The 461,373-nt window shown below is 44.9% G+C and carries 419 protein-coding genes, 4 tRNA genes, 5 pseudogenes and 1 riboswitch (2 of these 429 running past the window's edge); of the genes and pseudogenes, 220 read left to right on the top strand and 208 right to left on the bottom strand.

The window, feature by feature from the left end; translation table 11 throughout:
* A protein-coding gene (gene galM, locus J4N45_RS24240; RefSeq protein ID WP_252015007.1) for a galactose-1-epimerase crosses the window boundary here: on the top strand, positions 1–759 show its 3' portion. The gene continues 294 nt to the left of window position 1, outside the view; the window shows 759 of its 1,053 coding nt (coding positions 295–1,053); its start codon lies off the left edge, out of view; it ends in the stop codon at positions 757–759.
* A gap of 116 nt (positions 760–875) precedes the next feature.
* On the opposite strand, the gene J4N45_RS24235 is transcribed toward galM, so the two are convergent.
* Positions 876–1,877 carry a substrate-binding domain-containing protein gene (locus J4N45_RS24235; protein WP_252015005.1) on the bottom strand — a complete coding sequence of 334 codons (1,002 nt, stop codon included), beginning with the start codon at positions 1,875–1,877 and terminating at the stop codon, positions 876–878.
* A 316-nt stretch (positions 1,878–2,193) separates the two neighbouring features.
* On the opposite strand from J4N45_RS24235, the gene J4N45_RS24230 reads away from it, so the two are divergent.
* Complete coding sequence (locus J4N45_RS24230) at positions 2,194–3,399, top strand: MFS transporter (protein ID WP_252015003.1); 1,206 nt, start codon at positions 2,194–2,196, stop codon at positions 3,397–3,399.
* A gap of 619 nt (positions 3,400–4,018) precedes the next feature.
* Here the strand turns inward: J4N45_RS24230 and J4N45_RS24225 are convergent.
* From J4N45_RS24225 to tcuA, 15 genes are all read right to left on the bottom strand, one after another.
* Positions 4,019–4,447, bottom strand: coding sequence for a hypothetical protein (locus tag J4N45_RS24225; protein ID WP_252015001.1), 429 nt, complete (start codon positions 4,445–4,447; stop codon positions 4,019–4,021).
* The gene (locus tag J4N45_RS24220; RefSeq protein ID WP_252015000.1) at positions 4,440–5,765 is read right to left on the bottom strand and encodes a hypothetical protein; all 1,326 of its coding nucleotides are present in this window, start codon (positions 5,763–5,765) and stop codon (positions 4,440–4,442) included. Before J4N45_RS24220 ends, J4N45_RS24225 begins: the two co-directional genes overlap by 8 nt.
* Entirely contained in the window at positions 5,762–6,130 is a 369-nt protein-coding gene (locus J4N45_RS24215; protein ID WP_252014998.1) for a hypothetical protein, read from the bottom strand. The genes J4N45_RS24220 and J4N45_RS24215 overlap by 4 nt, the downstream gene beginning before the upstream one ends.
* Positions 6,090–6,662: a hypothetical protein gene (locus J4N45_RS24210; protein WP_252014996.1), complete on the bottom strand. Its 573-nt coding sequence runs from the start codon at positions 6,660–6,662 to the stop codon at positions 6,090–6,092. Before J4N45_RS24210 ends, J4N45_RS24215 begins: the two co-directional genes overlap by 41 nt.
* On the bottom strand, positions 6,655–7,131 hold the full coding sequence (locus tag J4N45_RS24205; protein ID WP_252014994.1) for a hypothetical protein: 477 nt from the start codon (positions 7,129–7,131) through the stop codon (positions 6,655–6,657). Before J4N45_RS24205 ends, J4N45_RS24210 begins: the two co-directional genes overlap by 8 nt.
* Before the next feature lie 365 nt (positions 7,132–7,496).
* Complete coding sequence (locus tag J4N45_RS24200; protein WP_252014992.1) at positions 7,497–8,603, bottom strand: alpha/beta hydrolase; 1,107 nt, start codon at positions 8,601–8,603, stop codon at positions 7,497–7,499.
* A 19-nt stretch (positions 8,604–8,622) separates the two neighbouring features.
* A complete protein-coding gene (locus J4N45_RS24195) occupies positions 8,623–9,474 on the bottom strand; it encodes a universal stress protein (protein ID WP_252014990.1) in 852 nt (283 codons plus the stop codon).
* A gap of 13 nt (positions 9,475–9,487) precedes the next feature.
* Positions 9,488–11,473: a tripartite tricarboxylate transporter permease gene (locus J4N45_RS24190; protein WP_252014989.1), complete on the bottom strand. Its 1,986-nt coding sequence runs from the start codon at positions 11,471–11,473 to the stop codon at positions 9,488–9,490.
* A gap of 131 nt (positions 11,474–11,604) precedes the next feature.
* Positions 11,605–12,732, bottom strand: coding sequence for a Bug family tripartite tricarboxylate transporter substrate binding protein (locus tag J4N45_RS24185; protein WP_252014987.1), 1,128 nt, complete (start codon positions 12,730–12,732; stop codon positions 11,605–11,607).
* A gap of 185 nt (positions 12,733–12,917) precedes the next feature.
* Entirely contained in the window at positions 12,918–13,988 is a 1,071-nt protein-coding gene (locus J4N45_RS24180) for a 4-oxalomesaconate tautomerase (protein WP_252014985.1), read from the bottom strand.
* Between the two features lie 93 nt (positions 13,989–14,081).
* Entirely contained in the window at positions 14,082–15,140 is a 1,059-nt protein-coding gene (locus J4N45_RS24175; protein WP_252014983.1) for an ABC transporter substrate-binding protein, read from the bottom strand.
* Positions 15,133–16,560 carry a sensor histidine kinase gene (locus J4N45_RS24170; RefSeq protein WP_252014981.1) on the bottom strand — a complete coding sequence of 476 codons (1,428 nt, stop codon included), beginning with the start codon at positions 16,558–16,560 and terminating at the stop codon, positions 15,133–15,135. The genes J4N45_RS24175 and J4N45_RS24170 overlap by 8 nt, the downstream gene beginning before the upstream one ends.
* A gap of 8 nt (positions 16,561–16,568) precedes the next feature.
* On the bottom strand, positions 16,569–17,240 hold the full coding sequence (locus tag J4N45_RS24165; RefSeq protein ID WP_252014979.1) for a response regulator transcription factor: 672 nt from the start codon (positions 17,238–17,240) through the stop codon (positions 16,569–16,571).
* A 190-nt stretch (positions 17,241–17,430) separates the two neighbouring features.
* Positions 17,431–18,564 (bottom strand): tricarballylate utilization 4Fe-4S protein TcuB, encoded by a 1,134-nt coding sequence (gene tcuB, locus J4N45_RS24160; RefSeq protein ID WP_252014977.1) that lies wholly within the window; start codon positions 18,562–18,564, stop codon positions 17,431–17,433.
* On the bottom strand, positions 18,548–19,936 hold the full coding sequence (gene tcuA / locus J4N45_RS24155; RefSeq protein ID WP_252014975.1) for an FAD-dependent tricarballylate dehydrogenase TcuA: 1,389 nt from the start codon (positions 19,934–19,936) through the stop codon (positions 18,548–18,550). The genes tcuB and tcuA overlap by 17 nt, the downstream gene beginning before the upstream one ends.
* 151 nt (positions 19,937–20,087) lie before the next feature.
* Here tcuA and J4N45_RS24150 point away from each other — a divergent pair, with 151 nt between their 5' ends.
* Positions 20,088–20,759, top strand: a complete 672-nt coding sequence (locus J4N45_RS24150) for a GntR family transcriptional regulator (protein ID WP_252014974.1) — start codon at positions 20,088–20,090, stop codon at positions 20,757–20,759.
* Positions 20,760–20,971: 212 nt separating this feature from the next.
* Here the strand turns inward: J4N45_RS24150 and J4N45_RS24145 are convergent, their stop codons facing one another.
* Positions 20,972–21,451 (bottom strand): hypothetical protein, encoded by a 480-nt coding sequence (locus J4N45_RS24145; protein ID WP_252014972.1) that lies wholly within the window; start codon positions 21,449–21,451, stop codon positions 20,972–20,974.
* 380 nt (positions 21,452–21,831) lie between these two features.
* Here J4N45_RS24145 and J4N45_RS24140 point away from each other — a divergent pair, with 380 nt between their 5' ends.
* From J4N45_RS24140 to J4N45_RS24120, 5 genes are all read left to right on the top strand, one after another.
* Positions 21,832–22,854, top strand: a complete 1,023-nt coding sequence (locus tag J4N45_RS24140; RefSeq protein WP_252014970.1) for an ABC transporter permease subunit — start codon at positions 21,832–21,834, stop codon at positions 22,852–22,854.
* A gap of 3 nt (positions 22,855–22,857) precedes the next feature.
* Entirely contained in the window at positions 22,858–23,898 is a 1,041-nt protein-coding gene (locus tag J4N45_RS24135; protein ID WP_252014969.1) for an ABC transporter permease, read from the top strand.
* Positions 23,899–23,971: 73 nt separating this feature from the next.
* Complete coding sequence (locus J4N45_RS24130) at positions 23,972–25,810, top strand: extracellular solute-binding protein (RefSeq protein WP_252014967.1); 1,839 nt, start codon at positions 23,972–23,974, stop codon at positions 25,808–25,810.
* Between the two features lie 23 nt (positions 25,811–25,833).
* Positions 25,834–26,688 (top strand): ABC transporter ATP-binding protein, encoded by an 855-nt coding sequence (locus J4N45_RS24125; protein WP_252014965.1) that lies wholly within the window; start codon positions 25,834–25,836, stop codon positions 26,686–26,688.
* A gap of 25 nt (positions 26,689–26,713) precedes the next feature.
* Positions 26,714–27,526 (top strand): ABC transporter ATP-binding protein, encoded by an 813-nt coding sequence (locus tag J4N45_RS24120; protein ID WP_252014963.1) that lies wholly within the window; start codon positions 26,714–26,716, stop codon positions 27,524–27,526.
* Here the strand turns inward: J4N45_RS24120 and J4N45_RS24115 are convergent.
* The 9 genes from J4N45_RS24115 to J4N45_RS24075 form a co-directional block, all read right to left on the bottom strand.
* Positions 27,519–28,571 carry an aldose epimerase family protein gene (locus J4N45_RS24115; RefSeq protein ID WP_252014961.1) on the bottom strand — a complete coding sequence of 351 codons (1,053 nt, stop codon included), beginning with the start codon at positions 28,569–28,571 and terminating at the stop codon, positions 27,519–27,521. The genes J4N45_RS24120 and J4N45_RS24115 overlap by 8 nt on opposite strands.
* Before the next feature lie 9 nt (positions 28,572–28,580).
* Complete coding sequence (locus tag J4N45_RS24110; protein ID WP_252014959.1) at positions 28,581–29,552, bottom strand: D-2-hydroxyacid dehydrogenase; 972 nt, start codon at positions 29,550–29,552, stop codon at positions 28,581–28,583.
* Positions 29,553–29,561: 9 nt separating this feature from the next.
* Positions 29,562–31,091: a tripartite tricarboxylate transporter permease gene (locus J4N45_RS24105; protein ID WP_252014957.1), complete on the bottom strand. Its 1,530-nt coding sequence runs from the start codon at positions 31,089–31,091 to the stop codon at positions 29,562–29,564.
* Positions 31,092–31,103: 12 nt separating this feature from the next.
* Complete coding sequence (locus J4N45_RS24100; protein ID WP_252014955.1) at positions 31,104–31,955, bottom strand: hypothetical protein; 852 nt, start codon at positions 31,953–31,955, stop codon at positions 31,104–31,106.
* A 75-nt stretch (positions 31,956–32,030) separates the two neighbouring features.
* The gene (locus J4N45_RS24095) at positions 32,031–33,044 is read right to left on the bottom strand and encodes a Bug family tripartite tricarboxylate transporter substrate binding protein (protein ID WP_252014953.1); all 1,014 of its coding nucleotides are present in this window, start codon (positions 33,042–33,044) and stop codon (positions 32,031–32,033) included.
* Between the two features lie 70 nt (positions 33,045–33,114).
* A complete protein-coding gene (locus J4N45_RS24090; RefSeq protein WP_252014951.1) occupies positions 33,115–34,083 on the bottom strand; it encodes a sugar phosphate isomerase/epimerase family protein in 969 nt (322 codons plus the stop codon).
* Between the two features lie 84 nt (positions 34,084–34,167).
* Complete coding sequence (locus J4N45_RS24085) at positions 34,168–35,133, bottom strand: transketolase family protein (protein WP_252014949.1); 966 nt, start codon at positions 35,131–35,133, stop codon at positions 34,168–34,170.
* Between the two features lie 19 nt (positions 35,134–35,152).
* A complete protein-coding gene (locus tag J4N45_RS24080; RefSeq protein ID WP_252014947.1) occupies positions 35,153–35,977 on the bottom strand; it encodes a transketolase in 825 nt (274 codons plus the stop codon).
* A 68-nt stretch (positions 35,978–36,045) separates the two neighbouring features.
* Positions 36,046–36,699, bottom strand: coding sequence for a GntR family transcriptional regulator (locus J4N45_RS24075; RefSeq protein ID WP_252014945.1), 654 nt, complete (start codon positions 36,697–36,699; stop codon positions 36,046–36,048).
* Positions 36,700–37,116: 417 nt separating this feature from the next.
* Here J4N45_RS24075 and J4N45_RS24070 point away from each other — a divergent pair, with 417 nt between their 5' ends.
* Genes J4N45_RS24070 through J4N45_RS24050 form a run of 5 tightly spaced genes read left to right on the top strand, consistent with a single transcriptional unit; the run spans position 37,117 to position 40,849 of the window.
* Positions 37,117–37,575 carry an RpiB/LacA/LacB family sugar-phosphate isomerase gene (locus tag J4N45_RS24070; protein WP_252014943.1) on the top strand — a complete coding sequence of 153 codons (459 nt, stop codon included), beginning with the start codon at positions 37,117–37,119 and terminating at the stop codon, positions 37,573–37,575.
* 14 nt (positions 37,576–37,589) lie between these two features.
* Entirely contained in the window at positions 37,590–38,597 is a 1,008-nt protein-coding gene (locus tag J4N45_RS24065; RefSeq protein ID WP_252014942.1) for a dihydroxyacetone kinase subunit DhaK, read from the top strand.
* Complete coding sequence (gene dhaL / locus J4N45_RS24060; protein ID WP_252014940.1) at positions 38,594–39,229, top strand: dihydroxyacetone kinase subunit DhaL; 636 nt, start codon at positions 38,594–38,596, stop codon at positions 39,227–39,229. The genes J4N45_RS24065 and dhaL overlap by 4 nt, the downstream gene beginning before the upstream one ends.
* Positions 39,226–40,014, top strand: coding sequence for a triose-phosphate isomerase (locus tag J4N45_RS24055; RefSeq protein WP_252014938.1), 789 nt, complete (start codon positions 39,226–39,228; stop codon positions 40,012–40,014). Before dhaL ends, J4N45_RS24055 begins: the two co-directional genes overlap by 4 nt.
* Positions 40,007–40,849, top strand: coding sequence for a sugar phosphate isomerase/epimerase family protein (locus J4N45_RS24050; protein ID WP_252014936.1), 843 nt, complete (start codon positions 40,007–40,009; stop codon positions 40,847–40,849). Before J4N45_RS24055 ends, J4N45_RS24050 begins: the two co-directional genes overlap by 8 nt.
* A gap of 90 nt (positions 40,850–40,939) precedes the next feature.
* Here the strand turns inward: J4N45_RS24050 and J4N45_RS24045 are convergent, their stop codons facing one another.
* The 6 genes from J4N45_RS24045 to amrB all read right to left on the bottom strand — a co-directional run bounded on the left by J4N45_RS24045 (position 40,940) and on the right by amrB (position 46,683).
* Positions 40,940–42,082: an iron-containing alcohol dehydrogenase gene (locus J4N45_RS24045; protein ID WP_252014934.1), complete on the bottom strand. Its 1,143-nt coding sequence runs from the start codon at positions 42,080–42,082 to the stop codon at positions 40,940–40,942.
* A gap of 124 nt (positions 42,083–42,206) precedes the next feature.
* The gene (locus J4N45_RS24040) at positions 42,207–42,821 is read right to left on the bottom strand and encodes a YMGG-like glycine zipper-containing protein (RefSeq protein ID WP_252014932.1); all 615 of its coding nucleotides are present in this window, start codon (positions 42,819–42,821) and stop codon (positions 42,207–42,209) included.
* A 196-nt stretch (positions 42,822–43,017) separates the two neighbouring features.
* Positions 43,018–44,235 (bottom strand): glucose-1-phosphate adenylyltransferase, encoded by a 1,218-nt coding sequence (gene glgC / locus J4N45_RS24035; protein WP_252014930.1) that lies wholly within the window; start codon positions 44,233–44,235, stop codon positions 43,018–43,020.
* Between the two features lie 386 nt (positions 44,236–44,621).
* Positions 44,622–45,161 (bottom strand): isopentenyl-diphosphate Delta-isomerase, encoded by a 540-nt coding sequence (gene idi / locus J4N45_RS24030; RefSeq protein ID WP_252014928.1) that lies wholly within the window; start codon positions 45,159–45,161, stop codon positions 44,622–44,624.
* A 153-nt stretch (positions 45,162–45,314) separates the two neighbouring features.
* Positions 45,315–45,914 carry an AmmeMemoRadiSam system protein A gene (amrA, locus tag J4N45_RS24025; protein ID WP_042470214.1) on the bottom strand — a complete coding sequence of 200 codons (600 nt, stop codon included), beginning with the start codon at positions 45,912–45,914 and terminating at the stop codon, positions 45,315–45,317.
* Positions 45,889–46,683 carry an AmmeMemoRadiSam system protein B gene (gene amrB / locus J4N45_RS24020; RefSeq protein ID WP_252014926.1) on the bottom strand — a complete coding sequence of 265 codons (795 nt, stop codon included), beginning with the start codon at positions 46,681–46,683 and terminating at the stop codon, positions 45,889–45,891. Before amrB ends, amrA begins: the two co-directional genes overlap by 26 nt.
* Positions 46,684–46,752: 69 nt before the next feature.
* Between amrB and amrS the strand changes: the two genes are divergently transcribed.
* Entirely contained in the window at positions 46,753–47,835 is a 1,083-nt protein-coding gene (gene amrS / locus J4N45_RS24015) for an AmmeMemoRadiSam system radical SAM enzyme (protein ID WP_252014924.1), read from the top strand.
* A 137-nt stretch (positions 47,836–47,972) separates the two neighbouring features.
* A complete protein-coding gene (locus tag J4N45_RS24010; RefSeq protein WP_234496577.1) occupies positions 47,973–48,122 on the top strand; it encodes a hypothetical protein in 150 nt (49 codons plus the stop codon).
* A gap of 74 nt (positions 48,123–48,196) precedes the next feature.
* Here the strand turns inward: J4N45_RS24010 and J4N45_RS24005 are convergent, their stop codons facing one another.
* On the bottom strand, positions 48,197–48,703 hold the full coding sequence (locus J4N45_RS24005) for a hypothetical protein (protein ID WP_252014922.1): 507 nt from the start codon (positions 48,701–48,703) through the stop codon (positions 48,197–48,199).
* 463 nt (positions 48,704–49,166) lie between these two features.
* Positions 49,167–49,784, bottom strand: coding sequence for a TfoX/Sxy family DNA transformation protein (locus J4N45_RS24000; RefSeq protein ID WP_252014920.1), 618 nt, complete (start codon positions 49,782–49,784; stop codon positions 49,167–49,169).
* Between the two features lie 299 nt (positions 49,785–50,083).
* On the opposite strand from J4N45_RS24000, the gene J4N45_RS23995 reads away from it, so the two are divergent.
* The 10 genes from J4N45_RS23995 (at position 50,084) to J4N45_RS23950 (ending at position 54,946) form a co-directional block, all read left to right on the top strand.
* Entirely contained in the window at positions 50,084–50,401 is a 318-nt protein-coding gene (locus tag J4N45_RS23995; protein WP_252014918.1) for a cupin domain-containing protein, read from the top strand.
* 9 nt (positions 50,402–50,410) lie between these two features.
* Positions 50,411–51,076 carry a DUF3313 domain-containing protein gene (locus J4N45_RS23990; protein ID WP_252014916.1) on the top strand — a complete coding sequence of 222 codons (666 nt, stop codon included), beginning with the start codon at positions 50,411–50,413 and terminating at the stop codon, positions 51,074–51,076.
* A gap of 10 nt (positions 51,077–51,086) precedes the next feature.
* The gene (locus tag J4N45_RS23985) at positions 51,087–51,302 is read left to right on the top strand and encodes a DUF3820 family protein (RefSeq protein WP_234496582.1); all 216 of its coding nucleotides are present in this window, start codon (positions 51,087–51,089) and stop codon (positions 51,300–51,302) included.
* 9 nt (positions 51,303–51,311) lie between these two features.
* Entirely contained in the window at positions 51,312–51,848 is a 537-nt protein-coding gene (locus J4N45_RS23980; protein WP_252014915.1) for a GNAT family N-acetyltransferase, read from the top strand.
* A gap of 15 nt (positions 51,849–51,863) precedes the next feature.
* Positions 51,864–52,271, top strand: coding sequence for a bleomycin resistance protein (locus tag J4N45_RS23975; RefSeq protein WP_252017240.1), 408 nt, complete (start codon positions 51,864–51,866; stop codon positions 52,269–52,271).
* A gap of 99 nt (positions 52,272–52,370) precedes the next feature.
* Positions 52,371–52,649: a hypothetical protein gene (locus J4N45_RS23970; protein WP_042470228.1), complete on the top strand. Its 279-nt coding sequence runs from the start codon at positions 52,371–52,373 to the stop codon at positions 52,647–52,649.
* Between the two features lie 14 nt (positions 52,650–52,663).
* Positions 52,664–53,140, top strand: coding sequence for a GNAT family N-acetyltransferase (locus J4N45_RS23965; RefSeq protein ID WP_252014913.1), 477 nt, complete (start codon positions 52,664–52,666; stop codon positions 53,138–53,140).
* Positions 53,141–53,255: 115 nt separating this feature from the next.
* Positions 53,256–53,756 carry a P-loop nucleotide/nucleoside kinase family protein gene (locus tag J4N45_RS23960; protein WP_252014911.1) on the top strand — a complete coding sequence of 167 codons (501 nt, stop codon included), beginning with the start codon at positions 53,256–53,258 and terminating at the stop codon, positions 53,754–53,756.
* A 32-nt stretch (positions 53,757–53,788) separates the two neighbouring features.
* Positions 53,789–54,196 (top strand): GFA family protein, encoded by a 408-nt coding sequence (locus tag J4N45_RS23955; RefSeq protein ID WP_252014909.1) that lies wholly within the window; start codon positions 53,789–53,791, stop codon positions 54,194–54,196.
* Between the two features lie 75 nt (positions 54,197–54,271).
* Positions 54,272–54,946: a M15 family metallopeptidase gene (locus J4N45_RS23950; RefSeq protein ID WP_252014907.1), complete on the top strand. Its 675-nt coding sequence runs from the start codon at positions 54,272–54,274 to the stop codon at positions 54,944–54,946.
* A 99-nt stretch (positions 54,947–55,045) separates the two neighbouring features.
* Here the strand turns inward: J4N45_RS23950 and J4N45_RS23945 are convergent, their stop codons facing one another.
* Together J4N45_RS23945 and J4N45_RS23940 are read right to left on the bottom strand one after the other, a co-directional pair.
* The gene (locus J4N45_RS23945; protein ID WP_252014905.1) at positions 55,046–56,533 is read right to left on the bottom strand and encodes an aldehyde dehydrogenase; all 1,488 of its coding nucleotides are present in this window, start codon (positions 56,531–56,533) and stop codon (positions 55,046–55,048) included.
* Between the two features lie 14 nt (positions 56,534–56,547).
* Positions 56,548–57,096, bottom strand: coding sequence for a cupin domain-containing protein (locus tag J4N45_RS23940; protein WP_252014903.1), 549 nt, complete (start codon positions 57,094–57,096; stop codon positions 56,548–56,550).
* Positions 57,097–57,361: 265 nt separating this feature from the next.
* On the opposite strand from J4N45_RS23940, the gene aptA reads away from it, so the two are divergent.
* Genes aptA through J4N45_RS23925 form a run of 3 tightly spaced genes read left to right on the top strand, consistent with a single transcriptional unit; the run spans position 57,362 to position 60,973 of the window.
* Positions 57,362–58,723, top strand: a complete 1,362-nt coding sequence (aptA, locus tag J4N45_RS23935) for an omega-aminotransferase AptA (protein WP_252014901.1) — start codon at positions 57,362–57,364, stop codon at positions 58,721–58,723.
* 5 nt (positions 58,724–58,728) lie between these two features.
* The gene (locus J4N45_RS23930; RefSeq protein WP_252014899.1) at positions 58,729–60,225 is read left to right on the top strand and encodes a CoA-acylating methylmalonate-semialdehyde dehydrogenase; all 1,497 of its coding nucleotides are present in this window, start codon (positions 58,729–58,731) and stop codon (positions 60,223–60,225) included.
* Positions 60,226–60,232: 7 nt separating this feature from the next.
* Entirely contained in the window at positions 60,233–60,973 is a 741-nt protein-coding gene (locus tag J4N45_RS23925; protein WP_252014897.1) for a glutamine amidotransferase-related protein, read from the top strand.
* Between the two features lie 59 nt (positions 60,974–61,032).
* Here the strand turns inward: J4N45_RS23925 and J4N45_RS23920 are convergent, their stop codons facing one another.
* From J4N45_RS23920 to J4N45_RS23895, 6 genes are all read right to left on the bottom strand, one after another.
* Positions 61,033–61,443, bottom strand: coding sequence for a type 2 periplasmic-binding domain-containing protein (locus tag J4N45_RS23920; RefSeq protein ID WP_252014896.1), 411 nt, complete (start codon positions 61,441–61,443; stop codon positions 61,033–61,035).
* A 9-nt stretch (positions 61,444–61,452) separates the two neighbouring features.
* On the bottom strand, positions 61,453–62,616 hold the full coding sequence (locus tag J4N45_RS23915; RefSeq protein ID WP_252014894.1) for a porin: 1,164 nt from the start codon (positions 62,614–62,616) through the stop codon (positions 61,453–61,455).
* Between the two features lie 108 nt (positions 62,617–62,724).
* Complete coding sequence (locus tag J4N45_RS23910) at positions 62,725–64,191, bottom strand: methyl-accepting chemotaxis protein (RefSeq protein WP_252017239.1); 1,467 nt, start codon at positions 64,189–64,191, stop codon at positions 62,725–62,727.
* Positions 64,192–64,637: 446 nt separating this feature from the next.
* Complete coding sequence (locus J4N45_RS23905; protein ID WP_252014892.1) at positions 64,638–65,585, bottom strand: LysR family transcriptional regulator; 948 nt, start codon at positions 65,583–65,585, stop codon at positions 64,638–64,640.
* Positions 65,586–65,720: 135 nt separating this feature from the next.
* Complete coding sequence (locus tag J4N45_RS23900; RefSeq protein WP_252017238.1) at positions 65,721–67,367, bottom strand: alkaline phosphatase family protein; 1,647 nt, start codon at positions 67,365–67,367, stop codon at positions 65,721–65,723.
* 122 nt (positions 67,368–67,489) lie between these two features.
* Positions 67,490–68,299 (bottom strand): formylglycine-generating enzyme family protein, encoded by an 810-nt coding sequence (locus J4N45_RS23895; RefSeq protein WP_252014890.1) that lies wholly within the window; start codon positions 68,297–68,299, stop codon positions 67,490–67,492.
* A gap of 215 nt (positions 68,300–68,514) precedes the next feature.
* Between J4N45_RS23895 and J4N45_RS23890 the strand changes: the two genes are divergently transcribed.
* The 3 genes from J4N45_RS23890 to gltS all read left to right on the top strand — a co-directional run bounded on the left by J4N45_RS23890 (position 68,515) and on the right by gltS (position 72,213).
* A complete protein-coding gene (locus tag J4N45_RS23890) occupies positions 68,515–69,840 on the top strand; it encodes an anaerobic sulfatase maturase (RefSeq protein WP_252017237.1) in 1,326 nt (441 codons plus the stop codon).
* 9 nt (positions 69,841–69,849) lie between these two features.
* On the top strand, positions 69,850–70,869 hold the full coding sequence (locus J4N45_RS23885; RefSeq protein WP_252014889.1) for a tetratricopeptide repeat protein: 1,020 nt from the start codon (positions 69,850–69,852) through the stop codon (positions 70,867–70,869).
* A gap of 117 nt (positions 70,870–70,986) precedes the next feature.
* Positions 70,987–72,213, top strand: coding sequence for a sodium/glutamate symporter (gltS, locus tag J4N45_RS23880; RefSeq protein WP_234496596.1), 1,227 nt, complete (start codon positions 70,987–70,989; stop codon positions 72,211–72,213).
* Positions 72,214–72,262: 49 nt separating this feature from the next.
* On the opposite strand, the gene J4N45_RS23875 is transcribed toward gltS, so the two are convergent.
* Positions 72,263–72,841: a TetR/AcrR family transcriptional regulator gene (locus tag J4N45_RS23875; protein WP_252014887.1), complete on the bottom strand. Its 579-nt coding sequence runs from the start codon at positions 72,839–72,841 to the stop codon at positions 72,263–72,265.
* A gap of 154 nt (positions 72,842–72,995) precedes the next feature.
* Here J4N45_RS23875 and J4N45_RS23870 point away from each other — a divergent pair, with 154 nt between their 5' ends.
* The 10 genes from J4N45_RS23870 (at position 72,996) to J4N45_RS23825 (ending at position 83,793) form a co-directional block, all read left to right on the top strand.
* A complete protein-coding gene (locus J4N45_RS23870; protein WP_252014885.1) occupies positions 72,996–73,613 on the top strand; it encodes a glutathione binding-like protein in 618 nt (205 codons plus the stop codon).
* Positions 73,614–73,718: 105 nt separating this feature from the next.
* Positions 73,719–74,411 carry a type 1 glutamine amidotransferase domain-containing protein gene (locus J4N45_RS23865; protein ID WP_503056938.1) on the top strand — a complete coding sequence of 231 codons (693 nt, stop codon included), beginning with the start codon at positions 73,719–73,721 and terminating at the stop codon, positions 74,409–74,411.
* Between the two features lie 129 nt (positions 74,412–74,540).
* The gene (locus J4N45_RS23860) at positions 74,541–75,110 is read left to right on the top strand and encodes a sugar O-acetyltransferase (protein ID WP_042470253.1); all 570 of its coding nucleotides are present in this window, start codon (positions 74,541–74,543) and stop codon (positions 75,108–75,110) included.
* A 243-nt stretch (positions 75,111–75,353) separates the two neighbouring features.
* Entirely contained in the window at positions 75,354–76,976 is a 1,623-nt protein-coding gene (locus J4N45_RS23855; protein WP_252014883.1) for a putative bifunctional diguanylate cyclase/phosphodiesterase, read from the top strand.
* Positions 76,977–77,269: 293 nt separating this feature from the next.
* Positions 77,270–77,689 (top strand): D-ribose pyranase, encoded by a 420-nt coding sequence (rbsD, locus tag J4N45_RS23850; RefSeq protein WP_252014881.1) that lies wholly within the window; start codon positions 77,270–77,272, stop codon positions 77,687–77,689.
* A 49-nt stretch (positions 77,690–77,738) separates the two neighbouring features.
* Positions 77,739–79,244 (top strand): ribose ABC transporter ATP-binding protein RbsA, encoded by a 1,506-nt coding sequence (rbsA, locus tag J4N45_RS23845; RefSeq protein ID WP_252014880.1) that lies wholly within the window; start codon positions 77,739–77,741, stop codon positions 79,242–79,244.
* Positions 79,241–80,233 (top strand): ribose ABC transporter permease, encoded by a 993-nt coding sequence (gene rbsC, locus J4N45_RS23840; RefSeq protein WP_252014878.1) that lies wholly within the window; start codon positions 79,241–79,243, stop codon positions 80,231–80,233. The genes rbsA and rbsC overlap by 4 nt, the downstream gene beginning before the upstream one ends.
* 78 nt (positions 80,234–80,311) lie before the next feature.
* Positions 80,312–81,190 carry a ribose ABC transporter substrate-binding protein RbsB gene (rbsB, locus tag J4N45_RS23835; RefSeq protein WP_252014876.1) on the top strand — a complete coding sequence of 293 codons (879 nt, stop codon included), beginning with the start codon at positions 80,312–80,314 and terminating at the stop codon, positions 81,188–81,190.
* Between the two features lie 627 nt (positions 81,191–81,817).
* Positions 81,818–82,738 carry a ribokinase gene (gene rbsK / locus J4N45_RS23830; protein WP_252014874.1) on the top strand — a complete coding sequence of 307 codons (921 nt, stop codon included), beginning with the start codon at positions 81,818–81,820 and terminating at the stop codon, positions 82,736–82,738.
* A 53-nt stretch (positions 82,739–82,791) separates the two neighbouring features.
* Positions 82,792–83,793, top strand: coding sequence for a substrate-binding domain-containing protein (locus tag J4N45_RS23825; protein ID WP_252014872.1), 1,002 nt, complete (start codon positions 82,792–82,794; stop codon positions 83,791–83,793).
* A gap of 19 nt (positions 83,794–83,812) precedes the next feature.
* On the opposite strand, the gene J4N45_RS23820 is transcribed toward J4N45_RS23825, so the two are convergent.
* Complete coding sequence (locus J4N45_RS23820) at positions 83,813–84,991, bottom strand: multidrug effflux MFS transporter (RefSeq protein ID WP_252014870.1); 1,179 nt, start codon at positions 84,989–84,991, stop codon at positions 83,813–83,815.
* A gap of 166 nt (positions 84,992–85,157) precedes the next feature.
* On the opposite strand from J4N45_RS23820, the gene J4N45_RS23815 reads away from it, so the two are divergent.
* The 3 genes from J4N45_RS23815 to J4N45_RS23805 all read left to right on the top strand — a co-directional run bounded on the left by J4N45_RS23815 (position 85,158) and on the right by J4N45_RS23805 (position 89,463).
* The gene (locus J4N45_RS23815) at positions 85,158–86,861 is read left to right on the top strand and encodes a protein adenylyltransferase SelO (RefSeq protein ID WP_252014868.1); all 1,704 of its coding nucleotides are present in this window, start codon (positions 85,158–85,160) and stop codon (positions 86,859–86,861) included.
* Positions 86,862–87,223: 362 nt separating this feature from the next.
* Positions 87,224–87,427, top strand: coding sequence for a pyrophosphatase (locus J4N45_RS23810; protein ID WP_252014866.1), 204 nt, complete (start codon positions 87,224–87,226; stop codon positions 87,425–87,427).
* An 851-nt stretch (positions 87,428–88,278) separates the two neighbouring features.
* The gene (locus tag J4N45_RS23805; protein WP_252014864.1) at positions 88,279–89,463 is read left to right on the top strand and encodes a hypothetical protein; all 1,185 of its coding nucleotides are present in this window, start codon (positions 88,279–88,281) and stop codon (positions 89,461–89,463) included.
* 222 nt (positions 89,464–89,685) lie between these two features.
* Here the strand turns inward: J4N45_RS23805 and J4N45_RS23800 are convergent, their stop codons facing one another.
* The 3 genes from J4N45_RS23800 to J4N45_RS23790 all read right to left on the bottom strand — a co-directional run bounded on the left by J4N45_RS23800 (position 89,686) and on the right by J4N45_RS23790 (position 93,108).
* Positions 89,686–91,029, bottom strand: coding sequence for a TldD/PmbA family protein (locus J4N45_RS23800; RefSeq protein ID WP_252014862.1), 1,344 nt, complete (start codon positions 91,027–91,029; stop codon positions 89,686–89,688).
* Positions 91,029–92,414 carry a TldD/PmbA family protein gene (locus J4N45_RS23795; protein WP_252014860.1) on the bottom strand — a complete coding sequence of 462 codons (1,386 nt, stop codon included), beginning with the start codon at positions 92,412–92,414 and terminating at the stop codon, positions 91,029–91,031. Before J4N45_RS23795 ends, J4N45_RS23800 begins: the two co-directional genes overlap by 1 nt.
* 64 nt (positions 92,415–92,478) lie before the next feature.
* Complete coding sequence (locus J4N45_RS23790; protein WP_252014859.1) at positions 92,479–93,108, bottom strand: DUF1349 domain-containing protein; 630 nt, start codon at positions 93,106–93,108, stop codon at positions 92,479–92,481.
* A 237-nt stretch (positions 93,109–93,345) separates the two neighbouring features.
* On the opposite strand from J4N45_RS23790, the gene J4N45_RS23785 reads away from it, so the two are divergent.
* Positions 93,346–93,525 carry a DUF6435 family protein gene (locus J4N45_RS23785; protein ID WP_252014857.1) on the top strand — a complete coding sequence of 60 codons (180 nt, stop codon included), beginning with the start codon at positions 93,346–93,348 and terminating at the stop codon, positions 93,523–93,525.
* Between the two features lie 36 nt (positions 93,526–93,561).
* On the opposite strand, the gene J4N45_RS23780 is transcribed toward J4N45_RS23785, so the two are convergent.
* Together J4N45_RS23780 and J4N45_RS23775 are read right to left on the bottom strand one after the other, a co-directional pair.
* Entirely contained in the window at positions 93,562–95,550 is a 1,989-nt protein-coding gene (locus tag J4N45_RS23780) for a U32 family peptidase (protein WP_252014855.1), read from the bottom strand.
* Between the two features lie 163 nt (positions 95,551–95,713).
* The gene (locus J4N45_RS23775) at positions 95,714–96,088 is read right to left on the bottom strand and encodes a hypothetical protein (protein WP_234497839.1); all 375 of its coding nucleotides are present in this window, start codon (positions 96,086–96,088) and stop codon (positions 95,714–95,716) included.
* 272 nt (positions 96,089–96,360) lie between these two features.
* On the opposite strand from J4N45_RS23775, the gene J4N45_RS23770 reads away from it, so the two are divergent.
* On the top strand, positions 96,361–96,933 hold the full coding sequence (locus J4N45_RS23770; RefSeq protein WP_252014853.1) for a dioxygenase family protein: 573 nt from the start codon (positions 96,361–96,363) through the stop codon (positions 96,931–96,933).
* Positions 96,934–96,954: 21 nt separating this feature from the next.
* Here the strand turns inward: J4N45_RS23770 and J4N45_RS23765 are convergent, their stop codons facing one another.
* The 3 genes from J4N45_RS23765 to J4N45_RS23755 all read right to left on the bottom strand — a co-directional run bounded on the left by J4N45_RS23765 (position 96,955) and on the right by J4N45_RS23755 (position 100,109).
* Positions 96,955–97,563, bottom strand: a complete 609-nt coding sequence (locus J4N45_RS23765) for a DUF6198 family protein (protein WP_252014852.1) — start codon at positions 97,561–97,563, stop codon at positions 96,955–96,957.
* A 162-nt stretch (positions 97,564–97,725) separates the two neighbouring features.
* Positions 97,726–98,469 (bottom strand): VP0952 family biofilm-associated protein, encoded by a 744-nt coding sequence (locus J4N45_RS23760; protein ID WP_252017235.1) that lies wholly within the window; start codon positions 98,467–98,469, stop codon positions 97,726–97,728.
* 110 nt (positions 98,470–98,579) lie between these two features.
* Entirely contained in the window at positions 98,580–100,109 is a 1,530-nt protein-coding gene (locus tag J4N45_RS23755) for a hypothetical protein (RefSeq protein ID WP_252014850.1), read from the bottom strand.
* 360 nt (positions 100,110–100,469) lie between these two features.
* Here J4N45_RS23755 and J4N45_RS23750 point away from each other — a divergent pair, with 360 nt between their 5' ends.
* The 12 genes from J4N45_RS23750 to J4N45_RS23695 all read left to right on the top strand — a co-directional run bounded on the left by J4N45_RS23750 (position 100,470) and on the right by J4N45_RS23695 (position 111,435).
* Entirely contained in the window at positions 100,470–101,051 is a 582-nt protein-coding gene (locus J4N45_RS23750; RefSeq protein WP_252014848.1) for an acyl carrier protein phosphodiesterase, read from the top strand.
* 81 nt (positions 101,052–101,132) lie between these two features.
* The gene (locus J4N45_RS23745; RefSeq protein WP_252014846.1) at positions 101,133–102,425 is read left to right on the top strand and encodes a DEAD/DEAH box helicase; all 1,293 of its coding nucleotides are present in this window, start codon (positions 101,133–101,135) and stop codon (positions 102,423–102,425) included.
* A 190-nt stretch (positions 102,426–102,615) separates the two neighbouring features.
* Positions 102,616–103,554, top strand: coding sequence for a universal stress protein (locus tag J4N45_RS23740; RefSeq protein ID WP_252014844.1), 939 nt, complete (start codon positions 102,616–102,618; stop codon positions 103,552–103,554).
* Between the two features lie 103 nt (positions 103,555–103,657).
* Positions 103,658–103,852 carry a hypothetical protein gene (locus J4N45_RS23735; RefSeq protein ID WP_252014842.1) on the top strand — a complete coding sequence of 65 codons (195 nt, stop codon included), beginning with the start codon at positions 103,658–103,660 and terminating at the stop codon, positions 103,850–103,852.
* Between the two features lie 221 nt (positions 103,853–104,073).
* Entirely contained in the window at positions 104,074–106,656 is a 2,583-nt protein-coding gene (gene mbhE / locus J4N45_RS23730; protein WP_252017234.1) for a hydrogen gas-evolving membrane-bound hydrogenase subunit E, read from the top strand.
* On the top strand, positions 106,656–107,009 hold the full coding sequence (locus J4N45_RS23725; protein ID WP_252014840.1) for a Na+/H+ antiporter subunit C: 354 nt from the start codon (positions 106,656–106,658) through the stop codon (positions 107,007–107,009). Before mbhE ends, J4N45_RS23725 begins: the two co-directional genes overlap by 1 nt.
* Positions 107,006–108,502 carry a proton-conducting transporter transmembrane domain-containing protein gene (locus J4N45_RS23720; protein ID WP_252014838.1) on the top strand — a complete coding sequence of 499 codons (1,497 nt, stop codon included), beginning with the start codon at positions 107,006–107,008 and terminating at the stop codon, positions 108,500–108,502. Before J4N45_RS23725 ends, J4N45_RS23720 begins: the two co-directional genes overlap by 4 nt.
* Positions 108,499–108,975, top strand: a complete 477-nt coding sequence (locus tag J4N45_RS23715; RefSeq protein ID WP_252014836.1) for a Na+/H+ antiporter subunit E — start codon at positions 108,499–108,501, stop codon at positions 108,973–108,975. The genes J4N45_RS23720 and J4N45_RS23715 overlap by 4 nt, the downstream gene beginning before the upstream one ends.
* Positions 108,976–108,985: 10 nt before the next feature.
* Positions 108,986–109,252, top strand: coding sequence for a monovalent cation/H+ antiporter complex subunit F (locus tag J4N45_RS23710; RefSeq protein ID WP_503058238.1), 267 nt, complete (start codon positions 108,986–108,988; stop codon positions 109,250–109,252).
* Positions 109,252–109,578: a monovalent cation/H(+) antiporter subunit G gene (mnhG, locus tag J4N45_RS23705; protein WP_252014832.1), complete on the top strand. Its 327-nt coding sequence runs from the start codon at positions 109,252–109,254 to the stop codon at positions 109,576–109,578. Before J4N45_RS23710 ends, mnhG begins: the two co-directional genes overlap by 1 nt.
* 274 nt (positions 109,579–109,852) lie before the next feature.
* Positions 109,853–110,515, top strand: a complete 663-nt coding sequence (locus tag J4N45_RS23700; RefSeq protein WP_252014831.1) for a polysaccharide lyase family 20 protein — start codon at positions 109,853–109,855, stop codon at positions 110,513–110,515.
* A gap of 134 nt (positions 110,516–110,649) precedes the next feature.
* Positions 110,650–111,435 carry a nitroreductase family protein gene (locus J4N45_RS23695; protein ID WP_252014830.1) on the top strand — a complete coding sequence of 262 codons (786 nt, stop codon included), beginning with the start codon at positions 110,650–110,652 and terminating at the stop codon, positions 111,433–111,435.
* 53 nt (positions 111,436–111,488) lie between these two features.
* On the opposite strand, the gene yjeH is transcribed toward J4N45_RS23695, so the two are convergent.
* The 4 genes from yjeH to J4N45_RS23675 form a co-directional block, all read right to left on the bottom strand.
* A complete protein-coding gene (yjeH, locus tag J4N45_RS23690) occupies positions 111,489–112,727 on the bottom strand; it encodes an L-methionine/branched-chain amino acid transporter (protein WP_252014829.1) in 1,239 nt (412 codons plus the stop codon).
* A gap of 109 nt (positions 112,728–112,836) precedes the next feature.
* Entirely contained in the window at positions 112,837–113,151 is a 315-nt protein-coding gene (locus J4N45_RS23685) for a c-type cytochrome (RefSeq protein ID WP_252014828.1), read from the bottom strand.
* Between the two features lie 91 nt (positions 113,152–113,242).
* Positions 113,243–114,247: a low-specificity L-threonine aldolase gene (gene ltaE, locus J4N45_RS23680; protein WP_252014827.1), complete on the bottom strand. Its 1,005-nt coding sequence runs from the start codon at positions 114,245–114,247 to the stop codon at positions 113,243–113,245.
* A gap of 10 nt (positions 114,248–114,257) precedes the next feature.
* Positions 114,258–114,776, bottom strand: coding sequence for an NUDIX hydrolase (locus J4N45_RS23675; RefSeq protein ID WP_252014826.1), 519 nt, complete (start codon positions 114,774–114,776; stop codon positions 114,258–114,260).
* 193 nt (positions 114,777–114,969) lie between these two features.
* Between J4N45_RS23675 and viaA (J4N45_RS23670) the strand changes: the two genes are divergently transcribed.
* The 3 genes from viaA (J4N45_RS23670) to viaA (J4N45_RS23660) all read left to right on the top strand — a co-directional run bounded on the left by viaA (J4N45_RS23670) (position 114,970) and on the right by viaA (J4N45_RS23660) (position 119,833).
* Positions 114,970–116,463, top strand: a complete 1,494-nt coding sequence (gene viaA / locus J4N45_RS23670; RefSeq protein WP_286036910.1) for an ATPase RavA stimulator ViaA — start codon at positions 114,970–114,972, stop codon at positions 116,461–116,463.
* A gap of 172 nt (positions 116,464–116,635) precedes the next feature.
* Entirely contained in the window at positions 116,636–118,297 is a 1,662-nt protein-coding gene (locus tag J4N45_RS23665) for an ATPase RavA domain-containing protein (protein WP_252014824.1), read from the top strand.
* A 90-nt stretch (positions 118,298–118,387) separates the two neighbouring features.
* Positions 118,388–119,833 carry an ATPase RavA stimulator ViaA gene (gene viaA / locus J4N45_RS23660; protein ID WP_252014823.1) on the top strand — a complete coding sequence of 482 codons (1,446 nt, stop codon included), beginning with the start codon at positions 118,388–118,390 and terminating at the stop codon, positions 119,831–119,833.
* 64 nt (positions 119,834–119,897) lie between these two features.
* Here viaA (J4N45_RS23660) and J4N45_RS23655 read toward each other — a convergent pair whose 3' ends face one another.
* Both J4N45_RS23655 and J4N45_RS23650 read right to left on the bottom strand, forming a co-directional pair.
* Entirely contained in the window at positions 119,898–121,109 is a 1,212-nt protein-coding gene (locus J4N45_RS23655) for a NupC/NupG family nucleoside CNT transporter (RefSeq protein ID WP_252014822.1), read from the bottom strand.
* Between the two features lie 230 nt (positions 121,110–121,339).
* Complete coding sequence (locus J4N45_RS23650) at positions 121,340–122,278, bottom strand: LysR family transcriptional regulator (RefSeq protein ID WP_252014821.1); 939 nt, start codon at positions 122,276–122,278, stop codon at positions 121,340–121,342.
* Between the two features lie 256 nt (positions 122,279–122,534).
* On the opposite strand from J4N45_RS23650, the gene J4N45_RS23645 reads away from it, so the two are divergent.
* Positions 122,535–122,608: transfer RNA gene (locus J4N45_RS23645), tRNA-Cys, on the top strand.
* A gap of 59 nt (positions 122,609–122,667) precedes the next feature.
* Here J4N45_RS23645 and J4N45_RS23640 read toward each other — a convergent pair.
* The gene (locus J4N45_RS23640) at positions 122,668–124,122 is read right to left on the bottom strand and encodes a cryptochrome/deoxyribodipyrimidine photo-lyase family protein (RefSeq protein ID WP_252014820.1); all 1,455 of its coding nucleotides are present in this window, start codon (positions 124,120–124,122) and stop codon (positions 122,668–122,670) included.
* A 164-nt stretch (positions 124,123–124,286) separates the two neighbouring features.
* Here J4N45_RS23640 and J4N45_RS23635 point away from each other — a divergent pair, with 164 nt between their 5' ends.
* The 5 genes from J4N45_RS23635 to pulA all read left to right on the top strand — a co-directional run bounded on the left by J4N45_RS23635 (position 124,287) and on the right by pulA (position 131,950).
* Positions 124,287–124,532 carry a nitrite reductase gene (locus J4N45_RS23635; protein WP_252014819.1) on the top strand — a complete coding sequence of 82 codons (246 nt, stop codon included), beginning with the start codon at positions 124,287–124,289 and terminating at the stop codon, positions 124,530–124,532.
* Positions 124,533–124,737: 205 nt separating this feature from the next.
* Positions 124,738–124,824 (top strand) — tRNA-Leu (locus J4N45_RS23630).
* A 40-nt stretch (positions 124,825–124,864) separates the two neighbouring features.
* Positions 124,865–124,938 (top strand) — tRNA-Cys (locus J4N45_RS23625).
* A 285-nt stretch (positions 124,939–125,223) separates the two neighbouring features.
* The gene (locus J4N45_RS23620; RefSeq protein WP_252014818.1) at positions 125,224–127,533 is read left to right on the top strand and encodes a CLIPPER-2 domain-containing protein; all 2,310 of its coding nucleotides are present in this window, start codon (positions 125,224–125,226) and stop codon (positions 127,531–127,533) included.
* A gap of 412 nt (positions 127,534–127,945) precedes the next feature.
* Positions 127,946–131,950 carry a pullulanase-type alpha-1,6-glucosidase gene (pulA, locus tag J4N45_RS23615; protein ID WP_252014817.1) on the top strand — a complete coding sequence of 1,335 codons (4,005 nt, stop codon included), beginning with the start codon at positions 127,946–127,948 and terminating at the stop codon, positions 131,948–131,950.
* An 87-nt stretch (positions 131,951–132,037) separates the two neighbouring features.
* On the opposite strand, the gene J4N45_RS23610 is transcribed toward pulA, so the two are convergent.
* Positions 132,038–132,358: a heavy metal-binding domain-containing protein gene (locus J4N45_RS23610; protein ID WP_252014816.1), complete on the bottom strand. Its 321-nt coding sequence runs from the start codon at positions 132,356–132,358 to the stop codon at positions 132,038–132,040.
* A gap of 198 nt (positions 132,359–132,556) precedes the next feature.
* Positions 132,557–133,372, bottom strand: a complete 816-nt coding sequence (locus J4N45_RS23605; RefSeq protein ID WP_252014815.1) for a phosphate ABC transporter substrate-binding protein — start codon at positions 133,370–133,372, stop codon at positions 132,557–132,559.
* Between the two features lie 179 nt (positions 133,373–133,551).
* Between J4N45_RS23605 and J4N45_RS23600 the strand changes: the two genes are divergently transcribed.
* Positions 133,552–133,899, top strand: a complete 348-nt coding sequence (locus J4N45_RS23600; RefSeq protein WP_042470331.1) for a DUF3024 domain-containing protein — start codon at positions 133,552–133,554, stop codon at positions 133,897–133,899.
* Between the two features lie 71 nt (positions 133,900–133,970).
* On the opposite strand, the gene rnb is transcribed toward J4N45_RS23600, so the two are convergent.
* On the bottom strand, positions 133,971–135,986 hold the full coding sequence (gene rnb / locus J4N45_RS23595) for an exoribonuclease II (protein ID WP_252014814.1): 2,016 nt from the start codon (positions 135,984–135,986) through the stop codon (positions 133,971–133,973).
* Positions 135,987–136,418: 432 nt separating this feature from the next.
* On the opposite strand from rnb, the gene J4N45_RS23590 reads away from it, so the two are divergent.
* The 5 genes from J4N45_RS23590 to J4N45_RS23570 all read left to right on the top strand — a co-directional run bounded on the left by J4N45_RS23590 (position 136,419) and on the right by J4N45_RS23570 (position 141,619).
* Entirely contained in the window at positions 136,419–138,326 is a 1,908-nt protein-coding gene (locus J4N45_RS23590; RefSeq protein WP_042470333.1) for a DEAD/DEAH box helicase, read from the top strand.
* 279 nt (positions 138,327–138,605) lie between these two features.
* Positions 138,606–139,799 (top strand): acetate/propionate family kinase, encoded by a 1,194-nt coding sequence (locus tag J4N45_RS23585; RefSeq protein WP_252014813.1) that lies wholly within the window; start codon positions 138,606–138,608, stop codon positions 139,797–139,799.
* Positions 139,800–140,001: 202 nt separating this feature from the next.
* Complete coding sequence (locus tag J4N45_RS23580) at positions 140,002–140,868, top strand: diguanylate cyclase domain-containing protein (RefSeq protein ID WP_252014812.1); 867 nt, start codon at positions 140,002–140,004, stop codon at positions 140,866–140,868.
* 78 nt (positions 140,869–140,946) lie between these two features.
* Positions 140,947–141,225, top strand: a complete 279-nt coding sequence (locus tag J4N45_RS23575; protein ID WP_252014811.1) for a putative quinol monooxygenase — start codon at positions 140,947–140,949, stop codon at positions 141,223–141,225.
* Between the two features lie 43 nt (positions 141,226–141,268).
* On the top strand, positions 141,269–141,619 hold the full coding sequence (locus tag J4N45_RS23570; RefSeq protein ID WP_252014810.1) for a DUF3147 family protein: 351 nt from the start codon (positions 141,269–141,271) through the stop codon (positions 141,617–141,619).
* Positions 141,620–141,627: 8 nt separating this feature from the next.
* On the opposite strand, the gene J4N45_RS23565 is transcribed toward J4N45_RS23570, so the two are convergent.
* The 5 genes from J4N45_RS23565 to J4N45_RS23545 all read right to left on the bottom strand — a co-directional run bounded on the left by J4N45_RS23565 (position 141,628) and on the right by J4N45_RS23545 (position 146,580).
* The gene (locus tag J4N45_RS23565) at positions 141,628–142,560 is read right to left on the bottom strand and encodes a hydroxymethylglutaryl-CoA lyase (RefSeq protein WP_252014809.1); all 933 of its coding nucleotides are present in this window, start codon (positions 142,558–142,560) and stop codon (positions 141,628–141,630) included.
* A gap of 2 nt (positions 142,561–142,562) precedes the next feature.
* Positions 142,563–143,351, bottom strand: a complete 789-nt coding sequence (locus tag J4N45_RS23560) for an enoyl-CoA hydratase-related protein (protein WP_252014808.1) — start codon at positions 143,349–143,351, stop codon at positions 142,563–142,565.
* A 9-nt stretch (positions 143,352–143,360) separates the two neighbouring features.
* Positions 143,361–144,965: a carboxyl transferase domain-containing protein gene (locus J4N45_RS23555; RefSeq protein WP_252014807.1), complete on the bottom strand. Its 1,605-nt coding sequence runs from the start codon at positions 144,963–144,965 to the stop codon at positions 143,361–143,363.
* Positions 144,966–144,974: 9 nt separating this feature from the next.
* Complete coding sequence (locus J4N45_RS23550; RefSeq protein WP_252014806.1) at positions 144,975–146,144, bottom strand: isovaleryl-CoA dehydrogenase; 1,170 nt, start codon at positions 146,142–146,144, stop codon at positions 144,975–144,977.
* A gap of 67 nt (positions 146,145–146,211) precedes the next feature.
* The gene (locus J4N45_RS23545) at positions 146,212–146,580 is read right to left on the bottom strand and encodes a MerR family transcriptional regulator (RefSeq protein WP_252014805.1); all 369 of its coding nucleotides are present in this window, start codon (positions 146,578–146,580) and stop codon (positions 146,212–146,214) included.
* A 178-nt stretch (positions 146,581–146,758) separates the two neighbouring features.
* Between J4N45_RS23545 and J4N45_RS23540 the strand changes: the two genes are divergently transcribed.
* From J4N45_RS23540 to J4N45_RS23505, 8 genes are all read left to right on the top strand, one after another.
* Positions 146,759–147,964, top strand: a complete 1,206-nt coding sequence (locus J4N45_RS23540; RefSeq protein ID WP_252014804.1) for an acetyl-CoA C-acyltransferase — start codon at positions 146,759–146,761, stop codon at positions 147,962–147,964.
* A gap of 22 nt (positions 147,965–147,986) precedes the next feature.
* Complete coding sequence (locus tag J4N45_RS23535; RefSeq protein WP_252014803.1) at positions 147,987–149,480, top strand: CoA-acylating methylmalonate-semialdehyde dehydrogenase; 1,494 nt, start codon at positions 147,987–147,989, stop codon at positions 149,478–149,480.
* A 34-nt stretch (positions 149,481–149,514) separates the two neighbouring features.
* Complete coding sequence (locus J4N45_RS23530; protein ID WP_252017233.1) at positions 149,515–150,669, top strand: acyl-CoA dehydrogenase family protein; 1,155 nt, start codon at positions 149,515–149,517, stop codon at positions 150,667–150,669.
* Between the two features lie 37 nt (positions 150,670–150,706).
* Positions 150,707–151,489 carry an enoyl-CoA hydratase gene (locus tag J4N45_RS23525; protein ID WP_252014802.1) on the top strand — a complete coding sequence of 261 codons (783 nt, stop codon included), beginning with the start codon at positions 150,707–150,709 and terminating at the stop codon, positions 151,487–151,489.
* Between the two features lie 8 nt (positions 151,490–151,497).
* On the top strand, positions 151,498–152,622 hold the full coding sequence (locus J4N45_RS23520; RefSeq protein ID WP_252014801.1) for an enoyl-CoA hydratase/isomerase family protein: 1,125 nt from the start codon (positions 151,498–151,500) through the stop codon (positions 152,620–152,622).
* A gap of 33 nt (positions 152,623–152,655) precedes the next feature.
* Positions 152,656–153,570 carry a 3-hydroxyisobutyrate dehydrogenase gene (mmsB, locus tag J4N45_RS23515; protein ID WP_252014800.1) on the top strand — a complete coding sequence of 305 codons (915 nt, stop codon included), beginning with the start codon at positions 152,656–152,658 and terminating at the stop codon, positions 153,568–153,570.
* A 13-nt stretch (positions 153,571–153,583) separates the two neighbouring features.
* The gene (locus J4N45_RS23510; protein ID WP_252014799.1) at positions 153,584–154,342 is read left to right on the top strand and encodes an SDR family oxidoreductase; all 759 of its coding nucleotides are present in this window, start codon (positions 153,584–153,586) and stop codon (positions 154,340–154,342) included.
* Positions 154,343–154,553: 211 nt separating this feature from the next.
* Entirely contained in the window at positions 154,554–155,189 is a 636-nt protein-coding gene (locus J4N45_RS23505; protein ID WP_252014798.1) for a hypothetical protein, read from the top strand.
* Positions 155,190–155,218: 29 nt separating this feature from the next.
* On the opposite strand, the gene J4N45_RS23500 is transcribed toward J4N45_RS23505, so the two are convergent.
* The 3 genes from J4N45_RS23500 to J4N45_RS23490 form a co-directional block, all read right to left on the bottom strand.
* A complete protein-coding gene (locus J4N45_RS23500; RefSeq protein ID WP_252014797.1) occupies positions 155,219–155,668 on the bottom strand; it encodes a hypothetical protein in 450 nt (149 codons plus the stop codon).
* Between the two features lie 28 nt (positions 155,669–155,696).
* Positions 155,697–156,059: a hypothetical protein gene (locus tag J4N45_RS23495; protein WP_252014796.1), complete on the bottom strand. Its 363-nt coding sequence runs from the start codon at positions 156,057–156,059 to the stop codon at positions 155,697–155,699.
* A gap of 133 nt (positions 156,060–156,192) precedes the next feature.
* The gene (locus tag J4N45_RS23490) at positions 156,193–156,606 is read right to left on the bottom strand and encodes a helix-turn-helix domain-containing protein (protein ID WP_252014795.1); all 414 of its coding nucleotides are present in this window, start codon (positions 156,604–156,606) and stop codon (positions 156,193–156,195) included.
* A 136-nt stretch (positions 156,607–156,742) separates the two neighbouring features.
* Between J4N45_RS23490 and J4N45_RS23485 the strand changes: the two genes are divergently transcribed.
* Positions 156,743–157,936, top strand: a complete 1,194-nt coding sequence (locus J4N45_RS23485) for a C45 family autoproteolytic acyltransferase/hydrolase (protein WP_252014794.1) — start codon at positions 156,743–156,745, stop codon at positions 157,934–157,936.
* Positions 157,937–158,286: 350 nt separating this feature from the next.
* Here the strand turns inward: J4N45_RS23485 and J4N45_RS23480 are convergent, their stop codons facing one another.
* The gene (locus tag J4N45_RS23480; protein WP_252014793.1) at positions 158,287–159,954 is read right to left on the bottom strand and encodes an electron transfer flavoprotein-ubiquinone oxidoreductase; all 1,668 of its coding nucleotides are present in this window, start codon (positions 159,952–159,954) and stop codon (positions 158,287–158,289) included.
* Positions 159,955–160,091: 137 nt separating this feature from the next.
* On the opposite strand from J4N45_RS23480, the gene J4N45_RS23475 reads away from it, so the two are divergent.
* Positions 160,092–160,841 carry an electron transfer flavoprotein subunit beta/FixA family protein gene (locus J4N45_RS23475; RefSeq protein ID WP_252014792.1) on the top strand — a complete coding sequence of 250 codons (750 nt, stop codon included), beginning with the start codon at positions 160,092–160,094 and terminating at the stop codon, positions 160,839–160,841.
* Positions 160,842–160,851: 10 nt separating this feature from the next.
* Positions 160,852–161,793 carry an electron transfer flavoprotein subunit alpha/FixB family protein gene (locus J4N45_RS23470; RefSeq protein WP_252014791.1) on the top strand — a complete coding sequence of 314 codons (942 nt, stop codon included), beginning with the start codon at positions 160,852–160,854 and terminating at the stop codon, positions 161,791–161,793.
* Between the two features lie 45 nt (positions 161,794–161,838).
* Here the strand turns inward: J4N45_RS23470 and J4N45_RS23465 are convergent, their stop codons facing one another.
* Positions 161,839–162,048: a hypothetical protein gene (locus J4N45_RS23465; protein WP_128650124.1), complete on the bottom strand. Its 210-nt coding sequence runs from the start codon at positions 162,046–162,048 to the stop codon at positions 161,839–161,841.
* Between the two features lie 195 nt (positions 162,049–162,243).
* On the opposite strand from J4N45_RS23465, the gene J4N45_RS23460 reads away from it, so the two are divergent.
* From J4N45_RS23460 to J4N45_RS23445, 4 genes are all read left to right on the top strand, one after another.
* Complete coding sequence (locus tag J4N45_RS23460; RefSeq protein ID WP_252014790.1) at positions 162,244–162,639, top strand: ACT domain-containing protein; 396 nt, start codon at positions 162,244–162,246, stop codon at positions 162,637–162,639.
* A 23-nt stretch (positions 162,640–162,662) separates the two neighbouring features.
* Positions 162,663–163,028: an MmcQ/YjbR family DNA-binding protein gene (locus J4N45_RS23455; protein ID WP_252014789.1), complete on the top strand. Its 366-nt coding sequence runs from the start codon at positions 162,663–162,665 to the stop codon at positions 163,026–163,028.
* 414 nt (positions 163,029–163,442) lie between these two features.
* A complete protein-coding gene (locus J4N45_RS23450; protein ID WP_252014788.1) occupies positions 163,443–165,755 on the top strand; it encodes a starch-binding protein in 2,313 nt (770 codons plus the stop codon).
* Between the two features lie 11 nt (positions 165,756–165,766).
* Positions 165,767–168,964 carry an alpha-amylase family glycosyl hydrolase gene (locus J4N45_RS23445; RefSeq protein ID WP_252014787.1) on the top strand — a complete coding sequence of 1,066 codons (3,198 nt, stop codon included), beginning with the start codon at positions 165,767–165,769 and terminating at the stop codon, positions 168,962–168,964.
* Between the two features lie 62 nt (positions 168,965–169,026).
* On the opposite strand, the gene J4N45_RS23440 is transcribed toward J4N45_RS23445, so the two are convergent.
* The 5 genes from J4N45_RS23440 to J4N45_RS23420 form a co-directional block, all read right to left on the bottom strand.
* Positions 169,027–170,175 (bottom strand): dihydrolipoamide acetyltransferase family protein, encoded by a 1,149-nt coding sequence (locus J4N45_RS23440; RefSeq protein ID WP_252014786.1) that lies wholly within the window; start codon positions 170,173–170,175, stop codon positions 169,027–169,029.
* Positions 170,172–171,200: an alpha-ketoacid dehydrogenase subunit beta gene (locus tag J4N45_RS23435; protein WP_252014785.1), complete on the bottom strand. Its 1,029-nt coding sequence runs from the start codon at positions 171,198–171,200 to the stop codon at positions 170,172–170,174. Before J4N45_RS23435 ends, J4N45_RS23440 begins: the two co-directional genes overlap by 4 nt.
* Positions 171,193–172,287: a pyruvate dehydrogenase (acetyl-transferring) E1 component subunit alpha gene (pdhA, locus tag J4N45_RS23430; protein WP_252014784.1), complete on the bottom strand. Its 1,095-nt coding sequence runs from the start codon at positions 172,285–172,287 to the stop codon at positions 171,193–171,195. The genes J4N45_RS23435 and pdhA overlap by 8 nt, the downstream gene beginning before the upstream one ends.
* A 339-nt stretch (positions 172,288–172,626) precedes the next feature.
* Positions 172,627–173,019, bottom strand: a complete 393-nt coding sequence (gene gloA2, locus J4N45_RS23425; RefSeq protein WP_252014783.1) for an SMU1112c/YaeR family gloxylase I-like metalloprotein — start codon at positions 173,017–173,019, stop codon at positions 172,627–172,629.
* Positions 173,020–173,033: 14 nt separating this feature from the next.
* Positions 173,034–173,957 (bottom strand): LysR family transcriptional regulator, encoded by a 924-nt coding sequence (locus J4N45_RS23420; protein WP_252014782.1) that lies wholly within the window; start codon positions 173,955–173,957, stop codon positions 173,034–173,036.
* A gap of 166 nt (positions 173,958–174,123) precedes the next feature.
* On the opposite strand from J4N45_RS23420, the gene J4N45_RS23415 reads away from it, so the two are divergent.
* From J4N45_RS23415 to J4N45_RS23405, 3 genes are all read left to right on the top strand, one after another.
* On the top strand, positions 174,124–175,320 hold the full coding sequence (locus J4N45_RS23415) for a glycine C-acetyltransferase (RefSeq protein ID WP_252014781.1): 1,197 nt from the start codon (positions 174,124–174,126) through the stop codon (positions 175,318–175,320).
* Positions 175,321–175,381: 61 nt separating this feature from the next.
* Complete coding sequence (gene tdh / locus J4N45_RS23410) at positions 175,382–176,413, top strand: L-threonine 3-dehydrogenase (RefSeq protein ID WP_042470405.1); 1,032 nt, start codon at positions 175,382–175,384, stop codon at positions 176,411–176,413.
* 350 nt (positions 176,414–176,763) lie between these two features.
* Positions 176,764–177,903: a ParB/Srx family N-terminal domain-containing protein gene (locus J4N45_RS23405; protein ID WP_252014780.1), complete on the top strand. Its 1,140-nt coding sequence runs from the start codon at positions 176,764–176,766 to the stop codon at positions 177,901–177,903.
* Positions 177,904–178,015: 112 nt separating this feature from the next.
* Here J4N45_RS23405 and J4N45_RS23400 read toward each other — a convergent pair whose 3' ends face one another.
* Complete coding sequence (locus tag J4N45_RS23400) at positions 178,016–179,203, bottom strand: MFS transporter (protein ID WP_252017232.1); 1,188 nt, start codon at positions 179,201–179,203, stop codon at positions 178,016–178,018.
* A gap of 121 nt (positions 179,204–179,324) precedes the next feature.
* On the opposite strand from J4N45_RS23400, the gene J4N45_RS23395 reads away from it, so the two are divergent.
* Positions 179,325–180,239 (top strand): LysR family transcriptional regulator, encoded by a 915-nt coding sequence (locus tag J4N45_RS23395; protein ID WP_252014779.1) that lies wholly within the window; start codon positions 179,325–179,327, stop codon positions 180,237–180,239.
* 124 nt (positions 180,240–180,363) lie between these two features.
* On the opposite strand, the gene J4N45_RS23390 is transcribed toward J4N45_RS23395, so the two are convergent.
* Positions 180,364–181,200 (bottom strand): ion transporter, encoded by an 837-nt coding sequence (locus tag J4N45_RS23390; RefSeq protein WP_252014778.1) that lies wholly within the window; start codon positions 181,198–181,200, stop codon positions 180,364–180,366.
* 553 nt (positions 181,201–181,753) lie between these two features.
* Here J4N45_RS23390 and J4N45_RS23385 point away from each other — a divergent pair.
* The 4 genes from J4N45_RS23385 to J4N45_RS23370 all read left to right on the top strand — a co-directional run bounded on the left by J4N45_RS23385 (position 181,754) and on the right by J4N45_RS23370 (position 183,452).
* On the top strand, positions 181,754–182,185 hold the full coding sequence (locus J4N45_RS23385) for a hypothetical protein (protein ID WP_156110908.1): 432 nt from the start codon (positions 181,754–181,756) through the stop codon (positions 182,183–182,185).
* Positions 182,182–182,415 (top strand): hypothetical protein, encoded by a 234-nt coding sequence (locus J4N45_RS23380; protein WP_252014777.1) that lies wholly within the window; start codon positions 182,182–182,184, stop codon positions 182,413–182,415. The genes J4N45_RS23385 and J4N45_RS23380 overlap by 4 nt, the downstream gene beginning before the upstream one ends.
* 254 nt (positions 182,416–182,669) lie before the next feature.
* Positions 182,670–183,080, top strand: a complete 411-nt coding sequence (locus J4N45_RS23375; RefSeq protein ID WP_252014776.1) for a hypothetical protein — start codon at positions 182,670–182,672, stop codon at positions 183,078–183,080.
* A 21-nt stretch (positions 183,081–183,101) separates the two neighbouring features.
* Positions 183,102–183,452 carry a hypothetical protein gene (locus J4N45_RS23370; RefSeq protein ID WP_252014775.1) on the top strand — a complete coding sequence of 117 codons (351 nt, stop codon included), beginning with the start codon at positions 183,102–183,104 and terminating at the stop codon, positions 183,450–183,452.
* A 247-nt stretch (positions 183,453–183,699) separates the two neighbouring features.
* On the opposite strand, the gene J4N45_RS27300 is transcribed toward J4N45_RS23370, so the two are convergent.
* From J4N45_RS27300 to J4N45_RS23330, 9 genes are all read right to left on the bottom strand, one after another.
* A complete protein-coding gene (locus J4N45_RS27300; RefSeq protein WP_353505886.1) occupies positions 183,700–183,987 on the bottom strand; it encodes a DUF723 domain-containing protein in 288 nt (95 codons plus the stop codon).
* A 525-nt stretch (positions 183,988–184,512) separates the two neighbouring features.
* Complete coding sequence (locus tag J4N45_RS23365; protein WP_252014774.1) at positions 184,513–184,668, bottom strand: hypothetical protein; 156 nt, start codon at positions 184,666–184,668, stop codon at positions 184,513–184,515.
* 48 nt (positions 184,669–184,716) lie between these two features.
* The gene (locus J4N45_RS23360; RefSeq protein WP_252014773.1) at positions 184,717–185,508 is read right to left on the bottom strand and encodes an outer membrane beta-barrel protein; all 792 of its coding nucleotides are present in this window, start codon (positions 185,506–185,508) and stop codon (positions 184,717–184,719) included.
* Between the two features lie 679 nt (positions 185,509–186,187).
* A complete protein-coding gene (locus J4N45_RS23355) occupies positions 186,188–186,493 on the bottom strand; it encodes a hypothetical protein (protein ID WP_252014772.1) in 306 nt (101 codons plus the stop codon).
* A gap of 100 nt (positions 186,494–186,593) precedes the next feature.
* Positions 186,594–187,199, bottom strand: coding sequence for an outer membrane beta-barrel protein (locus tag J4N45_RS23350; RefSeq protein WP_252014771.1), 606 nt, complete (start codon positions 187,197–187,199; stop codon positions 186,594–186,596).
* 295 nt (positions 187,200–187,494) lie between these two features.
* Entirely contained in the window at positions 187,495–188,676 is a 1,182-nt protein-coding gene (locus J4N45_RS23345; protein ID WP_252014770.1) for a hypothetical protein, read from the bottom strand.
* 787 nt (positions 188,677–189,463) lie between these two features.
* On the bottom strand, positions 189,464–189,766 hold the full coding sequence (locus J4N45_RS23340) for a hypothetical protein (protein WP_252014769.1): 303 nt from the start codon (positions 189,764–189,766) through the stop codon (positions 189,464–189,466).
* Positions 189,767–190,363: 597 nt separating this feature from the next.
* Positions 190,364–190,573, bottom strand: a complete 210-nt coding sequence (locus tag J4N45_RS23335) for a YMGG-like glycine zipper-containing protein (RefSeq protein WP_252014768.1) — start codon at positions 190,571–190,573, stop codon at positions 190,364–190,366.
* Positions 190,574–190,586: 13 nt separating this feature from the next.
* Positions 190,587–191,675: a BamA/TamA family outer membrane protein gene (locus tag J4N45_RS23330; RefSeq protein ID WP_252014767.1), complete on the bottom strand. Its 1,089-nt coding sequence runs from the start codon at positions 191,673–191,675 to the stop codon at positions 190,587–190,589.
* 517 nt (positions 191,676–192,192) lie between these two features.
* Here J4N45_RS23330 and J4N45_RS23325 point away from each other — a divergent pair.
* The 7 genes from J4N45_RS23325 (at position 192,193) to J4N45_RS27235 (ending at position 198,328) form a co-directional block, all read left to right on the top strand.
* On the top strand, positions 192,193–192,615 hold the full coding sequence (locus tag J4N45_RS23325) for a hypothetical protein (RefSeq protein ID WP_252014766.1): 423 nt from the start codon (positions 192,193–192,195) through the stop codon (positions 192,613–192,615).
* 222 nt (positions 192,616–192,837) lie between these two features.
* Positions 192,838–193,554, top strand: coding sequence for a hypothetical protein (locus J4N45_RS23320; protein ID WP_252014765.1), 717 nt, complete (start codon positions 192,838–192,840; stop codon positions 193,552–193,554).
* A gap of 221 nt (positions 193,555–193,775) precedes the next feature.
* The gene (locus J4N45_RS23315) at positions 193,776–194,552 is read left to right on the top strand and encodes a hypothetical protein (RefSeq protein WP_252014764.1); all 777 of its coding nucleotides are present in this window, start codon (positions 193,776–193,778) and stop codon (positions 194,550–194,552) included.
* 127 nt (positions 194,553–194,679) lie between these two features.
* A complete protein-coding gene (locus J4N45_RS23310; RefSeq protein WP_252012245.1) occupies positions 194,680–196,017 on the top strand; it encodes an IS4 family transposase in 1,338 nt (445 codons plus the stop codon).
* Between the two features lie 272 nt (positions 196,018–196,289).
* On the top strand, positions 196,290–196,844 hold the full coding sequence (locus tag J4N45_RS23305; protein ID WP_252014763.1) for a porin family protein: 555 nt from the start codon (positions 196,290–196,292) through the stop codon (positions 196,842–196,844).
* A gap of 259 nt (positions 196,845–197,103) precedes the next feature.
* A complete protein-coding gene (locus J4N45_RS23300; protein ID WP_252014762.1) occupies positions 197,104–197,934 on the top strand; it encodes a hypothetical protein in 831 nt (276 codons plus the stop codon).
* Positions 197,906–198,328, top strand: a complete 423-nt coding sequence (locus J4N45_RS27235) for an OsmC family protein (protein ID WP_286036909.1) — start codon at positions 197,906–197,908, stop codon at positions 198,326–198,328. Before J4N45_RS23300 ends, J4N45_RS27235 begins: the two co-directional genes overlap by 29 nt.
* Here J4N45_RS27235 and J4N45_RS23290 read toward each other — a convergent pair.
* Positions 198,308–199,660, bottom strand: a complete 1,353-nt coding sequence (locus J4N45_RS23290) for a sensor histidine kinase (protein WP_252014760.1) — start codon at positions 199,658–199,660, stop codon at positions 198,308–198,310. The genes J4N45_RS27235 and J4N45_RS23290 overlap by 21 nt on opposite strands.
* Before the next feature lie 21 nt (positions 199,661–199,681).
* A complete protein-coding gene (locus J4N45_RS23285; protein WP_252014759.1) occupies positions 199,682–201,247 on the bottom strand; it encodes an HD domain-containing phosphohydrolase in 1,566 nt (521 codons plus the stop codon).
* Positions 201,248–201,641: 394 nt separating this feature from the next.
* Here J4N45_RS23285 and J4N45_RS23280 point away from each other — a divergent pair, with 394 nt between their 5' ends.
* From J4N45_RS23280 to J4N45_RS23155, 26 genes are all read left to right on the top strand, one after another.
* The gene (locus J4N45_RS23280) at positions 201,642–202,457 is read left to right on the top strand and encodes a hypothetical protein (protein ID WP_252014758.1); all 816 of its coding nucleotides are present in this window, start codon (positions 201,642–201,644) and stop codon (positions 202,455–202,457) included.
* On the top strand, positions 202,454–204,577 hold the full coding sequence (locus tag J4N45_RS23275; RefSeq protein WP_252014757.1) for an MFS transporter: 2,124 nt from the start codon (positions 202,454–202,456) through the stop codon (positions 204,575–204,577). The genes J4N45_RS23280 and J4N45_RS23275 overlap by 4 nt, the downstream gene beginning before the upstream one ends.
* Positions 204,574–205,596 (top strand): ABC transporter substrate-binding protein, encoded by a 1,023-nt coding sequence (locus J4N45_RS23270; RefSeq protein WP_252014756.1) that lies wholly within the window; start codon positions 204,574–204,576, stop codon positions 205,594–205,596. Before J4N45_RS23275 ends, J4N45_RS23270 begins: the two co-directional genes overlap by 4 nt.
* Positions 205,597–205,636: 40 nt before the next feature.
* Complete coding sequence (locus J4N45_RS23265; RefSeq protein ID WP_252014755.1) at positions 205,637–207,691, top strand: type VI secretion system Vgr family protein; 2,055 nt, start codon at positions 205,637–205,639, stop codon at positions 207,689–207,691.
* Entirely contained in the window at positions 207,691–208,269 is a 579-nt protein-coding gene (locus J4N45_RS23260; protein WP_252014754.1) for a DUF6931 family protein, read from the top strand. The genes J4N45_RS23265 and J4N45_RS23260 overlap by 1 nt, the downstream gene beginning before the upstream one ends.
* A complete protein-coding gene (locus tag J4N45_RS23255) occupies positions 208,269–208,568 on the top strand; it encodes a PAAR domain-containing protein (protein WP_042471724.1) in 300 nt (99 codons plus the stop codon). The genes J4N45_RS23260 and J4N45_RS23255 overlap by 1 nt, the downstream gene beginning before the upstream one ends.
* Before the next feature lie 49 nt (positions 208,569–208,617).
* A complete protein-coding gene (locus tag J4N45_RS23250; protein ID WP_252014753.1) occupies positions 208,618–209,670 on the top strand; it encodes a hypothetical protein in 1,053 nt (350 codons plus the stop codon).
* A 13-nt stretch (positions 209,671–209,683) separates the two neighbouring features.
* A complete protein-coding gene (locus J4N45_RS23245) occupies positions 209,684–210,994 on the top strand; it encodes a type VI secretion system protein TssA (RefSeq protein ID WP_252014752.1) in 1,311 nt (436 codons plus the stop codon).
* Between the two features lie 48 nt (positions 210,995–211,042).
* The gene (locus tag J4N45_RS23240) at positions 211,043–211,567 is read left to right on the top strand and encodes an Hcp family type VI secretion system effector (RefSeq protein ID WP_042471713.1); all 525 of its coding nucleotides are present in this window, start codon (positions 211,043–211,045) and stop codon (positions 211,565–211,567) included.
* A 23-nt stretch (positions 211,568–211,590) separates the two neighbouring features.
* Entirely contained in the window at positions 211,591–212,094 is a 504-nt protein-coding gene (tssB, locus tag J4N45_RS23235; RefSeq protein WP_042497780.1) for a type VI secretion system contractile sheath small subunit, read from the top strand.
* Positions 212,094–213,572, top strand: a complete 1,479-nt coding sequence (gene tssC, locus J4N45_RS23230; protein ID WP_128649652.1) for a type VI secretion system contractile sheath large subunit — start codon at positions 212,094–212,096, stop codon at positions 213,570–213,572. The genes tssB and tssC overlap by 1 nt, the downstream gene beginning before the upstream one ends.
* Positions 213,573–213,605: 33 nt before the next feature.
* A complete protein-coding gene (locus J4N45_RS23225; RefSeq protein ID WP_252014751.1) occupies positions 213,606–215,030 on the top strand; it encodes a type VI secretion system contractile sheath domain-containing protein in 1,425 nt (474 codons plus the stop codon).
* On the top strand, positions 215,027–215,485 hold the full coding sequence (tssE, locus tag J4N45_RS23220) for a type VI secretion system baseplate subunit TssE (protein WP_252014750.1): 459 nt from the start codon (positions 215,027–215,029) through the stop codon (positions 215,483–215,485). Before J4N45_RS23225 ends, tssE begins: the two co-directional genes overlap by 4 nt.
* Positions 215,478–217,250, top strand: coding sequence for a type VI secretion system baseplate subunit TssF (gene tssF, locus J4N45_RS23215; RefSeq protein WP_252014749.1), 1,773 nt, complete (start codon positions 215,478–215,480; stop codon positions 217,248–217,250). Before tssE ends, tssF begins: the two co-directional genes overlap by 8 nt.
* Positions 217,241–218,230, top strand: coding sequence for a type VI secretion system baseplate subunit TssG (locus J4N45_RS23210; RefSeq protein ID WP_252014748.1), 990 nt, complete (start codon positions 217,241–217,243; stop codon positions 218,228–218,230). Before tssF ends, J4N45_RS23210 begins: the two co-directional genes overlap by 10 nt.
* Positions 218,230–220,842, top strand: coding sequence for a type VI secretion system ATPase TssH (tssH, locus tag J4N45_RS23205; protein ID WP_252014747.1), 2,613 nt, complete (start codon positions 218,230–218,232; stop codon positions 220,840–220,842). Before J4N45_RS23210 ends, tssH begins: the two co-directional genes overlap by 1 nt.
* A 26-nt stretch (positions 220,843–220,868) precedes the next feature.
* The gene (locus J4N45_RS23200) at positions 220,869–221,621 is read left to right on the top strand and encodes a transporter substrate-binding domain-containing protein (RefSeq protein WP_252014746.1); all 753 of its coding nucleotides are present in this window, start codon (positions 220,869–220,871) and stop codon (positions 221,619–221,621) included.
* A 20-nt stretch (positions 221,622–221,641) separates the two neighbouring features.
* A complete protein-coding gene (locus J4N45_RS23195; RefSeq protein ID WP_252014745.1) occupies positions 221,642–222,619 on the top strand; it encodes a type VI secretion system-associated FHA domain protein in 978 nt (325 codons plus the stop codon).
* Positions 222,620–222,627: 8 nt separating this feature from the next.
* On the top strand, positions 222,628–223,119 hold the full coding sequence (tssJ, locus tag J4N45_RS23190) for a type VI secretion system lipoprotein TssJ (protein ID WP_252017231.1): 492 nt from the start codon (positions 222,628–222,630) through the stop codon (positions 223,117–223,119).
* A 10-nt stretch (positions 223,120–223,129) separates the two neighbouring features.
* Positions 223,130–224,458, top strand: coding sequence for a type VI secretion system baseplate subunit TssK (gene tssK, locus J4N45_RS23185; RefSeq protein WP_128649654.1), 1,329 nt, complete (start codon positions 223,130–223,132; stop codon positions 224,456–224,458).
* A 4-nt stretch (positions 224,459–224,462) separates the two neighbouring features.
* A complete protein-coding gene (icmH, locus tag J4N45_RS23180) occupies positions 224,463–225,677 on the top strand; it encodes a type IVB secretion system protein IcmH/DotU (RefSeq protein ID WP_252014744.1) in 1,215 nt (404 codons plus the stop codon).
* Positions 225,678–225,686: 9 nt separating this feature from the next.
* Positions 225,687–229,094: a type VI secretion system membrane subunit TssM gene (gene tssM / locus J4N45_RS23175; RefSeq protein ID WP_252014743.1), complete on the top strand. Its 3,408-nt coding sequence runs from the start codon at positions 225,687–225,689 to the stop codon at positions 229,092–229,094.
* Positions 229,095–229,102: 8 nt separating this feature from the next.
* The gene (locus tag J4N45_RS23170) at positions 229,103–229,849 is read left to right on the top strand and encodes a protein kinase domain-containing protein (protein WP_252014742.1); all 747 of its coding nucleotides are present in this window, start codon (positions 229,103–229,105) and stop codon (positions 229,847–229,849) included.
* Positions 229,850–230,100: 251 nt separating this feature from the next.
* Entirely contained in the window at positions 230,101–231,111 is a 1,011-nt protein-coding gene (locus J4N45_RS23165) for a C4-dicarboxylate TRAP transporter substrate-binding protein (RefSeq protein WP_252014741.1), read from the top strand.
* Positions 231,112–231,192: 81 nt separating this feature from the next.
* Complete coding sequence (locus J4N45_RS23160; RefSeq protein WP_234496720.1) at positions 231,193–231,813, top strand: TRAP transporter small permease subunit; 621 nt, start codon at positions 231,193–231,195, stop codon at positions 231,811–231,813.
* Positions 231,810–233,219: a TRAP transporter large permease gene (locus J4N45_RS23155; protein ID WP_252014740.1), complete on the top strand. Its 1,410-nt coding sequence runs from the start codon at positions 231,810–231,812 to the stop codon at positions 233,217–233,219. The genes J4N45_RS23160 and J4N45_RS23155 overlap by 4 nt, the downstream gene beginning before the upstream one ends.
* An 84-nt stretch (positions 233,220–233,303) precedes the next feature.
* On the opposite strand, the gene J4N45_RS23150 is transcribed toward J4N45_RS23155, so the two are convergent.
* Together J4N45_RS23150 and J4N45_RS23145 are read right to left on the bottom strand one after the other, a co-directional pair.
* Positions 233,304–233,693, bottom strand: coding sequence for a 3D domain-containing protein (locus J4N45_RS23150; RefSeq protein ID WP_252014739.1), 390 nt, complete (start codon positions 233,691–233,693; stop codon positions 233,304–233,306).
* A gap of 135 nt (positions 233,694–233,828) precedes the next feature.
* Entirely contained in the window at positions 233,829–234,902 is a 1,074-nt protein-coding gene (locus J4N45_RS23145) for a linear amide C-N hydrolase (protein WP_252014738.1), read from the bottom strand.
* A gap of 133 nt (positions 234,903–235,035) precedes the next feature.
* On the opposite strand from J4N45_RS23145, the gene J4N45_RS23140 reads away from it, so the two are divergent.
* Entirely contained in the window at positions 235,036–235,914 is an 879-nt protein-coding gene (locus tag J4N45_RS23140) for a LysR family transcriptional regulator (protein WP_252014737.1), read from the top strand.
* A gap of 405 nt (positions 235,915–236,319) precedes the next feature.
* Here the strand turns inward: J4N45_RS23140 and J4N45_RS23135 are convergent, their stop codons facing one another.
* Complete coding sequence (locus J4N45_RS23135) at positions 236,320–237,336, bottom strand: linear amide C-N hydrolase (protein ID WP_252014736.1); 1,017 nt, start codon at positions 237,334–237,336, stop codon at positions 236,320–236,322.
* A gap of 123 nt (positions 237,337–237,459) precedes the next feature.
* Here J4N45_RS23135 and J4N45_RS23130 point away from each other — a divergent pair, with 123 nt between their 5' ends.
* Positions 237,460–238,338 carry a LysR family transcriptional regulator gene (locus tag J4N45_RS23130; RefSeq protein ID WP_252014735.1) on the top strand — a complete coding sequence of 293 codons (879 nt, stop codon included), beginning with the start codon at positions 237,460–237,462 and terminating at the stop codon, positions 238,336–238,338.
* 55 nt (positions 238,339–238,393) lie between these two features.
* On the opposite strand, the gene J4N45_RS23125 is transcribed toward J4N45_RS23130, so the two are convergent.
* Positions 238,394–239,467: a linear amide C-N hydrolase gene (locus tag J4N45_RS23125; protein ID WP_252014734.1), complete on the bottom strand. Its 1,074-nt coding sequence runs from the start codon at positions 239,465–239,467 to the stop codon at positions 238,394–238,396.
* 171 nt (positions 239,468–239,638) lie between these two features.
* Here J4N45_RS23125 and J4N45_RS23120 point away from each other — a divergent pair, with 171 nt between their 5' ends.
* From J4N45_RS23120 to tnpA, 3 genes and pseudogenes are all read left to right on the top strand, one after another.
* Complete coding sequence (locus tag J4N45_RS23120) at positions 239,639–240,526, top strand: LysR family transcriptional regulator (protein ID WP_252014733.1); 888 nt, start codon at positions 239,639–239,641, stop codon at positions 240,524–240,526.
* Positions 240,527–241,152: 626 nt separating this feature from the next.
* The gene (locus J4N45_RS23115; protein ID WP_252014732.1) at positions 241,153–241,878 is read left to right on the top strand and encodes a GDSL-type esterase/lipase family protein; all 726 of its coding nucleotides are present in this window, start codon (positions 241,153–241,155) and stop codon (positions 241,876–241,878) included.
* Between the two features lie 220 nt (positions 241,879–242,098).
* Positions 242,099–242,510 (top strand): annotated as a pseudogene (gene tnpA, locus J4N45_RS23110) (IS200/IS605 family transposase).
* Positions 242,511–243,541: 1,031 nt separating this feature from the next.
* Here the strand turns inward: tnpA and J4N45_RS23105 are convergent.
* Positions 243,542–243,632 (bottom strand) — tRNA-Ser (locus J4N45_RS23105).
* 332 nt (positions 243,633–243,964) lie between these two features.
* On the opposite strand from J4N45_RS23105, the gene J4N45_RS23100 reads away from it, so the two are divergent.
* Entirely contained in the window at positions 243,965–244,645 is a 681-nt protein-coding gene (locus tag J4N45_RS23100; RefSeq protein ID WP_042471672.1) for a MaoC family dehydratase, read from the top strand.
* Between the two features lie 82 nt (positions 244,646–244,727).
* Here J4N45_RS23100 and J4N45_RS23095 read toward each other — a convergent pair whose 3' ends face one another.
* Complete coding sequence (locus J4N45_RS23095; protein ID WP_252014731.1) at positions 244,728–246,344, bottom strand: VRR-NUC domain-containing protein; 1,617 nt, start codon at positions 246,342–246,344, stop codon at positions 244,728–244,730.
* A 136-nt stretch (positions 246,345–246,480) separates the two neighbouring features.
* Here J4N45_RS23095 and J4N45_RS23090 point away from each other — a divergent pair, with 136 nt between their 5' ends.
* From J4N45_RS23090 to J4N45_RS23075, 4 genes are all read left to right on the top strand, one after another.
* On the top strand, positions 246,481–249,225 hold the full coding sequence (locus J4N45_RS23090) for a M16 family metallopeptidase (RefSeq protein WP_252014730.1): 2,745 nt from the start codon (positions 246,481–246,483) through the stop codon (positions 249,223–249,225).
* Positions 249,226–249,429: 204 nt separating this feature from the next.
* On the top strand, positions 249,430–250,482 hold the full coding sequence (gene aroG, locus J4N45_RS23085) for a 3-deoxy-7-phosphoheptulonate synthase AroG (protein ID WP_042471666.1): 1,053 nt from the start codon (positions 249,430–249,432) through the stop codon (positions 250,480–250,482).
* Positions 250,483–250,591: 109 nt separating this feature from the next.
* Positions 250,592–250,993 (top strand): hypothetical protein, encoded by a 402-nt coding sequence (locus J4N45_RS23080; RefSeq protein ID WP_042471662.1) that lies wholly within the window; start codon positions 250,592–250,594, stop codon positions 250,991–250,993.
* A 133-nt stretch (positions 250,994–251,126) separates the two neighbouring features.
* On the top strand, positions 251,127–251,741 hold the full coding sequence (locus J4N45_RS23075) for a DNA-J related domain-containing protein (RefSeq protein ID WP_252014729.1): 615 nt from the start codon (positions 251,127–251,129) through the stop codon (positions 251,739–251,741).
* A gap of 30 nt (positions 251,742–251,771) precedes the next feature.
* Here the strand turns inward: J4N45_RS23075 and J4N45_RS23070 are convergent, their stop codons facing one another.
* The 4 genes from J4N45_RS23070 to J4N45_RS23055 form a co-directional block, all read right to left on the bottom strand.
* A complete protein-coding gene (locus J4N45_RS23070) occupies positions 251,772–253,427 on the bottom strand; it encodes an ABC-ATPase domain-containing protein (RefSeq protein ID WP_252014728.1) in 1,656 nt (551 codons plus the stop codon).
* A 128-nt stretch (positions 253,428–253,555) separates the two neighbouring features.
* Positions 253,556–255,427 (bottom strand): putative bifunctional diguanylate cyclase/phosphodiesterase, encoded by a 1,872-nt coding sequence (locus J4N45_RS23065; RefSeq protein WP_252014727.1) that lies wholly within the window; start codon positions 255,425–255,427, stop codon positions 253,556–253,558.
* Between the two features lie 220 nt (positions 255,428–255,647).
* Positions 255,648–256,844: an enoyl-ACP reductase FabV gene (gene fabV / locus J4N45_RS23060; RefSeq protein ID WP_252014726.1), complete on the bottom strand. Its 1,197-nt coding sequence runs from the start codon at positions 256,842–256,844 to the stop codon at positions 255,648–255,650.
* A 140-nt stretch (positions 256,845–256,984) separates the two neighbouring features.
* On the bottom strand, positions 256,985–257,593 hold the full coding sequence (locus J4N45_RS23055; RefSeq protein WP_252014725.1) for an arylesterase: 609 nt from the start codon (positions 257,591–257,593) through the stop codon (positions 256,985–256,987).
* Here J4N45_RS23055 and J4N45_RS23050 point away from each other — a divergent pair.
* The 7 genes from J4N45_RS23050 (at position 257,592) to J4N45_RS23020 (ending at position 266,337) form a co-directional block, all read left to right on the top strand.
* Complete coding sequence (locus tag J4N45_RS23050; protein ID WP_234496740.1) at positions 257,592–258,266, top strand: ABC transporter ATP-binding protein; 675 nt, start codon at positions 257,592–257,594, stop codon at positions 258,264–258,266. The genes J4N45_RS23055 and J4N45_RS23050 overlap by 2 nt on opposite strands.
* A gap of 3 nt (positions 258,267–258,269) precedes the next feature.
* The gene (locus J4N45_RS23045; RefSeq protein WP_252014724.1) at positions 258,270–260,702 is read left to right on the top strand and encodes an ABC transporter permease; all 2,433 of its coding nucleotides are present in this window, start codon (positions 258,270–258,272) and stop codon (positions 260,700–260,702) included.
* A gap of 254 nt (positions 260,703–260,956) precedes the next feature.
* On the top strand, positions 260,957–262,366 hold the full coding sequence (locus J4N45_RS23040) for an FAD-dependent oxidoreductase (protein WP_252014723.1): 1,410 nt from the start codon (positions 260,957–260,959) through the stop codon (positions 262,364–262,366).
* Positions 262,367–262,464: 98 nt separating this feature from the next.
* On the top strand, positions 262,465–263,478 hold the full coding sequence (gene galE, locus J4N45_RS23035; protein ID WP_252014722.1) for a UDP-glucose 4-epimerase GalE: 1,014 nt from the start codon (positions 262,465–262,467) through the stop codon (positions 263,476–263,478).
* A 489-nt stretch (positions 263,479–263,967) separates the two neighbouring features.
* Positions 263,968–264,873: a 30S ribosomal protein S6--L-glutamate ligase gene (rimK, locus tag J4N45_RS23030; protein WP_128648742.1), complete on the top strand. Its 906-nt coding sequence runs from the start codon at positions 263,968–263,970 to the stop codon at positions 264,871–264,873.
* Positions 264,874–264,875: 2 nt separating this feature from the next.
* The gene (locus J4N45_RS23025) at positions 264,876–265,895 is read left to right on the top strand and encodes a succinylglutamate desuccinylase/aspartoacylase family protein (RefSeq protein WP_128648741.1); all 1,020 of its coding nucleotides are present in this window, start codon (positions 264,876–264,878) and stop codon (positions 265,893–265,895) included.
* Between the two features lie 4 nt (positions 265,896–265,899).
* Positions 265,900–266,337: an ATP-dependent zinc protease family protein gene (locus tag J4N45_RS23020; protein ID WP_042471642.1), complete on the top strand. Its 438-nt coding sequence runs from the start codon at positions 265,900–265,902 to the stop codon at positions 266,335–266,337.
* Positions 266,338–266,484: 147 nt separating this feature from the next.
* Here J4N45_RS23020 and J4N45_RS23015 read toward each other — a convergent pair whose 3' ends face one another.
* Entirely contained in the window at positions 266,485–266,853 is a 369-nt protein-coding gene (locus J4N45_RS23015; RefSeq protein ID WP_234496745.1) for a MaoP family protein, read from the bottom strand.
* Between the two features lie 257 nt (positions 266,854–267,110).
* Between J4N45_RS23015 and J4N45_RS23010 the strand changes: the two genes are divergently transcribed.
* On the top strand, positions 267,111–267,998 hold the full coding sequence (locus J4N45_RS23010) for a LysR family transcriptional regulator (RefSeq protein WP_252014721.1): 888 nt from the start codon (positions 267,111–267,113) through the stop codon (positions 267,996–267,998).
* 83 nt (positions 267,999–268,081) lie between these two features.
* Here J4N45_RS23010 and J4N45_RS23005 read toward each other — a convergent pair whose 3' ends face one another.
* Positions 268,082–268,537: a methylglyoxal synthase gene (locus J4N45_RS23005; RefSeq protein WP_128648739.1), complete on the bottom strand. Its 456-nt coding sequence runs from the start codon at positions 268,535–268,537 to the stop codon at positions 268,082–268,084.
* Between the two features lie 158 nt (positions 268,538–268,695).
* Positions 268,696–269,724, bottom strand: coding sequence for a TMAO reductase system periplasmic protein TorT (torT, locus tag J4N45_RS23000; RefSeq protein WP_252017213.1), 1,029 nt, complete (start codon positions 269,722–269,724; stop codon positions 268,696–268,698).
* A 160-nt stretch (positions 269,725–269,884) separates the two neighbouring features.
* Here torT and torS point away from each other — a divergent pair, with 160 nt between their 5' ends.
* Together torS and J4N45_RS22990 are read left to right on the top strand one after the other, a co-directional pair.
* Positions 269,885–272,806: a TMAO reductase system sensor histidine kinase/response regulator TorS gene (gene torS, locus J4N45_RS22995; protein WP_252017212.1), complete on the top strand. Its 2,922-nt coding sequence runs from the start codon at positions 269,885–269,887 to the stop codon at positions 272,804–272,806.
* 120 nt (positions 272,807–272,926) lie between these two features.
* On the top strand, positions 272,927–274,024 hold the full coding sequence (locus tag J4N45_RS22990) for a Fic family protein (RefSeq protein ID WP_252017211.1): 1,098 nt from the start codon (positions 272,927–272,929) through the stop codon (positions 274,022–274,024).
* Positions 274,025–274,144: 120 nt separating this feature from the next.
* On the opposite strand, the gene J4N45_RS22985 is transcribed toward J4N45_RS22990, so the two are convergent.
* From J4N45_RS22985 to J4N45_RS22975, 3 genes are all read right to left on the bottom strand, one after another.
* Positions 274,145–274,330: a hypothetical protein gene (locus J4N45_RS22985; protein WP_042471637.1), complete on the bottom strand. Its 186-nt coding sequence runs from the start codon at positions 274,328–274,330 to the stop codon at positions 274,145–274,147.
* Positions 274,331–274,360: 30 nt separating this feature from the next.
* Positions 274,361–276,715, bottom strand: a complete 2,355-nt coding sequence (locus tag J4N45_RS22980; RefSeq protein ID WP_252017210.1) for a fatty acid cis/trans isomerase — start codon at positions 276,713–276,715, stop codon at positions 274,361–274,363.
* A 189-nt stretch (positions 276,716–276,904) separates the two neighbouring features.
* Positions 276,905–278,137 carry an L-lactate MFS transporter gene (locus tag J4N45_RS22975; protein WP_252017209.1) on the bottom strand — a complete coding sequence of 411 codons (1,233 nt, stop codon included), beginning with the start codon at positions 278,135–278,137 and terminating at the stop codon, positions 276,905–276,907.
* 505 nt (positions 278,138–278,642) lie between these two features.
* Here J4N45_RS22975 and J4N45_RS22970 point away from each other — a divergent pair.
* The 3 genes and pseudogenes from J4N45_RS22970 to J4N45_RS22960 form a co-directional block, all read left to right on the top strand.
* A complete protein-coding gene (locus J4N45_RS22970) occupies positions 278,643–279,008 on the top strand; it encodes an NADH:ubiquinone oxidoreductase (RefSeq protein WP_128648771.1) in 366 nt (121 codons plus the stop codon).
* Between the two features lie 125 nt (positions 279,009–279,133).
* On the top strand, positions 279,134–279,637 hold the full coding sequence (locus tag J4N45_RS22965) for a helix-turn-helix domain-containing protein (RefSeq protein ID WP_252011981.1): 504 nt from the start codon (positions 279,134–279,136) through the stop codon (positions 279,635–279,637).
* Positions 279,637–280,476: pseudogene (locus tag J4N45_RS22960) on the top strand (IS3 family transposase); the annotation flags it as partial. The gene J4N45_RS22965 and the pseudogene J4N45_RS22960, both read left to right, overlap by 1 nt.
* A 72-nt stretch (positions 280,477–280,548) precedes the next feature.
* Here the strand turns inward: J4N45_RS22960 and J4N45_RS22955 are convergent.
* A complete protein-coding gene (locus tag J4N45_RS22955; protein ID WP_252017208.1) occupies positions 280,549–282,750 on the bottom strand; it encodes a TonB-dependent hemoglobin/transferrin/lactoferrin family receptor in 2,202 nt (733 codons plus the stop codon).
* Positions 282,751–282,947: 197 nt separating this feature from the next.
* On the opposite strand from J4N45_RS22955, the gene J4N45_RS22950 reads away from it, so the two are divergent.
* Positions 282,948–283,835 (top strand): LysR family transcriptional regulator, encoded by an 888-nt coding sequence (locus J4N45_RS22950; RefSeq protein WP_252017207.1) that lies wholly within the window; start codon positions 282,948–282,950, stop codon positions 283,833–283,835.
* Positions 283,836–283,886: 51 nt separating this feature from the next.
* Here the strand turns inward: J4N45_RS22950 and J4N45_RS22945 are convergent, their stop codons facing one another.
* Positions 283,887–286,565: a bifunctional acetate--CoA ligase family protein/GNAT family N-acetyltransferase gene (locus tag J4N45_RS22945; RefSeq protein ID WP_252017206.1), complete on the bottom strand. Its 2,679-nt coding sequence runs from the start codon at positions 286,563–286,565 to the stop codon at positions 283,887–283,889.
* Positions 286,566–286,830: 265 nt separating this feature from the next.
* On the opposite strand from J4N45_RS22945, the gene J4N45_RS22940 reads away from it, so the two are divergent.
* Both J4N45_RS22940 and J4N45_RS22935 read left to right on the top strand, forming a co-directional pair.
* Positions 286,831–287,451 carry an SPOR domain-containing protein gene (locus J4N45_RS22940; protein ID WP_234497845.1) on the top strand — a complete coding sequence of 207 codons (621 nt, stop codon included), beginning with the start codon at positions 286,831–286,833 and terminating at the stop codon, positions 287,449–287,451.
* A gap of 157 nt (positions 287,452–287,608) precedes the next feature.
* The gene (locus J4N45_RS22935) at positions 287,609–288,604 is read left to right on the top strand and encodes a D-alanine--D-alanine ligase (protein ID WP_252017205.1); all 996 of its coding nucleotides are present in this window, start codon (positions 287,609–287,611) and stop codon (positions 288,602–288,604) included.
* Here the strand turns inward: J4N45_RS22935 and J4N45_RS22930 are convergent.
* Positions 288,601–289,557 carry a tyrosine-type recombinase/integrase gene (locus J4N45_RS22930; RefSeq protein WP_252017204.1) on the bottom strand — a complete coding sequence of 319 codons (957 nt, stop codon included), beginning with the start codon at positions 289,555–289,557 and terminating at the stop codon, positions 288,601–288,603. The genes J4N45_RS22935 and J4N45_RS22930 overlap by 4 nt on opposite strands.
* A 93-nt stretch (positions 289,558–289,650) precedes the next feature.
* On the opposite strand from J4N45_RS22930, the gene J4N45_RS22925 reads away from it, so the two are divergent.
* Together J4N45_RS22925 and yciH are read left to right on the top strand one after the other, a co-directional pair.
* Positions 289,651–290,016, top strand: a complete 366-nt coding sequence (locus J4N45_RS22925) for a DUF3319 domain-containing protein (RefSeq protein ID WP_042471621.1) — start codon at positions 289,651–289,653, stop codon at positions 290,014–290,016.
* 4 nt (positions 290,017–290,020) lie between these two features.
* Entirely contained in the window at positions 290,021–290,332 is a 312-nt protein-coding gene (gene yciH, locus J4N45_RS22920; protein ID WP_252017203.1) for a stress response translation initiation inhibitor YciH, read from the top strand.
* A gap of 1,171 nt (positions 290,333–291,503) precedes the next feature.
* On the opposite strand, the gene J4N45_RS22915 is transcribed toward yciH, so the two are convergent.
* From J4N45_RS22915 to J4N45_RS22875, 9 genes are all read right to left on the bottom strand, one after another.
* Positions 291,504–291,653, bottom strand: coding sequence for a YoaH family protein (locus J4N45_RS22915; protein ID WP_081935824.1), 150 nt, complete (start codon positions 291,651–291,653; stop codon positions 291,504–291,506).
* Between the two features lie 73 nt (positions 291,654–291,726).
* On the bottom strand, positions 291,727–292,872 hold the full coding sequence (locus J4N45_RS22910; RefSeq protein WP_252017202.1) for a conjugal transfer protein TraF: 1,146 nt from the start codon (positions 292,870–292,872) through the stop codon (positions 291,727–291,729).
* Between the two features lie 91 nt (positions 292,873–292,963).
* A complete protein-coding gene (locus J4N45_RS22905; protein WP_252017201.1) occupies positions 292,964–293,842 on the bottom strand; it encodes a DUF2861 family protein in 879 nt (292 codons plus the stop codon).
* Positions 293,842–294,501: a response regulator transcription factor VxrB gene (gene vxrB, locus J4N45_RS22900; RefSeq protein WP_128648732.1), complete on the bottom strand. Its 660-nt coding sequence runs from the start codon at positions 294,499–294,501 to the stop codon at positions 293,842–293,844. The genes J4N45_RS22905 and vxrB overlap by 1 nt, the downstream gene beginning before the upstream one ends.
* Complete coding sequence (gene vxrA, locus J4N45_RS22895) at positions 294,476–295,903, bottom strand: sensor histidine kinase VxrA (protein WP_252017230.1); 1,428 nt, start codon at positions 295,901–295,903, stop codon at positions 294,476–294,478. Before vxrA ends, vxrB begins: the two co-directional genes overlap by 26 nt.
* Positions 295,904–296,088: 185 nt before the next feature.
* The gene (gene pntB / locus J4N45_RS22890; protein WP_252017200.1) at positions 296,089–297,492 is read right to left on the bottom strand and encodes a Re/Si-specific NAD(P)(+) transhydrogenase subunit beta; all 1,404 of its coding nucleotides are present in this window, start codon (positions 297,490–297,492) and stop codon (positions 296,089–296,091) included.
* Positions 297,493–297,501: 9 nt separating this feature from the next.
* The gene (locus J4N45_RS22885) at positions 297,502–299,040 is read right to left on the bottom strand and encodes a Re/Si-specific NAD(P)(+) transhydrogenase subunit alpha (protein ID WP_252017199.1); all 1,539 of its coding nucleotides are present in this window, start codon (positions 299,038–299,040) and stop codon (positions 297,502–297,504) included.
* A gap of 327 nt (positions 299,041–299,367) precedes the next feature.
* Positions 299,368–299,808, bottom strand: coding sequence for a hypothetical protein (locus J4N45_RS22880; RefSeq protein WP_252017198.1), 441 nt, complete (start codon positions 299,806–299,808; stop codon positions 299,368–299,370).
* 447 nt (positions 299,809–300,255) lie between these two features.
* Positions 300,256–300,531 (bottom strand): HlyU family transcriptional regulator, encoded by a 276-nt coding sequence (locus J4N45_RS22875; protein WP_234496768.1) that lies wholly within the window; start codon positions 300,529–300,531, stop codon positions 300,256–300,258.
* A 297-nt stretch (positions 300,532–300,828) separates the two neighbouring features.
* Between J4N45_RS22875 and J4N45_RS22870 the strand changes: the two genes are divergently transcribed.
* Positions 300,829–302,067, top strand: a complete 1,239-nt coding sequence (locus tag J4N45_RS22870; RefSeq protein ID WP_252017197.1) for a GGDEF domain-containing protein — start codon at positions 300,829–300,831, stop codon at positions 302,065–302,067.
* 19 nt (positions 302,068–302,086) lie between these two features.
* On the opposite strand, the gene J4N45_RS22865 is transcribed toward J4N45_RS22870, so the two are convergent.
* Both J4N45_RS22865 and J4N45_RS22860 read right to left on the bottom strand, forming a co-directional pair.
* Positions 302,087–303,040 (bottom strand): Solitary outer membrane autotransporter beta-barrel domain, encoded by a 954-nt coding sequence (locus J4N45_RS22865; protein ID WP_252017196.1) that lies wholly within the window; start codon positions 303,038–303,040, stop codon positions 302,087–302,089.
* Positions 303,041–303,196: 156 nt separating this feature from the next.
* Positions 303,197–304,159 (bottom strand): GGDEF domain-containing protein, encoded by a 963-nt coding sequence (locus J4N45_RS22860; RefSeq protein WP_128648724.1) that lies wholly within the window; start codon positions 304,157–304,159, stop codon positions 303,197–303,199.
* A 235-nt stretch (positions 304,160–304,394) separates the two neighbouring features.
* Between J4N45_RS22860 and J4N45_RS22855 the strand changes: the two genes are divergently transcribed.
* Positions 304,395–304,832: a DUF3069 domain-containing protein gene (locus tag J4N45_RS22855; RefSeq protein ID WP_042471605.1), complete on the top strand. Its 438-nt coding sequence runs from the start codon at positions 304,395–304,397 to the stop codon at positions 304,830–304,832.
* A 45-nt stretch (positions 304,833–304,877) separates the two neighbouring features.
* On the opposite strand, the gene modC is transcribed toward J4N45_RS22855, so the two are convergent.
* Genes modC through J4N45_RS22835 form a run of 4 tightly spaced genes read right to left on the bottom strand, consistent with a single transcriptional unit; the run spans position 304,878 to position 308,940 of the window.
* Positions 304,878–305,990 carry a molybdenum ABC transporter ATP-binding protein ModC gene (gene modC, locus J4N45_RS22850; protein ID WP_252017195.1) on the bottom strand — a complete coding sequence of 371 codons (1,113 nt, stop codon included), beginning with the start codon at positions 305,988–305,990 and terminating at the stop codon, positions 304,878–304,880.
* Complete coding sequence (gene modB / locus J4N45_RS22845) at positions 305,987–306,679, bottom strand: molybdate ABC transporter permease subunit (protein WP_252017194.1); 693 nt, start codon at positions 306,677–306,679, stop codon at positions 305,987–305,989. Before modB ends, modC begins: the two co-directional genes overlap by 4 nt.
* A 1-nt stretch (position 306,680) precedes the next feature.
* Positions 306,681–307,454 (bottom strand): molybdate ABC transporter substrate-binding protein, encoded by a 774-nt coding sequence (gene modA / locus J4N45_RS22840; RefSeq protein WP_252017193.1) that lies wholly within the window; start codon positions 307,452–307,454, stop codon positions 306,681–306,683.
* A gap of 7 nt (positions 307,455–307,461) precedes the next feature.
* Positions 307,462–308,940 (bottom strand): cobyric acid synthase, encoded by a 1,479-nt coding sequence (locus tag J4N45_RS22835; RefSeq protein ID WP_252017192.1) that lies wholly within the window; start codon positions 308,938–308,940, stop codon positions 307,462–307,464.
* A 240-nt stretch (positions 308,941–309,180) separates the two neighbouring features.
* Between J4N45_RS22835 and J4N45_RS22830 the strand changes: the two genes are divergently transcribed.
* On the top strand, positions 309,181–309,717 hold the full coding sequence (locus tag J4N45_RS22830) for a hypothetical protein (protein ID WP_234496775.1): 537 nt from the start codon (positions 309,181–309,183) through the stop codon (positions 309,715–309,717).
* A gap of 109 nt (positions 309,718–309,826) precedes the next feature.
* Here the strand turns inward: J4N45_RS22830 and J4N45_RS22825 are convergent, their stop codons facing one another.
* The 4 genes from J4N45_RS22825 to nrdD form a co-directional block, all read right to left on the bottom strand.
* Positions 309,827–310,528 carry an ATP-dependent zinc protease family protein gene (locus tag J4N45_RS22825; protein WP_252017191.1) on the bottom strand — a complete coding sequence of 234 codons (702 nt, stop codon included), beginning with the start codon at positions 310,526–310,528 and terminating at the stop codon, positions 309,827–309,829.
* Between the two features lie 41 nt (positions 310,529–310,569).
* Entirely contained in the window at positions 310,570–311,757 is a 1,188-nt protein-coding gene (locus J4N45_RS22820; protein WP_252017190.1) for an amino acid aminotransferase, read from the bottom strand.
* 209 nt (positions 311,758–311,966) lie between these two features.
* Positions 311,967–312,437 (bottom strand): anaerobic ribonucleoside-triphosphate reductase-activating protein, encoded by a 471-nt coding sequence (nrdG, locus tag J4N45_RS22815; protein ID WP_128648722.1) that lies wholly within the window; start codon positions 312,435–312,437, stop codon positions 311,967–311,969.
* A gap of 39 nt (positions 312,438–312,476) precedes the next feature.
* The gene (gene nrdD / locus J4N45_RS22810) at positions 312,477–314,597 is read right to left on the bottom strand and encodes an anaerobic ribonucleoside-triphosphate reductase (RefSeq protein ID WP_252017189.1); all 2,121 of its coding nucleotides are present in this window, start codon (positions 314,595–314,597) and stop codon (positions 312,477–312,479) included.
* A 308-nt stretch (positions 314,598–314,905) separates the two neighbouring features.
* Here nrdD and J4N45_RS22805 point away from each other — a divergent pair, with 308 nt between their 5' ends.
* Both J4N45_RS22805 and J4N45_RS22800 read left to right on the top strand, forming a co-directional pair.
* Positions 314,906–315,790, top strand: a complete 885-nt coding sequence (locus tag J4N45_RS22805; protein WP_503058237.1) for an endonuclease/exonuclease/phosphatase family protein — start codon at positions 314,906–314,908, stop codon at positions 315,788–315,790.
* 75 nt (positions 315,791–315,865) lie between these two features.
* Positions 315,866–317,176, top strand: a complete 1,311-nt coding sequence (locus tag J4N45_RS22800) for a patatin-like phospholipase family protein (protein WP_252017187.1) — start codon at positions 315,866–315,868, stop codon at positions 317,174–317,176.
* A 2-nt stretch (positions 317,177–317,178) separates the two neighbouring features.
* Here the strand turns inward: J4N45_RS22800 and J4N45_RS22795 are convergent, their stop codons facing one another.
* The 6 genes from J4N45_RS22795 to J4N45_RS22770 form a co-directional block, all read right to left on the bottom strand.
* Positions 317,179–317,367 (bottom strand): YgaP family membrane protein, encoded by a 189-nt coding sequence (locus J4N45_RS22795; protein WP_252017186.1) that lies wholly within the window; start codon positions 317,365–317,367, stop codon positions 317,179–317,181.
* A gap of 88 nt (positions 317,368–317,455) precedes the next feature.
* Positions 317,456–320,644 (bottom strand): efflux RND transporter permease subunit, encoded by a 3,189-nt coding sequence (locus J4N45_RS22790; RefSeq protein WP_252017185.1) that lies wholly within the window; start codon positions 320,642–320,644, stop codon positions 317,456–317,458.
* 8 nt (positions 320,645–320,652) lie between these two features.
* Complete coding sequence (locus J4N45_RS22785; RefSeq protein WP_252017184.1) at positions 320,653–321,657, bottom strand: efflux RND transporter periplasmic adaptor subunit; 1,005 nt, start codon at positions 321,655–321,657, stop codon at positions 320,653–320,655.
* Positions 321,658–321,837: 180 nt separating this feature from the next.
* On the bottom strand, positions 321,838–322,281 hold the full coding sequence (locus J4N45_RS22780) for a YeeE/YedE family protein (RefSeq protein WP_252017183.1): 444 nt from the start codon (positions 322,279–322,281) through the stop codon (positions 321,838–321,840).
* A 9-nt stretch (positions 322,282–322,290) separates the two neighbouring features.
* Positions 322,291–322,707 (bottom strand): YeeE/YedE family protein, encoded by a 417-nt coding sequence (locus J4N45_RS22775; RefSeq protein WP_234496785.1) that lies wholly within the window; start codon positions 322,705–322,707, stop codon positions 322,291–322,293.
* A gap of 91 nt (positions 322,708–322,798) precedes the next feature.
* Positions 322,799–323,077 carry an ArsR/SmtB family transcription factor gene (locus J4N45_RS22770; RefSeq protein WP_252017229.1) on the bottom strand — a complete coding sequence of 93 codons (279 nt, stop codon included), beginning with the start codon at positions 323,075–323,077 and terminating at the stop codon, positions 322,799–322,801.
* Positions 323,078–323,290: 213 nt separating this feature from the next.
* Between J4N45_RS22770 and J4N45_RS22765 the strand changes: the two genes are divergently transcribed.
* On the top strand, positions 323,291–324,994 hold the full coding sequence (locus J4N45_RS22765) for an FAD-dependent oxidoreductase (RefSeq protein ID WP_252017182.1): 1,704 nt from the start codon (positions 323,291–323,293) through the stop codon (positions 324,992–324,994).
* 56 nt (positions 324,995–325,050) lie between these two features.
* Here J4N45_RS22765 and J4N45_RS22760 read toward each other — a convergent pair whose 3' ends face one another.
* The 4 genes and pseudogenes from J4N45_RS22760 to J4N45_RS22750 form a co-directional block, all read right to left on the bottom strand.
* The gene (locus J4N45_RS22760; RefSeq protein WP_234496787.1) at positions 325,051–325,449 is read right to left on the bottom strand and encodes a cytochrome b562; all 399 of its coding nucleotides are present in this window, start codon (positions 325,447–325,449) and stop codon (positions 325,051–325,053) included.
* Between the two features lie 112 nt (positions 325,450–325,561).
* A pseudogene (locus J4N45_RS27360) lies at positions 325,562–325,642 on the bottom strand (phosphatase); the annotation flags it as partial.
* A pseudogene (locus tag J4N45_RS22755) lies at positions 325,628–326,305 on the bottom strand (phosphatase); the annotation flags it as partial. The pseudogenes J4N45_RS27360 and J4N45_RS22755, both read right to left, overlap by 15 nt.
* Before the next feature lie 74 nt (positions 326,306–326,379).
* The gene (locus J4N45_RS22750) at positions 326,380–326,904 is read right to left on the bottom strand and encodes an RNA-binding S4 domain-containing protein (RefSeq protein WP_252017228.1); all 525 of its coding nucleotides are present in this window, start codon (positions 326,902–326,904) and stop codon (positions 326,380–326,382) included.
* A gap of 160 nt (positions 326,905–327,064) precedes the next feature.
* Here J4N45_RS22750 and J4N45_RS22745 point away from each other — a divergent pair, with 160 nt between their 5' ends.
* Positions 327,065–328,402 carry an IS4 family transposase gene (locus tag J4N45_RS22745; protein WP_252012245.1) on the top strand — a complete coding sequence of 446 codons (1,338 nt, stop codon included), beginning with the start codon at positions 327,065–327,067 and terminating at the stop codon, positions 328,400–328,402.
* 61 nt (positions 328,403–328,463) lie between these two features.
* On the opposite strand, the gene J4N45_RS22740 is transcribed toward J4N45_RS22745, so the two are convergent.
* The 3 genes from J4N45_RS22740 to J4N45_RS22730 form a co-directional block, all read right to left on the bottom strand.
* Positions 328,464–328,961: a hypothetical protein gene (locus tag J4N45_RS22740; protein ID WP_252017180.1), complete on the bottom strand. Its 498-nt coding sequence runs from the start codon at positions 328,959–328,961 to the stop codon at positions 328,464–328,466.
* Positions 328,962–328,971: 10 nt separating this feature from the next.
* Positions 328,972–331,116 carry an LruC domain-containing protein gene (locus J4N45_RS22735; protein WP_252017179.1) on the bottom strand — a complete coding sequence of 715 codons (2,145 nt, stop codon included), beginning with the start codon at positions 331,114–331,116 and terminating at the stop codon, positions 328,972–328,974.
* A gap of 115 nt (positions 331,117–331,231) precedes the next feature.
* Positions 331,232–332,173, bottom strand: coding sequence for a DMT family transporter (locus J4N45_RS22730; RefSeq protein ID WP_252017178.1), 942 nt, complete (start codon positions 332,171–332,173; stop codon positions 331,232–331,234).
* A gap of 110 nt (positions 332,174–332,283) precedes the next feature.
* On the opposite strand from J4N45_RS22730, the gene J4N45_RS22725 reads away from it, so the two are divergent.
* Together J4N45_RS22725 and ylqF are read left to right on the top strand one after the other, a co-directional pair.
* On the top strand, positions 332,284–333,177 hold the full coding sequence (locus J4N45_RS22725; protein ID WP_252017177.1) for a LysR substrate-binding domain-containing protein: 894 nt from the start codon (positions 332,284–332,286) through the stop codon (positions 333,175–333,177).
* 177 nt (positions 333,178–333,354) lie between these two features.
* Positions 333,355–334,293 carry a ribosome biogenesis GTPase YlqF gene (gene ylqF, locus J4N45_RS22720; protein ID WP_252017176.1) on the top strand — a complete coding sequence of 313 codons (939 nt, stop codon included), beginning with the start codon at positions 333,355–333,357 and terminating at the stop codon, positions 334,291–334,293.
* A gap of 55 nt (positions 334,294–334,348) precedes the next feature.
* On the opposite strand, the gene J4N45_RS22715 is transcribed toward ylqF, so the two are convergent.
* Together J4N45_RS22715 and J4N45_RS22710 are read right to left on the bottom strand one after the other, a co-directional pair.
* On the bottom strand, positions 334,349–334,834 hold the full coding sequence (locus tag J4N45_RS22715) for a TspO/MBR family protein (RefSeq protein WP_252017175.1): 486 nt from the start codon (positions 334,832–334,834) through the stop codon (positions 334,349–334,351).
* A gap of 215 nt (positions 334,835–335,049) precedes the next feature.
* Complete coding sequence (locus J4N45_RS22710) at positions 335,050–336,042, bottom strand: linear amide C-N hydrolase (protein ID WP_252017174.1); 993 nt, start codon at positions 336,040–336,042, stop codon at positions 335,050–335,052.
* A 153-nt stretch (positions 336,043–336,195) separates the two neighbouring features.
* Between J4N45_RS22710 and J4N45_RS22705 the strand changes: the two genes are divergently transcribed.
* On the top strand, positions 336,196–337,092 hold the full coding sequence (locus J4N45_RS22705) for a LysR family transcriptional regulator (RefSeq protein ID WP_252017173.1): 897 nt from the start codon (positions 336,196–336,198) through the stop codon (positions 337,090–337,092).
* 171 nt (positions 337,093–337,263) lie between these two features.
* Positions 337,264–337,653: a hypothetical protein gene (locus J4N45_RS22700; protein WP_252017172.1), complete on the top strand. Its 390-nt coding sequence runs from the start codon at positions 337,264–337,266 to the stop codon at positions 337,651–337,653.
* Between the two features lie 74 nt (positions 337,654–337,727).
* Here the strand turns inward: J4N45_RS22700 and J4N45_RS22695 are convergent, their stop codons facing one another.
* Entirely contained in the window at positions 337,728–337,931 is a 204-nt protein-coding gene (locus tag J4N45_RS22695) for a hypothetical protein (RefSeq protein ID WP_252017171.1), read from the bottom strand.
* A 283-nt stretch (positions 337,932–338,214) separates the two neighbouring features.
* Between J4N45_RS22695 and yccS the strand changes: the two genes are divergently transcribed.
* The 3 genes from yccS (at position 338,215) to J4N45_RS22680 (ending at position 342,173) form a co-directional block, all read left to right on the top strand.
* Positions 338,215–340,392, top strand: coding sequence for a YccS family putative transporter (gene yccS, locus J4N45_RS22690; protein ID WP_252017170.1), 2,178 nt, complete (start codon positions 338,215–338,217; stop codon positions 340,390–340,392).
* A 199-nt stretch (positions 340,393–340,591) separates the two neighbouring features.
* Positions 340,592–340,753 carry a hypothetical protein gene (locus tag J4N45_RS22685; protein WP_234496816.1) on the top strand — a complete coding sequence of 54 codons (162 nt, stop codon included), beginning with the start codon at positions 340,592–340,594 and terminating at the stop codon, positions 340,751–340,753.
* A 160-nt stretch (positions 340,754–340,913) separates the two neighbouring features.
* The gene (locus tag J4N45_RS22680; protein ID WP_252017169.1) at positions 340,914–342,173 is read left to right on the top strand and encodes a hydroxymethylglutaryl-CoA reductase; all 1,260 of its coding nucleotides are present in this window, start codon (positions 340,914–340,916) and stop codon (positions 342,171–342,173) included.
* Between the two features lie 76 nt (positions 342,174–342,249).
* Here the strand turns inward: J4N45_RS22680 and luxQ are convergent, their stop codons facing one another.
* The 5 genes from luxQ to J4N45_RS22655 form a co-directional block, all read right to left on the bottom strand.
* Positions 342,250–344,823 (bottom strand): quorum-sensing autoinducer 2 sensor kinase/phosphatase LuxQ, encoded by a 2,574-nt coding sequence (gene luxQ, locus J4N45_RS22675; protein ID WP_353505894.1) that lies wholly within the window; start codon positions 344,821–344,823, stop codon positions 342,250–342,252.
* A 19-nt stretch (positions 344,824–344,842) separates the two neighbouring features.
* Entirely contained in the window at positions 344,843–345,946 is a 1,104-nt protein-coding gene (locus J4N45_RS22670) for an autoinducer 2-binding periplasmic protein LuxP (protein ID WP_503058220.1), read from the bottom strand.
* Positions 345,947–346,015: 69 nt separating this feature from the next.
* Positions 346,016–346,309 carry a GIY-YIG nuclease family protein gene (locus J4N45_RS22665; protein WP_252017168.1) on the bottom strand — a complete coding sequence of 98 codons (294 nt, stop codon included), beginning with the start codon at positions 346,307–346,309 and terminating at the stop codon, positions 346,016–346,018.
* Positions 346,310–346,365: 56 nt separating this feature from the next.
* Positions 346,366–347,031 carry a YceH family protein gene (locus tag J4N45_RS22660; RefSeq protein WP_252017167.1) on the bottom strand — a complete coding sequence of 222 codons (666 nt, stop codon included), beginning with the start codon at positions 347,029–347,031 and terminating at the stop codon, positions 346,366–346,368.
* 45 nt (positions 347,032–347,076) lie between these two features.
* Positions 347,077–347,289 carry a hypothetical protein gene (locus J4N45_RS22655; protein ID WP_252017166.1) on the bottom strand — a complete coding sequence of 71 codons (213 nt, stop codon included), beginning with the start codon at positions 347,287–347,289 and terminating at the stop codon, positions 347,077–347,079.
* A 190-nt stretch (positions 347,290–347,479) separates the two neighbouring features.
* Between J4N45_RS22655 and J4N45_RS22650 the strand changes: the two genes are divergently transcribed.
* The 3 genes from J4N45_RS22650 (at position 347,480) to J4N45_RS22640 (ending at position 349,016) form a co-directional block, all read left to right on the top strand.
* On the top strand, positions 347,480–347,797 hold the full coding sequence (locus tag J4N45_RS22650) for a DUF496 family protein (RefSeq protein ID WP_006072802.1): 318 nt from the start codon (positions 347,480–347,482) through the stop codon (positions 347,795–347,797).
* Between the two features lie 290 nt (positions 347,798–348,087).
* On the top strand, positions 348,088–348,336 hold the full coding sequence (locus J4N45_RS22645; protein ID WP_042471521.1) for a YgjV family protein: 249 nt from the start codon (positions 348,088–348,090) through the stop codon (positions 348,334–348,336).
* Positions 348,337–348,662: 326 nt separating this feature from the next.
* Positions 348,663–349,016, top strand: a complete 354-nt coding sequence (locus J4N45_RS22640; protein ID WP_128650100.1) for a DUF1428 domain-containing protein — start codon at positions 348,663–348,665, stop codon at positions 349,014–349,016.
* Positions 349,017–349,037: 21 nt separating this feature from the next.
* Here J4N45_RS22640 and J4N45_RS22635 read toward each other — a convergent pair whose 3' ends face one another.
* A complete protein-coding gene (locus tag J4N45_RS22635; protein WP_252017165.1) occupies positions 349,038–349,616 on the bottom strand; it encodes an SOS response-associated peptidase in 579 nt (192 codons plus the stop codon).
* Positions 349,617–349,997: 381 nt separating this feature from the next.
* Positions 349,998–351,707, bottom strand: a complete 1,710-nt coding sequence (locus J4N45_RS22630) for a bifunctional metallophosphatase/5'-nucleotidase (protein ID WP_252017164.1) — start codon at positions 351,705–351,707, stop codon at positions 349,998–350,000.
* Positions 351,708–351,966: 259 nt separating this feature from the next.
* Here J4N45_RS22630 and J4N45_RS22625 point away from each other — a divergent pair, with 259 nt between their 5' ends.
* Entirely contained in the window at positions 351,967–353,598 is a 1,632-nt protein-coding gene (locus tag J4N45_RS22625; RefSeq protein WP_252017163.1) for an ATP-dependent endonuclease, read from the top strand.
* 44 nt (positions 353,599–353,642) lie between these two features.
* Here J4N45_RS22625 and J4N45_RS22620 read toward each other — a convergent pair whose 3' ends face one another.
* A complete protein-coding gene (locus tag J4N45_RS22620; protein ID WP_252017225.1) occupies positions 353,643–354,122 on the bottom strand; it encodes a DUF1097 domain-containing protein in 480 nt (159 codons plus the stop codon).
* Positions 354,123–354,248: 126 nt separating this feature from the next.
* Positions 354,249–355,154 carry a LysR substrate-binding domain-containing protein gene (locus J4N45_RS22615; protein ID WP_042471503.1) on the bottom strand — a complete coding sequence of 302 codons (906 nt, stop codon included), beginning with the start codon at positions 355,152–355,154 and terminating at the stop codon, positions 354,249–354,251.
* Between the two features lie 378 nt (positions 355,155–355,532).
* Between J4N45_RS22615 and focA the strand changes: the two genes are divergently transcribed.
* Entirely contained in the window at positions 355,533–356,981 is a 1,449-nt protein-coding gene (focA, locus tag J4N45_RS22610; RefSeq protein WP_252017162.1) for a formate transporter FocA, read from the top strand.
* Between the two features lie 158 nt (positions 356,982–357,139).
* Here focA and J4N45_RS22605 read toward each other — a convergent pair whose 3' ends face one another.
* From J4N45_RS22605 to J4N45_RS22590, 4 genes are all read right to left on the bottom strand, one after another.
* Complete coding sequence (locus tag J4N45_RS22605) at positions 357,140–359,299, bottom strand: YadA-like family protein (protein WP_252017161.1); 2,160 nt, start codon at positions 359,297–359,299, stop codon at positions 357,140–357,142.
* Between the two features lie 352 nt (positions 359,300–359,651).
* Entirely contained in the window at positions 359,652–360,221 is a 570-nt protein-coding gene (locus tag J4N45_RS22600) for a YceI family protein (RefSeq protein WP_252017160.1), read from the bottom strand.
* A complete protein-coding gene (locus J4N45_RS22595; protein WP_252017159.1) occupies positions 360,218–360,760 on the bottom strand; it encodes a cytochrome b in 543 nt (180 codons plus the stop codon). Before J4N45_RS22595 ends, J4N45_RS22600 begins: the two co-directional genes overlap by 4 nt.
* Positions 360,761–360,919: 159 nt before the next feature.
* A complete protein-coding gene (locus J4N45_RS22590; RefSeq protein WP_252017158.1) occupies positions 360,920–361,156 on the bottom strand; it encodes a DUF2164 domain-containing protein in 237 nt (78 codons plus the stop codon).
* A 198-nt stretch (positions 361,157–361,354) separates the two neighbouring features.
* Between J4N45_RS22590 and J4N45_RS22585 the strand changes: the two genes are divergently transcribed.
* From J4N45_RS22585 to J4N45_RS22570, 4 genes are all read left to right on the top strand, one after another.
* The gene (locus tag J4N45_RS22585) at positions 361,355–361,999 is read left to right on the top strand and encodes a helix-turn-helix domain-containing protein (protein WP_128650094.1); all 645 of its coding nucleotides are present in this window, start codon (positions 361,355–361,357) and stop codon (positions 361,997–361,999) included.
* Between the two features lie 57 nt (positions 362,000–362,056).
* On the top strand, positions 362,057–362,689 hold the full coding sequence (locus tag J4N45_RS22580) for a hypothetical protein (RefSeq protein WP_252017157.1): 633 nt from the start codon (positions 362,057–362,059) through the stop codon (positions 362,687–362,689).
* Between the two features lie 82 nt (positions 362,690–362,771).
* Positions 362,772–363,560, top strand: a complete 789-nt coding sequence (locus J4N45_RS22575) for a lipase family protein (RefSeq protein WP_252017156.1) — start codon at positions 362,772–362,774, stop codon at positions 363,558–363,560.
* Positions 363,561–363,807: 247 nt separating this feature from the next.
* Complete coding sequence (locus tag J4N45_RS22570) at positions 363,808–364,653, top strand: EAL domain-containing protein (protein WP_252017155.1); 846 nt, start codon at positions 363,808–363,810, stop codon at positions 364,651–364,653.
* Here the strand turns inward: J4N45_RS22570 and J4N45_RS22565 are convergent.
* On the bottom strand, positions 364,650–365,471 hold the full coding sequence (locus J4N45_RS22565; protein WP_252017154.1) for a hypothetical protein: 822 nt from the start codon (positions 365,469–365,471) through the stop codon (positions 364,650–364,652). The genes J4N45_RS22570 and J4N45_RS22565 overlap by 4 nt on opposite strands.
* 137 nt (positions 365,472–365,608) lie before the next feature.
* On the opposite strand from J4N45_RS22565, the gene J4N45_RS22560 reads away from it, so the two are divergent.
* From J4N45_RS22560 to J4N45_RS22550, 3 genes are read left to right on the top strand one after another with little or no spacing between them, the layout of a single operon-like run.
* Positions 365,609–366,301 (top strand): AzlC family ABC transporter permease, encoded by a 693-nt coding sequence (locus tag J4N45_RS22560; RefSeq protein ID WP_252017153.1) that lies wholly within the window; start codon positions 365,609–365,611, stop codon positions 366,299–366,301.
* Positions 366,298–366,618 (top strand): AzlD domain-containing protein, encoded by a 321-nt coding sequence (locus J4N45_RS22555; protein ID WP_252017152.1) that lies wholly within the window; start codon positions 366,298–366,300, stop codon positions 366,616–366,618. Before J4N45_RS22560 ends, J4N45_RS22555 begins: the two co-directional genes overlap by 4 nt.
* Positions 366,619–366,631: 13 nt before the next feature.
* On the top strand, positions 366,632–367,099 hold the full coding sequence (locus J4N45_RS22550) for a DUF3429 domain-containing protein (RefSeq protein WP_052412720.1): 468 nt from the start codon (positions 366,632–366,634) through the stop codon (positions 367,097–367,099).
* A 7-nt stretch (positions 367,100–367,106) separates the two neighbouring features.
* On the opposite strand, the gene J4N45_RS22545 is transcribed toward J4N45_RS22550, so the two are convergent.
* The gene (locus J4N45_RS22545; protein ID WP_252017151.1) at positions 367,107–367,529 is read right to left on the bottom strand and encodes a nitrous oxide-stimulated promoter family protein; all 423 of its coding nucleotides are present in this window, start codon (positions 367,527–367,529) and stop codon (positions 367,107–367,109) included.
* 14 nt (positions 367,530–367,543) lie between these two features.
* Complete coding sequence (locus J4N45_RS22540; protein ID WP_252017224.1) at positions 367,544–368,023, bottom strand: NYN domain-containing protein; 480 nt, start codon at positions 368,021–368,023, stop codon at positions 367,544–367,546.
* Positions 368,024–368,151: 128 nt separating this feature from the next.
* Between J4N45_RS22540 and J4N45_RS22535 the strand changes: the two genes are divergently transcribed.
* Complete coding sequence (locus J4N45_RS22535; RefSeq protein WP_128650089.1) at positions 368,152–368,646, top strand: DUF4174 domain-containing protein; 495 nt, start codon at positions 368,152–368,154, stop codon at positions 368,644–368,646.
* A gap of 25 nt (positions 368,647–368,671) precedes the next feature.
* On the opposite strand, the gene J4N45_RS22530 is transcribed toward J4N45_RS22535, so the two are convergent.
* Together J4N45_RS22530 and J4N45_RS22525 are read right to left on the bottom strand one after the other, a co-directional pair.
* Positions 368,672–369,328, bottom strand: coding sequence for a potassium channel family protein (locus tag J4N45_RS22530; protein ID WP_252017150.1), 657 nt, complete (start codon positions 369,326–369,328; stop codon positions 368,672–368,674).
* Between the two features lie 20 nt (positions 369,329–369,348).
* Positions 369,349–369,867 carry an NUDIX hydrolase gene (locus J4N45_RS22525; protein ID WP_252017149.1) on the bottom strand — a complete coding sequence of 173 codons (519 nt, stop codon included), beginning with the start codon at positions 369,865–369,867 and terminating at the stop codon, positions 369,349–369,351.
* 182 nt (positions 369,868–370,049) lie between these two features.
* Here J4N45_RS22525 and J4N45_RS22520 point away from each other — a divergent pair, with 182 nt between their 5' ends.
* Together J4N45_RS22520 and J4N45_RS22515 are read left to right on the top strand one after the other, a co-directional pair.
* Entirely contained in the window at positions 370,050–371,513 is a 1,464-nt protein-coding gene (locus J4N45_RS22520; protein WP_252017148.1) for a DUF3943 domain-containing protein, read from the top strand.
* Positions 371,514–371,670: 157 nt separating this feature from the next.
* Positions 371,671–371,925 carry a putative hemolysin gene (locus J4N45_RS22515; protein ID WP_252017147.1) on the top strand — a complete coding sequence of 85 codons (255 nt, stop codon included), beginning with the start codon at positions 371,671–371,673 and terminating at the stop codon, positions 371,923–371,925.
* 114 nt (positions 371,926–372,039) lie between these two features.
* On the opposite strand, the gene J4N45_RS22510 is transcribed toward J4N45_RS22515, so the two are convergent.
* Positions 372,040–373,128, bottom strand: a complete 1,089-nt coding sequence (locus J4N45_RS22510) for a ketoacyl-ACP synthase III (RefSeq protein WP_252017146.1) — start codon at positions 373,126–373,128, stop codon at positions 372,040–372,042.
* A 220-nt stretch (positions 373,129–373,348) separates the two neighbouring features.
* Here J4N45_RS22510 and trxC point away from each other — a divergent pair, with 220 nt between their 5' ends.
* Positions 373,349–373,786, top strand: coding sequence for a thioredoxin TrxC (gene trxC / locus J4N45_RS22505; RefSeq protein ID WP_252017145.1), 438 nt, complete (start codon positions 373,349–373,351; stop codon positions 373,784–373,786).
* Positions 373,787–373,814: 28 nt separating this feature from the next.
* On the opposite strand, the gene J4N45_RS22500 is transcribed toward trxC, so the two are convergent.
* A complete protein-coding gene (locus J4N45_RS22500; protein WP_252017144.1) occupies positions 373,815–374,714 on the bottom strand; it encodes a helix-turn-helix transcriptional regulator in 900 nt (299 codons plus the stop codon).
* Positions 374,715–374,812: 98 nt separating this feature from the next.
* On the opposite strand from J4N45_RS22500, the gene J4N45_RS22495 reads away from it, so the two are divergent.
* Complete coding sequence (locus J4N45_RS22495) at positions 374,813–376,195, top strand: MATE family efflux transporter (RefSeq protein ID WP_252017143.1); 1,383 nt, start codon at positions 374,813–374,815, stop codon at positions 376,193–376,195.
* Between the two features lie 77 nt (positions 376,196–376,272).
* Here J4N45_RS22495 and J4N45_RS22490 read toward each other — a convergent pair whose 3' ends face one another.
* The 4 genes from J4N45_RS22490 to J4N45_RS22475 form a co-directional block, all read right to left on the bottom strand.
* Complete coding sequence (locus J4N45_RS22490) at positions 376,273–377,187, bottom strand: alpha/beta fold hydrolase (RefSeq protein ID WP_252017142.1); 915 nt, start codon at positions 377,185–377,187, stop codon at positions 376,273–376,275.
* A gap of 159 nt (positions 377,188–377,346) precedes the next feature.
* Positions 377,347–380,526: a response regulator gene (locus J4N45_RS22485; protein WP_252017141.1), complete on the bottom strand. Its 3,180-nt coding sequence runs from the start codon at positions 380,524–380,526 to the stop codon at positions 377,347–377,349.
* A gap of 121 nt (positions 380,527–380,647) precedes the next feature.
* On the bottom strand, positions 380,648–381,523 hold the full coding sequence (locus J4N45_RS22480) for a YdcF family protein (protein WP_252017140.1): 876 nt from the start codon (positions 381,521–381,523) through the stop codon (positions 380,648–380,650).
* Positions 381,524–381,532: 9 nt separating this feature from the next.
* Positions 381,533–381,931 carry an OsmC family protein gene (locus J4N45_RS22475; protein ID WP_252017139.1) on the bottom strand — a complete coding sequence of 133 codons (399 nt, stop codon included), beginning with the start codon at positions 381,929–381,931 and terminating at the stop codon, positions 381,533–381,535.
* A 127-nt stretch (positions 381,932–382,058) separates the two neighbouring features.
* Between J4N45_RS22475 and msrB the strand changes: the two genes are divergently transcribed.
* Entirely contained in the window at positions 382,059–383,186 is a 1,128-nt protein-coding gene (gene msrB, locus J4N45_RS22470; RefSeq protein ID WP_252017138.1) for a peptide-methionine (R)-S-oxide reductase MsrB, read from the top strand.
* A gap of 123 nt (positions 383,187–383,309) precedes the next feature.
* On the opposite strand, the pseudogene J4N45_RS22465 reads toward msrB, so the two are convergent.
* Positions 383,310–384,614 (bottom strand): annotated as a pseudogene (locus tag J4N45_RS22465) (TrkH family potassium uptake protein); the annotation flags it as partial.
* Between the two features lie 59 nt (positions 384,615–384,673).
* Positions 384,674–385,336: a potassium channel family protein gene (locus J4N45_RS22460; RefSeq protein ID WP_252017136.1), complete on the bottom strand. Its 663-nt coding sequence runs from the start codon at positions 385,334–385,336 to the stop codon at positions 384,674–384,676.
* A 188-nt stretch (positions 385,337–385,524) separates the two neighbouring features.
* On the opposite strand from J4N45_RS22460, the gene J4N45_RS22455 reads away from it, so the two are divergent.
* Positions 385,525–386,634, top strand: coding sequence for a mechanosensitive ion channel family protein (locus J4N45_RS22455; RefSeq protein ID WP_252017135.1), 1,110 nt, complete (start codon positions 385,525–385,527; stop codon positions 386,632–386,634).
* Positions 386,635–386,706: 72 nt separating this feature from the next.
* Here the strand turns inward: J4N45_RS22455 and J4N45_RS22450 are convergent, their stop codons facing one another.
* Together J4N45_RS22450 and J4N45_RS22445 are read right to left on the bottom strand one after the other, a co-directional pair.
* A complete protein-coding gene (locus J4N45_RS22450; RefSeq protein WP_252017134.1) occupies positions 386,707–387,864 on the bottom strand; it encodes an integrase core domain-containing protein in 1,158 nt (385 codons plus the stop codon).
* A gap of 215 nt (positions 387,865–388,079) precedes the next feature.
* A complete protein-coding gene (locus J4N45_RS22445; protein ID WP_252017132.1) occupies positions 388,080–388,919 on the bottom strand; it encodes an isopenicillin N synthase family dioxygenase in 840 nt (279 codons plus the stop codon).
* 200 nt (positions 388,920–389,119) lie between these two features.
* Between J4N45_RS22445 and J4N45_RS22440 the strand changes: the two genes are divergently transcribed.
* Positions 389,120–389,728 (top strand): DUF2238 domain-containing protein, encoded by a 609-nt coding sequence (locus J4N45_RS22440; protein ID WP_252017130.1) that lies wholly within the window; start codon positions 389,120–389,122, stop codon positions 389,726–389,728.
* Here the strand turns inward: J4N45_RS22440 and cutA are convergent.
* The 5 genes from cutA to J4N45_RS22415 form a co-directional block, all read right to left on the bottom strand.
* The gene (gene cutA, locus J4N45_RS22435; protein ID WP_252017128.1) at positions 389,715–390,038 is read right to left on the bottom strand and encodes a divalent-cation tolerance protein CutA; all 324 of its coding nucleotides are present in this window, start codon (positions 390,036–390,038) and stop codon (positions 389,715–389,717) included. The genes J4N45_RS22440 and cutA overlap by 14 nt on opposite strands.
* 22 nt (positions 390,039–390,060) lie before the next feature.
* Entirely contained in the window at positions 390,061–390,312 is a 252-nt protein-coding gene (locus J4N45_RS22430) for a hypothetical protein (protein WP_252017127.1), read from the bottom strand.
* A gap of 2 nt (positions 390,313–390,314) precedes the next feature.
* Positions 390,315–392,033: an SgrR family transcriptional regulator gene (locus J4N45_RS22425; RefSeq protein WP_252017125.1), complete on the bottom strand. Its 1,719-nt coding sequence runs from the start codon at positions 392,031–392,033 to the stop codon at positions 390,315–390,317.
* A gap of 63 nt (positions 392,034–392,096) precedes the next feature.
* Complete coding sequence (locus tag J4N45_RS22420; RefSeq protein WP_252017123.1) at positions 392,097–392,330, bottom strand: DUF3389 domain-containing protein; 234 nt, start codon at positions 392,328–392,330, stop codon at positions 392,097–392,099.
* The gene (locus tag J4N45_RS22415; protein WP_252017121.1) at positions 392,330–392,761 is read right to left on the bottom strand and encodes a hotdog fold thioesterase; all 432 of its coding nucleotides are present in this window, start codon (positions 392,759–392,761) and stop codon (positions 392,330–392,332) included. Before J4N45_RS22415 ends, J4N45_RS22420 begins: the two co-directional genes overlap by 1 nt.
* 97 nt (positions 392,762–392,858) lie before the next feature.
* Between J4N45_RS22415 and J4N45_RS22410 the strand changes: the two genes are divergently transcribed.
* The 4 genes from J4N45_RS22410 to J4N45_RS22395 all read left to right on the top strand — a co-directional run bounded on the left by J4N45_RS22410 (position 392,859) and on the right by J4N45_RS22395 (position 398,328).
* A complete protein-coding gene (locus tag J4N45_RS22410; protein WP_234496853.1) occupies positions 392,859–393,647 on the top strand; it encodes a M48 family metallopeptidase in 789 nt (262 codons plus the stop codon).
* Between the two features lie 239 nt (positions 393,648–393,886).
* Entirely contained in the window at positions 393,887–395,137 is a 1,251-nt protein-coding gene (locus J4N45_RS22405; protein WP_252017119.1) for an outer membrane protein transport protein, read from the top strand.
* 22 nt (positions 395,138–395,159) lie between these two features.
* Positions 395,160–397,583 (top strand): VolA/Pla-1 family phospholipase, encoded by a 2,424-nt coding sequence (locus J4N45_RS22400; protein ID WP_252017118.1) that lies wholly within the window; start codon positions 395,160–395,162, stop codon positions 397,581–397,583.
* Positions 397,584–397,761: 178 nt separating this feature from the next.
* Positions 397,762–398,328: a PhnA domain-containing protein gene (locus tag J4N45_RS22395; RefSeq protein WP_234496856.1), complete on the top strand. Its 567-nt coding sequence runs from the start codon at positions 397,762–397,764 to the stop codon at positions 398,326–398,328.
* An 84-nt stretch (positions 398,329–398,412) separates the two neighbouring features.
* On the opposite strand, the gene J4N45_RS22390 is transcribed toward J4N45_RS22395, so the two are convergent.
* Entirely contained in the window at positions 398,413–399,354 is a 942-nt protein-coding gene (locus J4N45_RS22390; RefSeq protein WP_252017116.1) for an endonuclease/exonuclease/phosphatase family protein, read from the bottom strand.
* 505 nt (positions 399,355–399,859) lie between these two features.
* Between J4N45_RS22390 and J4N45_RS22385 the strand changes: the two genes are divergently transcribed.
* The 3 genes from J4N45_RS22385 to J4N45_RS22375 all read left to right on the top strand — a co-directional run bounded on the left by J4N45_RS22385 (position 399,860) and on the right by J4N45_RS22375 (position 403,166).
* Positions 399,860–401,116, top strand: coding sequence for an aromatic amino acid transport family protein (locus J4N45_RS22385; protein ID WP_252017114.1), 1,257 nt, complete (start codon positions 399,860–399,862; stop codon positions 401,114–401,116).
* A 138-nt stretch (positions 401,117–401,254) separates the two neighbouring features.
* On the top strand, positions 401,255–402,691 hold the full coding sequence (locus tag J4N45_RS22380) for a methyl-accepting chemotaxis protein (RefSeq protein ID WP_252017112.1): 1,437 nt from the start codon (positions 401,255–401,257) through the stop codon (positions 402,689–402,691).
* Positions 402,692–402,953: 262 nt separating this feature from the next.
* Positions 402,954–403,166, top strand: coding sequence for a TFIIB-type zinc ribbon-containing protein (locus tag J4N45_RS22375; RefSeq protein ID WP_234496860.1), 213 nt, complete (start codon positions 402,954–402,956; stop codon positions 403,164–403,166).
* Between the two features lie 78 nt (positions 403,167–403,244).
* Here J4N45_RS22375 and J4N45_RS22370 read toward each other — a convergent pair whose 3' ends face one another.
* Both J4N45_RS22370 and J4N45_RS22365 read right to left on the bottom strand, forming a co-directional pair.
* Positions 403,245–403,895: an HAD-IA family hydrolase gene (locus tag J4N45_RS22370; RefSeq protein WP_042471422.1), complete on the bottom strand. Its 651-nt coding sequence runs from the start codon at positions 403,893–403,895 to the stop codon at positions 403,245–403,247.
* 124 nt (positions 403,896–404,019) lie between these two features.
* Positions 404,020–404,520, bottom strand: a complete 501-nt coding sequence (locus tag J4N45_RS22365) for a hypothetical protein (protein ID WP_252017110.1) — start codon at positions 404,518–404,520, stop codon at positions 404,020–404,022.
* Between the two features lie 72 nt (positions 404,521–404,592).
* Here J4N45_RS22365 and J4N45_RS22360 point away from each other — a divergent pair, with 72 nt between their 5' ends.
* The gene (locus tag J4N45_RS22360; protein WP_252017109.1) at positions 404,593–405,072 is read left to right on the top strand and encodes a CreA family protein; all 480 of its coding nucleotides are present in this window, start codon (positions 404,593–404,595) and stop codon (positions 405,070–405,072) included.
* Between the two features lie 32 nt (positions 405,073–405,104).
* On the opposite strand, the gene J4N45_RS22355 is transcribed toward J4N45_RS22360, so the two are convergent.
* Positions 405,105–406,061, bottom strand: a complete 957-nt coding sequence (locus tag J4N45_RS22355) for a sensor domain-containing diguanylate cyclase (RefSeq protein ID WP_252017108.1) — start codon at positions 406,059–406,061, stop codon at positions 405,105–405,107.
* Positions 406,062–406,271: 210 nt separating this feature from the next.
* On the opposite strand from J4N45_RS22355, the gene J4N45_RS22350 reads away from it, so the two are divergent.
* A complete protein-coding gene (locus J4N45_RS22350) occupies positions 406,272–407,579 on the top strand; it encodes an inosine/guanosine kinase (RefSeq protein WP_042471864.1) in 1,308 nt (435 codons plus the stop codon).
* Between the two features lie 168 nt (positions 407,580–407,747).
* Positions 407,748–409,496, top strand: coding sequence for a formate--tetrahydrofolate ligase (locus J4N45_RS22345; RefSeq protein WP_252017106.1), 1,749 nt, complete (start codon positions 407,748–407,750; stop codon positions 409,494–409,496).
* Positions 409,497–409,576: 80 nt separating this feature from the next.
* On the opposite strand, the gene J4N45_RS22340 is transcribed toward J4N45_RS22345, so the two are convergent.
* Complete coding sequence (locus J4N45_RS22340; protein ID WP_156110942.1) at positions 409,577–410,203, bottom strand: OmpA family protein; 627 nt, start codon at positions 410,201–410,203, stop codon at positions 409,577–409,579.
* A gap of 142 nt (positions 410,204–410,345) precedes the next feature.
* On the opposite strand from J4N45_RS22340, the gene J4N45_RS22335 reads away from it, so the two are divergent.
* Both J4N45_RS22335 and bamJ read left to right on the top strand, forming a co-directional pair.
* Complete coding sequence (locus J4N45_RS22335) at positions 410,346–410,972, top strand: thiol:disulfide interchange protein DsbA/DsbL (protein WP_503058218.1); 627 nt, start codon at positions 410,346–410,348, stop codon at positions 410,970–410,972.
* Between the two features lie 10 nt (positions 410,973–410,982).
* Positions 410,983–411,456: a BamJ family beta-barrel-assembly machinery protein gene (gene bamJ / locus J4N45_RS22330; protein WP_042471405.1), complete on the top strand. Its 474-nt coding sequence runs from the start codon at positions 410,983–410,985 to the stop codon at positions 411,454–411,456.
* Between the two features lie 42 nt (positions 411,457–411,498).
* Here bamJ and J4N45_RS22325 read toward each other — a convergent pair whose 3' ends face one another.
* The gene (locus tag J4N45_RS22325) at positions 411,499–412,092 is read right to left on the bottom strand and encodes a beta-phosphoglucomutase family hydrolase (RefSeq protein ID WP_286036920.1); all 594 of its coding nucleotides are present in this window, start codon (positions 412,090–412,092) and stop codon (positions 411,499–411,501) included.
* Positions 412,093–412,383: 291 nt separating this feature from the next.
* Here J4N45_RS22325 and J4N45_RS22320 point away from each other — a divergent pair, with 291 nt between their 5' ends.
* Positions 412,384–414,129, top strand: a complete 1,746-nt coding sequence (locus J4N45_RS22320) for a methyl-accepting chemotaxis protein (RefSeq protein WP_252017104.1) — start codon at positions 412,384–412,386, stop codon at positions 414,127–414,129.
* A gap of 85 nt (positions 414,130–414,214) precedes the next feature.
* On the opposite strand, the gene helD is transcribed toward J4N45_RS22320, so the two are convergent.
* A complete protein-coding gene (helD, locus tag J4N45_RS22315) occupies positions 414,215–416,275 on the bottom strand; it encodes a DNA helicase IV (protein WP_252017102.1) in 2,061 nt (686 codons plus the stop codon).
* 143 nt (positions 416,276–416,418) lie between these two features.
* On the bottom strand, positions 416,419–417,966 hold the full coding sequence (locus tag J4N45_RS22310) for an arylsulfatase (protein WP_234496868.1): 1,548 nt from the start codon (positions 417,964–417,966) through the stop codon (positions 416,419–416,421).
* A 332-nt stretch (positions 417,967–418,298) separates the two neighbouring features.
* On the opposite strand from J4N45_RS22310, the gene J4N45_RS22305 reads away from it, so the two are divergent.
* Positions 418,299–419,864, top strand: coding sequence for an arylsulfatase (locus tag J4N45_RS22305; protein WP_252017100.1), 1,566 nt, complete (start codon positions 418,299–418,301; stop codon positions 419,862–419,864).
* 63 nt (positions 419,865–419,927) lie between these two features.
* Here the strand turns inward: J4N45_RS22305 and J4N45_RS22300 are convergent, their stop codons facing one another.
* The 5 genes from J4N45_RS22300 to J4N45_RS22280 all read right to left on the bottom strand — a co-directional run bounded on the left by J4N45_RS22300 (position 419,928) and on the right by J4N45_RS22280 (position 424,069).
* Positions 419,928–420,173 (bottom strand): DUF3297 family protein, encoded by a 246-nt coding sequence (locus J4N45_RS22300; protein WP_234496870.1) that lies wholly within the window; start codon positions 420,171–420,173, stop codon positions 419,928–419,930.
* A gap of 145 nt (positions 420,174–420,318) precedes the next feature.
* Positions 420,319–420,558: a hypothetical protein gene (locus J4N45_RS22295; RefSeq protein ID WP_234496871.1), complete on the bottom strand. Its 240-nt coding sequence runs from the start codon at positions 420,556–420,558 to the stop codon at positions 420,319–420,321.
* Between the two features lie 143 nt (positions 420,559–420,701).
* Positions 420,702–421,541: a histidinol-phosphatase gene (locus J4N45_RS22290; protein ID WP_252017098.1), complete on the bottom strand. Its 840-nt coding sequence runs from the start codon at positions 421,539–421,541 to the stop codon at positions 420,702–420,704.
* 138 nt (positions 421,542–421,679) lie between these two features.
* Positions 421,680–422,963 (bottom strand): peptidoglycan DD-metalloendopeptidase family protein, encoded by a 1,284-nt coding sequence (locus tag J4N45_RS22285; RefSeq protein ID WP_252017096.1) that lies wholly within the window; start codon positions 422,961–422,963, stop codon positions 421,680–421,682.
* A 197-nt stretch (positions 422,964–423,160) separates the two neighbouring features.
* Positions 423,161–424,069 carry an aldo/keto reductase gene (locus tag J4N45_RS22280; protein ID WP_252017094.1) on the bottom strand — a complete coding sequence of 303 codons (909 nt, stop codon included), beginning with the start codon at positions 424,067–424,069 and terminating at the stop codon, positions 423,161–423,163.
* A gap of 96 nt (positions 424,070–424,165) precedes the next feature.
* Here J4N45_RS22280 and J4N45_RS22275 point away from each other — a divergent pair, with 96 nt between their 5' ends.
* Complete coding sequence (locus tag J4N45_RS22275) at positions 424,166–424,561, top strand: helix-turn-helix domain-containing protein (RefSeq protein ID WP_252017092.1); 396 nt, start codon at positions 424,166–424,168, stop codon at positions 424,559–424,561.
* A gap of 349 nt (positions 424,562–424,910) precedes the next feature.
* A complete protein-coding gene (locus J4N45_RS22270; protein ID WP_252017090.1) occupies positions 424,911–426,065 on the top strand; it encodes a porin in 1,155 nt (384 codons plus the stop codon).
* 323 nt (positions 426,066–426,388) lie between these two features.
* Here the strand turns inward: J4N45_RS22270 and J4N45_RS22265 are convergent, their stop codons facing one another.
* On the bottom strand, positions 426,389–426,829 hold the full coding sequence (locus tag J4N45_RS22265; protein ID WP_252017088.1) for an HIT family protein: 441 nt from the start codon (positions 426,827–426,829) through the stop codon (positions 426,389–426,391).
* A gap of 187 nt (positions 426,830–427,016) precedes the next feature.
* On the opposite strand from J4N45_RS22265, the gene J4N45_RS22260 reads away from it, so the two are divergent.
* Both J4N45_RS22260 and J4N45_RS22255 read left to right on the top strand, forming a co-directional pair.
* Positions 427,017–427,463, top strand: a complete 447-nt coding sequence (locus J4N45_RS22260; protein WP_252017086.1) for an exoribonuclease R — start codon at positions 427,017–427,019, stop codon at positions 427,461–427,463.
* Positions 427,464–427,578: 115 nt separating this feature from the next.
* A complete protein-coding gene (locus J4N45_RS22255) occupies positions 427,579–428,139 on the top strand; it encodes a phosphohydrolase (RefSeq protein WP_252017085.1) in 561 nt (186 codons plus the stop codon).
* A gap of 43 nt (positions 428,140–428,182) precedes the next feature.
* Here the strand turns inward: J4N45_RS22255 and J4N45_RS22250 are convergent, their stop codons facing one another.
* A complete protein-coding gene (locus J4N45_RS22250; RefSeq protein ID WP_252017083.1) occupies positions 428,183–428,563 on the bottom strand; it encodes a SpoIIAA family protein in 381 nt (126 codons plus the stop codon).
* A 236-nt stretch (positions 428,564–428,799) separates the two neighbouring features.
* Between J4N45_RS22250 and J4N45_RS22245 the strand changes: the two genes are divergently transcribed.
* A complete protein-coding gene (locus J4N45_RS22245) occupies positions 428,800–429,030 on the top strand; it encodes a PAS factor family protein (RefSeq protein WP_252017081.1) in 231 nt (76 codons plus the stop codon).
* A 54-nt stretch (positions 429,031–429,084) separates the two neighbouring features.
* Here the strand turns inward: J4N45_RS22245 and J4N45_RS22240 are convergent, their stop codons facing one another.
* On the bottom strand, positions 429,085–429,732 hold the full coding sequence (locus tag J4N45_RS22240; protein WP_252017079.1) for a glutathione S-transferase family protein: 648 nt from the start codon (positions 429,730–429,732) through the stop codon (positions 429,085–429,087).
* 392 nt (positions 429,733–430,124) lie between these two features.
* Between J4N45_RS22240 and J4N45_RS22235 the strand changes: the two genes are divergently transcribed.
* Positions 430,125–430,508 carry a hypothetical protein gene (locus J4N45_RS22235; RefSeq protein WP_252017077.1) on the top strand — a complete coding sequence of 128 codons (384 nt, stop codon included), beginning with the start codon at positions 430,125–430,127 and terminating at the stop codon, positions 430,506–430,508.
* A 554-nt stretch (positions 430,509–431,062) separates the two neighbouring features.
* Here the strand turns inward: J4N45_RS22235 and J4N45_RS22230 are convergent.
* Complete coding sequence (locus tag J4N45_RS22230) at positions 431,063–431,443, bottom strand: hypothetical protein (protein ID WP_252017075.1); 381 nt, start codon at positions 431,441–431,443, stop codon at positions 431,063–431,065.
* 16 nt (positions 431,444–431,459) lie between these two features.
* A riboswitch (cyclic di-GMP riboswitch) is annotated at positions 431,460–431,538 on the bottom strand.
* Positions 431,539–431,949: 411 nt separating this feature from the next.
* Here J4N45_RS22230 and J4N45_RS22225 point away from each other — a divergent pair.
* From J4N45_RS22225 to J4N45_RS22210, 4 genes are all read left to right on the top strand, one after another.
* Positions 431,950–432,840 carry a LysR family transcriptional regulator gene (locus J4N45_RS22225; RefSeq protein ID WP_252017073.1) on the top strand — a complete coding sequence of 297 codons (891 nt, stop codon included), beginning with the start codon at positions 431,950–431,952 and terminating at the stop codon, positions 432,838–432,840.
* An 89-nt stretch (positions 432,841–432,929) separates the two neighbouring features.
* Positions 432,930–434,012: an efflux RND transporter periplasmic adaptor subunit gene (locus J4N45_RS22220; protein ID WP_252017071.1), complete on the top strand. Its 1,083-nt coding sequence runs from the start codon at positions 432,930–432,932 to the stop codon at positions 434,010–434,012.
* Positions 434,013–434,022: 10 nt separating this feature from the next.
* Positions 434,023–437,097 (top strand): efflux RND transporter permease subunit, encoded by a 3,075-nt coding sequence (locus J4N45_RS22215; protein ID WP_252017069.1) that lies wholly within the window; start codon positions 434,023–434,025, stop codon positions 437,095–437,097.
* Between the two features lie 3 nt (positions 437,098–437,100).
* On the top strand, positions 437,101–438,618 hold the full coding sequence (locus J4N45_RS22210; RefSeq protein ID WP_252017067.1) for an efflux transporter outer membrane subunit: 1,518 nt from the start codon (positions 437,101–437,103) through the stop codon (positions 438,616–438,618).
* Between the two features lie 140 nt (positions 438,619–438,758).
* On the opposite strand, the gene J4N45_RS22205 is transcribed toward J4N45_RS22210, so the two are convergent.
* The 12 genes from J4N45_RS22205 to J4N45_RS22150 form a co-directional block, all read right to left on the bottom strand.
* Positions 438,759–439,196, bottom strand: a complete 438-nt coding sequence (locus tag J4N45_RS22205; RefSeq protein WP_252017065.1) for a glycine zipper family protein — start codon at positions 439,194–439,196, stop codon at positions 438,759–438,761.
* A gap of 156 nt (positions 439,197–439,352) precedes the next feature.
* The gene (locus tag J4N45_RS22200; RefSeq protein ID WP_252017063.1) at positions 439,353–440,609 is read right to left on the bottom strand and encodes a hypothetical protein; all 1,257 of its coding nucleotides are present in this window, start codon (positions 440,607–440,609) and stop codon (positions 439,353–439,355) included.
* Entirely contained in the window at positions 440,606–442,237 is a 1,632-nt protein-coding gene (locus J4N45_RS22195) for a vWA domain-containing protein (protein WP_252017061.1), read from the bottom strand. The genes J4N45_RS22200 and J4N45_RS22195 overlap by 4 nt, the downstream gene beginning before the upstream one ends.
* Positions 442,237–443,241, bottom strand: coding sequence for a VWA domain-containing protein (locus tag J4N45_RS22190; RefSeq protein ID WP_252017059.1), 1,005 nt, complete (start codon positions 443,239–443,241; stop codon positions 442,237–442,239). Before J4N45_RS22190 ends, J4N45_RS22195 begins: the two co-directional genes overlap by 1 nt.
* A complete protein-coding gene (locus J4N45_RS22185) occupies positions 443,238–443,735 on the bottom strand; it encodes a DUF4381 domain-containing protein (RefSeq protein ID WP_252017058.1) in 498 nt (165 codons plus the stop codon). Before J4N45_RS22185 ends, J4N45_RS22190 begins: the two co-directional genes overlap by 4 nt.
* Positions 443,728–444,669 (bottom strand): DUF58 domain-containing protein, encoded by a 942-nt coding sequence (locus J4N45_RS22180; RefSeq protein ID WP_252017056.1) that lies wholly within the window; start codon positions 444,667–444,669, stop codon positions 443,728–443,730. The genes J4N45_RS22185 and J4N45_RS22180 overlap by 8 nt, the downstream gene beginning before the upstream one ends.
* 8 nt (positions 444,670–444,677) lie before the next feature.
* Positions 444,678–445,664 carry an AAA family ATPase gene (locus tag J4N45_RS22175; RefSeq protein WP_252017054.1) on the bottom strand — a complete coding sequence of 329 codons (987 nt, stop codon included), beginning with the start codon at positions 445,662–445,664 and terminating at the stop codon, positions 444,678–444,680.
* A gap of 4 nt (positions 445,665–445,668) precedes the next feature.
* A complete protein-coding gene (locus J4N45_RS22170) occupies positions 445,669–446,628 on the bottom strand; it encodes a tetratricopeptide repeat protein (protein ID WP_252017053.1) in 960 nt (319 codons plus the stop codon).
* 12 nt (positions 446,629–446,640) lie between these two features.
* A complete protein-coding gene (locus tag J4N45_RS22165) occupies positions 446,641–447,267 on the bottom strand; it encodes a hypothetical protein (RefSeq protein WP_252017051.1) in 627 nt (208 codons plus the stop codon).
* Between the two features lie 10 nt (positions 447,268–447,277).
* Positions 447,278–448,570 (bottom strand): anaerobic sulfatase maturase, encoded by a 1,293-nt coding sequence (locus J4N45_RS22160; RefSeq protein ID WP_252017049.1) that lies wholly within the window; start codon positions 448,568–448,570, stop codon positions 447,278–447,280.
* Positions 448,571–448,795: 225 nt separating this feature from the next.
* On the bottom strand, positions 448,796–452,605 hold the full coding sequence (locus J4N45_RS22155) for a hypothetical protein (RefSeq protein ID WP_252017047.1): 3,810 nt from the start codon (positions 452,603–452,605) through the stop codon (positions 448,796–448,798).
* 241 nt (positions 452,606–452,846) lie between these two features.
* Positions 452,847–454,427, bottom strand: coding sequence for an arylsulfatase (locus J4N45_RS22150; RefSeq protein ID WP_503058217.1), 1,581 nt, complete (start codon positions 454,425–454,427; stop codon positions 452,847–452,849).
* Positions 454,428–454,691: 264 nt separating this feature from the next.
* Between J4N45_RS22150 and J4N45_RS22145 the strand changes: the two genes are divergently transcribed.
* Complete coding sequence (locus J4N45_RS22145; protein ID WP_252017045.1) at positions 454,692–455,474, top strand: helix-turn-helix transcriptional regulator; 783 nt, start codon at positions 454,692–454,694, stop codon at positions 455,472–455,474.
* A gap of 115 nt (positions 455,475–455,589) precedes the next feature.
* On the opposite strand, the gene J4N45_RS22140 is transcribed toward J4N45_RS22145, so the two are convergent.
* Complete coding sequence (locus J4N45_RS22140) at positions 455,590–456,390, bottom strand: SDR family NAD(P)-dependent oxidoreductase (protein WP_252017044.1); 801 nt, start codon at positions 456,388–456,390, stop codon at positions 455,590–455,592.
* A 280-nt stretch (positions 456,391–456,670) separates the two neighbouring features.
* Here J4N45_RS22140 and J4N45_RS22135 point away from each other — a divergent pair, with 280 nt between their 5' ends.
* The 3 genes from J4N45_RS22135 to J4N45_RS22125 all read left to right on the top strand — a co-directional run bounded on the left by J4N45_RS22135 (position 456,671) and on the right by J4N45_RS22125 (position 459,594).
* Positions 456,671–456,997: a DUF3302 domain-containing protein gene (locus J4N45_RS22135; protein WP_252017220.1), complete on the top strand. Its 327-nt coding sequence runs from the start codon at positions 456,671–456,673 to the stop codon at positions 456,995–456,997.
* 11 nt (positions 456,998–457,008) lie between these two features.
* Positions 457,009–458,202 carry an HlyD family secretion protein gene (locus J4N45_RS22130; protein ID WP_252017042.1) on the top strand — a complete coding sequence of 398 codons (1,194 nt, stop codon included), beginning with the start codon at positions 457,009–457,011 and terminating at the stop codon, positions 458,200–458,202.
* Between the two features lie 162 nt (positions 458,203–458,364).
* Positions 458,365–459,594, top strand: coding sequence for an OmpP1/FadL family transporter (locus J4N45_RS22125; RefSeq protein ID WP_252017040.1), 1,230 nt, complete (start codon positions 458,365–458,367; stop codon positions 459,592–459,594).
* Between the two features lie 43 nt (positions 459,595–459,637).
* Here the strand turns inward: J4N45_RS22125 and J4N45_RS22120 are convergent, their stop codons facing one another.
* Positions 459,638–460,444 (bottom strand): hypothetical protein, encoded by an 807-nt coding sequence (locus J4N45_RS22120; protein ID WP_252017038.1) that lies wholly within the window; start codon positions 460,442–460,444, stop codon positions 459,638–459,640.
* A 107-nt stretch (positions 460,445–460,551) separates the two neighbouring features.
* On the opposite strand from J4N45_RS22120, the gene J4N45_RS22115 reads away from it, so the two are divergent.
* Positions 460,552–461,373: the 5' portion of a LysR family transcriptional regulator gene (locus J4N45_RS22115; protein ID WP_252017037.1), read on the top strand. The gene runs 120 nt beyond the window's last position; the window shows 822 of its 942 coding nt (coding positions 1–822); its start codon is at positions 460,552–460,554; the stop codon falls past the right edge of the window.

The following is a 461,373-nucleotide window of genomic DNA, read 5'->3' as shown; positions in this document are numbered from 1 at the left end:
TTGAGCCAAAATCAGGCGGGAAACTGCCACCACGGAGGCTCTGAAGGATTTGATAAGCGGCGTTGGGCGATCCAACATCAATCCCTGCAACAGGTCACGTTTACTCTTGATTCTAAAGATGGTGATCAGGGGTTTCCTGGTAATCTTACAGTGAGTGTGACTTATTCGTTAACGGAAGAAAATGAAGTTGAAGTTGTGTACCGTGCAACGACCGATAAGGCTACGCCGATAGGTTTAACGAATCACGCCTATATCAACTTGTCATCACAGCAAAGCGACTGCTTGACGCACCAATTGGTGATAGATGCAGATTATTATGCACCGACAACCGATAAAGGGATCCCTCTAGGGATGCTATCAACAGTATCGGAGACCAGTTTTGATTTCCGTGTTGCAAAGCCGATAGGTGACGATCTCTTACAAGATGACCAACAGCGTATGGCAAAAGGCTATGACCATAGTTACCTATTGAACCCGGATCGTGACAAGTCGATACCCGTTGCGAGGTTGGTCGCTCCAGACGGCTCGGTAACGCTGTCGATAGTCACAGATAAACCAGGATTGCAGCTGTATACGGGGAATTGGCTTGCTGGTCAGCCGTGTCGCGAAGGTGGCACCTATGACAACTATGCTGGGGTGGCGTTGGAAACACAGTTTTTACCAGACTCACCAAACCAACTAGAGTGGCCGCAACCAAGTTGTATTCTGCAACCCGATCAGGAGTATCGTTATCAGACGACGTTTTGTTTTGACTTCTAGGGCGATTGTTCCAACTCGGTAGCCATACATGGGTTGGGACTTTGCGGAACATGATATTAAAGCTCTGCTTGATTGAGGCAGAGCTTTGTTGTTTGTGGGTGTGATGGTCGCGTTAGTTATCTTAGTGCGGTGACTGAATGTCGAGACACTAAGGTAGGGCTAAATATAATCGTGCTCTCGTCAGACGTTTCATTGCGGGATAGCGCTAATGCTAGGCGTGTCGCGTGCTCTGCCATCAACTCGATAGGGTAACGGATTGTGGTTAAGCTCGGTGTGACAAAGCGCGCGATTAGCCCATCATCAAAGCCCACGATAGAGGTTTGCTCAGGAACGGAAATACCGTTCTGTCTCAGTGTTGTCATTGCTCCTGCGGCCATGTAGTCGTTGTAGGCGACCACGGCAGAAAATGGCAATGATTTACTTAGGATTTCAGTCATGGCCATTTCGCCGCCATCGCTGTTAGGCTCACCGAATGCCACATAGTTGTTTACAAATGCAATGTTGTTGTCTCGCAATGCGCTTCGGTAACCCAGTAAGCGTTCATTGGTATCACTGATGTCAGATTTTGAGGCGATACAAGCGATGTGTCGATGCCCTTGGCGGATTAAGTGTTCAGTCGCAAGATATGCCCCTTTACTATTATCCAACGACACACAGCGCTCGGTAAGTTCTGGGATATTGCGGTTGATAATGACCAGCCCTTTTACCTCTTGAGCGTAGCGAATGAGCTCTTCATCTTGTAAGGCTTTAGCGTGTACCACAATCGCTTCACAGCGACTATTAATGAGCAGATCAAGCGTGGTCCGTTCATCTTGTTCACTGTGATAGCCATTACCAATAAGAAGGTGTTTTCCATGTTGCCGAGCAACTTTATCGACTGATTTGACAAGCGTTCCAAAAAATGGGTCAGAAACATCACCCACTAACACCCCTATGGTATTACTGCTTTGGTTTACCAAGGCTCGCGCGGCGGCGTTGGGGCGGTAGCCTAACATCTGCATTGCTTGCGTCACCGCATCAATGGAAGATTGGCTCGCTTTAGGAGATTTGTTTACAACACGAGAAACCGTCGCGGTTGATACTCCAGCCGCTTTGGCGACATCTTTGATCGTTGGCATGTAGGGCTCAGTGATTGGTTATGTTTAGTTGGGTTGGAGTTGACTCAATGCTTCGCCAATCCCTTTATTAAGCGCTATTTTTTACTCTTATGTCAACCTTTGGAAGGTGATTAAATGGTACATGATTATCGCAAAATATGCCGCTGCAATCATCATTTCAAATGGTGGGATAAAAGGAAAAGTGACTCGACTGCTGAGAATACAATGTTGGTAAAAGTGGCAACGTAGTACCGGATAAAATAGTAACGATCTTAACTGCCAAAGCAGTCAGTTTTCTATAAAATAATAAAATAACACATATATTGAGAGGCTTGTAATGACGACCTTCAATCGAGGGAAAGTAGTCGCATTTATTGGGGTCATGTTTTTGGCTCTGAATCTTAGGGCACCGTTTACCAGCTTGGCACCGGTACTCAGTCAGATCATGGATGGGCTTGCCCTTAGCGGTGCCGCCGCTGGGCTATTGACAGCGCTGCCTTTACTCTCATTTGCCATGGTATCACCCATTGCTGCAACTATTTCACACCGCTTGGGCTTGTATCCTAGTTTGTTGCTTGCAGTATTGCTTATTGGTTTGGGCGTGATATTACGATCGATCGGTTCATTATTGCCACTACACATAGGTACTATGTTAATTGGGGCCGGAATTGCCACTGGGAATGTGTTATTGCCCGTCGTCGTTAAAGTGAACTTTCCAACACGCATACCGATGATCACCTCCCTTTACGTATTTATCATGGGGGCTGGCGCGACACTTAGTTCCAGTCTTATGGTACCGATATCAAATATCGATGTGGCGAACCTTACTGGTTGGCAGCTCGCACTGTTGTTTAATTTAATATTTCCTATCTTAGCGCTGTTTATATGGCTACCAAACGTGCTAAAGGGAACAAAGAGGGGAGGAGAAACAAAACAAGACAATCACGTTGGAGTGACAACCTGGCAGCTCATCAAGTGTCCAGTCGCTTGGCAAGTAACCTTAGGCATCGGATTGAACTCGTTTACCTTTTATTCATTGGCAGGATGGTTACCGACAATGTTAGGTGATCTTGGCTACAGTGACACAGAAGCGGGGTATTTATATGGATTGTTGCAGTTATCGACCATGCTTCCCGGGCTGATACTATTGCCATTTCTTTCAAGGTCTAACAACCAACGTGGGTTGATCTCACTCTGCGCATTTACGGTATTTGTCGCGGTTATTGGTTTGGCTAGTTACTCGCAGCTCGCACCTATTTGGGTCGTGCTGTTCGGATTAGCAAACTGTGCCACATTTATCATTGGTATGTCATTCATCGGTTTGAGAACGACGACACCAGGGCAGGCCGCAACTCTCTCTGGTCTATCTCAGAGTATTGGCTACGCCTTAGCAGCGACAGGACCGTCGCTTATTGGTTATTTGCACTCGACAACACAAGCATGGTTGGTGCCGTTATACCTTATTGCTGGAGTGGCATTATTCTGTGCGCTGTTCGCTAATTTGGCCGCCAGGGAAAATAAGATATTGAACCAGAGCACATAGTGTGATGAGCAACTCGAATATAAGTGATGTACGTGCTTGGTTCTGTATCTGTGTTAACGTGCTTAATTTTATTAGGATGTAGCAGTGAAATCTAAAATGATCTTTGCAGCCCCCTTAATGCCATTGAACATACTCGTTTAAGAATAAGAGTCGTCGAATAGCTAAGTTAATAAACAAACGAGGCCTTCCCCGCTTGCATTGCTTGATTTGTTTTCATGCCTGGATAACTGACAACATCTCCGAGCATAAATGACTCGGTACAGGGCTCTTGGTGTTCGCTACGGTTTTGGTTTGCACTTTCGTTGATAAGGCTTTCGATCAAGTAATTGAACGCGTCAAAATCGCCAATGAAAACCGACAAGCTAACCACGACGCTTTTATGAGCGAAGTGGACGGGTGCAAGTTGGTCGAAAAGGTGCAAGGCTCAAATGCTATCCCCAAAAAGCCAGTCTATCAATGTTGTGAGGCTCGTTTAGTTTGGGAGCGATAGGATAATATGAGCCGGAGTTTGTGCCTCTATGATGCAACCTCATCCCCATTGTTTAGATTCATCATCATGATGCCCATCATGTGGAACAAATGCAGTAAAAGTGGGGACGATTGTTTAGTTTTTGACTTATCATTCATTCTTGATCTTGGGTGCGTCTTTGGATTGAGCTGGCGACTTCAGTAGCTCACCGAAGTACCAATGTTGATATAACTCATAGCCTTTCCAAGCACTCTGCATCCAATCGATCGTGCGAAGTGGTTTAGGCGGCTTTTTAGTGACAATGTAACTTGGAGGGCTGACCTTCCAATTATAGAGTTTTTGATAACTGAGGACGTTTTTTACACCGACGTTAAAGGCACGTCGGTAATCGCCAATTCGCCCAAATATGTTAGTGAGGTCATCGATGAACTTCGCCCTGCCTTTATAAAAATGTTCTGGCTTGGGCACTATGACAGGGTTCGGGAAATATTTCTCGAATACTTGCTGTGCTCTTTGATTGACTCGCTCAATCTGGTTCAGTCGATTTTTACGGCGAGCCTCGACGCCAATCTCAGTCATAGGTGGCCTCCACGCCAATATCTAACAGATGTTCGTTAAGGATGTTTGAGACCGTCACCATATGTTGGCGGGTGAGAGTGCTAAACTCGTGAAAACTGCGTTTAGATTGATTCATGTGTCCCATCCAAGCGTTAATGACTGACGTGTCTACGCCCTTTGCCGTTAATAGTGATCGAGCGTGATGTCGTGCCCAATTGGCTTGGAGAGGGAAGACTGAGTCAATGAAAAATGCGTAGTTTGATGGTGTACATGGTTCATACTGACTTTCTCTTAAGTAAAAAAAGAGATGCGCCTCCCCTGCGAGTAAGCGTTGATATTCGAGCGATAACTTCGGTTGAGTGTTGGCGAGTTGTAATACTCGTCGCTTGCAATAGCTCAAATAGTTGTCGAGGATTTTAATCGTGATGTCTGGAAGCTTGATGACGCGGCTATTATCACCAATACCGGACTCTTTGTCTGAAATCCAATAGTCGCCTGTTTGCAGCGATAGGTGCGTGATTTTTCCAAACCAACCGGTGACGGGGCGATAGCCTGATGCAATCGCAAGAACAAGCTGAGTGTAAATTGTGATGTTGTTATGGAAGCATTCATCTTTTGGCTGCTTTGAGTTCAGTTTTGACTGAAGGTGTGAAAACAATGAAGACAATACATCCGTTTCAATACATAGGGGTGAACCAAGCGATGAAGGGCTGGGAACTTCATCGAACAGAGTTAACGCGGAGGGATCTAGAGTTAAGTGTGATAGGAAGTCCAAGTAACGGTTGTATGTTTGAAGTAAGTATCCATGAGAAAGCTGGAGGTAAAACACAGCAGGTATGGTGTTTATTACCTCACCTGTAAGCAAAGCAATAATGGTCGAGTCAACATTTTCATGCGACAGCTTCTGTCTGAGATAGGATGTTACTTTTCTCAGTGTTAGATGTGTATCATGCCGTTTGTTAATGTAACTGAGCAATCCTTTCAGCTCCGCTTCTTCCACATCTCTGAAAGTAAGGCTACTCAAGCTCTGACAGACAATCTGCGGTAAAGGCAACCAAAACTCTTCCGTGGTTTTTGTCAGAAGAGGCAGGAGCTCAGTACGCTGCTTTTGAGAAGGCAGCCTGTGCTTTCGGCAAAAGCCTACGAGCTTTCGGCGCGAGGAGCGTTTACTTTTCAGTTTTTTTGCTTGGGTGTAGGTACTGCCGCTAAATAGCATAACAAGCAATAACTTGGCTGCCATCAAAGTGTTTGAATTGGTGCCGATTTGTTCCATGCAATAGCGAACCAAGGCTCCTATTTCATAAATAGTCGCACTGTCTATATCGCAAGCCAAGCTCATGTCTCGCTTTCAATACGAGCTTGAATGGCGCGAGCATGCAATGCCCCAGCTGCATAGCTCGGTTGGTTATGGGTATAGCTGCTGACTATACTTGTCGTTCGACTGCTCTTACCGTGGTGGTCTTCTTTTTGCCAGCTATGACTCGTTGATTTGGGGCATTCGTTGAACTGTGTTAGCTCAAATAACCCTTCTTCACCATCGTCATCGAGTGTTTTGAGTTCACCTTGCTCAAGGCGACCACTTTTTTTGAATTCATTACTAGTAACATTACGAGTGTAGCCGTCCGAGTAGTTTAAAGTGGACTCATAGGGTCGGCGATAGTGATTAAGTTTGTCGACCACTTGATTTGGGGGGACGAACATCATTCTCTTCATCAACAAGAGTTTGAAACGCTTCTACAAGCTGGTGAAAATTGAGTTGCTCAATGTCTGGTAAGTAAGCGGTCATTGTTTCTCGTTTACCATTGGCAAATAACCTCACGTCATTACAGATGTCTTTGATTTTGGATTGATGCGTGCCAATAAATGAAAGGCGCGCCACGGATAAAAAAGTCAGCGCTTTATATTGGTCGAATTTGTTTCGGTCATAGGAGGTCAGTAAAAGGTTGGATGACAAGAAAGCAGGTAGATATTGGACACCAAGATTTTTACTATTCGAAATTGAGATGACTATATCGTGCAAATTTGCCGAAGCTGGCGGGCGTTGTACTCTATGGGCTTCTGAAACAAGAAAGGGGATTTCAGGGAATTCGTTTCTATATTCTTCTCTGATGACGGCACATAGCCGAATGACTTCAGTTGCGATAAGAGCATTGTGACTCTCGTCGAATGGGAAGAGCTGCGTTAGAAAACGCTCGATATTCTTATGTTTAAACCGCTCTTTTACGCCCTCAAACATCTCGTTTTTTCTCCTGTAACAGTCGCTCAAAAATGGAAGGTTCTTCATTGGACGGCGTTTCTTGGAGTTGTGCTTTGGCGTTTTGCTGAGCGAGAGAGCTTCTAGAAGAATGTGTTATGGCGGAGAACTGTTTTTGGCTCAATTTATTCTTATCAAAAAGAGACTTAATGATGGTGTTTGGCGCCTGTTGGTTAAGTGCTCGACGAAAGTCTTCTGCTGATTTGTTGTCGATTGAGGAAAGCATGGTGCGTAACACGGCCAACCATGCTCTTTTCTCGACTTCAACATCATTCATCTCATCGTGAATAAGCACTTCGCAGTCGATGAGCTTCAGTGATGTTAATGAAAAACTGAATGATTCAAATCCGGAGATAATGGCGATTTTGTTGTTTGATATACACACGGCCTGAAGCGTGAGACCGACATTAATCTCATCTAAAGAAGGCTGCTGCATAACCGCTTTATCCACCTAAAACTGCCGAGAATGAAAGAACGAAAAGGCGGGTAGGGCAGCCCTATGAATCAAAAATTCTAATCGATTTTTTGAACGATTCGACAAAATATGAGACATTTCAAACGCTCGTCTAAGTCATAAAATGTACAATAAGTGTACATTGCTCGAGACTCAAAGTTAAAAAAAATCGATCAAAAATGGTGAAAAATGAGATCGAGATTTGATAGGGAGTGGTTTGGTAAAATATTGAAATTGAAGCTTTTTAGAGTTTTTCGCCAATAAAAAATTGAGTGGGTATAATGCTTCCAAGCTGATGATGCGGGTTCGATTCCCGCTGCACGCTCCAATTCTTGCCTTCCAATCTTCTAGTCATATACTTATCAATTTAACGCAGCGGTCTTTTTCAATAACCAGCTATTGATTAGGTTCACTATCTCCATATTGTTTTTTTCTAACATCAACATATGACCATTTCCGTGTATACCCTGTTGTTCAAGTCGAAGGAAGTCATTGTTCACTCCAGCTTGTGTTAGCCAGTTCGAAGTACAATGGTCATATTCAGCATGATATGAAGACTCACTCACCATAAACAAGACAGGTATATCTTTGAGATTAACAAGCTGTCGTGCAGGTTCTTGCTGCTCCCAACAACGAACAAGAGTTTTACTGTCTGTTATTGGTTGTTGAGCGACGACTAATTCTTCGGGCATAGCTATTGCTGGTTCATAGGTCACTGGTATAACGCTGACTCCCCAAGGCAGGCTTGATTTTCCTGCTTTGTTTTTAATTGGTGGGCCACTAGGCTCGATAGTGACGATGGCTTTAACTAGGTTAGGGCGCTTGTCAGCAATAAGCCATCCAAAGGGGCCTGACTGTGAGTGTGTAAGTAGGATGGCGGGACCTATCTTATCGAGCAAAGCGACTCCTGCAGCACTAACAAGCTCGCTGCTTTCAACATGTGATTTCAGAGACTCGACAATGCTTGAATAATACTGATCGAAAACCGGGTCGCCCTGTCGTCCAGAACCTGGCCATTGGGTATGTAATCCTGCTTGAGGCCACTGTCCTTCAAACTGGGCCGATGCGGTAAACTTTTTCTCGATAACCTCTGCGCTGAAGATTCTCAAATCACCATTTGTGGTAGGGTGCCAGGCCGATCGGGATCGCGCTGGTTGATCAACCATGTAGACAACATATCCTTGGTTAATGAAATAGTGTGCCCAGCCTTTTCTACCGTCTGGTGTCGTCATCCAGTTGACGGCAGATTGACCAGCACCGTGGATTAGAACGATAGGCAGTGGCTGGGTTACTTTCTCTGGTGTCCACTTTTCTACGAACATTTGCCCAGTAAATAAGGTCGAGTTATTGACCTTCTTGTATTGACCCCCAACAAAAAACACCTCGCTTTGATACTGGTTTGTTGTCGGGTTGGCTGCACTGACTGTGAGCGAGAATAGCGCTAACAGTTTGATAAGTCCTTTAGTCATCATTGCTCCTAGTGGTTCGTTAACTCATCACAAGTAATGGGATAGTCTGGTTAAAAAGCAGCTTCTTGGTAACGCCACCAAATACTAATCTGCTTAAATTGCGGTGTGCGAATGCTCCAGCAATGATGAGATCAGCGGGTAATGTTTGTGCAAAGTCGAGTAGGGCTTTTGGTGTTTCCCTTTTATTAGTATCGAGTACAGAGTTTGACACTTGCACATCGTGAGCCTGTAGGTATTTAGCCAAGGCGTATTGATCTGGCTTATCCACTAAAGAGCGCTCACTACTCACGACCACCACTTCTTTAGCCTTTTTGAGAATTGGCAGAGATGCGTGAACGGCTCTCGCTGCTGCGGCATCGCCATTCCATGCAATCATGATGGTTTGTGGATTGAAATGAGATTGTTTGCGCGGCATAAGTAGCACTGGACGTGCGCTGTGTTTAATTGCCGCTTCAAAGCTAACGCTTGTTTTGCCGTTACTGGGTTTAGGAATAACGATTAAGTCGGAGACTTTGCCATGCTCGCTGACAACTTCAGCACGATAGCGAAAAATATCGTGCCAAAGCGCTGTCGTCTCACCTCGAATAGGCTCTGAAACCTTGACTCTGTGATCGTCACAAAGTCGGTTAAACACTTCTTTAGACTCAGAGATGCTCTCTTCAATGTACTCATTTACCATTTGGTCGATTTTTTGATAGAGGCTTCTGCTTATCAATCGATTCTCAGATGGTAATAACTGCCCAGCGCCAACTTGCGCGTGCATGACTTCTAAATGAGCTTCGAAATACTTAGCCACTTCAAGCGCGCCGCCGAGGCGCTCTTGAGCATTTTGAGTTGTGGCGAATGGCATTAAAATGGTTCTTATCGACATAGTTTCTCTCCTGTTATCCAATAGGCCACGGTAAATCGACATTCTCTTGAAGAAGGCCGATTGGTAAGTCGAGCACCATCAAGTGCGTTAACCCAAGAAGGAAGCCTGATGCCGCAGCTGTCATTGACACTGCACGTACCAAAGACACGCCCGCTTTATTGACTAAGAACACACAGAAGAACACAGTAATTGCGATGACATAACCTACGAAGTAGCAACCGATAATTAGAGCGGCAAGCCAGTAGAGGTAGTGCCACAGGCTGGTTGTATCGGTGTCATAGGCATATCCTTGTTCGTATTCATTGTCGAAGTAAATGGGATTGAACTCAGAGTCGGTAAACAAGCGATAGGTGATGATGGCTGAGAGTAGCCACATAAAGCTCGCAATGACGATAGTAAAGATCCCGCCTAAGAAGCTTTGCTGGTAACCGTCGTAAATTGCGTAAGCGAAAACAAGGTTAACCGCGATAGCGAACAGTTGTTGTGGACGACGGACATGGGGCTGCGCGCTCACAATTGGCTTAGGCTCATCTGCCGCTTTCTTTTTAGCATTCGAACGAATCATAAAGAACAGAGATAATAGTGTAATCGCACCAATGATCATGACACCTGGACGGAGCAGGAAAGCAGCCCCATCAAACTGCACAGCTTGGTAGAGATAGGTTTCCATGCCGCTAGCCAATACGAAGCCGATAAGAAATGCTGGGCGTGGCCAGTCGAATCGTTTCATGAGGACACCAAGAACGCTGATCGCCAAGAGTGAAACTAGGTCACCTAGATCGCGAGTTGCTTGGTAAGCCGCAAAACAGATCACCATCACCATAAACGGAGCGAGAAGGGTGTAGCGAATCGTGGTGAGTTTAGCGACCCAAGGGGAGATAAACATACACGCTGCCGCGCCAAATAGGTTAGCAATCGCCAGTGACCACACAATGGTGTAGGTGACATCTAGGTCTGTACTCACCATCGCCGGGCCTGGCTCCAAGCCCACTAATACCATACCGCCAAGGAATACCGCCATTCCGCCAGAACCTGGGATCCCGAATAGCAGTGTTGGCACAAGGCCACCGCCTTCTTTGGCGTTGTTTGAGGACTCAGGAGCAATTACGCCTCGGACATCACCGTGTCCAAAATCAGCGTCTTTCTTGGTGGTTTGAACAGCGTGACCGTAAGCGATCCAGTCAACAACACTTCCGCCTAAGCCAGGAAGTGCGCCAACCACACAGCCAATAATACTGCAGCGCATCGCTAACCATTTGTTCTTAAAGAAGTCCTTGATTCCACTTAGCCAGCCGCTACCAAGCTGACTTGCACTTGCGATAGGTTTGTTTTGACGCAGCAGATCGATGATTTCTGGCAACGCAAAAATACCCAAGCCAACAACGACAAGAGGCAAGCCATCCATTAAATAGAAGTTATCAAACGTCATTCGATACTCGCCGGTCGCCGGTGCACTGCCGACGCTGCCGAGCAAGACACCGAGTCCGCAGGCAGTAAGACCCTTAATTAGGCTCTTTCCTGCTAGAGCACCGACCATGGTTAAGCCAAGCAGTGTCAGCATAAACAGTTCGGCTGAGCCAAAAGCGAGAATGACAGGGCGAGCCACTAGCACAAATCCGGTTAAGATGACCGCGCCGAACAAGCCACCAAATAGAGAGGAGGTAAACGCGGCGGAAAGAGCGCGAGCTGCTTGGCCTTTTTTGGCCATCGGAAACCCGTCTAGCACTGTCGCTTGGGAGCCACTAGAGCCAGGAATGCCCATCAGGACGGAAGTAAAGGTATCTGAGGTAGGGATAACGGCAACGAGGCCAATAAGCATTGCAAGAGCTGAAATGGGGTCCATCCCATAAAGAAATGGGAGAAGCAGTGATAAGCCGGCTATCCCACCAAGACCGGGGAAAATCCCGATGGCAAGACCTAGTACAACGCCGCCCAGCATAAATGCCATATGCTGAACACTGAGTATGGTGCCTAGTGCGACAAAGAGTTCATCAAGCATCACTATTGCCTTCTAATAGTTATGGATGTTTAGGCTGATGTAAAAGGTGCGCTCGATTTCACGGCGTCACGTTTCTACCAAACCTGTGATAAGAAAAAGGGAGCCCGAAACCGCAGGCTCCAAAATGGTGATTAAAACTTGGTGTTATAGTTTTCAGTTAGCCAGTTGCGTACCCACTTGAGGTTACGCTCTTCTAGAGATAGTGCGGCTTCAAGTGCCTTTTCGGCTTGAACGCCAGTAAGCTGTGGGTACTCGCCAAGCACTTGTACAGACTCTTCAGAGAACTTAGGTGAGCTGATGGCCTCCGTTGCGGCTTGACGCCACGCTTGGACAAGCTCATCTGGCGTGTCTTTCGGTACAAAAATCATCTTCTGAGCCGCGAAGCCAGCGACAAAGAATGAACGCCATGCTTGGTAACCTTGACTTGGGTCTTGGTCAGGGTATAGCTGCCCGTATACTTCGCTAAAGTGTGGAAGATCAGGGAAGTTTGGATCGCGTTCAAGTTTGCCTTCTTCATTGAGGATGCCAAAGCTAAATAGTGGAATTGCCTTACCTTCTTCAACCAGCGGTGTGACCTTTTTGATGTAGGCAGAACTGGTTTGATAGTCGATGTTGACCTCTCCACGTTCAAACGCTAAGCGACCGGCGCCACGTCCTTTCATACCAAACGTTGGCTGCACATCCATGCCTAGAAGATCCATCGCTAGAATAGGCACGAGGTCGAGAGAGGTTGCGCCTTGGCTTCCGTACTTGAACTTAATCTCATCACGCTTGGCGATAAGATCATCAACGCTATTGATACCAGTCGATGGCGAGACATAAACCACGCCGCCAGTTGGTGAGGCAAGGATGACACGCCAGTCGTTGTAATCGTACTTGACGCGGCGGTCTTTAAGTAGGTACGGGAACTGCGTTGATGCTGAGCTTGCAAAGATGTTCAAACCATTAGCTTTGCCACGGCGAGCAAATTGGTTTGCACCCTTCGTTGAGCCTCCGCCTGGGATATTTTTGACCACGACCACAGGTTGGCCAGGTAGCGCTTCGCTGAGGTAAGGTGCGTAGAATCGACCCCAAGTGTCGGTACCGCCACCTTCTTTATATGGCATGAAGAGCTCGACGCGCTCTCCCGAGAATGAAACGTCTTTTGCATGAGTGTTTGAGGGAATGGCAGAAATACCAAACGCTGCAATTAACAGGGTTTGAAGAAAATGACGACCAGTCATTCCTTTGATTGTGTTGAGAGATGTCATGTTAAGCATGTTGCCTCCATTTGTACTTTCTCTGTGTTCATCGCTCTCGGTTGTTTGGCGATTTCCTTCAACTTAGAAAGCCAACCTGTCACTAAACTGACACGGTAGGAGTTATTAACAAAAACGTTACATGGCTCAACATTATTGATGTTCAAAACAAAAAAAAGCCACCCTAATTGGGTGGCAACCTGCTTCTACCTTGCGGGGTAAACTTGGCCTTTAAACAGTGGTCGGGCAGTTCGTACCAAAGCGGCCTGTTTTAAGTTGGGTTCAAGCTCTCCTTCTTCGATTTGTAGCTTGACGTCGATGCGACCGCTGGGATGTTCTATCGTTATCGTGTCATCAGTCAAACTGGACGCTAAGCGACTTGCTACCGTGCCTGGGATTGAACATGCTGCTGCCACAGCGATGGCTCCGGTGACGGCATGACTGGCATGACAATTGTGGGGGACAAAGTAACGAGAGCTTACGTTCCCGCCCGCTTTTGGAGAGGTAAGCAACGAAACTTTAGGTACGACACTGTTTGAGACATCTCCAAGTCCCATCAGCTCACCTGCGATTCGTCTTACATGTTCGACTCGTTCCAACATCGCCTGATTGCTGTCGAGTTCTTGTTTTGTTTCGTAGCCAGTGACGCCTACAGACTCAGCGGCTATATGTAGCATAGGAACGGCAGCATCGATGCATGTGACTTCCATGCCGTCGATGATGTCGGACTTTTTTCTAGTTGGGAATAGTTTTCCCGTTTTGGACCCTCCCACATCCAGAAAGTTAAGCATGATAGGAGAGCCGGTTCCTGGAACACCGTCGATGGACATGTCACCTTCGTATTGGACCTTACCTTCGGGTGTTTCCCCAGACACTTCGATGATCGTATTAGTATTGGTATTTTTAACGCGCAGTGTGGTAGTGGGGGACTTTAGAGAGACGAGGTTATTCTCGCCAGCAAAAGCTAGAATGCCTGAAAGAATATTGCCACACGATGGCTTTGTATCGACAACTCGCTCTTCAACACCGACTTGAGCAAACAAGTACTCTAAGTCTATATCTGGCTCTGTGGATTTAGACACGATGGCGACCTTACTGGTCAGTGTCGTACCTCCGCCAATACCATTAATCTGACTGATATCTCCAGAGCCCATTACGCGCAACAGAACTTCATCGCGCTCATGGACATCGTTTGGTAGGTCTTCTCCTCGAAAATACGCACCTTTAGAGGTACCACCGCGTATTAACATGCATGAAATCTGACTTTGACTCGACATAACTTCACTCCTTTTGCTGGCTATTCCTGTTGCTCTTTGGCAACTGTTAAGGCCAGATTAAGAGATGAAACTGTCGTCAAACTGACACGACGACTATTCGTAGTCTTTTAATGCATTTTCCCATTCGGAAATAACGATCTGTTTTTTGCTTTGGTCTGAAATGACTAACAAGCTGACATCGAGAGGCAGAGGCTTTAGCTGATCGGCAAGTCGGTTTCTCATTACGTGGGCGGTCTTTTCGCTTTCTACATCCAAGCGAATCGGCGGCATGTTAGTTTGCTCTGCCATCACTTTTTGCCCTTGATAAGAAAGAAGATAGTTTAAGAAGCGTTGTGCATGGATCGGCGTTTCTGTTGTCTTGTTTACAAAGGCGCTTCGAATAATTACCGGAGTGTAGTCGGTAGCAGCTACTACCACGATGCCATCGTTGTCCTCTTCAAAGGACTTAGCATAAGAGCCGACGACATTGTACGCCATATTAATATCGCCCCGATTGACGGCTTCAAGCATGGCCGCTGAGCTGTTAAACGTCAGCGCATCATGGGAGTTAAACAGTTCCAAAAATTGCCCGTAATTAGTGGCTTGGGCGCGCTCAAATGACCAAAGTAGATAACCCATGCCCACTTTCCGAATATCAAACAAACCGATTTTTGCTTGCAGTTCGTTGCTATGGCGGCGAATGAAATGGATCAGCTCTACACGGTTGGTTGGCGTACGTTTCCCGTAGAGAAAAGCACGATTGAAGACAATCACCGCTGGCTCATAGCTAAAGCCGTAAAGCTCCTCTCGCCAATGGGTCCAAGAAGGGAGTACGCTTTTATCGGTATAGGGCGTGCGCAGTGCATAACCATCATTAACTAGACGGATTTGCTGATCCATGACCGAACTGATAGTAACGTCTGGCGGCGGAGTGGCAGGGTCTCGAATTTGTTGGGTAAGTCGATTGCTGCTTACTGCTTTATAGTCAATAAGAATGTCAGGATTGCGACGCTCAAAATCATCGATTAGCGGCTGCATCTCCGAAAGATAGGCTGCGGCATGAACCTTTAAAGTGACCGGATGCAGTGTGTCTTGCTCTAGCGTCAGTGCTGCGTATCCATTGGAAGCGATAGCCAAAGATAATAAGGCTAAAAATCTAGTTAAGTTATTCATCCGAAGAGACCTCTTTCCAGACTGAATGAGGAAATTGCAGTTTTATGGTAAGCCCAGTCGGCGTTGTGTCTTCCAGAATCAATTGGCCATTCGATTTTTCTGCAACGTCTAGAGCAATACTCATACCAAGGCCTGTGCCACTTTCACGTGCATTTGGACTGCGATAGAAGCGCTCAAAAACATGAGGCTTGTCCTTGTTATCAATACCGATCCCATGGTCTCTAATGTAAAGCGTGGCTTTGCTACCAATTTTGGTGATTTCTACCTCGACCTTACTGTCTTTGGGAGAGTACTTGATCGCATTCTCAATTAAGTTGTTGAGCATCTGAGCTAAGGCAAAATCGTCACCTTGAATGGCAAACTGAACTGACTCTTGATAATCCAACTCCACACCTTTTTGCAAAGCATTCATAGCCAAGTCGCGACAGCAGTTTTTTACTAGCTGGTTAAACTGAACGGACTGAGGTTCGACACGACGAAAGCGATGCTTGATGGTGGCATGGTTAAGAAGTTGCACAACGGTGCGTTCTAAGTGGTCGTTTGAACTTGATATTCTGTTGATGTACGAGAGGGCCTCTGGATCTTGGACTTTGCTTTGCGCCACCGATAGTTGAGCCTTAATTCCAGCTATCGGGGTTTTGAGTTGATGAGCCGCTTCTCCTGTAAAGCTTTTGAGGTTATTTAAGGTGCCATCCAACTGCGACATGAAGACATTAATCGTTTCAATCAGATGGTTAATCTCACGAGGTCCTTCGACCGATATCGGTGTGAGATCCAAGTTTGAACGCTTGGCAATCTTTCTGTTTATCTCGTTGATAGGGCACAATACACGCCATATCAAAGCGGTAATAACTAACAGTGAACAGAGGATCACGCCCACTAGCATTTTGATAGCTTGGTTGTAGATTTCGCTTTCCCAGGCAATACGTGACTGCAGGGTTTGTCCCAATACGGCATAGACATTGATCTTCCCTTGCATGGTATTAATAGCGCGGCTGACAACACTAAATCGAACTGATTCTCCCATGAAATCCAGATAGAAATAGTCTGGCTTTGGTTCTAGTACCGTGTTGTGTTGGTTGATTTGAGTTTGAACGATAGGATTATTCAGTAGCTCTTCATAACCAGTAATAAACTCGTTGTTTGTAGAGGTGACTAAGTAAAACACACGGTCGTTAGCAGAGCTTGCTAGGCTTTTGAATGCAGAAAAGGGAATGTCGACACTAAAACTGAGATTATTGAAATGGACATGATCGATAATTTGCAGTGCCGCACTACTTAAGCGTTCATCAAAGGTCATCTTCGCGGTGTCGTAGGCGTAGCGCTTTACTGCCATTAACGCCAATAGCGCGACCACACAGAGAGAGAGGGTCGCAGCAAATAAGAGTTGGAATCGAAGCGAGCGGGTAGGAGAGAACATGCTGACCCTTAGCTTGGGCTAGCGTTATTCAGCACATAACCGAGTCCGCGAAGTGTTTTGATCTCGACATTGCTGTGACTGAGCGATTTTCTTAGACGACCCACATAGGTTTCTATGGCATTAAGATTTGGCGTACTGCTGTAGCCATAAAGGTGCTCAATAAGCTCCTCCTTGCTCATCACTCGGTTTAGGTGCGTGATGAAAATTTCAAGTAATCGAAACTCGCGCTGTTTAAGGTCGATGGGTTCGCCTTTTACTTTGACCGAGCAACTGACACTATCAAACTCGATATCACCGTAGGTAATCACATTATGGTCGCTGCCTTGTCTGCGGCGCACAATTGCCCGGCATCTCGCCTCAAGCTCTCCGAAATCGAAAGGTTTGGTCAGGTAATCATCCGCTCCTAAATCAAGCAAGTTGATGCGATCAAATACCTCGTTTCTCGCAGTAAGAATCAATATAGGGGTATCTGATACTTGTCGAATTCGTTTAGTGATTTGCTCCCCTGATTTATAGGGGAGGTTTAGATCAAGAATAATCAAATCAAATGGCGTGTGGCTTACCATGGCATAGGCTACGTCACCATCGTAGGCGCAGTCCACACCGTGACCGAGGTCGGTGAAGCGTTGCTCAATGGCTTGGCTGATCATTTTATCGTCTTCAACTACTAATACTCGCATTTCAGCCTCCATGGAGTAATGGGTGTTAATACATGGTTTCTATTTAACGAGTAGTTTACATTGGGGGTGTAAATGTCTCTGCCGAAAAGGTCACGATTATCGATTCTTACTCGATGAGAAAAGTGATGGGACACAAAAAACGCCTCAAAATTACTCGGATTTTGAGGCGCTTATATAAAGTATTATACGATTAAGCGTTTGGCTCGGTGACAGGCTTAACACCGACAATCGCTTGGTGACGCTCTTTCTCCACCACGAAAGTGATTAAGGCAATGAGGCGATAGAAACCGTGAACAAACTTGCCGTAAGGCATCGAAATAAAGAGCGTCAGAACGATCCCTAAGTGAACCGTCAGCCCAAGTCCTACCCAGCTAGTATCGCGCAAAACCATCAACCCCAGACCGGAAACACTTGTTAATAGCAATAGCATGAGGAAGCTAGTATCCATACCCTTGTTGGTTTTACCTTTGGTATCCGATACGGCTTGACGCTTCAGCGCCATTAGACCAATAGGACCAACAATTAGACCTAAACCACCAATAACGCCAAATAGCTTGGGCAGGCTGATAAAGTCATAAGGGGCAGGAAGCGCGAGCGCATAGTGCATCACTGTCGCTGTTGAAGTCGCAGCGAAGCAAAGCATGAATCCCCAGAATGTCATTTGGTGGAAATAGCGCCTTGCCATCGATGGTTTCTCTGAAGGGTACGAGCATCCTTGACCATTTCCTCCATCAAGGTATTTGAGGGTAAGGCCATCTTTAATCCCTTTGGCTACCAATCCCCAATCTAGCTTCCACGGTGCAGGTAATCGCATCACCTTCCAGAAGTTTACAATCGACATCACCATAGCGATGGCTACAAATAGCGCCACGGTACCGAAGATCCCTACCATTACGTTATGGGATATTACGCCGTAAAAAGCGTTGTCATGCACTTGGAAAAAACTGTCTCCGGTAAGATAGGCACCGAGTACTACAAATGCCGTAACCAGCACTAAGAGTAATGATGTCACCCAAAGTCCGTTATTCTTGAATGCAGAACCCATAAAGCTTGGCCAAGCATATTGTGCGTAGCTCTCTTCTCTAAGCTCGGCCATGGCGCCAGGCACGTTGAGTTCAAACTCGTGAGGTTTGGCGTATTGGCAGTTGTGGTAACAGGCGCCGCAGTTATGGCAAAGGTTAGATAAGTAGTCGAGATCATCTGAATTGAACTCTAATCTAAGCTCCATTGCTTGAAACACGGCGCAGTGACCTTCGCAATAGCGGCAGGCATTACAAATGGTCATTACTCTATCGACTTCTTTTACTTTAATTGTTGATCGCATAATCCGCTGCCTCGCTTCCTGCTATTCGTCCAAACACATTTCCAATTGTCATTCCAATGCCTGCTAAGTAGCCTTGTCCTAGTACGTTGCCTGCCATAATTTCTCCAGCTGCAAATAGGTTTTTGGCAAGCTTGCCATCAGACATTCTCATCTGAGCATTCTTATTGACCTCAACACCAAGGTAGGTGAACGTGATGCCGGGCTTGAGCGAATAGGCGTAGAATGGGGGAGTATCAATTCGTCGTGCCCAGTTAGTCTTGTTAACTTCAAGTCCTTTGGTGTGCACTTGGTCTAGTTCGGTGTGATCAAAGTTACCCGGCTGAACAGCGGCGTTATACTCGTCGATGGTCTGAGTGAACGCCTCAACGTCTAAGCCAACTTTCTCGGCCAGTTCTTGTATCGAGTTTGCTGTCACCGCTGGAAACACAGGAGGCATGAACGAGCCTTTGGCTTTGCTGTCGATAATGACATGGGCAATCTGATCAGGCTGAGAGGCCACAAGGCGACCCCAAATCGCATAACGCTTTGGCCAGAAATCTTCACCTTCGTCGTAAAAGCGTTTGGCATTTTTATTGACGACAACCCCAAGAGAAACACAGTCAACGCGAGTACAAATCCCACCATCAAATTGTGGCGCACGACCATCTATCGCAACTGCATGGCATTGGTTTGGCTCGCCAACGGAGTTAATCCCTGCATTAAGCAGCATCTTCAGCAAGGTGCCTTTGTTGTATGGGGTACCACGAATAAGGAAGTTTTCCGCAATATCGCCCCATGCCTCTTTCAGCCATTCTACATTCGCCTCGAATCCACCTGCGGCGGCGACAAATGTTTTGCCTTTAATTGTCTGATCGCCGACTGAAACACTTTTAAATTCATCGTTGTTTATTTCAATGTCGGTGACCATGGCATCGTAGTGGATCTCAATGCCCAAGTTTTCAGCGTGACGATAGAGAGCATTGGCTAGCTGTTTACCGCCACCCATGAAGAACGCGTTAGTCCTTCCTAGATGTAGTGTGCCTCCCAATGGCGGCTGGAACTGCACGCCTCGCTGCTCTAACCAATCAACCGCCTCCGTTGAGCGGTGAAGCGTCAAGCGTGCAAGCTCTTCATTGGTTTTGCCTTTGGTAACACGCATTAGGTCTTGCCAATATTCTTCTTCGTCGTAGGTACCGCTTAAGACAGACATAGGGCCGTCGTGCATGGGTCTTAGGTTTCGGGTGTGACGGGTATTGCCTCCACGGTGGGTTCTGGGAGCGCCTTCCAGCAGACAAACACTCGCGCCTTTTTCGGCGGCAACAATCGCAGCAACGATGCCAGCCTGACCACCTCCAGCAACAATCACATCGTAGGACTCACTTTCAAAGCTCATTCGATACTTCCTTGTTTTTGGTTATTGATGTATACGATTGTATACAATTGTATTTTTAGCTTGAAACTTATTGATTCCTGTGTCAAGTTTGGAATAACAAAAACTTCACAACTGAGATCTAGAACGATCTTCGATTAGAGTTCGATAGCAAATGACACAAGAAAAAAAGAGTAATCAATCTCGATCCGAAGTGGCCTATCAAAAGCTACTACAAGCCATTCGTCACGGTGAACTGACACCGGGAACTCGCGTTAGAGAAATTGAAGTTGCAGAGATGCTGGGCATTAGCAGAACACCCGTCAGGGATGCCATTCGGCGTTTAGAAAGTGATGGTTTGTTGATCCATTTGCCACGCCAAGGTGCGGTCATCAAGCAGCTGGATCAGAAAGAGGTGATAGAGTTGTATGAGGTGCGTGAGGTACTAGAAGGCACTGCAGCGCGATATGCAGCACGGCATGCCTCAGAGATTGAATTAGCTGAGCTCGAAGACTTCAACGACATCATGTTAAGTAATGCCAAGGACCCGATTAAGGTCGCTGAGGCGAACCGTCTGTTTCACCAAGCGCTATATCGAGCGGGGAACAACCGTTATCTAATTGACGCACTAAACTCACTATCAAATGCACTCACTTTGCTAGGCGGAACCACGTTACAGGAAGGAGAGCGAACTCAAACTGCGTACCAAGAACATCAAGCGATCATCGATGCTATTCGCCAGCGCGATGGCGATAAAGCCGAACAGGCAGCAAGACATCACATACAGCAAGCGCATCGAATTCGTATGCGGATGCAGAGGGCTTCACGGGTTGAAGTTAGCGGGTGAGTGATAGAGGTGCAGATTGGTTTCAATTTCCGCTGCACTCTCTAACTTTAGAGTCAAACTTTTTGAAAGGTACCAAGGAAACAGAGGCAGCGCTGAGCTAACTTAGCTAGATGTCGAGTGTCTGCTTTACATCTTCAAAGAATTTAAAAGGTCATCTTGAACTATTTCCGTATAGTTTTTGACAACCCTTAGTTGTAAATGGTTCAACTGACCTACCAATCGATTGATGCCTCTGTATCCCATCGACAAACTGCCTTTTTAATAATTCGCTCGTTTGGTTTGCTTTCTTTTGTGCCATGGTCGGTTGAGACTAGAATATATTTAAATTCCCAGTCACCGCGCATAGTTGACTCGCCATCATCAATGAATGTGAGATCCGCTTCGATGCCACCGTAAACGTCACCGCTAATGTTTTCTCGTTGCATGATTGAGAACTTATGGCTCTGTGAACCGTTTTTCATTTTACGAATTGCGTGATTCGTCACTGTGACGTTTTCGTTTGGAGTATTCGAGTCACTCCAGAGATAAACACCTTGACCGTCTTTTTGTATAATCAAATTTGCATGGTTGTCTAGTTCGCAAGAAAACGGCTTATCAATAGACTTAGGGTTCGCCATCATCTCACTGACGCTAGTCGTTTGACATCCAGAAAGTGCGACTATTGCCAAGGCTGGGATCATAAGTTTCTTCATTCTTGTACCTTTATGCGCTCCGCGCTGCAGAGTGATTTTTGTTGTTCGTGTTTTAGCGCACATCCAAAAAACCTGGAGACCTAGCCATCCAGATTGAAATGATGTTAATTGCTACTCTTAGTCCATTTACTGTAACCCCAGAAATTAAAACACTTAACTACAATATGAAGGATCAGGTCCATCGATGCTCCGCTTGGTTCGGGTATTGATGTAATGTTCGTATTTGCTGATGTGTCGCAAATATTTGCTTATCCTTGATATATGTTGCCTTCTACTAGTTGCTTTTCTTTCAGTGACTTAATTAAGGCAGTAACTTGTTTTGTCGCTCTAAGCTCGTTAATCTTTCTCTTAGGGAGCAGCAAACATGGAGAAGTTGATTAATGCTGTCTTACTTTCTTCGTCGCCTAGCACTTGTGGTGCCAACGTTTTTAGGGGTGACGATACTTATTTTTGCGATCACCAGATTAGTTCCAGGAGGGCCAGTAGAGAGAATGCTGGCTAATCTGCATACACAAGGGGATGGGGGATCGCTATCGATATCAGGCAGCAACTCTGCGCTGTCGGAAGATCAAATCCAAGAGTTGAATGCTTTCTACGGTCTCGATAAACCCGTTCATCAAGCCTATTGGGAATGGCTTTCGAACCTTGTTCAATTGGATCTTGGTGAGTCTACTCGTTACTACGAGCCGGTTTCAGACATGATTGCTGAGCGTATTCCAGTATCACTGTTTTACGGTGGTATGACGTTCTTTATCAGCTATTTTATTTCCATCCCTCTTGGCTATTACAAAGCACTTAAACATGGTTCTGTGTTTGATTCGCTCTCTTCAGTGGCAATCTTTGTAGGGTATGCACTTCCAGGGTACGTTGTGGGGGTGTTGCTTATTACTCTGTTTAGTTATCACCTAGAGTGGACGCCTATGGGGGGCTTCACTAGCGATGACTTTGAGGATTTTGAGCTATTGTCAGAGCAAGTTGCCGACATTATGTGGCATGCCATTCTACCTTTAATCTGTTACCTCATCGGCGATTTTGCGACGCTTACTATGACGATGAAAAACAATCTCATGGAAAACCTGTCAGCAGACTACATAAGAACTGCGATCGCAAAGGGCTTGCCATTTAAGCAAGCGGTGCGAAAGCACGCACTACGAAATAGCCTAATACCAATTGCCAGCCATTTTGGTAACTCTTTGCTGTTCTTTATGAGCGGAGCATTCTTAATTGAGGTCATCTTCAACATTGATGGAATAGGGCTGCTGGGTTATGAGTCTATTGTCGAAAGAGACTACCCCGTTGTAATGGGGATCGTCGCGATTAATGCGGTGCTGCTGCTTCTGGGAAACATCATCTCTGATATCTGTGTCGCGCTTGTCGACCCTCGTGTGAAGTTTGGGGGATAAGCGATGCAGGTCAGTCCTTTAACAAAGAAAAAGCTCAATAATTTTAGCCGCATTAAGCGTGGCTATTGGTCGTTTATTCTGCTGTCACTCATGTTGATTATGTCGTTATTTGCTGAATTTCTTATTAACAGCAAAGCGCTGGTGGTGAAGTATCAAGGTGATTACTTTTTTCCGGTGGTGAGCCGTGTCTATCTGGGAACAGAATTTGGACAAACGAATGCCAGTGAAGCCGACTACAGACAACTTAAGTTAACCTTTGAACAAGCGGCAGGTGATGATTTTGTGTTGATGCCGATAGTGCCGTGGGATCCTTATGAACAAGACTTTTCTGGGGATTATCCACCAAATGCGCCCAATGCCCAATCTAAGCACTATCTAGGGACCGATATCATCGGCAGAGACATATTGGCAAGGTTGGTGTACGGCTTTCGAATTGCTATGGGATTTGCACTATTAGCCATGGCGGCTTCTTATGCGATTGGTGTCGCTGTCGGCTGTGCAATGGGCTTTCTTGGCGGCAAGTTTGACCTTTTCGTTCAACGTTTTATTGAGATTTGGTCTATGGTGCCTTTCTTGTACGTCATCATGATTTTGGTCTCTATTGTTCAGCCGAGTTTTACTCTTTTTGTCGCCATCAATGTCATGTTTGGTTGGATGGGCATTACCTGGTACATGAGGACCATGACCTATAAAGAAGTCGCAAGGGAGTATGTCACGGCAGCCAAAGCGCTTGGCGCGTCAAATGCTCGAATCGTCTTCAATCACATCCTCCCAAATACCATGGTGATGGTGGTAACACTCGCACCATTCACTATCGCGGCAAATATCACGGCTCTGACCGCACTCGATTATTTGGGGTTAGGCTTAATGCCACCAACGCCAAGCTGGGGAGAGTTGCTTCAGCAAGGAAAATCGAACTTAGACTCACCTTGGATCGTTGCTTCAGTAGTAACCGCCATTGTTGCGGTTTTGGTTATGGTGACATTCATTGGTGAAGCGGTAAGGGCAGCTTTCGACCCGAAGAAGTTTACCCGCTATGTTTAAACTAAGTGATTAAAATTAATCGTATAGAGCTAGGCCACGGAAAACGTTTAGCGAATAAAAATAAGGATATTGCATGGGCAAGAATTACATTACTTTAGCGGTACTTGCGACAACCCTATCTGTGGGTGTGAACGCGGGTGACCTTCCGGCGGATCTTCAATGGATAGATAACATGAATGAGCCATTGTTTGCGTCGGAGGAAGCGCAGTTTGGCGGTACGTTACGCTCCTACATGTCGAGTTTCCCACAAACGCTGAGAAGTGTCGGACCAGATTCAAATTCTGGTTTGCGTCATTACTTTATGGACGGCACTCCCAAGCTTGCGGCTCGTCATCCCAATACGAATAAGTGGATTCCACAGCTTGCTGAAGCATGGGCGTATGGTGACGACAATCAAACTGTCTATTTCAAGTTGAACCCGAAGGCAAAATGGTCCGATGGTGAGATGGTCACCGCGGACGACTATTTGTTTATGCTGACCTACAACCGATCCAAAGACATTATTGCCCCATGGTACAACGACTTCTTTACCAACAAGATCGCCGACGTCGTCAAGATTGATGACTACACCATCGCCATAAAGTCAGCCTCGAAAATGAGCCAAGATGAGCTGATGATTCAGATTAACCTGCCAAGCAATGGGGTACAGCCAAGACCCGAGCACTTTTTTGCTGATTCCAAAAACGATAAAAACGGTGATGGTATCGACGATAACTTTGTAAGGAAGTTTAATTTCAAGGCTGAGCCAACGACTTGGGCGTATTACATGTCTGACGTTAAGAAGGGTAAGAGTGTCACGTTCAAACATGTCGGTCAGGACTGGTGGGGGTATGAGAATCGATATTACAAGAATCGCTACAATGTTGAGAAGGTACGCCTTACCGTTATCCGAGATGCGGATATTGCCAGAAAGCGATTTGAAAAGGGTGACTTGGATGCGTTTGGCTTAATACTGCCAAGTTTGTGGCATGAGAAGGCGGACGGTAAGCCTTATCAAAATGGATACATCCAAAAGTTTTGGGGTTACAACCAAACCGTGCAGGGCGCGGGCGGTTTATGGATGAATACCTCAATGCCGATGCTTGACGACCGTAATGTTCGAGCGGGTATCATGTATGCCTCTGATTACGATGGCATGATTAAAAACGTGTTACGCGGCGATTATCTGCGTTTGCCTCACGGGCTTGGTGCAGGGCATGGCGACTATGATCGACCAGACAATCAAGCTGCGGCTTTTGACCCTGATAAAGCGATCGCTTATTTCGAAGCCGCGGGTTTTGATACCATTGGTGCCGACGGTATTCGTGTTAATGCCCAAGGTCAAAGACTAAGCTTTGATATTACTTATGGTTTCCCACCACACACACCAAGGATTGCTTATCTCAAAGAACAGGCTAAGCAAGCGGGACTGGAGTTTAACCTTAAACTTGTTGATGGCTCTTCGGCGTTCAAGTTTGTGCTCGAGAAAAAACATCAGTTAGCCTTTTTGCACATGGGAGGCGGTGAAATCCCTGCTTATTGGGAGTATCTACACTCTGACAATGCAAAACCTCAAACAAACAACCACACCTTCTATCAAAATCCCGATATGGACAAACTCATTGACCAATATGTGGTTGAATTTGACGTAGCCAAAAAACAAGCGCTGTCACATCAGATCCAACAGAAAGTGTCTGAGGAGTTTCTTATTGTTCCAGGATATATGGTGCCATACACACGTGAAGCGCATTGGCGCTGGTTGCGTGTTCCAGAAAATGGGATGACCAAACAAACACAAGCCATGTTCTCAGTGACAGACATCGCCAACTTTTGGATTGATGATGAAATGAGAAAGCAAACTAAGCAGGCAATGAAAAAAGGCGAGAGCTTCGAGCCTGTGATTGTCGTTGATGACACCTACAAACTGCAATAACCAAAACATTGGACGGAGTGTTCATGCAAGACGAGGTAATTCTAAGCGTGCGCGATCTCGCGGTAAGTTTTCACGATGATGATGACTGCCGTGAGGTATTGCATGGCGTTAATTTTGATCTCAAAGCCGGTAGGACACTGGGGATTGTCGGTGAGTCTGGCAGTGGTAAGAGTGTTACGGCGATGTCCATCATGGGATTGTTGCCCAAACCTTACGGAGTCGTGACAAAGGGACGGATCTTATATCGAGATACAGATTTGCTGAAACTTGAGCCCAGTGAAATGTATTCGATGCGAGGAGACCGAATTTCCATCATCTTTCAAGACCCGATGACGGCACTTAATCCAGTTCAAACGGTTGGTAAGCAGCTTAACGAGGTATTGGAGTTACATCGACCTGAACTGAGTAAATCAGAGAGAAAAGCGACCTGTCACGATATGCTGAAAAAGGTGCGTATCCCATTGCCAGAAGCAAGATTGAACGAGTACCCGCACAACCTGTCTGGCGGTATGCGTCAACGTGTGATGATCGCAATGGCGTTGGCTTGTAAGCCAGACATATTGATTTGTGATGAGCCGACCACAGCACTGGATGTCACTGTGCAAGCCTCGATTCTTGCGTTGATGCAAGAGCTTCAACAGGAGACGGGGATGTCGATGATATTTATTACCCACGATCTTGGTGTTGTTGCCGAGATATGCGACGACGTAGCCGTCATGTTTGCGGGGCGGATTGTAGAACAAGCGGATGTGTTTGAGCTGTTTGATCACCCTAAGCATCCATACACAGAGCGCTTACTCGGGCTAATTCCAGATATCGACAATCCGCCCAAGCAAAAGATTGATATCAAACCCATTACCGAAGACATGTTTCGCTAATTGATAAGGCAGTTAAAGGTTCTGAATGAGTGAACTTCTAAAAATCACCGATTTAAAGCAGTACTTTCGTAGTGGTGGCGGGGTTTTTCGTCGTGGATACGTAATGAAGGCGGTGGATGGTGTGTCCTTGTCCGTCAATCGTGGCGAGACGCTTGGGTTAGTCGGAGAGTCAGGGTGTGGTAAAAGCACCTTGGGCCACACCATTCTAAAACTCCTAGAGCCCTATGATGGAAAAATTGTGTTTGAGGGAGCGGATATCACTAAGCTATCGACTCGCGAAATGCGCCCGCTGCGTAAGGAAATGCAAATTGTGTTTCAAGACCCTATGGAGTCGCTAAACCCACGCCACACGGTGGGCATGATCTTAGAAGAGCCCTTTATCATCCACAAACTCGGTAACACAATAGAGAGGCAGCAGTGGGTTCGAGAACTGTTGGAAAAAGTCGGTCTGCCTGAGGACTCGATTGACCGCTATCCCCATGAGTTTTCGGGGGGGCAAAGACAGCGCATCGGTATTGCTCGTGCGATAGCGGTGAAGCCAAAACTGTTGATTTGTGATGAGTCGGTATCTGCATTGGATGTGTCGGTCCAAGCGCAGATCCTCAATTTGCTGCTGGACTTACAAGCAGAGATGAACCTCGCCATTATCTTTATCTCTCATGACCTCTCTGTGGTGAGGCATGTCTCTGATAATGTCGCGGTAATGAAGGAGGGTAAAGTCGTTGAGTACGGAACCAGTGATGAGGTGTACAAAACGCCGAAGCACGAGTACACCAAAACACTGTTAGCAGCCATACCGATTACGCATCCGAAATACCGCTCTAGATCTATTAGCTAAACGATTTATTGTCGTCAGGGTAATAGAACTCATAAACGATCGAATGCTGATAGGGTTTGTCTGGCGTTACCTGAGATAATGGGAAGTGTCCGATATTGACCGCATTGACATACCCTTTCGGCTCAAGACATACGCCAGCAAACTTCTGATAAACCGAAGTATTTTTGCCAGCTACTTGATTCAGATTATGTCCATTGTAGAAGTGCAAGGTATCTTCATTGGAGTAAACTCTCAGCCCCAATTTCGATGTTTGCAGCTCACCGACCAATCTAATTTCTTCAGCTTCACTGAGAACATAGGAATCGTTGATGTCGATGTCGTTGTTTACACATTCAGCGAGCATCACCCCTAAAGAGTAATCAAAAGCAGTGTGGCGGACACTGACAACTTCGCCATTCGGTATCCTATCTTGCTTCTGTTGTAAGGTTCGGTCAGACGGGATACGTAATAAATGGTTATTAATGCTCCCTGACTCATGCCCGTTAAGGTTGAAATAACTGTGCGCTGTCATGCTCATTGGTGAAGCGGTATCGGAGCAAGCACTGATGTATAACCTGAGCTGATTGGTACTGGTCAGAGTATACTTCGCCGAAACCGTAACGTTCCCTTTAAAGCCCTCCTCACCATCCGCATCTTCTAGCACAAGCCAAAGCGAAATCTCATCATCAGTTTCATCGACGATAGCGATTTGCCAAACTCGATGATGGTAACCAAAGCGTCCACCATGAACGCAGTGTTTTCCGTCATAGGCGTTTCTGTCGACTTGAATAGTCTCGCCATTGTAATTGAACTTGGCGCCTTCTATCCGATTGGCAACGCGGCCAATGATGGCGCCCATGTAATGTGTGTCTTTGGCATAGTCAGCGAGGTTATCATATCCGAGTACGATGTCTTTCACTTCGCCATCTGAGTCCGGGACGTGAAGGCATCTTATGATGCCTCCGAGCGTCAATATGGATACCGACATTCCAGACTGATTGGATAGCGTCACCTCTTGCACAGGTTGATTGTAAAACTGACCAATATGTTGCGAGCTTACCGGCATCATAGTCTCCTATAGAGGATTGACGACATTAATCGGTGTGCCATCCAGATAGCTTTGAATGTTCTCAGCTACCATAGACATGATGCGCTGCCTCGCATCAAGCGTTGCCCATGCGATATGTGGTGTGATAATGCAGTTTTTCGCGCTGAGCAATGGGTTGCTCTTCACTGGGGGCTCTTGCCACAATGTATCAAGTGCCGCACCAGAGATGACGCCTTGGTTGAGCGCTGCAGCGAGTGCTGGTTCATCGACAAGTTGACCGCGAGAAGTGTTAATCAAAAAGGCGCTTGGCTTCATTTTGACTAGCGTTGCTTGATTGATCATATTCTCAGTGGCGGGCAAAGCTGGGCAGTGCAGTGAGACGAAATCAGATTCAGCCAATAGCGCCTCTAACGTGACCTTTTTATGAGCATAGCTCGGCATCTGCTTACTGAATTCATCATGAGCGATGACGTTCATGCCAAAAGCAGAGCCAATCGCCCCAACTTGCTGACCAATGTTGCCAAAGCCGACGATGCCTAACGTTTTACCCGATAGCTCTAACTGCGGGGTTAACCAGTACGTCCAATCTTGGTTGCGACTCCACCCAAGGTTTTGCTTTACATCATTACTCATCGCACTCACGTTGCGAGCAAAGTTGAAGATATGAGCAAACACCATTTCGGCGACGGTTTCAGTGCCGTAAACGGGCACGTTCATGACCGGAATATCTTTTTGTTTGGCGTATTCTATATCGACAACGTTATAACCTGTGGCTAACACGGCTATGCATTCCAGCTCCGGGCAGGCATCGATGACTTGCCGACTTATCGGGGTCTTGTTGGTCAAGATAATACTGGCGTTTCTCGCCCTTTCGATGACCTCTTCGGTGCCGCCAGTGCTTCGGTCATAGCTTTTGAACTCACCCAGAGCTTCAATAAGAGCCCAAGGATTATCACCGGGGTTTAAAGTGTAGCCATCTAAGCAGACAATGGTTTTCATACGGTTTCCTTAGGATGTGGCGAGTCGGTTTTTGACAGTGCTAAATAGCGTTCGGATCCCACGGTTAACCGCAGGGATTTGGCTACAAATGATCATCACAATCACACACACCAAAATCAGTGAGATAGGGCGCTCAATCATTGGCATTAAGCTACCACCGGTGGTCTTGAGACCCGTTCTGAGCGAGGTATCTGCCATAGGGCCTAAGATGACGCCAATCACCAATGGTGCGATAGGCACTTTCAGCTTCATAAAGAAGTAAGAAATGATGCCGATGATACCCATCAAATACAGGTTGAAGACGCGCATGCCGAGAGCGAATGAGCCGATAACACACAGCACAGCGATAAGTGGCATAAACAGCGTTTGCGGAATGCGCAGAATATGAATGACCTGTTTAGACAGGATCATACCGCACACCCACATCGCAATCGCAGCCGCGAACAGAATCGCTGTTACCTCTGGGATGAAGGATGGGTTAGTTTTTAGCAGCATTGGACCCGGAGCGACATTATGTAGCATCAGCGCACCTAGCAGCATGACCGCTGGTGGAGAGCCTGGAATACCTAAGCTGAGTAGCGGAATCATAGCGCCTCCCACACAGGCTTGGTTCGCTGTCGAGGTAGAGATTACGCCCTCTGGAGCGCCTTTCCCAAAGGTCTCTGGCTTCTTGCTGGTCTTACGAGAAATACCATATGCCACCCACGCTGCGATATCCTCGCCAATCCCGGGCACTGCACCGATACCAACACCAGTAAGCGCGGATGAAATGATATTACGCGTGTTTTTGAACATGGTTTTGAAGTCTGGTAGCAGCTTACCAATCGACTTGGCATTCATCGACTTCATCTTCATCTTCGATTCCAGTACCGACATGATTTGTGGAATACCAAAGGCGCCGATTAATACGGGAACCACATCAATGCCATTGTCGAGTTCGTGAATACCCATAGTAAAGCGTGGGTACATCTGCATATGGTCTTGGCCAATAGTGGACAACCAGATGCCGAACAGACCTGCAATCCAGCCTTTTATTGCCAGTTCTGGGGAGGTCAAACTGCCGGAGATCAGAATGCCAAACAGCGCCAGCAGGAAGTACTCATAGGAGGTGAACTGAAGCGCAGCCTTGGCAATAACCGGAGAGAGCAGGGCAACGAACACCATACCGATGGCCGAGCCAATCAGTGATGAGGTTGTGGCTAAACCAAACGCTCGTCCTGCCTGACCTTGCTGAGCCATAGGGTAGCCGTCCATTGCCGTCGCCGCAGATGCTGCGGTGCCGGGAATATTGAGTAGAATAGACGTATACATACCGCCGTAAACGCCACCCACATAGATTGAAAGCAGTGCCAGCAGCGCTGTTTGATTGTCTAAGCCGTAGGTTAGGGTAGTCAGTAGTGCCACGCCCAGTGTTGCGGTTAGGCCGGGCATTGCGCCAAAAATAATCCCCAAAAATGTACTGCCGACGAGAATTAAGATCAGCAGTGGGGAGGTGAAAATATGCCAAAACATACTTCCGAATGTAGATAGAATATCCATGTTTTTCACCTGTTAGAATGCGTCTTCGAGAGCTTGCATGTCTTCGTCTGAAAGCTGCATTGCTTCTGTCTGTTTCGGTGGTGCTAAATAGGTGTAATAGGTTTGGTTGAATACTTGCTCGACGATCAGACCTTCGTTAGGAAGCGGTACTAACAAGAAGTACCTAAAGATCGGACACAGCACTGCCGGGAAAACGATACTGATAATTAGTAGTCTTCTGACCTTTTCTGTCATCTCAGCACTATGCTGTTTCGCCGTGTGGAACAGATAGCCAGACATGACAATTGCACTGACAACCAGCACGATATCAGTCGTGTATGGGTAGATAGCATTGGCATACTCGGACGCGCCCGAGCCAAACAACAGTAGCGAGACAACCACGGTCGCAGAGTAGATCTTCAATAGTTGTTTGGTGACGCTTTCTGTATCTAAGTAATAAAGACCAATGTAGAAAATAAGAAACGCGGCAGATGCAAGGAAGAAGTCATACCAAGTGATCAGCACGTAGATGTAAGTAATGATGCCGCCACCGGAGATAAGAAAACCGGTTGGATTGATGTTTTTATAGTGTTTCGCGAACAGAGCTTTGCCTTGCTCTGCCTTACTTTTTAAGAATACTGATAATCCTGCAGCAAACAGTGAGCAGCCAATAAAGAGTGGCAGCAGTCCAGGTGATTCATACCATTCAGTCGTCACACCGCCGACTGTACCGGAGAATGGCATGGTTAAAGAGTTGGCAACTACCACTAGGGCAAACACCATGACCACTAACGAGAAGGCAAAGTCCCATCCGTGCATTTGTTGTTGCTCTAACGTCTCTTTATCCACGTCATCGTGTTCAGATAGTTTATTTTGAGAAGACATAGTTGCCCCCAAACAGCAATTAGTTAATTAAGAAAGAGTTGACCAGCCACGTTGCGTGACTGGTCGATACGTCCACTACTCAGGCTTAGGAATTCCTAGTGTTTCAGGGTTGATTTTCGCAGCCTCTAGATCCCATAGCGTCCAGCTAAATAGCGATTCAAGACGAGCCATACGTTCATTCGCTTTTTTGCCAAACTCACCAACGAGTTCGTAGTGGTTTTCACTAGCGTAAGTTTTTACTTCGTCACTTTGCATTGCGCTTGCGAATGCCTTGGCGACGGTTTTCTTAATTTCCACAGGCGTTTCTTTCTTCATTGCGAAGCCGATAGCTTGTGAGATAGGGAGGTACTCTTGAAGAACAGGGTAGGTTTGCAAACCTGAAGGGATAGTGATGTCACCGACGCTAAATGGTTTTTCAGTTAGCGTAGCCAGTGCTTTAAAGTCGCCAGATTGAATCAGTTGGTTTTGCTCGGCAACTGATGTGATAACTACATCAACTTCGCCACTAAGCGCTGCATTTTGGCTGCGAGATGAACCAGGGAACGGTATAAAGTTCATCTCGCCACCGATGCCTTTTTCAAACGCTAGGTAGTTAATATGGTGAAGCGAGCCAGCAGAGCCTGCGCCAACACGGACTTTGCCTGGGTTTTCTTTAACGTGGGCAACGAGCTCTTCAATCGTATTGAACGGAGAGTTTCTAGAGACTGAGATAACGTCTGGCGAGCTGGCTACGATAAAGTAGTCAAAGACATCCATACGATTATCCCAACCGCCCATCACGGCGGCCGCAACGTTAGACTCAGAGAGACCGACAAAGGTATAACCATCAGGAGCTGAGTTATAGCCTTCTAGGAGACCGACTGAACCAGATACGCCGCCAGGTTTGTTGATCACGTTGATGTTTGTTCCGAGATATTTGGCCATCGATGCGGTTGCAACGCGGTTAATGACATCGGTACCACCGCCGGCAGACCAAGTAACAACGTCGGTAATATTACGTGTAGGGTAGCGTTCATCTGCATTTGCGAATGAGGTGCTAAGGGCAAGTGCAGCAGCTAAAACACTTGTAAGTAGAGTTCTTGTCTTCATTTGTTTCACCTTGTTTTAGTGCAGTATCTGGTCTTGTGCCAGATTGTCACTGCGGGTTACTAGACTGGGATTAGATCTTGATGAAATAGCTTTCTAAATCGGCCCAGATATCCATGTACTCTTTCTTTCTCAAACTTTCGCCAAAACTCTCCATACCGATCGCGTCGATGCGTGCCGAGATGCGATTGGTCATTCGAATGTTTGCTTCGAACATCTTTACAATATCCCATCGCGTTGGAGAGGTATCTGATGTAAGCCAACCTTGGTAGTTAAACTTCTTCAGATAGTAAATAAATTCAATGTATTGCATTAAACTGCGACTTCCGCAGAAGTAATCCCAATCCCACTTACCGTCGTTATCGTTGATGTGGATGTAGTACTTAATATCAAGTGAGTTAAGTAGGGCGAGTTCTTCGGCAGGATTGTTATCACCATATAGGGAATGACCATAATCGAGGGTCACGCCGATATTAGGATTGCCAATGTCCTTGATAAGACAGATGGTCTTGGCTGCATTGTCGAGATAACAACGGCCACGGACTTCGTTTGGTTTGTACTCAATGAACAGTGGGATGTGCGGCTTGTACTCGCCAGCTTCGCCAAAGGTTTCGCACAGACGCTGCCACGTTTCGACATAGTCCGCTTGGAAACTGAACTCGTAACCATCGCTCAGAGGGCAGCACTGTACTTTGTCGGCTCCGACTTCTTCTGCGTAATCTTTTGCTTCTTTGATAAAGCTGACTGCACGGTCTCGTACACCTTTATCTGGGGAGGTTAGGCCACCAGATATAAACTCTTTCTCCACCTTGACGTTGACGTTTATACAGGCAACTTTGACGTCATACTTAGCGAGCAAAAGCTTGAGCTCGGTGAGGTTGTCGTAGTTCACTTCATAGGGGTAGACCAACTCAGCCCCAGACATACCATCAATGGTGCGAAGCGTTTGTAATTTCTGCTCCAGAGTTTTTGGTTCGTTATACTCAGAAAAACGATCCCGTTGCTGACCGAGAAACGGAGTAATTACTGCGTGTTTAAACATAAATCTCCCTAGGCATTTGCCGAACCTTCATTATTAAACGTTGTTTTCGATTGAACACGGTTTCCGATTGAACACGGTTTTCGACTAAGCAGAGGCTTCTGTCGACACCAACATGGCGCTGGCACAGTCGATAATGTGTTTGGATGACAATCCATACTTGTCGAGAAGCAGTGGGTAGGCGCCCGATTCTGCGAACGTGTCATCCAGTCCTAAATGGTCGAATTGAGCGTGAATCTGCTCTTTTGCCATCCGCGTGGCGATGTCGTAGGCCATGCCATTACGCTTCTGGTGACCTTCAGCGATGATGACGCGACCTGTTTTTTTGATAGATGCGCTAATCGACTTCCAGTCCAGAGGTTTGACGCTGTATGCATCGATAAGCTCTACACTGACACCAGCCGCTTTGAGCTCATTCGCCGCCTCAAGGGCTTGAAATAGAATGTCGCCATAGGAAATGATGGTGATGTCAGAGCCCTTTAGTAAGGTATTGCTACCACCACACTTGAACTCAGCTGACTCGTTGTAGAGCTCGTAATAGGCGTCACGCATTAGCCGGCAATAGACAGGGCCCTGTGTTTCCATCGTTACATCGAACAAGGCTCGGCTAGATGCGGTGTCGCATGGGGCGAAGATATGCATGTTAGGAAGCGTTGACATCAAAGCCATGTCTTCGGACGCTTGGTGAGTCACACCATCGATAGCAGCGGTAGTGCCACCATGCGAAGACATCAGCTTCACGTTCAGGTTTGGATAGCAAATGAAGCTACGCACACTCTCTAAAGCACGCATGGTTAAGAACACGCCATAACCCGCGACCACGACGGGCCTGCCATTCGCCGCCATCCCAGACGCCGAGGCCATCATGCCAAACTCTGCGATGCCCATCTGAAAATAGCGCTCAGGATACTTGTCGTTGAAAAGGTATGAGTTGGTGGAATAACCAATATCAGCTTCGAATACGGCAAAGTCAGTGTTAATTTCGCCGTACTCAACCATTCGCTCGGCAAACGCAAGGCGGGTTGGTTTTTTGGATTTAGTAACTGTAAGCATGTGAATACCCTTTATTTGATTAAGCGACTAACTCAGAACGAGCAGCATGGAACTCGTCATCACTTGGCGCTTTACCATGCCAATTGCGAACATCTTCCATAAAGCTGACACCTTTACCTTTGACCGTATTGGCGATAATGCAGGTAGGCTTGCCTTTGAATTCACGTGCCGCTTGCAATGCATTTAATATCTGTTCAATGCTATGGCCATCGATCGTCACCACATTCCATCCAAACGAAGCAAACTTATCTTCGATGCTCAGCAGTGGCATGATTTGGTCACTAGTGCCATCCATCTGCAGGTTGTTTTTGTCGACGAAGAACACGAGATTGTCGAGTTTGTATTTGGCTGCGGCCATCGCGGTTTCCCAAACGACGCCTTCATTCAGTTCACCATCGCCGAGTAGGGAATAAACGCGGCGGCCATCATTAGCCAGCTGACCTTCTAAAGCCATACCCGTCGCTGCAGCGCAGCCGTGACCCAACGAACCTGTGGTAGTGTCGATTCCTGGTGTGCTCTTCATATCAGGGTGGCCTTGCAAGATGCTGTTAATCTGCCGCAGCGTCTTGAGGTGTGATTTTTCAAAGTATCCGAGGCGTGATAAGCAGGCATACCAGACAGGACATGCATGACCTTTAGAGAGCACGAAGCGGTCACGGTTACTCTGCTTAGGATTGCCAGGATCGAGGTTGTTCATCTCGCTAAAGTAGAGTGTTGTAACGATTTCAGCAGCAGAGAACGAACCACCAATGTGACCCGATTGCGCGTGATAGACCATATCGAGAATATCAATTCGGATGTCGTTCGATAATTGATATAGCTCTTCTACACTTATTTTGGACATAAGTGTTCCTCCTTAAATAGGATGTAAATCAGAAATTTATTTTTAAGCTAAATGCTACTTGTCAATTATCACTTATCTAGGAAGTGATAATTGTCTAAAAATTCAATGAATTGTTTAGAAACTTGCTCCCAGTGAACCAAGTGCATTTCTCTTGCTTCATTAATATTGCCAGACTCTAAGTTGTCGATTAATTTGTTGTGCTCGATAATCGAGTCCCATGGTAATGGCCTAAGCTTAATAACTATGTCTTTGCAACGCTTATTTTGTTCGTTATATTTTCTTGCGGTTTCTATAAGTCTAGAGTTTTCAGTATATTGAAATATTTGGTCATGGAAGGCAAAGTCATGTATCGCCCACTGTTGAATATCATTATTGTCAAGTGCCTGCTCCATTTTGGCCGTATAGTCACGAAGTATATCTAATTGCGCCTGTGTGAGTCCTTTTGATATACAAATATCGAGTGCCATTACCTCTAGATGTGCAATGAGCTCGTAAAGCTCTTCTACATCGCGTCTTGACAAGGCGCATATTTTAAGACCGTGTCTTGGGTGGAGTTTTATGAGTCCATCTTGCTGTAGTCTTAGCAGAGCTTCTCGTACAGGAGTTCTGCTAAAGCCACAAATTTCAACCGCTTCATCGACTAATAGTTGCTGATTAATTCGAAATTTATTCTCAAGAATCATGCATTTAAGCTTGTTGTATGCTTGTTCTGATAGCTTCATAGTGCTTACCACTGCCTCCATGTGACACTCAAAAACTGAGCAAAATCAATTAATTTTCTACCGCATTCAATAAAAAATTTATTAAAACATCCGTTAATTGCTATTGAGTATAAAATAAGCAGCTAATTTCAAACGCGATCTGAATCACGCTAATAGATAAAATATAATTTATTTTCCTCGTGAGTTAATGTACAAAAAAAGAATATTAAAATATTCTTATGGATTGTTATTGTGTTTGATTAATATATTAATGTCTAACTAAAATATAATAGCTAACTAATTTTAATTACTAATACACAAGATAAATAAGAAATAAATTAATAAATTCTTTGTGACGCAATTCAAATATGACCTGTCTAAAATAAAGTACTTTAATAATAGGTGTTGTTAAATTCACTCCATTAGTTAGGAGGTAATATGAGTATTGCAATTGGCTGCGATGATGCGGCGGTTAACCTTAAATATGTACTTTGTGAACATTTACAAAAGCTAGGTTATGAATATACAGACTATAGCGAAGCACCAAAGGACGTTTCTAATTTATATGCAGATATTGCCGAACGTGTTGCGAAAAAGGTAGCCGATAATACCCATGAGCGCGGAATTATCGTTTGTGGTACGGGTATTGGGGTATCGATTGTCGCGAATAAAGTGCCGGGCATAAGAGCCGCGTTGTGTCACGACGTTTTCTCAGCCGTGCGTGCGCGCAAGAGTAATGGTGCTCAGATCATCACTATGGGTGAGCGAGTCATTGGGGTGGAGCTTGCTAAGACCATTCTAGAGGCTTGGCTTAATGCTGATGAGATTGATGAGTCGTCCAAGCCCAAAGTACAAAGGATTTGCGAGATAGAGGCCGAGCTTCAAGCCCAATCGTGATTGAGGGATAGATAATGAGAAAACCAAAGAAACTGATTAATGACAGAAACGCGGTTGCCCGTGAGCAATTTGAAGGGTTTATGGCTGCGATGAGTAGTGATCTTGAGTCTATCTCAAATCACACCTGTGCCATTCGAAAAGCACCTCTGAACGGCAAAGTAGCCGTCTTTACTGGAGGAGGTGCCGGCCACGAGCCAATGTATGGCGGCTATGTCGGCGAAGGGTTAGCGGATGCGGTCGCTATAGGTGATGTGTTTGCTGCCCCGACCCCTGATGCGATCTTCGAAACGGCTTTGGCATTGAATCCAGAGAATGGCGTGGTGTTTATCTACGGCAACTACGCTGGTGACAACATGAATTTTGATATTGCCGCTGAGCTACTAGAGGACGAAGGGGTTCGAACTCACACGATTCGCGTCAACGACGATGTTATCTCCGCTCCGATTGACAACAGTAAAGAGCGCCGAGGCATTGCAGGTGCCTTGTTCGTTCTCAAAGTTGCCGGTGCTGCTGCCGCTCGTGGAGACAGTTTTGAGCAAGTCGTCGAGGTGGGAGAGCATGCGCTTCGATCGACGAGTTCGATTGGCGTCGCGCTCGGTCCTTGCGCAATACCTAGAAACGAGGGTTTCAATTTTCAGATCCCAGACGATGAAATCGAGATAGGAATGGGCCTGCATGGCGAACCAGGTGTTGGCAAATCCAAGCTCTCAAGTGCTGATGATGTGGTCTTTGAAGTGATGACCAAACTTCAGCAAGAGGCGGACCTTAAAGAGGGCGACGAGGTAGCGTTACTCGTTAATAACCTCGGCGCATCGACTCAAATGGAATTGCTTATTGCTAACCGAGCTGTTCATCACTATTTGAGTGAGAAAAAAGTATCTGTGGTGGATAACCTGATTGGTGGTTACTGCACCTCGTTAGAAATGTCAGGTTGGTCTATCTCGTTACTCAAGCTTGATGAGCAGTTGAAATCGCTTTATCAGGCTCCTTGTCAGTCATTCGCATTGAGGAAGTCACTATGAACAGTCATGAAACGAAACAGATGTTGAAATTTATGTCCTTGAATATGGTCAAGAGTGAGCCACTTTTGACCGAGGTGGATCAAGCAATTGGCGATGGTGATCATGGCCTAGGTATAGAACGCGGCTTTCAAAACGTCTATGACATGATTGATCAAGGATTTGAAGCTAATAATGTGGGTGACGTTTTGACCAAAGTTGGCACTAAACTCTTGACCACTATGGGCGGAGCATCAGGGGCGATCTTCGGTACCTTGTTCCGAAATGGCGGAAAGGCTGTGGCTGGTGAACCTGAACTGACGACCCCTGTCGTTGCGGAGTTTTTGGCAGCTGGCCTAGAGGGCATTCGTAAGCGAGGCGGCGCGGATGAAGGTGCGAAAACAATGATCGATGCTCTTGCTCCTGCGGCTCGAAAAGCCAATGAGTTGTCGCATTTGCCGTTGAACGAATCAATGCCACTCATTGTAGAGGCTGCTAAGCAGGGCGTTGAAGCAACCAAGTCTATGATTGCTACGACAGGTAAAGCCAAAACATTGGGCGAACGCTCACTGGGATACCCAGATCCTGGGGCAATTTCAATGTCACTGATCTTAGAATTTATGGAAGAGTCGATATTAGAAGGAGAGCCCGTATGAAAAAGGTCTGGTTGGGCTCTAGCTGGAAAATGAACAAAACTAACGATGAGGTGGGCAGATACTGTCAGCTGATAAAACCGCATCTTTCAAATCTTAGCGCTGACCTACAGACTTTTCTCATACCTCCGTTTCCTTATGTAAAGCAAGTTGAAACGGCACTTAGTGAGACCCGATGCTTAACGGGTGTCCAGAATGTGGGCTGGGCGAGCAGTGGACCATATACAGGGGAAGTGTCTGTGGATATGGCGAAAGACATAGGCGCATCCCTTGTGGAGATCGGACATTCAGAGCGCCGAGAGTGGTTCGGTGAGACAGACGCGACGGTCAATAAAAAAGTGATCCTGTCACTCAATACAGGTCTAAGACCATTAATTTGTGTTGGGGACACTGCAGATGAAAAGTGTTGGGGAGTATCAGCGGAGTCTATCGTGCGGCAGGTAAAGATTGCACTGCACGGTGTTTCCGCTGAGCAAGTGACTAAAGTGCTCATCGCCTATGAGCCTGTATGGGCAATTGGCGAGCATGGCATACCTGCATCGACAGAAGAAGCAGAAATGGGACTTGCTGCGATAAGGTCTGGGCTGACTACACTTTATGGATCTAAGATCGCACAATCTGTTCCACTTCTTTATGGTGGGAGCGTAAACATCCACAATGCCAAGATGCTGCTGAGACAGCCGAATATCGATGGCTTGTTTGTTGGTCGAACGGCTTGGCAACCTGAGGGGTTTGCGAGATTAATCCAGCTGGTGACGGAGGTCATCGAGGAGCAGGCTTATGCTTGATAACTTCTCAGTCAGTACCGTTGCTTACTCGGGGTATACGCTTGACCAAGCGATAGAGTCATTACATCGCATTGGGATAAAAAATATTGAGCTGGCTCTGATTAAAGGAGCGGTACACGATCTGGTAGAGTCTGATATCACTATTGAATTAGCCGAGTGGGTAAAAAGCAGCCTTGATCAAAAAGGTATGCAGTGTACCTCTTTTGCCGCTCACTGTGAGATGAACTTAGGCAACTGCAAAGAGCGGTTGTTAAGGCGTGTCCAGCTCTGCTGTACGCTCGCTTGTCCAAGGTTAGTCTTATATGCGCCAAGAGATACAACGTGGCAGCAGTTCTATAGCGAGGCTAGGGCAGCATTCGATCTCGCTAAGTTATCCGGCATTAAGATATTGATAGAAAATGTTGGGGATACGCGCTCTTACTTACTCAATGATGCTGATGATTTTGATGCATTTATTGAGCAGGTAGACAACTCGGTTGTTGGAATAAATTTCGACCCGGGTAATTTTTTGTCTCATCGCCCAGAGCTCGATGTACTTGAACATTCCATTGCCAGCCTTGAAGTAGCGGAGCACATCCATATTAAGGATTTAATTCAGTCTGGTGATGCTTGGCAGTGCTGTGAAGTTGGGGATGGTGCTGGTCGTTATGACGCGCTCTTTGACTGCGCCTATCAACAGGAAAACATGCCTTTTTTCAGTATTGAATCTCCATACTCCTTAGAGCGGTTAGTGGATGGTTCAACTAGGCTGAAGCCAAGGGACTCAGTATTATCGATTCAAGACATAGAGATGAAGCTGTGCTCTTCCATTGAATTTGTTCGCGCTCGAATTTAGTACGAACTCGAATTTAGAACAAATAGGTGCGCAAGCCGTTTTGGTTTGCACACCTAAGGTATTAAGTTTATCTAAGTCGTAGAACTGCTCTTATAGGGCTTGTTCTAGGATACGACGTGATACGTCAATACTAATTGCTTGGTTTTCGCCAAGTTTGAGGTAGCCATAGTCCTCGAGTTTCTTGATAACTGCGTCTACGGCTTCAGATTTGTCACCTTGCACCTCTGAAAGCTGAGTATCGACATTCAAACTCGCGTAGAAAGCCTCAATCGCTTGAATCGTGCGCTCTGCAAGATCGTCACTATCTGTTAGCCCAAACACGTTGCGACCCATCTGTTCAATCTTGCTTTTCTTAAACTCCATTTGGCTTCTGAGTAGCGAAGGCTGAATGATAGCAAGCGAGCGCGCGTGGTCGACATCCCATAGTGCCGTTAACTGATGACCAATCATGTGAGTCGCCCAGTCTTGAGGCATACCTGTGCCGATGAGTCCATTTAGCGCTTGGTTAGCTGTCCACATCAAGTTCGCACGCCATGCATCGTCTCTTTGTTCGAATGCTTTGCCGAGCTCGAGAAGATTTCTCAACAATACTTCGGCGTAACCTTCTTGAACCATATGTCCTGTTGGAGACGTAATGTACTGTTCGCAAACGTGAACCCATGCGTCGACGAGACCATTGATCAGCTGGCGCTCAGGGAGGGTTTTCATCGCATCTGGGTCAAGTACAGCGAACGTGGGACGAACGGTTGGAGACAAAAAGCCGAGCTTTTCTTGCGTTGCTTTTTTAGTCACGACCGCCCCCATATTTGATTCTGAGCCCGTTGCCGGGAGCGTGAGAACCACACCCAATGGAAGGGCAGCCTCTGGTTTGTACTTACCAGTAATGAGATCCCAGCTGTCTCCGTCGTGTAGAGAGGCTGCGGCGACGTATTTGGTTCCGTCAATGACGCTACCACCACCGACGGCGAGTAGATAATTGATGTTCTCGGCTTTAACTATCTCGATGGCTTTATCGAGGGTTTCTTTGGTTGGGTTTGCTTCTACTCCTGAAAACTCTAACCATTGATGATCTTTGAGCGCAGTTACAACTTGGTCGTACACGCCATTCTTCTTAATGGAGCCACCACCGTAGATGACTAGTACTTTTGAATCTTTGGGGATGCTATGACTAATTTGCTCAATTTGACCTTGACCAAAATGAATAACAGTAGGGTTTACATAGCTGAATTTCATGACATTGCCTCATGTATCGTATTATCGATTATGCGAATGGATCGAAATCGGTTCGATTGCTCTTACTTATACTTGGGGCGAATGGATCAGGCTTCAAGGTAAACCTGACCCATAATTGGAAGGATTATCCGCAGGTTGGTGCTGAACCGGCGATTTCACGCTCTTGCTGCAGTTCTTTGTGCAGAGCTTCTAGTTGAGTTTTTGCCTGGTTGGCATCGTTCATGGTGGAGCTCAATTTCACGTATTTATCAACGGCGCGATCGACCCCTTGGGTGTTTCCTCGGTCATAGTCTATGAGAGCCTGCATTGCGACGCCGGCCTCTTTATAGGATTGCTGAGACGCTTGCTCTGCCTTTAGCGCTGCTCGATACGCATCATCATGCTGGCAAGCGACAAGCGCACCGATAGACGTTTCAACATCTGGTCCGAATTCTAATGCCGGCTTGGAGGGCGTTGGCGGTGCCGACTGAGCCGCTTGTTGAGCCTCTACTTGTTGGTCTTTTGAATAACCGTCGATAGCACCCGCTGTACCACCTGCGAGTGCGCCTGCGGTGACATTTCGGCTAAGACGGTAAGTATCAACCTCACCATCGACAATAAGGTCGGTTAGTGCACCAAGCATGCCCGCCGATACTGCACCAACCGCGGCCCCCTCAGCAGCGCCTTGCGTGGTGTTAGCTCCGCACCCAACCAAAAGGCTCGCAGCAATTGCAGTGGCCAAAAACGACTTTAACTTCATAGTTTACTTCCTATGTAACTGACTGTAATACAAGAATTATAGGACCATATTTTTGAAAGTATGCGAGTAATGTGAGAAATTTGGGTCACGGTGCAATAAATTAGCGTTAGACCTACAACGAAGTAGCCGCTCTCTAGGGAGCGGCTATTGTTTTATTCAAGGAGCAACTATATCTTTCGGGGGAGAAGAGAGTCAGCTAGTCGAACACATATCCTTCAGGTATGACTACAATACCTTTTTCTGAGATATGGAATCGAGCCGCATCCTCAGTTGGGTTCAAACCAATGATAGTACCATCAGGAATAATAACGTGTTTGTCGATGATACAGTTCGCTAGTTGGCAGTTCTCGCCGACAGTTACATCGCCAAAAATAATGCTATCCGCAATAGTTGCACCATCATTGATACGTACGTTAGACGAGAGAATAGAGTGGTGCACTGAACCGCCCGAGTTCACGACACCGTTGGCAATGATCGAGTTAATAAAGATACCCTCATTACCAGTCGCTGAAGGCACGGTTCTCGCTGGTGGAAGTTGAGGCTCATAGGTTCGAATCCCCCAGTTTTCCTGATACAGGTTCATGGGTGGAACAGGTTCCAACAAATCCATGTTGGCTTCATAGAAGGAATCGATAGTCCCTACATCTCGCCAGTAACAATCGCGCGCAACTCGGCCTTTTTCGTCACCAAAGTTGTAAGCGTAAACACCTTGGCTATCAATAAGCTTAGGAATGATGTCTTTACCAAAGTCATGACTCGAGGTATCAAGTTCTGCATCTTGCTCTAACGCTTGTTGGAGTGCTTCCATTTCGAAAACATAGATACCCATTGACACGAGAGAGCGACTTGGATCCGTGGGCATACAAGCAGGGTCTTCTGGTTTTTCATTAAAATCAACAACTTGGTTTTTGTCATTGATCTCCATGACACCAAAAGCGGAGGCTTCTTCACGGGGAACATCCATGCACGCAACAGTGAGTTTAGCGCCAGACTCTTTGTGTTCTTGAACCATAGCTTCGTAGTCCATGCGATAGATGTGATCGCCAGACAGCACAACGACATGTTTCGCATCGCTGCGGGAGAGTAGCCACATGTTGTGATAAATAGCGTCCGCCGTTCCTTCGTACCAAGCACCGCCTTTTCTCATCTGTGGGGGGACCACAGTGATAAATTCTTTGAGCTCGGGATTAAAGATCGACCAGCCATCACGGATATGCTTATGAAGCGAGTGCGATTTATATTGGGTCAGTACCAGAATTTGTCTCAGCCCTGAGTGCAAACAGTTGGTAAGAGTGAAATCAATAATCCGGTATTTTCCGCCGAATGGGACCGCTGGCTTAGCTCTGTCATCGGTTAGGGGACTTAACCGAGAGCCCATGCCTCCAGCTAGGACAATAGTAAGAACGTCTTGCATCTTATTTCTCCCTGAAATTGTGCAATTTGAATAGTCTAGGTAATTTCCTTTCAAGAAACACGCCAGACGCTAACATATTGAATATCAAAGGAGAGGGTAGGAGGAATAAACACAATTGCACCAAAATGGTGATGTAGTTTGAGCATGCGCACGTTTATTGTGCTCAGTCACTGCTTATGATTCATGTTGGTGCAATGTTCACGAAACATCGTTTAGAAACACAAAGTTACACGCGTGGCCAGAAAGTAGTCAGAAATCTCTCTTTAGGCCACGTATCAAGGCGTTTTACATTGTAAATGCGGTATGGTTTTGAACTTCACCCCTAGTGATAGGAAGTCGCTAGGAGCGAGCATAAACTTAAACGAATGTGAATTGAGCAGCGAGAGTTATTTCTCTGTGAGGTGTTGGTTAACCTTATCAAAAACGAGCTTAAACCATGCAGTGTACGCTTGCGGCGTTTCAGCTAAGCGTTCAGCTATCGCTTGTTTAGATTGCCATTCACATGCTTCAGCTTCTTTGTCGTTTACGTCTAGTTCAACGGTGTTGCTCTCTGCAATAACGATGTGGTCTAGCTCGTTTTCCGTTAAGCCGTTATCAAATTTGGTGCGGTAGCTGATTGTGCCGATGTCTTCCAGCACAAGTGAGTCACGAATACCCAACTCTTCATCTAGACGACGTGTTGAGGCTGTAAGGATCTTTTCATCTGGGCGCGGGTGAGAGCAGCATGTGTTGCTCCATAGTCCACCGCTATGGTACTTATTTGCTGCGCGCTTTTGCATCAGGAACTCGAGTTGACCATCGTTATAACGATAAATCATGACCGAAAAGGCGAGGTGTCGAAAGCCCATTCTATGTGCGTCGAGTTTATCCTCTGTTCCAATAGGGTTTCCGAATTTATCTACAACAACAACGAGATCTTCAAGCATAGGTACTCTCATATTTTGGTATTTGCGACATCCCATGTACGCTTTACCAATGTTAGGGGTTCACTCAACTCCTGTTGTGAGCGCGAATCATACCACCAAAGTTTTTTTTCGCACGTTTAATAAAAGGCCCCACAAAAAAATAAGTAAGATCGTCTACATTCTTCGATACTTTCGGCTTAATTTTTGAACATCAAAGACTTTCACCGAAATATCCTCTGGCCAATAAGTAGGGTGCCAACCTGCTTTTTGCTTTAAGTGTTGTAAGAAATGGATCGGGCTTGGGAGTTGTTCCCATACTTGTGGGAGAAATAGAGCACCTTTTTTGCCATCAGAAAGTGTCAAGCCACATTTGTTGTTTTTGAGGTAGTCGATTAAAGCGGATTCTGATGCTACATCAAGTGTTTGAGGTTCAGTAAGTACAGAGACTTCAATTTCTAGCCCATCTACTTGAGACTTTTGCAGAGGTAGAAATCGTTTGTCTTGGCAGCAGCTTGCCCACGCTTTTCGCATGACTTCGAGAACAAGAGGAACTTGCGGGACTGTCGTCCCGATGCACCCTTGGAGTTGGTCATCGACGTGCAAGGTGACAAAGCAGGCACCTTTTTCTCTGATAGCTTCTGGATGATCCTCAAGCCTGACTTTTGGTAAAGGCTCTTCTGCGAGATAACAGCCTACGGTTATTTCTACCATATCAAGTAATCGAGATAGTTCAGTGTTGGTTAGCGTTTTATCTTGATATTGCGTAGCTGACATAGCCTACCACCCTTTGTTTATCGCCGTGAGGGCTGTCTCCCGAGTTGGTGAGAGACAACCGAGTCAATCGACGGTTTCGTTTATTAATAATTAGATTTGCAGCATTAATACTTGTGTGCCCACATGCCTCGTGACCTGTCAGGGGAAGCCCGTTTTCGATTTTTGAACAGCTATTATTATCTAGAACAACGCAGTCGTCGTAGCTGTGAAAATGACTAAGATCAGAGCTGACAACAAGCAGAGTATTGGTATCCCAAAGTGTTTCTACAAGCTTCGCCACGCTCACCATGTCGACATTGCCGGTGAGAATTGGAACGACACTAAAACCTCCTAAACACCGGAGTAAGAATGGTAGCTGAACTTCCAAGCAGTGCTCATTTTCATGAGCAAGATCGTTAACCGTGCAAATGTCGTTCTCAGACAGTTTATCGATAGCTTGTGTATCTAAAGGCACTTTGCCCAAGGGGGTATCGAAGTACTTAACACTTGGAATCGCACAACCTGAAAAAGCGACTCTATGACTAGGGCCAATAATAACAACGCGCGAAAATTGTTCATTTTGTTCTTTGAGTAATTGATAACCAAAGGCTGCAGTGTGCCCAGAAAAGACATAACCAGCGTGAGGAACAATCAATCCGCTTATCGCTTCTTCGGAGTGATGTTTTCCCTCTGAGGAGACAGAAGCCATCAACTGAGAAATATGTGTCTGTAACTTATTAGGATCACCGTAATAGAATCGCCCAGCGACGGCAGTCGGTCGCACATCCATGTCGCCTCCAGAAGTTTCATGCTGTCTATACTTAGCAAGTATAGAATCTATCCACTTTTAAGGTGTGAGATGAGCCAACTTAAACCCTATTATCCAACCAAATACTGGCAGAAGCTGGATGACGGCAGAGTGCAGTGCACTGTGTGTCCCCGTTTATGCACGCTACGAGAGGGAAAGCTTGGCGCGTGTTTTGTTCGAAAAGCAGAACACGGAGAGATTGTACTGACAACATACGGGCGTTCGAGTGGGTTTTGCATCGATCCTATAGAGAAAAAACCACTGAATCATTTCTATCCAGGGAGTTCGGTTTTGTCGTTCGGCACTGCGGGATGTAACTTGGGTTGTAAGTTTTGCCAAAATTGGAGTATCAGCAAGTCACGGCAGATAGATACACTAGGGCAGCAAGCAAGCCCCGAACAAATCGCCCAATCTGCGCTCTCAAATCACTGCGATAGCATTGCATTTACTTACAACGATCCTGTCATTTTCATGGAATACGCTGTCGATACCGCGCTAGCCTGCCGTGAAGTCAACATACATACAGTTGCTGTTTCGGCGGGTTACATGAATGAGAAACCAAGAGAGCAGTTTTTCTCGGTAATTGATGGCGCCAATATTGACCTGAAAGCCTTCAGCGAACGTTTTTATAAAAAGGTCTGCGGTGGCGAGTTGGCGCCAGTACTCGAAACATTGATGTACTTGAAGCATGAAACTGACGTTTGGTTTGAAATCACAACGCTGCTCATTCCTGGGGAGAACGATAGCGAAGCAGAATTAGAAGCAATGACTCAATGGATCTTTGAGCATCTGGGGCCAGACGTCCCACTTCACTTTAGTGCCTTCCATCCAGATTTTAAGATGATGGATACGGTTCGAACACCCGCAAACACATTGGTGAACGCGCGGCACATAGCGAAAAGAAACGGCCTTGATTATGTCTATGTTGGTAATGTCCATAATGAGCAATGTAGCAGTACGTACTGTCCGTCTTGCGGACAAAACGTGTTAAGCCGAAATTGGTATGAACTGGGCTCGTGTTCATTGTCGAGTGCGGGGAAATGTCTACATTGTGGTTATCAATTGGCAGGACGATTCGCCCACATTGATAAGCCGTTTGGGCGTCGGCGTATACCGATCCAAGTTGCTCCATGAGATGAATTTTTGTGATGTTGAACTGATCAGTCTCAAGGATGATATTCGTAGTAATACTTTAGTCGCAAAGTGTTGAAACTGACTTTAGAACTGATTAACTTAGAAATCAAAGGGACAAACCAAACCAGGAGATGAACATGGACGTAGTCGTAATGCTAACTAACGGACGTTTTGGTGTACTTGAAGACTGTGACAAGCTTGAGTTAGAAGGTGAGCTGGTTGAGTGCTGGGTTGAGGAAGAAGAAGGATTTGAACTGGCAACGGGTCAAGTGGAGCGTGTTCTTTAACCAAATACCGAACAAAAAATGAAATTCAAAAAGCCCCGTCAGAGCACGACTTCTGGCGGGGCTTTCTAATTCTCTTAAGCTTGCTGTGCTGTCAATGCGCACTTTTCTAAGAACTTGGCGATTGCTGTTACACCTGCGATGTACATAGCACCACCCAGTAGCGCTACCGCCATCCAAGAGAAACCGTGCTCAACAACGTGGTCTTTGTGAAGGATACACATTACTACGTAGGCAAATGTAATGTAGCTGAATGCAAAGTGGGCGATTGGGCCCATACCAATAGTGATTAGTACAACGCCCGCGACATAGATATAGAACGCGTTTTCGCCACCAACCATTGGAGCAAGCGTGCTCAGTGTCGCTGGAATCAACATACCCATTGCGATACCAACAATACCAGCAGCAAAGATGTTTTTGAGCTTAGATAGGTCGAACTTCGCTTCAAAGAAGAAAATTAGCGCCAAAAAAGCAGGCCACTTATCGTGGATGCCAAGTTTTTGAAGGATAACCGTGCCTGCTACGATCCAGATTGTTAGCATTAGCGTTTTTGTCATGTGCGCTGAATTGAATACTTGATTCATGATTAACTCTCATAGGGTGTTTGTAAGAAGTTTGGGCGCGGAGTCTATAGAGAGTTGATGAGTGGGTCACTACCACATTTTTTCCAACCATAGGGTTACCTTTTAGGAGGTTGCAGGTAGTGCGTGAATTATCAATTGGTGTTCAAAAAGCAGTCAATGACCATAATGGGATTTAATGGTGTAGTAGTTGGGAATAGAGGGTAGCTATTAGAGCAACATAACTAACATGCGTGTAGCGAGGTTGTATTCTTCTTCTCAGTAGCGAATTTTGGTGGGAAATTAGCCCATTGCCACACTTAGATACAAAGCATCATGAAATGATAAACATCTCAGCTACTACATGTTCCACTCACATGGTTTAATCGATCTCGTGATTTAGTTGTTCTGTCCACTTTCAATTAAACACACACATCCAACATTGTATTGATGTTTGCCCTGCTGTGGATTACAGCAGGGCCTTTTTTTAATGAGCAAGATAGTCTGAGCCGACTTCATGCGTTAGAGATTGTCTTTTTAGCTCAGGCAAAATGGTCCAGTGGATCCCTTCTAGCGCGCCAGCAATACAAAACAATAGATTGACACCCGGATGCTTCTCTTGACTGACGCAAACTGCCTTGTATGCGTTAACGGGTCCTTGCTCTCGCAGCTCATCAATCGAAGTGATGCCCGCTTTTCGAAGCATGCGTTCGGTTTTGTACTGCATGTTTGGCAGATCTTTGATACGAGTTGGTGTCTCTTTCTTAATTTTTTCTTTCAGACCTGCAGTCCATACTTCTTCACATAAAGAAGCGATCTGCTTTTTACTATGGCTAATAGAGTCTGGCACTGAATAGTAGTTAGAGAGGCTAGGGTAGTTTCTGGAGTGAGCTCGCCAGTTAAACTCATAAGGCGTACAACCAGAATCGATGAATTCTTGTTTTAAACTCTCACTGCTTGCCCTAAGGTAGACCTCGTCGCCCTTTATTAGTGCAAAAATGACCCCACCTGACAGAACCCCTTTACCCCCAAAAACAGAACGAATGGTAATGTCGTCTAGTGTCGTATGCGCCTCGATAGACTCTACAAAAGTTTCCAACATCATATCTCTCTCCTTGAATGCTTAACGCGTCCATAATCGACAAATTTAAAACAAATCTGTGATAGACCTAGCATTAATCATTCCAACTTGAACACGAGTTACAAATTAATGGGAGCTGGAATTCAGTTAAGAGTCTGACCTTTGCTGTTTTCTTCTACTCGCTGCCGCATTCTTGGGAAGTCTTCAGACTAAACAATTTGTTTTTAATTCAGTAACAAAGGCTCCTCTCTAAAAGAGTCGGAAAGTATGTGTTTCGCTTTCTCGTAGCGTATACTTTTGAGTAATTATTGAGGAGAAATTCGATGCAGTTAGGGAATCTATTTACCAATATTCCGAACCAACTACCTGATGAGCTATTTGAAGATATAGTTAAGACGTCAAACATTCGCGTAGAGCGGATTCTTTCCGATGGTCACTCAACACCCGAAGGTGAATGGTATGACCAAGCTGAAAATGAGTGGGTTTCCGTACTCCAAGGGCAGGGTGTTCTTGAGTATGAAGATGGACAGACCATTACTCTTGATGTCGGCGATTACGTTAACATCCCAGCTCACGTTAAACATCGCGTAAAATCAACGGTTTCAGGCGCGACGACGATTTGGTTGGCTATTTTTTATTAAGGACGAATAATGAGATTTCTTTTTATTGCGTTATCCGCGGCTCTATTCATGCTAGTAGGCTGTTCTTCTTCCGAAAAAACTCAAACTTCGCAGTTTAAAACGTACAGTGATTTCTCTCCGGGTCCCGATGGTGGCGTAGACCTAGTATGGGCAAGACAAGATGTATCGACGCCAGAGCAGTTGCGAGAGATTTTCTCTCAATACGATAGCGTCGTGTTAGACAGAGTGTACGTAGTTGTTGATGAGACGGAACTCAGTGATAGTGAAATCAATGAGCTGACAGATCATTTAGTCTCAAGGCTTAAAAGTAAACTTGACGAGTTTAAGTCGATTGTAGACAAGCCTTCCCCAAGAACTCTTCGCGTGAGCATAGCGATAAGTAACGTAGAAACACCAAATCCCATCTTAGCTGTCACGAGCAGTGTATTACCCGTGGGGCTTGGGATATCAACCATCTCTAAGATCACGACAGGTGAGCACACCAATGTGGGAAAAGCTACCATTGAGCTTCTTGTTTCGGATTCCATGTCGGACGAACCAATTATTGCGGCTATAGACTCACGATCTGGAAACAAAGACTTTACCACTATGATAGACTCCCTCGATGATGCGAAAGACGCCATCGACTGGTGGGTCGAGCGCCTAGGACACACGCTGGCGACGGCTGGCGAATAAAGGTAACGCAATGCTGCAAAAAGAAAACTTAGTAAAACTCGCCCGAATGCAAATGCCATTTGGTAAGTATGCCGGACGAGTTTTAATTGACCTACCCGAAGAGTATTTACTTTGGTTTGATAAGAAAGGCTTTCCGAATGGTGAGTTGGGGGAGTTGCTTAAGTTATGCTTGGCACTAAAAATTGAAGGCTTAGATAGCGTAGTCAAACCTTTGAAGAGAATGTAACCAGGCTGTATGAGAGTATCGTTTGAAACCCAAAGATTGAAAGTAGTAGAAGTCTTATCTGATCTTATTCTAGCGGAGCGCAATGAGCTGCTTGAACAGATTCCGAATATTTTAACCCCTCTTGTCGTTGAAAGCTTGCCTCCATATTTTCACGGAATTACATCCCGAGAATCGGTAGAGACTTGGCTTGAACGTATGTTGCAAGAGAGCCGCTTGTTTCAAGTAACATCAGAGAAATGTGAATTAATCGGCTTCCTGTTCGTCTATGTAGAGAATGAAACTGATGCACACATAGGCTATTTACTCTCTGAACAGTATTGGGGCAAAGGACTGGCCAGTGAGCTATTACAAAGCTTTATCGAAGAAGTCGCTATCAAAGAGTCTTGGATAAAGCTGATTGGTGGTGTTGAAAAATCTAACGTTGCTTCAGCTAGCTTGCTAAGAAAGTTAGGTTTTGTAGAGCGACCGGATAGTGGGAGTGGTGTGGTTTTTTACGAGTATAAGATTGAACGACCGAAATCCAAGGCAGTTGCTAGTGTTCCATAGTTAAACAGGGAAGTCATCTTGGTGAAAATAGTTCCAGAGTTATATGTCCAAAATCTCGATGAAAACTTAATATTCTTTGTCGATATTTTAGGTTTTAGTATCAAGTACCAACGTCCAGAGGAGCAGTTTGTCTATCTAACTCGAGATGGGCTAGATTTGATGCTAGAAGGAGTAGAAGGAAACTCTCGTAAATGGCTGACAGGAGAGCTTGAACCGCCGTTCGGTCGAGGTATCAACTTTCAATGGGATGTAAAGGGTATCAATGTTCTCTATTCGAGAGTCCAATCAATATTTAGCAAGGCTATTTTCCTGCCCTTAGAAGCAAAGTCTTATCAAGTTAGTGGTCAACTCGTTACTCAGGAACAGTTTATCGTGCAAAGCCCAGATGGGTATCTTTTTAGGTTTTGTGAAGACGTACAGTGAAGCGGTTGTTTGCGTTGTTATATTGTATGACAAAATCTGTTATGGTAGAAAAATTGTTCCAGCGACGACACGTATCGACTAACCAAACAGGGCAGAATTATGAACGACAAAGTATTCCAAATTTGGCATCAAAAGCGTGAACAGGGTTTTCTAAAGTGGATCGCCAAAAGTACGTTTGCCGCAGTGCTTTTTTATATGATTTTCAGTATCGTATTTCAATACTCATCGATTGGAGAAGACGGCATTGCGGTCTTTTTACTGAGTCAGATTAATAACTTTGGGTTGTTTGCAGGTCTTATGCTTGTGGCGAATTGTGCGCTTTGGCTGTACCGAGAGTCCAGTTATAAGAAAGAAGTACGCCGCAGAAACGGCGCGTAGTTATAGGGACGAAGATGGAACTTGTACCTTTCACTCCCACACACTATCAAGATTTGATAGCTTGGATCTCATCACCTGAGTTGAACTATCAATGGGGTGGACCGGTTTACGATTTTCCTCTGACTATCGAACAGATTTCCAACCATTGTGAAAAGCCCGATATTTTCCCGTTTCTCTTCCTAGTAGAAGGTGAGGTCGCTGGTTTCATCGAATTTCGTCGGGCAAGTGACACTCTGTGCAGGATTTGCCGAGTATTGATCCTTGATCCTTTCAAAGGAAGAGGACTGGCAAAAGAGATGGTCAGTTTACTCATCAAAGAAGCGAAGTTAGCGACTAACTGCTCAGAGTTCAGCCTATGTGTTTTCGACCATAATGAAGCCGCCAAATCTCTCTATCAATCACTTGGGTTTCAAGTTGCCTCTTCAGAAAAAAGCTCTGAGAAAATCTTTGGTCGATATTGGATTGCTTTGGAGATGGAGGCCAAGTTCTAACCCTCTACTCAAACAATAACAGTAGATTGCTAACAGCTAGAACTAACCTCAGTTTTGTGTTTATCTTTGACATAGTTTCAATTGGATATCGTGTGAGTTTGACAGGAGGTTAGATATGAAAAACAAAGGCATCTTGACCTGTTTTTGCGGCAAAATGGGAGCAGGAAAAACAACCCTAGCCAAAACTCTTGCTGCGACAGAAGGCGCGATCTACCTTTCAGAAGATGAATGGTTAGTAGCTCACTATCCCACGCAAATAAACTCATTTGAAGACTATATAGCTCACTCAAACGTAATTAAGCCATTCGTTAGAGAACATGTAAAAAAACTGCTGAATCTTGGAGTAAACGTGGTCATGGACTTCCCAGCAAACACGGTCAAACAGCGTGCTTGGTTTATCGCTCTGAGTGAGGAAGTGGGTTGTAAGCATGAGATTCACTACCTAGATGTTACAGATGAGCAGTGTTTAGCGCAGATAAAAAAGAGAAGCGTTGAGCAACCAGAGCGCACCCAGTTCGATACGGAGGCTGTATTTCATCATGTGACACAGTACTTTGAGGTCCCCACCAGCGAAGAGCAAGGTATCAACATTATCTATGCTAATGTGAAAGCGTAATCACTTTGCGATTTGAACGGTAGGGAGAAACTATGGCAATCACTGGTGAGTGTTTCTGTGGCGAGGTTCGCTACACGGTAGACGGTAAGCTTTACGATGCACGTTCCTGCCATTGCTCTCGTTGTCGAAAGGCATTTAGCGCTCAAGCGTCGGCTTACGCACTAGTCAATCACGAGGAGTTCACTTGGTTGGCAGGCGAAGAGCACCTTACTACTTATCAAGGAAAAAGCGGTTTTGGCCTACAGTTTTGTAGTAAATGCGGCTCAACTATGGTCGGTATTTACAACGGTCAAGTGCATGGGGTGACATTAGGTTGTGTAAATGGCGATCTCGAAATCGAAATAGCGCGACACATCTATGTAGGTTCCAAAGCCACTTGGGAAGTGATGCCTAGTGAAGGGTTGCAATATGAAAAGCTACCGCCTAATGATGTTGAATAATCGAAGCACTGTATTTTACACTTTCCAATTGAAACTTAACGGTCAGGTGCCTAATTAAATGGAGTTCCATCGAGATTGAGTCATATAGATATTTCCTCTTCCCTTGTTACCGCGATTCCTATCAAAGACTGTCTAGAAGACCTCGTGTCAGTAAAAGGGCACCTTGCTTATGGTCCTCCACCTGAGTGCAATGAAACGAAAGACAGCTACCATTTTGTCCGAAGAGGTGTTTTAGAAAGGCTTCTCATTGCGCAAAAAGAGCTTCCGCTGGGCCTGACATTAAGGCTTTACGAAGGTTATCGCTCGCCAGAGTTTCAAGAGACGCTGTTCCAAGAGCAATTAATGAGAGTTGCATCGAGCAATCCAGATTATTCAGAGCGGGAGACCTACAAAGCCGCCGCTTGTCTGGTCGCACCCACAAAGACGTTTGAAGGGGAGTCCTTGTCGCCACCGCATAGCACCGGTGGGGCGGTTGATGTAGAAATCGTAGATGGCGAAGGCAAAGTCATAGACTTTGGTATGGAGATAAAAGACTGGATTCATGTCCCGGCCTCCTTGTGTGAGACAGACGCCCCCAACTTATCCTCGCAAGCAGCGAACAATAGAGCAATGTTGTTTTCTGTTATGTCCAAAGCGGGATTCGTGAATTATTCGAGAGAGTGGTGGCATTTTTCTTTTGGGGATCAATATTGGGCATTCGTTAAACATGAAGCTTATGCAATGTATGCGAGCACAAGTAGCTCTATATAAGCTCACGCCTCGATCAGCAACCAAGAAAATGGCTAAAAAAAGGTGCTCGATGGGAGCACCTTTTTGCGTTAATGCTTTTAATAGTTAGCTATATAAATACTAATCCAGCTCAATCCAAGTCGATTTTACTTCCGTGTATTTATGCAGTGCATGAAGCGATTTATCTCTGCCATTACCACTCTGCTTGTAGCCCCCAAACGGCATCGTCATGTCACCTCCGTCCCAGTTATTGACGAAAACAGTGCCAGCTCTCAGCGCTCTAGAGCAGCGAACCGCTGTTGAAATGTCCGAGGTCCATACGCCTGCGGCGAGTCCATAGTCGCTGTCGTTAGCAAGCTTGATAGCTTCTTCAATGGAATCAAATGTGGTTACACATAGGACGGGTCCAAAGATCTCCTCTTGGAAGATCCTCATGTCTGGAGTGACGTCGGTAAATACCGCTGGCTGAATAAAGTAACCATCAGTCTGTGTCATTGTTGGCTCACCACCAAATGCGAGTGTTGCGCCTTCATTCTTACCGATATCAATATAACTAAGTACGCGTTCGTATTGCGATGCGTCGACGATAGCACCAACGCGAGTGTCTTCTAGGAGCGGATCGTTAGGTTGCCATTTCGCCATGTATTTAAGTAGCAGCGCCGTAAACTCCTCCTTGATTGAAGAGTGAACAAGTAAACGAGAGCCAGCCGTACAGACTTCGCCTTGGTTGTAACATATCGCTGAAGCAGCGGTTGCGGCTGCCTTTTCCATATCTTTGACGTCATGATGAACAATATGTGGGCTCTTACCACCACACTCCATAAAGGCGCGTTTGAGGTTAGACTCTCCAGCGAAGGACAGCAGCATTTTGCCGACTGCTGTAGAGCCTGTGAAGGTGATGCAGTCGACATCGTTATGCAGCGCCAATGCTTGTCCTGCTTCATGACCAAACCCTGGGAGAACTTGGAATACACCATCGGGAATCCCAGCCTGTTTGGCAAGATCGGCAAGAAGGATAGCCGTTAAAGGCGACTTCTCAGAGGGCTTTACGATGACTGAGTTACCTGTTGCTAGAGCAGGGCCAATTTTCCATGCCGCCATGACCGTCGGAAAGTTCCACGGTACAATTGCTGCAACGACGCCGAGTGCTTCGCGGGTGACTAGAGCCAACGCATCTTCTGTGACAGGGGCGACTTCGTCGTACACTTTGTCTATGGCTTCGGCATTCCACTGAATGCAGCGTGCGGTTGCTGGTGCGTCATATCCCATTGCATCTGAAATCGGTTTTCCCATGTCTAAGCTTTCAAGCAGAGCGAAGTCTTCTTTGTGTTCGTCGATGAGCTTAGCGTAGTTCAGCAGAATACTTTTGCGCTTAGCTGGTGGAAGGCCACACCAAATGCGGCTTTCAAATGCGTGTCGAGCCGCTTCTACTGCAATGTCCACATCTTCTTGGGTACAACGCGCAACATGTGCGAGCGAGTGCCCGGTCGCAGGGTTAATGATCTCGAATGTATCGCCGGAAACCGAATTGACAAAATGCCCATTGATAAATGCCTGAGTACGAAAGCTCAAGGCTTCTGCTTTGTCGTGCCACGTAATGTTGTCCATGTGATTTCCTTTCCTTAAAAGCTTGCCGGGGAGTTAGCGCTGACGATAACGCAATCAGCATCGGTTGTGTTTCTGAATCGATGAGGGCGCTGACTGTCAAAGTAGTAGCTGTCGCCCTCCAGTAATACGGTTATTTGATCATCGACAGTGAGTTCTAGTTCGCCTTGTACTATCACACCACATTCTTGTCCCTCGTGGACCAGCATCTCTTTACCTGTATCTGCGCCAGGGGACAGCGTTTCTCTTAGCATGCCGATATGACGATCTTCATGATAGTGACCTACTTGTCTGTAGCTGATTTTACCTCGGCCAATCTCTGGTTGTTCTTGGCGACGAGTATAAAATTGTTCGGGCTCAGGCTCATCGATGGCGAAAAATTCTGCCATTGAAGAGGGGATTTTGCTCAGCAGCTTACTAAGAGAAGCGACGGACGGGCTAACCGCATTACTCTCGATTTGAGAGATAAAGCCGTTCGTCACGCCTGCACGCTTTGCCAACTCACGCTGAGAGAGTCCTGCGCGTTCTCGCAGAGCTTTAAATCTTGGTCCAATCTCCATTTCCATGGAATTAATGCTCCCTGAAAAGTCAAAGTGATTATTAAACTAAACACAATCCTAGCTCACTAAACACAAAAAACCAGTAAATGTTTATAATTTAATCATTGCACACCTAAAAAGAACGATCTATAGTCATTTTTGTTTAATATTTAATAACATCACATTTACATTGTGCAGTCTGAGTGTTTATTGGTGTTTAGTAAAAGAAACGACCAAGGCTGAGTGGTTGCCTTGAAGAATACGGCCTTTAAAAAGAGCGTTGGGGTGCACTATGCATAACGGGAACGAAAGAAGCATGGACTCACTAGGTAATGAGTCAGCAAATAATATGGACGCATTTTGGATGCCGTTTACGGCAAACTCGCAGTTTAAAGCGTCACCAAGGATGTTGGTGTCGGCGGAGGGGATGTATTACACCTCTGAAGACAAAAGAAAGATCTTAGATGGCACCGCAGGTCTATGGTGTTGCAATGCGGGGCATGGACGACATGAGATCAGTGAGGCCGTCGCGAGTCAAATTCACACGTTAGATTTCGCACCGACATTCCAAATGGGGCATCCACTGCCATTTAAACTTGCGGAATCGTTGGCTGAGATCGCGCCTTCCGGTCTCAATCGGGTGTTCTTTACTAACTCGGGATCTGAATCCGTCGATACTGCGCTGAAAATTGCTCTGGCTTATCAGAGAGCGATCGGTCAGGGCACGCGAACTCGTCTAATTGGTCGTGAGCGTGGTTATCATGGCGTTGGTTTTGGTGGTATCTCAGTAGGCGGGATCGTCAACAATCGTAAAACGTTCGGTAGTCTGCTCACAGGAGTAGACCACCTTCCTCATACATTAAGTATCGAAAACAGCGCCTTTAGTAAAGGGCTACCAGACTATGACCCTGGCTGGGCAGAAAGCTTAAATAATATTGTCACTCTGCATGATGCAAGCAATATAGCGGCCGTGATCGTAGAACCTATTGCGGGGTCTACTGGTGTTATCCTGCCGCCAAAAGGTTACTTGAAGCGTCTTCGAGAGATTTGTACTCAAAACGGTATCTTGCTTATCTTCGATGAAGTGATCACAGGATTTGGTCGTATCGGCAGCCCATTTGCCGCTCAAGAGTTCGACGTGAAACCTGACATCATCACGACAGCGAAAGGGTTAACCAATGGCGCGATCCCAATGGGAGCGGTATTTGTTAGCGACGACATCTATCAAGCTATGGTATCGCCTGATAGCCAAGCTATTGAGCTCTTCCACGGCTATACCTATTCAGGTCACCCTGTAGCAGCAGCAGCAGGGCTTGCAACACTAGATATCTATCGCAACGAAAACCTTTATTCCAGAGCTGCTGACCTTGCTGATTACTGGCAGCAAGCGGTACACAGCTTGAAGGGCTTGCCACATGTTAAAGATCTGCGCAACTACGGTCTGATTGCGGGTATTGAGCTTGAAGGAATCGTAGGTAAACCAGGCTCTCGCGCCTATCAAGTCTTCACCAAATGTTTCGAGAAAGGGGCGTTGATTCGAGTGACTGGCGACATTATTGCGCTGTCACCACCGCTGATTATCGAGAAGCAGCATATTGATGACCTATTTACGCTTATTGCCGACGTTCTACAAAACATTGAATACAAGGAATAAAACCTATGTCAGTTTTGGTATCAAACTTTATTAATGGAGAGATTGTTGAAAGCAGCAGCAATCGCAGTGCAGACCTTTTTAACCCAGCAAATGGTGAGCTAAGGGGGCAGGTTCAGCTATCTAGTGCCCAAGAGGCAATCGATGCCGTTGAGGTCGCAAAACAAGCTCAGGTAGATTGGCAAGCGACGCCACCATTACAGAGAGCTCGCGTGATGTTCCGCTTTAAAGCACTGCTTGAAGAAAACGCCGATGAACTGGCAACGCTGATCTCGACAGAGCACGGAAAAGTGCACAGTGACGCATTAGGTGAACTCACCCGTGGTCTAGAGGTGGTTGAGTTTGCATGCGGAATTCCACACCTGTTAAAAGGCGAGCATTCCCTTAACGTAGGACGTGAAATTGACAGCTATTCCATGATGCAGCCTGTTGGTGTGTGTGTGGGTATTACGCCGTTCAACTTTCCTGTCATGGTGCCACTATGGATGATTCCTGTCGCACTGGCTTGTGGTAATAGCTTTATCCTAAAACCTTCCGAGAAAGATCCAAGTGCGTCGCTTATGTTGGCGAAGCTACTAAAAGAAGCAGGTTTACCTGATGGTGTGTTCAACGTTGTACAAGGTGACAAAGAAGTGGTGGATGCACTGCTAGAAGCACCGGATGTCGCGGCGGTGAGCTTTGTTGGTTCAACCCCAATAGCGGAGGCGATTTATTCAAAAGGCAGTGCTCATGGCAAACGCGTACAAGCCTTGGGCGGTGCAAAAAATCACCTTGTTGTCATGCCTGATGCTGATCTTGAAGGCGCAACTAATGCGATTATGGGCGCGGCGTATGGCGCTGCTGGTGAGCGCTGTATGGCAATTTCTGTCGCGGTCGCAGTCGGTGACGAGGCAGCAGATAAGTTGGTTGCGGCGTTAAAAGAGAAAGTTGAGGCGCTGCGTGTTGGCCCTGGTTTAGGAGTGTCGCCAGAGAATGAAATGGGACCGCTAGTCAGTGAGCCACATATGAATAAGGTTAGAGAATACATCCAAAGCGGTGTCGACCAAGGGGCTACTTTAGTGGTTGATGGTCGAGATATTGATACGGGAGCTCCAGGTTATTTTGTTGGTGGTACGTTATTCGATAATGTGAAACCGGATATGACTATCTACAAGGAAGAGATCTTTGGTCCCGTTCTTTCAGTGGTTCGAGCTAAAGACTATCAGGAAGCACTTGAGCTTATTAACCAACATGAGTTTGGCAACGGAACGGCTATCTTTACTCGTGATGGTGATACGGCCCGTGACTTCTCTGAAAAAGTACAAATCGGTATGGTCGGTGTGAACGTACCTATTCCAGTACCGATGGCGTTTCATAGCTTCGGTGGTTGGAAGCGTTCCATCTTTGGACCGCTGAATGTGCACGGCAACGACGGCGTGCGTTTTTATACTCGTATGAAGACCATCACTGCGCGTTGGCCTAAAGGGCAGCGTGAGAGTGAGTTCGTTATGCCAACAATGAAATAGGTGATAAATGAAGATAGGGATATTAACCTGCGGTCACGTTGACCCTCCTTTGTCAGATGATCATGGTCAGTACGCGGATATGATCGAAACCTCTTTGTATGAGGTAAACAATGCATTTACGTTTCAAAACTACGATGCGACAAAAGGGGAGTTGCCAAAGCTAGACGAATGCCACGGCTTCATCATCACAGGCAGTGTTCATAATGCTTATGATGACCACCCCTGGATACTGATGCTGATTGACTGGGTGATTCGCTGTGAAGGGCAAAGAAAGCCTTTGGTTGGTATCTGTTTTGGACACCAACTGATCGCAAGGGCATTGGGTGGCAAGGTTCAAAAGTCTGAAAAAGGATGGGGACTTGGAAGCTACGAGGTACAATTGCGTGCTCAAAAGAAATGGATGAACCTATCGGTTGATAGCGCTCGTTTGTTGGTGAGTCACCAAGACCAAGTGACCATAGTACCGAAAGGTGTCAAGGTCATTGCAGGTAATGATTTTTGCCCTAACTTCATGTTGGTTAAAGATAATCACTTGTTCACTGTGCAAGGGCACCCAGAATTTAGCGTGCAGTTTACTCTCAAGTTGGTAGAGAAACGCAAGCATCTGATAACGCCGCAGCATTATCAGCAAGCGTTTGTCGATTTAGACCAGCCTCAGGACTCTGCGCTAATCTTGCACTGGATGGATAATCTGTTTGTGATGGCGGAGCAAGGTAGATCTTCAGAGCGACTGCAACAAGCCGTCTAGGTCATTACTAGAAAAACAAAGGCAGGCTTTAAAGCCTGCCTTTTTAGTATGTGGTGCAGTTAATATTTGATCAGTACTTTTACCGAACCATCGACGGCGCTTTCATCAACATAACCAATAGCGTTAGCATCTGCCGCAACAGCACCGATTACAGCTGCATAATCAGCCACCTGAGTAGGTGCCTCGGCTTTGCCTGTGAACACTAGACGCGACCAGGCAGATTGTAGTTGTGCTTCAGAGCGACCAGTTGTTGCCTCATGGAAAGCAATTCGGTCTGCGTTACCATCGTTTAGCTCGATTATCTTTACTGGTTGTCCATTCGCAAGCTGAGTTTTTTTACCCAAAAACAGCTGTTTAACTTCCGCATCAGACATAGCATCGACACCCGCAGGATTACCAATAACCACATAACCTGCGTTAGCTGCAAATGACATTAGGCTCACTAGAGCCAGTGTAGCGATTTTTTTCATAGTGGCTCCTTAGAATACAAAGTCGATAGATGCTGAGTAAACGAATGAATCTGAGTACTTGATAGTTGAAGTAGACGTATCAACGTTACCAGGTAAGCCGCCTGAAGTACCTTTATAGTCGACGTAAGTAACGTCAGCTTTTAATGCGATGTTCTTAGCAAAATCCCATCGAGTACCTACAGAGTATGATAGGCGTTCAAAGTCGTTTAGCGCCATTTCACCTTGGTGGATACCTAGTTGAACAGGTAGGGTGCCCGTTGGGTTACCTCTCTCATCGTTATCGGTTGTCTTATTCCAACCTGAAGCTAAGTATGGCGTCCATGACCCTAAACGATATCCAACTAAGCCTGAAATCGCTTGAACGTCAGAGAAGCGACCTTCCAATTTCATATCCATACCTTCGACAACTGCGAGTAAGTTACCATTGTCGTACTGTGCGCCAGCTGAAATAAATGTCGCTTTTTTATCGTCCAATACGTGGTTTGCATAAGGTACAGCGTAGATTGATGGTACGCTGCCCATTGTTAGATCTGAAGGTGCATCGTAGCTAGTTTTAGCTTGAACATAAGAACCACGGAACGTGAAATCATCCACATACCAGTGAGCAGTCAAACCAAAGGTATTGTTTAGGTCCACTTCACCCCAAGTCGAATCGCGCTCTTCAACCTGAGATACGCCGGCGAATGGTTGGATTTGAAGCGTTGTTTCACCAATAGAGAATGGGATCAACAAATCCGCACCAGTGTAGCTATTGATAATGATGTGCTCGTACACTTCTTGTGAAGGACGAATCATAGGGTAAGCGTAACCCACATCTAGGTAATCAGAGTACATGAATAGCGGTGTACGCATTTTACCTGCGCGAGCGGTAAAACCATCAAACTGATAAGAAAGATACGCAACTTCGATTGAAGGTTCAAAGTTGTAGCGACCATTCGCAACTAGCTGAGTGGTGAACTTCGCTTTATCGTTAATATCGAAGTCAAACTGAATACCTGCAATCGTATCTTGTTTAGTATCGATACGCTCGCTTGTGTATTCCGCATAACCAGCATCATTGTTCGACTTGCCGATACCGACAGATCCGAAACCACTGATTCTTAGGTCATCCAAGCTTGCCGCGTTTGCGCTGCAAGCAAGCGCAACCAAAGTAGCAACCAAAGTCTTTTTCATTATGAACTCCAGAAAGACAAATATTGTTCTTTTTTTAGGTAAAGCCTCTCTAGCCCATGCCCTATGAAGGGCTGGGAAGAGAAGGCTGAAAAGTTGTTGAAATTAGGGTTAGTTAACCTTAAAGCGTCCGGTGAGCTGGCTAAGGTTATGTGTGATAGTGTTTATTTCGAGCGCGACTTGATTCACGTGGGCGACTGAATCTGAAGTCTCGCGAGCCATAGAAGAAATATCGCCAATCACTTCCTGAATTCGAGAAGACGAGGCTTCTTGTTCTTCGGTTGCACTCGCGATGGTCTCGTTGCGCTGATTAATGTCTAGAACATCCGCTGTGATCTGTTTTAGTGACTGCTCCGCTACTAGCGACTGTTCCACACAGGCTTCTGCTTTTTCTGCACTCTCGGCAATGATGTTCGCTGCAGTTCGAGTCTGTTCTTGAAGTTGCAGCAAAACGCGCTGGATTTCCTGCGTTGAGGTTTGAGTGCGAGATGCTAGCGTTCTTACTTCATCAGCTACTACAGCAAAGCCACGACCCTGCTCACCAGCACGTGCCGCTTCAATCGCTGCGTTAAGAGCCAGTAGGTTAGTCTGCTCGGCGATAGAGCTGATAGATTCAAGAATGGAACCAGCACTTTGTGCGTTGGTATCGAGCTCGCGGACTACTTCTGAAGCGGCGCGAACATCCTCAGTAAGGTTGTGTACAGATTGAATGGTACTATTGACTTGTTCTTCAGCCAGTTGAGCTTGAACACTTGCACTTTGCACCGACGATACAGTGTCGTTTGCATTGACCGCAATATGGCGTGCGCCCTCAAACATTTGCGATAGAGATTCTGTCGCTTCGTCCACCGCTAGGTGCTGCTTGGTGGTGAGCTTGTTAGAATCCTCGCACGATTGAACTAGGGTAGATGCGATGCCACCCAGACCATTGACGTTTTCGATCGTTGCATTAATGTTCATCTGTAGCTGCTGCACAAAGTTGTTGAATGAATCCGCTAGTTCAGAGAGTTCATCCTTTTTGTTGTGCACTAAACGAACTGTCAGATCGCCGTCGCCTTCGGCAATGTCTTTCATCTTGCTGCTGATGTTCGCAAGATCTTTACGAATGCCGTGAACAACAACAAAACCAAACAACGCTATTAGAATAAGCGCAGCACTACCGATGGTTAACATGGTGCTACGAGCGCTATTGTTTTCGTTTTCTAGAGTAACAACCAAAGATTCAAACTCATCGGAGCGTTGTTGTTCAAACTGGGCCATACGTTCAGTTAACGTCTCTAGAATCTGGGTGTTTTTCGCTGCAAGATCGGCAGCTGAGCTTAGATCAATAGTGCCTTCAATCATGCGATAAGCGATATCGTAAGACGCATCGAAGTACTGTTTCGCAAGCGTTTGAAGACTATTAATAGGTTGAGCAAGTGAAGGCTGAAGCTGCTTTTGTTTGTCGAAGTTTTTCGTTAATTGTGAAAACGTTTCTTTATTGAGCAGCAATAGTTCAGAATCACCAAGCGTGACAGATAGATTAAATCGCTCGCTCAGCTGACTTAAAATAGCATTATTTAGTGTGGCAGAACTCATAATAGGGTAATAACTATTCTTGAGTTCTGAAACTAGAGTAGTATTTGATTTAAGCGATTGACTGCCAATGGTAAATATACTTACCGCTCCGGTCGCAGCAAGCGCGACAAGTAAAGCAATTTTATTTTTTATAGACAACATAGTATTTATTCTCTGACAAAGTCCTTTCTTATCGAGCGTAATTTATCAGAAAAAATTGGGGTGGAAATCTAATTATCGAAAAATAGAAATGACATTTCTCACGCCGTAAGAAACTGCTATTGGAAAAATGGAACGTCTCAAAAATGAGACGGATATTTAGAAGTTTTATAGAAGGGTTTATTTCTTAAATTATTGATAATTAGGTGTTTAAAGGAGGGAGTGTTGTAACTGATTGTTTTTCTGAGTGATGGGTTTTTGAACCAATTTTTGTCAGACTATTCTTATTGAATGATACGTGCTAACTACTATTTGTACATAAGTTGATAGTCCGGTACAAAGCTTTCCCAAATCGCCGGTTCGCCAATGTATTCTTTAACCTCATTAATAAACTCAGAGACAAGAAGTGTTTGTTTTCTATGAGGGTAAATAGCGTAAATACCGGTATCCAATGTAGATAACGTATGGTCAGTTAACAGTGGAACCAATCCTAGTTCATCAATAGGCTTCTCCAGATTGAATAAATCAATAACTGAATAGCCAATGCCATCACGAACCGCACCCATTAAGGTTCTTACATCGCTCACTTTGTAGTTTCCTTGCATTTTGTAGGAGCGTAGCTCTTTGCTATTGGGCTCATGGCTCATTTTGAAGGTATCTAGACAGACGTTGCCGTTGTTATAAATCACTGCAGGTAGTTTAACCAGTGCCTCTGGCGTTACGGGCCTACCGTGTTCTTCAACAAAGGAGTTAGAAGCAATGACTGCAAAGTTAGTATTGGCGATTTTTTTAGCGATCAGGTTGGAGTCGTTGAGTTTGCCCATACGAATGGCAACGTCATAGTGGTCGGCTATTATGTCAGTGCGTTTGTCATCTAGGTGCAAGACGATTTGAACGTTGGGGTACTTGCGCATAAATCGCGTAATGACAGGTTGTATATATTGCTGACCAAGAAAGACCGCCGACACAATGCGAATCATCCCTTTAGGCTCGAATTGATAGGAATCCGCAATGTTTTGAATGTTATCGAGCGTATCAATTAACTGATACGTCTCTGCCAGAATATCCTCTCCTGCTGAGGTAAGCGAGAAGGAACGGGTCGATCGATTCAGTAACTGCACACCCAAACTTTCTTCCAACTTCTTTATCTGTTTGGAAAGGGAGGAGTTGTCCATGCTATTCAGCGAGGCAGCTTTGGCGAATGAGCCTTGCTGCACGACATCGACAAATAGTCTTAATTGAGAAGTGATAGACATGGAGATACGCCTTATGCAGACAGCACTTAATCGTAATAGCGCTTTAACTTGATGATTCGTCTACATAATAGTTAAAGGTAAGGGATAAGGAAAGAGGGCACGTCGACTTTGCGTGTCGAGTGCCCAATCGTAACTTTAGTGTTTTACGACTTCTTCTAGCATGTCACCCGTCGCACCACTCGGTGTACTGACGTTTAAATAGCCAGATAATGTCGGAGCGATATCGTAAGGCGTAACGGGTCTTGTCACGGTTTTCGCTTCGAGCTTGTTGCCCGCGAAGATAATTGGCACGTGAGTGTCGTATCTCCATGGAGAACCATGTGTGGAGGCAATGGTAAGCCCGTCCATATCATTGATATAGGTTCGTGGTCCAAACACCATGTAGACGTCGCCCGAGCGCAGAGGGTGGTAATTGTTTCTAATGAGCTGATTGACGCGAGAATTTGCCACGCGGTTGTTGGCAATATCTTCACTTGTTACCGCTGCCGCAACGCCTTCAACCTTCATCACCTCTTGTGCGATGAGTTTTTGCACATCACTTAGTGACACTTTCTTCTCAGCGATGAGTTCGTGATCTAGGTAGATGTAGGGCTGGGCGTAGAGCTTAATGATGTCTTCACCAAGACCAAACTGCGATTTGAGTTTGCTCATTAGAGTTTCTGTAAGCAGGTTGTCCTTATTAAAGTAAAATGGCTGTCTGAAGCCAAGGGTGTTCAGAGTTGGCGCTGCTTCTGGAACGCCGTGGTCCGCAGATAGTACGATGAGGGTGTTATCAAGCCCAACGGAGTTGTCGATGTGTTTGAAAAGGTCGGCCAGCGTTTTATCCAGTCTGATCAAGTTGTCTTCAGTCTCAAGGCTCGATGCGCCGTACAAGTGAACCACATAATCGTTCGAAGAGAAGCTGATCGCGAGATAGTCTGTTGCCTCTCCAGCTCCTAGCTTTTCTTGCGCCATTAGAGTTTTAGCGAAATCAGCGGTAATTTCATCACCCGCAGGGCTGACGGTTAGCATGGTTGAATAATACTTGTAGGATGCCGGACCATAGGGGTGTGGGAAAGTACGAGCAAACCCACCCAAGTCAACTTTCTGATCTTGTACTCGCTCTTGCAGAGAATACTCTTCTTTAGGAAGAGTGAGCTCCCATCGCTGACCTGAATAGCGAGTAGGAATCGCTTTTTCGTTCCAGCGGTCGACCCACATTGGGTTGCTGTCGTAATAGTAATTGCTGGTCACAAACTCAGATTGCGCCTTAGAAAACCAAAACGCTTTACCACTGTGACCTGCCAGTGAGATAGCGCCACGGTCTTTCACCGAAACAGAAAATACACGCGATTGACCATTATTTGAAATAACCAGCTCGTCACTGAATGTGGTCGACATAATTGGCTCAGGAGAGCGCCCATCGCCAGCCGCAGCCTTTTGGGTTGGGTCTATTTCAGTCGATTTATCAACGCCAGCCCCGGTGGCTAGCATGGAGTAATTAGGGTCTTCAACATTGTAGACAAGACGATCAAGACCACGGTCAAACCATACATTACCTACCATACCGTGTACCGATGGCGGAGCACCTGTCGCGAGGGATACATGCCCAACAATCGTCTCTGTGTTAGCGTGTTGATAGTGCGCATTTTTGTAGTAGACACCTTCATCCATTAGGTAGCGAAACCCACCCTCAGAGAAGTTGTGCTTATAACGCTCAATAAGGTCGGCTCGAAGCCCATCGACGGTAATTTGTACCACGAGTTTAGGCTTTGACTGCTCAGCGAATGCCTGCGGAGTCATAAAAATGGCGCCTACTAGTGACACTGTCACTAGTAGGCTTGTGCTAAGTCGAGGTGTTGTGTTGTGACGCGAGTTTTGTTTCATATAGAATCCTTGCCATGACGTTAAATCGTTAGTTAGTGTTATTTGTCCTTCGCAAGACGTAGTCCCATGTCCGACATAATTATAGATTGGCTTGCAAAGTCACGACGGAAATTTTCCGATTCATCAGCGTCATACGCGAAGCTGCCGCCTCGAACAGACTTGTGGGATAGCCCAGAATCTGAGTGCTTGGCATTGTTTGGGTTTTCAACTGGAGAGAGTCTGTAAAAACCGTCATCAAAGGCGTCTTGAACGAATTCGCCAACATTACCTGTCATGTCATAAAGACCAAGTTCGTTAGGCTGCTTTTGACCCACAGGGTGAGCTTGGTTGTTTGCATTACCAGCATACCAAGCAACATCATCAATATTGTTTGAACCCGCATACGTGAAGCCTTGGGATAGGTTGCCACCTTTGGCTGCAAACTCCCATTCCGCTTCAGTTGGTAGGCGGTAGTTTTCGCCTGTGAGCTCGTTGAGCTTCTCAACAAAGTAGTTGGCTTGCTGCCAGCTTAAGTTGTTCACCGGAATGTTTGGATCGGGAAAGAAGCTCATCGATGAACCGATAACGGATTCAAACAGCTCTTGTGTGACTTCAAATTTGGACAGGTAGAAGCTGTCTAACTTTACAGTATGAGCAGGGCGCTCTGACTTAGCTGCCGTTGGGTCGTCTGATCCCATAGTGAACTCACCACCTTCGACGAGCACCATGTCGCTTTCTATTTTGAGTGCGATAGGGTGGTCAGGTTGAGTCGCGCATCCTGAGAGTAAAATAGGCAATGCGATAATGGCGATAACGGCTAAAAATTTGGTCGCGTTCCATGCCTGCTTTTCCTCTAGATGATCGTTCATGCTCAGTGCTCTCATTAATGAATTAAGTCGAGTAAATAGTAACCGCAGAGCACTTTCCATTTAGTTATATGCACTATAACAAAGCACGCTTTGTACATGGGATAAACTGGGTCTGTTCATCCGATTAAAGGTCTATTTCTATGGTTTCGAGCGCTAATGCGACATCGTCAGTTTCGTCTACTGCGAGCTCAACTTCTTCTAATACGTCGTCACCTATGCAGCTATCACAAGGACCACAGTTTCAAGGAAGACCATCTAAACGAATGCATGTTATGGCAAAGCCGATTGGTGCTGTGTGCAACATCGATTGCAACTATTGCTATTATCTGAGTAAACAAGATCTACTTGAGTACAAAAAAGGCTGCTCTCCAGAAATGGATGAGGTGATGCTTGAGCAGTACATCAAAAATTATATTGAGGGACAAAACACCCCTGAGATTATCTTCTCTTGGCAAGGTGGCGAGCCGACTATGCTTGGTCTCGATTACTTCAAGAAAATTGTCGAGTTGCAGGCGAAGTATCAGCCTTCCGGTGTGAAAATTTCAAATGACCTCCAAACCAATGGCACGCTACTTGATGAGAAATGGTGCGCGTTTTTGGCAGAGCATAACTTCTTGGTAGGCTTGAGCATCGACGGTCCTCAAATGTTGCATGATGCCTATCGAACCAACCGCGCTGGTCGCGGTACGCATAAACAAGTGATGAAAGCGGTCGAACTGCTGCATAAATACAACGTGAGTTTTGCGACGTTAACTTGTGTGAACAATCTAACTAGTAAGAACCCGTTAGAAGTGTATCGATTTCTTCGTGATGAGGTGCGTTCTCCTCAAATGCAGTTCATTCCTATTGTGGAGCAAAAGACGTTTCGCACCGATGCGCCGCAGACCGGATTATCAAGCGAGCAGTTAAGACAAGGCGATAAACGTCTTATTCCAGGCAACTCAAACTCAATAATGGAACCTTGGTGTGTGTCGGACGAAGCCTGGGGCAACTTTCTTATCGCGATTTTTGATGAGTGGGTGCAAAAGGACATAGGCAAAGTTTTTGTTCAGTATTTTGAGGCGAGTGTCGAAACATGGATGGGGCGCAAGAACCCACTTTGTACTCTAGGCTCGCTATGCGGCAAGGGCTTAGCGATGGAGCCAAATGGCGACGTCTTTAGCTGCGACCATTACGTCTACCCAGAATACAAAATCGGTAATATCGATACAGACAGCCTTGAAGAGATGGCGTACAGCAAGCGACAGCAAGAGTTTGGTTTTGCTAAATCACGCACTCTAACGAGCCAATGCCAACAATGTGACTATCAGTTCGCTTGTTATGGTGAATGTCCAAAGAACCGATTTATTAAAACGCGCAGTGGTGAGCCTGGGCTTAACTACCTTTGCGCAGGTTGGAAGAAATTCTTCTCTCACGCTGACAGGGCGTTAGCTTACATACTCCGTGCGACGGGAAATCCAGTGGCTCATGGGAAATACAGTGACCAAGTGATTCGCACGGCAAACTCAGCGCAAGGCGCGGGTTTTAATCCAAAATTCTAGGAGCTAACGATGAAATTGAGACCACTAGTACTAGCAGGCATTGTTGTTGCCTCAATGAGCCAAGTTGCTTTGGCAACCGACACGCAACAGCAAGCACCAATCACAACCACCACTCAAAATCAGGCTGAATCGACCGAGCAGCGCATTCAAAGACTTTCATACACAGCACAAAATCAGAGTGAGAGTGCAGAGAGACGCGTGGACGCGTTACATGAGCTTAGCCAGTATCCCAACCAAAACGCGCTGGTGGCAGTGACCAGATCGCTTCAGGACAGTAATGCAGATATTCGAGAAGCTGCCATCGTTGGTGCCAAGCCATACCAATTTGAGTACCGCTGGAAGTTAGTCTCGCCTTTGCTATCAGACCCTGAGCAGTCGGTACAAGTAGCTGCCGTTGTAAGTTTGATTCCGGACTTTTCGACAATGACGAACTCGCAGCAAGAAGCTATCAATAAGAATTATCCTACGGTGATTGAGTACCTTTCAAAGCCGTCAGGAAAGCGCAGCCAGCTACTTTTAGCCGATGTCTACCGTTGGCACAAAGAATGGGATAAAGCCGAAGCACTATATCAAACACTGCTTGCCGAACCCTCATTATCTACGCAGGCGTCTTTGAGCCTATCAGATAATTATCGAGCTCAGTCTCAAGATCAAAAAGCGCTGGACGTGCTTAATACAGCGATTGAGCAAAACGCTGAGTCCGGCCAGTTGCAATACGCGAAAGCGCTAACCTTGGTACGTATGGATGAAAAAGCACAAGCCGCTGTGGCGATTGAGAAGGCAACGACGCTCTCGCCAAGTAACAGTTATTACTGGTATTTAAATGGCGTATTACAGGAGCCTTTGGACGTAGAAAAAGCGACGGATTCTTTTGAAAAAGCGTATCTAATTTCCGGGGCGCCAGAGCAGCTTTATGCGGTGTGTGACATTTACGTTCGCCACGACCATCCTAAAGCAGATGTGTGTTTAGAGGAGTTGGGAAATGTTGCGCCTCCGTATGTCATAGAACAACTTAAGGCTCAAAACTAGTTGCTGAATGCTTTTTGAGCGATGTGTAACAAAATAAAAAATTAATTAGAAAAGAGTTGGATAGCGTTCTGATTAAGGGCATCCTGTAGTTAGAAATTTGTTACAGGATGTAGATTTATGTTGATTGAAGACGGTGTCATTCATATTGATTCTTTTCTAGCGGTGACGATGGGCATTATTGTTCTATTTGTCGGACGCAGACTTAACCAGGTGGTGGGGTTTCTAAAGGAGTTTAGTATCCCCGAGCCTGTTTCAGGCGGTATTGTATTCTCGGTACTGTTCGCTTTATTCCACATGGCCACGTCTCTTGAAGTGTCGTTTGATTTAATGGCTCGAGACGTGTTGCTGGTCTATTTCTTTACGACGATAGGTATTAACGCAAGCCTTGGGGACCTAATGAAGGGTGGTAAGCCGCTTATCATTCTATTGGTGATCACGGTTGGCTATATGCTTGTACAAAACCTGACGGGTATTACGGTGGCGACGGCATTTGGTCTAGAGCCTGTGGCGGGGCTATTGAGTGGTACGGTTTCACTGATCGGCGGTCATGGTACAGCAATCGCGTGGGCTCCTAGGATCCAAGAAGAGTTCGGTCTGAATACTGCGATGGAAATTGGTATTGCGAGTGCAACCTTTGGTTTGATACTGGCAAGTATCATGGGTGGTCCAATTGCTAAATTTCTAATTAAACGTCATGATTTGAAGCCTGCTGAGGATCAAGCGTTAGACGTTGGTGTTGCAGACGACAAACCTGAGCCGAAAATTACCTCTTATGACTTCCTAGATGCCATGTTGGCGATTCACACTTGTATTATTGTGGGTGTGTTTCTTAACGAGGGTGTGGAATACCTTGGGCTTCAATTACCGTTATTCGTAACGTGTCTGTTCGCAGGTATTATTCTTTCTAACATCGTACCGCACAACTATCCGCGCATTACCGGGACTACTTGGCCTGCCAATAAGCCAGCAGTCGCTTTGATTGCGGATATGTCTCTGGGTGCTTTCTTGGCAATGTCGCTGATGAGTATGCAGTTGTGGACGCTGGTTGATTTGGCTGGACCTATCTTTGCGATATTGGGTGCTCAGTTCATCGTCGCTATTTTGGTGAACCTGTTCATCATCTTCCCCGCGATGGGCAAAAATTATGATGCAGCAGTTATTTGTTCTGGCTTTGGTGGCATCTCATTGGGCTCGACACCAACGGCGATGGCAAACATGTCAGCCGTAGCGCAAAAGTACGGTAACTCGCATCAAGCCTTTATTGTGGTTCCATTGGTTTGCGCATTCTTCATTGATTTGGCTAACGCGTTCATTATCCCTTACTTTATGGGCGTGCTCGCCTAGTTCTAGAATGAGTTGTGAAAGAAAAAGACGCCTAGAAAGGCGTCTTTTTTTATGCGCTTTTTAAGTATTGGAGCAGTACTTGTGTGGCGGTATCAATCTCTTGATAGCGTTTTGCTTTGCCAAGTACTCGCATCCCTTGCATCTGGCAGATGACGAACTGTCCCAGTGACTCTGCATCTTGTTTTCGGCTTATCTGTGACTGGTTTTGGGCGCTTGTGATCGCTTCTACTATTGCAGTTTGTAGGGTGTTGAATAGCGCATCGCTGCGCTTTAAGACTTCTTGATTCTCGCCGGCATGTTCGACCACGGCATTCTGAATAAAGCAGCCACACGTATTCTCTTTTTGCTTTTCAGCAAAGCCTACTAAGAAGGTTTCCAGCGTATCTATATCCGCATCTCTAGCTCGCAAAGGCTCTAATTTAGGAAAGGAGATCGAACTTAGGTAGTTGTCGAGAGCTTGATAATACAGAGTCTCTTTATCACCAAAGGTGTTGTACAAGCTAAAGCGGTTGATTGCGAGCGTTTCGGTCAGGTCGTTAATGGAGGTATTGGCAAAGCCTTTGCTCCAGAACAGAGCCATCGCCTGCTCAAGCTTTTCTTGTTTACAAAAGTTAGCTTTTCTTGCCATACAAACCCCAGATAAAACGCTCATTTCGTTACTGCTAAACTGCAACCTGTATTGTACAAGCATATTGAGCAGAAACGGAAATTAATTCTTGACCGATCGTTTAGTTATTGCATAGAGTATATCTAAACGATCGGTTAGATAAAAGGGACGAACCATGAAATTGTACGAACAAGCGGCGACGGTAAGCTGTAAACGCCTTAACCTTTTCTTGCGTGAAATCGGTGTTACGGATTTGGAGCGAGTCGAAATTAACGTTAGGGAAGGGGATAACTTAGAGCGGGGTTACCAAGACAAAAGCGTGAACGGTAAAGTGCCTTTGCTAGAGCTTGATGATGGTACGCACTTAAGCGAAACCGTGGCTATCAGTCGCTATTTTGATGAAATCACACCTAATGATTTAAACCTGTTTGGTCAGGATACGTTAGAGCGCGCTAAGGTAGAAATGTGGAACCGCATCGTTGAAATCGATGGTATTCAAAATGCGTTTCAAGCATTCAGAAACTTAACTGGATTATACAGCGACCGAGAAAACTGTGTTGAGGATTGGGGTAAAGAAGCGAAGCACCGTGTAGAGCTGTTTCTACCGAAACTAGATAAGCAACTAGGTCAGTCAAGCTACGTAGCAACAGAGAATTATAGTGTCGCTGATATCAGCGCTTATATCTTTGTAGTGGTTGCGGTCAATGCACTGAAGATTGAAGTGTTTGAATCTAATCAGAACATCAAAAGTTGGTTTGATAAAGTGTCAACCAGACCTGCTCTACAAGGTTAAGTCGCCCAGCAATATGATAGGGGAGTCGGTTATCGGCTCCCCTTGTATTTGAAATTTCTCAGCTTTTCACTAGGTTTAATGTATACATCTAGTGGAGAGTATCGAGTGGCTCAAAAGAAAATCCTAATGGTCCTGACATCGCATCGTCGTATGGGTGATACCAACGAAGAAACAGGATTTTGGCTAGAAGAGTTTGCCGCCCCGTATTATGTTTTTAAAGACGCGGGTCTTCATATCACACTGTGTTCTCCTGCTGGTGGTCACCCTCCCATCGATCCCAAGAGCCAAGACGAAGATTATCAAACAGAAGCGACAAAACGCTTTGAAAATGACGACGTCGCGAAAACACACCTGTCGCACACCTTGAGGCTAGTCGAAGCACGCGCAAGCGATTATGACGCCATATTCTTCCCAGGTGGACATGGGCCTCTTTGGGATCTTACCTGCGATCCTGACTCCGTTACTTTGATTGATGATTTCTACAGCGATGATAAGCCCATTGGGGCAGTATGCCATGCTTCAGGCGTGTTGATTAACGCTGCTAATGAAGACGAAACGCCTATGGTTAAAGGTCGTCAAGTCACTGGGTTTAGCAATTCGGAAGAAGCAGCTGTCGGTCTTACTGATGTGGTTCCATTCTCTCTCGAGGATGAACTGGTAAAACTCGGAGCGTCGTATTCCAAGGCTGAAGATTGGGCAGAATATGTTGTGATTGATGACAAGCTGGTCACTGGTCAAAACCCCGCTAGCTCGCGAGCCGCTGCGCAAGCAATTCTGAACTTGATTGCCAATAATTAGACTCCAACACATAGTGTGACGACGCTAGCGATACCATGAAATAACCGCGCTTATCTGACAAATTTCTGACATTGTCATAGATTGTTAATCATTGAATGCTATCGTAATTACAATAAGTGGAAGAAATCGATGTCTACCAAAACTGAACGTGAAAAAATGCTTGCTGGCGAACCTTATCTAGCATGGGATGAGGAGTTGCTGGCTTCACGAGTCCAATGTCGTCACACTCTCAAAAAGCTAAACGATAGTATCCCTAACACACCAGAGTGGAAAGAAGCGCAAGAGGCCTTAATTCCCAACAGAAAGGGGAGTCTTTATTTAGAGCCGCCATTTCGCTGCGACTATGGAGAGAATATTCACGTTGGTGAAAACTTTTATGCCAACTTTAACTGTGTCATCTTAGACGTTAATGTGGTTGAGATTGGTGATAACGTTTTGTTTGCGCCGAATGTACAGATCTATACCGCGGGACATCCACTCGATGTGAAAGGTCGAGTTGAAGATGAAGTTGAGTTCGGGTTACCAATTAAGATAGGTAATAACGTCTGGATTGGCGGTGGCGCTATCGTTTGTCCTGGTGTGACCATTGGCGATAATGCCGTGATCGGTGCGGGAAGCGTTGTGACCAAAGACATTCCAGCAAATAGTTTAGCGGTAGGTAACCCATGTCGCGTCATTAAACAGATTGATAATGACTAGCGCGTTTTAAACGCTTCTTCTCTTTTGCATATCCATACATAGTTCGTCTAACCGTCACAATGTTAGGCGACTATGCTCTCCAAGTTGCTGTCTCAAAGACGATTAGTTTCTAGTGCGTCAAAAAAATGTTGTTAAAACAGCAGGTTTTTGACGTTTTGTTTGATGTTGGTTCCATTAAATTTTATTATGTTTCCCTTACTTATTGATATTGACTGTTAGAAGTTAGGCTAGGCGTTACGTTTTATGGAATTTGAGTTGTCGTTAGGATTGATGGAATCAGCACTGAAAAGCGCTTCGGTTGCCGTCATTATTACTGATGACACTGCACGCATACAGTACGTCAACGAACAGTTCACTCGACTGACAGGTTATACTCGCGATGAAGTCATTGGCAGAAACCCTAAGTTCCTCAAATCGGGACAAACCTCTTCTGCCACCTACCAAGATATGTGGTCCAAGCTTGTAACCGGTAAGGATTGGCATGGTGAGTTGGTAAATAGAAAGAAAAATGGCTCTCTGTTTATCGAGCATGCCCACATCAGCCCTTTCGACTACCTTGGTCAGTCTTATTTCATTGCAGTTAAGCGAGACGTAACGTCAGAGAAGCACCTAACGGATAGACTCAGTGATCTCGCCTATTTTGATGCCCTTACTAGACTTCCAAATCGAACGTCTTTCTTTGAGCACCTGCAACGTTTCTTAGTAGATGAGCAATCTACCAACCATCCATATTCGCTACTGTTGATCGACCTCAATGAGTTTAAGTCTATCAATGACAGCAAAGGGCATGACTTTGGAGATCTGTTCCTACAAAACGTAGCCAAGCGCTTTAAAGCAGCGGTTGGTGACAATGGTTTGGTCGCGCGTTTAGGAGGCGATGAGTTTGTTGCCTTGCTCCCTAACTGTGGGAAAAAGCGCGCAGAACACTATGCACAACATATTGTGGATGCGATTGCCTTTATTGAGGTGGGGAACAAGTCCGAGCGTGGCTCAGCTTCTGTTGGGATTACAACGAATGTAAGTAGGACGATTCCTACTAGCTTGTTACTTAAACAAGCCGATCTCGCGATGTACCGTGCCAAGCAGTGCCAAACGACTTGGATGAGTTACGATGAAGCGATGGGTGAGCAGTGGGGACGCAAAACTGCGATGGCGCAACGTCTTGCTCAAGCCATAGAATCACACAAGCTCGAGGTGAGTTTTTTACCCGTCATCGATCTGGAGCTGAAAAACGTCGTTGCTTACAAGAGCCGTCTTGAGTGGAGTGATGCGATGTTTGGCGAGGTCGATAGATTCGAGTTTATACCCATTGCAGAAGAAACCCAGCTGATTCGCAAACTCAATCTATTTACTATCGAGCAAGCCTGTAAATACGCCTCAGTTGGAGAGCTGAAAACCGTCGCGGTTAAGGTATCCTCGAAGAACTTCGGACATGGACTCTTTACTCAAGAAGTGACCGATATTCTCGAAAAGTATCACTTACCACCTCGCTGCTTAGTTTTGGAAGTATTTGAAGACATGCTCTCGAAGAAACGCTGTGTCGATGAGCTCTATCAACTTGTCGAACTGGGTTGTCAGATAACCGTGGCAGATTTTGGAATGGGGCACATTTCCATTTCCGAGCTTCGTGAGTTGCCAATACAAAAGCTTAAGGTTGGTGCTCAGCTAGTTGCTGAAATCGCGCAAGACAAATCAGTCGAGCAGGTTGCAAAAGCCATCGTTAGCTTAGCTAAAGTACTGAATATAGAGACAATTGCTGAAGGCGTCGAGACCGAAGGGCAACTAGAATCGCTTAAACTTATTGGTTGTCATTTTGCTTCAGGACCGCATATCTCATCTTGTATGAAAGTGGAACACGCCCTTTAATCAACGTGATGCTTATCTAGCCAATCCGTTTGATTAGCTCTTTATTTATTTCCTCCCCAAGACACTCTATTTACAATTTGAGACCTTTCACGAAAAACGCATCGAAACGTTTCGATGGGGCGATCTGAGTCACACTTAAATGCAACTTGCATCGATCTTTACTCAGACTACGCTAGGATTGTCATCGAAACGTTTCGATGATTGTTTTATCAACAAAAGATAACAGCAAAGTGACCAAGAATTTTTATCAAGCCCTACAGTCTCGATAAAGCCGCATGAAGCAGGTACTAACAATGAAAAAAAGCGCCCTAATTAACTCAGAACTTTCCTATTTGGTGTCAACCTTGGGGCACACCGATGAGGTGACGATCTGCGATGCAGGTTTGCCGATTGCCGATGAAGTGCAGCGTATCGACTTAGCCCTAACTCACGGCGTACCAGCCTTCATCGATACCGTTAAAGTCTATCTATCAGAAGCTCAGATCGAAGGTGTGATTCTAGCTGAAGAGTTTAAAGCAGTGAGCCCAGAGCTTCACAACGCATTGCTCGCAGTGCTAGAGCAAGAGCAGGCTAATACGGGGAAAGAGATTACTGTTCGTTATGTTACTCATGAAGAGTTTAAAGCCAAAACTGTTGATTCAAGAGCAGTCGTTAGAACAGGTGAGTGTACACCTTATGCCAATGTGATTTTCCAAGCTGGCGTCGTGTTTTAAGCCGCCACGAAATACGAGTTAAGTTCAGCGAAATATACAGGACATCCTCATGCTGCAACCAATTTTACAACTCAGCGAGATTGAAAAAGCCTTCCCTGGTGTTAAGGCTTTGGATAAAGCGAGCCTTAACGTCTACCCAGGTAAAGTGATGGCACTGCTTGGCGAAAACGGTGCTGGCAAGTCTACGTTGATGAAGGTGCTGACAGGCATTTACTCGAAAGACTACGGAGAGCTTCGCTATCAAGGCGAAGAAACTGGGTTCAAGGGACCGCGAGACTCTCAACAAGCGGGTATCAGTATTATTCACCAAGAGCTCAACCTAATCCCTGAGCTTACCATTGCGGAGAATATCTTCTTAGGTCGTGAAAAGACCAATGCGTTTGGACGTATTTTATGGTCTGAAATGTACGCCGAAGCAGACCGATTACTTGCCAGACTCAACGTGAAACACAGTGCGAAAACACCTTTGGGTGAGTTGAGCTTAGGTGAACAACAGATGGTTGAGATCGCGAAAGCTCTGTCGTTTGAGTCGAAAGTTATCATTATGGACGAGCCAACCGACGCACTGACAGATACAGAGACCGAATCCCTTTTCAGTGTCATTAATGAGCTTCGTGAACAAGGCTGCGGCATTGTTTACATTTCTCACCGCCTTAAAGAGATCTTTGAGATTTGCGATGACATTACCGTACTTCGTGACGGCAAGTTTATCGGGCAGCGTACCGTTGCCGAAACTGATGAAGATACCCTAATCGAGATGATGGTAGGTCGTAAGCTCGATGAGCAGTACCCTCGTATTGATGCCGTCCACGGTAAAACAAGCCTCGAAGTAAAAAATCTTACGGGCCCAGGCGTTGATAATGTGAGCTTCACCCTAGATCAAGGAGAGATCCTTGGTGTATCCGGCTTGATGGGAGCCGGGCGCACAGAGCTAATGAAAATTATCTATGGCGCGCTGAAACGTCAGTCTGGTGATGTAATTCTTAATGGTAAAACCATTAACCCAGATAGCCCTCAAGAAGGCTTGGCAAACGGTATTGCTTATATCTCAGAAGACCGTAAGGGAGATGGTTTAGTACTCGGATTGTCCGTTAAAGAAAACATGTCGATCTGTGCGCTTGAGCAGTTATCTAAAGGCATGCAGATCCAGCACAGTGAAGAAGTGATTGCAGTAGAAGACTTTATCAAGCTCTTCAACATCAAAACGCCAACTCGAGACCAAATCATAGGCAATCTTTCTGGTGGTAATCAACAGAAAGTTGCCATTGCCAAAGGACTAATGACTAAGCCTAAGGTGCTTATTCTGGACGAGCCAACTCGCGGTGTGGACGTTGGTGCTAAGAAAGAAATCTATCAACTAATCAACAAGTTTAAAGCAGATGGCATGAGCATCATTTTGGTGTCATCTGAAATGCCAGAAGTACTTGGCATGAGTGATCGAATTTTGGTGATGCATGAAGGGCATATAAGTGGTGAGTTTATGGCTCAAGATGCAGACCAAGAGAAACTACTAGCATGCGCTGTCGGTAAAAATGTAAGTGAGGAAGCAGCATGAACAACAAAACCATCAACAAAGAGATGAGCGTCGAGATGGAAAACAAGAAGCCTCTTTTCAATAAAGAATGGTTGATTGAGCAAAAATCACTGATTGCGCTGATCTTCCTAATTATCGTGGTGTCTTTTCTAAACCCGAACTTTTTCACCGTCGATAATATTCTGAATATTCTTCGCCAAACCTCTGTGAATGCCATTATCGCAGTGGGTATGACTTTGGTCATCTTAACCGCAGGTATCGACTTGAGCGTGGGCTCAGTACTCGCACTTTGTGGTGCATTTGCTGCCAGTTTGATAGCGATGGAAGTCCCGGTATTGATCGCGGTTCCAACCGCGCTTCTTGCTGGTGCAGTTCTTGGCGCAATAAGCGGTATTATCATCGCCAAAGGTAAAGTTCAGGCGTTTATCGCCACCTTGGTTACCATGACGCTATTACGTGGTGTGACCATGGTGTACACCGACGGTCGTCCAATCTCTACAGGCTTTACCGACACGGCTGACGCGTTCGCATGGTTTGGTACGGGTTACGCTTTGGGCATCCCAGTTCCAGTTTGGATTATGGTCGTCGTATTCGCTTCAGTTTGGTATCTACTTAACCACACTCGCTTTGGTCGCTACGTTTATGCACTAGGCGGTAACGAATCAGCGACTCGCTTGTCTGGTATCAACGTCGACAAAGTGAAGATTGGTGTTTATGCCATCTGTGGTCTGCTTGCAGCACTAGCGGGCATTATCGTTACCTCTCGTCTGTCATCGGCTCAGCCTACAGCGGGTATGGGATACGAGCTCGACGCCATTGCCGCGGTTGTTCTTGGCGGTACCAGCTTGATGGGTGGTAAAGGTCGAATTATGGGTACGTTGATTGGTGCACTGATCATCGGCTTCTTGAACAACGCACTTAACCTATTGGATGTTTCTTCTTACTACCAAATGATCGCAAAAGCAGTGGTTATCTTGCTTGCGGTACTGGTGGACAACAAAAACAAGTAACCTCGATTAACACTAGATTATTTACAATAACAGGCTCGACAATGAGTTGAGCCGCCCCCTACACAAAGGACTAAAACGATGAAAAAACTAGCCACTTTAATCTCTGCTGCCGTGCTATCTGCTTCTATGTCTACAGCTGCATCAGCACAAGACACGATGGCGATTGTTGTCTCTACGCTTAACAACCCGTTCTTCGTAACGATGAAAGAGGGTGCGGAAGCGAAAGCCAAGGATTTAGGTTACAACCTAATCGTTTTGGACTCGCAAAATGACCCAAGCAAAGAGCTATCAAACATTGAAGATTTAACAGTACGTGGCGTTAAAGCAATTCTTATCAACCCAACTGATTCTGATGCAGTATCGAATGCTATTCGTATGGCAAACCGCTCGAACATCCCAGTACTGACGCTTGACCGTGGCGCTAGCCGTGGTGACGTAGTGAGCCACATCGCATCTGATAACGTAGTTGGTGGCGAAATGGCAGGTCACTACATCATGGAGAAAGTAGGCGAGAAGGCGAAAGTTATTCAACTAGAAGGTATCGCAGGCACGTCAGCTGCACGTGAGCGTGGTGAAGGTTTCATGAACTCAGTAAAAGGTTCAGAAATGGAACTCCTTGCTAGCCAACCAGCGGATTTCGACCGTACTAAAGGTCTAAACGTAATGGAGAACCTACTAGCTGCAAACCCAGATGTACAAGCTGTATTCGCACAGAACGATGAAATGGCACTAGGTGCACTACGTGCGGTTCAAGCGGCAGGTAAAGACGTCATGATCGTTGGCTTTGATGGCACTGAAGATGGCATGGCAGCGGTGAAACGCGGCAAACTAGCAGCAACGATTGCACAGCAACCAGATATGATCGGTGCACTAGGTGTGGAGACTGCTGACAAAGTCTTGAAAGGCGAAAAAGTAGAAGAGTACATCCCAGTACCTCTTAAAGTCGTAGCTGAGTAATAGGCGAGGCGACGATAGGAGCCAGCCTGATGTTCCTCCCCTATATAAGCGGGGCGCGTAGCCGGGAGGCTAGGAGGGGTGCTCTTGAATTTGCGAAGCAAATTTAAGTGGAGCGTGTGAGTTAAGCTTCAGCGCATTTACCCCCTCCAACTCCCCCTTATCAGGGGGAGAGCTAAGAGCTTAGTAACGAATAGGCGAGGCGACGATAGGAGGCAGCCTAATGTTCCTCCCCTTACTAAGGCGAGGCTAGGAGGGGTGCTCTTATACTTGCGAAGCAAATATAAGTAGTGCGTGTGAGTTAAGCTTCAGCGCATTTACCCCCTCCAACTCCCCCTTATCAGGGGGAGAGCTGAGAGCTAGTAACGAATAGGCGAGGTGACGATAGTAGCCAGCCTGTAGTTCCTCCCCTTACAAGGGGAGGCTAGGAGGGGGGCTCTTGAATTTGCGAAGCAAATTTGAGTATTGCGTGTGAGTTCAACTTCAGCGCTTTTACCCCCTCTAGCTCCCCCTTATCAGGGGGAGAACTAACGCTAGCTACGCATCGCAATAAACAACCAGATACCTTCGGCTTGCCACCCAAAGGCAACCCCAAGTTATCTACATAAAAGAGTTAAAAAGGAACAAAGTATGAATAAACTCATCGTGTTGGGTAGTGTGAATGCAGACCATGTACTGCAAGTTCCTTCTTTCCCTCGCCCCGGCGAAACATTGCATGGTGGAAACTATCAAGTCATCCCAGGTGGCAAAGGCGCTAACCAAGCGGTTGCTGCTGCAAGACTTGGCGGCGATACGGGTTTTATTGCTTGTGTGGGCGATGACGCTTTTGGTATCAATATTCGCGAAGCATTCAAATCTGATGGTATCAACATCGCGGGTGTTCAATTAGAGCCAGGCACACCGACGGGTATTGCCATGATTCAAGTAGCCGACAGTGGTGAAAACAGCATCTGTATTTCCGCAGAAGCAAATGCCAAGCTAACAAAAGCTCGTGTAGAGCCACATAAAGGTCTGCTAGAGAACGCGAATTACCTACTCATGCAGTTAGAAACACCAATCGAAGGTATTGAATACGCAGCGCAAGTCGCTAAAGCAGCAAAGACCAATGTTGTGCTCAACCCAGCACCAGCTCGAGCTCTACCAGACTCTCTGCTCTCTTGTGTTGATGTCATCACACCAAACGAAACCGAAGCCGAAGTCCTAACGGGTATTACCGTTATCGACGATGATTCCGCACAAGAAGCTGCAAACGCGCTTCACTGCAAGGGTATCGAAATCGTTATGATTACCCTTGGTTCAAAAGGCGTTTGGCTTAGCCAAAATGGTCGAGGTGAGCGTATCCCGGGTTTCAAAGTAGAGGCGACAGATACAACAGCAGCAGGTGACACCTTCAACGGTGCGCTAGCCACTGGTCTCATTGATGGAAAACCTATCGAAGAGGCGATTGTGTTCGCTCATGCAGCGGCAGCGATTTCAGTGACTCGATTTGGCGCTCAGACTTCCATTCCTACCTTGAATGAAGTAAAAGAGTTTCTAGCTCAACAAGCTTAGCGGCATACTCTAAGCGTATAAACATAACAAGAAGCAGTGGAGACCCTTGCCCAATGGCAACGATGAAGGACATAGCAAGGCTCGCGGGCGTTTCAACGTCGACCGTGAGTCATGTCATCAACAAAACACGATTCGTGAGTGAAGAGATTTCTGAGCGCGTGAACAACGCAGCGAAAGAGCTCAATTACGCACCCTCTGCGTTGGCACGTAGCCTCAAAATGAATCGTACACGAACAATTGGAATGTTAGTGACTACCTCAACCAACCCGTTTTTTGGAGAGGTAGTAAAAGGGGTCGAACGCAGCTGTTATCATCAAAACTACAATCTCATCCTTTGTAATACCGAAGGTGATACGGAGCGCATGAAAGCCTCTATCGACACTTTGCTACAAAAGCGTGTAGATGGACTGATTTTGATGTGTGCGACACTAGCAGGTGAGAAACTCGATATCTTTGAGCAGTATCCGTCAATCCCAGTTGTGGTGATGGACTGGGGACCAATGCATTTCGAAAGTGACAAGATCCAAGATAACTCCTTTCTGGGTGGATATCTTGCGACAAAACACTTAATCGAGAATGGTCATAAAGAAGTGGGGTGTATTACGGGTCCACTTAACCGTCATCAAGCCTTGATGCGTTATGAGGGCTACAAGAAGGCGCTGAAAGAGCATCATCTTGCTATTAATCCAGACTGGATCATCGAATCAGACTTTGAGTGTGATGGTGGCGCTAAGTCGCTGGAAGCCTTGATTGAGCGTGGGCCTCTGCCTTCGTCACTATTTGTCTGTAATGACATGATGGCGATGGGGGCGCTCAATGTTGCTCATGCCAAGGGAATTAAGGTTCCCAATGAACTTTCGATCATTGGCTACGATGATATCCATATCGCTAAGTACATGACCCCATCACTTACAACCATTCATCAGCCTAAGTATCGATTAGGTAAAGCAGCGGTTGAAACCTTGCTGGCAAAAATCGATAAGACCGATCTTGCTCCTGATGTGGTTCAACTAGAACCGTCACTGGTGATACGTGACAGCGTAAAAACCATTTAGTAGTCGTCGAAGCTCAGCCTTAAGCGGGCTGAGCCACCTTGAACCCTCTAATAACATTGCTCAGCGTAATCACCGCGAATACCCCAATGACGATAGACAAGTGCCATGGTTGACTCAATCCAAGTTGTACCAATGACATACTGACAATCGAAGAGACGATCATCTGTCCACCACCTGATAACGCAGCCGCTGCGCCCGCTTGTTTTTTATAAGGCAGCATAACCATTGCTTGTGCACAAGGCAGCGCAATACCATTCCCTAAGATCATAAGCAGTTGCCCCAGCATGAGGTAGATAGGCTCTAGTGGACAGAATAGTAACCACAGGGCTGCGGTGGCATGCAAAGCAGGTGTCCACAACAGCATCTTTTTGCTGCCTATGATTGGACGTACACGGTTACAAATTGTGGTACCACAAATCATACCGAGGGCAGGGATCAGTGCCCATAACGCATACTCATCGGAATTCATTCCAATTTGATTTTGCATGATAAACGGCATGACGGAGACCGTAGTGATCATCAAGCTAAAATTGAGCCAACCGATACTGGCAAAGCTCATAAAGTAACTTGAGCGTAGAAGCTCGCCATACTGAATAACCATCTTTTTAGGAGAGGGTATGGATGACTTCTCTGCCACTGTTTCTTTGAACAGAATCGCGATTGCAACCCATGCTAGTGCCACATAACTAAACAACGACACGAAGACCATATTCCAGCCGAAGTGAAAGTTGATAAATCCACCAAGCACAGGCGCAATAACCGGTGTAATCGAGGCTGCCATTGCAATGTATGACATAGCCAGCGGTAGATCCGCTCCGCTGAACTGATCTCGCGTCGACGCCCTAGCAAGTACCGCGCAGCAACCCGTTCCCACCCCTTGCAAGAATCGACCAAGCACCATGCCTTTGAAAGAGTCTTGCATCAAGATGATCATCACTAAGCCTAAGAGAGCGATAACTAAACCGGTCAGCAATACCTTTTTTCGACCGATAGCGTCAGAAATAGGCCCATACAAAAATTGTGAAGGTCCAAAGCCCAGAAGGTAGATACCCACCAGTAACTGTGCTTCATCTAGAGTGATGTTGAAATCTTTCGCTATCCAAGGCAGAGAGGGAAAGACTAAACCCATACTAAGTTGACCAACGCTGATGATCAGGCAGGCGAGAAGAATGACTTTATAGCGAATTCCTTGAGTCATTGAGATTCCGTATTAAATGGCAGAGAGGAGAGGGAGTTTTGTATGACATATTACGCTAATAGATTGAGTGTTGGCTAGTTATTAAGATAAAAGTCATACTTATTGATAGATTGTCCGTATGATGCTGGCAGAAATTGAAAATTATCAAAGGGATTACAGAGTTAGGATGAGTGAACGAGCACAGAAAAAGTCGATCCAAGGAATCACTACTATTGAAGAGTTTGCCAAAGCAGCAGACTATTCATTAATGATGTCGCTTAACCGCGACCCTGACTCTGATGGCACTGGAAATGACCATAATCTAAGGCAGGTATTTACAGGACATTTTGTTCCAGTAAAACCCACACCTATTGCTGATCCAATTTATATTACTCATAGCCATTCATTATTTGAAGAACTTGGTTTAGAGGAAGCATTAGCGCTCACTGATGCGTTCCGAAACGTTTTCTCTGGTGAGTTAAGCCAGGTACCCGAACCAATGGAAGAGTTTGGCTGGGCAACGGGATACGCGCTTTCTATCTACGGTACTGAGTACATTGAACAATGCCCATTCAAAACGGGTAACGGATACGGTGACGGACGAGCCATGTCTATCTTTGAAGGTGTCTTCAACAATAAGCGTTGGGAAATGCAGCTGAAAGGCGGTGGTCCTACACCCTATTGTCGAGGCGCAGATGGACGCGCAGTACTACGCTCTAGCGTTAGAGAATTCCTCGCTCAAGAGCTGATGCATAGCTTGGGCATCCCCACAACGCGCTCGCTTTGCTTGTTTGCCTCTCAGTCAGAAAAGGTTGATAGACCTTGGTATCGTGAGGGTTCTCATTCAGAAAACCCAGATATTATGGTTTCAAACCCAGTGGCGATATCGACTCGTGTAGCATCGTCATTTCTAAGGGTAGGGCAGCTAGAGCTGTTTGGACGCAGAGCACGCAGCGACGCTCACCCTGAAGCGATGCGTGAACTAGAGATGATCGTTGACCATGCTATTGAACGTGAGTATTCAGATCAAATCGATACCAAATTACCTGCCGAAGAAAAACTACTCGCCTTTGCTGCGGCTTTTCGAGACAGACTCACAACGTTAGTGACCCACTGGATGCGCGTCGGATTCTGCCAAGGGAACTTCAATAGCGATAACTGTGCGATAGGCGGATTCACACTCGACTTCGGGCCGTTTGGTTTTGTTGAGCGCTTTGAACCCTATTACCAGCCTTGGACTGGCGGTGGTCGTCATTTTTCATTCTTCAACCAGCCTCAAGCTGCGGAGAAAAACTTCGAAAGCTTTTGCTCGGCATTAATGCCTTTGATTCGTGATGATTCGGTAGCGCTAGAACAGCTGGGCCAGATTCAAGATGAGTTCGCACAAGTTATGCACGATAAACTGAGCGAAATGTGGACGGCGAAGTTGGGTCTTGTAGAGTTCGACGGCGATCTTCTTCAAGAGCTGTTTAAACTAATGATGATGACTCATGTGGATTACACGATCTTCTTCCGCCAGTTATCCCACCTACCTAAAACCATATCTGAGCTTGAACCGAGTTTCTATACGTCTCCAGATGAGGAACTGATGAATCAATGGAGTGACTGGTTAACGGAATGGAGAAGCAAGCTTGATACGTCCCTTAGTGAGCAGGAGTTATCGACGCAAATGCAGCGCGTGAACCCTAAGTATGCTTGGCGCGAGTGGTTAGTTGTGCCAGCGTATAAACAAGCAGAGCGTGGGGAGTTTGGTTTGATTCATGAGTTGCAAGATGTGTTTGGTGGACCTTATGGGGAGCAATCGAAAGAGGTTGACGGGAAGTTTTATCAATTGAGACCGTTGGAGCTTTTTGATGTGGGTGGGGTGACGCATTATAGTTGTTCGTCGTAGGCTCACACGATGCACTGCTCAAGCAAGAAATGTGATTAATGCAAAGTACACTCAAAGAGAAAGAATCACTCAAGCTGAATTTATCGTCATTCCGCACTTGATGCGGAATCTACTTAACGCGGGTGCCAAAAGTTAAAAGGAGCGATCTAGTGTTGCATGAGGCCTTCACCTCACTTTTGGGCAGAAACGACTTTCGGAGAGCCTAGTATTAGCAAATCACGAATTAGTATAAGTATGGAAAGTCACTAAGCTCACTGTCTTGCTTTTGCACAAATCTGACATTGATGAATGCCATAAGCTATCGATACAAACATCAATATATTATATTATTGAATTTGTATTTATACTTATTAGGATTTTCTATGTTGATTCACGAATTTTCGAATAAGGACGTTACAGCTGAGCATGTAATTTTAGCTCAAGCAATATTAGCAGGGACTGCTCAAGGCGATAAAAGTAAAGCACAGCGCTTTATGACTTTTGTAAATGAGATTCCCGATGCGCCGACTGTGCCTAGCCTGATTCCACGCTTAAGTAAATTTATAAAGCGATTTAAAGCCAACTGATATTCAGAAAACGTTACACAGGGATGTGTAATTAAGATCACCAATTCCCCCTAACCACTACCTACTTTTAAACTCTATCTGACCCTATGCTCCCTCTTTATCTGGCCATTGTTGTCGGAGGACAGTAGAGTTTGATCAATTTTAAAAACGTTTCTGGACATAAATGCTTTACATCCATTCATTTTTAACATACCTCATACAGCCGTCATTCTCACGAAAGTGAGGATCTCCTACAGAGTGTAGGTGACTGAAAGTATTCGACTCAGTCGCACAAATCAACTCCGCGACGCGCTGAATGAGATCCCCCTTTTTCAAGGGGATGACGGTGATTTTTGGAGGGTGTGAAACACGAATTTGGGCAGTTCTGAGTTAAGTTTATCTACCCCGCCAGCACAGCTTCGAACGTACATGCTCTGCATCCATTCATTTCTAGCATACCCCATATAACCGTCATCCTCACGAAAGTGAGGATCTCCTACAGCGCGTATATAACTGAAAATATTCGACTAAGTCACGTAAATCAGCTTTGCAACGCGCTGAATAAGATCCCCTTTATCAAGCGGAGACGGTGATTCTTGGAGGGTGTGAAACACGAATTTAGGCAGAAACGACTTAGCCCCATCAACAGGCTAAGAATCGGCTAAAAGTGAGGTTAGATACAAGTCGTTGTATAACGCAGCGTAACGACAGTCCATGAGCTTACTTTTTATGTGTACTGAACTACTCGCTGACCAATAAAATATGCAAGTCAGATAGCAAAATGAGACTTCCCAAACGCCACAAAGTAGCAAGTTGGGCTAACCTTACGGTTTGTTATCCTTAACGTTTTTAGTTAACAGCGGAGTTGTTTTGTGAACAGTGGTCCAATCATAGTATCTCCCGGCAGCGGTGTTCAGAGGCTTCAACGAGTTGAGTTGCAAGCTACAGGTGTCTACGACGAAAAATGGTTACAGCGACTTATATTTGCTAACGCTGACCTGTTACTTTTTTACGAAATTGATTCAGATTACGCTGGTGCCGTACCAGTGTGTATGGAGCTCGCCACGAAATCGGGGCGAGTGGACTGCATCTATGTGACGCCTTCGGGTCGATTGGTCATCGTGGAAACTAAACTCTATCGGAACCCTCAATCGCGTAGAGAAGTAATAGGGCAGATACTCGATTACGCTAAAGACTTGATGAATTGGAGCTACAACGATCTCGATACTAAGGTTTGTACTGTTAATGGTGGGCAGTCTCTTTTTGAAGTGGTTAAGTCTGGTGGGCATGAAGTCTTGGAAGCCCCATTCATTGATGCGGTTCAGCGAAACCTCTCGAAAGGTCGTTTCTTATTATTGGTAGTGGGCGATGGTATTCGAGAGGGGGCTTTCGAAATAAAAGACTTTCTTAATGCCAATGCATCTATGGAGTTTTCATTTGCTATGGTTGAGATGCAGATCTTCCATATGCCTGGCGAACAACTGCTGGTGAACCCACAAATCATGCACAAGACTGAAATTACCGAGCGTCGAGTGATTTCGCTTAATCAGATAAGTGGTGAAATTACTGAGAAATTGGATTCCACCAACGAGCAAAATGAAGTAGCGACAAATAAGGGTTCTGGCCAATCCTATGAGTATTGGAGTGCATTGCTTGATTATCTTGAGCTTGAAGATACTAGTGTGAGGCTGCCAACTCCTTCGACTCAGGGGCACCTATGGTTTGAGTTACCTCCAAGGACGTACAATAGTTGGATAACAGCCTACCGCTCTAAGCCCAATGAGGTGGGTGTCTTTGTTCGATTTAGAAATGACACGCTCGGGCGATATTTGTTTGAGTACTTGTTAGATAGGCGAGAATCGTTGATATCACTACTGCCCGAGGGTGCTGAATTTGTGCCGGATGAGCTAAGACTCTCACTCCCCGCAATCACTCTTAACTGGCAAGACGAAGAGTCATGGAAGGAAGCGTTTGATTTTTATCAGTTGCGCTTGAATCAAATCTATTCTGTTGTTAAGCCTATACTGCTGCAAGCGCTCAAAGCGTATGAAAGTTAATTGGGTTTAAGCAAGGGAGAAGAGGTCACATCACAGTGGGTTGAGCGGTTGAGCGGTTGAGTGGTGCTGACACGACGTGGTCTAAAATTGAGTTATTCAAACGGGTCGGCACTCGCTGTGAGGAGATTCCTGCCTGCGCAGGAATGACGACATCTTGGGCTATTTACTGATCAAGTTAGGCTCAGTGGCAAACGGTCTTGTGCCACTAAGCCATTCAATCTACTACTTACCCCCAATACTCAACCTTGCAAACCTAACATCAGGTGCAAAGAAACTGCGGCTATCATTCGCAAGCTGTGTATCCCCAACAGCGTCGATCTCTTTCAACATCTTATAGAAGTTACCCGCTACAGTGATACCGCGAACCGGTTGTAATCGTTTACCATCTCGACACAAGAAGCCGCTAGCGCCAAACGAGAAATCACCGCTGACCACATCAGCGCCAGAGTGCACACCTTGCAGTTCAACCAACTCTAAGTATTCCCCGGCTTTCACTTCAGAGGCGCTACTTTGCCCGATGGCTATGACTTTGTGATTTGTGGAAACATCTAAGCTCGATTTTGCACCGCGCGCCGCGCTAGCCGTTGAGACTGCACCAAGGTAGCTGGCGGTATGGCTGTTGTGGAGTAGGGTACTTAACTGCCCGTTGGCGATTAGGATGTTGTCTTGCGTTGCAAAGCCTTCACTATCAAACGCGGCTATGGCCATGCCGTTTGGCATGTACGCTGCGTCGGTTAGTGTGATTAGCTCGCTGGCAACAGAATGACCAACTTTATTCGCAAGTGGTGTGATGCCTTTCATTGCACTGACACCAGAGAACGCGCTGCCAAATGCGCCAAATAGGCTGCTCAGTGCACCGATATCAAAAATAGCCGAATACTCGCCAGTAGCGACAGGCGCACCATCAAGGAGGTCGCGCGCAAGGTTGTAGCCTTGTTCGATACAGTAGTTAGGATCTAGATCGTCAAAGCGTCGACCAACTGACACTTTACCAGCCATGGATTGTTTGCCATCTTTTTCGAACAAGGTGTATGCGTAGCAACTAAACGAGCGCTCGAAGTGCTGGCAGAGAGTACCTTGAGTGTTAGCAAGAATCAGCTGGCTTTCACCATCCGCATAACCGTTATAAGGAGCGCTTGAAGCATGAGGTAGGTCGAGAACGCCTTTTTCAAGTGCAAGAGACAGAGCGATTTTGTCATCTGCAGACGTTGTGTCTTGTTGCGCGATTTCTGCAATATCGGTGGTGATCTTGCTATTAACACAACTAATCGTTTGGTGCTCATCTTGTTTGGAGAAACGAGCGCTTTGAAGCGCGTTGGTGAGCATCAAATCTAGGCTGGATTCCTCTAATGATTCAGAATAGCTAGTTGCAATACGTGTATCTTTGACAACTCGAACACCAAGTACTTGGCTTGAACTGACTTTGTATTCATCTAGCTGACCTTGGTTGGCTTTAAGTGAGAAACTGTTACTGCGATTGACGATAACGTCGGCTTCTGCACCTTGGCGTTTTGCCTCTGAGAGGACGTAATCAACAGCGCTGAGAAGTTGTTTGTCTTGGCTCATTAGTTTCCGCCTCCCACTAGAATGTTGTCCACTTTTAACGAAGGCTGACCAACCGTTGTTGGTACTGAACCACTAACAGAGCCACACATACCTGGTGCCAGCGCCATGTCTTTACCTACCATGCTGATCTCTTTGAGTACTTTAGGACCAGTACTGATAAGGGTCGCGGTTTTAAGCGGTTTAGTGATTTTGCCGTTCTCCACCAAGTACGCTTCGCGAACCGCGAAGTTGAACTCTCCAGTACCTGGCTGAACCGAGCCGCCGCCCATTTTTTTAGCATAAATGCCGCGTTCTACGCCTGCTAGCATATCGTCTAGAGAGTGTTCACCTGCTTCAATAAAGGTGTTTCTCATGCGCGACGTTGGCGCAAACTTGTAGTTTTGGCGACGTCCAGAGCCCGTTGGCTCAAAGCCGGTTTTCATGCCGCCCATTTTATCAACCATAAAGCTAGTGAGCTGGCCGTCTTTGATTAATTGAGTACGCTGCGTTGGCATGCCTTCATCATCGACATGGATAGAGCCCCACTCATTGGTCATCGTGCCATCATCAACGGCGCTTACCGCGTTATGCGCAATCATTTCTCCCATTTTGTCATGGAATACTGATGCTTTTTTGGCGACAGAGGTGGTCTCGAGTAAGTGCCCACAGGCTTCGTGGAAGATAACGCCACCAAATCCATTACCAATAATGACGGGCATTTCACCAGATGGACAGGCATCAGCACCAAGTTTGACTAATGCTTGTTGGGCGATGGTCTGGCCGAGTTCTTTGGCATCTAACTGCTCACTAAACTCCCAGCCTGCTAGTGCGCCTGGACCTTCCATACCAGAGGATTGCTCATTACCTTTTTGAGCAACGGAGTTCCCCGACACGCGGATGTAATGACGCGTATCGTCAACGTGCAAGCCCTCTGAGTTGAAGATCGATACGTGCTGCTCTCGCTGCAGAACGCTACCGATAAATTGCGTGATGTATTCACTTTCAGCGCGAACTGCTGCATCGGTTTTTAGTAGAAACGCAATTTTTGAGTCCAAGTTGGCGTCTTTGCTCAGTGGCAAGCGGCACCCGTGTTGAACTGGGTAGCGGTTTAGATTCAAAGCGCCCGCTGTTGCGATTTGCTCTCTCTTGTCTTTTGCTGCGAGTAGTGACGTTACGCGCTTTAGTTCAGCTTCATCAGTGTTATTGGTGTAGCCGTACAACACTTTGTGACCAAAGAAGAGACGAATACCAATACCGAAATCGATACCAGAGTTCACTTTATCGACTTCGCCAGACGCGATCTGGACAGAATTGGTTTGATGGTGTTCGACGAAAAGCTCTGCGAAATCAGCGCCGAGAAAGAGGGCGTGATCGATGACTGCTTTCGCTGTATCAGAATTTAACATGAAGTCTCCTTGTTCATAGAAGGTCCAAGTGATCCCTAAAAAATAGGAATTTCAAAATGTTATATCAAGCTGGATGAGCAAGCCACTGACTTGGTTCTAGAGTGAAATCAGTGAAAGATGCGGTAAACGAAGATGGTGTCGGGCTGCACGCATAAACACCAAATTTTACTGATGACTTAGTCGGCATTGGTGGGTTGCATTTACCCATTTCTGGCGTTGTTTCTCCTAGCTTATGAAGATGAAAAATACGCATTTGTTTGAAATGTACGCCATCGAGCGAGGATTCGATTAAAAAATCAGGACCACGTCGGCTTAAACGGTACCAGATCTCACTAGGGAGCGGGATATCTGTTGTCGCCCAGTCAGAATAACCAAGGTTGGTCACAACACTGCCGAGTCGGGAAAATGACTCGTTTTCGTATTCGATGGATGCTTTGAACCAGTTGTCACTATCCAAATAGATAATCAGTCCACATTGATCAAACTGAGACTGATACTGAAAGCTTACTTTTGTGGTGAATGAGAAGTTATCACTAGACTCAAGCAATAATGCTGGGGCGTTGTCGTTCCTAAAGCCATAATATGAGCGTTGCCAGAAGTCTGTTTCCGGCTCTGTTGTAATCGACACAGACGTCTCCGTCACTTGACTGGTTTCGGGTTCAAAAATCCATGTGCCTTTGGTGAAATCAACCATTTAGGGTATCTCGCTCTTGGAAAAAACTTTGAATAGGTAGGGGGGGTGGTGATATTTCTGTTTCCCTTAGAGTCCATGATGGTCTCTTTTTCTTGCTCCTTCAAGCGATTAGAGCAATAAATTCAACCAGCACGAGTGTGCGCGAGAAATAGAGAAAGTAGCGTGATTATCGTTAGAGATGAATCTGTTTGTGATAAAGCTTCGTAAACCAGACAAACCAATTAAACGGAGTTAACTATGTTCTCATTCTTAAAACGAGAACCAGCAAGAAAACTAAAGAAACGACACTCAATGTTGCTAGAGCAAGCGATGCGTGCTCAGAGAAATGGCGATATCAGAATGTACTCTAAACTCACAGCCGAGGCAGAGGAGCTCTTTGTTCATATCAAAAAGCTCTCTGCTGACGACTCTCAGTAGCTTAAGACTTAATCTTTAAGAATTAAGCAGGTCTACTTAGATACCTTTCTGATACTGTTGGTTTCTTGTCGGCGCGATCAGTGCTGTGACACCGCTCGATGGGTCATCTCCTTTCCGAAGCAACTCCGCTTGGAATGCATTGATGATATCTAGCTTACTACCTGATACTTTGGTTTCGGTTTGGATGTCTCGTAGGTCAATAAATACATCCGTGATGAGGTCGCGATGATCATTAAGGACATCAAGGTTTAACGTGTTCAAGTCACTATAAATAGAGTTGTGTGAGCCTCTCTGCTTTTGAACGACGTATGGATTGTCTTTTAGATTGATGATAGAGGTGCGCTTGTCACAGCGTCTCAAGCAACCCTTGTTGACCTTGATCTTTTTACAGCCTTCAGTTTGCTGGAACAAGCACTGACGGCTAGTCAAAAGTGTATTTGGATGGTACACGCTGTAGAAGGTACGCATTTGATTAGGTCTGCGAATGTAGCGAAGCTGTTTGTTGCTTAACTCATTAGACAAAAATGCGCCAGCTGCCGAGTACTCTTCTTCGAGACACTTGAGTGTGTATGAGTTCGTGGTGTTCATTTGTGGACCTGCGATCCATTTCAATCCATTGCTTTGCGCATAGAAGCCCACACCAGAGTTGTTGGTGATGAGTAAAGAGGGCTTGATAGTCTCGAGAAACACCTTCGCCGCTTCATAATCGTCGCCGATCAAAATGGCAGGGAACCATGGTTTTAATCTCGGGTTACTCTCAAACAGAGCAATCATCGCAGGCAGCTCTGCTTTTAGCCCCATAGGGAGCTGAAAGTAAACATCGACATTGTCTTCAAGCGCGAGTGCCACATCTTCTTGCTCTGAAATCAATACAGAAAGAGGCTTGGTCTCGGTTAGCTCAGGGTTACTAGGAAGCGTTGCCAGTTTTGGCGCTTCGATGGCTCCCTTTAAGCTGGCTTTCGGGCGATCTGAGTTGATGTCCATCTTGGCGATCTCGGCATCAACATGTTGGATAATATCGGTTTTCTTGTCGTACAGACGCTTTTTGACGCTTTTAACATCATCGGTACTAGTGCATTGATAGACCTTTGAGAAATGCGTGACGGCATTATCTCTTGGATTATCAATGTACATACTTTTGCCAAAATCCCCTTTCAGAAACGCGTTTGAAAAATCGCGGTTAAACACTGTGTAGAGTTCAGTTGTGTCTTGCGATAGCGTTTCACCGTCACACAGTCGATCAATCTGCTTACGCCAGTTGTCGACGACTGTGTAAACGTAATGTGGCTTTTTGATTCGACCTTCCACCTTCAGTGAGTACACGCCAGCATCGGCAAGCGCTTGTAGATCACCAAATGCGGAGTTGTCTTTGAGGTTTAGCGGGTAGTCATAACCCTGTTTAGTGGTTTGATACTGTTCTCGGCATGGTTGGCTGCATCGACCGCGGTTACCTGAGGCGCCATTGCGAGCAGAGCTGATATAGCAAAGACCAGAAAAACCGATGCAGTAGGAACCATGAACGAACACTTCCATCAACACGTCATGTTGATGACCAAAGTGTGCGAGATGAGCAATTTCATCGATGTTCAACTCTCGGGATAAATTGACGCGACTCGCGGTCATCTTCTTGAGGTACTCAATTTGCCCTGTGTTGTGGGTATTCAACTGAGTTGATGCGTGAACATCTAATGTAGGGAAATGATGCTTTAGAAGATAGGCTAAGCCAAGATCCTGAACGATAACGCCATCGATGTCTGTATCGACTAACTGGGCGAGAAGCCTCATTACTGCAGCAATTTCACTCTCGAGAATGAGGACGTTAAGGGTAAGGAAAACTTGGCATTGATTGGCGTGAGCCAGTTCGAGAACGCCATTTAAGTTATCTAGTGTCAGGTTAGCGGCGCGATTACGCGCGTTAAAACGATCCAGTCCACAGTAAACCGCATCAGCACCCGCTGCAATTGCTGCTTTGATTGATTCTACGTCACCGCCCGGTGCTAATAACTCAAACTGATCTCGTGTCACGACCATACCCCTAAAAAAAGTGAGGGCGCAGTGTACAGGAATTAGTGACGAATTTCGTTAGTTAATTAGAGGTAGTTGTGGACGAAAGTAGGAAGGAACATGAAGTGGTGTAAAAAACGAGAAAAGGTGGCATCTGCCACCTTTTCGTTAAAGTAAAGCTCAATTACTGCATTTCTTTCATTGCAGAGACCACTGACGGGTCGTTAAGTAGGTTGAACAGTAAGCTTTTTGCTGAAGAACGCTGAGAGTCAGAAAGCTTCTTCGTTGGGTTTTCACGCGTTTGCGTTAGGATGTTTTTGACGAACCGACTGTTGGTACCAGACAACTCATACACAAAACGAAGCGTATCCATCAGTTCATCTTGAGGTAGGCTGTATACTGCCATCTCGCAGCTCAGTCCATCCATAGCGAGTAGGTTATTTACGACCTCGCGTCGCTCAGCATTAAACTTTTCTTTGGCAATGTAGCCGTCGATCAACGCTTGTACACGGTCTGCGATAGCAACAGGTACTTCCATGGTTTTTGTTTCGTAAGTCATCGCTGATTCTACTCCTTCGACTGGGATGTTTTTATCGTCACTGACTAGGCATGAAAAGTGAGTCGATGCCAAAATGTTCAGTCTTGTGACATTGTTTGCCTTACCACTACTAGTCAGGCTTTTCATTTGTTCATAATGACAGAAAAACATTTCGAATAGTAGGGCAACTCGGGGCTCGCGTTCTATTTGATAGATTCTTAAGCAATTTTGAACTCGCGGAGAGAGTAAATCCGTACCACACTTTTATTATCGTTAATGTGGAGTTTGGAAAGATGGAACGACGCGATTTCCTGGCATTGTGCTCTGTGTTTGTTGCTAGTCCAGTACTGGCAAACACAAAACTACAAAAAACGCCGCCTCAGGCAGAAGGTCCCTTTTACCCAGTGACGACTATTCCCGTTCGGCCAGACCTGATTATTGAGAGCGATGAAGTCGAAGGTGAGAGCATGAATTTGGTTGGGAGAGTCGTAGACACTAAAGGCAATCCAATTTCTGGTGTGAGAGTTGAAATCTGGCAGTGCGATGGGAGAGGTGTCTATGACCATCCACGGCAACCTAACGTTGAGAGATTCGATAAAAACTTCGCAGGCTTTGGCGCGCTTCAAAGTGATGAAAGAGGGCAGGTACAGTTTAGGACTCTATTTCCAGTCCCCTACACAGGTAGGCCACCGCACATACATGTAAAGCTTTGGCAGAATCAACGAGAGTTGTTGACGACGCAACTTTACCTCAAAGGCAAGACAGGTAACGAGTGGTGGGGTGGTAGCGAGCGAGATTTACTGCAAATGGATGTAAACAAAGATGGCAAAGAAGAGTGGACAACGCAGTTCCAGTTCGTGGTCTGACGTTGCCCATCTATTTCGCACTTATGCGCCGCTCTGTACGGGTTGATAACGCCCGGGCTTGTGGTTCATCGCCAAGATCAGATTGGTTGCGATAGCACCCAATACAGAGAGTGCGATTAGATAGATATCGACAACAAACAGAGAAAGTACAACGATGGCGCAATCCAGTGCCATTTGCACTTTGCCTGCACGGATACCGAATCGCTCTTGTAAGAACAGCGCCAGAATATTGAACCCACCTAGGCTCATCTTATGTCGAAAGATCACAAGCATGCCCATACCAATTAACCCACCACCGATTAACGCGGCGTAAATAGGCTCGATGTGCGAGATCTGAATGACGTGGTGCAAGTGGTCCACAGCGAAAGAGACGATACTAACCGCAATAAAGGTGTTGATGGTGAACTGCCATCCCATGCGGGTGACTGACAAAATATAGAAAGGCAGGTTTAATGCAAAAAATACCTGTCCGAAGCTAAGCGTGGTGACCTTAGTGATAAACAGAGCAAGACCGGCTGTTCCGCCTGTTAACAAGCCAACCTGATTAAAGAAGATAACACCTAGAGATACCAAAGCACTCCCGAGCGTTAGGGCGAGCAAATTCTCGCGCAGGCTATGATCTTTATCCATAAAGAAAATTCCAATTTATAGACGCCAAAAGGGGCGTGTTGTTACAAGTGATTGGCGGCGATGTTAGCCTTCTATGGATACTTATGTCGATAACGTGGCGAATTTTCGATTTTTAATGAGTGTTTCGTTAGATTTACACATGAGGTGGCTAACGAGGCCGTTTTAGCCTCGTCTAGCTTGTACTTCCATACTGCGAAGAATGTAATCTGTCATCCATGCGGTTGCCAATAAACACATCCATACGACAACAACTTGATGGGGCACTTCGACTTTTGACCATACTACCAAGGTTGCAAAGCCAACCGCTGGGACTGTCCAATAGATGAGTTTGTTCCAGCGAAAACCCTTGAGGTCAGATAGGCTTTCGAGGGAGGCAATAATACCAGTGATGGAGAGAGCGACGACGATGGTATAAGCCTGATCGGTAAACCATAGCGGTAAAATGAGTGCCAATACCCACCAATTTTGCTTGCGAGAAGTGTTCTTGCGTCTCGCCGCACACCAGATGACACAAATAGAGATCATTTGAACCAGAGTAATCAATGGCGAGCCATCGAGTGTTCCGAGTATCTGACTGACCATGATTCCCGCTTGCAAGGCACTAACGATGGCTGCGGTAATGATTCGAACGTTGCGATTACTGCGTTTTGAGAACGCGACGAAGAGCAGTGGGAACAGTGTCCATTGTGTCACAGATAGAGATATGGATTGATGAGGTAGCGTGAGCCCGTAACAGAGCATTCCAGCAAGAAGTACAAGTCCACTGGCACCTTTACGAGGCAGTATCCATAGCGCTGGAATGACTAATGCGAGAACAGAGATATCACCATCACTAACACCAATCGCTTTAGCGCAGGTGATGGCGAGTAAAGTGGTGATGACAAAATGCAAAGTAGAAAACATCAGAACCCTCTTATTTTAAAGAAGTGAAATCCTTAGTCACAGAAACAGAGCTTTTCGTTTGAATGTAAAACGTAAAAAGGACCTAACCCGAAGGTTAGGTCCATAAAGTAGCGTTAGATCGAGAGTGCTGAGTAAAGCACACCAAGCGTACCAAGAGTGAAGATAATCAGTACCGCTTTGCTCGACATCTCGCCGTTGTTCTCCGTCGCTTTACCAAAAAGACCAAATACCAACGGATGCACTAAGAATGGTGTCGCGAAGATGAAGGTGATCATGCTTGCCGCACTATCGCCAAACATTCCACCTTGTGTTGCCGCGAACAAGCCGAAGTGAGACAGACCAGAAGCTGCCGCCATCGATGCGTGTTCAATAGGCATACCAGCGAAGTGTAGAATCGTGAAGCTTCCGAATACCGCAACAATTTGCCAGCCAAACGAGAACTGCATCAGACCTTTTACTTCAACTGCATGGTCACCATTTGCTTTGCGAAGGTTCTTGGTTGCAAGGTACACACAAGCCAAGCCTGCAAGCACGAGAGGCAGTGTCCAACCAACAAGCAATGCGCCACGCTCTGCACTTGCCGCAAGGATAGTAAATACAAAGATATGACCAAGGAATGGAATGTTGATCATGATTGGAGCGCGCGCTGCTGCCGTGTAGCCGAAGTCGCCAGCAGTACATGCACCTGTTAAGCCTGAGTGAGATAAACCACCTGCCATACCTGGTGCTAGGTTACGAACGTGGTTCGCTTTCGCTAGGAAGATAAGGATAGTTAGGCCACCAAACATCCAGAACATTTGACCTGCAAAACCATAAACGATAACGCTTTGTAGACCCGGAATGCTAAACGCTTCAAGCATGTGAGAACCACCAACCAAGAAAGTACCGGTTAATAGTACTGGGATACCAGCGAACAGCAGTGAGTTCAGTGTAGGACCCGCTTTCCAATGTGGAAGCAACATACCTAAGCCAGATGAAATGATCATAGCAAAGAAGATTTGCGGCAAACCAATCACACTAGCAACTAGATGAGAGAGTCTTAGCGACAACATCATAATGATGACGATAGTCAGAACCTCGACGACGCCCTTAAAGAGGTAAGTACGCATCTTGGCTACTTCTTTTTTGCTATCGACGAAGATAATAGCAACGCCTATACATAGGTACGCCATCGCGAGATACGATTCACCCATTGGGTGAGAAGCACTGCGACCTGTCAGCAATGCAGAGATCATCTCGATACCCATTAGCAAAACAAATGCGCGAATGATGTATACGAATTGAGTACTCGTGGTGCCAAAGAAAACTTCATTCTTGGCAGGAACAGCTAACACATCAACGTGACCCGTCTCCTTTGAAAGCAGGCGACGGATTTCTTGTCCACCGACAAAGAATGTTGCGATCAAGGCAATGACGGTCGTTTGGCTTAAAAGCACGATAGCTGGGAACTCTTGAAGTCCCGGGGTAGCAAGACCTGTTTTTACAAACAAGGTACCCATAAGCAGACCAAGTACAACGATAACTAAAACCGCTGAGTACTTAGTATTAGCGACGATGGTTCTTGAAAGCAGAACCATGATGACAACAGCCACCATTGAAAATAATAAATGATTAAAAGAAATCAGATACGAAAAGTGTTCCATTAATTACACCAGATAAGTCTTTGAAAATGGCGACATTAGCGAGCCATAAATTTATGGCGGCGATCCTATAAGAATTCACTGGTGTGATGTACTTCAAAAATGTAACGGTTGAAACATTTAATCATACAAATGAATGTGAGGTCGGTTTTTATTGTTTGTGGTTATCTGTAATGTTTTATTAAAATCATTAAAAAACAGATGGTTATGGATATTGGTAAACTTACGTGCTTTTGGGGACTTCTGTTTTTTCGAGGTTTTTGCTCGATATAACGGTTGAATGCGAAGTCGAGTGCATACCTTCGTTTGACGTCGATAGATTAGCATCTCACAATGATGTAAAGCATTAATATATGGAGAGCTATGAACTTTCTTGCACACTTACACATCGCAGAGCATTGCAGTAGTAGCTTACTAGGCAACTTATTGGGAGACTTTGTCAAAGGTGACCCAACAAAGCACTATCAAGACGATATTGCCCAAGGTATCATGCTGCATCGATTTGTTGACTCCTACACAGACAACCATCTCATTATGAAGCAGTGTAAAACCTTGTTCGACTCTGACTTAAAACGGTTCGCCCCGATTGCGATGGATATGTTTTGGGATCACTGCCTTGCAAAACACTGGTCTCGATTTCATCACCAGTCTCTCACTCGGTTTGTTGATAATGCAGAAGCAACCATTAAGCGGACATCTGCACCATTACCTGATCGATTTGTTCGAATGAGTACACACATGTGGCAAGGGCGTTGGCTAGAGTCGTATCAAGAGTTCGATAACATCAAGTATGCGTTGGAGCGTATGTCCCTGCGCAGCATGCGTATGGCACCATTGGCAGAGTGTGGTGAACAGCTTGAAATGCACTATCCAGAATTTTCAGAGTTTTTCAATCAGTTGTACCCTGAGGTGTTAGAGCAGGCAAAACAACAAACTCGCAAGTAGTTAGGCGAGAATAGCATTAACCTAGCGCTTGGTTTCTGTTACACTCGCGACCCTTTTTGAATACACCCTGTTGGCGACGTTATGACAGACAAGACTCTACTCGATACTGCCGGTGAGCAGTCCTCTTTTGATGCTTTTGCATTTAGCGATACGTTAAAGCAAAACCTTGTTGACCTAAACTACACGTCACCGACACCGATTCAGGAAAAAGCCATTCCCTTTGTATTGGACGGCAAAGACATACTTGCAGGTGCACAAACAGGCACGGGTAAGACCGCAGCGTTTGGATTGCCATTGATTCAGCAGTTGCTGGATGAGCCTAAAGCGAGAGAGCCAGAGAGTAAGGTAATCCGTTCATTGATACTCACGCCAACGCGTGAACTGGCTCAACAGGTTTTTGATAGTCTGGTTCAGCTCACCAAATCAACTGATTTAAAAGTGGTTGTCGCATATGGTGGCACTAGCATCGGTGTGCAGACTAAGAATCTTCGTGGTGGTGCCGACATTCTAGTGGCAACACCGGGTCGTCTCCTTGACCATCAGCACACTCGTAACTTGACGCTCGCCGAGTGTGAATACCTAGTGCTAGACGAAGCTGACCGCATGTTAGACATGGGCTTTATGCCGGACCTTAACCGTATCCTAAAACGGTTACCAAAAGAGCGTCAAAACATGATGTTTTCGGCGACCTTTGAGCAGCGGATTAAAGCGCTTGCGCATCGTATTATGAATCAGCCAGTAGAGGTCCAAGTTACGCCAGCGAACTCGACGGCAGATACCGTAAAACAGATGGTTTACCCCGTTGATAAGAAGCGTAAGCACGAACTGCTTGCCTACTTGATTGGCTCCCGTAACTGGCAGCAGGTTCTTGTGTTCACAAAAACCAAGCAAGGCAGTGATGCACTTGCTAAAGAGCTCAAGTTAGATGGCATTAAAGCGGTATCTATCAATGGCGATAAGAGTCAGGGCGCACGTCAAAAAGCGCTAGACGATTTTAAGTCTGGTGCAGTGAGAGCGTTGATCGCAACCGATGTCGCTGCGCGTGGTTTGGATATCCAACAGCTAGAGCAGGTCGTGAACTACGACTTACCGTATAAAGCGGAAGATTACATACACCGTATTGGTCGTACAGGACGCGCAGGGCAGGCAGGTCTTGCCGTTTCGCTGATGAGCCACGATGAACAATACTTGTTAGAGGCGATAGAGCGTTTGCTCGACAATCGCTTACCTCAAGAATGGCTAGCAGGGTTTGAACCAAGCCCAGAGTCGGAAATAGATCCTGATAGAGCACCACGCCGAAAAGGTCGAGGCGCAGATAAGCGTAAGATGAAGGCGAAACTAAAGATACACGCTAATCGCGGTAAGAAACGCTAAAAAAACCAACTGAAAAAGACAAGCTGAGGCCTGTCTTTTTTAGTTTTTACACTCTGCCAATGGAATTTTTTGTCTCATACAATCAGTCTTTTAATGAGAATGACTATCACTTGTTAATTTGTGGTTACAATTGTTAACTAGCCATTAAGGGGTAGGCTTGGTTAATATTTGTGCAACCAAGGAGGAGTGTATGAGACGATTTGAGAACATACTATTTGCTACCCAAGGTTTACCGGGGCACAGTGATGCACTGGCGCAGGCGATTATGCTGGCGGCCAACAATCGCGTTCCAGTTAAGGGGTTGATTGCCAGTCCCACCTTTCCAGATGATCTCTCCGAGTATCAGCATGCCTATGAGAGCTCGTTGCAAGATTCTCTTAACCAAAGCGTGATTAAAACCAAAAATGACGTTGGTCTGTCAGATGATGTGGTGCTTTTTCCGATTGAGGTTCAAAGTAGCGAACAGCCCGCGGTTTGCATCATTAGGCATGTTCTCAACAACCACAACGACTTAGTCATCAAAGAAGCGGAACCAATCACCGATGGTGGCGATGGTTTCAAAGCGATCGACATGACGTTGCTGCGTAAATGTCCAAGCCCCGTGTGGCTTCATAGACCTACCTCCAAGCCTAAACAAAAACGACGAGTCGCGGTTGCGATTGACCCTGTCGCTTCGACGCAGGAACAACATGCCTTAGCCCTGCGACTGTTAGAACTATCGCGTTCGATCGCGGATAGTTGCGACAGTAGGCTTCATGTTATTTCGTGCTGGCAACACTACATGGAAAACTACATAGACAGAAATACCTGGATCAAGATCGAGCATGAAGATGTGGCGAAAGAAGTTGAAGAAGAGAGAGTTCGACATGAAGAAGCCCTTCAAGCTTTGATTGATGAATCGGGAACAAAAGGAAGTATTGTCATCCACCATCTTCACGGAAAAGCGGATGATCAGATTCCAACGTGTGTAAGAGAGCGTGATGTAGACGTGTTAGTGATGGGAACCGTCGCTCGAACGGGCATATCTGGATTTGTGATCGGCAATACAGCAGAAAATGTACTTCAATCGATTCATTGCTCGTTGGTCGCACTCAAGCCGCAGGGCTTCAAAACACCAATAGCAAGCTGAAACAAAGCAAACAGAACTGGAAAAACTGGGGAGAACTGAGTTAATCAAGCGTAACGATACTGACTTGGCAACACAATTTTGTGAGTAATCACAGGAGGATATCATGAAGCACTACTGTCCACATTGTAATACTGAACTGATAGAACGCCACCAAACACACGTTTGCCCACGACATGATATTGGCGATTGTACCTATAACGCGCTAGAGCTGTTAGAGCAGCAAAATGAAGGTGTGAAAACCTTGATTGCTCATCATCCAGACACACTTGCCTCCCGACCTACCGACAGAGTCTTCTGACCTCATCTGCATCAGTTAATTGCTGACTGCAAAATACTGATAACCAGTGCACCGAGATAGTTAGTGAGCCGCAGAGCTCACTAGCTCTATTAATCTATGCTAGGAGCCAGTGTAGCCAGATGATGAGTAATGGAATCAACCGAGTCTATGTAACAGAGCCCAATGTAAGGGAAGAACCGCTTTGGATTTTTGCCATCCTACCAGCGGGGATTCTGGTTGCACTGACTTACTGGTATCAGCCATCAGGATTGAGCTGGACAGTAGAGTGGGTGCCTAGCTTAGGGATCGATCTTAGCTTTAGACTCACTGGTTTATCTTATCTGTTCGCGGCAATGATCTCTGGTGTCGGCGTAATGGTTCAGCTTTATGCTTATGCCTACTTAAAAGGGGCAAAAGATCGTTGGTTGTTCCACAGCTATCTAACGCTGTTTATGCTCGCCATGTTAGGTGTTGCGGTGAGTGACAACATCCTTCTGTTGTTCGTATTTTGGGAGCTGACCACACTTACTTCCTATCTGCTTATCGGCTTTAACCATGAAAAGGAGCAATCGAGAAAAAATGCACTGCAATCGCTGATCGTTACTGGTGCTGGTGGCCTTGCTTTGCTTGCGGGACTCATCCTATTGGGGCAAGCCGCAGGCAGTTTTCAACTTAGTGTGATCATCTCTGAGCAAGCTGCGATTACACAAGCGCCGATCTACCACGCCTCGATGGTTTTGGTCATGCTCGGCGCATTAACGAAATCTGCTCAGTTTCCATTTCATTTCTGGCTGCCAAATGCGATGGCAGCACCCACGCCAGTCAGTGCCTATTTGCATTCGTCGACCATGGTGAAAGCGGGCGTATTCTTGTTGGCTTTATTGTCTCCGGTCTACTCGGAATCAGACGTTTGGTTTTATACCTTAACAACAGTGGGTGGGTTTACCGCTTTATGGTGCGCGCTGCTGGCAGTAAGGCAAACGGACCTCAAACTGATGCTCGCATACAGTACCAATGTCGTGTTGGGTATGCTGGTGCTGCTACTGGGTATTGGTAGCGAACTCGCGTTGGTATCAGCATTTCTGTTGATTATTGCTCATGCTTTTTATAAAGCAGCACTGTTTATGGTCGTGGGTAACATAGATAAAGCGACGGGGACACGAGACATTCGGCTGCTTCGCGGTTTGAAAAGTGTGCTGGTTATATCGTTAATTGCTGCTGCTATTGCTGCATTATCAAAATCTGGTATCCCACCCTTTATGGGTTTCTTGAGCAAGGAGTACATGTACAAGGCGCTACTTGAGGTCAACACATGGATTTTGCTGGTGCTGCTTGTTGTCAACGCACTTATGGTGTCGCTAGCAATGTCACTTATTTTCAAACCGTTTCTTTCTTCAAAACCTCACGGTTCTCAAGAAAAGAGAGCGGCAGTAGCAAAGCCGGTAGAGACGAGTTTCATGCTCTGGATACCGCCAGCCTTACTAGCACTGGGTAGCATCGCTTTACCTGTGTTAGCTCTTGGTTGGCTTAATAGCAATATTGTGGCACCTGGCGTGCAAACCGTCTCACCCGATCTTCTAGTCGGCGACGTTAAATTATGGCAAGGCATAAATCTTCCTCTGATCCTCAGTGGGCTTACTTTGGGCTTAGGCGTCTTGTTTTACAAATTATCAGGTCGCGCACAAACATGGTGGGATAGGGGGGGCGTAACAACACCTGTCGCTGACTCTGTGTTCCATCGATTCATGGCATCATTGGTCGGTGTCGCTAAATGGCAAACCAATTTGCTTCAACACAAAAAGCTTGGTGGCTATGTGCTCACCTCATTTGGAGTCCTCGCGATCTTGCTGTTCAGTCATATCTCGTTGGGGAATGTTAATTGGTCATCTGGTCTTGCTGAACTTCGTTATTTCGAGGTCGTCATTGCTGCGATCATGGTTGCTTCAGCACTGCTCTGTATTGTTTCGACCTCTCGTCTTTTAGCGGTCGCATCACTAGGTGTGATTGGCTTTATGACGACATTGGTTTTTATGCTCTATAGCGCGCCGGATGTCGCCAAAACTCTCTTATTGGTAGAGACGCTACTCGTAGTCTTCGTTGCGCTGTTAATGCGCCATTTACCGCTGTTCTCAACGGTTCCTAAACATCCACGCCGCCGCCGAGCGCTACACGCTATCGTCGCTATATTCATTGGATTTGCAGTCACTATGCTGCTTATTAACATCACATCCCAGCCTCTGGATACGAGCTTATCGCAATTCTTTGCAGAGCAAAGTGTGCCTGGCGGTCATGGTCGCAACATTGTGAATGTAATTTTGGTTGATTTTCGTGCCTTCGATACCTTTGGAGAGGTGGTGGTTGTCGTTATCGCGGGGCTATCAGCCGCAAGCCTAGTCAACACAAGCGCTCATAAAAAGAATAAGATCAACTCGCTCATTTTCGCCACCACAGCGCACATTGTCGCAGCGCTTATGCTGGTGTTCTCACTCTATCTGTTGCTGAGAGGTCACAACGCACCAGGAGGCGGCTTCATTGGCGCACTTATCGCCGTCATTGGTCTGTCTCTACTTATGTTTGCTGAATCGCCAAGTTACGTAAGGGAACGCTTGTATTACTCACCGTTTTGCATCGCGATGGTGGGGATTGCAGTCAGCGCTTTGTCCGGCGTAATGAGTTTATTAGTGGGTCTGCCGTATCTCACGGGTTTGTGGTGGAAAGAAGTTGTGCCCCTTGGAACGCCGCTGCTATTTGATGTCGGTATTTACCTGTCGATTATCGGTGGCGTGATGGGGATGCTGCTAAAAGTAAATGAGGAGCTCGACTGATGGAAATATTATGGAGTGGGGTGATAGGTATCTTTGTCGCATCCGGTATCTACTTGATGTTGGAGCGACACTATCTGCGAGTTATCTTCGGATTAATACTACTTAGCAGTGCCGTTAACCTAGCAATATTTACTAGCGGTCGATTAACTTTCGGCGTGGCGCCGCTTATTGACGCAAATGACGTATTGCCGCCAGAGGGCTACGCAAACCCATTACCACAAGCCTTAGTTCTGACTGCGATCGTGATTGGATTTGGTTTACTGGTGTTTGCTTTGTTACTGTTTTACCGCTCTTATCAGGATTCAGGGAGTGCAGATGTTGAGCAACTAACCCGCTCTGAGGAGGATTCATGACAGAGCTAGGTTTGACGTTACCCGTTGTCATATCACTGCTGACATCGATACTGACATTCTTTGCTCGACGCCATTTGCGCGTTTTGGACTATGTTAGCGGCATCAGCGTCAGCGTCACGTTTTGTATCGCGTTAGCTTTGCTAGTTGGTGTGCTCAATGGTGGGCCTCAAGCGGTGGCATTCGGGCAATGGGCAGCACCTTTTGGAATCGTGTTTGTAGCTGATTTGCTCAGTGCCGCCATGGTTTTAGTGACAGCAATAATAGGGGCTGTCTGTGTCTTCTACGCGATGGCCGATCTTAGAGATAAACCTTCATACGGCATGTACCACGTGCTGATACATGTTTTGCTCGCGGGGGTGTATGGCGCTTTCCTCACTGGAGATATCTTCAACCTCTATGTGTGGTTTGAGGTGATGCTGATAGCCTCATTTGGTCTGATGGTTCTGGATGCTGGAAAAGTTCAGGTCGATGGGGCAGTCAAGTATGTGGTGCTTAATCTGGTCTCTACGTTGGTCTTCTTGCTAGCGATAGGCTTATTGTATGGTGCAACTGGCACTCTCAATCTGGCAGATTTACACACCAAAGCGCAAGCAATACCAACCGAAACCCAAGCTCTGCTCTCAGTGTTGTTCTTGTTCGCGTTTGCCATTAAGTCGGCATTGTTTCCGCTCTTTTCATGGTTACCTGCGTCATACCACACTTTGCCGAATGCAGTGGTTGCCTTGTTTGCGGGCTTGCTGACTAAAGTAGGGGTGTACGCGCTTATTCGACTGTTTACTTTGGTATTTCCACTGGCGGAGAGTGGATGGCAACCGCTACTCATATGGGTAGCAGGTTTAACCATGTTAACAGGCGTGTTGGGAGCTGCCGCTCAGTTCGATATTAAGCGCATCTTATCGTTTCATATCATCAGTCAAATCGGCTACATGATCATGGGGTTAGCTATCTACACGCCGCTTGCGCTAGCGGGGGCGATTTTCTATATCGTCCATCACATCATAGTGAAAGCCAACCTGTTCTTGATTGGTGGATTTGTCGAGCGCCGATATGGCTCCAGTCAACTGTCCAAGCTTGGTGGTGTGTATAAGTCAATGCCTCTGCTGGCCTTCTTATTTATTATTCCAGCCTTCTCATTAGCAGGTTTTCCACCCTTATCTGGTTTCTGGGGCAAGTTTTTGGTTATCAAAGACAGCCTTTATACGGAACACTACATGCTCGCTGCAACCGCTCTAGTGGTGGGATTGTTGACCATTTTTTCGATGACCAAGATTTGGAGTGAGGCGTTTTGGAAGCCTCAGCCTGAGGAGACGAGATCGGTGACTTTGCCCAAGGCTGTTCAACTCTTGTATTACACCCCCATTATTATTTTGACGTCAACCAGCTTGGTGATTGGCTTCGCCGCAGAGCCGTTTTTTCAATTCGCCATGGGGGCTGCAAACCAGCTTTTAGTACCAAGTGCCTACGTAGATGCCGTGTTAGGAGGCCGATTATGAGTTACTTCTTGCTTAACTTGTTTCTTGCTTTCGCTTGGATGCTTATTAACGGTAGCTACAGCAGCGGTAACTTTGTTGTTGGATTTATTGTCGGTTTCTTTGCTTTGCGCCTTAGTCAGCCTTTTGGATTAAAAACGAGTTATTTCAAACGCTTTAGGGCGGCGCTATCTCTCTTTGTTTATTTTATTTACGAGATGATAGTGTCGGTTGCACGAGTGATGTGGGATGTCATTACGCCAACGCACTTAAGTGATCCTGACATTGTTTATGTCCCATTGGATGCCACGAGTGACGTGGAAATAACCTTACTTGCCAATATGGTTTCGTTAACCCCAGGTAGTCTTTGTCTCGATGTTACGAAGGACAAGAAGCATCTTGTGGTTCACGCGATGTTTGCACCAAAGCATGAAGAGGTTATCCAAAGTATTAAGCAAGGTATGGAGAGAAGAATATTGGAGGTGACCCGTGGGTGAGTTCGTTCAAATGAGTATCCAGTTTGCCTATGTGGGATTGTTAGTGAGCTTGGTGCTGTCTTTCGTGAGGCTTGCTAAGGGACCAACGTTGGCAGATCGAGTCGTTGCCTTGGACCTTATGGCGTTCATTACCATTGGATTCATTGCCATAGTGACCCTCCATACGATGCAAACGTCGCTACTTGATATTGCGATTACTTTAGGATTGGTCGCTTTTTTGGGCACAATCGCGTTTGCTCGTTTAATTGTTAAAGACAAACAAGCAGGAGGGTCGTAATGCAAGTGGTTGTCGCGCTACTATTAATATTCGGAACTCTGTTAGTTCTGGTCGCGAGTATTGGTGTTCTGCGCATGCCCGATCTCTATACGCGTATGCATGCTGCAACGAAAGCAGGTACTGTTGGGCTTGCTGCCATACTCTTCTCTGTTGCCTTGTCTATTCATGATCTGACAGTGCTATCACGGGTGATAGGCACTATGGTGTTTATCGTCCTAACCGCACCCGTCGCAGCACATTTGTTGGGTAAAAGTATGCAAGCCCGCGGTTATAAGATTTGGCGCAATCGCTCAGTTGATGCACAGTCGATAGAACAAGAGAAGTGAGTAACGAGTGAACCATCATCCATTGATCCTCAAATTAAACGCGTAGACAAATCAATGCAAAGCGAAAAACACGTCATGTGGCTTACTTTCAATGGCACATTTCTAATAGAATCAAGTTCATATCCTGTTTTCGATAAAGCGCATTCTCGACATGGTTAGACTTTTAGCATTGCTTTGCTCGCAGATATTTTACTGGGCTCCTGTGTCTGCTTTTAGTGGGGAATTGGAGTGTCCAACGTCCCAAAACGACTCGAACCAACAATATGAAAATTCTGTGAATTTTCCCAACCTAACGGATTGGGGGAAGCACTTCTCTTACGCACACTCGGCAACACTTGTTTCCGAACCGCATAAAGAGGAGCACAAAGTATTGCGAGTAGAAGTTCGAGAAAATGATGTATTCGCTACGAGAACGGGTGATGCCTACCGGGCCGAAGTCTATGAACGCTATAAAGCACCATTTAATACGGAAATGCATTATCGATTTAAAACACTCATCTCCGAGGAATGGGAATTTGACGACGTGCGGGCTCTTATTGCCCAGTGGCATGCTACGCCGGATTTACACTTGGGAGAGATAAGTCGAAGCCCTAACTTAGGTATAGAGGTGCGAAATAATCGCTTCTTAATTCGAGGGCAAACCAGTGACCTCCCTGTGAATTTGCACAACAAAGAGGGTATGACTCGAGTTCGCCATTATTTAAGTGAACCAATTGAAAAAGATCGTTGGTATCAATTTGATATTAAGGTGATGTGGACACCAAGCTCTGAGGGCTATCTGCAAGTCCAAATAGATGACGCAACAGTTGTCGGTTATCACGGTCCAACTAGCTATCTTGACTGTGTGGGTCCCTATTTTAAGGCGGGCGTTTACCGAGATTATTCTCAGCATACTTTCGTTGTTTATTTTGATGATTACTCTCGAAGTGAAATATAACTCAAAGTCAGGGAATTACGGTGTTCATAATCGGCTTGGGTATTTCTCAGTTTTTGGGTTAATAGTGCGAAAAATCAAATAGTTTGATGTAACATGCAGTTTGTTCGTGATTACATCTAACAAGGAGTTTTAGCATGGATGTATTTGATGTTCTTCATCAGCACCGCTCAATTCGTGAGTACCACGATGACCCTATCGCACCAGAATTACTTGATGAAATCTTGCAAGCAGGTGTGAGAGCTTCCTCGTCAGGAAACATGCAGTCGTACTCAATCATCGTTACCCAAGACAAGGCACGTCGTGAGGCTTTATTTGAACCTCATATGAAGCAGAACATGGTGGTTGATGCACCCGTATTGCTGACTTTCTGCGCTGATTTTAGAAGAATGCGTAAGTGGTTAAAGCAAAGCGAAGCGCCTTTAAACTTTGATAACTTTATGAGTTTTATGATCGCTGCGATTGACGCGACTTTGGTATCGCAAAACGTAGCGGTTGCTGCTGAGGCGAAGGGACTCGGTCTATGTTACATGGGCTCAACCCTAGCAAACTGTGACCAGATTGGTGAGATTCTAGAACTCCCAGAGGGTGTTGTACCCGTTGTCGGCTACTCGCTTGGGTATCCCGCCGAAAACCCTGAGATCCGCGACCGTCTACCGATGGATGGGTTAATACATCATGAGGTTTATCAAGATCATGATGACGATACGATTCAATTAATCTACCACGACAGAGAAACCGCAGGATGGGCTCGTTACATGTCTTATCCTGAGCTTAAAAAGATGATCGAGGACTCTGATGTGGAGAACCTTGCGCAGGTTTATACCAAGCTAAAGTACACGCGAAAATCGCATGTAACCTTCTCAAATAACGTACTTAACTACCTCGAAAAGCAAGGCTTCATGAATTATGAACCGTCTTAAGTAAAAAATGGAAGTCTTAAGACTTCCATTTTTGGTTGAGCTTGTATTTGATTCTATTTGCTAATTCTACCCAGTAGTGCCCAAAGCAAAGCCAATACGATGATGGCATATATCATCGCCAAACCAATCGAGAGCAGAACTAAGACACATAAGATAAGTGACAATATTGCGAGACTCTTTCGCCATCCACCAAGCAGTCTCACTGCACTCCACATCGCGAAAAGGTATATCACCACAAAGATCCCATTTGCGAGCGTTAGAAAGATATCAATGTCGATACCCGACAAATAACCAAATACGCATGACACAGCAAGTGTGACTCCAACCATTAAAGTGGCGATAGTAGGAACGCCTTTCACTGACACGCGAGCAACAGGACTTTCTGGACGATACTCTCGAGCCAGCGACCAGATCATACGAGCCAGGCTTTGGGTGTAGAGGTTTATGGTGGCAAAGCATGCTAAAAAGCCAACGATACTGATAATCCAAGTGGCTTGAGGACCAAATAATTTGTCAGCAATGAAGGGGACTGAGGTGGTGTTTAAAGCTTGAGTACCGTATGCGTAATGTTCTAAGACCACAACTGAGAAAACGTAATAAACAGCGCCAGCGAGGAGGCTCCCGACCAAAATGGCGATAGGGTAATCACGCTCAGGTCTTTTGAACTCTTCACCCATATGAGCAAACGCTTCGATTCCTACGAAGCACCAAAACATAACTGCGATAGCTTGAGCAATAGAACCCATATCAGCAATTGACGAGGCAGTCGGAGCAAAGTTTGTCGCGTGCACATCACTGCTCCACACAAAACTCGCCACTAATACAATAATGCCCACCGCTATGAGGGTTTGAAGTCGACTTGATGATTTGCTGCCTGAAAAGTTCACTGCCATGAGCAGGGCGACCACAAATAGCTGTGCAGGTAGTGGGTGAGACATAAAGCTTGGCAAGAACTGCTGTGCAAAGCCACCAGCAATTGCAATGGCAGCGGGAACACCGACGGGTATGACGCTAATAAATAGCAGGGCAATGGCTTTTTCCAGTCGCGGACCGAATGCTTGGCGCACAAAGTACGATGCTCCTCCCGCGTTAGGGTAGCGCTTTCCAAGCGATGCGAATGTAATTGCGATCGGGCAGATCGCAAGTAATAGAGCAAACCAGGCCCAAAGGATTTGCTCGCCGGCAATACTTGCGGCAATAGCGGGTACCATGAATAAGCCAGTACCAAGGAGCGTGGTAGACATCTGGCCAATGCCACCGAGTAGGGTAATTTCTTGTTTAAGCTGTGACATCGCGTTACATCGGTCGTACTGTGTAAAGCTGTCTAGCTTAGTATTTAGACGTTAAATTAACAACTTATCTATAAAGATTACCTAGTCGAGAAAGTGTAGAGTTCGCGACTTATTGCTCAGAATAAAACGCCGCAACATCCTTTAGATCTTCATCTGATAAGTTTTGCAGTTGAGCTTTCATCAGTGCAGCCATGGGGCCCGAACGCTCGTCGTTGATATAGGCTCTCATTGCGTTATATAAGTAAAGTGGATCTTGTCCGTTAAGGTCTGGGTAGCTCGGCTGGCTGGTGAGACCGTTTGGGTTATGGCAAAACACGCAACTGGGTGATTTAAGCTTTCCAAGTTCAGCATCACCAAAATCGCTCGCGAGTACAGTGCCCGAGAATAGAATCGATAGTACCGAAGTTGCAGGAAGGATTTTCATATCAATACTCAAAAAAACGTAACCTAGGCAATAAGATAAACCTTACCCCTAGGTTAAGCTCAACTCTATTTTAAATGTGATGCGACTTGCGTTACACCAGCGTCTTTAGTTTCTCAAGTAAGACATCAATATCGTTGCTAGAAACATCTTTGTGGGTCACAAAGCGAACTGGGTTGCTTGGTGAGATCGTAATACCATCTTCAGCGAGCTGTTCAGCAATACGGTCGATATCGACGCTTTCATCGAGCTTAGCGAAAACGATATTAGTTTGGACAAAATCGGCATTAACGCTAAATCCATCAACAGCGTTTAGTCCCTCGGCCAGTTTCTTCGCGTTCGCGTGGTCAGTCGCAAGCTGTGCCACTTGCTCGGTAAGAGCCAGCTTACCTGCTGCGGCTAAAATACCCGCTTGGCGCATTCCGCCACCAACCATCTTACGTAAACGACGAGCGCGTTCGATAAAGGATTTAGAGCCTAAAAGTAGAGAGCCAATCGGAGCAGATAAGCCTTTCGATAAACAGATAGTCATTGAGTCGAAGTGCTTGGCAATTTCAATGACATCTACATCAAGAGCGACTGCTGCGTTGTATACTCGAGCACCATCGAGGTGGAGGCTCAATCCGTGTTCATTAACGAACTGCCTTGCTTCGGCCAAGTAGGAGAGAGGGAGCACCTTTCCGTTGATTGTGTTCTCTAGGCTTAGCAGCTTGGTGCGAGCAAAATGGCTGTCATCAGGCTTAATCGCAGCTTTCAGTTTACCAAAATCAAGCGTGCCATCTGGGTTGTTTTCGATAGGTTGCGGCTGGATAGAACCTAAGACCGCCGCACCACCTGCTTCGTATTTGTAGTTGTGCGCTTGTTGACCACATAAGTACTCATCACCGCGCTGACAATGCGCCATCAAGCCCAAAAGGTTGGCTTGTGTGCCTGATGTAGTAAACATGGCAGCTTCAAAACCATGTCGCTCTGCTGCCCACGCCTCTAGCTCATTAACCGTTGGGTCATCACCGTAAACATCATCGCCCACAGGAGCGTTTGCCATTGCTTCGCGCATAGCTTGGGTTGGTTTGGTGACCGTATCTGAGCGAAAATCCATTGAATATCTCCTAAATGTATCCGCATAGCGCTGCCTTGCTAAGACAAGCTATGGTTTTGGCGTCGGTGATTTTACCGTCGATAATATATTGTTGTAGTTGTGTATGTGACATTGTCACAACTTCGATGACCTCATCGTCGTCACACGAATATTTATCGCTAGGCGATAAGGACTTTGCGATAAACAGATGTTGAATCTCATCGCAAAAACCCGCTAATGGGGTTACCTGACCGAGCGAAATCATCTCACCAGCGGCGAAACCGGTTTCTTCAATCAGCTCCCGAGACGCGCATTGCGTGGGATCCTCATTTGGCTCCATTGTGCCTGCAGGTAGCTCTAACAACCATTTCTTTAGCGATGGGCGAAATTGATTGAGTAGTAGGATTTCACCATTGTCGTTGATTGGCAGAATTACGGCGGCGCCAGGATGCTTGATGGTGGTATGTGTCACTGATTGATCATTCGGTAGGGTGACTTCTTCTTCGATGAGAGAAATAGATTTCCATTGATGAATGGTTTTGTAGGTCATAAATCATCCGTGACTGCGATGTTGAAGCGATAATATCACCACACAAAGGATCAAATGTCGATGATTAGTCTGCAGTGATAAAAGTGTTGATTGCCTTCCGAAAATGGAAACAGTGTTTTCTGCACTATTTTGACATCGAGAGATTAGGTATATCAAAGGCTTCAGGTGTATTTCATAAAAAGGTAGCGACAGCGTGTTAGGGGCAGATGGGCTAAATTTAGCATTGATGGTAGCGGAATCAGGCATGATTGATTCTGCAGTACGAGAAATCATGCAGCACACTGATCTTATGGCGCTTGGCAATGAGGACAGCGTTAAGCAGAGCCTCACCGCATCTATGGCCAAGTGGTCGAAGAGCGTTAAGCGCAAGCTAGTCAAAACTCAAGATGAAGACTCAATCCAAATTGAGTTAAGCCTCTATCAACAAGCGGTATATATGACTGAGTCTGAGTTTGACGACAACTTCAGTACTCTCGTTGCACAGTTGCCTGAAGACTCGCTGTTTATCGAAAAAGCGCAAAAATTGATTGCTTCGAAGCAAAGTTACCCGAGCTCTTTATTTGCAAGACAGTTTTGTCGTCAATGGTATGAGAGCTTAACTACTGCCGTTCAGTCTAAACAGCAAGATACCCTTGATGAGCAGAAATCCCGTTTTCTAAAACAGCTGTACCAGCGCATAGACACGCTCAAGGATATGGAGAATCTTAACCAGACGGGCGAAAACGCTACGCTTGGTCGTTTATGGGATCTAGCAGGTGCCGAGCTTACTAAGCAAGATTGGAAATCCATAGAGCGCACCGCAGAATACCTATCTAAGCATAGCGATCTAAACGCAATAGCAGACAAGTTAGGTCGTATGGCTGATGAAGTCGATGCGCCTGAGCTAAATAGAGTTGAGACGCATGATGATGTGGTGGTGGAAGAAAAGTCTGATTTTGCCACAGACGACATTGTTGGTATCCACACCAGTAACGATATCAATAAACTGCTACCAAACGAGACCATGTATCTTGCTTACCCAGAGCTAGAAACCGTGTTCTACCAACACCTAGTCGAGAAGCGCTTGTTGACCTACAAAGCCGAAGGAAAACAGAGAACGATTCGCCAGCTTCATAATCCGTCGCAGTCACATGGAGAAGCGATAAAGGAAAAAGGTCCCATGGTTGTCGCGGTGGACGTTTCGGGCTCTATGCAAGGTGCACCTGAAAAGTCGGCGAAGGCTATGGCTTACGCGCTGATGAAAATGGCAGCAGAGCAGTCTCGCGAGTGCCATGTGATTCTCTTCTCATCGACCTTTATTACCTATGACTTATCTGGATCAAAGGGACTAAAAGAGGCGTGTGATTTTCTCTCCTACACATTCAAAGGTGGTACCGATTTAAGTAAGGTCCTAGATTACGCAGTGGATGTGATGAAGGGTGAACAGTACAAAAACGCTGACCTTTTGGTGATTTCCGACTTTATTGCGCCAAAGCAGGAAGAGAATATCATTGAAAAAGTGATGTCGTTGAAAGGAAGCTATAACCGATTCCATTCATTGTGCTTATCAAAGTACGGTAACCCAGAGGTATTATCGCTATTCGACACCCAGTGGCGATATCATCCGAGCTTAGTTGGTAAAATTGTCAAGAAACCAACTGCGGGTTTACAAAGAGCTCGACAAGTTTTTTCTCATACTTTTGGCTAATATAAACGGCGTATATCGCCGTTTTTTTAGCAAAATTCTAATTAAATCAACTTGATAATTTTGCGTTGATGCGCATGCTTAAAATACGCAGGATTGAAAGGTCTTGTAACATAATGATAACAAATGTATAAAATTAATTATGCATTCCAATTTTGTGCACAGAGGTATTGGCATGATTAAGCCCACAGTTGTCTCACACGCTGATAAAGCGTTGCTATCAGAACGAATTACAAAACTTGCCTCAGCACTTTCCGACGGAGTGTATGAGCGTGAAGAGACTATCAAGCTATGTCTTTTAGCTGCCCTTGCCGGTGAAAGTGTTTTCCTATTGGGTCCTCCAGGCATCGCCAAAAGCTTAATTGCGAAGCGTCTAATTCAAGCATTTGATAACAGTAGCTATTTTGAGTACCTAATGACTCGTTTCTCGACGCCTGAAGAGGTGTTTGGTCCATTGAGTATTCAAGAGTTAAAAGATAATGGACGGTACTTGCGTCTTACCGATGGCTATCTGCCTACCGCCCAAGTTGTGTTTCTCGACGAGATCTGGAAAGCAGGTCCAGCGATTCTAAATACGCTATTGACCGTTGTGAATGAAAAGACTTTTAAAAATGGTAGTGATATCGAGAAGGTGCCCATGCGTCTACTCGTGTCTGCATCGAATGAACTGCCAGATGAAGATAGCGGTCTAGAAGCACTTTACGATCGTATGCTTGTACGCATTTTTGTTAACCGTATTCAAAACAAGCAGAACTTCAAGTCAATGTTGACGGTCGGCACTTCAGAGGAAGCGAAGATCCCTGAGGGGCTCGCAATTACTGATGCTGAATACCATCAATGGCAGCGAGAGCTAAACGATGTCGCGCTCAGTGATGACGTATTTGAGAAACTCTATCAATTAAAAACCATGCTAGAAGCGTCTGCGGACGAGCATAGGGCAACACTTTCTGAGGCGGATTTGTATGTCTCTGATAGACGCTGGAAGAAGGCCGTCAAGCTTCTCAAAGCAAGTGCTTTCTTTAATGGACGTGACAGCGTTAACCCGCTGGATCTTCTGTTACTTCAAGACTGTTTATGGAACAGCCCTGAGTCATTAGAGATTGTACGAACGGTGATAAAAGACTTCGCCTTAAATCATGCCTTTGATCAGCAAGAAGTGTTTCAACAGATCGAAGAGGGCAAAGAGCAGCTTGAAGAAATCCAAGAGGAGATCGAGGCTGAGTTTGCTATGCCACTATCAATGGAAACCACAACAGGATTGCTTCGCAAGGATGTTTATCAGTACGACATCAGCAATGCTAAATCTTACAAAGTCGGTCCGGCTACAGACTTGGTGAAGTTGGTCCTACTGCAGAGCAATATGTCGGTATCTGAAAGTGAAAAAGGCGACAGTCGTTGGGTCTATATCGCAAAAGACGAGCTCAGCCGCGCTATCAAAGAGGGGGGCAGCGAGGTTTATGGTTATGTGAACCAAAATACTCACCTATGCCGTTTAAGACTCGATATCAACGCCTCAAGTCACCTAGTTGTAAAAGACATTGCAAATCGTTCCGTCCTGACGACTTTAGTGACTACCAATGGTATTGACGAGAGCATGCTTCAAGAGTGGGTGACTAAGTCCGATCAAGTTCTTACTCAGTTAAAACATGCAGAGCATCACCTTCGCTCGGTACGTTCAAAATTCCACGGTGCTCTGCCACACGGCTTCATTCAACCAGACATACCAACAGAAATGGAAGTCAGTCTGCAAACAGTGACTCAAACATTAGAGTCGACAACAGCAGAAGCCGAAAAAGCAGTGACAAGAATAAAAGGTCTACAAACCTTTTTTGCTTGATGAAGCGAAACTCAGATTAAGAGACAAACGAGATTGAGAGCGGGCTGTGTAATACGCAAAACCATGTAAAGGTGAGAAACGGAGACAAGGATGCTCGGAGCAGATGGATTAAACCTCGCATTAATGGTGGCAGAATCAGGCTTAATTGATTCGGCAGTCAACGATTTGATGGCGCGCTCTCAGGTTTTGGCGATCAGCGAAAACCGTGGCATGCGAAGCTCGGTGAAGAATCATCTGCTCAAATGGCGCGGCTCAGTGAAAAAGCGCATGACGCGCGTGTGTGAAACTGAGCGCTTCCAACAAGAACTCGCGCTATACCAAGAAGTGATTCATTGGGACGAAGCGACTTTCTTTGAGCGAATCCCAGGTGTGGTGAAAAAGCTGGAATGGCACTCTGCTTTTTACCTACAAGCTCGTCGTTTGCTCGAGAAAAACAAGTCCGTCAAGAATCCCATGTTCCCGCGCTATTTTTGCGATCTTTGGTACAAGAGTCTAGCTGATGCTATTAAGCAAGCGGAAGTGTCAGAACTAGAAGCGAGCAAGGAGAAGTTTCTCGCAGATCTCTATCAGCGCATGGAAACCATCAAAGATATGGACACGGTTACTCAGCAAGGTGATGAAGCGACGATGGGGCGCTTGTGGGACATGGCCGCCGCGAAACTGACCAAGACAGACCTAAAAACCATGCACAGCCATGCAGAGTTTTTGAAAAAGAACGATGCACTTAAACAGATAGCGGCGCAGTTAGGACGTATGGCGAGTGAGCAAGACGACCCTGAGTTAAACAAAGCGCAAGCTGACAATGTTGAAATGGTCGAGGAGCAAAGCGACGAAGCGACCGACGATATTGTCGGTATTCATGAATCTGACGATTTAAACAAACTCCTTCCAAATGAAACCATGTTCTTAGCATACCCTGAGCTTGAGGTTGTCTTTTACAAGCATCTTGCCGACAAACGCCTTATGAATTACAAAACGCAGGGTAAAGCTCGTACACTGAAGAAAGTTCGTACCAGTGCTCCAGATAATAGTAAGGTGGATATCGAGAAGGGACCGTTTATCGTATGTATCGATGCATCGGGCTCGATGAGTGGATTTCCAGAGCAGTGTGCGAAGGCGATGGCGTATGCATTGATGCAGATAGCGCTAGCGGAAGAGCGCGAATGCTATGTGATTTTATTCTCGACGACTCACATTACGTATGAGCTAACCAAACAGGATGGCTTGCGAGAAGCGGCTGACTTCCTAAGTTATTCATTCCATGGCGGCACTGATCTTGAGCCGGTCCTCAATAAATCGATTGATCTGATGCAATCGGATACCTACAAGAACGCTGACATGGTGGTCATTTCGGATTTTATTGCGCCAGAGCAATCGCATGAGATGATTGAAAAAGTTGCCGATCTTAAAGCGCGCAAGAATCGCTTTCATGCCATTAATCTGTCCAAGTATGGTAACCCGTCTTTGATGTGTATGTTTGATCACTGTTGGTCCTATCATCCGACGCTTGTAGGGCGTTTGATGAAAAAGTGGTAATGAGGTGATACATCCTTGTATCAAAAGAACCCATCCTTTCGTTCTTGAGCCTAGGGTTGTCGGTTTAGCCGAGAGTCAGGATTACACCAACGATTGCTGCACTCATAAGGTTCGCTAGAACGCCAGCGGCGATGGCTCTGAAACCGTAAGTTGAAATGAACTTCTTACGCTCAGGCACAAGGCTACCTAAACCGCCAATTAACATGGCCATACTAGATATATTGGCAAATCCACACAGTGCAAAAGTGACAATGGCTTGTGAGTGCTCTGATAGCTGATCTTTCACTGAGATCATCTGAATAAAGGCGACAAACTCATTAACAACAATCTTATTACCGAGCAGTGAGCCCGCCACGATAGCTTCTTCCCAAGGAACACCAATCAACCAAGCAACAGGTGCAAACAGATACCCTAAGATGATCTCGAAGCTTAGTTTTACATCAAATAGCAAACCAATCTGTTCAAGCATGCCATTGAGAAGCGCAATCACACCAACAAATGCCAGTAGTGTAACGCCAACGGCGAAGGCAATTTGCGCGCCCGACATAGCGCCGTCGGCAATAGCTTCTACTACGTTGTTTGCTTTTGGAAGATCGACATTAGAATCTTGATCTTGAGTGACCCAATCCGTATCCGCTGGTGGAACAAGGATTTTTGCCATGAGTAGGCCAGCCGGCGCTGACATAAATGCCGCTGCGATCAAGTAGTTGAGTTCAACACCTACCGACGCATAGCCAACCAGCGTACCGCCGGCGACCGATGCTAGACCACAGGTCATCACAGCAAAAAACTGAGAGTCGGTCATTTTACCAAGGTAAGGCTTGACGACGAGTGGTGCTTCAATCATCCCAACAAAGATGTTTGCGGTAGCTGATAGTGACTCTGCTTTTGCAGTGCCTAGCAACTTGCTAAGCGCGCCGCCAATCCACTGAATAATACGTGGCATGATACCAAGGTGGTACAGAGCTGAAATAACTGCAGAGAAAAAGACAATAACGCCAAGTACGTTAATGGCGAAGATAAACCCAGCGCTTCCTGTTGCTAGGTCTCCGAACAGAAACTGAATGCCTTGTTGTCCGTAGTCGATGACGCTGCTCACAACTTGTGAGACACCAAAAAGAGCTTGCTTGCCTGCAGGAACGTAAAGCACCAGCACTGCGAATAGGATCTGTAGTGACAACGCAAGGGAAACGGTTCTCAAAGGAATGTTCTTGCGATTCGTTGAAAGAAGATACGCAGTGGCGAGAATCACCACCATACCGAGCATAGAAGTCATAATAGGAAGCCTGTATTGAACTAGGTGGCGAAGTGTATTCACTACAAAGTTCGATGCAATACCGGCTTGTTAAGGCAATGTAATGGGTTTTATGTGATGACTCGAGGGTGCTCGAATAATCAGTAGGTTATGGTGGTATTTAGAAGTATCTTTTCCATAGGGAAAAGATACTTGTCTATTTGGTGGTGTATATTTTGAGCTAACGTTCAGGTTGATAAGTCCATATCCGATTACAACAAAGAGATATGCTTGTTTAATCGCACGTCCCAAAACGGAGGTTGGCCAATCTTATTCTTAATGAAATCGATGATGATTCTAGTCTTTTTAGGTAAATGCTCACGTTTAGGATAAACAGCGTAAAACGGCATAACTTGCCCAAGTTTCCAGTCAGGCATGAGTTGTATTAGTTTGCCATTTTTAAACTCATCTTGAAGAAGGTAAGAGGCCAAATAGCCGATACCCCAACCACTGATGACGGCATCACGAACTGCTTCTGCCAAGTCAACTTTATAGTTGCCTTTTACGGACACTGTTAGCGTTTCATCTTCGTTGTAAAATGACCAATCGTTGTAGACGCGATCGCGGCTTTGATACGTGATGCAGTTGTGATTAAGTAGCTCATTGGGCTCACGTGGTGTTTGATTCTCGATAAGGTACTCGGGCGAGGCGGCGAGGACAAACTGACAATCTGCCATTCGCTGAGCGACATAACCTTCAGGAATTTGCTCAACATTGGTGATCCACAGGTCGACATTGTCTTTGAGCATGTCGATACGATAATCAACCAGAGAAATTTCTACATCTAGCTTGGGGTAGGTACGTTTTAACTCTGCAATCATAGGAATAATGTGCATAGTGCCAAATGATTGGGCGAGGGCAATTCGAACCACACCGGCTACCTCACTGGAAAAGCTTTCTACCTCTGCGTCAACATGATTGAGTGCATCGACGATTTTTTCTGCTTGTTTTAGTGCCGCGTGTCCCGCATCGGTGATAGTTATCTGTCGACTCGTACGCTGCACTAACTGAACGCCAAGCCGAGACTCAAGTTTGTTAAGATGCTTACTCACATAAGAAACGGAGCAATCGAGCGCTTGAGCTGCTTTGCTCATGGAGCCGTGGCTATGGATGGCGTGTAGGACGATGAGTTGATTGGCTTTTTCTAACATAAGGTTCTTGTTGAGGCTTCTGAGGCTTAACTTTAGAATGGTGGACGTCGTATGATCAAGTTTCTCGTTAGGATTGTTTTGGAAACTTATTGGACTGTGATTGAGATTTAACCGTTGCTGATGTGATCTTGTTCATCTTGGTTGGAAAGTCAGCGAACAAACTTTTTTTTCGAGTTTTTGTTTGACTAATTTTCTCATATCCGTAAAGTATGCCTCGAACACGGCGAGAGAGCTTCTCTAACGTGTTGAAAAGAAAGGCGCCTTGGCAGAGTGGCTATGCAGCGGATTGCAAATCCGTGGACCTCGGTTCGACTCCGGGAGGCGCCTCCATTATTCAGAAGCCCCGACATTACGTCGGGGCTTCGTCGTTTCTGGCTCAGAATTCTTGGTTAATCGGGCCTTACGTGTCTTGCGAGTATCCGTTTAGATTCCTGCTTTACATCCAAACGTCGCTTAAAGCCCCAAAGTCTTTCACGCGCCGCTTTACCTGATTCTTCTAGATTGATGATTGGGTCAAGATAAGGACTGCCTTCTGACAGTTGGTACATCTGCGCTTCAAGGCTAGTCAGCTTCCAAGGCTCAAATAGCAGCGGAGGGGGAACCGACGCGAGTTCTGGTATCCAAAGATGAATAAAGTGTCCGTCGGGGTCATGTTCAATGGCTTGTTTGGTGGGGTTGTAGATTCGAATCGTGTTAGTGCCAGTCACGCCCGCTTGCATTTGAAATTGCGGGTAATGAATACCAGGTTCGAAGTCTAGAAACAGCTGTGCTAGGTGTTTCACTCCATGCTCCCAGTGAATATTCAAATGATGAGTTAAAAAGCTTACCAGCATGGCGCGCATTCTAAAGTTGATGTATCCAGTTGCTTTCAGGCAGCGCATACAGGCATCCACCAGTGGATAACCAGTACTTCCAGATTTCCACGCATCAAGCTTGTTGAGGTCGTTTTCGTACTCCAGGTGTTTGTAAGCGCGATTAACTGGTCTAAATTCCATTTCCGCTTCAGACTCAAACTTTTGAATAAAGTGGCAATGCCAATGCAGGCGAGATGAGAGTGCCGCTAGGCTACGTCTGAACCCCTTCACATTCCAGTGAGCAAGCAGGGCTTGGTAAACTTCTCTAAGAGAAATGTTGCCCCATGCTAGATAAGGGGAGAGGCGGGTGCAGGCGCTTCGACTCTCTAGCGGTTTGGATATTTGATAGTAATAATGTCGTCCCCGCTCTTGGAAAAAACTTTCGAGTGTCTGCCAAGCTAAAGTCGTTCCACCGGTCTGCATTCCTTTTTGCTTTGTTGTCCAAGATTCTGGAGTGTGCTTTTCCTCATCGAAATCGAGTAATTCAAGTGGAACGAACGAGTTGTGCTTGAGGTCCGTTGATTCTATCGGCGCTCTCATTACTGACTTCCAATGAGTGTCCCAGTCGATTCTGTCGCGTGCACCTCGAACCACTGCACCATAAGGGCTTTCATGCCAGTTAATATTTGCGTCCTGAAACCACTGCGTAAGTGCTCTGTCTCTTGCAAACGAAACCTCAAGCCCTATTTCTTGATATGAAAAGACGTTTTCGATGCCAAACTTAGTATCGAGCTTTCTAAATGCCTTTGTTGCTGAACTAAAAAGGATGAGAACTTTCGTATTGCAGCCTTTGAGTTGCTGATTCATGTCATTTAGTGATTGCCACACGAATCGCCAATGTCTCTCGTCATAGTGACCATCGTCAAGTAGTTCAGGCTCAAAAAGATAGAGCAGTAATGTAGGGGCTCCATTCTTTAATGCTAAGTTCAATGGCTGATGGTCGGTAAATCGCAAATCTCTTTTAAACCAAACCACATTAATGTTTTTCATACAATTTCCTCGTTACTTAACGTGTTACGAGAGGCGCACTCATTAGTTCAGTTGACTGAGATTGAGAGTAAGAGCACAGCAGCGTATCTTAGCCAATCAGATTGATTGCAAATCAACCAGAGCGGGCATAATCTAGCATTAATAGCTAATGCATGGAGGTGCTTATGGCAGAAGTGTTAATAGTACTGATTATCTTCGGCGCAATTTTTGGAAGAGGGTTGTTGCGCTCTTTTTACAGTCATCGAGAGAAAATGCGTGCAATTGAGCTCCATAATTCTTCCGCGGATTCAAAACGTGAAAATAGTGAGCTATTAGAGAAATTGGACAAGCTTTCAGAGCGTGTCGAAGTGCTTGAAAAAATAATCACCGACGAGAAATATCACCTCGATCGCAAGATTGCCAACCTCTAGCTTGCTGTAATTTTCGACGAATTGTGCGTGCTTCATACCGCAAAGTTCGCTATTTAATCAGTTGATTCATAAAGTGAAAAATACCTGTTGACGGAAATCCTGAATCCGCTAAAGTACACCTCGTTCTCACGGGGAAGCCCGTTAGAAACAGAATTGAAAAGATGGTGTTTATACAATCTAAACGGCATCACAAAGAAATTTGTGTGCCCTGGTGGTGGAATTGGTAGACACAAGGGATTTAAAATCCCTCGACGTTCGCGTTGTGCCGGTTCAAGTCCGGCCCGGGGCACCATCTCTACAAAGCTGAGTGACTACTTAGCACACAAAATAAAGGCGCCTTGGCAGAGTGGCTATGCAGCGGATTGCAAATCCGTGGACCTCGGTTCGACTCCGGGAGGCGCCTCCATTCTCACTCCATATCCTATTCTAAAGTCTCTCTTTTTGAGCGCTTCATTACTTACATACCAGACCTATTTACACTTTGTAAAATCATAAGACTTTAATGATTTCTTGTAGTTAACTGGCCTTAAAGTACCAAGGCGTTACACTCTGTATCACGGTCAATCTTCCCAATAAAATAATCACTTCAAAATTAGTAAGTTAACCATTGGCATAAACTATGCTCATCGGCCTCTGTCTCTTAAAGCGCACTCAGCAGTATGCGTATTCTTTTGCTCAGAAGGACAGAACGATGAATAACAGTCTATTGCAGCACCTGCCTCGGCATGGGGCAGTTATCGCACTTGGTATGTTTTTATATGCCAGTCCATCTCACACACAAGCCGCTGGTTGGGATTTTGGCGATGATTATGAACGCCGATGTATGGCGGATGCCTATCTCCTCAAACCAGGAAACTCCTTACCCCAAAACCAATTGAACTGTACCGCTAACGACGTTGAAATTACTAATGTTGTACCGGTGGGAATCAGTGAGTGTACACCGGGGCAGGTAGTCAGTTTTGACGCGGATGTAACAATAAGAACCAATGCTAAAGAGCGATACGATACAACTTTCTATTTGCCACTAACACCTCAGTCACCTCAAGTAGTTCAAGGTGGGGCAGAAAATTGTAGTTTAATCCTACCTAAACCAGCAGATAGCGGCGCGGATCAAGATGTAAACATTGATGGTGACCAGTGTGGTGATATTGCTAAAACAGGCACAGGTGACCAGTATGTATTGGTCAAAGAACGCATTAACATGCTGTGTGTCGACAATGATCAAGATGGAAGAGCGGATTTCACATATTGTGCTGCCTGGGACAATATTGAAAGAAACAATTGTACTGTTGATGATAGCAACTTCTCCTCAGGCCAAATCCCCAACACAAAATCTAAATGTAACTGTGATACTTTCAATATTGATCTGTTTATTAGACCTGAACCACCAACAATCAATAAGAGTCTCGTCTCGGCTGCGTCTGTTGCAGAGCCCGGTGGTCAATTTGATTTTACTTTAAACTTTACAAACCCAAGTTCGCAGTCTTCTTTATTTGTTAAAACGCTACTTGATGAAGTGTCTGTCGTTCCTTTGAGTGGTGCTCCTGCAGACTACTCCGTCGACCTATTATCTGCGGCAGGTTCTGCGCCTACTCAAGCAGACTTAGATGGCGTGTATTTGGTGGCTAACACATGTCACACCCAAAATAAAGAAGTCGCTCCATCAGCAACATTCAGTTGCGCATTTTCCGTTTACATAAAGGATATTGACCTTAATAATTCAACAAAAACCGAGGTCTACAAAGATGTAATCAAGGTAGGCTTGGCTGACAAGAATGATGAAGCTGTAGGCGATGGTTCAAGTTGTCCTACATGGGTATCATCGCAAGCTGGTGATAACTGTAGCTCACCGATTGATGTCACTATTACCAACCTGCTTCCAAAAGTTTCAATTGTTAAGACTGCTGATGTAAATGCGGTGATGGAGCCTGGTGGCAACGTGACATACACCGTAACAGTAACCAACATGTCTCCGTATTATGATTCTCCAATCACACTAGATTTATTTAGTGATGACCTGTTTAATTTATCGAATGGTACGGGTACATGTACAGCAGGCGGAACTTTGGGTGTTGGCGAGCAAGCAATATGCGCATATACAGAGTTCATCGCAGGTGACTTTGGGGATTCTGAAGTGGTCAATACCGCGAGCGTGACGATCTCAGATAACGAAGGCGATAGCGTATCGACCAGCAACTCTCATGCAATTGCGATTCTAGACGTGCCATCAAGTATCACATTGGCGAAACAGGCGACACCATCAACGGTTCCTGAAACTGGTGACGATCCTTCAGTTTTCCGCACCATCGATTACACATTTACCATTTCTGTAAACAGTAGCGGTGTCGACACTATTAGTTTCAGCTCGTTGTTGGACGATAAGTTTGGTGAGCTCGCAACAGAATGTTTAGTTAACGGTGCAACGAAACTGATCGATTATACAGCAACACCTGGAGAGCAGTTCTCTTGTGTAATCTCCCGTGATCTACAGGGCAGTGCAGGTGATAGTCATGTGAATATCGCGAATGTCAAAGGTGTCGACGCTGATGGTCAGATGATTATGGCTGTAGCGACTGAAACGGTCAACTTTACCGACGTGATGCCAACTCTTGAGCTCGCGTTCGCGCCAAGAATCGTTGTGGTCTTGCAGATCAAGAATACCAGCATCGAAAACGTCAAGTTGTCTGGTCTCACATTGTTTAGCCAGAACGTGCTAGAGGATGATATGGTCGATGACGGTTTCACTTTCCGAAATGTAGGAGGCACCTATAACGAAGTGTTCTATCCAGCATGTGAACTCAATAAAGATATCGAGTTTGCCGGTTCTGGTAACGACACTTACTTGTGTGCCTTTGTCGTGGACTTCGAAGCAGGTCTTGATGACGTAACCGCGGTTAACTTTAATGCCAACGCTGGAGATGCAGTCGTTGTCAGTGTTAAAGATGACCAAGATAACACGGTAAGCGGAAATGTATCCGTTCAGCTCGTGACTCAGGAATAAAAATATGAGCGTACATTGCCATTGGCGATGTACGCTTTTTCTCGCTTTTTATGTCTAGTTTGGAAAATCGTCAAGCGAATCATTGAACTCTTATTTTACGATGCGTATTAAGTGTGCCTTAAAATGCGAGCTATCTATCTCATTGGAGGCTGATTTCTACGCCTACCTATCTCCACCCCCTCAACTACGCCTCGGGCTGGTCAGTCTAAATGTTGTGCGCTTGATTGCACTTTGTAGGGTTTTTTACGTCCAGTAGTGTGAATTGTGTTCAATGAAAAGGTTATTTCATCAATTTCAAAAACTTTAGTAACATTTTTCACATTTTGTTCGGTAGGACCTTTTTTAGGATAGAGACAGGTCAAGTCTTTGATGTAAGACGCCTCTTTTCCCTCTATAACAAAAGGTTTAGAAAGTGGACAATAAAAAACTAAACATGACAGTGGTTGCTAAAACCCTAATACCTCTGCTCTCAGCAGCTGTATTAGCAGGTTGTAACTCGAGTAGTGATTCTGGTACGGATGCTGGCGGAAACACGGGTAATATTGAAGGTCTATATCAGGCGGGTGAAAACGAAGTTGTAATCTACTACAAACGTGATGTAGCTGCGCAATCTGGCGGGACATATGATGGCTGGGGCTTGCACCTTTGGAATGGCGAAGGGTGTGAAAGTACGGATTTAGAAGCGATGAGCATTGGATCTGGCGGCACATCATGGGATAGCCCATACGCTCACTCTGGTATCAGTGATACTTATGGTGCTTATTACGTACTCAAAGTTAATCCAAATGCGTCAGATCCTCATGAATGTATGAACTTCATTCTGCATAAAGGTGACGAGAAAGCGTTTGGTGGCAACAACCTTAAAGTTGAACTTCGCAACCTAGATGAAAACAAAGGTATCTTCGGCTTCCATGGCAGCAGCAAACTTTACTACGCACCTATTGAAGAGCGCCCGGTAGTGATTGATGGTCGTTCTGCACACTGGATTGATGCAGATACTATTGCTTGGGAATCAGCAGGTTCTGCGAGCAAAGTGGCACTTTACCACAGCAAGACGGGTGGCATCGAACTTGATGAAGACAAAAACATCTCAGGTGGTGAAAAGCTTGAGCTATCCATCGGTGGCGATCTAAATGATTCGCAAAAAGAGCGTTTCAGACACCTAGCAAGCCTAAAAGCGGTAACGAACAACTTTACCGCGGCTGAGGTTCACGATCTTCTGAAAGGACAAGTTGTTCTTGTAGCGTACAACGCTAACGACGAAATCATCTCTGCAACTGAAGTTCAATCAGCGGGTGTACTAGACTCTGTTTACGCTTCAGAAGAGGCGGGTGACGCAATGTCTGAAGAGCTAGGTGCTATCGTTGAAGGTAGCTCGGCAACCTTCAAACTTTGGGCACCAACGGCCCAGTCTGTATCTCTTGAAATCTATGATGACGCAAAAGGTCTAGAAGAAACGATTACTATGAATGAAAACACTGACAATGGTGTTTGGTCTAGTGATCCAGTTTCTGGTGCGGTTGGTAAGTTCTACCGCTATAAAGTGACGGTTTATCATCCAACGACGGGTAAGGTCGAAGAGCGTCTAGTGACTGACCCGTATTCTTTGAGTGTATCTGCAAACTCTCTCTATTCTCATGTTGTTGATCTTGATGATCCTGATCTAGCTCCTCAAAACTGGGGCGCTGCCTTTACTAGTCCAACAACGAAAGATATTGACCATGTACTTTACGAGTCACATATTCGTGACTTCAGCTTTAGCGACACTAACGGTACTACTGCAAACAACGGCAAATACCTTGCGTTTACTGAGTCAGAGCGTGAATCAGTGAAACACTTACAAGCGTTAAAAGACGCAGGTATGACAACTCTGCACGTGCTGCCAGCATTTGATATTGCGACTGTCGATGAAGTAAACCGCGTAGATATCACAGATACAGTAGGTGACCTATGTGAGGCTAAGTCAGACGCCGCTATTTGTGCGACGGGCAATATGGGTGACACTATCGAATCCGTGCTTGAAGGCTTTGATAGCTCAACTGGCGATGCTCAGGCGTTGATGAATGACCTTCGTATGCTTGATAGCTTCAACTGGGGTTATGACCCGTTCCACTACACAGTGCCTGAAGGTAGCTATGCAAGTGATGCTGACGGTTCTGCGCGTATCAAAGAATTCCGTGAAATGGTTCAAGCGACTCATGACATGGGACTCAAGTTCGTTATGGACGTGGTGTACAACCACACTAATGCATCGGGCGTGAATGATAAGTCAGTACTGGATAAGATTGTCCCAGGATACTACCACCGTCTAAACATCAACACGGGTGACGTAGAAATGTCTACATGCTGTGATAACACAGCAACTGAAAACCTAATGATGGGTAAACTTATGGTCGACTCACTAAAAGTGTGGGCTAACGATTATAACGTTGACGGTTTCCGCTTTGACCTGATGGGCCACCAACCTAAAGACCTAATGGTAGAAGCACTAGCAGAAGTTAAGAAGATTGATCCTGATACTATCTTCTACGGCGAAGGTTGGGACTTCGGTGAAGTTGCGAACCACGCTCGTTTCGAGCAAGCAACACAGATCGCGATGGCAGGTACAGGCATCGGTACCTTCTCAGATCGTCTACGTGACGCTGTTCGTGGCGGTAGTCCGTTCGACGGTGGTGAAGACACAGATGGTCGTCGTTCACTTAAGTACAACCAAGGTTTTGGTAACGCTGCTTATATGAACGATGAGGTTGAAGACTCTGCTGCAACAACTAAAGCAATGCTTCATAACCAAGACCTGGTTCGTCTAGGTATGGCGGGTAACCTCGCGACTTACGTACTGCTTGACTCAGAAGGTGAGACTAAGCTAGGTAAAAACGTAGATTACAATGGAGCACCTGCTGGTTACACAGAGCAACCTTCAGAGAACATCTCTTATGTTTCTAAGCACGATAACCAAACGCTTTGGGATAACAATGCCTATAAGATTGCGTCAGGTACATCGTCTGCAGAGCGTGCGCGCATGCAAACAGTCTCTCTGTCTACTGTGATGATGGGTCAAGGTATTCCGTTCATCCACATGGGCTCTGAGCTACTTCGTTCTAAGTCAATGCAACGTGACTCTTACGATTCTGGTGACTGGTATAACCGCGTTCGTTTCGACGGTACAGACAACAACTGGAACGTTGGTCTACCTCGTGAAGACAAAGACGGTTCAAACTGGAACTTGATCAAGGAGATCATCGCAGATTCGACGGCTAAGCCAGATGCAGACGATATCGAGCTGTCTAAACAGCAGTTCATGGAGCTACTTACGATCCGTAACGACAGCGAGCTGTTCCGCCTTGCGACTGCAGCTGAAGTCAAGAACCGCGTAGACTTCCGTAACGTTGGCGCAGACCAAACTCAAGGTCTGATCGTGATGACGATTGATGATGGTACAAGCGCTGGTGCTGATTTAGATAGTAAGTACGATGCGATTGTTGTTGTGATTAACTCAACGGCTACAACTCAAGACTTCACTATCGAAGATACTGCAGGGTTTGTTCTGCACGATGTTCAGAAAGCTTCTGCTGATGATATCGTGAAGACGGCAGAGTTTGCGGATAGCACGTTCACTGTTCCAGCACTAACGACAGCAGTATTTGTTCTGCCACAAAACGGCGCACAAGGTGCTGGTCTACCGGTAGACATGTCGAACAAGGATGTATCAAACTTACCTCCTTATGGCGAAACTGATGTTTATGTTCGTGGTAGCTTGACAGGTGATAGCTGGCCTGCAATCGATGAGTTCAAAATGAGCTTCGTTGGCAACGGTATTTATACGCTAACCGTTGGATTGGATGCGGGCGATCATGAGTTCAAGTTTGCAGACGCAAACTGGTCTACAGCGAACATCGGATGTGACTGGGCTGACCAAGCAAGCGATTCTATCGACCTTGGTACAGAAGGTAACTGTAAGCTATCTGTTGAAACAGCAGGCAAGTACACGTTTACTGTTGATGCGTCTTACATGCAAAACGATACAGCAGACAAACCAGTTGTTTCAGTTGTTGCTGCACCAGATGCGCCAACATGGGGTGATACAGCACTGTATCTACGTGGTGATGTTACCGACTCAGGCTGGGCTGCGATTGATTCTGCTAAGTTCACTTACGTAGCTAGCGACGTATACGCACTTGAAGTAGCGTTAAGCGCGGGTAACTTCGACATGAAAGTGGCAGATTCTAGTTGGTCAGATGCAACTATCTTTGCACCGGATGCGGAAGGTGTTTCAGTTGAGTTCGGTACGCCACTAACACTTGGTGTTGGTCCAGCGACTAAGAACTTAGGCATTGCCATCCCGAGTGCAGGTGATTACCGCTTCGAGGTTAACTTTGCTGATAAGAGCGCTCCAGTGCTTACCGTTACACAGCTATAAGGTTTTTGTAACTTAAATAAAAAGGCAGCGAACATTCGCTGCCTTTTCTAATTGTGCCGGTATTTTATTAGATCTAGGCAACTGGCGTTAGTCGACTACTACCGCAGTACCACTCGCAGAGACCATCAACATACCATTCCCAGTACCCAGTACTTCATAATCTAAATCCACGCCAACAACCGCGTTCGCACCCATGTCGCTGGCTTTCTGCTCGAGCTCTTTTAAAGCAATCTCACGGGCTTTTTGTAGCTCACGTTCATACGTACCAGAGCGACCACCGACGATGTCGCGCAGTCCCGCAAACATATCTTTAAAGACGTTAGCGCCCAGTATTGCTTCGCCTGCAATCACGCCTTTGTAGTTAACAATTCTTTTTCCTTCAACGGTTTGTGTTGTTGTTACTATCATGCTTTGTTCCTTAATGAAGAGTTCCTTAATGAAGAAAGAGATGGTGTGTTATTCACCATAGCAGCTTGGTTGGATTAGAGAAAAGTATCAATTATGGAATCAAAGGGTGCATCACAGTGTCTTGTGAAGTGTTTTCTAGAGGTGGGGTTAGGGGACATGAGATATAGAGAAGGAGAGCAACGCTCTCCTTCTCAAAGATTATTTCTTAACTGGGGTGTAACCGTACTCTTCGATCAACATCTGCCCTTCGGCTGAAAGGACATATTTGATGAACTTGTCTGCATCGTCATCGATATCGTCTTTCTTGTGCAGCAACAAGAATGGGCGAGCCAGTTTGTATTTGCCTTCCGAGATATTTTTGGTTGAAGCGTCAATGCCTTCGAACTGAATCGCTTTAACTGAGCGGTCCACTGAGCCTTCAGAAATAAAACCAATCGCGTGTGGGTTGTGGTTCACTATGGTTTTTACCATGCTGTTGCTGTTAACGACCAAGTTGGTTGGGTTAATATCCGAAACGGTTCTGTCGTTAATAACGCGAGTTAGACCGAGTAGGTTTTCAAAACTAGCGCGCGTACCTGATGAGGCTTCACGAGTTACTACTGCGATCTTTTGATCTGGACCACCAAGTTGCTTCCAGTTGGAGATCTTACCTTTATAGATATTGAACAGCTGCTCACGAGTTACGTTTTGAACTGGGTTTGCAAGGTTAACGACAACCGCAAGACCGTCATAGGCGATTGGAAAGACTTCTAGAGACTCATTATTTTCTTGAACTGTGAGATAACGGCTGCTCATACCAATATCGGTCGCGCCTTTTTCCAAAAGAGTGATGCCTGCGGTTGAACCCACGCCTTGCACTGCAACGAATGTGTTTGAGTTTTGGTTGTTGTATTGTTCTGCTAAAACATCCATTACTCGCGCAACAGAGGTTGAACCTGAAACGTTCACTTCTTCCGCTTGAACATGGGTAATGCTGGTAATAGAGAGTAGGGTGGCTAGCGCGATGCGAAGCATAGGAAAACTCCAAATAAAGTAAGAATTTGCCACATCATATTTCGTTAGTGTGACACTTTTGTGAATTGGCAAAACTCGCTGTTGGGCTGGCTCCCAAAAACATTCTTTTGGACTATGCAACGCTAACAAACTGCCCAAAAAGCAGTTATATTAAATGTATCTAACTAGAGGTGTGGTGTATGACGCTTATTCAAATGTCACAGTGCCGTTTAGAGCGGTGTGCGGAGATTGTTTGCAGTAACCGTAATCGCAGTATGCCCGTTGAACTCGGAAAGTCTCTATTTGAAATGCTAGAGCAGGGCGTAGTATTTTCTAAAGCACACTATCTGCTTGATTCCACTTCTTCGAGTTACACCAGTGCAGTAGCCAAAGTCGAACTGGATCCAAATGATCAGAATTGGTTGGTGTTTGTTCCCGATGAAGAAGACGGCGAAACTTGGATACCTTATCCGTTTCTTGGCAAAAGCTCAGATCTCACCGCCGTTATGCGAGAAATCGAAAAAGACCCAAAAGCTTACTTCTGGTAAAGCGTTTGAGGGTTATGTATTAGAAGATACAAAAAATGGGAGCCTAGGCTCCCATTTTTGCGAATGGAGAATTACTTCTGTTCTTCGGTCTCAGTCGACGTTTCTATCTCAGCCGGTAACTCAGCAAATACCTCAACAGGTTTAGCAACTAGGCTACGCGTCTCTTGGTTCACATCTGAAAGTACGACTTTTAGTGTGTCACCTAAGCGATAAACTACTTCTTTATCGATAGACACGGTGCCTGTTTCGTTATTGCTTTCAATACGCTCTTTGTTGGCAACAATTAGCGGGTTAGGGATAAACACACCAGCGCCATTTTCTAGAAGGCGAGCACGCATGCCTGCACGGTTGATATCGAAGATCTCAGCAGTGAACTCAGTTCCAGCTTTTGGTTCATTTTCAAGTGTACGAGCGTACAGCCAATCACCGACTGTTCTTTCAGCGATCTTGTGGTGCTTACGGTGAATAGCAAGCTCTTCGCCTAGCGCATCATCTGGTTTTTGAATTGGCTCATTACCAAGGATCAGTGCTTTGAGAAGACGGTGGTTAACCATGTCGCCGTATTTACGAATCGGAGAGGTCCAAGTCGCGTAAACATCCAGTCCCATCGCGAAGTGCGCATCAGGCTGGTTGCTGATTTCACTGTAGGCTTGGTACTTACGAATACGGTTGTCTAGGTAGCTTGACTCAAGCGCCCCAAGGTCACGACGCAGCGCTGCAAAGCCTTCTAGTGTCGATAGAGATTCAGCGGTATACGTCGCTTCTTCCTTATCTTGGTTTACAAGTTCAACCACGTCTTTTAGTTTGTCAGCTTTAAAGCCTAGGTGAGTGTTGAAAACGCCGTAGCCGAATGCTTTGCTAATTGCGCGACCTGCACAGATATTAGCCGTGATCATCGACTCTTCAACTAGTCGGTTAGCTGTGCGGCGCATATCCGCGTGAATAGCAACGACGTCGTTGTCTTCACTTAATTCAAATCGATAGTCTGGGCGATCTGGGAATACAACTGCATGAGTTTCACGCCAATTGGCACGAGCTTTGGCAAACTCGCTCAGGTCAGCCACAACTTTGGCGATCTCTTCTGTCGGATGCCATTTTTCACAAGTACCGGTTTCAAGCCAATCCGACACATGGTCATACGCTAGACGAGCGTGAGATTTGATGTTGGCTGCAAAGAATTTGATGTCATCAGCAATAACGCCATCGGCATCAATGGTCACTTGGCAGCAGATTGCTGGGCGTACTTCATTCTCTATGAGAGAGCAAAGGTCATCAGCAAGGTCGCGAGGTAGCATCGGAATGTTTCGACCAGGTAGGTAGATAGTAAAGCCACGTTCGCGCGCTACTTTATCCATATTATCTTCTGGAGTGATGTATGCAGTTGGGTCAGCGATAGCAATCGTAAGTTCGAACTGGCCATCTTCTCTCTTTTTCGCATACAGTGCATCGTCCATATCTTTGGTGGATTCACCATCGATAGTGACGAAAGGCATGTCAGTTAGGTCAACGCGCTCTAGTGCAGCGTCATCTTTAATTTCCCAAGTATCAAGACCTTCTGGCTCAGTGTTTGGCAAATCGTTTTGCGCCAGGGTTACCCACCAAGGAGCAATCTTGTCGTCGGCGTCAGTGATCTTCTCAGTAATCTCGACAAAGAAGCCATTGTCACCTTTTAGAGGGTGTCGAATTAGCTGAGCAACAACCCAGTCACCTTCTTTTAGCTCGTCTGACTTAAGACCTTTGATGGTCTTAGCTTTTAACGTCAGCTTCTTTAGCTGTGGGTGATCGGGTGTAACGTTCAGTTTGCCCTTAAATAACTTAACGCGACCAATAAAGCGGGTTACGCCTTGCTCTACAAGCTCTTGAGGTTCTGCTACTTCACGCTCTTTTTCCGTACGAATGATCGCGACAACTTTATCGCCATGCATACATTTCTTCATGTACGGAGGCGGAATAAAGAAACTGTTTTTAGCGTCCACTTCTAGGAAACCAAAACCTTTCTCAGTCGCTTTGATGGTCCCTTCTTTTTTAGGAAGGTTTTCTTGAATTTGCTGCTTAAGTTGAGCGAGTAACGGATTGTCTTGAAACATGTAGCGTTTATATACCTTTGCTTGAGAGAAGCGATTATTGCGGTGGATTCTACCATTGGAATGATATGGCGTCACACACAAGTTGAAGTAAATCGAGATAGGGCAGTCGCAGCAATCGTTAAGTTGCTAAGTCCCTAAAAGCATGAATGTTTGTTTTCTAACCGAGAAATGTGTCAGTTTGACTATGGTTTATACAGATTTTTGTCATTGAGGAGAAAATTGTGATGTATTTCAATTTTTTCTAGCTTTTTTTGTGCTTTTAGGGAATAATCCGCCTCCTTGTTTACGTCCCTAGCGGCTTGATGCGATTTGTTACTTATCCGCATCTGAATGGAATCAGCTCTTAATCGATTGTTTTTAGAGACAATCTGGATCAGTTTGGAATTGGTAGAGCTCGTGGGACCTAGTTATTAATCTAAGAATGGGATCCCAATGACAGATTCTACTATCCAGTTTAGCGATTTAGCGCTGAACGACGCAATCCTTTCTGCTCTTGACGGAATGGGTTTTGTTTCTCCAACGCCTATCCAAGCTGCAGCTATTCCTCACCTTCTAGAAGGTAAAGACGCGCTAGGTAAAGCACAAACTGGTACTGGTAAAACAGCTGCTTTCTCTCTTCCTCTACTTAACAAGCTAGACCTTGGTCAACGTAAGCCACAGGCTATCGTTCTTGCCCCAACTCGCGAACTAGCGATTCAGGTTGCTGCTGAAGTTAAGAACCTTGGTAAAAACGTTGCTGGTCTTAAAGTTCTAGAAATCTACGGTGGTGCATCTATCGTTGATCAAATGCGTGCACTTAAATCTGGTGCTCACATTGTTGTTGGTACTCCTGGCCGTGTTCAAGACCTTATCAACCGCGACCGTCTACACCTAGACGAAGTACACACGTTTGTTCTTGATGAAGCTGATGAAATGCTAAACATGGGCTTTGTTGACGACGTAACAGAGATCATGGAACACGCTCCAGAAACAGCACAACGCGTACTTTTCTCTGCAACTATGCCTCCAATGCTTAAGAAGATCGTTGACCGTTTCCTTCGTGAGCCAGAGTACATCGACGTTGCTGGTAAAAACCACACAGTTGACAAAGTAGAGCAGCAGTTCTGGGTTGTTAAAGGCGTTGAGAAAGACGAAGCAATGTCTCGTCTTCTTGAGACAGAAGAAACTGACGCGTCAATCGTATTTGTACGTACTCGTCAAGATACTGAGCGTCTTGCAGACTGGTTATCGGCACGCGGCTTCAAAGCAGCGGCGCTGCACGGAGACATTCCTCAGTCTCTACGTGAGCGTACTGTTGATCACATCAAGCAAGGTGTTATCGACATCCTAGTGGCGACTGACGTTGTTGCACGTGGTCTAGACGTTCCACGTATTACGCACGTATTCAACTACGACATCCCATTCGATGTTGAGTCTTACATCCACCGTATCGGCCGTACTGGTCGTGCTGGACGTAAAGGTAAAGCGATCCTTCTAGTTCGCACTAACCAAATCCGTATGCTTCGCACTATCGAGCGCGTAACTAAGTCTTCAATGGAAGAAATCCAACTTCCTCTACGTGACAAGGTTGCAGAAGCACGTCTAGTTAAACTTGGTGAAGAGCTAGCTCAAGAAACTGAGCACAAGTCACTAGACAAGTTTGCTGAGCTTGTTGAGAAGCTACAAGAAACTCTAGAGATTGACGCAGCAACACTTGCGGCAATCCTTCTTAAGCGCCAACAGGGTAAACGTCCACTGTTCTACATTGGCGAAGATCCAATGATCGCTGCTATCGAGCGTGACAAGCAGCGTCGCAAAGAGCGTCGTGAAAACCGTGATCGCGACGGTGGTCGTGACGGCGGTCGTAACTTCAACACTCAAGACTGGGATACCTACCAGCTTCAAGTGGGTCGCGAGCAGGGTGTTCAAGTTAAAGACATCGTTGGCGCACTAGCAAACGAGCTAGGCCTAACTAAAGGTTCTATCGGTGCTATCAAGCTAGATCGCGAATCAACTTACGTTCAGCTTCCAAAAGCAATGACTTCAGACGTTGCTGGTAAGCTACAGAAACTACGTATCCGCCAAAAAGAAGCCGGTGCAGTAGTGGTTGATTTCAACGACTTCCGTGAGCCTCGTGGTCGTCGTGACGGCGGTCGTCGCGATGGTGGCGGCTACCGTGGTAACCGCGACGGCAACCGTGATGGCGGTGGCTACCGTGGCAACCGTGACGGTAACCGTGAAGGCGGTCGTGGCCGTGGTCGTGATGGCGAGCGTCGTTTTGATCGTAACCGTGGTGGCGATCACCGTGGTAGCCACCGTGGCGAGCGTTCATTCTCACGCAACCGTCGTGATGAAGCTTAAAAATAGTTGAGCACTCAAAAATAGTTGAAAGCCGAGCGTAAGCTCGGCTTTTTTGTATGATGAATATGCAACCTGTCTGCGAAGCTACTATAATCAAGGGATGCAATCGATTAAATTCAAATCGTGAATTAAATAATATGTTGATCATCATCAATAAATATCATTTTGATACAATCGAATTCTTAAAAGAAAGTTGAAACATTCAAAAAATATTGAATAATACTACTAATGTTTGGAAGTCGACTTCCATCAATGCTCAATAACAGGATAAATCCCCCCATGTCTAATTCGTTTGTTCTCGTAATCAACTCTGGTAGCTCATCTTTGAAGTTTGCCGTGATTGATTCACAAAATGGTGAAGCAGTACTGTCTGGTCTTGGCGAGTGCTTTGGCCTCCCTGAGTCTCGTATGAGCTGGAAATTCAATGGTGAAAAAACTGAAATCGCTATCGAAGGCGATGACAGCCACCACAAAATTGCTATCAGCAAGCTAGTAGGTCTGACTGATGAACTAGGTCTGCAAGAGAACATCGTAGCTGTTGGTCACCGTATCGTTCACGGTGGTGAGAAATTCACTAAGACTGTACGCATTAACGAAGAAGTGACGGCGGAAATCGAAAAACTTGCGGATCTTGCTCCACTACATAACCCTGCAGGTGCTATCGGTATCCGAGCTGCGATGGAAGCGTTTCCTTCTCTTCCTCAGTTTGCTGTGTTCGACACGGCATTCCACCAAACTATGCCTGAGAAAGCATTCACTGGCGCAATCTCTAACGAGCTTTACAAAGAGTACGGTATCCGTCGTTATGGTTTCCACGGCACAAGCCACTACTTTGTAAGCCGTGAAGCGGCGAAAATGCTGAACAAACCGGTTGAAGAATCGAGCTTTATCTCTGTTCACCTAGGTAACGGCGCATCAGTATGTGCTATCAGCAACGGCGAAAGTGTTGATACGTCAATGGGCTTTACTCCGCTAGCTGGTCTTATGATGGGCACGCGCTCTGGTGACCTTGATCCAGGTATCATTGAGTTCTTGATGAAAAAAGGCTGGAGCCAAGAGAAAGTTTTCGAAACGCTTAACAAGAAATCTGGTTTCCTAGGTGTATCTGGTCTAACGTCAGACGCACGTGGCATCCTAGAAGCGATGGAAGAGGGCCACGAGGGCGCTAAACTAGCGTTCGAGGTATTTACATACCGCGTAGCTAAGTACATTGGTTCTTACATGATTCCACTGTCTAGCCTAGATGCAGTAATCTTCACTGGCGGTATCGGTGAGAACTCTCTAGACATCCGTCGTGAAATCCTAAGCAACCTAAAACTACTAGGTTTCGTTGAAGATGCGAAAGGCAACGAAGACGCGCGCTTCGGTAACGCAGGCATCATCGGTAAATCTGAACTGCTAGACGCGGTTGCTATGGTTATCCCAACTAACGAAGAATTCGTTATCGCTCAACAATCAGTTGAACTGCTTTAATCATTAGATACCCCAATATCTATTGACCCTCGACCCGGAGTGCCTGACTCCGGGTTTTTTTGTTTTAAGTCGCCACAAACCCTCAACCCAGTCAAAACAAAAGAACCTTATTCGCATAGCATTCTTTTTATTTGATTTGACTAATATTTATTCACCTATTTTACTTAGTTATAAAATAATCAAAAGGAGGAAGGAACCTCTGATGATCCGAGAAAGCGCGAACCATGCTGAGCGGTACACGATTAAAAGATTAGTTACGGCTAACATCTCTCCGATAATTGTCAGTGATTTGCAAGGAAAGTTACTTTACGTTGATAACTCGTACGCTAGTGTATTGGGTTACAAACAGAACGAGTTATTCTCTCCAAATGTCGTTATATCGCACCCTGATAGCCTCGGTTTAAACAAGCTTGCCAGAGATGCATTGGTTGATCAGATCATTGACGAGATATCTATCGATAAGGCCTATTTAAAGAGAAGTGGTGACATACTCAATGCTGAGCTCAAGATGAAGCTCTATTTCGATAAAGTGAATTTGCAAAAAGTACTTGTCTCACGGGTTAACTATGCGAGTGAGAAGCGCTGCTTAAATGATCTTTATACGCTGGCGTATTGTGATGCATTAACAGGACTGTACAACCGCAACTATCTAAGTATTGTTGAGCACATCTTTAGTCCTAGCTTCTATAGCTACATGCTCTATTTCGATATTAATAAATTCAAGCAGATAAATGATGAATTTGGCCACCAGTTTGGCGATCAGGTTCTGATTGATTTTTCGCGACATTTACGTTCAGCGACGAATGATCTAGGTACTCATATCCGTTTAGGGGGGGATGAGTTTATTACTCTGTTATCAGGTGTACGTGATCAAAAGCTCCTTACTGAAATGGTCAGAAATTTAGAGTCATTCAAAGTGGTTACACCGAGCAGTTGTTCAACTAAAGTAAGTGTGAGCGTTGGGGTTGTTCCTATCAACGAACAATCAAACTCCTTGAGTAAAACAATTGCCATCGCCGATACTGCGATGTACTGCAAAAAACGGCACCTTAGGCGCCAGAACTCGTAAAGTAAATTGTTGAAATTTCTATAAAGTCATGTTTAGTTTATCGTCATATCAATGAGTTAGTGGTCGATGGGGATAATCATGTCTAAAGTTATACTGATCGGTTACATAGAAGTACCGAGCGAAGAAATTAGCGTTGTAACTGAAGCTCTGAATGAGCATATTTTACTCACTCGCAAAGAGTCGGGTTGCATCGTTTTCAAAGTCACCCCACATGATGATATTTCTGGTCGATTCGATGTTTATGAAGAGTTTGTTGATACGGCCGCTTTCGAGTTTCATCAAGCTCGCGTTGCTAAATCAGATTGGGGAAAAGTTACCGTGAATGTTAAGCGCTTCTATGAGGTTGTTTATAGTTAAGTGTATTCAAGGGCTATAATCGTCGGTAGAAGGAGCAGGGAATATGTTATGGATTATCACCAAATACCTGCTTACAGCTGGCGTAGTAGTCTTGATCTCTGAAGTAGCGAAGCGAAGTGACAAGCTTGGTGCTTTGATCGCAGCGTTACCTGTGGTGACCATTCTTGCTTTAATCTGGATGTATGTAGAAGGGCAAAGTCAGCAAAAGCTAGCAAATCATGCTTACTATACCTTTTGGTATGTATTGCCGACGTTGCCAATGTTTCTTCTCTTTCCACTTCTGCTAAGTCGTTATTCTTTTTGGTGGTCCTTGGGTTTTGGGGCATTAGTGTCGATAGGCTGCTTCTTTGTCGTTGTCTATATCGCGAAAGGTATGGGTATCGAACTTATTTGATGGAATCGTCAAGATGGCGTTTGAGAGCGTGCTACCTTCGAATTTGGTGCTTTGCGCAAAGTCTCAGCGACATAGTGGGCTGTTCTAATTACTTCCTCTAAATTAACACCGGTATTGATACCCAAACCCTCACATAGATACAGAACATCTTCTGTCGCTACATTACCGCTCGCGCCAGGTGCATAAGGGCAGCCTCCTAGACCGGCCACACTGCTATCTATGGTGTTGATACCCATTTGTAGAGCCTGAAAAATGTTGGTGAGGGCTTGGCCGTAGGTATCATGGAAATGCACGGCAAGGTTGTGGACTGGCAATATATGGGACACCGACTCAATCATTCGAGCAATTCTTAAAGGTGTCCCCGTCCCAATCGTGTCACCCAACGATATTTGATAGCATCCGAGGTCATTCATTGCCTTTGCTATAGACGCTACTTGAGCGGGCTGGGTTGGACCTTCGTACGGGCAATCAGCAACGCATGAGAGGTACCCTCGAACTTTGATATTTTCAGAAGCCGCGAGAGCGATAACGGGTTCGAAGCGTTTTAGGCTCTCATTGATAGAGCAGTGAATATTGTTCTGAGTAAACGTCTCGGATGCAGAAGTAAACACGGCAACTTCGTCAGCGCCCGCCTGAATGGCATCTTCTAAACCTCTTAAGTTTGGGGTAAGGGCTGAATAGGTAATATTCGGCTTTCTGTTAATCGCCTCAAAGACTTCAGCGGAATCCGCCATTTGGGGAATACGTTTTGGAGAAACAAACGCGCCTGTTTCGATGTAACAGAGACCAGTTTGGGAGAGTTTATCAATTAAGGCGACTTTGACGTCGAGAGGCACCATTTTTTCATTCTGCAGCCCGTCTCTCGCGCCAACTTCAACTATGTTGACCTGTTTTGGTAGAAGCTTGTGCAAGCGTGTTGAATAGTCATCGTTTCTAATCATTGTTATTCCTTCCAAACCCACTCTGGCGTTGTTTTTGAGAAGAACGATTGCAGTCCATGCTGCCCATCTTCAGAGACTCTTGCTTCTGCGATAAGCTCTGCGGTGTGATTGATGAGAGGATCTTCGATATGAAAATGGCATTTTTTAATTAATGATTTTGTGTTTCGGATGGCAGACGGACTAGAGGATAGGATTTGTTTGGCCATGTCCGCCGCAACAAATTCAGAAGCGCCGTCCTGTGTCAGTTCATGAAAAAGACCTATTTCAAGTGCTTGTTTTCCCGTGATTGTCTCAGCGGTCAGCAAGTATCGTCTTGCCGAGCGAGATCCAATGGCTCGAACGACATAGGGGGCTATAGTAGCGGGTATCAGACCAATCTTTACTTCGCTAAAGCAGCAAAGACTGGACTCTTCGCCAATGACGATATCACAGCAGCATAGTAGACCCAACGCTCCTCCAAAGGCGCAACCCCGAACGACGGCGATGGTTGGCATTGGCATGTTATCCAGCGATGATAATAGTAGCGCAAGCCGCTTGGCGTCTTGGATGTTCTCTTCACGACTGTTATTAGCCATTGATTTCATCCATGCTAAATCAGCGCCAGCAGAGAAGTGTTTGCCTTCTCCTCGCACGATCAAACACCGGATATTTTGTTGGTTTGAAAGAGAGTCTAACGCGGCTACGAGTTCACGGATCGTTTTGCTGCTGAACGCATTTCGTTTGTCAGGGCGATTCAAAGTAATGGTAGCGACACCAGACGCGGTGATATCGAGACGTATATGGTCACTCATAGCTTTCCCCTACATGCGAAAGATACCAAACTCACTGTCGGGTATAGGTGCATTGAGCGAGGCTTTGAGAGCCTGACTCAACACGCTGCGTGTTGTTTTAGGATCGATGATTCCATCATCCCAGAGCCGCGCACTCGCGTAGTAGGGGCTACCTTCTCGCTCGTAGCGCTCAACAATACTTAGTTTGTAAGCTTCTGCTTGAGCAGGCTCCCATTCTTCATCCTCACGCTTTTTCACATCATGTTTCACCTGAGTGAGGACATTAGCGGCTTGTATCCCACCCATTACCGATATACGAGCATTGGGCCACATCCACATCATGGTGGGGTCATACGCTCGGCCGCACATCCCATAGTTTCCCGCACCATAGGAACCTCCGATGATCACAGTGAACTTAGGGACGTCTGCACATGAAACGGCCATGACAAGTTTGGCTCCGTGCTTAGCAATGCCGCCTTCTTCGTACTGTTTTCCGACCATGAATCCGGTGATGTTTTGTAAGAAGAGCAGGGGAACCTTACGCTTGGCACATAACTCGATAAAGTGCGCCCCCTTTTGAGCAGACTCAGAGAATAGGATGCCGTTGTTGGCGACGATACCAATTAGCTGACCTTCAATTCGAGCGAAGCCACATACCAGGGTTGAGCCATAGAGTGCTTTAAACTCATCGAAATCAGAACCGTCTACTAATCGAGCTATCACTTCTCGGACATCAAATGAGAGTCTTAAATCGCGATTGACGATGCCATAGATGTCTGTGATGTCGTATTTGGGGGGAAGGAATGTCGCTGCTGTTGCTTCATCTAAGGATTGGTTGGTGTTTGAGACAGTTTCTCGAGCGAGTTGAATAGCATGACTTTCTGAATCAGCATAATAGTCCGAAACGCCGGACTTTTTGCAGTGAACATCAGCGCCGCCAAGCTCCTCATCTGTCACTTCTTCCCCTGTTGCAGCCTTGACTAGTGGCGGCCCTGCCAAAAAAATCGTGCTTTGCTGCTTCACCATAATCGACACATCAGCCATGGCGGGTACATAGGCTCCACCAGCAGTACACAAACCCAAAACGACGGCGATCTGCGGGATTCCCTTTGCAGACATGCGAGCTTGATTGAAAAAGATCCGCCCGAAATGCTCTTTATCAGGAAACACTTCGGCTTGATGTGGTAGGTTAGCACCACCTGAATCTACCAAGTAGATGCAGGGTAGGTGACATTTCGCTGCGATTTCCTGTGCTCGCAAGTGCTTTTTGACGGTTAAAGGGTAGTAAGTCCCACCTTTCACCGCTGGGTCATTCGCGACAATCATGCACCTTACGCCCGATACATGGCCGATGCCCGCAACAACCCCTGCGCAAGGTACTGACTCATCGTAGACTTCCCAAGCGGCAAATTGGGCGATCTCAAGAAACTCCGAGCCCTTGTCAATGAGCGCTGCAATGCGTTCTCGCACTGGCAATTTGCCTTTCTTGCGTTGACGCTCAATCGCCTTATCTCCTCCTCCTTGCTTAACTTGGGCGAGATTAGTTTGCAGCGTCGAGACTAGGCTCTCCATCGCGACAGTATTATCTTTAAATAGCTCAGAATTAGGCTTAATTTTGGTGATAATTTGTGGCATAGCCTCTCCTTAACGCGACTCGTCAAAAAGCTCTCGACCAATCAGCATCCGACGAATTTCAGAGGTCCCTGCGCCAATTTCATAGAGTTTAGCGTCTCTCAATAGTCGACCTGCTGGATATTCGTTGATATAACCGTTACCGCCGAGTAATTGAATCGCATCGAGCGCCATTTGCGTTGCCAATTCAGCGGTGTACAGAATGACACCTGCAGAATCTTTGCGGGTTACCTTGCCTCTATCGCATGCGTTAGCAACCGCATACAGATAAGAGCGGGCAGCGTTGCAACGGGTATACATATCAGCAAGCTTGGCTTGAACTAACTGAAACTCACCAATGGCGCGTCCGAACTGTTTGCGTTCATGAACATAAGGAACGACGAGATCAAGGCAGGCTTGCATAATGCCGACGGGGCCGGCAGCTAGAACGACGCGTTCGTAGTCAAGACCGCTCATCAATACCTCGACGCCTTGGTTTACTTCACCCAACACATTCTCAATAGGTACTTTGCAGTCTTGGAATACCAGTTCACAGGTGTTTGAACCCCGCATACCAAGTTTGTCGAGTTTTTGAGCATGGCTGAATCCATCAAACTGCTTCTCGATGATAAAAGCAGTAATACCGTGTTGCGCAGCGTTCGGATCGGTTTTGGCATAGACAACTAGCACATCGGCATCGGGACCATTAGTGATCCACATTTTGCAGCCGTTAAGTAAAAAGTGGTCTTCGTAGCGCTCGGCTCTTAACTGCATACTCACCACATCTGAACCAGCATTTGCTTCACTCATTGCGAGCGCGCCAACGTGCGACCCATCAATGAGCTTTGGCAGGTATTTTTCACGTTGCTGTGAATTGCCATTTCTGTATATTTGATTGACACAAAGGTTTGAGTGCGCGCCATAAGAGAGAGCGACGGAGGCGGAAGCTCGGCTGATTTCTTCCAAGGCAACGACGTGAGCAAGGTAGCCCATATCTGCGCCACCATACTGCTCAGCGACAGTGACGCCAAGTAAACCCATGTCTCCTAGCTGTGACCACAATTCATTTGGAAAAGCATTCTGCTCATCGATTTGGGCTGCGAGAGGCGCGATACATTCGTTCGCAAACCCGCTCACGTGTTCACGAAGTAGGTTGATTGATTCATCCAAACCAAAGTCCATGGGGCGATACTGAGCGAGCATAATTCCTCCTCATACTGGACATTGACTTAGTCACAAACCCATGTTGCGCATAGGTGCGCTGAGCGTTCTACTCTTTTGCTAATGCGGCTTCGCAGCGTTTTCGCGCAACGGTCAAGTCTTCCAGTAGTGTATTAATGTCATCGAGCTGTCTTTTGAGAACGGCTTCTTTCTCGTCAATGATCTTCAACATTTTGGTGAGTTGGTCACCTTCTTGATGAGTATCATAAAGCTCAAACAATTCCCTGATCTCTGCGAGTGAGAAACCTAGGCGTTTTCCTCGCAGTATGAGTTTAAGGCGTATTTTGTCGCGTCGATTGTAGAGACGCATACTGCCGCTTCGGTCCGGTTGGATCAGACCTTCATCTTCATAAAAACGAATGCTTCTTGTCGTAATATCAAATTCTTTTGCGAGTTCACTGATCTTATAGGTTTCCACGGTACTGCTCTCCGATTAACTGGGCTCAGGTCAGTCTTCACTCTACCACTGCTGTATTGAGTAAAGATAAATTGACAAGTTAGCAACTTGTTTCTTTACGTTTACGTAAATGTTAGTGCTATGCTTACGTAAACGTCAAGCTAATCATTAACAATGAAGTGGGTGAGGAAGCAAGGTGATGGATAAGCATGTTGAAGACAACGAAGTCTGGATAGTTGCAGCGAAGCGAACGCCGATGGGAAAATTTCAGGGTGAGCTTGCTTCATTTAGTGCGACGGATTTAGGAGGCATCGCAATTAGCGCGGCGTTGAAAGAATCTGGGCTAGACGTAGACGTCGTTGATGAGGTTGTAATGGGCTGCGTGCTGACTGCAGGCGTTGGTCAAGCTCCGGCCAGACAAGCTGCGCTGAACGCCAATCTCAATCTCAACACGCCTTGCACAACCGTTAACAAGGTGTGTGGGTCGGGGATGAAAGCTGTGATGATGGCGACCACTCAGATTCGGATAGGGGAAGCTGCGTGTGCGGTAGCGGGTGGGATGGAGAGTATGACCAATGCGCCATACTTGTTACCGCAAGGGCGAAATGGCATGCGCATTGGGCACAAAACGACTTACGATCATATATTTCTAGACGGGCTTCAAGATGCCTATGAAGGCGAGCTAATGGGCGTTTACGGTCAGAGAACTGCCGATGCGCTCGGCTTCAGCCGTGAACAAATGGATGAATGGGCGGTACGCTCAGCAATGAGAGCGAAAAGTGCCATTGAAAATGCCTCGTTTTCACAAGAAACTGCGAAGATCCAATTAGATAACAACAGTTATATATCGAATGATGAGCTACCCAGTTCTATCCGAGTCAGTAAAATCCCCTCGCTAAAACCCGCTTTTGATAGCAGCGGTACCATCACAGCAGCAAACTCCAGTGCTATTTCGGACGGGGCTGCGGCATTAGTGCTGATAAGCAAAGCAAAAGGCCTAGACTTGGGACTCGCGCCGCTCGCTGTTGTTAAGGGACAGGTAACAGCTGCTAGAAGACCTTCAGAGTTTACATTAGCCCCCCTCGATGCCATTCAAAAGCTACTTAAACAGGTCCAGTGGAATCGAAACGATGTTGATCTTTGGGAGATCAACGAAGCCTTTGCTGTCGTCACTCAGATAGCAATTGACCAGCTAGAACTCGACTCAGAAAAGGTCAATGTTAAGGGCGGCGCGTGTGCGTTAGGGCACCCAATAGGTGCGAGTGGCGCACGAATTCTAGTGACGCTCATACATGCGCTCAGAGAAAGAGCGCTCAAATCAGATAAACCGCTTAAAGGAATTGCCACCTTGTGTATTGGTGGCGGTGAGGCAACCGCGGTCGCCATCGAAGTACCGAATAGTTAACGGACATTATGAGGACTAACTCATGACCAGCAACGTTAGAAATTTTATTGATGGGCAAGCCATCGTCTCTAGTGCGACAGAATGGCTTGACGTTACTGACCCGAGCACCAACGATGTTATTGGAATGGTGCCGCTGACGCCGATGGACGAGATGGAAGCCGCTATTGAGCAAGCCGTTTTGGCTCAAAGCGTGTGGCGTGAGGTGGCGGTGTCAGATCGTGCTCGTTTAATGCTTCGTTATCAGCACTTACTTAAAGAGCACCACGACGATATTGCAGCCGTCCTCTCTAAAGAAACAGGCAAGACCTTGGCAGACGCCAAAGGCGATGTGTGGCGCGGTATCGAGGTGGTAGAGCAAGCAGCAAACATAGCCTCAAATATGATGGGTGAAACCGTTGAGAATGTGGCGACAGATATAGATAGCTATTCGCTCATTCAGCCACTTGGTGTGTGCTGTGGTATTACTCCGTTTAACTTTCCAGCCATGATACCGCTTTGGATGTTCCCGATTGCCATAGCAGCAGGCAATGCTTTTGTTCTTAAGCCTTCAGAGCAGGTCCCTTACACCGCAGTGAAACTCGCTGAGCTATTTCATCAAGCGGGCGCGCCAAGAGGTATTTTGCAGGTTATTCAAGGGTCTAAGCCCCAAGTTGACTACTTGCTCACTCATCCAAAGATTTGCGCGGTTTCATTTGTTGGTTCAGTGCCCACCGCTCAATACATATATCAAACGGGAACGGCAAATCACAAGCGAGTACAAGCCTTTGCGGGCGCGAAAAACCATATGGTGATCATGCCTGATGCAAATAAAGAGCAGGTGATTAACCAATTGGTGGGTTCGTCGGTGGGGGCGGCGGGGCAGCGTTGCATGGCGATTTCTGTCGCGGTGTTTGTCGGTAGTTCAAATGAGTGGATTGACGAACTCAGTGACGCAATGAAAGTGATTCACCCTGGCACATGGAATGATGCCTCAGCCGCTTATGGACCACTTATCAGTAAACAAGCGAAACAGCGTGTGTTGGATCTTATTGAGAAAGGGAAGTCAGAGGGAGCGGAGTGCCTGCTAGATGGTTCCAACAGTACTGTCAAAGGTTATCCGAACGGAAACTGGGTCTCTCCAACCTTGTTCAAAGGGGTGACACCAGAGATGGCGATTTATAAAGAAGAGATATTCGGACCAGTATTGGTGTGTGTAGAGGTGGATAGCTTGGAGGAGGCAATTGCTTTGGTAAACGCCAATCCTTACGGCAATGGCACGTCCATCTTTACAGCGAGTGGTGGAGCTGCACGCAAATATCAACATCAGGTGCTCGTGGGTCAGGTAGGGATCAATGTTCCGATTCCGGTTCCTCTACCATTTTTCTCATTTACAGGATGGCGAGGCAGCTTCTATGGCGATCTTCATGCCTACGGTAAACAAGCCGTTCGTTTTTACACTGAGACCAAAACCATTACCGCAAAATGGTTTGAAGAAGAAGTGTCTGATGGTCCCAACTTAACGATTCAGCTTCGTTGAAACACGGGTGAGCTTCGCAAATGGAGGGTAAATGATGGATTTTGAACTTAACGAAGACCAGAGAGCCTTCGCGGACACGGCGAGTCAGTTCGCAACAGAAAGCCTACTTCCAAATGCTGCAAAGTGGGATGAAGAATGCCACTTCCCCAAAGACGTTCTAAGGCAAGCGGGTGATATTGGTTTTCTTAGTCTTTACACGCCGGAAGAGCAAGGTGGGCTTGGGTTAAGTCGGTTAGATGCCTCCATCGTTTTTGAGCAGTTAAGTACGGGCTGCACATCGACGACGGCCTTCATGACGATTCACAACATGGTGACGTGGATGGTCGCCAGTTTTGCAGGCGATGCCGCTCGGCAGCGATTTGTACCTAAGCTTATCTCTGGAGAATGGCTCGGCTCATACTGTTTAACCGAGCCTAATGCTGGTTCCGATGCAGCGTCACTCACTACAAATGCGAGTCTTGAGGGCGACTATTACGTGCTCAATGGCGCCAAAACCTTTATCTCTGGTGCGGGAGATACTGAAGTGTTGGTGGTCATGGCGAGAACGGGAGAGAGCGGCGCAAAAGGGATTTCTGCATTTGTACTGGATGCAGATTCCGAAGGAATCAGCTTCGGCCGTAAAGAGCCAAAGATGGGCTGGAATAGCCAACCCACAAGAGCTATTACTTTTGAGAACGTTAAGGTACCAGTTAATCAGTTGTTAGGTCGTGAAGGTGAGGGCTTTACTTTTGCCATGAAAGGGTTGGATGGTGGGCGCATAAATATCGCTACTTGTTCTGTTGGGACTGCCCAACACGCGCTAAACCAGGCGACTCAATATCTTCAAGAAAGAAAGCAATTCGGTCAACCTTTAGCGAGCTTTCAAGCATTGCAATTTAAGTTGGCCGATCTAGCTACTGAGTTGGTCGCCGCGAGGCAAATGGTACGTTTGGCAGCGTTCAAGCTCGACGCTGGGCATGCAGATGCCACGACATATTGCGCGATGGCGAAACGCTACGCGACCGACGTTGGTTTTAAGGTATGTGACGGTGTACTTCAGCTTTTTGGTGGATATGGCTACATCAAGGAATATTCGTTAGAGCGTCACTTCCGCGATGTTCGTGTTCATCAGATCCTTGAGGGGACCAACGAAATCATGCGCCTTATCATTGCAAGGCGATTGCTAAATAGCAGTTACCCGATCGAATAGAGCCACCTTAAAAATGAGCGGATAAGGAGAACGCCTCATGTCTGAGTCATCATTGATTCCTCATCAAATTCAGGATCACGTTGCAACGATCACGATCAGCAACCCGCCAGCGAACACCTGGACGGCGGAAAGCCTCAACGACCTAAAAAGCTTAATCAATGAGCTGAACGCCAATAGAGAGGTCTATGCTTTAGTCATCACTGGGCAAGGAGAGAAGTTCTTTTCTGCTGGCGCAGATCTAAACGTATTTGCTGGTGGTGATAAAGAGAGTGCTTGTTTGATGTCACGCGCTTTTGGTGAAGCGTTCGAAGCCTTATCACAGTTTCGTGGAGTGTCGATCGCTGCCATCAATGGCTACGCTATGGGAGGTGGCTTAGAAGTCGCGTTAGCTTGTGACATTCGTATTGCTGAGTCACATGCTGTGCTAGCCTTGCCTGAAGCGAAAGTGGGATTATTGCCTTGTGCTGGTGGTACTCAAAATCTCACGGCGTTAGTCGGTGAGGGCTGGGCAAAACGGATAATCTTGTGTGGTGAGCAAGTTTCAGCCCAGCAGGCATTGCAAATTAAGCTGGTTGAGGAGGTGGTAGATAAGGGGCAAGCCTTAGCAGCTGCGAGTAAGCTTGCTAAACAAGTCGCTAATCAGTCGCCTTCATCGGTAGCAGCATGTAAAGCGCTTATTCAAAGCAACCGAGGTCATTTTATATCGCACGGTTTAGTTAAAGAGCGCGAGTTATTTATTCAATTATTCGATACCCAGGATCAAACAGAGGGCGTGAATGCATTTCTAGAGAAACGTCCACCTCAATGGAAGAATCGTTAGGAGGTTTTATGGCACCAGTCCAGTTCCAGGAAGTTAGCTGTGACAATGGCAATGTGATTGGTATTGCTACACTCAATAATCCGAAAGCACTCAACGCACTGACCTTCGACATGTTAGTGCTGTTGGAGCAGCAGTTAGAGGTGTGGCATGAGGATGACAACGTACTTTGCGTTCTATTGGATGGCTCAGGCGATAAGGCCTTTTGTGCTGGTGGCGATGTACGTGCTCTGCATGACAAGATGAAACAGGGTCCTTTAGACGATGCAAAAGCCTATGGCGAGCAGTTTTTTGCGACCGAATACGAGTGCGATTACCTAATCCACACTTATTGCAAACCTATCATTGCATGGGGAGAAGGTATTGTCATGGGTGGTGGAATGGGGCTGTTTATGGGTGCGAGCCATAAGGTGGTAACGCCAGACTCTCGACTCGCGATGCCAGAGATTAATATCGGTCTCTTTCCCGATGTGGGCGCCACCTATTTTTTAAATCAACTAGAAGACAACATTGGGCTCTTTCTTGGACTAACAGGCGTTATGATGAATGCCACCGATGCGTTAGATATCCATCTCGCTGACCACCTAAACGCGCCTTCTGATAAACAAAAATTGGTAAGTCAACTTCAAAGCGCTGAGTGGGATAGCATTGAAGACAGCTATGACTACATCACCGAAATCCTTACCGAGTTATCCGACAAGGCGAATATCGCTAAGCCTGAAGCGCACCTTAAACCACTACTTCCTGAGATATCGTTAGCATGCGACTCAGATAACCTCACCGATGTGTACGCCAACATCATAGCGTTACCTTGTCACGAAAAGTGGATGGAGGTGGCTAAGCAAAACCTTATGGACGGTAGCGCCATTACGGCACACATCTGTTTTAGACAAATCAAGAAATACAGTCACTTATCTTTGGCCGACTGCTTCCGACTCGAACTAATCCTCGGACTTAGAAGTGTTCTTCTTGGTGAGTTTCAGGAAGGTGTGCGCGCTCGTTTAGTTGATAAGGATGGTATGCCGAACTGGAAATATCAACATGTCAGCCTGGTGGATAGAAGCGTCATTGATGAGCTATTCACCTCATTATGGCGCGATGAAGAGCATCCTCTCGCCAAACTTGGACACTATTGAGTCAACTACGGTGGAATAAATAAGGAGGTAATTATGAACGAGCAAGCTAACACCACGATTGCTTTTGTCGGGCTTGGAAATATGGGAACTCCTATGGCAAGTAACCTGCTTAAAGCTGGTTTTGCCGTTCGTGTTTTTGACCGTGTGCCAGCGCTGATTGAAGCGTTGAAGCAAGAGGGTGCGGTAGGGTGTTCAAGCCTAAGAGATACCGTAGAGAGTGCCAATATCGTCGTAACCATGTTACCTGCAGGTGAGCATGTTAAAACAGTGTTCCTTGGTACCGAATCTGATGAGGGGGTGCTTGAGCTCATCTCAGACGACACGTTCTTGATTGATTGCTCGACGATTGACCCGGATACGGCGAGAGCGGTCGCTAGCGTTGCCTCTGAAAAAGGCATCGAGTTTGTCGACGCGCCTGTTTCTGGAGGTGTTGCAGGTGCCACGGCTGGCACGCTGACCTTCATTGTTGGCGGAACGGACTCTGCTTTTAGTAAGGCGAAAGCCATTTTGTCTCATATGGGGAAAAACGTGGTTCACGCTGGGAAAGCGGGCGACGGTCAAATGGCAAAGATATGCAACAACTTATTATTGGGTTCTGTCATGGCAGCGACATGTGAAGCCCTTAATCTTGGTGTGGATAACGATCTCAATCCTGAGGTGTTATCAAATATTATGCTACAGAGTTCTGGAAGAAACTGGGTTTTAGAACTATATAACCCTTGTCCGGGAGTTTTGGAGCACGCGCCAGCGAGCCACCAATATACTCCCGGATTTATGTGTAAGTTGATGTCAAAGGATTTGGGGCTTGGGTTAGATGCGGCGAAATTGAGTCAATCTTCAGTGCCCATGGGAGCGTTAGCTCACAGTCTCTACGCACTCCATAACCGAAACGGAAATGCGGAGTTAGATTTCTCAAGTCTTTTTGAGTTTTTTAGCAATAAGCAGTAGAAGGGAGAAGTAAATGGAACTTGAACAGAGCGTTATCGCTATTACTGGTGCAGGACAAGGATTAGGTCAAACTATGGCGACAAGCCTAGCTTCGCAGGGAGCGAGCTTGGCACTGCTCGATGTCAATCAAGACGCCTTAACAGAGACAAAAGAACTCTGCGAGGCATTTGGGGTAAAAGCGCAAACTTATCAAGTCGATGTCACCAATGAGGAGCAAGTGGAGCAGGTATTTAGTGACATTGTCACTGAATATGGTGCTCTTAACGGTCTCGTCAACAATGCCGGAATTCTCCGTGATGGCATGCTCGTTAAAGCAAGAGGGGGCGAAATCACTAAGATGTCTCTCGGTGACTTCAATGCGGTCATTAATGTCAACCTTACCGGTACTTTTCTGTGCGGTCGTGAGGCTGCAGTGAAGATGATTGAGTCAGATTCTCGCGGTGTCATCATCAATATCTCTAGCGTCTCACGAGCGGGTAATATGGGGCAAACCAACTACGCAGCTTCTAAGGCAGCGGTTGCGACCATGTCATCAGTATGGGGTAAAGAGCTGGCTCGTTACGGTATCCGTTCGGTAGCGATTGCACCGGGTGTTGTAGAAACGTCGATGACTGCTTCCATGAAGCCAGAAGCGCGTGAGCGCCTAGAGAATATGGTGCCAGTGCGTCGAATGGCTGATCCGTCAGAAATCGCCCATACCGTTCGTTATATTCTTGAAAACGAATATGTGAATGGCCGCGTGATTGAGGTAGACGGTGGGCTCGTTATCTAATTATTTATCTTCAGTGTTATGAGTCGTTTGACCTCTACCTGAAAAGGTAGGGGTCTTTGTTTTTATAAGCCTTTGTTTTTATGATGATATGTTTGTTGCACTTATATCATCGTCCAAAATTGCTTGCTCAATCACATTAAATAATACAATAGGATTGTAGGATGTTTGTTATCCATCTGGAGACCCTACAACGATAACAAGGACATCTAAAATGAAAAAAATCCTACTTGGATTAGCGGTTGCGAGCCTAATGGCGGGCGCTGCACAAGCATCTACTCAGGTGATTACCTCTTCTTCAAATGAGCTGTTACAAGATCCTCAGTTTACTGAGTTTAGAAGCAACAAAGGTAAGAGTGATTTTTGGCGTAAAGAAGCGGATAACAAGAACGGAAAAGGCGATGTTGGTAGCTCAAAAGACACGGCTTTTGATGATGAAGGCTCAGTGCGCATTCGTTTTAGAAATGCTACCGATGACTTCTCCGCAACACCGGGTGTGAGTCAAGAAGTCGCGGGTCTAAAACCAAATACTGACTATACACTTTCGTTCTACTACAACGACAAGAAGGGTGAGAATTCGCCAAGTCAACTACTTGCTGGTGTACTCGGTGCAAACGGAAAGACACTGAAAGAGAAATCAATTCATGTTAAAGATCTTTCTGATAGCCCTAAAGGTGCAGTGAAGAAGTCATTCCGCCAAGCGTCACTTTCGTTTAACTCTGGTGATAACACCAGCGCCGTTATTTATACCAGAATGCGTATCACCGACACATCGGGTATCAATATGGATGGAGATATCGGTAAGCAGACTGAAGTACGTTTGGATGAGTTTGCTTTGAAAGCTCAATAATGCGCTATTAGCTTATATACCGAAAAGCCTCAGCAACCGCTGGGGCTTTCCTTTTGCATACCGCACCCAATGTCTTCAAATAGCTCAAGGGCAGCACAATAAGCTTCTGCAATAATGGTACTTTTACTCAGGTGTTTTCTCTGAACCATATTGGTCAATAGATGAAGTATTTGGATCAGTTTTATCCTTTTGTCATAGTCAAGCGACCAATCAGGTTCTGTGACTAAGGGCTGTCCCTTAAGTGCTCTTTTAAGCGGCAGTCTATAGTCGACAAATGTTTGGCTATGCACTAACGCCAAACAGGCTAAGACCAATATCTTCTCACCGATCGGGCTAGCAGCATCCGTACTACCCAAACTATGTTTAAGCTCGCTTAGATAGCTTTGAGCTGCTTTCTTGCACAGAGGTTGTGGACACTGAGTATCAGTCTCGGCAACCTCATAATCCATGCGCACAGCAATATCGTTAGTTCTTCGCATAACCACTCCTATATTAGTTAACTCGTGGTTATTCCGCTGATCGTTTAATAATGGCGGTAAATCGATTGTCGGACGTAGTAGCAGAGACCAGGGTCCATCCTAGAACGTTCATATAGTTCAGAGCGTCCATTGGAGAGTTAAAAGTCAGAGTTTTACCGCTTTCATCTCTCAATAAATCTTTGTTCCTAATCCCTATCTCCAATTCTTGCCCAAAGTCGACTTCAACTTTCCATTGGGTAAGGCTGAGCAATTTCCCTGAGGCGATGACCATCGCATATTGTTCTGTTTGATTGGTTCTAGATGTAGCCTCTGGTGATTTAGCAGCCAATGCTGTAGAGCACAGGGCAAGTGTTAGTAAAGGGGTTAGAAAAACTCTATGGATGGCTTTCATGGCTACCTCCGGTAATCTTTAGCTCAAAGTAAGCACGTTGTGTGTGATTGAGACTTAGATTACTAGAGGGCATTTCCATTATTCGGAAATGATTGGGGCGCATTATACGAATTATGGATGCGCATTTGGGGTGTTAGCCTTCGCTGTCACCATCGCGTTTTTTCAAAGACGCGTAGAAGTTAGAGAGAAACTCGATGTCCTCTTTCGGGGCCGCTAACATGAGATCGAGGAACTTTAGCGTACTGGCAGAAAGCGGCAACTGACCACCATATAATCGTTCTAACTGAGTCATCGGAAACAATTGCAGTAAGCTTACGTCGAGCGCTTTTGCAATTCGGAAAAAGTCCAAAATGGTGAAGTGGCTCTTCGCTTCTCGATCCATTTTCTCATAAAGAGCAGAACGACCAATGTCCGCCTTTTTAGCCAGTCCGTTTTTAGATAGCCCTTCTTGAACCATGAGCGCTTCGATCCGCTCTATGACCATTTTTCGAAATACCGTCTCTTCAACGCCAAAAAACTCGAATCCTTCCGTTTCTATTTCTGCCATCGCGTTTGTCCGTTTTTCTGGAATCAGTCCCTTAATGGTATCTGAATTTCGGAAATTTGAAATGATAATTTAATAGCCAGACACAGAGACAAGTACGGTCTCAACTGATTAACCAAATAGATTAAGGGTAAACACCATGCTAACGACTAAACGCGCAATCCTTGCTACTGCACTTGCATTATCGGGCGCAGCTCAGGCGATTTCTCTTGAGCCAGCTCTAGGTCTGGATGTCAACCAGCCTTACTATGCTCCGCAAGCATTTGTGCAGCAAGAAAGTCTACCTATTGTGGATATTCGCGGCGTAAAGCCGGCAGACTACGCTGAGCTATTTGAAAAGCAGGTAGGCGAAGAAGTTCGACGTGGTATCAAGGAAGCGCAGTACGTCTATAAACTAGCAGGGATCAATGTGGTCGATTTTGAGAAAAACTCGATGAAGGTGTTAGAAAACTCACGAAAGCTAAACCCCGAATATTTTGAAATCGTTGAAGCGCTGGCCAAAGTGGGTGGCATTTCACTGGAAACCATGTTCACTCTATCGCAGTTAGATGCTGCGTTGGCGTCGGCAGCCCAGTCTGCGCTAAGTGGATGTACAACAGTAAGTTTCGGTGGTACGGGTGTTGTTGGTCAGGTAAACGATACGCCATCGCTTTCTGGAGGCAACTACTGGGTATTGCAAGCGGATGACTATGTACAGGTAATGGCGTCTGGTTTCTATGGTTCAGGTCAGACGCTGGGTAAAGATATTGGTGTTGTGATTAACTTCCAAGGCACGGATTCCAAAGGTGTTGGGCTAGAAGCAGACAGCGCAATTGAGCTAGGTGCACTTCAAAACTATCTCGTGCGCAATGCTAAGAGTGTTGATGATGCGGAAAAGATCCTCGACCAATACCGCACAGTAGTGGCTTCTCACTTTAACTTTGCTGATAGCACTGGTAACACCGTTGGCGTAGAGATGCTTGATGGTGAGAACTACATAATTAAACGTCCTGCTGGTGTTGGTCATGCAAACCACTCTGAGCGCCCTGGCGTCATGCAAGCTTTCGCAGAATCCGTTGGTTTAGGAGAGAAAAGCAAGCAGCGCACGGTTGCTACCGCCTATACAGAGTGGCGAGCAGAATTCGCACAGCAGTTCATCGACAATACGCCGGAGGGCAATGTTGATGCCGCTAAATATGTCCTGAATACTAAACCCATCGCCCAACACGCAGCGTATGGTTCTGATTTTATTACGACATTAACAGCGGTGATGGATACAAAATCAGGATGTATGGAAGTAGCGCCAGGCGTGGGAGAGTGGAATGACTTTCAGAAAGTGTGTATTGAAAAATAATGGGCATCTTAACGGTTAAGTTAATGAGACTTCGCTACTTGCTGGGGATTTTATTTACTGCTCTCGTAGGATGTGATCATACCCCATTAAAGTATCAGGACAATTATGAACTTTGTCAGTCTCTGGCATATGGCTATAGTGAAGAAGTGGTGCAAGAGTTAGAAAGTCGAGGGCGATCAGCCTCAGATAAAGAATGCGGAGATGCCAAACGTCGAAAGCAAGATGAGATAGAGCTAAGGCATTTAATCTGGAGTGCTGAGCATACTATTCGGCATGAGAGCTAAGATTAGCCCTCACTAGTTGATAGAAGCAAAGATAATAGGACAAGGACGTTTGCCTTATGTTGACCGCTACATTCCTCTATAACTCGGTCCACCACCACCTTCGGGTGCCGTCCAGTCGATATTCGCAGAAGGGTCTTTAATATCACAGGTTTTACAATGCAAACAGTTGGTTGCGTTTATTTGCAGTTTACGTTTGCCCTCAATATCAACGATTTCATAGACACCAGCAGGGCAGTAGCGTTGACTCGGCTCATTGTAGAGGGGGATATGTGTATCCAATACCAAAGTAGGATCAGTAAGGTGTAAATGACAGGGTTGGTTTTCTTCATGCTGTGTGCCAGATAAAAACAATGAAGAGGGTCTATCAAAACTCAAAACACCATCTGGTTTCTGATAGTTTATGGGCGTTGTACTGTCTTTCGTTTTGAGCATCATATGGTCCTCAATATTATCAGTCACTTTCCAGGGGATAGAAGCCTTGAAGAGTCGAGACCACCAATTTTGTTCAATTACATTAAGTAGCCCGCCCAACGGCTCTCCAAACTTGTGCAGGTTAGCGCCAAAGTTTCTCGTCGATGCCAGTTCTTTATATAACCACGAGCTTTCAAACCGTTTTTGATAGTCTGCTTCTTGATGAACCAGTCTGGCCGACATTTGTTCAAAGATCGCCTCAGCCGCAATCATTCCTGATTTCATTGCAGTATGGCTACCTTTGATCTTCCCCATATTTAATGTGCCAGCATCACAACCAATCAATAATCCTCCCGGGAATTGTTGTTTAGGCAGTGAACGTATTCCACCTTTGGTAATAGCGCGAGCCCCAAAACACAAGCGTTCTCCACCTTGCAAATATTTGGCTATGGCACGGTGGTGTTTGAAGCGTTGAAACTCCTCAAAGGGATTCAGGTGAGGATTGGAGTAGTTGAGGTCCACGATCAAACCTACCGCAACTTGGTTTGATTCAAGATGGTATAGAAAGCTGCCACCTGTGGTACCGCTTTCGGATAATGGCCACCCAACTCCGTGTAGCACTTTGCCTTTTGAGTAGTGGGGATGATCGTCAGGTAATTGCCAAAGTTCTTTAAAGCCGAGTGCATAGTGTTGTGGCTGTTTATCTTTGTCCAACGAGAACTTGTTGATGAGCGACTTACCCAGATGTCCTCGCGATCCTTCTGCAAAGACCGTGTACTTGGCTAATAAGTTGATACCGGGCTCGAATGTTGGCTTCTTCTCTCCTTGCTTATCGACTCCCATATCCGTGGTTTGCACCCCGATAACGCGTTGCTCAGAGTCATACAACACTTTACTCGCGGCAAAGCCAGGAAAGATCTCAACGCCCAACTGCTCTGCCTGCTGTGCAAGCCAGCTGCAGAGTTTGCCTAGGCTTATCGCGTGATTATCTGATGAGTTTTTTAAAGTACAGGGCACCATTGCGCTAGGAACTTTAAGATGATTTAAATGTGTTGTTAGATAAATAAACTCGTCGTCACTAACAGGATTGGCTATGGGAGCATTCATCTCTCGCCAGTCTGGTAGCAGTTCATCTAAAGCTCTGGTTTCGAATAGGGCACCAGAAAGAATATGTGCGCCAACCTCCGACCCTTTCTCAATCACGCACACGGAAAGTGTTTGGTTTTGATCATGAGAAAGCTGAGCTAGTCGAATGGCTGCCGAGAGGCCAGCTGGACCTGCACCGACAACCACGACATCAAACTCCATTGATTCTCTTTCCATTATGTACACCTTTGTTGCCAAACATCGGATTTGAAAATGCCTACGTATAAATATAGTGCAGTTGACGTAAACGTAAACTTTACTAAGCTCAGTTTATGGTCAATCCGAGCCGTTGAACGTCGAATTAGGGAGTGAACATGAAGGTATTAGTGGCGATAAAGCGTGTAATAGACCCTTATGCGAAGATCCGTGTAAAAAGCGATGGAACCGGGGTTGAGACAAGTAATATGAAGATGTCGATGAACCCGTTTTGTGAAATTGCGGTGGAGGAGGCGATTCGATTAAAGGAAGCTGGTGTTGCCGAGGAGGTTATAGTGGTCTCAATTGGTGATACTAGCGTGCAGGAGACGTTGCGCGGCGCGCTGGCACTCGGAGCGGACCGAGCAATCCATATTGAAGCGATAGAAGAGCTAGAGCCGTTGTCGGTTGCCAAAGTACTAAAACAAATCATGGAACGAGAAGAGCCTAAATTAGTTTTACTCGGAAAACAGTCCATCGATACCGATAACAATCAGGTCGCTCAGATGTTGTCTGCAATAACCGACCGTCCTCAAGGTACTTTCGCATCAAAGCTTGTCGCTTCAGATACACACGTAACTGTAACCAGGGAAGTGGATGGTGGGTTAGAGACCAATCGCCTAGAAATGCCAGCGATCATCAGTACTGACCTTAGGTTAAATGAGCCTCGTTACGCGTCACTTCCTAATATTATGAAAGCTAAGAAAAAGCCGATGGACCTTATCAAGTTCGAAGACCTCAATGTCGATGTGATTAGCCATCAAACAATACTGGAAGTTACTCCGCCAGTTGCTAGAAGCGCAGGGGTGATGGTTGCCACGGTCGATGAGCTGGTGGATAAGCTTAAAAACGACGCCAATGTGCTTTAGGGAGAGTCTTATGGATACGCGAGTTTTGGTCATTGCCGAGCATGACAATAACAACATTGCTTCAGATACGCTGAAGGCATTAAATGCCGCATCACAGTTAGGTGGAGCCGTCTCAGTATTGGTCATTGGGCATCAATGTTCGAGTGTTACCGATACACTGAGTGGCGCTGCCGGAGTAACTCAGATTTATCAAATAGACGATGAAAGATACCAAAATCCACTAGCAGAAACGTTAACACCAGCTGTCTTTGGTTTAGCGAAAGACCATAGCCATGTGTTGGCGGCTGCCACGACCTTCGGTAAAAACTTGCTGCCAAGAGTTGCCGCGCTGTTAGACGTCGGGCAGGTATCTGACGTGATCAGTATTGAGTCAGCAAATACATTCATTCGTCCAATCTATGCCGGTAATGCGCTCGCGAAGGTGCAGTCCAACGATAGTAAAATCGTGTTGACCGTTCGCGGGTCTGCGTTTCAAGCATGTGCGCTGAGTGAAGATTCGGCTCCTGTCGTTAATCTCGATGCGACAGAGACAGCAAATTCGATTAGTGAGTTTATTGGTATCGAACAAACGGTGAGCGAAAGACCCGATTTGTCGAGTGCAAACGTTGTAATTTCAGGTGGACGAGGCCTAGCGAGTAAAGAGAATTTCGCCTTAGTAGAGAGGCTTGCAGATAAACTCGGCGGTGCAATAGGCGCATCGAGAGCCGCGGTGGACGCAGGGTATGTGTCTAATGATCTACAAGTCGGTCAAACCGGGAAGATAGTGGCCCCAGATCTTTACATTGCGATTGGAATCTCCGGCGCGATACAGCATATGGCAGGGATGAAAGACTCAAAGGTCATCGTGGCGATCAACAGTGACCCAGATGCCCCAATCTTTGAGGTGGCAGATTATGGTTTAGTCGGAGATTTGTTCGAAATTATGCCTGAACTGATAGATAAAGTTCCATAAAGCAGTGCATAGCTCAATGACTGAATACAGGCTAAGGCTACGACCTTAGCCTTCGTCTTTATCGCTTTCCTTCAGAGTCCTCGCCGCGTAGCGCACCGCAAACACACACATCAACATCATGATAAACGGAATTGAAGCCAAAGACATTTCGACCCAAGAGTACTCAGTGAAAAACTTCGATAACAAAAGATGCGATACGATATTGAGAAGGGCAATCGCGATTGCGACTACAAGTAGCTTGGATTCTCTATTCAAAACAAACGGCTTCCTACCTATATTAAAATTATTGAATCAGAACTAGCGTCCCGACTACTGCAACGGTCGTGACTATATCATAGGGATTGCTTTGGTTTCGTGATGATCTAATAACTTTAAGTTATTGATACTTGCTGTAGGCGTCGATGAACTGCAACATATTCAAACCACAAATGGGAACTCAAAGGATACTAAATGTCAGGGATTACTGATTTAGACGAGCTACTAGCCTCCATGGAGCCGCGCTTGGTCGATGGTGAATTTGTCTTTTGCACCTGCAACGGATCGCTAACTGAATACATTGAACTCGACATTATGGGCTCGTTTAAGGAGCAAGAAGGACTCACCCTGATACTGCCTTTATCGCAGGCTAGGCAATCAGACCTTGAGTATGAAGGTGTCTTTAGAATGATCACCTTAAATGTCCACTCTAGCCTCGAAGCAGTCGGTTTAACTGCGGCAGTGTCTAACAAGCTTTCCGAGCGAGGTATTAGTGCAAATGTCGTCGCTGCCTATTATCACGACCATATCTTTGTACAATCTACTAAGGCAGATGAAGCACTTTTAGCGCTGCTGGAGTTTGTGAAATAAAGGCGTAAAAGGGAAGAAACAGTATGAAGTATGTTGAGTTTAATGAATTTTGCAGCTCATTTACGGCGACATCACATGTGGTCCAATGGGGAGATGCGCATGTTTGGAAGGTTGGAGGAAAGGTTTTTGCTATCGGAGGATGGAGCAAAGAGGGCAGTGAAGCGTATATCTTCAAGACCTCGGATCTAAACTTCGATTTTCTCAGTGACCATGAGGGATATCGTCCCGCACCGTATTTCGCTAATCGTGGAATGAAATGGATTCAACAAACCGAGACGCAAGGACATCTCGATGAGGAGTTACGATACTATATCGGCGAATCATATCGTATTGTCGCATTGGGATTAAGCAAACGTAAAAGAGCAGAACTCGGGATCGATGTCGAGTAGTATTCAACCGTTCAAATAAACTGTGCAAATAGAGTGATTCACTCAAATCTATTCTTTAATTCTCCTTTCATATCCGGTGTTCCATTGTTGAAATAGTGAAAGTTATATTCAAAAAACGTAATTTTGATCACTGTATGTAGTTAAACAAAATGTGACATCATCAAAGACGAAAAAATATCGTTTATAAATCAGGTAAATATAGTGATAGTTATATTTGCCTGAATTTCTATTCGCGGAAATGCAATTAAAATACACATTTAGTGATTTTGCTTCAATCGGATTGTGTGTTTATTGTACAGTTCATGATGCTACTCACGTTAGAAAAAATAGACAATTACAGATGTAAATTTAGTGCCTACCTTATTTTTGGTTGTTTATGTTGTTTGGAATTAAATCTATAAATAAGGAATAGAAATGAAACCTAAGTTAAGCTTGGCTGCGGGGTTAATTCTTGCGGGACTAGCCTTTCCCCCTATTAGCACGGCATCAGAGGTACCGAAAACCACATTTGTGCATCTATTTGAATGGCGCTGGAATGATATTGCGACAGAATGTGAGACATTCTTGGGCCCTAAAGGTTTTTCAGCTGTGCAAGTATCTCCACCTCAAAAGAGCGTTGATAATCAGGCATGGTGGTCTCGTTATCAGCCAGTAAGCTACTCGTTTGAAGGTAGAAGTGGCAGCCGTCAAGAATTTCAGAGTATGGTAGACCGCTGTAAATCGGTAGGGGTTGATATTTATGTAGATGCAGTAATTAACCATATGGCTGCATGGGACCGCAATTTCCCAGAGGTCCCGTTTGGTGGCAATGATTTTCACAATTGTACCGACGATATAAATTATGGTGATCGCTGGTCCATACAGAATTGCGACTTAGTAGGTTTAAATGACTTAAAAACGGAGTCTGAATATGTCCGTCAGAAAATAGCGGATTATATGAATGACGCTATAAGCATGGGCGTGACTGGATTTAGGATAGATGCAGCGAAACACATGCCAGCAGGCGATATTGCTGCCATTAAAAGTAAGCTCAATGGAAATCCTTATATATTCCAAGAAGTGATTGGAGCGGGCGGAGAACCAGTTCAGCCAGGTGAATACACCTATATTGGTGATGTGACAGAGTTCAATTTTGCAAGAACGCTCGGGCCTAAGTTTAAGCATGGCGGAATTAAAGATCTGCAAGGTATTGGTAGTTGGGGCGGTTGGCTATCGAGTGATAAGGCGGTGACCTTTGTCACTAACCACGATGAAGAGCGGCACAATCCAGGGCAGGTATTGAGTCATCAAGATTTTGGCAATTTATACATGCTAGGAAACGTGTTCACGTTAGCTTATCCGTATGGTTATCCCAAAATTATGTCTGGTTACTACTTCAATAACGATTTTGATGCTGGACCACCTTCATCAGGTGTCCACTCGGGGAATGCTTGTGGATTCGATGGCGGTAACTGGGTTTGCGAACACAAATGGCGAGGTGTTGCCAATATGGTCGCGTTCCGAAATCATACTGCTTCAGAGTGGCGTGTCACTAATTGGTGGGATGATGGCTATAACCAAGTTGCCTTTGGACGAGGTGGGTTAGGCTTCGTAGCGATCAACCGCGATGACAATAAATCCATCGACCAAGGGTTTCAAACCGGAATGCCTTCTGGTGAGTATTGTGACGTGATTGCAGGCACCTTTGATTCTGCCACCGGCACCTGTGACGGACCTACTATTTCGGTCGATTCGTCTGGTTATGCTCACTTTACGGTTGCCAAGCATGATGCAGCGGCGATTCACGTAGGAGCAAAAGTGTGTGCCGGGTGTACTGACCCGACGCCAGGGCCAACACCAACGCCTGATAGTCCAGTCAATGCGACCACGATTTGTATCGACAATCGTGCGGGATTAATTAGTCCGAACTTGTATTACTGGAATGCGACACCAGCAGGCAGCATAGCTAACGCGACGTGGCCAGGTGTATCAATGATATCTAATGGGGATTATTTCTGTCACGATCTTGGTGTGGTGGTAGACAGTGTTAATGTGATTTTCTCTGATAGTGGCGCAAATCAAACTGAGGATTTAATCGCAAGTTCTGGTCAATGTTTCTCAAACGGCAAATGGGACTCACTAATAGCTTGTGGTTTCACAGTTAATGGTGACGGTGGTGATAACGGCGGTCCTGATCCCGTAGTCGGTAGTAAGGTCTGCTATGACAACGCAGAAAACCATTCAGAGCCAACGCTGTATTACTGGAGTGTGGTTGCAGATCAGTCCGTAGCTAATGCAACCTGGCCTGGTGTGACGTTGATAGAAGAAAACGGTCTGTACTGCCATGATTTTGGTGTCGGTGTACAAAGTCTCAACGCGATCTTTAGTAGTGCTGGCAACAATAAATCCGCAGATTTAAGCACGTCAGCTCCCGAACTTTGCTTCAAGAATGGTCTATGGCAGTCTCTGGATAACTGTCAAAGTACAGCAGTTGGCGGAGATGAAACCTGGTATTTCCGCGGCACTTCGAACGCTTGGGGCTTAGCTAAGCTGACCTACGATGCTAACTCTGGTCTCTATACAACGCAGCAAAGTTTTAATGGTGAAGAGACGCCTGCACGCTTCAAAATTGATAGTGGCAGTTGGACCGAAGCCTACCCGAGTAGCGACTACCAAGTTGGAGATTACGCGAGCTATAAGATTGACTTCAATAGCGCAACTAAGCAAATCACTATAACCAAGCAATAAGGATTACGAGCATGAGCAAGCTTATTTTGACCATGCTCGGCGTGGCGTCGGTAACGACGCCAGTGTCCGCAGAATGGTTCTATCGTGGTACGTCCAATGATTGGGCGGCAGCACAAATGTCTTCAAAAGGGGGCAATATATATGAGATTTGCCAAGTGTTTAACAGTGGGGATCAAACAGGAGGACCAAGGTTTAAGGTCGACCGAGATGGCAATTGGACAGAAAGTTATCCTTCGAGTGACTTTACGGTTGGCAACGACCAAACATTAGTTATACAGTTTGATGCCAACAGTAAGCAAGTGTCGGCCGAAGCGGTTTCCAGTTGTGAATCAGCATCAGATTCGCGTTTTAGCCAGCTCTATTTTAGAGGTACGGTGAACAACTGGGCTTCAACGCCAATGACACGAGTATCAGAAAGCTTGTGGCGTGTTTCTGTTAACTTTGATGGGCAGTCCAACCAAAGGTTCAAATTCGATGTACTCGGAGACTGGACTCAAAACTATGGTGATAATGATAACGACGGAGTTCTAGACTTCTCAGGTGATGACATTATTACCAGCGTTATTGGTACCTATGATGTTGAGGTCGATGATCAAACACTTGCTTATACCTTGATCCAAACAGGGGACGGAAATCAAGCTCCTGTGGCTCAGATTGACTCTTCTGCTAGCTCGTCAGTCGACGTTGGTACGACGGTAACCTTCTCCGCGGCTAACTCTTATGATCCTGATGGCTCAATTGCGTCTTTCCTGTGGAATACAGGGGAAACGACAGAATTGATCGATGTGACTTTTAATCAAGCGGGACAACAAGAAGTATCCGTTACGGTGGAAGATAATCAGGGACTATCGGCACAAGCGAGCTTGATGATATCAGTCGGAGCAACGAGTACCGACTCATGGTACTTCCGTGGAACCCCAAACAATTGGGCAGCACTTAAAATGACATCTTCTGGTGCGGATTTGTATTGCACAGAGCAGAGCTTTGGCGGAGCGGATCCTGGGTTCAAAGTTGATCACTACGGCGATTGGACCGAAAGCTATCCAGCAGAAGATTACCGTATTGCAAACGCGGGAGACTATGAGATTTGCTTTAATGTAGTCGACAAGAGTTTAGTTGTCACTCAGCAGGGGGGCGCGGATACAACGCCGCCTTCTGTGGTTGCATCTCCAAGTGCGGGCAGCTATTCCGATAGTCAGTCAATAACGCTCAGCGTCAATGACAATCAAGATAGCGCCCCTAAGCTATATTTCACGACAGATGGCTCAGAACCAACTGAGCAAAGCAGCCAATATAACAACCAAGTGTTTACAGCCAATGATATTGCTTCTGGCGTTGACTTGGAGATCCGCACCTTGGCTGTTGATGCGTCGGGTAATCGGAAGCTTCAGTCTTTTCAATATCGTATCGGTGATACAAGTATTGGTGGGGGAGATTTTAGAAGCGAAACGATTTACTTCTTGATGACGGCACGATTCTACGATGGTGATAGCAGTAACAATTACTACAATCGAGACCGTTACAAAGAAGGTGATCCGCAATGGCGTGGTGACTTTAAAGGTTTGATTCAGCAATTGGATTACATTAAAGACCTCGGTTTCACCGCGATTTGGGTGACGCCACCCGTTGAGAACCGCTCGGGTCTCGACTATCACGGTTATCATGCTTATGATTTCTACACGGTTGATCCTAGGCTAGAATCGGAAGGCGGGAGTTATCAAGACTTCATTAATGCGGCACACGCTAAAGGGCTTAAGGTCATTCAAGATGTGGTAATTAACCATTCAAGCCAATACGGTTTACGTGGGCATGTTTGGATAGATCATATGCCAATCAAGTACTACGTCCCACAAGGCTCAACTCAAGGTCTGATTGATAATGGTCCTTATCAAGGAAACTTGGGTGACTACTCAACGGTCAATCGATGTGATGATGATAACCCAGTGGCACCACCGTGGTATCGCGAGGCATGTAATTCGGACCCCGAGGGGATACAGCCCATCGTCGACCCGAAAACGGGCGTTACGCTGCCGCTTGCTGGTTACGACCCCAATCGCTTCTTCGGCATTGATGCTCAAGGGCTAGACCCAGATTGGTATCATCTGGATGGGTTTATGTCAGGTGGTGACTGGGAAAATCCGGAAGCGCTTCAACGCAAGCATATGGCGGGCGATACAATAGATTTAGCCACTGGCAACCAAAACGTTAAAGACTACATAAATGGTGCGATACGTCAGTATCTCGATATGGGTGTTGATGCCATCCGTTTGGATACGGTTAAACATGTCGAACGCGATGAGCTTTTAGAGTATGTGAATAACTGGAAAGCCCACAAACCGGATTTGTTTGTGTTTGGTGAGAACTTGGTGAAGGGCACCGGTTGGGGCTCCGAGATTGCCAACGATAATGCGTCGGCTGTCATCCGTCCTTGGTGGTATACCCGAACAACTCAAGATCCATCGAACCCAAATGGTGGTGGCGACTCTGGTTTCTCGGTACTTGATTTCTCATTATTTTCCACGTTTCGTGACAATGTCACACGAGGTCACTTTGGTGGTGTAGGGGGCATATTCTCGATGGATTGGGTATATGGCGATGCAACTAAACTCGTCACCTTCTTCCAGAATCATGATGTGGGTCCTGACAATGATTTCAAATATCGATTCGGTGGTGAGGAAGCGAACGCTGCAATCGTATACAACTTACTGTGGACCGCGCGCGGTATACCTACGTTGTACTATGGTGAAGAAATCATGTTCCAAGCGGGTCTTCCACAAGACATTGCGAGTGCAAATGACACCATTGATCAGACCGGTCGTGCTTACTATGGCGAGCACTTAGAAAACGCTGGTGCAACCCAGTCACATCCGCTCTATCAGCATATTAAACGTCTTAATATGATTCGCTCTGCCGTGCCAGCGCTACAAAAGGCTCCGATGAGTGAAGTAAACGAATGGGGTGCCGGTATGAGTTTCGTTCGTGATTTGAGCTCAGAAGGTAGCTATGCAGTCGTTGGATTAGCGGCTGGTGGTAATCAGCAGATCAACGTTAGCAACGTACAGAACGGTACCTATACCGATGCTGTATCGGGTGAAACTAAACAGGTGAGTGGTGGCAGCTTTACATTTAATGTTCCTGCACATTCTGTACGAGTCTGGGTACTAAATGGCGTCGGACAGATCGGTAGTAGCGGTAAATACCTGAAATAATTACGTGATTAGTAATAGAAACGCCCCTCGATAGGGGCGTTTTCGTATTAAAGGTGTTCCAACTAATTTGCGGAAGCCCGCTGTAAGTGCTCGACGAGTACTTTGACAAACCTCGCGGCCTCACCACCGGTGCAGGCTCTATGGTCAAAGGTAATCGACAAGGGGAGCGCTTTAACACCAACTGCCTTTCCCTCGCGTAATATGACTTTTTCAATAATTCGACCCGCACCGACGATTGCCACTTGAGGCGGTGTGACAACCGGTGTAGCAAAGATCCCCGCGATTGCACCGAAATTTGAAAGTGTAATAGTCGCGTGTTGCAACTGCTCTCGACCTATCCGCCTTGCGCGAATACCTTCAACGGTTTGATTAAGCCACTGTCGGATCCCTTGCTGATCGTATTCGTTTGCATCTCTGAGAACTGGTACGTAAAGCCCATGACTGCTGTCGACTGCGATACCAATATTCACTTTCGAATGCACACAGCGAGTCATTGTCTCTGCATCAAACCAAGCGTTTAATGCAGGCTCTTCTTGACAGGCATGGACGACGGCTTTAATCAGTCGTCCAGATATGTCTTCTGTGTCCGCCCAACTATCAAGCAAAGCTTCTTCGGTAATGGTCACAGAGGCAACAGAGTGGTGTGATTCCGACATAGTGCCGACCATGGTTCTTCTTGCACCTTTGAGTACTTCGGTGCCTGGCGCTTGCTTACCGATTTGCTCGTAGACATCGCTGTCTATGATGACACCATCATGCCCACTACCTTTTACCTGAAGTAGATCGATACCCAGTTTCTTAGCGAGAAGACGAGCAGATGGCATGGCTGTAATAGATTGTTCGTCGGAGGTGTGATGGGCAGGGCCCACCCAGAAATCGTCCACTTCGATGTGGTGGGTGTGGTTGGATACATTACCAACCACGGTCGCTGCGTCATTTGTTGTAGATTGAGATGATAAACCGCTGGTTTCCGTTATGGCTTCTTCTATTTCGATCAGTAGACTGCCGATACTAATGACATCACCTTCCGCACCGTAGCGATTCACGATTTTGCCGCTGTAAGGGGCAGGGACTTCAACCACGGCTTTCGCAGTTTCAACTGTCAATATCACTTGGTCTAGCTCGACATCATCTCCAACGTCAACATGCCACTCTACAATTTCTGACTCAGCAAGACCTTCCCCTAAATCGGGCAATAAAAATGACTTCATTTCCAGCCCTCCACGAGTTCTTTAGCCGCTTGAACGATGTCTTCTTCTTGGATCAAAAAGTAATCCTCGTTTTTGTAGTATGGCATCACGGTATCGAGACCAGCCACGCGCTTCGGAGGCGCTTTGAGCATGCACATAGCTTGCTCTGATATGCGACTTATGATCTCAGCGCCGACGCCACAGCTTCTGCTTGCTTCATGCACGACGAGCAAACGACCCGTTTTCTCAAGCGACTTGAGTATCGTCTCCATATCGATTGGTTTGATGCTGGCAAGATCAATCACTTCGACTTCGATACCTGACTGAGACAAAGTATCAGCAGCTTGGAGCGACTCGACTACGCATGCTCCCCAAGTAACTAGGGTAAGATCTCGACCTTTTCGTAGCGTATAGCAAGTATCAAGTGGTAGAGCTTCGCCGTTATCGACTACATTGGATTTAACAGTGCGATAGATGCGCTTTGGTTCAAAGAACATTACGGGATCATTACAACGAACAGCTGATAACAATAGGCCGTAAGCTCGTTGTGGCGAAGAGGGAATAACCACTCTTAAACCTGGGATGTGTGCGAACAAAGCCTCGACACTTTCAGAGTGATGTTCTGGGGCATGGATACCACCACCAAACGGAGCACGAAACACTATTGGGCAGGACAAGCGTCCTCGAGTTCGATTTCTCATCCGTGCAGCGTGGCAGATGATGTGTTCCATGGCGGGAAATACAAATCCTTGAAACTGAAATTCAGCGATTGGTCGCAACCCCTGAGTGGCCATACCAACAGCGACTCCTCCAATAAGCGCTTCTGCTAAGGGCGTGTCAATCACTCGCTTAAGACCGAAGCGCTCTTTTAGTCCGACTGTTGCTCGAAACACACCGCCATTATCACCAACATCTTCACCTAACAGGACAACACGTCTGTCCCTTGCCATTTCATGATGCAGAGCTAGGTTTACGGCGTCGACAAGGGTGGACTCCACCGATGCTATCGGGCTCGCGAGAGGTTCAATATGTAGTTGATCAGCCATGTTGTCCTCCTTGCACTCGCATCGATTTATTGATGAGTTCATCTCGTTGAGGTCTGAGTTCCTTTATCGGTTGCTCGTAAAGGTAATCAAACGCGGTTTCTGGAGCTTGTGGTGGAGTATTCAAATAGCGAGCGACAGCTTCCTCAACGAGCTTTTTACTTTCCGCAGCGAGTTCTATCTCGTTGGATTCTTCCCACCATCCTTGAGCCTCTAGAAAGGTTTTCAAACGCGCAATCGGCTCATATTCCCAGGCAGTATCCAGTTCGTCGTCACTGCGATATCGAGTGGCATCGTCGGCTGTAGTGTGGTCGCTGAGTCGATAGCTTATAGCCTCGATGAGCGTCGCTCCTTTGCCTTTGCGAGCGTTGGCAATCGACTTAGTAATGGCATCCATCATGGCGACGACGTCGTTGCCGTCGACCTTGAGACCTGGAATGCCCGCGCCCTGTGCTTTATCTGCAAGAAAATCGGCACCGCATTGAAGTGCGCGGGGCACAGAGATAGCCCACTGGTTGTTGTTAACGACAAACACAAGAGGAATGTTCCACGCGCCGGCGCAGTTTATCGATTCTAAAAAATCACCTTTGGATGTTGCGCCATCTCCACACGTCACAAGAGCTACATCGTGGTTTCCCTTTATTTTAAGCGCTGCTGCAACGCCGACGGCATGAGTGCATTGGGTGGCAATGGGCACGCAAAATGGCAAGTCGGTACATGGATTGTCGCTGTTGGTAAATTCAAAATCGCTTCCGCGTTCGTCGCCACCCCAGTATTGAAGGTTTTTTTCCATTGGGATGCCACGCACCCACATGGCTGGCATATCACGATAGTAGGGAATAAAGACGTCTCGGTGGGATAGGGCATGACCAATGGCAATCCCTATTGCTTCAGCGCCGAGGTGCGAAGGATAGGTACCGAGTTTACCTGTCCGCTGTAGTGCGACAGCTTTAGCATCGTAGGTTCGTGCGACTACCATGTCGCGGTACAGCTTGATTAGGGTCTCTTTGTCAGCCCAATCGGGTAGTGAGTTGACTAAGTTTCCTTGGTAGTCGATAAAACGATGCATGGGTAATGCTTGTACGTTCATCTCGAACTCCTTTTCACATACTCTGGGTAAGAGTGATGTCGATAAGGTTGAAATCAGATACGTGTTTATACGCAGTGTCTCAAACACTTGGATACTATAAGTGTAAACAAATTGTTAATTTCTGCTTCAATTGATACTTTGTTTGGCAGTAAATATAACCTTACAGTGACTTATGAGGGAGAGAAAAAACTATCAATTATTGCCCTGTTAGTGATTTAGACTGCTTTTTGAAGCTCGGATTGTTTCGAGTTGAAATATGATTCTGGCGAAATATTGTTCAAAATATTATTAAAACGGGAGAGTTAAGCCCAAGATTTTGGGCTTTTTCTATTGAATTTGTTACCTTGTCACCTCTTCGCAAAGCTCTAGTGGCAAACCATCTGGATCTTGGAAGAAGGTATAGCGTTTGCCCGTGTACTCGTCGACGCGAATCGGTTCAACTGAGACGCCTTGCTCCACAAGCTGTGATACTGCGCTATCAATATCATCTACGCTAAAAGCAAGATGCCTCAATCCTTGTGCCTCGGGAAAGCTGGGACGAGGCGGCGCTTCGGGAAAAGAGAACAGCTCTATTTGTGTGCCATCGGGTAGCCCCAAATCCAACTTGTAGGAATCGCGATGCTCTCGATAGTTTTCTGCTAGTACTTTCAAACCGAGTATTTGCGTATAGAAGCGCTTCGATACTTGATAATCAGAACAGATAACGGCGATATGATGTGTTCCTGTTAGCATGTCACAAGTCCTTTTTATTTGATGAGTTTTGATGGCAGTTCGCGCGCCACGTAGTCGATGAACACTCTCAAACGTGCCGGCATATATTTAGTTTGCGCGTATTGAAGTGCAATAGCACCGTGGTAATTACTTTTGATCGTCCAATCTGGTAATACGGGAATGACACTGCCGTCATCAAGTGATTCTTTTATCACGAAGTCGTGGAAGATACCGATACCTAAGCCTTGTTTTACTCCGCTAAGTCGCATTTGTGAGTGGTTGATGGCATACCGACCGGCAACGGTCACCGTATGGAAATCATCGTCTTTGAGAAAATCCCATATGTTGTCTCTGTCGACTTCCGCCAGATACAAGCAATCGTGATGCTCCAAATCACTAGGTGAAGTAGGGAGCCCATTGTCTCGGATGTAATCTGGGCTCGCGCACAGTACGAGATTTGTTGGTCCTAGCTCTTTCATGACTAGGTTTTCATCTGGTGTGTCTGTTAGCTTGAACGCGACGTCTATCCCAAGGTTTAAGAGATCGTAATCACCATCAATGGCGCGCACTTTTAGTTGAATCTCAGGGTACAGCTGCAGAAATGGCGCAATGAAAGGTTGCAGTACCGAATTAAGGAAAGCTTCTGGCGCTGCCACGGTGATAGAGCCGCTGGGTTCGGCGTGATCCGACTGTGACACTTCAACCGCCTGTTGAGCGGCGTTAACCATTAGAACACTCTGATCGTAAACCTTTTGACCTGCTTGAGTGATTATCAGCTTTCGAGTCGTTCGTTCGAACAACTTCACAGAAAGGGCGCTTTCTAGTCGAGTGATGGTTTTAGACAGGGCTGAAGGTGTCACGCCTAACTTCTTTGCAGCAGCGGTAAAACTACCTTCGTTAACGACTAAGATATAAGACGCCAAGTCGGGTAGGAGCGCGATAAGCTTCTGGCTGAACATGATTCGTGCCTCAGATTCACTAATGGTTTTCCATGTTAAGGGATAATCGTTTGTAGCACAATGAACTAAAATGATTGCATTCGTTAGATACACCAAATCAATAGAATTTGGCTATCTCATCCCCTACATAACCTATTGAGAAATAGGATAGAAAAAGGAATCCACTATGTCTGCTTCGTTTTATAAGCAAATCCAAGATCAGATTGAAGAAGTAAAAGCGGAAGGTTTGTACAAATCTGAGCGTGTTATCACTTCTCAACAACAAGCGGCTGTTGAAATCTCAACGGGTGAAGAAGTACTTAACTTCTGTGCAAACAACTATCTTGGTCTAGCTAACCACCCAGCGCTTATTGAAGCGGGTAAAGCGGGTATGGATAAAAATGGCTTCGGTATGGCGTCTGTACGCTTTATCTGTGGTACTCAAGACATCCACAAAGAGCTTGAGCAGAAGCTTTCTACATTCCTAGGTAAAGAAGACACGATTCTTTACACGTCTTGCTTCGATGCAAACACAGGTTTGTTCGAGACTATCTTAGGCAAAGAAGATGCAATCATCTCTGACGCACTAAACCACGCATCTATCATCGATGGCGTTCGTCTATGTAAAGCGATGCGTTACCGTTACGCAAACAACAACATGGCTGAGCTTGAACAGCAACTTATCGCTGCAACTGAAGCAGGTGCTCGCCACAAGCTTATCGTGACTGACGGTGTTTTCTCAATGGACGGCGTAGTAGCAAACCTACCAGCTATCTGTGACCTTGCTGACAAGTACGGCGCACTGGTTATGGTTGATGATTCTCACGCTGTTGGCTTTATGGGTAAAAACGGCGCAGGCACTCACGAGTTCCACGACGTGGTTGACCGTATCGACATCATCACTGGTACGCTAGGTAAAGCAATGGGTGGCGCGTCAGGCGGCTATACTTCTGGTAAGAAAGAAGTGATTGATTGGTTGCGTCAGCGTTCTCGTCCATACCTATTTTCTAACTCTGTAGCACCGGCAATTGTTAACGCGTCTATCCGCGTTCTAGACCTACTACAAGAAAGTGGCGACCTTCGTGACCGTCTATGGGAAAACGCAGCTCACTTCCGTACTCGTATGGAAGGCGCAGGTTTCACTATGGGGGGTGCAGATCACGCGATCATTCCAATCATGCTAGGCGATGCAAAAGTAGCGGCTGAGTTCGCTGAGCGTGCGCTAGAGAAAGGCATCTACGTGATTGGTTTCTCTTTCCCAGTAGTACCTAAGGGTCAAGCACGTATCCGTACTCAAATGTCAGCAGCACATTCTCGTGAGCAACTAGACCGCGCTATCGATGCATTCATCGAAGTGGGTAAAGACATGGGTCTTATCAAGTAATCGCTCTCCCATTGATTTTTAGCCCTGAGCTTTCAGCTTGGGGCACAGTTTGGTAAATATTATGAAAATCAAAGCACTTTCAAAGCTTAAGCCAGAACAAGGCATCTGGATGACCGAAGTAGACAAGCCAGAGCTTGGTCACAACGACATCCTTATCCGCATCAAAAAGACCGCAATCTGTGGTACTGATGTTCACATCTACAACTGGGATGAGTGGTCACAAAACACAATTCCTGTTCCTATGGTTGTTGGTCACGAGTATGTGGGTGAAGTCGTCGGTATCGGTCAAGAAGTTCGCGGCTTCGAAATTGGCGATCGTGTATCTGGTGAAGGTCACATCACTTGTGGTCACTGCCGTAACTGTCGTGGCGGTCGTACTCACCTATGTCGCAACACTGTAGGTGTGGGTGTTAACCGCACGGGTGCATTCTCTGAGTACCTTGTTATCCCAGCGTTCAACGCGTTTAAGATCCCTGAAGGTATCTCTGATGATCTAGCGTCTATCTTTGACCCGTTTGGTAACGCTGTGCACACAGCGCTTTCTTTCGACCTAGTAGGTGAAGATGTACTGATCACTGGCGCAGGCCCAATTGGTATCATGGCAGCAGCGGTTGCTAAGCACGTTGGTGCTCGTCACGTGGTGATCACTGACGTAAACGAATACCGTCTAGACCTTGCTAAAAAGATGGGCGTAACACGTGCAGTAAACGTAGCAAAGGAAAACCTAAAAGATGTGATGGCTGAACTGGGTATGACGGAAGGTTTCGACGTTGGTCTAGAGATGTCTGGTGTACAAGCGGCATTCAGCTCAATGCTAGAAACTATGAACCACGGTGGTCGTATCGCACTCCTAGGTATTCCACCTTCAGACATGGGCATTGACTGGAACCAAGTTATCTTTAAAGGTCTTGTGATCAAAGGTATCTACGGTCGTGAAATGTTCGAAACTTGGTACAAGATGGCAAGCTTGATCCAATCAGGTCTAGATCTAACACCAATCATCACTCACCACTATAAAGTTGATGACTTCCAAGAAGGCTTTGACGTTATGCGCAGTGGTCAGTCTGGTAAGGTTATTCTGGACTGGGAATAGAATCACTAGACGAAAGTGTCGCTTTGCAAAAGTGACACTCTTTTTTTTGGGGCTGTATAACTGAACGTAGTGAATGCAGCCTATCTTTTCTCTTACAGCCCCTTCCGTATCAATACCGATTCTTGTACTACGTGTTCAATTAAATACAACAAACAAGCCAACCAAAAGGTGTTGTGGTTTATTGGCGTCTCATTTCACGCTTAAACAAATCGTTTGCTTTAGTTAGGGCTATCAACCTGAGTCGACACTCTTTCCATACTTAATTGTAAACATTAGTGTTTCTGTAAAAAAGTTTTAAACAAACCAATCTAGAGTACATGCTAATTTCTAATACATGTCATGGAAAAAAGATGAAAAAAACAGCGTTAGGATTGCTATTTGCAAGTCTCTTGGTTGGTTGTAACAGCAGTAATAATAATGGAGTTACTCCTCTAGGTCAGAAAGGAAAAGTGGAGCATTTAGCCTTTTCAGCTGGAGAAGTACATTGGGTTACGGTCGGTGACCTAATGCCAACACAAAAAACAATAGGGCTTCTACAAAACGACTACAAGCTCGGTCGTTGGCAGCTAGAAGAAGAAAAGCTCTTTGAGGAGTTTTGCGAAACGTACGGCCTGCGAGATTCGGTTGATTATTATGATGACAATAGTGACTTCAATGATCCCGAAAGCTTTAAATGTAAAGAGCCAAGAGAATCCGATGGAGTAATTTCAGAAGATCAAAATGGTGATGAGCGAATCATGGATTGGATCAATACCGTTATTGTTGGGCCAGATGGCGCGCTTTACTTGACCGACGGTCATCACACCTTTAGCCGCTTTCACGATATGGCTGATGGCGGAAAAGAGACAAAGGTGTTGGTGCGCGTAGAAGACAATTATGCATTTGATGTCGACAATAACAGCCTGACGATGGATGCATTCTGGCAAAAGATGCAAGAAACGAAGAATGTCTATTTATTGGATAACGGCGTGGCTATAAATCCCGTGGACCTACCCAAAGATCTCGGCGAAGCGAATGACGAGAACCCCAATGGATTAGTAAACGATGACTACCGAGCCCTTGTGTATTACACACGTGATATTGGGTGGGACAAAGGAGACGCAGAATCAATCCCATTTCTTGAGTATTACTGGGCAGAGGAGCTTCGCGATATTATTCGCGTAGATGACGCTGATACGATAGAAAAATATGTTCAGGCTGTTCTGGATGCATCGCGATATATGGTGAGTCTTCCAAGTTACTACGTACTTGGTGATAGCGGCAAAACAACGGCAGAGTTAGGTCAACTCTCTGAGCTAGGAATTAGTGATACTCAGGGCGCTATCGAAGAAATCATTTGTGAATGGGACCAAGATAATGCGGCAGAAGGAAAGTTGAAACTTGGAAAGCTAGGCTGGGCGTTCTATCAGTCAGGCACTGACATAGAAGATTTCCCTTTTCCATGTAACAACTTACGTGATTACGAGAATCGATATGATTTAAGTCGTTAACGTATCTGTTATCACAGCGTATTGTTCACAGCTACGGCTCCTCCTCACTATCGTGAGGGCCGTAGCTGTAGTAAAGCAAGATTCTCGGTTAGCCAAGTCTCAAGCCTTATACTTAGCTATTGAAACTTTGAGTCAGTTGAGGTTGTTTATTTTCCTCGTGATTAGCTTTTGCGATGAATAACAGCCCGATCACCGGGATAACGATAGCTGCAAAAGGAATCATTCGTGCACCCATTTGACTATCTAATACCATACCGCCCAGGAAGCCGCCGAACGCATTTGCTAGGTTGAACGCAGAGATATTTGCTGTAGCTGCTAACTCTTGACCTTCACCGCCATGCTTCATAACCCGAAGTTGCATTGCGGGTACGTTAGCGAATGAAGCAATACCAAACACAAAAGCAGTAGCTATAAACAACACTTTGCTATCTACACTTGTACCGACGAGTACGAGCGAAACAATCATTGCTATAGCCCAAAACATGGAGGATTTTTGCAGGTTTTTGTCTGATGAACGGCCACCCATAGTATTCCCAATGATTAGACCTAAACCAACGATAACCAGTATCCATGTCACCGCACCTTCACCAAAGCCACTTACGTGCATGGCGATTGGGGCGATATAGCCGTAGAACGTCATAAATCCAGACCAAGCGAATACAGTGATAACAAGACTGATGAGTAGCAATGGGTTTTTAAATGCTGCCAGCTGTGCTTTGACATTTTTTGCTTCGCCATGACCAGATGATTTAACAGTTGAAGCGATGAAGAATAGGGCGACTAGGCCAAAAGCAGCAACAGCCAAAAAAGTCGTGTGCCAGCCGAATTGCAAGCCAAGCCAAGTACCGCCGGGCACACCTAAAACATTGGCCAGTGTTAACCCTGCGAACATCTGACCGACTGCACGACCTGCCATTTTTTCAGAAACTAAGTTGGTCGCTACCACGGCACCGATACCATAGAACGGACCTTGAACCAAACCAGTGACCACGCGGCTCACCATCAACACAAAATAGTTTGGAGAGTAGGCTGACAATACATTTCCGATGATAAACAAAACCATTAGACCGGTCAGGACCGCCTTCTTGTTAAACCGAGACAAGTAAATCGTTAGTAGTGGACCGCCAAACACAATAGCAAGCGCGTAGGCACTGATTAAGTACCCAGCCTGTCCTTCAGTGATTGATAATGAGTTGGCGACTTGAGGAAGAACTCCCGCGATCACAAATTCCGCGGTACCGATAGCGAAAGCTGCGAGGGTTAAGATCCATACCTGAAGCGGCATCTTTTCTGTTTTCATCATTTATCTCTTTAATCATGTTTCAATGAAGTCAGTATATTGGCTGGATGAAATTTGATAATTGGGTAATAATCGAATTCATTGTTCATTTGAACTGAATAATGTGATTGAAGGAAAGGTTGTGGACAAGTTTTCAGACATGACGCTGTTTGTCAGTATTGTAAAGAACCAAGGATTAGCAGCGGCGGGTAGAGAGTTGGGCTTATCGCCAGCAACAGTGACCGCAAGATTACAATCGTTAGAGGAGCGTTATGGTGTCAAGTTGCTTAATCGTAGCACAAGACATATTTCGTTGACGGAGTCCGGGGCTATGTATCATCGAGCTTGCCTCGAAATTATCGATAGTGTCAAAGAGGCGGAAAACTTGCTTCAAACGGGCACAAAAGAGGTTCGCGGGACACTAAAAATCGCAGCGCCTCGAGATATTGGTAAGCAACACATTTCACCACTACTTTCGAAGTTCACTGAACAATATCCTCAAGTGATTCCTTATCTGTTTTTGAATGACAATTTGTCCAACATGGCGGAGTCCGGCTTAGATGTTGTTGTTCGATACGGTGAACTAGCCGACAGTAATCTTGTCTCTCGCAAATTAGCGTCCAGTCATCGAGTTCTTTGCGCGTCTCCTCAGTATTTAGCTAGAAAAGGTACGCCAATTATGCCAGAAGATTTACAACACCACGATTGTTTAGCCATGGTCCGTAGTAATGAAGAAATGAAGACTTGGCACTTTCAGGAGCATGAGCAACATGATGTTGTAACGGTAATGCCAAAGCGTTTTTCAGATGATGGTGAGGTGATTCGTCAATGGGCGCTAGATAATGCTGGTATTGCGATGAAATCATTTCTAGATGTACAAGAAGATATTAAACAAAAACGCCTAGTTACCGTGCTAGATGGTTACATGAAGAATTTCAATTCATCTACCTCTTCTGCAGGGGCAGATTTGAATGTAATTTACCTCAGTAGAAAGCATCAACCGAAGCGTCTTCGATTGCTTGTAGACCACTTGATTGATCACTTTCGTGACATATAGGTGACTTAGATTGTGCAGCCTGCGATATCCGTCCAGCAATGCTGAGTTTTCGAGGGGTTAGCTTGTCCTCACTCATAGATATGTTTGTACTCCAAGTGTTTAAGATCTTCTCTGCCCGTTGCGTCTACTGTTTTGATTGCAACAAGGCTTTTATTTCCTCTAAATCCTTATGAATCTCTTGGATTTGTTCGTGGGTAGCGAGTATCTGTCTTCCATTATGAGCAGGTGTTAATAGAGGTAACTCAGATTCCTTGTCTTGTTCTGCAATAGCGTGCTCGGCCGTCATTGTCTCAATCACGACACCAATCATCATGTTCAAAAAGACAAAGGCAGTGAGAAAAATAAAGGTAAGGTAGTAAATCCAACTAATGGGATAAACTTCCATTGTCTCATACATAACGTCCGTCCAATCTTCAAAAGTAGCAATGCGGAACAAGGTGAGCATGGAGATTGATACATCTCCCCACAGTATATCGTTGATGTCTGAGAAGACTAAGCTACCAACGACTGCATAGATATAGAAGATAATAAACATGAGAACGGCGATGTAGCCCATCTTGGGGATCGCTTTAATCAGCGCATTGATGAGTAGCTTGAGTTGTGGGATTGCAGATACCAGTCGTAATACTCGAAATACTCTGAGCAAACGGGCGATTAAGATGCCTTGTCCTGCTGCAGGAATTAAACTACCGATGACGATTGCAGCGTCAAATAGATTCCAACCACTTTTAAAGAAATCGAGTTTGTTTCGATAAGAGAAGAACTTGATGACGATTTCAACTAAGAAAAACAGCAAAATACATGCATCTAACCATTGAAGAGTTTCGACTAGAGCATCGGGCAGTTCAAACGTTTTCGCGCCTATTGTAAGTGCTGCCAGTATGATCACAATGACAGTTAACGATTGAAAGTACTTATTGTTGTTGATTGCGTTTAACTTGAGGTGCAAAGAGGAGATCATAGATGTCGCTCCTTCGTGTCTAAGTATCTATTGTTACTTAAATGTTAAGTTAACTTTTTTGTTTTTCGCCAGTGGAGAATTGCGACATTTTATGAACGTTTTGGGACTTGCAGAGCAAGTGACGATGAACCAGCCACTGTCGCAAGGAGAAGGAGGGAAAGGTGGCCGCCCTTCCCACCAAAGCTCGAACACCACACTTTCGAGGCAATGAGTTGTACTGCTCAAGCACGCTCGATGATAAACAGTTTTGTTTTAGTCGTCTATTGAACAATAAACGTACACACCAGATCCCTCAATAGTAAGTATCGACACGTTGAAATAGGTCGGGCTTGACCGGTTTTAGAGGTGAGTGTGGATGATGATTTAGCAGCTTATCAATCTATCAGTTTAGTCGATAAGTACCTAACTCGACACCCATTATAAGTTCCTTTACATTGCTGCTTAACAATGGACGAGATGGTTGCCTGCTCTGATGAATGTTTGGGTTATAACTTGCAACCCCTTCAAGGAATGATATTACTTAAATAGTTAGATTAGAACTTGAGGTAAACATATGTCACTGTTTACGTATGCGCGAGATAGTAAATATTATTCTACTCACAAGAGTGATGCTGATACTCGTAAATGCATGGATTGTATGAAGGAATTAATCCACGAACATGCCCAGCATTTTTCAGGATTGCCATATGAAGCAGCGATTGCTGGAGAACTTAATGGGTCTGTGTTCGTCTCGAAAGGTGAGCTTGAGGAAAAAGAACCTCCTATAGGCGAGCCTATGGGCTGCCGCTCTGATTATGATCGAGATGGTTTAAAGCGTTATGTTTTACTGTACGTGGATAAGTGTGTACGTATGTACAACGGAGCATCAAGTAGCCTAATCAATTCTGCTTATGCATCTATCGTCGAAGCGATGTTTGAGATGCAGTATATTACTTTCGAAGAGGCCGAGGATCTTTTAGCTGAGACGCTTAAGGATAATGCATGAATGGGTTAACGCAAAAGCAGGTGGCACTTATCCGCCATTTGGGGCAAGGCGCGATTGTCGAAGTTGTAAACAAAGCCTCACCATTTGACCCACGTACATGGCGTACTTTAATCGGTCGTAAACTGATCGTGTATCTCAAAACGAAGCGCATGTATCGATTGACTGCGAGGGGAGAGCGTGTTTATTCGCAAATACGTCACCTGGATCAAGATATAAGAACGATCATCTGACGAACCATTTCCCAAGCACTGGTTAGCTTGAGTTCTTAACCGAAGAACTCACTAAATCAAACTCCTGATTAGTGAGTTTTTTTGTATCTAAATAGACACCTGTTTGATCAAAGGCACTGAATGAAAACCGCACTAGGGTATACCTAGAAGATGTGCTTTGATTTTTATATCAGTCTGAGTGATGGATGCTAATTACTTTTAACTAGAAAGGCTTGATATTGTTCATCCCAACAAGACGATAAAGGGCAATTAGTATGAACAAAAGTATCACTCAAGCAGAAGTCACCAACTACATACAGGAATGGTTTGAACAAATGGACACAATGCCAACCAGTTCAGACTTTTTCACGCAGCGCTTAGCCGACGACATTAAATGGATCTCCCCAGGTTTTTGCTTTGATGGGAAGGAGCACTTTGATGTTTTTCTTCAAGGAGCTAGGGCAATGATAAAACCTGAATGTAAACACACGGTAGAGCACATGGTTATAAGAGAAACTGATGGTTACTGTGAGGCGATTTTGAGTATGCATATGGTGGGACAGAGCTTCGAAGATAGTGAATTTAAAGGACAGCCCTTAGATTTACGCAGCAAAGAGGTGTGGAGGTTTGTAAGAGATACATCAAACCAAATCAAGATGTCTAAATGCGTGATTGAAGTCGCCTAACAAATGTATTCGAGGTACAAAATGAAGAAACTTATTACACTATTGGCAATGGCTGTGTCATTCAGTGCTGCTGCGGAAAACGTTCATCTTCGTGATATTCAGGGTGATGTTTTTAAACAATCAGCGAAAGTGATAGAAGAGAAGGGTAGCGTATCAGTTGATTACATGTTCAAGTGTTCGACACCTGTAAACCCTATCGGACAGAAAGGAACTTATGCAACGAAAGTGGAAATTGAGCTAACCGCAAAAAACGGTGTTATTTCGGCGTATACACCCGACTTGAAAGATTTGGAAGTCCGTCATTGCCAGTCCAAGATGAAACCTGTAGGTACGCACAATTTGTTTGCTGCCATTATTGATATGGGTAAGTGAATCCAAGCCCGGCTCTTTGCCGGGCTTTTTTGATCCCTTAAGATTTTCCAAAAACGATCTTGATACCCAACCATCATCTACTGTGGGATGTCTGAGTGAGACAATATAAACAGCATGAGTTTCGGAACGCTACTTTGAACGAGAAGAATCTATTTATTAGTTAAAAGTAACTTGTTGTACGAAAAGTCGTATGACTAGCTTTTAAGCTACCGCTTTAAACTTGGTCATTGAATCCGTCTCACAACCTTCATTTAAAAAAAGTGTTCAACTGTACAGCATGTTTTGAAAACACATTTTTCGTTTTGCTGGGAGTCCGTGTATAAAGTTCACTTAACTTATCGGCTTTGCATTCGGGACAACCATTGCCCGACAGATGGTTAGTAGCGGTTTGTTCAAACTCACCGTGTATAGGACAAATTAGCATCACTTTCTTGTGTGCAGTCTTATAATCGACTTTGCTGTAGTCGTAAAACTTCGGACCGTGCTTCAAGATACCTTTCACCTTAAATAGACCGTTTGTAGATCTTTCTGTCATGTCCTATTTCACAATCAAAAGTGAGCCATCAGGACGTCGCCAAACTTCTTTTATGCCGATTAGCTTTTGCCACCAGCGTCTAGAAACTCGCGTCATATTCATTTCTTATATACCTTTTTGTATCCAGTTTCACCGGGGGCTTTGATGATAGGCTAAGAGGCGAGGTTAGATAAGTTAGGTCATATTATTGAGTCGAATAGTTGCCTATTGACTAAGTCCCAATTAATTGTCGCCAAGATTTACCCAACGCTAGAGCTACTGTCATTCCATAGCAAAGGGGACTTCACTTTACCAACGAGCAGTGAATGCCAGTTACATGTCTCTGTTTTTTGTCATTTGGTTACAAGTTTCGAGAGAACTTCACATTCGCGAGGATGATGACGAAATGAGACATGCAGAAAATAAAAGATATTGGATTAATTCTGTCTACATACCTGTTCTTATACGAGTGCTTTGAAAATTATCAGGCTTATTTACGCAAAAAGCGGCCTAAGCCGCTATTTTTGTGTTTATCGATTAGGAGTATTAAGACCCAGACAGTTTAGTTACAACCGTATCAAACAGGCTATTACCCTCAGAGCGATTCACTCGCTCGGTCATCGTGTGTCTTATTTTTTGCTCCTCGTTTCCAAGGAATAAAGCAATACCTGTGTACAAAATAATGATGAGTGAAATTACCATACTAGTTACCTTTTAAAATCGTTTACCTAAGATGAGAGTCGCGCCATTTCATGTACGACCCTTCTGATACATAAGAGACGCTTCCCAGTTGTCATCGAACTCTTTTGAAACACCGACCATGGTTGACCAAGAGTCGTTATGCTGTCTTACACTGTACTCATGACCATCAATATTTCCTCGAATGTACCTGTCGTAAGATTGATATTGCGCGCCTGCCATGATCCTGAAATCGTTTGGTAGCATGTAACCAACCATCGGTGTTACGACCAGGGCATTAAGGTTTGCGCCAACCCCGTTTACGGAAGTAGCAACGTAGGTCGTGTCTACGGTTCCGAACCAATTGCCATAGCCCGCCGCTAAAATCGCGCCAACACCAATGATGTCGCTCGTTGTGCCTAAGTCATTAATATGATCGCGAGTGACAGTGCCATCGAAATCATTCATTCCTAGGGTTATGTTTGACGAAGTTGTGGCTTTACCAACCATTGCGTGTAAGTTTAGGAATGGTAATACCCACATATCTGCGCGAAGTGCTAACAGGCTTGTTGTATTTACAGTGCCACTGACACCGTCGGGCATGTCTTCACCAATGTTTGGGTCGCCTTGTAATGTAAAGTTATCAAGGCCCATCTTGTCTTCTTGAGAATGAGTGAATACCGATATGCCGATGGGTTTAGGTAGTTTAATTCCTAAATCTCGTACTTCATCACCATAAAATGGTAAGGTGCGCCCATAGTCTTCGTCGGTAGAATTAGCGCCACCATTAATATCTGAGATGGCGGCGGATGTGCCAAAAGACACTACTGATGCAAGCAGCATAGCTTTATTTAATATGTTCATTGTTGCCTCAATGCGCTGCTCTTCTACATGTAATAAAGGAAGAGTCGTTTGCTGAGCTACAAAACCATTCCATCGATTTGTTTGCTCTTTTGTTTTAAATAAACAATTATTAGAACTAACCAATTTTCTAGTTAGTTGTTATTTGTGGAATGAATAAAATCTTATAACTACGAAATTATATTATTCACACTGTTTAATTATTGCTACGGACTCGATAACCTTGCCCAGGCTTGGGTGGCCTCTGCGCAAATCGACAGTGACACGATATAGCGTGTCACGAAGTTTAGGTACAAAATGCTTCCGAAATCGATCGCGTGCTAGGGCATCGGTTCTATATCGCATCGTAATATTTTTTAGTACTTTCTTTGTGTCTAGACACGTAACAATAATATAAAACGGTCTAAGCGGGGCTATCGTCATAATGAATACATCTAATTAAGTTATGACTTTATGTGTTCTCCAATAGTTCACACTCAAACATAGAAGGGTAATTCTCATGACCAATTACCTCACGGAGCTTGGTTATATAACCCTGTCGTTCCAATGTTATAAGTGTTGCTAAATTTCGTTTAGAAAAAGATACGCGCTTTTCTCCAATAGCATGCATTGAGCGCAATACCGCTATAACTAAAGTTTGTGAGCTTGACAGCTTCATCAGAGCCTCCTGTTATCAGTTTGGCTACATTGATGGCGTAGCGTTAGGGGCGACAGCTTGCTGTGCAATACTCGGTACACCGGCGGTAATCTTTTCAGGGCATGTATAATCTGATTTTACGATTACTTCTGTCTCTATATCTGTGGAGCTTTGATACAAGCACTTCTTCAATGAGGCTGACTCGATGTGTTGTCCATTGCTTCTTTCGAGGACAACCGGTTTTTCGGTGATGAAATCACCATAGTCCGCAAAAGTGAATGATGATGCTAAAAGTAGAATGCTGGCGAGTGTTTTAGTGCCAATAGATTTTAAGATACTTTTACTAATCATTGTTGATACCTCGAGTTCAGAGGGCGGCCACCCTCGTACAATTTTATTTTCGGGAAGTTGTGTATGTTTAAAGCTGTTATTTGAGATAGTTGCTTTATTGTTAGAAGTTAATACCTACAGCTAATGCTGCTTGAGAGTTGTCTTTAATAACGCTATTTGCTTTCTGCTGGTCGTTCATGTTTATCTTCTGAACTCGAAGGTCGACATAGATATCTACTGGTGTATTAAGGCGTACCCCGGCTGCTGTGGTGAGGTAAGTGCCTTTGAAACTATTTAACTCTGTTTGAGGCGCTGATGCGGTTCCACCAATAAAGCCACGCTTTGTACCATTGATGTAGGCACCGCCCACAGCAATATATGGCTTGATATCCCAGCCTTTGGCAAGGTTAAATGCGTAACCCATCTCAGCTTCTAATCGAACATCTCTGCCGCGGATATCACCACCTGCATTAGTTCCATCGCCTGATTCAGAGTAACCAGCGGCACTAAAAGCCGTGACCGAGCCATTAATAGCGAAAACGCGGTTGAAGTCATAACCCGCTTCTATTTTTGCGCGGTTGCCTGAATTTGCTGTGTTGCCGTCAAAGGTAAACTCTTGTCCAGAAACAGCGCCCACCCCTAAACGGAAACCTGAGTAGTCTTTGGCGAAGGTTGCGCCAGAAGTGATGCTTGTAAAAAGTGCGACTGCTAGAAGTTGTTTTTTCATATTTGCCTCAAAAATATTTCAGGCATCCATGCTAGGGAACTGTAGTGGTTTGGAATCCGCGCCCAGACCGGGTGTATTGTTAACTCACGCCAAGAACTGGTCGACTTGAATGTCGATAGCGTGTGTTTTTCGATGTGCGCTAATGTAGTGTGTTTTTTAATCAGGCTCAAAATAGGTATCGCTCGAAAACACGAATAGGTGAATGGATTGTTCAAGCAACGTCGAACGATTCTTGTAAAACTAAGAAAGCCCAACGCTAGGTCGGGCTTTAGTCGAGTGACTGAACTGACTTTAATTAGTCGTTTTCACGCCAGATGTTCGCGTCCGAACAATCCAATCCACTGTGGAATGTTTTCCAGCAGTTCTGGTAGTTGATTGGGATAGGCTCGTAACCACGTTTTTCAAGAATATCCATTGTTTTCGTACAGCTACTATCGATAAAGATACGGCCATCACCAAGCGTTGAGGAGTTAGCAACACCACGTGCGATGTCTTCGATTGGTAGGGGAATGATCTCATAGTCTTTTAGGAAGTTTGGAAATTCGCCCCACATACCGTTTTTACCATCATCAGGTAGACCGATAACACCTTCTTCGATGTTCATCATGAAGCAATCCTGATGATAAGTGAGATTACTGTCGAACCACATCGTTTCACACTTGTAACCTAGCTCGGATAATAGGCGCATATACAGGTCTCGACCGCGTGGCCAGCCTGCAGGAGCACCTTGACCATTTTGACTTACTTGCGCGATCGCTGCTTCTGACGGTGCGCCATAATTAAATAGAATCGTTTTATCAGGCATCTGTCGGAAATCACACAAGTCTAAACCTGCAAGTCCCATCGCTGATGTTGGATTCGGCTCACGGTTGATGAATGGCGCCATAAATGCATCAGGGTCTTCTTCCATTAATGCGATGGTTGCAGCTCGAGCAGCTGGTTCAGCAGGTTTTGTTGGACCAGCACATTGAGTAATAAGAAGAGCGTTACGCGCCATTTGCCACACAGCACCGTTATAGATAGATAGGTATTTGGTTCCTTGTTCAACCTGGTTGAAATTGATGATTTCATCCGGGTACCAGCCAACGGTGTTGCGAATAATTTTTACGCCTGCTTTTTGGTACTTTTCATCACGATCAGCAATGTCAGAGACAATGCCATCGTAAAGTTCAGGATTAACATCGCGGATTGCTTTGTTCGCGTTTTTACCCCATTCTTCGATCAAGTCTGGGCTGTTGTCTGCAAGTAGAGCTTGCATTTCTACGGTCATCTTTGGGTAAAAGACGGAGAATGGGTCGCCTACCAAGCAAGCGCGCAACTTAGCCGAACAATGCTCCTCATAAACCTTGATTCCTTGACCACGGATCTGGTCTTCCCAACTTTTGTTGTATAAGTCCCACATCTCTTTTTGGTTTTCTGGTTTTTTTACTGGGTTGTATGCCAGTTCTGCCGACGTTGGTAGATTTTGGTTAAACATAATTACCTCGATAGTTTTCAATCAAAGGCGATCCTTGCTGTTGGGCATTCTAGAGTCCGACTCAAGCCAATAAATCAATTGATACAGTCCGTTTCTGTAATAGAAGGCCAATACGAAAATGTATCTATTGAGTGCCTACTTACTTAGTAACACTCAACGAAAGCTAATTTAATTGATTTGACAAAAATGGACAAAATAGGTATCTCACGGAATTGCTAATAGATTGTAAAGTCCGGATAATAAAAAACTCGGCTTATAGCCGAGTTCAATTGATATTATTAAGATGTCGATGTGAAAATTCTTGCGAGTGAACTGAAAATACTATTTATACAATAAATCTATTAGCTTTGTGCATGCTCTGTGAATAGAGCTTCGGTACTGGATTCCAGCTACAATACGAATCACCAGCACTACAAATACGAGCAGAAGGGTTTGCATTATTACCTCATTATCGGAAATACAGGCGTTGACGGACTGTCATTGCTTTGGTGTGGAAAAAACGTCCGATATAACCAAATATCGGACGGGTCCTATCAATCCTTGGGTGTAATAGGTAAAAGTATGTGACTTAAAGGTAGGTGGATGCAAATACCTATCTATAAGTCGAGAGCAAGACCAAAGACCTTGCTTTCCTAGGCAGACCAAAGGCTTAATTAAGGTCCATACGTAGGTTAATTGAATAGATTGTTATCAGCAAATGAGATTGTTATCAGCAAATGAGATGGTTATCGGTATTGTGAATAGACGAAGTTCACATAAACCATGAGCAATTGTTGAAGTGCAGTAGCTAATTTGCACCAAGGTTTGTTAGTCGTGATTGTTTAAGTTCACGCATAGTTTTACTGTGTTGGTACTCCGCGCCGACTCGCCCACACTTGATTCCTAGTGGGTCGATACCTCTGCGCTCGAGTTCAGACTTTATTTGTGAGTCGGAGAACTGGTAGTTGCTTGCTAGTTTTGTGTTTCTGATCGTCTCATTTTCAGAGAGAGCAGCACATAGGTGGTAACTATTCGCGCCTTTCAAGTAAGAGTTGTTGTTTGCGCAGCCAAAGAGTGTAACTGCCATGGCTAGTAGGAATATATTTTTCATGGTCTACCTATTATCATTTCTAAGTATTGGCTCTTTGTCCCTTTCAGCCTCCAAAATTTCTCCGAGTAGCGATTGCTTTTCCAGTTCAGAGATCAGTGTTAGTCTTCCGGATTCTACTTGCGGACTATCGCCCTCGCATCGTCGTAATACAACTAGGGCGCGTTCTATCAAATAGTTCCCGACTATCATTTCTGCATGCGAAGATTCAGCAGCGTCATTGATTTCATCTAGCAGACGACAAAGTCTGCGTAATTGAGGGAATTGGTTTTGTTCAGTCATAATAATTCATCCATTCTGTAATTCACTGATTTGTTCTATTCAGCGTGTAGAACTATTGTCCTATTACGTAATATTGAATGCGAATTAGGTGACCATCGGGTTCGTTAATAGATAAAGTTGTAATCCACGCTTGCTTAAAACAAACTTAAAATGAAAAACCAATACGTGGAACTACCACATATCATCCATTGATTGAGTTTCGAGTTCATAGTGTGATTCAACCTCATACTCAACTTCTGCCTCATATTCCGCTTCGTATTCATACTCGGCTTCTACTTCATACTCATATTCGGCTCGATCGACAGCATGTGCACATTCTCATTTTGCAAACTCGCCGTCAATTACGCCTGCGCCAGCACCGATTAGTGCTCCTTTTTTTGTATCTCCTGCCATTGCACCGATGACCCCACCAATGATAGCACCGTCGACAGCGCTCGTAATTGGTGTGGCATAGCAATCTTCTACGGATGCATAGGCTTGTGTACTGAACACGGAAGCAGCAACCAGCGTGAAAAATAGTTTTTTCATTATGTTTCCCCCCTTAAAAGGCTGTACCAAATTTAATTTGGATCGCAGTGTCGGTTTCACTTCTAGATACATCCACACCTGCTTTAATGCCAAGTTGGCGGGCGATGGTGTAGCGAAATCCCATACCGATGGTGTTGTTCCAGTCGAGCTTTCTAGCACCGTGGTCATAGGCGGTACCTGAACCGGTAAAGCCAATGATCTGGTAGCGAGTATTGATGTTGTAGCCAACTTGAACCTCACCCAGGGCAACGTTGTCACCCTGGTTTCTAAGGGCTGCGATACCGCGCATTTGAACAAAAGGTCTAGCGTAAAAAGGAACATCTCCGGCGGTGTTAATCGTGTTTACTCGCCATGCTAGAGACCATTTGGTGTTGATTTCATGGTAAGAGCGTACGTCGACATTTAAACGTTGATGGTTAAAGTCGCCGCCCCAACGTTTGTTGTAATCTGAATAGATGATCTTGGCTTTCATGCCGTCTGTGGGTGCAAACTGATTATTCAAGCTGTCATAGGTGAGGCGTACGTTTGCTCGCGCACCTTTGTTTGTCATTCGGGTCGCTGCATCTCCAGCGAATGTAACGTCACCAAGGAAATAGTGATATCCAGCACCCACAAAAAAATTACTATCGAATAAGCGGAAATCAATGTTTGAAAAGGCATAGTTACCTTTAAGGTTCATTCGAGTTGGCGTATCAAAGCCATGGAAGTTTACGTTGATATTGGCTTTAAACAGACCGCCTTCGAAGCGCACTCTATCGTCTAGCCATACTCCTTGGTGGAAAGCTCCGCCAAAACCAGTACCGTTATTTGTTCCAGCACCAATGACACCAGAAATACTTGGAGCTATTGTTGTTACTTTTTCCGGGTTTTCACGACGGATCTTTTTTTGTTCTTCCGTCTCATGAAAAAATATCGCGCCGAGCCCTGCACCGTAGCCAATTGCAGGATCAGTAATTAACATTGGGATTGGCATAAAGCCTGTCGCTCGTTCGAGAAGAAAGCGACTGGCATCAGGCTTTCCGTCCACCGGGTCGATAGTCATGGGGCTTTTAGCGGCCACGCCAAAAGAGAGCATGATTGCTCCAAGTACTAGTTTTTTCATTATAAATGCCTCGATTAATTGGGGGCGGACAATACATGATGAAAAAACAACCAGCAAAATAGATACCCATCATAAATGCAGATGGGTATATCTAAGGGCTTGTAATCTAGAGCGTCATTTTGCAAAGCTCACAATGGACTTCCTTCCAACCTACAAGCTGAATACTTAAATGGATTGGTGCAACTTGTAGTATCACAATAGCTGATGGATTCCTTTTTGTTCGACTATATTAGACTCTATTATCATTGACGCTACAGGTGAGGGGCATGTGATGCACCTTATATAAAATACAGTTTAATTTTAAGAGGTGTTTAAGATGAAATTAGTACTTTCGACTCTAGCCATTTGCTTACTCGTTGTTTATGCATGCGCAGTTGGAGCTTACTAATCTGTGCCGACAGATAAAACCTATAAGTTGACTTAGCCTACTGTGTAATACGGCACGTCAACAAGAGAATCTAACTCTGCCAAAGGTGGCCGCCTTGGTGAGTAAAAAGACGTTTAAGAGGTAATCATCATGAGTATTAAACTAATAGCATTAATTGTAGCCCTTGTTTCGGTTGTTCCTTTCGGTAACAGCAAAGAAATTACGAAAGAAAAAATAGTTAGTCAATTAGAAGAAATTGAGGACAGATTCACTCCCCGTATACTCGGTGAACTATTCGGTACTATAAAAGGGTGCAGATTATCGGGGAGAATTTCAAAAGATAGTGAAGCAAAAGTATTAGGAGAAGGACGCTTCGAAGAGATTACCGATGCAAAGATCCAGAGTCCACAGAATGTGATTGTATTTGATACTGCATTTTATTTGGCATTTGATAACGCGCATCGAGGCGATATTAGTTGCAAAGATTTTAGTGAAAGTCTCACGAAGTATGTTGATAAAGCGGATAGATACAATCAGCTTATCTCTTTATCTAAAGCCACCAAGAACAGTTGAGCCCAATTTATTGGGCTTTTTTATTGATGCGATCTCCGAGTTGTGCAATTGGAAGGTGATGAAATTGTCCGGCGAATGTCAAAATGAGAGTGTTAGCACGAAAATCAAATAGTACCATTCGACATCCCGATGGGTACCTAATTTCTAAAGTATCAATTAAATCAGTAGTGTTCGCCTCGAAGCGGGAATAACCCGAAATAATAGTTACTTCGAGGTAATAAAATGAAAAAAACAGCAATTGCACTAACCGTGGCGGCACTTTTTACATCTAGTTTGGCTGTAGCAAACACAAAAGCAGGTGACTTTAAAGGTGGGTTAGAGTTTGACTCCAAGTTTAGTATGAACAATCCAGAACACGCCAAAAAGAAAGGACCTAATGGAGATACAGCGCCTCTCCGTAAACAAGATTTCGGCGCGAAACTATTTTTGAGTTATCAAGGTGTTGGTTTATCGGTCAAGCACAAGAATACTCAGGAAACGGAAACAAACATCAACTACACCTACGGTTGGGAGCACGTTTGGCTCAAAGGTGAAGCCGAGCATGTTGGAAAAACGTATGGAAACAACCAACAGAAACTAGGCATTACTATTGGCTCACACCTAAACGGCTTGTTTGATACTAGTTTACGTTACCGTGAAGATAGAGATACTCAAGGTACGGAGAGTACGCGTTCTAAAGTGAATCGTGCGGACCTATTTGTAGGTAAGCAATTAACTGACAATCTTTACTTGAATGCTAAACTTATCAACTTTGACCAGCAGAATAGTCAGATTAATTCGCAACCTGGCAACAAGAAGAATTGGAACAATGTAGAGGTAAAAGCGACCTTTACGGGCTTTGATAACTTCAAACCATATGTAGAATATGAGAATGCGTTTGTGCAAAAAGTGCAGCGTCGAGATGACAACCTAAAAGTCGGTGTTGTATTCCCATGCTAAATATCTTTTAAGATAGATATCTTATCAGTAAACAGAAAAATATTATGAGAGCCTTCGAGAAATCGAGGGCTTTTTTTAGTTCGCTTTTGATCTATTCGCTTTCTCGAGCGTTACCTATTTTGCTGCCTCTATGCAATTACGTTAAATTCACCACGTTCAATTCTGCTTGATTTTTACGAGGAAAAATCAAGCATTTGATATCTATAATCGAGGTAAAGAAAATGAAAAAATTGCTTAGCGCAATTGGACTACTTGTAGCGTTTGGAGCACACGCAGGTGATGATACAGCACTAGAAAACAAGCAAGAACCGACCGACAAGAAAGAAGAGATTAACTATGGAGACCCAACAGCTATCTTTAAGTCTTTTGGTGTTCTTCATAATCTAGATGGCGGTGTTCAAGCAAACATAATTTATGGCCACGGGAAAAACTACTTTCAAGTTGACTTAACGAGTCAATATAAAGATCAAAAAGGTAAAGAAGGTACCAAAGGATTTAATTACCGCGCGCGCTACTTTTATGTGGATGAAGGGCTTGGCTTTAGTGGTGACATCATTGGTACACATAACCAAAATACCAACTCTACTATGGCGTTGGGTGGCATAATCTACAAGATAAATGTAACTGAGAACTTTATGGTATTTCCTATGCTCGCAGCGGGATACAGTCACGCAAAATCAAAGCATTCGAATGAGGAAAGCAGTACGCCAGTCGTTCAACCGGGCTTGTACGCGATGTATGCTTTTGACGGAGGACACTGGTTATATGCGAATCCTAAAATGACCCATGAGTTTCGCGATCCTCGCAATGCAGATTACCAAAAGTACGATAAAAACCAGTGGGAGGTCGAGTTCGGTGGCGGTTATATGCTAAATGACTGGTCCTCGTTGGAAGTTAAGGTAGAGCACAAGTGGGCAAACAAGACTCGCCGCCCGAATGCATCCAGACTAAACAAAGATGACACTGTTGGGTGGGTTAAGTACGCCGTATTTTGGTAAACTGTCAACGATAAAGACTTTTTAATAAGCCCTGGCATATGCCGCAATGTAGATCAGATAAGAATCGATTGACCGATCCTTCTGATGAGAGACAATCGGAAACCTGTTTATAGGTTTCCGATTTTTTATGTCTATTCAAAACTTCTTTGCCGACTTCCTCGAAGAAAACCCTGTCGATGTAGCTCAACTCACTACATTCTCTGAACACATTCCTGATGAGTGGGTCGCTAAAGCAGCCTCTCTGTCTGATAAAGCGACAATCCGTCGACGCCGATTACCGAGTGATATGGTTTTGTGGTTAATTGTTGGTATGGCTTTTTTCCGTAATGAACCCATTGCCGAAGTCGCACGGAGAATGAACGTCTGTGCAGACGGTTTGGCTGATGAAGAACTGTTGGCAAAGAGTGCTTTAACCCAAGCAAGGCAACGCTTGGGTAAAGCAGCACCTGAATGGCTATTTAGGCAATGTGGGAGAACGTGGGGGCTTGAGCGATACCCTGATGATACTTGGCAGGGCCTACAGGTTTTTGCTGTAGATGGTGCTCTTTTTAGAACAGCTGACACACCCGAACTAAGAGAACATTTTGGCTCTGGTAATACGTCTAGCAATAGACAAACCCCTCATCCAGTATTGAGGGTTGTGACCATGATGAACGTTCGCTCTCATGTCATCGTTGATGCTGCGATAAGCCCTTATCGCCGAGGTGAAATCCCTCTAGCGATGCCCTTTATCAACGCTTTACCAGACAACTCTGTGACATTACTGGACAAAGGTTTCTATGGAGCAGATTTACTCCTTTCTCTCCAAAGCAGTGGAATAAATAGACACTGGCTTCTCCCTGCAAAGAAAGGAGTCAAATATACCCTATTAGACGATAAAGAAAGCAGTGACATGCTTGTGGAAATGAAGACCTCACCGCAGGCTCGTAAGAAAAACCCTAATCTTCCTGAGAAATGGACTGTCAGGGCGGTCACTTACGAGGTCCAAGGTAAATCCAAGACGGTGTTTACCTCTCTTCCTAGAGATAAGTACGATGCTCAATCCGTGGCAGAGCTTTATCATGAAAGGTGGGAGATCGAATTAGGTTATCGTGACATCAAGAGTTCGATGCAACATAACGCTTTAGTGTTGAGAAGCAAAACAGTCGAGCTTGTCTATCAAGAGTTATGGGGACTGCTACTCGGTTATAACTTGGTGAGACGAGAAGCTAGTCAAGCCGCCGTTGAACACGGACGCTTACCTAATGAAATAAGTTTTAAGTATGCTTGCCAATTTATAGCCAGCCAGCTCAAAGTGATGAGTAAAGCGGTATCTTTAGGTAACACGCCGAAACGCCTAAAGAGCCTTCGAGGTGATTTGTCTATCCTCTTCATAGACAAACGCCCTAAGCCAAATCGGCCTAGGGCGGTAAAAATATCAAAAACCCGATACCCTGTTAATCGCAACGCAGCTCCTCTTAAGTGAACTACGTTGTGGCATATGCCGGGGCTTATTTGTATCTAATGAATATTAAACAAAGCTTTATACAGTAACTACTAGTGTCAATATTTAATGAAGTAATAAACGACCTATTCGATTTTTCGAGCGGTACCTATTTATGATGTTTTTCTTAATTCATTTATTATTCTCCTCGCTGACAAGGGAGACCTTTCAGTAATGGTCAGTCACTCGATGGTATGAGTGACTAACAACCATGGATGGCCTTTTAAATATCAAATTAATTTTCGAGGCTAAATATGAAAAAGCAAACTCTAGCACTAACACTAATTCTTGGTTTAACTTCTGGCGCAGCATTCGCAAAAGATGACTACAGCGGTTTCCGCGTAGGTGTCGGTGCGGTTTCTGGTCAAAAATCTGCAATTGATGCAGATGCAAAAGTGTCAAAACCAACAGCTAAAATTGAAGCTGGTTATGACTTCAATCGCGTATTCTCAGTCAACGGTTCTATTACGGACCAACGCGGTGAAACTGGCAGCTACAAGATGAAGGGCAATGAAGCAAAACTTGAAGGTGAAGTTGGTTACGCGTTCAACGTTGGTCAAGGTTGGGACATCAAGCCTTACGTTGCTGCAGGCGTAGCTCACTCAAACGGTGCAATTGAAATTGCGGGTGAATCAGACCGAGTACGTGGTACGACACTATCAACGGCAGCTGGCGTGCGACTAACAACACCTATTGGTATCTATGTTGACGGCCGTGTACAAAAGAACCAACTGTCAAAACAACAAAAGCGTGAATCACGCTTTACCGACAGCTCTCAAGCTGCGGTATCGGTAGGCTTCAAATTCTAAGGTAGCCTCGACGGCTTGATTTATTATCGAGCCATTTAATTAAGCCCTGGCATTTGCTGGGGCTTTTTTATTGGACTGAGCTCTGTTGTACAACTAGTTGTCGCGATTACATGATTAGGTTAGTAACGCCCAGAGTAAGTTACTTGCCATTCTCTATTGTTACTTCCAAGTACCAAGTTCACGATAGATAATTTCGTAAATCATCGACAATTGCTACTAACTATTGGTTATAGCGGGGACTTTGGGAGTGAAAGACAAAATGAAGAAACATTACTGGATCTTGATCCCGCTAATTGTCTTATTTGTGTTGGTATATCTATTACCGTCCGAGAAGGTTGACCAAAACCCGAAACATGCGGAGTTAGAAGCAGGAGCTATTCATCAACGGAGTAATCCGAATAATGATACCGCTTCAGAGTCGGCGTTAAATCAAAACCATCCAAGGACCATTACACCACGCGATAATTTAGAGCAATTGACGCGTATCAACGAGCAACTAAACGGTCTGAATGAAACCCGGTTAAAAACGAACTTAAATGGATTCTCAGAAACTACCGCGGACCTAGAAGCGTACTATGATGACACATGTTGGCTGACCTTCTATTTATCACTCGGTTATGACGAGGATGATATTGCCGCCATGATCGCTCTTCGTAGCCAGTCTATGTCTGACGAATATCAACAAAATGCGAGTGATCCAGACCCATCGATACCGCCACATTCAATACTTGTCGAGATGCTAGCGAGTAATGTTATTGCCTATCTTCGTGATGAAGCAGGGATGACGTTTCAAGAAGTCATAGACTTCTCAGTACAAGATATTCACCAAAGCTACTCCGTACCGGATGGGACCATCTTAGACTTTGCTCATTTGTATTTGATTGATGAGTTGGAAAGACGGTTGGAAAACTATGCAGTCGATGAGCAAGAAGTGCAATTTGACGAAAACAGTTCAGCACTTACGAGGCAGTTTGTTGCTTATCTAGACTCTGACAATGAATATATACATCAGGCCAAAGATCCAGTAGTGTTTTCAGAACCTAACCTTGTTGAGCAAGAATATGACGTTGAGAGTGAAACCATCGAGTGAAGGGCCAATAACTGTTTCTTTCAGCGAGAGTGAAGGTGTAAAGTTTAGAAGTGGTAACGAGCCATTTTCTAATGCCCCTTTGTTAGATGACCCGGCTGTTACCCTCCTTTATTCAATAGGGTCTTGTATGGCCATTTCCATCCAAAGACTAGCGAAGCGAAGAAAAGTCGACATTAATTCATTTAAAATTCGGGTGACAGGGCATAAAGGCCTAACTTTGCCGGCTCACTTTGCCAGTTATGAACTTGAGTTAAGTCGAGGAATTCATCCGGATATAGAAACCGCTCAAGTGTTGCTCAAAGATGCCAAGAAAATCTGTACTATCGGTAACAGCGTTTCAGGTACCTTTGAGCTCACAATAGAAAGCCAGTTGTTAAACAGCATTGATAGGTAGTCGGATCTGGAAGTGCGCTCCAATGGAGGCATCTTGCTCTACGATTCGAATATCGCCTTTCAATTTTTGAGTCACTAAGTTATAGACAATAGAAAGCCCCAATCCCGTTCCGCCTTGATTTCTATTGGTGGTATAAAAGGGGGTAAAAACCTGATGGGCTATTGCGTCATCGATTCCAACACCATTGTCTTGATAATCAATGATGACCTTGTCATCAACCTTAAATACTCTAATAAACACGAGATTATGTGACTCTTGGCTGCCTTTGAACCCATGTTGGCAACTGTTGTTGATAAAGTTGGTGAGTATTTGTTCAACTGCTCCTGGAATGGTCTCGAGCTTGAGGGCTTCCGGTATATCGACCATAAATTCAACCTCATAAGGTTGATAAAGTGGTGCAATACTGGCGATAAGATTTTCACATAAGGGTTTAAAGGATACGACTTCCGCCGCTCCATGGCCTTCGTTGTCAGAGGTTTGCTTAAACTGTTGTACCAATAAAGCGGCACGCTCCAAATTTGTGTTCGTCATATTAATAGCAGGGATAGACGACTCAAGAAACTCGACAAATACAGACTCGTCTAGCTGTTGATTTTGGTAAGCGCGCTCAAGCTTTTTTATTTGCTCATCGACGATAGAAACAGACGTCATTGCAACGCCCAGAGGGGTGTTCACTTCATGGGCGACTCCAGCCACTAATTTTCCTAGCGCTTCCATCTTTTCGACCTCAACTTGATAGTTTTGTGCTTTCTCGAGGTTTTGAAGCATCTCTTTTATCCCTTCGTTATGCTCTTTTACACTCTGCTCAAGTTGAAGCTCTCGCTGACTGGGCGAATTAAGGGATAAAGATTGCTGTGCAGTTTGAATGGTAGTTCCTAATGCAAATACGGTGCTTATCACAAATTGAATTGCAGCACTATCTGGCGTGGCTTGATGAGGTTTTTGGCGAAGCAGGATAAAGCCATTCAACTGTCTATGTAACTTTACTGGCACAAGTATCGCTCTAAAATGGGTCACATCGACATCACCCATCCATTTGGCATTTTCAGCATTGTTATAGGCATACACTAGGTGACTGCTCTTTGAAAGTTGCTGTGCAAACTGATCAAAAGAGTGCTTATCGATCGGTGAAAAGAGTTTGGCTTCATCACTGCTGATAGTCTGGTAGCCAACACAATCAATTTGATCACTGCTGACCGCTAACCATAAACTGGCATCGTGAAGGTAAAGTGATTGAACAAGTGTTTCTAGTAGTAAGGTTGAATAACCTGCTACATCGCCTTGCTTAATATATTCGCTGTCTAAAAGCCGGGTTAGCTTTTTTGTGTACATAGATACTTCCGTGATTCGAGATTACTGATCGGCGTCTGGATATTGCTTTCGGATTTCCATTATTTCATCGAAATTTTGGATAACAATGTCAGCGATATCTGGGTCAAAATGATGCCCTTTTTGTTCTTGAATCAAGGCAATAATGTCTTCATTTTTCCATGCCTTTTTATAAGAACGAGTGGAACCAAGTGCATCGACCACGTCTGCTATAGCCATTAAACGACCCTCGAGCGGTATTTCGGGTCCACTTGTACCATTCGGATAACCTGAGCCATTCCATTTTTCATGATGGGAAAGTGAAACCATTGCACCCATCTGAGGAATTCCGTAATTGAGTTTACTTAGTAACTTATGACCTATTTCAGGGTGGGTTTTCATCACAGCCCATTCGTCATCATCTAATGGTCCGGGCTTATGGAGAATTCGCTCTGGAACACCGATTTTGCCAAGGTCGTGCATAGGTGCAGAGTGCTTGATTATTTCGACATGTTTTTCACCAAGACCTAGTTTCTTAGCGATGTATTCACAGATTAAAGCTACTCTTAATACGTGTGCACCCGTCTCTTTCGACCTAGTTTCAATGGCTTCACTTAACATTAGCATGAGTTGTTGTTGTACTTCTTGAACTTCATTTTTCGCTCGCAAGTTTTCGAAGACCAAGACGAAATTTGAAGTGAAGTGGGGAAGAAGGTTTTTCACCCCCTGAGAAATGGGCTTGGCAAAATCGCAAACCAGTGTGACAGTTTCAAATTCATTAATTTTCATGTAATGAATGTAGTGATCATCCTCTATTTTAACCATAGGGCGGTCTGGATGCGAGATGATTACGTCTACTAGCATTTGTTGAACCGAACTGATCGATTCTCCTTCAATGAGCGTGTTATTGTCTGTGAGATGAAACTGTTTTTGAGTAGGTTGGGAGTAGGGCATGTTGCTCTCAATCGAAATACCTAAGCTCAAGTTATCCTGCTTAATGAAAGATTTAAGCTCTGTATAGGCCGAGAGAAGAAAGCCGTTGACCTTAGAATGAGTCAAAATTGTCTCGGTCGCGTTAAGAACATGTTCAAGTTTCTTCTGGTTGGAGGAGATGATTTTAATGTCTCTATAAGCTCTTAACGCGGTAAGCACAGATGTTTTTAATCTAATCGCATTGAGTTCGGTTTTGTTTTTATAGTCATTAATCTCATACTTTTGTATGACAGTTTCTTCTGGCGCCGAGCCAGGTTGGCCGGTGCGTAACACTAGTCGAATATGTTGATCATTCCTCTCTTCTCTAATCCAGCGGATTAACTCCAATCCCGCTGAGTCTGTCTCCATAACTACGTCGACAAAGGCGAGCGCGATGTCCGAATTATCACTCAGAACTTTACGTGCCTCAGTGGCTGACGACGCTGTAAGGATTTTGACTTCAGAGCCTTGAAAATAAAGGCCTCGTAGTGCCATTTTTGAAACAGTAACAACGTCAGGCTCGTCGTCTACCAGAAGCACCTTCCATGGTCTTTTGTTACTGGTAATGTCGCCCGTCAATGGTGGGCTAGTAACTGTTTCTTTTGCATGGGAATTATTTGAGAAAAGGGTATTTGGCATCTGTCTTTCCTTAACAAATATAAAGCATAAATGTAAATAAACTTGCTGGCTATTGTCGGACTTTATCTTATTAGAACCTAAGTTCTAATCTCCACAAATCCTTGTGGTGCCTTTACCAACCTTACAATTTATCTACACAATTTCAATTCAAAAAAGAACTGATTTATGACGTGAATGGATTACACCCAATTTTTGAATGGTTGTTAATGCGTTGTTATGTTGTTATTTTTTAAAGGTGATTCCGTTTTATGAACTTTAGTAGGCATAACCCTGAGGTATCGTCTACTTTTGGATTAGGACGACGCGAACAAAAGTTTACTTGAGCATTAGATTCGCGAAGATTTTTGAAAGAATTTAAGTGAGTAGTACTTCTTCACTTATTGAGGTTGGGAAGATGAGAGCATTTTTTGAAGTTCACTTGAGACTGGTGATTACCGTTTGGGTAATTCTCATGTCTGTGTTGGGACTTCTATACCTGATGAACTACATGAAGTTTGACAGCTTAATGTCTGGTGTAGTGTCTTCAAAGCTAGATGTTATTTCGTCTTCGCTAGATACCTCTATCCAGCGCGTTGAACGCTTAGGTATTCCATTTCATTCAGCTGATAACCTCATTGAACAATTTGATCAAGCTAAGGCGCGCGAATCTGACGTGACCGCTATTTCGCTTGTCGATAACAACGGTCGCGTTTTATTGCAGACCACGAGTGCAGTAAATTCTCCCACGCCAATTCCTGAAGATGTTATCCGACGCGCTCTAACGTCTAACGAGCAGCGTTGGCTTTACAGTGATGACACAAAACTTTATAGCGGGCTTCAAACGTTCGGTGATTTCAATAATCTAACCGGTAGCCTAGTTATTGAATATGACAAGACTGCACTTTTTGGTGTCTACGCTCTTGTTCGGCTTCATTTGCTAGAAGCGACGGTAGTCATTTTTTTAATCACTGCATTGATCGTATTTATAGTGGTTAGAATTGGATTTGCTGACGTGGCAAATGTTCTGAAACTCATTCATAACTATTCATCAGGTGATAAATCTGTTGGCGGAAAAAAAGCACCAGATGGTTCTATGAGCCAAAGCTTTGCTGAACAAATCAAGCAAAGTGAAGAAATGAAAGCACAAGTGTCTGCTGAGCTGGAGCGCCTGCAGTCGCTTTCAAGTAATAACACCGAAAATACCAAGGATGGAACTGAGGTGGTTAAGTGAATCAAGCGCAAACTATTGCGAGCTTAATTAATAAAAGACTGATTTATATCACAATTATTAGCGCCTTCATTGCTTCTTTTTTAAGCGCGGCGTACACGCTCGTAGAGTTCAACTTTTCGATTAAGCCAGAACTTCTAAAAAAAGCTAATTCGATCGCTCAAATCATTCATGATGACGTTGAGTTAGCGATCAATGTAGGTGTGCCTTATCAAGAAATTAGCGGTATGGACTCATACCTTGACGAGACCCTTAAAAAGTACCCAGAACTCACTTTCGTTGCGCTTACTCAAAACGACACTGTTTTGTACCAAGCAGGTGCCGTCGAAGAACTCGATCCAACTTACGCGATCACGTTTGAGAAATCATCAAGTCAGTATTTAAGTGCGTCGTTTATCGAACGACTTGTTGTGGTGATGAAGGAATTGCCACAGTTGCTGCCATCTCTATTTAGCTCAGAATCGTCACGTAGTGACTTGTTTCAACTTCCAATAGAAAGTGCTGAAGAGGTGAGCGGTAGAGTATATGTTGGGTTGAGCTCTACGTACGTTCAGTCGCAGCTTACCGATATTTTCTTCGATATCGCTATTGTTTTGGTCGCAGTTCTTCTCGTCTGTTTTGAAGTCGTGATGGTTGTCGTCATGTTCTATGTATCCGGGCCTTTGGAAGAATCTGAATCGATTCTAAAAAGACAGGTTAAAGGGGACTTTTCAGTTAACGAGAAGATTACTTACCACGGTGTTATTGGTACGTTTGCTGATAGATTGAACCAAGACTCAAAAGACTTACAATCGCGATTTAAATCTCTGTTTGCAAAGCTATTACCACAGAGCTCTAGCTCTTCTGAAGTAGACTCTAAACTCAAGTCAGTGTCCGATAGATTCAGTTTGCAGAATAAGCTGGGGATGCACAAAGGGGATGTAGTTGACGCTCGAATACCCTTGTTTGTGTTCTCTTTTGCAGAAGAACTATCTAAGTCCTTTATGCCATTGTTTGTCAACGAGTTCTATCAGCCATCCAGCTGGATTTCTAAAGACGTGATGCTAGGGCTGCCTATTTCGGTATTCATGTTTGTCATTGCTGCTTGCACACCGTTTGCCGCAAAGTGGGTTGATCGCTGGGGACAAAAGCAGCTTTTCCTCGTAGGTCTTATTCCAGCGATCGGTGGTTATTTCGGTTGTGCATTCGCAACGGATGCCATGGACATAGTCATCTCCCGCGGTGTGACTGCATTTGGTTATGCGATTATTACCATTAGCTGCCAAAGCTACATCGCGGCAGTAGTCACGTCCGAGAATCGTGCCAAAGGCATGGCAATGTTTGTCGGTGTACTGATGACGGCAACTATGTGTGGTACCGCGCTGGGTGCAATTATCGCCGATCGCATTGGTTACCAACCGGTGTTCTTATTGTCAGCGTTACTTGCTGCGTTTGCTGGCGTGCTTGCTTGGAGAATGTTTATCGGTGAGTTGGACGCTGGGGAAGGTAAAAAAGCACCGGGTGAAAAAGGTAGTGTTTTATTGCTGATGAAGAACGTCCGTTTTATGGCCGTTATTCTATTCTGCGCAATCCCAGCAAAAATCGTACTGACGGGCTTTTTGTATTTCTTAGTTCCACTTTATCTCGTATCCCTCGATGCGAGTCAGTCTGAAATAGGTCGTATTATGATGATCTATTCTCTCGTCATTATTCCGTTGAGTCCTATTGCATCAGGCATTGCAGACCGTACTCAAAAGACAAAACAACTGGTTGTACTTGGAACCATTTTGTCAGGTGCGATTTTAGTTTCTCTCTATGGTGACGACTCAATCTTCAAGATACTTCTTGCCGTAACGCTGATGGGTGTTGCTCATTCTATTTTAAAAGCGCCACTCATCGCTTGTGCTCTTGAGGCGTCGGAAGATACACCTGAAGTTGGCAGAACCGAGACACTAGGATTCTTACGTACCTCCGAACGTATTGGCAGTGTGATTGGACCTATTTTGGTTGCGATGTTGCTGGCGACGCATACGTTTGGTGAGGCCATGAGCATCGTAGGTGGTGGGATCATCATGGCGGGTATCGCAATCCTAATTATTCTCAAAAAGCCTGCAGTCGAAGCTAACAAAGGAGTTGACGTATGAGAACTCTTATCACGCTTCCGCTTCTGACTTTGTTATCAGGTTTGACGTACTCCAGCATCGCGAGTTCAGAAGAGCGTAAAACAATCTATATGACGGTTTGGCGCGGCTGTGAAGAAGCCTGCCAAGGTTTCCATGATTATGTTGAAACTAACAAGCTCCCAATTGATATTGTGCTTCGAAACGTCGACCGAGATAAAAGTAAACTGCCGACATTCCTAGATGAGGCCAAGCAGTTAAAACCCGATTTGGTCGTCACTTGGGGAACCAGTGTGAGTAAAGCGATGATTGGTTCGCTGGAAGACTATGGCAACGAAACCAAACTGGGCGAGATTCCGGTTCTATTTATGATTGTTGCGGACCCAGTTGGCGCGGGAATCATCAAAGATTCAACGTACTCAGGACGTTCAACTGTCACTGGGATTAGAAACCGCATTGAAGAAGAAGTCCAGATTAGGGCAATGAGAGAGTACTTCCCAGTAAGTACGATTGGTGTTGTCTACTCGTCAGCTGAGCTCAACTCAGCACTCAATACTGAAAAACTGCAAACCCTTGAAGAGAAAATGCAGTTCAAGACCATAGTTGAAACATATGAACTGGGAGACGATGACAAACCACTTCCAAACCAGTTTGAACAAAAAATGCAGAGCCTGTCAGAAAAAGGTGTAGACGTCGTTTATGTTGGCTCTAGCTCATACAACTTATCCAACCGTGATGCTTTTACTAGTGCCGCTCTGAAGCACAACTTACCTGTGGCATCAGCCTATGATTCTATGGTGACTGAGTCGGACGCATTGATCTCAGTTTCAAATAAATACTATCGCGTAGGTCAATTGGCGGCTAATCAAGCGAAGAAAGTGCTGCTTGAAAATATCGAGCCGGGTCAGTTGCCGATTGCGGAGCTTCAGAGCTACTCAATCACTATCAATATGGATGTGGCGAGACAGATGTCACTTTATCCGCCTATACAGCTTCTTCGCTTTGCGGAGCTTGTCAATGTTGATAAGAGCAGGAGCGAATGATGATGAAACTAGTTGGTAAGTCACGATTTGAGGAGGTTCGATGAGAGAGATTATTGAACCACAAGGAAGCTTGTTAGTTGTTACAGACTCTAATAACAAAGAGTACGTTGCAACAACCTTTTTTGGATTTGAAGCCGTCAGCAAAGATTATGAGTGGCAAGTCAATGCGCTAGTAACTAAAGCGAATCCAGCTGACTGGGTCGGTGAGCCGATTAGCTTAAAGCTGTACTCTGAAACGGGAACAAGCCGAAGCGAGCTTAGAACATTCCAGGGCTACGTCGTTAGAGCACAGTCTCAGTCTCAAAGAATTGATTCGACTTACTCAAGTATCCGATTAACCGTTAAGCCTTGGTTGTATCTACTGCATCACTCTAGAAAGTGTCGCGTATTCCAGGAGGCGAGCGTACAAACAATCGTAACAAGTATTTTTGATGAGTTGGGTTTCAAAGGGGCTTACAGTGTCAAAAGTATGCCTTCGACTAAGCGTGAATACTGCATTCAGTTTAATGAAACGGACTTCGAATTTGTCACTAGGCTGTTAGCGGAAGAAGGTGTTCATTTCTACTTTGGTAAAGACAGTGACGCAAACAAGCTGTTTTTACAACAAGCAAGTAAGCCTTTTGCTTCCGACAAAATGGTGACGCTAGACTACGCTTCTCAACCGTCGGGCGATTATGAGACTTTGGATACCTGGCAGCGTGAACATCGTTTTCACAGCGCTTCACTCGAGCTAGCAGGTTATGACTACAACCAGTCAAAACTAATTACAAGCAAGGCGAAAAAATCAAAGTACTCATTGTCCAATAACACAAAGCTTACTGATTATCGTTATCCAGCAGCAAGTGCAACGGGGTCTTACACTGATTTAGCGAGTGATGTCGTTGAAACCCAACGAGGGCAGCTTGATTCAGACTACGATAGCGCGTTGGCAACGACGACCTCTCCAAGCCTTTGCGCTGGCTACTTTCTCAAGCTCAACGCGCATACGGATAGTAGTCAAATAGGACAGTATTTAGTCGCCGAAATTAAGTACGATTTCGACGACGAAAAAGGTGAGTTTCACTCTGATGTAAAAGTCATCCCAGAAGGTCAGACGTTCTATCCTCAATACATTGAAAAGCCAGTTTTACACGGGCTTCAATCCGCGACTGTCGCGGGCAGCACCGCGGGAGAGCCTGCTAACGACGCGCTAGGGCGCGTTCGTATTAAGTTTCATTGGGATCCGGAAACAGGTGACAAAACGAGTTGCTGGGTACGAGTTGCCCAACCTATGGCTGGTAAAGGCTATGGTGCTCAATTCTTACCTAGAGCAGGCCAAGAGGTACTTGTTAGTTTTGTGAATGGTGACCCAGATAAGCCCGTTGTCGTCTCCAGTGTTTACAACAGCACGAACAAGCCTCCATACCCAACCGCTAATACTACTCAAACTGGGGTAATGACGAAATTAACCGGTGAGAGTAACGAGTTACGCTTTGACGACAAGAAAGATAACGAGCAGCTATATGTGCACGCGGCAAAGGATATGACGCGAGAGGTCGTCAACGATTACACCGAAACGATCGGTGGTGAGATGAAGTCGACGGTAACTAAAAACATTACGCAAACCGTTGAAAAGCAAACAACGTTAACGTCTAAAGAAGGCATTACCTACAGCACCGATAAATCTTACAAGCTTACTGCCAAAGAAAGCATTACCGAGCAAGGTAAGGAAATTACGTTAACGGCAGATGACACCCTAACGTTGAAAGTCGGTAGCAGCAAAATTGTAGTTACTAGCGACAAGATTGAAATTTCTAGCGGTACGGTAGCAGTGAGCGGCAGTTCTAAAGTATCGGTCGATGGTGGCAGTCTGAGTCAATCTGGGACGTCCGTTAGCATCAAATCTGATGGGGCATTTAGTGGCAAGGCGGGTACTTCAATGTCATTAAGTGCCTCAACCAGCTTTGCCGCGAAAGGCAGCACCGGCGCAAAACTTCAAGGGCTCAACGCGGAAGTTAAAGGAGATGTTACCGCTAAGCTATCTGGAGCAGCTCAGTCTGAAGTCAGTTCATCGGGTCAAACTGCCATTAAAGGCACGATATTAATGGTGAACTAATGAAAAAGATTCCCTACCAAGACTCAAAAAAAATCCTATCTTACTTTGATCTTTCAGATGAAGCGAAGGAGCTTGTAAACGATGCGCTACCTCCGATAGAAGTGATACAGGTATTACAGAAAGCAGCGCTGAATATTGATTTGACAACGTTTATTGCACACGCACTACCGATGCGAGAGTCAATTTGGTGGGCGACGTTGGCAACGGGTTTGAGGCATGACGATTTAACTCAAGCCGAAAATTCTGTGGTAGCAGCGAGTGCAAACTGGGTAAAGCAGCCAAATGAAGCGATGCGCCGTGAGATCGAGAAATCAATCGTGCCACTTGCGAATGAGAGTCCGGCTAAATGGGTCGGTCAAGCTGTGTTTTGGAGTGGTCAAGGGAGCATTGCTCCTGCCGAAAACCCAGTAGTCATGCCCGCTGACTTTTTGCATGCAAAAGCGGTGGCGGGAGCTATCAACACCGCTGCAGCGCTACCTGAATGGTCTGGCTACAAAGGTTACTACAAGAAAGTATTCAACATGGCACTGGATATTGCCGATGGCGGCTCCGGTAAGTTAACAGAGGAAGTGAGCTAATGCCTAGTGCAGCGAGATTAACAGACATGCACACATGCCCAATGCAAACACCTGGGACACCGCCTATACCTCATGTTGGCGGACCAATTGTTGGTCCAGGGGCGGTCACCGTTCTTATATGCGGTTTACCAGCAGCGAAGATGGGGGACTCGCTAGTATGTGTTGGACCACCAGATTCCATTGTGAAAGGCAGTGCAACAGTATTGATTAATAGTACCCCAGCGGCGCGAATGGGCGACACCACAGCACATGGCGGCAGTATTGTGTTTGGTGCACCGACCGTTCAAATCGGTGGATAAAGAAGAACGTAATTCGAATTAAATTGGACCAAGTGGAGCGGAGGGAACCATGCCACCACCATATACAATTAAAGGTCACATTTCTCAAACAACGTTTTGGGACAATGATCATCCACGTCAGCAAATCGAAGAATTGATCGAGCAAGCTGCGCTTGCAGACCCTAAGCTGCATAAATATATGCAGCATTTGTCAAATACGATTAAAAACGAAAGCGGTAAGCCCATCAACTATGTTCGGGCGACTATGAAAACTAGGGAGCGTATTGCAGCTAAATGCGGCATCACCAATTGGGATGATCCAAAGACGGATAAACCGGCATCTAAAATACCGCTCCAAGTAAAGGATATCTCCCGCGCAACGATCGAGTTCAGCACTATTGCTCAAATGAATGCCTTTAGAGACTACATTTCAATGACGCCGGAGTTTGAAGCGCTCAGAGGGCTACATGGTAAAGCAGTAAAAGATCTCTGGAGTATGGGTGTTGAAGATCAGTATAAAGACGTAAAGTTTTTCCTTCAAATTGAAATTGATTTCTCGACTAAGGTTGATGGTAAGCAGACGCCCACAAAAAAAATCCCGCATATTGTCGAGCTGCAGCTTAACGTAGGTCAAATGGCTTGGGGTAAGGTTTATGGTCATGCATTTTACAACATCTCTCGCCTAGCGCGTTTAGATGGCGAAGAAAAGTTTGTGTGGAATGACCCTAAATGTGTCATTACTGTTCCCACCAATATTTCTGGTAAGTGTGCTACCAAGCTTCGCGCAGCACTCACTCACTGTAGAGGCCTTGCCCAAGGTGACAAAACTGTACTCCTAGCAGTCAATATACTGTCTAAGTTTCTATCCAACAAATTTAAACTCCCATCTTCCAAAGAATGTGAAAGTTTGCCTGCTAAAAAGCACTACGACTACAAAAACCGCAAACAACCCCTCGTTATTAGATGCGGCAAATACAATTGGAAGAAAGCAGAGAGTCAAGATAGTAGTCAAGCACAAGCGTGGGCTATCGCTTACTTAGCCGCTTTCGTTTGGTCTAATTTCACCAAATCACAGCACAAGCCTGGTATCACGGGTACTGCCGCGAGCTTCCATGAGAAATAGGAGTAAATAGTCGATGTTTGATGATTTATTGGTCCCAATTTCTGATGAAGCCCCAAGTGGTGAATATCTAAAAGATAACCGCTCTCTATTCCGTGGTTATCGTAATGAGTTCAACATGGCGCAGTCGTCGTTTAGGCAGCTCGTAGAAGTTCCTGATGCACTTGAGGATGCAGAACTCGTTGATGCCAATACGACAAACTGGAACAAGCTTTCAGAGTCCTGCCATCTGTGTTTGGCGACAAAATCAAAAGACCTCGAGATTTTCTCTTGGTTTACCGTTGCTCAGCTTTTTACATCGGAGCCTTTTAAGAATCTAAATAGTGCCTTGGTGTCTATGGAAGCCGTCGTAGAAAGTTTTTGGTCGACTCTGAACCCAATGCTTCCGGAAAAAAAGCGTAAAGGGGACACAGAGCAAGAGCAAGCTGTTGAAATTATTGAACATCGAATAAAACCTTTATTGCAACTTGTTGGTGACACAGCGGAGAGTGGCTTGCTCTACATGCCATTGCAAATGCTCCCTTTGGTAGGCGAAATCGACTTTGGCCGTTTTTACAAGGCGGAAAAAGATGGAAGTTTGTCTAATCTTAAAGATGAGGCAGTGATTGCATATGGACATGAAAAAGCTGAAGTAGAAGAACGAATTAGATCACTGGGAGGTTCACTCGATGCTCTGATTCGTCTTGAAACCTTGCTCACCGAAAAGTGTCGCGAGGCCGGTGCAATAGCAATTAGCTTCAAGTTTGTAAAAGACGCAATAGAGAGACTTATTTCATCGTTGAGATATTTAGTGGGTGAGCAGTTTGCACATTGGCCTTTGGACCCTGAACCCGTTTTGGAAACGGTTCAAGTGATACCAGAGAGCTCATCTGAACAAATTGATTCGGGCGCTCAACCTGATACGAGCGAACCGATACAGGTGACGAATAACGTAACCCAGGCACCATTGAATGTCGTGTCATTGCCCACAGCCGGTGTAGCGACGAGAGAACAAGCATTAGCGAATTTACAGTCAATAGCAGACTACTTTTTAGAACATGAGCCACATAGCCCGATTTACTTACTGTTAAAGCGGGCAATACGTTGGGGAGGGATGTCATTACCAGAATTACTCGAAGAGTTGGTCGGCGACAATAGTGCCGTACATCAGCGAATCGAACATTTGGCTGGACTGGAAAGTGCAGAGCACAAAGCAACGCATAGTGTACCTGCTAGTGCTCAAGCGATAACGCCTACTGAACCAGTTCAGGAAGAAGTGAAACCAAAGGAAACAACCACTACCAGTGAAAGTAACACCGATTCAGGGCTTTCGAACATCGAGTGGTAATCGTTACTCACAGTCATAAATGACTATATATACAAAAAGGGAACAATCATGGCTTCTATTTTTATGCGAATTGATGGATTAACAAGCATTAAAGGTGCAGCGACAATCGGTGATATCGGTGGCAAGAAAGGCTTCTTTGCTGTCGACAATATGTCATGGGGTGCTAACCGTGGTGTTAGTGTTGATGTAGGTAATGCGAACAATGCAGACAAAGGGATGGTATCGCTTGATGCACTAAACATTAGCCGAACTTCAGATGGTGCATCGCCTCATCTAACGACCTTTCTATTCGCACCGGGTGCAGAAGGTAAGACAGTGGAAATTCTACTGACTAAACCATCTCGTGACGGAGCGGGTGCAGATCCATACCTAGTCATTACTATGGAGAAAGCGCGTATCGCGAGCTACAACATTTCTGGCTCAGATGGTCAACTACCAACCGAAGACTTTTCACTCACATACACGACGCTAACCAAGGTTTATTACCAAGAAGGTGACGGCGGTAAGATCGAGAAAGGCGACACCGTTAAGTTTGACTGCACAACTGGCAAGCTAGAGTCGAAAGCAGCTTAATCTGATTAACAGGGAGAAGTAACGTGGCTTTGAATTCACAACACAAACGTGTAAGTAAAAACCGGGTAAGTATTACCTATGATGTTGAGACAAATGGCGCTGTAGAAACGAAAGAGTTGCCTTTTGTAGTGGGTGTTATTGGTGATTTTTCTGCACACAAGGAAGATCGCGAAGACCTAGAAGAGAGAACGTTTTATCAAATCGACAAAGATAACTTTGATACGGTTTTGAAACGTGTTGGACCAGAGTTGAAGTTAAAAGTCGACAATACTCTGCAAGACGATGATAGCCAGTTTGAAGCCGCGTTATCTTTCTCTTCTATGAAAGATTTCGAACCTGATGCTCTAGTCGAGCAAATAGAACCACTCAAAAAACTTGCTGAGACCCGCCAACAGCTTAAAACCTTGCTGTCAAAAGCGGATCGTTCTCGCGATTTAGAAAAGCTGCTTAAAGAAGTTCTGCAAAGTGCAGATCAAATTAACGCGCTTTCTAGTGAGTTGGGCATCGAAAGCAAAGGAGATGAGTAATGAGTTCTGAATTAGAAAGCCAAGCAGGTGCGGGCGCAGAAGCAGAGGCGGGCAGTGTTCTAGACAGAGCGATTGCCGCTACGACGCAAACACCGGCAGACACAACGAAAGAGTTGTTTTCTGTACTGGCTGAGCAAGCGCTCAGTGGTACGGTAACTTGGGACAAAAATGTCTCAAAGACTATCGAAAACGCAATAGCACAAATTGACAAGCAAATGTCTAAGCAGCTTTCAAAGGTAATGCAGGATGATGAGTTCCAGCGTTTAGAAGGCTCTTGGCGTGGTCTTAATAAACTGGTTCGCGAAAGTGAAACTGGCCAATCTCTTAAGATCAAGCTTGTTGATTTCACAAAAGATGAGCTAATTGAACAGTTTGAGGACGCACCAGCGGTTGACCGCAGCCCACTGTTTGATGCCTTGTATCAAAAAGAGTTTGGTACTGCGGGTGGTGAACCATATGGTGCACTCATCGGTGATTACTCTTTCTCACACAAAGATGAAGATGTAGCGCTGCTACGTTATATGGGTGAAACCGCCGCAGCGAGCCACGCTCCATTCGTTGCAGCAGCAAATCCAGAAATGTTTGAGTTCAACTCTTTTGAAACCTTCGACGAGGGTAAGCCTGTAGCGGCTGGCTTTGATTCACCAGCGTATGCGTCTTGGAACGCGTTCCGTGAGAGTGACGATGCCCGTTATGTAGTGCTAACACTACCTCAAACATTGGCTCGTCTGCCATATGGCGAAAAAGGTTTGTCGACCGACGCATTTGAGTTTGAAGAACTTAATACTGACGCAGAGGGTAATCCGAAACCAGCAAACAACTCTGAGTTGGTTTGGTCTAACGCTGCGTTCGATTTTGGTCTAAAAATGACTCAAGCGCACACGGCGTTTGGATGGTGTACTGCAGTTCGTGGTTTAGATAACGGTGGTAAAGTAGAAAACCTACCAAACCTAACGTTCAAATCAGAAGCTGGCGACATTCAGCAGCAGTGTCCGATTGAAGTTAACTTGACCGATGAACGCGAAAAAGAGCTGAGCGACCTTGGTTTCCTACCTTTGGTTCACTACAAAAACACCAACTATGGCGTGTTTATTGGTAGCCAAACAACACAAAAACCAAAGACGTATACAGACCCTGACGCGACAAGTAACGCAGCAATTTCTGCTCGTATTCCTTACATCATGGCGAGTAGCCGAATTGCACATTACCTCAAAGTAATGGGGCGTGACATGCTTGGCTCTAACCTTGAAGCAACGGATGTTCAGAAACAACTGCAAACCTGGATTGACCAATACACCAACTCAGGTGCCGTTGGTAATGCAGAGCGTTCTAAAACACCACTTTGTGAGTCTCAGATTTCAGTTGTAGAACAACCAGGTAAGCCAGGTGCATATTCAGCAGTGGCGCACTTAAGACCTTGGCTACAACTAGAAGAACTGACGACTTCAGTTCGTATGGTAACGAAAATCCCAGGTTAAAACCTGGTATGTAATGACTAAGTGGGATGATGGATGTTTGACCCGAAACTGCAAACGGAATTTTGCGAATTGAATAGTAATGATGCTTCTTTCTTGAAAGACGCATTATTACTACTCGCTCAATTAGATGAAGACTTGCTTAAGGGAAGTGACCTTTTCTTTGCAGGTGTGACTCGTTTGATCGCAGAAATCGATAGACGAATGTCGAAGCAGGTATCGAACATCATCCATCACCCTAATTTTAGTCAACTAGAAGCGACCTGGAGAGGCGTCGAAACACTGGCGTTTCTCCCTGTTAATTATCAGAAAGTTCGTATCAAGCTTCTCGATGTTTCTTGGAATGAACTTTCTCATGAGCTTAACACAGCGGTTTCACTGAAGCGCACTGCGCTTTATAACTTAATCGCTAACCGAGAGCTGAATACTTCAGGTGGTCAGCCATTTGGTATGGTGGTTGTTGACCATGACATCTCAATGAATGTCGACTCTGACTTTGATGACATATACACGTTAGAACTGCTCGCTAGTTTGGGCCAACTTTGTTTATGTCCGTTTGTTTTATCTCCTGAGGATACATTTTTCGGTGAGCCTGGCGCTGATTGGTTGTCGGACATTCAACGAGTTGAGAAGATTCTTCAAGGGCCCGACTATATTGCTTGGCAAAGGCTTCGTAGCTTAACGCAGTCCCGTTTTCTTGGTGTGGCAATGCCTAAAATACGCTTACGGAAGGCGTATAGTAGCCAGTCATCAACCTCATTTTTGTTTAGCGAAACATACCAGCCGAGAGCGGGCCTTTGGGGTAGTGCTGCTGTACTTTTCGCGTCGACAGCGTTAAGGGAGTTTAACCGAATCAACTGGTTCGGTTTTATGAAATCACGGTGGCAGGACAAGCTAATGGGCGCATTAGTCAACGTACCAATTAATGGTCAAGGCACGTTAGCAACTTACCAACCTGCATCGGAAATGAGCCTGTATACCGAGATGGGCAATTTTTACACTGAGCAGGGCTTTATTCCATTATGTCGCAGTACTACGACGGAAAAGTATTTTTTCAGAGGCAACCGTTCGATCTGGGATAAGGCTAAAGATGACTCGGAACTTGTTGCGGGTCAGATCCAAACCACGCTCATGATTTGTCGTATTGCTCATTTTCTTAAAGTACAGATCAGAGGGATGATCGGTAATTTCCAAAGTGCAGAAGAGTGTGAGCTCTACTTAAATGATTGGCTGCAAAAGTATACGAGTAATCTGTTCAATGCTGATGAAGCAACAATGGCTAAGTATCCACTGAGTAAAAGCCGTGTCGAAGTTAAAGAAGTTCAAGGTGAGAGCGATCGTTACGTTTGTAATGTTCTTATTCAACCACAGTACCAGTTTGATAACGTGTGTGGCGAAGTTCTTCTTTCGACAGACCTTGGTACTGAAGATGCCTTGTTCACTTCGAGGGCTCGCGCATGATGTTTTGGAAAACGTTTGTCAAACAAACTGGATCGAACCGCAGTGCTTCCGGAAACATCAATAGCGAGAAGAGTGGCGATGATCTACTTGATGCAATTCATTACCAACTGACAACACTGTTGAACTCAGAGGCGCCAATGAGATTGGTGTCTAACTCGTTTTCAGAAGTACAGCGCTCTCTGTATTGCTTTGGTCTCGACAACTCGCAGAGTTTAAGTAGTCAAATCGATCACGATCAATTTTCCCGCGCCCTTGAGCGTATGATTAAGGCGTTTGAGCCTAGGTTGTCAGAAGTCAGTGTGTTCGTACAAGAAAGTGACCAATCAAAAAACGCAGTTTGTTTTTCGATAATGGCAAAAATTGAAACCGCAAAAGGCGAACATGTCTTTTTGTTTGATTCAAATATAAGCCTGTCAAACCAGTCTGCGACGATGGAGGGACAGGAAATTGTCTGATCAACTTCTAAGTTACTTTGAAAGAGAATTAGCAAGTATTCGCGGTGCATTGAGCGAATATAGCCGAGAATTCCCCGATCATGCCGCGTCAATGCGCTTGAATCAAAACGATCAAGAAGATCCAAATATCAGCAGATTTATTGAAGCTGCTGCTTTGTTGAATGCAAAAACAGAGAAGCGTCTAGACGAGCAGTTTCCGGAAATATTGCAAGACCTTATCAATATAGTTTATCCAGGTTACCTTCAAGTGATCCCAAGCTACACGCCATTTCACTTGGACCTAGATACGGAAGCAGCGACGAGTAAACTCGAACTAGAGAAAGGGTCTGAGCTTGCGGTGTCTCACGATGAGGTAGAGTCGATTTTCACTTTAGTGGATGACTTGGTCATTGAGCCATTTCATATTGCAGACATAAGCGCCACGACTGCACCGTTTAACTTTCCCACTCCTAACAACCTTAGAAGGGCTGAGTCTGCACTTCAGGTGACGCTTAAGTGCAACGACCCTGATACAACGTTTAGTCAATTGACCACCGAACACTTTGACTTCTATGTTCGCGGCTTTGAGAGTAGTTCGCGAGGCTTGATTGATCTTCTTTTGTTAAACACAGAAGCTATAACACTGTGGAACGGCAATCAGCAAGAATCAATCAATACGTCGCGCTTACGAACTCGTGTTTCTGATTCGAACTTTACCTGGCTTCCAAGCTACGATGGTCATCTTACCGGTTTCGACATATTGCGTGATTACTTCGCGTTCCCTGATAAAGCTGCCTATATGAGAGTTGACGATCTTGGCGATCAGTTGAGAGCGTTTAATAGTAATGAAGTTACGTTGACTCTATTTATCCAGCATTTGCCAGTAGAGTACTTAAGTTTATTCAGCCCTGAGGTTATACAGCTTAATACTGTACCTGCACTCAATCTATTTCGACGTCGTGGCGAGCCGCTTCGATATGACTTCTCCAAGCTTTCTATGCCCGTTATTGCGGATGCCCAGCAACATGATCACTATACTGTCGTCTCTGTGGAGTCAGTTAATGAAGTACTTTCTACTGGAGAAGTACCTTTAACACCAATATACGAAAGCGGTTATTGGTCCGATAGTGATGCTCCGCAATGGCAGAGCAGTCAGTATTGGGATCATAAAGGGCGTAGGCGCATGAACCTCTCAGTTAGCTATGCTCAGATGCCAATGGATCAAGAGTCCGTAGTCCTCTCTACTCAGTTAATGGTGTGCAATGGGCGTACACCTTGTTTAATCCCAACAGGGACATGGGCTGAATGTTTGGCAGCGGTCGACTTACCTGGCGAGCTTGAGGTTGTTAAAACCCCCACGGCACCACAATACCCTTCATTAGATAATCAACTAACTTGGCGATTTCTTGCGATTCTCAATGCGAACTTCGCGACCTTGGTACAGACAGATGATCCAACGCTGGCACTGCAGGATGTTCTTAGACTCAGTTGTAATACCATTCAATGTCCTCAGGCATTTGCTATTAAAACAGTTACATACAAACATCTGATTGCTCCTATTACCATCGACGGACAAAGTATTTTTGCTTCCGGTACCGAAATAAAAGTCATGGTGGATGATGAAATATTAAGTACAGATTTTTCTGTGTTTGCAGAGATTCTGAACGCTTTGTTCTCACAATATTGCAGTTTCGATAGGTTTATTCAGGTCTCTGTAGAACGATTTGGTAGTGACAAAGCTGGTGTACAGTTTCCAAAAACACACGGAAGTCAGTTATGTCTGTGATCCAAGAAAGCGTCAAAGACCAGCTGTTAAATCAGCCTTATTCTTTTGATTTTATTCAGGTCATTAGACTTTTGAAGGCGTTGAACGTGAGTGATAAGTTGCCCTTGTCACTCACACCCGAGGTGATGCCTGAAGGTGCACCAGAGCAAGTAACCAGTATTCGCTTTGAAAGTGATAGAGTCAGAATCAAGCTTGGTTTAGAGGCGTTGTCTGGTTCCAAGGGGCTTATTCCTGACTATCTATATGCTGAACTGCTCAATAGCTTGCACCAAGATGACAACGCGCTACAGAAGTTTATCGATGTGTTTAATCAACGTTACTTTGAGTTGAGAGCTCATGTAGAGATCAATCAGAGCATGTTGTTGAAACAAGAAAAAGATGCCGCAGCGAACAAGGTTTTGGGGCGTTTGACCCAACAAGCTGCATTGGCATGCATGTTTTCACTACCAGGGTCGAATCGAGAGAAAACACACCCTAGCATGCTGCGTCATGGTTTAGCGCTGGGCAACAAGAGCAGAAATTTAAATGGCCTAAAACGGCTGCTCAGTGATTACTTTTCGTTGGCTGTAACGCCTGTGGTAGCGCCTTCATCATTCTATCGAATCAATACAAACTACCAGTCGAAGCTCGGCGAAAAGAAAGGGCAGAATCAGAGTTTAGGTCAGGGCTTTTGGCTTGGAGCCACGGGGACTCAAACGTTTAAAGCACTTGAAATTAATATCACGCCTAAAACTCGCTCTGAGTATTTGGGACTGCTCAACAATGCTCAATTTGCACAGTCTATGAAGTCTCTGGTTCAAGCATACCTTCGTGAAAGCATAGATATCAGACTCTATATGTATGTGAAACGAGACTACATAGATGAACCACAACTATCTTACTCTAGGCAAGGACTCAGGTTAGGAGAAGCCAACTGCCTTGCCTCAAAAAGGCGAAAATCGGAATTTCGCAAGATACTCATTCAACAGGAGAAAGTTTGATGTCTCAAATAAAACTAGGGAACCTTGTTTCTAAGCTCGATATGCCCCTCAAGGCCGCGCTAGAGGAGGCTGCGGGTGCAGCAATGACTCAAACAGTCGCTGCCATCGAGATAGAGCACTGGCTAGTGCAGTTGTTAACAACAGATGAAAGTCATTTGAAAAGCTTTCTCGCCAAACAAAACATCGACCCAAGCGCTTTGTTGAGTGAGTTAACAGAGCGTATTAATCGCTTAAGACCAGGTGCAAATGGCCAGCCAACGATTAGCAGAGCATTGAGTGAGGTAATGGAAACCGCATGGATGCTGGCGTCAGTAAACTATGGGCATCAGGAAGTGACAAGCTTGCACTTACTCTTGGCGTTGAACCAAGCAGATAGTTTTGGCATAAAAACATTGTCACTCCCTTCTCTGGAAAATGTGTCAACAGAAGCGCTTGGTGCGCAAATCGCCTCTTTGAAGATAGCGACCAAGTCTAGTTCTTCAGCGTCTACAGGTAGTGCTCCTCAGGCAGCAACGGCTGGTGGTGCTCTTGATAAATATACAGTTAACCTAACAGAGCAAGCTCGTAATGGAGAGCTAGATCCTGTGCTAGGACGAAACAGTGAAGTCAGGATGGCTATCGACATTCTATGTCGTAAGCGCCAAAACAATCCCATTCTTGTTGGTGAACCTGGTGTCGGTAAAACTGCCGTTGTCGAAGGTTTGGCTCACAGCATCGTCGCAGGCGAAGTGCCCCCTGCGATTCAAGGCGTTGAAATTCACACGCTAGACCTAGGTCTGCTGCAAGCGGGTGCAAGCATTAAAGGTGAATTTGAAAACCGACTAAAAGACGTTATTAACGAAGTAAAAAGCTCTGAAACACCAATTATTGTATTCATCGATGAAGCACACACGTTAATTGGAGCAGGTGGTGCCGCAGGTCAAAATGATGCGGCAAATCTACTAAAACCAGCACTAGCACGTGGTGAGTTCCGTTCAATTGCGGCAACGACTTGGGCAGAGTACAAGAAGTACTTCGAAAAAGATCCAGCGTTAACACGTCGTTTCCAGGTCATTAGTGTTGAGGAACCAAATGCTGAAGACGCGAAGCAGATCCTCCGTGGCGTAGGTGAAGCATTACGTAATCACCATGGCGTATTCATTTTGGAGGATGCAATTGAGGCGGCAGTGAGCTTGTCTATTCGTTATCTTCCATCACGACAACTACCAGACAAAGCAATTAGCTTGCTCGATACGGCTTGTGCTCGAATAGCGTTAACTCAAGGTGCGAAGCCAGAATCGATTGAAAGTCTTGAACAAAACATCCGCTATTTGGAGAGTGAGCTCAATGCGCTTGAAGCAGAAGGTACCGTGTTCATCGAAAAAGCCGGTGACCATCAACTACTGAAAGATAGAATTGAAAACAGTAAATCTGATCTTGAAGCGCTAAACGTTCAATGGGAAAAAGAGCGCGAACTGGTATCAGAGATTACCTCTCTTTGCGAAAAAATTGAGACGGATCGTACAGAAAATACGGTTGATTCTATTAGCCAGCAAAGCCTTAACCAGGCACTCACCAGTTTGCGAGAGATTCAAGGCGAATCTCCGCTAGTTTTTCCTGTAGTTGACGAGCAAGTCATTGCAACTGTGATTGAAAACTGGACTGGCATACCTGCTGGCAACATGGTCAAAGAAGAAGTCGCACAGTTACTGTCCCTTGAAGATGCTCTTCATGAGCGAGTAATTGGGCAAGATGTAGCCATCAGCGAGCTTGTGAAAAGCATCCAAATATCGAGAGCGGGTCTTACTGATAGTCGCAAGCCAGTGGGTGTGTTCTTAATGTGTGGTCCAAGTGGTGTAGGTAAAACGGAAACTGCCATGGCCCTAGCTGACGAAGTGTTCGGCGGTGGAGACAACCTCACCATCATTAATATGACCGAGTTTAAAGAAGAGCACAAAATTTCAATGCTGCTTGGCTCTCCTGCAGGGTATGTTGGTTTTGGCGAAGGGGGCGTGCTCACTGAAGCGATTCGTCGCAATCCGTATTCAGTGTTGCTACTGGATGAAATGGAAAAAGCGCATCCAGGCGTTCATGACTTGTTCTATCAAATTTTTGATAAGGGCCATATCAAGGATAGTGAAGGTCGTACGGTCGACTTTAAAAACACAATCATCATTATGACATCGAACGCGGCAGACCAAGCGATTGTCGATATCTGTGAAGACAATGAAGAGCGTCTAGCAAATGAAGATTTGTTAGAACAGATCCGCCCGGCATTACAACACTACTTTAAACCCGCTTTTTTAGGACGCACAACGATTGTGCCTTACTACCCATTAAATCGTGATGAACTAAGCCAAATCGCGGCAATTAGTTTGAATCGCATCGCTAATAAACTCAAAGAGAAGTACAAGGCCGAGTTTAAGTGGGATGACACTTTCATTGATTTTGTGGTCAGTAGGAACACGGATCCGACGACAGGAGGTCGAGCCGTGGAGCAGATTATTAATCGTTCTCTAATGCCTAAACTTGCGGTTGATTGTATTCATCGTCTCAGCGAGGGCCTTGGCGTGAATCAAGTATCCGTAACAACGGATGCTGTAACAGGTGAGTTGGTTATTGATATCACCTAAATATTAAAGTTGAGAGAGGTGACAACATGGATAAGCGTGCCTTGATGTTCCATTTTATTGGAAAGGCTAAGGTCAGTGCTAGGGCACTGACCAAGTTCTGCCTCGTGCCAAGTGTCCTATTAACCGGAGCATTTGAAGCGGGCGCGGTAGAACGTATAACGCTTGCAACCCAGATCTGGACTCCCTATCAAACCGTTGATAGTAACGGCAAGATAGGGGGGGTAGCTGTAGATAGAGTCAAGTGTGCGCTAGGCAGAATGGGACAGCCTTATGAAATTCGGGTAATGCGTTGGGACAAAGCGCAGTTGATGGTTGAAACAGGCGAAATGCATGGCTTTTTTGCCGGTTCATCGAATAGTCGTCGAGCTCAATATGCGACGGCGTCTTATCCGATAGTGTCAGAAAACTTGGCATGGTTCATAGCTCCAAACATCTATGCCGACATAAATGATGAAACAACTAAGTACAGTTTACGTTTTGGTGCTAAGTTTAATACAAACAAGTGGTTATCTTTAAAGAGAGATGGCTATAACGTAATAAGAAAGCCAAGAGATGCGGATTCGCTATTACAAATGCTTTGGAAAGGCGATTTGGATGTCGCCTATGAGTACGAACTTGTGTTTGAAGAGTCGATGAAGAAAGCGAACCTACCCATGGACTACTTCCAACGGGTGAGAATTAAAAAGCAAGATTTAATGGTTCATTTTTCTAACGACTTTTTGCGTCAAGCCCCAGGCTTTTTGGAGCAATTTAATGCTTCCTTACGCAAATGTTATTGAAGTATAGGTAAGGGAATGCCATGGATATTAGTTTTCAGTTGATTGAGCTACCTGAAAACGAGCAGGTAATGAGTCGCCAGATAACGCTTCCTAGTGAAGGTGGCACAATAGGCCGTTCATATGAATGCACGGTGCAATTACCTGATCTCAGTCGCACGCTATCTCGCGTGCATGTAGAAGTGCGTCCGCACTCTGAGGGCGGCTTCCAGATTATTGATAGAAGCGTAAATGGATGTCAGGTGAATGGCGTTGAGCTTGGTGTCGGTCAGTCTTTAAAGTTGAATGATGGCGACAATATTCGTATTGGTGGGTATCTGATGCTAGTGAGCGATATGGAAGAACTATTCGCTGAAGGTTCAACCAATAGTAGCTCTCAGCAAAATACAGAAGGCCTGTTTCCCGAAAAAAGAGAGACATTCGACTTCGATAGCGTGATGGAAGAGCCGACAGAAGCGATATTTGCGCAAGATGTTTCGTCGAGTTCATCGTTTAAACAAGAAGAAGTTGAAGCGTTTTCATCTGAGAACGTGGTTGGGGAGGACATTTATTCCTACGACCCATTTGAAGATGACGATGATCTCGCGATGGACCTCTCAAGCAGTGATAGCAAAGACAATATCGTAATGATAACAGAGCATCAAAATGAGCCTGTAGCTGATGAACATTCTGTCACGGTTGCCAATGGCTCACAGATTCAAGCTCTAGACTCCAGCATCGATCGGTTAACAAAGTTAGTTGAGCATCAACAATCGACCGTCACCGCGGCAATCGATAGGGAGCGACTGTTTTCATGTATCGAAGTGACATTGGATAAGTTTTTGGATGATTTCAATCCCAGTTCTTTAGAAGAAGAGTTTGACGATTACATCACTGGGTGGGGCAACAAGGACAAAAAGTATTGGTCGCTCTATAAAAAACAGTTTATGAGAAAACAACAGAAAAGTGAGTTTAAAAGACAGTTTACAGCGCTATTAATGGAAGAGTTGAGGGAGAAGTAGTGGAGCATATGAATCTTATGCGTCTGTTTACGTCAGCGTTATTGCCGATAGCCATTTTAGGCTGTGGTTCAAGCGCACCCGTATTTCAACCTTCAATTGCAGTAACTGTGAACATGAAGGCAGCGGATGACATTAATACGTTTGATGATGACATTCCTAGACCGCTGATAATTAGACTGTACCAACTCAAAGAAAGTGGCGCATTTGAAAATGCGGAGTTCGTTAGTATTTACGAGTCAGACAGTAGTGTACTTGCTGGTTCGTTGATTAATTCGAAAGTCATGCCACCAGTAATCCCAGGTGAGACGCGGTCTTTTACGCTAGAAGTCCAACAAGAAACAAAGTTTATCGCAGTGTTTGCAGAGTTTGCAGACTACGAAGTGGCAACATCAAAGGCAGTGGTTGCGTTGGTCGAAGAACCTGATGAAAACCCAATAATTATAAGAATCTCTCAAGCAAAAATTGAGATTTCTCAGCCTGTTGATAGTTCATGGTGGTAAGGAGACCCAATTGAAACATCAGAGAAAAGTGGTATGGAAAGAAGGGATGTTTGTTGCACCCCAACATTTCCAACAGACAGAAAGATACATTACTCAGTACATTCAAAAGTATGTTGATCTAACGTCGAGCGGAAAAAGCTTCGGCGTTTCAGTGTTAGAAAATGAGTCTAACTACCTAAAACTAGGGAAATTTAGCGTCGTCCGTTGTAGCGGTGTGTTTCAAGATGGAACCTTGTTTGATTGCTCTCGTGAACTGATTATCGAGATTCCAGAAAACACCATGAATAAAACGGTCTTCTTAGCTCTGCCTCTTTCAATTGAAGGAGAGAACGAATACGGCGAGAGGGAACTGTTAAAACGTTACGTTGTAGCGGAGCACAATCTTTTTGATTCTAGTGATGCGGAGCAAAGTGGGATTAAAGCATCACTTGCAGAACCAAACGTTCGCCTGTTACTAGAAGGTGAAGACACAAATGGCTTAGTGCTAATCCCAATCGCTCGAGTTCTTGAGCGACGTGATGACGGAGAGGTTGTACTTGATAAAGGGTTCATTCCTGCATGTTTACAATATGGAGCCTCTTCGCTGCTGAAGGATAGATTGAAGGAGCTACTTATTCTCGTTCAAGCGAGGGCAAAAAACGTCATTGAGAGAATTGGTGCTGGTGAGCAAACAAAAAGTGATTTGAGTTTAATGCGGGAATTTCTTTGGTTGCAAACCCTAAACCGATGGATACCACAACTCGCGATTTTGGTTGAAAAGCCTGAAACGAACGTAGATACACTGTACGAAAAGTTGGCGAGCTTCTCCTCAGAGCTTGATAGCTTCACGCCCGCTATGGGCAGTGTAGAGCACGTGGTTCTTAATAAAGACAACCTCCACCTCGCATTTGGACCCTTGTTTTCGGGGTTAAGGGATAAACTGTCGATGGTCCAAAGTGACAAGGTAACCGAATTTGAATGGGATACTAACCTCTTTGAGAAACGTCGACTACTAAGATTGTCGATTCCAACCTTGGCTCAGATGGAAGGAAGGCGTTTAGTGATTTCAGTGAAGTCTTCGGTTGGTGCAGCTACTCTGAGCTCGACGTTCCCAAGCGTGTGTACTTTAAGTGGAATCAGTTTGATTGCTGAGTTGGTTAGAAATAGTCAATCCGGTGTCACTATCAATCCATTACCGGTTGCTCCATCAGAGCTAAAAGCTCAGGTCGACTTAGCCTATTTTGAGATAGACACCTCCCATGAATACTGGCAGCAACTCAAGTCGAAACGTGAGCCTATTGCACTGCACGTGGATAGTCGCATACCCGATCTAGCCATCAAGCTTTACGCATTGGGATAATGCTATGAACGATCTATTAGATGAAGTCACGGTCCCTTTAAAAACTCATGTTGATACTGATTCGGTGTCCTCGTCCGGTGGGGTGCGCCTGACCAGTTTAAACGCTATCAAGAACCAAGCGCGTTATACATTGGCCCAGCGCCAAACTGAACTGTTTGATAACGATATACTCCGTGTCAGCGCGGAGTTGTTATCGCTCATCATTTCTGTGAAGCGACTTGAATGTCCTGCGGATATGTATACTTTCCGTATGGGGTTAAAAGGGCAATTAACAGATCTAAAATACAAGGTAGCTAAACTCGACTATCCACCTTCTGTCGCGGATAAGACCTGCTTTTTGTTCGCCGTTATGTTGGATGAACAAATATTGCACTCCGAATGGGGAGAAGAGTCTGGATGGGAGAATCAGACATTAGTCAGTGAACTATTCGGTGTTAAAAACGGTGGTGAACAATTTTATCTTGTCGCGGAAAGAGCACTCTTACAACCCATCCTGCTTAAAGACCTTTTAGAGCTCATCTATATCATGATTAAGCTTGGGTTCCGCGGCCGCTATCGTGTTGAAGGAAAAGAGTTGCTTGGTGTCTTAGTTCAGCGATTAGAAGAGGCGGTGTTTGCAGACGTTGACCAAGGCTCAGAGCCAGAGAGGATGCCGATACCTAGACCGATAGCCTCTACTTTTAAACGTAGGGCTCGACCACAACGCCCGGTAAGGCTTGGGCGAGGTGCTATGCTATTTGTTGCCTTGCTCGCGTCGTTTTGGGGCGGCATATATTATTGGTATCAAATTACGGTTCCCGTCAAAGCAGAGCCATTTACCTCATTACCTAGCTTTACCGACAAATACTATAGTCAAGCCAACGCTCAAGAGAAAGAGTACATCTACACGAGCACCGATCAAGATCTCAGCGGTGCCAAAAAATCGTATGTGCCAGCTTCTAGTAATGTGTCGTCCATAGCGACTTCTGGTTCAACGTCTTCGAGTGTGTCAGCTCGTAACGGTTTTCGAGTACAACTTGCGACATTGTCCTCAAAATCTTCGGCACAAAACTTTCTGTCTCAACATGGTGAAATGCTACCGAATGCTCAGGTAGAGCGCCAAGGCAATTTTTATATCGTTTCCAGCAATGTAGCGACGACACAAGAAGCACAAGAAGTGCTAAGTGCTGCGAAGAATGCAGGGATAGATGACGCTTTCGTCATCAGAGCTAAGCAGTAGGTCAAACCAATGATGAAAAAAAATAAAGCGATAGTATTAGCAAGCTTGATAGCACTCGTTATAACGTCATTATTGATGCTGGTTTTTTGGGGATTAGGTTGGTTCGGAACTGAGCCTGCTTGGGTTATTGTGCTTCAGACACTCGGTGCGCTCGTTATACTTATTGGTTCAGGTTTCGGTAGTTACCGTCTATTTCGAAGAAAGAAAATCAATGAAGACGAGAAAAAACTTGAGCAATGGCGAGTGGATGAAATCAAGCGTACCTTTAATTTGGTTTGGAGAAAACACTCAAAGCTCAACGCAAATCCGTACTCAATTCCTTGGTATGTTCAACTTACCGAAGACCCAAGTCATGATCAGTCCTTGCTGCAACAAATGGGATTTGAACTGATTGACCCTGTTGATGAGTTACCTACAGATCTCGTCGCTGTCAGGTTTTGGGCTTCTGACGCGGCAATTATCGTCACCGTCGATCTAATGATGAACAAAGAGAGTTCATCTAAAAGTGTTCAGATACTGCTCGATTTGGTGCAAAAGAAGCGAGCGAGACAGGCTTTCAATGGTGTGTTGTGTTCGGTGAATTTGGGTAGCTTGATAAATAGCACAGAAATTTCAGCGAGTGAGACCAGTCAAAAGTATCGTTCTATGTTGGAAGATTTAAACAAGCAGACTGGGCTTATTTTACCTGTCTATTGTGCCTTTACTGACATGGCTCAAGTGCTTGATTTGTGTGAGCTTTTTTCACCGTTGGATGAGACAGAGAGGGATCAACCTTTCGGTGCACTGCGTGATTTGAATGAAAGCCGCCATTACGACAAGGAATGGTTTGATGACTCTTATGAAGCTTTGGTCAAAGGAATTGCGAGCACAATCAGCTCATCGCTCAAGCAACAACTTAATGCTGATTATCGTGACTCTTCAGTCTCAGGTTTGTTTCAGCTATCCGCACTTCGATATGACATTGAAGACTTTTTGTCACTAACCTTTAATCAGCACCAGTTTGATGACGTGGAGTTGTTTTTTAGAGGTTATTTCTTCGTCAATACTGGTGGTGATAGTAAGACACTGGACGTCGTTTCTGCGATGCATGCGTCCGAGCTCGGTTTTGAGTCAATCTCCACGGTAAACACTACGAGTAAAACACTCAGCTTGTTCGCTAAGGGGTTATTCCCAAGCTGTGTTCTAAAAGAATCGACATTGGTCGGCGTTAACAGAAAACGAGAGTTTACCTATCGGACGACGCGTTTAGCAGCGACTGTTGGCCTAGTTGTATTATTTGGTGGTTTCTTAGCACTTATAAGAGCCAGTTATGTCTATCAGCAAAACCTCGATGATCAAGCCCAGGCTATGCTCGCACAGTATAAAGATAACCTAAGGGTTAATGAAATACAGCCGGATGATCTCGCATCACCGGTATTTAGCCTGTATGAGCTTCGAGAAATCGATCAGCTATATAAACAGGATAACCACCCTTGGTACGTCTTAAGTTGGTTGCCAAGTTCAAGCATCGCTGAGTATGTGAACAGTGCTTATTACGGTGAACTAACATCGGAACTATTGACCTTGATGCGTGACTACATCATGAAAGATATGTTTGTGTACAATTCACTCGATGACAAAGTAAAGACGCTCGAACTGCTTAACCTTCAGCAGATTTTGTACAATCCTGATCGTCACTCATCTGAGCCATTGGTAAATTATTACATTGGAGCGCTTAACGAAGAGGGAAGCGGCTACGCTAATTTGATAGAGCGCTTTACCTTGCTCGCGCAAGATGCCTTAAGCACAAAGGCGGTTCCTCCTCCTTATGATGAACAATTGCTTGAACTCGTACGTGGCACTTTATCGTCTAATGATGTCAGTGAATTACTTTACCAGCACATCATGCAACATAAAGATTTCTCTCGTCGTGTTGATCTGCGAAACCAACTTAATCCAACCTTTGATCAAGTCTATAGTTTCAAGCAAGACTTTAGTGGCTACTTGATTCCGTATGCGTTTACTCGCGATGGATTTGAAGAGCTCAGTAACGAAACGGGTTTTCAACTCGCCTCTGAAGCCATCAAAGCTTACGAAGGGGTAATGGGGCGAATCAGTGGCGATGCGGAAATGAACCGGATTAACCGTCAATTACGCGAACGCTATATCAAAGACTACATAAGCCATTGGACTGCGTTTACGGGCAGCGTAAGTTTGACGACCGTAGACAGTTGGGGTGGGAGCGAACAACAGTTGGCATTGGTCACAGATGCTAACTTCTCTCCTTTGCTGCAGTTTTATCAGGTGATTGATGAAAATACCAACCTTCTCAAAACCTTTGAAACAACAGAGAAAGAACAACCTGCAGATAAAGATGCAAGCGCTAAGGAAGAGGAATCGCCGCTAACGCCAGCAAATGGTGCCGCGATGGAGCGTGTTGCTGAGTCGATTACCTATCCATTTAGGCACATTCATAGTGTCATTGCGGCAAATAAAACGGGTAAGAGTCCGTTTGATGTAGCAATGGGAGACTTACAAGCACTGCGTGATTGGATTGCCAAGTCCAAAGAGATTCAGTTTAAGGGACATTATTTTCTTGAACAGCTTGAAAATGCGGATGCGAGTAATCCAATCGCTAAACTCAACTCATCGGCGGACAACTACAATGTGCCGATTCTGCCAGAGCTAATGCAACAACAAGCGACGTTAGTTAATGGACTCGCTTTGGACTCCATACGTGAGGTTATCAATCAGGATTGGGCTAAGGTTAGTGATTTCTATCAAACTCGACTGGCAAGCCACTATCCATTTAATACGACTTCGACAACGGATGCTGCGTTGTCTGATGTTGAGTCCTTCTTTAAGCCAAACGGTGAGTTTGATCAGTTTGCGACTAAATATGCCAATCAGTTGGATATTACTATAAATAAAGAGTTGTTTATTAATGGCTTCGTACCACATCAATATTTGTCGCTCTCCTGGCAATATCAACCGTTCAAAGAGTCTGTTTCTCGAATTCAAGATCAGCTGTTCACTGGGGATAAGTTAGGCTTTAAGTTCTCAGTAAGAGCGGAAAAGATGTCACCAGTATTGACGCGTTTTGCGTTAATCACCAATTCGAAACTGTTCGAGTACCAAAATGGTCCTAAACTTTGGCGTACTCAAGCATGGCCAATCCCCACCAACCAAGTTCAGGATATTTCTATTCTTATCGAGGACACGAGTGGTGTAATAAAGCGTGATAAACAGTCGGGAGCTTGGAGCTGGTTTAAGGTTGCAGATGCAATGCAAGGGGCATCCCAAGTAGGCAGCAGTGAGCTGATTTGGCGTTACCAAGTAGGGGACAACGAGGTGAACTTACTGGTCAAGTCGGATGGCGTTAGGCAGCCGTTTGATTCTGGTTTCTTCAAACAACTGACACTACCTCAATGGCTGTAGAGTTGACTGTGCCACTATGGGTTAGCGCACTCGTTCCAGAGCATAGACTGGAACGAGTGAGCAACACACGTATTCTGCATACTCCAGAGCGCGATATGCGCGTTAAATTCTCTGCTAACGTACTCGATACCGCTTTGTTGCAAAGAGAGGCTTTATGGCTGTCGAGAGTGGGCACGCTTGGTGTCGACACGCATCAATGTCTCGGGTTTTTCAAAGATGGTAGTCGTGGTTTGCTGACGACGACTTATATTGAAGGTCGATCTTTATCTGACCTGATTCGCGAAGCGACTCCTAATGGCGCACAATCCATAAATATGAGCGACATAGTGTTACGTTTGTTTCGTGAGGTGGAACAGCTTCATCAACTCGGTATCGTTCACGGTGACATTAAGCCAGCTAACATCATTGTTCAGAGAAACGGTACACTGTCACTCATTGATTTTTCAAATGCTCGACGAGTTGGGGAGTTGTGGGCAGAGCGCGGCGTCAGTCAAAGCACTCAGAGTTTTGCCTATCCCAAAGGTGACAAATCCGCGAGTCCGATTCACGATTATTACGCATTACTCGTGACGATATTGACCGTGGTTGGGGGAAGCTATAAGCCTCTTCTCAGTGACTTCGAGTCTTGGACCTGTATGTTACTCGAGCGCCTTCAATTTTTACGCCTTTCAACCCAGCTAACCGATAGGGTAGAGGCGCTTGTCAAAGCTATAACTAAAGACCTTCAGCTACCGAATTCTCATAGTGGCGCGTAATGTCTAAGAAGGCGACACCTCAATTTTCTTGTGATTGATTCACGATAGATAGAAGGTGGATAGTCAAAAATATCCTTTCCGTCGAATAACGTGTTCTGTCTTGCAAAATTGTTATCGTTTTGAGCGAAATGTAAACAATAATCTATGCTTATCATTGAGTTAGCTCTATCCCCAGAATGGAGTCGGTATCTGGGAACCTAGTGGGGCACGCACTCGCTGTATAAAAGGAATAAAATCAGGAGAAGTTGTCCATGAAAGCGACAAAAACAGCGTTAACGGTATCACTTATTATAACTGGGTTTATGGCAGCCGAAGTACATGCTGCGACCGAGTGGAATGTATCTTTGTGGGGTAAGCGCAGAGCTTTCACAGAGAATGTGGAAAAACTGGCGGAGCTAGTTGAGCAGAAAACCAATGGTGAATTTAAGCTTGTATTGTCTTACGGTGGTTTATCGAAAGCGCGAGAAAACTTAGATGGAATCTCATTTGGTGCCTTTGAAATGGCGCAGTTCTGCTCTTTCTATCATACAGACAAGAATCCAACGATTACGGTAACGGAATTACCCTTCTCTCAAGATGTATCTTTGGCAAGAGTCGGTGAAATCTATACCGAGGTCTTTAACCACCCAGAAGTAAAGAAAGATCTTGCTAGATGGAACGCAACGTTACTGATGCCAACACCCTTACCGCAATACAACATTGCAAGTAAGAGTGACAAGTTAGAAAGCTTGGATGACTTTAAAGGGCTGAGAGTTCGCGGTCCCGGTGGGATTATGAGTGTTCTAGAAAAGCTCGGTGCAGTCAAAACTACAGTACCTTTTTCTGAAGTTAGGCAGTCAATGGACTCCGGTGTCATCGATGCAGCATCGTTTGCCCCGCACGCCCACCTGGCGACAAATACATATAAGGTAGCAAACTGGGTGACGACCAACTTGAACCTAGGCTCAGCGAACTGCCCGGTAGTGGTTAACACAGAAGCGTTAGAAATGCTTAAACCTGAACATCGAGAAGCGTTATTGAGCTCGGTGCCAGAAGCACTGGACTACTATGTTTCGAATTACGAGCAAAACACGACGGCGAAGTTCGATAAAGCAATCGCAGATGAGGGCGTCACACAAGTCACTTTCACGGCAGATCAAACTGCAGAACTTAATGATTTAGCGGCTTCAGTGCGTGAAGATTGGGTGAACAAGTACAAAGGTCAGTTCGACTCTCAGGCTTTATTTGACTACACAGAAGCCTTATTCAAACAGCAAAATTAATGCTCATTTCAACACTCAAACTATTAAGCGCTAGTCGTGACTAGCGCTTAGTTTTTTTTCAATACCAAAAGGATTTCGAGTATGTCTGCGTCAGTTTTAGAGGACAGCTCGGCGGTAAGTCGGGTCGACAAGGTATTCTTCAAGCTTGAATCATTATTAAATCTTGCCGCAGGGTGCGTGATCGTTGCACTTGTGGCATTGGCCACGACCAACATCCTAGGGCGCTGGCTGTTTTCAATGCCGATCAGCGGTTACATCGACTGGGTAGAACAGGCGATGGCGTTTATCGCCTTTTTAGGGATTGCATACACGCAGCGTATGGGCGGACACATTAGGATGGATATCTTGGTCGGACGTTTCAAAGGTCGATGGTTGTGGTTCACTGAGTTCTTATCAAGTGTATTGATGCTAGTCGTCACTTTGCTACTTATTTACGGCTCTTACCTTCACTTTTGGCGAGCCTATTCTATTGGTGACTCTTCTGTTGATATCAATTTGCCCACTTGGCCTGCAAAGCTAGTTGTGCCATTTGCATTATCGGTGTTAGCACTGCGATTGATTTTGCAAATCTGGGCGTATTTACGAGCGATTAAGCGAGGTGATACTAAGCCAGTAGCCGTTCCCATGATCGAATCTGCTGCCGAAGTTGCAGCGAAAGAAGCTGAAACCGTGAGTGCCAGCGATGAGGGGGCTTCAAAATGATGTCTTTGTTTGAAGTTATGGGTGCGATGGACTCTATTGAAATCGGCTTGTGGGTTTCGGGATTTATGTTGGTCATGGTGATCATCGGGGTAAGAGTCGCTTTTGCTGCTGCGATTGCTGGTTTCTTAGGCTTAGTGTGGATTTTTTCGGCAAAACTGGGCTTTGAAAGGGGGCTCTTAGTTGCGATTAAAATGGCTGGCACCATTCCGCATTCTAAAGTGTCATCGCTTGCTTTATCGCTAATACCGACCTTTATACTTATCGGATTTCTCGCTTACCATGCAGGATTGACACGTTCATTGTTTGAGGCCGCAAAACGTTGGGTTGGTTGGCTTCCAGGCGGTATGGGGGTGGCTACGGTGTTTTCAACCGCGGGGTTTGCCGCTGTATCAGGTGCATCAGTTGCAACATCAGCAGTTTTTGCCCGAATTGCCGTCCCTGAGATGCTCAAACTTGGCTACGATAAACGCTTTGCGGCAGGGGTTGTCGCTGCTGGTGGTACGTTGGCTTCGTTGATCCCGCCTTCTGCGATATTGGTTATCTACGCGATTATTGTTGAGCAGGATGTAGGCGCACTGCTAATGGCTGGCTTTCTACCAGGCGCTGTCTCTGCGCTGATTTATGGTGGGTTAGTTGTATTTCTTGCTCTAACACGTAAAAACTTTGGTCCACCTGTGAGAGGTTTTACCTGGAAAGAGCGATTTGAAACCCTTCCGGGAGCGATGCCTATATTCGCAGTAGTAGGCATAATCGTCGTATGTATTTATGGCGGCGTGGGGACTCCTACAGAAGCTGGCGCGTTAGGTGCATCATTGATTCTGGTCTTGGCTATTTTCCACGGTAGTCGTTGGAAAGAAATTAAAAGCTCTTTGATGGAAACGGCTAAGTTATCAGCCATGATTTTCGCAATAATTTGGGGTGTACTGATCTACGTCCGTTTCTTAGGGTTTGCAGATCTTCCCACAGTGTTTTCGGATTGGATTGTTAGCTTGGAACAAAGCCCAATGCTCACGCTTCTACTCATACTTTGTGCCTATGCCGTTTTAGGGATGTTCATGGACGCTATAGGCATGCTGTTGTTAACGCTACCGGTTGTTTATCCCGCGGTTATCGCCCTAAACGGTGGCGCAGATGTCGCGGCGGTAGATTCAGCATTTGGAGTGTCAGGAGTAGGGTGTGCAATTTGGTTTGGTATCATCGTTGTAAAGATGGCTGAACTCTGTCTAATTACTCCGCCAATTGGCTTGAACTGCTTTGTTGTTGCCGGCGTTAGACCTGAATGCTCGGTACAAGACGTATTTCGAGGTTGCTTACCGTTTTTTGTCGCTGACGTTATCACCATTGCCGTGTTGTTAGTGATGCCAGGGATTGTTCTGTGGTTGCCGAGCTTAATGGGGTATGCCTAGTTCGATCTAGACTCGTGTGTTAGTCGCTAAACAATAGGAGTGCCTCGATTAAGTCGAGGCATTTGTTTTTCGTCTTGCGATAAATCAATTATCTTTGTTTTCTCGCCAAATAATCGTGACTTCACGAACACCCCATTGTTTGGCGCTCTCAACATCATTCCCCATGTAGATATCAATCTTTTTAGTCCATCGCTTGTTCATTTTGTCTAGCACTCGATAGGTTCCTTTAAACCCTTCGATGGTGACTTCTTGATTGTGGTCTAAGCCAAGCTCAATTAGATCTCTTGATACCGCAATTGACCTCATACCCGGCTTGAGCGTGTCTCCCCAAGCCCCAATGTTGGGCGTCGAATCTGTTTCACCGACGGCAGACGTGTAGGCACTCGCTGTGACTCGGAGCTTTTTCTCAGTAGAAGCGAATGTCGTTAAAGGAACAAGTAAAGCTAGGACTAAATAGCTAAGCGATTTCTTCATCTAAAACCGTATATTTAAGTTGGGAAGATTGAGGTAAGTATAGCCTTGTATTGTGCTGTGCCTGTCAGGCAAGCGTTTGATGAAGGAGAGGAAAGGCACATAGCGGCTTTATGCGCTATGCACCTAACCAAGGGATTATCTTGTTTTGCACTCAGTGAAAACAACGTCGGATAACCCTTCCTCCGCTTGTTTTACGGTATCTGCACACATGGTTTTGGTGAACGATTTAGTATCGTTGAAGTTGTATCCAATTGATGAACGAGTATCGTAATTAGTGAAGAGGAAGTCACCGCTATCGTGGTTGTAGACGAACTGAGTCCACGTCGCATAAGTTTCACCATTCTCAGGGTCGATCAGATCTTGCGGGATCAGGTTACCCGCGTTGTATGTGCTTAGCAGCTTGCCGCGAGTTTGTGCCCAGCTGGCATCTTCTTGGAACGCAATGTGTTGAGTGTTAAATAGGCCACGTAGGTTGCGGTCTAGTGAGCTGATTGAGCTTGGGATGCCTTTCGCAGCGATATCGTCGAGATTTACTTTCTCAACGTATGCACGGTGATCTTGTTGCAGTGGCGAGTTCGCCATAACACGCAAGTCAGACTTGGTGTCACCACGGTAAACGACCATCTTGCCGCCTTTGTTTAGCTGAAGCAGTGCGATGTCTCCGGATTTATCTTGGATAGAAATATGCAGACCGTGCTGTGTGCCGTGTAAACCATCTTTCCAAGCGATTTGCCAATCGTTGCTGTTGAATGCTTTAACGGCTTCTTCTGTCGTCGCGTAATTTTCTGTTATGTAACGAATTACATCGAGGAAGCTGACCGCTGGCGCGCCATTATCTTGGTAATCTGCAATAAACTCAGCTGAATCGTACATATAGAGCAGTGAAGCAGCGAGTCCTTCAGAATTGATGGCATCGGATGCGACTCCGCCGAAGACATCCCATTCCATCTGTGAAATAGCGTGAAACTTGGTGATCCACGTCATCGCGTTTTTGTAGCTTGGCGCTTCTGAGCTGTTACTTATGCCAACAGGGTTCACTTGCGCTACATTGCCTAACTGCTCCCCCCAATCTAATGAACGAACCGTAGAGACACCATGCGGCGTATCGAGAGTGAAGCGTGAACACGCATTAGCCGCGCCAGCAGTTAGTGCTAACGCAGCTGCAGTTAGAGATGCGATTGCCAATTTATTTAGTGTTAGTGCTTTCATAACAAACCTCAAAGTTGGTTGATATTGGTAACTTGAGTCTATTATTTCAATTTATTTAGCGATGAAAAGCTGCTAAGGCTAGGAAAATCCCCTATGATATGTATTGAGTGTACAGCGGAGGAAGTGTGGTGTTATGCCAGCATCTTTAGATCAGTTAAGAGCATTTGTAGCAACCGTAGAGAATAAGGGGTTAGCTCAAGCCGCGAGAAGCCTTGGAAAGCATGTTTCCACAGTTCGGGAGCAAATCAACAATTTGGAAATAGACACGGGTATTACGCTATTTGATCGATATCCTCGCTCTCTAGAGGTTACCGCTCAAGGTGAACAGTTATATAAATCCGCGACAGCCATGTTGAGAGAAGCGTCGCTATTTGATGCCAACGTTGCGAGCATATTGCAGGGTGTCCCAGAGAAGCTGACATTTGCCGTAGACAGTGGTTTAAAGGAGCCCGCGGTTGATGCAATCATCGCAAGGTTTGTCGAAGCGTTTCCACATTTATCTCTGCAGGTACGCACCGGTGACACCCTACAGATAAAGGCATGGGTATTAGAAGGGGTCGTAGATATCGGACTTATATTTAACACGCTGCAACTGCACACCGAGCTGAGCTCTGAAAAAGCCTATGCGTTTGGGGTTAACTGCGTTGTACCTTGTTCATGGGACCTGCCGGAACAAGCTGATACCAGTTCTCTTTTAGATAAGTTGCAGCTAAGTCTCTCTTTTTTAGACGAAATAGGCGTTCGAAACGCTGATATTACAAGTCACCGCTTTATGTTGTGTAATGATGCCGTACAAATATTGAATCTAGTTAAGGCAGGTGCCGGTTGGGGCTACTTGCCAAACTTTGTTTGCCAAACGGCGATTCAAAACGAAGAGGTAAGGCTGTATCAACCTACACCAGATAGTATTTCAGATTGGAACACGAATCTGGTTTGGTCGAAACAAAACATTCTCAATCCAGCGATGAGGTGGCTTGTGAATGAAATACAAAAGTTACCTAAGTATCGCTAGTCGACTTCATGTACGGTGCCAGTATCAAGAGATAGTTCTTGAATAGCTGAGATAGTCACAACACAAGCTTTTTGTATCAGTGTACTCTCAGCGCCATTAAATCTGGTGAAGCATTGGTTTGTCGTATTCAAAATATGTAACGCTTTACCTCGCTTTGTATTGAATTCTCGTTTCATGATAGGTAACTCAGGCAGCCTCCCTTGCAGAGCTGCTCTTAATTTATGTCGGTTGAAAAGGTGTTTGTGGCTCTCAAGCGATTGTGTTAGTTCTCGTAAGTGAGCGAGTGTCGTCTCTTTCATGTGAATCTCATTCAAACAAGCGAGTTATTGGCTAGGTTTACAACTGACAAGCGGAGGAACCTAGCTTGCCAGTTGGGGTTGGTACATTGAAGAATCAATCAACTGCTTAGAATTGGTAGTCTTGGTATTGCTGTTTGCTTCTAAACAAGCTTTTAGCGCTGTATTTCACGTTGGAAAAATCAATAGAATCTACGTCGATTTTACGAATATCCATATTATCGTAGGTGCGGAAGTAGTAATCTTTATTCGCGATATCTACGACATTAGAGTACGACGTGAACTGTGGTACTTCAGCTGACGCGAAACGCCAATACAGGGTACCCTGTGGGATATCTACCGCGTTGACCATAGACCATGCACGATTAACGCCGTCAAAATCCGTTTTTAGTTGGCTTTGATCCATTGTGTAATTGAAACCAACCATCTTTTGGAATCTTCCAATGGGTGAATAGTCAAATGACGCAAATGTTTCTTCGGAGAAACGTGCTTTGGCAGAGTGATATCCATCGTAACCATCAAGCATCATTCCAGCGAGTGCTTCTTGCTCGTGATATGCTGGATCATTAGTCATCACGCCAAGTTTGTTTTCTGTAATCACAGGGAAGCCAGTTCCGTCAAGATACTCAACAACAATGGCACGTTTCCCATCGTTGAAGGCGTAGTGCATACCAAGATGCAAGCCGTCTACAACGTCGTAGGCCGCGACGGATACTTTGGTAGACTGAAGTATCTTTTCTGCTTCATCGACGGATCTTGCGTTGGCGAGAACATAGCGCACCACATCACCAGAGCGAATATCACCTTGCCCTTCATCGGCGAACACTGCACCTGCAAGCGCGAGCGCTTCACCGCTAAGTCCATGTTCGTTCAGAGCCGAGCTAAATAGCTCCTCGCCATGTTCTATACCAACAAAACCATGAGTCGTTTTGCTTTCGGAGAATACATGTCCGCGGGGGACAACAGCAATTTTACCTTTTAACTCACCGGGCCATTCCATAGTTCGACCAATGAATGTATTGCCATTGTCAGTGGAAAAATTAAAGTTAGTACATGCGTTAGCGATGCTTGAAACGCCAGCCATTGCTATAGCCGAAATAGATAGAGCAAGTAGTTGTTTTTTCATGGTAATCCTCGGAACAGGTCAATATCACTTTGTGTATGGGGCCTATTATGGATGCTATTATCCCTCTTAAAAACTCGTATAAGAATGATATTTTCCTGCTATAGTTTGTGCCAAGGAGGGGTTATGAATTTTTCATTGGATCAGATCGCTGCTTTTGTCTCAACTGTAGAGGAAGGCAGTTTTAAAAGCGCGGCAATTAAACTGAACAAGCATTCAACGACGGTAAGCCAACAAGTGGCATCGTTAGAGATTGACCTAGGCTTTGCATTGTTTGATAGGCAGGTAAGAAAGTTAAACCTTACCGAACAAGGGCGGCTTTGTTATGCCAACGCTAAGGGAGTAATGGTTGAAGCATTGCATCTGCAGAGAAAAGTCAGTGGCTTGCTCTCTGATGTGCCAGCAACGTTTACGGTTGGTCTCGATACAACAGTGCGTGATAGGCAATTGGTTAGATGCGTCAAAGATCTCGCGGATAAGTTTCCAACGATTGATATTACGATTTTACATGGGGACGCAGTATCCATAATCGATATGGCCGAACAAGGTAAAGTAGATGTTGGAATAGTTAACTCTCTATTTAAGGCGCACCGCTCTCTTACTATGGTGCCACTTTTTAGCTATGAGATAGTGTCGGTCGCGAGTTTAAAGTGGTTAGGGGAGCAAAGGGTTAAGTCTGAGTCCGAAGTTCGTATCTATCCTCAAATCGTTATGCAATATATTCAGAATGCGAGCAGTCTAAAAGGGCATATTTTTAGTAATCGATGCTATACGGCGCAAAGTTTAATGGACCAGTTGGACATGGTGAGTATGGGCATGGGATGGGCAATCGTACCTAAGTTCCAGGCGTTGGATATGCTTGATAGCGGTGACCTTGTCGAGTTTAAGATAGAGGGAGGCAAAAACATTAACTGGAGTGCTGAGCTTATCTACGGGGCCGATAAAGCAATGAACCCCGTTCTAGCAAGGTTCATTGAAAATACGTCTTCACTGACGAATCGTTAGACAAGAGAACTTAAATTGAGAGCTCGTGAGTACGTCACAAGCTCTCAATTACTAATTACTGACACGACCCCCAAACAATCTGACCACCTTTACGTCCTTGGTGATAGATGTCCGCACAGGACTCTTGCTTCATTCCTGCAATATCATCGATATTAAATGAAAGCTGACCTGCATAACCTTCGTTGTAGTAAGTAATGCCGCCTGTCTCTAAGCTATACACAAAGGTCTCCCATGTCGCATAACTTTCATTGTTCGTAGGATCGATGACATCTTGAGGGACTTTATTACCAAAATCGAATACCGCTTTCATTTTTCCTCGCACATCGATCCAATCCGCATTAGCTTGCGGTGTCCAGTCGGTGTTGCTTGTGACATAGATTCCACGAACATTACGATCGCGTGAGCTAATTGAACCTGGCAAGTTTTCAGCGTCATTCATATCAAATGTAGCGGTATAGGCTCTATGATCTTGTTGAAGTGGGGAGTTAGCCATTACGCGGAGATCGGTTGTTACGTCGCCGCGGTGCACGACCATTTCACCACCTTTGTTGAGCTGAAGAAGTGCAATGTCGCCGCTTTTATCTTGAATGGAAACATGGAACCCATGCTGATGACCGGCAATGCCCGTTTTGTAAGCAATTTGAAACTCGCCTTGCTCAAAAGCTCTCACTGCTTCGTCAACAGTGGCATAGTTTTCAACAATGTACGGCACGATATCAGAAAGGTGTACTGCAGGCGTGCCGTCATCTTTAATGTCTTTGATGAATTCTACACTGTCATGCATATACAACATTGACGCTGAAAGACCTTCTGTGTTGATTGCTTCGCCAGTCGTATTATGGAAGGTTTTTACCTCTTCGAATGAAACAGTGTTGTGCTTTACCGTCCATGATTTCGCATTTTTATACTCAGGAACTGGCTTGGTTTCACGCTGTGTGTCCGTTACTTGAACGTGGGCGATCGATTGCAGTTCGCTGCCACCCCAATCATAAGAGCGTGCTATCGAAATACCATGTAGGTCACCTGTATTTTGGATAATTCGCGAGCAAGCATGCGTGCTCGTTGAGATAGATGCAATTGACGCAGTTGCTGCAATGGCGATGGCTAGCGTGTTCAGATTCTTTTTCATTTCACGGATTCCAAATAAAAGTCATAGGACGTTAGGGGATGGTGTTTTCAGTTCATAGTTAACTGATGAATTGATTATGGCGGGTCTATTGCTTATTCTGAACGGGCTCAAGAGTGGGAAAACCCCGCCCTTAAGTCATGTATCGAACATGGTGACTGAAAGGTAATGCTAATGGCGATGACTCTAGAACAACTGAATGCTTTTGTAGAAACGGTTGAATGTGGCAGTTTTAAACAGGCTAGTGCTCGACTTGGAAAACACACATCCACAGTAAGTGGATTGATTGCCAACCTAGAAGCCGAACTGGGGATGGAGCTTTTTGTCCGTAAGCCTCGTTCACTAGAGATAACAGCTAAAGGCACAGAAATTTATCGATATGCACTCTCTGTGCTACGAGAGTGCGACTTACTCAGCGTGAAAGCGAATAGCTTGTTAGAAGGCATGCCCTCGAGATTGACGTTGGCCATAGACCATGACTTGATGGGGAGTGATGTCAGCACGATCTGCGCAAAAGTCATTAAAAAGTTCCCAGCGATAGAGCTTAATGTCATTGCGGTAGATCCTATGCAAGTTAGGAGTCATGTTCTGAGTGAACAAGCTGATATTGGCTTTGGTATCTCATTGTTCAGTGGCAATCATGAGTTAACGATTGCAGATGGCTACTCGTTTGATGTTGCTTGTGTTGCTTCCCCAAATCTCGACTGCAGGGATAAGGTGCTCACACTAGATGAAGTCAGAGGTATGTTGCAGATATCGGCAAGGTTTATGAAGCAAACAAGTCGCGAAGATACTCACAACCTGAGCAGCAGGAATATTTACAGTAACAGTTCGAAAAACACTTTGCAGTTGTTGGGGCAGGTAGATGCATGGGCGATGGTACCTGAGTTTTTGTGCTCTCAACAGCTAGGCGATGGTCAGCTAGACAAAATGTACATATCGTCAACAGCATCAAAAAGACCGAATCAATGGACGACGGAGATTAGCTGGCTTACCGCGAAGCCGGTCAATAGAGCGATGGATTATGTTATCGAAGAGTTGGTTAACCTACCCAATAGATGAGCTGGATTCTAGCTCGGCTCCTGAGATGCACAGAAATGACTAGTTTGCTGATGAGTCTGATAAATTTTTGATGTGATAGAGGGATAAGTACATTGAACCTATACGAGAAAGTTAATAATGGCATTATTTGCGAGATAAGTTACTAAATCTTTAGAGTACCATATACACTCAGTTGCAATTTAAAGACCTAGAAACTTGTACTGTCGTCATACCGGCTGAAACGTAGGAAAAAGCACTGCGACTAGCATAACAGTTTTCTCTAGGTGAACTGCATATAAAGAAACCTGATTAGATCGAATGCTTCAAAACTACCTAAGGGGATGCGGAGTGTTAATGTAACAAATAAGCTGTAGTCATCAAAGTGGCTTTAAGCGCAGCTTTTGAGAATAAGTACTAGATTTAATATGTTGATTATTGCTACAATTCCAACTGGTGTTTTTGTTGAAAAGCATCAGAGTTGACCTTTTTAGGCTACCATAAATTCAAATTAAATTCAGCTTTTTGGTTTTGTCTCGTTTGAACCCAAGAAGTATTATAAGTCCTGATAAATTCTGGATGATTACAGTTTGGTGTTTTCAAACATATTTGGATAATTTGATTGTTATCCAGCTTACGGAGGATAGTAAGTGTTAATAAAAAAAACTTTTCAGATCTTAATGTTGTCGTTGTTTATAGTTCTTTCTTTTGTGTATGGTCTAGCAGTAGGCACTTATAAGATATTTCCTTATAACGAAGTACAAAACGTGAAAAGAGCTCTTATAGGTGGCGATGGGAAAGGTCATCGTTCATTCAAAGAGCCTAGTTACACACATAAAACGTCGTTCTTTAAATTAATTGCGCAAAATGATTATGACATTGTTTTTATTGGCGATAGTATCACTGATGGTAGTGATTGGAATGATGTGTTTCCAGATAAAATAATTGCAAATAGAGGGATTAGTGGCGACACAACTGACGGAGTATTAAAACGTATGGATACGATTTTAAATACAAAGGCAGAGAAGGCTTTTGTAATGATTGGAACTAATGATGTTTCAAGAGGGTTTGATGTTGAAACTATATTTAAAAACTATGTGGAAATACTAGATCTTTTGCTTTCAAATGACATCGAACCAATTGTTCAGTCTACACTATTTACCTATAATGACGAGATGAGAGACAATAGAACTATAAAGGCTCTGAATAAAAAATTGAAAACATTTTGCGAGAATAATGATATTACTTACGTGGATCTTAATGCAATCTTATCTAAAAATGAAACGCTAATAAAAAAGTATTCTGATGATGGGTTGCATTTAAATGGCTCGGGTTATGTTGCGTGGTCTAAAATTATAGAAGAACATGTTTATTAGACTGTCTAAGTAATTATAATCAAGTCTAATTGTTGGTTGTTTTAATTATAAGTACATAGTGGTTTACTTTTAGTTTCTTCTAAAAAGTTAAGTTATTGCCTTTAGTTAATTGTCACTCCTTAACGACCACCTTTGGCGGTCGTTAAGGAGTGTTGCCCGAAAATACGCCCATGTTAGAAGTAAGACTCTTATTCACCACAAGTAAGAGAAAGCAATTAACATGGGCGACTATAGAAGTTCATTACACGTCTACTGGCGATGCAAATACCATATAGTTTGGACTCCAAAGTATAGGTTCAAAATTCTTAAGGGCAATGTGGTCAAAGAGTTGCACAAGTCTATCTAAATACTCTGCAATAAGAAGGGTTGTGAGGTACGGGAGCCAAATATTCAGCCTGATCACGTTCATTTTGTTGTCATTGTCCCACCGAAAATTTCAATTTCAACGTTAATGGGTACGTTGAAGAGACGGTCTGCAATTTGCCTGTTTGATTATTTTGATTATATTCGAAAGAAACTATGGGGAAACGATGGGATACTTTGTTGATACGGTAGTTGTGAACGAGGACATAATTCGGTGTTACGTTAGACATCACGAAAAAGACGACCAAGAGTATGAGGCTCAGTTGTAGTTGAAGATGAACTAACAGTGTGGAGATGTCCGCTTCAGGGGTCTGAAAGCTAAAGTCGCTTTTTAAAAAGGCAGATTCTTACTTATATTATACGTAACTAAACTAGGAACCTGTTATTAGGTAAAGTGAACGGATGACGTATAGTCAGTAAAAATTTAATTACGCGCTCTATGTAAGGCTACTTGTATTTGGTAAAAATTCAAAGCAAATGAACAGAGCTCTAATTAGCATTCATATCCAGATAATTATTAATGATTATACTTTCAATATCGTGACACATGCTTTAGTGAAACGACATCTTAAAGAGCATACTCCGTTTTATTGTAACAACAAACATCTTCTGTCCGACATTCTGAAGCGCCAAAAATTTCAGTCTAATTTGGTTATGATGTTGGGCAAGTTCGACGTTATACGTATTGCGATTGTGCTAACAAAAGACGCAATAGAAAAGAGGCTTCAGTTTGCGACTGATTTCAAAAGATGACCTAGAGAAAGAGCTTATTAATTTAATTGTCAATCGAGTCTTTACTACGGAAAATATACTTAAGATTAGCAAAGAGGTTAAGGAGAGGTTTTCAAAATGCTTTCCAGTGATAGTGGAAGAACGACAAAGACTCCTGTGCCTTTTGGAAAAAGAAGAGAAGAAACTATTTACATTCATAGAAAAGCACTATGACTCAGAATCTGATTCCGAAAGTGAAACTTTGAGTCGGTTTATAGATGAAAAGGAGAAATCTCTTAAGAAGCTAAGGTACGATGTGGATCAGCTACCGGAGTGTTCCAAAGGACTCCCTATGCTAAAATTTGGTGAGCCTCAAGCAAAGCTATTTTGTAGCAAGCTATCCGAGACATTGAGTAACTGTGACGATGGGAACGCCAACTGGTTGCTAAAGAGTTTGGTGTCCGAAGTTACAGTGGAGTGGGAAGAAAAAAAGAAAATGAGGATACGCGGAAAGAAAATCGCTCTTCTTAATTTCGTATCAAAAACAAAAACGGGAACTGATTTCTCAGTTCCCGTTTCCGTATCAATATGGCGGAGAGATAGGGATTTGAACCCTAGAACCGCTATTAACGGTTGCCGGTTTTCAAGACCGGTGCTTTCGACCACTCAGCCATCTCTCCGTTGTTGGCGCTCATAATAGGGGGGACGGAGTTCGCTGTAAAGAAAAAATTTCATGACCTTGGTTTGACTGCTTTAAAAGTGATCACATTGATTAAATCGTCTTCGATGTGATGATTGGTGAGAGTAGCGTTAGCTAGGCAAACGATTTCATTGCGTAATCAACATGATCAATCACTTAAAATAAAATAATGCTTTTTATTGATAAGTTCTTGAAATTAAATAATAAAACGATGTTCAGAATACGCTTGTGCGCTCGAAATTGTTTGCGTGATTAAGGGGTTTGCTTCAAAATATTAGAGTTAGTTCTCGCGAACTGTGATTTGAGGTCAAGATGAAAGTTGTAAAATTGTTTAAACAAAGAGCTGATTCTATCAAGCATCAGTCTGAGCTTATGCAATGGATGTCGCCAGCGATTAGAGAGTATTGGACTGAGTTTGTAGACAAGACAAACCACAGCAATTTCTTAGCGTGGGTTCGAGACTATCACAAGCCAGCGGTTAATGAACCAGAAGTTGCACAGGTCGAACCAGAAATTGTGCTTAAGCCCGCAGCTCAAGAGCTGTTTGATGAGCTTCAAGAGAAAATAGGTGAAGTTATCCACGAGGGTAGCTGGATCCATGTCGGGCAGGAGCGTATCAATCAATTTGGTGCTATCACTGAAGACAATCAGTGGATCCACACCGATCCGGAGCGAGCAGAGCAAGAGTCTCCGTTCAAGACGACGATTGCTCATGGTTTCCTAACATTGTCTCTTTTACCAGCACTAACGGATAGTGTCGATCCGGACAAGCCACTTTTTCCGACCGCGAAAATGATGGTGAACATCGGCTTGAATCAGGTTCGCTTCCCATATCCTGTAAAAGTCGGCAGTAATGTTCGTGCGAAAAGCACTTTAGTCAAAGTAACGCCGATTAAAAAAGGCCTTGAGATTGAACGCGAGATCCGTGTAGAAATTGAGGGTATTCGACGTCCAGCGTGTATCGCGACGTCAGTGATTCATCTTCACTTTTGATGATAAACATTGAGTTTTATGGAGCCCAGCCTTGAAGCTGGGCTTTTTTGTGCATGTTTGCCTTCATATCAACGCCAAATATCTATCTGTGGTTCACATAGCAAACGTGGTAGCTAATGTTGAGCTGCTCAAAGTGCTTCATCCATCGTTTTTGATTGTGTTGAAGTTTATCGCCTGGCCCTTTTACCTCGCACCACATAAAGTCTCCGTTTTTAAATGCAATGACATCAGGTTGGCCTGCTCTGTATGCACGAATATCTTCAAGAATTACCTCAAATAGTCCAGCTAGCTGTTGGTAGCTTATGGTATACATCGCTAACTCTATCCAAGATGCATCGACTAACTCCCAAAGAATGAATGGGTTCTGGAGACCATTTTTGTTTAGATGTACGGCGACTAGCTGTGCGATACCTTCACTTCTAATCTGGTTAAGACGATCTTCGATAAGGACACTTCGGCTGTCTATAAACTCTTTTCGATAGAGGTCAAGAGGCTGACGTTGATAAGGGTTGATAAATGCACCTTCAACTGGTGAAAACAAGATATCCCAGAACGCTAGGCCAAACAGAGTGTTGAGAAACTGGTTTTCAAGATAAAACGCATCCCATCCTTCGGCTTTAAGGGCTTCCACAACAGCAACTTCGACTCGACAATTTGTAAGGTCTAACTGGCGATGGACTTCCGGTAGCGTCGAAACTTGCTTTTTTGGTAAAGGAATACCAAGTTTCTTTTTTAGCGGAGAAGCGATGCGCTCTGCCACCTCAGACTCGTCAGTACTATACGGGTCAGCCAGCATCATTTTTGTGATAGATAAAGCCTCTTCTTGTCTTCCTTGAGCTTTAAGAATGCGTGCTTGTCTTTCTCGAGATGGCGGGATATTACTTTGCTGGAATAGCGCGAGAGCTTCATCTAGTGCCCCGCAACGCTCTAAGTCTCGAGCTACGGAGTTGATGAGTTTCTGATACATTCTGTTAGCATGTTTGCCGTGAGGAGCGGGAAGTAATTGAGAGAATTCAATCAAATTTTCTCGTGATTTACGGTTTATCTCTTCGTAGCGTAGTGACATCTCACTAATGCAAAAAGACGAATCCAGCTCTTCTCTGGTATGAAATAAGCGTGTTTTCACTGAGATTTCATACTGTTCAAATTTGTGAATACCGAGATTTTCAAGTACAAACTGAGCGAACTCTTGGTATCGATTGCCAAAAAACAACAAACAAAACATAGGAAGAATTTGGTTATCCAAAAGCCTGACGACTTGAAATGGTAGCGTTGAAACCGAGTGGGGCATCTGTTCAGGCAAGAGTGCCACAAGCTCACTTTTACGGAGTGATTTGGGTAATTTGGGGAATAAAGCCAGAAGCTCCGGTTTAGTAAGAAGTGTGTCTGCTAATAGCTTTGGAGAGTCGGGAAGAGCTAGATCTACAAAACCAGAGAGAGCTAGATTGGCAAGCAGTGTCTCTGGATTCGTGAGTTCTGAATAACGTAACTTATCACTTCTAAACCACTCACCTTTACGGGTCATCATTCGGACTAGTAGACATTGTTCATCTTCTTCCAATGCGTAGAAACGAGCGAGCCACTGTTGTTCAGATTCATTTAACAGGTCTTGATATAAGTCTTTTACTCCCGAAAGAAGTATCGTGAAGTTAGTTAGATAGTATTTGGGTTCTAGTACCACTAAAGGTGTGTGGGTCACGGCAATACCTGAGTGTTAACTGTTTGAAATAGCTCGCATCGACGCACTAAATAATATGCAATTCAATGTGTAGTGTTTCATTGCTCTTCTGATCATCGTAGCGTTTAGCCATATTAGTCGCAAGTAAGGTAATACGATGAAAAAACTACAAGCTTGGTTTGCATCTTGGGCTTTGTTATTGCTCATAGGGTGCTCTTTAGAAAATGATACACCAATTAAACCTGACCCAGGTTGGAAGATAGACAAGCTTGATAATGGCTTAACCGTCAGCCGTTACTATAAATCGGATCAACCTATTACTCTGCGACTTGTCGTTCATGCCGGTAGCCTTCAAGAGACAGCGCAACAAATTGGCTATGCACACTTTTTGGAACATTTGTTTTTCCGTGTAGAAGATGTACCTCAGCAGAAGGCAGCGAAAGATGCTCTTTTTCAAGCAGGGGTAAGCTTTGGTCCAGATCTTAATGCTTTTACATTCAATGAGTACACGAGTTATGAGCTGGCGATAGACAATGTAGATATGCTAAATGACGCGCTTACATGGTTAGCGTACGTCGCAGATGCTATGCACATTACCCAAGCAATGATAGAGCAGGAGAAAGGGGTAGTGCTGGGTGAAATGCGATTGAGACGTCCGGACCCGTTACCATATAGTCAAAAGATTTATGATCATCTGTTGATCGGTACACCTCTTGATTCACACGATATTATTGGTAATCGAGAGTCCATAGAGAACGTTGATATTACAGAGCTTAAGGCTTTCTATAAAAAATGGTATCAACCGCAAAACATGGAGTTAATGATTGCTGGCGATTGGGAGCAAAGTGAGTTGCTCGCTATCGTAGATAGCTACTTTGCTGATATTCAAAAAGGAGAGCAGCAGAGACGCGTTCTCATAGAACCTGTGAAGTTCAATGATACACCATTGGTTTCTGAAGCATTGCCGTTTGAATATGCTGCTTTAGATCTTGCCTATCCAATGCCAAACCCATTGTTAAATACTGTTTCAGACCAATACGTTCAACTGAGTTCAAAGTTTGTCGGTGACATAATATCGAATCGGATTTCAGACTTATATCACTCAAAGGATATCCTTGTACAAGGTCTAAATGCTGGAGTTGTAGACATACACTCGAACTCACTGTTTGCAATTGGTGCGAGTTTTGAAGAAACCGAGAGGGCAAAGATCCAACAAGCATTAACCGAACGACTCGCCTCTCTGCAGCAACATGGTATTAGCCAAGATGAGTTGGATACAGTAAGAAGCAGTTGGACTTCGTTCAACGATGAGCTAAAGACCATTATCGATAGTTGGACATCTAAGCAAATAATCGATTACAAATTCGACATGTTGTTAGGGCAGAGTGCTGCTCAGGACCCTATTCAGTACATAGAAGTGCATCGCCAGTTAGCGACGGAAATTACGCTGGAACAGGTTAATCAAGCAATTAAAAAGTTGCTCATCCAAGAGCCTATTATCGGTACTAATGTAAAAAATGGGTCGTTTTCGTTAAATGATATTTATTCGGGATTAGAGCAAAAAACGAACAAGCCACTCGAATTGACAGTAACCAAAGCCCTTGCAGTCCCTAGCTCGAAAGGAAAGGTCTCGTCGATGGAGACTCTGGAAAATGGCTTAGTAAAATGGAAGCTAGCGAATGGCATTGAGGTGCTTTACCTTAATCACAAGGACAGCGGCGATCGTTTTTACGGATGGTTTGGCTCATTGGGCGGTTCATCTGCACTTACCGGAGATAACATCGCTGCAGGTCAACTGATACCGTTGATTACGCTCTACAGCGATATTGGACCGCTAACCGCGAAGCAAATTGAACGCGCATTCAGTAAAACAAATAGTTACGTAGAACCGTTTATACGTGACGTTAAGCAGGGTATGTCCTTTGGAAGTAACGAAAAGGGCATTGCTGATGTGTTTTCTGTTGTACACCATGCTATGTCACTTAACGATGTTGATGACGTTGCGGTTGGTAAAGCCAAAAGCATTGTTATTAATGAACTCAAGCGTTTGAAACAGGATTCGAATGTTCAAAGTGTTAACGATGCACTACAACTAACCTTTGATAAAGGCAGTCATTTACTCTCAAGAACAGAGCCAGAAATTGCTCTAGTGACAAAAGAGAAAGTTATGGAAGCCTATGACGAGCTTATTAACGTAAATCGTGGGTACAAAATGATGTTGGTGGGAGCTAAAAATGCTTCTGATGTGCAGCCGCTGTTAGAGCAGTACATCGCCAATATTCAGTTTAGAGAAGAATTAAAGTACACGTGGCCTACGGTTGAAATACGTGACGGCCTTGCTGACGACATAACCAATATCGACAGCCACGATTCACAGGATGGTCAATCGCAAGTCTATCTGATCGCTGTATCTGAGAGAAATGAACCTAGAACCTCAAAAGATGTGTTTGCCGAAGACATGTTTCAACGGCTTTTGAACGAGCGTATTTTCCAGACGATACGTTCAGATAACTCCCTTGATTACAATCCGCACGCCTATGGTTTTGCCGATGAAGGCAATGGGGTTGCTGCCTGGTCGTTCTTTGCCAATGTTGATCCTAAGGATGAGGCGCGAGCCGCTAAATTGTTTGAAACTGTGGCTAACGACATCTTGAATGGATTTGAAAAGACAGAAAGGGATCAGGTTGTTGCCCAGCTAAAAAGTGACCTTGCCCCTTGGCTTGATGATCCTGAAGGAGCGAGCTTTATGTTATTTCGATATTGGTTAATGGGTTACGGTATCGATGCGCTTTATAACTATGAGTCGGTGGCTGATAGTATTACTTTAAGTGATCTAGATCGTATGTCTCAACAGGCGCTTGGTCAAAACGCGAGCAAATTTTCCATAAGAATCAATCCTTAATTGGCACTTAATGCGTGTATATAATTATTTACACGGCGTTTATTGGAAAAAACAGTGAAGAAATTTGCCTTTTTTTATAATTAGTGATTGCACTTCTTGTTCTAAGCAGATAAGTTACGGGAAAGAGCACGATACGAGTCACAAAACGGATTGTGCAGATCGTGCTCAAGTGATTTAGATACAAAGAATAGGAAGAAGTAAGCAATGTTCCAAACTGATGACGTAAGAATTAATAAAGTAAAAGAACTTTTACCACCGGTTGCTGTGTTAGAGAAGTTTCCAGCAACTGAAGTTGCTTCTTCTACCACGTTTAATGCACGTAAAGCGATCCACAACATCCTTCAAGGCGATGATGACAGACTGCTTGTTATTGTTGGTCCATGCTCAATTCATGATCCAGAAGCTGCGGTTGAATACGGTAAGCGCCTAAAAGTTTTACGCGATGAACTTGGCGATCGTCTAGAAATCGTAATGCGAGTCTACTTCGAAAAGCCACGTACTACCGTGGGTTGGAAAGGTCTTATTAACGACCCGTACCTAAACGACACCTTTAAGATCAACGATGGTCTACGTATGGGGCGTAAGCTATTACTTGACCTAACTGATATGGGCATGCCAACGGCGAGTGAATTCCTTGATATGATCACACCGCAATATGTTGCTGACCTTATTAGTTGGGGTGCGATTGGCGCACGTACTACAGAATCTCAGGTTCACCGTGAGTTGTCTTCTGGTATTTCATGTCCGGTTGGTTTCAAAAACGGCACAGACGGTAACATTAAGATTGCATCTGATGCAATCCGCTCGGCGAGTGCTTCTCACCATTTCCTATCGGTAACTAAGTACGGCCATTCAGCAATCGTTGAAACTGCTGGTAACCCAGACTGCCATATTATTTTGCGTGGTGGTAAAGAGCCAAACTACAGTGCTGAGCATGTAAAAGGCATTAAAGACGAACTAACGGCTAACGGTCTTCCAGCAAAAGTGATGATCGATTTTAGCCACGCAAACAGTTCTAAGCAGTTCCAGCGTCAGAAAGTTGTAGCGACAGATGTAGCTGGTCAAATGGCTGGCGGTGAAGACGCAATTTTTGGTGTGATGATTGAATCACACCTAGTAGAAGGTCGCCAGGATCTAGTTGACGGTGTTGCACCTACTTATGGTCAGTCTATTACTGACGCATGTATTGGTTGGGAAGACACAGAACAAGTACTTCGTGAACTCGCTGATGCGGTAGAAGCTCGCCGTAAAGCCTAATTTATTAATCTAATTCAAAGCCTTTGCTTCGGTGAAGGCTTTTTTATTTGATCTTAACCGTACGTCATGTTTTAATTTTGTGAATTGTATATGGTTAAGAAGAGACAAAATGAAACGTAATTTATCCTTGATACTAGCAGCTGTAATCGCTGCATCATTATCAACACCATCACTGGCGGCGGGTTTGAGTAATGAACAAGTTTGTACTGCAGGTCTAGCACTGGCTCTCGACAAGCAACCACGCGGTATTAAAACAAAATCAGCATCGGGTAAGCGTGTGCTATTGTCTGTGAAGGATTGGCAAAGTGATTGGGACTATCGCTGCGATGTGAGCAGAGGCAATAAAACTATTAAAATTGAAGCGAGAGATACTCGCCGAAATGATAGCTATCTAAATCAAACAATACGTTACAAGGTCACTGATAACGCTCGTAGTATTGAAGTCATCATGAAAAAACGCAAAGCAGGTGTGAAGAGTGAGACTTACAAAGCGTATCAGCTAAAAAGTTAGCCAAATCAAACAATACCGATCAAGAGGGCTTGTATATCTCGGTTCCATGTTCTGTCATTGCCATAGTGATCTAAATCTCGTACTAATGCTAAACTAACGTTAGTCAGCGTGATTGAGCAACAGGGAGCTTGGCTTGACGGAATTCCAGTCTAATCAAATCAATGTAAAACGGCATGCTGAGAACCCATTGCTGTGGTCAGTACTCAATGTCGTAGAGCGGCAAACCGAAAGTATCAAGGTACATAGTTTGTTTGCCGTCCTTGCAGAACAACAACTGATTCCCGTACTCGACGAGAGTGCAGAAAAAGATCTATTCAAGCGTAACTTTCTGATTATGAACGCGCTATATCAGCTTCAAGCCTTACTCGCTCCAGAAAAATGGCTGCAAGTGGAAGCGATGGATATACGAATCATGCCATATAACGCCGCTCAGCACGCAATCGCTGATAATGACCCTCTTAGAGACTACTACTTGGATTGGTCTCACTATGAAGCCGACAATCACGAAATTAAGCGACTACTTGAACAGTTTTGGACTCGCTATAAAGAGTATGTGGGCGTTACAGATGTGACAATGTCACATAAGCAAGCGCTGAGCTGTTTCGGGTTAGATGAAAACGCGTCGTCGAGAGAGATTCGCCATGCATGGAGGCGCTGCGCATTGAAGTGGCATCCGGACAGGCCCGGTGGAGATAGTGAAAAATTCAGAAAATACTGTGAGGCGTGGTCAATCCTTAAGGAGTCATGACCACGCGGCTCCAGTTAGTATCAAGTACTACTATCTTGGTTGACGCATTTTTGCTGCTCGAAGGCGATTCAAACTCGCTAAAACATCGACGACGCGTGGCTTTGCCAGATCGCCAGAATTTGGCATGTTGCCACTCCAATTGCCCTCTAAGATTGATTCAATCTCTTTTGGTGGATGCATTGACCACCCTGGTTGTTGTGCTAGTTGGAATAGTGTCCAACCAATAGCGTTCAGTTCTGAGTTAGACTCAAGTTGCTCTAGTGCTTCTATATCAATGGTTTCTTTACCAAATCTTAAGCTTTTAGCCCCTTTGCCCGATACGCGGAACTTCCCATCGACAAGAAGTTGTTGAAGGTGAGCGCAATCAACATGCCTCGGTGGGATGAGCTCTAGAGGTTTTTCACATTCGTTTTGACGCTCCGTTGGGTGCAGTTTGATGACTTCACGAGCTTTGTTGGTTACGTCAACAGCCTGGTAATCTTGCATTTGAATCACGGTATCAGCAACGTCTAAGTAGTCACCCGATCCCCCCATAACAATAATGGTTGAGATATTGAGTTCGTCTCTCAATTGACCTACACGATCTACGAATGGAGTAATTGGCTCGTCGCCTTTTGAAACGAGCGCTTGCATGCGTTCGTCACGAATCATGAAGTTGGTTGCCGATGTGTCTTCGTCAATCATTATCGCAGAAGCCCCCGACTCAATAGACTCTTGAAGCCAGGCTGCTTGCGACGTTGAGCCAGAAGCGTCTTGAGTACTAAAATCTGTGGTCTGCTTACCGAATGGTAAATGATTGATATAGTTGCTCAAGTTGAGATTATGAATAGAGCGACCGTCTTCAGCTTTGATCTTACAAGCGTCATTGAGAGTAACCACGCCTTCACGGCCATCTCCTGGTATATGATCGTAAATCGAACGTTCAAGAGCGTTCAAAAGCGTCGATTTACCATGGAAACCACCACCAACGATGAGAGTGACGCCAGCTGGTATCCCCATGCCTTTGATAAAACCTTGGTTAGGGCGGTGAAGTGTTACTTCCATCGAACTTGGTGATGTAAACGGGATAGCATCTTTCATTGGATAGTCACAATTACCGGCCAAACGAGGCAGTACACTGCCATTAGCAACAAAAGCGACGAGATTGTTTGCTTCCAACTGCTCACGAAGTGCGACTTGATCTTCAACGACTTCACAGTGATGTTTTAAGTCCGCAATATCGAGCTCTCGTTCAAGCGTCGCTTTACGGATGTACTTAGGAAGATGGAAGGTAAGAATGTTGGATGCCTTCTTAGCGAGAATTGAGCGACCTTCTGCAGGTAAGTTCACTCTAAAGCGAAGCTCAATACCTTCTTCGGTGAAAACGACGGACGTTGAATCAAGAACTGTCTGACCGGTGATAGAGACAGAAACAGAGTTTTCCTGTTTAGCTAAAGCAGCAAACTGACGCGCGATATAGTCACGTGCAGCAATTTGATAGGCAGGAGACTGTTCTTTTAACCATTCCAATCCTGTAGGCGCCCATTTGCGAAAAGCGCGGACTCGTGACGCTGCAGCGTAAGGATCCGATTGAACATGATCGATGTGAAACTCAAAATCGGTGAAATCGTAGCTTCCTTTAATTTGTTGGTAAGCACGATAGTTTTGCTTTTCGATTTTTTTAAGTTTGGCGATTAATAGATCCATATCGAATGTCTCGGATTTCAAAAGGTTGGTGCGCGATTATAGGAGACGAACCTCCTGCGGTAAAGGGTTTGGTTCAATAATAGCAAAAGCAAAGGCTGTTAGCGGTTCATGGAAGAACGCCGCGACGTTCAACGAATGATAAACTGAGTTGGAGATGGATACTGTTTTTGTATTTGAATCTCAAAAATGTCTCTAGGCATAGGTTTAGCGTAATAAAAGCCTTGTCCAATATCACACTGCTCATTCAGGACAAATTGATGCTGTTCTTGTGTCTCGACTCCTTCAATAACGACTTGTTTCTCCAACTTTTTAGCGATAGTAATGATCGAACGAAGGATAGATTTGTCCTGGGCGTTATCAAGGATATTTGCTAAGAATTCTTTATCGATCTTCAGAGCGTGGAAAGGAAGATTCTTTAGATAATTAAAAGAGGCATAGCCAGTACCAAAATCATCGAGCGCAAACTTCACACCTTGCCGAGTTAAAATTTCCATGTTGTTCTTAGCTATATCAAAGTTAGATACGAGGCAGCTCTCTGTTAGCTCAAGTTCCAGGTTGTGAGGCGAAAGCTCATATTGCTCTAAGAGAGCCGTTACTTTGTCTGCGAAAAGAGGGGAGCATATTTGTTTAGCTGAGATATTAATCGATAGGCAAAAATCTGAAGCGAACTCTATCCATTCAGAAGCTCGATCAATTGCATTGCGCAGCACAAAGTAGCCTAATTCTATGATCAACCCGTTTTGTTCCGCCATGTGGATCAGAGCTTCATTAGATACGTCACCTAAAACCGGATGCTTCCAACGTAGTAACACTTCTGCACCTATCCACTTTTGCGATTCAAGTTCAACCTTAGGTTGGAAATAGAGAATGAGATCGTCGTTTCTAACGGCTTGAATTAAATAGTGTTCGAGTTGATTGAATGCTTTTTGGTCTTGTTGATCAGCATGGGTAAAAAAGGAAACAAGCTCTCCTGACTCTTTACAGGCTAAAGCAGCGTGAAACGCATTGTTAATTAATTGGTTGGCATCTTGGGTATGGTAAGAGTTGGCAACACCCATGTAGGTATGTAAATGGACTTCTTGTCCATGAAATTGGAAGCCTTGTTTCGCAATGCTTGCTATCTGTTTACATAGTGTTGGCAAGAGCTGTTCGTCTAAAGCGGGGACAACGGTCGCTAAAGCGAGTTCAGTTGTAGAGATCCTGGCGAAGTAGTGTATCTGAGATGTTATCTCAGTGACTTTTTGCTCAAACTCCGCGAGTAGTTGGTCGAGTCCCTCACATCCAATACGCGCCTGTACACGTTCACCATTCGTAAACTGTACCAAGATAACACTTAGATAGGCTTTACCTTCGATTACTATCGTGTTGTTGAACGAGGCGTTTAGTGCATTTTCTAACCCAGTTCGGTTTAACATGTCTGTAGAATAATCGTGGCTTCGTTGGTGCAGCATTCTTTTTTCTAGCTGCCAGTTGTCTTTTCTCAAAGCTTCGAGTTCGTCTTGTGCCTGTTTCAGTAAACGTTCCTTCTCGCACAGTTTAGTTTGATAAGCTCGTTTGATCTCTCTACTTTTGAATGACGCTTCTTTGCGCGATACCCATCTGGACAAGCGAGATTGCAGTCCATTTAAAAAAGACACGCTTGCCAGTGGCTTACGATGGATCGCAAACACGACGCCGATGGGGTCTTTTCCAAGAGAGTAAACGTATAGGTGAGTGATTTGTTCGTCGGGCTTGACCGAAAGGAGTGAATGTAGTGACTCAAAGACTGTGTTGTCAGAAGATCGGTCAGAGTCATCAAGAAGCCTTCGTCTATTCTCGTCAACATCGAAATCGTCTAAGTGGGACGAATATACTAGGTCTATCATGCCACGATATAATGCGCACCAACCCCAACAAATATAGTCCGGGTCAGGTGAATGGTTAACGTCGGAAAAATCAATGATACGCAGCTTTTCCGCACCATTCATCGTTTGCAAGATGGAAGGCTTGGTTCTCGTCATGTTCAATTACCACATCCTGTGGTTGAGTTTCGCTGAATCGTTGCGAAACGAAATGTCATTAAATGAGTATAATGAGCGCTGAAATTTAGAGAGTGCTAATTTTTACCAATCGCCAAAAACTGGCGCAATATTGACGTGTTTCTCAAGTTTGAGATGTTGTTTGGAGCTATTGAGTCGTAGCGGAGGCAAAGGGAAACGTCCTTTGCCTCGTGTATAAATATTAAGGCTTGAGGCGGGTAAGCTCGTTGATATCTACAGGTAACGTGTAATCTATATCGTCATAGCCAAAACCATTTAGGTTAAGGAAGGATCGCTGGAAACCTGCGAAATCTCCTAGGTCCTTAAAGTTGTCTTCGTTCATTTGATCCAGGAGCGTCTTTACTTTTTCTTGAACGGATGGAGTTAATTCCCAATCGTCCATTCGAATCAATCGCTCACCATCTAGTGGGACAGTTTCTGAGCCATACAGCTTAGTTGAAAACAAGCGTTGCATTTGTTGAATACACTCTTCATGTGTACCTTGTTCTTTCATCGTTTGATAAAGAGCAAGTAGATAAGGTGTTAAGCCTGGGATGAATACACTGGCTTTGGTCACTAACGCTTTGCACACAGCAGCATAAGCATTGCCATCGAAGTTTGATAATTCGAGGTTCAATGCATGACTTGTTTGATGAAGATCTACTTTAGCTCTACCGAGAGTGCCATCAAGGTAAATCGGATGAGTAATCTCTGGGCCTACATAAGATAGAGCAACCGTTTTAAACCCGTTAGCGATAGAGTCAGAGTTAACTAGGGTATCGATCCAGCTTTCCCAATCTTCGCCACCCATTACTTTGAGTGTGCCTTCGATCTCTTCGTCGGTTGCTGGCTCAAGAAGTTTGTTTTCCCATTGCTGAGTTTCTAAATTGATAGAGGCACCAGAGACAGCTTCTCCAATCGGTTTTATCGCCGAGCGCCAGAACTCACCATCACCTTTTGGACGGACACCTGTCGCCAAGCTGTAAACAACGAGATCAACTTCGCCTTCAAAATAGGTTTCTATGGCTTCGATAACTTGTTCACGAACGTCTTGAGAAAAAGCATCGCCCACGATATTGATTGCTCGTCGGCCAGCCTGATTCGCACGTTGCTTAAAGTAGATGTTATTGTACCAACCGGCGCTACCTACGCCTTTCTCAGAGGGACCACGTTCGAACGATACACCAATAGTGTCTGCGTCGGCGCCACCAAAGGTGAGGGCGATTCGCGCTGCCAAACCAAATCCTGAAGACGCGCCCAGAATAAGGACACGTTTAGGTCCATTTTTGATCGGGTTGGCAGATTTAACGTAAGCGATTTGGTCATCGACGGCCTTTTTACAGCCCTCAGGGTGAGCAGATTTAGCGACGACGCCGCTGATAATCGGTTCAATTATCATTGATTACAACCTATCTAAGACGATGATAAAAATTCAAGATAGCGTAAAGTGTTGTAAATTATATTGAGCTAGGGCATCAAATTGGTGATTCTGGGCGTAAACTAGCTATCAGTTTGTTGACCAAAATCACCAAGGTAATGTTATAGGTAGGGTTGTAGGGATTCAGCGACAATTTCAGCGATGAATGGTTGAGCTTCGGCTTTAGGATGCAGACCATCCTCCATCATCCATTCTGGTTTAATAATGATTTGCTCCAGAAAGAAAGGAATTAACGGAACGTTATGTTCTTCGGCAAGTGTTGGATAGATGTTTTCAAACATGGTGCTGTAACGTTTACCGTAATTTGGCGGAACGCGAATTTGCATTAAGAAAACTTCAGCACCTGCGTCCTGACTCTTAGTGATCAGTGTGCTTAGGTTGCGTTGAATAATGTTGGGCTGGAATCCACGTAAGCCATCATTTGCACCAAGCTCAATAAGTACATAGTCAGGTTGATGTTCCGTCAGCAGACCAGGTAGTTTAGCGAGACCATTGCCTGTCGTGTCCCCTGATACGCTGCCGTTTATAACGGTAAAGTCTGTTGAATCGCCGGACAGTTTATCAGAGAGCATCGTTGGCCAGCTCAGGTCGGCAGACATGTTGTAGCCTGCACTTAAGCTATCGCCAAGTATCAGAATTGAAGCCGCTTTCGCGTGAAAAGAGGCCAAGGAAACAAAAATAATAATCAAAGAGGAAAGTTGCCGAATCATGAGTTCTTCCATAATAAAAGCTGAGTCAGTGACCAAAGTAGTGTCTACGAAAACGGAACATTTAACAATCCTTGAAGATGTGAATCTCTCCATTGAGGAAGGGGAGACGATTGCAATCGTTGGTACATCGGGCGCTGGTAAATCGACGTTGATGACGCTTCTAGCGGGTTTAGATGTCCCTAGCTCAGGCAACATTGAGTTGCTATCAAAAACAATTTCTGATTTAGATGATGAAGCGAGAGCCAGTATTCGTAGCGAGTATCTGGGGTTTGTATTTCAGAGCTTTCTACTCATCCCGAGCTTGTCGGCTTTGGGCAATGTGACGCTACCTTGTCTTCTTCGAGGAGAGCAAGAGGACGAAGCGAAAGCGAGACAACTTCTAGAGTCCGTAGGCTTAGGGCATCGTATCGACCACCTGCCGTCACAATTATCTGGTGGCGAACAACAACGTGTCGCCATTGCTCGCGCCTTTATGACTAGCCCAAAGATTTTGTTTGCTGACGAACCTACCGGAAACTTAGACCAAAATACGGCTCATAAAATCGTAGAGCTCCTGTTTAACTTAAACCGAGAACATGGAACCACACTCGTACTCGTCACCCATGATTTGTCGCTTGCTCAACGCTGTGACCGCATCTTGCACATGAACGCTGGAAGATTGGAACAGGAGTAGGCTATGTCACAGGGAACACTGAATACGCGTTTAGTGAAATGGAGCTTTGATGAAATTAGGCAAGGACAACTGTGGCCGATCGCTATCTCATTGACGCTAATCATTGCGTGCATCTTCGGTCTAGCGGCTCTTGCAGAACGCATGGAACAAGTAATTGTAAAGCAGGGGAAAGATGCGCTGACAGCGGACACTATCTATATCTCAGCCAATCCAATTACTGAACAGAACAAGCAGTTCATTGAGAACTCGGGGCTAGACAGCTCCTGGTACACTCGCTTCGCTACTATGTCGTTTAGCGACAATGGTATGCAGCTTATTACGGTAAAAGCGGTGGATTCAAAGTTTCCACTTCGCGGTACGCTTACTTTGGGCTCTGATGAAGGGCAACAAAACCATGTCGGTGAAGGTGAGCTATGGCTAGATAGTCGTATTGCGGAACAGCTTGGTGTTGTTCAGGGTGACGTTGTCACTATAGGCGATGCAGAGCTTGCTGTAAGCGGTGTTATTTTGGAAGAGCCAGGTATTAGCTTTAATCCATTTCAGCAAATGCCGACCGCGTATATTCATCAAAGCTCTGTTGATCAAACAGGTGCAGTTCAACTTGGTAGTCGAGTCCAATTTAGAGCCTATTTGGTTGGCGATGAGTCCCAAATTGAAGCGCTAAAACAACAGATTGAGCTTACACCGAGTGATAGGTGGCGTGATCAATCATCGGGCAGCCGTACTAACGATATCTTTGACCGTACAACTCAATATCTATCACTGACGGTCGCTATCATCATTATTATGGCAGCGACAACACTTGTTCTAACTTGCCAAAACTATGTCCAAAGTAGGCGACAAACCGTTGCTATGCTAAAAAGCTTGGGCTCGAGCCGACGTTGGCTAGTTAGATGGCTATCGATACAGACACTGCTGCTTGTGAGCATGTCTATTGCCGCCGGCTTGGTGTTAGGGATGGGGCTTGAGACATTACTTCGGCTGCCGTTAACCGATCTCTTACCCGACCCACTGCCAACTTATGGGCTTGAGCCTGCCATTATCGCTGTCATGTCTAGCTTACTGATCGGTGTCCCAGCATTGGGTATTCCACTGTATAAACTCATTTCAGTCTCTTCCGTAGAAGTACTTCAAAGCGCTGACGAGAAACAGGGCGGCTGGATTAACTTGCTGGTTTTAGTGCCACTTGTGCCGCTTCTTGTTGCTTATCGTGACAACAATCTAGTTTGGATCGTGCTAGCTGGTATTGTTGGTTTGTTTATGGTGCTTGCGGCCATCAGTGTACTCTTTACGTTGCTACTCGGTAAGGTGTCCCTTCCTATCTCAATGAAGCTTGCTGTAAGTCGTATTAATCGCAGCAAACGACACACAGGTTTGCAGTATGGCGCATTAGGACTGTCTTTGATGCTCCTAACGACTATTTGGCTAGTAAGAAATGATCTGTTAAGTGATTGGCAAAGAACCTTGCCAGCAGATGCACCAAATGCCTTTGCTCTGAACATTGCAGAGTACGAAAAGGATGCGTATTTGGAAGCGCTTGATGGCAATGAGATTCAACGTTCCGAGGCTTTTCCTATTTCTCGCGGTAGGTTAACGCTGATTAATGGCGAGGATGCTCAAAACCGTCAGAAGAAAGGTCTTGAAGAAGAGGACGCGTTAAGTCGAGAGCTCAACTTCACCTACGTGGAACAACTTCCTAGCTACAACGACGTGCTATCTGGTGAGTGGACTGATGTCGGAGGCGTCTCGGTAGAGAAAGAAGTCGCTGAAAACCTTGGATTGCAACTAGGTGATGAACTTGGCTTTACCATTAATGGACAAGAAGTGAGTGCAAAAGTTAACTCTATCCGTTTCGTTGAATGGCGAGATATGAAGCCTAATTTCTACTTTATTTTCACTCCCGATGTGTTGGCGAATATTCCGAGCGCTTGGTTAGTGAGCTTTAGGCTTGAAGACAAGGACAACGCGCTAATCAGTGAACTATCTCGAAACCATCCTACGGTTAGTCTCATGGACATCCGTCTGATGGGGGAGAAAATTCAAGGGTTGCTCAGCCAAATTGTATGGTCGATTACGGTATTAGCTGCGTTGGGCGTCTTGTCTGGCGTATTGTTGATCTTTACGCTGCTTAGGTTGAGCCTATCGCAGAGACAAGCAGAAATACGTTTGTATAGAACGCTTGGAGCGAGTCGTAAACGCATCGTAAGAACGATCTGGGCTGAATATGGGATCATGGCGATAACAGCCGGTGTTGTCGCTACATTTGGCGCTGAGCTTGTTGTAGGTTCAATTATGACCTTTGGATTTGAGCTTCCATGGAGTTGGCATTTATCCACGTGGATCATCGTCCCCGCAATCGCTTTCCTGACTTTAGCACTGGTTCTTTTTTCATTGATAAGACAGATGCTTACTACGTCACAGAAGCAGTTCGCTTAATAGTTAGCCACCGATTTTGTTAAGTTATCCACAAAATCGGTGGATAAAGTCTTGGATAACTCAAGAGTAATATTAGCGTCAAAAAACCGTAGCCTTTGATTTGTCGGTGATGAGCGTGTCTTGCAGTGTCAGAACTGTGTCAAAAAACTTATTCACCGATTATCTGTCAAGAGAAAACATCACAAAATTTGGGATTTTTTTTAGTGATGGATAGGGCTAAAATGACGCATCATTATTACGCCAGCTTATAAGAAATGAACCAAGAATTCACAATGGCACAAAGCAGTAAACGTGTGGCAATTATTGGCGGAGGCGTCGCTGGATCAACCGTCGCGCTCTTTCTAGCAAAACAGGGCGTAGATGTAACGCTTTTTGATAAGAACAAAAGTCTTGTCAGCGGTCCACCGATTTGTCACCTCCATGCTGGTGGCAATTTATACCGCGAGATTTCTCAACAGCAATGTCTGGATCTGTTAAAGCAATCGATCGACTTCGTTCGTTTTTTCCCATCAAGTGTTAATGTTCGTCCAACTGTTATTGCTGTACCAAAGGTCGACGATGGTGAACCACTTGCTCTGCTTCCAAGACTGAAGGTACTTCGCGAGGCCTATCGTGGTTTAATTAATGAAGATGCCGACAATAACGTGCTCGGCTCTCCAGATGACTATTTTCATGAGTACGATTACGAACAGCTAAGAGCGCTTTCTCAGCGTGATTGCCCCAAAGCACCATCGTCTCTAGATGAATGGCTCATTCCCTTCGCAAAGTATACTGATCTCGAGCAGCTAAAGTTCCCTATCTACGTTGTTCAAGAGTATGGACTAAGCTTATTCCGCGTTGCCTCATCAGTTCAGTTGTGGACTCAGCAACTTGACAATTTGCATGTGAGGACGAGCGTTGTTGTCGATGATATTGAAGCTCTTGAGTCTCATTACGAGGTCTCACTGGATAACGGTGAGGTTGGGGCATTTGATTTTGTTATTAACGCGTGTGGCTTTCGTACCGGTTCAATCGACGACAAGCTTGAAATAAAACGTCAGCGTCTTGTTGAGTTTAAAGCTGCATACGTAACGAAATGGAAATCACATCAAGAAGAGAAGTGGCCAGAAGTGATCTTTCATGGCAAGCGTGGCACACCGCAGGGTATGGCGCAGTTGACCCCTTATCCAGATGGCTATTTTCAGCTACATGGAATGACAAAAAAGATAACGCTGTTTGATAAAGGCTTAGTGGGGTCAACTACACAAACCTCTCAGCCAGAGTTACCTCAATCGCTAATTAACAAAATCGATAAAGGGTGGCCACTCGATGTGCAGATAGAGCGCTCAAAGAGTGCTATTCGACACGTTAGCCAGTTTGTCCCTGACTTTTCAACGGCCGAGCCTGCCGGTAAACCACTATACGGCGCTCAGCAGATACCAGGCAACGAAGCGAGCTTGAGAACAGCGGACGTGAGCTTCGAGGGCGAGCGGTATGCTCGATTAGAAATCGTCAAGGCTTCATCAGCGCTTATCGCAGCGAAAAAAATCATGAGTAAATGGTTTGTTCAACAACCACAATCTATGGTTCATACTTACAGTCTGGACCCTGCGCGAGTTCAAGAGGTTGCAATGAATATCGCTAAAGAACGTGGCTATCCGGAGTCATTGGCGATCGCCTACTAAACGGCCAATTGTCTGGTTTACAAAGAAAAGTCTAAATAAAGTGTCGCAAATCTATATCGATTGCATATAATCGGACTGAGCAACACAAGGAATTTATAATGAACGTACTAGTAACAGGTGGAGCGGGCTATATTGGTAGCCACACATGCGTGCAGCTTATCGAAGCAGGTATGACGCCAATCATCTTCGATAACCTTTATAACGCGAAAGTAGCGGTCATTGATCGTATTGAGAAAGTCTCAAAGACTCGCCCAGTATTTGTGAAAGGTGATGTTCGTGACAAGCAAGCGCTTATTGAGGCGATGAAGACTCATAACATCGACTCAGTCATTCATTTTGCTGGCTTGAAAGCAGTGGGTGAATCGGTAGCAAAGCCAATTGAATATTACGACAACAATGTCAACGGTACCCTAGTCCTTGTCGATGCGATGCGCGAAGCAGGTGTCAAACACTTAGTATTTAGCTCTTCAGCAACAGTATATGGCGATCCGGCATCAGTGCCTATTACTGAGTCCTTCCCAACCAGCGCGACCAACCCATACGGCCGTAGTAAGCTCATGGTTGAAGAGTGTTTAACTGACTTCCATAAAGCTAATCCTGATTGGACCATTACGTTGCTTCGCTACTTCAACCCAGTTGGATCGCACCCAACTGGGGAAATGGGAGAAGATCCACAAGGCATTCCGAACAACCTGATGCCGTTTGTTTCTCAAGTAGCTGTTGGACGAAGAGAGTACTTATCTGTATTTGGTGACGATTATCCAACCCCAGATGGTACTGGTGTACGTGATTATATCCACGTAATGGATCTTGCGGATGGTCACATTGCAGCGCTGAAAACACTTAATGGTCAAGAAGCCTTGTCTATCTATAACTTAGGTACTGGTAACGGTACGAGCGTTCTAGATATGGTGAAAGCGTTTGAAGTTGCATCAGGCAAAGAAGTCCCTTACAAAATCGTTGAGCGACGCCCTGGTGATATCGCGGAGTGTTGGGCAGATCCAACTAAAGCTAACCAAGAGCTCAATTGGACGGCTACTCGCACACTAGTTGATATGACTACTGATGGCTGGCATTGGCAGTCGCAAAATCCAGAAGGTTATCCAGAGTAAGACGTTTGATTTGCTTACCAATCTTTTAACAAAAGGCGCTAAATGCGCCTTTTTTTGATCTGAGTCGCTTAATTTATCGATTAAAAAGTAACATTTTGTTGAATATTTGATAAAATGGTTTTAGTACTTAATTTAACCTGTAAAATTAGTCTTGACGTACAAGGGGACTCCATGGAGTTAGCACTCATCATTACTTTCGTAGTAGCAGCGGTTGTAATGGTTAAAAAAGAAATGGCTGCAAAATAAGCTTCATTCATACATTTTGTTTACATACCTTTTAAATGAATGAAATTATTAACAAAAACCGACGAAAGTCGGTTTTTTTATGCGTGAAATTTGCGTATTCAACAACAAACTTTTCTTATCGTCACGAACAAAAACAATCGTTGTATTTTTCGCTGCTAAACTCTTAAGGTGCACGCTCTTTCCGGTCGTTCGTAACCGGCGTTTCACACTCATAAAACAAAAAACCTAAAAGAGGATACTGCCATGCGCATTGCGATTCTATCTCGCAACGAAAACTTGTACTCAACTCGCCGCCTGAAAGAAGCAGGGGAAGCGAGGGGGCATCAAGTGGATATCATCGATACCCTTCATTGCTATATGGACATCACAAGTAGTAACTCTAAAGTCCGTTATATGGGTGAAGAGTTGCCACAATACGATGCGATTATTCCACGAATTGGTTCGTCTATTACTTTCTACGGTACCGCTGTTGTTCGTCAGTTTGAAATGATGGGTACCTTCTGTGTAAACGAATCCGTTGCAATCAGCCGTTCTCGCGACAAGCTACGCTCACTGCAGTTGCTTTCGCGTAAAGGAATTGGTTTGCCACGTACTGGCTTCGCAAGCAAGCCGGACGACATTCCAGACCTGATCAAGAATGTCGGTGGTGCTCCTCTTGTGATTAAGCTACTTGAAGGCACACAAGGCATTGGTGTGGTATTAGCGGAAACGCAAAAGGCAGCAGAAAGTGTTATCGAAGCTTTTATGGGGCTTAAAGCAAACATTCTGGTGCAAGAGTTTATTGAGGAAGCCAATGGCGCGGATATCCGTTGCTTTGTTGTGGGTGGCAAAGTCATTGCAGCAATGAAACGTCAAGCAGCCGAAGGTGAATTCCGTTCAAATCTACATCGTGGTGGTACCGCACAGCTCATTAAGTTGACGAAAGAAGAACGCGCAACTGCTGTGGCAGCGGCCAAGGCGATGGGATTGAACCTGTGTGGGGTAGACATCCTTCAATCAAAAAATGGTCCAGTGGTAATGGAAGTAAACTCATCACCGGGTCTAGAAGGTATTGAGAACGCGACAGGTAAAGATGTGGCGGGCTTGATCTACGAGTTTATCGAGAAAAATGCCAAGCCAAACAACAACAAGACGAAAGGACGTGGTTAAAAATGGCAAAAGAGCTTGTCATTGCGGGCGTAGAAGTACGCCCTGGTGAGCGTAAAGAAATCAACATCCCTGTAGCGAAGCTGTACACAGATGCGGAAGTATCCATTCCAATTCAAGTCATCCGAGCGAAGAAAGAAGGACCTGTAGTGTTCGTTAGCGCTGCGGTCCACGGGGATGAACTTAACGGTATAGAAATAATCAGTCGTCTGATTGCAGAAAATTTAAAGCTGCAATGTGGCACCCTGATTTATGTCCCTATGGTCAATGTCTACGGTGTACTTAACCAAAGTCGTTATATGCCAGACCGCCGAGATCTAAACCGTTGTTTTCCAGGCTCCAAGAAGGGTTCGCTGGCGGGGCGACTTGCCCATACCTTCTTAGAAAGCATTGTTTCTCACTGTGATTATGGTATCGACTTGCACACGGGTGCAATTCATCGCTCGAATTTACCTCAAATTCGCGCAAACCTTGAAGATGAAGAGACTAAACGTTTGGCGGAAGCGTTTGCTGTGCCAGTATTGCTTAATGCGAACATTCGTGACGGATCGCTTCGTGAAGCGGCGGTTAACCATGGCGCCAGAGTGCTTTTATATGAAGCTGGTGAAGCTTTAAGATTTGATGAATTGTCGATTCAAACCGGCGTAAAGGGCGTGCTTCGCGTACTGAAAGCGTTAGGTATGACGCGAAAACGTGTTTCTAAGGCGAAAACGGAACCATTCATTGCTAACCGCAGTGATTGGACTCGAGCTGACGCTAGTGGTTTTGTTAAAGAGTACGTTCAGCTTGGGTCTATGGTTGAAAAAGGTGACGTACTCGCTGATATCAATGGACCACTGGGGAACAATATCAGCCAGGTAACGTCCAACCGCACGGGCATCATCATTGGCAAGCAAAATATTCCTCTTGTTCAAGAAGGGGAAGCCATGTATCACATTGCGTATTTTGGAGATAGCGCAGAAGAGGTATTTGAACACATCGAAATCATGCAAGAGTCGATTGTTCCAGTAGAACCGAGCATGTAACACTATGCCAAACACATATAACGACAGAATGATCATTGGTAATTTGGAGGTATGTAGTCTTCCAGAGTTAGGTATTTTTGATTTGGAAGTGCGTATCGATACTGGAGCGAAAACGTCGTCTCTTCATGTTGATAATCTCAAACGAGTCAAACGTGATGGTCGCCTTTATGTTCAGTATGATCTACACCCTGATATCTACCATCTCGATGAAATCGTTCATTGTGAGTCTTTGATTCATGATTCGCGAAGAATCAAGTCATCGAACGGGGATTCTGAGCAGCGTTGTGTCATTCAAACTCTGTTTAGACTGGGTGATAGAGAATGGCCAATCGAGATAACCTTGAGTAATCGCCAAGATATGTCTTATATGATGCTGCTAGGGCGCGAGGCCATGGTCGATAAAGTGTATGTTGACCCAAGCCGTGCGTTTCTAATCGATTAATCGACGATTAATCTAAAGTAATTGTTTAGCCGCCTTTGTGCGGCTTTCTTATTAGCTGATAAGGGATACTTTAGCGGCTAGTAAAGGGGCAAAAAAAAGTAGAGCGCTGGGCTCTACTTTTGTGTTTAGGAGGAAAGATCACAACATTTATGCTGGCTCTAAAACGTCATCATTCTCCATTTCGTAGTCGTAGTCTTTCGGAGTTTCATGGAACTTCGACTTACTGTTCAACGTATGGAATGCTCTTCTTCCGCGTGCTAAGCGTACGTATTTAAGCCAGGTATGTTCCAGTTTGGACTTCGCCTTACTCGGGTTCACGATCACTTTTGTGAAGTGTTTTTCTTCAGCGTTTTCTGGAGTAATGTCACCACGTTCAAGTGCTAACATTGTTTCTCCATAAGTCACTAAGATGTCTTCTTCTATAAGTGTAAAGTCACCCGATTTCGCGAATCCGCGTGGGAACTTTACTGCATCAAAAAAACGTTTCTTGCCGTGGCGAAATAGAGTTTCAGTCATAGAGACCTCAAAGCAAATAGGTAGTAAAGCAAGGGTATTCAGGTAGCTAGAATGCCATCCAAAGACGTCGTTAAAGCCTTAGAATCCCGTGTTGGTTCGATGCTGAAAATAGTTGGAAATGACAAAGAAAGATAACGAATTGTTTTTGTCGAACTCACAAATTTTATTTATGCTTAAAGTAAGCTTAACTGTGTAAGAATACGTGGCTAACCAAAATGTTAGCTCTAAAAACTTAGAATAATCATAAGAGTCATGATATGGACGTAAAAGTATTCCAAACTTTCCTTGAAGTCGCTAAGGAAAAACACTTCGGTCGCGCATCCGAAAACCTCTACATTACCCAAGCGGCGGTGAGCGCTCGGATCAAACAGCTTGAAGAATACTTTGATACTCGTTTGTTTACTCGTCACCGCAACAACATACAACTTACTTCTGCAGGGCAAAGGTTAATCGGCTATGCAGAAGTTATGGTGTCGACACTTAAACAAGCGACGTTCGACTTATCTCTTGAAAGTAATAAGGCGCTGCAGCTAACACTAGGCGGTACTCCGAATATCTGGGATGCGTACCTGCAAAACGGTTTAAGTGTTGTCACAGATTCTCTATCGGGCTATGGCTTTGTCGCGGAGTCATTAAGTCGCGAGCAGCTCAACCGAAAGCTATTAGAGCGAACCTTGGACGTCGCATTCTCTTTCGATCCATTCAAAGTTGAAGAGTTTAAGAGCCATCAGATATCCGAACTTCAGTTGGTATTGGTGTCCACTGAACCGAGTGATATCGAAACAGCGTTCACGAGCAAGTACGTTTATGTAGACTGGGGCACACAGTTTGGTTTTGAACATGCCGACCGTCATCCGAGTATTCCAGCACCTTACTTGCGTACCTCAACCGGACGCATCGCTCTAGATTTTGTGTTAGAGAAGGGTGGTTGTGCTTATCTACCCGCATCATTGGTAGAGCCCTTTATTGAGTCTGGACAGCTCCACAGAGTGGAAGGTGCGGACGAGTGGTCTCGTCCCCTTTATATTAGCTATCGCAAGAACAGCACGTCTCTAGAGGCGATTTTACAGGTAGAGTCTTTGATTAATACCGTTGAACCAGCCACATCATTCGTGGTTCAACAAGCGGGTGAGAGCGGCGAGTAAAGGGTTCGACTGTTAAGACTACGTACAAAAAATCCCTGCTTTTGCAGGGATTTTATCTATCTAGAAGTAGGGAGTGACTATTGTTAGATTCGCTCAGCCAAGTAAGCGTCATAATCCGGTATTTCAATCTCCACTTCTTGTTCAAGAAGATTTGATTCAAATAGGAAGTTAGCCGTAGCACGGTTTGTTGCTACAGGGATATTCCAGACACTTGCGATTCGAAGCAATGCCTTCACATCTGGGTCGTGTGGAACCGCATTGAGTGGATCCCAGAAGAAAATAAGCATGTCTAGCTTACCTTCGGAAATCAGTGCACCAATTTGTTGGTCACCACCCATTGGGCCACTGATCATGCTTTTAATCGCAAGCCCGGTCTCTTTGCTCAGCATATTTCCCGTCGTTCCAGTTGCATACAAGAAGTGACCCTGTAGCTTTTCTTTGTTCTCTTGTACCCAACGAAGAAGTTCTGGTTTGTAGTGATCGTGAGCCACCAGAGCAATGTGTTTGTGCGCTGGCATAGTGCGAATGGTTTTTTGCATGTATTTTTTCCTAAATTTTAACCTGTAGATTCCAATAATTACTGATATTGGTGAATAGTCATTGAAATCTCATCTTATCTAAGATTATTTATGGTAAGCCTTTGATACTAAATGTTAGTCATTTACGGTGCAATTACCATAATTGATATCTGTGACAGTTAATCTGCTTCAACGCTAAATATCGGCCGGTACGCGCTAGGGGATAGCGATTCGGCTACTATGCTCTCATCCAATGCCTTTGGTGACAGAACTTCAATCTGTGGCGCTAAGTCTGGTTGATAAGCTTGTCCTCTTAGGTAGCTTACCGCTTGTTGTACTGATAGCTTTCCTTGCTCAACCATTTTATCAGTGGGAGCGAGTTCAACTTTACCGCGCAGAAGTCCTCGGTACACGCCATGACTGAGGTAGATAGACAGTAGTTCGATATCTTTGTGAGCTTCGTTGTTTCTAAGTTCGCTGATGGCGGCTTCAATTGCCACCGCGCTGCCGACAATGTAATCAAGCGCAGGTTGGTTTTCGATAACTTCCTGAATTAAGTTACGCTGTAACTCTTTGTCGTTATCTGCCCAAAGGGTGTCCATGACGTTAACATCGCTACCTTTTATGGCTTGTAAAAAACCAAGTATTACGGGCTTGGTGCCGCCACTTGATTGTGGGCCTGGTAAAAATGCGATATCGACTGTGCCGCTTCCTTTAGGGTGTTTCTTCGCAAGGAAGTCGCCAACTTTATAACCCATCCAGTACCAATCAACACCCACAACGCCTTTTATGTGTGACTTTTGAGATTTGTCTGCGACCAAATGATTCACCGTCGCGAAAACTGGCGTATCTTTAGTATATTGGCTTAGATCATTACTAAAGGCAGTGGGCGATACCGTACCTAGGATAATGGCGTCAGCTCCCCAATCGCGACAAGCAATAAGTTGTGAGCGTTGTTTATCGACATTCGGGTAGCCACCTGATTCAAACACTTTCAGGTTAATGTTCTGTTTTTCCGCTTCCATGACCATTCCATAGTTAACGGATAACCAATAGGAATCTTTCAGGTGTGGATAGATAGCACAGACTTTTTCAGCTGCTTCACCCTGTTTAGATTGTGCTGCATTCACTTCGGCGGACAAAAACGGCACGCTCGTGGTGGCAATTAAGGCACAAATGGTGGAAAAAACGTGATTATTCTTAGGCATATCGTAAACGTGTAGTGGTATCTCGGTCGCCAACATTGCAAAATATAGCGTAATACAGTCCATTCCGTATCGGCAAGCACTATATGTGATTGGTTGGCTCAGCCTAACCACTGTCAGTTAAGCTTTGGACGTAAAAAGTGGGAATTCTATAGGGGTGGTTATGTTGCTCTCTAAAGCCAGCATTGGTCGAAAGCTGTTGTTTTCATTTTTGGTCATGGCGATGCTTGTATTGCTTTCTACAGCGATAGGCGTATCTGGGTTTTCGTTCGTCGCAAAAACAGAGCGAAATGTTGTCGATACAGCAATACCCTCTATGATAGAAGCTCGTGAAGTGTCTGAATTGAGCTCGCGGATTATTGCGTCCGTCCAAGTACTTTCTAATGCGAAAACTAAGTCTCAGCATCAAGAAGCGGGACGTGTTCTATTTAGTCGTCTTGAATCCCTACTAATGCACATCAAAGCACTCGGCTCCGATTCCTTTGATTCCAAACTACTCGATGAACTTGAGCAAACTGTTCAATCTATTATTGATAGCCTTGCTGAGCTAGGAAGTTCAGTAGAGCAAACAATTAACCTTGACCAGTCGATCAACGAGCAAACGGCTGAACTTCGTGTTCAAGCCGATGAACTGGAACAACTGACTCGTACTCAAGTACTTAATACCAGCACTATCGCAGTGGCAAACGTCACTCATATCTATGGTTTATTAGAGCAAGAACAGAAATCGGCGGCCTTGGACGCATTAGATAGCTTAGTGGAAGTCGATCTTGATCTGTCTGAGCGGTTACATGAGCTCCACTTACTCGCATTTAAAACTCTGAATCAAATTGAAGAAGCTCGCACGGTATCAGACCTTGGACGTATTGAAGAGCTCCAGCGTCAGTATAAGTCCAATATTAACATCATGCAGAGACGCGTACCTGGCGTAGAGGATCCCACACGGTCGGCACAAATGGCGGAACTGCTAAAGGATCTTGCCGATGGGAAATCCATTTTCAGCTCACTTAAGCAAAAGCATTACGAAAAACAGCGCTCGCAAACGTTAATGCAAGAAACACTGGAGCTATTCACCACGTTAAATGCGACGGTGTCCAAACTTGTAGACCAATCAAACCTAGCGACTACTAGAGCGGTCGACGACTTATCTAAAACCTTAAGTTATGCACAATGGACACTTGGTGTGTTATCCATCATCGGCTTCATGGTTGTTGTAGTGATTGTTTGGCGCGTTGTGTACGTTTCGGTAGTCAAGCGTTTGGCAGAGTATTCCAACGCCTTGCTTTCAATTGCCAAGGGTCAACTTAATGTTGATGTAAGCGTTAAGGGGAACGACGAGCTTGCTCACATGGGGCAAGCCATTATCACGGCGAGAAATACCGCTCAGGCGCTTAAAGTCGTCGCGGAAGCAGAAGCCAAAGCGAAGAAAGAGTTAGAGTCACACAAAAACCAACTCGAACAGATTGTTACTGAGCGCACGTTACAGCTTCAAACCAGCAATGAAAAGCTCAATCAAGAGGTACTCAACCACGCCAAAGCGCGTAATGCAGCAGAGCAGGCGAACCGTGCAAAATCTGCCTTCCTAGCAACCATGAGTCATGAGATTCGTACGCCAATGAATGGTGTCCTCGGCACAGCGGCGCTGATGGAAGATACGGTTTTGAATCAGCAACAGAGAAGTTACCTTGAAACCATCAACCGTAGCGGACAAAACCTGCTTGCCATTCTTAATGATGTGCTTGATTACTCAAAGATAGAAGCAGGCCATTTAGAGATCCGTAACAAGCCGTTTGACCTTTACCGTATGGTACAAGACTGTTATCAATTGATGCTAGGTAAAGCCTTGGAAAAGAATCTGGACTTTCGCTTCCATATAGAAAGTGATGTCTCAGATGTGTATTGCGGTGACGTGACAAGACTGAGTCAGGTGCTCAATAACCTTGTCGGAAATGCCATTAAGTTCACCCAAGAAGGGCAAGTCGATATCTATGTATCTCTGGACCCGGACGATGAAAGCTGCGTCATGATAGAAGTGTCGGATACTGGCATTGGTATAAGTCCGGAAGATCAACTGTCGCTGTTTGAAGCCTTTACCCAAGCAGATTCGGGGCATTCAGCCATTGGAGGCACTGGCTTGGGGCTTGCGATTAGCCAGAGATTGGTTCGCGCGATGAACGGCGGTATTTACGTTGATTCATACCTTGGTGAAGGCAGCCGCTTCTGGTTTGTTATTCCGCTCGAACAGTGCACCCTAGAAGGTCAAGAGATCACAACACCGATTGGTGGTGCTGAAACGGTAAATGGTCGTGTTCTTCTGGTAGAAGATAACACAGTAAATCTTATGGTGGCTGAAGGATTCTTGGTGAATATGGGACACCATGTGATTGCTGCTGAAACGGGTGAAGATGCCAAGGTGATGTTTGAACAACATGAGTTCGACATCACGTTAGTCGACATTAATCTACCAGACTGTAGTGGTGTGGATCTTCTACATGCTTTCCAACAAATAGAGCGCAAGCGCGGCCAAGAAGGTAAAACACCGATGATTGCCGTCTCTGCGCATGTGTTCACCGAGGAAGTCGAGTCCTACTTGGAAGCAGGCTTTAACGGATATCTGCCAAAGCCTGTTGATAGAGAAGATCTTCGTGACATCATTCAGCAACACTTAGCTAGCAAAGTTGAGGTATTCAAACCTGTGAACAGTCCAAGTGAAACCGCCACGTTCAATACATTGGATGAGATCGCGATAATTGATGAGAGTGTGGTAAGGGGGGATATTAGCGTCTTGGGTGTTGAACGGGTGCGGAAGATCGTCAATGCGTTTGTTGAGTCGAGCGAAATGACAATAAAAGACTTGGAGATAGCGGCACAGACAGACGATGAGGCGATGGTGAAATCATTAGCCCACAAGCTTAAAGGTAGTGCTGCCGCATTGGGCTTATCTCAGTTGTTTGAAGTCTGTTTAGCGATTGAAACTGCCGACGACCATATTGGACGCTTTTTAGAGCTTTTGGAGTTGTTAATAAATGCTCGGGCGCACGCAAGCAAGCAGTTAACAACGGTTCTGGATGAATATACAGTTTAACTCTCAAGTTCATTGATTTGATTACCATGCTTTATCTAATCGAATTATGAGTTGATTAACAGTGATATTCACATCATAATTTGATTAGATTGTTGGGTGTAATCAATTCAAGGAGTCATCATGTGGATCTGGCAGCAGTCTGACTGGCCAAATTTTCATTGGGATAAAGAGATCATTGAGCCACTGGTTAGGCAGACTCGCTTAAATCAGGGCATCTTACTTGGCAAGATGTTCAACCATGCAGTCGATGACAAAGAGAGTATGTTAGATACCCTGTTGGCTAATATCATCCACTCTAGTGCGATAGAGGGCGAGAAACTGAACGCTTTCTCCGTTCGCTCGTCATTGGCAAATAGACTTGGTATGACGGAAGAACACCCTTTTCCAACCACTGACCAGACTGATGGGCTAGCAGAAATTATGCTAGATGCCGTTGAAAACCTTGATGAACCGTTAACGCTTGAAAGGGTTTTACATTGGCACGCTAGGCTATTCCCCGAGGGGTACACGATGTTTAACCCCGTCACGGGCGGTGAACTTCGCGGATCGGCGCCGATGCAAGTTGTGTCTGGCCGTATCGATAAACCTATCGTGCACTTTGAAGCGCCTGGCCGAGACGCACTTAACGCTGAACTGAAGTTGTTTATCTCTTGGTTCAATGATTCGCTGAGTGATACGTCGCTTGATCCATTACTTAGAGCAGCTATTACTCATTTGTGGTTCGTCACGCTTCATCCACTGGACGACGGGAATGGTCGTATCACTCGTTTATTGACAGACCTTGCGTTAGCGCAGGCTGAACATCAGTCGGTTCGTTTCTACGCAATGTCAGTGGGTATCCTTGCGAATCGGAAAAGCTATTATCAGGTCTTGGAGCAGACTCAGAAAGGCGATATGAACATTACTGAGTGGTTGGTTTGGTTTTTTAATACGCTGAACCAAACGTTCGATGAGGTACACAAGGAAATCAATCAGACGGTATACAAGACCAACTTCTGGCGCAATGTCGACCAAACGACGTTAACCAAAGAACAAATGAAAGTGATCAATCGTATGTTGGATGGCGATTTTTCAGATGGCATCAATACTACTCAGTACCACAAAGTCGCCAAAGTGAGTAAACCAACCGCAACACGACATTTGGCGGCGTTAGTAGAACAAGGATGCTTGGTTAAGTCAGGTGGTGGGCGAAGTACGAGATATCAGCTTCCAGTGTAAACTTTAGAAGGATGATGACATCCGTCTCTATCGCAAAATTAAAATCACCGAATAAACATCTCACTTAATAAACAAAGGGCTCACAATGTGAGCCCTTTGTTGTATGTGCAGTATTCAAGCCTACCACTCATCTTCGAAGTAAGTACGGTGTTCAACTGCATATGGGTCTTCATCTAACCCTTTGTTTGAGAGTCCTCTCAAATGTTCGAGTTGGTGTTCCAACATGTTGACGGTCTCGTAGTCACCGTCTGAACAGGCAACATAAATCTGTTGCTCGATGGCTTCAATGCTATCTCTAATGCTCATCTCACACCTCCTAAGAGCTAACGAGAGCACCTATCTGTTCTCAAATCGATTATAGTCCAATAGACCAAATTCGATAGGTTGGGTGCGCTGGTAAAACTCATGAACTTGATCGCTAAATCCCCAGAAATCTTTAGAGGTTCGTCTAACTGCATAATTGTCTAGCAATTTCACGTAGTCCTCTTCTCCTTGGATGCCTCGCAGAGTTTTGACAAAATTTTCTATGTCTGACTCTTTGAGACTTAGATACGCACCTGGGTAGCTACCGATCACACCTCGAACGAAGGTGAAGTCATCGTTTTTGTAGTCGCGGTTTTTCTCTTCAGAGAACAGGCTCGAGATATTGATGTGAGCGTTGTTGTGGAGCAGGGTAAACAACTGCTGGTTGCCATTTTCAGCTTCGATCATCACCATGACGATCTGAGGTACTGTCTTGAGTCCTTCGCCTTTGATGTCGTCGATACTACGCAGCAATGCTTCGTTTTCAGAAGAAAGCCCCGTATTCACAATATCAAAGCGATCATGTAAAACAGGTGCTAGCTCTTTCTCTAGCTTATCAAACAACTCTTTTTTGTAGTCTTGCGTCAGATACAACACCTGAGTCGGTTGACTAAATGGTTTGATGTTACGCTGCAAAAACTCACTAAATTGAGGGCTCTGCTCTTGGTACCAACTGCTGAACTCTTCATGGCGAACCGTGTTTGGTAGCAGTGCTAAGAAGTTGCTTTCACCCTCCATTCTTAAGAAGTCCATGAACATGCGAGTAATGAGCTGATGACCAAAATTACCGTAAACATCAAAACCGGCCACAAGCAGGTAATGAATTCGCTCCAGAAGGGCGTAATCTAAGATCCAAGCCGTTTTGGGTTGATTGCCAACGAGCCCTTGAACTACGGATGCGCTGTCGAAGTGGCGGAATACGGTGAGAGCCGCATTTGGGTTTTCTCCATCACCCGTCCAGAGCACATCGGTCGTGAGGTGTTTGCCACCTTCAAACCATTTATTCATGAACTCTGACTTCGCTTCTAAATAGCGAGTTTGCTGATTTGCATACTTGACCCAATTGGTAATAGGGACAGTATTACTCTCAAGTTCGCTTGGAAGTTTGAGGTTCTCTGCCTGCTGCTGATAGAACTCGTCGACTTCTGGTAGATCAGATTTTTCAGGATCTAGAAAGAACACCCAGAAACGATCATTGATCACGTTAAGGGCAAGTTGACCACGGCAAACGGGACCTTTGATATACGCCATGATGGTATTCTGAGCATTATCAAGCATGAATCTAAATCTTGCTTTGACGGGTAGATCTTTAAAGGCTGTCATTGGATTTGCTGATACCGAGATATCGTAACTCGGTAACTCAGCCACGTTATAGTTAGGTTCGATAAACCACTGATACCAACTCTCAAGTCGTGGCATGTTGAGTGCAAATGGCATATGAGTCTTATCAACGATGGTGCTGCGCACAGCAACCAAGCGATAATACACACGCTCAACGCCCGGATCATCATATGGGCGTCGAGTCACCACACGTTTAATTGGCTGCCCAGGCGGAGTGGATGAACGAACTATCGTAAAGAAGCGACGTTCCGTTTCTACTTCTGAGAAATAGAGATGGGCAAGATAGAGGTGCTCGTATATGTAGCGAGCGGTAAGTTGGTTCTTCAACGCGTCGTTGTTGAGTAGTTTTTCGTATTCATCCACCAGCCCTTGCTCTTCTTCTGTCAGTGGCAAAGGAGCATTCATTTTCGCGCCGCTGCCAAGCCAAGAGATAAGGGTTTGATATTCACTATTGGTGATTGCTGGCATTCCATACGGCATGCCCCACAAAGGATATTCTGCCTCGTAGGCGTCGTATTCTTCAATAGTCGGGCAGACTTGCTCACGTGCAATAGAGAAATCGAAGCCTTCTAATTGATCCGTTTCAGGTAGTGGATGACGCGCTTTTTGCGTGAGCATTCTTGCTACTAAACCTGCGTCTAAGTTACCAGCGAGTGATTGTTGGCGTTCGTTTAACACTGGAAAAAAGCCAAGCTCACGCCACTCTGCGGTTGTTTGTGCATCCTCAAACAGTCTAGTTGGTTGTGATGCTGTCAAACGGGTTCCTTGATAAACAAGTTCTTTACTGGCTCCTCTGTCGATTCCGTCGACGGATGATAGTTTTAATTGGCATGGTGCATCGTAACAGGCATGACAAACGACACAGCGATTATCGATGATTGGTTTTACCTGAGTTAGGAATTCATCCGCCTCTGGAGAAGAAGAGGGGACCGTTCTGTCTCTAACTTCCGGCTGACCAAATAGCTGGTCATAATTGAGGCCTGCGTAGGTCGCACATCCAGAAAAGATGAGGATTAGCAGTGTTAAAGAAAATCGTCTTGTTATCATAGTGTGCTCTCAATGCGTCGCGTAGTGCGAGTCGTTCCTTCGTGCATAGTGCTAATTTTCATGGATAAATCAATAATTTTCCAATATTTAACGAAGAAAGATGCCTATTGGAGTAGAAAGAAGACCAAAAAAAAGCCTGACATAAATGTCAGGCTTTCAATGCGATGGTATTTATATAAACCAGAAGAATTATGCTGCTTTAAGTTCCGCTGCTTTCTCTTCTGTAATCGGCTTAGTGACAAGTGAAAGTACGATACATACGCCCATCATCACCGCTGAAATTGTGTAAGCTAGGTTGTAACCGCCACCGTGAGTCATCGAGTAACCAACGATCGCTGCACCGATAGCGCCACCAATACCCCAAGAGGTATAAAGAACGCCGTAGTTCGTACCGTAGTTCTTAAGGCCGTAGTACTCGGCTGTCAGTGATGGGAATACCGCTAGTAGCGTGCCGTAACCAACCGCTGCAACTGCGGTACCGATGATCAGCATGAACTCAGACGTAAACGTTGAGAACAATACCATGTTCACACCTTGAAGGATGAACGCGAGCATCAGCGTACGTACGCCACCAATCTTATCAGATAGGATACCAGCAGCAATACGACCACCAGAGTTGAAGATAGCCAGTAGTGATGCCAAGTACACTGCGTTTGGCAGGTTAGCTTGTACACTTGCAATGTTCGTGATGTTGCCGATGATCATAAGACCTGCTGCAGCAGCAAATGCGTACATTACCCATAGTGAGTAGAACTGAGGGGTTTTCAGCATTGCCTTCCAGCTAATGTCAGTAGCCTTCTTAACTTGAACCGGAGCTTGACCCGCTTTTACTTTTGGCGCTTCTGGTTGATAACCAGCTGGTGGGTTATTGATAGTCGCTGCTAGAGGGACTGCAATAATAAGGACACCAACACCAAGAACCATGAATGCAGAGCTAATACCCATAGAACCAATCAGAGAAGAGGTTAGGGGAGCAAGATAGACAGCTGCTAGACCAAAGCCTGCTGCAATTAGACCGTTTACCATGCCTTTCTTAGAAGGGTGGAACCATTTCATTGCTGAAGGTGACAGACATGCATAGCCAAAACCGATACCTGCACCTGTGATCATACCGAACGTGATGTTAAGCATCATTACTGACTCAGCAAAGCTTGATGCAATCATACCTAGACCCGTTAGCGTCGCACCCAAGATAAGGATGTTACGTGGACCCATGCGATCTTGAAGTACGCCCGCTACTAGAAGACAGATAGAAAAAGTGATGGTCGCGATCGCGTAAGGTGAAGACGCGTCAGCTGCGCTCCAACCCCATTCACTCACTAGGGCTTTATTAAATACACTCCAAGCATACAGGATGCCAAGACAAAGGTTGATACAGAATCCTGCAATCAGAATTCGCATTGCTTTATCAATCTTGCTCATTTTTGTTCTCTGATATGTCGAACAACGTTCGGGGGGTTAAACACTCAAATTTAGTTTGCGTTTATCAACAGATAGCGCAATCGAGCGCGGATTATAACCAATATTCCTACAATTGGAATCGATTTTTCCGAATAAATTCAATTAACTTATTTATGTAATGGATATGTAAAACTGAGTTTAATTTATAGTGTCTTTTATTACACAAAGTCGCTGGATCACAAATTTAGCAAGAGCTGAAAAAAGTTATGTTGTAAATACATTGTTACAATATGAAGTTAACGCAAAGTAAAATACGTAACATACTGTAAGTGCGGTGGATTTGGGTTTTCTAATGTTGTCTATATGTAACAGAAAATTAATAAAAGAATATTGTCCTTGTAGTGGTTAAAAAATGAGCTTGAAATCAATTTAATTAGGGATAACAATACACGTAAAATGAGATTTCAAAATTGAAAATGGACATTTCAATCGCGATTGTATTTGTTTATTGAGGTGACTTATGTTCATGACAAAAATCCTAATGTTACTTGGTGTGTCTCTAGGCGCTGGTTACGCTGCCGCTGACCATATCCACTCTTATTTACTTGGTTTATCAATTGCCTCGCTAGCGGTAGGCGCGTGTTACATGATTGCGTTTGCAAGCATGCGTTTCCCACAATTCGCTATGGGACTGCTTCTATTAGGCACGATCGCTAAGCTAACAGTGACCGTAGTCGGGGTAGGGTTGAGCATCTCAAATGATTTAATTACTTCTCCAATCGTGTTTGCACTGTCTTACTTGTTCTACCTCATCGCGGTGAGCTATTTGTGGTTTAGTTACAAAGACAGCATTACTCCAGCACCTAAAGGACTTAAAGCTCAAACTGCTTAATGGCTATTTATTGTTTCCAAGGTATGTTACCTAGCTAACTCACCTCATATAGAAAAACGCCTCATCATATAAATGATTGAACTGACCCCCAATAGTTGGACATTCCAATTACTGGGGGTCTTTTTATGTCCAAACACCACAGAGCATTCAAGCTAAAATTGGCTAAGTATGCACAACACGAGGGGTCAAGAGCTCTTGACCTTAAATTCGGAGTATCGTCAGACCAAATTCGTTATTGGGTGTCGGTTTATCAAATTCATGGGGAAAATAGCTTTCGTCACGAGCAAGCTCCCTATAGTCAAGACTTTAAACTAGAAGTTCTAAAGACTATGCGTATTAATAACTGGTCCTTAAGATATACCAGTGCTTACTTTGATTTATCGTCTCCAGGGATACTATTTCAATGGCAAAAGCTTTATGCTCAGCAGGGTATATCCCGGCTTAAACCACAGAAAAAAGGCAGACCTTGCATGACAAACCACTCTCTTAAACCTAAGCCATCTGAGCAGATGACAGAGAAAGAACTAAGAGAGGAACTTGAGTATTTACGTGCAGAGAATGCTGTCCTAAAAAAGTTAGAGGCCTTGGCTCAAGCCAAAAAGAAAAAAGCAAAGCAAAGACACTCGTAGTCGATGAGCTCAAGGCAAAGTACCGCTTGCACCATTTACTCAAAGCTACTGGGTTAGCCCGAAGTGTGTATTACTATCATCGTAATACAACACAGGAGTCATACTCTGAATCGAGTTTAAAAAGGCAAATACGTGATATCTATCAGCAACACAAAGGGCGCTATGGATATCGCAGAATCACATGCACCTTGAGGAAGGCAGGCATGGTGATTAACCATAAACGAGTTCAACGTCTTATGATTGAGCTTGGTCTTAGGTCCAAGGTCAGGCCCAAGAGATACAAATCATACAAAGGCGAAGTTGGGCGGATCGCTTCGGACTTATTAAAAAGAGAATTCAATGCCAACAAACCGAACCAAAAGTGGGTAACGGATGTGACCGAGTTTAAAGTCGATGGTCAGAAGGTTTATCTGTCACCCGTTATCGACTTATTCAACCGAGAAGTCGTGAGTTATGAGGTGCGTAAGTCAGCAGCATTACCCTTGGTCACTGACATGATAAAAAAGGCGATAAAGACACTTAAAAAGCATGAGAATCCCATCGTGCATTCAGACCAAGGCTGGCAGTATCAAAATAAGGCGTATCAAAACCATCTCAAGAAGAAAGGGCTCGCTCAAAGTATGTCTAGAAAAGGGAATTGCTTAGACAATGCGGTTGCTGAGAACTTCTTCGGAATACTCAAGACAGAGATGTATCATAACGAAGTCTTTAAAAGTGCAGATGAACTGATTGAAAGAATTAGAGAATACATAGACTATTACAATAACGAACGAATTAAGCTGAAGTTAAAAGGCCTGAGTCCGATAGCATATCGAAATCAAGCCTTAGCAGCCGCTTAGAAATGAGTCCAACTTTATGGGGTCAGTTCATGATGAGGCGTTTTTTTGTGCCAGTCGTTAATTACCTTTGGCTTAGAAGAGGTATTCTAGCGTTACCGACCAGTTGCGACCTGGTTGAGTATATAGGTCATAGTTTTTTGGACTCATTGAGCCCGGCACAACCGTTTTGTAGCGAAGGTCGTCATGCAACCAATATTTGGCATCGAACGCATTGAATAGGCCGGCACGAAGCGTTAGATCCTGCATCGGTCTGTAGTAAGCCGTTAAATCAACAACCGCATAACCTGGGGCGTCAACATTCTTCTCACTGTCAGGTTGATCATGGTCTTGCCAGTCGGTCTTTCTACTTGCCATTGTTACCGAACTCAACAAGCCCCAGTTATTTTGAAGATTGTCGTAACCTAAAGCGAAAACTGAACGAAGCGGGGTGATTGTATCAAGCTGTTCACCAGTCGATTTGTCTTCACCATCGGTGTAGGTCAACGAGAATCGCGTATATAGGCCTTGCGGAGCTCCCAGAAGCTCATCTAACGCAACATCACTGGAGAACTCAACGCCTCGAATATCTACGTTATCTAAGTTCACCATAGTGTAAACATCTTTACCGCTGTCAGGATCAGTGCCTAGATCTTTACTAGAGATGAAATCGGTATATTGGTTGTAGAAACCGACTAGTTCATATTTAGCGACATTCGATTGGCTTCTAAAGCCAAGTTCATAAGATAAGCTGCGCTCTGACTTTAGCTCAGGGTTTGCTTTGATGATCGCACCTTGGTTATAGGTATAGTAAAGGTCGTGAACCGTCGGCGCTTTGAAACCCTGGCTAATTTGACCAAATACGCTGTACTGCTGGGATAGATGATATACCGCGCCAAGTTTGGCTGAGAAGTCGTCGTCTTGATACGGACTTATTTCGTTGGTGTATCCTTCGCTCGCTTTCGGATCAGTCTTAAAGCTGTCGTAACGAAGACCCGCATTCAATACAAGGCGCTCGTTCAAAAGGAAAATCTGATCTTCGACGAATAACCCAAAGTTCTCGGTTGTTGCATCTGGTACGCCCGTTGAACCTACCGTATCGCCACTAGACTTGAAGTCATCGTTGTTTAGCTGAAACTTATTGTTTTTGTAGTTCAAACCATAAGTAAGTAGGTGATAGTGGCTATCAAAATCGAGTTGCTTATTTAGCTGAGTGTCGAATTGCCAAGTACTGTCTTGCGCATCTCGTTGTCTTAAGCGGTCACCGTAAATGTTAGTGTTGTCATAGTTTTTGTTTAGGCTGCTACTGTCTTGAAAATTGACCGACCATTTTAAATCATCCGCAATTGCCGCATTGACTTGCCACTCATGCTCAAAGCCAAGGCGTAAACGCTTGTTTCTATCTTCGGTATTACGGCTGTTATAGGTAAAATCAAAACCAGGGCCCATTGGGATAGAAATACCGTAGTAAGAAAGTTCGTCTTCTTTGTGCGTAAAATCATAATACTCACCGGTCAGACCAATACGGTGGTTATCGTTTAACTGGTAGAATGCTTTGGCGAGTACGTTGCCAAGTTGCTTGCTAGCGGGGTTCGCTGCACCACGTTGATCACCAACCACATCTGCGCCACTGCCGTGTGTTTTTGTTTCAGACCCATCTGCATAAGTGAGCATCAGTAAGGTTTCGAGCTTGTCTTGGCGCATTGCCCAAGTAGCGGTGGTTTTGAAGTTCTCATCTGCTGAGCTGTAACCGGTCTTAATACCGAATCGGTGTTCATCTCCATCGGTCACCAAAACATCGTCCGGATTTTTAGTGCGCATGACGACAGCACCACCAACGGCATCAGAGCCAAAAACCGAAGAGGAGGCACCTTTGTTTACCTCGATAGTTGCTAGGGTGTCGACTTCAATGGCATTTGGATACTTTCTCTGTTCGCCAGCACCTGGATTGTAGGCGACAGGTTGTTGTACACCATCCACCATAATCTTGACTCTCGAACCATTCATACCACGAATGTTGAAGCCAGATAGTCCGAAACGACCACTACCTTCAGCTTCTACTCCGGGTAGGTATTTCACGGCTTGCTTGACGTCATTCGCCATTGCCTGCTCGAACTCGTCGCTAGACACTTTGCTGATAGAAGTCGATACATCTGAGTAGGCCTGTGGTGTTTTAGAGGCCGAAACAACAACGACTTCGTCAAACTTTTTTTGCTCGTTCTCTGCGAAAACTTGGGGGGCAATTGCCATTAAAACTGAAGTCGCAATGAGCTGCTTCTTGAAAGGAAACTGATACATCATTTTAGTCCATAATTTTGATTGTGTGTGAGCCTTCAAAGGGCAGTTGCCGAAGATAATACAGATCATAATGAGAATTACTATTATTTTCATTAATAAATGTGATTGAGTGGTTATAAAATACTCACGTTGTGTTCTTGCATTGTTTTTGCTATCACTGTCAGTAAGTTAAGAGTTTTCACTGAAAAGGACTGCTAATGTCGGTATCGATTACACTAGAAGCACTGACTATTCTTGATGCAATAGAGCGCAGAGGCTCGTTCGCTGCTGCAGCCGGCGAGTTTGATCGCGCTACGTCTTCTCTGAGTTATCAAATGCAAAAGCTTGAGCAAGACTTAGACATCATGATTTTTGATCGCTCAGGGCATAAAGCGACTCTTACAGAGGCGGGCAAACTCATCTTGGAAAGAGGGCGAGTGATACTGCAAGCCACCGAGAGCATGATCAATGAGGCTAGGTTGATTGCTAATGGATGGGAGCTAGACCTAACCATTGCTTACGACAGCATTATTCCGGTGAACAATTTCTTTGATCTGGTCGACAAGCTAGGAATGGTCAGTAAAACTCGTATCAAACTTGAAGAGGAAGTGCTAGCAGGATGCTGGGAGTCGCTCAATGAAGGTCGCTGCGATCTTCTAGTCTGCCCGCAGCCTGAAGTCTTGCCACAAGGTGTTAAAGCGGAAAAGCTTGGCGAAATGTCAATGACATGGGTAGCGGCTTCCGATCATTATGTCCATAAGCGAAAAGGGGACTTCGACAGTGACGCTCGAAGTAAATACCGTGTTATTGCGATAGCCGACACTGCAAGAGAGCAACCAGCGCTGAGCGTTAACATCTTAGAGAAACAACCTAGATTGACCGTTTCCAACCTAGATGCGAAGGTTGAAGCTTTAATTTCTGGCTTGGGCATCGGAACTCTCCCAACACAAGTTGCTGAAAAATTGATCGAGCAAGGTTCACTCAAACAAATAGCAAACACAGAAGTCGCAAAGATTGATGTTGTTTTGGCATGGAAACGCAACAACATCGGTGAAGCTAAGTCATGGTGTATACGACACCTGACAAAAGAGTGGGATCTAAAATAGGGGCGTTTTCGCCCCCATTGTCACTTCAAAACTGAACTCACGAACTTAGCTTTACAGCTTGAGTACCATATCTGCAACGCCATCTTCGAACTGTACGTCTAGTTCAAACCCTAGTTTCTGAGCTAGGGTTAACATGCCTCTGTTTGTCGGCATTGTCATACCAGAGATTTGCCTGGTCTGTTTATTCTTACAGTAGTCGATGATTTTGTTCATGAGTATACGACCTAGACCATTTCCTTTTAGATCGGAGCGAATCAGGATGGCAAACTCCGCATCACTATTATCAGGTGTGACCAGCACTCTTGATACACCAATAATATGCGGAGTTTTGTGGCTCAGGTCGACGGCGACAAACGCCATTTCTCGGTCATAGTCAATTTGAGTTAGATTGGCGAGCGCTTCATGATTGAACTCTCCAACATCTGAGAAGAAACGCTTATACAAATCCTCTTTCGTCACGTTATTAATAAAGTCGGCGTGGTACGGCTCATCTTCAGGTCTAATAGGGCGAAGTAATACTCTAGTCTCATCACGAAGCGTCAAAACCTGTTCCATCTCAGTTGGATACGGGCGGATCGCGAGTCTAGCTTGTGGGTCACCTTCAAAGCGTTTTATGACTACCGACGCATCTAAGATAGTAATGTCGTCGCCATTGAGTAGAAGTGGATGTATATCGAGCTCATGAATCTCCGGACAGGCAACAACGACTTGCGATATCTTCACTAAAAATCCAGCAAGTTTCGCAAGGTTTATTGTGTTAGTCGACTGTTGAAATTTCAGTACACCTTTATTGATGGCGTTAATGATCAGATATCGAGCCAGTGCCATGTTTAGTGGAGGCAATGCTGTCACCGCCTCTTTGGCGATGTTCCAATCCGACCCTCCTTGGCCAATAAAAATAGCAGGGCCGAACGTACGATCGGCTAGAACCTTTATTCTAATCTCTTGACCGCCAGCGACCTTAGCCATTTGTTGGACGGTGAGACCTTCGATTCGAGCATCAGGGTAGGAGAGGCGAGTTCGATCAAGGATAGATTGAGCGGCATTTGCGACTTCCTGAGAGTCTTTTAGGTTTAACATCACACCATGAATATCAGACTTATGTGCAATATCGGGGGAGCGAAGTTTGACCGCAACAGGATAACCAATCTTATCGGCAAGATGTATTGCTTCCGTAGGCTCGTGAGCGAGCCAAGTGGGTAACGTCGGCAGATTTAATAGATCAAAAAGTTGTTCACATACGTGAGATTCTAGAGCGGTCGAGCCTGTTGAATCTGGAAGTGCTGAAATATGTCCGGCTAACCAATCGTGCGCCTTATCGAGTTGCTCAGTGGTATATGAGTCGGTGGTGGTTGGTGTCTCCATCAACTGCCATTGATTTCGGCGGTACTCTACGAGGTGCATGAACGCAGTAACTGCACTTTCCGGCGTCCGATAGGTAGGGATCCCTTGTTTGGTAAACTGAAGTCTTGCTTCTTTTGCGGTAGCTTCGCCAGACCAGTTAGTGAGGATATTAAAGCGTTTGGATTTAGGGTGTTTTTGGACGGTCTCAATGATCTTTTGAGCAGTACTTGTCGACTCCGCCGTTGCTGAAGGGCTGTGCATGATAAGTAACGCATCAATATCTTCGCTATCAAGAATAATCTGAACGGCCTTACAATACCGATCAGACGTCGCATCACCTCCCAAATCAATAGGGTTGGTTTTAGACCACGTTTTTGGGAGAACTGTATCTAACGCCTCTATGGTATCCGTAGATAGCTGAGCGAGACTTCCGCCTTTATCAGCTAGGGTATCTAGCGCCATTAAGGCTGGCCCCATGCCATTAGTAATAACCGCTAAGCGCTCACCACGAAGAGGCACCGAATGAGTGAGTGTCTCAACCGCTGCAAACAGCTCATGAGTATTGTTTACCCTCAGCATACCAGCTCTTTGAATCGCAGAATCGTAAACGATATCAAAAGAAGCAGCAGTCGCTGAGACGTTAGGGGTACCAGTTTGATGACGCCCAGCCTTGAGTACCAAGATACGACGATTTCGTGATGCCGCACGCGCTGCAGAGAGGAACCGACGCGCGTCTCTTATAGAGTCAACGTAGAGGAGAATTGCTTCCGTTTTACTATCCCGCGATAGATAATCAAGTATGTCATCGAAATCGACGTCGCTACCGCTGCCAATAGAAACAAAGGCCGAAAAGCCGATCCCTTTGTCGTTTGCCCAATCGAGGATCGTTGTGCATACCGCCGACGATTGAGAGATAAATGCAAGTTTCCCTGGTAAGCAATCAACAGGAGAAAAAGAAGCATTAAAGTTTTGCCACGGAAGAAGAACACCAAGGCTGTTGGGCCCGACGATTTTCATTCCGGCCTGCTGCGCTATCTGTAGGCACTTTTGCTCGATGGTAAGTTGTTCATCGTAGGGTACAGACATGTCTGACGCCATAATGATCGCAACCTTTACACCTGCAATTGCGAGGTCATTAATAATGTCCACATTACGGTCGCCGCGGGTACACAGAATTGCGATATCCGGGATCAGAGGAAGTTCACTTATGGCACGGTAGCAAAGTATTCCATTTACCGATTTGTATTTTGGATGTACGGGTAATATTGTGCCCTGGTAGCCCCCCATCAAAAGGTTTTTAATCACCACGCTACCTGCACGACTTGGTTTGCTCGACGCGCCAATAACCGCAATTGAAGTAGGTTTAAAAAGTGTATCCAACGACATAGATTCTCCCTAAAGCGGATATTGAAACCGAGCAACAGCCACTGCTTTAGACACATTAAAGCAGCGAGGACATATACCACACAATACTAGTCTAGCTTTAAATCGATTAAAGCTAGTATGCTCTTAAAAATGGAGATAACGTATTGCTGTACCTCAATTATTGTGTAACATGTCACAGGTAGATAAGACAGGCACTTTGAATCTCAAATTCTAATCGTTCCTGTCTGATTAAGGATAAGCAACAATGAATTCAGGCAGTGATACAATGAAAAAAGTAGTGATAGTGAGCTTGGCGGCTATGTTGGCAGCTTGCGCCTCTGGTGATTACACAACAGAAGTGAAGTCGGAAAGTTATCGTGAAGACTATCAACCAGTAGAAGCGAAAGCAGCAGCTCCCGTTGCTGTAGCGACTACAACGACAGTCGCTGCAGAGAAAAAACCGGTCACTGCCGCTCAAAAAAGCGAACCAAAACAGCAAGTAGCACCGCAATCAACGGCAGCGAAGGCCAAATCACAACCGGCTCCAGCTACGGCTCAACAAGCTGAAAGTAGTAAAGTCGTGAAGATTGTACCGCCATCGAAGAAACAAGCAGAGCAAGACTACCGTTTTGGATATACCATTCAGGTGGTAGCCGTGGGTAGTCAAGATAAGGTCACACAGTTTGCTGACAAACTACCTAAAGGTACTCAGCCAGTATGGCAAAACTATAAAGTGGTTAACGGTACAAAATGGTACACCTTGTTGTATGGAGACTTTGCGTCTAAGGTAAAAGCTAAGCAAGCTATCCAGACGCTACCAAAAGAGTTCCAAGACCTAAAACCGTTTGTTCGTAGTATCGATAAAATCAAGAAATCTGATTATCCAACGTTAAGCAAACTGAACTAAGAATTAGTGACAAAACGCCCGGTGCTGAAGCGCTGGGCGTTTTTGTATGTAATCTGCCCACCTAATCGAATAAATATCAGTTTTAACAGATTTTGGACTGAATCTTCCTCTTCAATCGTTTATCATTCGATGAAAGCAATCTAAGGACAAGCTTAAGATGTCAAAACTCAATATTCTTCTTCTGTGTGGTGGCGGTTCTGCCGAACACGAAGTTTCTCTTGTATCTGCCAACTATCTAGAAAGTCAGCTTAAATTAAACGCTAGATTCAATGTGACTCGAGTTGAGATCACGACTGATGGCTGGAAATGCAGTGATGGGAACCTTGTAGTACTAGACCTAAACCAAAAAGCACTGGTTGGTGAGCATCTTAAACTGGACATAGATTATGTGGTGCCATGTATTCACGGTTTTCCTGGGGAAACGGGTGATATTCAATCGTTGTTTGAAATGGCGAACATTCCATATCTCGGATGTGGGCCAGAGGCGAGCAGTAATAGCTTCAACAAAATTACGTCCAAATTATGGTATGACACACTTGGGATTCCAAACACACCTTACCTTTTTCTGACGGAAAACGACGATGAGGCTCATAACGCATCTCATGAAGCGTTTGATAAGTGGGGCAAAGTCTTCGTTAAGGCTGCGAAACAGGGCTCATCAGTTGGGTGTTACAGCGTCACTGAGAAAGCAAAGCTTGATGAATCAATTGATGCAGCGTTTGGATATTCTGATCAAGTTGTTGTAGAGCAGTCGGTTAAACCGCGAGAGCTCGAAGTGGCTGCCTATGAGTTTGAGGGCAAGCTGGTTATTACGCAGCCAGGAGAAGTAACGGCTCCAGATGGTTCGTTCTATAGCTATGATGAGAAATACAGCGCCGATAGTCACTCCACGACGACGGTTGAGGCCACTAACTTGACGCAAGCCCAGCGTGATTTAATTCAGGACTCGGCAAGAAAAGTGTTTACGCAAATGAAGTTACGACACTTATCACGTATCGACTTTTTCCTGACGGATGACGACAAAATCTATCTAAACGAAGTGAATACCTTTCCAGGAATGACGCCTATCTCAATGTTTCCGAAAATGGTTGAACATTCAGGTGTACCATTTTCCGACTTTTTAAGTGACTGTATCGAATCAGCTTTTCGCTAATCGTAGTTTTTCTTAGTCTTAAAAATCGCTTTTTGCTGTTCTGACAACGACGTTTTGCCACTGTACTGCAGTGGCATTGCAGGACTTTGCCAACGTCCAAACTCCTGTATCTCACGTATTTTCATTCCCTCACGGGTCTTTTCTTGAACCGCGCCGACACGTCCTGATTGAGAAGAGAAGCCAAGCGAGTTGTTCAGTCCCAACAATTGACTTGCTCTTTGTAAGACACGATGGATAGACGAATCATCAAGTTGAGTTTCTCCGACGTTGCCATGTCGATCGATAGCACGGAACAAATAAGAGTAGGGAACATGTACCAGCCAACCCCTTAAGCTTGCGCTTGCTTCGGCTGATAATGGATAACATCTTTCGTCTATAGTTACGGCGTAACGCTCATCATCTTCTAAAATATCCTCTACTTTCATAGCTTTGAGCTCACGGCGCTTCAATGCGCACTCATAAAGCAAATAATACATAGCGAGATCTCGCGCGTCCTTTTTTACGTCACTACCGGCTAATTTAGTATGAATTTGCGCTAGGTGAGCGGAGGTAAATGGTATTGTCTGCTTTACCTGTGATTTTCCTGAAAGCTTAAGTTTACTCATAACAAGAGTTACTTCACGTGCTTGAGTAGGGTCTTTATAACCTAGAATGTAATGTACAACGGATATAGTGACCGCGTAACGTCTAATACTGCTAAATTTCCTCTTTGAACTCACGTGTTCGATGAACTCTAGAACAGAGAGCGAAGTTGCAGGTAAAGAGGGACGCGAGCGTTCTAAACAGAAATCGTTAAAGACACGCCAGTCTTTTGCCATTGCCAGATTTGTACTACGTGAATACCGGTGAGCAGTCAGTTCATTAAACTCATCTGGGGTTATTCCTGAACTAAGTAAGTGTTTAAATCTGTTAGCTTTGTCAGATTCTGTAATCCGAGGTATGTCTTTTTTCATACTAATGCACTATAACTTAATTGATTGCCATACAATAACTGATAACATGTCCGACGGACAGTGTTACATCAACGATATAAGAGACAAGTCTTTATGGCTCTAGCGAGTTATCGAGGGTTTACCCTTAAATCTATAGGCTCTTCCAATCAAGTTTGGAAGGTCACCATAAAAAACCGTGAATTGCAGGGCACGCTGGCAGCCGTTAAAAAGAGTGTAGATTGGTGGTGCGATACTGCTTCAATTATCGATCCTTCTACATTAGCAGCGAGTTCGGAAAGAGCGCCGTCGAAAGGTGCGCAAGAAAACTTCCATGGCTTCACTATTAAGAACGATACCGGTGAAAACAACGCGTGGTATTGCATGTTTAATGGTAAACTTATCAAAGGTGGTAAGCTTGCTATTCAGCGACATATCGAAGCTTACCTAGTCGCAAAGAAAAAAGCAGAACAAGCAAAGTAATACTATGACTCTCGTATATTCAACGGAAACAGGCCGAATTAAAGAAGAAAAGCAGAAACCAGAACGCGTAAAAGGCGATGGTATTGTGCGAATCCAAAAGCAAACTAAAGGCCGTAAAGGCAAAGGCGTTTCAATTATCACAGGTCTAGATCTTGATGACGCACCTTTAAAGCTTTTGGCCGCAGAGCTCAAGAAAGTTTGTGGTTGCGGTGGTTCTGTTAAAGATGGAACGATCGAGATTCAAGGTGACGCAAGAGATAAAATCAAAGCTGCGCTAGAGAAGAAAGGCTACACAGTCAAACTCGCTGGCGGCTAACGCAAATAAGACTCGAACAAACAATGCCAACATAATGAACGTGTTGGCATTGTCGTATCTAGAACCACATTATCTAAATCGACAGATTAAGATAATGTGGTTATTAGGTATTTTATGGTAAATCAGCGTTATCGTTAAATAGCGCGTCCAGAGAGGAGAAGGTTAGAGTAAACAACAACGATTTTAAGGAGATTAACACATTATTTAACATAATATACATAATGCGCAGTCGGAATGTAAGAGCAATATTGTAATGTCCGGTTTAAAACCCATAGCCAATCTCAATTTGAATTTTTTAAAACACCACGTTGAACCCCAATACACCAACCATCCATTTGGCGCGTTGACGTTGAACTCAAGTGCTTTCTACAAACACTAGCCAATAGCTTAACAATCGAATCTGCATTGTGGAATTGAATTGTTCGGCCTGACGTTACCATTCTTAAAATAACCATTCCGCCAAAAATTCGGTTGCCCATTCGTAAGCATCCAGTGTTCTTACTTAAAACCGGTGACGGACTTGAACTGTCTCATAGCGACGCAATTGCTGATACGTAGCCTTACGGTAGCAATCATAGAAACGAACATGCAAAACTAATGCTGTTCGATGCGGACACTATTAATTAAAAGCTTTCCGTCTTTGAGTAAGCCGAAGCACATCTACTTCCTTAAACAAACCGAATCGGCAGTGAGTCTACGTCTACGTATCAACAAGTCGACTGAGTTTAAGTACGGATTCACACTAATTTTGTGACATCGTAACTTTAACTATCGAGATGTCTTGTGGCCTATGTTTTGTCGCACCTGTCCGTTTTTCTAATGCTACGTGCTAGGCGGCTCCCTCCTGAACAAAGATCTTCGAAGATCATATGTGAATACTTACTGCTTTTGTAGACCCCATAAATAAAGCAGAATATTTCACTAGCAATCCCAACTCCCAGATTTAGGCTTGTAACTTAGTTACAGATTACACTTTTTACTAACCGCAGCTAGTGATTTATTCTGCCGTATCTTACTGAATTAATTAGTTATAGCTCAAGTTCCTAGCAAAATATTCGTTTGAAAGCTGGCGTTTCGTTGCTTTACTGCCTATCTATTCGAATTATTAATACCTATACGTCAGACATAAAAAAACCCTCCAATTGGAGGGTTGAGACTTAATCAAACTTGTTTAGCTGTCTTTGTCGCTTTGTTCAGCGCGGATCTCTTCAGCAACCATCTTGATTGCTTGAGCAGTACTAATGCCCTGCTTCATAAGCTCTTGGATTTTTTCTACTGCGGCTTGCTGTTCTTCATGGCTTAACGTTAAATCATCAAACATAATTCTTCCAACTCATCGGAAATTGATAATGGACGGACTATAGCGGATCTGGTTTCTATCGCAAGTCATTTAACTAGTAGGTCGCGACAAAGTTAATGGATGCACCCATGGCTTGTGGCGATGTGTAACTCGCAGCAATATCAAGTTCGATAATGTTGAGTGGGCGTAAACCAATACCCGCTGTAAGGGTTCCTTCCGAATCACGAGCAAGGTTTTTGTAGTACCCTCCCCTTAATTGGATTTGTCGAACTAGATCGACTTCTACACCCGCTCTGAACATCTGTACATCATCATCAAACTGGGTAAATTTCTTCTCTTTGTTAATGTCATAGTCGACTGAGAACTGAAAGTAGTCTGCGATAAATCCAGCACCTACAGTATACAGTGGTTGTAGTTGGTACTCATAGCCATAGGCAACATCACGTGAGCCAATGCGAGTTACACCACTTTTTGTCTGTATGTTTCGTGACAACATGTTCTTAGCAGAGAAACCAACTCTAAATGGCCCATGAAACCAAAGTGCACCGGCGTCTAGGTTAAGTGCAGTTTCGCCCGTTGATTCTTCGCGAATGTTGTCAAACTTAAAGTCTTGTAGTGAGTTAACACTGGTGTAGGTATAAATGCGCTGTAGTTTTGGTGAGACTCCGAATGAGAAATGCTGGCCAAAAAGCGTTTGGTATTTGGCTAAAGAAATGCCAATTTCGGTTACAGCGACTGAGGCGGTTTTGATCGCGCTATCTTCTGCCTGTGTTATTGCATTGCCAGTATTCGGAGCGATATCTGGAGTCGCAACATTTTCAACGTACGCTTTGCCGAAAATATTCGCCGCGATGTAACGGTTTGGTAAACCGAATGCGACAGCACCACCAAAATCAACATTTGCCTGAGTACCCGACAAGGCGCTCAGTGCCGCTTGAGTGGCAGCAGCATCGCCACTGTTTGCTGCGTTAAAAGCATCATCAGCTTTATCGAGCATGTTATCTTGGTCATCATAGCTAATGCCTAATGTCGGGACCAACATTCCAGCATCATCGTTTCTACGATAGATCGCAGTAAGCGCAGGGTTATAAAAGGGGGCGGTTAAGTAAGACGCGGACACAACCCCCGTTCCCCCCATCGCATCACCACGTGCATCGATGGCAATGGTAGACGCTGCCAAGTGACCAGAAGCCGTTGCAGTAGCACACAAGATAGTGAGTTTTTTGAGTTTTGTGTTCATAAAAAATAACGCCGTTAATCCTTTGTGTAGGTATTAACGGCGTCTATTTCAATTTCTTTAGCTCTAGATCTAGATTATATGTAAAAATGTGCTACTCATCTGCCGACACATCAAATGTCTTGTTAAGTATCTGAGCACGCTCAAAAAGAATTGGCCCTTGCCAGCGACTTTGCTTCATTGAAACGGCCAACACATAACGATCAGGTGCGATATCTGAGGTGTCGAGTGTCGTTGGATAATCAGACTCGTATTCTTTCCCCCACACCTGGGTATACTTACCATCGATGTAGTCAAACAAACCAACTTCGAGCTTAGGTAAAGGACAGTAAGGATTGAGTAATGCGTTTTTCTCGATCTGCCATTTATCTTTGGCTGACCACCTTACTGTTTGTTTCAAAGGTTGGTTAGTAAAGATGAGCCACTGACTCCAACTGTCACCATCAACAAGAGAAACGTCCAGTCTATATAGCCCAACCTCTAGAGGAGAGGTAAGGTTGTAGCGAATTCCATACGTTGTCGAATCTGTTACACCGTCACCGTTCGCGGTCACATAGAATTCACTGTCGTTTGAGACACGCTTATCAACCCATTTTTTCAAGCTAATTTCCGACACCACACGGTCGGAATCTAATTCTATCGTCGAAAGATAGGTATCGCGGCCTGGGCTTTGGATGGTTTGCTGTCTTACCACAACGTTCTCGACCCAGTCCGGTAAGGGTTGTGAAGAGTAGCCTTTACCACAATCTACACTCAAAGATTGTAAAAAAAGCCTATTGATATGAGATTTCAGACTTTTCGTTGGTTGCTGTTGCCACTCTTCGACCAATGACTGAAACATAGATTCAAGGTCATTGTTTAGTAAGTGTTTATGCGCTTGAGAAATGGTTGATGTACCTTCAAACCAATCGGCACCAACAGATGTTGATGCCGAAAGTAGCGCGATAATTGCAAGTTTGCGTGTGCTGAACATTAGCCTTTCATTTTATAACCGACACCGCGTAGTGTCTCGATTTCAAGTCCAGGTAATTTCTGACGTAGCTGAAGCACGTGTGTATCAACAGTACGTGTTGTTGGGAAATGATTGTAACCCCAAACGTGGTCTAGCAGCTCGTCACGAGTGAATACGCGACCTAGGTTACTCGCTAAAAACAGTAACAAATCAAACTCTGTTCGAGTCAGCGTAATTAGCTCGCCCTTGTAGTTCACTTCACGTGTTGCTTTGTCGATAACCAAGCTATCAGTTACGACCTTTGAAGCATCTTCAGAGTCTGTTTCAGGTGCGCGTAGCTGCGCACGAATACGAGCAAAAAGCTCAGCTTCTGCAAATGGTTTCGTTAGATAGTCATTAGCGCCAGCGTCTAGACCCGTTACTTTATCTTTCACTGTAACAAGTGCCGTCAATAGGATAACTGGCACATCTTTGATCTGCTTCCAACCTGCTAGGTGTTCAACAGAATCACCGTCAGGAAGTTGTCTGTCGAGAATTACCAAGTCTGCTTCTTCCCAGTGCTGCTCTACCTGAGAGATAAGTTCTGCATGCAGGCAGTTGTAACCTGCCAGTTCCAAACTTACCAATAGGCCATCAGCTAGATTCTTGTCGTCTTCAACAAGTAGCAGTGTCTGTTTCACAAGGTATCTCCAATATAAAGGTTGTTGGTGGACCGATAAGGGACATTTTTCCGCCCATTCGGCCAACCATGGATTCTACTATCGTAAGTCCTAGCCCTAATCCAGCTTTACTTACAAATGGCTTTCGAAGCTCTCGCCAATCCTTAGCCGTTAATTGTCCGTTATCTATTACTTCTATTCTGAGTGAATTTGATGATGTCACGACATTCAAACTCACTGGTGCAACGCCATACTTAATGGCATTACGTATCAAGTTATCGATACAAGTGCCCAGCCAATAGATGTTTATTTTAGCTGCTATATCTTGATTGATAGTCAATTTTACGTCAGCTTCAAACTCTTCCTCTGCCTTATAGCTTAGCCAATCTTGAACGGAAGGTAGCCATTCTGTTGAAAGAGGTTTGTTATCTGATTGCAAATAATCCTTACTCGCTTCCGCTAGCTGACGCAATCTACGGGTGTCTTCACATAACCTTCTGAACTCATCATATACAGTTTCGGGTAAGTGCTCAAATTCTCTACGAAAACCTTCTACAGTTAAAGAGAGGCTAGCGATGGGTGTTCTGAGTTCGTGAGTCAAAATCTGCAGAACTAACATTCTGCTTTTCATCTCTTGTCGCTTGGTGTTCCAACGATAGATGGACCAGCCAATCACTAAGAGAATATTGGCAATGATCAGTACGATCATACTAATTCTTAGTACATCGGAATGATCCTCAACTTCCCAACACAAGTTCCCTCTTTGAACGAAACAAGTATTGGTTTGAGACGCTAACTGATAGTTCAACCCAGCTTGTTTTGCATTTTCACGCCAAACTTTTGACTCAAAGAGATAATAGATATCCCCTCGCCTTAGCCAAAGTTCTGAATTTTCAACAAACATTGAAGAGCCGCGGATCAAAGAAGTTACCGTCGGTTCATCCATAATTTGCAGTCGCCCTAGTAGTGAGCCCGGTGGTGCAAGTTCACGCTCCTTGATGTGCATGAATTTTTGCAGTTCATCTTTTTTCTCAGGATATTTAAGGATATACCGAGCCGCGTATGTACCACCGCCGGGGTGGATTAGCCCACTTCTCGCGAACCACTTAGTTGATAGCTTACGACCACCACACATAGCTCTCGTATACACCAAAGGCTCGGTAATCAACGGACTCAGGGGTAATGTGCCACTACAGTTTTCTGCTAGCCGATAAAGCTGTTGAATTTCCTTTAGTGGATATTTGGTTGTTTGAGGGAGCATAGACACTGGCGTCAAAAGCTGTGTTGGGTAGTCAGCTTGGATCACTCTGACGTCGTATGACGCATTCGCTTGCTCGTAGTCAAAGAACTCAACGAACTTATCTATACGCTCGGGCAAAGACTCAGCTTTCGCGCTGAACGAAAAGCTAAGGGGTAGCGTCATCAGTAATGTATAAACTAAGTTCTTCAAAAGACGTGTCTTGTAGATCGTTTGTTGGCATGGATTTTCACACATTATCGGCAAGATGAAAGCTAAGTGCACGCAATTATTTTGTTAAATCCATGTTTGTTGTAGAAATTGTAAACGAAAAAAGCCAGCTTTCGCTGGCTTTCTTAAGTTATTGCTCTTTAAAGCGCTTTAGAAATCGCGTCTACGCTTTCTTTCGCATCACCGAACAACATCGATGTATTCTCTTTAAAGAATAGTGGGTTTTGAACGCCCGCATAACCTGTATTCATTGAACGCTTAAACACGACAACGTTTTGTGCATTCCAAACTTCAAGCACTGGCATGCCAGCGATTGGGCTGTTTGGATCTTCTAGTGCTGCTGGGTTAACAGTGTCGTTCGCACCGATTACCAGAACAGTATCTGTGTCGCCAAAGTCATCATTCAACTCGTCCATTTCAAGCACGATGTCGTAAGGTACTTTTGCTTCCGCTAGTAGTACGTTCATGTGACCCGGTAATCGACCGGCAACTGGGTGGATACCAAATCGTACTTCAACACCTTGTGCACGTAGCTTTTCAGTAATTTCATGTACTGGGTACTGAGCTTGGGCTACTGCCATACCGTATCCAGGAGTGATGATAACTGACTTACTGTTTTTCAGCATCTCAGCAACTTCTTCTGCTGATGTCTCACGGTGTTCGCCCTGCTCTTCATCACTAGAAATCACCACTTCCTGACCGAAGCCACCTGCGATAACACTGATAAACGAACGGTTCATTGCTTTACACATGATGTAAGACAGGATGGCACCTGAAGAACCAACCAACGCACCCGTTACGATTAGCAAGTCGTTTGACAACATGAAACCTGCCGCTGCTGCTGCCCAACCTGAGTATGAGTTCAGCATTGAAACGACAACCGGCATATCCGCACCACCAATTGATGCTACCAAGTGGTAACCAAATACAAGTGCGATCGCTGTCATCACTAATAGAGCGAACATGCTGCCGTCAGCTTTGACGAAGTAGATCAAAAGTAGTGTTGAAACAACAACAGCAGCCAGATTCCACTTGTGTTTGTGAGGAATGTTAAGTGGCGACGATGAAATCACACCGCGAAGTTTACCAAAGGCAACAATAGAGCCTGTAAAGGTTACTGCACCAATGAATACACCAAGGAAAACTTCCACTAAGTGAATTACGTGATGAGCGTGAACTTCAGCAGCAGCCAGCGTTTCAACATTTGGAATGGCCGGTGGATCGATATAGCTGTTGTAACCAACAAGCACTGCGGCTAAACCTACAAAGCTGTGAAGAATTGCAACCAGTTCTGGCATTTCAGTCATTTCTACTTTCTTAGCGTAGAAAATACCAATCGCAGCACCGATTACCATCGCAACAATAATCCATGCAAAACCCTGAGCATCAGGGCTGAAGATCGTTGCAATCAGCGCGATCGTCATACCGGCGATACCATAGTAGTTACCGTTGCGAGCTGACTCTTGCTTAGAAAGTCCCGCCAAACTCATGATAAAAAATAGTGCAGCTACAATGTAAGCTGCTTGTACTAATCCTGCAGACATTGTGACTCCTTATTTATCTTTACGGAACATTTCAAGCATGCGCTTGGTGACGGTGAAACCACCGAATATGTTGATGCTGGCAATCAATACAGCGACGAAGGCTAAGAAGGAAACAACGCCATTGCCTTGTCCAATCTGTAATAGCGCACCAACAACAATAATGCCTGAGATCGCATTCGTTACTGACATTAGCGGTGTATGCAGTGCGTGTGTCACGTTCCATACAACGTAGTAACCAACCACACAAGCTAGTACAAATACCGTAAAGTGAGATAAGAATGCTGCAGGTGCTACAGATGCTACCCATCCAAATACACCGACAGCCGCAGCAAGCCCCACAAGCTTTTTGACTGGAGAAGTTGGCTCTTCAACTTTCTCAGCTGGTTTTGGCGCTTCGGCTTTTGGTGCTTCTGGCTGAGCAGACACTTGAATTGGTGGTGCTGGCCAAGTCACTTCACCTTCTTTGACGACCGTTACACCACGAAGAACCACATCGTCAAAATTAATGTCGATGTTTCCGTCTTTTTCTTTGCAAAGTAGCTTAAGAAGGTTAACTAGGTTTGTTGCATAAAGCTGAGAAGACTGTGTCGGTAGACGACCAACCATATCGGTATAACCGATGATTTTCACGCCGTTTTCTGTTGTGACCACTTGATCTGCCACTGTATATTCACAGTTACCACCATTGGCTGCAGCAAGGTCAACAATAACGCTGCCTGGCTTCATAGCGTCAACCATTTCTTTGGTGACAAGCTTAGGTGCTGGACGTCCCGGAATAAGGGCTGTTGTGATAATGATGTCGACGTCTTTAGCTTGTTCCATGTAGAGCTCTGCTGCCTTCTTATTGAAGTCATCAGACATCTCTTTTGCATAACCGTCGCCCGAACCCGAGTTTTCTTGGTAGTCAACTTCTAAGAAGTCAGCGCCCATCGATTCTACTTGTTCTTTAACTTCTGGACGCACGTCAAAAGCACGTACGATTGCACCCAGACTTCCTGCTGCACCGATCGCTGCTAGACCCGCAACACCAGCACCAGCAACAAATACTTTCGCAGGTGGAACCTTACCTGCTGCCGTAATTTGACCCGTGAAGAAACGGCCAAACTCGTGAGCTGCTTCCACTACCGCTCGGTAGCCGGCAATGTTCGCCATTGAACTTAATGCATCTAATGCCTGTGCGCGAGAGATACGAGGTACCGCATCCATTGCCATTACATTGATGTTCTTACTAGAGAGCTTTTCCATTAACTCAGGGTTTTGTGCAGGCCACACAAAGCTGACTAAGCTAGCGCCATCTTTCAGTGATTCGATTTCTTCATCGGTAGGAGCATTAACTTTCAGAACTAGGTCTGATTGCCATACTTCTTCAGAAGACTTAATCGTCGCTCCCGCAGCGACATAAGCTGCATCGTCGAAACTTGCAAGCAAACCTGCTTGCGATTCAATTGAGACATCAAATCCCAATTTCAAAAGCTGCTCAACCGATTTCGGCGTTGCAGCTACTCGCGTTTCACCCGCGAGTATTTCTTTTGGCACACCAATTTGCATAGCTATTCCTTAACTATTGGCAGAAGTATTGTTCTTTTTTAACCAACTGAGTTCGTAACATCAAGTGATTTGTAACCGAAATACATAATTTCATTACATATAACGGAAAGTAATGACTTTTATACAAACCAATCTAGTAAAAAAACCACACGAAAACCCCGAATTGGAGGTCATACCAGTGCAATAATACCGAGTCTCGGGAATTTTTCGTGTAAGTAGGTCATATTATGACAATTATTGCTGCAAACAGATGACCAACATCAATTAAATCAATCAACTGAAACTGGTCTTTCCAGAACAAAAATGCATCAAGATGATTACCAAAGTTTATGATTCCTCTACTTCCTCTACCACTACGTTGATCTCTTGAAACTGCTCGACAGTGAGACGTTTGTTAACCTGAATATATGTGCCACTTCGAAGCTCATATAATCCGCCGAGTTCATAACAATAGCCAGCAAAGGCTCGACTACCTGCTACTTGATCGAAGATCGCATATGCTTTAACACCATTTCTGATAGCATCTACATGAGCGATTCGATGTTTATACCCGTACTCACCCTCTCTTCCTTTGTCTTCGCTCCAACCCAATACGCGAACATAGGTATCACCATGGATTTCGAATGTGTCCGCTAAATGCACCTGCAGCAGAAGCACGTCACCAATCCATTCCCCCCATGACTGAATGTGTTGTCGCTTTTTGGCTGGGATGAAGCCCAGTTCTTTGAACAATGCATCCCTGCCTATACGTTTGTCTGTATTGATCATTCTTTTGTCCTCAACTCGTTATCTGAACCGCCATTTCGCGCATTAAACCTAATTGCATGGACCACGCTGAGTAGCAAAATCACTAAAGAGACCACTTTGACAAGAACCATACAGAACACCATACCTTTAAGGTTTTAAAAAAAGCACTCTGAGAGCACTATTAATGTGAATACTGATAGGAGCTTCGGCAGGCTTGGTTTTTGACTACTCAGCCATAAACCGACGAACCTAGTCAGTACGAAAATTCGTGTGCACTATACACTTACAGTACGGCGTACGTATATGATCAAGTTCTCATTTTCTAAACAGTCACATGGAAGAAATCGATGTTCGATAGCCAAAGGTTAGGAAACAGTCCGTGAGTGTCGTTAGAACACTGAAAAACAAAAGCCCCTCAACAAATGTTGAAGGGCCCCAGACTAAAGATATCTCGATGTTCAATGCTAATTAGAAAATTGACTCACCCATTTGATCAATGAACATCTGTGCTTTATTGAGCATCAGTTCGTTCGCGTCAGACTCAGAACCGAGTACATCAGAGCGAATAAATCTATGCTCTTTTAGTTCGCCATCTACTTCTTTGGTAATTCGACCGGCGATACGATATTGCCCATTTTCCGCAATAGCCTCTTGGTAGATGAGAAACCCTTTATATTCTACAGGCTCAACTTCTTTTGGTTGCGGTGCTTTGCCGCCTCCGAACAGTTTTGAAAAGAATCCCACAAGCTTTCCTTAACAAGCAGTAATATTGATAATTCATGTTGGCTATTTTCAAGCGGAGGGTCAACCCAAAAGTGTAAAAGTTATCTGGGCATTTACGTAAAACCGGTTTCTTTGGTAGTCGCTGTGTTAACGGTCAGTGTTTTCTAAACATTTAACCTTTATTGAGGTATTTATAAACTTTGCGAATGAGCGTCGGGTTTTAAGTGCAAGAATGACAAAATACTTGGCAAAACATTAAATTACCGTATCCTAAAGAATCGAATTATAAACAACCTGAAGTACCTGAGTTCTTAGTTAATGGCGACCTCTTTTACCAGCTCCAATCTGTTTCGTCTTTTCATGCCTATGTTGATGATGATTGGTGTAATGGTCAGCGTAAATCACATCATTGACGCGACTAAAGCGAATTCAGGTTTTGTCACTAACCTACCTTATATATTGTTTGGAACCGCTGTCGCCCTCAGCCACACATTCAAACAATCTAGAATGGCGATGGTCGCTTTATCCATGCTTGTCGCCTACCTTGTGATACAACTTCGATTACAAAGCCCCCTTAGCTCGGGGACGACATTACTTGAGCTTTCTTTGCTAAGCTTGCTGTTACCTGTGTCGTGCAGTTTGTCGTATTTGTTTTCAGATACCGGAGTCATTAGCAAAGGCATGGCTATCTTTGGTGCTATTCTGGTCAGTTTTATCGGATGGACCGCGCTCATCCTGTCTCATTTTGCAACTGGTGGCTTTTTAGGCTTCGACAACGATCTTTTGATGGCAGTACCTCAGATATCTCGACTGCCACTTGTTCTAGTCCTTTACACACTTGCTATTATCGGCGCCACAGGCATTTTCTTGCTCAATTTCAATCGTCCAATTGATGCGGCTGTTTATGCATCCATTTTTATGGCCGGTGGGACATTTATTTTCTTTCACATCCCATATATCTCAAGCACCCTGTTCTCACTAGCAGGTGTCCTAATAATTATCTATGTCATATCTGCAAGCCATCAAATGGCGTTTAATGATCGACTGACCAATATTCCTGGTCGTCGAGCTTTAGAAATGGATATGAAGCACTTAGGTCGTAAGTTCACCATTGCGATGCTAGACGTTGACCACTTCAAATCGTTCAACGATACCTACGGGCACGATACTGGCGATGACGTACTCAAACTTGTTGCATCTCGTATGCTTAGTGTTGGCGGAAACGCTAAAGTCTATCGTTATGGTGGTGAAGAATTTACTGTGCTGTTCAAGGGAAAAACCGCGAAAGACAGTAAGCCTTTCTTAGAGGAACTAAGGGAGGAGATTCAAAATTACGAAATGGTCATTCGTGACGAGCTAAAGCGTCCCAATAATAACAAACAGGGGGCCAAGAATCGCGGTTCTAACAGTAAACAATCTACAGTGAGCGTAACGGTGAGTATCGGTGCGGCAGACAGTAAAAATACTCGTAAGCCTGAAGACGTTCTCAAGAAGGCGGACAAGGCACTCTACTCCGCTAAAGAGAAAGGACGTAACCAAGTTCAGTGCGCCCGCTAAAGCATCTTAGCCTGTTAAGTTAGTCTTGGTTAAAGAACAACACAATACTCCCGCCCTTTAGATCACTTCCATAATTTACGCTCAACCCAATACCAACATTGTCGACAAATGGCACATGAAAAGGTGGTGTCATTAACCACCCGACCGTTCCTTCGTAGTAATGACTTGAGCCTAGGATGCCAAGTGTGTCCCCACCAATATCTACTCGCCGTATGCTGGTATACACGGTTTGGATTGAACGTCCCCAATCGGTGACATCGTAGAACAGCTTCGCTTCGTTTGACCAATACCAACCTTCCGGCGTACCGACATCGCCCTCGTTTGCTTTACCCCAACCGTATCCAGAAAAATAATTAAACGTTGATTTCAATTTAACCAGACCCCAGCCTTTATCTTTGGAGTAGTTAAAGCCCATTTTGGGTTGAATTGACGTTGCCCATGCGGATGTATTGACCAACTTTCCATCAATAAATCTCTGAAAGAGTTTGGAAAACGGTGATTGAAAGTCATAGTTGCTGTGTAAGTATTGAAGATGAAGGCCGATGCCAGTCTCAAACGTCCAGTGTTCACTGAAGCTAATCTCCTGCTCGTAGCCTGAGAAAACTCCTAATACGTATTTACGATGACTATCGCCAATATCTAAGATTTGGTCTTCTATGCGCAATGCAGAGAACCGAAGGGTCGCTCGTTGTTGAAACTGCTTGTTGTCGGATAAATCAAATGTCAGAGGCAGTGCCGAAACGCCGATATTCTTTCGTCTATCTAAAGCTTCTTGCGACCCAATTTCATCATTATCAATATTAAGTAAGTCATTAGGGTCGAAATCCTTGAAGCCAAAGGTTAATGCGTCGCTGTCCGTTAATATGATCGCCGCTGCAAAATCTTCTTCGAAGATATCTTTAAACTGTGGGTCAGCACGTGCCGTCAGATGAGTTAATGCGATAATAGATACAGTGACCGTTAAAAGTCTCAATGGACAAACCCCAATAACGATTGATGAACGCTAACAATAACAAAAGCGTTACTTTTTACAGTAACGCTTTGTATTAAGTGTAGAAAAACATTGAAAAAAGAGAAGCGTACAATGAAATAATTGTCGCGCTCTACATGGGCGTGATTCTAGAAGAGTCTATGAGGTGGTACTAACAATATCGTTTTCGAGTTGTGAAACGTAGCGATTTCGACCACTTCTCTTCGCTTGATAAAGCAGCTTATCAGCACTTTCGTACAATTCGCTTAATGACTCATTACCGTTAGGAATGGTGCTGTACACACCAAGTGACAACGTCACCCTATCAGAAGTCTGGGAGAACTCATGAGGAATGTTTAGCGAGACGATGCCATCTTTTACCCTTGCTGCGTTCTCTTCAGCTTCGTGAACATCGCTTTTGCTTAGTAAGATAACGAACTCTTCACCACCGTATCGACCTACATACTCTCCAGAGCGAATAAACATAACGTCAAGAAACTGCGCAATGTTTATCAAACACTGATCGCCCTCGGTGTGGCCATAGTTATCGTTGTAGGCTTTAAAATGGTCTACATCCATAAGAATGACAGACAAGGGCATTTGGTGTCTTCCATGCCATTGAATCAGCTCTGTTAGTTTGTCGTCCATATAGCGACGATTAAACAATTTAGTTAGACCATCTTCGTTGGCTTGGTGTTGCAGTGCCCTATTAGCTTCTTCGAGCTGGGAGCTTGCCTGTTTTAACTCGCGACGCATTTGAGCGATTCGTTGCATCGCAATGAGTTTGGACTGCAAGACTATTTTGTTCACGGGTTTAACCAAGTAGTCATCACCACCTGCATCGATAGCTTTCGCAATCATTTCAGGTTCATCGTGACTGCTTAAAAAGATGATTGGTATCCAGTCAGCTTTGTAACGCTGTCGAATTTCAGCTGCCACCTCAAACCCATCCATCTCCGGCATAGAAATGTCGAGTAAAACGAGTTCTGGGTCAAACGTGGGATACAAAGCAAGCGCCTCTCTACCGCTAGCCGCTACCTCTACCTCATGCCCAAGTTGTTTGAGGCGTATCTGTAACTGCATACGCTCCAACTGAGCATCATCTACGAGAAGAATTTTCATCGAAGATTCTATGGACATTATGAGCATCCTTGTCTTTGTATAACACCAACATATGGTTAATATAAACCACATATTAGGATAATATTCAAACAGTCCCACTAAAATTGCAGTAATAACAGTTTGTTTGCGCCCAAATCACAGTTTTGAGTGGGCATTCTGACTCGACTTGGATTATTATTGACGTTTGAAATGATGATCTCTGGATTATCGACAATCTTTACACAGAGAAAGCTGTATGTCTGAAACACAAAACACCGAAACCACTATCGTAGACCTAGAGACAGTCTCCGCTGAGCTTAAACAGGTAATCCTTTTTGATGAGGTACCAGAAGAGCTGTACAACATGGTGGTATCTATCCACGAAGTGACTGAAGAAGCGGTTCGTGAAGCGTGGAACTCTCTGCCAGCAAGCGCGCAGAATATTCTTGATAATTTCGAGCAGTTTCATGCACTCATCTCTGTGAGTCAAGCATTCGCAGGCGTGAGCGCTTTAGAAGAGTTTACTACGATGGAACTACCATCAGATATGAGCGATGACGATAAAGAAGCATACAAAGCAGAGCTTCTTGATAAAGTTCTACAGAACTGCATTAAAGACATGGTTAAGCAGATTAAAAAAGCACGCCGTGATGCTATCTTGAAGCGTGATTTCAAAGAAGTTTTTGTAAAATAATTCGTCTTAAAGATGCCAAAAGAGCCACTTTCTGTGGCTCTTTTTTTATAAGTGCGGTTCGAGTGCCACATCTTTTTGCGACACACTCACCCCTTTTATTTGTGCATACACTTTTTGTCCTTTCTTCAAGCTCAAGTCATCTATCGCCCACTCTGTAACCGTCGCAACTAGCTCACGCTCTTCATCTAGTAACAAGACCACTTCCACGCTTTGCCTCGGCGTTCCCTTACCGCCCAGAGAAATTGATTTCACGACACACGGAAGAATGTTTCGTATTGATGTTTTCTCCGCTCTGTTTAAAGAGATAGATACATCGCTGGCTCGGACCCGCAACCTAACATGTTCCCCAACATCTGCATTGGTATGTTGGACCCATAAATAATGCTCAGGCGTCAAGGCTACCTTGGTTAAACCATAGGTGTCGTTCTGTTCTAACACTGTCCCTTTGAATAGCGCGCTTTTATCTGAAAACGACTGCCATGATTGCATCAGTTTACTCGCCCACACCCGTTCGATTATGTCGGACTCAACAACCTTGCCGCCATCAATCACTACTAAGTGTTGAGCTAACCTGAGGATCTCGTTCTGGCTATGCGTAACATAGAGTATCGGTATATCCACCTGATTAGAAAGTGCTTCTAAAAAAGGCATTAGCTCTCTCTTTCTTGGCGTGTCTAAAGATGCCAAAGGTTCATCCATAAGCAGTATGTTCGGCTTACTTAATAAAGCTCGTCCAATGGCTACTCGTTGCTTTTCACCACCAGATAAATGGCTTGGATAACGATCGAGAAGCACCTCAATAGCGAGTAGTTTTATGATTTCGTTGAAGTAATCCTCATCCTTTTTCGTGACGCCGTAACATAAATTTCGCTCGACCGTCATATGTGGAAAGAGTCTAGCGTCTTGGAATACGTAGCCGATCTTGCGTTTTTCGATGGGCACATTGATGTTGTGTCGAGAATCGAATAACGGCTCGTGATTAATTGCGATATAGCCTGCATCAGGTTCGACCAACCCACTGACTAAGTTGATAAGCGTCGTTTTCCCCGCACCAGAGCGACCAAAAATGGCAGTAATACCTTTAGCCGGTAATGATGTTTTAAGGTGAAAAGACTGAGACTCGAACTGCTTCTTAACATCGATGCTAATTGTGCTCATTTCACCACTCCTAAACGACGCCCCATCCAGCGATTAAGCGACTCAGAGAAATAGAGAGACGCCAATGAAATAGCAATTGAAATGACACATAAACGAAACGCAGCAGATTCTGCCCCTGGGGTTTCGAGAAAACTATACATAGCCAAAGGAATAGTCTGCGTCTCTCCTGGAATATTGGAGACAAAGCTAATGGTTGCTCCAAATTCACCCAAACTTCTAGCAAACGACAGCATGGTACCGCTAATTATGCCAGGGATGATCAAGGGTAAGGTAATAGTCCAAAATACTTTTTGGGGAGAAGCGCCTAACGTCCGTGCGGCTTGTTCTAGCTTGTAATCCACGTTTTCCATTGATAAACGAATAGAGCGCACCATAAGCGGTAACGCGACAATAATGCATGCCAGCACCGCGCCTCGCCAGCTAAAGCTAAAACTCATACCCGTATACTGATAGATAAACTGCCCGATGAACCCTTGTCGACCCATAGAAATAAGCAACAGATACCCTACCACGACGGGAGGTAAAACCAGCGGTAAATGGACAACACTGTCTAAAAGGCTCTTACCGACAAAATCCTTTTTACTTAGCAACCAAGCCAAAAACACACCGATTGGGATTAGCCATACTATCGCAACTGACGCGACTTTAAGGCTCAAAAAGATCGCTTCTACTTCGTATTCTGTCAACATATTAGCGGGTTAACGTCCCTTCAGTAATAAATCCATAATGTCTCAATATAGCCTGTCCTTTTTCCGAACGCACAAATAGAGTGAACAGAACTGATTCTGGAGATTCATTTAAATTCGCCATTGGGTAGTCAATCGAATGATGACTCGAAGTGGGAAATACCGCGAGAATAGTGACACCGTCACTCGCTAATACATCAGAGCGATATACCACACCCAGCGGCGCTTCTTGTCTGTCCACGAGCGCCAACACCTGTCTTACATTATTCACAGGTGCCAGCTGTTTTCTTACATCACTCCAGAGCCCTAAAGATTCTAGCGCCTGTTTTGTATAGATCCCGACGGGAACGGCATCTGTTTGCCCGATTGCAAGCCTGTTATCTTTCAACAACGACCTCCACTGCGCAGATGAAGTTAAATCAAAGGAGTCCGCCTCGAACCGTTCATGCTTTAATGGCTTACTGGTAATAAGGGCTAACTCATTGTGGGCGACAACATGTACGTTTGAAGCTTCAACCGCCCCCTTTGTCTGTAAGTAATCCATCCAACGAGTATTGGCCGAGATGAATATGTCTGCAGGTGCTCCGATGAGAATTTGTCGCGCTAAAGAAGACGATCCAGCAAACACTGTTCTTATCTCAATATTTTCTTGGTTCTCAAATTCTTCTGCTATCTCATTAACCGCATTCGTCATTGAGCTGGCAGCAAATACAGTCAATGTTTTAGCCAATGAGCTATGTGACAGCGTAATCAATATGACTAATAGTAAATAACGCATAGATACTCTACTCTGCTCTAGCCGCTTCAGTTAGATCTGGCCAAAGCAGATCCAGTTTCAAATGTTCTTCAATCGAGTCAGCAATGCGATCAATCGCATTCTCTTTTTCATCGTTAATGGCGAAACTTTCTACATTAGCGCCATTCACCCACTGCGAGATAACGCTGACGACGTCAGGCAAGTCAAAGAAACCATGAACATACGTTCCTAGAACTTGATTGTCTTCGCTGATTGCACCATCTTTAACGCCATTAGAGAAAGTCACCGGCTGAACTCCCGAGACTTTTGATTGACCCGCGTGTATCTCATACCCCTCGATTTCAACAGTACGTTCAACAAGGTTCAAGCAGCCTTTCACATTCGTTAATTGCTTCTCAGCTTCGAGTTGAGTAGTTAAGTTCAGTAGCTTTAAGCCTTCACTTCGACCAGGCTTTCCTTCAATACCATGCAAATCAGCAATCTCATCACCCAACATTTGGTATCCACCACAGATACCGACAACCTTACCTCCGAATCGAAGGTGGCGATCAATATCTTTGTCCCAGCCCTGTTCACGTAAATAGGCGAGGTCATCTCGCACAGATTTTGTGCCAGGCAGTATGATCAGATCTGCTGAGTCTAAACGCTCGCCTTTGCCCACATAGCGAAAGTCGATATCAGGATGTAGACGAAGTGCATCAAAATCCGTGTGGTTACTGATTCTCGTAAGCACCGGAACAGCGACGCTCAACTTGGTGTGGGACTTTTCGTCATGGGAAGCATCGATCGCATCCTCGGCCTCGATGTTTAACCCATGTAGGTATGGGATAACGCCAATGACTGGCTTGCCCGTCTTTTCTTCTAGCCAATCTAAGCCGGGTTCTAATAATGATATATCGCCGCGAAAACGGTTAATAACAAAGCCAATTACACGCGCCTGCTCTGACTCAGATAATAGTGCTAAAGTGCCGTAGAGGTGCGCGAAAACACCGCCACGATCGATGTCTGCTACGATTATCACCGGAACGTCAGCTTCTTCTGCAAACCCCATGTTTGCAATGTCGTTTTCTCTGAGGTTAATCTCCGCTGGACTCCCAGCGCCCTCAATCACAATTGAGTCAAATTCTTTGCTGAGTTTATCAAATGAGTCCAATACAAACGGCATTGCCATACGCTTATAGTCATGAAAACCAACGGCATCCATATTCGCATACGCTTTACCTTGAATGATAATTTGCGCACCAGTGTCTGAATTAGGCTTAATGAGCACGGGATTCATGTGAACGGTTGGATTCACGTTGGCTGCTTGAGCTTGCACTGCTTGCGCGCGCCCTATTTCTCCGCCGTCAGATGTTACTGCACTGTTTAACGCCATATTCTGACTCTTAAAAGGGGCAACGTTTATCCCTTTGCGAGCCAAGACACGGCATAACCCTGCCACTAAGACACTTTTACCTGCATCTGATGTGGTTCCCTGTACCATTAGGGCTTGTGAAGTACGACGCATATTGACCTGTTTTTATTGGTAAGACTCTATGAATAGTTTACCTTGTTTGACTTAGCTGACCAACGGTTTGCTTTGAATTCTAAGCACTTATAACGCTTTGTAGAGCTTGATCAGGCTCTAATTATGGTGACAATATCTCGATATAATCAAAATGGTCTGTATTTTGCAGTACTTTTTTTTATATACTGATTTAATTAAATATTCGAGTTTATATCGAACACTTTTTATCATGGAGTTCTCATGCTAGGTAAAGCAAGTCGTGCTGCACTTTTGACATTAGCAGTCGCCGCCCCTGCGCTGGTTCAAGCAAATAATTTTAACTATAACTCTTTTGAGGTTCGCTTGGGTGCTAACCCTGGTACTATGGGCACTGAGTTTACGACCTTTTTTACAGAAAACACCCATTTTATTGCTCGTGCAGACAGTCGATTTGAAGGCGACTGGGATATCGCGGGTGGTATTGGGTTTAATGGCCCTATCGGTCAGTTTGCAGACGTTTATGGTCAACTATTAGTCCACAACGTTAAAACAAAAGACGACGAAAAATTCGACAGCGAGTTTATGTCGGAATTCAATATTGGTTCACGAGTTTGGCTTCTTCAAAATATCGAAGGTGTTGGGCAAGTAGGTATGCTTAACCGTCGAGACGACACCGTGTTTATCTGGAGTGTTGGTGCACGATTCCATTCTACTGAGGCACTCTCTTTAGGTGCAGATCTAAAAGACGGTGGTATTTACGGACCTCAAGTTCAAATGTCAGTAGAGTTTGGCTTCTAATCAACATAATCTAAAGTTGAGTTTGCTGTAGACAAATACAGCGTTATAAGACAGCATTAAAAAAGGGTTTTCCTATTATGGAAAACCCTTTTTAGTATCAAGTAGAAATCTAAGGTTTCGGTTGTACGTATTTACGGCTTACGTCAACAATCGCAACATCCCTAAAGAAGCTTCGACCCAGTAGCACTGGATATTTTAGGTGCGTTCTATCCGCTAACGTAAACTCTGTTTTGCTAGTCATGTCGCCAATTTTGATGACTGAAACAATCACTGGACGCTTGTCGCTTTCTTCTGAGCTTGATTGTTTTACTTTAACCCAACGTTCAACAGGTAATGACACTTCTTTCGATTCCACACCGTCGTGCTTCATCTTAAACTTAACCCAGTCTTTACCATCACGCTCAAAAGGTACGATGTCTACCGCACTGAGTGAAGATGTTGTTGCACCTGTATCGATACGTGCCTTAGTCGATACTTTGATGTCTACCAGGCTTACATACTCCTGCTCACCAAGAATGAGTTTGCCATCTTCACTCTTTACTGGTGCAGGCTTAGCTACTGGTTGCTCAGGCTTTTTCTCAACGACAGGCTCTTCAGGCTTAGGTTCTGGCTTTGTCTCCGTCACCTTTTCTTCTGGTTTTGCCTCTGGCTCTACTGCCTCTGGAGCTGTTTCAGTATCAGGGGTCTCAGGAGTCACCTCCGTTGAAGGTTGCTCCGCGGCTGGAGGCGTCGCCGTTTCCGTTGGTGTTGTCGAACATGCGACCAAACCACCTGACAGCATCAGGGGCAAAATTACTTTCCAAGGTTTCATTCATTCACCTTTATTATTGTTAGCTCGTTGCGTGTGTATCTTTATTTTTGACTTACTGCTGCTAATGCCTCAGCAACATATGGCAATTGAGACTCAGACAGACCCGCAATATTAATACGACCATCGTCAACACCATAAATACCAAAATCGTTGCGTAAGCGTTGCATTTGTTCTGCTGTAAATCCTAGCACAGTAAACATGCCTTTGTGAGACATGATGAAGTCAAATTCATCCGTTGAATGTGAATTTTTCAATGCTTTGCAAAGACCATCACGAAGCGACACAAGTCTCTGTTGCATCTCAGAAAGTTCTGTCGTCCACATATTCGTCAGATACTCATCTGCTAAGATAGTTTTTACTAATGCAGCTCCGTGATCAGGCGGCATGGTATAGGTAGCTCGCGCAAGGGTAAGCAGTTTACCCTTGGCGTTATTAGCCTCTGCTGAGTTTTTACCGATTACGATTGCTGCACCAGTACGCTCTCGATAAAGGCCAAAGTTCTTGGAACAAGATGTGGTTAGCAACATTTCCTCGACGTTTTCAGCCATGTGGCGCAGACCTAATGCGTCTTGGTCGAGACCATCACCAAAACCTTGATAAGCCACATCTACAAACGGAACAAAACCATTTTTCACGCTAAGCTCTGTGATTGCTTTCCAGTCATCTATTGAAATGTCGGCACCCGTTGGGTTATGACAGCAGCCATGCAGTAAAACGACATCGCCCTGACCTGCTTGACTTAGATCCGTCAGCATTGCATCGCGGTCTACTTGTTTTGTCGCTGCATTAAAGTAGCGATAGAACTTAACGGTGAGACCCGCGGCCTCCATGACTGGCTTGTGGTTTACGTAACTTGGGTTTGACAACCAAACTGTGGTACCTGGCGCTGCCACGTTCATTAGGTCTCCCAACATACGAAGACCACCACTTGCACCTGGCGTTTGAATCACTGACATACGGTCGTAGATTGGCGTTTCACCGAAAACAACCTTGGCAATGCTTTGGTTGAACTCTTCGCATCCAGCAAGACCCACATAGGCCTTGGTTTGCTGTTCTGCTGTAACGATACGCTGAGCTTCAGCTATCGCCTTCATAATAGGAGTTTGGCCGTCGCTATTTCTATATACACCGATACCTAAATCAACTTTGTCGGTACGGTGATCATTTCGGTAAGCAACGGAAAGAGAAAGAATTGGATCGAGCGCTGGCTCGGGTAACTGAGAGAACATGAAAGTCACAACCCTTTGAAATTCAAGCAATGGGCTTCACGTTATCATTAGATTAAAAATATTGAAATAGTTTTGTTATAAGTGGGCGATATTCATTCTGTAAAGCGCACTGTAAACCAGACCATCTATATGAACCTTGAAACCTACTAAGTCAGCTCTTTAGTGAAAAGTAGGTTAAACACAACAAAAAAGGAGCCGAAGCTCCTTTATCATAAATCAGTAAAACGATGGATGACTTGATTGGCGCTACCACGCCATTCAAGCTCCGGATCGGCAAGATCTTTTTCAAACTTACCGTCCACCAGCACATCAACAAGATCAACGACTTGCTTTTGCTCTGGCGTGAGTTCACTTAAAAGATAACCCGACCAAAGCCAAATATCTTTACCTACACATTCAGCTTTAACTCGTTGAACGAGTTTAAGCACAGCAGCGACATTCGCCGGATGAAGTGGATCGCCTCCCGACAAAGACAGACCGCGCTTTTTGATACGAGTATCGTTGAGATCAGCAATAATTTGGTCTTCTAGCTCTTGAGTAAACGGATGCCCTGAATGCAAAGACCATGTTGCCTGGTTATAGCACCCTCGGCATTGGTGAACACAGCCAGAAACAAAGAGAGTACAACGCGTACCAGGTCCATTGACCACGTCGATTGGATGATACTGATGATAATTCATTGGTTGTGACTCTCTTCTATTACTGGTGTTATTTGTTCTTTACAGGTGTTTGACGCGGCGCTTAACTTCTTCTTGTTTACCGAAGTTAAATGGACGAGCATCAGGACTACCTAGATAACCACAAACACGACGAGTTACAGATACACGCGTAGAATCGTGGTTACCGCATTTAGGGCATGTAAAGCCTTTACTGGTACAGTCAAATTCACCCGTGTAGCCACACTCATAACACTCATCAATTGGTGTGTTGGTGCCATAGTAAGGAACACGACTGTAACTGTAGTCCCACACGTTCTCCAACGCTTCGATATTGCGTTGCATATTCGGGAACTCGCCATAGCAGATAAAGCCGCCTGATGACACTTCTGGGTATGGCATCTCAAAGTCGATCTTATCGTAAGGGTTTACTTTCTTCTGTACGTCCAGGTGGAAACTGTTAGTGTAGTAACCTTTATCGGTCACACCATCAATAACACCAAACTCTTTCGTATCGATTTGGCAGAAACGGCTACATAGGTTTTCACTCGGCGTACCGTAAAGGCTGAATGCATAGCCTGTCTCTTGTGCCCACTCGTTTACTACGCTCTTCATATGCTTGATGATATCCAACGCCATATCGCGCATTTGATTATCGTCATACATGTGAGTGTCGTTTCCAAACAGTGCAGTCATTGTCTCGTGGATACCGATGTAACCAAGAGAAATCGATGCGCGACCATTTTTAAAGATTGGAGCAATCGAGTCGTCAGCTTTAAGTCGGACGCCACATGCACCTTCCATATAAAGGATCGGAGCCACACGTGCTTTCACTTTCTCTAAACGACTAATGCGAGTCTCAAGCGCCTTACGTGCCAGGACTAGGCGATCATTCAATAGTTCATAGAATTTATCGACACTGCCGTTCGCTTTGATTGCAATACGAGGAAGGTTAAGACTCACCACACCAAGGTTGTTACGCCCTTCATGCTGCAGTTCACCATTCTCTTCGTAAGTGTTTAGGAAACTACGACAGCCCATCGGCGTCTTGAACGAGCCCGTTACCTCGACTACTTTGTCGTAGTTAAGAATATCTGGGTACATACGTTTTGATGCACACTCTAACGCCAGTTGCTTAACATCGTAGTTAGGATCTTCTGACTTGTGGTTCAATCCATCTTTAATGGCAAAGACAAGTTTCGGGAATACCGCCGTCTTTTTGTTCTTACCTAGACCCGCAATTCGGTTCTTGAGAATAGACGTTTGAATAAGCTTAGATTCCCAACTTGTGCCAAGGCCAAAACCAAAGGTAACAAACGGAGTTTGACCATTAGCAGTATGCAGGGTGTTCACTTCATACTCTAATGACTGGAACGCGTCGTAACACTCTTTTTCTGTACGAGCTGTTGCAAATGCTTCTGGCTGGTGGATGTCCCACTCTTGCGCAATTTGAAGATGCTTGTCGTAGCTTGCTTTAACATATGGTGCTAGTACTTCATCAATACGGTTGATTGTCGTACCGCCATAAATATGGCTTGCTACCTGAGCAATGATCTGCGCCGTTACCGCTGTCGCCGTCGAAATAGATTTTGGCGTATCAATCTCTGCGTTACCCATTTTAAAACCGTGAGTAAGCATGCCTTTAAGATCGATCAGCATACAGTTAAACATTGGGAAGAAAGGTGCGTAATCTAGATCGTGGTAGTGAATATCGCCTTCGTCGTGAGCTTGCACAACATCACGCGGCAAGATGCGCGTTTTTGCGTAGTGCTTAGCAACGATACCTGCAAGCAGGTCGCGCTGAGTTGGAATCACTTTACCGTCTTTATTAGCGTTCTCATTAAGAAGATCGGCATTGCTCTCTTCGATAAGACCTTCAATCTCTTTAGTCAGAGCGCTCTTCTTCTCACGCGCAACATCGCGGTCGTGACGGTATTCGATGTATGAACGAGCCAGCCCTTTATATGGACCTTGCATCAGCTCATTTTCTACATGCGTTTGGATTTCCTGAATATCCACATGTTCGCAATCCTGCAGCTTAAGTTCGACTGCTAACGCCACATTTTTAGCGTACAGTTCGAACTCTTTGTCTGCATGTTCCGCCGCACTTACCACAGCAGCTTCAATACGATCCTTTGTAAACGGAGCACGAGAGCCATCTCTCTTGATTACGATTGTTTTCACCCTTTCTCCTTACCCCTAACATACTCACAGAGTTATCCACAAATACACTATATAGGGTTGTTAGCATTTATTCTGACACAATATATTGTGGTGTATTTAACGAAAAGCACCAACCGAAAGTATTGATTTGGATCAATAAAAACTGGGTAGTGAACAAGAAGAATTCGATCTAAATGAAGTGGATCTCATATGGTGCAATTTCCCAAATCAATGCCAAATTTTCAGGAAAAACAGTTGCATTTTTGCCAAGGCTTGCGGCACATTGCTTGAAACGATTTTTATGAATGGCAAGGGAAATGATAAGAACAATCCGTTATGGTTACCTGACGTTTTCCCTACTAATAGGAATATCACTTTTTCCTACACTAGTAGGTGCGACCACGATAATGACATGGAATATAGAGTGGCTTACAACGACGCCATCGAAAAAGTTTCCAACAAGTTATCGTACTCAAGACGACTTTTCCGCACTGAAGACGCAATTCATGCAAACCAGTCCCGATATTCTCGCATTCCAAGAAGTGGACAGCATAGAGGCAATTTCTCGAGTTGTTGGACCCGATTATGACATCTACCTCTCACACCGATCATTACCCAACAATAAACAGCACCAGTTCTCAGAAATAAATCAATATACAGGCTTTGCCATTCGTCATGGCCTTACTGTAAAAGACGTTGCTGACTTCCCACTAAGCAAAGGTGGGCGACTTCGCTTTGCTTCTGCAATTGAGTTGACATTAGAAAACGGGTCTAGGATTAACCTCCTTTCTGTACACCTTAAAGCCGGATGCAGTGGCAAATACACATCTAACAACTCGTGTAAGACACTCAAACAACAAGGCAGAGTCCTTAACAGTTGGCTCAAACAGCTAGAATCTAATGATGAATCGTATGTATTACTTGGAGACTTTAACCACAATCTCGCTTATTCAGGCGATTGGCTCTGGGCAACTCTCACGAAAGACCTCAATGCTGTGCCAAGGCTGACAACGAAGTCCACTAAAGCCGAGTGTAAAGTGCGTTCTAATCGAAACCCGAACAAGACTCATCAGTTTCGGTCGCTAATCGACCATATAATCGTCAGTCCCGATTTACGCAGCAGTCCAGCCCTACAAAATGTCATGCCGACGAAGAGTGTTCTTGATTACCAAATGAGCGATCATTGCCCAATTTCACTAAGACTGTATAAATAAACAGTTATTAGTAAAAACGGTGAAGATGGCTAAGCTTAGAACACACGTATTATAAATTCGCTTGCTGAATACCCAATGAAATTTGCCGTCATTTCTCTGTTTATTGTTTCCCTCTGCGGCTGCGCTACTAAAGGCGCGATAGAAAATGAGCCCATGGTCAACAGTAGTGATTTACCACCCTATTCCGTTGGCGAGTCTATTAATCAGAGAGATGAAGGTGATATCTCTCTGACTCTCGCCTTTTCCGGCGGCGGCGTTAGGGCTGCAGCGCTCTCATACGGAACGCTGTTGGCGCTTCGGGATACCAAGATCATGACCTCAAAGGGCGAAGTTAGACTTTTAGATGAAGTCGACTATATCGCGTCTGTGTCGGGAGGTAGTTTCACATCGGCCTATTATGGTCTGTACGGGGACCGGATCTTCGAAGACTACGAGTCAGAGTTTCTCTATCGAAAAGTTGGCGACGACCTCATTCATCTATTGTTTAGCCCGACCCTTTGGTTTTCAGAAAATGGACGCTCTGAAAAAGCGATAGAGTATTATCAAGAAGAACTGTTTCACAACGCAACGTTTGCTGACCTGCAGCGTTCAGATGGACCAATGATCGTCATTAACGCGACGGATCTGGGTGGTGGTGTGCGCTTCTCCTTCCTTCAAGAATATTTTGATTTGATATGCTCAGATCTTCATTCGTATCCAGTCGCAAACGCAGTGACTGCATCGGCAGCAGTACCCATTGTTTTTAATCCCGTCGTCCTTAAAAACCATCACGCCTGTTTGAGAGATACTCGATTCGTGTTGGATAGAGAAAGCGATAATGCGCAAATTCAAAATACGTTGGAGGGACTGCGCAGCTACAGTGACAAAGATGCTCGCCCTTTTATCCATCTAGTAGATGGTGGAATATCGGACAATCTAGGATTACTGGCGATATATGAGGTTGTTGAAAGTGCTGGTGGTGACCAAGAGTTTTTCGAGACAATAAAAGCCAGACCACTATCCGACTTTGTCATCATTGTTGTCGATGCCTCGACGACACCCAAATACGGTTTTGAGCTCTCAGACGACGAACCCAGCTTTGCTGATACGTTTAATGCGATGAGTGATGTACAACTTCACCGATACAATGACGCAACCAAAGATCTCATCAGAAAGAAGATGCCAGAATGGTCTGCCGCTGTCGCCAATGAAAACATAACACCCAAGCCTCATTTCATCGATATCACGTTGAACTCGCCTCACTACAAAGACAAGAAATACCAACTTAATGCGATACCTACGGATATGTCTCTCGATGATGAGTCAGTCACCTTACTCATCGATGAAGGGCGACAACAGCTCCTGAACAATCCTACCTTTAAAGCCTTGGTAGAATCGCTTAAATAGGACTATTCCTTTAGACCAAGCTTTAGCAACAGTCTTCGTGGCGGGCAAAAACCGGTGAAACCGCTTTGAATCAAATTAAGACCGATAAATACCGTAAACCAGACAAAATGATGGCTCACGTATACAGTCAGTATTAGCGAGATCAAAACCATGGATCCTGCGAGAATTCGAATGCCGTTTTCAACTTTCATAAACAACCTCTTAATAAGATATAGCTAATATAGTTATGCAAATAAAAGCTCCGTTTCTAACACGGAGCTCTCCGCTGCGACGGCGTTGCTACACAGCCGCTTTCACTATGCCGCGATTTAATGCGACGTAATACAGAATCGGAATCACCAGTAAGGTTAACAATGTCGATACGAAGATGCCGAATATCAAACTTATCGCTAACCCATTGAAGATTGGGTCATCTAAGATAAAGACCGCGCCAATCATCGCAGCCAGTGCGGTGAGCATGATAGGTTTAGCACGGACGATAGCCGACTCAATCACCGCTTCACCAAGCTCCATTCCATCTCTTAACTGATGGTTAATAAAATCCACCAACAGTATTGAGTTTCGAACAATAATGCCCGCAAGCGCTATCATGCCGATCATCGACGTAGCGGTAAACTGAGCCCCCAGTAACGCATGACCCGGCATCACGCCGATAATAGTCAAAGGAATCGGCGCCATAATAATCAGCGGCACTAAGTACGATTTAAACTGTGCGACTACCAGCAAGTAAATCAGCACCATACCAACTGCATAGGCAATACCCATGTCTCGGAAAGTCTCGTAGGTAATCGTCCACTCGCCATCCCAAAAGATCTCTACGCCTTTGAGTCCTGAGGGCTGATTGACAAAGTACTGCTCTACATCCATACCTTTATCCGAGAGGCTTGCTGATATATCGGCCATACCATAGAGAGGGCTATCGAGTTCACCGGTCATGTCACCTACAACCATGATCATTGGAACCAGGTTTTTATGAACAATATAATTATCCATCGCTTGCTCACGTACCTTAATTAAATCGGCAAGGATATACTGCGTACCCGATGCAGAATTGATCTTCATATTCATCACCTGCTCCAAACGCACTTTGGCACTCTCTTTGGCCTGGATTTGAATTGGAATCGGATATTTGCTCTGCTCGCTGTGCAAGTAACTCACAGGCTTTCCGCCTACTGCAGTCGCAAGTGAATCGACAATTGATGAATAGGCGACACCCAAGCGAGAGGCTTTACTACGATCAATGACTACCTGCCATTTTTGATGCGCTTCTGGTAAATAGAGATCAACATCAACAATGTCATCCGTTTCGCGAAATATCTCTCTAAGTTGCAGTGCGGCTTGTTCGCGGACTTCTTGTGTCGGGCCGTACACTTCTGCCAAAATTGGTGACCACACGGGTGGACCCGGAGGCACTTCAACCACTTTCACTTTGCCACCAAATTTCTGTGCAATCTCTACAAGCTTTGGTCTTACTTCGACAGCAATCTCATGGCTTGAACGAGCGCGCTCTGACTTATCCACTAAGTTAACTTGAATGTCCCCTTTCTCTGGTGCTTGGCGCATGAAGTAGTGGCGCACTAATCCGTTGAAGTTAATAGGTGCCGCAGTGCCTGCGTAAATCTGATAATCACTAACTTCTTCAACGTCATTAAGTGCATCGCTGAGCTCGAACAACACACGTTGCGTGCGCTCTAACGAATTGCCCTCTGGCATATCCAAAATCACTTGGAACTCAGACTTATTATCAAACGGCAACATCTTCATGACGACGAGCTGTTGTACAGGTAGCCACATTGATACGACAATCGCCACCAACACACTAACACCGAGTAATAAACGGTTGCGTTTTTGCACTCGACTAACGACAAACGGTGACATTACCTTTCTAAAGAAAGCCGATTGTTTGCTACTGACCTCTTCTTTATGGTCAGTGCTCTCTTTCAGCAGGATTCGAGCTAACCATGGCGTTAATACAAACGCGATAATCAACGAGATCAACATCCCCATTGACGCATTGATCGGAATTGGGCTCATATAAGGGCCCATCAAGCCAGATACAAACGCCATTGGTAACAAAGCAGCGATAACAGTTAAAGTCGCTAGGATAGTGGGTCCACCAACTTCATCGACTGCACCGGGAATAAGCTCCGCCAATTTTTGCTTGCCTTTCACCATATGTCGGTGAATATTTTCCACCACAACAATGGCATCATCGACCAAAATCCCGATCGAGAAAATAAGCGCGAACAACGACACACGGTTAAGGGTAAATCCCCAAGCCCATGATGCGAATAGAGTCAGCAACAAAGTGATAATGACTGCGACACCAACCACAACCGCTTCGCGTACGCCCATAGTCACAAGAACCAACAGAACGACCGCTCCCGTTGCAAAAGCAAGCTTACCAATCAATGTATTGGCTTTATCCGCAGCAGTCTGGCCATAGTCGCGAGTCACATCTACCTGAATGTTATCTGGAATTAGAGTGCTTTCGAGCTCACCTAAACGTTCATCAACCGCTTTAGCCACATCCACCGCGTTCTCACCGCTTTTCTTAGCTATCGCGATTGTCACTGCTGGTTTAATGTCACTCTTGTCACTCGTCCAAACAACTTGCGTTGGCGTATCTATTCCTAAATTGATATCTGCAATATCCGACAAGTAGACAGGCTGACCATCATGTAAACCGACCACTAGCTGCTTAACCTCATCAACGTTGGTAAGAAACTCACCTATTTGCAGAGGTATGGATTGGTTGTCTTGTGTCAAAGCAAGCATAGGTGATGCTGAGTTAGCATCCGGCAACATTTGATTAAGCGAATCTATAGTGACACCGTAACCTGACATTTTTACAGGGTCGAGTCTAACATCAACAATTGTTGGCTGACGGCCAACCGTGTAGATATCTCGCGTACCTGGAATGCGTTTTAACTCTGTTTCCAACCCATGAGCCACACTGGTGATCTCTTCTAGCGATGCTGAGTCTGACTTAGGTGACAAGGTCACGTTTACAATCGGAACATCTTCGATACCACGAGGTTTGATAATAGGCTGCCCAACCCCCATGTTTGCCGGCATCCAGTCGTTGTTGGAATAGAGCTTGTTGTATATCTTAACCACGGCTTCATTTCTTGGGATCCCGACTTCGAATATCGCAACAATCATTGCTCCACCTGGTTGGGAGAACGAGTATATTTTGTCAATGCCGTTGATCTCGGACACGATTTGCTCAGCCGGATTGGTAACTAGACTCTCTACTTCTCTAGGTGGCGCGCCCGGAAATGGAATGTAGACATCGGCGAAGGTCACATCGATTTGCGGTTCTTCTTCTTTAGGCGTCACGGCAATCGCCATCAATCCAAGCAGCAGTGCAATCAAAGCTAATAGAGGGGTCATTGCCGATGACTGGAATGCGGCTGCAATACGGCCAGAAATTCCCATCTTCTCGTCGTTTATGTTATGACTCATACCGCCCCCTACTTCTCGGCCAAATAGCTGACGACATCGGTAACAATTTCATCGCCCACTTCAAGGCCACTAAGTACTTCAAGTTGACCGTCATGGGATTGACCCACTCGTACTGGATTCATCGCCACTTTTTCATCGTCCACACGATAGACAACACTCAGTTCTCCGCGGCGAATAACAGCGGACTCTGGAATTTCAATCGATGGTTTTTCATCATAGGCAAAGGCGACTTTCACCCACTCACCTGGTAGTAAGTTTTGTGGCTGCTCAAGAAGCTCTAGACGAAGGCGGAAGGCACGAGATTTTTCATGAGCGTAGTTAAACAGCTTAGCCTCGTATGGCTCAAGGGTCGCGCCATTGAGAGTGGTTATAGAAAACTGATTGGCATCTGCGACTTTTTCACGGTAGCGCTGAGGAATTTCTGTTACTACACGAAGTGGCGACAGTGAAAAACCTGTCATCAATTGACTGCCTGGAGCGACCGTTTCGCCCAGTTCGACATGACGCTGAGTAACAACTCCCGTATAAGGAGCACGAATGCTGGTGTAGCCCAACGACTCTTTCGCCTGTGCGACAGCGGCCGTTGCTCGTTTAACCTCTGCAGCAGAGGAGCGCGCTTCGGCTTCAGCTGCATCTAAACGTTCTCTAGAAATTGCACCTTTAGGAAAGAGTTCGCGATAACGCTTTATCTGCGCTAACGCCTTAATATTTTGAGCATTGGCGCTATTTAATTGGGCAAGTGCTGCATCTAATGATGCTGACTGTTGCTCTGCACTGATTTCTAGGAGTACATCACCTTGGCTAACGATGTCATTCACATCAGCATTCACAGCAACGATGCGACCGGAGGTTTGTGCAGATAGCGTTCCGCGATTAACGGCTTCTACGGTGCCATCTAATTCCACAATAGAATCAACGCGTTTGATAGCAATAATTGTGGTGTCGAAAGCGTAGGCTGTTGGTGTTCCCAGAACAGCGACTACTACTGCCCACTTAGCTAGAGTAGATTTCATTTTGACCTCACGAGTTATAATTAGATATTGCTAATATAACCACATAAATTAGCTTTGTCTAATGTTAAATTTAGAATTTGCTAATTTACAAAATTAGTATCACTATCCCTCTAAAAATTAGATAAAAAAAGGCCCGATCGTACGATCGGGCCCACAAAAACTATCTTTAATTGGTTGATATTATGACTGGTTTGCCAACTCTGATGTTGCGCGCTTTTCCACGACTATGTCGGTAAGCACCATGCCAACTAACATAGCAGCCACAAAACCCAAAATCCCAAAACTGCCATTGGCCATAGATGAAATCGCCGGCCCAGGGCAGATACCTGCAATACCCCAGCCGATGCCAAACAACGCGGCGCCACTCAACAGCTTTTTGTCTATCTTGTTATTGTCACTTAAACAAAACTGATCGGTACAAACTGGCTCTTGCTTCTTACGGATCACCAACCAATAGCTCGGAGCAAAGACAAGTAGCGCACCGCCCATTACAAACGCCAAATCTGGAGACCACGCTCCAAAGATATCTAGAAACGCCATGACGTTGGCTGGATCGCCCATGCCTGAAATGATCATGCCAGCACCGAACAAAAATCCACTTAGTATAGAAATAACACGTTGCATCTTTGTCTCCTAAAGTACATGAAGCATAACGAAGGTCGTTACCATGGCAACGCCCATAAAAGTCATTGTGGCAGCAATCGAACGCTTAGATAGACGCCCCATTCCGCAGATGCCATGACCACTCGTGCAGCCATTACCCAGCTTGGTACCAATGCCAACTAGTAGTCCACTGACTATTACGAGTGGAGTAGACACCACCATTTCAGCGGGTGCGATACCTAGCCATTTTGCAGACAGAACGCCGCCCAAAACCATGCCAAGTACAAACAACACGCGCCAACTGGTATCGCCAGTTTTAGCTTTGTAAATGCGACCCACAATACCACTAATACCGGCTATTTTACCGTTAAACAGTAACAGTAAAGTAGCTGATACACCGAGTAGCATTCCGCCCAAGAGCGAACCCCAAGGAAATGTAAATTCCATAACTACCTCATTGAATTTAAAACTTAAAATGATTTAAGTTGCAGAATTCATGAGAAAACTCTGCAAGTTAAACCAACTTAAACGGTGGGGTTTAATGACAGTAGAGCGAATGCAATTGTTGGATCAGCCCAATTACACGTTCATCCTTCAGTGAGTAGTAAACGTGTTGGGACTCTTTTCTAACCGAAACTAACTCCGCCTTTTTCAAGACAGTTAGGTGTTGAGAAAAAGCGGATTGGCTGAGATCTGAGTTTTCCTGTAGTTGTCCAGCACCCATCTCTCCTTCTACTAACTGGCACAACACAAACAAACGATCCGGGTGAGCCAGTGTTTTTAGTACGTCAGCGACATCCACGACTTTCGCTTTCATTTGCGGTAAGTTCACCTTGCTACCTCAATGTGTTGAATAATTGGATGCATTATCTAAGCACTCATTAATTTAGTCAATACTTAATTAGGTTTTTAATATTTAGCCAAAATTATATTAGACATTTCTAATTTTAGCGATTATAGTGTTGCTCATCCGTTAGTGAACTGAATTAATTTTTTGGGCAAAGTACCAAAGAAAACAAAGAGGTAAGGTATGACTAAGATTGTAATTGTAGGTGGGGTTGCTGGTGGCGCTTCCGCTGCTGCGCGTGCTCGTCGTCTGAGTGAAGACGCTGAAATCATCATGTTTGAACGTGGACCATTCGTGTCATTTGCAAACTGTGGACTGCCTTACCACATTGGAGGAGACATAAAAGATCGCTCCAAACTGCTACTTCAAACACCAGAGAGTTTCTTGGCACGCTTTAACGTCGATGTTCGAGTAATGAACGAAGTAAAATCGATCAACCGAGCTGACAAAACGGTGACGATCAAAAGTCTTCTAGACGGAAGTGAATATCAGGAATCTTACGACTTCCTTCTTTTAAGTCCGGGTGCGGCACCGTTCGTTCCTGCGATTCCGGGAATTGATAATCCCCTGACCCATTCGCTGCGCAACATTCCTGATATGGACCGCATCATTCAAACCATTCAGATGAATAAGCCAGAACATGCAACGGTAATTGGTGGTGGATTCATTGGCCTAGAAATGATGGAAGCCTTCCACCAGCTGGGTATCAAAACAACGCTTATCGAAATGGCTGATCAGGTAATGACGCCTGTCGATAAAGAAATGGCTGGATTTGCACACGCGGAAATCAAGCAACGCGGCATAGATCTACGTTTAGGTGCAGCGCTTGAATCTGTTGAGTACATCCCTTCAACTCAAGTTGCTGATACCAGTGCCGGTGAATCAAGTGAACATCAGCATCTGCAAGGTAAGTTGGCTCTATCATTGAATAATGGCGATACACTCGAAACCGACTTACTGATTATGTCAATCGGTGTACGCCCAGAAACTAAGCTAGCACAAGAAGCAGGTCTACAACTTGGCGAACTTGGCGGCATTTATACCAACGACAGTATGCAGACGAGTGATCCTTCGATCTACGCGGTTGGTGATGCCATTGAAGATAAAGACTTTGTCACAGGCAAAGCGGGATTTGTTCCACTCGCTGGACCGGCAAACCGCCAAGGTCGTATGGCTGCAGACAACATGCTGGGACGTAGTGAAACGTACCAAGGTACACAAGGCACTGCCATTGTGAAGATCTTTGATTTGGCCGTAGCGTCAGTTGGCAAAAATGAAAAAGTCCTTAAACGTGAAGGCATCAACTACGAAAAAGTATACGTTCATACTGCAAGTCACGCTGGATATTACCCAGGGGCAGAGATAGTGTCACTGAAACTACTCTTTAGCCCTGAAACCGGCAAGATCCTTGGAGCACAGGCGGCTGGTAAAGACGGAGTCGACAAGCGTATTGATGTGCTTGCGGTGGCACAGCGTGCAGGCATGACGGTTGAACAGCTCCAACACTTAGAGCTTACTTATGCGCCTCCATACGGTAGCGCTAAGGATGTGATCAACCAAGCCGCGTTTGTAGCAAACAACATACTGAAAGGCGATGCAACCCCTATCCACTTCGATGAAATAGACAACTTAAACGACGATCAAGTGCTGCTCGATGTACGTAATCCAGGTGAGTTAGAGAGCGTTGGCTTTATCGAAGGGGCGATTAATATCCCTGTCGATCAGCTACGCGGCCGAATGGACGAACTACCAAAAGACAAAGAGATTGTAATCTACTGCCAAGTTGGGTTACGTGGTAACGTGGCTTATCGTCAATTAGTCAACAATGGCTTTAGGGCTCGTAACTTGATTGGTGGTTATCGCACCTATAAGTTTGCTAAGGCATAGCAATCGAAAGATAACTTTCAATAAATCAAAAAGGAGCACCTAGGTGCTCCTTTTTACTAACCAAATAGACGCTTCCAAATACTTGGGTTGCGCTTGTCGTGATATTCGAGGCGAAGACTATCCACTTCACGAAGGGACTGTTTTGCGGATTCAAGATCGCCTCTTTCCAATTCAGAATCTACTTCTTCAATCGCTTGCGACAATTTTTTAAACCCTTCCTGGTACAAGTCCGCTTTCTCTGGTGGATAGTCCCCTTGTTTAGAGTCTGCAATCAACTTATCCAGTGTATCAACGGGCACACGCATCTCTTCTACAGATTGAGCTTCTGCTGCTTGTTTAAACGCGAGCTTCATCGCTTGCATGTTTTTCTTGAGATCAAATGGCTCACTCGCAAAAGCTGACGTAGACACGAGCGCAGTTAAAGCGACTAGGCTAATTAGGTTTGTTTTTATCATTGTTGGTCCTTTTGAGTGCAAAAGCCCTCAGTTACCTGAGGGCTTCGACATTGTACTTGAACTGGATTTACAAGAGGGATAAAAATTGTTTAGAAACGTTTTAACGCTTTACTTACAGTTCTGCAAATTCAGCAATTGGCTCGCGCCCTCTGAGCTCAAGAAAATCTAAGAACTGTCTTGTCGAGCTGGTAATGATTTTATCCATTGGCATCTCAATTTCTCGTAGGAGTTTTTCAGTCAGGTCAAATTTACCAATGGTGTCGTAAAAATGTGAGTCGCTGCCAGTTGTGATATAACCACCCGCAGCTTTTACGGCACGTGCTATTTCATAACAGCGTTCGACGCTCCCTACTCGGCTATGTCCTCTAAGGGTAGAGTTGTTAATCTCAATAGCCACATTATGCTTGGCCGCACATGCTGCAACCGCATCAAAGTCGAAATCAAAGTTCGGATTTCCCAAATGTCCAAGCGCATCAACGTCGCCACTCTCAATGACATTCAAAAGTGCCGTAGTATGTGCCTCTTTAGTCGACGGCTTAAACACCGGTTCATGGAAACTTCCAATAATCCAATCTAATGATTTATAGGAAGTTGGATGAACGTCAATGTTACCCTCAGTATCGAGTATGTTAGCTTCAACGCCCCGAATAATCGCAACTCCGGATAAAAATCGAGGAATTACACGTTGGTTTGAAAAGAACCAAAAGTGCGGCGCTCCCGGCATAGACTCAGCGTGGTCCGTAGTGCACAAGATCTCTAAGCCGTGGGCTTTTGCAGCTTCAGCGTTTTCTTTAATCGTGCTATAGGCATGACCACTCGCATAAGTATGGGTATGGGTATCCACCACAAGTTTCATTCTTCTCTCCTCGACATTTTTAAGCTAAAGACCAGTATCAATCAAAGATATTACAGTTTTTGAGTCTTACCTCTTTAAAAGAAGTCAATTGACCCGCGACCACTGTTAGGATCTTTGTTGCCACTCTTTTTCGATGGGGCTTTATTTGCTTGGTCTTTGCTTGAACCGTTTTTCTTAGACTTCTTTGAAGCTTCGTTATTCGCTTTACTCTGCTTCTTTCCAGCACTTGAGCTGTTGTTGCGACTTTTTTCTTTCTTTGCCTTATCTGACGAAGCCGCTTGCTTACTTGGTTTCGTTTCTTCTGGCTCCATCGGTGGTTGGTCACACACCACAACATAGTATTCTTGGTTGAATTCGAAAAAGTCACCATCATACATCTTGCGTCGCTTACGAGTTTCTAACTCTCCGTTTACCGCAACATAGCCTTCTGCAATAAAGTGCTTAGCTTCACCACCGCCACCAACTAAGTTGGCTACCTTGAACAATTTGTACAGTTCAATTGGATGACTTGATACTTCGATTCCAATCGCTTCAATTTCAATCTCTTCGCCTTCTTCGTAGTCGAAGTCTTCCGGCTCATTTACGTAATCTTGATTCATTGCTTTCATTACATGTGACTTTTCTCGCATTGTACTTGCTTGAGTCGGTACAAGCCATAAAAAGCCCCGCGATGGCACAATGTAGATCAGATAAGAATCGATTGACCGATCCTTCTGATGAGAGACAATCGGAAACCTGTTTATAGGTTTCCGATTTTTTATGTCTATTCAAAACTTCTTTGCCGACTTCCTCGAAGAAAACCCTGTCGATGTAGCTCAACTCACTACATTCTCTGAACACATTCCTGATGAGTGGGTCGCTAAAGCAGCCTCTCTGTCTGATAAAGCGACAATCCGTCGACGCCGATTACCGAGTGATATGGTTTTGTGGTTAATTGTTGGTATGGCTTTTTTCCGTAATGAACCCATTGCCGAAGTCGCACGGAGAATGAACGTCTGTGCAGACGGTTTGGCTGATGAAGAACTGTTGGCAAAGAGTGCTTTAACCCAAGCAAGGCAACGCTTGGGTAAAGCAGCACCTGAATGGCTATTTAGGCAATGTGGGAGAACGTGGGGGCTTGAGCGATACCCTGATGATACTTGGCAGGGCCTACAGGTTTTTGCTGTAGATGGTGCTCTTTTTAGAACAGCTGACACACCCGAACTAAGAGAACATTTTGGCTCTGGTAATACGTCTAGCAATAGACAAACCCCTCATCCAGTATTGAGGGTTGTGACCATGATGAACGTTCGCTCTCATGTCATCGTTGATGCTGCGATAAGCCCTTATCGCCGAGGTGAAATCCCTCTAGCGATGCCCTTTATCAACGCTTTACCAGACAACTCTGTGACATTACTGGACAAAGGTTTCTATGGAGCAGATTTACTCCTTTCTCTCCAAAGCAGTGGAATAAATAGACACTGGCTTCTCCCTGCAAAGAAAGGAGTCAAATATACCCTATTAGACGATAAAGAAAGCAGTGACATGCTTGTGGAAATGAAGACCTCACCGCAGGCTCGTAAGAAAAACCCTAATCTTCCTGAGAAATGGACTGTCAGGGCGGTCACTTACGAGGTCCAAGGTAAATCCAAGACGGTGTTTACCTCTCTTCCTAGAGATAAGTACGATGCTCAATCCGTGGCAGAGCTTTATCATGAAAGGTGGGAGATCGAATTAGGTTATCGTGACATCAAGAGTTCGATGCAACATAACGCTTTAGTGTTGAGAAGCAAAACAGTCGAGCTTGTCTATCAAGAGTTATGGGGACTGCTACTCGGTTATAACTTGGTGAGACGAGAAGCTAGTCAAGCCGCCGTTGAACACGGACGCTTACCTAATGAAATAAGTTTTAAGTATGCTTGCCAATTTATAGCCAGCCAGCTCAAAGTGATGAGTAAAGCGGTATCTTTAGGTAACACGCCGAAACGCCTAAAGAGCCTTCGAGGTGATTTGTCTATCCTCTTCATAGACAAACGCCCTAAGCCAAATCGGCCTAGGGCGGTAAAAATATCAAAAACCCGATACCCTGTTAATCGCAACGCAGCTCCTCTTAAGTGAACTACGTTGCCGCGATGGCAGGGCTTTTTTTACACAGCAAATAGGATTACGTCTTTGGCAGCTACCAGGTCAACGTTGAGCTTGTTGCAGATATCTGCTTTTTCACTGGATCGTTACCATCATACGTCCATATTTCCACTAAAAAGGTACCGACATGTTCAGCTGCGTTGAAAGATAGCTTCGCTTTACCAGAAGTCAGTGCTTGTGACGCCACTTTACTTTCGTACTTAGGCTCAACCTCTCCCGAGGCAAGCTCTTCGAACTCGGTATATACAGTGACAAAAGCTCTTCCACTTACATCGCTAGAAGCATCGATTGTTAGTGAATATTCCTCTATCGGTTGATAATCAAAGCTATCTGGTATTGATAAATCCTCCATTGTTCGAGCTACTGACACTGGTGTTGGCGCAGGCGCTGGTGTAGGTTCCGGTGCAGGTGCTACAGCCGGCGGAGTCTCTGCCGCAACACTACCACCTGAGCCACCATCACCGCCGCCGCCACCGCCACAGCCAACGACTAAACCTAGAGAAATAATTGATGTTACTGTTAGTGCTTTCATGACGCGTCTCCTATGGGATATAACATTTACCTGGGGTGGCGAATTGCGATTCGAACCAGTTTTGCGATTGTTCGCCACTAGATTCGGCATACGTTGCATATTCTGGGTACGCCTCTATCAAATCCGTATTCTCTGTCGGCCACTGCCATTGGTCATTGACTAGTAGAGCCCACGGTAAGTTTTCTGCTGTCTTGAAGTAGGTACCTGTTGCCGCATTACTGACATCTCGGCCTAAACCACTAAACATATCGGCGTCAAACTGCTCTGTCGGTTCGTAGTTAGGTAGGTGCACTTCCCACTTTCTACCCGGTTGGAAATAACCTTCACCATGGTAGTAACCTGGCGTAGCAAAGATGAACGGGTCGTAAGGCATGGCCATAAGAGATGTGGTGTCCGTACCATCGACGATGTTGACATGAAGAGTAAAGTTGAGCTGTACGTCTTCCTTCGCACAAGACAACAGGGTTCTGTGGAACTCACAGCTTTCAAGTTTGTACTCGGATGTGTCTTCGCTGATGATAAAGATTGCCTCATTCGAAATGGCTTCTAAACCACTACTCTCTGCTTGAACGTCATTCTTGATGAGACGAGTTGTTGCTGCGTCAACATCCGTTCTATTCAAACCTTTCAGACGAATAGCAAAACCATTATGGTAAGAAGCACCAACGGCTCCAAGATGACCTTCGATTTTCGATTTAACAACATTGTCGTCTCGTAGGATCTCCGTGATTCGGTAGCTAACAACGACATCATTCATGTCGTAGTCTGCTGTGTAAGGCCAGTTATCTTCATAAGCGACCGTGGCATAATCTGTCGCACTTGGGTAGTAACGCACAGACAACCCTTCACCTGTGACTGCTACCTCGTGATCCTCAACTTCGCCAGAAGTAGAACCACCGAAGTAATCTAGACCTGTTTGTTGACTGAAGCGGAATCGACTCCAAGTAGTACCGATAAATGCGGCTGCATCAACTGTAAAGATAAGATCGTTGTTACCTGCGTCGAGTAGTTGGTCTGCAAATACCTGCTCGCCATCATCTGCAAAATCGCCATCTTGGTTCCAGTCAAACCATGCAGACAAATATCCCGAGGTTGACGCATTTACGCGGACGATGCTATCCAGACCTGGTTCGATAGCCGTCACGAAGCCAACACCATTTTCGTCATCAATCCCAGTCTCGTCATCGGCGAGATTATTAGCTCTGCCGTCTTGGTCGCCATCAGGTGCTGAATCACCTAGCCATGTTGAGCCATCCAACTCATGTCGAGGGCCATTATCGGCGAGTTTGGTTTGGTAAGTAGTAGGCGCGTCACCGAAGTCGATGTTAGAGTCCTCATCGATAACCGGTGCGTTTGCACAGCGAGCACCATCGTTTTGACTAGAATTAGGACCATCGGCGAACTTCACTGCAGGAACAACACCATTGGCTATGTTTGTGGCGTTACCCTCTGACAAATCAATGCGGTATATCTGACCATCTTGGTTGCGAGCAACATAATAGTAGCCGTCGACGTCAAAATACCCTGCTCCGAACGTCCCTTTCTCACCCGTGTCACCAATGTAAGTTTCTTGTCCTGTCGTTGGATCAAACGAGTAAAGACCACCAGAATTGTTATCGATTCCGTAGAGTTTGTTATCACGTGGGTGGAATGCAAAATCAGTGAGGTTAACGACTGCTCGGGTTGTCACACGTGTAACAGGCAAGACAGCGCTCGCGTCGTTATCAAGAGGAGTCAAGTCAATCGTGAACAGACCTTTCCCCTTACGGTACATGTAATAAACACTTTCATACACATCCCCAACGTAAAAAGTATGGTCAGTTGGCAGCCCTGAAGTATTAACGATCTCTGCTTGAAAATCTTGACCAAGGCGCACCACTTGTTTGTTCGTTGTGTCGTAGCCGTATACGTAACGACCATTGAAGTCGAACCCTACACCATTGATGTTAGCTGCCAATCCGGTATCGCCTTGAAGAAGACTCGTAGACCCCGTTACTAGGTTAACGCCATAAACCTTCACAGGATTAGCTTGAAATAGGTAGGCTTTGCTCGGGCATGTGTCGAATGCCGCTGCATAACTGTTAACTGCAAACAGCGATGACGCTAACCCGCCTCCAAAAATGGTAAGTGCCTTTAATTTGTGTGTTAGTACCATGTCTCTGTCCCTTTGCTGATGGCTTGGAACTAAGGTTACAAAACACGTGCCAACTATTTAGTTACTATTTATCAGACACTTAACGATAATACGAGCTTGTTTATCATTATGAGAATCAATTTGAAGCGTTCTGAGTCTGAGTTTTTTGACTGTGAGAATAATACCATTGCTTCAATAATGGGTAGGCTGCTGGAATACCGTTTCCTACAACAATAAGACAGACGCCAGCTAATTGGCTCGACGTGAATGTCTCATCAAATAGAGTTAACTGGAAAATAGCAGCAAACACTAAGTTGGTGTAAATGAGCGGCGCGACTTGTGTGTTAGTCAATGCGCTCTTGTATGCTTTGTATCTGAACACTTGTGTATTGATGATCATCACCGTTAACACTGCAATAGCGACATACATGATGGTAGATATGTCACGGATACCATAATTAACACCTATGGTCTGATGAAATATCACAGCAAAAGGTATTAAGAAGATACCCGCGATTAAGAACGTCCATGCGTTGTTCTCAACTCCCGACATCTCTCCTTTTGAAGCTCGATGTAGGCTCAACTGAGAACCTGCGTTAAACACCCCTGACAATAACCCAATAACCAGTTCTGGCTTGAAAGTGAAACCTGAAGGGTAACCAGTTAGGAAAATCACACCAATAAACGTAAACAGTAATGCCGTGATAGTTCGAGCAGTGAGCTTAATGTTGTATAGGCACTTCTCGAACAGCGCGATAAACAGAGGACCAGTACCGAATAACACGACACTTTCGATTAATGACAGTTTCCCCAACGCATAAATAAAGCACAACTGACAAGCTGCGATGCTAAACGCGCGTATCGCTAACACTTTACGCATCGATGTGGGAGGTAATCGCAAACCTGTTATTGTAAGGATAACAAACAGAATAACGGCAGGAACTAAGAATCGAATCAGAGCCAGATCGACAGCAACAAGATAATTCGCTAAATACCCAGTTATCAAACCTGTTACGGACAAACTTAGGGTAGACGATAACATATAGCTCATAGCAATGGTTGACTGGCTCGCTTTCATCGATACATCTCGAAAAATTCAAATCATAATCGCATTATAGTGATACGTTTCTCTGAAAAATAACGAGTTTTAGTTAAGCTTAATGTAAGTTTTACTAACAGATAAACACTATGAAGCAACACGTTGCATTAAAGTCTCTTTATTCTTTTGTTGCCGTCGCAGAGCTAGGTAGCATGACTTTAGCCGCAGAGCACTTGTTCGTAAGTCACTCAGCCGTAAGTCAAAGCATTAAAAGTCTAGAATCTCAACTTAATACCAAGCTGTTCCATCGTGTAGGCCGGCGCGTCGAACTCACAAAAGAAGGAAAGAATTACTACAGAGATGTTGGCCCCGCGTTAGAGCAAATCGTGAAAGCAAGCGAGGCGCTTCTTAACAATCATAACGACGAGCGCCTGACGATTAACATGGTTAACTCATTAGCGCTTCACTGGTGGATTCCCCGTGTCGAAGACTTACAAAAAGAAATTCCATCGCTAGATGTTCGAATTTCTAACTTAATTGGTCCGTTCGACTTAGAGCGTGAGGGGGTCGATGTCGCCATAGTCCATGGCAAGATCGATGATTGGAGTGATTATTACAGTGAAAAGCTTGGAGACGATGAGTTAGTTATGGTATGCAGTCCCTCAATAGCCAAATCTCATCCAAAGGATGACGTAGAAGGACTTTTAGAGAGATATCCAAGTATCTGGGTGACTAACGATCGACGAAAACACGATTGGGACTTATGGTGTAAAGCCCATAACATTTCATCACCTAGTAAACATGGAACACTCAAATTCAACGCGTCAGTACAAGCCATTCACGCCGCAATAAGAAGCTTGGGCTTACTGGTGACACATAGGTTATTTATTAAAGACGAGGTTGAAAACCAGTTTTTAATCGAGATAGGCAGTCCGGTTGTCAACCCTCATCAGGAATATCACTTTGCTTGTCTACCTGAACGGTTAAAGCTGGAGAGCACACTCGCACTGAGACGATGGCTTAAGAAGGAGTTTAGTGAGTAGACATAGCATAGTGTTCGAGCGCTTTATCAAAACGCGCAGTTACCTGTATTTTCTTTAAGTACAGTTTTACGCGGATAATTTATAGACATACGCCTGTAATTAAATGCCTGATAGGCTTTACTATCTGAGCCAAGCTCATACAATGTGCACAAAATTCTAAGTTAAAGGTTTTCACTCATGTCTATCCAATGGTTTCCAGGTCACATGCACAAAGCGCGTAAAGAGATCGAAGAAGTCATCCCACAAGTTGACGTTATCATTGAAGTTCTCGACGCACGTATCCCTTTTAGCAGTGAAAACCCAATGATTTCCGAGCTTCGTGGTGATAAACCCGTAGTGAAGGTATTGAACAAACGAGACTTGGCGGATCCTGAAAAAACTGAATTATGGATTGAACACCTAGAGAAAGAGCAAGGTGTTAAAGCGATGGCGATCACGACCTCAAACCCTCAAGAGGTAAACAAGATCCTCGATCTGTGTCGTAAACTCGCGCCGCACCGTGAAGAGATCGGTAAAAATATTCGCACCATGATTATGGGCATTCCAAACGTAGGCAAGTCCACCATCATCAACACACTTGCAGGTCGTACAATTGCGGTTACAGGCAACCAGCCAGCGGTAACTCGTCGTCAACAACGAATTAATCTACAAAATGGCATTGTACTTTCTGATACTCCAGGGATCCTGTGGCCTAAAGTTGAAAACCCACACAGTGGCTTCCGCCTAGCGGCGACAGGTGCAGTAAAAGATACCGCTATTGAATATGATGAAGTCGCGTTTTATACGGTAGAGTATCTTGCAGCAGTCTACCCAGAGCGTTTAAAAGAGCGCTACCAAATCGACGAAGAACTCCCTGAGTCTGATCTGGAGATCATGGAGTTGATTGGTCGCAAGCGAGGTGCTCTCCAATCGGGTGGACGAGTCAACCTACACAAGGCGTCAGAAATATTACTTCACGAACTTCGCAACGGTACTTTGGGTCAGTTAACGCTCGAGCTTCCTGAGATGATTACAGAAGAGCTTGTTCAAGTTGAGATCGAAGCCGCCCGTAAAGCGGAAGAAAAAGCAAAGAAGAAAGAAGAGCGCCGCAAGCGGTATTTGAAGAACAAACGCTAGTTCGTTACAAAGCCTGCAAATCAATGCAGGCTTTGTTTTATTGGTTGATTCTAAGTTAAAGGAGTGTCGGATTTAACTTCCACAAGCTGAAGTTGAGGAAAGCCGCAAAACTTACCCAAGCCAGATACGGCAACAGCAAATATGACGCAATACGACTAATTTTGTGAAACACGACAATACAACTCGAAATCATCAATATTAGCGCCAAGATCACAAGAAATGCCCCTTGACCAGTACCCCAAGCAAAAAACATCCAGCTCCATAAGCCATTGAGAACAAGCTGTACGGAGAACAACACCACAGCAGTTCTCACTTCAAACTGGTCTCTTCGAGAGCAAACCAGCCACACAGAAAGAGCCATAAAAGCGAAAAGCACCAGCCATACAGGACCAAACAACCAGCCTGGTGGTGCCCAGACTGGCTGCGATAATGCCGCATAAAACGCTTTACTTTGTAATGAAGCTGCAGCCCCAACTGCCGACGCTGCATAACACAATACAGCCCAACCAAACAGTTCGCCAAATTTCTTTGAAGTGCTCACTCAACACTGCCTTCGAGATGAAATAATGTTAACAATACACGAGCTATACCGATGGTCTATCAATATTTATTCTAACTCGGAATTTCGGACATAACTTCTGGTTTTTCGGCAAGTGCGAAATAACTAATGTATATATTTCAATTTGATAGTGTTAGCTTCTTAGACATTACTCAATGGTTACTCTGAGGATAAATTCCTACAGTTAACGGGGTCAATTAAAGGTATGAAGGCTCGTTGTAGATATCAATTGCAGAGTAGCTTACGCTTTCAAAATCAATATCACCTAAGGACACCTTACGAATTTTAGGGTTATTGACGGTTCTGTAATAGTATGCCTTGCTCTGGATATCAACGACGTTGCCATAACCAATCATCTGAGAGTTTTCCGATACCCATAACCAATACATCGTCGAAGGTACGATTTCCATGGCGTTCAAGATAGAAAATGCTCTACCAAGTCCATTATTTCGACGATCATCGTCCGCCCCCCGATGTTTGTATTCCTCGTTTATCATAGCCAGGTGCGAAAATCGCATATCAGAGCCAGAATCTAACTTATTAAAGATATCAACCGTTTCATCAGTTCTCGCTTTAGCTTGAGTAACATAGGACTGTGCAATCTCTAGTTGCTCAGGGTAAGTGGGATCGTTGGTCATCACGCCTATTTCATTATCATAAATAGTCGGATAACCGGTTCCATCAGTATACTCAACGACAATCGCTCTGTGTTTATCGCGAATAGCGTAGTGCATGCCAACAGTGAGATCATGAGCGACTTTGATCGATGTTGTCTCTACCTTAACTGCGTTCAGCAGTGCTACCGCATCGTCCACAGATTTTGCATTCGACAATATGTAACCTACAACCTCTAGATAATTAATGTCACCTTGACCCTCTTCAAGGTAGCTAGACTCAAGCAAGGCTAATGACTCGATATTGACGCCATATTCATTTAACCCTGATGAAATCCATTCTGTCTCGGCGTGTCGCATACCGACGAAGCCAACAGGACCTGACTTTCCGTTGATATCATGATTACGCGGCACGGTGACAAAGTGTTCACCCATAAAGTCAGGGGCTTCCATCGTGCGAGATACAAATGCTTCGCCATTTACTTCGAAGGTTGAATACGAACAAGCGTTAACTACCGCCGATACGCCCATCGTGATTACGCCCGTCGCAAGAGCTGTATAGAGTTTGTTTTTCATAAGAGCACCTAATTGGTTAGTTCCAAACCCTTCCATGGTTCTTTTCCTTAGCAAGCTCATTATGAACATATAAGACCTGTCGATATAATCACATTAGACAAGTAATTCTTGTCTATGCTTTACTTAGGTACCTCAATTAATTATGAGACGGCTATGAACTTCTCACTCTCTCAACTTCAAGCATTCGTGGCAACGGTAGAGCTAGGTAGCTTTAAGCAAGCGGCAATATCACTCAATAAACGCGGTCAAGCGATTGCTCAACTAGTCTCTACTCTAGAGGATAGTTGTCAGGTACAGCTGTTTATAAGACATACGCGAAGGTTGGAGCTCAGCGTACAAGGTAAGAAACTCTATCGGTACGCGAAAAGAGTTGTGAATACTGTGGAGGTAATGAATCAAACGCTCATCGATGTTCTGCACGAGATACCTGACTCATTTTCAGTCGCTATCGACAATACACTGATATGTGATGAGATTATCGAAGCTTATATGGCGGTACTAATAGAATACCCATCTATAGACCTTATCGTAAAAACCGGCGGTACCAATGATGTTGTTGATTGGGTCGCAAACGGTGACGTTGAAATGGGATTAGTATTTTCTCCGATGAGGTCTCTAGATGGAATGCTTAATGTCCCCATTTTTAGTTTTCCTGTCGTCGACGTTGCATCCCCAAAGTTTCTAAATTCCGGTGCGGTTGTACAAGAGGAAGAACTGGAAGGTTACGCTCAAATTGTACCTGAGTTTGTTTGTGGTTCTAGCCATGAAAGTCTTTATGTCATTTCAGACAAAATTATTCGTACCAACGATCTACAGAATGCGGTCGGAATGTTGACGCATTGCCAATCATGGATGCGCGCACCTTTGTACGTTGTTAAACCGTACTTAGATAATCACCAACTCAACGCTTTCTCCATCCAAGGTGCGAGCCAAAACATCTGGTTTGCTGAGCTCATCTATAAGAGTGAAGAAACCATCTCGGTTGCCGGCGACTTGTTTACTCAAAAAATACAAGCTTTAGATACCCTATTCCAAGACAAAGGTAACTAGAATGACCTAATGCTGCCGCTATAAACAATAAAACCTTGTGCTATGAAACTCGCTCTTACAGTAGTGACATGTCATCGTACAAAATAACATCAAAGTTATGGATTAGATGAAAACACTTCACAGGATGCCAATTACTTATTACTGAAACCGCTATGAAGAGAACGAAAAACTATGAAACGCAAGCAAGGTTCAACACACTCTAAACGACAAAAACACTATACTCATAAAGCTGAGTTCTCGGTTCACCATCACAACAAAGCGTCTGCAGAAAAGTGTCTTCGTTTTCTATACGAAGAGCTCAACGCATACAAAAAGACTTATAGCCAAGAAACTATCTACCAAGCAACACAAGGGTGTTTAACATTACCAGGGATTGTCGGTACCCAAGGAGTCCGTTTCTGTATGATTTCAGCAAGAATGCTGTTACTGATTAGTCGTGGTGTCGACCACTACGAAAGGCGTGAATATGAAAGACTGTTCCAAATGACAAGAACGTTTGCTTATCACAAAAGCACCCTTACGGGTCAAAGCAAGCAAGATATCTTACGCGACACTATTTGAACCATCGTCTTGCTAACACTGGGACGTGGCTCCCTCCACTTTGTTTTTTGACAAATTTTCGCGAGCCAAACCTTCTAGCCTCCAGTATTATCAACGGAGTGCTCATCGTCAATGAATTGACTATCTGCTGTGATGTCAGCTAGCACTTCTTTTGTACCGTCTACCTCTATTGGCTTTGCCCCTTTTTTGTTCCTGAGTATGGTTTTATGACCAACTTTACTCAGTCCCTTTCCCTTCTTTCTGAGATTCCAGCGCGTAAGTTCATGTAGAGACTTCACTCAAAAAGTACCTCGATCAATGTGATGAACACTAAAAAAACCTGACGCGACTATACGATTCGCGACCAAAAACTAAGAAACGCATTGAACTCAATTTCAGTAAGGTTTGCAATTTAGCATCTATTGAAAGACCTCATAGAACTTAAACACTAAGGCGCCAGCTAACAGCTTTGGTGAACACTAGATAGCTCATCACTTTAACTAGGGTTCAAACAATCCCAACATTCAAACTGACTAAGTTTCTGTTAAGATAGTCATTCTTTTCACCTACACAGTGTCAATTGTGAGCATTCTTGGTCAACTTCGCCTTCAATGGGCCAACAAAACATTTAACTACAGCGTTCTTATACTTTTTGCATTGCTTGGGGTGGTGATTCCCGCTTGGTATTTGGACCAGCAAACCTGGGTAACACCTTTAATCTTGGGTGTCATAGCAGCGGCTCTTGCAGAAAGTGATGAAAGTTTCACAGGGCGGATTAAAGCGCTAGTTATCACCTTAATTTGCTTTGCTATCGCTTCGTTCTCAATAGAACTACTCTTCGATACACCTTGGCTATTCGCGATCGGACTTTTCCTTTCGACGTTAGTATTCGTGCTTCTTGGCGCAATCGGCCCTCGATACACCAGCATTGCTTTTGGCTCTTTGCTCGTCGCGATCTACACCATGCTTGGCGCACATGAGAGTACCAACCTTTGGATGCAACCCGCGCTTTTACTCGGTGGTGCATCTTGGTATTACTTAGTGTCAATCATGTGGAACAGTGTTTGGCCTTTGCAACCGGTACAACAAAGTCTCTCTAATGTGTTTAACGAGTTGAGTCTCTACTTGGACGCTAAAAGAAATCTCTTTCATCCTACTCGAGACCTAATACCTCAGCCACACCGACTAAAAGAAGCGAGTTTGAACGCGTGCACTGTGTTTGCGTTGAATGAATGCAAAACGACTTTACTGAATCGCTCGAAGCGCGGGCATGTTGACGGACCTAGTGACCGCTTCTTACAGGTCTATTTTATCGCACAAGATATTCACGAACGCGTGAGTTCAAGCCACTATCGCTATCAAGAATTAGCGACACAATTTTCTCACTCTGATGTGCTATTTCGATTTAAACACTTATTGGAGATGCAGTCGAAAGCGTGTAAGGAAATCGCCTTAGCTTTAAAGCTTGGTAATGAGTATTCCCATAGTAATGATTCTTTGGTTGCGCTTGTAGAGCTTCAAGATTCTATTGAGTATCTACAGCAGCAAAATGTTGAAGAATGGAAACCTCTGTTACTTCAAATTCAGTATCTATTTAATAACCTAGCAACAGTTGAAAAGCTTCTGAGTAACGTCAACAATCCTGACATCATGTCTCATGATGACAGTGCATTAGATGACACTAATGCTCATACCCCACTTGCGATGTGGCGCCGTGTTAAGTCAGCTTTTTCTCTTGACTCTATGTTGTTAAGGCATGCTATTCGCTTGGCTTGCGCACTCACGCTCGGCTATGGAATTATCCAGTTTTTCGACTTGGAAAGAGGCTATTGGATACTTCTCACTACCCTTTTTGTCTGTCAACCCAACTACAGTGCTACTCGCAAAAAACTTACGGCTCGTATTGCAGGTACGATAGTCGGGCTTTTGGTTGGCGTACCACTACTGACTCTGTTCCCATCGACAGAAAGCCAACTGGTGCTATTAGTGATCTCCGGTGTGATGTTCTTTGCTTTTAGGATCAATAATTATGGATACGCTACAGGCTTTATTACCGTGCTGGTCCTACTCTGTTTTGATCAGCTCGGAGAGGGTTATGCGGTAGTTTTACCAAGGTTGATGGACACTCTCATTGGCTGTGCTTTGGCTGTATGTGCGGTGTACTTTATCCTGCCCGACTGGGAGTCTAAACGTATCTCCAAGATCATGACCAACGCCTTGAAAACCAATCGTCTCTACCTAATGCAGATTATTGGTCAATATCGCGTGGGTAAAAAAGACGACCTAGCCTATAGAATAGCAAGGCGCGACGCTCACAACGCGGATGCTAATTTATCTAAAGCGATTTCGAATATGCTTGCAGAGCCAGATAGGTATCAATTACCTGCAGACGAGTGCTTTCGATTCTTAACGTTAAACCACGCCCTGCTTAGTTACATCTCTGCGCTAGGTGCACATCGTCAAAGACTAGAAGACGAGTCTATACACCTGCTTGTCCTAGAGGCTCATCGAAGTATCAATCAACATATTGAAGTGATTGAAGCAAATCTAGGCGACAATTTAGAAGACATCACTCATACAACGGTTGACCAGTTTGATATCCATCGACGTCTCTCCGAATGGCGCGACGAAGACGATCGTTCTGCGCGCATGGTGTTGCAACAGTTACATCTAATTTATCGAATGTTGCCTGAATTTCAGACCCTATCGTCTAGTCTCAAGCAGACAAATGCACTAGAAGACAAAGCAACCGAAAGCTAGCTCTTCAGATTTTGCTGACGTGAATCTTTGCGTCAGCATGACTTTTCTTACAGAGTGATTAACGCTCTCTTACAATCCTCGGACAAAAATCACACTATTAATTTATAGAATACCCAAATAGCGATTCATCATTGATGAACGAAAGGAACTCTAACCGCTTTACATTATATTAACCATGATGCGTATTTACGGTGATTCCATGCCAACACAACAATTTGAGAAACTTCGAGAGCAACTAAAGCAACTATCTCCTCAGCAACTTAAAATGCTGCAAGGTGAGATTTCTAGTAAGCTTCAACCAAGCTCTGATAGCTTGCTTAGTGAAGAAGAGCTCTCAGCACTGTCTCAATTGTTTCGTTAATCACTCGCAGTGACCGATATTCACCTATTCCCTCCCTGTACAGTAATCGGTTCAAAATCTACACGTCTGTAATAAGATGTCACAGAACTTTAAGGCCACGCCTTGTATCTCTGTGCTATGCGGGTAGAATCCCCCTTCAAATTGATTGACTAAGATCGACATGCCTAAAGTAAACCTTCACAAGCGCGACTACCTAAACAACTTAGGGACCGAACTCGATATGTCTGAGTTCGAAAGCAAGTTAGCGCCCAAGTTTGATTCTCCAGCGAAGCGCGTCAATCGCAGCCCTTATCTGAATCAACGTAACATCGATTATCGTTGGAAGACTCTGAATAACCCTAGCGCACAAGCACAGCTTCTCGATCCACATTCAGAAGCTCAAATGGAAGCTTACGAGAAAAATATCGAGTTCTTTATTGGCACTTTAAAGATGCCTATCGGAACCGCAGGACCGCTCAGAATCAACGGTCTCTTTGCACAAGGCGACTATCAAGTACCCCTTGCCACAACGGAGGCAGCCCTTGTTGCATCATATAACCGTGGAGCAAACCTTATTACTGCGGCAGGCGGTACAAGTGCAATGCTGCTTAACGAAGGGGTAACGCGAACCCCTGGTTTCGCGTTCAAATCGTTAGTAGAAGCCGGTCAGTTTGTCGCTTGGCTTGTGACTCAATTCGACCATTTTAAGCAGTTAGCAGAATCAACCACCTCACATGGAAAACTGAGTGATGTGAGTGTGAACATCGAAGGTAATCATGTTTACTTAGTCTTCGAATATCTAACTGGCGATGCTTCTGGTCAAAACATGGTGACTATCGCAACCAATGTCGTGTTCAACTACATCTTAGAGCACACGCCAATCGAACCCGACTATGCATTTCTTGACGGAAACCTCTCGGGAGACAAAAAGGCAAACTCTCAAACTCTGAGAAGTGTCCGAGGTAAAAAAGTAACCGCAGAGGTCACTATTCCAGCCGAACTCGTCGAGAAGTATCTGCATACCACTCCAGAGAAAATGGCACAGTTTGGACAGATGACAACGGTCGGTGGCACGTTAAGCGGTACCATCGGTATCAATGCTCATTATGCAAATGCTCTTGCCGCACTCTACATTGCTTGCGGTCAAGACGCTGCGTGCGTCGCCGAATCCGCCATAGGTATGACTCGAATGGAAGTGACGGCAAAAGGTGGGCTTTATGCCAGCGTGACACTGCCAAACTTGATGGTAGGCACGGTTGGTGGAGGTACCGGGTTACCAAGTCAAAAAGCCTGCTTAGATCTTCTTGGTTTATATGGCTCAGGAAAATCTCAAGCACTTGCCGAAGTCGCTGCCGGACTCTGTCTAGCCGGGGAGCTTTCAATTGTCGGTGCGTTCTGTGCAGGGCACTTTTCAAGAGCGCATCATAAGTTGGCTAGATAATTGTTTGTCGAACAAACCAGAGGGCGCTAATGCGCCCTCTTTTTTTGTCTATCGACTACGCCTCTAGGACAATCAATTATGCTGCGCGATAGTGAAATTGTTGGAAATGTTTTAGCGCTTCGTTCAATGACTTCTCTTTGATCGGTTTTACTATCACAAAATCAGCGCCTACGGCAAAAAACGCCTGACGGGTTGATGTTTGATTGTCGGCCGTACAGGCATAAATAGGTAACGACTTATCGATATCTTGGCGTATCTTCTTAGTAATTTCGATTCCCGAAACCGAAGGCAGTTGATTATCCATAAGCACTAGATCAAAGCTCATTTGGTCTATGTAATCGAGAGCTTCTTGCCCATCTTTCGCCCACATAACCCGCATTCCGTACTTTTCACAGAAGGCTTTTGCAATGAACGCGTTCGTGTGGTTGTCCTCTACCAATAACACCATTAACTCACGATTAAACAAATCGAAGTCAATTTCTGTCTCTTCAGCAATCGTCTGTTCTGATTCCTCTACGATGTCTATTGGCAAATTTATCTTAAACTGTGTCCCCTCTCCGACTTCACTCTGTATTTGGATGTCGCCGTCCAATATCGTGACTAGATTTCGAACGATTGCTAACCCCAAGCCACTGCCACCGTACTCTCTGGTTAGAGTAGATTCTGATTGAACAAACGGATCGAATATTTGTTCAAGTTGATTACTACGGATCCCAATACCCGTATCTTCCACTTGTATATGGAGCTCGGCCGTTTCCTCTGAACGTTGATGGGATAGCAGAAAAGAGACTTTGACCTCTCCTTTGTGAGTGAACTTAATGGCGTTGCTCACTAGATTAAATAGTATCTGATTTAGGCGGACTTGATCTGTGAACAACACTGTTTCTTGAGGCAATTGATTGTCGATAACGAGTTCAATGCTTTTTTCGTCACAGAGTGGTCGATAGATGCCATCCAAAGCGTTAGCAACTTCTTTGAAGCTAAAGTTATGTTTTTCTAGCTTAAAGCTACCATTTTCTATCTTTGAGAAATCAAGTATGTCGTTAAGCACAGCAAGCAGATGCTCACCACTGTTACACAAAACGTCAATCTGCTCTTGATATCGAGTTTCCTTCGCCTCTTTCTTTAGAAGTTGAGAAATACCTAAGATGCCGTTAAGTGGCGTTCTTATCTCATGGCTCATTTTTGCCATAAACTCGGTACGGGCAACAGCAGCGCGTTCAGCTTCCACTCTGGCCTTAGCACTTTGTTTCTCTGCTTCAACAAGCTTGGTAATATCCTGGCCTTGCGACAGTACGAGCTTTTTATCTTTGCGAGTCTGAATTGACGACAGGTTCCAGCGGTAAACCATATCATCAATGGGTACGTCTATACCGGTAATGGTTACGCCATGATTGGCTTTAATTACATGTTGTTCCATCGCTTCAACAAATGTTGTAAACGATGACCCATGATCACGGTCTGGCCCGGGCTGTATTCCTAGTGCTTTTCTCGCAGCAGGGTTAATTTGGAGTATCGTTGAATCTTCAGTCCAAACGATGATTGGAGATAAAGAAAAGTTAAACAAATCTTGGAACAGCTTTTCTTGTTCTGAAAGCCGCTCAAACGTTTGGCTAAGCGTTTTTCCTATGTGGTTAAACTCATGTATTGCAGAACCACTGAATCGCTCAAACTTCTGTGTATCCCCAGCAATCTTTGTATACACCATGAGCTTAGCAAGCTCTTTGGTGACTTTACGATTTAACCAACGCCTAGTGGCTACTGATGCTACTGCAATGACGACAACGGATAGCAAGATCGAAAATAGATAACTGTTACGCAGCGCCAAGACGCCTGGGTTTCGTTGTATAGAGTAAACAGTGATATCTGAAGGCTGGCTGCCGATGAATAAAGGGGTTTCTGTCACCAAGATTTTATTCAAATCCATCTTACCATTTTCAATCCCCTCCAACGCTGATTCCGCGGTGTAATTATCATCGGAGGAGATAGAAGAGGCAATAATGTCAGCTCCGAACGTCAGTACAACGTCATCACTATTGCTACCCCTCAAAAGACTTGTGAGCAGACCTGCATTATCATCTAAAATAACACCAGCAGACAGATGACCAAACACTTCTCCGGAGCTTCTATCAACAATTGGTGTACGACGAAGTAAAATATGCCGCTCTCCCAACTGAGAATCGGTAGAAACCGTCGTCCAGCTATTGGTTTTACTGGCTGCAACATTCATTGCTGATAAGCTGTTTTCTTCAAGCCCGTAAAACAACGCATTGCCGTCGTCCCACACAATGTTTGAGTTGGTTGTGATGTATCGAAAGTCCGGTGTATGGGTTGGCTGCAAGTTATCTTCACGAAGAAAAAAATAGTCAAGTGACTCAGCATCACGCGATTGGAAGAAGTTCTCTACCGCATCACTTTTCGCATTACTGTCTTGTAAAATTTGCAATGTCGCTAAGCGATAATTGAAGTAGTTCACTACTAGAGCGCTCGTTTGACGAGAGCTTCTTTGGACTTCTTCTCTCACTATATCGCGACTTAGGTACCAGCTTTGCACCAGCATCCCTATTGTAAACAGACCCACTACCCAAATTACGGTCCGAGTAATTAAGGTTGCTAGAGTTTTCCTGTTGTTAAAGTCAGTTAAAGGCATAACAATCTATTGAGTCTTGTTAGCGATCTGAATAACGAAACGCTCTTTCTTTGAGAGCCTCGATTTTTTCAGCCGAATCGGTACTTGTCACCAACTCAAAATTACCCGAATACACTAAAGGCACTTCCTTATCTTCTAGATCCCACTTGATCGCTTCTGCCATCGCTACTCCTGTATCATCATTCATTCTCATGACGGTTACATCAAGTTCACCATTTTGAATGGCTTCTAACTCAGCGGAGCCTCCGCCCCAGCCGTTTACCACCACATCTTTACGATCCAATTCGTTCAAGGCATCGGCTGCTCCAAGAGCTACGTCGGTAGAGCATGCGTAGATAAAATTCACGTTTGGATGTTGTTTTAAGGTATTCAATGCTGCTTCACGGCCACTGTCTCGACTCGCTTTGGTGTAGTATGACGTAGCTAAGGAAAAACCATTAAGCTTGTCCATCTCTTGAATAAACGTCCCCCCTCGAGCGTCACTCACGTAGCCTTCTGAAAAATACAGCACTGAGTAATCTGCTTTGTCGCCATTAAAACGCTCCTTGAAGTAATCAGCGAGCAATAGACTGCCTTTCACGTGGTCAAATCCAACATACATGAACGGAGGATTCTCTGACCAACTCTTTAGAGGCGTGGTGATATTTTGCAGTATGAGCTTAGTATCGGTCGCATGCAGAACGTGTTCGATGAATTTACGGTGCCGAGAGGTATCAAGCGTAAAGATCAAATAACCGGACTTGTTTTTGACCGCTTCCATCAATGACACACTTTGCTGTCTAAAATCATCATTGGGTCTTGTGAAGACTTGGTTCAGCTCATACTCCACACCCAGTTCTTCTAATCTGGTTTCAAACGCTTTGATGTTTCGAACCCAATAATCAGACACTTGTTGGCCAGGATAAACCACGGATATAGTGATTGGTTTACTTTGTTTTACAGAGAGCGGCATAGGACCTTTAGACACTGCTAATTGCAGTTCATCAGTTAAGGCCTTTTGCTCAGGATGAGCTTCTAAATAATGTTGATAGTTCCAATAATCAGACAGGAAAGTATTTGCATGGGTTGTTAGTACAGGCGTTCCCAGCAACATAGAGATAAAGAAAGTATGAAATTTGCGCATCGGATCTATACATTTTTGTGTTTAAGAACAAGTGTATACAATAGATTTGAATTCAGCCAGCAACGATCCTTATTCCATACCATTTAATGCAAAAGATTGCTGACGTAAGACCAGTTCTTCTTTGCGCTTCTTCGTTAACTTCTTAATCGCTATCTCTGTTTTTAAGGCGCTACTTTTATCACGTTCTTGTTGGCTCCAAACCAATGTTAAAGGCCCTCGCCCTCTCAACGCCTTCGCACCTTTTCCCATTTGATGTTGATTAAAGCGGCGCTCGAGATCATTGGTAATCCCGCAATAGAGCTTGTTCTCTGCGGTGCGTATTAAATACACATACCAAGGTGGATTTAAACTTGCTTGAGTCATATCGATACGATTCAGATGGACGTAGAATCGGCGGCATCATATGCCGCCAGTTCAAATTACAGCAGTGAATTGACCAGTGACTTGAGCTCATTCAGCTCTTGCTTAAGCGCTTCCACTTCATTCTCTAATGACTCGATACGAGCCTGGGTTGGTGTTGAAACCGTCTGGCTTGCTCCAGCGGCGGCTTCCTGTGTAAGTTGCTCAACATCGACTGCACCACTAAATAGATGCATGTATCGAGATTCACGCTTGCCCGCTTCGCGTGGCAGTTTCACTACGAGCACTCCACTATCGCGTGAAGCCATTGAATCAAGAACAGCTTCGACTTCTTTAACGTCAGTAAAATTACAAAGCCTGTTGGTACGAGTGCGGATTTCGCCTGGAGTTTGTGCACCACGCAATAGCATGCAGCAAACAATGCCTTTTTCCTGTGCTGTCAGCTTGAGATCGCCAAACTCAGTATTGCAGAACCTATGTTGGAACTTAGAAGCTCTGCTATTGAATCCACTCTCATCACTTACTAGGCGGCGATCGATAAGCGCCGTTACGGCATCTTGAACTTCGGCATCCGTTAAGCTCAGCACTGGATCGCGGTTACTTTTTTGATTACATGCTGTCGTCAGACTGTTCAGGGTCAGAGGGTACTGGTCTGGAGTAGTGACTTCTTTTTCAATAAGACAGCCGATTACTCGAGCCTCAACCAAGGATAATTCTATATTCATTGTTCTATTCCTTTGTAGTCCGATACATTGTCACACAGATTAAGCTTAGTGTTCCGAGAGAAAAGGGACTCGGATCATTTTTCCATCTTGGTCTATCATTACAACCTTACTGCGATTGAGCTCAACCTCGACAACCTCTAGCTTACTGCGCTCGTTAATGTACGCACCTTTAAGTTTGTCTTTAGGTGTCGGCTTGTCCTCGCTAGGGAAGACAATCTCACTAATCGGTTCAGTTGAAGATTTTGATAACAGTGACATGGTTTACATTGCGATTTATTACTTTGGTGTGTCGAAATCATAGCGCTATTTAAGAGTGCAACTCAATCGTTTCTTTAACTGAGTGGTGACAATATAAGCAATAGCCAGAGAGTATTGATCTAAGGGCTGTTATCAATGAGATTGTTGTGCTTTAATCAAGCCAGATATCAACACGAATTAGGAAAGGATTATGAGTAGCGTATTTGAAATCGTTGCGCAGGCGCGCCGCAAAAACAAATTAAAACGTGAACTACTAGACAACGAAAAGAAAGTTCGAGACAACCGTAAGCGTGTCGACCTTCTAGAAAATTTGATGGATTACATCAAGCCAGAGATGACACACGACGAGATCGTTACCATCATCAAGAACATGAAAGCAGACTACGAAGACCGCGTTGATGACCACATCATCAAGAGCGCTGAGATTTCAAAAGCTCGCCGTGACATCAGCCGTCGTATCCGTGAGCTAACTGAAGAAGACAAACAAATGGTACAAGGTAAGAAGTAATTTCTACCTAACGAATGCCTAAAGCCTGCAAACGCAGGCTTTTTTATTTCCTGCACATCTATTGATAGTTTCAACACTTCTAGGTATCAACTCCCTATTCCTTCATGCCAAAACGTTTGCGTAATCGCTAACCCTCTCCGTATCCCAAATTGACGGTTCCATCACAGAATAGACGCTGTTATAGTGTCCGCGAATTACAGTATTACCATTCGAGGCACGGAGCTTCCTCACTAATCTCATGAAGAGAAGAATAGGTACCAGAAACCCTGGCAATATCTGAGGAGGAAAATATGGACTTTAGTATGGTAGAAATACTTGGCTACGCGGCGTCAATTATGGTCGCAATCTCTCTGACAATGAAAGACATCATTAAACTACGCGTGTTGAACTTTGTTGGCTGTGCACTTTTTACCGCTTATGGATTAGCGATCGATTCAATGCCTGTTGTGATCACCAACGGTTTCATTGCTTGTGTTAACGTTTATTTCTTGCTTCAGATGCAAAAAAAGAGCGACGCTAGCACAGAGAGCAATGCTTAATCTGTAGCAATCTAGTTATCTTAGCCCTATTTAAGAGCCTCGATTTATGTCGGGGCTTTTTTGTGTCTCCTATCCGAAGAAGCGGCTTACCCAAGTGATTTCTCCAAACGCTATCAAATCATAGATGGTGAAAAAGACAGCCGAAATTACCGCTAGTTTAAGTAGGCGAATCAAAATGAACATATTACTTCTCTATACATAAATTCAGGGCTCTAGTGTATCTGCGTGCTTGTAAGATTAAAACTGCCTTGACCTCCAAATGCTCACTAAAACAATGATCTTGGTTCATACTGTATGTTGAACACCATCATTGCACGGGGGCAGATATGGAATATGTAGATGGATTTGTGGCGGCCGTACCCAAAGAAAACAAGGCCTTGTATCGTGAGCATGTATTAAAAATCGCCCCGGTTTTCAAACAACACGGAGCGCTGTCCGTTATTGAGTGCTGGGAAGATGACGTTTCCGAAGGTCAGCTAACCTCTTTTCCTCAAGCGGTAATGAAGAAAGAAGACGAATGTGTCGTGTTTTCTTGGATTACTTGGCCGTCAAAAGACGTTCGAGATGCTGGAATGAAAGCCGTGTTTGACGACGAAATGATTCAACGTGAAATGGCAGCAATGCCTTTTGATACTAAACGATTGATCTATGGTGGGTTTGAGGTTCTAGTGGATGAATGAGCCTTGCCCAAAGTTACAGGGTCACCAACTAACCTTAGCGATCTGCCATAACTCATCGCTCACTAAGCTATTTAATATTTCATCATGCCTGTCTATCGATGGTACCAACCACTGCATAGCAGCTTGTGGGGTTAATATAAGTGGCATCCTATGATGATAGCGTAAATAGTGCTTCGTTGGCTTGGTTGTGAGTGTTACCACCTGCTGGGTTTGAGGATAACCGACAGCAGCCATGTACAGTGGGCGATGACTTTCGGCACTGAACAAATATTTAGTTTTCTCTGACAGCTCGTTTTGCTTCCATTCATACCAACCTGAACAAGGCACAATCACTCTGTGGTAAGCGTACGCGTCGGCAAAAGTTGGTTTCGTTACCACGGATTCTGCTTGAGCATTGATGATAAGACGTTTACTCCAGCTAGGTTTAATCCCCCAACTTAGAGGCAAAGTAAACAGCTTTTGTTCTGTGCTCGAGACAATACAGTCTATTTGTTCAGAAGGGAATAACTCTGTTTTCTGTGACGTAGAAAACTCCAGACCCAGTTGTTCTGAAACATACTGGCTGAAGGGATCATCGATAATGTTAAGTCGACCGCACATAGACAATAAACTTCCTTATTTGTGGTCTATTATAGCGTATCGCATGTTTTTGCTCTTGACGCCAACTCCAAACCCTCATAGTTTTAGTTCGGAACGCCTTTGCTTGCGCGTCTGGAAAGGCCGAGATTCTGCTGTTCTCGGCCGACCCACCCTTTTTTGCTGTCGCAATTTATGAGTTGATGGTTAAATAGCTCCGCTAGGTATTAAATAAACCAACAGTGACCAAGCGCCTATCCAACCGACCACTACAAATGTGTCGAGCCAATCTTTGTTCCACATAGCTCCCCCGATGAACCTTTCTTCCAATGATATGTGTTGGCAATCTATTGGAGGTAGACGGCCAAAACCCAATTAGGTTCAACTGGAGCAAAAACTATTCCGTCATTGTGGAAGCAAGCCCGCATTTTTCTGACGTTTGTCGCTAACTATTTGAGGCTGTTCAGATAAAAGTTTGATAAAGCAATCGGCCATCGACCACGTCGTAACAACGCCATTGTCTTCCATGTTTTTAATGGCGTCATACCCTTCTTTACCTTTCATCGTGTAAGCACTTGAGGTGCCTGTATAAATCTTTTCAGGCTGTAATGGTGAACCATCGACGAACACTTTACTGACTCTTTTCCCTTTTGCGAGCGTTGGGTCATAATGAAACTCAAGTTGCGAGGTGTACGGATAGCTTCCCGATCCTGTCCCCTGTACTCCGTTGCTAAACGCATTATCAAGTGCGCCTTCTAGAATCAGAGGAATATGGCGACCACGAATTCGATAAACACCAATAGGCACGGCAAACGGCAGAAGTTTTCCTGCGACATCAGCAACAGAGACGTCACCAACGCCAAGAGAGTTCCTGACACCTCCTGCGTTGTGCATTGCAAAATCTACGTTATGCCCAAGAGATTTCATCGTGTACAAGAAAGAGTGTGCAACAAGTGGTGCTAGCTGGCTTGGTCCATGTTCGTCAGGAAGCCTAACATGACGAAGTTCATGATCGATGTGAGCAATCGTCTGAGTTTGAAGCTCTTTAACCTTGGGTTGATATTTCTCTGCCATTACCGCTTTAATTTCGCGGTCCTTTCTCACTACGGCCACATTTTGGTGTGTTTGAACGTTTCTCTTAAGAGCTTCCAAATCAACCAACGTATTCTCTTTATTAACATCCATGAACACGCGCCTGCCAATCAACAGTTCGTTTTGACCTTCAAAGGAAGTGACGAGGCCATTTTGGTCGAACTCGACGTGGCAATGACCTAATGTCATTGAGTGAAAACCCGCTTGGACGATCAAAGTATTTTTCACACGCACACCATATTGGTCTTGCGACTTGATGCCTAACGCTTTGAAATCACCTTGAAGGACATGACTATGGCCACCAATGATCAAGCCGATGCCTGTTACTTGCTCCGCCAATTCGAGATCTGCCTCATAGCCCATATGGCTGAGTAGTATTATTTTGTTGATTCCGCGCTGATTAATCGCTCTAACCGTCGATTTAGCGGTCTGTACACAAGGCTCAAAGCTCGTATCACAATCAGGGTTGGCGATATCGGCCATTTTTTCGATCGATAAGCCGAATATGGCGACTCGTTCACCGTTAACCTCACGCTCAATCCAGCGTGCAACGCCACGTGATTCATCGAAGTCGATAAGATTGTCATGTCCTTTCAATGGATACTGCTTATCGCCCTCATTGGAGACATTCCAATTACCTGCTAGAAGTGGAAACTGAATACTGCGAATGAACTGTCCCACGGGCTCATTGCCCATATCGAGTTCATGGTTTCCCAGTGTCATTGCGTCAATGTTCAAAGCATTAAGCATCACCGCATTTGCTTCACCTTTGAACAGAGAAAAATACAAAGTACCCTGAAAACAGTCCCCTGCATGAAGAAATAGAAAGCCATCTGAACTGTGGTTCTGTTTTAGCTCTTTTACTCGTGTCGCGATTCGTGCGAATCCACCAGCACTCACATAAGGCTGATGAGTTTGACCATCGAGTTCAATACTTAAAGGGAGAGACGTTGGTTCAAAGTAAGAATGGGTATCGTTGATATGCGCTATTGTCAGCGATAGAGGCTTATTATTGTGTGTCATCGATTTTCCTCTTTATTTTCACTTCTGATGGTAGCGCGCTTTATGTGACATTCCAATGAATTTTATGAAATCACATACCGATTATACAGGTCTTTTTATGATAGAGGTCACAATGAAATCGTACAAAAAGCGAGCAAACAAGCCTCCAGAGACAGACATAAACGAAACAACTATGAGCTTGATTACAGTCCAATGACAAAAAGCCGCTTATAATTGAAATAGATAGTGCCATATGCATCACTTTCTTTAGGAGAGTTGAATGAAACTAGAACGAATTGATGTTTCCGGTTTTCGTGGAATCAAACGCCTCTCTATTTCGCTAGACGATCTCACCACCTTAATTGGTGAGAATACATGGGGTAAGTCTTCTTTGCTCGATGCATTGAGCGTTGTCTTGCCCGCAGACGGGTCACCTTATCAGTTTGAGATGAAAGACTTTCATGTCGACTATGCTGCATCTCATCCCCAAACTCGCCATCTACAGATTGTTCTTTCTTTTATATCGACCGAGCGAAATGAAACCCTATCCGGTCGATACCGCAAACTTAAACCTATTTGGTTCGAGGATGAAAATGGTGTCCAGCGCTTCTACTATCGAATTAGTGCTACTCTCAACGGTTATGACATCACACAAAGGTATGAGTTTTTGGATCAAATGGGTAATCCGCTGAGACTGCATCATTCTGAAAGAATCGCTCAAGAACTCATGACCCTTCACCCTGTTATCCGATTACGCGACTCAAGGCGCCTCTATACGCAAGATGCTCCGACTAATGGTATGAATTCACGTTCGGAGAAGCGAATTCACAACACCGTCAGACGTCTAATGGCGATCCCTGGGCATGTAAACAAAGGAGAAATGAAAAGCAGCCTGAACTCAATGAAAGCCTTGGTTGAACACTATTTTTCATTTAAGAGCCATTCCAGAAAATCAGGCAAAGGACATCGTGATGGCGTTTTCTTCTCACGCCCCAACACGGAACAAAACCTTTCTCAGGTTATCGACGAAACCAAAAACCATCAGACACGCTTACTACTATTGGGTTTACTCAATGCGTATTTGCAAGCGAAAGGTCCAACAGATCTGAGGCGTTGTGCTCGCCCAATTCTGATTATTGAAGATCCAGAAGGACGCTTGCACCCTACACACTTGGCGCGAGCATGGAGTTTATTGCAAATGCTACCCATGCAAAAGATCCTCACGACTAACAGCAGTGATCTTCTTGGCGCAGTACCGCTTCAATCCATCAGACGATTGGTGAGGCAATCAGACAAAACGATTACTAAGAGTATCGCCACTCATAACCTGACTAAAGATGAACTTAGACGCGTCGGGTTCCATATTCGTTTTCATCGCTCCAGAGCCTTGTTTGCACGATGCTGGCTACTGGTCGAAGGTGAAACTGAAGTTTGGCTGTTTAACGAGCTTGCCAATCAATGTGGTTACAACTTGGCTGCAGAGGGCGTTCAGATCATCGAGTTTGCTCAATCAGGCTTAAAGTCATTGATTAAGGTAGCAAAAGCGTTCGGTATTGACTGGCACGTAGTGACAGACGGTGACGCCGCCGGCAAAAAATACGCGTCAACGGTCATGCATCAGCTAGAAGGTGAGCATCCTCGCCATCATTTAACAGAGCTCCCCGACCGTGATATCGAGCACTACCTCTATGTGAATGGATTCGAACTATTTTTTAGGGATCTTATCAAGATTCCTCATGACCACCCTATTCCACCGAAAAAAGTGGTGGCACGTGTTCTAAAAAAGTTTGCAAAACCTGATTTGGCCTTGGCTATCGTTTCGGAGTGCGAAAATAAAGGGGTGGAAAGTATTCCCGTATTGATTCGGTGGATACTACGCAGAGTCATCACAATGGCGAACGGCAATACATAGTAAAAAGCCACTATCAGATTTTATGATAGTGGCTTTCGAGATTTCTATTCGTTTATCAAAGCAGACTCTGGCTCGTCACTCAAACGTTTATGAAGCCAAAGTCCACTTGCCTTCATCGTATAGCCAAATAGCCCACCTAGTACTAGCGAAGGGACGACAATTTCCCACGCGCCATCGGCCGCAAATGTGGCACACGCGCCAATAAAAGTGCCAGGAATATATTGCAGCCATGCACGTTTAGCTTGGATACACATAAAGAAGGATACGAGTGCCGTCATTACGTAGCCAGCGATCTCGAGATTGATCAATGATGAGCCATGAATAATAACCATCGCCCACACCACACCTGACATATTAGTTAATAGGCTTTGAGCAAGGCCGGTAACACCATCTTTTGGGGAAGCAAAGTAACTCGTACAACCCAAGAAGCCAGCCCAAGACAATAGACCTAGCGATAACGCCGTCCAGCCCCAGATACCAGACAAAATACCCGTTGTAAGAGAAATTGCGATTAATGGACTCATATCGTCAACCAATTGTTCGATTACGTTAACCATAAAGTAACCGAACATTGATTGAATTTAAGAGATCTCGATCACGACACTGAAAGTAACATACATTTCATTGCATGATTACCGTGACATGTATCACTAAAGAACAGATGGTTTCCCTTTCATCATTCTCGAACCTTCGCGTTTTACACACTCAACAAGCGGGTTCTCTGCCATGTCTGCACGCCAAATAAAGGAAAGTGTACGCTCCATCTCTAGTTCGGGAACATTCAATGCAACGAGCTCACCTGCTTCGATAAATCGCTCGACATCTAAATAAGGTAAACACGTTAAGTATTGTCCATTTGCCACCATACTGCGAAGCACCGGCACGTGTTCGTATTCTCGCCAAACATCAAGATCACCTATCAAATGATGAATAGAGCTATCAAAAATCTTTCGAGTACCGGAACCATGCTCACGTAGAACCCAACGTGCTTGCTCTAATTGTGCAAGGCTTACTTTCTCACGACGGGCAAATGGATGATGAGCTGAAGCGACGACCGTTAGGTGATCACGACACCAGATCTCTTGATGAATTCGATTGTCATCGCAGCGCCCTTCAATGATGCCAAGGTCATATTTATAGTCCAAGACCCCTTCAATCACCGAATCGGTACTTTTTACCCCAAGAGAAATGCGCATTTCAGGAAAATCGTTATCAATCGAGCTGATAAGGTCTGGCACTAAGTGTTCCGCTGGAGTTTGACTCGCTCCTAGCTTTAACTCGCCGCTTAAAAGATGTTGCTCGTAGAATCCCATTTCAATCTGCTGTGCATCTTGCAACAGACGTTTAGCTTTGGGTCTTAGCCATACGCCCCAATGCGTCAATGCCATCTGCTTGCCTTGTCTCTCAAACAAGGGTCTTCCAAGCATTTTTTCCAGCTGTGCCAATGACATACTTGTCGCCGACTGTGTTAGCGACAACTTATCCGCCGCTTGACTGACGCTTCCCGTGTCCGCCACTGCATCAAAAACGGCAAGTTGTTTTAATGAATATCGCATCCGTTTTCCTCACACCACCAAATCTAAAAATATTGTGTTCGACTGCAAATCACGAACTGTTTCTATCAGTTTCTTTTATGTCGCTTTTTCGATGTTCGCTCTGTGACGAATTTTTCACCGATTGAGAATCACGACGCTCGCTAATCTCCCACTAAAAAACAGTACGTTATGGACTTGAGCCCTTATTCTACCTTGTGCAGTAAAGTTATCAATATTTCTGATTTCAATTTTAAAAATTATCAATTTTACCACTGCACCTGATTGCCCTTAATCTAGTTTCGAACACAGCACGGGGCTTTGTTCTCGCACTTTTATCTCAACCACTTAAGGAGTTATGAAATGCGCGATTCACACACAAACGAGGTTAAGGAGTAAGGAATGGCATCAGCTAGCTCCGAGAACAATCTGCTCTTCTCGCCATTAGAGATGATGGCAGAAGCTGAAAAGTTCGCATTAAGTAAAGCGAAGAAAACCAGTGGAATGACAATGAGCTTGGCCATTATGGCGGGCGCCTTTATCGGCTTGGCATTTCTATTCTACATCACGGTAACGACGGGAAGCGCAGATGCGGGATGGGGCTTAAGCAGGCTAGCTGGCGGACTTGCATTCAGTATGGGGTTGATTCTCATCGTGATATGCGGTGGCGAACTGTTTACGAGTTCAGTGCTTTCAAGCATCTCTTGGGCAAATAAACAGATTAGCTTTAGCAAAATGCTTTCAATTTGGGGAAAGGTCTACGTTGGAAACTTCATTGGCGCGATGTTCTTGCTTTTGATTGTCTCTGCAGCAGGTCTTTACCAAATGGACAATGGTCAATGGGGACTGAACGCTCTGCATATTGCACAGCATAAATTGCATCACACATGGGTACAGGCTTTCGCTCTAGGCGTTTTATGTAACCTACTGGTGTGTCTAGCAATTTGGCTGACGTTTAGCAGCGCAAATGCGATGACTAAAGCCGCAATGACGGTTTTACCCGTCGCGATGTTTGTCAGCAGCGGTTTTGAACACTGTGTAGCAAACATGTTTATGGTCCCGCTAGGCATTGTGATTCAAAACTTTGCAGGCGCTGAATTCTGGGCAGCAACGGGCACAACCCAAGCTCAGTTTAGCGACCTAACACCGATTCACTTTTTAACGAACAACCTTATACCAGTCACGCTAGGAAACATTATTGGTGGTTCGGTTTTGGTAGGACTTGCTAACTGGAGTATCTACCGCAGACCACAACTAAAAGCAGCAAATGTAACTGCAATTACACAAACCACTGAACTTACGTCAGTAAAGGAGACGCAAATGAACAACAACATCATCGTAAAAGACATCATGAACACTCAACCAGTAACACTAAGCGTTGAAATGCCAACAGCTGTTGCTCTAGATACACTTTTGGACCACAACCTAACAAGTGCTCCAGTTACAGACATCGAAGGTCGCTTGGTTGGTTTCTTCTCTGTGCACGATGTAATGGTTGATCTGTGGTGCCAAGACTACATCCCTGAGCAAGGTCAGAAGGTGGTCGACCTGATGAGCCGTGATGTTGTCGCTATCAACGCGTCTGAAAAATTGGTAGATGTGGCTGAGTTTCTTTGCATCGATAAAGAGCAGCTATATCCGGTAAGTTCAATGGGCATCGCTACAAGCTTCTCGACTCTTTCTCTAGAAGAGCGTGCTAAAGCGATGAAAGTAAACAAACCACATGTGTTGCCTGTACTAGAAAATGGTGTCTTGGTTGGAATTTTATCAAGAGCTGAAGTAATGCAAGCTGTCCGCCCTATCTACGGCGAGCGCTTGAATGTTGTTGAACGTGAACTTGAAACAGCGTAAGACAACAAACCAATTTTTGGCTAGGAAATAAGTCGTTTGGCCGAAAAAAGCCCCGGTGTAAAAACCGGGGCAACTTAGTTTTAAGCCTTTATTATTGTTTTAACGCGTGACGTTGTGTTGCGTTTTTATCCTGTAATAAATTTCTACTCAGAACTGAACTACCAACGGTATTGAACACCCGCGCCAGCAGAAACTTGTGATTTCGATTTCTTACCAGACGTCTCATAGTTCACAGTCATAGAGCCAGACCAAGAGTCATTAAACTGATAAGCACCACCCAGTGCTAACGCTTTCTTAGAGCCAGCAGCACCCATACCAACACCAACACCGAACTGACCAGCCGTCGCAAGAACAGGACGTGCATTGTTGATTGCGTGAGAGCTTGCAACTACACCGTCCATGCGGTCTTCAAGGACAAGCATGTTGTCGCCCATTGCTTTCATTTCAGATTCTAGGTTGTCGATGCGCTTAGAGTTCTCACCGATACGAGCAGAATTACCAGCAATCTTAGTGTCTAGCTCAGTGTAAGCACCGTCAGCTACGCGTGAAGCCCATTTACCAGCTTCATCACCTGCTTTGTAGATTTCTTCGATTGCAGCGCGGTTAGAAGCAATGTCTTCCGCGTTAACTTTGCCTTCTTCTACATCGTTAGTAGAGCCACCGTTAGAACCACCGTTCTTTTTAAGGTCATCAATTTGAGCTTGCATAGCAGACAATTGAGCAGTCAAAGTATCAACATCTTTGTTGTACTGCTTTTCAGCAGCTACCACTTTAGCTTCTGCATTAACTGAACGCTTAGTGTTAGATTCGATACGGCTAGCCGCTTCTGCCACAGCAGATTCAACTTCTTCGTTAACCTCAATGTCCATGCTGCCATTGCTGTTGTTGCTCTTAATTTCGTTGCGAACCTTAGCAAATTCAGCCTCGATAACGCCTTTAGCTTCAACCGCTACAGCCTCATGACCTTTGATGCGGTCAGTGTTATCAATGATCATTTGGTTGTTGCCGTGTGCAACCTCACGGTTAAAGGCAACTTCTTCACCCATTTCATTGTAAGCTTTCTGACCTTGCTCAATTGCTTGTGAATAAGCAGCAGAGATACGAGTATCAACGTAGTCTTTAGCTTGGTCTACAGTTGGGTTAGTTACATCGATGCGCTCGCCGTTGTTGCCGTTGCGGTCGACTGGCTTAACGTTGCCGTTCTCATCAATGTCTGCAATGTGCTTACCGAATTTGTCTTCGATGCGACCGTTGCGAGTGTTGATGGTAGTACCAGTGTACTCACCAGCATTGATACGCAGACGCTCACCACCTTCACGTTCAGGAGTAATGTCTAGGTCTTTAGCAATGCGTTCCCAAGCGTTGATTGGCTTTGGTGCTGGTACTGGTGTCTTTGAATCATCTTGGAAGATGAAGCCGCCACGTTCGCCTGTGCGTGCATCAACAAAAGAGTAAGCACCAGTGCCAGTCTTGTTAACTACACCTGCTACGTTGCCGTCTTTATCCAGAATTTTTGCGTTGCCTTTAGCGTCAACGTCAAATGTGTAGCCTTCTTTTTCAAGCTTAGCCAGGTCAGAAGTCTTAACTACGTTGTGAGTTGCACCGCCAATTTCAGAACCGCCATTGCCGTTCTTGTTTTCTGGGTCGATGATGTAAATTGGCTTTTTGCCGTTGTTTGGAGTGTCAGGCTTCACTGGTGTGTGAATGTCGTTCTCAAAGTCAACACGAACGCGTTCACCAGAATTAGCATTTACAACCTGGTACTCACCTTTGCCGTTCTTAACAGCTACAGCAACAGTTTTGCCGTCTTTAACCAGAACCGCGTTACCTTTAGCATCAACGTGAGTCTCGATACCTTGCTCTTTAAGCTTAACAAGGTCACTAGCTTTTACTTTGCCAGCGTAAGAAGGAGCAACGTTAGAGCCATTGTTACCGTTACGGTCATCTGGCTTAACTGGGTTTACTGGGTTAACAACGTCTGGCTTAGTTGGGTCAACTGGAGCATGACGGTCTTCTTTAATCTGGATGTTTTCAATCCAACCTTCTTTGTCTGACCATACTTCACCTTTACCAGTTTTCTGATTAATACGTAAACCTGTGCGGTCTTTTTCGTTGGTCATAGTGATATAGCCATCACCTTCAAGAGCAGTACCAATGTAGTTGTAGTTTGCGTCTTGAACACGGTATTCACCGTCAACTTCTACAACCTTCCAATCTTTGGTTGCTGCCTCAATGTCACGAACCTTGATTGTTTCTACTGCCATTGCTGGCGCTGTGAATACAGAAGCTAGTGATAATGCGATAAATGTCTTTTTCATAAATAAACTTGTTCGTATCAATAAGGAAAATTAGGATTTGTTATCTGGCGACTCTCCTTTCGCCCTATTGAACCGCTCGCTAATCATTGATGGCAGAGCGCTTCTTCAAACACCCCATTACTGCCTGGTGCTTGATTGGTGGTGTCCGCTTGGAACACGGGGCGCATCCTATTGATAAAAGACATTTCAAAAGTAACCTACCGTTATTTGTATTACTTAAAGAAACGTTAGAGAAGAAAAGAGCGTTGAGAAGAGTTACTAATAATCAGTGAGTTAGTATTGTTTTTGTCGTACAGACAAAAAAAGCCCCGAGACTATGCTCGGGGCTTTGATGAAAAATAGTTGGTAGAAATTACTTCTTAATACCTTCTACGTGTAGTTCCATGTCTACATAGCTTGAAGCGCCCATGACTGGGATTTTGAAATCAGCCAGTTCTAGACGAGTTGTGCCGTTGAAGCCAGCGCGCTCACCACCCCAAGGGTCTTGACCAGCGCCAATGAACTCAGCTTCGATTGTGATTGGCTGTGTCACACCGTGAAGTGTTAGATCGCCCATTACGTCAAGTTTGCCGTTGCCTTTGTCTTTAACACTTGTACTCTTGAATGTTGCTTCTTTGAACTTACCTGCATCGATAAAATCTGAGCTGCGGATGTGCTTATCACGCTCAGCGTGGTTTGAATCAAGACTTGTTGTATCAACAACAACGTTTACAGATGACGCTTCGATGTTTGCAGGGTCGTAGCTAAAGTCACCAGAGAAAGTGTTAAAACGGCCTTTGATGTAGCTGTAACCTAGGTGGCTTACTTTAAAGTTGATAGAAGCGTGTGCGCCTTTCGTATCAATTGCGTAGTCAGCAGCGTTAGCACCTAGTGGCAATAGCATTGCCGCAGCCATTCCTGTAGCGATTAGTGTCTTTTTCATTTCGAAACTCCTAACATTTTTCGAAGAGTGTTGTCTTTGTTTATAAAGTGATGTTTCAAAGCAGCTAGCGCATGACCACCAGCGGCAAGAATAACGAACCAAGCAGCGTAAAAGTGCACTTCGCCCGCAATGTCTGATTGATTAGGGAAAAACTCTCCCAAGCCCGGAACTGTAAACCAGTCAAATACTTCAATTCCGCGACCATCTGAAGTCGAGATAAGGTATCCACTAACGAAAATGACGATAAGTGCAGCGTACATAGCGAGATGACCTACCTTAGCGCCAACCTTTTCGAACTGGTTGCCTTCTACTTTTGGTGCTGCAGTCACGTGCTTCCAAACCAAACGGAAAATAGTGAGCCCTGCCAAAAGGATGCCGATAGAACGGTGCCAGTGTGGAGCCGTTTTATACCACTCACTGTAGTAAGTGAGATCGACCATCCACAAACCCACTGCAAACATTCCAATCACTACAATAGCTGAAATCCAGTGCAGTGCTCTTGCTATCGGGTTGTAGTTTTTTACTTCTTTTACCGCCATCGTCATTTCCATGATTTAATCTAACTCGCCAATAATGCTAACAACTCATCAACCTATGGGATACAGTATTTACCTAACTTGACACTTTAACGACAACACCCCTTCGATAGAGTCATTCAGTTTTTTCGAACATCTATAAAACTGATGTGCTACAACAGGTTAGAGATCGTCCGGCATTTCAATTTCGTAGAGTTCATCCGCTATGTCTGCTACTCGCCTGTCAAGACCCCCTTTTGCGTCCTCTAACCCTTGGTTGTAAAAGGCTGGCCCTAATTTCTTAATCAGGAAGTCTAATAAGAATTCAGCGTCAAACTGGCCTAAGTCTGTCTCTAATTCTTGTTCAAAATACTTTTGCAACTCCGACACTATTGCGGCTCTTTTCTTGGTATCAAACATTGTTAATCTCATTTTTTGTTACAAATATAGGATGGTTATGGGTGATTAACGTTATGATTTCAATGCTGATTGTCGATTTTTAACACTAGATCACGATTCAACAATCTCGCAAGAGTCTCATTTTCAAACATTATTCAAGAACCCCGTTTCATTTCTGAAACTCATAAACTACACTATGCAGGAAATTACGGAGGAATCATGGATTACGGCTATCAAGAGCGCATTGTGTCGCTGCTTAAGGAAAATAAAATCACTAACAATGAGCTTGCAGAAGCTATCGGCAAAGGAAAAGCCACAATTGGTCGTTACCTAACTAAAGGTCCTACTCGCACCTATCCCTCTATCGAAGACCTTGCTCTTATCGCAGACTATTTCAACGTTCAGGCTCACTGGCTCTGTTTTGGTGTCGGCGACAAGTATACGGAAGCCAATGAAATCACCAAAGCGGCGAGCACCAGTGCCGCGACAGTGTCTTACTACAGCCGAACCGAAGTGACTAAACTGCTTGAAACGGGTGAAGCAGAAAGTAAAGGAACAATACCCGTGCCTCCTGAGTACAAAGATTGCTTTGGGGTCTTATATCCAGTAGGAGGCACCGTCTCTTACAAATGGGACTGTGTCGCTCTGGTCAATCGTAATCAGGAATGGATTAACGATGACATCGTACTCGCTCGATTGCCTGGTAATCCCCACCCAGACTTTTTTACGCTTGTAAAAGTCGGTACCACCATTCACGTTTGGTACGGTGACGACACAACGAAGAACGCGATCCATCAGGTAAACGACGACGAGATCGAGATTCTTGGTGTTGTACGTTGGGGGACTTGGGAAAAGCGTATTTAAGGAATTCTGATACGGAGTACGCCTCTGGTAATCCGTATCTGAGACAAGGAAAGAGTTATGCTTCTCGATAACGTCGTGCATAGCATCCGTCGATTTAAAACGGACTGCCAAGCACTTTGTTTACAACATTATCCGGCCGTACATAATGGTGGACTTACTAGCCATCATTTGTCACTTGCGTTCGCACGTCGTATTAAATCTGATTTCGAACAGCAGAGTTTAAGCGCTGAAATTGTATCTCTAGATTGTAGTGAGCCGGCGAAATTGAGCAGCACCTACCGTGTGACCACCTCTTACGGTACGGTTTGGGTCCTGGCATATCATTTCGTCAATGGAAACCAAAACAGTCGCGACCATATTTACTCACTGATTAACGAGTGGCTAGCGGAATATCAGTTTGCAGTACAGCAACGAGATCTGTTAGTAATTATTGCTGATCACTGGCTAAGTCGCTGCCACCAGAGCCGCTCTCTTATTAGCTGGTGGAACAACGACACGCAGTTAGATGAAGCAGCCTATATCAAACAAGGCGTAAGGTTATTGCCTTCAGAAACATCAATGAGTTCAACACTCTCCGAACGCTTTGGTGTTGTACCCAATTATGTGACACATATACACCCACTGACTAAGCCTGGCTCCGGAGAAACGGTTCTCAAATATGTTCAATTGTATGCCGTTACCACTATGTAGTTTTCTGCTTTCTTCGACATGTCATCAAACTTTCACTAAGGTTTTTCATAGTATTGTAATCTCATAGAAAACCGTAAAGATTGTGAAGAGTTTAAAACGCTACCAATACGAGAAATACGCTGTACTTTGTAACCTCGCTTATCCTAGAGTGTTTAAACAAACTCGCTATGGATTCGACCCCAACGGCCAACGAATTGTCTCGAATCGCTACGGAAAAACAGTCGTTCGTATCCTTTGGAGTAAAGACAAAGAAGAAGCCGTCATTGTAATTAAAGGCTCTCACAGTCTAACCGACTGGTTACTCACCTTTGCTATGTGGCAACGCAGTTGTAAAACATTTGGCTTGTACTACCGCATTCACGCCGGTTTTCACTATATTCTGAATCAAGAAAGCCAACCTGCTCACAAGAAAGACAAACTTGGGCTGACGCTTTTTGAGCGAACGATAAAGATCGCATCAGAGCTAATTGAAGACGGCAAGCGAATCACGATAACTGGCCACTCTTCTGGTGGCGCTATCGGATGTGTCATCGCAGATGCACTAGAGACGGCGTATCCAAAATCAATAAAAAGGATTGTGACCTTTGGGCAGCCAGCCGTTGGTGGACTCAAGTTTAAAAAGAATTTTCAACTCGCTCACAAAACCTATCGGATATGCTGCGATCTCGATATTGTCACCTTTCTTCCTCCGCTTCCACTTATCTACTGGCACGTAGGAAAACTGCTTTGGCTCTACAATGGAAGAATTTACGAGAATACACCGACCATTGTCCGTCTAGGTCGGTCGTTAGTCTCATGGATAATTCGCCCCTTCTCTTACCACCTGATGAGCAAGTACATTCGAAACAAAGATTTTTTCGACGAACGCTGAAATGAGAGTTTCTTCAAAAAAATTGCATAAAAACAAATATTTTTAAATTTGTATTTAGATTACTAACATTTACGTGTTTTATATGATCTAACTCACTCAATATAGAGATAAAATGTTTAATAGTTCAAATTATCAATGATTGTGCACATTTTATGCTCTATTTTATAGATGAAATGTTGATCTGCGTTTCATTTCGCTAATGCCTTCCTAATACTGAACCTCTGTTCATTCACCAAACCGATTTGACTTGTCATCTAACCGTGACAAGATGATCACAACGTCAATATCAGTTTCCAAAAAGATGCTCCTTACTGAAAAACATCAATTTACTCAGTGTATTCGAACCGAAGAAAACGGTTGCTATATCGCGCAGTACAAAGACCTCACCCTTAAGAGTGTGTTTCAACCGATATTTAGTCGTTCGAATATTATTATCGGTATGGAGGCTTTAGTAAGGTTATTCGATAAAAACGGTGACCCGATCCCACCCAATTTGTACTTCCAAAATGAAAGCGTTTCTTTAGCAGACCAGCTTAATGTGGATAGATTGAGCCGAGCGATCCATCTACGTAATTTTAGTATGTCGAACTATCGAGAGAGATTGATTTTTCTTAACTTCCTACCTATCTCTAGTGAGCGACTTGCTGCAGAAGGTATTCGTTCATCCTTGCTGATGTCCCGATTAAAGGCGCTACAAATCGATTGTCGACGAGTCGTTGTTGAGCTGGTTGAGCTTACTGCGTTTAGTTCCAAAACCCTGGCTTCAGCGGCAAACCACCTAACTAAAGAAGACTTTTTGATTGCTATTGATGACTTTGGGTGTAAAGAGTCAAGTCCCGAGCGTGTTGCCCAGGTAAAACCCAATATCTTAAAACTGGATAGACAACTGCTGCTTGATTATATGGAAGGCAGCAAAGAACCTCTTCTTAATGGCATTAAACTGGCAAAAGAGTGCCACGCCAAGACTGTGATTGAAGGTGTAGAAACGGAACAGCAGCTTGAAGCGATGAAAGCGCTGAATATTGACTTCTTTCAAGGCTATCACTTAGCCATGCCACAAGCTCTACTTCCCCGTTTAAAGCTGGTTAGCTAAAAGCGTTTGCCAAGCATAAAAGTAAAGCCTTCTCTCGTTTTTCCGCTCTGAGCCATCAACGACGCTTCCCAGTTGTCGGTAAAGGCTTTTTGCATACCTACCATTGTGGACCACCGGCTGGACGTTTGTTTGGCACTAAACCTAATATCGCCTAACTGCCCTTTAAGTTGTCTCTGATAATCTTGGTATTGGCCGCCGACCACAATTCGCCAACCACTGTCACCTATATTCAGTCCAATTAATGGCGTCACCACTAAGGCGTCGAGGCTCACACCGACACCAGAGACAGAGGTCGACACGTATTGAGCATCGACTGTGGTAAAGAATTGCTTATGTCCATACGCCAACGTGGTACCGACAGCGGTAATCGTTGAGGACGTTGCCATACCATTGATCTCTAATCGCTCTAGGTTACCATTCGAAAAATCGCTTATACCGATTGCTATGTCTGACGACGTGACCGCTTTACCAATCATGGCGTTAAAGCCCCAAAACGGAAGCACCCACACATCCCCTCTTACGGCAACAATGCTCGTTGTGTTGGTGGTTTGGCTGCCGCCATTTGGCAATATATCGTCTACGGATTCACCATCAATCTTGAAATCCCCTAGCTGCATAAGATCTTCCTGCTGGTGGGTAAATAAAGAGATTCCAATTGGCTTTGGAAGCTTAATACCCATATCTCTCACACGATCGCCAAAAAAAGGCAGTATGCGACCATAATCTTCATCTTTAACACCGCTTTGGGTTTCATGCTCAGCAGATACTGACGACGTGGACATGCCTAAAAGAATGATCGAAGTAAGAGTGCGTAGCATCAGAGGGATACTCAAGTTGAAACAGGGAGCGAGATAGTATCAAGGAGTCAGCGTGATGAATAATTCCGATTTTATATGCTCCAAGCCTTGAAAATCATTCAGTTAAATACAATCTATGTCACACAAGGAGTGTATTTATGGATAATTCTTCATCGCGTGTTGCGCGCGCCACCAAGGGATGTGTTGCCATGCTGCCATTGAGTTTGGCGGTCGTGCCCTGGGGCTTTCTTGCCGGTTCATTTGCTATTGATTCAGGTCTGACACCGCTCGAGGGGCAAGCGATGAGCGCGATACTCTTTGCGGGTGCAGCTCAACTCGTCGCGATGGGTATGATAAAATCTGGTGCGACGCTCCTTACCATGGTCGTGACCATATTCTTTATTACTTCTCGTCACTTCCTCTATAGCTTATCTATGCGCAGCCATATCAAAGATTTGCCGTTGCGCTGGCGGCTATCTCTTGGCTTCTTGTTAACAGATGAGCTGTTCGCACTTTGCGGACACCATAAACCAGAGAAATTTGATAGATGGTATGCCTTAGGTGCCGGTCTTTCCTTCTATTTAATTTGGAACTTAGCGACGGTCGTTGGCATTATTATCGGAGCAAAGATCCCAAACCTTCAGCAATATGGTCTGGAGTTTGCCGTTGCCGCCACTTTCATTGCCATTGTTGTTCCTAACATTACCACTATACCTATATTCCTTGCAGCTTTATCAGCGTTAGTATCGTCAGTGCTCTTCGCGGCTTTAGACATTGAGCTTGGTTTGGTTATATCCAGCATAGTCGGCATGACGGTTGGATACCTGTGTGAGGAGAAAATGAAGCGATGACGTATCTCGTAATTCTTGTACTTACCGCGATTGTTTTTTTAAGCCGGTACCTATTTTTGGAACCCAAAGTTCCTTTGCGGATCAGTAGCGGTGCACAGCGCTTTCTAGCCTACGCGAGTCCAGCCGTGTTGACAGCGATTTGGGGGCCCATCGTCTTTCTCCCGCACGGCAAACTCGCGCTGTCTGATAACTTGCCTTATCTATTGGCAGCGACATTTGCGATTATCTTAGCTCGAATTATCAAGGACGTATTAGTCACCACCATAGTTAGCATCTTAGTGTTTCTCGTCTTAAACTTGTGGGTATTCGCAGCTTAATGATTGAGGGAACATGGAAAATCGGGAATCGACTAAAACCATCGCGTTGATGAGCTGGCTAGGTTATCTTGGGCTAGTTCCTTTTGCACTGTGTATCGCGACATTTACGGCAAACGCCGACTTTATGGGCGTTAATACCAGACTGCTGTTCTTGGCGTACAGTGCCATCATTTTGAGTTTTTTGTGCGGTATTTTGTGGTCACACGCCCTCGCATACGCGACACACAAGCTCTCCTTCCCTATTTTACTTCTTAGTAACCTCATCTGTCTGATGGGATGGCTGGTGATTATCATCGCACCAGAGCAGTTTCGATTAGGCGTCGTCGTGGCGTTAGTCGGATATGTTTGCGTTTGGCTGGTCGAGAGAATCAAGCTTAACGCTCTAGGAGACGAGTTTCCTAAAGACTATAAGCGTCTGCGCAGCCATTTAACCGTGGGCGTGGCCGTTGCACATATCGTTGCTTTCGCCGGCGCCCACTAACATGAGGTTATTTATCTGAAGACTGTCTATCGGAAGACTGTTTATCGGAAGGCTGAGCTTTACGGCGTGCTCGGTTAGACAAGCCCGCTTTCGGTTTTGGTGGTACTTCGCGGCGTTCATGTAGAAGATGTCGAATCGACAAAATCGGATGTGGTAGCAACATGCGCGGCCCTGCGTAGCGCATCACGGCTTTCATCTGCTGTTTTTCTTCTGGTTTGTAGCAGTGGATTGGGCACTTGTTACAAGTCGGCTTAGACTCTCCATAAGGACAGCGATCCAACTTAGTTTCAGCGTAGACGAGAAGCTCTCGGCATTGCTGACACAGCGTTGAACTACCATGGTGTTGCTTGCAATAGATCTTCATCATGGCAGCAACCGTTTTGAACTCGGTTTCTAACTCACCCACTAAGATTTCACTGCTTTTCTTCATGGCATCCTCTCACTCTATCTACCAATCAGCAGGCTCGAGTCGATTGGAATAAATTGATCCGCAGCATCAATAAGATTGTTAGCGGTGAGTTGCTCAACCCCCACTACGGTTACTTGAGTTCCAAAACGCTGTTGGATGCGCTCAACTAAGATTTGAAAGTCTCCATCGCCAGAAACCAAAACAACATGGTCTACCGTTTGGGCTATTTCGAATACATCAAGCGCAATACCGACATCCCAGTCCCCTTTTGCGCTGCCATCAGAACGCTGGATAAAAGGCTTGAGCTGAACGTCGAACCCTATTCCGCGAAGAATGTGGTGAAACTGCCTCTGCTTTTGATCTTGTGAAGCAATCGCATAAGCACGAGCGATTTCGACGTGACTAATCTCACTCACTCGAGCCCAAAACGCGTTGTAATCAAAGCGACCCGCAAAAGCTTGACGCGTTGTGTAGTAGACGTTTTGAACGTCAACAAATATGGCTGTTTTTTTCATAATCATGATATTGAATTTGCCTTGGCGGCAGTGTATCAAATTTATTGTCCTGAAGTGGAACTTAGTGAGACGAATCTCAGTGGCTAAACTTAACGTATAACCTTTTGGTCGCTAGGTAGGAGGCAACTATGAAAGGTATCGTATTTATCGCAATCGCATCGCTAGTCAGTGCCACAGCTTGTGGCTATCCAGAATACGCTAAAGAGGGGCATCAAAGCGATCCTCATGGTTCTCAGTATCATGAAGGTCACCTCTATCATGGACTGTCTCATCGCAGCGTCATGTACTTTGCTCCTACCAAAGACGTACTGGTGGACGAGTTCTTACTCGGTACGCTAATTAACGAGTGTGCGCTTGAAGAACGTGACGTTGTCACCATGGTAATGACCAAAGATGGGTTTTCATCACCTGGGTGGGTAAAAGACACCTTTGACTACAGTAAGTTGGTTAAGATGTACGACATCAAAGAAGGTGACCACAAGGCAATACTCATTGGCAAAGATGGCACAGAGAAACTTCGTTGGGGTCCGACAACCAATTGGATTGAAATCAAAGATACTATTGATGCTATGCCAATGAGACAAGCTGAGATGAAGCGAGCAGCAAGCCGCTGCTCGATTTAGGATAAATGTGCACCAATAAAAAGAACTATGCGTCTTTTTGAGCTAGATGGCTGCTAACCAGGCTTGCGACCATGATTGCCAGATAGAAACTGCCCGTAATTGACTCGAGGAACACAAAAAATCTCGGGATTGCTAGCGCCGGAGAAACATCGCCATAGCCAACGGTAGTCAATGTAATAAAGCTGAAGTAAATCACATCGAACAAGTTATCCAACCATGGCTTGGCCTCCAATCCATTAAAAGGAGCTTCAAACAGCTCCAGTTGAATGAGATAGATGAAAGCGAACGATAGCCCAAACAACAAGTAGACACAAATAGAACCGACAATCTGATTCAACGTGACTTTTGTTGGCATCATCACTTGCTTCAGCGCAGAGTAAGTCTGGGCAAGCACGAAAAATAGCAATGAAAACAGGGTAACCAGAGACAAGTCGTAGTCATCAAACAGCGAAAACACACCTGAAATAACGGCAACCGTTATCATCACCGCATACCAAGAGCGGTAAAAGGTCTGTTTTCGGTGGACGCCAACTATCGAGGTACTCATACATAAGATGATCAAGGCAAGGACATAGTCCTGTGCGTCATCTTTAAACTGATGCACCATGGCACTCATAAAAAAAAGAACCAACAATGAGCCTAGCAAGAAGAAAAAGTTGTCGTCTTTACTCATCAATTTCATCGAATGCATTCTCCCTAACGCTACAGCATCTCTTTGGCAATAAGCTGCAACAAATACGTTTCTCGCTCGATACTCATGCCTTTTTTGTCGCTTTCAGCAATGGTTTTTTCGTTAAAGGCAATAGCATCATGGATGTTGACCCATAGAGGTTTCATTCCATTTTTCACCTCATAATCTTCATAAGCGGTCTGCCCTAACTCACGGTCAACTTTACAAGAATAACAGAACGAAATCATATGCATAACATCAGCATCGTCTTTATACCAAGGCCGAAACTCTTCGTAGATGCCAAACGGTTTGATACCATGGATGTTCTTCGCGCCCGTCTCTTCTTCAAGTTCACGCACCATACCCGCAATAACGTCTTCTCCATCATCTAAGCCGCCACCTGGCAAAGAGTAATCGTGATAACGCTCTGTATAGAGTAGAAGAATGTCTTCACCATCAACAACGATTGCGCGCGTCGCGTTTCGTTTTATGATCGTTTTATCGTCTAGGTGAGAGATATCTGGGTGGATAGCAGTGGTAATTTGTCTCACAGTTTTGCTCTTTAATGGTCTGTTTTCGTGAAGTTTACCACAAAAATATGAACTTACAGTTGTATGGCGTTTTCTAGTCAATTCGATTGCGACATATATTTATAGAAATGGTAGTATTGCCGCCCTGCCCAAGCTCAGGTTAAGCAACTAATTCCGTATCAATCAAATAAATATAAATCACTATGAACCCAACGACTTCTTTTCTCGCTGCTGTTGCTCTTAGTTCGGCTTCTTATGCCCTAGCCGACGACTCATCGAGCGACTCAGTTTCAGAACAAGACTTACTTAATCAAGCGATTCGTTCCGATCAGATGATGACTGACGATGAGTTTCACTCAAGTCAATCAGAATCACTGAATGCATTGGGATATCGATCGATTTCTACCAACAGCAGTTTTGAAGAGTTACGCCAAGACGACTCCATCAGCCAAGCAAACTTTTACGACTCCCCCTATCGTGTCTCGCTGTTTAATCCGCAAAATGGTGAAGATAGTGAGCGCCTTTGGTCTCAAACCAAGTCTATTTTTGCTTACGGTGTTGGTGTAGCTGGTGTTTTGGCACTGATGCCAGAGTCCATCACCAACTGGGAAAAAGACGACATTAAGTTGATGAACAAATGGTGGGACAACGTCCGCTCTGGTCCTGTTTGGGATCGTGATGATCACGTTATCAACTACATTGGTCACCCTTATTTTGGTGGTGTTTACTATCAAGCGGCACGTAAGTCAGGCTATCGCCAATGGGACGCCTTCATGTACTCGACGCTAATGTCGACCTTCTATTGGGAATACGGTATTGAAGCATTTGCCGAAGTACCATCTATCCAAGACCTCGTTGTTACCCCGACGCTCGGTTGGGTATATGGTGAATGGGCATTTAATAAAGAGAAAGAAATTCGTTTACGTGGCGGTACTGTGTTCGGTTCCGATGCGCTGGGTTCAACTGCCCTATTTTTCTTAGACCCAGTTGATAGCCTAGGCCGCGGTGTAAACAACATTGCGGGTCGCGAAATCGTCAAAGCGGGTACCGGTTTTGTTGGCGTTCACTCCAATGTTCTAAGAAACGGCGAAGTAGAAACTAAATATCAAATGCAGGTTCAGTACGCGTTTGGTGCAGGCGAGACGGATGACAGCCTAAAACGACGTCAGAAGAAAAACTATCATCAATACACAGACGATCCTGTTACATATGGAATTGTTGGTGTGAGTGCTGGTTTTGCTTACCCACAACTCGACAAAGAACGTAACCTAAAGAACGACTTTGCCCCAGCCTTCACTCTTGGTCTGTATTTTACCAACCAACTGTCTGCACGCCTGGGTTACATGCAAGGCAACTATGAGTCGACCGTGGATAATCAGAAGCATATCTACGAAAACTACAGCTTCGACGTGCAGTACTACTTGTTTGCGGACAACGCGCTTAAACCCTACATCAATGCGGGTGTAGGCGAAGCGATGTTGAATAAAGACCGCGATACTAAAAAGCTGCAGTGGAACATTGGTACAGGCTTGCACTACACACTCAATGCTAACTGGTCTATTCAAGCAGACTGGAAATACGCGTATCACCGTAATTCTGGAGCACGTGATAGTCTTTGGGGCTCGCGCCTTATCTACCGATTTGGTGAAGGTAACAAGCACATCTAATAGCGATGAGCTATCGAGTTTGTAGGAATTCTGGGAGCAACTGAGCAATGACAGCGATAATTCATCATAAAGTTGAATAATTTGACCGAATCAAAACACTTTTTATTAGAAATCTCCTACACTTAAGCAAAAGCCTAACTTCCAAATAGGAGAGATAATGAAAAAAGTACAATGGATGATTGGCGCTGTTGCAGTGGGCATTTTAGCAGGCTGTGCGAGTGAACCAGATAAGTATGATGTGGATGAAATCACGGCAATAAGTGATCCTGCTTACGTCTATTGTGTGGAGCAAGGTCATAAGCTTGAGCGCGTTACAGAAAATGGCAAGCGCGTACCATACTGCGTACTTTCTGAAGAAGAGCGCTACACAGTTTGGGATTACTACGAAAATCGAGATAAAGAAAGCAACTAATCGACGATTCATCTCATCGATAGTCAGATAAAAATGCCAGCATGCGCTAAGCCTGCTGGCGTTTTTTATCAGTTTAGAAGGAGCGCATCGCTGTGCGCCCCTCTCCTTGCAAACCTATTTGTTTGGCTTGTTTTTGCAATGTTCAATCGCAGTCGCCATCAGCTCCAATGCTGATTGCTCACATACCGGCAGCGCAGCGTCACTCGTTGCTACTGGAGTAACACGCTCACCCCATTTGATGTGTCCTGCGCCCCACGTCAATCCTGCACCGAATGCGGCAAGCAGCAAATCATCTTGCGGTTTGATTCTACCTTGCTCGAGTGCTTCACACAGTGCAATTGGCACTGTTGCCGCAGACGTGTTGCCGTAGTTTTGAATGTTCACAAACGCTTTATCTTGCTCGATACCAGATAGGTCACACAGCGTTTGGATAATGCGGATGTTCGCTTGGTGAGGAATCACAACATCGATATCATCTTTTGTCAGGTTTGAGCGAGACAATACCGTGTTTGCCGCAGCACCCATGCCTTTAACCGCACGCTTAAAGATCTCTTTTCCGATGAAGTCGAACTCGAAGTAGCCATTGTCTGCCGCGAAACGCTCCATAGATGTACCAAATTTAGGTACAGCTAGAATATCTCGACCTTTGGCATCACAACCAATTTGTGCGTCTTGCAGACCGACTTGGTTTTCTGTGCGGGACAGTACAGCTGCACCAGCGCCATCACCAAAAAGAACTGCGGTATCGCGCTCTGTCCAATCGATAAAGAAAGAAAGACGCTCTGCACCAATAACAATCGCGTTACGATAATTACCCGATTGAATCAGTTTAGTCGCTGTTTCAAGACCATACACAAAGCCAGTACACGCAGCATTTAAATCAAACGCAGCCGCTGCAGGTACACCAAGGTTTTGTTGAACGCGAGAAGCCGTATTTGGAATGAGCGAGTCAGGTGAACACGTTGCGACGATGATCAGATCAACCTCTTCCGCTGTGATACCCGCACATGCCATTGCATGTTTAGCCGCTACCGTCGCCATATCTGACGTATTAACATGGCTAATACGGCGATTTTCAATACCGGTACGAGTACGAATCCACTCGTCTGACGTATCCATTACTGTGCTGAGGTCATGGTTAGAGAGAATTGCTGGTGGAAGGCACTTACCCCACCCAGTAATTTCGGCGTAAAAAGTTGTCATTCTGTACCTATTTTCTTATAGTTTTCGCCAATCAAGATAAACAATTCATATCAATCACTAAGCATTAATAACGACCGATAATGTCTTGCTTATCTTGACTATAGAAGACTGAGTATACTCACATTCCAGGGCTCAAAGAAGTCTGATTTCTAAAATTCCACGTTTCTATACGCAAGTCATCTGAATGCCAGAAAACTTGGGTATAAAAAGGAGAAAAGTAATGTCCACAATCAACACACGCTGCTCTAACTGTAATGGTCTCAACCGACTTCCAATCGATAGACTTTCTGAGTCTCCCAACTGCGGTCGTTGCAAGACACCACTGCTAGACGGACACCCTATTGAGGGCACTCTAGATAACTTTAGTGCTTTGATTAATAGTGAACAACCTGTCGTTGTCGACTTCTGGGCGACGTGGTGTAACCCATGTGTCGGGTTTGCACCTGTTTTTGAGCAAGTTGCTGAGGAGCGCAAAGGAAAGGTTCGCTTTCTAAAGGTCGATACCGAAACACAGCAACAACTTGCGGCTCAGTTCCAAATCAGAAGCATTCCTACCATTATGGTGTTCAAATCTGGTCAACGTGTCGACATGATCAATGGCGCATTACCTAAAACCCAATTTGATCAATGGCTAAATCAAGCACTATCCAAGGGTTGATTTAACCACAAATAACTCGTCATTTTTTCTAGTGGGTCGACTTTTCTAACATACGTTTGCGGTAAGCCGATGGAGAACAGCCGACCTGCTTGGTAAATCGATGGGTGAAGTTGAACGGGTCTCGATAGCCCAGTCGCTCTGCAATCATAGATACCGACCAATCATTATTCTCAAGTAGGTCGCAGGCTTTTTCCATTCTTAGGTTAATTAACCTCGCCCTCGGAGAGACACCGTAAAGCTGCTTACATATTCGAGCTAATTGCTCTTCGCTCAAAAACGCCTTATGCGCCATCGACTTAACGCTCCAAGGCAAGTGCAATTGACTTTCTATTTGCGCAAACAGGGCTTGTACCCTCACTGTTGAGTCTGTGGTTTGCGATTCATAGCCCGTTATCAATCGACATACTTCACTCACCAATAGTTTTCGATAACTCGAACGACCACCAATCTCCGCATACAACAAGGTCATTAACGCCCACATTCGCTCACAGCCGTTGAACGGCAGCACCTTTTGCCCCAAATCAGCAAACATCTGCCAACGCGGGCGATTCTTTGGTAGAAACCAAATCATGCGCCAATGACGATACTGAGGGTTTATTTCGAAACGAAACGCGCTGTTTGCTGGCAACACAACCACAGTGTAGGGCTCTATCGCCGTTACCTCTGTTTCTGTTATCAAAATACCGCCACCTTCTATGGTGAACAATATCGTGTGGACATCGACGCCCCCACGTTCAACATGATAGCTGTCAATGAGATTCGCCATACCTGACATAAAGATGTCTTCCGACGAAAACTCAGGCACATCGCTTGCCGATAGAAAGCGCTCTTCACACAGCTCAGATAAATGCACCTCATCCACCCATTCATTTTTGCTGCTAAATTGCTCAATGACGGATTTGCACAGGTTTTGTCTATTTTTGAACATGGTTTCGTAATACCGTTTTTCTTATATTAGCGACGTTAATACCCCCACACTCTTCACGCGATTATTCAATCTCTAACTTACTGAATTAGGAGGCAGCTATGACAACTCAACACCATCTTAAGTCATCTAACGGTGTGGCTCAAAGTCAACTTTTATCCGCTGTCGTCAAGTTGGGGTTCCCAGTTGCTATTCAAAGTGCATTAGTCGCAATTTTAGCGTTAGCGGATGTGCTTATGGTCAGTGACTTTGGTAAGGAAGCCACTGCAGCGGTGGGTATCGCCTCTAAATGGCACTTCGTAGCAATTATGATCATGGCTGGCATGGCATCAGCGAATGGCGTTTTGGTTGCTCAGTATTGGGGGCGCTCAGACAAGCGTAGTGCAAAAACCATCACCAAACTATCAATGATTTTTGGTGCGAAACTGCTTGTTCCTGTGACGTTTGTCATCACTGTTTTTTCCAGCTACATCATGATGCTGCAAACGACAGACACGAGTGTTATTGAGCTTGGTGCGACCTACCTGTGGTATGCGTTCCCAGTATTGATCTTGACTCACGTTGTTATCGTTGCAGAATCCGCAATGCGCTCTTCAGGTGACGCCGTCACACCATTGGTATTAGGTGCGGTGACGATTGTTATCAACATCGCACTGAACTTCTGGCTAATCAAAGGTGGTTGGGGTGTGCCAGCAATGGGGGTCGCAGGTGCAGCACTTGCCACCACCATTTCTCGCTTACTGCAGGTGTTGTTTATCTGGGGCTACTTAAAAGTACGTAATCACTGGTTGATGAGAGAGCAAGTACTGGATGACGCTACCCGTTTATGGGCATCTTACAAATCGCTTGCGATTCCAACAACATTGAATGCGGTATTATGGGCGATGGGTACCTTGATGTACCAAGTTATTTTTGGCCATATGGGGACGACGGAGCTTGCTGTCTTTAGCATGATGGGTCCATTTGAATCGCTCTGTTACTCTCTGTTCTTTGGGATCTCTGTTGCCTGCTCGATATTATTGGGTCAGTCACTGGGCAGAGACGAGTTTGAACAGGCGTTCAACATGTCAAAAACTTTTATTAAGGCGGTACTAGTGTTTGGTTTGTTGACAGGAGCGGGCCTACTCATGGGTCGAGAAACCATATTGTCGTGGTTGAACTTGACGACTCCAGAACTTCACCCACTCGCCTCACCCGCAATGGTTATTTTGTGTTGTGCGATTTGGTTGCGCATGCTCAATCTAATCATCATTAATGGCATTCTAAGAGCGGGTGGTGACAACAAGTTCTGTCTAAGAATGGACTTTATCGCGATGTGGTGTGTCGGGCTACCGCTTACTGCATCAGCTGCTTTCATTTTCGGATTGGAATTTAAACTGGTTTACACCTGTATGTTGGTAGAAGAAGTCGTGAAGTTTTCACTCTGTTTCCATCGCTACCTCAAGCGTTACTGGATGAACAACCTCACGTTAGCAACAGCTTAACGTTCTTCTCCCTAGTGAGACGATAAAAAACGCCAAAACATAGCATATGTTTTGGCGTTTCTTGTTACTACAATTCACTAAACATGATTGAGGTGTTCGATGATTCGTTTGTTCACCCTTTCATAGCATTCATACTGCAATGCGTGCCCTGCGTTTTCAAATACGCTATATGAAGTATTGTCACCAAGTAATTGGACAACACGCTCTAGATCCGACAGGGGTATAACTTTATCCTCCGTTCCCCAAAGCACTAGTTTTGGAACCGAAAGCGTACCCACGTCTAGAAAATCTTCACTTGGATCTTTTGCAATTAGATGACGACCGGTGCTGATGATGGCACGGCGAAAGCCTTTGTATATCATCTGTTCACTAAACTTACCTGACCAAAACGGAAACTGGTCAGGTGCGACGAGATCGTTAGTCTGATTTGCTGGAAGTTTAGGTATGAACAAGGTATAGCCTAACCATTTTCCAATGATTGGCAGGGTTAGCGGTCCGATATCAATGGCTTGATTAAATGGTGCTAAGTAGCCAACACTCAAAATTCTCTTTGGATACTGCTTAACAAATGCGGAGGTTATTGCCCCACCCATAGAGAGTCCAATAATATGAAATGGTTTGTTAGGTACGAGCAACTCGGTCAATTCTCGAATTTGCTCGACAAAAAGCGTTTTATCATAGTTGACCTTCGGTCGAGATGAATAACCCCGACCAAAAAGGTCAAACGTCAGTACACGATATCCCGCATTCGCTATTTCGGTGCGGTTGTTATCCCACATATAAGACGGAGCTGAGAACCCGTGCACAAGCACGACTAAAGGCGCGTCAGGATCGCCCTCTACTTGGTAGTGAACCTTTCCTAACTTCAGTTCGACAAATCGACCAGGAGCTTCTGCACGATGAACATCATCCAGTACATATTTCTCCTTACTGATAAGGATTGGCAAAACTAACAAGCAACATAGGGTTACTAGGAAAGCAACAGCAAACATAACGTATCTCAGTTGTTCAAAAGGAACGTTATTTTATGAGGCTATATTTGATTTTCTAGCAACCACTCCAAGGTAACTATGCTGTGCAGACATACTAGATTAGAGCTCCCATAAAAATAGCCGCCACGTAGGGTGACGACTCTATATTGGACCTAACAATCAGAGATAGTTGCTCATTTCATGCAGCAACTTTTCTCGTCTAACTGGCTTAGGAACGTAAGCATCCATTCCCGCATCAAAACATTTTTGAATGTCATCATCGACCACACTCGCTGTCAGAGCAATAATCGGCGTCGGACTCATACCTTGCTGTTTTTCATACTCTCGAATATCTTGAGTCGCTTCAAAACCGTCTTTTACCGGCATCATACAATCCATCAAAATCACGTCGTAGTTAACGTTGCTCTGGTATAGCTCCAACGCTTCTTGACCATTACCTGCAATATCGTATTCAAATCCAGCCTTCGCTAAATGCAGTGAGGCCACTTTTTGATTCACCAAGTTATCCTCGACTAACAGAATTCGCGACCCATTACTCTCTGTAGCACTTGGTTTATTTGAATCGCCGCTCGCCTCTACAACGGTTTCTTTCGGAACGACAATTTCTTGAATATCTGGCGTTTGCTCTAGAACGCCACCTGACAGTTCTTGTTGCTTCATTTCAATAGCAGAGACGATTTTCTCTTTGAGGATTTCAGCCTTAAATGGCTTAGGCACATAATCGTCCATCCCGCTGTCGAAACATTTTTGAATATCGTCATCAACCACACTGGCTGTCAACGCAATGATAGGTGTGCGTGCAATCCTCAACTTGGTTTCAAGCTGTCTAATTTTTTCAGTCGCCTCGAATCCATCCATCACTGGCATCATGCAATCCATCAAGACAAACGTATAATTTTGATTTTTCTCATACAGTTCAACCGCTTCCTGCCCATGGTTAGCAACATCGAACTCACAACCAATCTTCTTCAAATGCAGCGTGGCAACTTTCTGGTTTACCAGATTATCTTCAACGAGTAGTACTCGAATTCGATTATCTATCTCTTTGCTTCCCACAGAGGCATAGACCGCGCCTTGCGCCAATGACTTACAGCAAGCCTCTAGAGATTTCAGTAGTCGATTACCGAGCAAAGGATAGGTAATCAGCGCGCAGATGTTTCGACCAAAGTCTTTATTAGCACTATCAAATTGCCTGATAAGGCAAATAGCGGTACCTTGCCCATTAATCTCTGCAAAACGTTTACTGTCCTCTTCTGAGTCCACACCACCGCCATCAACATAGATGAGCAATGTCTTTGTATTTGCATCAGTGAGGCTCAACTCATTTAAAGATTGAGAGACACGATCTACGGTCAATCCATAGAACTGCAAATCTCGTTTGATTCGCTCTTCGTAGACACTCGAGTTGCACACCATCACCAACTCGTCGTAAATGAGAGGATTTCTGTGTTGATAGTCATGCTCATCGATAGCCAAAGACAGTGTAAAGTAGAAGCGGCTACCTACACCTTTGACTGAATCAAGCTGGATCTTACCGCCCATCAATTCAATTAATTGCGTACTGATTGCCAGACCTAAGCCGGTGCCACCAAACTGCCTTGTAGTGGAGTCATCTTCTTGAGCAAATGCTTCAAAGATTTTTGACTGTCTCGCCTTGTCGATACCTATACCAGAATCCTTAACCTCAAACAGTAAGTTCGCCATATTCTCAGACTCGCCCTGGTACTGAACACCAATGGTTACGGTACCTTCTTCAGTGAACTTTACTGCATTGGACATGAAGTTCATCAAGACTTGGCGCATTCGGTGATCGTCTGCCAAGACCCTGAAAGGAACTTTTGAGTCAATATCAACGTTGAGTTCTATCCCCTTCTCTTTCACTTTAGGCGCCACGATAGACGCAATGTCATAAATGGTTTCACGAATAGACGTTGAATGTGGGTTGATCTGTAGCATGCCAGATTCAATTTTAGAAAAATCCAGAATGTCATTAATCAAGCTGAGCAGGAGATGTGAAGACGTTTCTATCGTGTCGACATAATCTTTTTGGGTCGCGGTAAGATCGGTATCCGATAGCACTTCTGATATACCAATGACACCGTTTAGCGGTGTTCGAATCTCATGCGACATGTTAGCCAAGAAACTACTCTTCGCTTTACTTGCTTGAATCGCGTTTTCCTTAGCTTGCTCGGCATCTTCCTTCGCCACAAGAAGTCGCTTCTCTCCCTCTATACGCTCATGCGTCAAGCGCTCTACCTCTTTAGCAAATCGGCTTAATTCATCTTTACCGCCAATTTTACTCGTTAATGAGATAGCCTGACTGTCATCTTCTTGCTCTAAAAATTTGAGCACCAACCCAAGGTTTCTCGTGACACGAAGAGCTAGATTCACACCAATGACAATCAACATTACGGTGAGTAGAGATACTACCGTCAAGAATCCCATTCGCTGCTGTTCAAAGCCGGCGACTAGAGTGCGGATTTCCTGACGTAGTTGTTCTTCAATAGACAGTGAAACGCCTTGAATCAGATTAGAGCGAAGATTTAATGCATCAATGCCCGCTTTAATCTCAGCACTACTTAGAGATGCGACACCTTCGCTACTAAGCAATACGTTTCTGAACATACTGCTCTCTTCGAAAGCAGGATTTGAAAATGAATCAAGCAGTAGGTTCACCTGCATAGGGTCGGCGTTAATGGCGACAAAACGCTCAACGAATAACTGTTGGTTTTGGACCAGATTGGCGATCTCTTGCTTACTTAGCTCGTCTGTCGCTTCACCAGATTGATAACTTTGAATCAAAGCGCTCGTTTGCCAAATTTCTTCATCGGCCCAAAAAACCAACCACTCGAGCTGCGAAAGTGCCACCATATGACCATCCACGACTGGCAGAACAGCTTTCGCAGGCGACTTTTCAATAATCATTAATATCTGTTTATAGGTATCCACCTGCCATTCAACGAGTTCTTGTTTTTCAACATAGTCTGCCGCTTCAGCAACGGACACCACACTCTCTTGATAGTCGTCCAACAACCCTGAAAGCCTAACCGCTTCATCTGATGGAAATATCTCAGCGCCCAATACTTTCAACGACTCTAGTGAGCTTGTGATATCGGCCATATCCGATGTTGGTCGTGCGTCATTTGCTTTGGATTGGACATCAGAAAGCACCTCTGAGTACCTAACCAAGCGCTCTACTTTCTCTAGATCAGCAAGTTGGTTATTGAGAGACGTGATTTGGCGAGATGCGAGGAATACAATTAATGCTAGTGGTAGTAAAACCAGCAACAACATTTTGTGTTTTACTGACAAGTTGTTCCATAACTCGAGTTTGTTCATTCCGTTGCCCGATATCCATTACGACAAAAGTTTAGATATAGTAAGTCTAGGAAAACTATTGGTTTAGTCGAACTTATTGAGTGAATAATTTATAAATGAGTAGAACAAATAGAGATAGGTCTCACTTCCACCACTTAACTGACTGATCTTGCTCAGGATCAACATAGCGATTGAAGAAGGTAAGCAGAGTATCCAACAACGGAAGGTGCTCGTATACACAAGTTGCTGACTGTATATTTGCGGAGTTATCAACGAGTGCTCTAACAATGGGCATTTGCTCTATCAATAATAGGTACTCTTTATTATTGATATCTAATATAGAATCTATTCCATCAAGTGCAGTTATTGCGATCTCATAAGGTTTAGAGATGAGTTCTTCAATCGGTTTCGTAAACACATTGTTCATTTGCCCTTCTAAGAATACCCTATATATGGTTAATTGATCGATGAGGACAAATAGTTGCCCTGAGAGGCAATTATGGGGATATGGGACAAGAATGTGGTCTTGAGTCTCGTAAGACAGATTAATAGTCAGTCCCACTTCACCACAACAGTATTTGAGGTGTTTCAGAAGCCCTTGCTCATCAAGCAGCTTTTGAATGGTAAAGACTCGCTTCAAATGGTAATCACTCGAGAGCAAAGTGACAGTCAACGGTTTATTATTGCTAGCCAAGCCACTATCTATAAGCTTTTCCGCTAAGTTCCGAATGTTCTCTACCGTGTTTGTCGACTCATCTTCAATGATTAGCGCACCAATTGATTCTTGTTTCACTAATGGAACCAACTCGAGAAAGCGTCGATGCATTGCCTCCGCTTCAGACAGCGATTGCCCGTTGGTTACACCACCACAAAACGCGACTATGGTATTAGAAAGATCCTGTGTCATTGCCCTGTCGACCAGAGCTTGAACGCGAGATTCACCCTCTGGCGTCACAGCATCGTTGTTCAGGCGCTTACCTAATACCACGATGAGATGTTCGAAATCCCTTTCGTCCACATTGTTTCCTTATGCGATTTCCCAAGAGTGCGTCATCTTCACACCCTCACCCAGCATCAAGCAAACTGAGCAGTATTTTTCGAGCGAGTCCTTAGTAACCTTAGCAACCAATGCCTCATCCAAGTTATTGCCTGAAACAACAAAATGGATGTTAACTTCAGTAAAGATTCGAGGTGCTGTTTCACGTCTTTCCGTTGTTAATTTGGCTGTGCAATCAGTGACATCTTGATTCGCAGATTTGAGACCATCAACAACATCAACAGAGCTACAACCACCAGCAGCCATTAGTACCATTTCCATAGGACTTGGCGCTGTCTCGCCCCCATTGCCATCCATAACAATAGAATGACCCGACTGAGATTGACCTAAAAACTTGAATCCTTCGATCCATTTCACTTCCGCTTGCATATAAACCTCTAAGTGGCAGATGAGAATATTGATAAGGATAGTAACCCGACAAGTAGCGAATTTGAAATTTTTAGCGCGTTTGTTGTGTCTTATTAGGAAATTAGACCATCAAGTCTCAGGAGTAACTATGACCAACCTAGCCAAACTCATATTGTCGTTACTGATCGCCGTTCCCGTCATATTCGGGTTGACCAGCCAATCTGGAATGGCTGACGACAACAAAACGCAACCAGCACAACCTCAAGAGGCAACGCTCGCAGGAGGGTGTTTCTGGTGTACTGAGTCTAACCTCGAGCAGTTGAAAGGCGTCGTAGACGTGGTATCAGGTTATGCAGGTGGACAACTCGAAGAGCCAACCTACAGACAAGTGGCAAGTGGACAAACGGCTCACATTGAAGTGATCCACGTAACCTTTGATGCGGCTGTTGTCAGTTACGAGGAAGTGCTTGATCACTTCTTCAGACACATCGACCCCACTGACGACAAAGGTTCATTCGTTGACAGGGGACCACAGTACAGACCGGCAGTCTTTTACCATAATGATGAGCAAAAGCAGGTGGCCGAAACGTTTATGGCTGAAATAGACAAATTAGGCGTCTTCAAAAAGCCGCTGGCAACAGAGCTTATAAAGTACGACACCTTCTGGCCTGCAGAGGATTACCATCAAGATTATTACAAAAAGAGCAGCTTGAAGTACAAGTACTACAGATACAACTCAGGCCGAGACCAGTACTTGGATGATATATTCGGAGATGACCGCAAGGACAACCCTGTCACACTCCGTCAGATGATTGACCGTCAAGCGAACACCAAAAGCTACACGCGACCAACGGACAAAGAAATAAAAGCGACGCTCACTGAGCTCCAGTTCTATGTGACACAAGAAGATGGTACTGAGAGACCGTTCGACAACAAATATTGGGATAACAAACAAGATGGTATTTATGTCGATGTCGTCACTGGGGAGCCGCTGTTTTCATCAACAGATAAATACAAATCGGGAACCGGGTGGCCGAGCTTCACTAAGCCTATCGATGAACATTACATAGTCACCACAACGGACTACAAACTGATTTATCCACGTACCGAAGTAAGAAGCCGATTTGGTGATTCACACCTCGGTCACGTGTTTAAAGATGGTCCTGAGCCAACGGGCCTGCGCTACTGTATGAACTCTGCCGCGATGCGATTCGTCCCTAAAAATCTTCTCGCGCAGCAAGGCTACGAAGAGTTCCTACCTTTGTTCGACAAGTAAGTTCGGCAACACGTACCTATGCTGCAAGCGTGGCGCTGGCAAAAAAACTTGAACGCACGCGACACCTAACGATCCTTCCGGGTGTCGCGTTTTCTTTTGCAGCGCCAATGTATTCATTCTCAGTTAACCCGTTAGCACAGTATCTTCTGGGTATTTCAGTAAGGTGGGTTTTGGACGAGCTAACATATAAGCCAAAGTTAGTGGCCCTATGCGTCCAATGACCATGACGACGATCATAATCCACTTACCGTGGTTATTCAGATCAGCGGTCAGTCCCGAAGTTAAGCCCACGGTGGCAAACGCAGAAATGGTTTCAAACACCACTCTATCGAATGCGGCATTTTGCGTAATCATAAGAAGAAACATCGCAAGCGTCAGTATTGCACCACTTACAACAATGATGGCCAAAGAACGTGTCACCGTCTGCCAACTCACAGTGCGGTTGAACATCTCTACATATTGCTTTTGTCTTAAGAACGCCCAAGTGGCGTAAAATGCAACGGCAAAGGTCGACACCTTTATACCCCCACCAGTCGATGTGGAACCGGCGCCAATTAACATCAGAATGATCATCACTAGCAGCGCTGGCTGCCCAAATTTTTCTAGATCGACGCTGTTGAAGCCCGCAGTTCTCGCACTTGCAGATTGAAAGAATGCAGACAGCCATTGACCATCTAGTGTCAAAGCGCCTAACGTTTCTGCATTGCTTCGCTCAAGTAAAAAGAACATTAAAGTTCCGCTAAACAGCAATATCGGTGTCGCAGTTAACATGACCTTTGTGTGTAGTCCCAAGCGGGCGAAACCTTTATGTCCATTCTGTGCAACATCACTAACTACGGTAAAACCCAAACCACCGAAAATAAACAGGCTCGATAAAACAAGTAGTACAACCGGGTCCGAAGCGAAACTCATCATGCTGTCTGAAAATAGCGAAAAGCCTGCATTATTAAACGCTGAAATAGAATGGAAAACGGCGTAGAACAACCCTTGGTTCCAACCCATCTCAGGTACCCACCTAAACGCAAGAATCGCTACGCCGACTGCTTCTGCAACCAATGCAAGGATAATGATTTTCTTAACCAAGCCTTTTATGTTTACTTTTCTATCCTGACCCAGCGCTTCTTGCGCTAAAGCCTGCTGTTTCAAGCTCAATCGAACGCCAAACATATACAGCAAGACCGCTGATAGGGTCATTTGGCCCAGCCCGCCAATCTGCATCAAAAGCATGAGCAGGATTTTGCCGGACAAGGTAAAGTGCTGGCCTGTGTCCACAACTCCCAAACCAGTCACACTAATCGCAGAGGTCGCTGTAAAAAAAGCATCAGTAAAACTGAGTCCAGTCACCGAAAAGACCGGGAATGTGAGCAACAAAGCAGACGGGATCAATACGCCAAGAAAACTGGCAACGATTAAATAAGGCTCTGATGGCATTGGGAGTCGGCTGTTTCGTTTCAGAGGATACAGCGCTCCTCGTTGAAAGCGTCGGCTCATGATTCTCTTATCTTCTGGTAAAGCTCTTTCTCGGGTCCGGCAACAATGATCATGTCGCCCATTTCTAATACTTGATCACATGAAGGGCTTGGGTCGATATCTGGTCCTCGTTTAAACCCAAGAACTTTTATGGTATCCGAGCGACACAGATTCACCTCGCCCAACGTCTGCCCCATTAACTTACTGCCGATGACAATCTCTGTAAGCGCCATACCACTGCCAAGTTCGTTGAACGCAAACACTCGATTGTCCAGCATTCTCTGAGCGACACGAACGCCCATATCACGTTCAGGCATAATGATCTTATCGGCACCTATTTTCTGGAGAATCTTAAACTGGAACTTATCGTTCGCCTTGACCCAGACTTTTTTAACCTTGGCTTCTTTCAAAACAAGCGTTGTGAGAATACTGGCATTGACGTCATTACCAATGGATACCATCACCATGTCATATTCATTTAATCGTAACTCTGACACCGTATCTTCAATGGTGCAATTCGCGATAATGGCTTGAGCTACATAACCAGACACTTCTTTCACTCGATCTTCGTTAATGTCTATAGCGAGAACCTGGGCTCCTGCCTCGGAAAGCTCCCTGCAAATCGTCATCCCAAATCGGCCTAAACCAATCACTGCGTATTGCTTTGTCACTGCTTTCATACCTGCACCTAATGCGTGTTTTGTTGGAGCGATTTAATGCTTATCATCGCGCTCTTTACTATTAAATATGGTATGGAAATGTAATCTTGCCCAAAAATTCAGTAATATCTGATAATTACATAATCTCATTTGAGTTCTAAACTTTAACAGTAGAGATAAAACCGCTCAACAAAAGGTGCTCTTCAACTATGAATAGTTCGATGGATTTACTCCAAAACTATATTCAATCTTTCGGTTATGACTGGCTAAGCAATGTGCTACTCATTACTACCGGTAGTTTTTTCCTGTGGGTGATCTGGAAAGTGATCTATGGGCGTCTTGAAGCACTAGCAGATCGTACCCAATTGGCTTGGGACGACCTGGTAATTAAAGCCGTCAAGGCGCCAATCAGTATGCTCATTTGGGTCTGGCCCGCCACTGTTTCGATTGGGTTGGTACTCGCCACTCACTCCGACGACGATGTTGTTTGGTTAGGTAAGATCGATTTAATTTTAGTTATCTCTACGTTTATCTGGATATCCCTTCGCCTGATTTCCAATGTTGAAGCTCACGTGCTTGACCAAAAAAAGCGAGATGAGACAACCGTTCAGGCCATAGCGAAAGTTGGTCGCCTGTTTTTTGTCACCATCGGCATTCTTACCATCATGCAGGCGCTTGGATTAAGCCTCTCGGGTCTACTGACTTTTGGTGGTGTCGGTGGTTTGATTGTTGGTTTGGCGGCAAAAGACCTGCTCTCCAACTTCTTTGGCGGAATGATGATCTACTTCGATAGACCTTTTAAGGTCGGTGATTGGATTCGCTCTCCTGATCGCTCTATTGAAGGTACCGTTGAGCGAATTGGCTGGCGCATGACCATTATTCGAACTTTCGATAAGCGCCCGCTATATGTGCCAAACTCCGTGTTTAGTAACATCGTGGTAGAAAACCCATCACGTATGTTAAACCGCAGAATTTACGAAACCATCGGACTACGCTACGACGACGGAGATAAAATAGATGGGATTGTTGATGAAGTGAAAGCGATGTTGGAGCAACACAAGGATATCGACGCCACTCAGACACTGATGGTGAACTTCGATGCATTCGGTCCATCTTCCCTTAATTTCTTTGTTTATACCTTTACCAAAACCGTCAACTGGGCGCGCTATCATGAAGTGAAGCAAGATGTACTACTTAAGATAATGGCGATTATTAAAAAGCATGGTGCTGATATCGCTTATCCAACGCAAACCCTGAAAGTGGACCCGATTGCGATGGCACGTGATGCTGAGCAGCCGGTTGGGATTGTGGAGCGGTAATGTGGCGTGTTGAGATCGCTTGTACTGATGGTCACATAGGTAACACTTTAAACCGGCCACATAGGTAACACCCTATGTTGGCCGAATTACTTTTCCAACAACTTCATCGACAATCCCTAGTCTCATTTCTCCAAATCGAAGCAACCAACATCGATTGTCGATATATTCCAAACTGACGTACTCGCCTAATAGTCTTCTAGTGACATAAATGGCTTGCCCGTTAAGTTTAATATAGCCGCCACATTTCACCTTTCTGACTTCATGTTCGCTAGGATATTCCAGCGGTGGTAATTGATTGGGGAATGGTCGAGGAGACTTTCTATAAACATCTGCAGGACACTTCCCTAACCCAAGAGATTGATGAGGACGCTCTTTATTGTATTGCAATTTGAAGCGATTAAGAGCCCGTTGCTGAGCCGATAAATTGCCCTTCGGTGGTTTGGCTACCTCAGCCTTCAAGGTTCTATGCATCCTTTCATGCCGGCCATTCTGTTGTGGGCACCCCGCCTTAATTCTCTCAGGATAGATACCAAGACGAACTAGCCAGATTGATAGCGGAGTAAGCCCTCCTAAGGTTACACAGGCAAATGGCCAGCCATTGTCCGTTCGAATCATTCTAGGTAAGCCATACTCCCGAAAAGCCGCTTCATAAGCACTTTGTACAGCGGGCAGTTTGGTGTTGTAGAGTCCTTTACACACCAGGAGCATACGACTGCAATTGTCAGTGAGAGTGAGTGGGTAACACCACCTATCGTTCCCCATTTTAAACTGACCTTTAAAGTCGGCACTCCAAACATCATTTGGCTCCATCGCATGAGCAAGAGGCTGAGTTTGAGGTGGCGTCGTCAGTCTTCTTCTCTTGGGTTTGACAAGGTTGTGGCGCTTAAGGATTTCACCAATGGTACTTGGCGCAGGCCAATGCTGAGAAGGGTTAGAACGATAGAGGGCGGAGTGTATTTTGACAGGCCCCCAGTTTGGATAACGAACCTTTAAATCAAGTATCCGTTTCACAACCCAGTCCGGCGTTTGATTGGAATGGGTATGTCTCGCTCGACTCAAGTCAGCTAAACCAGTCATTCCTTGCTCGCGGAAACGGTTGATCCATTTGTAGCCTGTTTTACGAGCTATGCCATAACGCTGGCACAGCTCGCTAATAGAAAATCGATGGCTAAGCCAATCTTCAATGAAAAGTTCTCTTTGGCTCATGATACAAGTCTCTTCCCATGGCATAAGCTTCTCCTCTTCGAAGCTTACACATTAGCACTTGTTACCCATGTGCCCGGTTAGAACTGTTACCTATGAGCCCGGTCAATACCGCTTGGGGTAGATCCCTGTCTGCGCAGGGATGACGTGATAATTGGCATGTATGCCGCGAGAATTGGACGGCAGGTGTAGGACGCTAATTAAAGCAGGAAAGGGCTCCTATGAGCCCTTTTTGGTGTTTACTAGATTACGCCAAGTTCACGCAGACGCTCCATCAAGTAACTGTCCGCAGTGTACTTTTCTGATAGAACAACTTCTGGATTTGGGTGCAGAAACAAAGGTAGAGAAATGCGAGATGTCTCTTGCTTTGCTCCGGTTGGATTGATGACTCGGTGAGTCGTTGACGGGAAATATCCGCCGCTGGCTTCTTGTAGCATGTCGCCGATATTGATGATTAAGTTGCCAAAGTCACAAGGTACATCTAGCCATTCACCTTCTTTGCTCAAAACTTGCAATCCAGGTTCGTTAGCCGCCGGTAACACTGTCAGTAGGTTGATGTCTTCATGAGCTGCCGCACGAATAGCACCAGGTTCCTCCTCACCGGTCATTGGAGGGTAATGAAGTACACGGAGGAGCGTCTTTTCGCTACCGTTGATCATTTCCGATAAAGCAATGGAAAATTTCTCTTGAACCTCTGCTGGCGCATGAGCTTCAACCCAGCCTAACAACTCCTGAGCAAAGCTATTCGCTTTATCGTAGTAATCCAGAATTTGCTCTTTCAACTCCGGAGGAATCTGTCCCCATGGGTAGACATGAAAGTACTCTTTAATGTCCTTCACGTTATGACCTTTCGCTACTTCCGATACGCTCGGTGGAAAGTAACCGTCTTGAGTCTCAACATTAAATTGATAGGCATCTTTATCTTGTGACATAAAGAACTGATACCAGTTCTCATAAATCGATTCGACGAGTTCTTGAGGGATTGGGTGATTTTTAAGAACACCAAAGCCTGTTTCGCGTAACGAAGTGACAAATTGCTCGGCTGCATCGGGTGCCTGATAATCAACAGTTTCTAATTTCATGACTTTACTTTCTTGTCGTTATGATTTGGTGCAGATGTTAGAAAAAAGTTGGCGGTTTTTCAAAGAAACTGATGTAGAGCTTTGTAATAAAGTCACTCTTTTGTGCACTTGATCGCCAATTAAACATATTTAGTAATTGAACAGTGTTTTATTATTCTTATACTATGCTTTATCACACATTCTTTGGCTGAATGCTAACTATGAATTATCCAACTTCGCGACGTTACTGCCCTATACTCACTTTCCTCACTGGCTTTTACTGTCTGGTGTTTGCCTTTTCTGCGATCGCCCCAAGCTCACGAGCAGTATGGTTGGCCGAGATTATTCCCGCCGTCGGTATACTTGTACTTATTTGGGCGGTCTCTCGTAAGTTTCAGTTCTCAAAGACTGCATACATACTCATGTTCATTTGGCTCTGTTTACACACCATTGGCGCAAAATACACCTTCGCCGAAGTGCCGTTCGATTGGTTCAATCAGATCATTGGTTCAGAGAGAAATAATTTTGATAGAGTCGCCCACTTCTCTATAGGTTTATACGCCTTCCCAATTGCAGAGTACGTTTACCGCAAACAGGTGATGAACAAACTCCCGGCGATGATGTTTGCTCTGTTTGCAATTATGAGTTTAGCGGCAGCTTATGAGATCATTGAATGGTGGTACGCCGCCCTTGCGGGCGGCGATGAAGGGATTGCGTTTTTAGGGTCTCAAGGCGATATCTGGGATGCGCAAAAAGACATGCTATGCGACACTTTGGGTGCCGTAACCGCTTTGATTCTATTTGGGCTAAAGACCCCTAGTAAGGATTAACATGTTGTTTTAGCCAATTGAGATACGGTCGATAGCCCGCCTCAATTGGCAATGCCACTATTTGAGGCACCTCATAGTCGTGATTGGCAATAATGGTTCGCTCAAGTCTTGAGTAGGCTTCATTGGTCGATTTGATGATAAGCATGACCTCTTCGTCATGGCAGATTTTTCCATCCCAGACGTAATGACTTCCAATGTTTTGAGTTTGGATACATGCGGCGAGTCTTGATTCCAGCAGGATTTCTATCAATTTGTTGGCTTGCTCGTCTGTTGCTACGGTCGTCAATACTGTGATTGCGTTTGATTTCATCGAACCCTTTCCTTTTGATGCCCTATTTCATCCGAACCTTGCCACCTATCATCTTGATAGCTGGCGCTCCCTTTATCAGGGTGTCTCTACCAAATACACTCTCGCAATCAGGACACACACCCAGCGCACTGGTGTAGTCTTCCGTTATACGCTCTTTAAAACACTTAACAAGCGCCCCTTTTCCACCTTTGCGATAGCGATACAACTTACATCCACACTTAGCACAAAAGATATTAACGGCTTTAGAGGGTGCCTTTTTATTTGGTTTTGCCATGATTACTCAGAGACCTCTAAGTTATCAGGCTTGACCCATACTTTACTAAAATCAAACCAACCTAGCGCGTTGCATTTCGCGTTTTGCAAGCTACCGCAATGATCTTTACTGATACCTAGCCAGCAATGGAATAGAGGTATCACCTGATAACCCTGCACCAGTTGCTTGCCAATCTCTTGTGCAGGAAACTTAACGTGAGCTTGGCTGCGCCATGCTGTGACTAAATCAGACCAGGCACTAAAGTCATCGCCCCTCGCCATTTTCTCAATATCGCTGTAATCCAACAACCATCCTGCTAAGGCATCTTCTCGGTTACTGGCTATTCCCATAGGTCGAATCCAGATATCCACCTCTTCGTGACTTGGGGACTCTACTCCATATCGAATAAACTTGGCTCGAATCCCATCTTGTTTTAACAGCGTATCAATCGCCTGTGATATCTCTGGGAACGTCGGGTGCTCTGAGTAATAAGCAATACGGATCTCTCTATCCAACTCATGCTCTGCTTTGTTTTCCGCCGGCTCATCAGAGGATAGTGGCTGATGATACCAGCCAGGTTTGATGCCATGGGCAGGCACTATCCCTAATTCTTTAATCGTCGTCTCCTTTAACATCCGGAAAATATCGAGTGAGTTAAGTCTTCTGGATAAGTAACGAGCCCAAGCATCATGCTGGGCGATTCCCGAAACGCGGTTTAGAAGCAGGTAGGTACAACCCGGATCAAGGTCGATACCATCTTGAATATCGGAGCGCGCGCCCGCAATAGGGTCTGCAAGACTTGGGAAAACCAATGAGGAATGAACTTCATCGACTACCCACACCTCAACGGTATCAAGCAGTGGTCGATAGCCAAAATAGCCATCGAATGCTGTCAAAATCAGTCGTTTATCATTGTTGGTGGTGACACTATAGGGACCCGTGCCAATTGGATAACGATCAAAGTCTTCGCCACGCATAGATTCTGGAGGCAAAACTTTAGCTGCGTTCTCCGCAAACAGTTGAGGTGCACGGTGATCAGGCTGGGCGAAATAAACATCAATCACCCATGGAGATGGCGTGTCGACTTTCTCTAGATGACGAAATAAGTTTTTAGTTTTGAGTGATTCGATACTAGAAACAACATGCTCAAGTTTTAGTAGTTCACCATTGTGAAAGCGAACACCCGGCCGGATATAAAAGCGCCATTGAGTATCACTGACTTGTTGCCAGTGATGGGCAAGATCTGGCTGTAGTTCGTCATTTTCATCGAACTTGGTCAGCCCACTAAATACTTGGCGTGCAATGTGAATTTCGGAGCGACGCATTGGCTTTGCCGGATTTAGCATCGAAAGAGGACGATAGTAAGGGAGACGAATCACCTGTTTACCATCAGATTGAGACACGCCTAAATAGCTTTGGATAACACTTGAAAGTCTATTGGCATCTTTATCGAGCACATTTAGCGCATGACCGATACGCCCCTCTTCAAGGTAACGTCTTGCTAAAGTCTCGCTTACATCGTTACGATTTTGCTTGAAGATGAGCTTCGAAAGCTTACCGCGACCCGCAGCTGGGTGCCATTCTATCCATCCCTCTTCTTCCAGTTTATTCAATACAATTCGAGCGTTACGGCGGGTACAAAACAAAATTCCGGTCACATCATCGAGTTGCGTGTCAGCATCTTGACCAGAGAAGTGTTCAAATAATATTTCGAATTGCTTTCGAAGACGAGGGCTGCTCATAAAGAGGAAAATCCATTATTGCTGTTGGAATTTAGTTTCCTCTTTATCGGCAAAATTAGCAAGTTACAAGCGCAATATCTCGATCCCGCACTCAGAAGCAATGGACTCTATTTGTTCGGCTGTATCTAGCTTTACTGACCATTTACATTCCGCTCCATTTGCCGACAACACGCAAGCTGGCAATATCAGCTGAAGAGCATCCACTTGAGCTTGAAGCGTGACTTGACCTTGCGTTAAACGAACGACAATCTCGTGAGGCGTCGCAATCACTTTACCTTGGGAAAAATCAACGATCATTACTTTGCCTTCTTTTGCTTTTTCACAGCAATAGTCAATCGACTAGTGCAAACAAGTCGCTGCTTTTCATCCGTAATGTCAATCTGCCAAACCTGCGTCGACACCCCTAGGTGCACGGGGCGAGCCGTGCCGATCACATGACCAGAGCGCATCGCTCGAATATGGTTTGCGTTGATATCGAGTCCAACGCAGTAGTGGTTTTCATCCACACAGTAGTTTGCTGCTAGCGAACCAAGAGTCTCCGCTAACACGACTGAAGCCCCGCCATGCAACATCCCAAGTGGCTGATGGGTAAAGCTGCACACAGGCATCGTTGCGGATAAGGTGTCGTCGGTAAAATCGGTGTATTCGATTTGAAGATGCTCCATCAGCGTGTTCTTAGAAGTGCGATTAAGCGACTCTAATGACATATTCTTCTTCCAAATACTCATCGATAAATCCTATACTTAAGTGATTGAATGATAAGAATGATGCCTGTAGTTTTTGCGAATGGCAAACATCTCACTAAAGGACAAGGGAGTCTCTACAATGAAACGTTGGACAAAGGTGTGTTGCGCCGCTGCGGTTACCGCGGCTTTAGCGGCTTGTTCGTCGTCTCCAACTGGACGTGGCCAAATTATTTTGTTCTCTGATGCACAAATGAGTCAACTCGGCGCGCAATCGTTTGAACAGATGAAACAAGAGCAAAAAGTTAGCACCAATAAACGTATTAATGAGTACGTTCAGTGCGTTGCAAAAGCGATAACCGACCACGTGCCACCTCAGCCAGAGTTTGCAGAATGGGAAGTGGTAGTATTCGATTCAGAACAAGTGAACGCCTTTGCTTTGCCCGGCGGAAAAATCGGTGTTTACACTGGGCTACTTGATGTTGCCGTTAATCAAGATCAACTAGCGACAGTCATCGGTCATGAGGTTGCTCACGTGCTCGCCGATCACAGTAACGAACGCCTGTCACAAGCACAGTTAGCTAATACAGGGCTGCAAGTTACCAGCGTAGCTTTAGGGGGCTCTCAATATAAAGACGTGACCATGGCCGCACTAGGGGTAGGTGTTCAATATGGTGTTATCCTGCCCTACGGGAGAACGCAAGAATCAGAAGCAGACATTGTTGGTTTAGAACTGATGGCGAAAAGTGGATTCGATCCTTATCAAAGTGTTGAGCTCTGGAAAAACATGGCTAAAGCCTCAGGTGGAAACCAGCCACCAGAACTACTCTCTACCCACCCGTCACACGACACTCGCATCAACGATTTAAAGGCTAAAGCAGACCAATTGCCTGCCTACGATATTAACCACCCTACGTGCAAGAAAGCCTAGACTTCCATCTACTTCATATAAGTATGCATCTCAAATCATAAGGGCAGCCAAAAGCTGCCCTTATCTCCTTATCCCTGTTTGTGACAACGCATAATATGCGAGTTGTAGCATTTTTGACCTTTTTCTCTTTGATTTTACGTATTCTTTACATATATTTAACAACAGGTCTGACAAGTCGTACCCTACGCTATTAAAGATACGGCAGTTTAGAACCCCTCCATTTATTAAAGGATGACTAAATGAAAAGAAGAATGCTGTTGACGCCAATAGCGCTTGCTGTTGCTGCCCCCTCCTTGTTTGCCGCAGGATTTCAGGCAAACGAACATTCAGCCTCAGGTCTTGGACGCGCTTTCTCTGGTGAAGGTGCCGTTGCCGACAATGCAAGTGTACTCGCGCGCAACCCTGCTGCGATGACTTTGTTCGATAAGGCACAATTTTCTGGCGCCATTTCTGTCGTTGACCCACAAGTTGATATCACGCAAACATCTCCAGTAAATCAAACGTCTAAAGACGTCGCACCGACTCAGTTGGTGCCTGGTGCGTACTACATTAGCCCTATCAATGAGCAATGGGCGTGGGGGATTGGGCTATTTACTAACTACGGTGTCGCGACAGATTACCCTGATGGTATTTATGCTGGTGACTTAGCTGGCGATACGTCACTCATCACCGTAAGCCTCAACCCTAATATTGCGTATCGATTTAATGAGTCTTTCTCAATTGGTGCCGGGGTCAACCTAACGCACGCTGAGGCAGAGTTAACTCGACATAAAGGCGGCTTAGCACCCGCGTTTGGCAGTAACAATCCTTCAGAGAACCTAATAGGCCTTAAGGGAGACACCTTTGGCTATGGCTGGAATATCGGCGCTTTGTACGAAATCAATGATAACAACCGTTTAGCACTTACCTACCGTTCGTCGGTTGATCTTGAGTTCAAAGATGGTGAATTCTCTAGCTATGACTCAGGAATAGCGAATGCTCCAACCGTCGATGGTCGTCTTGACGTCACTCTTCCTTCTATTTGGGAGCTGTCTGGCTACCACAAGTTCGCAGAGAAATGGGCGTTGCATTACAGCTGGTTTAGAACCGAGTGGAGCAGCTTTACCGAGCTAAAAGCGACGTCGCCGGACTGTAATGATGGCACCGCCGGACAGTGTTTCTTCAAGAAAGAAGACTATAGCGATAATGACCGCTACTCAGTTGGCTTTACCCACTACCTAAGCCAAGACTGGACTATCCGAGCAGGCTTTGCTCTTGATAAGAAAGCGGGCAAAACTACACTCAGCATCCCTGATACAGACCGTTATTGGTACTCGGCAGGTTTCACTTATCAGTGGAATCCAAAGCTGTCGTTTGATGCGGGTATTACCTATATCCATGGTAAACCAGGCTCATTTACTGAAGAAAATGCCGCTGGAGAAGTGTTGACGTTTGACGCTAAATCTTCCGCTGCCATCGGTGCTCTTCAAGTGAACTATGTATTCGACTAATAGCCAGAGAAAGGATTCAACAATGAAAAAGACTTACCTTGCGACTGCTCTATCTGGCGTACTGCTACTAGTAGGCTGTGGTGGAGATGCTGAGCAAAGTGGTGAAGCAACCCTTCCGACGTATGAAAGCTACATTACTGAGTCACTCGCTCAGCCAACCAAACTTCAATTCGTTTTGCAGGGCGCAAACGCGACTGTTCCGGTTCCCAATAATCTGCTGATCAACACATTAGATGGAACACTTGAAATTCCAACAGGTGGAGATGACGCTCTGTCTAATCCCCTTGCAGCTATGGGACAAATGGACGGCTGGTCAACGACGGCTAACCTAACCATACCATTTGATGGTGTGCTCGATGCAGCGACAGCTGCCGCATCGGTTACAATTATCAAACTCACTGAAAAGCTAACTGGCTCTCCTCTTCCAGAAAAGACACTAACTCACGGTGTTGACTATGTTGTGAGCACTTCAGGTGGAAACCTTATCATTACGCCACTTGTAGACTTTGAGGCATCATCTGAGTACATCATTGCGGTAACCAATAACCTAAAAGACAGCACATCGGCGTCTGTGGGTATGTCGCAGAGCTATGCTTCTTTAAAATCCACATCACGTATTTATGAATCTGGAAGTTTGGCATCAGCTCAACAACTTGTACAAGGCGTTGAAGCGCTTGTTCAAGCAGGAACTGGTGGTGCGGTAGCAGCACAGGACATCGTCTACTCTGCATGGTTTACCACCCAGTCTGTAGGTGAAACGCTGTATGCAACGAAAGCGATGTTAGCTCAGGCACAGAGCGACGAATATACCTACAGCACGATTTGGAAAGAAGGTGCAAACCCGAATAACGCTGCCGTAGATACCATAGGTCAAATGACCTTTGGCGACAGTGATGATTTCGCCGTTATACTGGCCGCCGATGATAACTTTACTAAGTACATTTCAAACGAAACCGTACGAAGCTTTGTTATCTCTCAGTACACTACAGCTACTCCTGGTACAGTAACGGTAACCAAAGGTACAGTTAATCTACCTTACTATCTAGAGACAGGTGCCGATTGGTCAACCCAACCTTTTGAATCTGGCTCAACGAGCTTGGCGATTGTGACCAACACTATTACTGACAATGAGGCGGAACAAACTCACTTTGCTGAGCAGCTCGTTAGCTATAATATTGACCCAACTGAGTTTTTTGCCGATCCTGCCTCTAAACTTCAGGATATTTTAGGGCTTACCTTCACCAAGGTCGACGGCTCCCGATATGACACGGATAGGATTATCACGCAGTACTCACCAGTCCCTGTTGTGAAATCGGTCGAGGCAGTTAACTTCCTACTCTATACACCGACGAATCCGACGGGCGCACTTGATGGTCTTGTGATTTATCAACATGGCATTACCTCAGCGAAAGAGAACAGCTACTTCTTCGCCAACAACCTAGTCGCCAATAACTACGCGGTCATCGCTATTGATGCTCCTATTCACGGTGAACGTAGTCTTGATGACCAGCGCTCTGCGAATACCAACGTGTTGGCATACATGAATTTATCTGTACTCCCGGTAGCTCGAGATAATATTCGTCAGTCTATGTTGGACCTGATTACACTTCGTATGGCGTTGGGTACTACTCAAGCAGCAGGTGGCCTAACGACTACATCGTTGGCAGTATTACCGTCATTGGCAACCACACCACCTAGCTTCATTGGTCACTCGCTAGGCGGGATACTTGGCGTACCCACTGTCGCACAAGCTAATAGAACGCTCAATTCAGCTGCAGATGCATTTTTCTCATTTAAGAATGCTTCTTTTGTGAATGCGGGTGGTCAGATCTCGAACCTATTGTTGGGCTCTGAGTCCTTTGGACCTGTGGTAACCCACAATGTCGCGCTAGCAGCAGGTATTGGGTATGACAGTTTTGTCGCAGGCTGTGGAACTCCTGGTGAAACAGACTACGAGAAAAACTGCTTGGAAGCATTTGAAGCTGACGATCCAAGCAACTACTCGAAGCTTCTATCAACCAATGCTCAATTTGGTTTTGCCGCGCAAACCGTTTTGGACACAGCAGACCCTTACACAAACGCCACCGTATTGAAAGACCTGGCGACACCTGTATATATGGGACAAGTCCTGAGCGATGCTACGGTGCCAAACAACGTACCCGGTCCTATGCCTGGCACTACGGTTAGCAAGTATGTCTTACCATCACCACTCGCGGGAACTGAGCCACTGGCTGCCAAACTAGGTCTTACTGACATCACGGCTTCAAGCGGAGCTGGTGCGAAAACGACACCGTTCGTTCGCTTTAATGATGTTGGTCAACACTCAACCTTTGTGTTCCCACAAGGTACTGCAGATGCAGCCCATCACGCGGAGATGCAAACTCAAGTGGTAACGTTTGTTGATGCGAACGCTTCCGTGGTAACCAACACAACTGTTCTTGAGTAATAACATTCAAACCATTATCAGCACGGCTTCGGCCGTGCTTTTTTATGTCCACGATCACACTTTTCCTTAAAACCATGTATAATGCGCGGCTATCAATCCAGTGATACTAAAATTAAGTACCACATAATCTTAACCATCAGTTCAAAAACTGCTGGTCATATCAAAATAAGGTATCTGTATGTCTATTGAAGCAACCATGCTTGAACGCTGCGAAAATAAATGTGAACTTTGTGCTGCTGAAACTGCTCTCACGCCATTCGCTGTTGCCCCTCATACACAAATCACGGTTGATCACGCGATCATGCTTTGCGACACATGCACAAGCCAAATCGAAAACCCAGAGACGATGGATGTAAACCACTGGCGTTGTCTAAACGACAGCATGTGGAGTCAAGTAGCGCCTGTTCAAGTGATGGCTTGGCGTCAACTTAAGCGTCTATCTGCAGAGGGTTGGGCTCAAGACCTCGTCGATATGATGTATATGGACGAAGAAGTGGCGAAATGGGCAGAGCTTGGTCTAGACGAAAATATCGAAAAACCTCGTGATGTAAACGGTGTAGAACTTAAGAAAGGTGACGACGTAACTGTTATCAAAGACCTTCCAATCAAGGGGTCTTCACAAGTTATCAAGCAAGGTACTGTTATTCGTGGTATCAGCGTGAACCCTGACGATCCGAAACACGTTCAAGGTCGCGCCAACGGTCAAGCAATGTATGTTATTGCGGAATACTGCCGTAAGAAATAACCGCTACCATACGGATTTTAAAAAGTGACCTTTACGGTCACTTTTTTACTTTCTAACGTACACAAAAACACATCTAATAGCGCTCTATTCAACATTCAGCACCGTCAAAATCGCAGCGTGGTCTGATCCCTGTATCTCCTTTACTCGCTCTCGCGAGCAAATCGGTGAATGTTGAACATCTTCATTCTTTACCCAAAGATGGTCAATGGCTGCGACAGGATAGCTCTTCATCCCCCACCTTTTCATAAATAGAGGCCAACTACCAACAGGTTGGGTGGAATAATCTGAGAGCGTTTGATCAAACCTACGGGTAGTACTCGCTAAGTTAAAATCCCCTAACACTAAGTTAAACGTCAATGGAGAGCGTTCAACGAAAGATCCTATATCTTGAATCAACGCATTGCGCTCAAGCCATAAGACCTCACTTCTCGGTGACGGAGGATGTGCGGCGACAACAAAGACATCTCTTTGATACCGAGTTTGCCATATTACATTGACCATAGAGTGGCCGGCTGCCGAAGTCCTGACATTCATACCATACAAGGGCGAGCGGCTCATGATCATGAGTCCATTGGGATACCCTATCCTTCTCTGTCCGCCAAACCTATATGGATAGAGGTTATTGAGTGAAGTTAGCTGCTCGCCATGTTTTGGTGTGACTTCTTGGAGTACAACTAGGTCAGGTTTAGCTTCACGCACATAAGTGATAAGCGTATCCAGCGAAGTGTTCTCATAAAAGACATTGTACTGAAGCACCGATAGAGTCTTCGACTCACAAACTTCTGACTGTAGGAATCTCTGCCCATTTATCCCGACTAAAGTACTTAACGAAGTGAGAATCATCACTACGGTAAGCAGTCCTTTACGAGCGATTAGGGATACTATTCCGAGGGAAGCATAATATATTGGAAGTACAGAAAGGAAGGCCGCTAAATTTTCTAGTTGCCATGACACTTCAAAGAATCGAATGTATACCGCAAGCGTAAGAGGAAGTACTGCAGCCAACAGCATTAGTGTTTTCAGCAAATTACTCCCTCAACGTCAAACAAATCCTTCTAATTCATTAGGATAGACGAAAACTGTACTCTTGTCCGCCTATTGTTCGACTGTACTACCAACAGAGCTTAGATATCTTCATCCAACTCAGTGGTTTCCAATTCGGCGAGCACCAAACCAATTTCCATTGCGTCTAGCCACTCTAATTCTTGTTCATTGTTTTCTCTTTCCATAGCTTTGCTCCTGATACATCTCTAGATAGAGACAGATTAACCACGCTATATGACATCTCTGAGAAACCCAAGAATCTCTCGTTAATTCCTTGAGCAACATCATTGTTAATCGTTTGCTACGAGCACACCCCCACCCTCCGTAAATAAATCTTTACGCCTCTATAAATAAAATGATACAAAGCACTTGATCGCTAGTATTTATCACTGCATAATCGCTGAAATATTAGTTCATGCATCTGAATTGTGTCTTAAATACGCTTATCAAATGCTGAACAGCCCCAAATCGTAAAGATATATATACAATGAAATCAAAAGTACTCGGAAGCACCCTCATTATTGCAGGCACAACAATTGGTGCCGGTATGCTTGCACTACCTATCGCTTCAGCCGGCATAGGCTTTGGAACATCAATTCTATTGATGTTCGGGTTATGGGCGCTGATGGCGTATACCGCTCTGTTGATGATTGAACTGCACCAATACGCCGACCACTCAGCAACGCTTCATACCCTCGCGAAACAGATCCTCGGCGATAAGGGCAAATACATCGCAAGTTTTGCTATGCTGTTTCTGTTTTATGCGCTTTGCGCGGCCTATATTGCTGGCGGCGGTGGTCAGTTTGCAGATCGCCTGGAAATGGTTTTTGGGGTGTCACTCTCCCCGACTCTAGCTACTTTGATCTTCACCTTGATCGTAGCGCTGACTGTGACCATTGGTACGCATGCGGTAGACAAATTAAACCGTGTACTTTTCACCCTTAAGCTGATTGCTATGGGTAGCGTACTGTTTCTTCTAGCTCCAAACGTTACTCAGGGTTACCTATCAAGCCTACCTATGCAGCAAGGACTTATTGTTGCAGCAATTCCCGTTGTCTTTACCTCATTTGGTTTTCACGGAAGTATTCCAGCTATTGTTAACTATCTAGAGGGCGACACCAAAGCGCTTCGCAAAGCCATCGTTATTGGCTCAAGCCTTCCGCTCGTAATCTACGTGTTTTGGCAATTGGTAACGCTGGGAGTGGTGCAGCAGGAGACGCTCGTCGAAAATTCGGGATTATCCAACCTGATTACTCTGCTTTCGAGTGCAGTACATGTAGAGAAGTTAGCGACTATCATTGGTGTGTTTGCTGATTTAGCGCTTATCACGTCATTCTTGGGCGTAAGTCTTGGACTGTTTGAATACCTGCGTGACTTAGGTAGCAGCAAGGTAAGTGAGAAAAGTTCAGATAACACCTTCTCTAAACGTGCGATAGCGGCTCTAGTGACGTTTTTACCACCGCTTTGTTTCGCGCTTTTTTACCCTCAAGGTTTCATTATGGCACTTGGCTATGCGGCAATAGCGCTAGCGATTCTCGCAATCTTCTTGCCTACAGTGATGATCGCTAAAACTCGTAAAGTCGCAGTCAACGCTAACCAAGGTTCATTAAAAACCGAGCAAGGTACAGTGCATTATCAAACTGGTGGTGGTCAGGTTGCACTTTACGGTGCCATGTTAACGGGTCTAGTGATCGTTACCGCTCAACTGCTTGTTACCTTTGGAGTTTTGCCTAGTTTAGGATAATTGGGTGATCTCAATCACATTTAATATGAATCAACTTAAAGCAATTACATAAAAAGTCGATATCATACACACTACTAAAGCCCCTGTAGGGGCTTTTTTATGTCTATTCAAAATAACAAAATCACTCACGGAGTCCCCATGAGAGAAGTACAATTCAGAAAAATCGATGCGCTCTTTATTAAAATGTCGATCAACGACAAGCTATGGATCGCTTTTGCACTCTTTTTTGCTGCACTCACCTACTCGTCTGTCGCTCGATATCAAGACACCATTTCACAGATGGAAGCTAAGGCAATATCTAACGTTGAATCAAGCCTAACCGCTTATATTAAGTTTGCAGAATCCACGGGCGATATGACTCTATTGAGTAAAATGGGAGTGTCGGAAGGATACGCGCAACCGTCTAGCATAAATAACGGTGTGGTCACAGCAAATGTTCGTGCTAACAGCGGCCAACACTACTCTATGAGTGTGCCATCTAGCGAAAATATGGCTGAAGCAAAATCTGATGCCTTAGTTAGCTTGGCATTGACTTATCTGTGGTTGGTTCCGTTTGGTATCTTCAGTTATTGGCTAGCGACCTTCCTCGGCGGTGCGTTATACACGCTTTACACCACAGTGAACAAAATCGCGGACGGCGATCTAACCTCTCGCTTAAACTTTGTAGCTGGTCGTGATGAATTTGGCACTATCGGTGTAGCTTTGGACCAAGCAATGGACACACTGACTGAGCTTGTTACTACAGTAAAAACATCTGCAACTAGCTTAGAAGAGACCGCCTCGTCTTTCCACGAAGAGATGGCTCGCAGCAATGGTCAAATCAACAATCAGTATGCGTCTTTAGACTCTGTAGCAACAGCTATGGAAGAGATGACAGCGTCAGCACAGGAAGTCTCAAACATCTCTTCTCAATCCAACCAGCAAGCGGAAGAAGACACCAAACAAGTTGAGATGAGCTATCAGCGTGTTCAACAGGCGATTCAAGATATCAATCAGTTGTCAGCCTACATCGAAGAGGCATCACATTCGGTAGCGGCGCTAAACGACAATACAACTCAGATCAACGAAGTCATCACGACGATCAATGCTATCTCGGAGCAAACCAACCTGCTAGCGCTCAATGCTGCGATTGAAGCAGCTCGTGCTGGCGAGCAAGGTCGAGGTTTCGCTGTTGTAGCGGATGAAGTGCGTACACTTGCAAGCCGCACTCAAGCCGCTACAGTTGAAATTCAGGCAATGATTGAGAAGCTTCAATCAGAGAGCCAAAACATTGCTGAAATCACGCAGCAAACCGTTGAGCAAGCAGAATCCAGCAGTAGTCTAATCGGTGAAATTGGAAGTGATGTTAACTCAATTGCTGACTCTTCTCGCGCCGTCATGGATATGAGTACTCAAATTTCAACATCGGCGGCAGAACAAAGCGCCGTTGCTTCAGAAATCGCAGCAGAGCTCAGTGACATTCGCACCCAATCCGCGACGATTCGTGAGGTAGCAGAAAACAGTGAGATTGGCGTTGCAAACCTATCAAAGGCAACAAAAACACTGAGCGAAGTCTTATCTCGTTATAGAACGTAAACAACTCTGATTTCTTTCCGGAATAGACCAGCCTTGCTGGTCTATTTTTTTACATACCCTCGATTCTTTCATCATTTTTCACCGAGGAATTTATAAAACCACCCGTATAACATTCGGGTTTTATTTAACGTGCAAAACCTAACGCTACCATAAGTGATATTTGTCGCATTACATTGGCAAAATATTGAGTTATTCAAGAGAGATGCGCTGAATAGTATTACAATTTAAGAACAAGACTCGTCCTGCTTACTAAAGGGGTTTTATGACAAAATCAAAATCGTCCCACCAACCACTTGGTCTTTGCCCTGTGTGTGGCTCAGATGAGGGACTATTGTCGGAAGACAGTGAAACCTTTATATGCGCAGACTGTGGCTACTATACCCAACAATTCTCACATCATAGTTTACTCGTTTACCAAGAAACGACTGCTCAAAAACACATCCCAAGTATCAAACACGTCCAGCTGATCCACTAGAGCTGCGAATGTTTGTTTCAAGCATCACAGGGATCAATGTCGGCTCTTACACCGAATTGACCCTACGAGAATAGAAAATCAATCGATAGATTCTATATGTTTAATGACGTCACTCATGGATGTTAAACAGGTCGAGGCGCTCTGTTTGTAATCACAAGACAGAGCAAAATGAATGGTCTGTATGCCCGCAGCAACGCCCATGTTGACACCTTTCGAAGTATCATCGATGTATAAGCACTGATCAGGTAGGAAACCCATCATAGTGACCGCATACTGCAGAAGGTCAGGTTCTGGCTTCCAACTGTTCGCATCGAAAGCAGAAATAATCCCATTCTTAAAACGCTCTTCTAAACCAACTGTTGCCAGCATTTTCTGAGCTTTATGGGTCGGACTATTGGTGACAACACAGTACTCAATCCCAGAACTATCCAAGTAATCCAGAAGCTCTACCGCGCCATCCATGGGTTTGAGTTTCTTTTCAAAAAGCTGTTCGGTTTGTTCACGGTAGATTGGCTCGAGTAAATCCAAAGAGACATGACTACCTGCTAAAGATTGAGCAGAAGAAAGCACATCTGCGATTTTGCCACCAGAGAAATTATCTAACACCGCCTCTAATCGAAGAGTAACGCCGACTTGCTTGAAAGTCTCTACTATCGCTTCACAGCAAAGTCGCTCACTATCGACTAGAGTTCCATCACAATCAAACAACACACATTTAATACCTGACATGACGTTTCCACGACCTTTTATACTTAATTCTCGTCAAATATTAATATGGTTTGCTGCCCCAAACGTAGATGGAATCGAAAGTTTGACGCTTTCAAACGACAAATCCGCGAAACTCAGCCATTGATCACCGTTTTTCTAACCAAATCTGCGAATTTGTTGCAATCCCAACACTTTGTATTAGAGAAGCTGCAAGCGAATCACTATCGATTAAACAAGTTTCATTGTCACACGTTATGTCTGAGATAAGTGTTGTTTCACCTTCTTGGCATAGCATGGCTGCGGCAATTGGATTCCCTTTTAAGAAGCCGAGATAAAGGGAGTGAGCAGGTTCAACAATGATCTGAGTTAAAAACTCGACAATCAGCTGCTGATGCTTTTCGTTTGCCCATCGTTTGGATTGGAGAATCGAAAACATAATAGTTAATCGATGAAAATCAACCAAATGCCATTCGATGTCAGAGGCGCTTTCATGGCCTGCTTCTAAAGGCTCTAGATGACAACTTGATTGCGCCTCTAGATAAAGATCACGTCCTTTTAAGCTCTCTTTTGTTGGATAACCACCCTCGACTTGGCTCGCCAGCCACTGGTTTTTATTATTTTGTAGACGCGTGGCTATATCTTTCATATCAATCCTATTCGATTTTTTTGGTAACCTTAGTTATGGTATATAAAAGCCTAATTTAAAAAGGAAACCTTTATGCTTAAAAAGCTTATGCTGGTCCCACTTGCCACCCTAGCCCTCTATGGCTGTGGTGATAAGGAAGTGGGCGATGTGTCGTTGGGTATGTTCACATTAAAAGATATTAAACTCAACACTCTTAACGACCCTATCGTCACTGGCGTAACCTGCCATGTGGCTAGTATTGAAGCGGATCTCAGCCTTTCCGACCCAAGTGACAGCTCTATCTCTTGCCGTCAAACAGGTGAAATAACGCCAGAGATGATTGCAGAGATCGATAAGTCAAAATCAGGCGAAATAGTCTTTAAGAAGTCTAAAAGCATCTTTTTCAAAAGCATGAAAGTTCGCAGAATATACGATGCTGATAACCAAACTCTGATGTATCTTTCTTACTCAACAAAAGAGACGTCGGGAAGCTTTAAGCACAGCCTATCGACCGTTCCTCTTTGGGGTACCAAGGCATACACAACCAAACCGGTTGAGCTAGAACAGCAATAAACGAATAGAGCCAACGACACACATCGTTGGCTCTAATCTTTAGTCAAGCACGCTTCATAATCTTGGCACCGAGAGCAACTGGCAATCTGAGAATGCGTTTCGCAATGTACCAGCGTTGCATTTTTCTGTTCATGATTGCGTTTCACCGCCATTAGTGCCCCGTCAGCCTTAGCCATAAACAATCCTTGATTGCTCTCTGAAAGCTGAGAAACGCCTAAGCTAATGTTTATCGTGAATTCTTCACCATCTTCCGAGAAGAAAGTGAGTTTTGCTATCGACTTACGTAGACGTTCTGCTAGTTGAAACGCACAAGCTAATGAAGTGTGTGGCAACAACAGCGCAAACTCATCACCACCAAAGCGAAAACACCCATCCTCTTCTCTTACCGAAGTCACCATGACCTTACCGACTTGTTGCAGTACATAATCGCCGATGCTATGGCCATACTCATCGTTGATAGATTTAAAATTATCTATATCAAACATGACAAACGACAAAGGTTTACTATGCCTTACATGCGAGGCGATCTCTTTTTTCATTTGCAACTCAAGATAACGGCGATTGAATACGCCCGTTAGAACATCTCGAATCGCTAGGTATTCAAGTTTGTCATGTTTCGCTATCGAGTCTGAAATATCAATAGCAAGGCCGAACACCCCGACCACCCGACCTCTATCGTCATAAATTGGCGTTTTTAGATTCTGAAAATGACGAACCTTTCCATCAAGATCTGTGTTCTTTTCCACCTGAGAGATGGACTCTCCCGCAAGGACTTTTCGATCATTCAGCAACAGCTCATGGCATACCGTCAAGTCGAAAAACTGAGAGTCATCACGTCCGACAATTTCCTCTGCTGACTTTTCAAAAAGACGTGCCACTGCGTCGTTGACATAGGTGTACTTGAGGTCTTGGTCTTTCACAAAAAAATAACAGTCGAGGCGACTCAGAACCGCTCGTATTTCTGCAATGCTGAGATTATCAATATTCATACGACCCACCTCATTATAAACTCAGTTACATATTAGTATCGCATATAACCTTTTCAACAAAGTGGATACACATTGCACTTTACGACATGGAGTGAGCTGTTTTTCGCACTTTTGCACTGCTGTAAATCACAAATTCAATGTAATTAGATGAAACAAAAATTGCAGCATTGTGATATTATGCCCGCAAATTTTGATCCGCTAGCCTTTACTATGAAATTCCCTGGACAACGCAAGTCAAAACACTATTTCCCGACCAGTAAGAAAGATCTTTCTGTGAGTCAGGCGCAATCAGCGCCAAAACTATACCGCCCGACAATTGTTGGTGTCGGGCAAACAATCGTCGACATTGAAGCACGTGTTGATGATGACTTCCTAGCTAAATACGATTTAAGTAAAGGACACTCACTCGTACTCGAAGAGAGCAAAGCGGATGCTCTGTATGCCGAACTTGTCGAAAAGGAGCTGATTACACATCAATTCCCTGGCGATACTATAGGTAATACCCTTCACAACTACTCAGTCCTCGCGGACAGCAAATCTGTCTTACTCGGCGTAATGTCTAAAAACATTCAAGTTGGGTCATATGGATATCGTTACCTGTGCCGCACATCGTCGAGAATGAACCTAAACCATCTACAGACGGTTGATGGTCCTATTGGGCGCTGCTACACGCTTATCACTGATGATGGCGAACGCACCTTCGCTATCAACGAAGGTGAGATGAACCAGCTTCGACCAGAGAGTGTACCTGAGTCAGTGTTTGACAAGGCTTCTGCACTTGTTGTTTCTTCTTACCTTATGCGTGGCAAACCTGAAGATCCGATGCCTCAAGCTGTCGCTCGTGCCGTTGAAATTGCAAAGCAGAAATCTGTACCAGTCGTTCTTACTCTGGGTACTAAATGGGTTATCGAAGGTAATGAGAAGTTCTGGCAAGACTACATCAAAGAAAACGTCACCATTGTTGCGATGAACGAAGAAGAAGGTGAAGCGTTGACCGGTTTCGCCGACCCGCTAAAAGCCGCTGACAAAGCACTTGATTGGGTTGATCTAGTATTGTGTACCGCGGGTCCAGAAGGCCTCTACATGGCAGGCTACTGTGACAACGTCACACTAAGAGAGACAACACACGAACTTATCTCTGCTGACGAGTTTGTAGACTTCAACAAGTTTGAGTTTAGCCGAGCGATGAGAAAGGACGAGTGTTCTGATCCGCAAAAAGTCTACTCTCACATTGGTCCTTACTTAGGCGGTCCACTAAAGATCAAGAACACCAATGGTGCAGGAGATGGTGCACTGTCAGCATTACTGCATGACATGACTGCAAACTCATTCCATAGCAAAAATGTACCAGACTCAGACAAGCATGTTGCACCATGTTTGACTTATTCGTCACTCTCTCAAATTTGTAAGTACGCAAACCGAGTTAGCTACGAAGTGTTAACCCAACACTCTCCTAGACTCACCCGTGCTCTTCCTGAGAGAGAAGACAGCTTAGAGGAAGCGTACTGGGATCGTTAATAAAAAAGGGCTTCGGCCCTTTTTTGTTTTTAAAACATACAAATAACAGAAGGCTGATTACTTTTAGAACAGCCCTCTGAATATTTAACTTTACAAAGCATTTTTAACCAGTATTATCTCGACGCAAACGTTTTCCTCATTAATTTTGTGGCTTTTTAAGGACCGTTAATGCTATCTGATATCGATATCTGTCGTACGACGTCACTCTCTGCTATTTCTGACATTGCAAAACAAGCTGGTCTTCTTGACCACGAGTATCACCCGCAAGGATTTCACAAAGCGAAAGTGACACTGGATGCGGTCTCGCGCCTAAAAGACAACCGTGATGGTAAGTTGATTGTCGTTACCGCAATCACTCCTACCCCGTTGGGCGAAGGCAAAACCGTCACCACCATTGGTTTATCTCAAGGCCTAAAGAAGCTAAACAAGTCCGTAATGGCATGTATCCGTCAGCCATCTATGGGCCCTATTTTTGGTGTTAAAGGCGGCGCAGCAGGCGGCGGCTATTCTCAAGTTGCACCAATGGAAGAGCTAAACTTACACCTAACAGGCGATATCCACGCCGTGACTGCTGCTCACAACCTGGCGGCCGCGGCGATTGACGCGCGTATTTACCATGAACAGCGTCAAGGCTTTGAAGCATTTGAATCTCGCACTGGTCTTAAAGCGCTTAAGATTGATAGTAAAAACGTGGTATGGAAACGCGTTGTCGACCACAACGACCGAGCCCTACGCATGGTCACCGTCGGTCAAAACGAAGTAAACAAAACGATCAATGGCTACGAGCGCCAAGATGGCTTTGATATCTCTGCAGCATCAGAGTTAATGGCGATCCTTGCCCTATCGAAAGATTTAAAAGATCTTCGTACCCGCATTGGTAAGATTGTTGTTGCCTACTCTATTGACGGCACACCTGTGACCACCGAAGACCTACAAGTAGCGGGTGCAATGGCGGTTAGCATGAAAGAAGCGATTGAACCAACGCTTATGCAAACGCTAGAGGGCGTACCGACACTTATCCACGCAGGTCCTTTTGCAAACATCGCTCACGGTAATTCATCGATTATCGCGGATAGCATCGCCACAAAACTGAGTGACTTTACGGTGACAGAAGGTGGTTTTGGTTCTGATATGGGCTTTGAGAAGGCTTGTAACATCAAAGCTTCTGCGACGGACAAGAAACCTGATTGCGCAGTGATTGTAGCAACGCTTCGAGGTCTGAAAGCAAACTCTGGTCTATACGATCTTAAGCCTGGCACTCCCATCCCAGACAGCATCTACGGCGAAGATACTGCGGCATTAGAAGCTGGCTTTGAAAACCTGAAATGGCACATCAACAATGTGGCAAAATACGGCGTTCCTGCTGTCGTGGCGATCAACCGCTTCCCGCAAGATAGTGAGCAAGAGCTTGCGCTACTACAAGAGTGGGTCGAAGCACTAGACAGCAACTGCCGAGTCGCTCTCAGTGAAGGTTTTTCGAAAGGTGGTGAAGGCACAGTAGCTCTTGCTGAAAAAGTCATTGAAGCATGCGCAACTGACGCGAACTTTAAACCGCTATACACGGCAGAGCAATCTATCGAAGAGAAGCTGATGACAGTGTGTGAGGTGGGCTACGGTGCGGCTCGTGTAACCTTGTCTTACCAGGCTCAGCAGCAGCTAGAAATCTACAAGAAACATGGATTCAATAACCTAGCGGTTTGTCTTGCTAAAACACCACTTTCCATCACTACTGATGGCAGTGTAAAAGGTGCACCGACTGGCTTTGATGTCGTTATCCGTGAGTTACGCTTATGTGCGGGTGCCGGTTTCATCTATGCACTTTGTGGCAATGTAATGACTATGCCGGGTCTTCCAGACAAACCAGCATTTATGAGCCTAGATCTCGACGACGAAGGCAATATCGTTGGTCTTAGCTAATTAGCGTTAAGCTTGCTGAAATACTAAAAAAGCGACGGTTCTCCGTCGCTTTTTTAGTTTCTAAGATTAAGAGTTTTACATCACTGGGCAACAATCAAGGTCAGCTCTACACGACGATTGCATGCTTTACCAAATTGAGTCGTATTCGTACACGCAGGAACGTACTCACCATACCCTCTGGTATAAATCATCTGTCTTGGTACGTTCTTTCCAATCAAGGTGCGTTTCACTGACTCAGCTCTTTTGTCAGACAGCGAATCATTCAAGCGAACAGTACCCGTGTTATCCGTGTGCCCACCAATCACCACGTCTACACCTTGTTGACGAGACAAGAAATTCGCCAGTTGCTCCAACCACATTGCCGAACCATCAGCAACATTCGCAGAACCCGTATTGAAATGGATTTTTTGTTTTAGGCGAATCATGACGTAGTCACCAGGAATGAGTTCATAATCCAGCCCTTGATTCACAAGATAGGTTTCCAACTCATCCCAAGAGTGACTTCGATATTGACCATTTGGCCCACCAACCTTAGCAGTCGACATGATAGGAGCATCCGCCCACTCTGGGTGCATGACGTCGTGCTCACTGCGGGGCGCTGTTTCTAACATTTCTGGAAACATCTTACTCGTTGTCTCGGACACTGAACTGCATCCTGCGAGTACAATCGCAGAGGTTAACCACACCACTCGCTTTAGCATTAACATCGCCAACTCCTAAATCTCAATCATGCTGTTTATATCGACCAAAGCAGCGAAACCTTTACAAAAAATCTTTCGCTTATTCCCCTCTTGTGCGGTCTACTCATTCAACGTTAAACTCTCTGCATCCAATCCATTTAGAAGCATTATGATGTTAAAAACATTTTCTAAGTCTCTTGCCATTCTCGCACTCGTTGCATCTATAGCTGCTTGTAGCGATTCTTCTACGCCAACCGAAGGCAAACAGTACCGTACCCTAGATACCAATCTATCGACTTACCGACTACCTCAAGTAACGGAAGTGTTCTCTCTAGGATGTGGTCATTGCCGTAACCTTGAGCCAATGCTGCCTGAGCTAGAGTCTAAGATTGATTCCAAATTAGGCAAAATGCATGTCATGTTCAATGATAGCGCTAAAATTGCTGCCATGATTTTCTACACAGCCGTAATGCAATCGGAAGGCGGCAATGTCCCTGCGGATATGAAAGACAGCTTGTTTGCACTGGTGCAAGACCGTGACCTTGATGGAGCCGCAAAGAAAGCCGAGCTGGACCGTATTTTCGAGTCTCGCAACATGGTTAGCCCGTACGCACTCGATGAAGCTCAGCAAGAGCAGTTGTTCACCTATCTAGAGCAGGCTGAAGCGGTGTCTATGGAAGCGCAAATTAACGCTGTACCTACCTTCATCGTTAACGGCAAGTATGAAGTCATGATTTCTGGCCATCAGGGAATCGATGAGATTGCTGAAACTATCAACTATCTAAAAACAAAATAAAGGAACACTCGTGTCTAAAATTCTAATTCCTATTATTGTTCTGCTTCTGGCAGCATTTATGATTTACCGTACTTGGGGTAACAGCAAAGCCGCTGAAGAGAACTTTCAGCAAGGACAAGCATTCCTACTTGAAAATGGCAAAAAAGAAGGCGTGATCACCACAGAAAGTGGACTGCAGTATGAAGTGCTTCAAAAAGGTGAAGGCACGGAAAAGCCAACAGCAACGAGCAAGGTAAAAGTGCACTATCACGGTACGCTCATCGACGGTACTGTATTCGACAGCTCAGTCGATCGCGGTACACCAATCAGCTTTGGTCTGAACCAAGTCATCAAAGGCTGGACGGAAGGTTTGCAGTACATGTCAGAGGGCGATAAGTTCCGCTTGTACATCCCTAGCACGTTAGGCTATGGCAAAAGCGGTACCGGTCCAATCCCACCTTCTGCGGTATTGATCTTCGATGTAGAGTTACTTGAAATTCAATAATCTCTAAAAAACGCCCCGTCATTTGAAACGGGGCGTTTTTGTTTATACCGGATAAAACTCAAATCCAGATTCCGTTACTAGGTAGCAATCCATCCCAGCAGCATGAGCGGCTTGAAGTCCCAGTTGGGTATCTTCAAAGACCACACAGTTCTCGGGCGTCTTACCCATTTTTTCTGCCGCTATTACAAATGTATCTGGATTTGGCTTGTGGTTTTCCACCTCTGTTGCTGTAACCACGCACTCAAAATCGTCAAGTACGCCCGCTTCTCTTAAAAGTCGAATTGCCGAATCTCTCTGGCTTCCCGTACCGATAGCCATTGGTTTAACATCTATATGTTGTTTGTACACTTCGAACGTATGCTCAATGATTTGTCCTTCAAAAGGCAACGTTGTGAAGGTACGCATTTTAAATCTCGACACTTCACCTTGGTCTAAATTAAGCTGATAACGCTTATTGACCTCACCAGTAATTTTATAGCTTGGCATTCCACCTAATGAATGTAACCACGCTTGATCATAGGGAAACTGAAAATTCTCAGCCGTAATCTCCCATGCTCTGTCATGATTAGGCATGGTGTCTAACAGAGTGCCATCCATATCAAAAATAATTGCGTCATACTTTTCCAGCTGTAACAAGACGTTAACTCCTTCGCTGTCGGTTCAAAATCGATTATCGAGAAAAATCACTAAAGAACGGCGTTCTATTACCGATATTTATATCAACATGGAAACATATTCGTGCGTTTAATATGCGGTCGATTCCATTTTTTTGTTTGTAGTACTGCTAACAGAGACTAGAAATCAATAGCTTGCTATATTGCGCGACCCAAAAGGGCATCGACAACAAATAATAACAAAACTTGCATGATTTCGTCTTCTCCCATTGAAGACGTTTAGGTAAGGATTCAGAAAGTATTAAGGTTCAATATGAAGATAAAGCATCAACTTATCATTCTCGGGTCTCTGTCACTTATGGCGATTCTAGCGGTACTGGCAAGCAGTACCTATTTCGCTCGACATGCAGAAAACCTATCGAGCGCTATGACTCAACTAGGAAAGCTCGAAGTGACGCTGCTCAACTTACGCCGTAATGAAAAAGACTTTTTGTTGAGGAAAGATGACAAGTACCTAGATAAGTTCACCCAAAATGTTGCACTCTTCCTAGATCAAAAACGACAGCTCGATCAGACGCTCTCCGAATCTGGTGTAAACCTGCCAAATCAGCTAGAACAAGAACTTGCCAGCTATCGCGATACCTTTACTCGCCTTGTGACGGCATACAAGCAGCTCGGATTGTCACATCAGTCAGGATTGCTCGGGCAGTTCATGACAGAGCTAGATAAACAGATTATGTCACAACCTAGCATTGCATTGGTTGAACTGGAACGAGCAGTCTTGTCAGGCTCTGAACTTACCCTCGTCCCTACCGGCATTGCGTACCTAGACCAAATCAGCGCAGAGGTATTAGCACAGCGCTCAACCATAGGCTTTAAGTACAATCAGGGATTATTAGGCGACACTCGTAGCCGTTCACATAGTATTGAAACGGATTTCGAAGCATTCAATCAAACCATGGTAGCTGCGTTGGATGAAGCTGTAGAGTCATTGACAACAATTAAGTGGACTATTTCCGTCGGTCTAATTTTGGCGATCATCGCTCTTATCACGACCATCCTTCGCTCTATTGGTCGAGACGTGGACCTACTGCAAACCACTATCTCACGCATAGCACAAAACAACGACTTAACACACCGAGTGAGCGTAAAAGGCAACAATGAAATGGCTTCTATCGGGCAGGCAGTTAACTCGTTAATCGACAGCTTTAAACACCTGATTGCTGACACACAACAACAGTCAAGCCAATTAAAAAACAGCAGTGCGAGCATGAGTGCTGAACTGCAAAACGTCGTCGAACAGCTCCACAATCAAAGCGATCACACCAACTCAATGGCGACAGCAGTACAACAGATGGTGACGACTATTGATGAGATTTCGCAAACGACGCATCACGCGGCAGATGTGGTAAACCAAGCATCAAGCAACTCGGTACAGAGCCGTCAATTCGTAGACGATACGGTTAGCAACATTCAATCACTCTCAGCAGTGCTCGCAGAAAGCAATAACGAGATACGCTCTCTTAATGACCATGTCGGCAAAATAGGTGGAGCGGTACACATCATTCAAGATATTGCCGAACAAACGAACTTACTTGCACTGAATGCGGCTATTGAAGCTGCTCGTGCCGGTGAGCAAGGTCGTGGTTTCGCAGTTGTGGCCGATGAAGTACGCGCTCTCGCGAGTCGTACTCACCAGTCTACTGAGGAAATCACGAATCTTGTCTCCGCTATTCAATCTCAAATGACAACCGTCGTTGATGATATCGAACAGTGCAACACCCAAGGTGCGGAAACACTGAGTGCTTCTGCGAAACTCGACACCGCACTTCAGCAAATATCTGATGACATGACGCGTATTCAATCCAACTCGGAACAAATCGCCGCTGCAATCGAAGAGCAAGGCATCGTAATGAACCAAGTGGGCGAATCGATTACAGACCTAAACCAGATTTCGACGGACAATATGAACAATGCCACGGCTTGTATCGAGGAAGTTCAAAAGGTATCAAACCAAACTCAACATATGGATAAAGCCATCTCTGTATTCAAAATTTAGTATTACGCCCCAAATAGGAATACTAAATACCAAAAGAAAAGCCTCTGTTTTTAACAGAGGCCTTTGTTTTTCTGCGACGAGCGCCTTACTTCTTTACGATAACCTGTTCATGCTCCGTGAGTTCTCGAACAAACGGCGATGGTGAGGATTGGTAAGTCACCCAAATCTTCACTTTGGCTCGAGTCATTGCCACATAAAACAAACGTCTCTCTTCTGCATGAGGGTATGTATCGGTGCCAGAAGTCAGCGCATCGTTGAGGTGAACAAACTTACGCTTCGCTGGGAACTGTCCCTCATCGGCATTAACAATGATGACAAAGTCAGCTTCTTTACCTTTACTGGCATGGCAAGTCATGTAGTCGAGCGATAGATTTGAGAATCGCTTGCGCCAATCGTCGAAAAGCTCAGGTTTGTGGTAATGGTTGCGACCTAACAACAGCACTGATTTAGTCACCTTTGCTTTACTATTAAGGTCATCTAGGATTTTTTCAACACGGTTACCGTGCTCTACTACCACCGCCTTTTGTTTAACCGACTTATGGCTCTTGATCTCTTTGGTTAACTGCGTTGGATTGGCCTGAATAAAGTCTGAGGAGACCTCAAGCAGCTTGTCACTAAATCGATATGTCGTGTCGAGTAAATGGATTGAAGAATCGGGAAAGCGCTGACCAAATTCTGTGGTCAGATCCACATCAGACCCCGTGAACTGGTATATCGACTGCCAATCATCCCCCACAGCAAACAATGATGCCGTATTACCCTTCTGTTCACACAGCGATTGTACAAGAGCAAGCCTATCCGGCGAGATATCTTGATACTCATCGACCATAATAAACTTCCACGGCGATGAAAATTTACGAGACGAAACACGTTTCGTGGCATTTGTAATCATCGAGGTGAAATCAATTTGATCGTTGTCTTTGAGCATTTTTTGCCATGCTTGATAGCATGGCCAACAAAGCGCTAGCTCACTATTTAAGCGAGTGTAATCTGCCTCATCGATGATTTTTTCCTGAATGGCCTTTTTGTTTAATCCGGTGGCGATAAGCTGATCAAGTTGCTGCTCCAGCCACGCGATGAGTTTAGGGTTCTCGCTTTGACTACCTAGCTCTTCATCGCCCTTCAAATAGGCAATAGGCCACTTAGACAAATGCTTTTGCCAACGTTTAAAGTTGGTCGGTGTCATCCAATGCTTTTTGAGCCACTCAATACACCAACCTGTTTTTTGCGAAGACTCTGTTGCCAATGGCGAAAGCTTCGGAGGCTGGATTTCCGTTTCTTTGAGGATTTGGAGACCAAGCTGGTGAAAGGTCAGCACGGAAATTTCATCCGCAGTCTTACCCAGTTTCCGCTCAAGACGATCACGCATTTCTTGCGCGGCTTCTCGTCCAAATGCCACCAGCAAGATTTGATCAGGTTGCGCGAGATGACTCTGCAAAAGATAAGATACTCTCGCCATCAATACGCTTGTCTTGCCCGACCCCGCACCAGCTAGAATAAGGTTTTGATCGTTGTTGTGCAGAACCGCCAACTGTTGTGAATAGTTCATTGGCGAGGATTCAGATTGTGAAAACAGAACCTGCCAGTTCTCCCGCTCTTCTTCTAACCAATTTACATTTCTCTCTTGCAAAGCATGGGGAGCATCCTCAATCCAAGGAAGCAGTTTTTGAATTCGGTTCGGCATAGTGCGCATTGCTTCCGCAATCGACATATTCATCTCAAGAAACTGGCTGTCTACTTCAGCAACCCAATTGTTCATCATCGATTGAGGAAGAAACTGCGGCAATGTTCGCAGGCGATTGAGCTCCTGTTCCCATTTAGGTAGGTAGGCTTTCAGAAGTGTACATTGTTCTTGATGCCAGCTTTGATATACCGATACCGCATGCTTCGCAAAGCGTTGTGCTTCTTGCCACGGTAAGCCTTGCACAACCCATTGAACTTGTTTGTTGTCAGATTCATGGGCGTGAACCGTAATAGAAGACCATATCAGTCCTCTTTTCACACCGAGCTTGCCACTCCATTCACAAAATGGAATCCGCACTTCTGCCCTCACAGAGTGAAGCACCAAGCAATGTTGTTGCAGTTCGATAGTGCGAAACTCGTGTTGAGTGAACATTTCAGCAGTGGGAGTAGCGGTTAGCAGCATGATAAATCTGAATAGCGTTGTTGTGTTTTATGTTTGTAGTCTACTGTATCGCAAGGCTAATTCCATCCAAGTTTATGTAATAAGTGTGAAAAAGAATCCAAATAAAAACGCTCCCTGTTCGTGGGAGCGTTTGTCACTATTGATTACTTGTTGGTTGGAGTCTGAAGCTTATCCATCACTTCATCTAAGTTGAAGCTGGCTGCTTTTTGCCTTGGTGGGAACTCTTTGAAGGTTTCTAAGAACTTACCTACGTACACCTGCGCTGGTACTAGCAGGTAAACCCTATCCAGCATCCAGTCATAGTATGTGTTCGAGGTAACGTCTGCGACTTCATATGGGTCCATTCTCAAGTTAAAAATCTTAGGAACTCGCAAAGTAACAAACGGTTCTGCCCAGATACGAAGTGTGCCCTCTACGCGCTGCTCCATAAAGACCACTTTCCAGTTGTTGTAGCGGAGCGCGGTAAGGTCACCATCATCAGAGAAATAGAAAATCTCTGCTCGTGGAGACTCTTCTGATTCACCAGTTAAGTATGGAAGGAAGTTGTAACCATCAAGGTGAACCTTAAAGTTCTTATCTCCCGCTTGGTGACCTTTGAGGAGTTTTTCTTTCACATCAGGCTCACCCGCCGCTGCCAAGAAGGTTGGTAGCCAATCCATATGGTGCATGATGTTATTAGACACTGAGCCCGCTTCAATTTTCCCAGGCCACTTAACCATGGCTGGAACTCGGTACGCGCCTTCCCAGTTGGTGTTCTTTTCACCACGAAATGGCGTCAGACCAGCATCTGGCCAAGTGTTCATATGTGGTCCATTATCGGTTGAGTAGAACACTATGGTGTTATCCTCAATACCGAGCTCGTCGACTTTTTTGAGGAGCTCACCAACATGGTTATCATGCTCAATCATGCCATCAGCATAAAAGCTGATCCCTGATTTACCTAAGTTGCCTTCTTTAACGTGGGTACGGAAGTGCATTCGAGTCGCGTTCCACCAAACGAAGAATGGCTTCTTCGCCTCAACTGCGCGATCCATAAAATCGAGCGCCGCTGATAGCGTCTCTTCATCTACGGTTTCCATACGTTTACGAGTGAGTGGCCCGGTATCTTCAATCTTGCCGTCCGCGTAAGACTTAATAACGCCCCTAGGACCAAACTGCTTGCGAAACTCAGGATCTTTTGGATAGTCGACGTTTTCAGGTTCTTCCTCGGCGTTCAAGTGGTATAAGTTACCAAAGAACTCATCAAAACCGTGATTGGTCGGTAAGAACTCATCCTTATCACCTAGGTGATTTTTACCAAATTGACCCGTCATATAGCCATGCGGTTTGAGCAGTTCAGCAATAGTTGCATCTTCTGCTTGCAATCCAAGGTCAGCGCCTGGAAGACCAACTTTACTTAACCCAGTACGAAGTACACTTTGTCCGGTAATAAATGTCGAGCGTCCTGCTGTACAGGATTGTTCCCCATAATAATCTGTAAACATCATGCCATCTTTCGCGATGGAGTCGATATTCGGCGTTTTATAGCCCATTAAGCCAAATGTATAAGCACTGACGTTTGATTGTCCGATGTCGTCACCCCAAATGACGAGGATATTGGGCTTATCCTCAGCATAACTGCTTGCTGAAACACCAATTAACGCGGTAGCCAATACAGCTAAGCTCCGCTTAAACCTTGTAGTCGTTGTCATGTATACCTCTACGTTAGTTGGTTGCGTCCTGCCCATTAACGTATAGTCGCAATCATGCATAACCTCCACTAATCAAAGCGTTTTTCTTAGATCCAACCTCACACTTCCATCGGTTGTAATTGAGAATATTGTCACACTCTCTCAAATGATATAAACGGCGTTTATTCTCTGTATAACCCACTGATTTTATTAACCATGAAAGACCAATATAACTTTCTTTTATAGTCTCTATAAGACGACTTTGCCTCTAGCCTGACCTAAAGTGCCGAGCATACAGATACCGTCAGGTGTCTCGTTCAAATCCAATAAGTTAAAAGACGATGGAGTCTAGAATGGCGAACCACTTAAGTAAGATTGCAATGGGCGTAGGCCTGGTTGCTACATCTTCGGCAGCAGTCGCAGCAGACCAACCAAACATCCTAGCGATTTTTGGTGATGATGTTGGTTACTGGAATATTAGCGCGTATAACCAGGGCATGATGGGCTACGAAACCCCAAACATTGACCGTATTGCTAATGAAGGTGCACTATTTACGGATCACTATGGACAGCAATCATGCACCGCTGGGCGTGCGGCATTCATCACTGGTCAAGAACCATTCCGTACTGGTCTTCTGACCATCGGTATGCCTGGTTCTACACACGGTATTCCTGACTGGGCTCCTACTATTGCAGACTTGTTGAAAGAACAAGGCTACATGACAGCCCAGTTTGGTAAAAACCACTTAGGTGACCAAGATCAACACCTTCCTACTAAACACGGTTTCGATGAGTTCTTCGGTAACCTTTACCATCTAAACGCTGAAGAAGAGCCAGAGACTTACTACTACCCGAAAGACCCAGAGTTCCGTAAGAACTATGGCCCACGCGGTGTAATCAAATCTTACGCGGACGGCAAGATTGAAGATACCGGTCCTATGACTCGTAAGCGTATGGAGCATGCCGACGAAGAGTTCTTAGAAACCTCTTTGGCGTTCATGGAAAAAGCCGTTAAAGCTGACAAACCTTTCTTCATCTGGCACAACACCACACGTATGCACGTTTGGACACGTCTACAAGAGAAATACCAAGGTAAATCTGGTATCTCAATCTACGCTGACGGTATGTTAGAGCACGACGACCACGTCGGTATCTTGCTAGACAAACTTGATGAGCTAAAAATTGCTGACAACACTATCGTTATCTACTCTACTGACAATGGTGCAGAGACAGTAAGCTGGCCTGATGGCGGCGCGACACCATTCCATGGCGAGAAAGGCACAACATGGGAAGGCGGTATGCGCGTTCCTCAGTTAGTTCGCTGGCCTGGCGTGATTGAACCAGGTACTCGCATCAATGAAATGATGGCTCACCAAGACTGGTTGCCAACTCTGCTTGATGCCGCTGGCGTTCCTGATGTGAAAGAAAAACTCGCTGAAGGCTATAAAGCTAACGGTAAAGATTGGCGCGTACACATTGATGGCTACAACTTTAGACCGTTCTTTGAAGGTAAAACTGACGAAGCACCTCGTGAATCACTACTTTACTTCACAGCAAATGGTGAGCTAAACGCGGTTCGTTGGAATGATTGGAAACTGCACTTCGCGACACTAGAAGGTAACATCACTGACGCGGTTCGCTTCTCTCCAAACTGGCCGAAGATCATTCACCTTCGTGCGGACCCATTCGAGAAAGCCCCACACGAATCAGGTATGTACCTGCGCTGGATGGCAGACAACATGTGGTTGTTCGTACCAATTCAAGATGTACTGGGTGACTTCTTCAAGACATTGCCTGACTACCCAATGCAGCAAGGTCAAATGATGAACCCTGCCGCAATCAGCTACCAATCTCTTGGTCTGCAAGGCAAGATTAAGCAACTTGAGCAGCTTCAACAACAAGTTCAACAGATGAAGTAATCGAGTTGGATGAAAGATAAAAAAAGACCAGCCTTTTGGCTGGTCTTTTGTTTTTCTGGCGGATTAAACGTAAAACGCTTCAACCGTGCCTTTAAGCTTGATCAGCATTGGTTGACCCCAACGGTCTTTTGCCTTTGGAGAAGGGATTTTTACCCAACCTTCGCTGATGCAGTATTCTTCAACGTCTGTGCGCTCTTTACCATTTAGGCGAATGCCGATTTGGTGTTCAAAACACTCAGCCACGTGGTGTGGGCTACGTGGGTTGCCTGATAGATGATCTGGTAATTCTGGCTTTGCGTTGTCGCTCATGGTGATAACCTGAATGAGTTAGTGAAAAGTGGCTTATTGTAGTCAATAGACTCTATCGCCTCAACAAGTCTCTGCGCATGTGTCGATATTTTCACTCTCAACGCCAATCTAACTTATAAAAATGCTCTGGGTTGCCTAAGAGAAATCAATCGAGATAATCCTCGACGGTTTTTGTCCCACAGACTTCGCATACGCGATGACAAGAGTAAGCGTGTGTTGAGGTCATCAAACCGCCGAATACCCAGCCTTTGAGCAAGTTTGCGACAAATGCACTACTGTCCTGTGAATATGCGCCTTCCGCTAACGCAGGTTTCTCTACCAATACCACAATATGTTTCGTTTCGGCACAACATACACTGCATACGCAGTTTTCAATCCTTTGCATGATGGCGCTCCTGATAACCAAGTCGTTGATTTGGGCTCGATTGTAAATCAACCAAGTCGCAAACTATGTTAACCAGGTAGCATATTTAAGCAGAGTTATTGGCTAAATTTCAAACAACGCCTCTTCCAGCTTTAAAACGTGGATTAAAGCGCAACATCCGTCCAAACACCGTTCAGGAGAATCCTTTGCGTGTCATAACCAAGGCGTTTTAAAAGTGCTTGGCAATGTTCATGGTGTACACCTAAATGATGGGGAGCATGCGCATCCGCGTTTATTTGGATGGGAATATTGCGTTTTTTGGCTTCTTCTAACAACCAAGACGATGGGTAAACATCATCGGTTGCCCCTCTCAGCATACCGCCATAGTTTACCTCTAGTATCACACCAGATTGTGCAACCACATCCAAAGCTTTAAGTGCAACCTCTTTGTACCAATCTTCTGATTCATCAAAGAAAACCAAAGCCTTGTTGTGTTTTTTTACAAGGTCGAAGTGCCCCAAGATATCGAATCCCCCAAGCTCACACAGCTCAGTGACTCTTTGATAGTATTTCGTGATCATCGAACGGGCACTGCCACCATGAACTTCATTCAAAAGAACTAAAAACTCGTCATGAGGACCATCCACACTGAGCATTGGGTATTGGTCATTCGGCGCTTCTAAGGTGTGTACTGAGCCAATTTTGTAGTCAAGTGGGAGTCCTTCCCATCGCTTATGGCTAGGAGTGGTCACCCCAGGAATAAAATCGAGTTCCAAGCCAAGGTAGACCTGCGTTTCTGCATGTCCTTTCAGTGCGCTAATTTCTTCAATATACGCATCGAGCTTGTCAGCGAGCATGCAGAAATCATTATCAAAGGGGAGCGGCGCATGAGAGCTAAAGCCAACAGAAACAAACCCAAGACGGTTTGCTTTTTCAAACATCTCCTGAGGAGACCCTTTTCCGTCACAATAGTGACAATGCATGTGGAAATTGCTTAGTAACATTTCTTCTACCATCAACCTACTCGACCATATTACGATTAATAGTAACGAGCTTGATTCATGTTAGAAAGAAAATTAAGCGCTTAATCTTAAGCATTTATTGCTTGTCGAGACTAAGCGCTGATCGTGTAAAAACAGACCCTACACACCACTATCTTTTGGTGAGGTCTCCTGATTTGCCATGTGTTTATTGGCGACTCGACGGTCAAAATCAGAAATGCGAGCTAAGAACTGTTGTTTCTCTTCTTTTGAAATAGAGGTAGCCAAAGGAAGGTTGACCGTGAGTGGGTTTACCGCTCGGTTACGTACCAACACTTCAAAGTGGAGATGTGGCCCAGTCAATCGCCCTGTTGCACCAGATAGCGCAATCTTCTGACCGCGTTTTACATGCTGCCCTTGTCTCACCAAAAACTTAGACAAATGTAAGTAACGTGTTGTGTAAACACTGTTGTGCTGAATGACAACATATTTACCAGCATAAGGGTGATTGCGGATAGCCGTTACAACACCATCACCTGTTGAGTAGATTGGCGCACCCACTGGCGTTGCGAAGTCGGTACCGTTATGGGGGGATATTCGTCCAGTCACCGGGTGCTTACGTTTCGGGTTGAAGTGGGATGTTACGCGGCGATATGCCTTATCTATAGGATAACGATCAAACGCTTGTTCTAAGCTGTTTCCATCGCGGTCATAGAAGCGCCCATCTTCGGCCAAAAACGCTGCGACCTCTCGGTTGCCCAATTTAATGGAAATCCCTTGAATTTCAGCGTTACCCGTTGGGTGATTACCTAAGTACTGGTGGTTAACTAAAATCTCGAAACGATCGCCGGCACGCAGATCCCTAGCAAAGTTAACTTTATCCCTCAGTACTTGAGTAATGTTAGCAATCTGTCTCGTTGATAGACCCGCTCGGTGTGCAGAAGTAGAAAAGCTGCCTTGAACCTCACCGGAATACAGCGTTTCTTTCCAGTCGCCCTGCTCTTCTTCAAAACGATACTCAAACGAACCGTCTGATTCCTTAGTGTAGATCGCGCGTTCTACCAAACTCTCGTGGAAAATCATCGACTCTAATTGTTTGGATTCGGAGTCGATAATGAGCTCGAGGTGATCGCCAGGTTTGATCGTATCAAGTTTTAGTACATTCAGATCAGCTTCGAGAATATGTTGAAGTGTCGAGTACCCAAGGTTCCATGATGAGAAGATGGTACTTAAGGTGTCCCCCACTTTAACAAAGTAGTGAACACGAATTGGATGGTCTTTTGTTTGCTCAGTACTTGAAGAAGAATCCAAAGCTACCTCACCTTGATAAGGGGTCACCTTTATTACAATTGGCTCTGGTGCCGGCTCAGGCAAAAAACTGATGAAAGAAGCGGAAGAGAGAGCGATGACTGCGGTAGTCAACAGAATAGGACGAACAAGCTTCATAATGATGATACGGAAAACGACTAATTGTTATGTTATAACACTAACATCAACTAAAGAAAACACACCTATTGTCAAACTTTGTATCAAGCTGTAGTCAGCGTTACGCCTTATTGTACTACGAAACCAGTTCAAAAAAGAAAAACGCCATAAAATGTTTCAATTTTATGGCGTTTATTGGTTCAAAGTATCATAGCGCTCTATGGCACACCATGTCCTTTAGATGCGACCCATACTCGGTACCATTGCTCACGCGTTAACTCGATATCAAGCGCCGCGATTGCAGCTTTGACGCGATCGATTTTACCAGAGCCAATGATTGGCAGTGGGTTTGATGGTAACTGCTTGACCCAAGCATAGATAACTTGATCAATACTCGTTGCGCCGACTTCTGCACGAATTGCATCTAGCTCACTACGCACTCGTTTTGCCTGCTCAGATTGACCATTGAAGATCTCACCACCAGCCAAGGTAGACCAAGCCATAGGAAGAACACGCAGCTGCTGAAGTTGATCAAGAGTACCGTCGTGAGCGACTTCGAAATTAAGTGGATTAATCTCGACTTGGTTAGTAACAAGCGGCTTACTTAGGCGTGACTGTAAAAGCTCGAACTGACGAGGAGTAAAGTTTGACACACCAAAGTGCTTAACCTTACCAATCTTGTATAGTTCATTGAATGCATCTGCAACTTCGTCAGCATTCATCAACACATCTGGACGGTGGATGAGAAGTACATCCAACTCATTCACACCCAGTCTTTGCAATGAGTTATCTACCGACTCGTAGATGTGTTTTGCACTCGTATCGTAGTGGTTGATCTTACGATCCGGAAACTTGTCACTACAAAGTTTGATGTCGCACTTCGATACGATTTGGATTTCTTTGCGAACTGATGGGTCTAGCGCTAGCGCCTCACCAAACAGTGTTTCACACTCATAGTTACCGTATATATCCGCGTGATCAACAGTTGTCACACCTAACTCGATATGCTGCTTAAGGAAGGTTAGACGCTCTTGTGGTGTCATTCCCCAGTCAGCCAAGCGCCAATACCCCTGAACCAACTCCGAAAAGTCAGGTCCACTTGGCGCCATCGTTACTTTAGAAACCATGGGTTATCTCCTTATTTAACTCTGCCCACATCCTAAGCTTGTTTACAGGTGCCCACAACGGCTAAAATTCGAAAAAACGAACTGGAGTACGAAGTTGTGAGCTTTGCTGAAAGACTTAAAGAATTGATTGGACAAGAAAGCGTCAGCGGATTTGCACGTCGCGTCGATCTGTCTGAAGCTCTCATTCGCAAATACCTCAAAGGTAGTGAACCAAGCTTAGCAAAAGCCAACCAAATCGCTATGAAAGCCAACTGCTCGCTAGAGTGGTTAGCAACAGGTTGCGGCTACTTATATAGACAAGCAGAAGTAGTCGACATGCTCGCCTATCAACTCGCCCATGAGACGGTTCTGGGTACTACCCTAGGACAGGATGAGATTCTTACCCACCGTAAGCTCATTACAGCTTATCAGTACTTGCGAGCCACCAAGAAAAACGACGGGCATCTAGATGCACATGGTATGAAAAGGCTTCTCGCCAACGTTGATAACTAATAAATCCCTCAATATGACTTTCAGAGCATTTACACTAACAAAACAATCTCGATCAATTTGTTAACATCCATTTGAGAAGCACGCAATAGCCCACTCGTTCCATTCGAAATTAAAATAGTTCATCATTCGCCGCTTAAATAAATGTGACCGAGATTAAACACACGTTTGAATAAAATACTTTACACTAATATCAACAAATCGATTTATTAAGAGCGCTGGAAATATTCCCTTTCTTGAATATAACCTCCTCTCCAATAATGTCCCCCAATAGTGGTATTCAAAAATATAAATATTTTTGAAGGGGGTTCTTATATCCGAAGAAACGGAATAAATATAAAAAGGAACACATATGAAGACTCTATTCAAACTTTCTACATTGGCGGTGAGTGTATTTGCTGCGTCGCAAGTTGCTGCTGTTGAGCTATATAATAATGAAGGAACTTCTGTAGAATTTACAGGTGTATTGGCTGCACACATGGCATCATATGGCTATGACGAAAACAGTATTGCTGCGACAGCGTTTGATAGTGAAAACATCACTATCGAAGATCCAGGTTCAAATTTTGCCCTAGATATCAAACATCAACAAGGAAAGGTGTATGGCTTAGGACGCCTAGCTTGGGATGTGAACTTCCAGACTTCATCGGCAGCTGAAACAACGATGAAAATAAACGAACCATTGACTGCTCGTGAGACATACATTGGTTTCGGTCATGATGATTTTGGCTCGGTTACAATTGGTCGCCAAACTAGCCCATACATGAAAACAGACAAAGGTTTCTACTCTATTTGGGCAGGTGGTTTCAACCAAAGCTTCTCGGATGAACTGGGCTCACGCCGTGCTATCAATGCTGTGGTTTGGCAAAACGATTTCGACAACCTTTATGTCGGTCTTCAATATCAAGCAAAACGCGAAGTTGAAGGCATCGCATTTGGTAACGGTGGTACTTACGGTGAAGTATTCTTGGGTGATACGACAATCGACAGCGGTTATGCAGCTGCCATTGCATACACTTTCGAAAGCACTGGTACTTATGTAGCTGCAGCATATAACCGTTCAGATGATATTACGGGTGATGTTAACAACTTCTTTGGCGACCCTATCTCTCTTCGTAACGCTGAGTTTTCTCAATACTCTATCGCGTTAGAGCAACACTTCATGGAAGGTGCAATATCTGTATCAGCGCGTTATGAGCACTATGACTCAAAGAATGGTGCGTCAAGCACGTTTTATGATGTCAGCGGTAACAGCTTTGGCGCGGGTGCAAACATGTATCTAAGTGATCAATGGCGTATCTATGCAAACTACGAGATGGGTGCTGAAGAGAACAACCAAGGCGGTCCTGACGTGTCTGACTTCAGTATGGTTGCTCTTGGTACAGGTTTCGCACCTGTTGCTTGGGGTGAAGTATATCTTGAGGCGTACAACGATAAACTTAAGTTTTATGGTGAAGATGGTGGCAAAGGAACACACGTATTCTTAGGCGCGGCTGTATTCTTCTAAACCATCCTAGTTAAGAAAAAGTATCTAAAAGCTCTTTGTATGCTATGTACAAAGAGCCTTTTGATAACCATTTGTAAACCCGCCAGTCATAGTTATTCTACCGGAGAAACAAAAGGACATTCGATTTATATTTAAAGATCTAGGATGGAACATCATTAATAAACCTATTAAACAAACTAAAACATTAAACCTCAAGACCAACAAGATAAATAAATCGGGTTTATAAAGGCAATTTCTGACAGGCTTACTAGTAACCCCCAGCCACTTTAACTAGCTGCAAATCGAATAGAAGTAATAACTATAATGTCTGCTATTTTAGTTAGCTAGCGAGTGGCCTGCCACTTACGTTGAACGTTTCGCAAGTTCTTATCAGAGCCAAGCGAACTGAAAGGATTGATAAAGCGAGTCAACAATCGCCAGTAGAAGCCAAACGTATCACTACGTCGTCTTGGTATTAGATGCAAGTGCACATGAGGTATGTGCTGCCCTGAAAACTTTCCGTTGTTCACGAGCAAGTTGTAATCTTCAACCCCTTCCATACATAGAGGCAGTTGTTTCCCGAGTTCTTGAGCAAACTTGAACATTGCATTGTACTCGTCATCGGTTAAATGCTCTAAATGAGACTCATGAGTTTGGCTAATAATCAGTATGTGACCTTCGGTAATAGGGCAACGGTCAAGAACCGCTTTCAACGGTCCTTGCTTAGCAATTAATAGATGCTCCAACTTGTCGTCATTGATATCGCAAAAGATGCATGGTTTCATCGGATTTTAGCCTTTTCCCTAGTTGTAGTATTGGAACTCCTTGGTGTTGAGCACGTGTTCTCTCGATCTGCACCCACAGGCCCTATTGAACACCTTCATGCGTGAATTACGATCAATATTCAGTCTGGAAATATTCACTCAACAGCTTACAATGCACGCTTAAAATGCTAGCTAGAGTATACCACCAATGATCCCCGATTATACGTTCGACACCCTAAACACCATGCCACGTGAAGAGTTGGAAGAGTTTTCAGCACGCATGATTAGCCGCATGGTACCTGAAGACGTCATGAATGAGCTTTTCACATTCGACCAAGAGGAAGTCGATAATGAAGAGCGTATGATGGCGAGTCAGCTTGACGCTATTCTAAGAATGACAGCGATCGCTCTTAGCGAGATTCAACAAGCTTTTGATGATTCAGAAAACGCTAATCAAAACAGTGAACGAATGACGCGCTTGGTGCTATGGCACTTCTACGCAGTCTCTTTCAACCTAGAGAAAGCCATTCCATTGCAAACACATTGTAATCATGTAGAAGCTCTACTGGGTAACAGACCACAGGATGTTTTAGGCTGGGTCAAAGTACTCAATGACTTGCTACATACCTACGCTGGAATCAACGAAGACAAGTAGTTAGCATTCGCAGTCGGTAATATCATTCCCCCATCAACACATAATAGTAACCTTGGTTAGTCTATGATTATGAGACTAAAATCTTCGTTAGCTAATGAGCAAAGGGGGAGTGAATATGCCAGAGATCGATATACAACTTGAACGACCACGAGTTGAAATGCTCTTTAGTCGCTACCAAGAAATCATTGGTAATGACTATATGGGATATAGAAACCATGTCTATCGTACCATTACTTACGCTATGCACTTTCTGAACAACGCCGAAGAGTACGAGCAAATTGTTGAGACCGCATTTGTGTACCACGATATTGGTTTATGGACAGATCATGAACTTGCCTACCTTGAGCCCTCAGAAACCGTAGCCTTAGCGGATAACGAACAATATGAATGGGGGCTAGATCCCGAATTACTTAAGGGCGCCATCCATTGGCACCATAAGATCACGCCGTACACCGGTCCACATGCAAAGGTGATTGAAGCATGCAGAAAAGCGGACTGGATCGATGCTTCCAAAGGTATGGTGCGCAAAGGGCTGAGCAAGGAATCTATTGCCAAAGTAGAGGCTGCGTTTCCTAACCATGGATTTCATGACACCTTGCTTCGTTTGGCTAAAAACTATGGTGGTTCAACGCTCGTTGGTGGTATTAAGGTCGCCAAAGGCATTGTTAAGTGGTAGAGTTCAAAAAAGGTCGGGACATGCCGACCTTTGTCTCCAATATCTAATCTGTTAGCCAGTCCACGGCAGATTGATAATCACCAAATGATTCCATGTCCCCAGATATAAACCAACTCCCTACTTTGGCTGCAAGCTCTTGCCAATTCTTATCACCGTAGATTGCAATCTTGTCTATGCTAGTGCCGACCTTTAGACCGAGTTTGAAATCATCCCATGCTGCTCTCAGTTCCCAGCCTGTTAGCTCTGTGATATCTACCAGCATCTTAAAACTCCCAGACGATAAGCCGGATAAGCTCGACTCCAATACGGGAACAATGGTTTCATAATCACTATGTGTTAGCTTGCCTGAAGCTTTGAGCACCAAAACGGTTTCCGCATTAAGTCGCTCAATACCTATCGTGATACCGTGACGTTCTGTGTTCATAGCCAATCCCCTTTTCTGTACTTTCATTCTATAGCTTAGGATACATAAGCGCTCACTAATGCGACGGAATTAGCATTTGTAGTGTTTGATAAATGGAAAATTAAAGTGCTAATACGAGCAGGAGAATGCAGATACATCACTAGGTGAGATGTTGGATATGTGATAGTTGCATAAGAAAATCTCTAACAAGATCGCTACAATCTAGCTCCCCCGAAAAGATAATAAAATGGACCACGATGAAAGACCTTATTTATGAAACGCTTGTCAGCCTATCAAACCAAACCCCGGAGCAACATTCTAGAATTCGACAAAGTTTGTATGAGCAATTAGATTTGCCATTCGACAAGCAGTTGGATCTCTACGCTGCAGCATTAGGACCAGCGAGTTCAGGAAAACTCGATAGCGAGCAAGCGATGAACAGCGCAGTAGAAAGCGCGATTCGCTTGTTAGAGACACCAGAGCATTAAGCCCCTAAAAACAGCCCATTCCCCCTGGGCTGTTTCTCTTTAAGAGCACCCTCTTCACTTTTCGAAAGTCATCTCGGACAAATCCATCTCTTCAATTCCACATACTGCTTGTATGGTTGGATTATCACACATTCTACTCAGGTAGCGGGCTAAGTGCTCGAATGTCATCGGTGACTTTGGTACAGGCAATGACCATTCAGCAAGCATAAACAAGAAGTAGTCACAGGCCGACAGTTTGTCACCGAGTAAAAAATCGTTATGAGCGAGCTGCGCATCAATAATAGCGAGTGCTTCAGCAATGCGGTCATCTTGCGCGGCGAGAATATGAGGTATGGTTGACTCGTCATCAGTATGTCTATACGGATAATACTTCACCATCAACTCGGCTTGGAGCGTATTAGTCAAAAACGCAAGCCACTGAAAAAACAACGGGCGCTTTGAATCACCGATTTTCGGCATGAGGCCAGACCCAGGGTAAAGCTCACAGATATAGATGCATATTGCCGCACTTTCAAATATCGGCTGGTCATTGACAACCAACGTTGGAATGCGACCTGCTGGGTTCAATCGCAAATAGTCTGGAGACTTTTGAGAGTTAGATGCCTTATCGACCAGAATCAACTCATAGTCAGCACCAACGTGATGCAGTAGGAAGTGAGGGGCTAAGCTTGCGTTGTTTGGATAATAGTAAAGTTGGAACAAAGTATGACTCCATGTCGTGTGCCTCAAATTTTTATCATGCCTGCCTTAGCAAACCGTCACAACCTTTGATTTGTGTTTAAAAACGTTAGCTGCATACGAATTTACGAAATCAAAAGTCGCTTATTGATTTTATATAATCTTCCTACACAATAAATGGTTCCATCGTCGAACCAATAACTTTTCCAATATAGGGCGATAGCTCATCATAAGGCCCTTCCCTATTTTGATAAAATTGCACTGCTTTTGTTCATATCCCCCTAATATACGGCTAACCAAATCCTAATGCGGTACTTAAATTTGGAAACACGCACCTCATAAGATACCGCATTTAACTTTAAAATAGTCGTACACCCAATCATCACGTTCTTAGATAGACTGAAAGGTGGTATGCCATGAATTACAAAGCTCAACAACTTCTTAAACATCTATGCTCTCAATATGATCAGCTATCAAAAAAGTATCAGTCTGAGCCCTTCCCTGTTTTCGCAGCGACCTTTAAAAGCGAATACGGACACTGCTTAGTTCGTAGTATGGCCGGCAGTCAACGCTTTAGTATCGTGTCGATTAACTTTTGTCCTTCAGCAAGAAGCCAAGGCGTACTGACTAAATTTATCGAGTATATTGAGAACCACCCCTACCACTACCGTGGTGTAGAGGTCGCGATTATTGAAAATGCAGGGTTAGCAGCTCGCCTAAAGCGTTTGGGTTGGGGGTATAAGTCATTGTTCAGCAGAATATTTTTTTCAAAGAAACCAACGCTAGTCCATGACTTCTAGTTTCTGTCGAAATGACTGGCTATGGACGAATCGTTGATAGAAATGATTAAAAATCCACCCGCTTAGCCGGTGGTCATCCATATTCGCCTGTAAGGCTTTCATGTAAGTCCCTCTTTAAAAAGGCGCTCAGCAATGCCTACCACTTAAAGTTCGTAAATGAGCTCCGGACTAACAACTGCTCTCCAGTTTTATCCAGCCCTGGCTGGTGCTTAAAGAAGCCCTGAAACTTGCTGGTTCCCATACTTACACTTCAGTATGTAATACTAATAACCCTAGTGTAAATGCAAAAAGGTTGCTTCAAAGAATACTAGTAGCTATGTTGCCATCGATAGATTGTTTTCTTTGTGACCAACATCCGCTTGTTGGACTGAACCTTTCTGTATTTGCTTTCATTCTGCATAACTTGCTAACGATCGTTATAAAAATTAATTGTCATCAACTTACTATGTAAATCGGCATAGGTTTTGGTAGGAGGAGACCTCACGCCCTATGTTAAAAAACCAAAAGAAGTATAATAAAGGGACAATTAAGCCCCTATATTATTGATGTATAGTTTAGTAACAGCCTTGTCCTGCTTCACCTTTCAAAGTACCGTCTGGATTGTAAAACTTAACTTTACAATCATTGATATCTAAGATGATAAATCCTTTTTGTCCACTACCGTCTGCCTTACTTAAGTCAAATCTGACAGTTGGATTCCAACGATTAACAAAATCTTTTACCTCATTCAAATCTAATGGTGCTTTTTGTACTAAGCCGTCTTGTTTGTATACTCCAGTCACGATTATTTTAGATCCACCAGCATCTCCTTTAGTAGTGATTGTTAATGGTGGTGCCTCATCCTTCTTGGTTTCCAGATTTAGGACTTCGACACTTTTTGCGAATACGGCTGCTGAGGTAGCGAGTGCTACTGTTAGTACAATGAGCTTTTTCATTTTATATTTCCATTTATTTTGCAACCAGGCTAACTCATATAATGAGTCCCTCAGCTTTCCGTCCTTACCTCACGATAAGTTTGGCAATCTAATTAAGTGACTGAATACTCATAGACGATTAGAAAGAAGTTCTACAGCTAAAGTATTCAATAAACAATGGGAGCGCATCCCATTCACTATCTAAAATTAATTGAAAACCTGAAATATATAAGTGACTAGACTCACACAAAATTAATTATAAAGAACTAATAAAGCTACTATAAACAATCACTAAAAAACAACATATCTCAATTAGAAACTCACCCTGCGGTTAGCCTAAAAATCGATAAAAATGGTATCAAATCTATCTACCATCAACTTATGTAGTAATGCCACTTTTTATGACGAATGCGTTTCGCATGGTCTAAACGTAATACGGCTAGATTTCTTGAACGAAATCACAACTACCAGTGGTCATCGCAAATATAATACTTAACCACAATATATCTTGGTGCTCCTATTCGGATATGAAAATTGCAGATCTAAAACTTTTTAAAAAGGTGGTTGAGTTAGGTAGCTTTACCGCAGCAGCCAACGCGTTCGATCTTCCTAGGGCGAACGTTAGCAGACGTATTAATGAGCTTGAAAAAGTGGTTGGGGCCCAGCTGTTCCACAGAACAACGCGCAGCATATCATTGACAAACAGTGGCGAGGCCTATTATGAAGAAATCAACAAGGCAATCGAGCTGTTAGATCGCGCGCAGCAATCCGTTTCAAGCGCTAAGGATATGCTCAAGGGAAAAATCAAGCTTGGTGTATTGCCTGAAACCTATGACTTACTTCAGCCGATATTGTTCGAATTTCATGACAAATACCCTCAAATTGAGCTTGATATTCGCAGTATCAGCAATGGATTCAACGAGATTTTCCAGCAAGGTTTGGATATCGCAATTCACGGCGGCGCAATCTTTGATTCAGACATCGTTGCTCGTAAAGTCATTCAGTACCATAGAGCTTTAGTCGCCTCGCCAGATTACCTTGACCAGTTCGTTGAGCCGAAATCGTTATCGGACCTTCACAACCACAAATGTATCTGCTTTCGTTGGCCAAGTGGAGATGTGGACGTTCATTGGCACTTCGAATCAGGCACCGTATCGGTCAAACCAAATCTAATTGCAAACAGTATTGGTTTTATTAAAGGAGCAACTCTAAGAGGAAGAGGGATAAGCTTCCTCCCAACAATGATGATTCAAAATGAGCTTAAAGATGGCTCTTTGGTACCATTATTATCTCAAGAGACAGCAAAAACGGAAGATGGCTGGATACTCTACCCTCAACCTAAAACCTTGAACAAAGCCAGTAAGGCTCTTATCGAGCACCTTTCTTCTGAAATACCGCGCCTCAATCAATTGTCATAAATTTCGTGACAGTAAGTCTCATCAGAGGCAGCTTATTTGAACACCGTTCAATATTAAGATAGCTCCACTAGAAAATGGAGCTATCTATTATGAATAAGGTAAACACACTCACTCTTTGCATCGCAGTATCTGTCTCACTGTTTGGATGCAATCAATCTCAGGTACTAGAGCCGCCTGAAACAAAACAAACTGCATTACAAGTCATCAAGCTCAATAGCTTAGAAGATCAGTCGACTAAACACTTCAGCGGTGTCGTTCGCGCTCATGAGAATGCCAACCTAGCATTTAGAGTTCCCGGTACGTTAAGCGACGTTTACGTTCAACCCGGCGATAGCGTTAAAAAAGGTGATGTTATTGCTCGCTTAGACCCTCACGACTACCAATTGGCTCTCGAAGAGTTGCAAGCCAAGATGCTGGAAGCAAAGTCGGCTCACAAGCTCGCAAAAGCTGAACTGAAACGTGTTAAACAGGCAACAGATGACAATGCGATCGCAAGCGTTAATTTAGATCGAGCTACAAGTGGCTATGAGCGGAGCCTTTCGGCGGTAAAAGTCGTCGATAAAAACATCCAGAGAGCTAAGGACACGTTGAGTTATACATATCTTTTTGCACCCTTTGACGGTGTTATTGCTAGCGTAGATTTTGATGCTCATGAGCAAGTTCTCCCCGGTATCGCAGTTATGACCATGCAGGACAACTCTAAATTTGATGTGGAAATTGATGTTCCGGAGAATATGATTGATCAGTTCAGTATCAACGACTCAGGGTCCGTCAGTTGGTATCAATCTGACACGGCAATCAATGCTCATGTCACCGAGATAGCTCCCCTACCGCATCTCATCAAACAGACCTATACCGTCACTTACACCTTGGACAACGAACACCAACGCCTTTTCGCTGGCAAATCGGTTACGGTATCCTCCCCATCAGCTGTAGCTAAAAATGCATTCTGTGTTCCCTACTCTGCGTTAGTAGGCGAGAAAGAAAAAATGCATATCAACCTAGTTCGTGATCATAAAGTTATCTCTACGCCCGTTACTCTGAACTCTCTGGATGCTTATCAGGCCTGCATCTCAGGAAACGTTAAAGGCGACGACTACGTTGTCGTAAGCGGCTCTTTTTACCTAAAAGATGGTGATGTCGCAGACAGGCTCGTGATTAGAGAACTATAGGACTTAGAAAATGATTAAACTCGCCGAATTCGCCATTCGACAACGAACATTTCTGTTGTTCTTCGTTACGCTTAGTGTCATCGCAGGCATCTATTCCTATTTTGATCTTGGCAAACTAGAAGACCCAAGCTTTACCGTAAAAACAGCGGTAGTCGTTACCTTATATCCGGGTGCATCCGCCGAACAGGTCGAAAAACAAGTGACCGATACGGTTGAAACTAAACTTCAAGAAATGGGCGAACTCAATCGATTGCGATCCCTCTCACGCCCTGGAGTATCAATGGTATTCGTGGATCTCAAAGAGAGCCTGAACTCCAAAAACTTACCTCAGCAGTGGGACCTACTTCGTAGTAAGGTTCAAGATGTGAAACTGCAACTCCCTGCCACGGCTCAAATCAGCTTGGTGCAAGATGAATTTTCTGAAGTCTATGGCATGCTGTTTGCCGTTCATAGCGATGATGCAAAGCCGGAGGAACTCCGCCGATACTCAGAAGAGCTCCAACGTCGCTTAAAAACCGTTAAGGGTATTAAAAAGATCGAACTACACGGCGTACAACCGCGTGTTGTCTATATCGATCTTCCAGACGAGCGTCTTGCTCAGTACGGCTTGTCGGTTGCTCAAGTCTGGAATCAACTCAATAGCACCAACACCACCTTTGAAGCAGGTAAATTCGATGCTGGATCAGAGCGTATTCGAGTTCACCAAGGCAGTGAATTTCAATCTCTCGCGGATATTCGCAACCTCGTCATTAAAGGTGGAGTAAGTGAACTTGGCACTGGCCTTATTCGACTCGGTGATGTTGCCGATGTCACCATGGGTTATCAAACACCCGCATTAACAGAAAACCGCTACAACGGAGAAGCGTCTGTCACCTTGGCCGTAAGCCCTGTTCCGGGTATCAATGTTGTTTCACTAGGCGATACTATCCAAGAGATAATCAATGACTATCAAACAAGCTTACCACTTGGCGTAGAGATCTCGACGATAGCGTTTCAACCTGACGAAGTTCAGAAAGCCATCGACAATTTTGTCGGCAACCTTTTGGAAAGTGTTGCCATTGTATTTATCGTCTTATCAGTATTCATGAGTTTCAAGAGCGCAACTATTGTCGGCAGCAGTCTTCTTTTGACCATTCTGCTCACTCTTACCTACATGAACCTCTATGACATCGACTTGCACCGAGTCTCTTTGGGCACATTTATATTGGCTCTTGGAATGCTAGTAGACAACGCTATTGTTGTAACTGACATGATAATGGTAAAGATAACCAAAGGAGTAAAGCGAACACAAGCCGCTTTGGAATCTGTTAAAGAGGCCGCCTTTCCACTATTGGGAGCTACGGTAATCGCCATCATGGGTGCAAGCCCTGTATTATTCTCTAAGACGGACGCTGCGGAGTTCGCGGGCTCAATGTTTTATATCCTCGCATCCTCACTCTTACTATCGTGGCTAGTCGCAATGACCTTTACCACACTGATGTGCTGGTTGTTTATTAAACCCAACTTGGGAAATAGCAACGAAAAATTGGCTCGCTACAAACAATGCGTAAGCTGGACCGTTGATCATCCTAAAAAAGCACTGGCCGCTTTAATTCCACTCATTGTAACTACCACAATAGCGGCCCCATATATTGCGATTAACTTTTTACCGCAATCCGATCGTCCAATTGTGTTCTTTGACTATTGGTTGCCTAATGGTGCCAAAGTTGAGCAAACTTCAATGGACATGAAAAAAATGGAATCCTGGCTATTACAGCAACCTGAAGTAAACAGTATTGCGACAGCCATCGGTAGCAGCGTTCCTAGATTCTCAGTGACCGTCGAACCAGAGCCATTTGACCCAGCCTATGGTCAAATCCTGATCAACACCAAAGATTACCAATCCATATCCGCACTTGTTGCCCGTGGTGACGCTTGGGTACAAGAGCAGTTTCCTAATGCTGAGCCTCGTTTCCGTGCATTAAAGCTTGCAACAGCGGATAAATACGCAGTGGAAGCTCGCTTTTCTGGTCCAGACGAAGTCATACTGCATCAGCTAGCCAATCAGGCGAAAGCAATAATGGCTAAGCACCCGGACGCAAAATACGTACGCGATGACTGGCGCCAACAAAGTAAGGTGCTGACTGCGATTATTAACCAAGACAAAGCTCGCCGTGCAGGCATAAATCGCACAGATATCGCCTTCGCCATGAAGCGAGCATCCGATGGCATGCCGCTCGGTCAAATGAATCTCAATGATGAACTCATCGCCATTCAACTAAGAGGTTCTGAGCAGACAATGGCTTCCCTCGAGACTTTGCCCGTCAAATCCATTTTAGGTCTGCACAGCGTACCTCTGGGACAAGTAGTTGATGGATTCGAATTAACAAGCGAAGAAAGCATGATTTGGCGCCGAAACCGCGTTAAAACCATTACCGCACAAGCGGGTGTTGAGCGCTCCAGCACACCAGCAAGAGTGCGTAATGCGATTAAAGAACAAATTGAGGCTATTGATCTTCCGCCGGGTTATTCAATGGAATGGGGTGGCGAGTATTACGACGAACACAAAGCCGTGTCCGATATTTTAAAACAGCTACCCAAAGCCCTACTCATCATGGTGATTATCCTTGTGGCTATGTTTAATGGCTTTAAACAGCCGGTGATCATTCTTTCAACTATTCCATTAGCGGCTACAGGCGCAACCTTCGCCCTACTCGCTTTCGATAAGCCTTTTGGCTTCATGGCGCTGATTGGAGCTATAACGCTCATGGGTATGATTATCAAAAACGGTATCGTTCTCATGGATCAAATTGAGCTAGAAAGACAAAACGGCCTAGCACTTTCCGATGCCATTAAATCGGCAACGATCAACCGTACGATGGCAATCTCTATGGGTGCTCTCACCACAGCATTAGGGATGATTCCCTTGCTCAGTGACCTTTTGTTTGACCAAATGGCCGCGACGATTATCGGGGGACTGGCAGCAGCAACGGTGTTGTCGTTATTTGTCATGCCTGCTCTGTATCGATTGGCTTACAAAGAGACATCAACAACGGATAACTCATCGGTAACAGATACATTCACCGTTCAAGAACAAAAGGCATAAACCATGAACACGCATCACTCACGTAAATGCCTACTTAAGGCGTTAAAACTCGCTCCTTTAACTCTTGTCATTACATTGGCAGGCTGTGCGGTAGGCCCAGACTATACGGAGCCGACGACAACATTATCGAGCGCCTATCTGTATGCGAATAATGAGCATCAAGCGCAACGCGACTATTGGTGGACGAACTTCAATGACGCTTCGTTGAATCAAATGGTTGAAGATGTACAACGTCAAAATATCCCGCTAAAAATCGCCGCTGAGCGGATAAAAATGGCGAACAGTTATCAGTCGGTGGTGAGCTCTTTCAAAGTCCCGACTGTTAGTATCGGTGCGGGCTACTTTAATTATCAGTTAAGTAAGAACGACTCTTTATTGGGACCTGCATTAAACCCCATTGGGGATTCATTGCCAACCGGTACACCGCTAGACTCAGTTACCTTATTAGATAACCAACATGATGGTGTGTTCGCCGGAGCGAGCATAGCTTGGGAGATAGATCTGTTTGGTCGTATCGACAGACAATCAAACGCCGCCAAAATCCGGGTTGAGCAAGCTGAAATCTACCGTAGTGGCTTGAACACTTTGATTACAGCGGACTTAGTGCACAACTACCTCCAGTATCGTGGGGCTCAAGAAAGAATGGCACTAATTAAATCCAACTTAGCTGACCAAACAGAGACATTGGCATTAGTAAAAAAACTGGTGAAGAGTGGCTACGGCTCTGAACTTGATTTGGCTCAAGCCCAAACTATGCTGGCAGCAACAGAGTCGGTGATTCCACAGTTGGAAATCGCCCAACAAGTCCACAAACAGCGGATAGCGACTCTGTTGGGAGAGCCTCTAACTCAAATTGATATTCGTCTTTCCGAGGACGCTGAGCTACCTAACCTAGAGGGAATTATTCCAGTAGGATTGCCATCAGATTTGCTAAAACGTCGCCCTGACATACGTATCGCCGAACGTGAAATGGCGGCAATAAACGAGGAAGTGGCCGCAAGCATTGCCAATCGATATCCCAAATTTTTCCTAACCGGTACTCCGGGTGTTTCGGCGAGCAGTTTCGATGATTTATTTGATTCAGACTCTATCGGATGGGCGGCCGCAGCTGGCATCAGCTGGAACGTGTTTGACGGAGGCAGAGGCGAAGCACTAATCGAGCTAAACGAAGCGCGCTTCGATGCAGCAGCCCTTGGCTACGAGCACGCCGTTAACTCGGCGGTTACCGAGGTTGATTCCATGTTATTTGCCTACGGTCGAAGTCAACAAAATGAACAACGCATCCAAGAAGCTCTGGAAGCATCCGAAACGGCAGTAAGTAAGGCACGCTCCCTATATAAAGCTGGATTAATCAATCATCTAGAGTTGCTTGATGCACAGCGCCAGCAGCGCATCATGAAAGATAGGCTACTAGCCGCGAGACTGCAGACCGCTCAGGCGACCGTAGGTGTATTCAAGTCGTTAGGAGGAGATTGGGAGGTAACAAATGAGCAAAGTAACGTTGCAACAACTCCTATTTAGGACAAGTACGTTATATTTGTTCTGAATATTAAAAAGCCAGCTAATAAGTAGCTGGCTTCTCTAATCAATAACGTATCTAACACTATAAAATATAAGATTTGTCTCTCGTTTATTTTCGAGTTTTGGTTTGTGCTGAAATCTTAGTTTAAAGCCACATATTTACGTTGGGTCATACAGTTTCTAAGAACTAACTTATAGTTTTCCAGGTTCTGTTGATTCTGCGCACTCTCACCCCCTTTGCCAGCTAAGCGTCCGACTAAAAGTCCACCCGCGGCTCCTACTTTCGCAGCATCTGAGCCACTACCACCAGAAATAGCGCCTACCGCGGCACCCGCTGCGGCACCTTTTAATAGACCCTTCACCCCGCTTCCTTTAGATGATTGAACATCTTCATGAGTCTGATGCGCTAGGTTTTGACAGTGTGCTAGCTCTGATTCTGCAACGTCCTTGGTTACATTTTGGTAGTTAAAGATCAGTTTAGATTGAGGGTCAATAATATCTCCCCCTCTAACTTGCTCTTCTGCCATGGATAGGAAAGGAAACATCATCACTGTAACTGCAACACATAATTTTTTCATTTCTGTCTTCTGTACTTTTCAAACACACCGTAAATGTGCACCAAATCACGGAACATCCATACCGTAAATTTACTGAACTAGAAAAGATAGATGAAAAAATCCGGACATTTCGTCAATGATCGTGTTGATAGTTGCAATATATGACCCACATAGAGGTCACAAATTAAACCATAGCCTTAACCAAGTAATTCGGGTTGTTTTCGATTTAACTTCCGTTTGATTGCCATACTTACTTACTTGCCATTGTTCGATAAACTGTTGAGATGTCTTATTACCATTAAATAGAGCGAACTGTTTTCGCTGAACCTGTTTTTTTAGGTATAGCATTGTCTCTGCCTGAGCATGATCTCGTTTCATCACCGACAATAGAAACATCCAACCTATTGGTAGTGATCTCTGCTCCTCTAGCAACTGGTACTTTTTTACACCTCTAACAACAGTGAATAGTGTAAGACCACACATAGCCAACCCTATCAATATCGCTTTCCAATGAGCTTGTGCGAAAGTTAATAAGGTATGCTCTATATTGAGCGTTATGCCGTTTGCAGCGACGTTCTTAATCATCTGATCTCTAGGTGACCAAACTTGAAGCTGATAATTGGGTAGCTCAACACGACCAGCAGCATCGACTATGTACGTCACTTTATCCGTTCGACTTGCTGAGTATACGCCTCGGTTCTCCGAGTCCAAAAAAATGGGTGACTCGTGATAACTTTTCAGTCGTGGTTGCTTAATGTTAGTTAGCAGCTTGGGTATTAAAACCGATGTTGAATCTTGAATCGATACTGTGATCTGTCGCTCGATTGCATCCCCGACTTGCACATCTAAAGGCCCTATGTCTTGTATCTGCTTTGTAGTTCCACCAGCCGAAGTATGTGTCCATAACTGCTTAATACTTGGATTCTCGCCAACCACTGTGTTCATTGCTTGTTGATGGTCAGTCAATGAATCTACAGTAAATTCAAAGGACTCTGTTGAGAGTTGACCGGCAATCGTGTTTTGCTCATCACTCACCGCAAGCTCAATGACGATACTAGGGACAAAGTATCGGCCAGGCTCCAAAGGGTAAATCACCACCTCCCACAACTGTTTGGCGTACTTTCGGCCGTCGATACGCTCTATCGAATTTATTGCAAATGAAGAGCGCTGCAATACCAGAGCATTATTCACATCAAAGCGATGCACTCGTGTCCCTTGGGTAAACCAGGTATCTGTCATTACTTCAATATTTACAATAATTTGTTGATTTGGAAGAATCCTTGAAGGAGTAGCCAACGAAACGTTAACTTTTACGCGTTCTTGCTTCGATAGCTCTATAAGTCTCTCTTGTTGACCTAGTGCTGCATGAGCCACCGCTGTAGTAGTGATAGATAGCACTAAACAGAGCAGAGCGAATTTACTGAATAGCCTCATCGTTCACCTCCATTGTCGGACGATACAATGGTTAACGGAAAGTCACTTGGTTGAAACTCCTTGGTCGCCAAACCTTGCTCAGTTTGCAGATAAAACTTACGGCTCAAAAATGGCGCGAGATTATTCTCAACACGCTTCATCCATTTCTCATTCAAAGCTTCACTATTTAGAACATCTTGAGCAGACAGCCTTTCGACAATTATCTGCTCTTTTTGAACCATTTTTTCCTCGCCATCTGAGGTTTGAGGTTTATCCCCTAGCTCTCGACTTGCTTGTCGTTCGTGGCTTTTCGCTTGTCCCTCTTCAAAGGCGTTGGTGTACTCAATAATGTTAACAATTAAACTCAAATTGGTTTGAATGGTTTCGTGATTCGGATGTTGCTCCAGCATCGACTGATACCAATCCCTTGCCTTTAAGTACTCTTTTTGTCTCGCTAAACAGGCACCAACACCGAGCTGACCATCCAATGTATCAATTCGAAGATAATAGTGTTTTGCCAATTTATACTCGCCGGCTTGGTAGTATGACTCTGCCTTCCAGTGATAGTCCTCAAAAATTTCAGCAGCTTGGATGTAGTCTTGTTTTTCATAGAGATATTGACCTTGTTGATCTTTACTCATCCATACATCAATAAAACTAAAGTCACTCGCGTAAGTAGACGGCGCATGAAAAGTCGACAGAAGCACCACAATAGGCAGACACCATTGAACAACCCAACCTTTACGCGCCCAAAGCAAGTATATCGGCACCATCAACCAAATCAGCGCATAGCCAGAATCCAACCAAGGTTCCGAATCTTCTCCATTGAGCTGTGAACTCGCTGATACTTTGTCCACTAACGCCGCAATATCTGAATCATCAGATTCAAAACGTAGGTATTCACCACCCACGGCGCGAGCGAGTTGCTCAAGACTGTCTTCATCCATTGGCATCGCCACTCTCTCTTTGGGTGAACCCATACCCCAAACCAAGAGTTGGTGCCCAGACTCGTCAAAGTACAGCTGCCAACCATCTAACTGGTTCACATTGATCGCATCAGAAACAAGAAGGACCGTTGCTTTGCTAGCATGATTACGCAATAGAGTGTTCACAACCGAAAGAGAGTAGTGTTCAAACTTACCTTCTCTTGGCATCACATCAGTATCAATGGCATCCAGTAACGGTTTAAATACTGCTGTATCCTTCGTTAATGGCATCGCAAGGTGGGCACTACCCGAATACACGATCAAAGCTGTCAGGCCTGCATTTCGCTGCTCTATCAACTGATTAATTTTCTGTTTAGCTCGATACAAACGTGTAGGGGCAATATCACTTTGCAGCATCGACTCCGATACATCGAGGATCACCACTAAGGCTGAGTTATCCTCACTAATTGGCGACATTTGACGCTGCCAAGTTGGCCCAGCAGCCACCACTGCTGCCAAAGTACCAAGCACGGCAAGCAGAATAACTGGGGTATTCTGCCGCCAGCGCCCATGGCCTACTAACAAGGCTTTTCTGAGGTGAGGTGGCAACGCCTTTACCCTGCCGGACACCTTTTGTCCCTGCTTGAGTTTGTGCCCAATGAGTAAAAAAAAGGGAATTAACAACAGCAACCACTCTGGTCGCATAAAATGAAAATCGTCCATTACACGCTCGCTCCCAGTTTTGGCCCGCGACGTTTAAAGCTCATCAAAACAACGAAGCTGAGGTGAATCAGAAAAATGACAATCACCGGAACATAATGAAGTGACACACTTTGCTGATAGGTAAAGCTCTCGAAGAGTTTAGGTTCGAGCTCATCGAGTATCGCGTAGACATCACTCAATGATTCCGTAGACATCGCTAGGAATGCCTCACCCCCAGTAAGCTCCGCCACTTGGTTGATCACATTCATATCGATCGACTCTTCACCCGTTGATGCCAACGACCCCATTGCCACCATGTGAATTCGTATACCTTTTGCCGCGGCCACCTTCGCTGCATCTATGGGGGGAACTAGACTGTCCGTATCTTTTCCATCAGTCAGTACGATCATCACCTTTTCTTGACTTGAAGAATCCTTCTCTTCCTCCAAGAAAGTCTTGATACCCAGCCCGATAGCATCACCAAGACTCGTGCTTTCACCTGCCATAGCAACCTCAGTTTGATGTAAAAGCGCCAACCAAGCCACGTGATCCAATGTAAAAGGAGATTGAAGGAAAGCGGCGTCACCAAACAGAATAAGCCCCAGTCGATCACCTTCTCTCTTCTTGCTAAAAGACTTCAAAACTTGCTTGGCGCTCTCCAGACGTGTTCGCGGCTGCCCATACTTATCGGTGAAATCCTGTGTCGCCATTGACCCCGAGAGATCAACCACCACCATCAAATCGCGTCCCGAACGCTCGTATGTTTGTGGCTCTAACATCCATGCAGGTTTAGCCACAGCCAAGACTAACATCAGCCAGCCAAGGGCAATAATGGCCTTTTGTGGACGCTCTGCCCTAACCCTCTGTGAACCACTCTGACGTTTAATATCTAGGCTTTTAACCAATACGTTGAAAAAGGGGACCTTAATTGCCTGCTGTCGTGACAAGTAGCTAGGTACTAAGCGGTAAACCAATAGCGGTAATGGCAATAGCAACAGAGCCTCTGACACCTCAAAAGTGATCATTGATACTCCTTACTGTGGTGAACTACCCAGTAGTGCATAGCCTCAAATAATTCATCCATCATGGTAGAGTCCCACACACCTTCGGTGGGTGCATATAAACTCACCTGCCACTTTTCAAAGAGCGGTTGTCTGAAATCGAAGCCGCTGCAGGTGTTGGAAAGTACATCTAACCATTCAGCACCATAAATACCTGCTAGATCTTGATTGGGGTAAGCCTGCATCGCAGCATGCTTTGTAATTTGGTTAAGTTGATAGAGCATGATTTTAGGCTCGTTGACGAGTAGGGAGTCAAACATAAGCTGCTCAACTCTCTTTTTTGCTTTTCGTCGATAAGCCTGTCGCTTAAAATCACGCCATTTACGAAAAAGCCAGATTGCACACACCACGCACGACAATACCGCTAGACATTTCCACCCTGTAGTTTGAGGCAGATAAGAGATAGCACTTGGGGACAATGGGTCAATAAGGTCTACTAACAAGATGTTATTAGCCATAGCGATTACCCATCAATTGTTGGACAAACTCTTTGTGATGACTCCCTGTCGTAGAGAGTTCAATCATAGGAAAGCCATTCGCGGCGAACAGTGCACCCAAGCGTGCGGATTTTTGGTTATGTTCTTGGTTGTAACGAACCAGTTGCTCGGTATAGTCACGCCCCATCTGTACTTGATGCTCACCGTCACTCATCAACAAAGACTCAGTGGGCCGAAGCTCCACCTCTAAAGGGTCTCGAATAGCAATACCCATTACATCATTGTGTTGCTTCAGCCATTGCAGTTGCTTAATTGCACTCTCTTGGAGATTGTAAAAGTCACTGAGTACAATGATCAGCGCACCTTTAGGTTTAATAATGGCAATAGACTTTAATGCGTTTTCTAACCGAGACCCAGAGGGTGCAATGACAGGTTTTTCTGATGACAATGACTGGTTCAACTGCACAATCTTGCCTAAAACGTGATAGATGTGCTCTCGACTTCGTCTAGGAGGAACCATTTCGATAGACTCATCACTCACTAGCACCGACCCCAGTCTGTCACCACTCTGTACACAACTGAATGCGCAAGCTGCCGCAACCTCCGCGCTTACGACGGACTTCATCGTATCTACCGAAGAAAAGAACATATTCGATCCTTGGTCTACCACTAGATAAACTGGCCGATCTTTCTCTTCTGAGAACACTCTTACGTAGGGCTCTCCAGTGCGCAGGGTCACTGCCCAATCAATATTGCGAGTATCATCTCCCGATTGATAGTGGCGAAACTCCTCAAAACTTAGACCACGTCCTCTGAAACTAGAAAAATGTCGACCTACCAAACGCGAGCCAAACTGTGTACTCGGTGGCAAAACAAGCTGACGGGCAAGCTGTTCTGTCTTTAGTAGTGTCCGTAAATCACAATAGATCCTTGAGTCCAAGTGTTGTTTCAACATTCAGCCCCCTATGCTATCGGAACCACTTTAAGCAACTCGTCGACAACGTCCGATTTCGATACGCCCGAAGACAAGGCCTCAAAACTCAAAGTGATACGATGACCAAGCACAGAGTGCGCGACACTACGAACGTCGTCCGGCGTGACATAGTCACGCCCATGCAGCCAAGCATGAGCTCGGCTGCAACTATCCAAAGCAATAGAGGCTCGCGGACTGACTCCAACTAATAGCCATTGCTCCAGAACGCTATGAGGAAATAACTCAGGTTGTCTCGTTGCCGTCACTAACGAAGCGATATAGGTGTCAATCGCTTCAGAGCAATAGATACAAGCTACCTGCTCCTTAGCTTGACGAATATCGTCAACGCTGACACTGTCGTTACTCTTTGCAACTTCTTGATGCGACTCTTTACCCAAAGCTTCACGACGGACTAAGCGGATAATGTCCACCTCCGCTTCTAGCGTTGGGTAATGCACATCCACTTTCATCAAGAATCTATCCATCTGTGCTTCAGGTAATGGATATGTTCCCTCTTGCTCAATTGGGTTCTGCGTTGCCAGCACCATGAAGGGCTCTGGTAGTGGCAGCGTATGTCCATTGGTCGTTACGGTGCCTTCTGCCATCGCCTCGAGCAATGCTGCCTGTACTTTCGCTGGTGCACGGTTGACTTCATCCGCTAGCAATACTGAACTAAAAATAGGACCGGGCTGGAAATTTAGTGAACCAGAATCTTTGTCATAGACATTTGCTCCCGTCACATCCGATGGAAGAAGATCAGGTGTAAACTGCACGCGCTTGAAATCAATATCCAGTGCAGATGCCAGTGCTTTCACTGAGCGTGTTTTAGCGGTACCTGGCAACCCTTCAAGCAGTACATGACCACCGGTTAACAACGCAATCACCAATGATTGCGTAAGCTGCTCTTGCCCAACAACGTTCTGATTTACCGTTGAAATTAGGCCTAACACGGATGCCTGGCTTCTATTCTCAGTCATAAGGCTACCTTTGATATAAGGAAATGAGTTCTTGGACAACATAATCGGGGGCTATCATTTCAAGTTCTGCCATGCAATCTGACGCATCTTCATTTATGGCCAACATACTTTCACACTGGGCATATAAGTGGGTCGGGTCTTGAGAGCCTTCATAAGCAACCCTAAACAGCCCAACAGCATGTTGAGGTTCATTTTCTCGAATTGTCGCAGCCAACGCATACGCATACGTCGAGTTGTTCGGAGCTAGAAGATAGGCCTTTTCAAAGTAGTTCAGGGCGCTGTCGTGAAATCCTAGTGCATAGTCCAGCTTTGCAGCCTCATAAAATAAGCTCGCTTGAGGGGAGCTTTCTAACATGGCTTGTTTCAATGTTTCTCTAGCAACCAAGCCACCTTGAGTTTCTAGCTGGACTTTTGACAACCCAATAGCAATACGCACATCATCGGAAGTATGACTCAACTCGATAAGGCGCGCTTCCGCCGCATCTGAGCGTCCTGTCACCTGCTCAATCCACGCACGTTCTAACTCTGTGTCTATGTCATTCGGAAGTTTTTTTTCTAGGCTTTCTAGAGACTGTTGAAGAGATAATTGCATCGATTTATCAAATGCGTTCCAGTGCGGCAAAAGTGCGTAGATTGCCGCTCTCTGCACAGACATATCTCCATCGACAGTCAAGGGGTACATCAAATCCCACTTGCCAATAACAGACCAATGAGCTGCTCCATCAATCGAGGCTAAACGCATTGACGCAGCTTGATCACGTGAAGCGCGACTGATAGCGATTAAGGCATTTGCTCCATTAAAACCGCGCAATGCTCGTGTGGCATCAACACGCAGCGCCATCGGTTGACTAAGATCTTGTGACAACGCGGCTAGATCAGCTTCACGTGAACCCTGGACTTCGGCCGCCAACAAGAAGTTTGAGAAACCCAGTGTTAGTAAGATAATTATGACAACTCTTAACATGCAAACCTCTACCTACGAGCCCGTCTTTTCATTACTTGTCTGCTCTGCATTATCATCGGATTGAGCGTCTAGCAGAGCCGCCGAGCTAACTAAGTAGCCGTGCATCAGATAGATCTCTTGAGTAGGCGCAAGGCCTTGCTTCACTAGCCATTGATTCAATGCAGCATGCACTTTGGCAACTGGAACATCTGTTGATTGCGTGAGATAGCCCAACTGCTTGAGCTCGTTTACCATCTGTTGATACGCCATTGGCGGGAGCATTAAGTCTTTAAATTCAGACTTCCAAACCATCGCTAGCGAATCATGCGATGCCTTAGCGCGCTGGTATTGTGCTTTTTGAACATCCAGTTCCGAGCCGCAGAGCTCGTTATTAGGATCTTGCTGACAGAGATTAAAGAGAATGGCGTAATCAGTGTAGGTGTCAGACTTATGGGCAAATGCATTATCGATGAATCGACCGATAACCTGCTCATCAAACAGTTCTTTATGACTAGCTTCCGTCATAGATTGTGTATCACTATCGGCTGCGAGTGCCGATACACTCACAGAGCCTAGAATGAGTAGGTGCGCTATGCATTTGAAAGAAATGCACTTGTAAGTCTTTATTATTGATTCAATTTGTTTAATAGGTAGTTTCATGTGTTTGCCCCTATTTAAACTGATATTTCATAGCTTGAGCGTTGACGCCCTTATACACTGGGTACCCCATGGTAGAGACCACCATCGAAATATAAGGATCAATGTGCGTGAAAAACTGCTTCCAGCCAGCGCATAGATAATTCAGACCCGCTTCCCCAGACAGCGTTTTTGTAAATCGGTTTTTAGGGCACTCACCAAAGCAAGCAAATTGATAATCGCATTCACGACATTGCCTTGGCAGGGTTGCCTCTTTCGCTCTGCCAAACACCTCTTGACCTTTAGAAAACTGCATATCCTCTAGATCTGCGTCATGGATAGTTCCCAGCTTGTATTCTGGATAAACGTAATGATCACAAGCAAATACGTCACCGTTATGCTCAATTGCTAAGCCTTTTCCGCACATAGGAGCAAGAGTGCAGAGTGGGTTGACGCGTCCCATCCATGTTTCCACGCAGGCTTCAAAATAGGGAACATTGACCTTGCCAATATCGTTCTCGATCCACTCGTCAAATATGGTGCATAAGAAGTTGCCCCATTGAGTCGGCGAAACACACCAAGCTTCCACAATGGAATTTGGGTGGCTCGGCTCGGCTTCAGGCATACCTTGGAAAAGAATCTCATCCTCTTTCCAGTGTTGAGGAGCTGTATCACGGAAAGACTTATGTTCCACAATAGGAATGAATTGCATCTGCGGGGAGCGAACCACATCACGCAAGAAGCGATAAACATCCAGTGGGTTTGACCCTGAAAGGTTGTTTACACACGTCAGCGTCGCAAAATTGACCTTGTGCTTGTGTAAAACCTCCACTCCTCTCATGGTTTGTTTGAAGGTGCCACGACCTGCCCGGTTGGTGCGGTAGGCATTGTGGATCATCTCAGGCCCGTCAATACTCAACCCAACTAAAAAGTTGTTCTTTTTGAGAAATTTGCCCCACTCATCGTTAAGCAGAGTGCCATTGGTTTGCAGGTTGTTCTCAATAGTGACGCCTTTGGGACAATATTTCTTTTGCAAACGCACTACATCACGGAAGTAGTTCACACCCAGCAATGTGGGTTCACCACCTTGCCAGTGAAAGACGATCTCAGGGTGATTCTGTTGTTCGATGTAAGATTTAATGTAGGTTTCTAACATCTCGTCGGACATACGACTGCCACATCCTGTTTCGTGGCCTAGAAGCTCTTCCTTGCTTAAGTAGTAACAATAAGTGCACTCGATATTACACGCAGAACCAATCGGCTTTGTCATAATATTCATGCGCTTAGAGGGCATATTGGGCTGATAACTACTTAGCTGGATACTCATTGGGGCTCCCCTTCATGATTTGTATCCATAGTATGAAGAGAGCGACTTTGAGTAATCAGTATAAATACTGCTTATTTGCGCGATGTATTTGTGACAAACGCCTGGTGGTGATTTCAGCCTACATAAAAAGTGCCCCTACATGCTAAAAGCAACGTAGGGGCACTGTTACAGCTTCTAATCTGGAAGTTCTACTTCGATAACAAGTACTTTTTACCTTTGGTTATCTCAATTAATATCAGACAAGGCTTTAGGATTGCTGGTAGAGTACTCATCTCCGTATATTTCACCAATGAATTCTTCTCCTACCGGCCATTGGGAGAATATCTTCAGGCTATATCTATCATCGTGGATACCCATAAGCGCGATATACAACATGTCTCCTGCCTCTTTCTCAATATCGACAAAAATATAGCCGTTCTCGTCAATACTCCAGTCCCAAGTCTTGACGGTGCTACCTTCGGTACGAGTCACGACGCCTTCAGCCCTAAATTCCCATATTCTCAATCGGTCTTTGCCTTCGTTGTAATCATATAGCACTAACCCTTCAACCATCTGTTCAGTGGTGTTGATCTGTCCGCCACAGTCAGTAACAGCGGTTTGAAACGCTTCAAAAGTCGCATTTACAACGGGTCTGTCATTCTCATCATCCCACTCAGTATCGTCGGTATAACAGACAAAATAAGGCTTGCTAGTGAAATACTCATTACCTTCCACTGCGCGGAACGGCACTCCATCTTCCTCCCAGTAATGGAAACTTAGGAAGCTATAGCTCTCATCATTAGACGCGATGTAAGCTAAATAGATGGTATTACCATCACTATGCAATACTTCAACGATACCATCAGAGTTGATGTGCCAGTTGAAAGTTCGATCGTAGTCTTCAAAGCTATTTTTGCTGTAACCGGTTCCGTCTTGATTGAAGGTAATAGCGAGTTCGTTTTCACCATTTTCTAGCTGCTCAATAAGATAAAGAGTGACATCGTCGAGATAGCTCTTATCGATACCGATATAGCCACAGATGTTGGCTGAATGATGGAACGATGGATATTCCTCTAGAAACTCGCCAGAGGATTCACGATTCTCCGACGTACAAACTCGGTACTCAGGGTTTAACAACTTATCCAGCTTAGAATTAGCCAAACCCTCATCCAAGAAGAAGAACCCGAGATCATTAGCCCAACTAAAGTTATTTGGTGACGTATCCATTGCATAGGTTTGTAGATGCATGCGATAGAAAGAATTGAACCAATTCCAAATATTATTTGGGTCTTTTGGCAGCATCACGATGATGTCAGTACTGGCCGTGCCAACATACCAATTTGGTTTAATACCATGGTTGACAAGTTGTAGTTCCAATAAAGTCGGAGTGCCATCAGTGATCCCTGGATTCTGGCTAACGACATACCAGCTTCGAGCTTCACCTTCATCAGAGTATTGGAAGCTCTTATTTGGCAAAGCCGCTGCGTAGCGGTTAAGTCCCGGAATGACGTCACTGTCGATCTTAGTTAACTCGGTACCGCCCGAACGAGCATTTTCTACCAGTGTTGGCAGATCTTGGACAGTTTGAGTGCCCCACTCATCAAATGAATAGGTCACCCATAGACCGTTATCGTGTTTTTGGCTCACTCGATAAGCTTGGCCTAGATCATCTGCCGCGCTGGTAAAGTCATAGTCTGCTAGATGGTAGTGATTCCATGCAACGTATTCGTTGCGCTCTCCATCAGAGACCACTGTGATGAGGTTTTGCCACTCATGGAAAAGCAGTGCTTCATCAAGCTTGGTATTAGCCTCATTCTCCTGATTGAGGACATAGCGTTTACCTGAACTCTTTGTACTTCCATCTTGGTTAACCTGCGTTGTTAACTCATACCAATAAGGTGTCAGGTTATCCCAGTTACCAGGAGTAAAGTTATAGTCAGCGTATTCGTGTAACTGACCGTCGGTCGGGTTCGCCCAAACTGGGCCAAAGATACTATAGGCATAACCTGTATCTTCAATGGTGAAAGCCTGAGTACGATTTATAGTGCCATCGGCTGCCCAGTCATGTTCAATAAGGGCACTGATAGATAGCAGCCCTTCATTTGTGAGCTTGTCGTGACGGGCATAATTTGTAGTATTGCCCTCTAAATCTTGATAATCGAACCCTGTAACATCGTACTGGGTTGTATGGCTATCGATGATTGTTAAGTCAGACTGTTCTTTAATCGACTTAGTAACATATTGCACAGTATCTATACCGGTCAGATCTGTAGGGTGAATGCGAGATGTGAAGTTAACGTCATCAAATGTTCGCCCACCACCATTATCGCAACCTTCAGTTGCAGCTGCTGACTCATCGATATAACTGTAGTACTTTTCTAGTGTTGGCGTTCGTTCTCCTAGATCGAAAACTGTGCCAACGAAAGCACTCTCACCATCTAAGTTAAAGTCATAGCTGAACTCGTTGATACGAGTAAACTGGTTACCAGTTTGTAGCTCCACACTTTCTTCTTGACCAACTAACTGGTCATTCAGACTCCAGTACTGCGTATCGAGCTTGGTGCGCAATGACCCATTGTTGAGTGTTTCGACAGTTTGAGTAATTGAAATTTTCAGCTCTATGGGTTTCTCGCACACTAAGAAAATGACAGGTTGAGTCGCTTCTTGCGTGGTTACGAGATCAGCAACGGATTTTTCCGCATCATCTGGGAAAATATCACTATTGTCGCCAAATCCGTCCTGATCGCTGTCACTCCACTCGTTCGGATTGTCAGGAAACGCATCCGAATTGTCGCCATAGCTGTCATCGTCTGTGTCTACCCACTCCGCTGGATCGTTCGGGAAAGCATCACTGTTGTCGCCGTGTTTGTCGCCATCAGAATCAGCCCACTCTTTTGGATCATCAGGGAACCTGTCCGAATTATCACCAACCTTGTCACCGTCGCTATCTAGCCACTCCGTAGGGTCTTTAGGAAATGCATCCTCCGCGTCAGGATGGCTGTCGTTGTCGAAATCGTAAGGGAACTGGTCGTTAACACTATCAATACCGTCACCATCTGGATCGCCCGCCCGTTTAGCATCTAGTGGATAGTCATCATGCTCATCATTGATGCCGTCATTATCATCGTCTGCATCGGTATGGTCACCAATGCCATCGTCATCGTTGTCCATCCATTCGCTACTGTCTTGTGGAAAAGGATCTAACTCGTCAGGCACGCCATCTTGGTCACTGTCACTGACCATATCAGCATCTTTATCGATAGCAGGTTGTGAATCTTCTAGCATCTGAGGGTCTGGGGTTTCCTCAACTTCTTTTTTGATCTCGTTGTTGACCACGGAAGCCAACTTTTCAAAGTCCGTTTCAGTATCTGATTGCTTGACTTGTTCGACAACCTCATTCATTTCTTGCGGGGTTTCTGGAAGCACTTGACCCGATTCGACAATGCTTCGTGCCGCGTAGGCTGCTTGCTGGGCAGCGTCTGATTTATTTTTATCGTCATGGTTTTTATCAGCAATATAATCGCTGAGAATCGCACTCTCATCGATACCCAACTCGGAAGCGAGCTCCGAAACAGCTTGTTGTTTTATTTCAGCGACTTTATCAGCACTCGTGTCTTCGGTAACAGACTCGGAAAGCTTAATGTTAACGAGAGTGGAAAGTGGCGTGACGTTTACTTCACCAGCAGGTGCTGACATTGTAAACCCAGAGGAAACTCGCTCATCGGGCTTATCTTCGTCTATGGTTTCGCCGGCAATAGCCTGAACAACAATCTGATAAGAATCGGGAGACATCCCTTGTTCAACCATTTGGGTAACATCAAGGACAGCTTCCCCACCTACTCCAGAAGTAGCGCTTGGCTCATCAATATCGTGCTCAAAGTTTCCGTTTAGATCGAGCCACACTTTGGCATTTTGCAGGTAACCATCGATAGCTTTTATTTGATGAGTGGATTGTGAGGGATTACTGTTCGGTGGTGAACTAGAGCTATCACCACAGCCTACTAATCCCACCATACCAGTAAGTCCTAAAGCTAGCGCAACCTTGTTGTACTTCATGCTGACCTCCAATTGAGTCACTAGATTATTGTATTTTCGCAATAACCCTAATCCATGAAGCGATGACTTCTCACCCCCCGTCTGGGTGATAAAAACAAACTCTTTTTCAACAACATGACATCAGTCTACTTTCAAACTTGACGTAAATCTCGCTATGTAGTGACTGCATGCTAGCAACATAAAAAAATAGGCAAGCGAATTGCCTGCCTATCAATAACTCATTCCCGATAAATGAGTAAAATTATTGGTATTGTGCGCGCTGCCAGATTTGCATCTTGTCAACGATTTGGTCGATAGAGAACGAACCTGGTACTTGACGAGGTGGGAACTCTTGGAATGTTTGTAAGAACTGGAACGTATAAGCTGCTCCCATGTACATGTACGGTAGGTGCTCAACTTGCCACTGCGGGTAGCCGACGCCGTCTAGGTGCGCGTTTTCGTACGGGTCTTGACGTAGATTGAAGATGTAAGGGAAACGCAACTCCTCAAACTGGCACTGCCATGTCTTAATACCGTGACATTCGTTTACGGTAAACATGACTTTCCAGTCACCCATACGTACCGCAGAAATGTGGCCATCATCCGCTGCATATACATAACCCTTACGTGGCCAGTTTGGGTTGCTATCTGCTGTTGTGTTCTTACCTTCTTTAAGCGCTGGCATTAAGTTGAAACCATCTAGGTGAACTTTGTAGTCCTTACCATTGAGCTTCTTGCCTTTTTTCAGTTCTTCTTTCAGGTTGTCTTCACCCGCAGCCGCCAGATACGTCGGTGCCCAGTCGTTATGTGCCGCAATTTCATTGGCAACGCTACCAGCAGGGATCTTATTTGGCCAACGCATCATCGCGGGTACACGGAAGCCACCTTCCCAAGTCGAGTTTTTCTCCCCGTAGAAACGAGACGTTGCGCCGTCTGGCCAAGACCACTTCTCTGCACCATTATCGGTGGTATAAGAAACGATGGTATTGTCCGCGATGTTTAGCTCATCCAGTTTATCCAGTAGTTGGCCAACCATGTTATCGTGCTCAACCATACCATCACCGTACAATCCACCACGCTTGGAAATACCCTTTGACTCTTCTTTTAGGTGAGTCCAAACGTGCATTCGAGTCGAGTTGAACCATACAAAAAATGGCTTGTTCTCTTTATGAGCACGATCGATGAAGTCTAGCGCACCTTCTAGGAACTCTTCATCCACAGTTTCCATTCGCTTGATGGTCAATGCACCCGTATCTTCGATGCGGCCATCAGCGTATGAATGGATAACGCCACGAGGACCAAAACGTTTCTTAAACTCTGGATTTTTTGGATAATCTGGATGCTCAGGCTCTTCTTCAGCATTCAGGTGGTACAAGCTACCCATGAACTCGTCAAAACCGTGCGCCGTTGGTAAGTGCTCATCTCTATCGCCAAGGTGATTCTTACCAAACTGTCCTGTCATATACCCTTTCGCTTTTAGCATGGTTGCAATTGTTGGGTCTTCTGGCTTCATACCTTCAGCGGCACCCGGCATGCCTACCTTAGTCAAACCCGTTCGCATTGGGTGTTGACCTGTGATGAATGCGGAGCGGCCTGCAGTACAAGAGTTCTCACCGTAGAAATCAGTAAATAGAACACCCTCATTAGCGATACGGTCGATGTTTGGAGTCCAGTGTCCCGCTTGACCGCGAGTGTAAGCAGAAATGTTGTCGATACCAATGTCATCCCCCCAGATAGCTAGGATGTTTGGGCGAGACGTATCGGTGGTAGCGAAGCTCGCCATAGAAGTTGCCGTTAACGCAGCTCCTACCGCCAGTTGCAAGAACGTTTTTTTGTTAAACATAGCTCAGACCTTATAATTTAAAGGGTAGTTGAATTGAGAGCTATTATTCGATGATTGGGATAACAGGTAAGCAGTAAGTTTACTGCAATTAAATATTTAACTCATAGAGCAGAAAAACAATGGTTTATTTCATTAAAGAACATGACAATATATAGTAATAAAAAGTCAGCTCATACAGTAAATCACCCGTATTGTTGAGTTTCATGTTGACATAAAATTGGCTGACAAGCTATTTTAAGAGTTCGTCAGTTAAATGGGAACGTTATGAGTATAAAAACAATTTCAAGTTTTGAACAATTGGTGCAATACCAAGTCTCTACTCTAGCCTTATGTCGTGCGCAAGATTTCGATAGCACCTTTCTTGAACTGGCAAAACAAGGTTTGGAGTGGTTTAACCTAGATCGTTTAACGCTCTTCCCTAACTCGATGATTTTACTTAATGACGGAAAAACGATATCCGTATCGCAAAGTCACATTCCCCCTTTAGAAAAAGAAAAATTCGTTGTCGGCAACTACCAAGACTACTTAAAGTTGCTTCGCTCCAAAAGCAAGTATCAGATGTTCAACAGCCAAGAACTTGAAAAATCGAACATTAGTACACTACGCGAGTTGCACGCTGAAGGTGGGCGCTGGCACGGCATTGTTCGTTTAGAGTTATTTGGACAGGTATGGGGAGCACTTGCTTTCTCTCGATTTAGTGATGACCAAACGAGTTTATCTGAGGAAGAGGTTAATCAACTTAAAGTACTGTGTGATATTTGGCTGGTGTATTGGCAACACTCGACGGTGACAAAAAGCCTAAACCAAGGCAGCGAATCGCCAGTGGACGAGAGTGAGAAACTACTGAGGCTCAGCAAAAAGCAATGTAAAGTTTTAGCATTATTGGCACAAGGTTTTACTGCGAAGCAGTGTGCCGAAAAGCTGTTTCTAAGCCCAAGAACCATCGAATCTCACAAGTATCGAATGTTGGACACGCTTGAGTTAGATAATCACACCGAACTGGTTCAGTTTGCACTACGAAATGGCCTTGGGATTGAAGCATCTTAATCAGCCTGAAACCTGCACGCTTACTAATAGACAAAGTATTCTCGTTTATAGTGCGCATTTTCGCACAAGGCCTCATCCAATGATGAAGCCTTGTAGATTATTTTTAAGCAGGTATTTACTTTTTACGGTTATCCTCATGGCCCGCCATAAAATCATTGGTGCCAGATACTTTAAGCAGCCAATCAAAGCCTTTCAGCCCTAAAATCCCTCGTACAAATGGCAGTAATCCAACCGCACGTGGCCGTGCCACCATGGCTTTATCTTTCTTCATGCCGTTCCATACCGCATCCACCATAGTGTCTATTGAGATCAGCGGTAAAAACTTAGAATGAGCCCCCTCGAACATACCTGTATCAATGTGACCAGGCGTTACCGTTGTAACTTTGATGTGCGGCAGCGTCTCTTTAAGCTCAACACGCAAGCCTTGTGACCAGCCTAACATCGCCCACTTGCTTGCACAGTAAACGATAATTCGAGGGCAGTACATAAGTCCTGCACCAGAAGCAATGTTTACAATGTGACAGTCACTACGATCCGCCATTGCTGGTAGGAATGCTCGTACTACGTGCATAGGTGCGATACTGTTGATCTGCATAGACAGGTCAATTTTTTTAGGGTCGTGCTCGATAAAGTGCTCTGAAACAACGATACCCGCATTATTAATTAGAAGATCGATGGCCCCTACAGAGTTCAAAACTTGTTCCGCCGTCCGATACACCAACTCAGTGTCTGTAACATCGACTTTAAAGGTATGAATTTCCGTTTTCCCGTTACTTAACTCCTCTTTCGTGGCCTGCATTGCTTCTTCGTTCATATCCCAGATAACTATGTTCTTCGCACCATCTTTGATTGCGCGAATCACGTAAGCCTTACCCATACCCATGGCACCGCCAGTCACGAGGACATTTTTATTCATTACACTTTTCATTGTGAACTCTCAACATTCATATTTAAAACTAAATTAAGAAAATAATGAGCGCATGCTAGATTCTGTATCGTCATATTAATACAGTATTTATTACTGCATTCCACCAAGGACTAGTGTGACGACTATCCGTATCTATTTCACAGTTCACAACTCATTTTCAAAACACAGTAAATCTACTCTATAGCTGGTTTTTTCAGGCATTTATGATTCCTTTGAATTTCTTGCTCATGTAACGAAAGGTCATTACATTTCAATCGAAGGAAACATAATCATGCTGGACTACTTTGCTCTATTTTTAGTCTTCTTTGTAGGACTCACCATTTTTTACGGCATCATCGTTATCCACGATATTCCTTATGAAATAGCACACAAACGGAATCACCCTCATCAAGACGCTATCCATGTCGCGGGTTGGGTCAGTCTATTTACTCTTCATGCTATCTGGCCGTTTCTTTGGATATGGGCAACGCTATACAAACCGGGTATTGGCTGGGGTATGGGAAACAAAAGCAATAACGCAATCGAGCTGGAACTCGCCACTCTTAAACACGAAATCGCCGAACTGAAAGCGATACGCACCCACAGCAATCACTAGGGCACGCTATCATGGATATGCTAATTATTCTTACCTATACATCGATTTGTATAGCCATCTTCAAACTGTTCAAAATCCCGTTGAACAAGTGGACTGTACCGACAGCCGTATTGGGCGGAATCGCTATCTTGAGTACTATTATGATCGCGATGAACTTCAACCACCCTTACGCCAAGTTTTCCAAAGAGTATTTTGTCAGCGTGCCAATTATTCCAGAGATTTCTGGCACAGTAGATGAAGTATTTGTAAGACCGAATACTCCCGTAAAGAAAGGCGAGATACTCTATACCATCAAGAGCGACAAACAAATGTCTGCCTTGAGAAGAGCTGAAGCAGCACTGGAAGAGGCAAAAACGCATGCCTATCAAAACGAAGAAGCGTTGCTAGCGGCCAAAAGTATTGCAGATAAAGCGGAAGCTGCCGTTGCTAAAGCCGAAGCAAACCGAGACCGTACATTCACAACCTTTCAGCGATATAAGGATGCACACACAAATGGTGGTGATAACTCACCATTTACAGACCAAGATGTGGATCGCCAACGTGAACTCTACGCAGCCGCTCAAGCACAGTTAGATGCAGCGGTCGCAGCCTTCACTGCTGCCAAAGCGGATGAGCGCCGCATTTTACTTAGCACTACCTCAATGATAAACGGTGAAAACACACGCGTCGCGCAACTCCTAGAAACTAAGCACCAAGCTCAGTTGGACTTCGAAAACACGATTATTAGAGCACCGAGTGACGGTGTTGCGACGCAAGTCGCTCTTGCGCCGGGTTTTCGTGTCGTCACGTTACCGCTGCGCCCTTCAATGGTGTTTGTACCAACGAGTAACAAACGCCAGATAGCAGGAATGTTCTGGCAAAATTCGTTGCAGCGCATGAAACCGGGTCTTAATGCTGAGGTGATCCTTGATTCAGCTCCCGGCAAAGTTTTAACAGGCAAGTTGGTACAAGTGTTGCCAGCGATGCGAGAGGGAGAAGTTCAAGCAAACGGTACTCTTATGTCAGCACGCAGCCTAGCTCAGCATGGCTTTGCAATCGGAATCATCGAACTTGATCGGGACCTTAACCAATATAGTTTGCCATTAGGTGTTCAAGGCCAAGCTGTTGTCATTAATGAAGACAATGACATTCTGCACACCTCGATTGTTCGACGGATTCTTTTCCGAATGATGGCGTGGCTCAAATACGTATGGCCAATTAAGTAACACACAGCTTGCTCATTTCTTAAGCCGAAAGCACTTTTGTTTTCGGCTTTTTTTAAATCTCACTTTATAACCAAGCGGTAATATTACTGATTTAACCGTCCACTTTCTTCTCTACACTGCCCAAAACCAATTCCTTTCTTTAACTAAGCAGTGAACTGAAGAATGAAAAGAAACGCTCTTGTCCTACTCGTTGTTTCTAACCTAGCGAATGCAAGTGGCACGCTAATGCAAGAAGCTATCTACGCTAACGCTGGTACTGCGGGAGCCGGAGACGGTGTGAATAGCACATCTGCCGCCGCATCATGGACGAATCCCGCAACGATGTCGCAAATGGGCGATGAACTCACAACCATTAATACCTTAATCCTCAACTTAGACATGCACTACAAGGACAGTAACTCTCATGGCTCCGCTGACCCCATCAATGCGATTAATAATCCAATTAAAGGCATCGGTATGTCTCCAAACGGTGATGCTAGCTCACACACCATTATGCCAAGCGGCGGCTTCTTTTATGTTCGTCGACTAAATGAAGATATTCATTTAGGTTTCAACGTTGCCGCATACTCTGGTTCTGCGGTCGACTACGGTACCGACTGGGATGGTAGTGGGCATCTTAATGAAGCATTCATGAGTTCACTACAACTCAATCCGACCCTAAGTTTTCAGATGACCGATAAAGTCTCAGTAGGGTTTGGTGCTCAAGCCAATCTAGGATTACTAGAGCTCAAAACAGACGGCCTTGAAACTCAAGAGTTAGGCACTGACTGGGCGTTCGGTTTTAACACTGGCGTTCTTTATAAAGAGAGTGATTGGTCTATTGGCCTAAGTTACCGCTCCAAGATCGAACACGACTTTAAAGACATTGATATCAAGCTTGTCACCGATACGCCTGATGCAGCGGCCGGCGCTAATTCCATCATCCCTGCCATAATTGACTTAAGTGGACATTATCAGATTACCTCGCAGACTAATTTGCTTACTTCCGTTCAATATCATCGTTGGAGCTCGTTTGAGACCACTGAAATTTACAATGACGTCGTGAACGCCAACCCTCTCCCACAAGGCATAGATCGCGATTGGAATGACGTATGGAAGTTTGCATTCGGCGCCGAGTATCAACTCAACACCGATTGGTTATTAAGCGCTGGGATGTCCTATGAGACTTCGCCTCAAGATGACCCAACAAAACAGTGGGTAGACGTTCCAGCCGGCGAACAATACCGATACGCGCTAGGTGCAAGCACACATCTGGGTGATACTCGCATTGACCTTTTCTATGAATACGCCGACCTAGGCAACGTTGAAATAGATCGCTCTGGGGACTTTGCCGATTTCCAAGGCACTATGTCCGGCAGTGTTCACTTTATTGGTGCGAACTTTACTTTCTAGTTTTGCAGTAAAGGCTCTGTGCAAGCAGGGCTTTTGCTGTCGTCTAGAAGCGATAGTCAATACCAATAGACGCCGTGACTTCTTCTGACTTTTCATCGAACCCTTGTTTCTCGTTCTGAATAGAGAGGACGTCGTACTTGAGCTCGAACATAATGTTGAAGTCTTTATCAAGTACTTTAGTTTTTAGGCCCTGTAACCACATGATATTCGCTACTTGCATTTCAGCACCGCCATAAGAGGAGCCTAAGTTAATGTTAAACACCGAGAAATGGGTATCGTTCCAAGGGTGCAGTGCATACAGGTTTACAGAGCCCAAGTGAGCTTCACTATCACCCAACAAGGTTGTAACGTGACGAGATGAAACACCGCTAGGCAAGTGTTCCGGATAACCACCATTTAATGACAGTTGAGAGTTCAGTACATCAGCCAAATCATTGGTTTGAAAGTCGACATAGGTATAGTTCAAAGAGGGGAAGAACAATGTGCCATCTTCGCTACTAAGAGGAAGCATATAGCCTGTGGTGTACATGTTTGCCGCTTCTTTCAAGTGGTAAACATCGACGTAAACACCACCGAAATGGTCAAAGTGCGCACCGCGTATACGAGCATTCTCAGATTGCGTGTAGTACTCAGCGAAGCCGACAGTTTGAGAAATATCACTGGTTAAGCCGCCGACGCCGCCACCAGCAAGCAGCTTTAACTCACCCTCATCATCAGCAAATACGGCAGCACGTGCGCTGCTATTACGAGGATCGGCATCATGGTACTCAGACTCATCCGCAAACAGACTAGTCGAAAACAATAAGCTTGCACCAACAATAACAGCGACAGGACATCTATTAAATTTCATTTGAAACCTATTCATTTCTATAAACAAAGGAATGAGGAGGAATTTAAATGAATAGTGTTTTTTATCCCACTTATTGCGTCTATTAGCAGAACTAATACGGTTTTATTATGAACAACAATTATACCAAGCAGCTTAACCTTAACTATCTTCGTATTTTCAATGAGGTCTATAAGCTTCGTTCGACACAAAAAGCCGCCCTGCAGCTTGGAATAAGTCAATCAGCGGTGAGTCAAACGCTATCTAAATTAAGAGATTATACTGGTGACAAGTTATTTTACAGTGCGGGAGCAACCTTGCAGAGCACTCACAAAGCTGACCTTATTGGTGATGGATTAGATCAACAGTTAAAGTTTTGGGACCAAAAACTCAACGAACACGCTCACATCGATCCTAAAACGTTCACGGGCGAGCTCACTATTGCGATATCCAACGTACTCTTAGAAGCACTTGCAAATGAGCTCACCAGTTCACTGATATTTAACTTATTCCCCAACGCGAAACTCAACATCACCATTTGGGACGAGGAAACCCCTAAAGACATTCAAGAAGGTCGCGTACATTTAGGATTAAACTTCTACCCTATCGACACACCTAAGTATTTAAGAGCGACTCCATTGACAGAGAGCCGCCCGGTCATTCTATCGAGGGTTGACCACCCAGTCGGCTTATCAGAGCTGACCACAGAAGAGTTTCAAAAGTACCCAAGAGGTGGGGTTCTTGTACAAGGCTTGCCGGATTACGGAGCAGTACTTACACGTAATTACCCTGATATCTTCCAGTTTTCATATCGCTCTGCAAGTATGTCTGTGCTAGTCAACCTTATTCAACATTCAGACCTATTGGTCATATCAGAAAACCTCTCTTCCTCAATGGCAACGAATGATATCACCTACCACCAGCCTGCATGGTTACAAGACTACATTCCGTCG

It is taken from the genome of Vibrio sp. SCSIO 43140, from assembly GCF_023716585.1.
Lineage (GTDB): Bacteria > Pseudomonadota > Gammaproteobacteria > Enterobacterales > Vibrionaceae > Vibrio > Vibrio maritimus_B.
This window is presented reverse-complemented; position numbering and strand designations above follow the sequence as displayed.

Coding starts and splice junctions, on each gene's coding strand:
- J4N45_RS24235 (WP_252015005.1), bottom strand. CDS start 1,877: ATGCCAACGATCAAAGATGTCGCCAAAGCGGCTGGAGTATCAACCGCG.
- J4N45_RS24230 (WP_252015003.1), top strand. CDS start 2,194: ATGACGACCTTCAATCGAGGGAAAGTAGTCGCATTTATTGGGGTCATG.
- J4N45_RS24225 (WP_252015001.1), bottom strand. CDS start 4,447: ATGACTGAGATTGGCGTCGAGGCTCGCCGTAAAAATCGACTGAACCAG.
- J4N45_RS24220 (WP_252015000.1), bottom strand. CDS start 5,765: ATGAGCTTGGCTTGCGATATAGACAGTGCGACTATTTATGAAATAGGA.
- J4N45_RS24215 (WP_252014998.1), bottom strand. CDS start 6,130: ATGATGTTCGTCCCCCCAAATCAAGTGGTCGACAAACTTAATCACTAT.
- J4N45_RS24210 (WP_252014996.1), bottom strand. CDS start 6,662: ATGTTTGAGGGCGTAAAAGAGCGGTTTAAACATAAGAATATCGAGCGT.
- J4N45_RS24200 (WP_252014992.1), bottom strand. CDS start 8,603: ATGACTAAAGGACTTATCAAACTGTTAGCGCTATTCTCGCTCACAGTC.
- J4N45_RS24195 (WP_252014990.1), bottom strand. CDS start 9,474: ATGTCGATAAGAACCATTTTAATGCCATTCGCCACAACTCAAAATGCT.
- J4N45_RS24190 (WP_252014989.1), bottom strand. CDS start 11,473: ATGCTTGATGAACTCTTTGTCGCACTAGGCACCATACTCAGTGTTCAG.
- J4N45_RS24185 (WP_252014987.1), bottom strand. CDS start 12,732: ATGCTTAACATGACATCTCTCAACACAATCAAAGGAATGACTGGTCGT.
- J4N45_RS24180 (WP_252014985.1), bottom strand. CDS start 13,988: ATGTCGAGTCAAAGTCAGATTTCATGCATGTTAATACGCGGTGGTACC.
- J4N45_RS24175 (WP_252014983.1), bottom strand. CDS start 15,140: ATGAATAACTTAACTAGATTTTTAGCCTTATTATCTTTGGCTATCGCT.
- J4N45_RS24170 (WP_252014981.1), bottom strand. CDS start 16,560: ATGTTCTCTCCTACCCGCTCGCTTCGATTCCAACTCTTATTTGCTGCG.
- J4N45_RS24165 (WP_252014979.1), bottom strand. CDS start 17,240: ATGCGAGTATTAGTAGTTGAAGACGATAAAATGATCAGCCAAGCCATT.
- tcuB (WP_252014977.1), bottom strand. CDS start 18,564: ATGCGATCAACAATTAAAGTAAAAGAAGTCGATAGAGTAATGACCATT.
- tcuA (WP_252014975.1), bottom strand. CDS start 19,936: ATGAGCTTTGAAAGTGAGTCCTACGATGTGATTGTTGCTGGAGGTGGT.
- J4N45_RS24150 (WP_252014974.1), top strand. CDS start 20,088: ATGACACAAGAAAAAAAGAGTAATCAATCTCGATCCGAAGTGGCCTAT.
- J4N45_RS24145 (WP_252014972.1), bottom strand. CDS start 21,451: ATGAAGAAACTTATGATCCCAGCCTTGGCAATAGTCGCACTTTCTGGA.
- J4N45_RS24140 (WP_252014970.1), top strand. CDS start 21,832: ATGCTGTCTTACTTTCTTCGTCGCCTAGCACTTGTGGTGCCAACGTTT.
- J4N45_RS24135 (WP_252014969.1), top strand. CDS start 22,858: ATGCAGGTCAGTCCTTTAACAAAGAAAAAGCTCAATAATTTTAGCCGC.
- J4N45_RS24130 (WP_252014967.1), top strand. CDS start 23,972: ATGGGCAAGAATTACATTACTTTAGCGGTACTTGCGACAACCCTATCT.
- J4N45_RS24125 (WP_252014965.1), top strand. CDS start 25,834: ATGCAAGACGAGGTAATTCTAAGCGTGCGCGATCTCGCGGTAAGTTTT.
- J4N45_RS24120 (WP_252014963.1), top strand. CDS start 26,714: ATGAGTGAACTTCTAAAAATCACCGATTTAAAGCAGTACTTTCGTAGT.
- J4N45_RS24115 (WP_252014961.1), bottom strand. CDS start 28,571: ATGCCGGTAAGCTCGCAACATATTGGTCAGTTTTACAATCAACCTGTG.
- J4N45_RS24110 (WP_252014959.1), bottom strand. CDS start 29,552: ATGAAAACCATTGTCTGCTTAGATGGCTACACTTTAAACCCCGGTGAT.
- J4N45_RS24105 (WP_252014957.1), bottom strand. CDS start 31,091: ATGGATATTCTATCTACATTCGGAAGTATGTTTTGGCATATTTTCACC.
- J4N45_RS24100 (WP_252014955.1), bottom strand. CDS start 31,955: ATGTCTTCTCAAAATAAACTATCTGAACACGATGACGTGGATAAAGAG.
- J4N45_RS24095 (WP_252014953.1), bottom strand. CDS start 33,044: ATGAAGACAAGAACTCTACTTACAAGTGTTTTAGCTGCTGCACTTGCC.
- J4N45_RS24090 (WP_252014951.1), bottom strand. CDS start 34,083: ATGTTTAAACACGCAGTAATTACTCCGTTTCTCGGTCAGCAACGGGAT.
- J4N45_RS24085 (WP_252014949.1), bottom strand. CDS start 35,133: ATGCTTACAGTTACTAAATCCAAAAAACCAACCCGCCTTGCGTTTGCC.
- J4N45_RS24080 (WP_252014947.1), bottom strand. CDS start 35,977: ATGTCCAAAATAAGTGTAGAAGAGCTATATCAATTATCGAACGACATC.
- J4N45_RS24075 (WP_252014945.1), bottom strand. CDS start 36,699: ATGAAGCTATCAGAACAAGCATACAACAAGCTTAAATGCATGATTCTT.
- J4N45_RS24070 (WP_252014943.1), top strand. CDS start 37,117: ATGAGTATTGCAATTGGCTGCGATGATGCGGCGGTTAACCTTAAATAT.
- J4N45_RS24065 (WP_252014942.1), top strand. CDS start 37,590: ATGAGAAAACCAAAGAAACTGATTAATGACAGAAACGCGGTTGCCCGT.
- dhaL (WP_252014940.1), top strand. CDS start 38,594: ATGAACAGTCATGAAACGAAACAGATGTTGAAATTTATGTCCTTGAAT.
- J4N45_RS24055 (WP_252014938.1), top strand. CDS start 39,226: ATGAAAAAGGTCTGGTTGGGCTCTAGCTGGAAAATGAACAAAACTAAC.
- J4N45_RS24050 (WP_252014936.1), top strand. CDS start 40,007: ATGCTTGATAACTTCTCAGTCAGTACCGTTGCTTACTCGGGGTATACG.
- J4N45_RS24045 (WP_252014934.1), bottom strand. CDS start 42,082: ATGAAATTCAGCTATGTAAACCCTACTGTTATTCATTTTGGTCAAGGT.
- J4N45_RS24040 (WP_252014932.1), bottom strand. CDS start 42,821: ATGAAGTTAAAGTCGTTTTTGGCCACTGCAATTGCTGCGAGCCTTTTG.
- glgC (WP_252014930.1), bottom strand. CDS start 44,235: ATGCAAGACGTTCTTACTATTGTCCTAGCTGGAGGCATGGGCTCTCGG.
- idi (WP_252014928.1), bottom strand. CDS start 45,161: ATGCTTGAAGATCTCGTTGTTGTTGTAGATAAATTCGGAAACCCTATT.
- amrA (WP_042470214.1), bottom strand. CDS start 45,914: ATGTCAGCTACGCAATATCAAGATAAAACGCTAACCAACACTGAACTA.
- amrB (WP_252014926.1), bottom strand. CDS start 46,683: ATGGATGTGCGACCGACTGCCGTCGCTGGGCGATTCTATTACGGTGAT.
- amrS (WP_252014924.1), top strand. CDS start 46,753: ATGAGCCAACTTAAACCCTATTATCCAACCAAATACTGGCAGAAGCTG.
- J4N45_RS24010 (WP_234496577.1), top strand. CDS start 47,973: ATGGACGTAGTCGTAATGCTAACTAACGGACGTTTTGGTGTACTTGAA.
- J4N45_RS24005 (WP_252014922.1), bottom strand. CDS start 48,703: ATGAATCAAGTATTCAATTCAGCGCACATGACAAAAACGCTAATGCTA.
- J4N45_RS24000 (WP_252014920.1), bottom strand. CDS start 49,784: ATGATGTTGGAAACTTTTGTAGAGTCTATCGAGGCGCATACGACACTA.
- J4N45_RS23995 (WP_252014918.1), top strand. CDS start 50,084: ATGCAGTTAGGGAATCTATTTACCAATATTCCGAACCAACTACCTGAT.
- J4N45_RS23990 (WP_252014916.1), top strand. CDS start 50,411: ATGAGATTTCTTTTTATTGCGTTATCCGCGGCTCTATTCATGCTAGTA.
- J4N45_RS23985 (WP_234496582.1), top strand. CDS start 51,087: ATGCTGCAAAAAGAAAACTTAGTAAAACTCGCCCGAATGCAAATGCCA.
- J4N45_RS23980 (WP_252014915.1), top strand. CDS start 51,312: ATGAGAGTATCGTTTGAAACCCAAAGATTGAAAGTAGTAGAAGTCTTA.
- J4N45_RS23970 (WP_042470228.1), top strand. CDS start 52,371: ATGAACGACAAAGTATTCCAAATTTGGCATCAAAAGCGTGAACAGGGT.
- J4N45_RS23965 (WP_252014913.1), top strand. CDS start 52,664: ATGGAACTTGTACCTTTCACTCCCACACACTATCAAGATTTGATAGCT.
- J4N45_RS23960 (WP_252014911.1), top strand. CDS start 53,256: ATGAAAAACAAAGGCATCTTGACCTGTTTTTGCGGCAAAATGGGAGCA.
- J4N45_RS23955 (WP_252014909.1), top strand. CDS start 53,789: ATGGCAATCACTGGTGAGTGTTTCTGTGGCGAGGTTCGCTACACGGTA.
- J4N45_RS23945 (WP_252014905.1), bottom strand. CDS start 56,533: ATGGACAACATTACGTGGCACGACAAAGCAGAAGCCTTGAGCTTTCGT.
- J4N45_RS23940 (WP_252014903.1), bottom strand. CDS start 57,096: ATGGAAATGGAGATTGGACCAAGATTTAAAGCTCTGCGAGAACGCGCA.
- aptA (WP_252014901.1), top strand. CDS start 57,362: ATGCATAACGGGAACGAAAGAAGCATGGACTCACTAGGTAATGAGTCA.
- J4N45_RS23930 (WP_252014899.1), top strand. CDS start 58,729: ATGTCAGTTTTGGTATCAAACTTTATTAATGGAGAGATTGTTGAAAGC.
- J4N45_RS23925 (WP_252014897.1), top strand. CDS start 60,233: ATGAAGATAGGGATATTAACCTGCGGTCACGTTGACCCTCCTTTGTCA.
- J4N45_RS23920 (WP_252014896.1), bottom strand. CDS start 61,443: ATGAAAAAAATCGCTACACTGGCTCTAGTGAGCCTAATGTCATTTGCA.
- J4N45_RS23915 (WP_252014894.1), bottom strand. CDS start 62,616: ATGAAAAAGACTTTGGTTGCTACTTTGGTTGCGCTTGCTTGCAGCGCA.
- J4N45_RS23910 (WP_252017239.1), bottom strand. CDS start 64,191: ATGAGTTCTGCCACACTAAATAATGCTATTTTAAGTCAGCTGAGCGAG.
- J4N45_RS23905 (WP_252014892.1), bottom strand. CDS start 65,585: ATGTCTATCACTTCTCAATTAAGACTATTTGTCGATGTCGTGCAGCAA.
- J4N45_RS23900 (WP_252017238.1), bottom strand. CDS start 67,367: ATGACTCCGCAGGCATTCGCTGAGCAGTCAAAGCCTAAACTCGTGGTA.
- J4N45_RS23895 (WP_252014890.1), bottom strand. CDS start 68,299: ATGAACGATCATCTAGAGGAAAAGCAGGCATGGAACGCGACCAAATTT.
- J4N45_RS23890 (WP_252017237.1), top strand. CDS start 68,515: ATGCAGCTATCACAAGGACCACAGTTTCAAGGAAGACCATCTAAACGA.
- J4N45_RS23885 (WP_252014889.1), top strand. CDS start 69,850: ATGAAATTGAGACCACTAGTACTAGCAGGCATTGTTGTTGCCTCAATG.
- gltS (WP_234496596.1), top strand. CDS start 70,987: ATGTTGATTGAAGACGGTGTCATTCATATTGATTCTTTTCTAGCGGTG.
- J4N45_RS23875 (WP_252014887.1), bottom strand. CDS start 72,841: ATGGCAAGAAAAGCTAACTTTTGTAAACAAGAAAAGCTTGAGCAGGCG.
- J4N45_RS23870 (WP_252014885.1), top strand. CDS start 72,996: ATGAAATTGTACGAACAAGCGGCGACGGTAAGCTGTAAACGCCTTAAC.
- J4N45_RS23860 (WP_042470253.1), top strand. CDS start 74,541: ATGTCTACCAAAACTGAACGTGAAAAAATGCTTGCTGGCGAACCTTAT.
- J4N45_RS23855 (WP_252014883.1), top strand. CDS start 75,354: ATGGAATTTGAGTTGTCGTTAGGATTGATGGAATCAGCACTGAAAAGC.
- rbsD (WP_252014881.1), top strand. CDS start 77,270: ATGAAAAAAAGCGCCCTAATTAACTCAGAACTTTCCTATTTGGTGTCA.
- rbsA (WP_252014880.1), top strand. CDS start 77,739: ATGCTGCAACCAATTTTACAACTCAGCGAGATTGAAAAAGCCTTCCCT.
- rbsC (WP_252014878.1), top strand. CDS start 79,241: ATGAACAACAAAACCATCAACAAAGAGATGAGCGTCGAGATGGAAAAC.
- rbsB (WP_252014876.1), top strand. CDS start 80,312: ATGAAAAAACTAGCCACTTTAATCTCTGCTGCCGTGCTATCTGCTTCT.
- rbsK (WP_252014874.1), top strand. CDS start 81,818: ATGAATAAACTCATCGTGTTGGGTAGTGTGAATGCAGACCATGTACTG.
- J4N45_RS23825 (WP_252014872.1), top strand. CDS start 82,792: ATGGCAACGATGAAGGACATAGCAAGGCTCGCGGGCGTTTCAACGTCG.
- J4N45_RS23820 (WP_252014870.1), bottom strand. CDS start 84,991: ATGACTCAAGGAATTCGCTATAAAGTCATTCTTCTCGCCTGCCTGATC.
- J4N45_RS23815 (WP_252014868.1), top strand. CDS start 85,158: ATGAGTGAACGAGCACAGAAAAAGTCGATCCAAGGAATCACTACTATT.
- J4N45_RS23810 (WP_252014866.1), top strand. CDS start 87,224: ATGTTGATTCACGAATTTTCGAATAAGGACGTTACAGCTGAGCATGTA.
- J4N45_RS23800 (WP_252014862.1), bottom strand. CDS start 91,029: ATGAGCCAAGACAAACAACTTCTCAGCGCTGTTGATTACGTCCTCTCA.
- J4N45_RS23795 (WP_252014860.1), bottom strand. CDS start 92,414: ATGTTAAATTCTGATACAGCGAAAGCAGTCATCGATCACGCCCTCTTT.
- J4N45_RS23790 (WP_252014859.1), bottom strand. CDS start 93,108: ATGGTTGATTTCACCAAAGGCACATGGATTTTTGAACCCGAAACCAGT.
- J4N45_RS23785 (WP_252014857.1), top strand. CDS start 93,346: ATGTTCTCATTCTTAAAACGAGAACCAGCAAGAAAACTAAAGAAACGA.
- J4N45_RS23775 (WP_234497839.1), bottom strand. CDS start 96,088: ATGACTTACGAAACAAAAACCATGGAAGTACCTGTTGCTATCGCAGAC.
- J4N45_RS23770 (WP_252014853.1), top strand. CDS start 96,361: ATGGAACGACGCGATTTCCTGGCATTGTGCTCTGTGTTTGTTGCTAGT.
- J4N45_RS23765 (WP_252014852.1), bottom strand. CDS start 97,563: ATGGATAAAGATCATAGCCTGCGCGAGAATTTGCTCGCCCTAACGCTC.
- J4N45_RS23755 (WP_252014850.1), bottom strand. CDS start 100,109: ATGGAACACTTTTCGTATCTGATTTCTTTTAATCATTTATTATTTTCA.
- J4N45_RS23750 (WP_252014848.1), top strand. CDS start 100,470: ATGAACTTTCTTGCACACTTACACATCGCAGAGCATTGCAGTAGTAGC.
- J4N45_RS23745 (WP_252014846.1), top strand. CDS start 101,133: ATGACAGACAAGACTCTACTCGATACTGCCGGTGAGCAGTCCTCTTTT.
- J4N45_RS23740 (WP_252014844.1), top strand. CDS start 102,616: ATGAGACGATTTGAGAACATACTATTTGCTACCCAAGGTTTACCGGGG.
- J4N45_RS23735 (WP_252014842.1), top strand. CDS start 103,658: ATGAAGCACTACTGTCCACATTGTAATACTGAACTGATAGAACGCCAC.
- J4N45_RS23725 (WP_252014840.1), top strand. CDS start 106,656: ATGGAAATATTATGGAGTGGGGTGATAGGTATCTTTGTCGCATCCGGT.
- J4N45_RS23720 (WP_252014838.1), top strand. CDS start 107,006: ATGACAGAGCTAGGTTTGACGTTACCCGTTGTCATATCACTGCTGACA.
- J4N45_RS23715 (WP_252014836.1), top strand. CDS start 108,499: ATGAGTTACTTCTTGCTTAACTTGTTTCTTGCTTTCGCTTGGATGCTT.
- J4N45_RS23710 (WP_503058238.1), top strand. CDS start 108,986: ATGAGTATCCAGTTTGCCTATGTGGGATTGTTAGTGAGCTTGGTGCTG.
- mnhG (WP_252014832.1), top strand. CDS start 109,252: ATGCAAGTGGTTGTCGCGCTACTATTAATATTCGGAACTCTGTTAGTT.
- J4N45_RS23695 (WP_252014830.1), top strand. CDS start 110,650: ATGGATGTATTTGATGTTCTTCATCAGCACCGCTCAATTCGTGAGTAC.
- yjeH (WP_252014829.1), bottom strand. CDS start 112,727: ATGTCACAGCTTAAACAAGAAATTACCCTACTCGGTGGCATTGGCCAG.
- J4N45_RS23685 (WP_252014828.1), bottom strand. CDS start 113,151: ATGAAAATCCTTCCTGCAACTTCGGTACTATCGATTCTATTCTCGGGC.
- ltaE (WP_252014827.1), bottom strand. CDS start 114,247: ATGGATTTTCGCTCAGATACGGTCACCAAACCAACCCAAGCTATGCGC.
- J4N45_RS23675 (WP_252014826.1), bottom strand. CDS start 114,776: ATGACCTACAAAACCATTCATCAATGGAAATCTATTTCTCTCATCGAA.
- J4N45_RS23665 (WP_252014824.1), top strand. CDS start 116,636: ATGATTAAGCCCACAGTTGTCTCACACGCTGATAAAGCGTTGCTATCA.
- viaA (WP_252014823.1), top strand. CDS start 118,388: ATGCTCGGAGCAGATGGATTAAACCTCGCATTAATGGTGGCAGAATCA.
- J4N45_RS23655 (WP_252014822.1), bottom strand. CDS start 121,109: ATGACTTCTATGCTCGGTATGGTGGTGATTCTCGCCACTGCGTATCTT.
- J4N45_RS23650 (WP_252014821.1), bottom strand. CDS start 122,278: ATGTTAGAAAAAGCCAATCAACTCATCGTCCTACACGCCATCCATAGC.
- J4N45_RS23640 (WP_252014820.1), bottom strand. CDS start 124,122: ATGAAAAACATTAATGTGGTTTGGTTTAAAAGAGATTTGCGATTTACC.
- J4N45_RS23635 (WP_252014819.1), top strand. CDS start 124,287: ATGGCAGAAGTGTTAATAGTACTGATTATCTTCGGCGCAATTTTTGGA.
- J4N45_RS23620 (WP_252014818.1), top strand. CDS start 125,224: ATGAATAACAGTCTATTGCAGCACCTGCCTCGGCATGGGGCAGTTATC.
- J4N45_RS23610 (WP_252014816.1), bottom strand. CDS start 132,358: ATGATAGTAACAACAACACAAACCGTTGAAGGAAAAAGAATTGTTAAC.
- J4N45_RS23605 (WP_252014815.1), bottom strand. CDS start 133,372: ATGCTTCGCATCGCGCTAGCCACCCTACTCTCTATTACCAGCATTACC.
- J4N45_RS23600 (WP_042470331.1), top strand. CDS start 133,552: ATGACGCTTATTCAAATGTCACAGTGCCGTTTAGAGCGGTGTGCGGAG.
- rnb (WP_252014814.1), bottom strand. CDS start 135,986: ATGTTTCAAGACAATCCGTTACTCGCTCAACTTAAGCAGCAAATTCAA.
- J4N45_RS23590 (WP_042470333.1), top strand. CDS start 136,419: ATGACAGATTCTACTATCCAGTTTAGCGATTTAGCGCTGAACGACGCA.
- J4N45_RS23585 (WP_252014813.1), top strand. CDS start 138,606: ATGTCTAATTCGTTTGTTCTCGTAATCAACTCTGGTAGCTCATCTTTG.
- J4N45_RS23580 (WP_252014812.1), top strand. CDS start 140,002: ATGATCCGAGAAAGCGCGAACCATGCTGAGCGGTACACGATTAAAAGA.
- J4N45_RS23575 (WP_252014811.1), top strand. CDS start 140,947: ATGTCTAAAGTTATACTGATCGGTTACATAGAAGTACCGAGCGAAGAA.
- J4N45_RS23570 (WP_252014810.1), top strand. CDS start 141,269: ATGTTATGGATTATCACCAAATACCTGCTTACAGCTGGCGTAGTAGTC.
- J4N45_RS23565 (WP_252014809.1), bottom strand. CDS start 142,560: ATGATTAGAAACGATGACTATTCAACACGCTTGCACAAGCTTCTACCA.
- J4N45_RS23560 (WP_252014808.1), bottom strand. CDS start 143,351: ATGAGTGACCATATACGTCTCGATATCACCGCGTCTGGTGTCGCTACC.
- J4N45_RS23555 (WP_252014807.1), bottom strand. CDS start 144,965: ATGCCACAAATTATCACCAAAATTAAGCCTAATTCTGAGCTATTTAAA.
- J4N45_RS23550 (WP_252014806.1), bottom strand. CDS start 146,144: ATGCTCGCTCAGTATCGCCCCATGGACTTTGGTTTGGATGAATCAATC.
- J4N45_RS23540 (WP_252014804.1), top strand. CDS start 146,759: ATGGATAAGCATGTTGAAGACAACGAAGTCTGGATAGTTGCAGCGAAG.
- J4N45_RS23535 (WP_252014803.1), top strand. CDS start 147,987: ATGACCAGCAACGTTAGAAATTTTATTGATGGGCAAGCCATCGTCTCT.
- J4N45_RS23530 (WP_252017233.1), top strand. CDS start 149,515: ATGGATTTTGAACTTAACGAAGACCAGAGAGCCTTCGCGGACACGGCG.
- J4N45_RS23525 (WP_252014802.1), top strand. CDS start 150,707: ATGTCTGAGTCATCATTGATTCCTCATCAAATTCAGGATCACGTTGCA.
- J4N45_RS23520 (WP_252014801.1), top strand. CDS start 151,498: ATGGCACCAGTCCAGTTCCAGGAAGTTAGCTGTGACAATGGCAATGTG.
- mmsB (WP_252014800.1), top strand. CDS start 152,656: ATGAACGAGCAAGCTAACACCACGATTGCTTTTGTCGGGCTTGGAAAT.
- J4N45_RS23510 (WP_252014799.1), top strand. CDS start 153,584: ATGGAACTTGAACAGAGCGTTATCGCTATTACTGGTGCAGGACAAGGA.
- J4N45_RS23505 (WP_252014798.1), top strand. CDS start 154,554: ATGAAAAAAATCCTACTTGGATTAGCGGTTGCGAGCCTAATGGCGGGC.
- J4N45_RS23500 (WP_252014797.1), bottom strand. CDS start 155,668: ATGCGAAGAACTAACGATATTGCTGTGCGCATGGATTATGAGGTTGCC.
- J4N45_RS23495 (WP_252014796.1), bottom strand. CDS start 156,059: ATGAAAGCCATCCATAGAGTTTTTCTAACCCCTTTACTAACACTTGCC.
- J4N45_RS23490 (WP_252014795.1), bottom strand. CDS start 156,606: ATGGCAGAAATAGAAACGGAAGGATTCGAGTTTTTTGGCGTTGAAGAG.
- J4N45_RS23485 (WP_252014794.1), top strand. CDS start 156,743: ATGCTAACGACTAAACGCGCAATCCTTGCTACTGCACTTGCATTATCG.
- J4N45_RS23480 (WP_252014793.1), bottom strand. CDS start 159,954: ATGGAAAGAGAATCAATGGAGTTTGATGTCGTGGTTGTCGGTGCAGGT.
- J4N45_RS23475 (WP_252014792.1), top strand. CDS start 160,092: ATGAAGGTATTAGTGGCGATAAAGCGTGTAATAGACCCTTATGCGAAG.
- J4N45_RS23470 (WP_252014791.1), top strand. CDS start 160,852: ATGGATACGCGAGTTTTGGTCATTGCCGAGCATGACAATAACAACATT.
- J4N45_RS23460 (WP_252014790.1), top strand. CDS start 162,244: ATGTCAGGGATTACTGATTTAGACGAGCTACTAGCCTCCATGGAGCCG.
- J4N45_RS23455 (WP_252014789.1), top strand. CDS start 162,663: ATGAAGTATGTTGAGTTTAATGAATTTTGCAGCTCATTTACGGCGACA.
- J4N45_RS23450 (WP_252014788.1), top strand. CDS start 163,443: ATGAAACCTAAGTTAAGCTTGGCTGCGGGGTTAATTCTTGCGGGACTA.
- J4N45_RS23445 (WP_252014787.1), top strand. CDS start 165,767: ATGAGCAAGCTTATTTTGACCATGCTCGGCGTGGCGTCGGTAACGACG.
- J4N45_RS23440 (WP_252014786.1), bottom strand. CDS start 170,175: ATGAAGTCATTTTTATTGCCCGATTTAGGGGAAGGTCTTGCTGAGTCA.
- J4N45_RS23435 (WP_252014785.1), bottom strand. CDS start 171,200: ATGGCTGATCAACTACATATTGAACCTCTCGCGAGCCCGATAGCATCG.
- pdhA (WP_252014784.1), bottom strand. CDS start 172,287: ATGAACGTACAAGCATTACCCATGCATCGTTTTATCGACTACCAAGGA.
- gloA2 (WP_252014783.1), bottom strand. CDS start 173,019: ATGCTAACAGGAACACATCATATCGCCGTTATCTGTTCTGATTATCAA.
- J4N45_RS23420 (WP_252014782.1), bottom strand. CDS start 173,957: ATGTTCAGCCAGAAGCTTATCGCGCTCCTACCCGACTTGGCGTCTTAT.
- J4N45_RS23415 (WP_252014781.1), top strand. CDS start 174,124: ATGTCTGCTTCGTTTTATAAGCAAATCCAAGATCAGATTGAAGAAGTA.
- tdh (WP_042470405.1), top strand. CDS start 175,382: ATGAAAATCAAAGCACTTTCAAAGCTTAAGCCAGAACAAGGCATCTGG.
- J4N45_RS23405 (WP_252014780.1), top strand. CDS start 176,764: ATGAAAAAAACAGCGTTAGGATTGCTATTTGCAAGTCTCTTGGTTGGT.
- J4N45_RS23400 (WP_252017232.1), bottom strand. CDS start 179,203: ATGAAAACAGAAAAGATGCCGCTTCAGGTATGGATCTTAACCCTCGCA.
- J4N45_RS23390 (WP_252014778.1), bottom strand. CDS start 181,200: ATGATCTCCTCTTTGCACCTCAAGTTAAACGCAATCAACAACAATAAG.
- J4N45_RS23385 (WP_156110908.1), top strand. CDS start 181,754: ATGTCACTGTTTACGTATGCGCGAGATAGTAAATATTATTCTACTCAC.
- J4N45_RS23380 (WP_252014777.1), top strand. CDS start 182,182: ATGAATGGGTTAACGCAAAAGCAGGTGGCACTTATCCGCCATTTGGGG.
- J4N45_RS23375 (WP_252014776.1), top strand. CDS start 182,670: ATGAACAAAAGTATCACTCAAGCAGAAGTCACCAACTACATACAGGAA.
- J4N45_RS23370 (WP_252014775.1), top strand. CDS start 183,102: ATGAAGAAACTTATTACACTATTGGCAATGGCTGTGTCATTCAGTGCT.
- J4N45_RS27300 (WP_353505886.1), bottom strand. CDS start 183,987: ATGACAGAAAGATCTACAAACGGTCTATTTAAGGTGAAAGGTATCTTG.
- J4N45_RS23365 (WP_252014774.1), bottom strand. CDS start 184,668: ATGGTAATTTCACTCATCATTATTTTGTACACAGGTATTGCTTTATTC.
- J4N45_RS23360 (WP_252014773.1), bottom strand. CDS start 185,508: ATGAACATATTAAATAAAGCTATGCTGCTTGCATCAGTAGTGTCTTTT.
- J4N45_RS23355 (WP_252014772.1), bottom strand. CDS start 186,493: ATGATTAGTAAAAGTATCTTAAAATCTATTGGCACTAAAACACTCGCC.
- J4N45_RS23350 (WP_252014771.1), bottom strand. CDS start 187,199: ATGAAAAAACAACTTCTAGCAGTCGCACTTTTTACAAGCATCACTTCT.
- J4N45_RS23345 (WP_252014770.1), bottom strand. CDS start 188,676: ATGTTTAACCAAAATCTACCAACGTCGGCAGAACTGGCATACAACCCA.
- J4N45_RS23340 (WP_252014769.1), bottom strand. CDS start 189,766: ATGAAAAATATATTCCTACTAGCCATGGCAGTTACACTCTTTGGCTGC.
- J4N45_RS23335 (WP_252014768.1), bottom strand. CDS start 190,573: ATGAAAAAACTATTTTTCACGCTGGTTGCTGCTTCCGTGTTCAGTACA.
- J4N45_RS23330 (WP_252014767.1), bottom strand. CDS start 191,675: ATGAAAAAACTAGTACTTGGAGCAATCATGCTCTCTTTTGGCGTGGCC.
- J4N45_RS23325 (WP_252014766.1), top strand. CDS start 192,193: ATGAGTATTAAACTAATAGCATTAATTGTAGCCCTTGTTTCGGTTGTT.
- J4N45_RS23320 (WP_252014765.1), top strand. CDS start 192,838: ATGAAAAAAACAGCAATTGCACTAACCGTGGCGGCACTTTTTACATCT.
- J4N45_RS23315 (WP_252014764.1), top strand. CDS start 193,776: ATGAAAAAATTGCTTAGCGCAATTGGACTACTTGTAGCGTTTGGAGCA.
- J4N45_RS23310 (WP_252012245.1), top strand. CDS start 194,680: ATGTCTATTCAAAACTTCTTTGCCGACTTCCTCGAAGAAAACCCTGTC.
- J4N45_RS23305 (WP_252014763.1), top strand. CDS start 196,290: ATGAAAAAGCAAACTCTAGCACTAACACTAATTCTTGGTTTAACTTCT.
- J4N45_RS23300 (WP_252014762.1), top strand. CDS start 197,104: ATGAAGAAACATTACTGGATCTTGATCCCGCTAATTGTCTTATTTGTG.
- J4N45_RS27235 (WP_286036909.1), top strand. CDS start 197,906: ATGACGTTGAGAGTGAAACCATCGAGTGAAGGGCCAATAACTGTTTCT.
- J4N45_RS23290 (WP_252014760.1), bottom strand. CDS start 199,660: ATGTACACAAAAAAGCTAACCCGGCTTTTAGACAGCGAATATATTAAG.
- J4N45_RS23285 (WP_252014759.1), bottom strand. CDS start 201,247: ATGCCAAATACCCTTTTCTCAAATAATTCCCATGCAAAAGAAACAGTT.
- J4N45_RS23280 (WP_252014758.1), top strand. CDS start 201,642: ATGAGAGCATTTTTTGAAGTTCACTTGAGACTGGTGATTACCGTTTGG.
- J4N45_RS23270 (WP_252014756.1), top strand. CDS start 204,574: ATGAGAACTCTTATCACGCTTCCGCTTCTGACTTTGTTATCAGGTTTG.
- J4N45_RS23265 (WP_252014755.1), top strand. CDS start 205,637: ATGAGAGAGATTATTGAACCACAAGGAAGCTTGTTAGTTGTTACAGAC.
- J4N45_RS23260 (WP_252014754.1), top strand. CDS start 207,691: ATGAAAAAGATTCCCTACCAAGACTCAAAAAAAATCCTATCTTACTTT.
- J4N45_RS23255 (WP_042471724.1), top strand. CDS start 208,269: ATGCCTAGTGCAGCGAGATTAACAGACATGCACACATGCCCAATGCAA.
- J4N45_RS23250 (WP_252014753.1), top strand. CDS start 208,618: ATGCCACCACCATATACAATTAAAGGTCACATTTCTCAAACAACGTTT.
- J4N45_RS23245 (WP_252014752.1), top strand. CDS start 209,684: ATGTTTGATGATTTATTGGTCCCAATTTCTGATGAAGCCCCAAGTGGT.
- J4N45_RS23240 (WP_042471713.1), top strand. CDS start 211,043: ATGGCTTCTATTTTTATGCGAATTGATGGATTAACAAGCATTAAAGGT.
- tssC (WP_128649652.1), top strand. CDS start 212,094: ATGAGTTCTGAATTAGAAAGCCAAGCAGGTGCGGGCGCAGAAGCAGAG.
- J4N45_RS23225 (WP_252014751.1), top strand. CDS start 213,606: ATGTTTGACCCGAAACTGCAAACGGAATTTTGCGAATTGAATAGTAAT.
- tssE (WP_252014750.1), top strand. CDS start 215,027: ATGATGTTTTGGAAAACGTTTGTCAAACAAACTGGATCGAACCGCAGT.
- J4N45_RS23210 (WP_252014748.1), top strand. CDS start 217,241: ATGTCTGTGATCCAAGAAAGCGTCAAAGACCAGCTGTTAAATCAGCCT.
- tssH (WP_252014747.1), top strand. CDS start 218,230: ATGTCTCAAATAAAACTAGGGAACCTTGTTTCTAAGCTCGATATGCCC.
- J4N45_RS23200 (WP_252014746.1), top strand. CDS start 220,869: ATGGATAAGCGTGCCTTGATGTTCCATTTTATTGGAAAGGCTAAGGTC.
- J4N45_RS23195 (WP_252014745.1), top strand. CDS start 221,642: ATGGATATTAGTTTTCAGTTGATTGAGCTACCTGAAAACGAGCAGGTA.
- tssJ (WP_252017231.1), top strand. CDS start 222,628: ATGAATCTTATGCGTCTGTTTACGTCAGCGTTATTGCCGATAGCCATT.
- icmH (WP_252014744.1), top strand. CDS start 224,463: ATGAACGATCTATTAGATGAAGTCACGGTCCCTTTAAAAACTCATGTT.
- tssM (WP_252014743.1), top strand. CDS start 225,687: ATGATGAAAAAAAATAAAGCGATAGTATTAGCAAGCTTGATAGCACTC.
- J4N45_RS23165 (WP_252014741.1), top strand. CDS start 230,101: ATGAAAGCGACAAAAACAGCGTTAACGGTATCACTTATTATAACTGGG.
- J4N45_RS23160 (WP_234496720.1), top strand. CDS start 231,193: ATGTCTGCGTCAGTTTTAGAGGACAGCTCGGCGGTAAGTCGGGTCGAC.
- J4N45_RS23155 (WP_252014740.1), top strand. CDS start 231,810: ATGATGTCTTTGTTTGAAGTTATGGGTGCGATGGACTCTATTGAAATC.
- J4N45_RS23150 (WP_252014739.1), bottom strand. CDS start 233,693: ATGAAGAAATCGCTTAGCTATTTAGTCCTAGCTTTACTTGTTCCTTTA.
- J4N45_RS23145 (WP_252014738.1), bottom strand. CDS start 234,902: ATGAAAGCACTAACACTAAATAAATTGGCAATCGCATCTCTAACTGCA.
- J4N45_RS23140 (WP_252014737.1), top strand. CDS start 235,036: ATGCCAGCATCTTTAGATCAGTTAAGAGCATTTGTAGCAACCGTAGAG.
- J4N45_RS23135 (WP_252014736.1), bottom strand. CDS start 237,336: ATGAAAAAACAACTACTTGCTCTATCTATTTCGGCTATAGCAATGGCT.
- J4N45_RS23130 (WP_252014735.1), top strand. CDS start 237,460: ATGAATTTTTCATTGGATCAGATCGCTGCTTTTGTCTCAACTGTAGAG.
- J4N45_RS23125 (WP_252014734.1), bottom strand. CDS start 239,467: ATGAAAAAGAATCTGAACACGCTAGCCATCGCCATTGCAGCAACTGCG.
- J4N45_RS23120 (WP_252014733.1), top strand. CDS start 239,639: ATGGCGATGACTCTAGAACAACTGAATGCTTTTGTAGAAACGGTTGAA.
- J4N45_RS23100 (WP_042471672.1), top strand. CDS start 243,965: ATGAAAGTTGTAAAATTGTTTAAACAAAGAGCTGATTCTATCAAGCAT.
- J4N45_RS23090 (WP_252014730.1), top strand. CDS start 246,481: ATGAAAAAACTACAAGCTTGGTTTGCATCTTGGGCTTTGTTATTGCTC.
- aroG (WP_042471666.1), top strand. CDS start 249,430: ATGTTCCAAACTGATGACGTAAGAATTAATAAAGTAAAAGAACTTTTA.
- J4N45_RS23080 (WP_042471662.1), top strand. CDS start 250,592: ATGAAACGTAATTTATCCTTGATACTAGCAGCTGTAATCGCTGCATCA.
- J4N45_RS23070 (WP_252014728.1), bottom strand. CDS start 253,427: ATGGATCTATTAATCGCCAAACTTAAAAAAATCGAAAAGCAAAACTAT.
- J4N45_RS23065 (WP_252014727.1), bottom strand. CDS start 255,427: ATGACGAGAACCAAGCCTTCCATCTTGCAAACGATGAATGGTGCGGAA.
- fabV (WP_252014726.1), bottom strand. CDS start 256,844: ATGATAATTGAACCGATTATCAGCGGCGTCGTCGCTAAATCTGCTCAC.
- J4N45_RS23050 (WP_234496740.1), top strand. CDS start 257,592: ATGAGTTCTTCCATAATAAAAGCTGAGTCAGTGACCAAAGTAGTGTCT.
- J4N45_RS23055 (WP_252014725.1), bottom strand. CDS start 257,593: ATGATTCGGCAACTTTCCTCTTTGATTATTATTTTTGTTTCCTTGGCC.
- J4N45_RS23045 (WP_252014724.1), top strand. CDS start 258,270: ATGTCACAGGGAACACTGAATACGCGTTTAGTGAAATGGAGCTTTGAT.
- J4N45_RS23040 (WP_252014723.1), top strand. CDS start 260,957: ATGAACCAAGAATTCACAATGGCACAAAGCAGTAAACGTGTGGCAATT.
- galE (WP_252014722.1), top strand. CDS start 262,465: ATGAACGTACTAGTAACAGGTGGAGCGGGCTATATTGGTAGCCACACA.
- rimK (WP_128648742.1), top strand. CDS start 263,968: ATGCGCATTGCGATTCTATCTCGCAACGAAAACTTGTACTCAACTCGC.
- J4N45_RS23025 (WP_128648741.1), top strand. CDS start 264,876: ATGGCAAAAGAGCTTGTCATTGCGGGCGTAGAAGTACGCCCTGGTGAG.
- J4N45_RS23020 (WP_042471642.1), top strand. CDS start 265,900: ATGCCAAACACATATAACGACAGAATGATCATTGGTAATTTGGAGGTA.
- J4N45_RS23015 (WP_234496745.1), bottom strand. CDS start 266,853: ATGACTGAAACTCTATTTCGCCACGGCAAGAAACGTTTTTTTGATGCA.
- J4N45_RS23010 (WP_252014721.1), top strand. CDS start 267,111: ATGGACGTAAAAGTATTCCAAACTTTCCTTGAAGTCGCTAAGGAAAAA.
- J4N45_RS23005 (WP_128648739.1), bottom strand. CDS start 268,537: ATGCAAAAAACCATTCGCACTATGCCAGCGCACAAACACATTGCTCTG.
- torT (WP_252017213.1), bottom strand. CDS start 269,724: ATGCCTAAGAATAATCACGTTTTTTCCACCATTTGTGCCTTAATTGCC.
- torS (WP_252017212.1), top strand. CDS start 269,885: ATGTTGCTCTCTAAAGCCAGCATTGGTCGAAAGCTGTTGTTTTCATTT.
- J4N45_RS22990 (WP_252017211.1), top strand. CDS start 272,927: ATGTGGATCTGGCAGCAGTCTGACTGGCCAAATTTTCATTGGGATAAA.
- J4N45_RS22985 (WP_042471637.1), bottom strand. CDS start 274,330: ATGAGCATTAGAGATAGCATTGAAGCCATCGAGCAACAGATTTATGTT.
- J4N45_RS22980 (WP_252017210.1), bottom strand. CDS start 276,715: ATGATAACAAGACGATTTTCTTTAACACTGCTAATCCTCATCTTTTCT.
- J4N45_RS22975 (WP_252017209.1), bottom strand. CDS start 278,137: ATGAGCAAGATTGATAAAGCAATGCGAATTCTGATTGCAGGATTCTGT.
- J4N45_RS22970 (WP_128648771.1), top strand. CDS start 278,643: ATGACAAAAATCCTAATGTTACTTGGTGTGTCTCTAGGCGCTGGTTAC.
- J4N45_RS22965 (WP_252011981.1), top strand. CDS start 279,134: ATGTCCAAACACCACAGAGCATTCAAGCTAAAATTGGCTAAGTATGCA.
- J4N45_RS22955 (WP_252017208.1), bottom strand. CDS start 282,750: ATGTATCAGTTTCCTTTCAAGAAGCAGCTCATTGCGACTTCAGTTTTA.
- J4N45_RS22950 (WP_252017207.1), top strand. CDS start 282,948: ATGTCGGTATCGATTACACTAGAAGCACTGACTATTCTTGATGCAATA.
- J4N45_RS22945 (WP_252017206.1), bottom strand. CDS start 286,565: ATGTCGTTGGATACACTTTTTAAACCTACTTCAATTGCGGTTATTGGC.
- J4N45_RS22940 (WP_234497845.1), top strand. CDS start 286,831: ATGAAAAAAGTAGTGATAGTGAGCTTGGCGGCTATGTTGGCAGCTTGC.
- J4N45_RS22935 (WP_252017205.1), top strand. CDS start 287,609: ATGTCAAAACTCAATATTCTTCTTCTGTGTGGTGGCGGTTCTGCCGAA.
- J4N45_RS22930 (WP_252017204.1), bottom strand. CDS start 289,557: ATGAAAAAAGACATACCTCGGATTACAGAATCTGACAAAGCTAACAGA.
- J4N45_RS22925 (WP_042471621.1), top strand. CDS start 289,651: ATGGCTCTAGCGAGTTATCGAGGGTTTACCCTTAAATCTATAGGCTCT.
- yciH (WP_252017203.1), top strand. CDS start 290,021: ATGACTCTCGTATATTCAACGGAAACAGGCCGAATTAAAGAAGAAAAG.
- J4N45_RS22915 (WP_081935824.1), bottom strand. CDS start 291,653: ATGTTTGATGATTTAACGTTAAGCCATGAAGAACAGCAAGCCGCAGTA.
- J4N45_RS22910 (WP_252017202.1), bottom strand. CDS start 292,872: ATGAACACAAAACTCAAAAAACTCACTATCTTGTGTGCTACTGCAACG.
- J4N45_RS22905 (WP_252017201.1), bottom strand. CDS start 293,842: ATGTTCAGCACACGCAAACTTGCAATTATCGCGCTACTTTCGGCATCA.
- vxrA (WP_252017230.1), bottom strand. CDS start 295,903: ATGACGCTACCCCTTAGCTTTTCGTTCAGCGCGAAAGCTGAGTCTTTG.
- pntB (WP_252017200.1), bottom strand. CDS start 297,492: ATGTCTGCAGGATTAGTACAAGCAGCTTACATTGTAGCTGCACTATTT.
- J4N45_RS22885 (WP_252017199.1), bottom strand. CDS start 299,040: ATGCAAATTGGTGTGCCAAAAGAAATACTCGCGGGTGAAACGCGAGTA.
- J4N45_RS22880 (WP_252017198.1), bottom strand. CDS start 299,808: ATGATCAATACAGACAAACGTATAGGCAGGGATGCATTGTTCAAAGAA.
- J4N45_RS22870 (WP_252017197.1), top strand. CDS start 300,829: ATGGCGACCTCTTTTACCAGCTCCAATCTGTTTCGTCTTTTCATGCCT.
- J4N45_RS22860 (WP_128648724.1), bottom strand. CDS start 304,159: ATGAAAATTCTTCTCGTAGATGATGCTCAGTTGGAGCGTATGCAGTTA.
- J4N45_RS22855 (WP_042471605.1), top strand. CDS start 304,395: ATGTCTGAAACACAAAACACCGAAACCACTATCGTAGACCTAGAGACA.
- modC (WP_252017195.1), bottom strand. CDS start 305,990: ATGAGCACAATTAGCATCGATGTTAAGAAGCAGTTCGAGTCTCAGTCT.
- modB (WP_252017194.1), bottom strand. CDS start 306,679: ATGTTGACAGAATACGAAGTAGAAGCGATCTTTTTGAGCCTTAAAGTC.
- modA (WP_252017193.1), bottom strand. CDS start 307,454: ATGCGTTATTTACTATTAGTCATATTGATTACGCTGTCACATAGCTCA.
- J4N45_RS22835 (WP_252017192.1), bottom strand. CDS start 308,940: ATGCGTCGTACTTCACAAGCCCTAATGGTACAGGGAACCACATCAGAT.
- J4N45_RS22830 (WP_234496775.1), top strand. CDS start 309,181: ATGCTAGGTAAAGCAAGTCGTGCTGCACTTTTGACATTAGCAGTCGCC.
- J4N45_RS22825 (WP_252017191.1), bottom strand. CDS start 310,528: ATGAAACCTTGGAAAGTAATTTTGCCCCTGATGCTGTCAGGTGGTTTG.
- J4N45_RS22820 (WP_252017190.1), bottom strand. CDS start 311,757: ATGTTCTCTCAGTTACCCGAGCCAGCGCTCGATCCAATTCTTTCTCTT.
- nrdG (WP_128648722.1), bottom strand. CDS start 312,437: ATGAATTATCATCAGTATCATCCAATCGACGTGGTCAATGGACCTGGT.
- J4N45_RS22800 (WP_252017187.1), top strand. CDS start 315,866: ATGAAATTTGCCGTCATTTCTCTGTTTATTGTTTCCCTCTGCGGCTGC.
- J4N45_RS22795 (WP_252017186.1), bottom strand. CDS start 317,367: ATGAAAGTTGAAAACGGCATTCGAATTCTCGCAGGATCCATGGTTTTG.
- J4N45_RS22790 (WP_252017185.1), bottom strand. CDS start 320,644: ATGAGTCATAACATAAACGACGAGAAGATGGGAATTTCTGGCCGTATT.
- J4N45_RS22785 (WP_252017184.1), bottom strand. CDS start 321,657: ATGAAATCTACTCTAGCTAAGTGGGCAGTAGTAGTCGCTGTTCTGGGA.
- J4N45_RS22780 (WP_252017183.1), bottom strand. CDS start 322,281: ATGCAACGTGTTATTTCTATACTAAGTGGATTTTTGTTCGGTGCTGGC.
- J4N45_RS22775 (WP_234496785.1), bottom strand. CDS start 322,707: ATGGAATTTACATTTCCTTGGGGTTCGCTCTTGGGCGGAATGCTACTC.
- J4N45_RS22770 (WP_252017229.1), bottom strand. CDS start 323,077: ATGAAAGCGAAAGTCGTGGATGTCGCTGACGTACTAAAAACACTGGCT.
- J4N45_RS22765 (WP_252017182.1), top strand. CDS start 323,291: ATGACTAAGATTGTAATTGTAGGTGGGGTTGCTGGTGGCGCTTCCGCT.
- J4N45_RS22760 (WP_234496787.1), bottom strand. CDS start 325,449: ATGATAAAAACAAACCTAATTAGCCTAGTCGCTTTAACTGCGCTCGTG.
- J4N45_RS22750 (WP_252017228.1), bottom strand. CDS start 326,904: ATGAATCAAGATTACGTAAATGAGCCGGAAGACTTCGACTACGAAGAA.
- J4N45_RS22745 (WP_252012245.1), top strand. CDS start 327,065: ATGTCTATTCAAAACTTCTTTGCCGACTTCCTCGAAGAAAACCCTGTC.
- J4N45_RS22740 (WP_252017180.1), bottom strand. CDS start 328,961: ATGAAAGCACTAACAGTAACATCAATTATTTCTCTAGGTTTAGTCGTT.
- J4N45_RS22735 (WP_252017179.1), bottom strand. CDS start 331,116: ATGGTACTAACACACAAATTAAAGGCACTTACCATTTTTGGAGGCGGG.
- J4N45_RS22730 (WP_252017178.1), bottom strand. CDS start 332,173: ATGAAAGCGAGCCAGTCAACCATTGCTATGAGCTATATGTTATCGTCT.
- J4N45_RS22725 (WP_252017177.1), top strand. CDS start 332,284: ATGAAGCAACACGTTGCATTAAAGTCTCTTTATTCTTTTGTTGCCGTC.
- ylqF (WP_252017176.1), top strand. CDS start 333,355: ATGTCTATCCAATGGTTTCCAGGTCACATGCACAAAGCGCGTAAAGAG.
- J4N45_RS22710 (WP_252017174.1), bottom strand. CDS start 336,042: ATGAAAAACAAACTCTATACAGCTCTTGCGACGGGCGTAATCACGATG.
- J4N45_RS22705 (WP_252017173.1), top strand. CDS start 336,196: ATGAACTTCTCACTCTCTCAACTTCAAGCATTCGTGGCAACGGTAGAG.
- J4N45_RS22700 (WP_252017172.1), top strand. CDS start 337,264: ATGAAACGCAAGCAAGGTTCAACACACTCTAAACGACAAAAACACTAT.
- J4N45_RS22685 (WP_234496816.1), top strand. CDS start 340,592: ATGCCAACACAACAATTTGAGAAACTTCGAGAGCAACTAAAGCAACTA.
- J4N45_RS22680 (WP_252017169.1), top strand. CDS start 340,914: ATGCCTAAAGTAAACCTTCACAAGCGCGACTACCTAAACAACTTAGGG.
- luxQ (WP_353505894.1), bottom strand. CDS start 344,823: ATGCCTTTAACTGACTTTAACAACAGGAAAACTCTAGCAACCTTAATT.
- J4N45_RS22670 (WP_503058220.1), bottom strand. CDS start 345,946: ATGCGCAAATTTCATACTTTCTTTATCTCTATGTTGCTGGGAACGCCT.
- J4N45_RS22665 (WP_252017168.1), bottom strand. CDS start 346,309: ATGACTCAAGCAAGTTTAAATCCACCTTGGTATGTGTATTTAATACGC.
- J4N45_RS22660 (WP_252017167.1), bottom strand. CDS start 347,031: ATGAATATAGAATTATCCTTGGTTGAGGCTCGAGTAATCGGCTGTCTT.
- J4N45_RS22655 (WP_252017166.1), bottom strand. CDS start 347,289: ATGTCACTGTTATCAAAATCTTCAACTGAACCGATTAGTGAGATTGTC.
- J4N45_RS22650 (WP_006072802.1), top strand. CDS start 347,480: ATGAGTAGCGTATTTGAAATCGTTGCGCAGGCGCGCCGCAAAAACAAA.
- J4N45_RS22645 (WP_042471521.1), top strand. CDS start 348,088: ATGGACTTTAGTATGGTAGAAATACTTGGCTACGCGGCGTCAATTATG.
- J4N45_RS22640 (WP_128650100.1), top strand. CDS start 348,663: ATGGAATATGTAGATGGATTTGTGGCGGCCGTACCCAAAGAAAACAAG.
- J4N45_RS22635 (WP_252017165.1), bottom strand. CDS start 349,616: ATGTGCGGTCGACTTAACATTATCGATGATCCCTTCAGCCAGTATGTT.
- J4N45_RS22630 (WP_252017164.1), bottom strand. CDS start 351,707: ATGACACACAATAATAAGCCTCTATCGCTGACAATAGCGCATATCAAC.
- J4N45_RS22625 (WP_252017163.1), top strand. CDS start 351,967: ATGAAACTAGAACGAATTGATGTTTCCGGTTTTCGTGGAATCAAACGC.
- J4N45_RS22620 (WP_252017225.1), bottom strand. CDS start 354,122: ATGAGTCCATTAATCGCAATTTCTCTTACAACGGGTATTTTGTCTGGT.
- J4N45_RS22615 (WP_042471503.1), bottom strand. CDS start 355,154: ATGCGATATTCATTAAAACAACTTGCCGTTTTTGATGCAGTGGCGGAC.
- focA (WP_252017162.1), top strand. CDS start 355,533: ATGGCATCAGCTAGCTCCGAGAACAATCTGCTCTTCTCGCCATTAGAG.
- J4N45_RS22605 (WP_252017161.1), bottom strand. CDS start 359,299: ATGAAAAAGACATTTATCGCATTATCACTAGCTTCTGTATTCACAGCG.
- J4N45_RS22600 (WP_252017160.1), bottom strand. CDS start 360,221: ATGAAAAAGACACTAATCGCTACAGGAATGGCTGCGGCAATGCTATTG.
- J4N45_RS22595 (WP_252017159.1), bottom strand. CDS start 360,760: ATGGCGGTAAAAGAAGTAAAAAACTACAACCCGATAGCAAGAGCACTG.
- J4N45_RS22590 (WP_252017158.1), bottom strand. CDS start 361,156: ATGTTTGATACCAAGAAAAGAGCCGCAATAGTGTCGGAGTTGCAAAAG.
- J4N45_RS22585 (WP_128650094.1), top strand. CDS start 361,355: ATGGATTACGGCTATCAAGAGCGCATTGTGTCGCTGCTTAAGGAAAAT.
- J4N45_RS22580 (WP_252017157.1), top strand. CDS start 362,057: ATGCTTCTCGATAACGTCGTGCATAGCATCCGTCGATTTAAAACGGAC.
- J4N45_RS22565 (WP_252017154.1), bottom strand. CDS start 365,471: ATGCTACGCACTCTTACTTCGATCATTCTTTTAGGCATGTCCACGTCG.
- J4N45_RS22560 (WP_252017153.1), top strand. CDS start 365,609: ATGGATAATTCTTCATCGCGTGTTGCGCGCGCCACCAAGGGATGTGTT.
- J4N45_RS22555 (WP_252017152.1), top strand. CDS start 366,298: ATGACGTATCTCGTAATTCTTGTACTTACCGCGATTGTTTTTTTAAGC.
- J4N45_RS22550 (WP_052412720.1), top strand. CDS start 366,632: ATGGAAAATCGGGAATCGACTAAAACCATCGCGTTGATGAGCTGGCTA.
- J4N45_RS22545 (WP_252017151.1), bottom strand. CDS start 367,529: ATGAAGAAAAGCAGTGAAATCTTAGTGGGTGAGTTAGAAACCGAGTTC.
- J4N45_RS22540 (WP_252017224.1), bottom strand. CDS start 368,023: ATGAAAAAAACAGCCATATTTGTTGACGTTCAAAACGTCTACTACACA.
- J4N45_RS22535 (WP_128650089.1), top strand. CDS start 368,152: ATGAAAGGTATCGTATTTATCGCAATCGCATCGCTAGTCAGTGCCACA.
- J4N45_RS22530 (WP_252017150.1), bottom strand. CDS start 369,328: ATGAAATTGATGAGTAAAGACGACAACTTTTTCTTCTTGCTAGGCTCA.
- J4N45_RS22520 (WP_252017148.1), top strand. CDS start 370,050: ATGAACCCAACGACTTCTTTTCTCGCTGCTGTTGCTCTTAGTTCGGCT.
- J4N45_RS22515 (WP_252017147.1), top strand. CDS start 371,671: ATGAAAAAAGTACAATGGATGATTGGCGCTGTTGCAGTGGGCATTTTA.
- J4N45_RS22510 (WP_252017146.1), bottom strand. CDS start 373,128: ATGACAACTTTTTACGCCGAAATTACTGGGTGGGGTAAGTGCCTTCCA.
- trxC (WP_252017145.1), top strand. CDS start 373,349: ATGTCCACAATCAACACACGCTGCTCTAACTGTAATGGTCTCAACCGA.
- J4N45_RS22500 (WP_252017144.1), bottom strand. CDS start 374,714: ATGTTCAAAAATAGACAAAACCTGTGCAAATCCGTCATTGAGCAATTT.
- J4N45_RS22495 (WP_252017143.1), top strand. CDS start 374,813: ATGACAACTCAACACCATCTTAAGTCATCTAACGGTGTGGCTCAAAGT.
- J4N45_RS22490 (WP_252017142.1), bottom strand. CDS start 377,187: ATGTTTGCTGTTGCTTTCCTAGTAACCCTATGTTGCTTGTTAGTTTTG.
- J4N45_RS22485 (WP_252017141.1), bottom strand. CDS start 380,526: ATGAACAAACTCGAGTTATGGAACAACTTGTCAGTAAAACACAAAATG.
- J4N45_RS22475 (WP_252017139.1), bottom strand. CDS start 381,931: ATGCAAGCGGAAGTGAAATGGATCGAAGGATTCAAGTTTTTAGGTCAA.
- msrB (WP_252017138.1), top strand. CDS start 382,059: ATGACCAACCTAGCCAAACTCATATTGTCGTTACTGATCGCCGTTCCC.
- J4N45_RS22460 (WP_252017136.1), bottom strand. CDS start 385,336: ATGAAAGCAGTGACAAAGCAATACGCAGTGATTGGTTTAGGCCGATTT.
- J4N45_RS22455 (WP_252017135.1), top strand. CDS start 385,525: ATGAATAGTTCGATGGATTTACTCCAAAACTATATTCAATCTTTCGGT.
- J4N45_RS22450 (WP_252017134.1), bottom strand. CDS start 387,864: ATGCCATGGGAAGAGACTTGTATCATGAGCCAAAGAGAACTTTTCATT.
- J4N45_RS22445 (WP_252017132.1), bottom strand. CDS start 388,919: ATGAAATTAGAAACTGTTGATTATCAGGCACCCGATGCAGCCGAGCAA.
- J4N45_RS22440 (WP_252017130.1), top strand. CDS start 389,120: ATGAATTATCCAACTTCGCGACGTTACTGCCCTATACTCACTTTCCTC.
- cutA (WP_252017128.1), bottom strand. CDS start 390,038: ATGAAATCAAACGCAATCACAGTATTGACGACCGTAGCAACAGACGAG.
- J4N45_RS22430 (WP_252017127.1), bottom strand. CDS start 390,312: ATGGCAAAACCAAATAAAAAGGCACCCTCTAAAGCCGTTAATATCTTT.
- J4N45_RS22425 (WP_252017125.1), bottom strand. CDS start 392,033: ATGAGCAGCCCTCGTCTTCGAAAGCAATTCGAAATATTATTTGAACAC.
- J4N45_RS22420 (WP_252017123.1), bottom strand. CDS start 392,330: ATGATCGTTGATTTTTCCCAAGGTAAAGTGATTGCGACGCCTCACGAG.
- J4N45_RS22415 (WP_252017121.1), bottom strand. CDS start 392,761: ATGAGTATTTGGAAGAAGAATATGTCATTAGAGTCGCTTAATCGCACT.
- J4N45_RS22410 (WP_234496853.1), top strand. CDS start 392,859: ATGAAACGTTGGACAAAGGTGTGTTGCGCCGCTGCGGTTACCGCGGCT.
- J4N45_RS22405 (WP_252017119.1), top strand. CDS start 393,887: ATGAAAAGAAGAATGCTGTTGACGCCAATAGCGCTTGCTGTTGCTGCC.
- J4N45_RS22400 (WP_252017118.1), top strand. CDS start 395,160: ATGAAAAAGACTTACCTTGCGACTGCTCTATCTGGCGTACTGCTACTA.
- J4N45_RS22395 (WP_234496856.1), top strand. CDS start 397,762: ATGTCTATTGAAGCAACCATGCTTGAACGCTGCGAAAATAAATGTGAA.
- J4N45_RS22385 (WP_252017114.1), top strand. CDS start 399,860: ATGAAATCAAAAGTACTCGGAAGCACCCTCATTATTGCAGGCACAACA.
- J4N45_RS22380 (WP_252017112.1), top strand. CDS start 401,255: ATGAGAGAAGTACAATTCAGAAAAATCGATGCGCTCTTTATTAAAATG.
- J4N45_RS22375 (WP_234496860.1), top strand. CDS start 402,954: ATGACAAAATCAAAATCGTCCCACCAACCACTTGGTCTTTGCCCTGTG.
- J4N45_RS22370 (WP_042471422.1), bottom strand. CDS start 403,895: ATGTCAGGTATTAAATGTGTGTTGTTTGATTGTGATGGAACTCTAGTC.
- J4N45_RS22365 (WP_252017110.1), bottom strand. CDS start 404,520: ATGAAAGATATAGCCACGCGTCTACAAAATAATAAAAACCAGTGGCTG.
- J4N45_RS22360 (WP_252017109.1), top strand. CDS start 404,593: ATGCTTAAAAAGCTTATGCTGGTCCCACTTGCCACCCTAGCCCTCTAT.
- J4N45_RS22355 (WP_252017108.1), bottom strand. CDS start 406,061: ATGAATATTGATAATCTCAGCATTGCAGAAATACGAGCGGTTCTGAGT.
- J4N45_RS22350 (WP_042471864.1), top strand. CDS start 406,272: ATGAAATTCCCTGGACAACGCAAGTCAAAACACTATTTCCCGACCAGT.
- J4N45_RS22345 (WP_252017106.1), top strand. CDS start 407,748: ATGCTATCTGATATCGATATCTGTCGTACGACGTCACTCTCTGCTATT.
- J4N45_RS22340 (WP_156110942.1), bottom strand. CDS start 410,203: ATGTTAATGCTAAAGCGAGTGGTGTGGTTAACCTCTGCGATTGTACTC.
- J4N45_RS22335 (WP_503058218.1), top strand. CDS start 410,346: ATGATGTTAAAAACATTTTCTAAGTCTCTTGCCATTCTCGCACTCGTT.
- J4N45_RS22320 (WP_252017104.1), top strand. CDS start 412,384: ATGAAGATAAAGCATCAACTTATCATTCTCGGGTCTCTGTCACTTATG.
- helD (WP_252017102.1), bottom strand. CDS start 416,275: ATGCTGCTAACCGCTACTCCCACTGCTGAAATGTTCACTCAACACGAG.
- J4N45_RS22310 (WP_234496868.1), bottom strand. CDS start 417,966: ATGACAACGACTACAAGGTTTAAGCGGAGCTTAGCTGTATTGGCTACC.
- J4N45_RS22305 (WP_252017100.1), top strand. CDS start 418,299: ATGGCGAACCACTTAAGTAAGATTGCAATGGGCGTAGGCCTGGTTGCT.
- J4N45_RS22300 (WP_234496870.1), bottom strand. CDS start 420,173: ATGAGCGACAACGCAAAGCCAGAATTACCAGATCATCTATCAGGCAAC.
- J4N45_RS22295 (WP_234496871.1), bottom strand. CDS start 420,558: ATGCAAAGGATTGAAAACTGCGTATGCAGTGTATGTTGTGCCGAAACG.
- J4N45_RS22290 (WP_252017098.1), bottom strand. CDS start 421,541: ATGTTACTAAGCAATTTCCACATGCATTGTCACTATTGTGACGGAAAA.
- J4N45_RS22285 (WP_252017096.1), bottom strand. CDS start 422,963: ATGAAGCTTGTTCGTCCTATTCTGTTGACTACCGCAGTCATCGCTCTC.
- J4N45_RS22280 (WP_252017094.1), bottom strand. CDS start 424,069: ATGGTTTCTAAAGTAACGATGGCGCCAAGTGGACCTGACTTTTCGGAG.
- J4N45_RS22270 (WP_252017090.1), top strand. CDS start 424,911: ATGAAGACTCTATTCAAACTTTCTACATTGGCGGTGAGTGTATTTGCT.
- J4N45_RS22265 (WP_252017088.1), bottom strand. CDS start 426,829: ATGAAACCATGCATCTTTTGCGATATCAATGACGACAAGTTGGAGCAT.
- J4N45_RS22260 (WP_252017086.1), top strand. CDS start 427,017: ATGATCCCCGATTATACGTTCGACACCCTAAACACCATGCCACGTGAA.
- J4N45_RS22255 (WP_252017085.1), top strand. CDS start 427,579: ATGCCAGAGATCGATATACAACTTGAACGACCACGAGTTGAAATGCTC.
- J4N45_RS22250 (WP_252017083.1), bottom strand. CDS start 428,563: ATGAACACAGAACGTCACGGTATCACGATAGGTATTGAGCGACTTAAT.
- J4N45_RS22245 (WP_252017081.1), top strand. CDS start 428,800: ATGAAAGACCTTATTTATGAAACGCTTGTCAGCCTATCAAACCAAACC.
- J4N45_RS22235 (WP_252017077.1), top strand. CDS start 430,125: ATGAATTACAAAGCTCAACAACTTCTTAAACATCTATGCTCTCAATAT.
- J4N45_RS22230 (WP_252017075.1), bottom strand. CDS start 431,443: ATGAAAAAGCTCATTGTACTAACAGTAGCACTCGCTACCTCAGCAGCC.
- J4N45_RS22225 (WP_252017073.1), top strand. CDS start 431,950: ATGAAAATTGCAGATCTAAAACTTTTTAAAAAGGTGGTTGAGTTAGGT.
- J4N45_RS22220 (WP_252017071.1), top strand. CDS start 432,930: ATGAATAAGGTAAACACACTCACTCTTTGCATCGCAGTATCTGTCTCA.
- J4N45_RS22215 (WP_252017069.1), top strand. CDS start 434,023: ATGATTAAACTCGCCGAATTCGCCATTCGACAACGAACATTTCTGTTG.
- J4N45_RS22210 (WP_252017067.1), top strand. CDS start 437,101: ATGAACACGCATCACTCACGTAAATGCCTACTTAAGGCGTTAAAACTC.
- J4N45_RS22205 (WP_252017065.1), bottom strand. CDS start 439,196: ATGAAAAAATTATGTGTTGCAGTTACAGTGATGATGTTTCCTTTCCTA.
- J4N45_RS22200 (WP_252017063.1), bottom strand. CDS start 440,609: ATGAGGCTATTCAGTAAATTCGCTCTGCTCTGTTTAGTGCTATCTATC.
- J4N45_RS22195 (WP_252017061.1), bottom strand. CDS start 442,237: ATGGACGATTTTCATTTTATGCGACCAGAGTGGTTGCTGTTGTTAATT.
- J4N45_RS22190 (WP_252017059.1), bottom strand. CDS start 443,241: ATGATCACTTTTGAGGTGTCAGAGGCTCTGTTGCTATTGCCATTACCG.
- J4N45_RS22185 (WP_252017058.1), bottom strand. CDS start 443,735: ATGGCTAATAACATCTTGTTAGTAGACCTTATTGACCCATTGTCCCCA.
- J4N45_RS22180 (WP_252017056.1), bottom strand. CDS start 444,669: ATGTTGAAACAACACTTGGACTCAAGGATCTATTGTGATTTACGGACA.
- J4N45_RS22175 (WP_252017054.1), bottom strand. CDS start 445,664: ATGACTGAGAATAGAAGCCAGGCATCCGTGTTAGGCCTAATTTCAACG.
- J4N45_RS22170 (WP_252017053.1), bottom strand. CDS start 446,628: ATGTTAAGAGTTGTCATAATTATCTTACTAACACTGGGTTTCTCAAAC.
- J4N45_RS22165 (WP_252017051.1), bottom strand. CDS start 447,267: ATGAAACTACCTATTAAACAAATTGAATCAATAATAAAGACTTACAAG.
- J4N45_RS22160 (WP_252017049.1), bottom strand. CDS start 448,570: ATGAGTATCCAGCTAAGTAGTTATCAGCCCAATATGCCCTCTAAGCGC.
- J4N45_RS22155 (WP_252017047.1), bottom strand. CDS start 452,605: ATGAAGTACAACAAGGTTGCGCTAGCTTTAGGACTTACTGGTATGGTG.
- J4N45_RS22150 (WP_503058217.1), bottom strand. CDS start 454,427: ATGTTTAACAAAAAAACGTTCTTGCAACTGGCGGTAGGAGCTGCGTTA.
- J4N45_RS22145 (WP_252017045.1), top strand. CDS start 454,692: ATGAGTATAAAAACAATTTCAAGTTTTGAACAATTGGTGCAATACCAA.
- J4N45_RS22140 (WP_252017044.1), bottom strand. CDS start 456,390: ATGAATAAAAATGTCCTCGTGACTGGCGGTGCCATGGGTATGGGTAAG.
- J4N45_RS22130 (WP_252017042.1), top strand. CDS start 457,009: ATGGATATGCTAATTATTCTTACCTATACATCGATTTGTATAGCCATC.
- J4N45_RS22125 (WP_252017040.1), top strand. CDS start 458,365: ATGAAAAGAAACGCTCTTGTCCTACTCGTTGTTTCTAACCTAGCGAAT.
- J4N45_RS22120 (WP_252017038.1), bottom strand. CDS start 460,444: ATGAAATTTAATAGATGTCCTGTCGCTGTTATTGTTGGTGCAAGCTTA.